426 protein-coding genes, 10 tRNA genes and 14 pseudogenes (2 of these 450 running past the window's edge) are annotated in these 458453 nt (G+C 59.5%); 237 read left to right on the top strand and 213 right to left on the bottom strand.

All coding sequences use genetic code 11. The features are described 5' to 3' along the window. Together PspS35_RS10465 and PspS35_RS10460 are read left to right on the top strand one after the other, a co-directional pair. A protein-coding gene (locus tag PspS35_RS10465) for an acyl-CoA dehydrogenase family protein (RefSeq protein WP_159934156.1) crosses the window boundary here: on the top strand, positions 1-758 show its 3' portion. The gene continues 430 nt to the left of window position 1, outside the view; the window shows 758 of its 1188 coding nt (coding positions 431-1188); its start codon lies beyond the left edge, outside the window; its stop codon occupies positions 756-758. A gap of 13 nt (positions 759-771) precedes the next feature. Beyond that, positions 772-1875, top strand: coding sequence for a sigma-54 dependent transcriptional regulator (locus PspS35_RS10460; RefSeq protein ID WP_159934154.1), 1104 nt, complete (start codon positions 772-774; stop codon positions 1873-1875). Here PspS35_RS10460 and PspS35_RS10455 read toward each other — a convergent pair. Continuing rightward, a complete protein-coding gene (locus PspS35_RS10455; protein ID WP_159934152.1) occupies positions 1864-2229 on the bottom strand; it encodes an antibiotic biosynthesis monooxygenase in 366 nt (121 codons plus the stop codon). The two genes, PspS35_RS10460 and PspS35_RS10455, sit on opposite strands and share 12 nt — an antisense overlap. A gap of 99 nt (positions 2230-2328) precedes the next feature. Here PspS35_RS10455 and soxR point away from each other — a divergent pair, with 99 nt between their 5' ends. From soxR to PspS35_RS10410, 9 genes are all read left to right on the top strand, one after another. Beyond that, positions 2329-2769, top strand: a complete 441-nt coding sequence (gene soxR, locus PspS35_RS10450; RefSeq protein ID WP_159934150.1) for a redox-sensitive transcriptional activator SoxR — start codon at positions 2329-2331, stop codon at positions 2767-2769. Between the two features lie 388 nt (positions 2770-3157). Next, positions 3158-4357: a PepSY domain-containing protein gene (locus tag PspS35_RS10445; protein ID WP_159934148.1), complete on the top strand. Its 1200-nt coding sequence runs from the start codon at positions 3158-3160 to the stop codon at positions 4355-4357. Continuing rightward, a complete protein-coding gene (locus tag PspS35_RS10440; protein ID WP_159934146.1) occupies positions 4357-4893 on the top strand; it encodes a thiamine pyrophosphate-binding protein in 537 nt (178 codons plus the stop codon). Before PspS35_RS10445 ends, PspS35_RS10440 begins: the two co-directional genes overlap by 1 nt. Continuing rightward, entirely contained in the window at positions 4890-5213 is a 324-nt protein-coding gene (locus tag PspS35_RS10435; protein ID WP_159934144.1) for a hypothetical protein, read from the top strand. The genes PspS35_RS10440 and PspS35_RS10435 overlap by 4 nt, the downstream gene beginning before the upstream one ends. Next, positions 5210-5770 (top strand): DUF6162 family protein, encoded by a 561-nt coding sequence (locus PspS35_RS10430; protein ID WP_159934142.1) that lies wholly within the window; start codon positions 5210-5212, stop codon positions 5768-5770. The genes PspS35_RS10435 and PspS35_RS10430 overlap by 4 nt, the downstream gene beginning before the upstream one ends. Positions 5771-5789: 19 nt before the next feature. Then, a complete protein-coding gene (locus tag PspS35_RS10425) occupies positions 5790-6710 on the top strand; it encodes a metal ABC transporter substrate-binding protein (RefSeq protein ID WP_159934140.1) in 921 nt (306 codons plus the stop codon). Continuing rightward, positions 6707-7453 carry a metal ABC transporter ATP-binding protein gene (locus PspS35_RS10420; protein ID WP_159934138.1) on the top strand — a complete coding sequence of 249 codons (747 nt, stop codon included), beginning with the start codon at positions 6707-6709 and terminating at the stop codon, positions 7451-7453. The genes PspS35_RS10425 and PspS35_RS10420 overlap by 4 nt, the downstream gene beginning before the upstream one ends. Beyond that, a complete protein-coding gene (locus PspS35_RS10415; RefSeq protein WP_159934136.1) occupies positions 7450-8349 on the top strand; it encodes a metal ABC transporter permease in 900 nt (299 codons plus the stop codon). The genes PspS35_RS10420 and PspS35_RS10415 overlap by 4 nt, the downstream gene beginning before the upstream one ends. Further along, positions 8349-9263 (top strand): zinc ABC transporter substrate-binding protein, encoded by a 915-nt coding sequence (locus tag PspS35_RS10410; RefSeq protein ID WP_159934134.1) that lies wholly within the window; start codon positions 8349-8351, stop codon positions 9261-9263. Before PspS35_RS10415 ends, PspS35_RS10410 begins: the two co-directional genes overlap by 1 nt. Before the next feature lie 67 nt (positions 9264-9330). On the opposite strand, the gene PspS35_RS10405 is transcribed toward PspS35_RS10410, so the two are convergent. Further along, complete coding sequence (locus tag PspS35_RS10405; RefSeq protein ID WP_159934132.1) at positions 9331-10044, bottom strand: UTRA domain-containing protein; 714 nt, start codon at positions 10042-10044, stop codon at positions 9331-9333. Between the two features lie 353 nt (positions 10045-10397). Here PspS35_RS10405 and PspS35_RS10400 point away from each other — a divergent pair, with 353 nt between their 5' ends. From PspS35_RS10400 to PspS35_RS10375, 6 genes are all read left to right on the top strand, one after another. Beyond that, the gene (locus PspS35_RS10400; protein ID WP_159934130.1) at positions 10398-11474 is read left to right on the top strand and encodes an ABC transporter substrate-binding protein; all 1077 of its coding nucleotides are present in this window, start codon (positions 10398-10400) and stop codon (positions 11472-11474) included. A 179-nt stretch (positions 11475-11653) separates the two neighbouring features. Continuing rightward, positions 11654-12460, top strand: a complete 807-nt coding sequence (locus PspS35_RS10395) for an alkaline phosphatase family protein (protein WP_159934128.1) — start codon at positions 11654-11656, stop codon at positions 12458-12460. A gap of 5 nt (positions 12461-12465) precedes the next feature. Further along, positions 12466-13302: an ABC transporter permease subunit gene (locus tag PspS35_RS10390; protein WP_174244866.1), complete on the top strand. Its 837-nt coding sequence runs from the start codon at positions 12466-12468 to the stop codon at positions 13300-13302. Further along, complete coding sequence (locus PspS35_RS10385) at positions 13289-14089, top strand: ABC transporter permease (protein ID WP_159934124.1); 801 nt, start codon at positions 13289-13291, stop codon at positions 14087-14089. Before PspS35_RS10390 ends, PspS35_RS10385 begins: the two co-directional genes overlap by 14 nt. Then, on the top strand, positions 14086-15075 hold the full coding sequence (locus PspS35_RS10380) for an ABC transporter ATP-binding protein (RefSeq protein ID WP_159934122.1): 990 nt from the start codon (positions 14086-14088) through the stop codon (positions 15073-15075). Before PspS35_RS10385 ends, PspS35_RS10380 begins: the two co-directional genes overlap by 4 nt. Before the next feature lie 29 nt (positions 15076-15104). Continuing rightward, on the top strand, positions 15105-15758 hold the full coding sequence (locus PspS35_RS10375; protein ID WP_159934120.1) for an HAD family hydrolase: 654 nt from the start codon (positions 15105-15107) through the stop codon (positions 15756-15758). An 82-nt stretch (positions 15759-15840) separates the two neighbouring features. Here PspS35_RS10375 and PspS35_RS10370 read toward each other — a convergent pair. Beyond that, positions 15841-16059, bottom strand: a pseudogene (locus PspS35_RS10370) (hypothetical protein); the annotation flags it as partial. Between the two features lie 241 nt (positions 16060-16300). On the opposite strand from PspS35_RS10370, the gene PspS35_RS10365 reads away from it, so the two are divergent. Then, positions 16301-18382: a carboxy terminal-processing peptidase gene (locus tag PspS35_RS10365; protein WP_174244797.1), complete on the top strand. Its 2082-nt coding sequence runs from the start codon at positions 16301-16303 to the stop codon at positions 18380-18382. 118 nt (positions 18383-18500) lie between these two features. Further along, the gene (locus PspS35_RS10360) at positions 18501-20270 is read left to right on the top strand and encodes a bifunctional diguanylate cyclase/phosphodiesterase (RefSeq protein ID WP_159934116.1); all 1770 of its coding nucleotides are present in this window, start codon (positions 18501-18503) and stop codon (positions 20268-20270) included. Here the strand turns inward: PspS35_RS10360 and PspS35_RS10355 are convergent. From PspS35_RS10355 to PspS35_RS10340, 4 genes are all read right to left on the bottom strand, one after another. Continuing rightward, on the bottom strand, positions 20267-20638 hold the full coding sequence (locus PspS35_RS10355) for a hypothetical protein (protein ID WP_159934114.1): 372 nt from the start codon (positions 20636-20638) through the stop codon (positions 20267-20269). The genes PspS35_RS10360 and PspS35_RS10355 overlap by 4 nt on opposite strands. Continuing rightward, complete coding sequence (locus PspS35_RS10350; protein WP_159934112.1) at positions 20635-20973, bottom strand: helix-turn-helix transcriptional regulator; 339 nt, start codon at positions 20971-20973, stop codon at positions 20635-20637. The genes PspS35_RS10355 and PspS35_RS10350 overlap by 4 nt, the downstream gene beginning before the upstream one ends. Before the next feature lie 96 nt (positions 20974-21069). Further along, positions 21070-21525, bottom strand: coding sequence for a DUF1232 domain-containing protein (locus tag PspS35_RS10345; protein ID WP_159934110.1), 456 nt, complete (start codon positions 21523-21525; stop codon positions 21070-21072). Between the two features lie 318 nt (positions 21526-21843). Beyond that, a complete protein-coding gene (locus PspS35_RS10340) occupies positions 21844-22575 on the bottom strand; it encodes an FKBP-type peptidyl-prolyl cis-trans isomerase (protein WP_159934108.1) in 732 nt (243 codons plus the stop codon). Between the two features lie 247 nt (positions 22576-22822). Between PspS35_RS10340 and PspS35_RS10335 the strand changes: the two genes are divergently transcribed. Both PspS35_RS10335 and PspS35_RS10330 read left to right on the top strand, forming a co-directional pair. Continuing rightward, positions 22823-24631, top strand: coding sequence for a di-heme-cytochrome C peroxidase (locus PspS35_RS10335; protein WP_159934106.1), 1809 nt, complete (start codon positions 22823-22825; stop codon positions 24629-24631). Next, positions 24628-25794 (top strand): catalase family protein, encoded by a 1167-nt coding sequence (locus tag PspS35_RS10330; RefSeq protein ID WP_159934104.1) that lies wholly within the window; start codon positions 24628-24630, stop codon positions 25792-25794. Before PspS35_RS10335 ends, PspS35_RS10330 begins: the two co-directional genes overlap by 4 nt. Positions 25795-25904: 110 nt before the next feature. Here PspS35_RS10330 and PspS35_RS10325 read toward each other — a convergent pair whose 3' ends face one another. The 3 genes from PspS35_RS10325 to PspS35_RS10315 form a co-directional block, all read right to left on the bottom strand. Further along, a complete protein-coding gene (locus PspS35_RS10325) occupies positions 25905-26840 on the bottom strand; it encodes a LysR substrate-binding domain-containing protein (protein ID WP_159934102.1) in 936 nt (311 codons plus the stop codon). Between the two features lie 95 nt (positions 26841-26935). Then, on the bottom strand, positions 26936-28945 hold the full coding sequence (locus tag PspS35_RS10320) for a CocE/NonD family hydrolase (protein ID WP_159934100.1): 2010 nt from the start codon (positions 28943-28945) through the stop codon (positions 26936-26938). A gap of 27 nt (positions 28946-28972) precedes the next feature. Next, positions 28973-30556: a BCCT family transporter gene (locus tag PspS35_RS10315; RefSeq protein WP_159934098.1), complete on the bottom strand. Its 1584-nt coding sequence runs from the start codon at positions 30554-30556 to the stop codon at positions 28973-28975. A 325-nt stretch (positions 30557-30881) separates the two neighbouring features. On the opposite strand from PspS35_RS10315, the gene PspS35_RS10310 reads away from it, so the two are divergent. The 3 genes from PspS35_RS10310 to PspS35_RS10300 all read left to right on the top strand — a co-directional run bounded on the left by PspS35_RS10310 (position 30882) and on the right by PspS35_RS10300 (position 34874). Beyond that, positions 30882-31388 (top strand): sigma-70 family RNA polymerase sigma factor, encoded by a 507-nt coding sequence (locus tag PspS35_RS10310; RefSeq protein ID WP_159934096.1) that lies wholly within the window; start codon positions 30882-30884, stop codon positions 31386-31388. Then, positions 31385-32338, top strand: a complete 954-nt coding sequence (locus tag PspS35_RS10305) for a FecR domain-containing protein (protein ID WP_159934094.1) — start codon at positions 31385-31387, stop codon at positions 32336-32338. Before PspS35_RS10310 ends, PspS35_RS10305 begins: the two co-directional genes overlap by 4 nt. Positions 32339-32432: 94 nt before the next feature. Further along, a complete protein-coding gene (locus PspS35_RS10300) occupies positions 32433-34874 on the top strand; it encodes a TonB-dependent siderophore receptor (RefSeq protein ID WP_238786029.1) in 2442 nt (813 codons plus the stop codon). Positions 34875-35037: 163 nt separating this feature from the next. Here the strand turns inward: PspS35_RS10300 and PspS35_RS10295 are convergent. The 4 genes from PspS35_RS10295 to PspS35_RS10280 form a co-directional block, all read right to left on the bottom strand. Further along, positions 35038-35114, bottom strand: a tRNA-Asp gene (locus PspS35_RS10295). A 19-nt stretch (positions 35115-35133) separates the two neighbouring features. Further along, positions 35134-35209: transfer RNA gene (locus PspS35_RS10290), tRNA-Val, on the bottom strand. A gap of 176 nt (positions 35210-35385) precedes the next feature. Next, positions 35386-35462, bottom strand: a tRNA-Asp gene (locus PspS35_RS10285). Positions 35463-35481: 19 nt separating this feature from the next. Next, positions 35482-35557: transfer RNA gene (locus PspS35_RS10280), tRNA-Val, on the bottom strand. Between the two features lie 159 nt (positions 35558-35716). Here PspS35_RS10280 and rdgC point away from each other — a divergent pair. From rdgC to sugE, 3 genes are all read left to right on the top strand, one after another. Continuing rightward, the gene (gene rdgC / locus PspS35_RS10275) at positions 35717-36637 is read left to right on the top strand and encodes a recombination-associated protein RdgC (RefSeq protein ID WP_159934092.1); all 921 of its coding nucleotides are present in this window, start codon (positions 35717-35719) and stop codon (positions 36635-36637) included. Positions 36638-36791: 154 nt separating this feature from the next. Next, a complete protein-coding gene (locus PspS35_RS10270; RefSeq protein WP_159934090.1) occupies positions 36792-37757 on the top strand; it encodes a bile acid:sodium symporter family protein in 966 nt (321 codons plus the stop codon). Between the two features lie 105 nt (positions 37758-37862). Further along, the gene (gene sugE, locus PspS35_RS10265; protein ID WP_017136389.1) at positions 37863-38177 is read left to right on the top strand and encodes a quaternary ammonium compound efflux SMR transporter SugE; all 315 of its coding nucleotides are present in this window, start codon (positions 37863-37865) and stop codon (positions 38175-38177) included. Between the two features lie 100 nt (positions 38178-38277). Here sugE and PspS35_RS10260 read toward each other — a convergent pair whose 3' ends face one another. From PspS35_RS10260 to PspS35_RS10235, 6 genes are all read right to left on the bottom strand, one after another. Beyond that, positions 38278-40152, bottom strand: coding sequence for an MFS transporter (locus tag PspS35_RS10260; protein WP_159934088.1), 1875 nt, complete (start codon positions 40150-40152; stop codon positions 38278-38280). A gap of 68 nt (positions 40153-40220) precedes the next feature. Next, positions 40221-41369, bottom strand: a complete 1149-nt coding sequence (locus PspS35_RS10255) for a TDT family transporter (RefSeq protein WP_159934086.1) — start codon at positions 41367-41369, stop codon at positions 40221-40223. Positions 41370-41635: 266 nt separating this feature from the next. Continuing rightward, positions 41636-42415 (bottom strand): ABC transporter permease, encoded by a 780-nt coding sequence (locus PspS35_RS10250; protein ID WP_112194370.1) that lies wholly within the window; start codon positions 42413-42415, stop codon positions 41636-41638. Then, the gene (locus PspS35_RS10245) at positions 42412-43344 is read right to left on the bottom strand and encodes an ABC transporter ATP-binding protein (protein ID WP_159934084.1); all 933 of its coding nucleotides are present in this window, start codon (positions 43342-43344) and stop codon (positions 42412-42414) included. The genes PspS35_RS10250 and PspS35_RS10245 overlap by 4 nt, the downstream gene beginning before the upstream one ends. A gap of 134 nt (positions 43345-43478) precedes the next feature. Next, entirely contained in the window at positions 43479-44096 is a 618-nt protein-coding gene (locus PspS35_RS10240; RefSeq protein WP_159934082.1) for a glutathione S-transferase, read from the bottom strand. Positions 44097-44152: 56 nt separating this feature from the next. Further along, positions 44153-44812, bottom strand: a complete 660-nt coding sequence (locus PspS35_RS10235; protein ID WP_159934080.1) for a transglutaminase family protein — start codon at positions 44810-44812, stop codon at positions 44153-44155. A gap of 191 nt (positions 44813-45003) precedes the next feature. Here PspS35_RS10235 and PspS35_RS10230 point away from each other — a divergent pair, with 191 nt between their 5' ends. Further along, positions 45004-47451 carry an acyl-CoA dehydrogenase gene (locus PspS35_RS10230; protein ID WP_159934078.1) on the top strand — a complete coding sequence of 816 codons (2448 nt, stop codon included), beginning with the start codon at positions 45004-45006 and terminating at the stop codon, positions 47449-47451. A gap of 75 nt (positions 47452-47526) precedes the next feature. Then, positions 47527-47934, top strand: a complete 408-nt coding sequence (locus tag PspS35_RS10225) for a PA2817 family protein (RefSeq protein ID WP_010567536.1) — start codon at positions 47527-47529, stop codon at positions 47932-47934. Here the strand turns inward: PspS35_RS10225 and PspS35_RS10220 are convergent, their stop codons facing one another. Next, positions 47935-48882: a LysR family transcriptional regulator gene (locus tag PspS35_RS10220; protein WP_159934076.1), complete on the bottom strand. Its 948-nt coding sequence runs from the start codon at positions 48880-48882 to the stop codon at positions 47935-47937. It abuts the gene before it with no gap. Between the two features lie 89 nt (positions 48883-48971). On the opposite strand from PspS35_RS10220, the gene PspS35_RS10215 reads away from it, so the two are divergent. Next, a complete protein-coding gene (locus PspS35_RS10215; protein WP_159934074.1) occupies positions 48972-49598 on the top strand; it encodes an alanyl-tRNA editing protein in 627 nt (208 codons plus the stop codon). Between the two features lie 216 nt (positions 49599-49814). Next, positions 49815-51554, top strand: coding sequence for a dipeptidase (locus PspS35_RS10210; RefSeq protein ID WP_159934072.1), 1740 nt, complete (start codon positions 49815-49817; stop codon positions 51552-51554). A gap of 80 nt (positions 51555-51634) precedes the next feature. Here PspS35_RS10210 and gltS read toward each other — a convergent pair whose 3' ends face one another. From gltS to PspS35_RS10195, 3 genes are all read right to left on the bottom strand, one after another. Next, entirely contained in the window at positions 51635-52846 is a 1212-nt protein-coding gene (gene gltS / locus PspS35_RS10205) for a sodium/glutamate symporter (RefSeq protein WP_159934070.1), read from the bottom strand. A 480-nt stretch (positions 52847-53326) separates the two neighbouring features. Further along, positions 53327-53581 carry a hypothetical protein gene (locus tag PspS35_RS10200; RefSeq protein WP_159934068.1) on the bottom strand — a complete coding sequence of 85 codons (255 nt, stop codon included), beginning with the start codon at positions 53579-53581 and terminating at the stop codon, positions 53327-53329. Positions 53582-53612: 31 nt separating this feature from the next. Beyond that, complete coding sequence (locus PspS35_RS10195) at positions 53613-54170, bottom strand: DinB family protein (protein ID WP_159934066.1); 558 nt, start codon at positions 54168-54170, stop codon at positions 53613-53615. A 102-nt stretch (positions 54171-54272) separates the two neighbouring features. Between PspS35_RS10195 and PspS35_RS10190 the strand changes: the two genes are divergently transcribed. Then, complete coding sequence (locus tag PspS35_RS10190; protein WP_159934064.1) at positions 54273-54863, top strand: TetR/AcrR family transcriptional regulator; 591 nt, start codon at positions 54273-54275, stop codon at positions 54861-54863. Positions 54864-55231: 368 nt separating this feature from the next. On the opposite strand, the pseudogene PspS35_RS10185 reads toward PspS35_RS10190, so the two are convergent. Continuing rightward, positions 55232-56203, bottom strand: a pseudogene (locus PspS35_RS10185) (IS5 family transposase); the annotation flags it as partial. Positions 56204-56458: 255 nt separating this feature from the next. Here PspS35_RS10185 and PspS35_RS10180 point away from each other — a divergent pair. Continuing rightward, a complete protein-coding gene (locus PspS35_RS10180) occupies positions 56459-57313 on the top strand; it encodes a CHAD domain-containing protein (RefSeq protein ID WP_159934062.1) in 855 nt (284 codons plus the stop codon). Here PspS35_RS10180 and PspS35_RS10175 read toward each other — a convergent pair. The 4 genes from PspS35_RS10175 to PspS35_RS10160 all read right to left on the bottom strand — a co-directional run bounded on the left by PspS35_RS10175 (position 57252) and on the right by PspS35_RS10160 (position 60987). Continuing rightward, positions 57252-57566 carry a hypothetical protein gene (locus PspS35_RS10175; RefSeq protein WP_238786028.1) on the bottom strand — a complete coding sequence of 105 codons (315 nt, stop codon included), beginning with the start codon at positions 57564-57566 and terminating at the stop codon, positions 57252-57254. The genes PspS35_RS10180 and PspS35_RS10175 overlap by 62 nt on opposite strands. A gap of 91 nt (positions 57567-57657) precedes the next feature. Beyond that, a complete protein-coding gene (locus tag PspS35_RS10170) occupies positions 57658-58449 on the bottom strand; it encodes a glucose 1-dehydrogenase (protein WP_159934060.1) in 792 nt (263 codons plus the stop codon). Further along, positions 58442-59968, bottom strand: coding sequence for an amino acid permease (locus PspS35_RS10165; protein ID WP_159934058.1), 1527 nt, complete (start codon positions 59966-59968; stop codon positions 58442-58444). Before PspS35_RS10165 ends, PspS35_RS10170 begins: the two co-directional genes overlap by 8 nt. Before the next feature lie 242 nt (positions 59969-60210). Next, entirely contained in the window at positions 60211-60987 is a 777-nt protein-coding gene (locus PspS35_RS10160) for an IclR family transcriptional regulator (protein WP_159934056.1), read from the bottom strand. A gap of 361 nt (positions 60988-61348) precedes the next feature. On the opposite strand from PspS35_RS10160, the gene PspS35_RS10155 reads away from it, so the two are divergent. The 5 genes from PspS35_RS10155 (at position 61349) to PspS35_RS10135 (ending at position 67034) form a co-directional block, all read left to right on the top strand. Continuing rightward, entirely contained in the window at positions 61349-62719 is a 1371-nt protein-coding gene (locus PspS35_RS10155; RefSeq protein WP_159934054.1) for an aminotransferase, read from the top strand. 35 nt (positions 62720-62754) lie between these two features. Next, entirely contained in the window at positions 62755-63867 is a 1113-nt protein-coding gene (locus PspS35_RS10150; RefSeq protein ID WP_238786026.1) for an ABC transporter ATP-binding protein, read from the top strand. Positions 63868-63950: 83 nt separating this feature from the next. Beyond that, complete coding sequence (locus tag PspS35_RS10145; protein ID WP_159934050.1) at positions 63951-65000, top strand: ABC transporter substrate-binding protein; 1050 nt, start codon at positions 63951-63953, stop codon at positions 64998-65000. A 19-nt stretch (positions 65001-65019) separates the two neighbouring features. Further along, positions 65020-66231, top strand: coding sequence for an ABC transporter permease (locus tag PspS35_RS10140; protein ID WP_159934048.1), 1212 nt, complete (start codon positions 65020-65022; stop codon positions 66229-66231). Continuing rightward, positions 66231-67034, top strand: a complete 804-nt coding sequence (locus tag PspS35_RS10135; protein ID WP_159934046.1) for an ABC transporter permease — start codon at positions 66231-66233, stop codon at positions 67032-67034. The genes PspS35_RS10140 and PspS35_RS10135 overlap by 1 nt, the downstream gene beginning before the upstream one ends. A gap of 8 nt (positions 67035-67042) precedes the next feature. Here PspS35_RS10135 and PspS35_RS10130 read toward each other — a convergent pair whose 3' ends face one another. The 5 genes from PspS35_RS10130 to PspS35_RS10115 form a co-directional block, all read right to left on the bottom strand. After that, positions 67043-67843, bottom strand: a complete 801-nt coding sequence (locus tag PspS35_RS10130) for an IclR family transcriptional regulator (RefSeq protein ID WP_159934044.1) — start codon at positions 67841-67843, stop codon at positions 67043-67045. Between the two features lie 74 nt (positions 67844-67917). Next, on the bottom strand, positions 67918-69018 hold the full coding sequence (locus tag PspS35_RS10125; RefSeq protein WP_238786024.1) for an MFS transporter: 1101 nt from the start codon (positions 69016-69018) through the stop codon (positions 67918-67920). Next, on the bottom strand, positions 68970-69257 hold the full coding sequence (locus PspS35_RS30260; RefSeq protein WP_238786022.1) for a hypothetical protein: 288 nt from the start codon (positions 69255-69257) through the stop codon (positions 68970-68972). The genes PspS35_RS10125 and PspS35_RS30260 overlap by 49 nt, the downstream gene beginning before the upstream one ends. Before the next feature lie 54 nt (positions 69258-69311). Next, on the bottom strand, positions 69312-70901 hold the full coding sequence (locus tag PspS35_RS10120; RefSeq protein ID WP_159934042.1) for an FAD-dependent oxidoreductase: 1590 nt from the start codon (positions 70899-70901) through the stop codon (positions 69312-69314). 27 nt (positions 70902-70928) lie between these two features. Beyond that, positions 70929-72359, bottom strand: a complete 1431-nt coding sequence (locus PspS35_RS10115; RefSeq protein WP_159934040.1) for an NAD-dependent succinate-semialdehyde dehydrogenase — start codon at positions 72357-72359, stop codon at positions 70929-70931. Between the two features lie 190 nt (positions 72360-72549). On the opposite strand from PspS35_RS10115, the gene PspS35_RS10110 reads away from it, so the two are divergent. The 5 genes and pseudogenes from PspS35_RS10110 to PspS35_RS10090 all read left to right on the top strand — a co-directional run bounded on the left by PspS35_RS10110 (position 72550) and on the right by PspS35_RS10090 (position 76373). Continuing rightward, complete coding sequence (locus PspS35_RS10110; protein WP_159934038.1) at positions 72550-72945, top strand: cupin domain-containing protein; 396 nt, start codon at positions 72550-72552, stop codon at positions 72943-72945. Next, the gene (locus tag PspS35_RS10105; protein WP_159934036.1) at positions 72942-73709 is read left to right on the top strand and encodes an aldolase/citrate lyase family protein; all 768 of its coding nucleotides are present in this window, start codon (positions 72942-72944) and stop codon (positions 73707-73709) included. Before PspS35_RS10110 ends, PspS35_RS10105 begins: the two co-directional genes overlap by 4 nt. Positions 73710-73736: 27 nt before the next feature. After that, a complete protein-coding gene (locus tag PspS35_RS10100; RefSeq protein ID WP_159934034.1) occupies positions 73737-74669 on the top strand; it encodes a DUF6282 family protein in 933 nt (310 codons plus the stop codon). A gap of 11 nt (positions 74670-74680) precedes the next feature. Continuing rightward, complete coding sequence (locus tag PspS35_RS10095; protein WP_159934032.1) at positions 74681-75742, top strand: dihydroorotate dehydrogenase; 1062 nt, start codon at positions 74681-74683, stop codon at positions 75740-75742. A gap of 256 nt (positions 75743-75998) precedes the next feature. Then, positions 75999-76373, top strand: a pseudogene (locus PspS35_RS10090) (DOPA 4,5-dioxygenase family protein). On the opposite strand, the gene PspS35_RS10085 reads toward PspS35_RS10090, so the two are convergent. Then, positions 76345-77112 carry an MBL fold metallo-hydrolase gene (locus PspS35_RS10085; RefSeq protein ID WP_238786020.1) on the bottom strand — a complete coding sequence of 256 codons (768 nt, stop codon included), beginning with the start codon at positions 77110-77112 and terminating at the stop codon, positions 76345-76347. The pseudogene PspS35_RS10090 and the gene PspS35_RS10085 sit on opposite strands and share 29 nt — an antisense overlap. 2 nt (positions 77113-77114) lie before the next feature. Beyond that, entirely contained in the window at positions 77115-78203 is a 1089-nt protein-coding gene (locus PspS35_RS10080) for an extracellular solute-binding protein (RefSeq protein ID WP_159934030.1), read from the bottom strand. A gap of 148 nt (positions 78204-78351) precedes the next feature. On the opposite strand from PspS35_RS10080, the gene PspS35_RS10075 reads away from it, so the two are divergent. Beyond that, a complete protein-coding gene (locus PspS35_RS10075) occupies positions 78352-79242 on the top strand; it encodes a LysR substrate-binding domain-containing protein (RefSeq protein ID WP_159934028.1) in 891 nt (296 codons plus the stop codon). A gap of 284 nt (positions 79243-79526) precedes the next feature. Here the strand turns inward: PspS35_RS10075 and PspS35_RS10070 are convergent, their stop codons facing one another. Next, entirely contained in the window at positions 79527-80366 is an 840-nt protein-coding gene (locus PspS35_RS10070) for an IclR family transcriptional regulator (protein WP_159934026.1), read from the bottom strand. A gap of 676 nt (positions 80367-81042) precedes the next feature. On the opposite strand from PspS35_RS10070, the gene PspS35_RS10065 reads away from it, so the two are divergent. From PspS35_RS10065 to PspS35_RS10055, 3 genes are all read left to right on the top strand, one after another. After that, on the top strand, positions 81043-82434 hold the full coding sequence (locus tag PspS35_RS10065) for an MFS transporter (RefSeq protein ID WP_159934024.1): 1392 nt from the start codon (positions 81043-81045) through the stop codon (positions 82432-82434). 123 nt (positions 82435-82557) lie between these two features. Next, positions 82558-83487 carry a dihydrodipicolinate synthase family protein gene (locus tag PspS35_RS10060; protein WP_159934022.1) on the top strand — a complete coding sequence of 310 codons (930 nt, stop codon included), beginning with the start codon at positions 82558-82560 and terminating at the stop codon, positions 83485-83487. A 210-nt stretch (positions 83488-83697) separates the two neighbouring features. Next, a complete protein-coding gene (locus tag PspS35_RS10055) occupies positions 83698-84939 on the top strand; it encodes an OprD family porin (protein WP_159934020.1) in 1242 nt (413 codons plus the stop codon). A gap of 306 nt (positions 84940-85245) precedes the next feature. On the opposite strand, the pseudogene PspS35_RS30510 reads toward PspS35_RS10055, so the two are convergent. From PspS35_RS30510 to PspS35_RS10030, 5 genes and pseudogenes are all read right to left on the bottom strand, one after another. Further along, positions 85246-86726: pseudogene (locus PspS35_RS30510) on the bottom strand (IS66 family transposase). Positions 86727-86921: 195 nt separating this feature from the next. Continuing rightward, the gene (locus PspS35_RS10045) at positions 86922-88412 is read right to left on the bottom strand and encodes an aldehyde dehydrogenase (protein ID WP_159934018.1); all 1491 of its coding nucleotides are present in this window, start codon (positions 88410-88412) and stop codon (positions 86922-86924) included. 29 nt (positions 88413-88441) lie between these two features. Continuing rightward, positions 88442-89821 (bottom strand): APC family permease, encoded by a 1380-nt coding sequence (locus tag PspS35_RS10040; RefSeq protein WP_159934016.1) that lies wholly within the window; start codon positions 89819-89821, stop codon positions 88442-88444. Positions 89822-89969: 148 nt separating this feature from the next. Then, positions 89970-91352 carry an aspartate aminotransferase family protein gene (locus PspS35_RS10035; RefSeq protein ID WP_159934014.1) on the bottom strand — a complete coding sequence of 461 codons (1383 nt, stop codon included), beginning with the start codon at positions 91350-91352 and terminating at the stop codon, positions 89970-89972. A gap of 43 nt (positions 91353-91395) precedes the next feature. Next, on the bottom strand, positions 91396-92235 hold the full coding sequence (locus PspS35_RS10030) for a helix-turn-helix transcriptional regulator (protein ID WP_099587576.1): 840 nt from the start codon (positions 92233-92235) through the stop codon (positions 91396-91398). A gap of 195 nt (positions 92236-92430) precedes the next feature. Here PspS35_RS10030 and PspS35_RS10025 point away from each other — a divergent pair, with 195 nt between their 5' ends. The 6 genes from PspS35_RS10025 (at position 92431) to PspS35_RS10000 (ending at position 99046) form a co-directional block, all read left to right on the top strand. Further along, the gene (locus PspS35_RS10025) at positions 92431-93720 is read left to right on the top strand and encodes an NAD(P)/FAD-dependent oxidoreductase (protein ID WP_159934012.1); all 1290 of its coding nucleotides are present in this window, start codon (positions 92431-92433) and stop codon (positions 93718-93720) included. A 26-nt stretch (positions 93721-93746) separates the two neighbouring features. Then, positions 93747-94157: a RidA family protein gene (locus PspS35_RS10020; RefSeq protein WP_076950664.1), complete on the top strand. Its 411-nt coding sequence runs from the start codon at positions 93747-93749 to the stop codon at positions 94155-94157. A gap of 10 nt (positions 94158-94167) precedes the next feature. Then, the gene (locus tag PspS35_RS10015) at positions 94168-94845 is read left to right on the top strand and encodes a DUF1028 domain-containing protein (protein ID WP_159934010.1); all 678 of its coding nucleotides are present in this window, start codon (positions 94168-94170) and stop codon (positions 94843-94845) included. Then, on the top strand, positions 94842-95987 hold the full coding sequence (argE, locus tag PspS35_RS10010) for an acetylornithine deacetylase (RefSeq protein ID WP_159934008.1): 1146 nt from the start codon (positions 94842-94844) through the stop codon (positions 95985-95987). The genes PspS35_RS10015 and argE (PspS35_RS10010) overlap by 4 nt, the downstream gene beginning before the upstream one ends. Before the next feature lie 1749 nt (positions 95988-97736). Then, a complete protein-coding gene (locus tag PspS35_RS30230; RefSeq protein WP_238786014.1) occupies positions 97737-97955 on the top strand; it encodes a hypothetical protein in 219 nt (72 codons plus the stop codon). 113 nt (positions 97956-98068) lie between these two features. After that, positions 98069-99046, top strand: a complete 978-nt coding sequence (locus PspS35_RS10000) for an IS66 family transposase (RefSeq protein WP_238786012.1) — start codon at positions 98069-98071, stop codon at positions 99044-99046. Between the two features lie 570 nt (positions 99047-99616). Here PspS35_RS10000 and PspS35_RS09995 read toward each other — a convergent pair. Further along, on the bottom strand, positions 99617-101755 hold the full coding sequence (locus PspS35_RS09995; RefSeq protein WP_159934004.1) for a methyl-accepting chemotaxis protein: 2139 nt from the start codon (positions 101753-101755) through the stop codon (positions 99617-99619). A gap of 577 nt (positions 101756-102332) precedes the next feature. On the opposite strand from PspS35_RS09995, the pseudogene PspS35_RS09990 reads away from it, so the two are divergent. Together PspS35_RS09990 and PspS35_RS09985 are read left to right on the top strand one after the other, a co-directional pair. Then, a pseudogene (locus PspS35_RS09990) lies at positions 102333-102846 on the top strand (IS5 family transposase); the annotation flags it as partial. A gap of 146 nt (positions 102847-102992) precedes the next feature. Continuing rightward, positions 102993-103160, top strand: a pseudogene (locus PspS35_RS09985) (helix-turn-helix domain-containing protein); the annotation flags it as partial. A gap of 39 nt (positions 103161-103199) precedes the next feature. On the opposite strand, the pseudogene PspS35_RS30225 reads toward PspS35_RS09985, so the two are convergent. The 13 genes and pseudogenes from PspS35_RS30225 to PspS35_RS09920 all read right to left on the bottom strand — a co-directional run. Continuing rightward, positions 103200-103513: pseudogene (locus tag PspS35_RS30225) on the bottom strand (transposase); the annotation flags it as partial. 183 nt (positions 103514-103696) lie between these two features. Further along, the gene (locus PspS35_RS09975) at positions 103697-104098 is read right to left on the bottom strand and encodes a hypothetical protein (RefSeq protein ID WP_159934000.1); all 402 of its coding nucleotides are present in this window, start codon (positions 104096-104098) and stop codon (positions 103697-103699) included. 643 nt (positions 104099-104741) lie between these two features. Then, positions 104742-106370: a methyl-accepting chemotaxis protein gene (locus PspS35_RS09970; RefSeq protein WP_159933998.1), complete on the bottom strand. Its 1629-nt coding sequence runs from the start codon at positions 106368-106370 to the stop codon at positions 104742-104744. Between the two features lie 308 nt (positions 106371-106678). After that, positions 106679-109321: a S8 family peptidase gene (locus PspS35_RS09965; protein ID WP_159933996.1), complete on the bottom strand. Its 2643-nt coding sequence runs from the start codon at positions 109319-109321 to the stop codon at positions 106679-106681. Positions 109322-110645: 1324 nt separating this feature from the next. Continuing rightward, positions 110646-111728: an AraC family transcriptional regulator gene (locus tag PspS35_RS09960; protein ID WP_159933994.1), complete on the bottom strand. Its 1083-nt coding sequence runs from the start codon at positions 111726-111728 to the stop codon at positions 110646-110648. Between the two features lie 204 nt (positions 111729-111932). Beyond that, positions 111933-112904, bottom strand: coding sequence for a transporter (locus PspS35_RS09955; RefSeq protein ID WP_159933992.1), 972 nt, complete (start codon positions 112902-112904; stop codon positions 111933-111935). A gap of 117 nt (positions 112905-113021) precedes the next feature. After that, entirely contained in the window at positions 113022-113993 is a 972-nt protein-coding gene (locus tag PspS35_RS09950; RefSeq protein ID WP_202982123.1) for an amidohydrolase family protein, read from the bottom strand. A gap of 14 nt (positions 113994-114007) precedes the next feature. After that, the gene (locus PspS35_RS09945) at positions 114008-115846 is read right to left on the bottom strand and encodes an FAD-dependent monooxygenase (protein ID WP_159933990.1); all 1839 of its coding nucleotides are present in this window, start codon (positions 115844-115846) and stop codon (positions 114008-114010) included. A gap of 68 nt (positions 115847-115914) precedes the next feature. Further along, positions 115915-116955 (bottom strand): 4-hydroxy-2-oxovalerate aldolase, encoded by a 1041-nt coding sequence (gene dmpG, locus PspS35_RS09940; protein ID WP_159933988.1) that lies wholly within the window; start codon positions 116953-116955, stop codon positions 115915-115917. Then, positions 116952-117890 (bottom strand): acetaldehyde dehydrogenase (acetylating), encoded by a 939-nt coding sequence (locus PspS35_RS09935; RefSeq protein ID WP_159933986.1) that lies wholly within the window; start codon positions 117888-117890, stop codon positions 116952-116954. Before PspS35_RS09935 ends, dmpG begins: the two co-directional genes overlap by 4 nt. Next, the gene (locus PspS35_RS09930; protein WP_159933984.1) at positions 117890-118672 is read right to left on the bottom strand and encodes a fumarylacetoacetate hydrolase family protein; all 783 of its coding nucleotides are present in this window, start codon (positions 118670-118672) and stop codon (positions 117890-117892) included. The genes PspS35_RS09935 and PspS35_RS09930 overlap by 1 nt, the downstream gene beginning before the upstream one ends. After that, positions 118665-119510, bottom strand: a complete 846-nt coding sequence (locus tag PspS35_RS09925) for an alpha/beta hydrolase (RefSeq protein WP_159933982.1) — start codon at positions 119508-119510, stop codon at positions 118665-118667. The genes PspS35_RS09930 and PspS35_RS09925 overlap by 8 nt, the downstream gene beginning before the upstream one ends. Positions 119511-119525: 15 nt before the next feature. Beyond that, on the bottom strand, positions 119526-120428 hold the full coding sequence (locus PspS35_RS09920; RefSeq protein WP_159933980.1) for a VOC family protein: 903 nt from the start codon (positions 120426-120428) through the stop codon (positions 119526-119528). A gap of 565 nt (positions 120429-120993) precedes the next feature. On the opposite strand from PspS35_RS09920, the pseudogene PspS35_RS09915 reads away from it, so the two are divergent. After that, positions 120994-121233: pseudogene (locus PspS35_RS09915) on the top strand (DNA-binding domain-containing protein); the annotation flags it as partial. A gap of 17 nt (positions 121234-121250) precedes the next feature. On the opposite strand, the gene PspS35_RS09910 reads toward PspS35_RS09915, so the two are convergent. The 4 genes from PspS35_RS09910 to PspS35_RS09895 all read right to left on the bottom strand — a co-directional run bounded on the left by PspS35_RS09910 (position 121251) and on the right by PspS35_RS09895 (position 124367). After that, complete coding sequence (locus PspS35_RS09910; RefSeq protein WP_159933978.1) at positions 121251-121481, bottom strand: hypothetical protein; 231 nt, start codon at positions 121479-121481, stop codon at positions 121251-121253. A 351-nt stretch (positions 121482-121832) separates the two neighbouring features. Beyond that, positions 121833-122270: a RidA family protein gene (locus PspS35_RS09905; RefSeq protein WP_159933976.1), complete on the bottom strand. Its 438-nt coding sequence runs from the start codon at positions 122268-122270 to the stop codon at positions 121833-121835. Positions 122271-122334: 64 nt separating this feature from the next. Continuing rightward, positions 122335-123648 carry an NAD(P)/FAD-dependent oxidoreductase gene (locus PspS35_RS09900; protein WP_159933974.1) on the bottom strand — a complete coding sequence of 438 codons (1314 nt, stop codon included), beginning with the start codon at positions 123646-123648 and terminating at the stop codon, positions 122335-122337. A gap of 101 nt (positions 123649-123749) precedes the next feature. After that, positions 123750-124367, bottom strand: a complete 618-nt coding sequence (locus PspS35_RS09895) for a TetR/AcrR family transcriptional regulator (RefSeq protein WP_159933972.1) — start codon at positions 124365-124367, stop codon at positions 123750-123752. A 140-nt stretch (positions 124368-124507) separates the two neighbouring features. Here PspS35_RS09895 and PspS35_RS09890 point away from each other — a divergent pair. From PspS35_RS09890 to argE (PspS35_RS09880), 3 genes and pseudogenes are all read left to right on the top strand, one after another. After that, positions 124508-125937, top strand: a pseudogene (locus tag PspS35_RS09890) (aspartate aminotransferase family protein). A gap of 171 nt (positions 125938-126108) precedes the next feature. Next, on the top strand, positions 126109-126783 hold the full coding sequence (locus tag PspS35_RS09885) for a DUF1028 domain-containing protein (protein WP_159938017.1): 675 nt from the start codon (positions 126109-126111) through the stop codon (positions 126781-126783). 30 nt (positions 126784-126813) lie between these two features. Continuing rightward, positions 126814-127977: an acetylornithine deacetylase gene (argE, locus tag PspS35_RS09880; protein WP_159933970.1), complete on the top strand. Its 1164-nt coding sequence runs from the start codon at positions 126814-126816 to the stop codon at positions 127975-127977. Positions 127978-128080: 103 nt separating this feature from the next. Here argE (PspS35_RS09880) and PspS35_RS09875 read toward each other — a convergent pair whose 3' ends face one another. Further along, positions 128081-128986 carry a LysR family transcriptional regulator gene (locus PspS35_RS09875; RefSeq protein ID WP_081569071.1) on the bottom strand — a complete coding sequence of 302 codons (906 nt, stop codon included), beginning with the start codon at positions 128984-128986 and terminating at the stop codon, positions 128081-128083. Between the two features lie 273 nt (positions 128987-129259). Here PspS35_RS09875 and PspS35_RS09870 point away from each other — a divergent pair, with 273 nt between their 5' ends. The 7 genes from PspS35_RS09870 (at position 129260) to PspS35_RS09840 (ending at position 137850) form a co-directional block, all read left to right on the top strand. Then, positions 129260-130750: an aldehyde dehydrogenase gene (locus tag PspS35_RS09870; RefSeq protein WP_159933968.1), complete on the top strand. Its 1491-nt coding sequence runs from the start codon at positions 129260-129262 to the stop codon at positions 130748-130750. Between the two features lie 33 nt (positions 130751-130783). Next, on the top strand, positions 130784-132184 hold the full coding sequence (locus tag PspS35_RS09865; RefSeq protein WP_159933966.1) for a cytosine permease: 1401 nt from the start codon (positions 130784-130786) through the stop codon (positions 132182-132184). Beyond that, the gene (locus PspS35_RS09860; protein ID WP_159933964.1) at positions 132181-133815 is read left to right on the top strand and encodes a GMC family oxidoreductase N-terminal domain-containing protein; all 1635 of its coding nucleotides are present in this window, start codon (positions 132181-132183) and stop codon (positions 133813-133815) included. Before PspS35_RS09865 ends, PspS35_RS09860 begins: the two co-directional genes overlap by 4 nt. 385 nt (positions 133816-134200) lie before the next feature. Then, positions 134201-135187: an ABC transporter substrate-binding protein gene (locus PspS35_RS09855; RefSeq protein ID WP_159933962.1), complete on the top strand. Its 987-nt coding sequence runs from the start codon at positions 134201-134203 to the stop codon at positions 135185-135187. 13 nt (positions 135188-135200) lie between these two features. After that, on the top strand, positions 135201-136004 hold the full coding sequence (locus tag PspS35_RS09850) for an ABC transporter permease (protein ID WP_159933960.1): 804 nt from the start codon (positions 135201-135203) through the stop codon (positions 136002-136004). Then, positions 135992-136831 (top strand): ABC transporter ATP-binding protein, encoded by an 840-nt coding sequence (locus PspS35_RS09845; protein ID WP_159933958.1) that lies wholly within the window; start codon positions 135992-135994, stop codon positions 136829-136831. The genes PspS35_RS09850 and PspS35_RS09845 overlap by 13 nt, the downstream gene beginning before the upstream one ends. An 833-nt stretch (positions 136832-137664) precedes the next feature. Then, entirely contained in the window at positions 137665-137850 is a 186-nt protein-coding gene (locus tag PspS35_RS09840; RefSeq protein WP_159933956.1) for a hypothetical protein, read from the top strand. A gap of 525 nt (positions 137851-138375) precedes the next feature. Here PspS35_RS09840 and PspS35_RS09835 read toward each other — a convergent pair. The 3 genes and pseudogenes from PspS35_RS09835 to PspS35_RS09825 all read right to left on the bottom strand — a co-directional run bounded on the left by PspS35_RS09835 (position 138376) and on the right by PspS35_RS09825 (position 140048). Next, the gene (locus PspS35_RS09835; RefSeq protein WP_159933954.1) at positions 138376-138873 is read right to left on the bottom strand and encodes a hypothetical protein; all 498 of its coding nucleotides are present in this window, start codon (positions 138871-138873) and stop codon (positions 138376-138378) included. Positions 138874-139246: 373 nt separating this feature from the next. Next, positions 139247-139570: a hypothetical protein gene (locus PspS35_RS09830; protein ID WP_238786010.1), complete on the bottom strand. Its 324-nt coding sequence runs from the start codon at positions 139568-139570 to the stop codon at positions 139247-139249. Between the two features lie 260 nt (positions 139571-139830). Beyond that, positions 139831-140048, bottom strand: a pseudogene (locus PspS35_RS09825) (DUF2274 domain-containing protein). Between the two features lie 907 nt (positions 140049-140955). Between PspS35_RS09825 and PspS35_RS09820 the strand changes: the two are divergent. The 17 genes and pseudogenes from PspS35_RS09820 (at position 140956) to PspS35_RS30505 (ending at position 154670) form a co-directional block, all read left to right on the top strand. Next, positions 140956-141168 carry an AlpA family transcriptional regulator gene (locus tag PspS35_RS09820; RefSeq protein WP_003474359.1) on the top strand — a complete coding sequence of 71 codons (213 nt, stop codon included), beginning with the start codon at positions 140956-140958 and terminating at the stop codon, positions 141166-141168. A gap of 46 nt (positions 141169-141214) precedes the next feature. After that, on the top strand, positions 141215-142090 hold the full coding sequence (locus PspS35_RS09815; RefSeq protein ID WP_159933952.1) for a ParA family protein: 876 nt from the start codon (positions 141215-141217) through the stop codon (positions 142088-142090). Next, complete coding sequence (locus PspS35_RS09810) at positions 142074-142334, top strand: hypothetical protein (protein WP_159933950.1); 261 nt, start codon at positions 142074-142076, stop codon at positions 142332-142334. The genes PspS35_RS09815 and PspS35_RS09810 overlap by 17 nt, the downstream gene beginning before the upstream one ends. After that, positions 142327-143976, top strand: coding sequence for a ParB family protein (locus PspS35_RS09805; protein WP_159933948.1), 1650 nt, complete (start codon positions 142327-142329; stop codon positions 143974-143976). Before PspS35_RS09810 ends, PspS35_RS09805 begins: the two co-directional genes overlap by 8 nt. Positions 143977-143991: 15 nt before the next feature. Continuing rightward, complete coding sequence (locus PspS35_RS09800) at positions 143992-144552, top strand: DUF2857 domain-containing protein (RefSeq protein WP_159933946.1); 561 nt, start codon at positions 143992-143994, stop codon at positions 144550-144552. A 3-nt stretch (positions 144553-144555) separates the two neighbouring features. Next, entirely contained in the window at positions 144556-145779 is a 1224-nt protein-coding gene (locus PspS35_RS09795; RefSeq protein WP_159933944.1) for an STY4528 family pathogenicity island replication protein, read from the top strand. Between the two features lie 456 nt (positions 145780-146235). Further along, complete coding sequence (locus tag PspS35_RS09790; protein WP_159933942.1) at positions 146236-147015, top strand: PFL_4669 family integrating conjugative element protein; 780 nt, start codon at positions 146236-146238, stop codon at positions 147013-147015. Further along, complete coding sequence (locus tag PspS35_RS09785; protein ID WP_159933940.1) at positions 147012-147539, top strand: DUF3158 family protein; 528 nt, start codon at positions 147012-147014, stop codon at positions 147537-147539. The genes PspS35_RS09790 and PspS35_RS09785 overlap by 4 nt, the downstream gene beginning before the upstream one ends. Before the next feature lie 73 nt (positions 147540-147612). Continuing rightward, positions 147613-148053 (top strand): single-stranded DNA-binding protein, encoded by a 441-nt coding sequence (locus PspS35_RS09780; RefSeq protein ID WP_058396080.1) that lies wholly within the window; start codon positions 147613-147615, stop codon positions 148051-148053. Between the two features lie 279 nt (positions 148054-148332). Continuing rightward, positions 148333-150345, top strand: coding sequence for a DNA topoisomerase III (locus PspS35_RS09775; protein WP_159933938.1), 2013 nt, complete (start codon positions 148333-148335; stop codon positions 150343-150345). A gap of 535 nt (positions 150346-150880) precedes the next feature. Further along, the gene (locus PspS35_RS30220) at positions 150881-151213 is read left to right on the top strand and encodes a hypothetical protein (RefSeq protein WP_159933936.1); all 333 of its coding nucleotides are present in this window, start codon (positions 150881-150883) and stop codon (positions 151211-151213) included. Between the two features lie 128 nt (positions 151214-151341). Then, the gene (locus PspS35_RS09765) at positions 151342-151554 is read left to right on the top strand and encodes a hypothetical protein (protein ID WP_159933934.1); all 213 of its coding nucleotides are present in this window, start codon (positions 151342-151344) and stop codon (positions 151552-151554) included. 21 nt (positions 151555-151575) lie between these two features. Continuing rightward, complete coding sequence (locus PspS35_RS09760) at positions 151576-151968, top strand: hypothetical protein (RefSeq protein WP_159933932.1); 393 nt, start codon at positions 151576-151578, stop codon at positions 151966-151968. A gap of 211 nt (positions 151969-152179) precedes the next feature. After that, positions 152180-152917: an ABC transporter substrate-binding protein gene (locus PspS35_RS09755; RefSeq protein WP_159933930.1), complete on the top strand. Its 738-nt coding sequence runs from the start codon at positions 152180-152182 to the stop codon at positions 152915-152917. A gap of 96 nt (positions 152918-153013) precedes the next feature. Continuing rightward, a pseudogene (locus PspS35_RS09750) lies at positions 153014-153296 on the top strand (uridylate kinase). A 293-nt stretch (positions 153297-153589) separates the two neighbouring features. Further along, on the top strand, positions 153590-154402 hold the full coding sequence (locus PspS35_RS09745; RefSeq protein ID WP_159933929.1) for a GTPase: 813 nt from the start codon (positions 153590-153592) through the stop codon (positions 154400-154402). A gap of 142 nt (positions 154403-154544) precedes the next feature. Continuing rightward, complete coding sequence (locus PspS35_RS30505; protein ID WP_275113848.1) at positions 154545-154670, top strand: hypothetical protein; 126 nt, start codon at positions 154545-154547, stop codon at positions 154668-154670. A 72-nt stretch (positions 154671-154742) separates the two neighbouring features. Here PspS35_RS30505 and PspS35_RS30020 read toward each other — a convergent pair whose 3' ends face one another. Beyond that, the gene (locus tag PspS35_RS30020) at positions 154743-155369 is read right to left on the bottom strand and encodes a hypothetical protein (RefSeq protein ID WP_174244795.1); all 627 of its coding nucleotides are present in this window, start codon (positions 155367-155369) and stop codon (positions 154743-154745) included. Between the two features lie 555 nt (positions 155370-155924). On the opposite strand from PspS35_RS30020, the gene PspS35_RS09735 reads away from it, so the two are divergent. The 14 genes and pseudogenes from PspS35_RS09735 to PspS35_RS09665 all read left to right on the top strand — a co-directional run bounded on the left by PspS35_RS09735 (position 155925) and on the right by PspS35_RS09665 (position 168350). Beyond that, the gene (locus PspS35_RS09735) at positions 155925-156848 is read left to right on the top strand and encodes a DUF3577 domain-containing protein (protein WP_159933927.1); all 924 of its coding nucleotides are present in this window, start codon (positions 155925-155927) and stop codon (positions 156846-156848) included. A gap of 54 nt (positions 156849-156902) precedes the next feature. Next, positions 156903-157589: a DUF3275 family protein gene (locus PspS35_RS09730; protein ID WP_159933925.1), complete on the top strand. Its 687-nt coding sequence runs from the start codon at positions 156903-156905 to the stop codon at positions 157587-157589. Positions 157590-157685: 96 nt separating this feature from the next. Next, on the top strand, positions 157686-158093 hold the full coding sequence (locus PspS35_RS09725; RefSeq protein ID WP_159933923.1) for a hypothetical protein: 408 nt from the start codon (positions 157686-157688) through the stop codon (positions 158091-158093). A gap of 16 nt (positions 158094-158109) precedes the next feature. After that, positions 158110-158370 carry a hypothetical protein gene (locus tag PspS35_RS09720; protein WP_159933921.1) on the top strand — a complete coding sequence of 87 codons (261 nt, stop codon included), beginning with the start codon at positions 158110-158112 and terminating at the stop codon, positions 158368-158370. A gap of 75 nt (positions 158371-158445) precedes the next feature. After that, positions 158446-159096 carry a hypothetical protein gene (locus PspS35_RS09715; RefSeq protein WP_159933919.1) on the top strand — a complete coding sequence of 217 codons (651 nt, stop codon included), beginning with the start codon at positions 158446-158448 and terminating at the stop codon, positions 159094-159096. Positions 159097-159159: 63 nt separating this feature from the next. Continuing rightward, positions 159160-160269, top strand: coding sequence for a DUF6094 domain-containing protein (locus tag PspS35_RS09710; protein WP_159933917.1), 1110 nt, complete (start codon positions 159160-159162; stop codon positions 160267-160269). Between the two features lie 249 nt (positions 160270-160518). Next, a complete protein-coding gene (locus PspS35_RS09700; protein ID WP_159933915.1) occupies positions 160519-160824 on the top strand; it encodes a hypothetical protein in 306 nt (101 codons plus the stop codon). A 144-nt stretch (positions 160825-160968) separates the two neighbouring features. Further along, positions 160969-162180: pseudogene (locus tag PspS35_RS09695) on the top strand (DEAD/DEAH box helicase family protein); the annotation flags it as partial. Positions 162181-162797: 617 nt separating this feature from the next. Beyond that, positions 162798-164501 (top strand): group II intron reverse transcriptase/maturase, encoded by a 1704-nt coding sequence (gene ltrA / locus PspS35_RS09690; RefSeq protein ID WP_159933913.1) that lies wholly within the window; start codon positions 162798-162800, stop codon positions 164499-164501. Between the two features lie 82 nt (positions 164502-164583). Then, positions 164584-165663, top strand: a pseudogene (locus tag PspS35_RS09685) (C-terminal helicase domain-containing protein); the annotation flags it as partial. A gap of 139 nt (positions 165664-165802) precedes the next feature. Continuing rightward, a complete protein-coding gene (locus PspS35_RS09680; protein WP_159933911.1) occupies positions 165803-166387 on the top strand; it encodes a PilL N-terminal domain-containing protein in 585 nt (194 codons plus the stop codon). Beyond that, positions 166384-167031 (top strand): hypothetical protein, encoded by a 648-nt coding sequence (locus PspS35_RS09675; protein ID WP_159933909.1) that lies wholly within the window; start codon positions 166384-166386, stop codon positions 167029-167031. The genes PspS35_RS09680 and PspS35_RS09675 overlap by 4 nt, the downstream gene beginning before the upstream one ends. Positions 167032-167046: 15 nt before the next feature. After that, positions 167047-167772: a TIGR03759 family integrating conjugative element protein gene (locus PspS35_RS09670; protein WP_159933907.1), complete on the top strand. Its 726-nt coding sequence runs from the start codon at positions 167047-167049 to the stop codon at positions 167770-167772. Then, positions 167754-168350 (top strand): transglycosylase SLT domain-containing protein, encoded by a 597-nt coding sequence (locus PspS35_RS09665; protein WP_159933905.1) that lies wholly within the window; start codon positions 167754-167756, stop codon positions 168348-168350. Before PspS35_RS09670 ends, PspS35_RS09665 begins: the two co-directional genes overlap by 19 nt. A gap of 14 nt (positions 168351-168364) precedes the next feature. Here PspS35_RS09665 and PspS35_RS09660 read toward each other — a convergent pair whose 3' ends face one another. Continuing rightward, positions 168365-169237: a LysR family transcriptional regulator gene (locus PspS35_RS09660; protein ID WP_159933903.1), complete on the bottom strand. Its 873-nt coding sequence runs from the start codon at positions 169235-169237 to the stop codon at positions 168365-168367. A 118-nt stretch (positions 169238-169355) separates the two neighbouring features. Between PspS35_RS09660 and PspS35_RS09655 the strand changes: the two genes are divergently transcribed. The 10 genes from PspS35_RS09655 to PspS35_RS09610 all read left to right on the top strand — a co-directional run bounded on the left by PspS35_RS09655 (position 169356) and on the right by PspS35_RS09610 (position 178930). Beyond that, entirely contained in the window at positions 169356-169787 is a 432-nt protein-coding gene (locus PspS35_RS09655) for a DoxX family protein (protein WP_159933901.1), read from the top strand. A gap of 17 nt (positions 169788-169804) precedes the next feature. After that, complete coding sequence (locus tag PspS35_RS09650; RefSeq protein ID WP_159933899.1) at positions 169805-170476, top strand: glutathione S-transferase family protein; 672 nt, start codon at positions 169805-169807, stop codon at positions 170474-170476. A gap of 117 nt (positions 170477-170593) precedes the next feature. Then, positions 170594-171796: a pyridoxal phosphate-dependent aminotransferase gene (locus PspS35_RS09645; RefSeq protein ID WP_159933897.1), complete on the top strand. Its 1203-nt coding sequence runs from the start codon at positions 170594-170596 to the stop codon at positions 171794-171796. Then, complete coding sequence (locus tag PspS35_RS09640; RefSeq protein WP_159933895.1) at positions 171793-172302, top strand: DUF6190 family protein; 510 nt, start codon at positions 171793-171795, stop codon at positions 172300-172302. The genes PspS35_RS09645 and PspS35_RS09640 overlap by 4 nt, the downstream gene beginning before the upstream one ends. Then, complete coding sequence (locus PspS35_RS09635; RefSeq protein WP_159933894.1) at positions 172299-173084, top strand: dihydrodipicolinate synthase family protein; 786 nt, start codon at positions 172299-172301, stop codon at positions 173082-173084. The genes PspS35_RS09640 and PspS35_RS09635 overlap by 4 nt, the downstream gene beginning before the upstream one ends. Before the next feature lie 9 nt (positions 173085-173093). Continuing rightward, a complete protein-coding gene (locus tag PspS35_RS09630; RefSeq protein ID WP_174244794.1) occupies positions 173094-173945 on the top strand; it encodes an iron-containing redox enzyme family protein in 852 nt (283 codons plus the stop codon). Between the two features lie 2 nt (positions 173946-173947). Next, the gene (locus PspS35_RS09625) at positions 173948-175279 is read left to right on the top strand and encodes a methyltransferase domain-containing protein (RefSeq protein ID WP_159933893.1); all 1332 of its coding nucleotides are present in this window, start codon (positions 173948-173950) and stop codon (positions 175277-175279) included. Between the two features lie 198 nt (positions 175280-175477). After that, complete coding sequence (locus tag PspS35_RS09620; protein WP_159938013.1) at positions 175478-175987, top strand: integrating conjugative element protein; 510 nt, start codon at positions 175478-175480, stop codon at positions 175985-175987. A 4-nt stretch (positions 175988-175991) separates the two neighbouring features. Continuing rightward, positions 175992-178184, top strand: a complete 2193-nt coding sequence (traD, locus tag PspS35_RS09615; RefSeq protein ID WP_159933892.1) for a type IV conjugative transfer system coupling protein TraD — start codon at positions 175992-175994, stop codon at positions 178182-178184. Next, entirely contained in the window at positions 178181-178930 is a 750-nt protein-coding gene (locus tag PspS35_RS09610; protein ID WP_159933890.1) for a TIGR03747 family integrating conjugative element membrane protein, read from the top strand. Before traD ends, PspS35_RS09610 begins: the two co-directional genes overlap by 4 nt. Positions 178931-179099: 169 nt before the next feature. Here the strand turns inward: PspS35_RS09610 and PspS35_RS09605 are convergent, their stop codons facing one another. Continuing rightward, entirely contained in the window at positions 179100-180302 is a 1203-nt protein-coding gene (locus tag PspS35_RS09605; protein ID WP_238786007.1) for a hypothetical protein, read from the bottom strand. Between the two features lie 161 nt (positions 180303-180463). Between PspS35_RS09605 and PspS35_RS09600 the strand changes: the two genes are divergently transcribed. Genes PspS35_RS09600 through PspS35_RS09555 form a run of 10 tightly spaced genes read left to right on the top strand, consistent with a single transcriptional unit; the run spans position 180464 to position 188960 of the window. Next, the gene (locus tag PspS35_RS09600) at positions 180464-180844 is read left to right on the top strand and encodes an RAQPRD family integrative conjugative element protein (RefSeq protein ID WP_159933888.1); all 381 of its coding nucleotides are present in this window, start codon (positions 180464-180466) and stop codon (positions 180842-180844) included. Then, positions 180841-181074 carry a TIGR03758 family integrating conjugative element protein gene (locus PspS35_RS09595; RefSeq protein ID WP_159933886.1) on the top strand — a complete coding sequence of 78 codons (234 nt, stop codon included), beginning with the start codon at positions 180841-180843 and terminating at the stop codon, positions 181072-181074. The genes PspS35_RS09600 and PspS35_RS09595 overlap by 4 nt, the downstream gene beginning before the upstream one ends. A 16-nt stretch (positions 181075-181090) precedes the next feature. Continuing rightward, entirely contained in the window at positions 181091-181450 is a 360-nt protein-coding gene (locus tag PspS35_RS09590) for a TIGR03745 family integrating conjugative element membrane protein (RefSeq protein ID WP_159933884.1), read from the top strand. A gap of 11 nt (positions 181451-181461) precedes the next feature. Beyond that, positions 181462-181872 (top strand): TIGR03750 family conjugal transfer protein, encoded by a 411-nt coding sequence (locus tag PspS35_RS09585; RefSeq protein ID WP_159933882.1) that lies wholly within the window; start codon positions 181462-181464, stop codon positions 181870-181872. Next, positions 181869-182558 (top strand): PFL_4703 family integrating conjugative element protein, encoded by a 690-nt coding sequence (locus tag PspS35_RS09580; RefSeq protein WP_159933880.1) that lies wholly within the window; start codon positions 181869-181871, stop codon positions 182556-182558. Before PspS35_RS09585 ends, PspS35_RS09580 begins: the two co-directional genes overlap by 4 nt. Then, the gene (locus tag PspS35_RS09575) at positions 182555-183481 is read left to right on the top strand and encodes a TIGR03749 family integrating conjugative element protein (protein ID WP_159933878.1); all 927 of its coding nucleotides are present in this window, start codon (positions 182555-182557) and stop codon (positions 183479-183481) included. The genes PspS35_RS09580 and PspS35_RS09575 overlap by 4 nt, the downstream gene beginning before the upstream one ends. Further along, complete coding sequence (locus PspS35_RS09570; RefSeq protein WP_159933876.1) at positions 183471-184892, top strand: TIGR03752 family integrating conjugative element protein; 1422 nt, start codon at positions 183471-183473, stop codon at positions 184890-184892. The genes PspS35_RS09575 and PspS35_RS09570 overlap by 11 nt, the downstream gene beginning before the upstream one ends. Next, positions 184873-185316 carry a TIGR03751 family conjugal transfer lipoprotein gene (locus PspS35_RS09565; RefSeq protein ID WP_159933874.1) on the top strand — a complete coding sequence of 148 codons (444 nt, stop codon included), beginning with the start codon at positions 184873-184875 and terminating at the stop codon, positions 185314-185316. Before PspS35_RS09570 ends, PspS35_RS09565 begins: the two co-directional genes overlap by 20 nt. Continuing rightward, complete coding sequence (locus tag PspS35_RS09560; protein ID WP_159933872.1) at positions 185316-188180, top strand: conjugative transfer ATPase; 2865 nt, start codon at positions 185316-185318, stop codon at positions 188178-188180. Before PspS35_RS09565 ends, PspS35_RS09560 begins: the two co-directional genes overlap by 1 nt. Positions 188181-188195: 15 nt before the next feature. Then, a complete protein-coding gene (locus tag PspS35_RS09555) occupies positions 188196-188960 on the top strand; it encodes a DsbA family protein (protein ID WP_159933870.1) in 765 nt (254 codons plus the stop codon). On the opposite strand, the gene PspS35_RS09550 is transcribed toward PspS35_RS09555, so the two are convergent. Both PspS35_RS09550 and PspS35_RS09545 read right to left on the bottom strand, forming a co-directional pair. Next, positions 188941-189864, bottom strand: coding sequence for a LysR family transcriptional regulator (locus PspS35_RS09550; protein WP_159933868.1), 924 nt, complete (start codon positions 189862-189864; stop codon positions 188941-188943). The genes PspS35_RS09555 and PspS35_RS09550 overlap by 20 nt on opposite strands. Before the next feature lie 16 nt (positions 189865-189880). Beyond that, complete coding sequence (locus PspS35_RS09545; RefSeq protein ID WP_159933866.1) at positions 189881-190480, bottom strand: MFS transporter; 600 nt, start codon at positions 190478-190480, stop codon at positions 189881-189883. A 423-nt stretch (positions 190481-190903) separates the two neighbouring features. Between PspS35_RS09545 and PspS35_RS09540 the strand changes: the two genes are divergently transcribed. The 9 genes from PspS35_RS09540 to PspS35_RS09495 all read left to right on the top strand — a co-directional run bounded on the left by PspS35_RS09540 (position 190904) and on the right by PspS35_RS09495 (position 200274). Continuing rightward, entirely contained in the window at positions 190904-192082 is a 1179-nt protein-coding gene (locus PspS35_RS09540) for an acyl-CoA dehydrogenase (RefSeq protein ID WP_159933864.1), read from the top strand. Between the two features lie 658 nt (positions 192083-192740). Beyond that, positions 192741-193157 carry an NUDIX domain-containing protein gene (locus PspS35_RS09530; RefSeq protein ID WP_159933860.1) on the top strand — a complete coding sequence of 139 codons (417 nt, stop codon included), beginning with the start codon at positions 192741-192743 and terminating at the stop codon, positions 193155-193157. Next, on the top strand, positions 193154-193759 hold the full coding sequence (locus PspS35_RS09525; RefSeq protein WP_159933858.1) for an HAD-IA family hydrolase: 606 nt from the start codon (positions 193154-193156) through the stop codon (positions 193757-193759). Before PspS35_RS09530 ends, PspS35_RS09525 begins: the two co-directional genes overlap by 4 nt. Positions 193760-193778: 19 nt before the next feature. Next, positions 193779-195128, top strand: a complete 1350-nt coding sequence (locus PspS35_RS09520) for an MFS transporter (protein ID WP_159933856.1) — start codon at positions 193779-193781, stop codon at positions 195126-195128. 467 nt (positions 195129-195595) lie between these two features. Further along, on the top strand, positions 195596-196042 hold the full coding sequence (locus PspS35_RS09515) for a TIGR03757 family integrating conjugative element protein (protein ID WP_159933854.1): 447 nt from the start codon (positions 195596-195598) through the stop codon (positions 196040-196042). Then, positions 196039-196986, top strand: coding sequence for a TIGR03756 family integrating conjugative element protein (locus PspS35_RS09510; protein ID WP_159933852.1), 948 nt, complete (start codon positions 196039-196041; stop codon positions 196984-196986). Before PspS35_RS09515 ends, PspS35_RS09510 begins: the two co-directional genes overlap by 4 nt. A gap of 10 nt (positions 196987-196996) precedes the next feature. Next, positions 196997-198391, top strand: a complete 1395-nt coding sequence (locus tag PspS35_RS09505) for an integrating conjugative element protein (protein WP_159933850.1) — start codon at positions 196997-196999, stop codon at positions 198389-198391. Beyond that, positions 198388-198735: a hypothetical protein gene (locus PspS35_RS09500; protein WP_159933848.1), complete on the top strand. Its 348-nt coding sequence runs from the start codon at positions 198388-198390 to the stop codon at positions 198733-198735. The genes PspS35_RS09505 and PspS35_RS09500 overlap by 4 nt, the downstream gene beginning before the upstream one ends. 15 nt (positions 198736-198750) lie before the next feature. After that, on the top strand, positions 198751-200274 hold the full coding sequence (locus PspS35_RS09495) for a conjugal transfer protein TraG N-terminal domain-containing protein (RefSeq protein ID WP_159933846.1): 1524 nt from the start codon (positions 198751-198753) through the stop codon (positions 200272-200274). A 6-nt stretch (positions 200275-200280) separates the two neighbouring features. On the opposite strand, the gene PspS35_RS09490 is transcribed toward PspS35_RS09495, so the two are convergent. The 3 genes from PspS35_RS09490 to PspS35_RS09480 form a co-directional block, all read right to left on the bottom strand. Then, positions 200281-200631 carry a DUF3742 family protein gene (locus PspS35_RS09490; RefSeq protein ID WP_159933844.1) on the bottom strand — a complete coding sequence of 117 codons (351 nt, stop codon included), beginning with the start codon at positions 200629-200631 and terminating at the stop codon, positions 200281-200283. A gap of 84 nt (positions 200632-200715) precedes the next feature. Continuing rightward, on the bottom strand, positions 200716-201348 hold the full coding sequence (locus PspS35_RS09485) for an RES family NAD+ phosphorylase (RefSeq protein ID WP_159933842.1): 633 nt from the start codon (positions 201346-201348) through the stop codon (positions 200716-200718). Positions 201349-201360: 12 nt separating this feature from the next. Then, positions 201361-201987 carry an integrase gene (locus PspS35_RS09480; protein ID WP_159933840.1) on the bottom strand — a complete coding sequence of 209 codons (627 nt, stop codon included), beginning with the start codon at positions 201985-201987 and terminating at the stop codon, positions 201361-201363. 298 nt (positions 201988-202285) lie between these two features. On the opposite strand from PspS35_RS09480, the gene mobH reads away from it, so the two are divergent. From mobH to PspS35_RS09440, 8 genes are all read left to right on the top strand, one after another. Further along, a complete protein-coding gene (gene mobH / locus PspS35_RS09475) occupies positions 202286-204100 on the top strand; it encodes a MobH family relaxase (protein WP_159933838.1) in 1815 nt (604 codons plus the stop codon). A 78-nt stretch (positions 204101-204178) separates the two neighbouring features. Next, on the top strand, positions 204179-205234 hold the full coding sequence (locus tag PspS35_RS09470) for a lipase (protein WP_159933836.1): 1056 nt from the start codon (positions 204179-204181) through the stop codon (positions 205232-205234). 170 nt (positions 205235-205404) lie between these two features. Next, positions 205405-206154, top strand: a complete 750-nt coding sequence (locus PspS35_RS09465; protein WP_159933834.1) for a hypothetical protein — start codon at positions 205405-205407, stop codon at positions 206152-206154. Continuing rightward, on the top strand, positions 206151-206453 hold the full coding sequence (locus PspS35_RS09460) for a hypothetical protein (RefSeq protein ID WP_159933832.1): 303 nt from the start codon (positions 206151-206153) through the stop codon (positions 206451-206453). Before PspS35_RS09465 ends, PspS35_RS09460 begins: the two co-directional genes overlap by 4 nt. Before the next feature lie 267 nt (positions 206454-206720). Continuing rightward, on the top strand, positions 206721-207296 hold the full coding sequence (locus tag PspS35_RS09455) for a hypothetical protein (RefSeq protein WP_202982121.1): 576 nt from the start codon (positions 206721-206723) through the stop codon (positions 207294-207296). Further along, positions 207293-208603, top strand: coding sequence for a lipase (locus tag PspS35_RS09450; protein ID WP_159933828.1), 1311 nt, complete (start codon positions 207293-207295; stop codon positions 208601-208603). The genes PspS35_RS09455 and PspS35_RS09450 overlap by 4 nt, the downstream gene beginning before the upstream one ends. Before the next feature lie 30 nt (positions 208604-208633). Then, a complete protein-coding gene (locus tag PspS35_RS09445) occupies positions 208634-209203 on the top strand; it encodes a relaxation protein (RefSeq protein WP_159933826.1) in 570 nt (189 codons plus the stop codon). A 170-nt stretch (positions 209204-209373) separates the two neighbouring features. Continuing rightward, positions 209374-210891, top strand: coding sequence for an MASE1 domain-containing protein (locus PspS35_RS09440; protein WP_159933824.1), 1518 nt, complete (start codon positions 209374-209376; stop codon positions 210889-210891). Here the strand turns inward: PspS35_RS09440 and PspS35_RS09435 are convergent. Both PspS35_RS09435 and PspS35_RS09430 read right to left on the bottom strand, forming a co-directional pair. Beyond that, positions 210872-211306 (bottom strand): hypothetical protein, encoded by a 435-nt coding sequence (locus tag PspS35_RS09435; RefSeq protein ID WP_159933822.1) that lies wholly within the window; start codon positions 211304-211306, stop codon positions 210872-210874. The two genes, PspS35_RS09440 and PspS35_RS09435, sit on opposite strands and share 20 nt — an antisense overlap. Positions 211307-211593: 287 nt before the next feature. Next, entirely contained in the window at positions 211594-212460 is an 867-nt protein-coding gene (locus PspS35_RS09430; RefSeq protein WP_159933820.1) for a helix-turn-helix transcriptional regulator, read from the bottom strand. 152 nt (positions 212461-212612) lie between these two features. Between PspS35_RS09430 and hemA the strand changes: the two genes are divergently transcribed. The 6 genes from hemA to PspS35_RS09400 all read left to right on the top strand — a co-directional run bounded on the left by hemA (position 212613) and on the right by PspS35_RS09400 (position 220043). Continuing rightward, positions 212613-213854, top strand: a complete 1242-nt coding sequence (gene hemA / locus PspS35_RS09425) for a 5-aminolevulinate synthase (protein ID WP_159933818.1) — start codon at positions 212613-212615, stop codon at positions 213852-213854. Position 213855: 1 nt separating this feature from the next. After that, positions 213856-214356 (top strand): GNAT family N-acetyltransferase, encoded by a 501-nt coding sequence (locus PspS35_RS09420; protein ID WP_159933816.1) that lies wholly within the window; start codon positions 213856-213858, stop codon positions 214354-214356. Continuing rightward, the gene (locus PspS35_RS09415) at positions 214353-215426 is read left to right on the top strand and encodes a Gfo/Idh/MocA family oxidoreductase (protein WP_159933814.1); all 1074 of its coding nucleotides are present in this window, start codon (positions 214353-214355) and stop codon (positions 215424-215426) included. The genes PspS35_RS09420 and PspS35_RS09415 overlap by 4 nt, the downstream gene beginning before the upstream one ends. 28 nt (positions 215427-215454) lie before the next feature. Next, the gene (gene asnB, locus PspS35_RS09410) at positions 215455-217308 is read left to right on the top strand and encodes an asparagine synthase (glutamine-hydrolyzing) (protein WP_159933812.1); all 1854 of its coding nucleotides are present in this window, start codon (positions 215455-215457) and stop codon (positions 217306-217308) included. Between the two features lie 66 nt (positions 217309-217374). Next, positions 217375-218565, top strand: a complete 1191-nt coding sequence (locus tag PspS35_RS09405; RefSeq protein WP_159933810.1) for an MFS transporter — start codon at positions 217375-217377, stop codon at positions 218563-218565. 587 nt (positions 218566-219152) lie between these two features. After that, a complete protein-coding gene (locus PspS35_RS09400; RefSeq protein WP_058396228.1) occupies positions 219153-220043 on the top strand; it encodes a LysR family transcriptional regulator in 891 nt (296 codons plus the stop codon). Between the two features lie 174 nt (positions 220044-220217). Here the strand turns inward: PspS35_RS09400 and PspS35_RS09395 are convergent, their stop codons facing one another. Continuing rightward, positions 220218-220511: a helix-turn-helix transcriptional regulator gene (locus PspS35_RS09395; protein ID WP_159933808.1), complete on the bottom strand. Its 294-nt coding sequence runs from the start codon at positions 220509-220511 to the stop codon at positions 220218-220220. 106 nt (positions 220512-220617) lie between these two features. On the opposite strand from PspS35_RS09395, the gene PspS35_RS09390 reads away from it, so the two are divergent. After that, positions 220618-221259 (top strand): substrate-binding domain-containing protein, encoded by a 642-nt coding sequence (locus PspS35_RS09390; RefSeq protein ID WP_159933806.1) that lies wholly within the window; start codon positions 220618-220620, stop codon positions 221257-221259. A 57-nt stretch (positions 221260-221316) separates the two neighbouring features. Here the strand turns inward: PspS35_RS09390 and PspS35_RS09385 are convergent, their stop codons facing one another. From PspS35_RS09385 to PspS35_RS09355, 7 genes are all read right to left on the bottom strand, one after another. Continuing rightward, a complete protein-coding gene (locus PspS35_RS09385) occupies positions 221317-223233 on the bottom strand; it encodes an integrase arm-type DNA-binding domain-containing protein (protein ID WP_202982120.1) in 1917 nt (638 codons plus the stop codon). 228 nt (positions 223234-223461) lie between these two features. Beyond that, positions 223462-223537: transfer RNA gene (locus tag PspS35_RS09380), tRNA-Gly, on the bottom strand. A gap of 3 nt (positions 223538-223540) precedes the next feature. Then, a tRNA-Glu gene (locus PspS35_RS09375) sits at positions 223541-223616 on the bottom strand. A 105-nt stretch (positions 223617-223721) separates the two neighbouring features. Further along, positions 223722-223797: transfer RNA gene (locus PspS35_RS09370), tRNA-Gly, on the bottom strand. 3 nt (positions 223798-223800) lie between these two features. Then, positions 223801-223876: transfer RNA gene (locus tag PspS35_RS09365), tRNA-Glu, on the bottom strand. A gap of 105 nt (positions 223877-223981) precedes the next feature. Further along, positions 223982-224057: transfer RNA gene (locus PspS35_RS09360), tRNA-Gly, on the bottom strand. 3 nt (positions 224058-224060) lie between these two features. Continuing rightward, positions 224061-224136, bottom strand: a tRNA-Glu gene (locus tag PspS35_RS09355). 358 nt (positions 224137-224494) lie between these two features. Here PspS35_RS09355 and PspS35_RS09350 point away from each other — a divergent pair. Further along, positions 224495-225265 (top strand): hypothetical protein, encoded by a 771-nt coding sequence (locus PspS35_RS09350; RefSeq protein ID WP_159933802.1) that lies wholly within the window; start codon positions 224495-224497, stop codon positions 225263-225265. Between the two features lie 126 nt (positions 225266-225391). After that, on the top strand, positions 225392-226204 hold the full coding sequence (locus PspS35_RS09345; RefSeq protein WP_159933800.1) for an alpha/beta hydrolase: 813 nt from the start codon (positions 225392-225394) through the stop codon (positions 226202-226204). 37 nt (positions 226205-226241) lie between these two features. On the opposite strand, the gene PspS35_RS09340 is transcribed toward PspS35_RS09345, so the two are convergent. From PspS35_RS09340 to PspS35_RS09330, 3 genes are all read right to left on the bottom strand, one after another. Next, positions 226242-228209: a methyl-accepting chemotaxis protein gene (locus tag PspS35_RS09340; protein ID WP_159933798.1), complete on the bottom strand. Its 1968-nt coding sequence runs from the start codon at positions 228207-228209 to the stop codon at positions 226242-226244. Between the two features lie 115 nt (positions 228210-228324). Further along, positions 228325-229737 (bottom strand): PLP-dependent aminotransferase family protein, encoded by a 1413-nt coding sequence (locus PspS35_RS09335; protein WP_159933796.1) that lies wholly within the window; start codon positions 229735-229737, stop codon positions 228325-228327. A gap of 201 nt (positions 229738-229938) precedes the next feature. After that, positions 229939-230700, bottom strand: coding sequence for an SDR family oxidoreductase (locus tag PspS35_RS09330; RefSeq protein ID WP_159933794.1), 762 nt, complete (start codon positions 230698-230700; stop codon positions 229939-229941). 227 nt (positions 230701-230927) lie between these two features. Between PspS35_RS09330 and PspS35_RS09325 the strand changes: the two genes are divergently transcribed. Beyond that, a complete protein-coding gene (locus PspS35_RS09325; protein WP_159933792.1) occupies positions 230928-231935 on the top strand; it encodes an NADP-dependent oxidoreductase in 1008 nt (335 codons plus the stop codon). Positions 231936-232202: 267 nt separating this feature from the next. Here the strand turns inward: PspS35_RS09325 and pyrF are convergent, their stop codons facing one another. Continuing rightward, positions 232203-232901, bottom strand: coding sequence for an orotidine-5'-phosphate decarboxylase (gene pyrF / locus PspS35_RS09320; protein WP_159933790.1), 699 nt, complete (start codon positions 232899-232901; stop codon positions 232203-232205). 259 nt (positions 232902-233160) lie between these two features. On the opposite strand from pyrF, the gene PspS35_RS09315 reads away from it, so the two are divergent. Next, positions 233161-233925: a response regulator transcription factor gene (locus PspS35_RS09315; RefSeq protein WP_122752773.1), complete on the top strand. Its 765-nt coding sequence runs from the start codon at positions 233161-233163 to the stop codon at positions 233923-233925. Next, positions 233925-234962, top strand: a complete 1038-nt coding sequence (locus PspS35_RS09310) for an ATP-binding protein (protein WP_159933788.1) — start codon at positions 233925-233927, stop codon at positions 234960-234962. Before PspS35_RS09315 ends, PspS35_RS09310 begins: the two co-directional genes overlap by 1 nt. Here the strand turns inward: PspS35_RS09310 and PspS35_RS09305 are convergent. From PspS35_RS09305 to PspS35_RS09270, 8 genes are all read right to left on the bottom strand, one after another. Then, a complete protein-coding gene (locus PspS35_RS09305; protein ID WP_159933786.1) occupies positions 234959-236020 on the bottom strand; it encodes an AI-2E family transporter in 1062 nt (353 codons plus the stop codon). The two genes, PspS35_RS09310 and PspS35_RS09305, sit on opposite strands and share 4 nt — an antisense overlap. Before the next feature lie 72 nt (positions 236021-236092). Next, the gene (locus PspS35_RS09300; RefSeq protein WP_159933784.1) at positions 236093-236911 is read right to left on the bottom strand and encodes a DUF4892 domain-containing protein; all 819 of its coding nucleotides are present in this window, start codon (positions 236909-236911) and stop codon (positions 236093-236095) included. Positions 236912-237013: 102 nt separating this feature from the next. Beyond that, complete coding sequence (locus PspS35_RS09295; RefSeq protein ID WP_159933782.1) at positions 237014-237868, bottom strand: alpha/beta fold hydrolase; 855 nt, start codon at positions 237866-237868, stop codon at positions 237014-237016. After that, positions 237865-238668, bottom strand: coding sequence for an alpha/beta hydrolase (locus PspS35_RS09290; RefSeq protein ID WP_159933780.1), 804 nt, complete (start codon positions 238666-238668; stop codon positions 237865-237867). Before PspS35_RS09290 ends, PspS35_RS09295 begins: the two co-directional genes overlap by 4 nt. Positions 238669-238766: 98 nt before the next feature. Continuing rightward, entirely contained in the window at positions 238767-239210 is a 444-nt protein-coding gene (locus PspS35_RS09285) for a hotdog fold thioesterase (RefSeq protein WP_159933778.1), read from the bottom strand. Between the two features lie 128 nt (positions 239211-239338). Then, on the bottom strand, positions 239339-239788 hold the full coding sequence (gene sixA / locus PspS35_RS09280) for a phosphohistidine phosphatase SixA (protein WP_159933776.1): 450 nt from the start codon (positions 239786-239788) through the stop codon (positions 239339-239341). Continuing rightward, positions 239785-240132 (bottom strand): DUF4389 domain-containing protein, encoded by a 348-nt coding sequence (locus PspS35_RS09275; protein ID WP_159933774.1) that lies wholly within the window; start codon positions 240130-240132, stop codon positions 239785-239787. Before PspS35_RS09275 ends, sixA begins: the two co-directional genes overlap by 4 nt. A gap of 10 nt (positions 240133-240142) precedes the next feature. Further along, positions 240143-241168: an NAD(P)H-dependent glycerol-3-phosphate dehydrogenase gene (locus tag PspS35_RS09270; protein WP_159933772.1), complete on the bottom strand. Its 1026-nt coding sequence runs from the start codon at positions 241166-241168 to the stop codon at positions 240143-240145. 195 nt (positions 241169-241363) lie between these two features. Between PspS35_RS09270 and PspS35_RS09265 the strand changes: the two genes are divergently transcribed. The 5 genes from PspS35_RS09265 (at position 241364) to fabB (ending at position 248310) form a co-directional block, all read left to right on the top strand. After that, entirely contained in the window at positions 241364-243484 is a 2121-nt protein-coding gene (locus PspS35_RS09265) for a TonB-dependent receptor (RefSeq protein WP_159938012.1), read from the top strand. A 1-nt stretch (position 243485) separates the two neighbouring features. Further along, positions 243486-244415 carry an ABC transporter substrate-binding protein gene (locus PspS35_RS09260; RefSeq protein ID WP_159933770.1) on the top strand — a complete coding sequence of 310 codons (930 nt, stop codon included), beginning with the start codon at positions 243486-243488 and terminating at the stop codon, positions 244413-244415. Next, positions 244412-246313 (top strand): ATP-binding protein, encoded by a 1902-nt coding sequence (locus PspS35_RS09255; protein WP_159933768.1) that lies wholly within the window; start codon positions 244412-244414, stop codon positions 246311-246313. The genes PspS35_RS09260 and PspS35_RS09255 overlap by 4 nt, the downstream gene beginning before the upstream one ends. Before the next feature lie 249 nt (positions 246314-246562). Continuing rightward, the gene (fabA, locus tag PspS35_RS09250; RefSeq protein WP_010211704.1) at positions 246563-247078 is read left to right on the top strand and encodes a 3-hydroxyacyl-[acyl-carrier-protein] dehydratase FabA; all 516 of its coding nucleotides are present in this window, start codon (positions 246563-246565) and stop codon (positions 247076-247078) included. Between the two features lie 11 nt (positions 247079-247089). Then, positions 247090-248310 carry a beta-ketoacyl-ACP synthase I gene (gene fabB, locus PspS35_RS09245; protein ID WP_159933766.1) on the top strand — a complete coding sequence of 407 codons (1221 nt, stop codon included), beginning with the start codon at positions 247090-247092 and terminating at the stop codon, positions 248308-248310. A gap of 175 nt (positions 248311-248485) precedes the next feature. Here the strand turns inward: fabB and PspS35_RS09240 are convergent, their stop codons facing one another. Beyond that, positions 248486-250111: a methyl-accepting chemotaxis protein gene (locus PspS35_RS09240; protein WP_159933764.1), complete on the bottom strand. Its 1626-nt coding sequence runs from the start codon at positions 250109-250111 to the stop codon at positions 248486-248488. Between the two features lie 98 nt (positions 250112-250209). After that, a complete protein-coding gene (locus tag PspS35_RS09235; protein ID WP_159933762.1) occupies positions 250210-251232 on the bottom strand; it encodes an amidohydrolase family protein in 1023 nt (340 codons plus the stop codon). A gap of 140 nt (positions 251233-251372) precedes the next feature. Here PspS35_RS09235 and PspS35_RS09230 point away from each other — a divergent pair, with 140 nt between their 5' ends. Together PspS35_RS09230 and PspS35_RS09225 are read left to right on the top strand one after the other, a co-directional pair. Then, the gene (locus tag PspS35_RS09230) at positions 251373-251789 is read left to right on the top strand and encodes an OsmC family protein (RefSeq protein WP_159933760.1); all 417 of its coding nucleotides are present in this window, start codon (positions 251373-251375) and stop codon (positions 251787-251789) included. A gap of 64 nt (positions 251790-251853) precedes the next feature. Continuing rightward, on the top strand, positions 251854-252720 hold the full coding sequence (locus tag PspS35_RS09225) for a pirin family protein (protein ID WP_159933758.1): 867 nt from the start codon (positions 251854-251856) through the stop codon (positions 252718-252720). 97 nt (positions 252721-252817) lie between these two features. Here the strand turns inward: PspS35_RS09225 and PspS35_RS09220 are convergent, their stop codons facing one another. The 4 genes from PspS35_RS09220 to PspS35_RS09205 all read right to left on the bottom strand — a co-directional run bounded on the left by PspS35_RS09220 (position 252818) and on the right by PspS35_RS09205 (position 256532). Next, entirely contained in the window at positions 252818-253546 is a 729-nt protein-coding gene (locus PspS35_RS09220) for a dienelactone hydrolase family protein (RefSeq protein WP_159933756.1), read from the bottom strand. A 66-nt stretch (positions 253547-253612) separates the two neighbouring features. After that, positions 253613-255517, bottom strand: a complete 1905-nt coding sequence (htpG, locus tag PspS35_RS09215; RefSeq protein ID WP_159933754.1) for a molecular chaperone HtpG — start codon at positions 255515-255517, stop codon at positions 253613-253615. An 89-nt stretch (positions 255518-255606) separates the two neighbouring features. After that, positions 255607-256059, bottom strand: a complete 453-nt coding sequence (locus PspS35_RS09210) for a PaaI family thioesterase (protein ID WP_159933752.1) — start codon at positions 256057-256059, stop codon at positions 255607-255609. After that, positions 256056-256532, bottom strand: coding sequence for a PaaI family thioesterase (locus tag PspS35_RS09205; RefSeq protein WP_159933750.1), 477 nt, complete (start codon positions 256530-256532; stop codon positions 256056-256058). Before PspS35_RS09205 ends, PspS35_RS09210 begins: the two co-directional genes overlap by 4 nt. Positions 256533-256690: 158 nt before the next feature. On the opposite strand from PspS35_RS09205, the gene PspS35_RS09200 reads away from it, so the two are divergent. Further along, positions 256691-256942 (top strand): hypothetical protein, encoded by a 252-nt coding sequence (locus PspS35_RS09200; protein ID WP_122306436.1) that lies wholly within the window; start codon positions 256691-256693, stop codon positions 256940-256942. Between the two features lie 90 nt (positions 256943-257032). Here PspS35_RS09200 and PspS35_RS09195 read toward each other — a convergent pair whose 3' ends face one another. From PspS35_RS09195 to sdhC, 11 genes are all read right to left on the bottom strand, one after another. Then, a complete protein-coding gene (locus PspS35_RS09195; protein WP_159933748.1) occupies positions 257033-257770 on the bottom strand; it encodes a DUF599 family protein in 738 nt (245 codons plus the stop codon). A gap of 187 nt (positions 257771-257957) precedes the next feature. Beyond that, a complete protein-coding gene (gene brnQ, locus PspS35_RS09190) occupies positions 257958-259271 on the bottom strand; it encodes a branched-chain amino acid transport system II carrier protein (protein ID WP_159933746.1) in 1314 nt (437 codons plus the stop codon). A gap of 418 nt (positions 259272-259689) precedes the next feature. Then, the gene (gene sucD, locus PspS35_RS09185; protein ID WP_017134448.1) at positions 259690-260571 is read right to left on the bottom strand and encodes a succinate--CoA ligase subunit alpha; all 882 of its coding nucleotides are present in this window, start codon (positions 260569-260571) and stop codon (positions 259690-259692) included. Beyond that, the gene (gene sucC, locus PspS35_RS09180) at positions 260571-261737 is read right to left on the bottom strand and encodes an ADP-forming succinate--CoA ligase subunit beta (RefSeq protein ID WP_003210567.1); all 1167 of its coding nucleotides are present in this window, start codon (positions 261735-261737) and stop codon (positions 260571-260573) included. Before sucC ends, sucD begins: the two co-directional genes overlap by 1 nt. 204 nt (positions 261738-261941) lie before the next feature. Further along, a complete protein-coding gene (lpdA, locus tag PspS35_RS09175) occupies positions 261942-263378 on the bottom strand; it encodes a dihydrolipoyl dehydrogenase (RefSeq protein ID WP_159933744.1) in 1437 nt (478 codons plus the stop codon). A 100-nt stretch (positions 263379-263478) separates the two neighbouring features. Continuing rightward, on the bottom strand, positions 263479-264699 hold the full coding sequence (gene odhB / locus PspS35_RS09170) for a 2-oxoglutarate dehydrogenase complex dihydrolipoyllysine-residue succinyltransferase (RefSeq protein WP_159933742.1): 1221 nt from the start codon (positions 264697-264699) through the stop codon (positions 263479-263481). A gap of 44 nt (positions 264700-264743) precedes the next feature. Then, a complete protein-coding gene (locus tag PspS35_RS09165) occupies positions 264744-267575 on the bottom strand; it encodes a 2-oxoglutarate dehydrogenase E1 component (protein WP_159933740.1) in 2832 nt (943 codons plus the stop codon). Positions 267576-267836: 261 nt separating this feature from the next. Then, the gene (locus tag PspS35_RS09160) at positions 267837-268541 is read right to left on the bottom strand and encodes a succinate dehydrogenase iron-sulfur subunit (protein WP_003172807.1); all 705 of its coding nucleotides are present in this window, start codon (positions 268539-268541) and stop codon (positions 267837-267839) included. 11 nt (positions 268542-268552) lie between these two features. Then, positions 268553-270325: a succinate dehydrogenase flavoprotein subunit gene (gene sdhA / locus PspS35_RS09155; protein WP_026136464.1), complete on the bottom strand. Its 1773-nt coding sequence runs from the start codon at positions 270323-270325 to the stop codon at positions 268553-268555. A 3-nt stretch (positions 270326-270328) separates the two neighbouring features. Continuing rightward, complete coding sequence (sdhD, locus tag PspS35_RS09150; protein WP_003172805.1) at positions 270329-270697, bottom strand: succinate dehydrogenase, hydrophobic membrane anchor protein; 369 nt, start codon at positions 270695-270697, stop codon at positions 270329-270331. Continuing rightward, positions 270691-271065 carry a succinate dehydrogenase, cytochrome b556 subunit gene (gene sdhC / locus PspS35_RS09145; RefSeq protein WP_016979564.1) on the bottom strand — a complete coding sequence of 125 codons (375 nt, stop codon included), beginning with the start codon at positions 271063-271065 and terminating at the stop codon, positions 270691-270693. The genes sdhD and sdhC overlap by 7 nt, the downstream gene beginning before the upstream one ends. A gap of 364 nt (positions 271066-271429) precedes the next feature. Between sdhC and gltA the strand changes: the two genes are divergently transcribed. Further along, complete coding sequence (gene gltA / locus PspS35_RS09140) at positions 271430-272719, top strand: citrate synthase (protein WP_159933738.1); 1290 nt, start codon at positions 271430-271432, stop codon at positions 272717-272719. A gap of 316 nt (positions 272720-273035) precedes the next feature. Here gltA and PspS35_RS09135 read toward each other — a convergent pair whose 3' ends face one another. The 3 genes from PspS35_RS09135 to PspS35_RS09125 form a co-directional block, all read right to left on the bottom strand. Next, positions 273036-274694, bottom strand: coding sequence for a cation acetate symporter (locus PspS35_RS09135; RefSeq protein WP_065872672.1), 1659 nt, complete (start codon positions 274692-274694; stop codon positions 273036-273038). Further along, positions 274691-275002 (bottom strand): DUF485 domain-containing protein, encoded by a 312-nt coding sequence (locus tag PspS35_RS09130; RefSeq protein WP_049709234.1) that lies wholly within the window; start codon positions 275000-275002, stop codon positions 274691-274693. Before PspS35_RS09130 ends, PspS35_RS09135 begins: the two co-directional genes overlap by 4 nt. Before the next feature lie 262 nt (positions 275003-275264). Next, positions 275265-276116, bottom strand: coding sequence for a glycine betaine ABC transporter substrate-binding protein (locus tag PspS35_RS09125; protein ID WP_122541351.1), 852 nt, complete (start codon positions 276114-276116; stop codon positions 275265-275267). Between the two features lie 332 nt (positions 276117-276448). Between PspS35_RS09125 and PspS35_RS09120 the strand changes: the two genes are divergently transcribed. After that, positions 276449-278002, top strand: a complete 1554-nt coding sequence (locus PspS35_RS09120) for a beta (1-6) glucans synthase (RefSeq protein ID WP_159933736.1) — start codon at positions 276449-276451, stop codon at positions 278000-278002. An 80-nt stretch (positions 278003-278082) separates the two neighbouring features. On the opposite strand, the gene PspS35_RS09115 is transcribed toward PspS35_RS09120, so the two are convergent. Continuing rightward, complete coding sequence (locus PspS35_RS09115; RefSeq protein WP_159933734.1) at positions 278083-278451, bottom strand: hypothetical protein; 369 nt, start codon at positions 278449-278451, stop codon at positions 278083-278085. A gap of 236 nt (positions 278452-278687) precedes the next feature. Here PspS35_RS09115 and PspS35_RS09110 point away from each other — a divergent pair, with 236 nt between their 5' ends. The 3 genes from PspS35_RS09110 to PspS35_RS09100 all read left to right on the top strand — a co-directional run bounded on the left by PspS35_RS09110 (position 278688) and on the right by PspS35_RS09100 (position 281513). Next, positions 278688-279986 (top strand): serine/threonine protein kinase, encoded by a 1299-nt coding sequence (locus PspS35_RS09110; protein ID WP_159933732.1) that lies wholly within the window; start codon positions 278688-278690, stop codon positions 279984-279986. After that, on the top strand, positions 279979-280767 hold the full coding sequence (locus PspS35_RS09105; RefSeq protein ID WP_159933730.1) for a VacJ family lipoprotein: 789 nt from the start codon (positions 279979-279981) through the stop codon (positions 280765-280767). The genes PspS35_RS09110 and PspS35_RS09105 overlap by 8 nt, the downstream gene beginning before the upstream one ends. A gap of 266 nt (positions 280768-281033) precedes the next feature. Next, a complete protein-coding gene (locus PspS35_RS09100; RefSeq protein ID WP_159933728.1) occupies positions 281034-281513 on the top strand; it encodes a hypothetical protein in 480 nt (159 codons plus the stop codon). Positions 281514-281577: 64 nt separating this feature from the next. On the opposite strand, the gene PspS35_RS09095 is transcribed toward PspS35_RS09100, so the two are convergent. Next, positions 281578-282498 (bottom strand): DUF808 domain-containing protein, encoded by a 921-nt coding sequence (locus tag PspS35_RS09095; protein ID WP_159933726.1) that lies wholly within the window; start codon positions 282496-282498, stop codon positions 281578-281580. Positions 282499-282631: 133 nt separating this feature from the next. On the opposite strand from PspS35_RS09095, the gene PspS35_RS09090 reads away from it, so the two are divergent. Beyond that, positions 282632-283240 carry a TetR/AcrR family transcriptional regulator gene (locus PspS35_RS09090; RefSeq protein WP_159933724.1) on the top strand — a complete coding sequence of 203 codons (609 nt, stop codon included), beginning with the start codon at positions 282632-282634 and terminating at the stop codon, positions 283238-283240. Between the two features lie 62 nt (positions 283241-283302). Here the strand turns inward: PspS35_RS09090 and PspS35_RS09085 are convergent, their stop codons facing one another. Next, a complete protein-coding gene (locus tag PspS35_RS09085; RefSeq protein ID WP_159933722.1) occupies positions 283303-283743 on the bottom strand; it encodes a heme-binding protein in 441 nt (146 codons plus the stop codon). Between the two features lie 266 nt (positions 283744-284009). Between PspS35_RS09085 and gcl the strand changes: the two genes are divergently transcribed. The 9 genes from gcl to PspS35_RS09040 all read left to right on the top strand — a co-directional run bounded on the left by gcl (position 284010) and on the right by PspS35_RS09040 (position 294890). Continuing rightward, positions 284010-285785: a glyoxylate carboligase gene (gene gcl, locus PspS35_RS09080; protein ID WP_159933720.1), complete on the top strand. Its 1776-nt coding sequence runs from the start codon at positions 284010-284012 to the stop codon at positions 285783-285785. 10 nt (positions 285786-285795) lie between these two features. Beyond that, positions 285796-286578 carry a hydroxypyruvate isomerase gene (gene hyi, locus PspS35_RS09075; protein ID WP_159933718.1) on the top strand — a complete coding sequence of 261 codons (783 nt, stop codon included), beginning with the start codon at positions 285796-285798 and terminating at the stop codon, positions 286576-286578. Between the two features lie 63 nt (positions 286579-286641). Continuing rightward, the gene (locus PspS35_RS09070; RefSeq protein WP_159933716.1) at positions 286642-287532 is read left to right on the top strand and encodes a 2-hydroxy-3-oxopropionate reductase; all 891 of its coding nucleotides are present in this window, start codon (positions 286642-286644) and stop codon (positions 287530-287532) included. A gap of 178 nt (positions 287533-287710) precedes the next feature. Further along, positions 287711-288991: a glycerate kinase gene (locus PspS35_RS09065; RefSeq protein ID WP_159933714.1), complete on the top strand. Its 1281-nt coding sequence runs from the start codon at positions 287711-287713 to the stop codon at positions 288989-288991. Further along, positions 288981-290396 (top strand): pyruvate kinase, encoded by a 1416-nt coding sequence (gene pyk / locus PspS35_RS09060; RefSeq protein WP_159933712.1) that lies wholly within the window; start codon positions 288981-288983, stop codon positions 290394-290396. The genes PspS35_RS09065 and pyk overlap by 11 nt, the downstream gene beginning before the upstream one ends. Before the next feature lie 307 nt (positions 290397-290703). Continuing rightward, positions 290704-291579 (top strand): urea transporter, encoded by an 876-nt coding sequence (locus tag PspS35_RS09055; protein WP_159933710.1) that lies wholly within the window; start codon positions 290704-290706, stop codon positions 291577-291579. Positions 291580-291610: 31 nt separating this feature from the next. Next, complete coding sequence (locus tag PspS35_RS09050; RefSeq protein WP_159933708.1) at positions 291611-292435, top strand: ion transporter; 825 nt, start codon at positions 291611-291613, stop codon at positions 292433-292435. Positions 292436-292531: 96 nt separating this feature from the next. Then, positions 292532-293536, top strand: a complete 1005-nt coding sequence (locus PspS35_RS09045; protein WP_159933706.1) for a sulfate ABC transporter substrate-binding protein — start codon at positions 292532-292534, stop codon at positions 293534-293536. A gap of 157 nt (positions 293537-293693) precedes the next feature. Then, positions 293694-294890, top strand: coding sequence for an MFS transporter (locus PspS35_RS09040; RefSeq protein WP_159933704.1), 1197 nt, complete (start codon positions 293694-293696; stop codon positions 294888-294890). 72 nt (positions 294891-294962) lie between these two features. On the opposite strand, the gene phnN is transcribed toward PspS35_RS09040, so the two are convergent. Then, positions 294963-295535 (bottom strand): phosphonate metabolism protein/1,5-bisphosphokinase (PRPP-forming) PhnN, encoded by a 573-nt coding sequence (gene phnN / locus PspS35_RS09035; protein ID WP_159933702.1) that lies wholly within the window; start codon positions 295533-295535, stop codon positions 294963-294965. 224 nt (positions 295536-295759) lie between these two features. On the opposite strand from phnN, the gene PspS35_RS30015 reads away from it, so the two are divergent. After that, positions 295760-296743, top strand: a complete 984-nt coding sequence (locus tag PspS35_RS30015) for a hypothetical protein (protein ID WP_174244793.1) — start codon at positions 295760-295762, stop codon at positions 296741-296743. A 175-nt stretch (positions 296744-296918) separates the two neighbouring features. Here PspS35_RS30015 and PspS35_RS09025 read toward each other — a convergent pair whose 3' ends face one another. The 10 genes from PspS35_RS09025 to ccmA all read right to left on the bottom strand — a co-directional run bounded on the left by PspS35_RS09025 (position 296919) and on the right by ccmA (position 304277). Continuing rightward, entirely contained in the window at positions 296919-297317 is a 399-nt protein-coding gene (locus tag PspS35_RS09025; RefSeq protein WP_159933700.1) for a hypothetical protein, read from the bottom strand. 16 nt (positions 297318-297333) lie between these two features. Continuing rightward, positions 297334-298524 (bottom strand): c-type cytochrome biogenesis protein CcmI, encoded by a 1191-nt coding sequence (gene ccmI, locus PspS35_RS09020; RefSeq protein WP_159933698.1) that lies wholly within the window; start codon positions 298522-298524, stop codon positions 297334-297336. Continuing rightward, positions 298517-298990, bottom strand: a complete 474-nt coding sequence (locus tag PspS35_RS09015; RefSeq protein WP_159933696.1) for a cytochrome c-type biogenesis protein — start codon at positions 298988-298990, stop codon at positions 298517-298519. The genes ccmI and PspS35_RS09015 overlap by 8 nt, the downstream gene beginning before the upstream one ends. Continuing rightward, a complete protein-coding gene (locus tag PspS35_RS09010) occupies positions 298987-299523 on the bottom strand; it encodes a DsbE family thiol:disulfide interchange protein (RefSeq protein WP_032889103.1) in 537 nt (178 codons plus the stop codon). Before PspS35_RS09010 ends, PspS35_RS09015 begins: the two co-directional genes overlap by 4 nt. Beyond that, positions 299520-301508 carry a heme lyase CcmF/NrfE family subunit gene (locus tag PspS35_RS09005; protein ID WP_159933694.1) on the bottom strand — a complete coding sequence of 663 codons (1989 nt, stop codon included), beginning with the start codon at positions 301506-301508 and terminating at the stop codon, positions 299520-299522. The genes PspS35_RS09010 and PspS35_RS09005 overlap by 4 nt, the downstream gene beginning before the upstream one ends. 3 nt (positions 301509-301511) lie before the next feature. Next, positions 301512-301967 (bottom strand): cytochrome c maturation protein CcmE, encoded by a 456-nt coding sequence (ccmE, locus tag PspS35_RS09000; protein WP_159933692.1) that lies wholly within the window; start codon positions 301965-301967, stop codon positions 301512-301514. Next, complete coding sequence (gene ccmD, locus PspS35_RS08995) at positions 301964-302140, bottom strand: heme exporter protein CcmD (RefSeq protein WP_159933690.1); 177 nt, start codon at positions 302138-302140, stop codon at positions 301964-301966. Before ccmD ends, ccmE begins: the two co-directional genes overlap by 4 nt. Continuing rightward, a complete protein-coding gene (ccmC, locus tag PspS35_RS08990; RefSeq protein ID WP_159933688.1) occupies positions 302137-302892 on the bottom strand; it encodes a heme ABC transporter permease in 756 nt (251 codons plus the stop codon). The genes ccmD and ccmC overlap by 4 nt, the downstream gene beginning before the upstream one ends. Positions 302893-302976: 84 nt before the next feature. Then, complete coding sequence (gene ccmB, locus PspS35_RS08985; RefSeq protein ID WP_014717701.1) at positions 302977-303645, bottom strand: heme exporter protein CcmB; 669 nt, start codon at positions 303643-303645, stop codon at positions 302977-302979. Further along, on the bottom strand, positions 303642-304277 hold the full coding sequence (gene ccmA, locus PspS35_RS08980; protein WP_159933686.1) for a cytochrome c biogenesis heme-transporting ATPase CcmA: 636 nt from the start codon (positions 304275-304277) through the stop codon (positions 303642-303644). Before ccmA ends, ccmB begins: the two co-directional genes overlap by 4 nt. Before the next feature lie 200 nt (positions 304278-304477). Between ccmA and PspS35_RS08975 the strand changes: the two genes are divergently transcribed. Both PspS35_RS08975 and PspS35_RS08970 read left to right on the top strand, forming a co-directional pair. Then, positions 304478-306055 (top strand): flagellar hook-length control protein FliK, encoded by a 1578-nt coding sequence (locus PspS35_RS08975; protein WP_159933684.1) that lies wholly within the window; start codon positions 304478-304480, stop codon positions 306053-306055. Next, positions 306052-306381, top strand: a complete 330-nt coding sequence (locus tag PspS35_RS08970) for an EscU/YscU/HrcU family type III secretion system export apparatus switch protein (RefSeq protein ID WP_159933682.1) — start codon at positions 306052-306054, stop codon at positions 306379-306381. Before PspS35_RS08975 ends, PspS35_RS08970 begins: the two co-directional genes overlap by 4 nt. Positions 306382-306450: 69 nt before the next feature. Here the strand turns inward: PspS35_RS08970 and glp are convergent, their stop codons facing one another. Both glp and moaB read right to left on the bottom strand, forming a co-directional pair. Next, on the bottom strand, positions 306451-307677 hold the full coding sequence (gene glp / locus PspS35_RS08965) for a gephyrin-like molybdotransferase Glp (RefSeq protein WP_159933680.1): 1227 nt from the start codon (positions 307675-307677) through the stop codon (positions 306451-306453). Next, positions 307661-308200 carry a molybdenum cofactor biosynthesis protein B gene (gene moaB / locus PspS35_RS08960; RefSeq protein WP_056857153.1) on the bottom strand — a complete coding sequence of 180 codons (540 nt, stop codon included), beginning with the start codon at positions 308198-308200 and terminating at the stop codon, positions 307661-307663. The genes glp and moaB overlap by 17 nt, the downstream gene beginning before the upstream one ends. Positions 308201-308276: 76 nt before the next feature. Here moaB and mobA point away from each other — a divergent pair, with 76 nt between their 5' ends. Beyond that, entirely contained in the window at positions 308277-308879 is a 603-nt protein-coding gene (gene mobA, locus PspS35_RS08955) for a molybdenum cofactor guanylyltransferase MobA (RefSeq protein ID WP_159933678.1), read from the top strand. Positions 308880-308957: 78 nt separating this feature from the next. Next, positions 308958-309179: a YgdI/YgdR family lipoprotein gene (locus PspS35_RS08950; protein WP_016978480.1), complete on the top strand. Its 222-nt coding sequence runs from the start codon at positions 308958-308960 to the stop codon at positions 309177-309179. Positions 309180-309234: 55 nt separating this feature from the next. Here PspS35_RS08950 and PspS35_RS08945 read toward each other — a convergent pair whose 3' ends face one another. The 3 genes from PspS35_RS08945 to PspS35_RS08935 form a co-directional block, all read right to left on the bottom strand. Continuing rightward, positions 309235-310125: a pseudouridine synthase gene (locus PspS35_RS08945; protein ID WP_159938010.1), complete on the bottom strand. Its 891-nt coding sequence runs from the start codon at positions 310123-310125 to the stop codon at positions 309235-309237. A gap of 72 nt (positions 310126-310197) precedes the next feature. Then, positions 310198-310533: a transcriptional regulator gene (locus tag PspS35_RS08940; RefSeq protein ID WP_159933676.1), complete on the bottom strand. Its 336-nt coding sequence runs from the start codon at positions 310531-310533 to the stop codon at positions 310198-310200. A gap of 74 nt (positions 310534-310607) precedes the next feature. Beyond that, positions 310608-310844: a glutaredoxin family protein gene (locus PspS35_RS08935; protein ID WP_159933674.1), complete on the bottom strand. Its 237-nt coding sequence runs from the start codon at positions 310842-310844 to the stop codon at positions 310608-310610. A 147-nt stretch (positions 310845-310991) separates the two neighbouring features. Here PspS35_RS08935 and PspS35_RS08930 point away from each other — a divergent pair, with 147 nt between their 5' ends. Then, a complete protein-coding gene (locus PspS35_RS08930) occupies positions 310992-312728 on the top strand; it encodes a monovalent cation:proton antiporter-2 (CPA2) family protein (protein ID WP_159933672.1) in 1737 nt (578 codons plus the stop codon). On the opposite strand, the gene PspS35_RS08925 is transcribed toward PspS35_RS08930, so the two are convergent. Beyond that, entirely contained in the window at positions 312715-313923 is a 1209-nt protein-coding gene (locus PspS35_RS08925; protein WP_159933670.1) for an ammonium transporter, read from the bottom strand. The two genes, PspS35_RS08930 and PspS35_RS08925, sit on opposite strands and share 14 nt — an antisense overlap. A 346-nt stretch (positions 313924-314269) precedes the next feature. On the opposite strand from PspS35_RS08925, the gene PspS35_RS08920 reads away from it, so the two are divergent. The 8 genes from PspS35_RS08920 to PspS35_RS08885 all read left to right on the top strand — a co-directional run bounded on the left by PspS35_RS08920 (position 314270) and on the right by PspS35_RS08885 (position 323063). Beyond that, entirely contained in the window at positions 314270-314584 is a 315-nt protein-coding gene (locus tag PspS35_RS08920; RefSeq protein WP_032889079.1) for a YqjD family protein, read from the top strand. Positions 314585-314588: 4 nt separating this feature from the next. Continuing rightward, entirely contained in the window at positions 314589-314978 is a 390-nt protein-coding gene (locus PspS35_RS08915; RefSeq protein WP_099586785.1) for a phage holin family protein, read from the top strand. Then, the gene (locus PspS35_RS08910; RefSeq protein ID WP_159933668.1) at positions 314975-315316 is read left to right on the top strand and encodes a hypothetical protein; all 342 of its coding nucleotides are present in this window, start codon (positions 314975-314977) and stop codon (positions 315314-315316) included. The genes PspS35_RS08915 and PspS35_RS08910 overlap by 4 nt, the downstream gene beginning before the upstream one ends. A 91-nt stretch (positions 315317-315407) precedes the next feature. Then, positions 315408-316571, top strand: a complete 1164-nt coding sequence (locus PspS35_RS08905) for an EAL domain-containing protein (protein WP_159933666.1) — start codon at positions 315408-315410, stop codon at positions 316569-316571. A 71-nt stretch (positions 316572-316642) separates the two neighbouring features. Then, the gene (locus PspS35_RS08900) at positions 316643-317974 is read left to right on the top strand and encodes a deoxyguanosinetriphosphate triphosphohydrolase (RefSeq protein WP_159933664.1); all 1332 of its coding nucleotides are present in this window, start codon (positions 316643-316645) and stop codon (positions 317972-317974) included. Between the two features lie 170 nt (positions 317975-318144). Further along, positions 318145-318540: a response regulator gene (locus PspS35_RS08895; protein WP_159933662.1), complete on the top strand. Its 396-nt coding sequence runs from the start codon at positions 318145-318147 to the stop codon at positions 318538-318540. Positions 318541-318795: 255 nt separating this feature from the next. Next, on the top strand, positions 318796-319422 hold the full coding sequence (locus tag PspS35_RS08890; RefSeq protein ID WP_159933660.1) for a response regulator transcription factor: 627 nt from the start codon (positions 318796-318798) through the stop codon (positions 319420-319422). Positions 319423-319430: 8 nt separating this feature from the next. Next, on the top strand, positions 319431-323063 hold the full coding sequence (locus PspS35_RS08885) for a transporter substrate-binding domain-containing protein (RefSeq protein ID WP_159933658.1): 3633 nt from the start codon (positions 319431-319433) through the stop codon (positions 323061-323063). Between the two features lie 36 nt (positions 323064-323099). Here the strand turns inward: PspS35_RS08885 and PspS35_RS08880 are convergent, their stop codons facing one another. Continuing rightward, a complete protein-coding gene (locus tag PspS35_RS08880) occupies positions 323100-323582 on the bottom strand; it encodes a GAF domain-containing protein (RefSeq protein ID WP_159933656.1) in 483 nt (160 codons plus the stop codon). After that, positions 323579-324469, bottom strand: a complete 891-nt coding sequence (locus PspS35_RS08875; RefSeq protein WP_159933654.1) for an ATP-binding protein — start codon at positions 324467-324469, stop codon at positions 323579-323581. Before PspS35_RS08875 ends, PspS35_RS08880 begins: the two co-directional genes overlap by 4 nt. A gap of 162 nt (positions 324470-324631) precedes the next feature. Here PspS35_RS08875 and PspS35_RS08870 point away from each other — a divergent pair, with 162 nt between their 5' ends. After that, positions 324632-326941 (top strand): response regulator, encoded by a 2310-nt coding sequence (locus PspS35_RS08870; protein WP_159938009.1) that lies wholly within the window; start codon positions 324632-324634, stop codon positions 326939-326941. On the opposite strand, the gene PspS35_RS08865 is transcribed toward PspS35_RS08870, so the two are convergent. The 3 genes from PspS35_RS08865 to msrB form a co-directional block, all read right to left on the bottom strand. Beyond that, complete coding sequence (locus PspS35_RS08865) at positions 326895-327371, bottom strand: MarR family transcriptional regulator (RefSeq protein ID WP_159933652.1); 477 nt, start codon at positions 327369-327371, stop codon at positions 326895-326897. The two genes, PspS35_RS08870 and PspS35_RS08865, sit on opposite strands and share 47 nt — an antisense overlap. Then, positions 327368-327853 carry a glutathione peroxidase gene (locus tag PspS35_RS08860; protein WP_159933650.1) on the bottom strand — a complete coding sequence of 162 codons (486 nt, stop codon included), beginning with the start codon at positions 327851-327853 and terminating at the stop codon, positions 327368-327370. Before PspS35_RS08860 ends, PspS35_RS08865 begins: the two co-directional genes overlap by 4 nt. 127 nt (positions 327854-327980) lie before the next feature. Beyond that, entirely contained in the window at positions 327981-328373 is a 393-nt protein-coding gene (gene msrB, locus PspS35_RS08855) for a peptide-methionine (R)-S-oxide reductase MsrB (RefSeq protein ID WP_159933648.1), read from the bottom strand. Between the two features lie 202 nt (positions 328374-328575). On the opposite strand from msrB, the gene PspS35_RS08850 reads away from it, so the two are divergent. Next, a complete protein-coding gene (locus PspS35_RS08850; RefSeq protein ID WP_159933646.1) occupies positions 328576-329787 on the top strand; it encodes a pyridoxal phosphate-dependent aminotransferase in 1212 nt (403 codons plus the stop codon). A gap of 305 nt (positions 329788-330092) precedes the next feature. Further along, entirely contained in the window at positions 330093-330980 is an 888-nt protein-coding gene (gene htpX, locus PspS35_RS08845; protein WP_159933644.1) for a protease HtpX, read from the top strand. A gap of 57 nt (positions 330981-331037) precedes the next feature. Here the strand turns inward: htpX and PspS35_RS08840 are convergent, their stop codons facing one another. Further along, on the bottom strand, positions 331038-331694 hold the full coding sequence (locus PspS35_RS08840) for a thiopurine S-methyltransferase (protein WP_159933642.1): 657 nt from the start codon (positions 331692-331694) through the stop codon (positions 331038-331040). A gap of 105 nt (positions 331695-331799) precedes the next feature. Here PspS35_RS08840 and PspS35_RS08835 point away from each other — a divergent pair, with 105 nt between their 5' ends. Beyond that, a complete protein-coding gene (locus tag PspS35_RS08835; RefSeq protein ID WP_159933640.1) occupies positions 331800-332567 on the top strand; it encodes a class III extradiol ring-cleavage dioxygenase in 768 nt (255 codons plus the stop codon). 69 nt (positions 332568-332636) lie between these two features. On the opposite strand, the gene PspS35_RS08830 is transcribed toward PspS35_RS08835, so the two are convergent. Further along, entirely contained in the window at positions 332637-334310 is a 1674-nt protein-coding gene (locus PspS35_RS08830; RefSeq protein ID WP_027606997.1) for a DEAD/DEAH box helicase, read from the bottom strand. A gap of 423 nt (positions 334311-334733) precedes the next feature. On the opposite strand from PspS35_RS08830, the gene PspS35_RS08825 reads away from it, so the two are divergent. Then, positions 334734-335525 (top strand): crotonase/enoyl-CoA hydratase family protein, encoded by a 792-nt coding sequence (locus PspS35_RS08825; protein WP_159933638.1) that lies wholly within the window; start codon positions 334734-334736, stop codon positions 335523-335525. Positions 335526-335620: 95 nt separating this feature from the next. Here PspS35_RS08825 and PspS35_RS08820 read toward each other — a convergent pair whose 3' ends face one another. Then, complete coding sequence (locus PspS35_RS08820; RefSeq protein WP_159933637.1) at positions 335621-336376, bottom strand: spermidine synthase; 756 nt, start codon at positions 336374-336376, stop codon at positions 335621-335623. Between the two features lie 124 nt (positions 336377-336500). On the opposite strand from PspS35_RS08820, the gene PspS35_RS08815 reads away from it, so the two are divergent. Beyond that, positions 336501-337847, top strand: coding sequence for a 3-deoxy-7-phosphoheptulonate synthase class II (locus PspS35_RS08815; RefSeq protein ID WP_159933636.1), 1347 nt, complete (start codon positions 336501-336503; stop codon positions 337845-337847). A gap of 50 nt (positions 337848-337897) precedes the next feature. Here PspS35_RS08815 and PspS35_RS08810 read toward each other — a convergent pair whose 3' ends face one another. Both PspS35_RS08810 and PspS35_RS08805 read right to left on the bottom strand, forming a co-directional pair. Beyond that, a complete protein-coding gene (locus tag PspS35_RS08810; RefSeq protein ID WP_159933635.1) occupies positions 337898-339112 on the bottom strand; it encodes a winged helix-turn-helix domain-containing protein in 1215 nt (404 codons plus the stop codon). Between the two features lie 45 nt (positions 339113-339157). Continuing rightward, the gene (locus tag PspS35_RS08805; RefSeq protein ID WP_238786004.1) at positions 339158-339364 is read right to left on the bottom strand and encodes a DUF1127 domain-containing protein; all 207 of its coding nucleotides are present in this window, start codon (positions 339362-339364) and stop codon (positions 339158-339160) included. Positions 339365-339434: 70 nt separating this feature from the next. Between PspS35_RS08805 and PspS35_RS08800 the strand changes: the two genes are divergently transcribed. Beyond that, a complete protein-coding gene (locus tag PspS35_RS08800; protein ID WP_159933633.1) occupies positions 339435-340316 on the top strand; it encodes a LysR substrate-binding domain-containing protein in 882 nt (293 codons plus the stop codon). Here the strand turns inward: PspS35_RS08800 and PspS35_RS08795 are convergent. Beyond that, complete coding sequence (locus PspS35_RS08795) at positions 340306-341055, bottom strand: sulfite exporter TauE/SafE family protein (protein WP_159933632.1); 750 nt, start codon at positions 341053-341055, stop codon at positions 340306-340308. The genes PspS35_RS08800 and PspS35_RS08795 overlap by 11 nt on opposite strands. 108 nt (positions 341056-341163) lie before the next feature. Between PspS35_RS08795 and PspS35_RS08790 the strand changes: the two genes are divergently transcribed. The 4 genes from PspS35_RS08790 to PspS35_RS08775 all read left to right on the top strand — a co-directional run bounded on the left by PspS35_RS08790 (position 341164) and on the right by PspS35_RS08775 (position 344356). Then, complete coding sequence (locus PspS35_RS08790; protein ID WP_159933631.1) at positions 341164-342114, top strand: LysR family transcriptional regulator; 951 nt, start codon at positions 341164-341166, stop codon at positions 342112-342114. An 80-nt stretch (positions 342115-342194) separates the two neighbouring features. Beyond that, positions 342195-342647 carry a MarR family transcriptional regulator gene (locus tag PspS35_RS08785; protein ID WP_159933630.1) on the top strand — a complete coding sequence of 151 codons (453 nt, stop codon included), beginning with the start codon at positions 342195-342197 and terminating at the stop codon, positions 342645-342647. Positions 342648-342892: 245 nt separating this feature from the next. Beyond that, positions 342893-343312 (top strand): organic hydroperoxide resistance protein, encoded by a 420-nt coding sequence (locus PspS35_RS08780; RefSeq protein WP_159933629.1) that lies wholly within the window; start codon positions 342893-342895, stop codon positions 343310-343312. 27 nt (positions 343313-343339) lie between these two features. Beyond that, positions 343340-344356 carry an alpha/beta hydrolase gene (locus PspS35_RS08775; protein WP_159933628.1) on the top strand — a complete coding sequence of 339 codons (1017 nt, stop codon included), beginning with the start codon at positions 343340-343342 and terminating at the stop codon, positions 344354-344356. A 65-nt stretch (positions 344357-344421) separates the two neighbouring features. On the opposite strand, the gene PspS35_RS08770 is transcribed toward PspS35_RS08775, so the two are convergent. Then, on the bottom strand, positions 344422-344994 hold the full coding sequence (locus PspS35_RS08770; RefSeq protein WP_017734414.1) for an elongation factor P: 573 nt from the start codon (positions 344992-344994) through the stop codon (positions 344422-344424). 49 nt (positions 344995-345043) lie between these two features. Continuing rightward, positions 345044-346177: an elongation factor P maturation arginine rhamnosyltransferase EarP gene (earP, locus tag PspS35_RS08765; protein WP_159933627.1), complete on the bottom strand. Its 1134-nt coding sequence runs from the start codon at positions 346175-346177 to the stop codon at positions 345044-345046. 132 nt (positions 346178-346309) lie between these two features. Here earP and PspS35_RS08760 point away from each other — a divergent pair, with 132 nt between their 5' ends. Further along, complete coding sequence (locus PspS35_RS08760; RefSeq protein WP_159933626.1) at positions 346310-346678, top strand: hypothetical protein; 369 nt, start codon at positions 346310-346312, stop codon at positions 346676-346678. A 12-nt stretch (positions 346679-346690) separates the two neighbouring features. Continuing rightward, on the top strand, positions 346691-347173 hold the full coding sequence (locus tag PspS35_RS08755; RefSeq protein WP_159933625.1) for a transcription elongation factor GreAB: 483 nt from the start codon (positions 346691-346693) through the stop codon (positions 347171-347173). A 5-nt stretch (positions 347174-347178) separates the two neighbouring features. On the opposite strand, the gene cysB is transcribed toward PspS35_RS08755, so the two are convergent. The 5 genes from cysB to PspS35_RS08730 form a co-directional block, all read right to left on the bottom strand. Then, positions 347179-348153 carry an HTH-type transcriptional regulator CysB gene (gene cysB / locus PspS35_RS08750; protein WP_003189876.1) on the bottom strand — a complete coding sequence of 325 codons (975 nt, stop codon included), beginning with the start codon at positions 348151-348153 and terminating at the stop codon, positions 347179-347181. A 103-nt stretch (positions 348154-348256) separates the two neighbouring features. Further along, positions 348257-348757 carry a universal stress protein gene (locus PspS35_RS08745; protein ID WP_159933624.1) on the bottom strand — a complete coding sequence of 167 codons (501 nt, stop codon included), beginning with the start codon at positions 348755-348757 and terminating at the stop codon, positions 348257-348259. 53 nt (positions 348758-348810) lie between these two features. Next, positions 348811-349728 (bottom strand): 5'-nucleotidase, encoded by a 918-nt coding sequence (locus PspS35_RS08740; protein WP_159933623.1) that lies wholly within the window; start codon positions 349726-349728, stop codon positions 348811-348813. A 15-nt stretch (positions 349729-349743) separates the two neighbouring features. Continuing rightward, entirely contained in the window at positions 349744-350697 is a 954-nt protein-coding gene (locus PspS35_RS08735; protein WP_159933622.1) for a putative 2-dehydropantoate 2-reductase, read from the bottom strand. Beyond that, positions 350694-351080, bottom strand: coding sequence for a thioredoxin (locus PspS35_RS08730; RefSeq protein WP_159933621.1), 387 nt, complete (start codon positions 351078-351080; stop codon positions 350694-350696). Before PspS35_RS08730 ends, PspS35_RS08735 begins: the two co-directional genes overlap by 4 nt. Between PspS35_RS08730 and PspS35_RS08725 the strand changes: the two genes are divergently transcribed. After that, entirely contained in the window at positions 351079-351513 is a 435-nt protein-coding gene (locus tag PspS35_RS08725; protein ID WP_159933619.1) for a PilZ domain-containing protein, read from the top strand. The genes PspS35_RS08730 and PspS35_RS08725 overlap by 2 nt on opposite strands. Positions 351514-351644: 131 nt before the next feature. Next, positions 351645-352721, top strand: a complete 1077-nt coding sequence (locus PspS35_RS08720) for a 3-deoxy-7-phosphoheptulonate synthase (protein ID WP_159933617.1) — start codon at positions 351645-351647, stop codon at positions 352719-352721. 63 nt (positions 352722-352784) lie between these two features. On the opposite strand, the gene PspS35_RS08715 is transcribed toward PspS35_RS08720, so the two are convergent. Next, a complete protein-coding gene (locus PspS35_RS08715; RefSeq protein ID WP_003189869.1) occupies positions 352785-353066 on the bottom strand; it encodes a GNAT family N-acetyltransferase in 282 nt (93 codons plus the stop codon). Between the two features lie 611 nt (positions 353067-353677). Here PspS35_RS08715 and oprI point away from each other — a divergent pair. After that, positions 353678-353929, top strand: coding sequence for an outer membrane lipoprotei OprI (gene oprI, locus PspS35_RS08710; protein ID WP_003172710.1), 252 nt, complete (start codon positions 353678-353680; stop codon positions 353927-353929). A 135-nt stretch (positions 353930-354064) separates the two neighbouring features. On the opposite strand, the gene PspS35_RS08705 is transcribed toward oprI, so the two are convergent. From PspS35_RS08705 to PspS35_RS08695, 3 genes are all read right to left on the bottom strand, one after another. After that, positions 354065-355033 carry a L,D-transpeptidase family protein gene (locus tag PspS35_RS08705; RefSeq protein WP_159933615.1) on the bottom strand — a complete coding sequence of 323 codons (969 nt, stop codon included), beginning with the start codon at positions 355031-355033 and terminating at the stop codon, positions 354065-354067. A gap of 104 nt (positions 355034-355137) precedes the next feature. Next, positions 355138-355431 carry a hypothetical protein gene (locus PspS35_RS08700; protein ID WP_010211879.1) on the bottom strand — a complete coding sequence of 98 codons (294 nt, stop codon included), beginning with the start codon at positions 355429-355431 and terminating at the stop codon, positions 355138-355140. A gap of 58 nt (positions 355432-355489) precedes the next feature. After that, positions 355490-356095, bottom strand: coding sequence for an arylesterase (locus PspS35_RS08695; RefSeq protein WP_174244792.1), 606 nt, complete (start codon positions 356093-356095; stop codon positions 355490-355492). A gap of 10 nt (positions 356096-356105) precedes the next feature. Here PspS35_RS08695 and PspS35_RS08690 point away from each other — a divergent pair, with 10 nt between their 5' ends. Both PspS35_RS08690 and PspS35_RS08685 read left to right on the top strand, forming a co-directional pair. Continuing rightward, positions 356106-356789 carry an ABC transporter ATP-binding protein gene (locus PspS35_RS08690; protein WP_159933611.1) on the top strand — a complete coding sequence of 228 codons (684 nt, stop codon included), beginning with the start codon at positions 356106-356108 and terminating at the stop codon, positions 356787-356789. Then, the gene (locus PspS35_RS08685; protein WP_159933609.1) at positions 356789-359299 is read left to right on the top strand and encodes an ABC transporter permease; all 2511 of its coding nucleotides are present in this window, start codon (positions 356789-356791) and stop codon (positions 359297-359299) included. The genes PspS35_RS08690 and PspS35_RS08685 overlap by 1 nt, the downstream gene beginning before the upstream one ends. 45 nt (positions 359300-359344) lie before the next feature. On the opposite strand, the gene greB is transcribed toward PspS35_RS08685, so the two are convergent. Continuing rightward, positions 359345-359818 carry a transcription elongation factor GreB gene (gene greB, locus PspS35_RS08680; RefSeq protein WP_159933607.1) on the bottom strand — a complete coding sequence of 158 codons (474 nt, stop codon included), beginning with the start codon at positions 359816-359818 and terminating at the stop codon, positions 359345-359347. Between the two features lie 155 nt (positions 359819-359973). Further along, positions 359974-361176 (bottom strand): hypothetical protein, encoded by a 1203-nt coding sequence (locus tag PspS35_RS08675; RefSeq protein WP_342795421.1) that lies wholly within the window; start codon positions 361174-361176, stop codon positions 359974-359976. Positions 361177-361414: 238 nt separating this feature from the next. Here PspS35_RS08675 and PspS35_RS08670 point away from each other — a divergent pair, with 238 nt between their 5' ends. The 3 genes from PspS35_RS08670 to PspS35_RS08660 are packed head-to-tail and all read left to right on the top strand — an operon-like array spanning position 361415 to position 364767. After that, positions 361415-362341, top strand: coding sequence for an ABC transporter ATP-binding protein (locus PspS35_RS08670; protein WP_159933605.1), 927 nt, complete (start codon positions 361415-361417; stop codon positions 362339-362341). Continuing rightward, a complete protein-coding gene (locus tag PspS35_RS08665; protein WP_159933604.1) occupies positions 362338-363063 on the top strand; it encodes an ABC transporter permease in 726 nt (241 codons plus the stop codon). The genes PspS35_RS08670 and PspS35_RS08665 overlap by 4 nt, the downstream gene beginning before the upstream one ends. Positions 363064-363078: 15 nt before the next feature. Next, on the top strand, positions 363079-364767 hold the full coding sequence (locus tag PspS35_RS08660; RefSeq protein ID WP_159933602.1) for a Gldg family protein: 1689 nt from the start codon (positions 363079-363081) through the stop codon (positions 364765-364767). An 8-nt stretch (positions 364768-364775) separates the two neighbouring features. Here the strand turns inward: PspS35_RS08660 and PspS35_RS08655 are convergent, their stop codons facing one another. The 3 genes from PspS35_RS08655 to PspS35_RS08645 form a co-directional block, all read right to left on the bottom strand. Beyond that, positions 364776-365084, bottom strand: coding sequence for a class I SAM-dependent methyltransferase (locus PspS35_RS08655; protein ID WP_159933600.1), 309 nt, complete (start codon positions 365082-365084; stop codon positions 364776-364778). A gap of 259 nt (positions 365085-365343) precedes the next feature. Beyond that, the gene (locus PspS35_RS08650; protein WP_159933598.1) at positions 365344-365778 is read right to left on the bottom strand and encodes a DoxX family protein; all 435 of its coding nucleotides are present in this window, start codon (positions 365776-365778) and stop codon (positions 365344-365346) included. Between the two features lie 103 nt (positions 365779-365881). Continuing rightward, entirely contained in the window at positions 365882-367303 is a 1422-nt protein-coding gene (locus tag PspS35_RS08645) for a transglycosylase SLT domain-containing protein (protein ID WP_159933596.1), read from the bottom strand. Positions 367304-367539: 236 nt separating this feature from the next. Here PspS35_RS08645 and PspS35_RS08640 point away from each other — a divergent pair, with 236 nt between their 5' ends. The 3 genes from PspS35_RS08640 to PspS35_RS08630 all read left to right on the top strand — a co-directional run bounded on the left by PspS35_RS08640 (position 367540) and on the right by PspS35_RS08630 (position 370386). Beyond that, the gene (locus PspS35_RS08640; RefSeq protein WP_159933594.1) at positions 367540-368346 is read left to right on the top strand and encodes a TatD family hydrolase; all 807 of its coding nucleotides are present in this window, start codon (positions 367540-367542) and stop codon (positions 368344-368346) included. A gap of 96 nt (positions 368347-368442) precedes the next feature. Further along, positions 368443-369924: a methyl-accepting chemotaxis protein gene (locus PspS35_RS08635; protein WP_159933592.1), complete on the top strand. Its 1482-nt coding sequence runs from the start codon at positions 368443-368445 to the stop codon at positions 369922-369924. A 99-nt stretch (positions 369925-370023) separates the two neighbouring features. Further along, complete coding sequence (locus PspS35_RS08630; RefSeq protein WP_159933590.1) at positions 370024-370386, top strand: Mpo1-like protein; 363 nt, start codon at positions 370024-370026, stop codon at positions 370384-370386. Between the two features lie 3 nt (positions 370387-370389). Here PspS35_RS08630 and PspS35_RS08625 read toward each other — a convergent pair whose 3' ends face one another. The 3 genes from PspS35_RS08625 to PspS35_RS08615 all read right to left on the bottom strand — a co-directional run bounded on the left by PspS35_RS08625 (position 370390) and on the right by PspS35_RS08615 (position 372363). Continuing rightward, positions 370390-371187: a thioesterase family protein gene (locus PspS35_RS08625; protein ID WP_159933588.1), complete on the bottom strand. Its 798-nt coding sequence runs from the start codon at positions 371185-371187 to the stop codon at positions 370390-370392. Positions 371188-371277: 90 nt separating this feature from the next. After that, the gene (locus tag PspS35_RS08620) at positions 371278-372039 is read right to left on the bottom strand and encodes a CHAD domain-containing protein (protein WP_159933586.1); all 762 of its coding nucleotides are present in this window, start codon (positions 372037-372039) and stop codon (positions 371278-371280) included. A gap of 45 nt (positions 372040-372084) precedes the next feature. Then, on the bottom strand, positions 372085-372363 hold the full coding sequence (locus PspS35_RS08615) for a hypothetical protein (RefSeq protein WP_003172685.1): 279 nt from the start codon (positions 372361-372363) through the stop codon (positions 372085-372087). Between the two features lie 216 nt (positions 372364-372579). Here PspS35_RS08615 and PspS35_RS08610 point away from each other — a divergent pair, with 216 nt between their 5' ends. Then, complete coding sequence (locus tag PspS35_RS08610; RefSeq protein ID WP_159933584.1) at positions 372580-373617, top strand: patatin-like phospholipase family protein; 1038 nt, start codon at positions 372580-372582, stop codon at positions 373615-373617. Positions 373618-373626: 9 nt separating this feature from the next. On the opposite strand, the gene PspS35_RS08605 is transcribed toward PspS35_RS08610, so the two are convergent. The 6 genes from PspS35_RS08605 to kdpF form a co-directional block, all read right to left on the bottom strand. Then, entirely contained in the window at positions 373627-374316 is a 690-nt protein-coding gene (locus PspS35_RS08605) for a response regulator (protein ID WP_032892766.1), read from the bottom strand. Positions 374317-374353: 37 nt separating this feature from the next. Further along, positions 374354-377005: a sensor histidine kinase KdpD gene (locus PspS35_RS08600; protein WP_159933582.1), complete on the bottom strand. Its 2652-nt coding sequence runs from the start codon at positions 377003-377005 to the stop codon at positions 374354-374356. A gap of 79 nt (positions 377006-377084) precedes the next feature. Continuing rightward, on the bottom strand, positions 377085-377630 hold the full coding sequence (gene kdpC, locus PspS35_RS08595) for a potassium-transporting ATPase subunit KdpC (protein ID WP_159933580.1): 546 nt from the start codon (positions 377628-377630) through the stop codon (positions 377085-377087). 40 nt (positions 377631-377670) lie between these two features. Then, positions 377671-379734 carry a potassium-transporting ATPase subunit KdpB gene (gene kdpB / locus PspS35_RS08590; RefSeq protein WP_159933578.1) on the bottom strand — a complete coding sequence of 688 codons (2064 nt, stop codon included), beginning with the start codon at positions 379732-379734 and terminating at the stop codon, positions 377671-377673. An 8-nt stretch (positions 379735-379742) separates the two neighbouring features. Next, positions 379743-381437, bottom strand: coding sequence for a potassium-transporting ATPase subunit KdpA (gene kdpA / locus PspS35_RS08585; RefSeq protein ID WP_159933576.1), 1695 nt, complete (start codon positions 381435-381437; stop codon positions 379743-379745). 9 nt (positions 381438-381446) lie between these two features. Beyond that, positions 381447-381536, bottom strand: a complete 90-nt coding sequence (kdpF, locus tag PspS35_RS08580; protein WP_003218754.1) for a K(+)-transporting ATPase subunit F — start codon at positions 381534-381536, stop codon at positions 381447-381449. A 332-nt stretch (positions 381537-381868) separates the two neighbouring features. Between kdpF and eat the strand changes: the two genes are divergently transcribed. Next, positions 381869-383233 carry an ethanolamine permease gene (gene eat, locus PspS35_RS08575; protein WP_159933574.1) on the top strand — a complete coding sequence of 455 codons (1365 nt, stop codon included), beginning with the start codon at positions 381869-381871 and terminating at the stop codon, positions 383231-383233. Between the two features lie 111 nt (positions 383234-383344). Then, positions 383345-383512 carry a DUF2897 family protein gene (locus tag PspS35_RS08570; protein ID WP_003172675.1) on the top strand — a complete coding sequence of 56 codons (168 nt, stop codon included), beginning with the start codon at positions 383345-383347 and terminating at the stop codon, positions 383510-383512. 55 nt (positions 383513-383567) lie between these two features. On the opposite strand, the gene PspS35_RS08565 is transcribed toward PspS35_RS08570, so the two are convergent. Continuing rightward, a complete protein-coding gene (locus tag PspS35_RS08565) occupies positions 383568-384416 on the bottom strand; it encodes a DUF1989 domain-containing protein (protein WP_159933572.1) in 849 nt (282 codons plus the stop codon). 227 nt (positions 384417-384643) lie between these two features. Here PspS35_RS08565 and PspS35_RS08560 point away from each other — a divergent pair, with 227 nt between their 5' ends. Beyond that, positions 384644-385222: a TetR/AcrR family transcriptional regulator gene (locus PspS35_RS08560; protein ID WP_159933570.1), complete on the top strand. Its 579-nt coding sequence runs from the start codon at positions 384644-384646 to the stop codon at positions 385220-385222. A 16-nt stretch (positions 385223-385238) separates the two neighbouring features. On the opposite strand, the gene PspS35_RS08555 is transcribed toward PspS35_RS08560, so the two are convergent. The 14 genes from PspS35_RS08555 to PspS35_RS08490 form a co-directional block, all read right to left on the bottom strand. Beyond that, positions 385239-385571 (bottom strand): ComEA family DNA-binding protein, encoded by a 333-nt coding sequence (locus tag PspS35_RS08555; RefSeq protein WP_159933568.1) that lies wholly within the window; start codon positions 385569-385571, stop codon positions 385239-385241. Positions 385572-385733: 162 nt separating this feature from the next. Continuing rightward, entirely contained in the window at positions 385734-386693 is a 960-nt protein-coding gene (locus PspS35_RS08550; protein WP_159933566.1) for a GDP-mannose 4,6-dehydratase, read from the bottom strand. A gap of 4 nt (positions 386694-386697) precedes the next feature. Continuing rightward, positions 386698-387798: a glycosyltransferase family 1 protein gene (locus PspS35_RS08545; RefSeq protein ID WP_159933564.1), complete on the bottom strand. Its 1101-nt coding sequence runs from the start codon at positions 387796-387798 to the stop codon at positions 386698-386700. A 159-nt stretch (positions 387799-387957) separates the two neighbouring features. Then, entirely contained in the window at positions 387958-389952 is a 1995-nt protein-coding gene (locus PspS35_RS08540; RefSeq protein WP_159933562.1) for a nucleoside-diphosphate sugar epimerase/dehydratase, read from the bottom strand. Positions 389953-390032: 80 nt separating this feature from the next. Next, entirely contained in the window at positions 390033-391055 is a 1023-nt protein-coding gene (locus PspS35_RS08535; protein WP_159933560.1) for a glycosyltransferase family 4 protein, read from the bottom strand. Positions 391056-391073: 18 nt separating this feature from the next. Next, complete coding sequence (locus PspS35_RS08530; RefSeq protein ID WP_159933558.1) at positions 391074-392045, bottom strand: NAD-dependent epimerase/dehydratase family protein; 972 nt, start codon at positions 392043-392045, stop codon at positions 391074-391076. Beyond that, a complete protein-coding gene (locus PspS35_RS08525) occupies positions 392042-392791 on the bottom strand; it encodes a glycosyltransferase family 2 protein (RefSeq protein WP_159933556.1) in 750 nt (249 codons plus the stop codon). The genes PspS35_RS08530 and PspS35_RS08525 overlap by 4 nt, the downstream gene beginning before the upstream one ends. Before the next feature lie 4 nt (positions 392792-392795). After that, positions 392796-394211, bottom strand: coding sequence for a mannose-1-phosphate guanylyltransferase/mannose-6-phosphate isomerase (locus tag PspS35_RS08520; protein WP_159933554.1), 1416 nt, complete (start codon positions 394209-394211; stop codon positions 392796-392798). A gap of 282 nt (positions 394212-394493) precedes the next feature. After that, the gene (locus PspS35_RS08515; RefSeq protein WP_159933552.1) at positions 394494-395468 is read right to left on the bottom strand and encodes a GDP-L-fucose synthase; all 975 of its coding nucleotides are present in this window, start codon (positions 395466-395468) and stop codon (positions 394494-394496) included. Between the two features lie 3 nt (positions 395469-395471). Next, positions 395472-396590 (bottom strand): GDP-mannose 4,6-dehydratase, encoded by a 1119-nt coding sequence (gene gmd, locus PspS35_RS08510; RefSeq protein ID WP_122557617.1) that lies wholly within the window; start codon positions 396588-396590, stop codon positions 395472-395474. A gap of 28 nt (positions 396591-396618) precedes the next feature. Then, entirely contained in the window at positions 396619-397674 is a 1056-nt protein-coding gene (locus PspS35_RS08505; protein WP_159933550.1) for a glycosyltransferase family 4 protein, read from the bottom strand. Continuing rightward, positions 397661-398884, bottom strand: a complete 1224-nt coding sequence (locus PspS35_RS08500) for a hypothetical protein (protein ID WP_159933549.1) — start codon at positions 398882-398884, stop codon at positions 397661-397663. The genes PspS35_RS08505 and PspS35_RS08500 overlap by 14 nt, the downstream gene beginning before the upstream one ends. A gap of 45 nt (positions 398885-398929) precedes the next feature. After that, complete coding sequence (locus PspS35_RS08495; protein ID WP_159933548.1) at positions 398930-399745, bottom strand: glycosyltransferase; 816 nt, start codon at positions 399743-399745, stop codon at positions 398930-398932. Positions 399746-399851: 106 nt separating this feature from the next. Continuing rightward, a complete protein-coding gene (locus tag PspS35_RS08490; protein WP_159933547.1) occupies positions 399852-401177 on the bottom strand; it encodes a hypothetical protein in 1326 nt (441 codons plus the stop codon). Between the two features lie 671 nt (positions 401178-401848). On the opposite strand from PspS35_RS08490, the gene PspS35_RS08485 reads away from it, so the two are divergent. Beyond that, positions 401849-403927: an acyltransferase family protein gene (locus tag PspS35_RS08485; RefSeq protein WP_159933546.1), complete on the top strand. Its 2079-nt coding sequence runs from the start codon at positions 401849-401851 to the stop codon at positions 403925-403927. A 158-nt stretch (positions 403928-404085) separates the two neighbouring features. Here the strand turns inward: PspS35_RS08485 and PspS35_RS08480 are convergent, their stop codons facing one another. From PspS35_RS08480 to mtnA, 11 genes are all read right to left on the bottom strand, one after another. Then, on the bottom strand, positions 404086-404328 hold the full coding sequence (locus tag PspS35_RS08480; RefSeq protein ID WP_159933545.1) for a lipopolysaccharide assembly protein LapA domain-containing protein: 243 nt from the start codon (positions 404326-404328) through the stop codon (positions 404086-404088). 23 nt (positions 404329-404351) lie between these two features. After that, a complete protein-coding gene (gene ihfB / locus PspS35_RS08475) occupies positions 404352-404648 on the bottom strand; it encodes an integration host factor subunit beta (protein ID WP_003218804.1) in 297 nt (98 codons plus the stop codon). A gap of 131 nt (positions 404649-404779) precedes the next feature. Next, positions 404780-405064: a hypothetical protein gene (locus PspS35_RS30215; RefSeq protein ID WP_159933544.1), complete on the bottom strand. Its 285-nt coding sequence runs from the start codon at positions 405062-405064 to the stop codon at positions 404780-404782. A 158-nt stretch (positions 405065-405222) separates the two neighbouring features. Further along, positions 405223-406908 (bottom strand): 30S ribosomal protein S1, encoded by a 1686-nt coding sequence (gene rpsA, locus PspS35_RS08465; RefSeq protein ID WP_016975322.1) that lies wholly within the window; start codon positions 406906-406908, stop codon positions 405223-405225. A gap of 120 nt (positions 406909-407028) precedes the next feature. Next, on the bottom strand, positions 407029-407718 hold the full coding sequence (gene cmk, locus PspS35_RS08460; protein ID WP_003172653.1) for a (d)CMP kinase: 690 nt from the start codon (positions 407716-407718) through the stop codon (positions 407029-407031). Further along, on the bottom strand, positions 407715-409925 hold the full coding sequence (locus tag PspS35_RS08455) for a bifunctional prephenate dehydrogenase/3-phosphoshikimate 1-carboxyvinyltransferase (protein WP_159938007.1): 2211 nt from the start codon (positions 409923-409925) through the stop codon (positions 407715-407717). The genes cmk and PspS35_RS08455 overlap by 4 nt, the downstream gene beginning before the upstream one ends. Before the next feature lie 28 nt (positions 409926-409953). Next, positions 409954-411066: a histidinol-phosphate transaminase gene (gene hisC / locus PspS35_RS08450; protein WP_159933543.1), complete on the bottom strand. Its 1113-nt coding sequence runs from the start codon at positions 411064-411066 to the stop codon at positions 409954-409956. A 9-nt stretch (positions 411067-411075) separates the two neighbouring features. Then, positions 411076-412170: a prephenate dehydratase gene (gene pheA, locus PspS35_RS08445; RefSeq protein ID WP_003172650.1), complete on the bottom strand. Its 1095-nt coding sequence runs from the start codon at positions 412168-412170 to the stop codon at positions 411076-411078. Next, the gene (gene serC / locus PspS35_RS08440; protein ID WP_159933542.1) at positions 412170-413255 is read right to left on the bottom strand and encodes a 3-phosphoserine/phosphohydroxythreonine transaminase; all 1086 of its coding nucleotides are present in this window, start codon (positions 413253-413255) and stop codon (positions 412170-412172) included. Before serC ends, pheA begins: the two co-directional genes overlap by 1 nt. 213 nt (positions 413256-413468) lie before the next feature. Continuing rightward, positions 413469-416123, bottom strand: coding sequence for a DNA gyrase subunit A (gene gyrA / locus PspS35_RS08435; RefSeq protein ID WP_159933541.1), 2655 nt, complete (start codon positions 416121-416123; stop codon positions 413469-413471). A gap of 423 nt (positions 416124-416546) precedes the next feature. Continuing rightward, a complete protein-coding gene (gene mtnA / locus PspS35_RS08430) occupies positions 416547-417617 on the bottom strand; it encodes an S-methyl-5-thioribose-1-phosphate isomerase (RefSeq protein WP_159933540.1) in 1071 nt (356 codons plus the stop codon). Positions 417618-417726: 109 nt separating this feature from the next. Between mtnA and PspS35_RS08425 the strand changes: the two genes are divergently transcribed. The 4 genes from PspS35_RS08425 (at position 417727) to PspS35_RS08410 (ending at position 421425) form a co-directional block, all read left to right on the top strand. Further along, entirely contained in the window at positions 417727-419058 is a 1332-nt protein-coding gene (locus PspS35_RS08425) for a TRZ/ATZ family hydrolase (protein WP_159933539.1), read from the top strand. Between the two features lie 64 nt (positions 419059-419122). Continuing rightward, complete coding sequence (gene ubiG, locus PspS35_RS08420; RefSeq protein WP_122305469.1) at positions 419123-419821, top strand: bifunctional 2-polyprenyl-6-hydroxyphenol methylase/3-demethylubiquinol 3-O-methyltransferase UbiG; 699 nt, start codon at positions 419123-419125, stop codon at positions 419819-419821. A gap of 4 nt (positions 419822-419825) precedes the next feature. After that, the gene (mupP, locus tag PspS35_RS08415) at positions 419826-420497 is read left to right on the top strand and encodes an N-acetylmuramic acid 6-phosphate phosphatase MupP (protein ID WP_159933538.1); all 672 of its coding nucleotides are present in this window, start codon (positions 419826-419828) and stop codon (positions 420495-420497) included. Between the two features lie 187 nt (positions 420498-420684). Beyond that, a complete protein-coding gene (locus PspS35_RS08410; protein ID WP_159933537.1) occupies positions 420685-421425 on the top strand; it encodes a YciK family oxidoreductase in 741 nt (246 codons plus the stop codon). Positions 421426-421485: 60 nt separating this feature from the next. Here the strand turns inward: PspS35_RS08410 and PspS35_RS08405 are convergent, their stop codons facing one another. Then, entirely contained in the window at positions 421486-422988 is a 1503-nt protein-coding gene (locus PspS35_RS08405) for a nucleobase:cation symporter-2 family protein (RefSeq protein ID WP_159933536.1), read from the bottom strand. 158 nt (positions 422989-423146) lie between these two features. Between PspS35_RS08405 and PspS35_RS08400 the strand changes: the two genes are divergently transcribed. Then, complete coding sequence (locus PspS35_RS08400) at positions 423147-423980, top strand: nucleoside-binding protein (protein WP_159933535.1); 834 nt, start codon at positions 423147-423149, stop codon at positions 423978-423980. Here the strand turns inward: PspS35_RS08400 and punC are convergent. Continuing rightward, positions 423977-425155, bottom strand: a complete 1179-nt coding sequence (gene punC, locus PspS35_RS08395) for a purine nucleoside transporter PunC (RefSeq protein ID WP_159933534.1) — start codon at positions 425153-425155, stop codon at positions 423977-423979. The two genes, PspS35_RS08400 and punC, sit on opposite strands and share 4 nt — an antisense overlap. A 122-nt stretch (positions 425156-425277) precedes the next feature. Here punC and punR point away from each other — a divergent pair, with 122 nt between their 5' ends. Further along, positions 425278-426201, top strand: a complete 924-nt coding sequence (gene punR, locus PspS35_RS08390; protein ID WP_159933533.1) for a DNA-binding transcriptional activator PunR — start codon at positions 425278-425280, stop codon at positions 426199-426201. On the opposite strand, the gene PspS35_RS08385 is transcribed toward punR, so the two are convergent. Then, a complete protein-coding gene (locus PspS35_RS08385; RefSeq protein WP_159933532.1) occupies positions 426173-427351 on the bottom strand; it encodes an aspartate aminotransferase family protein in 1179 nt (392 codons plus the stop codon). The genes punR and PspS35_RS08385 overlap by 29 nt on opposite strands. Before the next feature lie 96 nt (positions 427352-427447). Here PspS35_RS08385 and PspS35_RS08380 point away from each other — a divergent pair, with 96 nt between their 5' ends. Further along, on the top strand, positions 427448-428353 hold the full coding sequence (locus PspS35_RS08380) for a LysR family transcriptional regulator (protein WP_159933531.1): 906 nt from the start codon (positions 427448-427450) through the stop codon (positions 428351-428353). Here PspS35_RS08380 and PspS35_RS08375 read toward each other — a convergent pair. Further along, the gene (locus PspS35_RS08375) at positions 428350-428973 is read right to left on the bottom strand and encodes an HAD family phosphatase (RefSeq protein WP_159933530.1); all 624 of its coding nucleotides are present in this window, start codon (positions 428971-428973) and stop codon (positions 428350-428352) included. The two genes, PspS35_RS08380 and PspS35_RS08375, sit on opposite strands and share 4 nt — an antisense overlap. 305 nt (positions 428974-429278) lie before the next feature. Between PspS35_RS08375 and PspS35_RS08370 the strand changes: the two genes are divergently transcribed. Continuing rightward, positions 429279-430469 (top strand): anthrax toxin-like adenylyl cyclase domain-containing protein, encoded by a 1191-nt coding sequence (locus PspS35_RS08370; protein ID WP_159933529.1) that lies wholly within the window; start codon positions 429279-429281, stop codon positions 430467-430469. 63 nt (positions 430470-430532) lie between these two features. On the opposite strand, the gene fabV is transcribed toward PspS35_RS08370, so the two are convergent. Beyond that, positions 430533-431729: an enoyl-ACP reductase FabV gene (gene fabV / locus PspS35_RS08365; RefSeq protein ID WP_159933528.1), complete on the bottom strand. Its 1197-nt coding sequence runs from the start codon at positions 431727-431729 to the stop codon at positions 430533-430535. A 309-nt stretch (positions 431730-432038) separates the two neighbouring features. Between fabV and PspS35_RS08360 the strand changes: the two genes are divergently transcribed. The 5 genes and pseudogenes from PspS35_RS08360 to PspS35_RS08340 all read left to right on the top strand — a co-directional run bounded on the left by PspS35_RS08360 (position 432039) and on the right by PspS35_RS08340 (position 435654). Then, the gene (locus PspS35_RS08360; protein ID WP_159933527.1) at positions 432039-432863 is read left to right on the top strand and encodes an aspartyl/asparaginyl beta-hydroxylase domain-containing protein; all 825 of its coding nucleotides are present in this window, start codon (positions 432039-432041) and stop codon (positions 432861-432863) included. A gap of 147 nt (positions 432864-433010) precedes the next feature. Continuing rightward, positions 433011-434384: a nucleotide 5'-monophosphate nucleosidase PpnN gene (ppnN, locus tag PspS35_RS08355; protein WP_159933526.1), complete on the top strand. Its 1374-nt coding sequence runs from the start codon at positions 433011-433013 to the stop codon at positions 434382-434384. A gap of 121 nt (positions 434385-434505) precedes the next feature. After that, positions 434506-434819 (top strand): annotated as a pseudogene (locus PspS35_RS08350) (AbrB/MazE/SpoVT family DNA-binding domain-containing protein). Then, positions 434816-435211 carry a type II toxin-antitoxin system VapC family toxin gene (locus PspS35_RS08345; RefSeq protein WP_159933525.1) on the top strand — a complete coding sequence of 132 codons (396 nt, stop codon included), beginning with the start codon at positions 434816-434818 and terminating at the stop codon, positions 435209-435211. Before PspS35_RS08350 ends, PspS35_RS08345 begins: the two are co-directional and overlap by 4 nt. 71 nt (positions 435212-435282) lie before the next feature. After that, positions 435283-435654: a hypothetical protein gene (locus PspS35_RS08340; RefSeq protein WP_159933524.1), complete on the top strand. Its 372-nt coding sequence runs from the start codon at positions 435283-435285 to the stop codon at positions 435652-435654. An 8-nt stretch (positions 435655-435662) separates the two neighbouring features. Here PspS35_RS08340 and PspS35_RS08335 read toward each other — a convergent pair whose 3' ends face one another. After that, entirely contained in the window at positions 435663-435992 is a 330-nt protein-coding gene (locus PspS35_RS08335; RefSeq protein ID WP_159933523.1) for a YXWGXW repeat-containing protein, read from the bottom strand. A gap of 211 nt (positions 435993-436203) precedes the next feature. Then, positions 436204-437850 (bottom strand): malate dehydrogenase (quinone), encoded by a 1647-nt coding sequence (gene mqo / locus PspS35_RS08330; RefSeq protein WP_159933522.1) that lies wholly within the window; start codon positions 437848-437850, stop codon positions 436204-436206. A gap of 482 nt (positions 437851-438332) precedes the next feature. Here mqo and PspS35_RS08325 point away from each other — a divergent pair, with 482 nt between their 5' ends. The 5 genes from PspS35_RS08325 to tal all read left to right on the top strand — a co-directional run bounded on the left by PspS35_RS08325 (position 438333) and on the right by tal (position 443894). After that, positions 438333-439520 (top strand): MFS transporter, encoded by a 1188-nt coding sequence (locus PspS35_RS08325; RefSeq protein ID WP_159933521.1) that lies wholly within the window; start codon positions 438333-438335, stop codon positions 439518-439520. 283 nt (positions 439521-439803) lie between these two features. Continuing rightward, entirely contained in the window at positions 439804-440466 is a 663-nt protein-coding gene (locus PspS35_RS08320; RefSeq protein ID WP_159933520.1) for a Wzz/FepE/Etk N-terminal domain-containing protein, read from the top strand. Positions 440467-440818: 352 nt separating this feature from the next. After that, positions 440819-441658: a hypothetical protein gene (locus PspS35_RS08315; RefSeq protein ID WP_159933519.1), complete on the top strand. Its 840-nt coding sequence runs from the start codon at positions 440819-440821 to the stop codon at positions 441656-441658. Positions 441659-441741: 83 nt separating this feature from the next. Then, positions 441742-442737, top strand: a complete 996-nt coding sequence (gene dusA / locus PspS35_RS08310; RefSeq protein WP_159933518.1) for a tRNA dihydrouridine(20/20a) synthase DusA — start codon at positions 441742-441744, stop codon at positions 442735-442737. 230 nt (positions 442738-442967) lie between these two features. Continuing rightward, positions 442968-443894: a transaldolase gene (tal, locus tag PspS35_RS08305; RefSeq protein WP_159933517.1), complete on the top strand. Its 927-nt coding sequence runs from the start codon at positions 442968-442970 to the stop codon at positions 443892-443894. A 130-nt stretch (positions 443895-444024) separates the two neighbouring features. Here the strand turns inward: tal and rssC are convergent, their stop codons facing one another. Continuing rightward, positions 444025-444507, bottom strand: a complete 483-nt coding sequence (rssC, locus tag PspS35_RS08300; protein WP_003172602.1) for an anti-sigma factor antagonist RssC — start codon at positions 444505-444507, stop codon at positions 444025-444027. Further along, a complete protein-coding gene (gene rssB, locus PspS35_RS08295) occupies positions 444507-445688 on the bottom strand; it encodes a two-component system response regulator RssB (protein ID WP_012722871.1) in 1182 nt (393 codons plus the stop codon). The genes rssC and rssB overlap by 1 nt, the downstream gene beginning before the upstream one ends. A gap of 277 nt (positions 445689-445965) precedes the next feature. Between rssB and PspS35_RS08290 the strand changes: the two genes are divergently transcribed. Continuing rightward, the gene (locus tag PspS35_RS08290) at positions 445966-446262 is read left to right on the top strand and encodes a PilZ domain-containing protein (protein WP_159933516.1); all 297 of its coding nucleotides are present in this window, start codon (positions 445966-445968) and stop codon (positions 446260-446262) included. Between the two features lie 64 nt (positions 446263-446326). Here the strand turns inward: PspS35_RS08290 and PspS35_RS08285 are convergent, their stop codons facing one another. Next, positions 446327-447016, bottom strand: coding sequence for a VacJ family lipoprotein (locus PspS35_RS08285; protein WP_159933515.1), 690 nt, complete (start codon positions 447014-447016; stop codon positions 446327-446329). 195 nt (positions 447017-447211) lie between these two features. Between PspS35_RS08285 and PspS35_RS08280 the strand changes: the two genes are divergently transcribed. Both PspS35_RS08280 and PspS35_RS08275 read left to right on the top strand, forming a co-directional pair. Then, the gene (locus tag PspS35_RS08280; protein ID WP_159933514.1) at positions 447212-447820 is read left to right on the top strand and encodes an HAD family phosphatase; all 609 of its coding nucleotides are present in this window, start codon (positions 447212-447214) and stop codon (positions 447818-447820) included. 110 nt (positions 447821-447930) lie between these two features. Beyond that, positions 447931-448197: a DUF4404 family protein gene (locus PspS35_RS08275; protein ID WP_159933513.1), complete on the top strand. Its 267-nt coding sequence runs from the start codon at positions 447931-447933 to the stop codon at positions 448195-448197. Between the two features lie 62 nt (positions 448198-448259). On the opposite strand, the gene queF is transcribed toward PspS35_RS08275, so the two are convergent. Both queF and PspS35_RS08265 read right to left on the bottom strand, forming a co-directional pair. After that, positions 448260-449090, bottom strand: coding sequence for an NADPH-dependent 7-cyano-7-deazaguanine reductase QueF (gene queF, locus PspS35_RS08270; protein WP_159933512.1), 831 nt, complete (start codon positions 449088-449090; stop codon positions 448260-448262). Positions 449091-449156: 66 nt separating this feature from the next. Next, entirely contained in the window at positions 449157-449669 is a 513-nt protein-coding gene (locus PspS35_RS08265) for a cupredoxin family protein (RefSeq protein WP_159933511.1), read from the bottom strand. A 156-nt stretch (positions 449670-449825) separates the two neighbouring features. On the opposite strand from PspS35_RS08265, the gene PspS35_RS08260 reads away from it, so the two are divergent. Both PspS35_RS08260 and PspS35_RS08255 read left to right on the top strand, forming a co-directional pair. Then, the gene (locus PspS35_RS08260; protein WP_159933510.1) at positions 449826-450506 is read left to right on the top strand and encodes a heavy metal response regulator transcription factor; all 681 of its coding nucleotides are present in this window, start codon (positions 449826-449828) and stop codon (positions 450504-450506) included. Next, entirely contained in the window at positions 450503-451843 is a 1341-nt protein-coding gene (locus PspS35_RS08255) for a heavy metal sensor histidine kinase (RefSeq protein WP_159938006.1), read from the top strand. Before PspS35_RS08260 ends, PspS35_RS08255 begins: the two co-directional genes overlap by 4 nt. An 80-nt stretch (positions 451844-451923) precedes the next feature. Here the strand turns inward: PspS35_RS08255 and PspS35_RS08250 are convergent, their stop codons facing one another. From PspS35_RS08250 to PspS35_RS08235, 4 genes are all read right to left on the bottom strand, one after another. After that, the gene (locus PspS35_RS08250; RefSeq protein ID WP_159933509.1) at positions 451924-452532 is read right to left on the bottom strand and encodes a YopT-type cysteine protease domain-containing protein; all 609 of its coding nucleotides are present in this window, start codon (positions 452530-452532) and stop codon (positions 451924-451926) included. 468 nt (positions 452533-453000) lie between these two features. Beyond that, on the bottom strand, positions 453001-454245 hold the full coding sequence (locus tag PspS35_RS08245) for a lipoprotein-releasing ABC transporter permease subunit (RefSeq protein WP_159933508.1): 1245 nt from the start codon (positions 454243-454245) through the stop codon (positions 453001-453003). 60 nt (positions 454246-454305) lie between these two features. After that, complete coding sequence (lolD, locus tag PspS35_RS08240) at positions 454306-454989, bottom strand: lipoprotein-releasing ABC transporter ATP-binding protein LolD (RefSeq protein WP_165448107.1); 684 nt, start codon at positions 454987-454989, stop codon at positions 454306-454308. A gap of 7 nt (positions 454990-454996) precedes the next feature. Next, entirely contained in the window at positions 454997-456247 is a 1251-nt protein-coding gene (locus tag PspS35_RS08235) for a lipoprotein-releasing ABC transporter permease subunit (RefSeq protein ID WP_159933507.1), read from the bottom strand. Positions 456248-456341: 94 nt separating this feature from the next. On the opposite strand from PspS35_RS08235, the gene PspS35_RS08230 reads away from it, so the two are divergent. Both PspS35_RS08230 and PspS35_RS08225 read left to right on the top strand, forming a co-directional pair. Continuing rightward, entirely contained in the window at positions 456342-456920 is a 579-nt protein-coding gene (locus PspS35_RS08230) for a PilZ domain-containing protein (protein WP_159933506.1), read from the top strand. Between the two features lie 44 nt (positions 456921-456964). Then, a complete protein-coding gene (locus tag PspS35_RS08225; protein WP_159933505.1) occupies positions 456965-457687 on the top strand; it encodes a glycerophosphodiester phosphodiesterase in 723 nt (240 codons plus the stop codon). 42 nt (positions 457688-457729) lie between these two features. On the opposite strand, the gene sthA is transcribed toward PspS35_RS08225, so the two are convergent. Further along, positions 457730-458453, bottom strand: partial view of a Si-specific NAD(P)(+) transhydrogenase gene (sthA, locus tag PspS35_RS08220; protein ID WP_159933504.1) — the 3' portion only. The gene runs 671 nt beyond the window's last position; 724 of the gene's 1395 nt are visible here — the last part of the coding sequence; its start codon lies off the right edge, out of view; its stop codon occupies positions 457730-457732.

The raw sequence follows: 458453 nt of genomic DNA, 5'->3' as shown, positions 1-458453 counted from the left end.
AGAAGAGCTTTTGCTCCGGCGCCAGCGACTCGGAAATGCTGATCGCCTCGGCGGTGGACGAAAATGCCGGCGGCAAGCTGTTGATCGCCGCCATTCCAAGCGGTCGCAGTGGTATCACCCTGCACAATGACTGGAACAATATCGGCCAACGCCAGACCGACAGCGGCAGCGCCAGTTTCGAACGGGTGCGCGTCGAGGAATCGGAACTGCTGCTTGACCCTGGCCCGTTGAGCACACCCTTCGCCTGCCTGCGCCCGCTGATCGCCCAGCTGACCTTCACCCATATGTTTCTAGGCATCGCCCAAGGCGCCTTCGAGGAAGCGCGTACCTACACCCTCACCGAAACCCGTGCCTGGCACAAATCCTCAGCCGAAGACGTACGCCAGGATCCTTACGTATTGCACCACTACGGCGAGTTCTGGGTGGCCCTCGAAGGCGTTCGCCTGCTGGTGGAACGCGCCGCCGAGTTACTGGACCAAGCCTGGGCCAAGGGGCCAAGCCTCAGCGAGCACGAACGCGGCCAACTGGCGATTGCCATCGCCACCGCCAAGGTTGCCGCCACCCGCCAAGGCCTGGACCTGTGCAGCCGCCTGTTTGAAGTCACCGGCGCGCGCTCCACCCACGCGTCCCTGCGCCTGGACCGCCACTGGCGCAACCTGCGCACGCAAACCCTGCATGACCCGGTGGACTACAAACTCCATGAACTGGGGGACTGGGCATTGAACCAATCCCTGCCGATTCCTACGTTCTACTCATAAAAAAGAGGTGCCCATGCAGCTTCTAACCCTACCGCCCTCGCCCGCCCTTGCGACCTCGATTCGCGCCACGGCCCAGGTCTTCGAAGACCCGAAATCCCAGGCGCTGCTCGACCACATCCAGCAAGTCGCGCCCAGCGAAGCCAGCGTGCTGATCATCGGCGAAACCGGGACCGGTAAAGAGCTGGTGGCGCGCCACATTCATAACCTCAGCGCACGGCGCAACCGGCCATTCGTGGCAGTGAACTGCGGTGCCTTCTCTGAATCGTTGGTGGAAGCCGAACTGTTCGGCCATGAAAAAGGCGCCTTTACCGGTGCCCTCAGCGCCAAGGCCGGCTGGTTCGAAGAAGCCGACGGCGGCACATTGTTCCTTGACGAAATCGGTGATCTGCCGATGGCCATCCAGGTCAAATTGCTACGCGTCTTGCAGGAGCGCGAAGTGGTGCGCCTGGGTTCGCGCAAGAGCATTCCAATTGATGTGCGTGTGCTGGCTGCAACCAACGTGCAGTTGGAAAAAGCCATCAATGCCGGGCACTTCCGCGAAGACCTCTACTACCGGCTCGACGTGGTCAGCCTGGAGCTCAGCCCGCTGCGCGAACGCCCCGGCGATATCCTGCCGCTGACCCGGCACTTTATCGAGGCCTACAGCCGGCGCCTGGGCTACGGCCCGATCACCATCAGCCGCGAAGCCGAACAAAAACTCAAGAGCTACAGTTGGCCGGGCAATATCCGCGAACTGGAAAACGTCATTCACCACACCCTGCTGATCTGCCGCAACGGCGTGATCGAACGCGATGATCTGCGCCTGTCGAACATGCGCATCGAGCGTCAGGACGACAGCCAGCACGGCACCGACAACAGCGCCGAAGCCTTGCTGGCGCGCGCCTTCCAAAAACTCTTTGAAGAGCAGGCCGGTGCCCTCCATGAAAAGGTCGAAGACGCCCTGCTGCGCGCCGCTTATCGCTTCAGCCATTACAACCAGGTGCACACCGCCAACCTGCTGGGCCTGAGCCGCAACGTCACACGCACGCGCCTGATCAAGATCGGTGAGCTGGCGGTGAACAAGCGCCGGCCCGGGGAGAACCTGCAAGGTGAACGGATGCTGCATTTATCCATATAGAGGACAGTGCAACGCATTGTCGTGACTGCGCTCAAAACTGCGCAGTACCTGGAACGAACCAAAGGTCACCGCCGTGGCCTGATGGGCGCGAATCAGCGTCCAGAAATCTTCCTCGCCCTGTTCAAAGCACTTGAAGGCCGCTTCGCCATCCGCGCGGGACGCCCATTGCAGGTAATTAAGCACCCGCCGTCCGTCTTCGCTGACCTGCACGCTGGCACTGAGGAAGCCATCATGGCCTTGGGCCAGGCGCTCGCTTTGGGTGGACAAGGCTGCCACCAGGGCCACTTGCTGCTGGGGCTCGATATGGAACTCGATCAGTTGAGTGAAGCTGCGATTCTTCTCGGATACCTGCATGAACACTCCCCTTCCTCTGTAGGCAGAATCTTGCGATTCGATGCCACGCAGGGTAAAACCTCCAGTTAAGTCAAGGTCAAGCGCTTAATCGGAGCTTTCATGTTTAGCAAGGAACTCACCGTCGGCCAACTGGCCGCCCGCAGCGGCGTAGCCGTCACGGCCCTGCACTTCTATGAAACCAAGGGGCTGATCGCCAGCAATCGCAACGCGGGCAATCAACGGCGCTATCCACGGGATGTATTGCGTCGCGTAGTGGTGATCAAGATCGCCCAGCGCCTGGGCATCCCGTTGGCGACAATTGGCGCGGCGTTACAGACCCTGCCAAATGGCCGCACGCCCACCGCCAAAGACTGGGAGCGCTTGTCGGCACTGTGGCGCGAAGACCTGGATGAGCGCATCAACAAACTGATGCTGCTGCGCGACAAGCTCAACGGCTGCATCGGCTGCGGCTGCCTGTCGCTGGAGGCATGCCCGCTGCGCAATCAGGATGACCTGCTGGGCGAGCGCGGGCCCGGTGCGCAATTGCTCGAGCCCACTTGAGCTTTTTCGTCGGAGCCGCCCGGCACCGCTAAGGCAACCCGGAACGCTACCTGCGCAGTGTGATGGGCAGCCGCAGTGCCGTGCTCGCGCCGTTCACCGATGAGGCCTTCCTGTGCTGACTCGCCACAGGGTAATTGCGGTCACCGTCAGCGCCCTGCCTGGGCCCCATCAACGCCTGCTCGGGGGGTGGTTTGGAACATGTTTCGTATTCAATCCAGGGATAAAAGCGCACCGAATGTGAACCTGAAACATTTTCTTTCATATCCAGGTTAGGGATTTCTCATTCTCATCCGTCTTAATTTAGATACAGCCTGTCGCGTCAGCAAAAGCTACGACTGGCCTTTTCCGGGCCTCCATCGCCCCCCCTCCGATCAAGACCCTCATTCACATGTCGAAGAAGTCACGCTCCAAACTCTGGTTTCTCGTGCATAGCTGGCTGGCGCTGCCCATCTGGTTCTTTGTACTGATCGTCTGCGTCACCGGCACCCTGGCGGTGGTCAGCCAGGAAATCGTCTGGCTGGCCGACCCGGACATTCGTGCGAGCAAGCCGTCGGATGACGCCGAACCGCTGAGCTTCGACCAGGTGATCGCCGCCATCAAGCGCGACGAGCCCCAGGTGATCGTGCGTAGAATCAGCCGTCCGGACGAATCACACTTTGCCTTGAACGTGGCTCTGAGCTACCCCGACGGGCGTTCGGTGTCGGCCTATGCCAACCCGTACACCGGGGCAATCCAGGGCATCAGCCCCTCGTTCGACTTCCAGCAATTCACCCGGGCCCTTCACGGATGGTGGCTCGTGCCGTTCACCAATGGCTACAGCTGGGGTTGGTATCTGGTGTCGTTGCTCGGCCTGCCCTTGCTGGCCTCACTGGTCACCGGGCTGGTGGTCTACAAACGTTTCTGGAAGGGGTTCCTCAAACCGACCCTGCGTATTCGCCACGGCGCGCGAATCTTTTGGGGGGACTTCCACCGCCTGAGCGGTATCTGGTCGATCTGGTTTATCGCCGTGATTTCCATCACGGGTACCTGGTTTCTGATCGAGGCAATCCTGTCGGACAACCAGGTGTCCATCTCCAGCGAGCCCGTCATCCCGGTCATCGCACGGGAAAAAGTACCGACCTCCGGCCCAGGGGTGCCGGCGCCGATGATTGGCGTGGATGAAGCAATCAAGATCGCCACCCAACGCATTCCTGGCCTGGAGACGAGCTTCGTCAACATGCCCCTCAATGCCTACAGTCACCTGCAGATCGGTGGGCGAGGTTGGTACCCGTTGATGTTCCAGACCGCGCAGATCAACCCTTATGACGGTGAAGTCGCTTCGTCGCACCTGCTGTCCGACCGCACAAAACTGGAGTTCGTCACCGAGTCCATGCGCCCGCTGCACACCGGCGACTTTGGCGGCCTCTGGATCAAGCTGATCTGGGCGTTCTTCGGCCTGGTACTGAGCATGATGGTCCTCAGCGGTTTGCTGATCTGGACCAAACGCACGGCCCTGGCCACCCTCAACGCCCTCAAGCGCGAGGCCAAGACCCAGCGCAAGCCTGTTTCCATCCCGGCCATGCAGGCTGAAACCTCGGAGACCCACTGATGAGCAAGGTCGCAGCTACACCGCCGACGCCCCTGCGGGCCTTCTGGCTGAAATGGCGTTTCCATATCAACGTCCTGCTGTTGCTGATCCCGCTGGGTTTCATGCCCAAATACTTCGCCGACGCCGCGCTGTTTCGCGGTGACGCGGGTATCGGCGAGCGTGTTGCGGGTGAAGTGCAGGTCGGTCCCTGGAGCCTGACCCTCGCCGAGTTCCGCAATGAAGGCCCAAGCCCGGACCCCGCCGGCCCGATGAAATTTTTCAACGCCGCCCTGTGCGCCACCTGCGCCGAACAGGTCAAGGCCACTTACCTGCGCATCGGCAAGCCTCGCAGCCTGCGTGCGGCCGGCGTGATCTTCTTCGGCACGCCGTACCGCATGGGAGCCGCCCTGCCCATCCCTGAACGCACGCCCGCCGACGCCGAACTGTGGGTCACCATGGAAGGCTGGGACGGCACGATGCACCAGGGTTCCATCCCGCTGAGCCAGGCCTCGCCTGCCACCATTGCCTGGCTGAACAAGCAAGGAGTCAAACCATGATGATCAAGCGCCTGTCCCGCGCTGCGCTGTTGCTATGCGCAGGTTTCAGTACCGTAGCCCTGGCCCACAACCCGATGTGCGAGTGCAAGGAAATCCCCGGCGAGCAGATCCAGTGCAAGGGCGGTTTTTCCGATGGCAGCGGTGCGCCCGGCGTGACCCTGGATGTCATCGGCTACGACGAAACCATCCTGGTACCCGGCAAGCTCGGCCAGGACTCGACCCTGACCTTCAAGAAACCCTCCGCCGAGTTCTATGTGCTGTTTGACGCCGGCCCCGGCCACGTCGTGGAAATCGACCAAGCGGATATCCAGCCCCAATGAGTACGACACAGGTTGTACGCCCCGCAGGTGCAGGTCACGAAACCCTCTACGTCCTGCTGCTGTGCCTGATCATCCTCGCGATGGCCGGTACCGTGGTGGCACTGCACGGCGAATCCCAGGAAGTGGCCGCCGTGCCCAGCCACCAGTTGGACGCCCGGCGCGACCTGAGTGCCGCCGAACAAGGCATCTACGCCGACCTGCGGGTGACACTCGACGAAATCCACTTGCTGCAACAAGAGCAAAGCGCCCTGCCGACGCCTGAGCAACTGGCCGAAGAAGGCTTCGCGCCGTTCGCCCAGGACGCAAGTTCAGTCAGCCGTGGCGATCATTGCTGGCAACTGCTGGCACCCTCGGCGTACGTCGGCTTGACCCAGGCGCCGACCACCAGCGGTTCACTGCTGATGCGCGTGCAGGGCACCGAGCCGGATATCTGGCTCAATCGCCGCACAGACCTCGCCGCCCCGACCGACCTTGCTGACCAGGCGCTGATAGCCGCCGGCTGGCAGCAAGTGGTCGCGCAATTCGACGCCGGCGTTACCCGCCAGCACCGTCACTGAACGAGAAGACCGATTGCCCATGTCTATTTCATCTCCCCTGTTACGTCTGTTGCTGGTCAGCCTGCTGAGCCTGATGCTCACCCCGCTGGCCAATGCCGAGGCCGCTAAACGCCTGCGCATCGGCATCACGCTGCACCCTTATTACAGCTACGTGGCCAATATCGTTGGCGACAAGGCCGAGGTCGTGCCGCTGATTCCAGCCGGTTTCAACCCCCACGCCTACGAGCCGCGTGCCGAAGACATCAAGCGTATCGGCACCCTCGATGTGATCGTGCTCAATGGCGTAGGGCATGACGACTTCGCCGACCGCATGATCGCCACCAGCGAGCGCCCGGACATCCCGGTGATCGAAGCCAACGCCAACGTGCCGTTGCTGGCCGCCACCGGCAACGCCGCGCGCGGTGCCGGCAAGGTGGTCAACCCGCACACCTTCCTGTCGATCAGCGCCTCGATTGCCCAGGTCAACAACATCGCCCGCGAACTGGGCAAGCTCGACCCGGATAACGCCAAGACCTACACCCAGAACGCCCGCGCCTACGGTAAACGCCTGCGCCAGATGCGTGCCGATGCCCTGGCCAAGCTCACCAGCGCGCCCAATCCGGACCTGCGTGTCGCCACTGTGCATGCCGCCTATGACTACCTGCTGCGTGAATTCGGCCTGGAAGTCACCGCCGTGGTCGAGCCGGCCCACGGTATCGAGCCCAGCCCCAGCCAGTTGAAGAAGACCATCGACGAACTGCGCGCCCTGGACGTGAAGGTGATCTTCTCGGAGATGGATTTCCCGTCCACCTACGTCGACACCATCCAGCGTGAATCGGGGGTCAAGCTGTACCCGCTGTCACATATTTCCTACGGCGAATACAGCGCCGAGAAGTACGAAGTGGAAATGACCGGCAACCTCAACACCGTGGTCCGGGCGATTCAGGAGTCGGGCGAATGACGGCAGCGGAACAACTGAACGTCGCCAGCGTCGGCCCGACGCTCGAGTTCGACAAGGTGTCGCTGACCCTGGGCCGCACCGTGATCCTCGACGGCGTGAGTTTCCAGGTACAGCCGGGCAGCATCCATGCACTGGTCGGGCCCAACGGCGGCGGCAAAAGCTCACTGATCAAGACCCTGCTGGGGCAAACACCGCACCAGGGCCAGTTGCGCCTGCAGTGGCCAACCACGCCCGGTACCATCGGCTATGTGCCCCAGGCGCTGGAATTCGACCGCGGTTTACCGATGACCGTCGACGACTTCATGGCTGCCATGTGCCAGCGGCGCCCTGCGTTCCTGGGTTTGTCCAAGCATTACGCCGCGGCGATTGGCGAGGCTCTGGAGCGGGTCGGCATGCAGGATAAACGCAAGCGGCGCATGGGCGCGTTGTCTGGCGGCGAGCGTCAGCGCGTGTTGTTGGCCCAGGGCCTGATCCCGGCGCCGCAGTTGCTGGTGCTGGATGAACCGATGTCGGCACTCGATGAAGCCGGCATCCAGGTGTTCGAACGCCTGCTCAGTGACTGGCGTGTGGCCGGGATCACCGTGCTGTGGATCGAACACGACCTGGAAGCCGTTGGCCGTCTGGCCGACCGCGTCACCGGCCTAAACCGCCGCGTACTGTTCGACGCCACCCCGAAAGAGGCGCTGACCCCGGACCGCCTGCTGACCCTGTTTTCCACCCACCCTCGGAGCGCGGCGCAATGAGTTATGAAGCGTTTCGCCTGATGGTCCAGGGCTGGGCCTCGTCCGGTTACCTGCCGGAGGCGCTGGCCTATGGTTTTGTGGTCAATGCCCTGCTCGCCGGCTTGCTGATCGGCCCGGTGCTCGGCGGCCTGGGTACGCTGGTGGTGGTCAAGCGCTTTGCGTTTTTCTCCGAAGCCGTCGGCCATGCCGCACTGACCGGCGTGGCCGTGGGCATCCTGCTCGGCGAACCCTATACCGGCCCCTATGGCAGCCTGTTCGGTTACTGCCTGCTGTTCGGCATCCTGCTCAACTACCTGCGCAACCGTACCGGCCTGGCGCCGGATACCTTGATCGGCGTGTTCCTGTCGGTGTCCCTGGCGTTGGGCGCGAGCCTGCTGCTGATCCTGGCGGGCAAGATCAACGTGCACATCCTTGAGAACGTGCTGTTCGGCTCGGTGTTGACGGTCAACGGCAATGACCTGCTGGTGCTGGCGATTGTCGGCTCGCTGGTGATGGCCCTGGCGCTGCCGCTGTACAACCGCATCATGCTGGCCAGTTTCAACCCGCAACTGGCCGCAGTGCGCGGGGTGGCGGTGAAGACCCTGGATTACCTGTTCGTGATCCTGGTGACGCTGATCACCGTCGCAGCAGTCAAGGTCATCGGCGCGATCCTGGTCGGCGCGCTGCTAGTGATTCCCGCCGCCGCCGCCCGCCTGTTGAGCCAGTCGCTCAAAGGCTTCTTCTGGATCTCGGTGGTAATCGCCACCGTCAGCACCCTGTGCGGGATCCTGCTGCCGATCGTTTTCGACCTGCCCATCCCCTCCGGTGCCGCGATCATTCTGATGGCCGGTATCGCCTTTGCCCTTGCCGCCATCGCGCGCGGCACCGTGCCCAGCCTCAAAGGGAACCTTGGATAATGCGCTCTGTTCTTCAGCCTCTGGCCTTGGCCATCGCCTGTTTAATCACTGCCCCGCTGATGGCCGCCGAGCCCGTCAAGCCGGCGGCCCACGCCGCCAAACCGATCAAGGTGCTGGCGTCACTGCCGATCACCTATGGCCTGGCCGAGGTGCTGCTCAAGGGCACCGACGTGCAGTTGGAGCGTGCAGCCCCGGCCAACCTGCCGGGCTCGCGGCAGGTGTCGTATTTCACCGGCCGTGGCGCTCCGGCACTGAGTGCGCTGGCCCAGGACGCGGACGCGGCCATCGGCCTGCGTTCGCTGTGGGCGGATGACCCGCTGTACCCGGTAGCTCGGCGCAGCAACATCCGGATTGTCGAAGTCGACGCTGCACGCCCGGTGGATGGCGGCTTGCCAGGCATCGCCGTACAACCCGGCGTTACCGACGGTTTGAACAGCCAGCCGTGGCAGTCGAGCAATAACCTGGGGCGCATGGCCGATGTGTTGGCTACCGACCTGGGGCGCCTGGCACCGGGCGCCAAGGCGAAGATCGACGCCAACCTGGCTGTGCTCAAGCAACGCCTGCTCAAGCTCACCGCCGACAGCGAAGCGCGACTGGCCAAGGCCGACAACCTGAGTGTGGTCAGCCTGAGCGATCACTTTGGGTATCTGGTCAGCAGCCTGAACCTGGAACTGGTCAGCACCGATGCACGGCCGGATGCCGATTGGACGCCTGAAGCGTTACAGACACTCAGTGCCCAATTGAAGGACAACGACGTGGCCGTGGTGCTGCACCATCGTCAGCCGAACGAGGCGGTCAAAGCCGCCATCACGGCAGGTGGCTCCAAGTTGCTGGTGCTGAACGTCGACGGCGCGGACCCGGTGACGGAGCTGCAAACCAATGTGGATCAGGTGATCAAAACCCTCATGCCCTAACCGCTCGGCCCTGCTGTGGTGAGCAGGCTTGCCCTGCGCTGGGTCGCGAAGCGGCCCCAGGAGGTGGTTAAACGACATCCACTCCGACGTGGATGGCATCATGCCGCCAGAACTCCAGATCGCAATCGATCAACCGCTGGTGCTGGTCATAGTTGACCCGGGCGATGCGCAAGCCCGGGCTGCCCACCGACACGCGCAGCGCGGCGGCGGCTTCTACGGGCAAGGATGTCGGCACAATCTCAAAACGCACTCGTCCGTAGTGCAAGTCGTACTTGCGCGCATACAGTTCAGTCATCGACTGATTCAAGTCGCACTCAAGAATCCCCGGAAAATACTGCGGGTTCAGGTAGTGCTCCACATACAACACCAAACGCCCATCGATGCGCCGACTCCGGCAGATCTGGATCACGCTGGACAATGCCGGCAGTTGCAGCCACGCGCACACCGCCGCCGATGCCGGTTGCAGCCGCGCAGAAATCACTTCGGTGGAGGCCACGCGCCCCTGGTCGTTGACCATCGCGTGAAAGTGGCTGCGCTGCATCAGGTTGTAGGCCAATCGCGGCGGCGAGACGAACCAGCCACGGCGCTCCTCGCGATAAATCTGCCCTTGGGCTTCGAGCTGTAACAAGGCCTCGCGCACGGTAATTCGGGTGGTACCGAACAACTCGCTGAGCTTGCGCTCGGCGGGTAGTTTGCTTGCGGGCGGCAACAGTCCATGGTCGATCTGCTCTTGCAGCGCCAGGCCGATGGATGTCACCGCCTTGATTGCCTCATCACGCATCAACGTTACCTATCTGGACTAGACCAGCACCGTTCAGGTGCATGAAACGCTCGGCAATTGGACTCTTGCGGCTGCAAACAAGCGTAGGCATTACAGATGACCGACAGATGACAGCCGGCCTGAAGTGCCTGCCGAGCGTCTTGCAATACATCGGCCAAGTCCCGAGCCTGCGGGCACTTGGGCATGGTCTACGCTCAACCTGCGCTGAGCGACATCGGCGCGTTAAAAACGACATCGACACGAAACTGTCATCCATCGAGCCTAGATTGGCTCAGGTATTGCTCTGACCTAGACCAACACCACCGCAAACGTTCATAAAAACGCAGCGTTGCAAACGCCCAAAGGAGCTTCGGATGAAACAGCTTTTCCTGGCATCACTGTTAGGCTCGACCATTGCCATGTGCACCGCCGCCATGGCCGCTGATACCGATCTAAAAACCTTGGAAGCCGCCGCGAAAGCGGAAGGCGCCGTCAACAGCGTCGGCATGCCCGATGACTGGGCCAACTGGAAAGGCACTTGGGAAGACCTGGCCAAGACCTACGGCCTCAAGCACATCGACACCGACATGAGCTCGGCCCAGGAAATCGCCAAGTTCAAGGCTGAAAAAGACAATGCCAGCGCTGACATCGGCGACGTCGGCGCCGCCTTCGGCCCGATAGCGGTGAAGCAGGAAGTCACCCAGCCGTACAAACCGTCCACCTGGGCTTCGGTGCCGGACTGGGCAAAAGACAAAGACGGTCACTGGGCGCTGGCCTACACCGGCACCATCGCGTTTATCGTCAACAAGAAGTTGCTGCACGGCTCCGAAGTACCCACCAGCTGGGCTGACCTGCAGACCGGCAAATACAAAGTCTCGGTGGGTGACGTAAGCACTGCAGCCCAGGCATCCAACGCCGTACTGGCTGCGGCCATCGCTAACAAAGGCGACGAAAAGAACATCGCACCAGGCCTGCAGTTCTTCACCAAGATCGCCCAACAAGGTCGCCTCGGCCTGTCCAACCCGACCATCGCCACCATGGAAAAGGGCGAAGTCGAAGTGGGCATCGTCTGGGACTTCAACGGCCTGAGCTACAAAGCCAAGATGGCCAACCCGGATGACTACGTGGTGCTGATCCCATCGGACGGTTCGGTTAAATCCGGCTACACCACCATCATCAACAAATACGCCAAGCACCCGAACGCCGCCAAGCTGACCCGCGAATACATCTTCAGCGACGCCGGCCAACTCAACCTGGCCAAGGGCAATGCGCGTCCGATCCGTGCGGAAACCGACCTGAAACTGCCGGCCGACATCGCCAAGAACCTGATCCCGGGCGAACAGTACACCAAGGCCAATCCGCAGCCGATCAAGGATGCCGATGCTTGGGAAGCGACCTCCAAGAAGCTGCCGCAGCTGTGGAACGAGCAGGTCATCGTAGAGATGAAGTAAGGGTTTAATCCCACATTGGAAATCCAATGTGGGAGGCGGCTTGCCCCCCGATAGCGGTGTGTCATTCAACAAATTTGTTAGCTGATCCACCGTCACCGCGGGCAAGCCCCTCCCACATTTTTGAACCTGTTCCTCCAAAGGAATTGAGCCAAGTCAATCGTTGCGGAGCGTTCTCCCCCATGAAGCACAAAGTCATCCTTGTCGTGCTCGACGGCCTGAACTTCGAGGTTGCCAGGCACGCCATGGGGCACTTGCAGGCCTATGTCGGCGCAGGACGCGCAGCGCTCTACACGCTGGAATGTGAACTGCCCTCGCTGTCCCGTCCGCTGTATGAATGCATCCTCACCGGCGTGCCGCCAATCCAGAGCGGCATCGTGCACAACCAGGTCGCGCGCCTGTCGAACCAGCGCAGCATTTTCCATTACGCCACCGACGCAGGCCTGGCCACCGCGGCGGCGGCTTACCATTGGGTCAGCGAGTTGTATAACCGCACGCCCTTCCTCGCCGCCCGGGATCGTCATACCGACGACAAGGCGCTGACGATCCAGCATGGGCACTTCTATTGGAGTGACCATTACCCGGATGCCCACTTGTTCGCCGACGCCGAAAGTCTGCGACTCAAGCACGCGCCGGACTTTCTGTTGGTGCACCCGATGAACATCGACGACGCCGGCCACAAGCACGGCCTCGACAGCGCGCAATACCGCAACAGCGCGCGCTCGGCCGACATCATCCTGGCTGACTACCTGCAAGGCTGGCTCGACGCCGACTACCAGGTGCTGGTGACCGCCGACCACGGCATGAACAACGACCGCTCCCATAACGGGCTATTGCCGCAAGAACGGGAGGTGCCGCTGTTCGTAATCGGCGAGGCCTTCAGCCTGGATGCCAACGCCGCACCGAAACAGACCGACCTGTGCGGCACCGTCTGCGAACTGCTGGGCGTGCCCCACGACAAACCTGTATGCCGGGAGCTACTGAAGTGAATGCCATGACTCGCGGCAAATGGCTCGCACTGTTGTGCCTAGTGCCCTTTGCGCTGTTCTTTATCGTGTTCGAGATTGCGCCGCTGGTGTGGGTGCTGATCAACAGCCTGCAAACCGAAGAGGCCGGCTGGGGCCTGGAAAACTTCGTGCGGATCTTCAGCTCGAAGTTCTACCGGCAGGCGATCCAGTTCAGCCTGGAGATCAGCTTCTACTCCAGCATTTTCGGGATCATCATCGCCACGCTCGGCAGTTATTCCCTGCGCCGCGTCGATGGGCCGCTGCGCAACTTCGTCACCGCGTTCGCCAACATGACCAGCAACTTCGCCGGCGTACCCTTGGCCTTCGCGTTCATCATTTTGCTGGGCTTCAACGGCAGCATCACCTTGATGCTCAAGCAGGCCGGGATCATCCAGGATTTTAACCTGTACTCCAAAACCGGCTTGATCATCCTCTACACCTACTTCCAGATCCCCCTCGGCGTCTTGCTGCTGTACCCAGCCTTCGACGCCTTGCGCGAAGACTGGCGTGAGTCAGCGGCGTTGCTCGGCGCGAATGGCTGGCAGTTCTGGCGGCACATCGGTTTGCCGGTGCTGACGCCTGCGCTGCTGGGCACCTTCGTGATCCTGCTGGCCAATGCCCTGGGCGCCTACGCCACGGTCTACGCCTTGACCACCGGCAACTTCAACGTGCTGCCGATCCGTATCGCGGGGCTGGTCTCTGGCGATGTGTCGCTGGACCCGAACATGGCCAGCGCCCTGGCCGTGGTACTGGTGGCGCTGATGACGCTGGTCACGGTGGTCCATCAACTGCTGCTCAAGAGGAGCTACCATGTCTCGCGCTGAAGCCGGCCCTGCCTCCCTCTACCACCGTGTGGTGGTGTACCTGCTGTTTGCGATCCTGGTGTTGCCGCTGGTGGGCACCTTTGTCTACTCCATCGCCAGCAGTTGGTCGGCGACCATCCTGCCGGCCGGCTTCACGGTGAAATGGTATGCGCAGCTGTGGAGCGACCCGCGCTTTCTGATGGCCTTCGGGCAATCGTTACTGGTGTGCGTGGGCGCGTTGATCCTGTCGGTGGTGCTGATCTTGCCGCTGCTGTTCGTGGTGCATTACCACTTTCCCAAGCTCGATGCGCTGATGAACATCCTGATCCTGCTGCCGTTCGCGGTGCCGCCGGTGGTGTCGTCAGTGGGCCTGCTGCAACTCTACGGTTCCGGGCCATTGGCAATGGTGGGCACGCCGTGGATCCTGATCGGCTGCTACTTCACCGTGGCGCTGCCGTTCATGTACCGGGCGATCACCAACAACCTGCAGGCCATCAACCTGCGCGACCTGATGGACGCCTCGCAACTGCTGGGCGCCAGCACCTGGCAGGCGGCGATCTTCGTGGTGCTGCCCAACCTGCGCAAGGGCCTGATGGTGGCGCTGCTGCTGTCGTTCTCGTTCCTGTTCGGTGAGTTCGTATTCGCCAACATCCTGGTGGGCACCCGCTACGAGACCTTGCAGGTGTACCTCAATAATATGCGCAACAGCAGCGGCCACTTCACCAGTGCCGTCGTGATTTCCTATTTCTTCTTTGTGCTGGTGCTGACCTGGGCCGCCAACATTTTGAACAAGGACAAAAGCCAATGAGCTTCGTCAGCGTCCAACATTTGCAAAAAGGCTACTCCGGCACGCCGGTGTTCAGTGATATCAACTGCGAAATTGCCAAGGGCGAGTTCGTCACCCTGCTCGGCCCGTCCGGTTGCGGCAAGTCCACCCTGCTGCGCTGCATCGCCGGCCTGACTGCGGTGGACAGTGGGAAAATCCTGCTCGATGGCCAGGACATCGTGCCCCTGAGCCCGCAGAAACGAAACATCGGCATGGTGTTCCAGAGCTACGCACTGTTCCCCAATATGACCGTGGAGCAGAACGTCGCCTTCGGCCTGCGCATGCAAAAAGCCAACGCCGACGACAGCCACAAGCGCGTGCAGGAAGTGCTGCAACTGGTGGAACTCAAGGACCTCGCCGGGCGCTACCCGCACCAGATGTCCGGTGGCCAATGCCAGCGCGTGGCCCTTGCACGCTCGCTGGTCACCCGCCCGCGCCTGTTGCTGCTGGACGAGCCGCTGTCGGCGCTGGATGCGCGCATTCGCAAGCACCTGCGTGAGCAGATCCGCCAGATCCAGCGCGAACTGGGGCTGACCACGATCTTCGTGACCCATGACCAGGAAGAAGCCCTGACCATGTCCGACCGTATCTTCCTGATGAACCAGGGCAAGATCGTACAGAGCGGCGATGCCGAGACCCTCTACACTGCGCCGGTGGATGTGTTCGCCGCCGGTTTTATCGGCAACTACAACCTGCTCGATGCCGACAAGGCCAGCCAATTGCTGCAACGCCCGATCAGCGGGCGCATCGCCATTCGCCCAGAGGCCATCGAGCTGAGCCGCAGTGGCGAGCTGGATGCGCTGGTGCGCAGCCACAGCCTGTTGGGCAACGTCATCCGCTATCGCATTGAAGCTCGCGGCGTGGAATTGGTGGTGGACGTGCTCAACCGCTCGGCAGACGATCTGCACCCGGACGGCCAGCGCCTGGCACTTTCCATCGACCCCAGTGCGCTGTGTGAAGTAGCCTGACGCAACGATTTTCAGAGAGAGCATGACGGATGGCATTGGTAATTTTTGATCTGGACGACACCTTGATCCACGGCGACTGCGCGACCCTGTGGAGCGAGCAGATGGGCCGCCTGGGCTGGGTTGAACCGGAGTCGTTCATGCGCAGGAACAATGAGCTGATGGACGCCTACAGCCGCGGCGAACTGGCCATGGAAGACTTCATGGACTTCAGCCTGGAGCCGATGATCGGCCGCACGCCGGAAGAGATCGAGCACCTGGTCGAGCCCTGGGTGGAGGACGTGATTGAGCCGCTGATCTACAGCGAGGCGACCAAGACCATCGCCAGGCATCGCGCAAATGGCGACCGGATACTGGTGATTTCCGCGTCGGCTACGCACCTGGTCACACCGATTGCGGCGCGGATCGGCATTGATGAAGTGCTGGGGATCAACCTTGAGGTGAGTCATGGCGTGTACAGCGGCCGTACCGTCGGCGTGCTGACCTATCGCGAAGGCAAGATCACGCGCTTGCTGCAATGGTTGGAGCAAGAAGGTGAGACGCTGGAAGGGGCGTATTTCTACTCGGATTCGCGCAATGACCTGCCGTTGCTGCTGAAGGTGGATAACCCACAGGTGGTGAACCCGGACCCGGTATTGCGCGAGCACGCCGAGAAGGCTGGCTGGCCAATTCACCTCTGGACCTGACATCGCCCACTTGAACTGAAAACCCGATCAAATGTGGGAGGGTGGCTTGCCCCCGATGCCGGTGTGTCAGATGAAACATTCTTCACTGAAACACCGCCATCGGGGGCAAGCTCCCTCCCACCTTAATCGCAACCAGGCTCTCGTCGATCACGAGCACCAACTTGCCCCAAACCTGATTGGTCGCCAACTCGGCAAACGCCGCCTTGAACTGATCACTGCGACTGCGAAAGGTCCAGCCCCGCCACTGGATACGCTTACCCAGCACTTGGGCCTGATCCAGGTGGGCGTCGCGGCACCCCACCGGGCACGATCGAGGCCCGCAGCCGTCACATGAATGCGAACTTGGTCTAACTTGGCTCCTCCAACCACCCCACATGAACCTCAACGCCTTGCAATGCTTTCCTACAGCCTCCATAGTGAGTCTGGACTGAGCCCGTAGCAGTAGCGCCGGGCTTTTTGCATTATGCGACCGGCCCCTATGGAACCGGCAACTTCAAAGACGGCCCTATATGCGTTATCAATTGCCCCCGCGTCGAATCAGCATGAAGCATCTGTTCCCCAGCACCGCCCTCGCTCTTTTCATTGGTCTCGGCTTTGCGTCGATGTCGACCAATACGTTCGCAGCCAACAGCTGGGACAACCTTCAGCCGGACCGCGACGAGGTGATTGCCAGCCTCAATGTGGTCGAGTTGCTCAAGCGCCATCACTACAGCAAGCCGCCGCTGGACGACGCACGCTCGGTGATCATCTATGACAGCTACCTCAAGCTGCTGGACCCGTCGCGCAGCTACTTCCTGGCCAGCGATATCGCTGAGTTCGACAAGTGGAAGACCCAGTTCGACGACTTCCTGAAGAGCGGCGACCTGCAGCCCGGCTTCACCATCTACAAGCGCTACCTGGACCGCGTCAAAGCGCGTCTGGACTTCGCGCTTGCCGAGCTGAACAAGGGCGTCGACAAGCTCGACTTCACTCAGAAGGAAAGCCTTCTGGTGGACCGCAAGGATGCTCCTTGGCTGACCAGCAACGCCGCCCTCGACGACCTGTGGCGCAAACGCGTCAAGGACGAAGTGCTGCGCCTGAAGATCGCCGGTAAAGACCCCAAGGCTATCCAGGAGCTGTTGACCAAGCGCTACAAGAATCAGCTGGCGCGTCTGGACCAGACCCGTGCCGAAGACATCTTCCAGGCCTACATCAACACCTTCGCGATGTCCTACGACCCGCACACCAATTATCTGTCGCCCGACAACGCGGAAAACTTCGATATCAACATGAGCTTGTCGCTGGAAGGCATCGGTGCCGTCCTGCAAAGCGACAACGACCAAGTGAAGATCGTGCGTCTGGTGCCGGCCGGTCCGGCCGACAAGACCAAGCAGGTCGCTCCGGCTGACAAGATCATCGGTGTGGCCCAGGCCGAAAAAGAAATGGTCGATGTCGTCGGCTGGCGCTTGGACGAAGTGGTCAAGCTGATCCGTGGGCCGAAAGGCAGCGTGGTGCGCCTGGAAGTGATTCCGCACACCAATGCGCCAAACGACCAGACCAGCAAGATCGTGTCCATCACCCGTGAAGCGGTGAAGCTCGAAGACCAGGCCGTGCAGAAGAAAGTCCTCAACCTCAAGCAGGATGGCAAGGACTACAAACTGGGCGTGATCGAAATCCCGGCCTTCTACCTCGACTTCAAGGCCTTCCGCGCTGGCGATCCGGACTACAAGTCCACCACCCGCGACGTGAAGAAGATCCTGACCGAACTGCAGAAGGAAAAAGTCGACGGCGTGGTCATCGACCTGCGCAACAACGGCGGCGGTTCCCTGCAGGAAGCCACCGAGCTGACCAGCCTGTTTATCGACAAGGGCCCAACCGTGTTGGTACGCAACGCTGACGGCCGTGTCGACGTGCTCGAAGACGAGAACCCGGGCGCCTTCTACAAAGGCCCGATGGCGCTGCTGGTCAACCGCCTCTCGGCGTCGGCTTCGGAGATTTTCGCCGGCGCCATGCAGGACTATCACCGTGCGATGATCATCGGCGGCCAGACCTTCGGCAAAGGCACCGTGCAGACCATCCAGCCGCTCAATCATGGCGAGCTCAAGCTGACACTGGCCAAGTTCTACCGGGTTTCCGGGCAGAGTACCCAGCATCAGGGCGTACTGCCGGACATTGATTTCCCGTCGATCATCGACACCAAGGAAATCGGCGAAAGCGCCCTGCCGGAAGCCATGCCATGGGACACCATCCGCCCTGCGATCAAGCCTGCATCGGATCCGTTCAAGCCGTTCCTGGCACAGTTGAAGGCTGACCACGAAGCCCGCTCCGCCAAGGATGCCGAGTTTGTGTTCATCCGTGACAAGCTGGCCCTGGCCAAGAAGTTGATGGAAGAAAAAACCGTCAGCCTCAATGAAGTGGATCGCCGCAAACAGCACACCGACATCGAGAATCAGCAACTGGTGCTGGAGAACATCCGCCGCAAGGCCAAGGGTGAAGATCCACTCAAGGAACTGAAGAAAGAAGATGAAGACGCGCTACCGACCGAAGCGGATAAAACCAAGCCGGAAGACGACGCGTACCTGGCCGAGACGGGCCGGATCCTGCTGGACTACCTGAAAATCACCAAGCAGGTGGCTAAGCAGTAAATGATGGCGATTTAATGTGATCCCTCTGCAGAGTGTCATCATATAGACATCATTCTGTCGTGAAATGAAGGACCGTAGGCTCAACGCCTACGGTCCTTTTTTTTCGATCGAGATCGCCATGACCATGACCGAACAGCTGAGTGCATTGGGCTCTATCCTGGCTCAAGGCAGCTTGCACAGCCTGTTCCAACCGATCATCTGTCTGTCCGAGCGGCGCATCCTCGGCTACGAGGCCCTTAGCCGTGGCCCGTCCAACAGCCCGCTGCACTCCCCCGTCGCCTTGTTCTCCGTGGCCCGCCATGCCGGGCGCCTCAGCGAACTGGAAATGGCCTGCCGCGAAAGCGCGTGTCGACGCTTCAGCGAGCAAAAACTTGCGGGCAAGCTGTTCCTGAATATCTCGCCAGAGTCCTTGCTGGAAACAGCGCACCAACCGGGCCGCACCCTGCAACTGCTGCGCGACTTCGGCATCCCGCCGAGCCAGGTGGTGATCGAACTCACCGAGCAAACCCCCACCGACGATTTCGACCTGCTGCAAACCGCCCTGCATCACTACCGCAACATGGGGTTCTCAATTGCCCTGGACGATTTGGGCGCCGGCTACTCCAGCCTGCGCTTGTGGTCGGAGTTGCGCCCGGATTACGTGAAGATCGACCGGCACTTTATCGATGGCATTCACCAGGATGCACTCAAGCGCGAGTTTGTCGGCTCGATCCTGCAAATCGCCAGGGCGTCTCGTGCGCAGGTGATTGCCGAAGGGATCGAACTGCCGGAAGAGCTGGCGGTGCTGACGGAAATGGGCGTCGATCTGGTACAGGGCTACCTGCTTTGCCGTCCACAAGAACATCCGCCGCAGGAAGCACGGCTGATGCTGCCCAAGCCTGACCAGTCGAGCGTGACGCTCAACGACGAAGGCAGCGACCTCAGCGCCCTGCTCAACGAGCAACCGGCCGTGGACCAGGACACCGCTACGGCCCAAGTGCTGGAGGCGTTCCGTCGACAGGCCAATCTCAACTCCCTGGCGGTTTTGGATGGGCGTGGGCAACCGGTGGGCATCGTCCATCGGCATTCACTGTCGGACGCGCTGCTCAAGCCGTTCGCCACCGACTTGTTTGCGCGCAAGCCCATCAGCCGCTTGATGAGCATCGACTTTCTGGCGGTGGAGTTGAGCCAGTCCCTGCAACAGGTCAGCCGCCTGCTCACCAGCCGCGCACGGCAACGCATCGAAGAAGACTTCATCATCACCCTCAATGGCGACTACCTGGGCCTGGGCCGGGTGATCGATGTGCTCAAGCTGATCACTGAGCTGAAGATCCAGCAGGCCCGCTATGCCAACCCGTTGACCCTGCTGCCCGGCAACGTACCAATCCAGCAATGCCTTACACGCCTGTTGCAGCAACAACGGGAATCGGTGATCTGCTACGTGGATATCGACAGCTTCAAACCGTTCAACGACATCTACGGCTACGGGCGTGGGGACGAGGTATTGCTGTGCCTGGCGCAATGCCTGAACGACCGGGTGGACCCCAGCCGAGACTTTGTCGGACATATCGGCGGCGATGATTTTTTGCTGGTGCTGGGGCCACAGGATTGGCGCAAGCGGCTCAACCAACTGCTCGATGACTTCCACACCCAATGCCGGCGCTTCTACCGCGCAGAACACCTCGAGGCCGGCTGCTTCGTGGCGTTGAACCGCCAGGGCGTGCGCCAGGAGTTTGCACTGCTGTCGCTTTCGATCGGGGTGGTGCATTTATATCCACAGGCCTGTGGACAACTCGATGCCAGCCAATTGGCAGAACTAGCGTCGCAAGCCAAGCACCATGCCAAGGATGTGGTCGGCTACAGCATCCACGTCATCGACAGCCTGGAGATCCTGGCCCAGGCTCTCTAAGCCTCGGCAGACTCCGGGTATTGGTATTCAAATACCCGTACCACTTCCGAGGCGTGCCATGATGCGGCAGCCACGCCATCGGAGGGCCCGCTGAAGCGCCCCAGGCGCTCCACGCATTCAAAAAAACCGGTGCGCGGCAGACGGCTCGCGCCCTGGCTGATCACCAGCGAGCTGCGCAACGGCTGCTCGGCCTTGGCGTCCAGTGCCGCCAGATGCTCCAGAGCAGCGGCCAGGGTTTGCATCGCCGGCGTAGGAAATTGCAAACGCTCCAACAACGCACGATAGGTCAGCAAATGGCGCTGGCGGCGCGCCTGGTCCAGTTCGTTGAGAAGCCCATCCCAATGATGACGGCTGATACGTAGGCTCAAGATTCATCCCTCCAACCTGCAACGCCAAATTCCCAGGCCAGGCTGCGGCGGATCGCAGCATCCGGCTGACGTTCACCACTTTCGATCAATCCGAGATACGAGGGGCTGATGCCCACGGTACGCGCGAGGGTCTCGATCGCCAGGCCCTTGGCTTCACGCAAGCCACGCAGGTCCGTGAGCGGGCGCAGAGCGTGCTCGGGCGTGGCTTGGACAGTAGGAGAAGGTGCTTGTGTAGGCTGTTGCTGACCGGCAGCTTTTAGCAGCGCCTGGTACTGATCCCATGGCAACACCGCGTATTCGGGTTCGCCATTGCGTGAAATTATCTGAATATCCATGACTGCCCCGTAGGATAACAACACTCACTAAGTAAGCTCTTTCCTTAGGAGTGTAATCCTAACAGCCACAAAGGTCGCAGGGGGATAGTCGCGCCGTCAGTTTTTTCGCGGATTTTCCTTGGCCAGCAAGGCTGGTGTCGCAGGCAGGCGCTCAACCACCGCTAGTTTTTCCGGACGCAGGGCGTCACGCCAGGCACGAAAGGCGCTTAGTTCGCCGTCCAGGGTCTTCATGACCCACGCCAGTACCGCGATGTCATCGAGCATGCCAAACATGGGAATAAAGTCCGGGATCGCATCAATCGGGCTCAGGAAGTACATCAACCCCGCCACCACCGAGATCAATGCCTTGGGGCTGATCGCGCGGTATTCACCCCGCCAGTACGCCAGGCACAGGGCTTGAAGCAGTTTGAAATCATCCTTGAGCTTGCCCAGGCGGTTGCCCTGGCTTGAGCCCTTGGCGGCGACAGCAAACAGCAAGGTCGGCAGACGCCCACGGCCCAGCAAGCGTGCAGCCATGGGCAGGAAGCGGGTGAAATTGAAGGGTGGTTTCATCTGTCACTCCAGTTCCATCAAACAGAAAGGTTATCCACACAAATTGTGGATAACCTTGTGAACAGAGCCTGTTTTACCGGCTGAAAGCCACGGTTTACAAGGCTTTCAGTCAAATCGGGCGTTTTTTGCGCACATCAAAAAAACCCAAGATTTCATTGACTTGGCGTTGATGTATGGCTACCCGTGCTCGAGTCTTATATCAGACTGTCGCTCACCCCGGACGTTCGTTTGGATCTATGTAGTGAGCGGGCAGAAGGATTCAAGTCGCAGAAACAACAACGCCCCGTCGAAACGGGGCGTTGCGTGTTCAGGCGCCGACTACTTCTTGGCGGCTGGGGCTTCAGGGGCTTCAGCCTTGGCTGGGTCCTTGATGGCCAACAGTTCCAGGTCGAAGACCAGCACCGAGTTGGCTGGAATCGCCGGGCTCGGGCTCTGGGCACCGTAGGCCAGGTCGGACGGGATATACAACTCGACCTTCTCGCCGACGTGCATCAGTTGCAGGCCTTCGACCCAACCTGGGATCACGCCGCTGACCGGCAGGTCAATCGGGCTACCGCGATCCACGGAGCTGTCAAAGGTGGTGCCGTTGGTGAGCTTGCCGGTGTAGTGAACCGTCACCACGTCAGTCGGCTTAGGCTGTGCGCCGTCGGCTTTCTTGGTGATCTTGTACTGCAGACCGGAAGCGGTGGTGACAACGCCGTCTTTCTTGGCGTTGTCTTCGAGGAATTTCTTGCCGGCGGTTGCCGACTCTTCGCTCATTTTGGTCATGCGTTCTTCAGCACGCTTTTGCAGTGCGGCAAACGCTTCAACCAGTTCGTCGTCTTTGAGCTTCTGCTCTTTCTTGCCAACGGCATCTTCGATGCCCTGGGCTACAGCCTTGGAATCCAGATCATCCATGCCTTCTTGGGCAAGGCTTTTGCCCATGTTCAGGCCGATGCCGTAGGAAGCTTTCTGCGCCGGGGTTTTCAGCTCTACGCTGGTCTGCGAATCACAACCCGCAAGTACCAGGCTAACCAGGGCCACCGCCGCCGCCAACCGATGCTGTTTCATGCTATTTCCTTGTTCATGCGCCAATAGGGCATTCGAATAAAGTCGCGAGCTTATCAGGCGGCCACGACCAATGGCTACCGGCATGTGAGCAGGAAACTTCTGATAAGTTCACGTGTTTAAAAGCATTTTCATTCATGATGCAGGCCCGCGAAGGATCGCGGGACCGCCTCTCACCAAGCTCATGGCCACTTGCCGCACTCGTGGCACAGTGGCATAACATCGCGACAACTCGACAAGGATAGTTATCTTGCGCATTTTTTCCCGTGTATTACTCCTGATAATTGCCATGCTGGGCCTGATCCTGGCCGTGGTGATCTACTACACCCTCAACCCCAAGCTGCCGGACTATGTGCCCGTGGAGCAGGTGCACTACCAGGACCAATGGAGTGCCGCTGACCGTCAGACCTATTACTTCACGCCCCAGGGCACCCAGGTAAAAGGCCTGCATTACGACTGGTTCACCGCGCTGGAACTGCCGTTCTCCGAGCGTCGTTTTGCCGCGCCCGACTACCTGGCGCGCTTCGGCTTCCTGGTCGACCCGAAACAAGTACCCACGACGCAAAACCCCGGCAACCTGCCAGTAGGTTTTGCCCGCCACAAAAACTCCGGCAACAATGTTGAATACCTGGACATCACCTGCGCCGCCTGCCATACCGGCGAGCTGCATTTCAAAGGCCAGGCCCTGCGTATCGACGGCGGTTCGGCCCAGCATGTGCTGCCCTCCAGCGTGCCGACCTTGCGTGGCGGCAGTTTCGGCCAGGCCTTGGTTGCCAGCCTCGCCGCGACCTACTACAACCCGTGGAAATTCGAGCGCTTCGCCCGCCAGGTGCTGGGTGATCGCTATGATGCCGAACGCAACCAACTGCGCCTGGACTTCAAGCAGTCGCTGAACCAGTTCATCAAAGTCGCCTGGAACGATACCCACCGCGGCCTCTACCCCACCGAAGAAGGCCCTGGGCGTACCGACGCTTTCGGCCGCATCGCCAACGCCAGCTTTGGCGACGCCATTTCCCCAGACAACTACCGCGTCGCCAACGCGCCCGTAGACTACCCACAACTGTGGGATATCTGGACCTTCGACTGGGTGCAGTGGAACGGCTCGGCCCAGCAACCGATGGCCCGTAACATCGGCGAAGCCCTTGGTGTGGGTGCCACGCTGACGTTCTTCGACAGCGCAGGCCAGCCGCTCCAGGGCGACGCCCGCTACCCTTCCAGCGTGCGGGTACACGACCTCAACCTGATCGAAGAAACCCTGCAACGCCTCAAGCCACCGACCTGGCCCGAAGACATGCTCGGCGCGATCGACAAGCCGCTCGCCGCCCAAGGCCGCGCGCTGTTCGCCGAGAACTGCGCTGGCTGCCATGTGCCTGCCATCAGCCAGGCAGGTGGCCGCCCGGTGCAGAGCCTGAAAATGCTCCCGGTGGACTACATCGGCACCGACCCCGGTACCGCCAGCAACATTACCGACCAGCGCTATGACCTCAGTGCGCTGCAATGGGACCCGGCGGAACTGGCCAAGCTGAATGTCCAGTTGCACCCGACCCCCACCGAACCCCTGGACCTGAAAAACATGTCCGTGGCCAAGGGCCTGGCCTACGTCACCGCCTTCGTCGAAGACCACGCCTACCGCGCCGCCGGTGTCACCCCGGCCGAGCGCTCGCGCCTGGACGGCTACGGCCTGCCGATTGGCGTGCGTGAGCTGCGCGCCTACAAGGCCCGCCCATTGGCGGGTGTCTGGGCTACGCCGCCGTTCCTGCACAACGGTTCAGTGCCAACGATCTACCAATTGCTTTCGCCGCAGGACGAGCGCAGCACCAGCTTCTATAAAGGCACTTTCAACTACGATCCGCGTCACCTGGGCTTTGAGACTGACGCGTTCAAGAATGCATTCCTGTTCGATACCAAACTCACCGGCAACCACAACAGCGGCCACGAATTCCGTGCTGGTGAACGTGGCAAAGGCGTGATCGGCCGCGGCTTGCTGCCGCAGGAGCGCTGGGCGCTGCTGGAATACCTCAAAGTGCTGGGCGGCCCGCTGGAGCAACAACTGCCATGATGATCCGATCTCGATACGACCAACCGTCCCTGCTCACCCGCCTGTGGCTGCGCATCGGTAGATTCCTCGGCAAGACCTTGATGTGGCTGGTGGGCCTGGGCTTGCTCGGCTGGCTGGCCGCTACCGCCTGGTACGCCTGGCAACACAGCGGGCCGGTGTCGCCCAATGAGCAAATCCCCGCAGGTGAAGCGGCGATGACCCAGGGCATCATTCAGACCGCTGTGCGCATCGTCGACCAACACCGCGAAGGCACGCGTTACCTGCGCGATGCCCACGCCAAGGCGCATGGGTGCGTGAAGGCAGAAGTCAGTGTGCTGGCCGACCTTGACCCGGCGTTGCGCCAGGGTGTGTTCGCCGAACCGGGCAAGACCTGGCAGGCGATGATGCGGCTGTCCAACGGCAACGCTTACCCGCAGTTCGACAGTATTCGCGACGCCCGGGGCATGGCGATCAAGCTGCTCGATGTACCGGGTAAACAACTGTTGGCCGACCAGCAGGCACGGGCCGAACAGGACTTCGTGATGTTCAGCCACCCGAACTTTTTTGTCAGCGATGTGGCGGAATATGCACAGAACATCGGCGCCCAAGCCGACGGCAAGAAAGTCCTGGCGTTCTTCCCCAAGGCCGACCCGCGCAGTTGGCAAGTGCGCCACCTGTTCATCGCCCTGGCGACGCTGGCGCCCGCACCGGCCAGCCCGACGCAGACCACCTACTTTTCCGTATCGCCCTACAAGTTCGGTGCGGCCAACGCCAAGTTCCGCGTCGCGCCCGACCCACAGAGCTGCCCGGAATACGCATTGCCCAAGCAAAACCAGGATCTGCCGAACTTCCTGCGCAGCGCCCTGAGCCAGCAACTGTCTACCGACCGCGTGCCGGCCTGTTTCGTATTGCAGATCCAGCGGCAGAACCCGCAGAAATTCATGCCGATCGAAGACACCAGCATCGAATGGAAGGAAAGCGACGCGCCGTATGAAAGCGTGGCCACGGTGCGGATCCCCGCCCAGGATTTCGATACACCTGCGCTGAACCTGGCCTGTGACAACCAGTCTTTCAACCCTTGGTTTGGCGTGGCGGAACACCGGCCCATCGGCGGTATCAACCGCTTGCGCAAAGCGGTGTACGAGGCTGTCAGCGACTATCGTCACAGCCGCAACGCGCCCTAGGCTCAGGCAAACAGGTGCTCGGCAATGAGGTCCTCGAATACGCGGATTGTCGGCCGACAACGCACCCGTGATCAGGCCTTACCGAGTGGGATTGCAGCGCGTGCAGACGATCAGAGAGAGTCTTGCGCCCGCCCGGCATAGGCCAGTAACCATTGGCGGAAACTGCGCGCCGCCGGCGGCGGGTTGCGGTGGTGGGGTTGCATCAAGTGCAGGCGGCCACAACTGTGCATGCTGTGAGGTAAAGCCTTTTGCAAACGCCCCGCGACCAACTCGCTCTGCAACAGGCTTTGCCAGCCCAGCGCGACGCCATGCCCCATCAGCGCTGACTGCATCAACAGTTGATAGCTATTGGTGCGCAAGGCATGGCGCGGCGTGTGGTAATGGGCGCCGGCGTCGACAAACCAGTCGGCCCAGGTCAACCAGTCATGGTAATGGTCTTCGACGATTAACAACGTGTGGGCCTGCAACAGATGTTGCAGGTCGCGAATCGGGCCATGGCGCTCGATGTAACCCGGGCTGCACACCGTGATCACCTGCTCGCTGTCGAACACGGGCGTCAGCTCCAGGCCAAGAGGCGCCGCCATCTCATCCAGGTGATAGAACAGGCCCAGATCATACTCACTGACATCCAGGTGGCTGGGGTTTTCGCTGCACAGGATGCGGATATCCAGGTCCGGGTGTTCCCGCTGGAACTGCGGCAGCAGACCAGCCAGCCAGATGGAACTGATGGTGGGCGTGCTGGCCAGGGTCAACTGGTGGTCGGCGCCCCGGCGGCGCAGTTCGGCGGACTCACGGTCCAGCTCGCGCAGCAGGCGCTGGACGGTGCGAAAGTAACGTACCCCAGCGGGGGTCAGGCTCAACCCCAAGGCAAGACGGTAGAACAACGGGCGGGCCAAGTCTTCTTCCAGGCGCTTGATCTGGCGGCTGACGGCGCTCTGAGTCAAGTTCAGTTCATGAGCCGCCTGGGTAAAGCTCAAATGGCGGGCAGCCACTTCGAAGGTCTGCAGGCAGTTGAGCGGTGGAAGATCGACGTTTCGGCGCGACATGAGCAATTCCCTGAGCAAATACAGCGACACGTACGGGCCCGGTATTACCAAGGCCCGCCGAGATCACGATGGCAAACATCCTGCCACTTGCTCACTCACAGCGCGACCCTCGCCACGCGCTTGCTCCACTGCCGTCGGTGTTCCAACTGGCCGTTTTCCCAGGCAGTTTGTTCCGCTTCGATGTAGAACCATTCCTCATCCGCGTGCACGTTCAAGCAGCTTTCCACCTCCACATTCCACTGATCACGCCCCACGCGGTAGTGCCACTGGATATCTGCACGGGCCGACAGCGGCTCCCAAGGCAACATGTGATATCGCTCGGTGCAACGCTGGTCCACTGACAGGCCATGGTCGGTAAAACGCACCGCGCCCAGGTCATCTTCGATCTTTACACACACTTCGCCACTGCCAACATCTTCAATCAACGTGCGTTTCGGCGCGGCGGCGCGCAGTACCTCCAGGGCCGCCGGCGTGGAGGCTTGCGGCGCCTCGAACGGGCAAGCCACCGCATCCCCGGTGAACACCGGCAGTTGCAGGCATTGCAGGGTCGGCAGCAAGGTCAAGGTGGTCAGCTCACGGCTGGGCCATAGCAGCGGGAAGCTGGCAGTGCTCAGGGCCAGGCGCAGTCGGTGGCCGGCGGGAACGCGCATGCCGATATGGTCCAGGCTCAACTGCACGTCCATCGGCTCACCCGGCACTACGGGGGTTACGTGGGAAAAGTCTTCGCGCAGGTTGAGATTAAGTACACCGTAGGTGATCTGCGTGACCTGCCCATCCGGTGCCACTGCATTCAGCCGCGCGACCAATTGCCCGCAGGCGGTGTCGCTGGCCAGGCGCAGCGTCAGACGCGCGTCACCCAGCAGCGCCAAAGGCTCAGTCAGCGGCTGGGAGTCGAAACACAGGGAATTGGCGTCATCCCGACGCTGGTCCGTCGGGCCATCGGGACCGAACCAAATGGCGCAGTATTCGCCCTGGTGCAGCCCAGTGGTCAGCGGCGAACAGATACTGCGCGGTGCGGCCAACGGCTGTGTGCCTGGGTTGAGACCCTGCTGGTCGAGGCTGAAATCGTGCCATTGCACCTGAGGGTCCGGCCACCCGGCAGTTTGCACCCAAATGCCCGGTCGCTCGGCATAACTGCCCCTGGGTGCCAGAATGTCCTGTAGGTAAAAGGTGCAGGCAGCGTCATCCATCACTGCGTTATCGATGCCCTTCAACCAGTGATCCCACCAGCGCTTGGCCTCTTGCAGGAAGCCAATAGCCGGATTGGGCACGGCGAAATGCGGATACTTGTGAATCCACGGGCCGATCATGGCCTTCTTCGGCCCAGGCAGGTTTTGCATCAGCCGCGAAACCGTGTTGCGGTAGGCATCGCCCCAACCGCCGACGGTATACACCGCAGCCTTGATCTTCGAATAGTCCTCGCACACCGAGCCGTGGCGCCAGTAGTCATCGCGGGTCTGGTGGCGCAGCCAGGTTTCGGCGAGCAGCGGCATGGCTTCCAGGCGTTGGTACCAGAGGGTTTTCCAGGCATCGCCGACCAGCAAAGGGTCGGGCACGGCGGCACTGAAATTAAGCATGGTCGCGGCCCAACCAAAGTTCTCCATGAGTAAGTTGCCGCCTTTGTAATGGATGTCATCGGCAAAACGATCATCGGTGGAGCACAACGTGATGACCGCCTTCAACGCCTCAGGCTGACGCGCAGCAACTTGCAGGCTGTTAAAGCCCCCCCAGGAAATGCCCATCATGCCGACGTTGCCGTCGCACCAGGGTTGCTGGCACAGCCAGTCGATCACTTCGAGGGCGTCGTCCTGCTCTTGCAACAGGTATTCATCAGCCATCAGGCCTTGGGATTCGCCATTGCCACGCATGTCCACCCGGACACACACATAGCCCTGCCCGGCCATCCACGGGTGAGTCAGCGCATCACGCACGGCGGTGCCGTCGCGCTTGCGGTACGGCAGGTATTCAAGGATCGCCGGGAAGGCCTGCGAACCGGCGACTTCCGGCAGCCAGATACGCGCGGCCAACTGTGTGCCGTCTTTGAGAGGGATCAGGCAGTGCTCGATTTCGCGCACGGTGTAAGCAAATTCAGTGACGACTTCCATCAGTAACTCCAGCAACGGTTCAAACGATCAGCGGGCAAAAGCTGGCACAGGGCTGGCGTCGCGTGCATCCGCCTCATGGGTTGGCTGGAGGTTTTTCATGTCCAGCAAGGCAGGGTTTTTCAACCAGAAGATCAGCGAAGTGCTCGCCAGCAGCACCAGGACCATCCCCGGCAAGCCGCCCAGATTGGAGAGCATCTTCACCCCATCAATGCCGACAAAGGCGACCATCACCCACGACACGGTGCCAATGATCACGCCCCAGACAATCTTCAGCATCGGGTTGCCGTCCAGGTCAGAGTCAGCTGTCACGCCCTTGCTGCAGAGGTTGGCGATCACATCGGTGCTGGAGTCCGCCGCGGTGACAAATGAGATGAACGCCACGAACAGCAGGAACGCGACCATCAAACCGCTGGCCGGCAATTGCTGGAACATCTGGTACAGCACGTGTTCGACGCCCTGCTCGTTCAGCACGCGGTTGAGGCTGCCATCGCCCAGCGCATCGAAGTACAGGCTGGTGCCGGAGAAGATGCAGATCCATACCGCAGTGAACAGCGCCGGGTACAGCATGTTGATTTGGATGAATTCGCGCACGGTGTAGCCACGGCCGATCTTGCCGAGGAACAACGCACTCACGGGCGCCCAGGCAAACCACACCGACCAGTAGAACACCGTCCAGCTCTGTGGCCAGGTGTCGCCACTGGCGGCGCCGGTAAACAGGCTGCGGCTGAAGAAGGTGTCGAGGTAAACGCCGAGGGACTCGACGCCGAGGCTGAACATGTACAGCGTCGGCCCGCACAACAGCACGAACAGCCCCAGCGCCAGCATGATCCAGGTGTTGAACGATGACAGCATCACAATCCCACGTTGCAGGCCGCTGGCGGCCGACGCGACGAAGGTGATCACGATGATCGCGATGATGATCGCCAGCCGCAACGGCGTGGTTTCGCCGCCGATGTACTGGCTCAGGCCGCCCGACAAGGTCAATGCGCCGGTGCCCAGGGATGAAGCCATACCGGCCACCAGGGCGAACATCGCCAGGGTGTCGATCAGCCCGGCATAGCGCTTGACCCGCGCTTCGCCCAGCAGCGGTGTAAGCATGGCGCCGATGGAGAAACGGCTGCGGCAGTTGTAGAACACCAACGCAAACACCAGCGAGGGCACCAGGTAAATCGCATAGGGGGTGATGGTCCAGTGCAGGAACATCGTCGACATGGCAAAGCTTTTGGCGGCACCGCTGCCTGCTTCGATGGGCAGGCTGGTGGGCGGCGAATACAGGTGATAGAGCGGTTCGGCAGTGGTCCAGAACAACACGCCGACCGCCAGGGTGGTGCACAGTGCCACCATGAACCAGCGCCGTTTGCTGAGCAACGGCTGAGCCTCTTCACCGCCGATGCGCACGTTGCCCAAGGCCGAGAAATAGACGATGCCGGTCAATACCACCATGGCAAACGAGCCAGCACTGAACAGCCACGAGAAGTTTTGCAGGATCACGCTATTGAGCTGCTTGCTCACCGCCAGGAAGGCATTCAGGTCGATGTAGCTGGCAATCACTGCTGCCAGCAGAATCAGAAACGTTGGCCAGAACACCAACGGACGTAATGGGTATTTCATAAAATGCCATTCTCCTTGCAGACTATTTTTATCGCCTTGATAGGCCATTGTTTAAAAAGCGGGCACGACAGCGTCCTGCTGTCAGTGGTTCGCCTGGAAGTCTTCGCGTGGCTATAGATAACCGTTTTAGCGGCAAGGGGCGCAATCGACCAATGGGCATGGGGGTATTCCCCCACGTCATGGCGTACCGGCACAGTTCAGAGGCACTTATCACTGCATGAGGACAAGGCGCGCACGATTAAACACCAGCCTTGCGGCCAAGCAGAAGCCATCGATAGAATAAGAGAAATTCTCATTTGCATCTCTCTGATCAAAAAGAAACCCCATGCCCTCTACCAGCCCCCATCAGAATATCGGCGACCTTTATCGCGACCATCGCGGTTGGTTACTGGGGTGGTTGCGCCACCGTCTAGGCAACAGTGCCGATGCTGCCGACCTGACGCACGATACCTTCATGCGTCTGCTAGGCGCCAAGCCGTGCGCCATCGATAGCCCACGCGCTTACCTGGCGACAGTCGCCAACCGCCTGCTGATAAGCCTCTATCGGCGCCGCTCACTGGAGCAGGCCTGGTTGGAAACGTTGGCCCACTTGCCGGAGCAGAACGTCCCTTCGCTGGAGAGCCAGGCGCTGATTCTCGAAGCCTTGCATGAGGTGGATCAGGTGCTCTCGTGCCTGCCTGCCAGGACGCGCCAAGCCTTTCTCATGGCCCAACTTGAGGGCTACACCCAAGAAGAGATTGCCCTCCAACTGGGTATCCATGTGCGCTCGGTGCAACGTCATCTGGCAAGGGCCTACGAGGAGTGCATCATCCTGGCCACGAAACCATCATGAGCACTCAGCCCATTGACCGCCGCGTTGCCCGCCAAGCCGCGCGCTGGTTCGTTCGCTTGCAAAGCAACGCCAACTCAACTGATCGCGAAGCCTGTGAGCGCTGGCGTGCCAGCCATGCCGACCACGAGCGTGCCTGGCAACTGGCCGCACATTTCCACGCGCGTTTCGACGATATTCCCGCAGAGGTGGGCGTGCGAGCCCTTGGCCGACCGGACAGCCTCGACCGACGCCGTGCGCTCAAACTGCTGACAACCCTGATCATCGCCGCGCCGCTGGGCACTGTCGCCTACCGCGCACTGCCGTGGCGTGAATGGAGCGCAGACCAACGCACCGTGGTGGGGGAACGCAGGGACTTCGTCCTGCCGGATGGCACCCGCGTGATGCTCAATACCGCCACTGCCATCGACATTCGCTTCGATCGTCAACAACGCCTGGTGCGACTCTACGCGGGAGAGATCCTGGTCAGCACCGCTGCCGATCCCGAAAAGCGCCCACTCGTTGTGGAAACTGCCGAGGGCCAGTTGCGTCCGGTCGGCACGCGTTTCGACGTGCGCCAATTCGACGGCAGAACCCGCATCGCGGTGCTGGAAGGTGCGGTGCAGGTCTACCCATCCCAGGCCAAGGATTTCCTGCGCCTGGAGGCGGGCCAGCAGACCGATTTCAGCCGCGCGCTCATTGCGCCCATCGTCGCGTTGCAGCAAAACAGCAGCGACTGGACACACGGCGTACTGCGTGTGGACAAGCTGCGGCTGGCCGACTTCGCCCGCGAACTGGGCCGCTATCGCCCCGGCCTGTTGCATTGCGATCCAGCGGTGGCCGATTGGCGCATTTCCGGCGTTTTCCAGTTGCATGACACCGACCTTGCCCTGGCCGCCCTAGCCCGGACGCTGCCGGTGCAAATCCACACCCGCAGCCGCTACTGGGTGACCATCGCAGCCAAAGAACAATGACCCTTACCTTCGAATAGGTGTCCGTGTCGTCTTTTTCAGCACTCGTGCGTCCTCATCAAAAAGACAACCAACACTACTCGACGGGGATCACTCAATGCGGCAAACACAGCGGTACGTCCACCCCTTCCACACCCTGGCCCGGGCTACACGCGGGGCGGCCTTGGGTTTGCTGGTCACGGGCCTGGCCAGCCCAACGGTGCAGGCCGAACCAGCCGGCCAACAACCGTCACGCCATTACACTATTCCCGCCGGATCGTTGAGTGCCGCACTGGCCGAATTTGCCAGCCAGGCCGGGATCACCCTGCCCATCGACCCTGCATGGGTGGAAGGCAAACGCAGCGCCGGACTCAACGCCAACGCAGGCGTTGATGACGGACTACGTCAGTTACTGCGCGGCAGCGGCCTCAATGCCGTCGTATCAGGGGACGGTTCATACACCCTGTATCCGTTGGGGGACGGTTCCAGCATCGAACTGGAGGCCACCAGCGTCACCGGCCAGCAATTGGGCCAGACCACCGAGAACTCCGGCTCGTACACCACGGGCAGCACCAGCACTGCGACCAAATTACCAATGTCGCTAAGGGAAACACCCCAGTCGGTGACCGTCATCACCCGCCAGCAGATGAATGACCACGGCCTGGGCTCCATCGCCGAAGTGCTGGGGCAGACGCCGGGCGTGACGGTGATGCACGACGACAGTGAACGCTACAACTTCTACTCCCGTGGGTTTGCCCTGGACAGTTTCCAATACGACGGCGTCCCGACCTCCGACTTCACCACCAACACCAATGGCTTGGGCGTGCGTGACATGGCCATCTATGACCGTGTGGAGGTGGTAAGAGGCGCAACAGGCCTGATGAGTGGCGTCGGCAGTCCGGCGGGCGTGGTCAACCTGGTGCGCAAACGCCCGACCAAGGATTTCCAGGGCTATGTCTCGGGCAGCGCCGGCACCTGGGATCGCTACCGTACGGAAATGGACCTTTCCGGGCCGCTGTCCGAAAACGGTGCGCTGCGTGGCCGTGTGGTGGCAGCTCATCAGGACAATCACTCGTTCATCGATTACTACGCGCAGAAGAAGGATGTGTTCTACGCCATCGGCGAAGCTGATATCACGCCGGATACGACCCTGTACGCGGGTATCGATTACCAGAACATCGATTCCGACGGTTCCAGCTTTGGCGAACTGCCGCTGTACAACGCGGATGGCAATCGAGCCAATTTCAAACGGTCCATGAACCCTGCCGCGAAATGGACCTATGCCAACAGCCAGAGCACCAAGTATTTCGGGGGTGTCGAGCATCGTTTCGACAATGACTGGATGCTGCGCGTCGAGGCCAGTCACTGGAAAGGCAATACCGATCAGTTACAAGGCAACATCGTAGGTTGGGGGCCGTTCCCCGACGAAACAACCCGCATCGCCGAACTGCAGCGCAGTCACGTGACCTACAAGATCAACTCAGACTCCGTGGATGCCTATGCGACCGGGCCTTTTGCGCTGCTGGGTCGCACCCATGAGCTGGTGGTGGGTTTGAATGTGAGCAACCGCCGTTCTGACTATGAGTCGCTGGATGGCGGCAGCATCAACGTGAACTACGACACCTGGGGCAATAACCCAGCCCAGCCGCAGTCGTTCAGCTTTCAGCAGAGCCAGGGTTACAAAATCAAGGAGGTTGGCGGGTACGCGGCATTGCGCTTGAACCCACTGGATGACTGGCACGTGATTCTGGGTAGCCGTGTAGTCGACTATAAACGTGAGGGCACCCTGACCTACGGCTGGAAGCCCAATGACCCGTCGGACGACAGCGCCAAGAAAACCGGCAAGGTCGTGCCTTATGCCGGCGTGGTCTTCGACATCAATGACATCCATTCGGTCTACGTCAGCTACACCGACATCTTTACGCCGCAGTCGCTGTTCGACAAAAACGATAAAGCGCTGGAACCTCTGACGGGCCAAAGCTATGAAGCGGGCCTCAAGTCTGAATACTTGGACGGAGCCCTCAACACCAGTTTTGCGGTGTTCACGATCAAACAGGACAACCTGGGGGTCGATGACGGCGTTCGCACTGGCGGCCTGGCCGCCTACAAAGCCGTCAGTGGCACCACCACCAAGGGTTTTGAAATGCAACTGTCTGGCCAACTCACGCCAGGGTGGCAGATGCTTGCGGGCTTTACCTACGCCCAGCCACGGGATAAGGATGGCAACCGGATCAACACGAACCTGCCTGAGCGCCAGTTCAAGCTGTCCACCGCCTATAAGCTCGACGGTGCCTTGCGTGACCTGACAGTTGGCGGCAACGTGACGTGGCAGAGTTCGACCTACTCTGAAATTACCTACCCTATGGATGCGCGAGCCGACGAAGGCAGCTTCGCGGTGGTGGGGTTAATGGCGCGTTATGACGTGAGCAAGCACCTCAGTGCTTCGCTGAACCTGAACAACCTCTTCGATCGCGAGTATTACGCCGGCTATGGGCTCTACAGCAGCGCCTTCTACGGCGACCCACGTAACGTAACGGTTGGCCTCAAGTACCAGTTCTGAACCACTCTCAACCATCCAACGACCGCCTGGGCCCGCTCCTGGCGGTTTTTGGCCTTTGGCAAAGCCCGCGCAGAGCGATGTCAAATCGCAGGCAAAAAAAATCCCGCTCAATGAGCGGGATTCTTGTGGTGACCTGGCGTTCAGCGTTCCAGGTTACCGAATATGGCGCAGCGGACGGGACTCGAACCCGCGACCCCCGGCGTGACAGGCCGGTATTCTAACCGACTGAACTACCGCTGCGCGTAACACTTGAAGCGAATGGTGGGTGATGACGGGATCGAACCGCCGACCCTCTGCTTGTAAGGCAGATGCTCTCCCAGCTGAGCTAATCACCCTTCGTTTCGGTGTGGGCGCATCATACACCAAAAAATCGTAATGTCTTGATTTAAATGCAATTTATTTAAAAAAAGTTTATCGCACGATTTTTTGCCATATTTCGAGCAAAAAAAACCCGCTCAATGAGCGGGCTTTCTATAGCGACCTGGCGTTCAGCGTTCCAGGTTACCGAATATGGCGCAGCGGACGGGACTCGAACCCGCGACCCCCGGCGTGACAGGCCGGTATTCTAACCGACTGAACTACCGCTGCGCGTAACACATGAGGCGAATGGTGGGTGATGACGGGATCGAACCGCCGACCCTCTGCTTGTAAGGCAGATGCTCTCCCAGCTGAGCTAATCACCCTTCGTCTCGGTGTGGCGCGCATTCTACGGAGCGACCCAGGGTCTGGCAAGCACTTTCTTAAATCTTTTTTTTGAGGCCTTCCAATGGCTTAGGCAGGGTTGGCCTGGGGCGCTATCAAGAGAATAATGCCCCCCTTTGTATAAAGGAGAGACTCACCCCATGTGGTTCAAGAACCTGCTTATCTATCGCCTGACCCAAGATCTGCCTGTTGATGCCGAGGCGTTGGAAACTGCAATGGCCACCAAACTGGCGCGCCCTTGTGCAAGCCAGGAGTTGACCACTTACGGTTTCGTCGCGCCTTTTGGTAAAGGTGAAGACGCTCCCCTGGTTCACGTCAGCGGAGATTTCCTGCTGATTGCCGCGCGCAAGGAAGAACGCATCCTGCCGGGCAGCGTAGTGCGTGACGCGCTGAAAGAGAAAGTCGACGAAATCGAGGCCGAGCAGATGCGCAAGGTCTATAAGAAGGAACGCGACCAGCTCAAGGATGAAATCATCCAGGCCTTCCTGCCGCGTGCGTTTATCCGTCGCTCGTCGACCTTCGCCGCCATCGCGCCGAAACAGGGCCTGATCCTGGTGAACTCGGCCAGCCCGAAACGCGCCGAAGACTTGCTGTCCACCCTGCGTGAAGTGATCGGCACCCTGCCGGTACGCCCACTCACCGTGAAAACCGCACCTACCGCGATCATGACCGACTGGGTCACCACCCAGAAACCGGCCGATGACTTCTTCGTCCTCGACGAATGCGAACTGCGCGATACCCACGAAGACGGCGGCATTGTGCGTTGCAAGCGCCAGGACCTGACCGGCGAAGAAATCCAACTGCACTTGACCACCGGCAAGGTCGTGACCCAACTGTCCCTGGCTTGGCAGGACAAGCTGTCGTTCATGCTGGACGACAAGATGACCGTCAAACGCCTGAAGTTCGAAGACCTGCTGCAAGACCAGGCGGAACAGGACGGTGGCGACGAAGCCCTGGGCCAACTGGATGCAAGCTTCACCCTGATGATGCTGACCTTCGGCGAGTTCCTGCCGGCGTTGGTGGAAGCACTGGGCGGTGAAGAAACCCCGCAGGGCATCTAAACCCTTGTAAAGATCAAAACTGTGGGAGGGGCTTGCTCCCGATGAGTGGGTGCCGGCTGATACATGTGTGACTGATTCACCGCTATCGGGAGCAAGCCCCCTCCCACACTTGATCGCATTTGCACTTCCAGAATCTAACAACAAGGACATCCCCATGCGCGCACTTGCCGCCTTGAGCCGCTTCGTCGGCAATACCTTCGCCTACTGGGTGTTGATTTTTGCCGTACTGGCCTTCCTCGAACCGACTTGGTTCATCGGCCTGAAAAGCGCCATCGTCCCGCTGCTGGGCCTGGTGATGTTCGGCATGGGGCTGACCCTAAAACTCGATGACTTCGCCGAAGTCGCTCGCCACCCGTGGCGCGTGGCACTCGGCGTGGTCGCACACTTTGTAATCATGCCGGGCGTCGCCTGGTTGTTGTGCCAAGTGTTTCACCTGCCACCCGAAATCGCCGTCGGCGTGATCCTGGTGGGTTGCTGCCCAAGCGGCACCTCGTCCAACGTGATGACCTGGCTGGCCCGTGGCGACCTGGCGTTGTCGGTGGCCATCGCCGCCGTCACCACCCTCCTCGCCCCGCTGCTCACGCCGGCGCTGATCTGGCTGCTGGCCTCGGCCTGGTTGCCGGTATCGTTCATGGAACTGTTCTGGTCGATCCTGCAAGTGGTGCTGTTGCCGATTGTGCTCGGCGTGGTCGCACAACGCCTGCTCGGTGAGCGCGTGCGCCATGCGGTGGACGTATTGCCACTGGTGTCGGTGGTCAGCATCGTGATCATCGTCGCAGCAGTGGTTGCCGCCAGCCAGGCGAAGATCGCCGAATCGGGCCTGTTGATCATGGCCGTGGTGATGCTGCACAACAGTTTCGGCTACTTGCTGGGCTACTTCACCGGCCGCCTGTTCAAGCTGCCATTGGCACAACGCAAGTCATTGGCGCTGGAAGTCGGCATGCAGAACTCCGGGCTGGGCGCCGCGCTGGCCAGTGCGCACTTCTCGCCGCTGGCCGCCGTGCCGAGTGCGCTGTTCAGCGTCTGGCACAATATTTCCGGGGCACTGCTGTCGACCTACTTCCGGCGCATGAGCGAAAAGGAAGACCGTCGCATCTTGGAGAACACCTCGCAAACTTGATCGCCTGATCCGTTTTCGGCACTCTACGGGCTTCGCGGGGACGACCTCGCGACGCCAACGAGCGTTGAATCCGGGGACGACCCCGCCTGAAGAAGCGAGGTCATCATGTCCTGGATCATTCTGTTTTTTGCCGGGCTGTTTGAAGTCGGCTGGGCCGTTGGCCTGAAGTACACCGACGGTTTCAGCAAGCCGCTACCCACCGCCCTGACCATCGCCGCCATGGCCATCAGCCTTGGCCTGCTTGGGCTGGCCATGAAAGAGCTGCCGCTGGGCACCGCTTACGCCATCTGGACCGGCGTAGGTGCGGTGGGCACGGTGATTGCCGGGATTATCCTGTTTGGGGAGTCCATGGCGTTGTTTCGATTGGCCAGTGTGGCGCTGATTATCTGCGGGCTTGTTGGGCTTAAGATCAGCGCTTAGGCCGCTACCGCCATCGGGGGCAAGCCCCCTCCCACATTTGACCGAGTTGTTCTGACCAGCGCGGTCTAGTGTGGGAGAGGGCTTGCTCCCGATGAGGCCACTACCTTGCACTCCCACGCAGAACACCGACTACAGCCTGCAATTGCGCAGGTGTCGCCTGCTCTACCCGAACAGGCTCACCCGCCACCAACACCACCCGCGACCAGATCCGATGAAAGATCCCCTTGTTCGGATCGCGGCTGAAAAAACTCCCCCACAACCCCTGCAACGCCATCGGAATCACCGGCACCGGCGTCTCTTCCAGAATCCGCGTCACCCCACCACGGAACTCATTCATCTCGCCATCGCCGGTCAGCTTGCCTTCGGGGAAGATGCATACCAACTCGCCTTCCTTCAGATACTGCGCAATCCGCGTGAAGGCCTTTTCGTAAATCTGGATATCTTCATGGCGCCCGGCAATCGGAATCGCCCCGGCGGTGCGGAAGATGAAGTTGAGCACCGGCAAGCGGTAGATCTTGTAGTACATGACAAAGCGAATCGGCCGACGCACCGAGCCGGCAATCAATAGCGCATCGACAAACGACACATGGTTGCAGACCAGCAACGCCGCGCCCTCATCGGGGATGGCCGCCAGGTTGCGATGTTCCACACGGTACATGGAATGGCTGAGCAGCCAGATCATGAAACGCATGGTGAACTCAGGCACGATCTTGAAGATGTAAGTGTTAACCGCGATGTTGAGCAGCGACACCACCAGGAACAACTCGGGGATCGACAGCTTGGCCACGCTCAGCAGCAGGATCGACACAATCGCCGACACCACCATGAACAACGCGTTGAGAATGTTGTTGGCGGCGATCACCCGCGCGCGCTCGTTCTCGGCCGTGCGTGACTGGATCAGCGCATACAGCGGCACGATATAGAAGCCACCAAACACACCGAGGCCAAGTATGTCGATCAACACCCACCAGGCCTGGCCGTAACTGAGCACCGCCAGCCAGTCGTTGGCCTGCACGTTCTGCGGGAAACCGCCGGAGTGCCACCACAGCAACAGGCCGAACACCGTCAGGCCGAATGAGCCGAACGGCACCAGGCCGATTTCCACCTTACGGCCGGAAAGTTTTTCGCAGAGCATGGAACCAAGAGCAATGCCCACCGAGAACACCGTGAGGATCAACGTCACCACGGTTTCATCGCCGTACAGCCATTCCTTGGCGTACGCCGGGATCTGGGTCAGGTAGATCGCGCCGACAAACCAGAACCACGAGTTACCGACGATAGAGCGCGACACTGCGGGTGTCTGCCCCAGGCCCATGCGCAAGGTGGCCCACGACTGGGTGAAGATGTTCCAGTCCAGGCGCAGTTGCGGAGTAGACGCCGCCGCGCGTGGAATGCTGCGGCTGGCCAGGTAACCCAGCACGGCCACGCCGACAATCGCCACCGCCACGATCGGCGCATAATGGGTGGACGACATCATGATCCCGGCACCGATGGTGCCGGCCAGGATCGCCAGGAACGTGCCCATCTCCACCAAGCCATTGCCGCCGACCAACTCATCGTCACGCAGGGCCTGGGGCATGATCGAATACTTCACCGGGCCGAACAGCGCCGAATGGGTGCCCATGGCAAACAGCGCCAGCAGCATCAGCTCCAGATGGTTGGTCAGGAAGCCCGTGGCGCCCACGGCCATGATCACGATCTCACCGATCTTGATTGCGCGAATCAACGCGTCCTTGTTGAATTTCTCGCCAAACTGCCCGGCCAGCGCCGAGAACAGGAAGAACGGCAGGATAAACAACAAGGCGCACAGGTTGACCCAGATCGAGCGATCGCCATCGATGGTGAGCTTGTAGAGGATCGCCAGGATCAGCGATTGCTTGAAAATGTTGTCGTTGAAGGCGCCCAGTAACTGGGTCACGAAAAACGGCAAAAAGCGCCGTGTGCGCAGCAAGGTGAATTGCGAAGGATGGCTCATCGTCGTCCGTGTTCCTGCGTGGCCTGAAGGCTTATAGATTGTCAGGCCACGACTTTACCTAATCCCGCTTACTTATTCGCTAACCCTGCAATACATGGTGAAACAAAAAGCTCACCTTTATAGGCGCCTTGCACGGTGCGCTTGGCGACGATCAGCCACATGAGCGCCAATGCCACCACCAGTGCACTGCCAAACAGGTTGAAGAATGTCAGATGCAGCACATTCGCCAATTTGAGCGTAGCCAGGGCATACACGCCCAGCGGGAAGGTAAAGCCCCACCAACCCAGGTTGAAGGGAATGCCAGCGCGCAGGTAACGCAGGGTGATCAGCACTGCGATCAGCATCCACCACAAGCCGAAGCCCCACAGGGTTATGCCTGCAATCAAGCCGATGCCGTTGGCCATCTCGCCCACACCCGGCAAGCCATTGGCGGCGAAGATCGCGGGTGCGTCACCACCGAGCAGCAACATGCCGAGGGCGCCTGTGCCAATCGGGCCGAGCGCCAGCCAGCTCGATGCAGCCATGTTGGCGTGGGGCAGTTTATGCAGGGCCATGCGCAGCATCAGGATCGTCAGAATGCTGAACGCCACGGGTAGGGAAAATGCCCACAACACGTAGCTGGTCACCAGCATCACCAGTTGCGAATGGGCATCTGCCAGGTGCGGCGCCAGCAAGCCACCGCTGGCGGCGGCCACTTCGGCAGCCACGACGGGCAACAGCCACACTGCGGTCATCTGGTCGATGCTGTGTTCCTGGCGGGTGAACATCATGAACGGGATCAGCACCCCGCAGGCCAGGGCCATTGCGACGTCCAGCCACCACAGGGCTTCGGCCAGCGGGATCACAGCAGCGCCCCAACGCGGCAGGCCGAACAGCAGCAGGCCGTTGAGAATCGTCGCCAAGCCCATGGGAATCGTGCCGAAAAACATCGACACCGTGGAATGCCCGAAAATCCGCCGCGCCTCGTGAAAGAACATCACCCAACGCGCGGCATATAAGACGCTGAACAGAACGAACAAGCCAATGGTGAACAGCCACAGCCCTTCGGCAACGGCATGCAGGCCCGCAACAGTGCCCGGCAACTGCGCCAAGGCCAGCGCCAGTACGCCGGTGCCCATAGTCGCGGCGAACCAGTTGGGGGTGAATTGGCGAATCACTTCCCGAGGACGGGTCAGGTGACTGAAGGGCTTATAGCTGACGGTGTTGGAGCAAGTCATGATGAAAATCCTCTTCCTCGCATGAGGTTGAGACCATCATAGAACCTGATCGAATATCTATATAACGGGTAATATCTCTAACTGTTATCTATTTTGCAGATATTAGCTTGGCGACCTGCAAGCCCTTGGGCCCAGCAGTATCGGAATGACAACCCGCCCAGCGTCAACAGGATTCTGTTTTCGACGCCACCGTTAAGCCTCACACACAACCCAATGTGGGAGGGAGCTTGCCCCCCTCCCACATTTTCCCAGATGCATTCAATGAGTTATGTACGCATGCCGCGCCCGCTCACCAGCAATTTCGCGCAGCCGATATACAAGACGATGGTCGCCACGATCATGAAGGTAATCGCTACGCTGATCTTGATATCCGACACGCCCAGGATGCCGTAGCGGAAGGCGTTGACCATGTGCAGCACCGGGTTGGCCAGCGACACGGTCTGCCAGAACGGCGGCAACAAGCTGATGGAGTAGAACACCCCGCCCAAGTAGGTCAACGGCGTCAGCACGAACGTTGGGATGATTGAAATATCATCGAAGTTGCGCGCAAACACGGCATTGATGAACCCCAGCAGCGAGAAGATCGTCGCCGTCAGTACCACCACCAGAATGGTGACCCCGAGGTGATGCACCTGCAGGTGAGTGAAGAACAATGACAACAGCGTCACGATCACCCCGACCATCAAGCCACGCAACACGCCGCCTGCGGTGTAGCCGAGCAGGATGGTGTGCGGCGACACCGGCGACACCATCAGTTCTTCGATGGAGCGCTGGAACTTGCTGCCGAAGAAACTCGACACCACGTTGCCGTAGGAGTTGGTGATCACCGACATCATGATCAGGCCCGGCACGATGTATTCCATGTAGGTGAAACCACCCATGTCGCCGATCTGCCGGCCGATCAGGTTACCGAAGATCACGAAGTACAAGACCATGGTGATCGCCGGCGGTAGCAGGGTCTGCGGCCAGATCCGGGTAAAGCGTTTCACTTCGCGGTAAACGATGGTTTGCAGCGCGACGAGGTTGGGTTGCAGTTCGGAACTCATACCGCCACCTTCGTCAGATTCTTCTCCACCAGGGACACGAACAACTCCTCAAGGCGATTGGTTTTGTTACGCAGGCTCAGCACTTCGATGTTCTGGGTTGCCAACTGCGTGAACAGCGCGGTGATACCCATGGCCTTGTCCACCTGGACTTCCAGGGTGTGACTGTCCACTAGGCGGCTCGGGTAGCCGAGCAGTTGCGGCGGCGCCGACAGGTTGTTCTTCAGGTCGAGCAGGAACGTTTCCACATGCAACTGGCCCAGCAGGTTGCGCATGCTGGTGTTCTCGACGATGGTGCCGTGGTCGATGATGCCGATGTTGCGGCACAGTTGCTCAGCCTCTTCCAGGTAATGGGTGGTGAGGATGATGGTGATGCCCTTCTCGTTCAGCTCAGTGAGGAAGGTCCACATCGAACGGCGCAGTTCGATGTCCACCCCAGCGGTGGGCTCATCGAGGATCAGCAGGCGCGGTTCATGCACCAGTGCGCGGGCGATCATCAGGCGACGCTTCATACCGCCGGACAACGAACGGGATGGCACGTCGCGCTTGTCCCACAGGCCCAGTTGGGTCAGGTACTGCTCGGCGCGCTCCTTGGCGACTTTCGACGGGATGCCGTAGTAACCGGCCTGGGTCACAACGATATCGAAGGTTTTCTCAAACTGGTTGAAGTTGAATTCCTGGGGCACCACGCCGATGGAACGCTTGAGCGCCGCCGGGGATTTATCCAGGTCATGGCCGAAGATATTCACCGTGCCGCTGGTCTTGTTGACCAGGGTGGAGAGGATGCCGATGGTGGTGGATTTGCCGGCACCGTTGGGGCCGAGCAAGGCAAAGAAGTCACCTTCGGCAACGTCCAGATCGATACCACTCAGGGCCTGGAAACCGTTGCCGTAGGTTTTGGTTAGCTGCCGGATGGACAGAGCGGAACTCATATCGGAATACGCACCAAAGAAGGGAATGGAAAGAGTAGATGAGCGCGCAGCCCACGTAGTTCAACGGCGGCGCATGACAAGCATGGTGCTTGCCCGCGCCGCACAAGTACAGTCACCTGTATTAATAGTCAGTATTAAGTCAACGCGGTCATGACCGCTTTGCGGTACGCCGGGCGTTGTTGCAGGCGTTGATACCACGCCTCTAGATTGGGCATTGCAGGCCTTTCGATAGGCATCTCGAACCAGGCGTAGGCGAAGCAGCCCAAGGGGATATCGCCCATGCCGAACGCGCTGCCGGACAGATAAGGCTGCTCGGCAAGGGCCTGATCGACTGTTTTGAGCGCATCGATACAGACTTGGCGCCCTGCGTGGATGTTATCCCAGTTCTGTTTTTCCGCCGGGGTACGCAACACACCCCAGAACACGATCTTGAAGGGCTCGGCCAGGGTCGAGGTAGTCCAGTCCATCCACTTTTCGGCGTTGGCCCGGGCTTGCAGGTCACTTGGGTAAAACTGCGAGGCGTGCTTGGCGCAGAGGTAACGCACGATGGTGTTGGACTCCCACAACACAAAGTCGCCGTCTTGAATCATCGGCACCCGGCCGTTGGGATTCAACGCCCGGTATTGCGGGGTGTCGACCACACCAAAAGCCCCGCCCGCATCAATTGCTTCATAGTCCAGGCCGAGTTCCTCGGCGCACCACAGTGCCTTCCTGACGTTTGATGAATTTTTACGACCCCAGATCTTCAGCATGACCGCGCCTTATTGTTGATGAACATGGCTTTATGGACGCAGCAGCATACGCCGGTTCACCCGCGGCTTAAATCGCTCTGCAAGTCGCCCAACAGCTTTGGCGTGCCCTCGCCAAACAGGTGCGGGTAACACTTCTGAATATGGGTGAAAAACAATTGCTCGGGCACATCGGCAAATTGCCCATGGTCCATCACGTACTCCATCGAACGCTGGCCCTGGCGATTGAACGCGTGGAACACGCTGTCGTTGCGCCCATCGAAGTCCAGTGGCGGCACGTCGAACACCTCGCACAGTTGCTGATTGAACGCCGGCGTGGCCTTGACCCAGCGACCATCCAGGTACAGCTCGGTGTAACCGTGCATGGCGAACACATCACTCTTGAGCAGCGCGAGCAGGCGTGGAGTCGACAGGTGGTTGCGCACATCCGCCAGGCCAATGCGCGCCGGGATGCCACAGTGGCGGGCGCAGGCGGCGAGCAAGGTGGCCTTGGGCACGCAGTAGCTCTCACGGGTGGCCAAGGCAAAGCTGGCGGTCAAGGTGTCTGGGTCGCGGCTGAAAGTGTAGGGGTTGTAGCGCACCGCTTCGCGCACGGCGTAATAGAGGCTGACTGCCTGGTCAGTTAAATCCGCACGGGTTCCGCGATATTTTTCGGCGAACTCCACCACCGCAGGGTGGTCACTATCGATGAAGCGGCTGGGACTGAGGTACGTTTCCATGAGCGTTATCTCCGAAGGAAGCCTGGAGTTTAATGACAGGCCTGCCATAGCGATAACGACGATTCGGCCAAAAGTCGGCGCCTGTGGATCGGCGCTTTGCGTACAACTCGTTACACCCTGACTGCCGCGCTTTCTCGGATGCCGACTAAGCTCCCTGGTGGTTTCGCCCCTGGTTTCACGGAGGATTGAATATGCTGTTGTTGTGGATACTGGTTCTGGTGGTCGGCATTGCCTACCTGGCACACCGCCGCACCGCGCCCCTGCCCGCCTTGGGCGTGGTTGCCGTCTACCTATTGGCGATGGGCGCCTGGAGCCATGCACCGGGTTGGCTGCTGCTGATCTTCTGGGTGCTGATCGCCCTGGTCGCAGCGCCCTTGCTGCTGCCCGACCTGCGCCGCCAATACTTCACCAAGCCGCTGTTCAGTTGGTTCCAGAAAGTCCTGCCGCCCATGTCCGAAACCGAGCGAGACGCCATCGATGCCGGCACCGTTTGGTGGGACGGCGAGCTGTTCAGCGGCCGCCCCGATTGGGACAAGTTGCTGGCCTACCCCAAGGTGCAACTGACCGAAGAGGAACAGGCCTTTATCGACGGCCCGACCGAAGAACTCTGTGCGATGGTCAGCGACTGGGAAATCGGCCAGGCCATGGACCTGCCGCCCGCAGCCTGGGAGCACATCAAGACCCACGGTTTTTTCGCACTGATCATCCCCAAGGAATACGGCGGCAAGGGTTTCTCCGCCTACGCCCACTCCCAGGTCGCCATGAAGCTTGCGACCCGCAGCGGCGACCTGGCGTCCACCGTGATGGTGCCCAACTCCCTCGGCCCGGCAGAACTGCTGCTGCACTACGGCACCGACGAACAACGCAACCATTACCTGCCACGCCTGGCCCGTGGCGATGACATCCCGTGCTTCGCCCTGACCGGTCCGCTGGCCGGCTCCGATGCGGGCGCCATGCCCGACACCGGGGTGATCTGCAAAGGTGAGTGGGAAGGCAAGGAAACCCTAGGCCTGCGCCTGAACTGGGAAAAACGCTACATCACCCTCGGGCCGGTCGCGACCCTGCTCGGGCTGGCCTTCAAGGCCCACGACCCGGACCATCTGCTGGGCGAAGAAGAAGACCTGGGCATCAGCCTGGCGCTGATCCCCACCGACACTCCCGGCGTGGAGATCGGCCGTCGTCATTTGCCGCTGGGTGCTGCGTTCATGAACGGCCCAAACTCCGGCAAGGATGTGTTCATCCCTCTGGAGTTCCTCATCGGCGGCCAGGAAATGCTCGGCAAGGGCTGGATGATGCTGATGAATTGCCTGTCGGTGGGCCGTTCGATTTCCCTGCCGGCGGTGGGTACCGGCGCGGCCAAGTTCACCAGCCTGGTGACCGGCCAGTACGCCCAGGTGCGTGAACAATTCAACGTACCGCTATCGGCCTTCGAAGGTATCCAGCAAGCCCTGGCGCGCATCGGCGGCAACGCCTGGCTGATGGACAGCGCGCGCATGCTCACCGCCAATGCCGTCGACCTGGGGGAAAAACCTTCGGTGCTGTCGGCGATCCTCAAGTACCACCTCACCGAGCGCGGCCGCGAGTGCATCAGCCACGCAATGGACGTGCACGGCGGCAAGGGCATCATCATGGGCCCGAACAACTACCTGGGCCGTAGCTGGCAAGGCGCGCCGATATTCATCACCGTCGAAGGCGCGAATATCCTCTCGCGCAACCTGATGATCTTTGGCCAGGGCGCCATCCGCTGCCATCCGTTCGTGCTCAAGGAAATGGCCCTGGCCGGCCGCGAAGACCATGACCAGGCGCTGAAGGAGTTCGACGGCCTGCTGATGCAACACATCGGTTTCGCCGTGAGCAATGCCGCCAGCACCCTGGTGTTGAACCTCGGCATTGGCCGTTTCGAAAAAGCGCCGGGCAACCGCTTGAGCCAGGGCTACTTCCGCGCACTCAACCGTCAGGCAGCGGCGTTCGCCCTGCTTGCGGACTTGAGCATGATGCTGCTGGGCGGCGAACTGAAACGCCGCGAACGCCTGTCGGCACGCCTCGGAGATGTGCTGAGCCACATGTACCTGGCCTCGGCTGCGCTCAAGCGCTACCACGACCTGGATTCACCGGACCACCTGGAACCGCTGTTCGCCTGGGCCATGGAAGAAAGCCTCGGCGAGTCGGAGCGCGCGTTGGATGAGTTGCTGAGCAACTTCCCGAACAAGGTGCTTGGCTGCCTGCTGCGGGTGATCGTGTTTCCGTTCGGCCGTCGCCACACCGGGCCGTCCGATGCGCTGGATGCCGAAGTCGCCGCCGTGATTGGCCGTGCCAAAGGCGACCCGACCCTGGAAGAATTGCTGGCCGGCTGCTACCGCCCGCAATCGGCGGACGATCCGGTGGGCGCCTTGCAACATGCCTACGACCTGCTCGGCGCCAGCCATCCGTTGCAGAAAAAACTGCATACCGCATTGAAAAGCGGCCAAGTCAAACCAACTGCCGGCGAACATGCCATTGATGCCGCGCTGCAGGCGGGCGTGCTGCAGCCCGCCGAAGCGCAGACCCTGCGTGACGCCGAAGCCGCTCGGCGCAAGGTGATCGACGTGGATGATTTCAGCAAGGAGGAGCTGACCCAGGCCGAGGGTAAAGTCCGCTGAGTCGAGCGGTCATATAAATACGGGCGCGAGGGCTATATACTCTCGCGCCCGTTTTTGCTTTAGAGGACTTATCTCGTGTCCAACGTCGTTGCCGATCATCTCGTCTTGCTCGACCACCTGCGCAGCATCCTGGTTGCCGTCGGCGAAGCCGAACAGGTGCCCGAGGAAAGCCACACCCTGTTCCTGGAGCGCTTCGACGAATTGCGCGCGCTGCTGCCGATCGACCCGATCGAAAGCCAGTACCTGGGCCAGGATTTGATGAGCCAGGTCATCCTGCGCTACCCGCAAATTGCCCACTTGGTACCACGCGACCTGCTGTGGTTCTTCGGCGGCGATTGCCTGCACTTCATGCCCGACGAAGAACTGGACCTGTACCAGGCCTTGGAAGAACGCCGCTTCGAGGCCGAACAGAACGACGAACCGTTCGACTGGAACCAGGAAAAGCAACTGCTGGCGATGCCGCAGGATCAGAGCAAGCACTGATCAGCCAACCCCGCCAGAGGGCCGACGCAATGTCGGCTCCTTCGCCATGCATTCCACCAGATAATCAATAAACACCCGCAGCTTCGGCGGCAGGTATCGCGTGGGCGAATGCAGCAACCACGCCTCGCCATGGTAGGACGCAATGAAATCCCACCCCGGCAGCACCTGCACCAATCGCCCCTCTTCCAACGCATGGCGCGCCGTGAAGTACGGCAAGCTGCCAATCCCCACGTGCTGCAACACCGCATCCAGCCGCACACCCGTGTGGTTCGCCGCGTAACGCCCGCGCACGCCAACAGTCACCGCCTTGCCGCCCTGGCGCAGTTTCCAGCGCGAGTCGCCCGGGGTTTCGCCCAGGTAGATACAGCTGTGCTCCAGCAAATCGTGGGGATGCTGCGGCGTACCGTACTCGGCCAGATACTGCGGTGTGGCACACAGCAAATGCTCAATCGGCAATAACTGCCGCCCCACCAGACCCGGCGGCGGGCTGTCGGTGATGCGGATGCTCAGGTCAACATTGTCATCGATCATGTCCACGTGCCGGTCCTCAAGGATCAGTTGCACATCCACCTTGGGATAACGCCGCAGAAACTCCGGCATGTGTGGATGCACCACAAACCGTCCCACTGCCTTGGGCACGCTGACCCGCACCAAGCCCTCGGCTTCGTGAGTGAACTGGCCACTGATCTCCATTACCGAACGCGCCGCGTTGACCATCTCCTGGCAGCGCTTGAAGGCCTCTTCACCGCCCTCGCTCAGACGCAGTTTGCGTGTGGTACGTTGCAGCAAGCGGGTGGCCAGGGCTTTTTCCAGGCGCGAAATACTGCGGCTCACCGCCGACGGCGAAACACTCAACTGACGCGCCGCTTCGGAGAAGCTGCCGGTCTCTACCACCTTGACGAAAATCGCCATTTCACCCAGCAACGGTAATGGAAGATTGATGCTCATGACGCACAGGTCCATTGATAATTGAACGGATTATCACCCATCCGAGCGCTATTTATACTGCCCGTAGAACCCTGATGCGGATGTATAAAATGACCGAGCGCCTGTTTTTCACCCACGATCACCTCAGCGCCGAGCTTGAAGTGCTGAGCTGCGCGCCCTGCGAAGACCAGTTTGCGGTGGTTTTGCAATCGACGATTTTCCACCCCCAAGGCGGTGGCCAGCCGTTCGACACCGGCTGGCTGGGTGACGCTCGGGTACTGCGCGTCACCCAGGAAGCTGATCGCGTGGTGCACTACGTCAACCAACCTGTGGCGCCGGGGCCCATCATTGCGCGGGTCGATGAACCACGCCGCGCCCTGCACACACGCCTGCACTCCGCCGGGCACTTGATAGGCAACGCCGGCGAAACCTTGGGCTGGATGCCGATCAAGGCCCACCACTGGCCGGGCGAAGGCAAGATCACCTTTATTCGTGGCGAAACCGCGCAGGCCCTCGACGCCGAGCGCCTTCAGCAGCAGATCAACCAATGGATCGCCGCAGACTACCCACGCCATATGGCCCTGGACGACGGCACCCGCGAAGTCGGTTTCGGTGAGTTGCCCGCCTACGCTTGCGGCGGTACCCATGTGCAGACACTGGGCGAGTTGGGTGCAGTGACGATCCTGGCCCTGTCGGAAAAAAAGGGCACGTTGTCGGTGCGTTACAGCCTGGACTGAATCGCGACCGCCCCATTCGGGCACTATGAGCTGCGCGGCCTCTAAACCGCAGGCTACAGCGTTGCAACGCGCGCATTTTGGAGTGCTATCGAGTTTTTAGATAAGCCTGCGCATGGCCTCCCCCGGCACACCTTGGCGGTGTTAGTGTGTGGAAATATTTCTGACACATTGATCAGAAACTCCCTACTTTCCCTTTGCAAAGGAATGCCGTTGACCATGCACTTTCCTCTCAAGCAAGTGGCGGCGGCGACCCTGTTCGCGGCGAGCCTTTCGGTAGTGAGCACTCCCGCCTTTGCCAACCTCACCCCGGAGCAAAGCACGGCGATTCTGAAGCGCTTCAGCGAAACGTCGGTCAGCGACTTTCGTGGTTTCCTCAGCACCCTGGCCAAGGGCGACCTGGGCAAAACCGCTGACGTCGGCGCGGCCATCAGTGCCTTCCTCGACAACCAGAACCTGAGCGCCGACCAGCAGAACGAAATCCATCGCTTGCTGGGTATCTACACCCGCGTGAAGTACGGCAAGGCCGCCCTCGACACCTTGCGCGAACTGGTGGCAATCCCGACCTTCAACGTGGACGGCGTGCCGCAATACAAGAACCCGCAATTCATCCGGATTGCCGACAAGATCCAGGCCCTGGCCAAGACCTTTGACCTGAACTTCCGCAACGTCGACAACCGCGTGTACGAAATCACCCTGGCAGGCAGCGGCGACGATGTGGTCGGCATCCACGCCCACGCCGACGTGGTACCGGTGACACCTGAGAACTGGGTATTGAAAGACGGCACCCAGCTCGACCCATTCAAGGTCACGCTGATCGGGGACCGCATGTATGGGCGTGGTACCGAGGATGATAAAAACGGCATCGTAGTGGCAATGTATGCCATGAAGGTGATCAAGGAAGAAAAGCTGCCGCTGGCGCGTAATTTCAAGCTGCTGGTGGACACCACCGAAGAAACCTCCGGCGACGCAATTGCTTACTACTTCGAACGCAACCCCACGCCGCAATACAACCTGGCACTGGATGGCGGGTACCCGGTGGTGATTGCCGAAAAAGGTTATGGCACCGTCATGGCCACCTTCCCCCGCCGCAAAGGGGAAGGCAAAGGCGCAGAAATCATCGCAATGACCGGCGGCATGGCCACCAACCAGATTCCCTCGGCGTCGGTAGCCACCTTTGTCAGCGACAAGCCTGCCGAATTGGCAGCCAGCCTGCAAAAGGCCGGCACGGAGTACGCCAAGCGCAACGGGGGTGATTTTGCGGTGAGCGCTAATGTCGACGGCAAGGACGTCAAACTGACCGTCACCGGCGTGTCGGCGCACTCCTCCGAGCCGGAGTCCGGCATCAACCCGGTGGCGCGCATGCTGGAGCTGATCCACAGTGTCGACGGCAAGATCGCCCTCAAGCACAACCACATCACCGACGCTGCGCGGTATGCGTCCGACAATTGGGGCCTGGATTACCTGGGTGGCAAATTGGGCGTGGGTTTCTCCGATGATTTCATGGGGCCGCTGACCACCTCGCTGACCTTTGTCGGGCTGGATGACAAAGCCTTCAAGCTGGCGGTAAACCTGCGAGTGCCGAAGGGTAAATCCCCGGAGAAACTCAAGGCTCAGATCGCCGAGAAGTTGAGCGCCTGGGACAAGCAGACCGAGGTCAACGTGGACTTTACCTACTCGGTGGCCGAGCCGATGTTCCGCAACCCGGAAGGGGAATGGGTCAAGGCCTTGCTCGCGGTCGCCAGCGAAAACCTGGGCATGGAACACAAATTCGGCACTTCGGCCGGCGCGACCTCCGTGCATGAACTGCCCAATGGCGTGCAATTCGGCCTGGCGCGACCGCAAGTGAAATACACCGGGCACACCGACAACGAGTTCAAGACCGTCGACCAGTTCTTGCTGGACTTGCAGATCGTCACCGAAATGATGAGTCGTATCGGGCAATTGCCCAAGCTCTGATAGCGGCCGAAGCAACCCTCAACAATCAACGCCGATCATTGCTGATCGGCGTTTTTGTGTGTGACCCACGGGCTAACGCATCAACCCGCTGCGCCCAGGAACGGCAGCGCCAGATACAGCTTGATCACCACCGCATTGGTGATATCGATAAAGAACGCGCCCACCATCGGCACCACCAGAAACGCAATCTGCGAAGGGCCGAAGCGTTGCGTCACCGCCTGCATGTTGGCAATCGCCGTCGGCGTGGCGCCGAGCCCGAACCCGCAATGCCCTGCCGCCAGCACTGCCGCATCGTAGTTGCTGCCCATGACCCGGAACGTGATGAAAATCGCGAACAACGCCATCAACAACGCCTGCGCAGCCAGCAGAATGACAATCGGTAATGCCAGTGCTGCCAAGTCCCAGAGCTTGAGGGACATCAAGGCAATGGCCAGGAACAACGACAGACTGACATTGCCCAGCACCGATACCTCGCGCTCGAACACCTGATGCCATCCCAGCGCCGACAAGCCGTTACGCAGCACCACACCGACAAACAGCACACAGACGAACGTCGGTAACTCCAACGCGGTGCCTTGAAGGACGCCATTGAGGTAGGTGCCGACCTGCAGGCTGATCGCAAGCAACGCCAGGGTTTCGATAAATGAGAACGGGGTAATCAAACGCTCCCGGTGCGGTTGCTCAAAGCCCTTGGGCAGGCGCGGCTGCACCTGCTCGACGCCAGGCACCTGGACCCGCTTGATCAGCAGGCGCGCAACCGGTCCGCCGATCAAGCCACCGAGCACCAAGCCGAAGGTAGCGGAGGCGATCGCCAATTCCGACGCGGAGGCCACCCCATACTTCTCGCTGAACACCGTGCCCCAGGCGGCACCCGTACCGTGTCCGCCGGACAACGTCACTGAACCGGCGAGCAAGCCCATCAACGGGTCGAGCCCTAATGCCGTGGCCAATGCGATGCCCATGGCGTTCTGCACCACCAGCAGCGTGGTCACGACCAACAGGAAAATCGCCAGGATGCGCCCGCCTTTCTTCAAACTGGCGAAATCTGCGTTCAGGCCAATGGTGGCAAAAAAAGCCAGCATCAACGGGGTTTGCAACGAAGGGTCGAAGCGTACCTCGATATCGGCCAGGCCCCGCAGCGCCAAAAGCACCAAGGCGACCAACAGGCCGCCGGCTACCGGCTCGGGAATATTGTAGGTGCGCAAAAAACCTATGCGGGCAACCAGCCAACGGCCAAGCAAAAGCACTAGGGACGCGGCGACCAGGGTTGAATAGAAGTCCAGCTGTAACATCCGGGCGGCTCTCTGAGGTGAACAGGGAAAATGGGCATGCCAGAGTAGAGACCGCGGGACCAATACGCATCCACCTCTCGGAGAGTACAGAATATTCCTACAAAATCTGCCACATCACCGGCGCAGCAGATGGCTTTGCCAAGCACAAAGCGCACCTGAAATCCTGTTGGAATGCAAAAGGAGGCCGAAGCCCTTTTGCTCAAATCGCAGGCAAAAAAAAGCCACTCGCTTGAGTGGCTTTTTCTTGAATATGGAGCGGGAAACGAGTCATGCACTCGAGCGCTAAGTCATTGATTCCCAGTCACTTTCTTCGCCTCTGTGTTTAGCGAAGGCCTGAATTATAGCCTTGTTTTCCAGCCAAGGCAACAAAGTTCGTCCAAAGACTTCCATTAAATGCTCAAGGACTGCCATCCAAGCCATCGCAAAGGACGCAGAGCGCATCACCTACAGAAGCTACGATCGAAACGCAGCGGCTCGTCGTCAAGGATTGGTCGCCTTTCGCCGGAACAGGCTTACCAGACACGCCAGCTGGCGCACTTGAAGCGCAATGTATTCGCCGCGGTGTTCAGCTTGCAGATCGCGGTCGATGAGCATGCGTGTTCCTCGAACCTGGCTTGATTGATGCGCTGCAAGCGATGATGGAGCAAGCGACGGATTGATCGCCACTGAAACCATGCGATGCGTCGCCTCATCGCGCGGATGCGACGGACCTTCTTTCTGCTGTATCAGTATCAATCAATCTGCGCCTTCGACGCTACGCTTGCGCTTACCATTCGGTGGAAGAGCAAGGTCCCTTAATCCGTGCTGCAGGGGGACGTGTAGCCAGACGGCGTGACGGCTCTGTCCGATGGAGATATACCGCAAAGGTGTCCCACGGCAAAGGAAGAGATAGCCTCGACATGATGCGCCCGACTTCGCCACGGTGGTAAACGATGTGCGTGACAAGGTGGATCAGCATCTCCTCTCTCGACATGCTCCCCTTGTCGCCATCCGTGAACACGAAGGGAATCGACTCTGACAGCTGCTCCGTCGTCACCGTTTCCAGGTAGTTCCCGTACCACTGATCGGATGCCGTCAGAGCTACACGTAGATCCTGCAATAAGGGCGTTTCCGTTGTGTTGTCCGCAGTTAATCCATGATCGATGCCAACGAGGTGCGCCGCAAAGATCTGATCGACGACGAGGGTATGGTTCAACAACCGCAACGCTGCCTCTCGATCCAGTTCGTGAAGGTCGGCATCGAAGCCCTCCATTTTCTCTAGGAGTTCAGCGTTGGCCCAAGCGCGGTAGTTGAACAGGGTGCGCAGCAGTGCAAGGGAACTCATCTGTCGGGTGTCCTTTTCCTGTTCGAGAATGTGAGTACGATGTACACATTCTTGTGAGGATCGTTCCAGATGTCTACTCGCGTTCCAAGGCCACGGTCTTCGATGCGTAAAGAGCCACGCCAGGCGCGCTCCCGGGCCACCGTCGAGATCATCGTTCGCGCCGGGGCTCGCGTTTTGGGCGACCATGGTTGGGCGGGCTTCACCACCAACGAGGTCGCTGAAGTTGCGGGCGTCAGCATCGGATCTCTCTACCAATACTTCCCTGACAAGCTTGCGCTTGTCGACGCCATCCGCCACCGCCACCTCGACGACGTGCTGGCCGTTATGCGAGGCCTTGGCCAAGAAGGGCAGCCGCTGGATCAGCTCGTCGATGAACTCGTTGATGGCATGATCGCGGCACACGGCGTTCACTCTGCCCTTCATCGCGTACTGCTCGATGAAGTGCCGGTGGATGCAGGGCAGCGATCCGCAGATCGCGCCTTCGAAGCCGAATATCTGGAGCGGTATAGAGCACTCGTTGCGCTCTCAGGTCGTCGAAACGATCCGTCGTTGGAGGTGGTGGTACAGGTGCTTTCCGCAGCAGTGGAGGGCGTGATTCACAAAGCTGCCCGGACCAAGGCATTGAAGTCTGCAGAGTTGAGGCGTGAACTTGTGGCGATGATCCACTCGTATCTGTCTCAAGCTCATCCCTGATGAAAATGCATGGGTGATACAAGCCCATCCCCTTCCATTTTTTGTGGACGATGAGCAGCATCAAGGCAGCGGTATTGAAGGTCATGCTCGGTCCTCCGATGGGGTTCAGGAGGCGAGTTTTATCAACACCTATCAAGCGGTGGCGCGGCCTTGAACTGCATCGTGCGGCCCAATCAGCAGGCCGTAGGCAGATTTTCGATGACTACCACCTGCGCATCGCCCAAGGGAAGGTCTGAACAAGCCACCGACCTGAGCGGCGTGATCGGATGCTGGTGGTTGGCCGATCAATGAATGCGCATCTTTCCCCTCATCCAGGCCATTTCAGGCCGTAACGTGCTGAAAACTCCGTTCTTTCCAGCACGCGGGCGCATCTTCCCAGTCATCGCCAACAAGTGCCTGCGCGCCATCCACAGGTTCGACAACGCAAACAGCACGTTCAACTGCGCATCGTTCTTGGCCAGCCCCCGATAGCGCACCTTTCGGTGGCCGAACTGCCGCTTGATCACCCGGAACGGATGCTCCAACCGCGCCCGCACCTTGGCCGTCAGGTGCTCGACGAATCCGCTCAGGGTCTTCAACTCGCCTTCCGGCAGCGCCCTGATCCGGCTCCGCCGCTCGGCAATGTTCCAGCACACGCGCTTGCCCTTCAGTTTCTCGCGCTTGTCCGCCCCGGTATACCCCGCATCGGCGTAGACCTCGCGCTCCTTGCCGTGCAGCAGCTTCTGCGCCTGCGTCACGTCGGCCACGTTCGCCGCGGTCGACACCACCGTGTGCACCAGACCCGAGTCCCGATCCACCCCGATGTGCGCCTTCATCCCGAAGAACCACTGCTGGCCTTTCTTGGTCTGGTGCATCGCCGGATCGCGCGTGCCGCTGCTGTTCTTCGTCGAACTCGGCGCCTCGATGATCGTGGCGTCCATGATCGTTCCCTGCCGCAGCAACAATCCCTTGCCTTGAAGGTGCCGGTTCGCCGCCTCAAGCAGCTTCGGCGCCAACCCATGCCGTTCCAGCAAATGCCGGAAGTTGAGGATCGTCGTCTCATCCGGTATCGCCTCCGGCAACGACAACCGCGCAAACTGACGCATCGAGGCGATCTCATACAGCGCCTCCTCCATCGACGGGTCGCTCAACGCATACCACTGCTGCAAGAAGTGGATGCGCAACATCGTCTCCAGCCCATACGGATGGCGGCCTCGGCCGGCCTTCGGGTAGTGAGGCTCGATCTGCGACAGCAACGCGCTCCACGGCACCACTTGGTCCATCTGCGCAAGGAACACCTCGCGGCGCGTCCGCTTGCGCTTACCGGAATGCTCGGCGTCGGAGAAGCTCAGCTGCGTCATGTATCTCGCCAGATCCTGATAGTGTCGCCGATATGGGGAGGCTTGTTCAGAGCTTCCCAAGTAGTTCGAGATTATAGTCTTGAGGATCGTGATCAAGCGCCGAGCGATAGCAAACAAGCTCATGAATAAAAAACTGCTTCGTGATCTTTTCAACTTCAACGACAGCGTGGCCGAGGGCAGTTATGTGGCCGCTGTCTGTATTTAAATTGCGTTTCTGGTAGATTCGGGTTTGCCTAAACTCATGAGGGGGTTTTCATGTCTTTTATAGACAGATACATCCAAGAGATTCTCAGACTCGAAGTCGCGCTCTTCCACTCTAGGGCCAGGCTAGAGCACCAAACAGATCCCGAGGCTCTTCATGACCTGCGAATTGCTATCAGGCAAATCCGTAGCCTATTGATGCCTTTGAAAAACCTGCAAGGGATGAATGGACTCCGAGAGGCATCAGCAGATCTCGGTCGCCTTACGACGCCAGCGCGAGATCTCGAGGTAATGGTGGGCGAGCTTGAGAAACAAGGTTTTTCTCACGCGGCAACTGAACGACGTGTTCGACTTAAGGCCGTTCACAAAGTGATAGCGAGGCACCAGACGCTAAACCAGTTTTTTGAGGAATTGGATCAGTGGCCGTCAATATTCAGGGCCTCCGCACTGGGCAATGACTCAGCAGTGCTTAAGCAAATTATCGAAAAGTCGCTAACCAAACAAATCGACCGACTTCATCTCGCGCTAGATGATGATCAGTATGACCGGCATGAACTGAGAATTCTGGTCAAGCGCACGCGATATCTGACTGAAGCTTTTTCTGATCTATCGCCCCTTTCAAAGCAGGCAGCGAAATCCTTGAAAGCAGTGCAGTCGGCTTTAGGCTCTTGGCATGACCATTTCCAGTGGCGCCTGACAGCCCAGCGCGAGCGCGACCTTATCCCCCTGGTTCCCCGGTGGGAGGAAGCATCGACTGAAAAACTCATTCAGGCCGAATACGAAATGAAGAAGCTAAGGGCGCTACTTCCCAAGATCGTAGAAAAAAAGAAAGCTGCTACTTGGGAAGCTAGGCAAAGAAAAGTCTCAGCAGAACAGTGTAGACCGGGTCCAGCAAATACGTGCCGTTGAGATAGCTGTGCATCGCACCCGGCTCGCCAATGCCTTGCAGGTTGTCGTGCAGTAACACGGGCGCGCCGTCCGTTGGGTAGAACAGCACGCAGCTTTGGTCGAAATTGACCATGGCCCACAGCGCTTCATCCACTTTTTGCGCAAAGCCCTCTGCCTGCAACAGTGCGACCAAACCGGGCGTCGCCGAGTGCCATGCGTCAAGGACGGGCACGGCATCCATGCCATATCCGCCATCCGGAACTGAAGTTGCCATGCTATCCGCTTGTCTTTATCTGATGCGCCCCCTTAGTGAGCGCAGGGCTGAACCAGCGATAAAGAGCAAGCATATTTCTTGCCACGCCTGCTTAAACAGCAGAAAAACCGTTGTCCACAAACAGCTGCGTGCCACTGACAAATGAAGCGTCATCGCTGGCTAAAAACAACGCGGCACGCGCGACCTCTTCGGGCTCGCACAGCCGCCCTTGCTGCAGGCTGATCGCCGCCTCGCTGGCATCCACGCCCATCCGTTGCAAATCGCGCATTTCGCGCTCGCCGTGAGGGGTGCGGATAAATCCAGGGGCCACCGCGTTACAACGGATACCACGGTCACGAAACTCGACGGCAATCGCGCGCGCGAACATCTGGCATGCGCCCTTGCTGGCGTTGTACACCACCTCGCCAGGGGTGGCGTACTGCGCGGAGATCGACGAGGTACACACGATGCTTCCCGCACCCTTGGCAAGCATTTGTGGCAGCACGGCCTGAGTGACCAGGTACATGCTCTTGACGTTGACGGCCATGAGCCAGTCCCACTCATGCTCCTGTACGTCCAGAAAAGGTTTCACGATCAAGGTACCCGCGTGGTTGAAAAGCACATCCGCCTGGCCGAATTCCGCCAGCCCCCGAGCGACCGCCTCGCGAACCTGAACGCCTTGCGAGACGTCGGCGCCCAGCCCCAAGGCTTGGCCGCCTTCGGCATTGATCTGTGCAGCCAGGTCGGCGGCGGCCTCGCCGTTCAGATCGATGATGATCACCTTGGCCCCTTCGACCGCGAACAAGCGGCTTGCGGCAGCGCCGCAGCCACCGGCGCCGCCGGTGATAATGGCCGCTTTGCCGGCCAGACGGCCCTTGCCTTTGGACAATTCGACACTAGTCATTGTTTGGGTTTCCTTCACGACCGCCACTCACGGCGAATGCTTCTTCCGGTGACAACACCAGGCGATGACGACGATAGAACGCGAAATAAGCCATCCCGATCAGGTACCAGCAGGCAGCGGCCAAGGCCGTCCATTTATAGAGCGGATCGAGAAACTGATAAATCAGGGTCGCCGTCGCAATGATAATGACCGCAACAGCGCCGAATATCCCGTACGGGCTGCGATAGGGCCGAGGCAAGTCCGCGAAGGCGCGCTTGAGGCGAATGAACGCGATGCTTTGCAGGATGTAGGAAATCATGCCGGCGAACACGATCATGCTCACCAGGATTCCACCCATCAGTGGGTTGTTGTCCTTACCGAACGTAAACCAGCAGAGCATCAGGATACCCAGCGCCGCCAGAGCACCCGTGGCCAGTGCAATATTCGGCGTATTGCGGGTTGGGTGCGTTACCGAGAGCCCGGTGGGCAAATAACCGGCACGCGACAGCGAATAAATATTGCGCCCTGCGGCAAAGCTGCCGGCCAGGAACGACGCCGCCAGGCCCAGCACGGCAACGGCCGACAACAGCTTGCTGGCGGTGTGCCCGAAAATTTCGCGGAAGCCATCGAGCAGCGGCTCTGATGAGGTGCTCATAAAGAAAGTGCCACCGCTGATCGAGGCACTGAAAAACAGCACGCCCAAGGCCAGCACCGCAAGAATCACGGTGCCCCAGACTAACGCCAGCGGCAAATGTCGAGTCGGGTTATGCGACTGCTCGGCCGTCAGCGGCAATTGCTCGATAGCCAGGAACATGTAGACGGCGAACGGCAATGCCAGCATGACGCCGGTCATTCCGAACGGCAGCCAAGGCCCGTTACCGCCCTGCACCTCGACCACCTTACCGTTGGCGTCCGCCGCAAGGTTCAGGGCATTCCCGCTGAAGTCCATATGCGGGTAAGCCGCAATAAAGAACACCACCAACACCGCTACTGCCGCGAGGGTGATAAGCACAACGGCGCGCATCGAAACCCCCAGCCCCCGGTTCGAAAGCAGCAGCATGCAGGCATAGCCGACCACCCACCACACCGGTTGCCATTCGGGGCCGGTGCCGAAAATCGCGGTCAGGTAGGCCCCCATGAAAAACATATTCCCTGCGGGCGCCAGGATGAATTCGATATTCTCGGCAAGGCCTGTGCTGAACCCACCCCATGGGCCCGTTGTAGTGCGCGCAAATGAATAGGCACCGCCGGTATGCGGCAGCGCGGCGGCCATTTCGCCGATGGATGAGCACAGAAACAGATACATCACGGCAATGATCAGCAAGGCCAGAAACATGCCGCCGAAGCCTTGGGCCAAACCCAGATTCCAACCGGAATACTGCCCCGCCACCACCGCACCGACGCCGAGAATCAGCAGGGTGAAGAAACCTGCATGACGCTGCAGGCGACGTTGTTCAAAGTAACCGCTTTCCACACTTTGATAACTGACCCCTGAGGGGGTAACGGCCGCAGTCGGCGCTTTTATTGTCGGTCTGTCCACGCGGTGATCCTCCAAATCGGGCTCAAGGCAACTGCCTAGACCGTCATCTTCGAATGCACCGCGCACGCTGCCTATGTCTCCAAGGGGACATGCCAAAAGCGCAAATACGATTCCAACCTTGATATCTGCGAAACCCTAATGGTCACCAGATCCGGAGTTCTTATTTATAGTCAGGGAGCGCTGACTCTGGGTTATCGGGAGCTTGTCGATAGGATGCGCCTAGCCAGCAATGACTACGCCCGTCAAAAGTCTCCTTTGAATCCAAGGTTCCAAGATGCGCGCAACGCTGCCTTTTTCAATGCCCTGATCTGTTCAGGATTCAGTTCGCGAGAAATATTCTGCACAGTCGCCACCAGCGCTACAGTGCCGATAAACTCCGCATTGATGCCCAGTATTGGTGCGGCGATCGCAGAAATGCCCAAGGTTTCTTCCTCGATCGCCGTTGCCCAACCTCGGGCGCGGACCTCGCTGACCTGACGAGTCAGTTCTGCGTGGTCAACCACCGTGTAAGGGGTGATGGCCGGCAATTCGGCGGGCAGTTGATCCATACCCAATTGCTTGGCGAAGGCCAGCGCAACCTTGCCTTGAGCGTTGCAATGCAGTTGCAATTCAGTGCCGGTGCGCACGCCGATTTCGAGAGTCGACTTGCCCAGTTGGGTCTCGACCACCATCAGGCGACGCCCCTGCAAAACCGACAAGACCACCGACAGTCCCAACTCGTCGCGCAGGTCGCGGATAGCGTCAGCCGACGCGCTGAGCAGGTCGATACCGTCGGCGGCGATTTTGCCAAGGACGTAGGCCTGGACACCCAGGCGATATTTGGATGTCTGCGGGTTCTGGCTCAGGTAGCCACGCTCCACCAGGGTTTTAAGGTGCCTGAACACCGAGCCCTTGGTGGTGCCCAGTTGCGTCGCCAAGTCGCTGACGCCCACCTCGTCGCTGGCCCCGGCGACACGCTCCAACACATCGAGCGCCAGTTGTACGGACCTGACCCCCCCCTTGCCTGTTTCATCACTCATCGTTGGTCCTTTTGTCGTGATCGCTCACAGGGCCAGTCGGCCTGGCAAGCTTTATGCTTCAATTAAAAACCTTGTTCGCACAGGCGAAACGATAGCGCGTCATATTGAATGTTCACAAGGGGGCCATCCTGATGATTCCTGCAACGAGCGTTTCTACGGCACAAAAGCTCACCTTCACCTCCAAGCCTATTTTTTAGATATAAGTCTTTCTTAGGTTGCTGGCAAACGGCTTATTCTTGTTCGCTAGCAGAAACAATATTACCCACAGAGAAACATAAAATATTTGACGAGCGCGCTCAATAATCGTAAAAATGAAACCACGTACCGCATACGCATACGAAACAACAAAGAGGATGACGTCATGACCGCTCGTGATTCGGCAATGGCCAAGCGAGATATTGCCCACCATCTCCATCCGCAGACCAACCTGCGGCTGCATGAACAAGTGGGGCCGCTGCTGATCGAGCGGGGGGAAGGCATCTACGTGTTTGATGACCAGGGCCAGCGTTACATCGAGGGCATGTCGGGACTGTGGTGCGCGACGCTGGGTTTCAGCCAGCCGCGCCTGGCCGAAGCGGCGTACGCGCAGATGCTCAAGCTGCCCTATCAACAGACGTTTGCGCACCGCAGCCACGGCCCGGCGGCTGATCTGGCCGCTGAACTGATCGCTCATGCACCCGCCGGGCTCGATAAAGTGGTGTTCCAGAGCTCGGGCTCCGAAGCCATCGACACCGCCATCAAACTAGTGCGCTATTACCACATCGCCCTCGGCAAGCCGGGCAAGCACCGCCTCATCGCCCGGCAGCGCAGCTATCATGGCACCACCCTGGCCGCCGCCAGCCTCACCGGCCTGCCGAACATGCATAAAGGCTGGGGCGAGCCTCTGGCGGATGTGATCCATGTCCGCTGCCCTCACCTGTATCGCCAAGGGCTGCCAGGGGAGACCGAAGAAGCGTTTTCGACACGCCTGGCAGAAGAACTGGAACAAACCATCCTCGACGCCGGACCGGACACCATAGGGGCCTTCTTTGCCGAGCCGGTGATGGGCACCGGCGGCGTGATCCTGCCGCCTGCCGGCTACTTCGCCAAAGTTCAGGCGGTGCTGCGCAAATACGACATCCTGATGGTGGCCGACGAAGTCATCTGCGGCTTTGGACGTACCGGCTACTACTGGGGTTGCGAGGCGGTGGGCATCCAGCCAGACATGCTGACCTGCGCCAAAGGGCTCTCCGCCGCATTCCAGCCGATCTCGGCCCTGCTGCTCAGCGACCGTATCTATCAAGTGATCGCCGATCAGAGCAATGCGCTCGGCGGCCTCGGCCATGGCTACACCTACGGTGGGCATCCGGTCGCGGCGGCCGTGGCCCTGGAAACACTGCGCCTGTACGACGAATTGAGCATCGTCGGGCACGTGGTGGAAGTGTCCAAGGCCTTCCAGGAGGGCGTAAAAGCCTTCGCCGACCACCCTTTGGTCGGAGAGGCGCGGGGTATCGGCCTGATGGCGGCCCTGGAATTCGTGGCAGACAAAACCACACGCGAGCCCTTCCCGACCGAGCTGAAAGTGGCGACTCAGGTGAGTAACGCGCTGCAGCGCCGTTCCATTCTGATGCGCGCCTTGGGCGACACCCTGGTGATGGCGCCGCCGCTGATTGTCGATGCCGATCAGATCCAGACTATTCTCAAGGCTGTGGGCGAGGCATTGGATGAAGTCCTTGCGAGTATCCGCCCATGACCGCACAGCCTATCCGCTCGCTACCCAGGGTTCCTATGCCAGTACCCGATGCGTCCTCGCCCCACCCTCAGAGCCCGGTGCTGGTGCGTTTTGAAGGGGTTCACAAAACCTATGACGAACGCAGCTGGGTGGTCGACAACCTGGACCTGAACATTCGCCAGGGTGAGTTCCTGTCCCTGCTCGGCCCCAGCGGCTCGGGCAAGACCACAACCTTGATGATGCTCGCCGGTTTCGACGCGCCGGACCGCGGGCGCATTCTCATGGACGGCAACGACATCAGCAAGTTGCCCGCCTACAAGCGCGACATGGGGGTGGTCTTTCAAAGCTACGCGCTGTTCCCGCACATGAGCGTGGCGCAGAACGTCGCCTTCCCGCTCAACTTGCGCAAGGTACCCGCCGCCGAGGCGAAGGCCCGCGTCAAGGAAGCCCTTGCACTGGCGCGCCTGGAAGGCTTTGAAGAGCGCAACCCCGGCCAACTTTCCGGCGGCCAGCAGCAACGTGTGGCGCTGGCTCGCGCCCTGGTCTATCGCCCGCGCATGCTGTTGATGGACGAACCACTGGGCGCACTGGACAAGGCACTGCGCGAACACATGCAACTGGAGCTGAAGGCCATCCACAAACAGTTGGGCATAACCTTCGTCTACGTCACCCACGACCAGGACGAAGCCATGACCATGTCCGACCGGGTCGCCGTATTCAATGAGGGCAAGATTGCGCAGATCGACTGCCCGCAAGCCATCTATAACCGCCCTTCAACCCGTTTCGTCGCCAACTTCCTGGGCGAGACCAACGTGCTGGACGGCGCGGTGCTCAGTGTCTCGGGCGGCCGGGCGCAAATCCGGCTCAGCGAAGACGGTTCGGTCCATGAAGCGTGCTGCACCGACCCGGCACTCGCGGCGGGGAGCCCCGCCGCGCTGGCGATTCGCCCCGAAAACCTGCGGTTCGCGGTATCCGGTGAAGCGGCGATCCAGGCGCGCGTGATCGACAGCATTTTCCACGGTGCCCACTGCAAATTGCGCTTGCACATGGCCAAGGGTACCGAGCTGTCGATGACCTACAACCCTGGCAGCCTGGGGCGCACGGCGCCCATACCGGGTGAAATGCTCTCGCTGGCCTTGCCAGGCACGCAGGCAATGATCCTGCGCTGAACCCTTAAAAGAATAACGACTGTATCGATCTGTTGCCGTACTGCTGCCGACAATAACCACACCAAATGGCTGGGAGTCACATCATGTTCAATCCATGCTCCATTCGCAGTGTTACCTTCGCCCTCTGCGGGCTGGCCCTGCTGCAAGGCACCGCCCAAGCCCGCGACCTGACCGTGGCCTCCTGGGGCGGTGCTTACCAGGATGTTCAGCGCAAGATCTTCTTCACGCCTTACAGCCAGGCCAGCGGCAACAAGGTGATCGACGACAGCTGGGATGGCGGCATCGGGTTGCTGCGCACCCGCGCGGAAGGCGCGGACAGCGGCTGGGACGTGGTGCAGGTCGAGGCTGAAGACCTGCAACTGGGGTGCGGCGAAGGGCTGTTTGTTTCGATGGACTTCCAGCGCATCGGCGGCAAGGACAACTATATTCCCAGCGCCGTCAGCGAATGCGGCGTCGGCAGCGCGGTGTACAACTTCGTGCTGGGCTACGACACCAGCAAGGTCAGCCGCGCCCCGAAGGACTGGGCTGACTTCTTTGACACCCAGACCTTCCCCGGTAAACGAGCGCTGCGCCAGGGCCCCAAGGGTAACCTGGAGATCGCGCTGATGGCCGACGGTGTCGCGCCGGCCGATGTCTACAAGACCCTCAATACCCCGGGCGGCGTCGAGCGCGCCTTCAAGAAACTCAACACCATCAAAGACCAACTGCTGTTCTGGAAAGCCGGCGGCCAACCGATGCAATTGCTGGCATCGGGCGAAGTGAGCATGACCACCTCGTACAACGGCCGGGTGACCAATGCGATCCATCAGGACCGCAAGCCGTTCGGCCTGGTGTGGAACCAGTCACTGCAAACCATGGACAGCTGGGTGATCCTGGCCAACTCGCCGAACGTGGACAAGGCCTACGGCCTGCTCAACGTGATGGGCAAGGCCGAAAACCAGAAGCAATGGCCAAGCCTGCAACCGACCGGTATTACCTCGGTTGAAGGTATCGCCCAGACCGATCCCGCCGCCCTCGCCGACTCCCCCAGCGCGCCGCAGAACAGCGCCAATGTGCTGGCGCTCAACGACAAGTTCTGGGTCGATCGCATCGACGAGTTGAACGCCAAATGGACCGCCTGGTCGGCCCAGTAACGCAGATTGAGTACACGACATGAGCACAATCGTTCTGAATGACTCCGTGCCCGTGGTTGCCCGCAAGGATCGGGGTGCGCTCTGGCGCGCCTACGGTCTGCTGGTGCCTTTGGTGGTGTTTTTGCTGCTGACCTTCGTAGGGCCGATCGGCACTTTGCTGTGGCGCGCGGTGGCCGACACCGAGTTGCCCCAGGCCATGCCGGCCACCGCCCTCGCGGTGGCGCAATGGGACGGACGCTCGGCCCCCGATGAGCGTCTGTTCAAGCCGCTGATTGCAGACCTCAAGACCGTCGCGCCGCGTGACCTGGCGTCCGCCGCACGACGCTTGGCTTACGAGGCGCCAACCCTGCGCGCACTGCTCATGGCCGCCAAGCGCGAAGCTGGCAACCTGGAGGGCAGTACCGCGCAGATGCAACAGTTGGACCCACGCTGGCTGGATAACGCCACCTGGCAAACCTTCAAACGCGCCTCGGGGCCGGCGGGTACGTATCATTTGTTGTCCGCCGTGGACATGAAACACGACTATCAGCAAGGCCTGGTCAGCAAGGATGAAGCCGGGCTGTACCGCTCCATCCTCGGGCGCACGTTCGGCATCGCCGCCATCACCACCCTGGTCTGTGTGCTGCTGGCGTTTCCGCTGTGCGCGTATCTCGACCGCCGTACGCCGCGCACACGCAATGCCCTGCTGTTACTGATCCTGCTACCGTTCTGGACATCGATTCTGGTGCGCACCACCGCCTGGATGGTGCTGTTACAGGACCAGGGCATTGTCAATGCGATGCTGATGAAGCTCGGATGGATCAACAGCCCGTTGCACCTGCTGTACAACCGATTTGGCGTGATCCTGGCACTGGTTCACGTGATGCTGCCGTTCATGGTTTTCCCGTTGCTTGCTGCCATGTCCAGTTGCAATCGCCTGCTGGTACAGGCGGCTTACTCCATGGGTGCGCGCCCACCGCGGGTGTTTTTCCAGGTATACCTTCCACAGGTTCTCCCTGGGCTGGCGGCCGGTGCATTGATGGTCTTCATCGTCACGCTCGGTTTCTACATCACGCCCGCCTTGCTCGGTGGACCGGCCGACCAGATGATCAGCTTCTACATCGCGCAGTTCACTACCGGCACGCTGAACTGGGGCCTTGCTTCAGCGTTGGGGATGGTGCTGCTGGTGGCGACCACCCTGCTCTATCTTATCCAGGCGCATCTGGCGCGCCGCACCACAGGAGCGAAGTGATGGTTCGTAATCCAAACAGCGGGCCGGTCGCCTGGTTCGGCAACCTGGGCCTGTCGTTGAGCGGCTGGGTGGTCCTGGCTTTTTTGCTGCTGCCGATCCTGATCGTGCTGCCCCTGTCATTCAGCGACAACCGCTACATGTCATTGCCGCTGGGGCAGTTCACCCTGCACTGGTACGAGGACTTCTTTTCTTCCAGGCAATGGCTGGGGGCACTGTTCAACAGTTTTGCCATTGCCCTCGCCAGCACGGTGCTGGCAGTGGTGCTCGGCGGGCTGGCGGCATTGGGGCTGCGCCATCCGGCGATGCCGGGCAAGCGCGTGATCGAGGTGCTGCTGATCGCGCCGATGATCGTGCCGGCGGTGATCGTCGGCGTGGGCATGTACTTCGTGTTTTCCAACGCCGGCCTCACCCGCACCTACCTTGGCCTGATCCTGGCGCACACCACGCTGGCCGTACCCTTTGTGGTGGTGAACGTCGGCTCGGCATTGGGCGGGCTCAACCAGCGCTTGTTATGGGCTGCCGCGAGCATGGGCGCAACGCCGTGGATGACGTTACGCAAGGTCACCCTGCCACTGATCTCGCCAGGGCTGGTGTCGGGCGGCTTGTTCGCGTTCGCCACCTCACTGGATGAAGTGGTGGTGACGCTGTTTCTGGCCGGCCCCGATCAACGCACCCTGCCCCGCGAAATGTTCACCACCGCCCGTGAAGCGCTGAGCCCGGTGCTGCTGTCGGCCGCCACCATCATGGTGCTGTTCGCCACGCTGTTGCTGCTGTTGTCGCGCTCGGTGACCCGCCGCTCCTGAGCCCGGGGCTACAGACGCCGGTAGGTACCCGCGTGCAGTCGCTCGCTGATTTCAGCCGCAGCCGACTGCAACTCGCGCAGCATGGCGGCCGGCGGCGGCGACGGGATCGCCGCACTCGGGCCAACAATGCCGATGGTCCCGACAATCAGGTCGTTCTCGCGAAAGATCGGGCAGCACAGCGCATTGATGCCGAGGGTCACTTCACCATCAGCGTCGTCATACAGGCGCTGACGAATCAACTCCAGGCGCTGCACCAATTCATCAGGGTCATGTAAGGTCCGCTCGGTCAGGCGCGGCATCTTGCGCCGCAGCACCCGCTGCTGGCTGGCCGCGTCCGCAAACGCCAGCACCGTTCGCCCCTGGGCAGAACAGTACGGCAGCACGCGGTTACCCGGCTTCACCGAAATGCACACATTGGCCTTGGATTCGACGCACGACACCACCAGCGCCGTGTCATGGGTCGCGACCGCCAGCAACGCGGTCTGCCCGGTGGCATCGCGGATACGGGTGAGGTAAGGGTCGGCGATGGCGCGCAAGTCGAACTGCTCGCCAGCGGCCTCGCCGTAGGCCACCAGGCGAGCACCGAGCAGGTATTTTTCGCTGACAGGGTCTTGTTCGAGAATGCCGAGCTGACGCATCGAAGCCAGGTGCCGATAGGTCCTCGGCTTGGCGGTTTGCAGTTGATGAGCGAGTTCGGTCACCCCCAGCGGACGGCGCGCAGCCGTCAGCTCATCAAGCAGGCGGAAGACCATTTCCACTGATTCCAGCAGTACCGGGCCGGTGCTGGGCTTTTCGTCATCCTGTACCATGAGGTCACCTCAAGCGATAGCTGGGAAAGCCCCGATTGTATCGCTTGAAGAAACAGTTGTGTTGGTCTGCGATATCAAATGACGGACGCTTCGCCCACCGCCGAGGAAACACGCGCCGAAGGGAGTTTGACGCGAAACATCACGAACGCGCCGAGCAACGTCATGGCCGCCAGTACATACAGGCCATATTCCAAGTGCCCGCTGCTCTGTTTGACCCAACCCAGCATAAAGGGGCTGGCGTAGCCGCCGAGGTTGCCGACGGTGGCGATCAGCGCAATACCGGCTGCTGCCGCCGTACCCGTAAGCAACACCCCAGGCAGCGCCCACAGCACACAGAACCCGGCCAGACCGCCGGACATCGCCAGGCTCAGGCCCGCCAGCGACAAGACCGGCTGGTCATGGAAGTACGCCGCGATTGCCAGCCCCTGCGCAGAGGCCAGGTTGCACAAAGTGCCATGCCAGCGCCGTTCGCGGGTCTTATCCGAATGCCGGCTGACCAGCACCATCGCCACCGACGCCACCGCGAACGGGATTGCCGCGATTAGGCCGGTATGGAACAGGCCCTTGACGCCCAGCCCCTGAACAATCTGCGGCAACCAGAACGAAACGCCATAGGTACCGCACAGCAACGCGAAATTGACGTAGATCAGGCACCACAAGCTCTTGTTCACAAAGGCTGCCCGGAAGTTATGGCTGGCTCCGGCCGCCTCCTGCGCCTGACGTTGCGCCGCCAATTGCTGCACCACCCGGGCATTCTGCTCCGGGGTCAACCAGCGCACGTTGCCAGGCCGGTCATCCAGGTAGAAATACACGGCAATGCCGAGCAAAACGGCAGGTAGCCCTTCGAGCAGGAACAGCCACTGCCAGCCGGCCATGCCGCCGTAACCGGCGAAGGTCTGCATGATCCAGCCGGACAGCGGGCTGCCCAATACCCCCGCCATGGCGATGCCCAGGTTGAACCAGGCCATGCCTTGGGAACGGGCATAGGATGGAAACCAGTAGGTCATGTACAGCACGACACCGGGATAAAACCCGGCTTCCGCCATGCCCAGCAGAAAGCGCAACACATAGAAGGCGTTCGGGGTTTTGACGAACAGCATCGCGATCGACAATAGCCCCCAGGTGATCATGATGCGGGTGATCCAGAACCGCGCACCCACGCGCTGCAACACCATGTTGCTGGGGATCTCGCACAGGCAGTAGCCGATAAAAAAACACCGGCGCCAAAGCCGAAGGCCATGTCGCTCAGGCCGATGTCGGCGGCCATCTGCAGCTTGGCGAAACCGACATTGACCCGGTCCAGGAAGGCGACCAAGTACAACACGAACAGAAACGGCAGGATGCGCCAGGCGATCCGATTGTAGAGCGCGCAATCCTGCGCACTGTTGAAGGTGTTCCGGGATATGAGGTTCATCGCTGTACTCTTGTAATTGTTGTATCGGCGAGGAAAAAAGTGGGGCTCAACGGCTCAGGCGGCACTCCCCAGGATGAAGTCGGCACAACGCTCACCGATCATGATGCTCGGCGCATTGGTGTTGCCACTGACGATGGTTGGCATGATGGATGCGTCGGCCACCCGCAACCCTTGCACGCCGTGAACCCGCAGGTCCGGCCCGACCACGGCGGCGGCGTCGGTGCCCATGCGACAGGTGCCCGCCGGGTGAAACACCGTCTTGGCCACACTGCGTACGTAGTCCTCCAGGACCTCGTCAGGCACATCGTCGTGGTCCGGTAGCAGCAACATGGTGTGAACCACACTGGCCAGTGCCGGGGCCCGCAGGATTCGCCGCGCGAACTTCACCCCGGCGACCAGGGTGCGCAGGTCGTATTCGTCACTCAGGTAGTTGGCTTTGAGCGACACCTCCTGCATCGGGTCGGCGCTTTTGAGACGCAACTGGCCACGGGAACACGGGCGCAAGACACAAGGGTTGATCGAAATCCCGTGACCGCTGGGCGGCAAGCGATCGATGTCGCCGACCAGCGCCGGCACCACATGGAACTGCACGTCGGGCCGACCGCAGCCGGTGGCGTCGACAAAGGCACCGCTTTCCACCACGTTGGAGCTCAGCAGGCCGCTGCGATTGGCCAGGTATTTCAGGCCATGCCCCAATGCGTGCAGGCCGCGATCATGACCCAACAGGCTCACCGGTTTGCGTGTCTGGGCGTAGACCGAAGCACTGAGATGGTCCTGGAAATTCTCGCCGACACCCGAAGCATCGACGCGGGTGACAATGCCCATCTCGTCCAGGTGACACCGTGGCCCGATGCCGGACAGCATCAGCAGCTTGGGCGAAGCAATCGCGCCGGCGCTGACGATCACCTCGGCACGCGCGGTGAATCTGCGCGCCACGCCGTCGCGACCGGCGGCTTGCACGCCGATAACGCGCGCACCGTCGAACAGCAACTCGGTGACGTGTGTATCGGTGAGCACGTTCAGGTTCGGGTCGTTACGCAGCGGCCGCAGGTAGCTCACCGCCGAACTGGCGCGCCGACCGTGGGATGTAGTGGTCTGATAGAACCCTGCGCCCTCTTGGCGTGCGCCGTTGAAATCATCGGTGGCCGGCACCCCCGCCTCGACGGCCGCCTTTACGAAAGCACGGCTCAAGGCGTGATGGTGACGGGGGTCGCTGACGTTGAGCGGGCCCTGCTGACCGTGCAGTTCCCCCCCCAACCGGGCGTTGGATTCGCAACGGCGAAACACCGGCAGCACGTCCTGCCAGCTCCAACCCGGGCAGCCGCTGGCCTCCCAATGGTCATAGTCCTGAGCCTGGCCACGAATATAGATCATCGCGTTGACCGAACTGCCGCCGCCCAGCGTTCGTCCCTGGGGGATGTAGACCTGGCGCTGGTTGACGAAGGGTTCGGGTTCCGTGTGGTACATCCAGGTACGGCGAGTGCCATGGACCCTGATGAAGGTGCCGGGAATGTGGATATACGGGTGATTGTCGGCAGGCCCGGCCTCCAGCAGCAGCACCTGCTTGCCCGCACTCGCCAGCCGTGCGCTCAGCGCACAGCCGGCGGAGCCCGCGCCGACGACAATGTAGTCAACGGTTTTCATTGTTATTGTTCTCGATGCGTCGGGGGCTCAGCCGATCTGGCTGACGAACTTGGTGGTGAAGTAAGCGTCCAGACCTTCGCTGCCGCCTTCACTGCCGTATCCGCTGTCTTTCACACCGCCAAAAGGCGTCTCGGGCGCGGCCAGGCCGAAGTGGTTGATGGAGACCATCCCGGATTCCAACTCGTCCGCCAGCAAGGTGGCGCGCTGGATAGAACGGGTGAATGCAAACGCGGCCAGGCCGAACGGCAGGCTGTTGGCTTTCTCGATCACCTCTTCGACTGTGTCGAAACGCACGATGGAGGCAATTGGGCCAAAGGGTTCTTCGCACATGACCCGTGCGGTTTCCGGGACATCAGTCAGCACCGTGGCGGGATAGAAGAATCCAGGACCGCCTACCTCCCGACCACCCAATGCCAGATGAGCGCCCAAGGCCAGAGCGTCATCGACGTATGCCTGCACCGCGCTCACCCGGCGTGGGTTGGCCAGCGGGCCCAGTTGCGTGGCGGCGTCATGGCCATCTCCCTGCTTGATGGCCGCGCCGGCCTGGCAAAAGGCTTCGACAAACTGGTCGTATATGGAGGCCTGCACATAGAAGCGGGTCGGCGACGCGCATATCTGCCCGCCGTTACGGAACTTCAGGCCGGCACCCAGGGCCGCAACCGCTTTGACATCGACGTCGTCACACACAATGAACGGCGCGTGCCCACCCAACTCCAGGGTACAGCGCTTGAGGTACTGGCCGGCCAGGGCGCCGAGTGAGCGCCCCACGGGCACGGAGCCGGTAAAGGAGACCTTGCGAATGATGTCCGAGCGGATCAGGTAATCCGAGACTTCGGCAGGCACGCCGAATACCAGATTCAACACGCCTTCCGGTACGCCGGCGTCCTGGAAGGCACGGCACAGTTCGATGCAGGACGAAGGGGTTTCTTCCGGGCCCTTGGCAATGATCGAGCAGCCGGCCGCGAGAGCCCCGGCGATCTTGCGTACCAATTGGCTGACCGGGAAGTTCCAGGGGCTGAAAGCGGCCACCGGGCCCACCGGTTCGCGCAGCACCGTCTGACGCACACCCCGGGCACGCGGTGGAATCACCCGGCCATAGGCTCGCCGACCTTCCTCTGCGTACCAGTCGATATGGTCCCCCGCGCCGAACGCTTCCAGTTTGGCCTCGGCCAGCGGCTTGCCCTGTTCCAAGGTGATCAAGGCCGCAATTTCATCCGAGCGCTGACGCACCAGATCCGCCGCCTTGCGCAGGATTTTCGAGCGATCGTAGGCGGATGTTTTGCGCCACACCTGGAAACCACGCTGGGCCGCTGCCAGGGCGCGGTCCAGATCGGCCGTGGACGCCAGGCTCAACTTGGCAATCCGTTCACCCGTGGCGGGATTGAACACATCAGCCTGATGGGGATGGGTCCCCGAGGACCATTGACCGTCAATCAGTAGGGATTCGATAACGCGCATGTAGAAGGCCTTCAAAGGATGAGTTTTTATTTCACTGAAAGAAACATTGTTTCTCTATTCGACTCAATCCTAGGTTTTGTACAGCTTCACTGTCAAGGTCGAAAAAGCTACTTGACGATCCCTTATTGCGAGCGCTAGCTTTATCCCACAAAGAAATACAATTCCTACAAAAGAAACAAAGGAACGACCGATGAGCCTTGCCAAAGCCCTGCTTCACAATTGGAACGAACTGCCCCGCGAGACTGTGCGCAAAGGCGTCGAGCGCGTGGCTTTCCGGGGTGATGACACCCTGTGTGTGATGAACTGGCTAACTCCGGGCATGGACGTGTTTCCCCACAGCCATACCTTCGAACAGCTGGTGATCATCGTGCAGGGCCGCGTGCGCTTTCACCTGGGCGACGACGTGGTCGAAGGCGGCCCGGGCAGCATGATCCGCATTCCGGCGCATGTGATTCATTACGCAGAGCCGGTCGGCGACGAGGTGGTGATGAACTTGGATGTGTTCTCACCGATTCGCGATGACTATCGACACCTGATCGAGTACCAGGCCGCCGAGTTCGCCGAAGCCGAGCGGTCGCCAGCATGAACCGCCTGGGGTTCGCTTCACGGTTGCGTGCCGGAGAGTCGTTGATCAGCACCTTTGTCAAGACCCCCAACCATGCGGTCGTCGAGATCGCCGGTGACTGCGGGCTGGATGCGGTGGTGCTGGATGCCGAACACGCGCCCTTCGATCCGGCCAGCCTGGACCGTGGTTTGCTGGCGTGCCGCGCCGTTGATATCGCCGGACTGATCCGCGTCGCCGATGAGCGCCCCGCGACCTTGCTGCAGGCCCTTGACCTGGGAGCCGACGGGCTGGTGTTGCCGCACATCGTCAATGCCGCCCAGGCGCGCCAATTGCTGCAGGCGACGCGTTACCGCCACGGCAGCCGTGGCTTCTCCAACTCGCCAAGGGCCGGCGGCTACGGCCGTGCCAATCTGGCCGAACACATGGCTGCCGAAGATGGCCGCCACGCAATCATTGCCCAAATCGAGGACCGCGAAGCCCTCGACAACCTGGCGGCCATCGCTGCGGTCGAGCAGATCGACTGTCTGCTGGTGGGGCGTGCGGACCTGGCGGTCTCCCTGGGCGCCAGCTCACTGGACGACCCGCGCGTGGAGTCCGCCGTGAGCCGTGTATTGGAAGCCGCACAACAGGCCGGCAAGGCCGCCGGGATTTTCGTGGCCAGCAGCGAAGACCTGGCGCGCTACAGCGCCAAGGGCCTGCGCTTTTTCATTCTGGGCTCGGACCAGGCGGTGCTACGCGCCGGCTGGTCGCAACAGGCCCGTCATTTCCATGGCTTGGTGCGCTGAGCCAACCAAACAATAAGAGGTCACCTTATGAACGCCATCGTCAACCCCCCCGTCAGCGAAGAGCGCAAGGCGCACATCGACGACCTGATGCGAGGTGCTATCGATCTGCATTGTCACAGCGGCCCGTCAGTCATGCCGCGCTATTGCGACCACATTGAAGCGATGCGCGAAGCCAGCGAAGCCGGACTCAAAGCCGTGCTGCTCAAGGATCACTATTACAGCTGCACCCCCGTCACCACGCTGCTGAACAAACACTTCAGTGAGCTGAATGTGCGCATGCTGTCGGGTGTTCCGCTGAACAACGCGGTGGGCGGGCTGAACGTCCACGCCGTGGAGCATGGCTTGAAACTGGGCGCACAATTGGTGTGGATGCCGACCTTCTCTTCGGCCAACCACATTGCCCATCACCACCAGGATGCCAAGTTTACCGAGAAATTCCCTCAGACCACCCAACGCATGCTGCAACCGATCCCCTTGACTGTGCTTGACGACGACGGCCATCTCAAGGAAGAGGTCAAGGCCATCCTCGATCTGATCGCCGCTGAAGACGTGGTGCTGTCCGCCGGGCACCTGAATATCCGTGAGATCTGGCCGCTGTTTGAAGAGGCCCGCAAGCGCGGGGTCGAGCGTCTGCTGGTCAACCATCCGACCTATGTGGTGGACGCCACGCTGGACGATATGCGCCAACTGGCCAACGAGGGTGTGTTCATGGAGCACTCGATGTGCATGTGGGTACCCGGCTCGAAGTTCAAGTTCTACGACGACCAGTTCCTGCGGCAAGTGATCGAAGCCGGTACTGTCGACCTGACTATCCTCGGCTCCGATCTCGGCCAGCAAGGTAACCCCAGCATCGCCGAGGGGTTTCGCAACGTGATCGGCCAACTGCTGGACCTGGAGTACAGCGATCAAGACATTCGCAAGCTGACCTCCGGCAATGCTTCCCGCTTGATGAACCTGTGAGCAACCTCGACATGACGCGACTGACTACACGAGTAGGACAAGTCCTGCTGAAGAACCCCGTCATCTGTGGTGCCGGCGAACAGACCATGACGCGGGATGCCATTCGCGCGGCCCTGGCCAGCGGCGCAAGTGCGGTCGTGGCCAAATCCACCAACGAATCGGTGGCCGCCAAGCAACAGTTGGACAAGACCGACTATGTGCTGCTGGACGCCTGCTGGAACCGCCTGCCTTGGGATTTCTCACCGCCGCCCGACGCCAGCCTGTTCGGTCGTTCCGGGCTGGTGCAGCGCGACTTTGCCGAATGGCTGGCCGAGCTGGCGACGCTGGATGTGGAAGCACGGACCCAGGATGCCTACGTGGTGCCCAGCCTGATCCTCAGCGACCTTGAACAGTGCGCAGACTACGCGCGGCAAATCGAACAAGCGGGGCTGCGCGTGCTAGAGCTGAACATCGGCGCCCCCCACGGCGACGAAGCCGCCAAGGGCGCCATCGTCCTGGAGCGCGGCGCACAGCGCATCGAGGCCATCGTGGCGCGCATCCGCCGGGCCACCACCCTTCCCCTGTGGGTCAAGCTCACCGGGCAGAGCGAGGACGTGGTCGGGCTGGCCCAGGCCGCACGCCGCGGCGGCGCAGACAGCGTGGTGATGATGGGACGCTTCATGGGGTTCCTGCCGGACCTGGAAACGGGATTACCGCTGCTCGGCACCAGCGCCGCCATCGGAGGGGCCTGGGCGCTGCCATTGACCGCACGCTGGCTGATGATGACACGCAAGGCCATGGGTGATGACTACCCGCTGATCGCCACCAACGGCGCGCGAAATGGACTGGACGTCGCCCGTTTCCTGCTGGCAGGCGCCTGCGCCACCGAAATAACCTCCGCCGTGTTCACTGGCGGCTATGAGGTGCTGTCCCGCGCAGTCAACGAACTGGATGAGTACATGCTGCGCCGCGGACTCAGCGTGAAGCAGTTGCTGGGCAGCGCGGCGGACCAAGTGCAGACCTATCAACAACAACCCGATCGACCGGACTGGTGGAAGCACTTCGCCCCGGAGTGCCCAGGGTCTCCAGGCTGAAACGGCTTGGGCGGGAGATCACTGACAGTTGGCGATTGATGTTGCCGTGAAGAAGGGCCCAAAGGGCCCCTTCTTCAGAGTTTCACCAGGCAGAAAGTGATGGCGCCACCACAGCGGCAGAATTCCAGGGGAATTAGCCTCACTTCAGAGAGTGTGTATGTCTTGCCGATAGTCATGTAGGTCAGCGCTCTTGACGCCAGTCTCCTCGTCAGCAATCTTGCACTACTGATGAAGTTCAACAAGACAAATTGTATTCATGAATCGAATTCGTGGCTTTCACGCACATGTTTATTTCGGCGCCGAGACGTTTGAGCAAGCCCGCATTTTGTGTGAGCACGCCAGCAAGCTATTTACGTTGAAAATGGGGCGCCTGCAGACGGAGCCGGTTGGACCACACCCCGACTAGAGTTGTCAGCTGGCTTTTCGCCCCGCTGTCTTTGGAGAATTGGTTCCCTGGCTGGCGCTTAACCGAGGTGAGTTGCTCATCTTCATCCACCCCATCACCCGTAACGAATTGGCTGACCATCGCGATGCCATCTGGCAGCAGCTAATAGCGGTCGTTCAGTGGAATGTAGATTTATCATATGAGCACGTTTGCGCCCTCAACCTCGCTCCCATAGCTTCAAATTAAAAGAAACAAGCTCCTCCAGTCGCTTGCCAACAAAACTCTCTTCATGTCCCGCATGCACGGTCTTTACGGCGAGCTCGCGCAGCCGACGCAAGGAATGAATATAGTGCGCACGATCCCCACCAGGGATGTCGTCGAGGAGTTCGCCGTCGTAGATCACATCGCCTGAAAACAGAATACCAGTGCGCTTCTCGAACAGCGCGATACTGCCGGGCGAATGACCGGGCAGATGCAAGATTTCAAAATGACGATCTCCTAGGTCGAGTACATCACCATCAGCCAGCAAGTGCGTCGGCGTGGCCGGTTGCAGGCGCCAGGCGAGCGGGTCGAAACCTTCGTAGGGCAAGGCATCGATTAACAGTCGCGAGCTTTCCAGATCGGGAATATAACGAGCCAACCAATGCTCGCTTGGCAGACTAAGGCGGTCCTTCTCGCTCGGGTTGGCCAAGAGCGCAGCCTCGGCTGCATGACAGAGCCTGCAGTCGAACTCGTGCAGGCCTCCCGTGTGATCAAGGTGGCTGTGGGTGGCGACGGCGGCCAACGGCTTTTCAAATAAATCCACCGCCGCTTCACGCAGGCTTGCGATACCCATCCCGGTATCTATCAATAGATCACGCGTGCGGCCGCGCACGTGCCAGATATTGCAGCGCAGCATGGGGTGCACATGGGGTTCCCAGAGCAGCGTAATGCCATCAGATAATGTTCTGCGTTCAAACCAGCGCTGAGCAATCTTGATAGCCACGGTTAGTCCTTACTGACTTGGCTACGAAAGTTGGTCCATTCCCGAGTTCGATTGCGTAGGGTTTTTACGCTCATCGGCTCTTCACCGAACAGGGTCTGGCGCACCTCGTTCGACGGGAACAGGGTGACATTGTCACGCCACGCCTGGTTGATATGTGTCATGGAGGCCGGGTTGGCATTGGCGTAGTGAATCGCATTGGTCAGTTCCCCCATGGCGGTGGAACTCGTGAGGAATTCGATCAACGCTTTGGCTTCCTGGGGGTGGGGCGCGTCGGCCGGGATGGCCAACGTATCGATCCAGGCCAGCGTGCCTTCACGCGGAATACTGTACTCCACGCGATGGGCCTTGCCGGCCTCGATAGCCTGGGCGTTGGCGGTCACGGCGTCGCCGTTGTAAGTCATCGCCAGGCAAAGGTCGCCGTTCGCCAGGTCGCTGCTCTGTTTGCCAAAAGCGATATAGCGCAAGTTGGGGCGTAATTGGTTCAGCAAGTGGCCGGCTTTTGCAAGGTCTTCGCTGCTGTCGCCGTAGGGGTTCTTGCCCAAGTAGTGCAAGGCGATGCTAAGCACTTCCTGCGGTGAGTCGATAATCGCAATGCCGCAATCTTTGAGCTTGTCGGCATACTCGGGCTTGAACAGCAAATCGAAGCTATTTAACGGAGCGTTGGGAATGCGCTTTTCAATGGCGCCGCGGTTAAAGGCCAAACCGGTCGTGCCCCAGGCGTAAGGCACGGCATAGCGGTTGCCGGGATCAACCACAGCAAGTTGACCTAGCAGCTGCAGGTCGTATTCGGCGGCTTGGGGGTAGCCCTGCATGTTCGACGGCTGCAACGCTTTGGCATGAATCAGGCGGTCGAGCATGGCCACGCCAGGAACGACCACGTCGTAGCCACTGCGGCCGGTGAGCAGTTTGGCCTCTAGCATATCCGTACTGTCGAAGGTGTCGTAGTTGACACGGATACCGGTCTGCTGCTCGAAGCGCGCCAGGGTTTGCGGGGCGATGTAATCCGCCCAGCCGTACAAATTGACGGTGCGCTGAATCGGTGTTTCGGCAGCGCCGACCGTTCCGGGAAAAAACCCAGCGTTCATGAACATAAAAAGAAGTGTGCAAATAGGTGTGCAGCGTGAGTGAGTCATGGGCGAGCGACCTATGCGTAAGAGTGCTCCGATTTTTCGCTGGACATGCAGGAGATGCAAACTATATAAATTTCCGCCTCATCATATAGCAGGGCTAAACAGTTCTATGATTTTTCCTCCTCTCAATAGTTTGCGTATGTTTGAAGTCGTGGCACGCCTCGGTCATTTGGGGGCGGCGGCGGCGGAGCTGCATGTAACGCCAGGGGCTGTTAGCCAACAGATTCGCGCATTGCAGAACAACCTGGGGGTCGAATTGTTCCAAAAGCAGGGGCGCCACTTGGTACTCACGCCTGCAGGCCTGGTACTGCAGCGCGCGGTGGCCCGAGGCATGGACGAAATTGGCCAAGGTGTGCGCCAGGTACTTACCGAGGTGCAGGCGGCTGCGCCTTTAACCGTGGTGACAATCTGCACTGAGCCAGTATTGGGTACGACTTGGCTACTACCCAAACTGTTTGCCTTCCGCTCGCAACATCCCAAGATCCGCCTGCGGGTAATTACCGCAACTGCGACTTCGGAAGTTGACTGGAAAAAAGCTGATGTCGCCTTGCTGTATGCCAGCCCATCCTGGGAAGGCCTTTGGTGGCGTCCGTTGCGCAGTTTGAATATGTTCCCGGTGTGTTGCCCACAATTGCTGCCGCATGTTCGCCAGCCGACCGACCTCACTAACCAGCGCTTGCTGCATGAAGACGACGGTATGCTCTGGCGGCGCTGGCTGGTGGCGGCGCGCGTGCCTTATCCGGGAGACCCCGATGTATTCATCCAGAGCTTTCCGATGGCCTTGCAGGCTGCGCGCGACGGCTACGGCGTAGCGTTGAGCGACGAATTCAACTCCCATCGCGACCTCGCCGATGGCCGCCTGGTTCGACCATTTAACCTGCAAGTGCCAGCCGGGCTTGGTTACTACTGCCTGAGTCTGGAAGAGCGACGCGAGTTGCCAGAAGTGGTCCAGTTAATTGATTGGCTGACGAACGAAGCGGGACGCGATATAGGGTCGTAGGACAGAAAGGGCAGATTTTCAGCTCAACCCGGACTGTCCGCTTTTGGCCCAGAGTGTGAAAAAAGCGCTTATGCACTGTCCGCACGTAGCGCCGACGGCCGTTAGCTAAGTAATTGCTCGCAACAAGTCCTACTGGTCATCACTAGGGCTGGGAGCCCGCGTCGCTTCTAACGTGCTAGTCCAACTGCAATCGCATCACAGGGCCCCACGCGAGTGGTTCTTTTGCCGCGCCCGGCCTTTCAGATCGAGAGCACTCTGGCGGGATGTCTTCTAGTTTGCGGTGATCAAAGGCTTGAGTTCACGCTTCCGCTAGCTTGGAGCGCTCGACCGATATTCTTCGCTGCGACCATTGTCAATGCCAGCGCTCGGCGTTCTAGTTCCTCGATCGAGCATCGCACTGCTGGCGCTGCGATACTGATGGCCCCGACAGGATAGCCGTCGATATCTAACACCGGAACGGCCAGAATTCTAAGCCCTTCGGCAAACAGCGAATCTGTAATCAAGTACCCGTCCTTTCGAATTTGCTCCAGTACCTTGGAAAGCGGCTTGGCGAGCGTCTTGCCGATGAATGGCGTAGTAGAAGAAAGTGCCTCAATGCGTGCGACTTCTTGCTCGGACAGGAACGCCAGGATCGATTGGCCAATCGCTGTCTGACAGGCTGGAACGGTGGTGCCGATACGAATATCCACACCCAACCTAGTAATACCGGCTCTTACACGCTCCAGATAGAGCACGTCTGCGCCCTGCAGAACAGCGAAACTGGCGGCTTCACTAGTTTCGCTAACGAGGCCCCTCAAGACAGGACGAACCAGGCTACGCAGGTCTGTGTGTGCGATTGCATGAAAGCCCAGATTAAGGATCTTAAGCGTTAAGGAAAATCGCTTGCTTTCAGGTATTCGAGACACATATCCGAGGTCTACCAGCGTATTCAGCATACGGTAGGTGGTGCCTGGATCCAGATCCGCCTTGTCAGCGATCTGGCTCAAGGTAAGCTCATCGCTTTCCGCAGTGAAGGCCTCTAGGACGCGGAATCCCTTAGCCAGTGACTGAACAGTGCTGCGTTGATTTTTATCTTCGCCAGCGGCGTCCGTGGCTTGGTTTTTTTCCGGGATACGTGCAGCCATGCTCGATTTCTACCTGATGTGGTCATGCTTTTCGGAATGCGAAAAAATATCAAACGGAGAATATCATTCGACGGAGCTTTGTCCCACCACGGGTTCAGGTCGCCTGAGGCATAAAAAGAAAAAATAGCGATGAACCAAAAAAAGGTTGGGCTCTGAAGAAGACTGGTGGTAGTGTATTTGAAAATAAGAAAAAAATTTCGCAATCCGAAAAATAGAAAAAGGTGCGAATAAATATGAACCACACTGCTCAGCAATATGCCTGCTTCGCCGATGCCGCCGTCCGCGATCAAGGCACTCGCTTTAAAGCCCGTCTCTCAGTGACCCGCTCATGGAGCTCACGTGTTGCGCCTAACTCGTATCCTCGGTCCGCTCTAGTTTGCGACCAATTCCACAGCCCGACCTCCTTTCATGAAACCATGTACTTCGACCATGCATGCTCGTTTTTTTTAACACCGAACGAGAATCACGCTTTCGATCCATCAGTTGGGCAACTTCCCGACCATTTCCACAGCCGTCGTGGGCGCGTCCATCAAGTAGGCGTTGCGAGAAACTGATGATTTAATAATGAAATTGAGCTAGCGCTGGTTAGTTCAAACCGGCTATGCCATTGCGCTGTGTTTCTCACTGCGAGCTTCGTTCGCCTCGAATAACGCAAACAATAATAAAAGGAAGTGCCATGTTGATGCAGCAAGTTGAAACTGAGCCCTTGCCAGAGAAAGTGAATAGTCAGGCGAATATTAGTGCTCGCCTAGAACGACTCCCTATTACACGGCAAGTGTTTTGGGCCAGGAATATTATTGGCGCCGCAACGTTCTTCGATGGCTACACGGTGATCGCCATTGCCTACGCGATGCCGGTTCTGGCCAAGGAGTGGAGCCTTAGCGGCACCCAGATCGGCATGATCCTCTCTGCCGGTTATTTGGGGCAGCTGTTTGGTGCCTTGCTCTTTGGATGGCTGGCCGAAAGAATCGGACGCATGAAGGTCCTGACGTTCACCATCTTGCTCTTTGTGTCGATGGACGTGGCCTGCCTGTTTGCGTCCAGTGCCGCGATGATGATCGCTTTCAGATTCATACAGGGTATCGGCACGGGAGGGGAAGTCCCGGTGGCGAGCGCCTATATCAACGAGTTGATTGGGTCCAAGAAGCGAGGCAAATTCTTTCTTCTTTACGAAGTCATGTTTTTGCTGGGCCTAGTAGGAGCCGGGATTATTGGCTACTTCCTCGTACCGATATACGGCTGGAAAGCGATGTTCGCGGTAGGGCTGGTCCCCGCCATGCTGCTAATTCCGCTTCGCTTCTTCCTGTTCGAGTCGCCGCGCTGGCTCGCGTCCAAGGGACGTCTGGACGAGGCTGACCGGATTGTCACCCGTCTGGAAAACAGCGCGATTAAAGCCGGCAAGACGCTGCAACCTGCAGTCGAAGTGCCGCAGATGCATGGGATCAATAACAAAGGCGGCTGGAGAGAACTTTTCAAAGGTATTTATTTCAAACGCTCACTCGTTATCTGGGCCATGTGGTTCGGCTCCTATATGGTCGCCAATGGGCTTATTACCTGGTTGCCAACGCTCTACCGTCAACATTTCCATCTGTCCCTTGAAACCAGCCTAGCCTATGGCTTCATAACCTCAGCTGCCGGTGTGGTCGCCGCTGTGATATGTGCGCTGCTGATTGATAAAGTCGGTCGACGTCGCTGGTATATAGGTGCCTTGTTCCTTGCCGCCATACCGCTGGCAATATTGGCAACGACAGGTGCCACTGCGCCAATCAAAATTCTGGTGCTGGCAGGATTGGGATATGCGTTGGTCCAGACAGTGACTTTCTCGCTCTACCTATATTCGGCGGAACTTTACCCTACTCGTCTAAGAGCCTTGGGCACGGGCGTAGGCAGTGCCTGGCTAAGATTGGGTTCGGCATTGGGTCCGATCATTGTAGGGTTCACTGTGACTGGCGTTGGTGTTCAATATGTGTTCGGTATCTTTGCGGTCGTCTTATTAATGACAGCCGTCGTCACTGCTTTTTTCGCCATTGAAACCAAAGGCCGAATTCTGGAGGAACTTTCACCATAAGTTTCAACTTTCAGGAAATTAAGACTGCAGTACCTGACTCAGTAGTAATCCAGAACACATCAGTGTGTTTTGCGCCCGCGCATGCGTTATTTGCGAAATTCTAACTAAACCAGAGGTAATGAAATGAGCATTAAAAACACCATCGACCTTAAAGGCCTCGTTCCTGCTCCTGTCACGCCGTTCACTCGTGAAGGTGAGGTTGATTACGCAGCTATCCAGAAACTGGGAGCTTGGCTTGGCAGCTTTGAAGGCGTCAAAGGACTGGTTGTTCTGGGCCACGCCGGTGAGGGAACCTTCCTGACACAGGAAGAACAAGGTCGTGTCATCCAGGCTTTCAAGGAGTCGGTAGGCGGTCGTTTGCCAATTATCGCTGGCATCACTGCCGAAGGCACTCAGGTAGCCGCTGAGGAGGCCAAACGCGCCGTGGCCAACGGTGCTGCTGCCGGCCTGGTTTATCCCTCCCATGGCTGGCTGCGTTTCGGTTATCAGAAAGGTGCCGCTCAGGACCGCTATAAAGCGATCTATGAAGAAAGCGGAATGCCTCTTATCCTGTTTCAGTACCCAGACGTGACCAAGGCGACTTACGATCTGGAAACTCAACTGGAAATTGCCCAGCAGCCTGGCGTGTTTGCCATGAAGAACGGTGTTCGTAACATGCGTCGTTGGGACACCGAGATCCCGGTTATCCGCCGTGAAGTTCCCGAGCTGCAAATCCTGACCTGCCATGACGAATACCTGCTGCACACCATGTTTGACGTGGACGGCGCGCTGGTTGGCTACGGCAGCCTGACTCCAGAGCCGCTTATCGAGCTGATCGCTGCCGGTAAGCGTCGCGACTACCCGGCCGCGCGTGCCATTCACGACAAGCTTCTGCCGGTCACTCGTAACGTCTACCACCGTGGTTCCCACATGGAAGGCACAGTAGCCCTAAAACATGGTCTGGTTGCACGTGGCATCCTCGACCATGCCACCGTGCGTTCCCCGCTGCTGCCACTGGCCGAAGGAGCCGACAAGGAAATCGCTGACGCGCTTCGCAGCGCTGGCCTGATCTAATTCTGAGCCAAGTCGGTGCCGTCTAAGAGGCCGGCTTTCAGGTGAAGTACATGCCAAGGGCCTGTTCATCAGGTCCTTGGCAACAGTCGATTCGGATATTTCTCCACCTACGATTGACGATCCGTTTTCCTGGAAGAGCGGCATTGCGCCCTCTCAACTAGTGAAAACAGGCCGACATTGCCCTTCAATAAAAACAACAGGGGACAGGGCTTGAACATTCAGATTAATCGCGTAACTTGGGTGCTCTTCATTCCAGCTTTGGTTTTACCTTTCAACGCATTGGCTGAGGGTTTCGTGGATGACACTACCGCTACTCTGAGCTTCAGGAATTTCCTCTTTGACCGAAATTTCACTGCACCTGATGTCGCGCAAAGCCAGGCTCGTGAGTGGACGCAAGGTTTCATCTTCGACCTAAAATCCGGCTTTACCGAGGCTAGTGTAGGGTTGGGCGTTGACGTGCTTGGGAAGCACGCAGTGAAGCTCGATGGCGGCGCGGGAAGGTATGGCGCGCTACTGTTGCCAAAGGATGCCGACGGTGATCCTGCGGGCAGTTTCGGTAGACTTGGCGTTGCGATCAAGGCGAAGTTCTCGAATACTGAATTCAAGGTCGGCGAATGGATGCCCAACTTTCCTATTGTCACGGCGGATGACTTTCGCGCATTGCCGCAAACATTTCGCGGTGCCCAGATTGCTTCACAAGAGATTGAAAACTGGTCCTTCTATGCTGGCGAGTTGAGCAAAACTAGCTTGCGAAACGACTCTTCCATGGAAGATCTTTCGTATGGATCGGCTCGATCACATTCTTTCGAGTTTCTCGGCGCGGACTATCGCTCCACTTCCAAAAACATAATCGTCCGGCTTTGGTCTGGCGAGTTGAAAGACATCTACGAACAGCATTACCTCGGACTAAACCAGAAGTGGTCACTGGCTGAAAGGATATCGGTTAACGCAAACCTTGGTTATTTCTGGGGCAAAGACTCAGGAAGTGCTAAGGCGGGCCAAATGGATAACCGCACCGCTTCAGCGCTGTTGAGCCTCAACATCGCTGAGCATGCGATCAGCCTAGGGTTGCAAAATGTCTCGGGGGATACCGGCTGGATGCGCATCGGCGGGACCGGCGGCATCTATCTGGCCAACAACACCTTCAACCATGCATTCGACAACCCCCGAGAACGCTCTTGGCAGGTTCGCTATGATCTCAATTTTGTAGGCTACGGCGTTCCCGGTTTGAGTTTCATGACGCGTTACGTTCATGGTGACAACGTGGAGCTGAAAAATGTCAATGATGGTTCAGAGTGGGTACGGGAATCGGAGTTGGGCTATGTAGTTCAGAGCGGAACACTCAAGTCTTTATCTGTTCGTTGGCGAAATTCCAGCGTCAGGCGAAATTTCAACGCCAGTGATTACGATGAGAATCGTCTGATCGTTAGTTACCCGCTAGACATGTTCTGAGGGTTAAGTGCCCCGCATGGAGTTGCAGTAGGTTATCTGGTAATAGGCGTGCAGAACAAAATATCGGCTAATGCTAAGCGTTGTCATATCCTAGCGGGCCAACTAGCCATGTAGCATGGAGGGGTACGAGCAGGCTGGTGAAATCCAGCCGTTCGTGTCGCGGAACTTTCAACAAAAGACTCCACCTTCGTCATGCGCAAGAAATGCACCACCACGTACAGGAGCCGAGTCCATACGTAGACACCATTCCAGCCCAGTGATTCGTAAGCGTACGGGGAATACGCCTTGCGTAGATCAGCCAGGCATTCACTGATGCGGCAGTAGATGCCCGACCTCACTAGCTTTCTGTGTCGGCAATCGCGTCAGTACCTCCTTGAGATACGCGTACGGATCATGCCCGTTCATGCGTGCCGACTGGCTCAAACTCATGATCGCTGCCGCTCGTTTGCCACTGCGCAGAGACCCGGCGAACAACCAATTGGAGCGCCCAAGCGCCCATGGCCTGATCGTGTTCCCCACCGGGTTGTTGTCGATGGGTACGGCACCATCATCCAGGTAGCGCGTCAGCGCTACCCAGCCTTTTAGGCTGTAATCCAGGGTCTTGGCCGTAGCAGTCCCCTCGAGCACAAGTTCGCGCTGAGCCAGTATCCACTCATGCAGTTTTTCAGCGATGGACACGCCGTTTCCTAGCGTAATCGCCAACGGCCTTCGTCGCTCATTTCCTTAGCGTGTGGCTCAACTTCGTATAGCCCGCCAATCGAGTGAAGTGCTTGCTCCGCCAACGGGCTTTTATTGGCTACATGCAGGTCGAAAAACTTGCGGGGCGCATGTGCCATGCAGCCGATTTCGGTGTGCCCTGCTCGTAGCCGGCGAAGTCGTCACAGACCAGCCTGCCGTTCCAGATGCCCAGGAAGTTGCGTGCGTGTTCACCGGCACGGCTGGGGCTGAAGTCGTAAACCACGGCCTTGAGTGCCGAGAACGGTGTAGTGCTGTAGGCCCAGACATAGGCTCGGTGGGTTTTCTTCTCGCCGGGCGCCAGCATTTGTACCGGCGTTTCATCGGCGTGAACCACGCGCTGGGCCAGCACCACTTCGCGCAGCGCATCAACTAGGGGCTGAAGCTGCACGCCGATTTGGCCCACCCATTGCGCCAGGGTCGAACGTGGGATAGCCAGGCCTGCACGGCCGAAGATTTTTTCCTGTCGATACAGCGGCAGGTGGTCGGCGAACTTCCACCATCACATGCGCCAGCAGGCCGGCAGTGGGGATGCCCTTGTCGATCACCTGCGCCGGCACGGGGGCCTGGATCAGTGTTTCGCACTGCCGGCAGGCCCATTTCCAACGAACATGCTGTTCGACGGTGAACACGCCGGGCGTGTAGTCCAGCTTCTCGCTGACGTCTTCACCGATGCGCTGAAGCTGGTTGCCGCGAGCGCACTGAGTGTTATCCGGCTCGTGATGGATCACAGGGCGCGGGAACTGCGGCGGCAGCGGCGCGCGCTTGGGTTGCTGACGTGTTTCTGCCTGCGCGGGGCCGGATGAAGTGCTTTAATTCAGTTCGAGGTCGGTATCGAGTAGGTCATCCAGCAAGCGGCCTTGCGCCGGACTGATCCGCTCGCTGCGTTTGGCGAACTTGTGCAGAATGGCAATCTCGTGAGTGAGCTGCTCGATGATCGTCTCGTCACGATAGGTTTTTCGGCCCATGGTGTCGACCTTCGACAGCAACTGCGCAGAGAGGGCGCGCAGTTGTTCGGGTGTCATTTTGTCGAGATTGGGCGAGGAAGTCATGCCGTGGATTTTACCAAAGCGATCCACCTGCCACAGCTGAAAAGCAAGGCTAAATCACTGTGATTGCGCCGTTAGCGCCAACTCGCTGCCATGGCAAACCGAGCACCAGCGCTTGAAGTTGTTAGCGTCGAGCCCGACTTCCAAGCCGCATGAGTGCCAGGCCAACGAGCTGGCTATGTGAACCGGCGACAGTTCCTAACGAAATTGAAACCATGTGGTTTTGAGTTGAGTGTACTTATCAAATGAATGCAGCGACAAATCACGACCGAATCCGGACTGCTTGCCGCCGCCGAATGGAATCGAGACATCCAACGCGTCAATAGTATTAACCGAAACGGTGCCCGCATTCAAAGCTCGGGCTACACGATGAGCGCGATTTAAATCGTCGCTCCATACTGACGCGGCTAATCCATAGATACTGTCATTAGCCTGCTGTACGGCTTCTTCCTCCGTGTCAAAGATACTGACCGCCAGGACCGGGCCAAAGATTTCGTCTCGACAAATGCTCATGTCATGAGTTACATCGCCAAATATGGTCGGCTGAATGAAGTTCGAGGAGCCATTGATCACCAAATCCTCCCCTCCGCACAAAAGAGAGGCCCCATCAGCACGTGCCTGACCGATCGCATTCATGATATGGGCTTTTTGCTCACTATCTACAATAGCGCCTGCTGCACTGCCTGGGTCCAGAGGATCGCCTGGCATCCACGCACGTGACTTACTGATAAGACGCTCGACAAATTCGTCATGGATGGCTCGTTGCACGTAAAGGCGCGAGTTGGCAGAACACACTTCGCCCTGGTTAAAGAAAATCCCGAAGGCGGCCTTTTCCGCGGCCAGGTCCAGGTTCTGGCAATCCTGGAACACGAGGTTTGGACTCTTACCACCACACTCAAGCCAGATCTGTTTGAGATTGGATTGCGCGGCGTACTGCATGAAGTACTTGCCAACTTGAGTGGAACCGGTAAAGACTAGGCAGTCTACGTCAGGATGCAGCCCCAGCGCCTTACCCGCGCTCTCTCCCAAGCCCGGTACCACATTCAGTACGCCTTCCGGAATGCCAGCCTCCAGGGCCAACTGTGCCAAGCGCAGAGCCGAGAATGGTGATTGCTCAGCGGGCTTAAGCACCACGCTATTACCGGCCGCTAATGCAGGTGCCAGTTTCCACGCGGCCATATCCAGCGGGAAGTTCCAAGGCACCACCGCCGCAATAACCCCCAACGCTTCGCGGGTGATGGTGGCCAGTGCGTTGTGGCCAGTCGGCGCCACTTGATCGTAAATCTTGTCAAGTGCCTCGCCATACCAGGCAAAAACATGAGCAGCGCCGGGCACATCAACGTTATAGGCATCCATCACCGGCTTGCCCATGTTCAGCGAGTCGAGCAACGCCAGCTCTGCGCGATGGGTCATCAGCAACTCGGAGAGTCTGATCAGGACTTTTTTGCGCTCCCTTGCTGCCATACGCCGCCACGGGCCTGTGTTGAAAGCACGGCGTGCGGAACGTACCGCCAGATTGACCTCTGCTTCGCCGCACGCGGCTACACGCGCCAGCAATTGATTCGTTGCGGGGTTGATGGCGTCGAAGGTCGCCTCGGAAAGCGCGTTCACTTGCCGGCCGTCGATCACGGCGGTGTCGATAAAGGTCTGCCGGGCAGCCCGCTGCTGCCAATGATCAAGGTCGAACATTTTATACTCCTGGATGGATGACATTTTTCTTATTCCGCCATTTGCAAGTCAGGCATCTTTAATCGAAAGCCACGCGTAACACCGAACAAACACACTAGCCCCAAGCCCATCCAGCACAGGCCAATGGTGAATGACATTCCGGACAGGCTGGTCCAAAGCCAAATAGTGCTGAGAAACCCTAACCCTGGTAAAGCTGCGTAAAGCAGGACGTTGCGGGTGCCGCGCAATTCCTTGTCAATAAGATAATGCTTGATCACAGCTAAGTTTACCGCCGAGAAGGCGAAAAGCGCGCCAAAGCTGATCATGTTGGCAACGGCATCCAGAGTGATGACAAGCGCAATCAACGAGAACAGGCTGACCACCATAATCGCAGTGGCTGGAACGCGTTTTTTTGTAACCAGCTTGCCGAACACACGCGGCAGTGCGCCATCACGCCCCATTGCAAACAGCACGCGAGAGACGCTGGCCTGAGAGACCATCGCCGAAGCGAAACAACCAGCAACATAGGTCGCGGTAAATGCTGTAACTAGCAGTTCACCGCCGACCCTGCGCATCACATCCACCGACGCGGAATCGGGATCGGTGAAGCTATTCCATTCCGGGAATACCATCTGGGCAAAATACGAGACCAGCAGAAACAGCACACCGCCGACCAACGACACGATCATGATTGCTTGCGGGATGGTACGGCGCGGATTGGGTGTCTCCTCGGCCATGGTCGACACTGCGTCAAAGCCCAAAAACGACAGGCAAAGTACCGCTGCCCCCGTCATGATCAGCGAAATATTGAAGCCTTCATGATGGAAAGGGTCGAACACTGAAACCGGTTCGCCTTGCCCACTCAGTCTGTGGAGCGATAACCCCACGAAAACAATGATAAATACCAATTGTGCAACTACGAGTATCCAGTTGACACGCGTTATGGATTCAATGCCGACAAGGTTCAGCATGGTTACCAAAGTAATCGAACCGAGCACCCACACGGACGTAGGCACTGCGGGAAAATATTCAGACATATAGATGCCTATCAGCAAATAACTGAGTAGCGGCAGAAAAATGTAATCCAGCAACAAAGTCCATCCAGCGATAAATCCGAAATACGCCCCAAAAGCCTTGCGTGTATAAGTGTAGACAGAGCCTGAATAAGGATGCGCCTGGACCATGCGCCCGTAGCTGTAGGCAGTCAGCAGCATCGCTGCTAGAGTCAACAGGTAGGCTGTCGGCAAATGCCCCTTGGTCATCTGTGTCACTAGGCCGTAGGTGGTAAATACCGCCAGGGGAACCATGTACGCCAGGCCAAAGAGAACCAAACCAACAAGTTCCAAGGGTTGGCGAAAACGGCGCGACGAGGGAAGTTTTGCAGAGCTGTGATGGGTAGGCGTGTCGTCTGCGTTTGTTATTGTATTCATTGCTGACTCCTGGTAATTGGAATGCAGGGCGGAACCACAGTGCCGATGAGATCGATACCGCTATCTGTTTAAGAGAACTGTCCTGTGCTCGCAACGCAACGTATGGATGTCGTTCACCCCCCAAACGTACGGTGGTGAACAAATCACATCACAGCTTTCCAGCAATCCGCGCAGTTCGGTCTACTGCAACGCGGGTCTTTTCCACCAGTTCGTCGAGTTCAACACGCGTGGCAACCAGCGCCGGCGCCATAATCATACGGCCTAGCGTCGAGCGTATGATTACGCCCTCTTCAAATCCGAAGGTGCGGCACTGCCAGGCCAGATCGTTTTCATTGTCGAAGCGTTTGCGCGTGCTTTTGTCCTCGGCAAACTGCAAGGCAGCCAGAAGGCCTGTGCCTTGGATCTCGCCGATCAGCGGGTGGTTGCCAAATACTTCGCGCAGAATTTGCTGCAGATAGGGTCCTGTATCGTCCTTCACCTGGCATACCACACCCTCGTCACGCAGTGCCTTGAGGTTGCCCAGTGCCACCGCCGCAGCCACCGGGTGCCCAGAATAGGTCAAACCATGGGCAAACACACCGCCGTGCTCCACCAGCGCATCAGCCATACGCTTGCTCAGAACCAGACCGCCCATAGGGATGTAACCAGAGGTCAACCCCTTAGCGATAGATAGAGTGTCGGGTTCGAAACCGAAGTACTCGTGGGCGAACCACTCGCCGGTACGGCCGAAGCCGCCGATCACTTCATCGGCGCACAGCAGCACATCGTATTGGCGGCAGATGCGTTGGATCTCGGGCCAGTAGCTTTCAGGTGGGAAAATCATGCCACCGGCGCCCTGGAACGGCTCTGCGATAAAGCCTGCGACGTTTTCGGCGCCAAGCTCTAGAATTTTATCTTCTAACTGGAGCGCGCAACGGCGACCAAACTCGGCGGGACTTAACTCCCCGCCATGGGCGTACCAATATGGCTCATCAATATGCGCTACGTCGGGAATAAGCCCCCCCATCTCGTGCATGAACTTCATACCCCCCAGCGCGGATGCCGCAAGGGTTGAGCCGTGATAACCATTCCAGCGGCCGATCATAATCTTTTTCTGCGGCTGGCCGACCACCTGCCAGTAACGGCGCACGGTACGGATTAATACCTCATTCGCTTCAGAGCCGGAGTTGGTATAGATTACATGGCTGTAGTGGCCGGGCAATAGACTGAACAGCAGCTCGGACAGTTCGATCACAGCAGGGTGGGTAGTGTGGAAAAACATATTGTAGTACGCCAACTGGTCCATCTGCGCTGCTGCCGCAGCGGTCAGGTCCCTGCGCCCGTACCCCAACTGGGTGCACCATAGTCCTGACATGCCGTCCAGGTAGCGCTTGCCCTCACTGTCCCAGAGGTAAAGGCCCTCCCCCCGCACCATCACGCGGGCGCCTTCAGCATTAAGGGCTTTTTGATCCAAGAACGCGTGGATATGGTGGGCCGCGTCGGACTTCTGGTAATCCTCGGTCTTGCGTTTCAAGTTAAGGGGTAGGTTCATTTCATTTATCTCTTGTTAGTTGTGACGCAAGGTGACAAACCCCTCAACGGAGTTTGCTCATGTAGCTTTCAAGGGGATCTTTGCCCAACACGCCCTGAGCTTCGGCCAGCGAGTCGATAAATAGGGCAAACAATTCAGACTGCGCACCGATATCGAGCTTGGTGTAAATGTGTTTGCGGTGGGACTTAATGGTGTCTTCAGACACCTCCAGCCGCTCGGCCAAGGAGCGCGTGGAATGACCGCGCAGGATCAACTGGGCGATCCGGCACTCGCGCTCGGTAAGCATCGATGAGCCGAAGTTATTGAGCGCCGAATGGATGCGCTGTTCCAGCGCGTTTTCAAACCGCGCTCCCTGAGCATCCAGGCCAACGAAATGCTTGCCCAGCAATGCCAGCACCCAGGGTGCGATGAGCTTGAATTGCTGGATCGTCGCCGCGTCGAGTTTTTGGGTGAACGCCAGCGAGACCGCTAGGCTCGAGCCGTTGCTCGATTGCAGGATATAATTGAGCTCATCCTCTAAGTGTGAGTGGCGGTAAAACGACTGGAAATACTCGCTGAGCTCGAAATGATCGGGGGCGACGTCGGCCAGGTCGTAACAGCCCGAGCCGACCCCTTCCACGCACGCACCATAAAAAGGATCAAGCAGATAAAATCCGGACAGGTACTGGCGGACATTGCCTTGGGGCAACCAAGGCCCATCCAGCTCGAATAATGCACTAGGTATGCCACCGTGTGGGTACAGGTACAGTGTGGTCGCCTGGATTGGCCATATGCAGCCCAGTGCTTCGAACAACGAGGCAGCAAATCCTACCTGGCCGATATTCTCGGTCACGCAGGCCATCTGCTTGAACCATTGGGAAGATAAAAGCCGATCATTGTCCATGCCCAAGACTCGCTCAAATAACTTCCAGAATGGTCCCACAGCCGTGCAGTGACCGAAATCACCCGATAGGGTGAGCCTGCATCCGATATTTATGCTCACTTCACAGCTTAATAATATTTTATTTATAGCCCCCCTCCCCCTAGCCTTGAAGTTATGCGAACGCTGAATCCAACTGCATGATGCAAGGACAGAGACATGACTCAAGCAATAACAAAAACAGACACCCTGGTGGTGGGCGCCGGCCAAGCGGGCGTGGCCATGAGTGAGCATTTGAGCAAGCAAGGCGTGCCGCACCTGGTGCTGGAGCGTAGCCGAATCGCGGAGCGCTGGCGCACCGGGCGCTGGGATTCGCTGGTGGCCAACGGACCGGCCTGGCATGACCGGTTTCCCGGCCTGGCATTCGACACCGTCGCCCCGGATGACTTTGCGCCCAAAGAACAGGTGGCCGATTACTTTGAAGCCTATGCCCGCAAATTCAATGCGCCGATCCGTACCGGTGTCGAGGTACTGTCGGTTGTACGCAATGTCGGCCGCCAAGGCTTCACCGTGCACACCAGTGAAGGCCTGATTGAGGCCAACCGCGTTGTGGCGGCGACCGGGCCATTCCAGAAGCCGGTGATCCCGGCCATTGCGCCCACCGACACAGCGCTGCACCAGATCCACTCCGCCGACTATCGCAACCCTGCGCAACTGCCGGCTGGCGCCGTGCTGGTGGTGGGTGCGGGCTCGTCCGGTGTACAGATCGCCGATGAGTTGCAACGCTCCGGCCGCCAGGTGTACCTGTCGGTCGGTGCCCACGACCGCCCGCCACGCGCCTACCGCAACCGCGACTTCTGCTGGTGGCTCGGCGTGCTGGGCGAGTGGGACCAGGCGGCGATGAAGCCAGGCCGTGAGCACGTGACCATCGCGGTCAGCGGCGCCCACGGCGGCAAGACCATTGATTTTCGCGAGCTGGCCCAGCAAGGCATGGTCCTGGTCGGCCTGACGCAAGCGTTCAACGGCAGCGTCGCCTCGTTCCAGCCGAACCTGGTGGAAAACCTGGCGCGCGGCGATGAAAACTACCTGGCCCTGCTGGATGCGGCGGATGCCTACATCGAGCGCAACGGCCTGGACTTGCCGCCGGAGCCCGAAGCGCGCCGTGTGATCCCGGATGCGCAGTGCATCCAGCAGCCGATCCTGGAACTGGATCTGGCCGAGGCCGGTGTCACCACGATCATCTGGGCCACCGGTTTTGCGGTGGACTACAGCTGGTTGAACGTCGCGGCCTTCGACGCCGCCGGCAAGCCGCAGCACCAGCGCGGCGTGTCCAGCGAAGCGGGGATCTACTTTCTCGGCTTGCCGTGGCAGTCACGTCGCGGCTCGTCGTTTATCTGGGGGGTCTGGCACGACGCCAAGTACGTGGCCGACCACATCGCCATCCAACGGCAATACCTTGAATACCGCGAACCCGCCCCGCTGGCTCACCCCTCCCCTGTCAGCGCCTGATCCCTCTATTGCCGGAGTTTTTTTCGATGCCTACTCACACTCGCATCCGCATGTTCAACACCAAGGTAACCTACCCCAACCAGAGCCTGGACAACGACCTGTGCCAGGCCGTGCGCGCCGGCAATACCGTGTACGTACGCGGCCAGGTCGGCACCGATTTCGACGGTAACCTGGTCGGCCTTGGCGACCCGCGCGCCCAGGCCGAACAAGCCATGAAAAACGTCAAGCAACTGCTGGAAGAAGCCGGCAGCGACCTCAGCCATATCGTCAAGACCACCACTTACCTGATCGACCCGCGCTACCGCGAGCCGGTGTACCAGGAGGTCGGCAAATGGCTCAAGGGCGTGTTTCCGATTTCCACCGGGCTGGTGGTGTCGGCCCTGGGCCAGCCGCAGTGGTTGATGGAAATTGATGTGATCGCCGTTATTCCCGAGTAAGGAGTTGCACATGACCTTTTCAATCGTCGGCCGCTGCGCCGAAACCGGGCAACTGGGCATCGCCATCAGTTCCTCGAGCATTGCCGTGGGCGCCCGTTGCCCGTGGTTGCGGCCCGGTGTGGGTGCGGTGTCGACGCAGAACATCACGCTGCCGGCGCTGGGCCCGGATGTGCTGGATTTGCTGGAACAGGGCCTCGCGCCCGCCGACGCTATCGACAAGGCCCTGACCCGCAACGGCTACAGCCAGTACCGGCAACTGACGGCGATCGATCACTTGGGCCGCAGCGTGCATTTCAGTGGCAGCGAAACCCTCGGCACCCACAACGCGCTGTCGGGCGAACAGTGCGTGGCGGCGGGCAATATGCTTGCCGACCGCGCGGTGATCGAGGCGATGGTCGCGGCCTTCGAAAAAGGCGAAGGCCAATTGGCGGATCGCCTGCTGGCCGCCATGCACGCCGCCATTGCCGCCGGCGGCGAAGCCGGCCCGGTGCATTCCGCGGCGCTGGTGGTAGTGGGCGAACTGACGTGGCCGATCATCAACCTGCGCGTGGACTGGGCCGATGACCAGCCTATCCGTGAACTGCAAAAACTCTGGGACGCCTACCGCCCGCAAGTGCAGGACTACATCGACCGCGCGCTCGCCCCGGACCGCTCGCCCGGCTACGGCGTGGCCGGAGACGAGCGATGAGCAGCAGCCGCAAACTGCTGCGCACGCTGGTGGGGTTTGACACCACCAGCCGCGAATCCAACCTGCAATTGATCGAGTTTGTGCGCGATTATCTGGCGGAGTTCGGGGTGGCCAGCGAGTTGGTGTTCAACGCCGAACGCAGCAAGGCCAACCTGTTTGCCAGCGTGGGCCCGGTGCAGGTGCCGGGCATCGTGCTGTCAGGGCACACCGATGTGGTGCCGGTGGACGGGCAGCTGTGGACAGTGCCGCCGTTCGCACTGACCGAGCGCGACGGCAAGCTGTTTGGCCGCGGCACGGCGGACATGAAAGGCTATATCGCCTGCGTGTTGACGCTGGTGCCGGCGCTGGTTGAGGCCCCCTTGCGCATGCCGGTGCACATCGCCCTGTCTTACGACGAAGAGGTGGGCTGCCTGGGCGTGCGCTCGTTGCTCACGCTGCTGGAAGACCGCCCCGTGGAGCCGCTGCTGTGCATCATCGGCGAACCGACCGAACTCAAGCCGGTGCTCGGCCACAAAGGCAAGTTGGCGATGCGCTGTGATGTGCAGGGCGAGGCGTGCCATTCGGCGTATGCGCCGTATGGGGTGAATGCGATTGAACAGGCCGCAGAGTTGATTGGTGAGCTGGGACGGATCGGGCAGCGGTTGCGGCAGACTCAGGACGCACGCTTTGATCCGCCCTTCAGCACGGTGCAGACCGGCGTGATCAGCGGCGGCAAGGCACTGAATATCGTCCCCGCCGATTGCCGGTTTGATTTTGAGGTGCGCGCATTGCCGGCCCAGGACCCCGGCGCGGTGGCGGACGAACTGAAGGCCTACGCCGAGCAGCACGTGCTGCCGCGCATGCGGGCGGTGAGTGCGCAGAGCGCCATTCGTTTTACCGAGTTGTCGGCGTATCCCGGGTTGGTGACGGATGAGCGCAGCCAGGCAGCGGAGTTGATCGCAGCGTTTTGCGGCTCGCGGGCATTCGGCACGGTGGCGTTTGGCACTGAAGGCGGGTTGTTCGATGCGGTGGGCATTCCCACGGTGGTGTGCGGGCCGGGCAGCATGGATCAGGGGCATAAGCCGGATGAGTTTGTGGAACTGGAGCAGTTGGCGGGGTGTGATGCGATGCTGCGGCGGATGCTGGATTGGATTCGCGCCTGAACTGAACACTGAACCTGTGGGAGCCGGGCTTGCCCGCGATGGCCACAGGTATTTACACAATTTTCAAAGGCTGGCGAACTCCCCTGTTCACTGGGTTTCAGCGTCAAGCCAAAGTTGTGTAGATACCTATGCCGCGATTGCGGTGGGTCAGTTGCCAAAGAGGCTGACTGATACGCCGCCATCGCAGGCAAGCCAGCTCCCACAGAGGAACTTTATTGGCTGCGCGATTGCATTCCAGCCTCAGCCCAGCAGGCGGGCCAGTTCTTCGCGGTAATAACAGCGGCACAGACTAGCTCTAAATACAACTGACCTACGATCACAAAAAAGAATCCTATCCGTCACATTACTAATCATGGTTCCCTTGCCGACATACCCAACGGAGATTTTATGAATCATGGCCGCTGGCTACAAACTCGACGTCTAGCTGCCAACCTCAGTTTACGGAGGAGGATAATAAGTGCGATATGGAGGCATCACCCCTCAATAATCGAAGTTACTGAGTACAAAGCCGCTCTTGTGCAGCGATATCCGATTGGGCTGGTAAGTGAGGCTGAAGTCGACGCTCTATTGGATAGTTGGCTACGTGGATAGCGCCAGTTTTTTCACATTAATATTCAAAGAAATGTATCTATTGCCGTTCTGCAATCAACTCAGCCCCGACCTCCCATCGTTTATGATGAATATCATTCTGCGAGTTGGGTAATCGGTAATTTGAGTATTACCAATCTGAAGCGTCACACGTAGGGATGCTTTCAGTCAGCTCGATAGCCAAGTCGCATAGAGGAATCTAGAAGAGCAATTCTATATCCATTAGATGCCGTGGCAGTGCTGTCGTCTCGCAGATCTTTCTTGGTATGATCTTTTACCGATTGCCCACTCTCTCTTATGTGAGGCTGCGCAACGATTCAACCATAGTTCTTGGAAGTTATCGTGCCTTCTCGTATTCTGGAGTTTCACCGCTATAGCTGGCTAAATTACCTCCTACGGAGCTAGAGCATGACATAGACTTTTCTGTTCGGCAAAGGTTCGAGTAAGTCTGGATACGGCTTTAAGCCAGAATCAATTCCTTAGTTGCTGCGAGCTAGACAGTGTTGTAGAACCTCTTATAACCTGAAACTCCATTGTTTCCAGCGCTGTAATTCGCAGCCTGACAAGGTAAATAGTGGATTCATCATATGCTATTCGCACCCAATCTTCGTCCGTTACTTTAGCACGCAGTATCCATTCCGCATCATCCGACGTCTTTTTCTTAGGGGCTCGAAGCTCAATGAATCTGTCGCTCATGGATATGGACTCCGTACCTATCCGTTCTTGTACACATATCTAAAGCAGGGGATCTTTGGACAATGCATCGACCTTTGATCGTACAGTGTTTATCAATAATATGGCCGACTTGGAAAGCTGAAGTAACGCACCAATACTTGCCGTGCCCGCTGCCTCTAGGCGATAAATCCATCGCTGTTAAATGGCCAGCCTCGGATTCAGACGGCTGCGCGTGTTTTATTCGTGGCCTGGCCCCATGATTCGCAACGACTCCATTTGGCTCGCCACCCAGCCCATGGACATGCGTGCTGGCACTGACACGGCACTGGCCAGGATAGTTGCCGTGCTCGGTGCGGCGAAGCCGCACTGTGCCTATCTCTTCGCCAACCGCATGAAGATGGTGTGCTCTAAACCTGGCTTTTAGCTGTGACAGGAGGACTGTCTTGGTAAAATCCACGCATGATTTCGTTGCCCGATCTCGACCAAATGCCCCCTGAACAACTGCGCTCGCTGGCTGCGCAATTGATTTCCAAGGTCAACACCATGGACAGAAAAATCCATCGTGATGAGGCGATCATCGAGCAGCTCACTCACGAGATTGCCATTCTCAAGCGGCACAAGTTCGCCAAACGCAGCGAGCGGATCAGTCCGGCGCAAGGCCGCTTGCTGGATGACCTACTCGATACCGACCTCGAACTGAATTAAAGCACTTCATCCCGCCCTCGCGCAGGCAGAAACACGTCAGCAACCCAAGCGCGCGCCGCTGCCGCCGCAGTTCCCACGTACCGTCATTCGTCACGATCCAGAAAACACGCAGTGTGTCTGCGGTTGCCAACTCCAGCGCGTTGGTGAGGACGTCAGCGAGAAGCTGGACTACACGCCCCGGCGTGTTCACCGTCGAACAGCATGTTCGTGGGAAATGGGCCTGCCGGCAGTGCGAAACACTGATCCAGGCCCCCGTGCCGGCGCAGGTGATCGACAAGGGCATCCCCACTGCCGGCCTGCTGGCGCAAGTGATGCTGGCGAAATTCACCGGCCACCTGCCGCTCTATCGACAAGAAAAGATCTTCACCCATGCCGGCTTGACCATCCCGCGCTCGATACAGGCGCAGTGGCTGAGTCAAACCGGCGTGCAGCTTCAGCCCCTAGTTGATGCGCTGCGCGAAGTGGTGCTGGCCCAGCGCGTGGTTCACGCCGATGAAACGCCGGTACAAATGCTGGCGCCCGGCGAGAGGAAAACTCACCGCGCTTATGTCTGGGCCTACAGCACTACGCCGTTCTCGGCATTAAAGGCCGTGGTCTATGACTTCAGCCCCAGCCGTGCTGGCGAACATGCGCGTAATTTCTTGGGCACCTGGAACGGCAAGCTGGTCTGTGATGACTTTGCCGGCTACAAAGCCAGCTTTGAGCTGGGCATTACCGAGATCGGCTGCATGGCCCATGCACGCCGTAAGTTCTTTGACTTGCATGTAGCCAATAAAAGCCAATTGGCGGAGCAGGCGCTTCACTCGATTGGTGGGCTGTACGAAGTCGAGCGACACGCCAAGGAAATGAGCGATGAAGACCGTTGGCGACTACGTCAGGAGACGGCGGTGCCCATTGCTGAAAAACTGCATGAGTGGATGCTGGCGCAACGAGAACTTGTCCCAGAGGGCTCGGCTACCGCCAAGGCCCTGGATTACAGCCTTAAACGCTGGTTAGCGCTGGCGCGCTATCTAAAGAACGGTGCCGTACCCATCGACAACAACCAGATCGAGAACTTGATCCGGCCGTGGGCGCTTGGGCGGTCGAACTGATTGTTTGCCGGATCGCTACGCTGCGGAAAGCGGGTGGTAGCGATCATGAGTCTAATCCAGTCGGCACGGATGAATGGGCACAGCCAAGTGAACTCGGTAAAACTAGAGTTACAAGCGTTCGAGGATGGCTTTGAGGTGAGAAATATTTGTGGGAAAACTCACTATGCGAGAGGATTGAGTTTTCAACTGCATGTATGCAAATTCACCGTTGATGAACGTCAGATGCAAGTTTAGATTTTCAAGGACTCGGTGGAAACCAAGGCTAAATATAAGATCCGACTCACGACTTCAACTGCCTACCCGGTAGCCACGAAGAAGCAATGATGGCTGAGGAGCTTCTGTCCAAAGTCATAGAAAACATAAACGAAAATCGGCTCAACATGTATTGAGCAATAGAATTTAGTTTCGTCATCTAGAGATAAGGCCTCCCATCGTTGCTGGCGCAGCGCGCAAGTGAGATTGAACAACTACTGCCGCACCAGTGGATGCGTGTCTGATGTGCGCAAGGTGAATTCCCTTTCAGTTTCGGCGAGCCGTGTACGTTCAAGATGATTTAGAAGATAGGCGTTGTTACACGCGAAACTGATCCATTAACTTCATCTGATGATTGGCTAGTGAATTGAGCTGACTGCTGATGTGTGCCGATTCAGTGGCTTGCTCTGTCAGTATCTCGGTAACGCTGCGTATTGCTGAAACGTTACGGTTGACCTCCTCAGCTACAGCGCTCTGTTCTTCGGCCGCACTGGCTATCTGCAAGTTCATGTCGCTGATTACCGTCACCGCATTGCGGATCTTTCCAAGCGCTTCAACGGCTTGTTGAATCTGCCCCGCGTTGCTTTGTGCCTGGTTCTGGCTGGAATACATGATTGTTACTACGCCCCTAGTACTCGTCTGAATGCGCTCGATGACGGTGCGAATCTCCTCGACCGAGTCCTGCGTTCTCTTGGCCAGGTTGCGCACCTCATCGGCTACCACAGCAAAGCCTCGGCCACTTTCACCAGCGCGCGCCGCTTCGATAGCGGCGTTCAGCGCGAGCAAGTTAGTCTGTTCCGCAATACCGCGAATCACCTCAATTACCAAGCCAATTTGCTCGCTGTTAACAGCGAGGGTTTCCACTTCCGTCACTGCTCTGCTGACCTCATCGGCAAGATTGCTGATGTCGAGGGTGCTACGTTCAATGATGGTCACTCCTTCCTGAGCCGCCTGATCGGCGCCCCTCGCAGCATGTGCTGCGTTTGAAGCGCTGCTAGCGACATCATGCGCAGTCGCGCTCATTTCATTGGAAGCGGTTGCCACTTGATCAATTTCACGGAACTGTACTTGCATACCTTCGCTGGTTAGCCGAGCAACTTCCGAAGACTGAGCTGCGGTGCTGCGTGCATCTGTGATGCTTTGTTTGATCTGGGCAACGGTCGGCTGTAGCTTGTCCAGAAAACGGTTGAACCAATTTACAAGCTCTCCAAGTTCGTCCTTCTTAGTGTAGTGCAGCCGTTGCGTCAGGTCTCCATCGCCAGTGGCAATTGCTTTGAGAGTATTGGCAACAATATTGATGGGCCTAGTCACACCGGAAGCCGTAAGCCACATCAACAGCAGCCCAAGCACACCGGCACCGATGGCAGAGAGCAATGATTTGAGTGTGCCACTGGTTTGTGCATTGTTAAGCAAGGTCTGAAGCTTTAAAGAATCGGCGAGCAGAACTTGTTTGGGTAAATCAATCGATACCCCCCATGTGGGCGATTGCGGAACTGGGCTGAAGGGGTAGACCGCACGGATCGAGTTATTATTAGTGAGTAATTCAGCCGCATTATTTTCCAGTGTTTTCATGATGCTCTTGCCCTCTTCACCAAGAGCGTCGCCAATGTTCTTGGCGACTTGGCTTGCGTCGGCGCTATAAGCCGCGAGGATTCCGCTGGCAGACACAATCAGCACGTGGCCTGATCCATCAAACAGTTCTTTGTGAGCGCCAGTGGCGGATACTTGCAGCGAATCCAGAGAGATATCCACGCCAATTACGCCAATGACTTTACCATCAGCCATCAAGGGCACGGAAAGCGTTGTCATCAGTTGCAGCTTTCCTACCTGAAGATCGGCATAAGGAGGCATGAGGCAAGAGTGCCGAGTGTCGCGGGGACAGGTATACCACCTGTTATAGGGAACTCCACTAATGCTGAGTTCGGTTTTTTGCAAGTCACTTTCCGGAATCAAAATATTTACAGATTGACCGCTGCCACGGTTCCAGGAACTGGCAAAGCGCCCTCTCTCATTCGAGGCGCGAGCCACATCGTCAACAAACTCGCTGTCCCTGCCGTCCAAGGCATCAGGCTCATAAGCCGCCCAAATTGCCATCACGTTTGGGTTATGCTCAAAAACCGTTTTCAGATTTTGATTGAGCTCTTCGCGAAGAGCCGCTGGTGACAGGGCGCGCCGATTTGAGATGTTGCGTAAATCATTGGCTTGACCGGCTGCGGTGTTGATCAACAATAGGCCGGCGTCGAAGGTTCTTTGCAGCCTTGCGGCTTGCTCCGCGGCCCTGGCCAGCAGCAGCTTCTCAGTGCTCTCTGTCAGCATCTTACTACTTGAGGCACCGATTAAATGGTTGTTCTGGCTGCTTTGAAACAGGTTCATGCCGACGATCAGGCCGATTACGCCGAGTAAGCACAAGCCGGATAAGATTACGATTTTCAAGCGGATAGAGAGTGCGGTGAGCATATGGCTACCTAAAAGGAATGGCTTGTAGATCGTTTAGTCCGTTGTTCATACTCGTTAACTTTCCTGTTATTCCGTTGTCGGCCTCAATGATATTTTCATGAGGCCAAGATCAAGCAATAATGATGGCCAACTGACGACTGGTAGCTTCATGTCGTTCCATGGCGGTCTTTCGGATGCAAGTATCGAGTCATTTTTTCCGATAAGCGGGTTGGAGATATTACGCTAATAGCCATGGCAAGCTGCGAGTCAGGATGAGTACGTTTATGTAATTCGCTATGCGGTGCTAGAGCGAGTTTTTGTTGTAGGCTGATCATGTGCAGTTGACGCGGAGAGATAAATTAGTAATTTTGTTGCTATAGACCTTAAAAAACAGTGCTCGCTTGCACGTCGGAAAGTCGCCTTGCACGGAGATGTCAGCGGAGACCGGTTCGCAAGGGCCGGGTCGAACAAATAGCTTGGCGCTGCGGAAATAGTGAAGAAGCGAAGCCAAGGGAAACACGATAGGCCTCCCGCCCCAGACACAGAGCCGGATCAGTTGCGAGTCGATAAGACTTGAAGCTGTACGTGAAGCAGCCTGAATGCCTGGTCCGCGTCAGGTAAGTGGCTCAAGGTTTTTCAGGCGCTGGTGGCTAAACCGGACATGGAATGGATTTTCATTGATGCCAGCTATGCCAAGGCCCACCAGCACAGTGCAGATGCTGCCGGTGGCAAGGATGAGGCAGTAGGGAAAGCCGAGCCCGCAACACCAGCATGATCCACTTGACTGTAGATGCCCGCGGACTGCCAATCGCGGTTGAAGTCACTGGAGGCCAGATCAACGATCTGTGCGCCCAGGCGTGCGCGCTGATTGCCAAGGTAGCTGCCGCAGAAATAATCATTGCGGACAAAAGCTATGACAGTGAGGTCATCGGGAACACGTTGAACAGCAAGGTGCCAAAGCTGTAATTCCGGGAAAGCGCAACTCCGCGAAAGGCAACGCGGATCTGGATAGAAGGCTTTATCGCAACCGGCCTTTGGTAGAAAACGCCTTCGCCCGGCTGGAGCATTACCGGGCGGTCGCATCTCGCTTCGACAAGCTCAAGCGAAATTAAGAAGGCGTAGTGGCTATGGCCTGCGTCTTCCTATGGCTACCCATGTGAAACGGGAATAGCCTCTAGTGTGCTGTTCTCGAAAAACTTTTCTTAGATCTTGGCTATACGCTCCCTGTCATTCAGCACTTGGGGGAACGCAAGTGAACGCCCGAGTGATTCTGCTGGCAGCTCAAGGTTGTTCGCGGATAGAAACCGCTCTCTTGACCAATTTCTCACTCACAACAATCACCCGTTGGTGCCTGGGCTTTCAAACGCTACGATTGGATGGTTTGCTCGACAAGCCGGGGCATGGGTGCACACGTCCTAGCTGGCTGAAGCTGTATATCGTGGCAAAATCGCGTCAGCGGCAACACTCGTACTGAAGTGGAGTCAATCATCCGGGTCTCCAGATCAATTATTCCATGCTCGTTGAGCTTGAAGTAAGCCGCTGGAGCATCTAGTCAAACGCTCTGCGATTGCGCCAGTCACGAAAGCGTTGATAAACGGTTGACTATGAACCAACGCGTTCAGGCATATCGCACCAAGCAGCGCCAGAGCAGAGCACCCGAAGGACGCCGTTGAGCATCAAGCGATCATCTATTCGTGGGCGCCCGCTGCGGCGGGGCTCATAGGAGATATCTGCACGCAAATCCCAGGCTGCGTCGGGGAATTCGTACAGTTTGGCCATCGTGGACTCCCGCCTTTATGGTCGCGGACCTTTACTGAATATCGAGGCCCGCGGACGCCAAAATGGTTTCCGCTTATTTCGTAGAGTTCCTAGCAAAAAAATACACTAACTAAAAACCAACAAATGGTGAGAGTGACATATTTAAAATTTCAATTATTTATTAAAATTCGATTACCCAAATCTTTAATTGATGTTCTGCCGAAAAGATTCTACCTGCAACTTAAAATCTTCAAGCTGCAATAAGCATTGAGAGAACAAAGTCGAAAAAAGGCTTCCCTCGACTTCGCCTCCTACTAAATCGACCTCTTCAGCTATCATATTTAGACAGGTATCGATTTTATTCGAAAGAAGACTCAACTCCTTAAAAGCTAAATCTCTCATACTATCAATTTCTACAGCCAAAATGTAAAGCTGACCCTCTAAGCTTTCTAGGCCTGATTTATCAAAATTACGGACATCACGGGCCAGAACAGACATTTTCTGTTCAGTGAGCCGTATCGTCTGGATAAGCCCGGCAACGGACTTAAGAATCACCTCTTGACTCTCCTTAAGCACTTGAATTGACTCAATTAATCTATATTGCATCTCAACAATTCCCTCTCGTTTTTATTGTAACTATAGCCCCAGAGCTACCATCCCTAAAAAAATGCCACCATAAAAAATCATCGTTTGCTCCGATTGTTTTGCCAGCCTTCAAGCACACAAACTCAGTCGTTCATAGCAAAGCACACATCAATGACTTACTTTAAATCTCTTTGTGGCGGTACAGGGAATACATATAATTCGACGTAACGTAACGAGTATCGAAGGAACAACAACAAAAACTTTTATCAGGAACCCTGCCTTATCTAAGGATGCTTGCAAATCAGCATTGAGAGAATGTCCATCCTGAGCATTATTTGATATATAACCAATCCCAAACCATCACCGGCCTCTCACACGGGGGAGAATCATCTCGGACAGACACCAGCTTAGTGATCATCCGCATTTAAAAATGCAAAGCTCTAATCTGATTGGTTAATTTTTTACCGACTCTATTTATTCCAGCGAAATTAACAGTAATTGCAAAGGCTGGACATCATTATCACCCGTTCACTTTCGAATTATCAACAAACCACATCGGCAACCCGTAATCCATAGAGGTATCAGCGTGGCTAAGAATTACTTATTTTAATATAAGCAGAAGAAACCTTTTAAATTACTATTGCGAAAGCAACGTTCTGGACGTTCAAACCTTGAATTTTGCAACCAGTCGACTTAGCTCAACGGCTAAGCTAGAAAGTTCAGCACTGGCCACAGACGTCTGTCGTGAACCTGCCGCCGACTGGATAGAAAGATCGCGTATGCTGACCAAATTTGCGTCAACTTGCCTTGCGACCTGCGACTGTTCTTCAGAGGCTGTTGCTATCTGTACATTACGGTCGTTGATATGCTCAATCGACTCAGTTATTTCCGCGAGTGCTAATCCCGCCGACTGAGCCAGCGCTAACGTTTTGCCTGCTTGATGGCTAGTCTGGTTCATGGACGTTACTGCGTCAGTAGAACTCGTCTGAATGGTGAGAATCATTTTTTCAATTTCGCTTGTCGACAACTGGGTGCGATGAGCAAGCGCCCTAACTTCATCTGCCACCACGGCAAACCCTCGGCCAGCCTCCCCGGCACGCGCAGCCTCAATCGCGGCATTAAGCGCTAGCAGATTAGTTTGCTGGGCGACTGAGCGGATGACATCAAGCACTCCACTAATATCCGTTGCCATCTCTGCTAGACCGCGCACGTTAACCGAGGTCGACTCAACGTTATCTACCATGATATTAATCGCAACCACCGTCTCATTTACCTTACCTCTACCGGCGATTGCCGTCTCTGCAGTGCTCGAGGCTGCACTGGAGGCCTCCGCTGCATTACTCGCAACTTCGTCCACGGCCGAACTCATCTCGTTCACTGCGGTCGCCGCCATCTCTATCTCATTATTCTGACGAATTAATCCCTGAGAGGCGTCTTCCGTGACGGCATGCATTTCCTCTGCAGTTGCTGCTAATTGGGTTGAAGAATCACCTATCTGAATAATGGCACTACGCAGATTACCCTGCATTTTTGATAACGCGTCAAGGAGTCGCCCCATTTCATCAGTACCATCAGGGTATATATCATGACTAAAATCGTTAGTCGCAATACGTTCAGCAATCATTAGGGACTTGAGCAATGGAGTCGTTATGCTTTTGGTATAGAACCAGGCTAGAGTGATAGTAGCGATTAAAGAAACAATAATGAATGAGCTGGCCAAAACTATCATTCGATTATAAGCTTCTTCGGCTTCGTCGCCAGCCGCTTCCGCCTTCATGTCATTAACTTTTTTCAACGCCTCAATATTCCCTGCAACAATACGAGAGACATTTCTTACTTCGCTATTCGTAAAGTTAATCGCCTCGCTGAAATTCTTGGCATCTATCAAAGCCATATACTTCACTTGAATATTATTGAATTTCTCGAATGATTCCGCGAGACTATTAATTGCGGCCAGGCCTTCGGGCGTGACGATAAGATGAGATAAGCTATCCATGCTTTGCTGGATCAACAATTGAGATCTAATTAGATCTTTCTTGTCGCCCGCTCTTACGGAATCATCCTCGCCTGCATTACGTAATTTACTGTTGCTATTACGCACACTTACAAATTCGCGATCAAGTACACCTAAGACTTTGAAGCTAGGAATAATATTCGTCTCTATCTTTTTTTCAGCACTATTCAAAATCGAAGCCTGCTGTATTGCAAAAATTCCTAGCAAGACGATTAGAATGCAAAAAAAACCAAAACAGAGCGCAGAACGAGCAGCTAATTTCAATTTTCGTAAACTCACGGCACGCACCTCAAGATTAGGATATAATTATTATTTCGGCCAATTATTAAAACACTTTAGCCTCAAAGAAATTTTTCAACGACCAATACCCCTGCATAGGATGCTGTCTTATAGGAAAATCCTGAAAAAGACTTCCTGATTTGGCAAAATCCCCGGACACCAATTGCCGAGTTTTTCAATAAAGCAAATGACCTTCGTCGATGCCGAGTGAGCCGGGAAGCGCAAGCAGACTCTAAAGAATTGCTCATGATCGAGATGGATTGTGTCATGCAAATGTTCCAGCAGCGCCGTCCCTGCGCTGCTGCAGGCTAATATTGCAGTCGGGCATTGAGCAGTAACAGAGTGCCGTCATTGCCGGCCTGGTTGGCGTAATCCTCTACGCGCAGCAGGCTGCCTTTGAAGGAAAGCGGCAGCATAGGCAGGTCGTAGCGAAAAAAGGCTTCATACTCCATGTGGTGCCCGTCGGGCTTGAGGCTCAGGTCGACACTTTTCCAGGCCACGCTGTTGTCGGCATTGAGGCCGGTGGGCAGCTGAGTTGATAGCGTGCTGTTCTTAAGACGCAACGGCTGGTAGGCGAGGGCCCCGACTTGTAGCCCCTTGGCTGGTTGAACGTTGATGCCTAGGGTGAAGCTATTACTGATCAAGGTACTGCCCTCGGCCCAGCCTTTGCCGCGCACCTGGCTGCGCCCGCTGTTATAGCGTCCATAGACCTGCCAATGCTCGCTCAATGGCATGCTCAGGTTTAGGCCGTGGAACAGGGTACGGGTATTTCCACCGCCGAGCAGGGTCTCGCTCTGCGAGCCGAGCAGGCGCTGTTGCTCGTTGAGCACACCCATCTGCCAGCTGGCGACCACACCGTTGTCAGCCATGTACGCAAGTTCGGTCTGTATGCTCTGTTGCTTTTCGCTGGCAGGCTTGTCGGCAAAGCGCTCGGCGGCTCGTGCCGTTTGGACTTGCACGCTGCTCTGCCATTGCTGGCCTATTTTCTGGTGCAGACCGACTCCGCTGGCCTGTTCGCCCTGACTCAGATAGGGATTGCTCAGCGCGCCGGTGACACTGGTGTTGGCCAAGTTAGGTTGCAGGCGAGCCAGGCCCTGGTTCCATGACGGGTCGCTATTCACCGTGGCGCTGAATGCGACCTGAGGGCTTACGGTCTGCCAGGAATGAATCTGGCCGACAGCATCCAGCCCGGAGCCTTCACTACCGGCACTGTAATCGATGGTCAGACCGTCTTTGCTGGAATGGCGCTGCATGTTGCCTTGCTGTTCCAGGCGGCCAAGGTAGTCGCCGGTATCAATACGTGAATATTGGTCGTTCTGCTTGCTCGCCAGGAGATCACCTTTGACCACGAATGGCGTGTCGAGGCTGTCCTTGAGCACCAGATCGACCTTGGCCAGCGATGCCCTTACGGCGCCGCCCATGACCGAGCTTTCGGCAATCGCCGAGCGGCTCGAGGCGATGATTTCGCCGCTGCTCGTCTCGACCATCAACATGCCGATGGGCTCGCTGGCAGCACGCAGATCCATCACCCCTTGGCCGTAGATATCCTGGTCGGCGTACGCGCCCTGTTTATTCGCCGAGGTCAGCAGGCGTTGCACGATCTGCTTAGGGGACAGTGTGGGAAAAAGTTCCATCAGAACCGCCAGCCCGCCACTAACCTGGGGCGCGGCGATGGAAGTACCGGACACCTCGCGGACGCCCCCGTTCTCTGACACAGGAATCTGCCAGGGCGCGGCAATGCACCATTCCTTGGCTGCACCACAACGGTTCGAGCCACCGGCGATATTTCCGGTAGTGGTGGTCCAAGTATCGACCCCGGCCACCGCCAGCCACTGGCCTTTCAGCCCAGGCACATCCAGTGGCATCAGCGCCTGTGCGCTAGGTTGCGCCAAGCCCTGGTTGCCAGTCCCGAAGACATAAATAATGCCAGCATCGACGCCGCGCTGATAAATGGGGCCGGCCTGGTATTTTCTGTGCTCGATGCTCCAATCTGCAACCCAACTATTATTAGACACCTTCGCCCCATACTGGATTTCCCGACTGACACGGTCGTGGTCGCTGAGAATCAGACTGCCATTGCCGCCCATCGCGATGAGGGGGAGCAATTTTGCTCCATAGGCAACGCCATGAGTGGATATGCCATTGCGCTCGGCTGCAGCAGCCTTAGCCACTAACGTGCCATGGTCGGAGGTGTCGCGCATTGCTTCGCCATTATCGCGTACATGATTGCCGCCGGGAGCTATTTGGTTACGCAGTTCTACATCGTTAATGTCTAAACCCGTGTCGTTAATGGAGATTATTACACCCTTGCCGCTGGCACCTCGTGCGTAGGCGTATTCAACACCCATTGCCCTCAAGTGGCGGCCGTTGTTGAATTCCGCGCTACGAAAGTCTTCCGGTTGCGGCGTGGGTTGGAGAACCGGTGGCGCCTCGGGTTCGGGCGTCGGCTCGTGTTTAGGGGTTGGTTCGGGTTCGGGCTTTGGTTGCGGCACGGGAGCCGGTTCGGGATGGTTAGGTGCCTTTGTGTGGCTCCCGCGCCCACTGCTGCTCCCCGACTGAGCATGAATTGCTTTAGACGCCGCGGCTGTGATAATGGTGCCGACCACCACCATGCCGGTCTTGCTCTTGAGCCAGCTAGCGACTTCTTTATCACTGGCCTTCGATATATCTGCCAGCAGTCGCTGTCGTTGTGGAGACGCATCCTGAGCGAGAAAACGGATCAGATCTTCGCGATATTCGGGGAAAATCTCCAGCGTCGGCTCAAGTTGCAGGCGCAGAGCCGCGTCCGACAGTTCGTAAAGCCGCACGAACTCACGGGCAATTTCGGGCATCAGGTGTTGAGGCGGCTGCGGCGCAGCACAGGCACCGCTCACGCCGCCGCCCCCCAGTACGGCGGTGAGCACCAACGCCAGGGAACTATTTGTCAGCCCCTTTTTTTCGCCGTTACACATTGCCGCCACCTCATGAGTGGAGTTTCGAGGAAAATCCGGAGCAAGGCTCGATCCATTTGATAGAACGCAGGTGTTAATCATATTTTGCACTGCCGCGGCAGCTCCCAGTTTTATCTATGCGAAAAAATCATTCGATATCCCAATGGGCCTGCGACGGACTCGAGCGCGCAATGCCAAGCATCCACTGAAGAGCGCGACTCAGAATGGTGATATATATTAAGGGTGATTGTTAGTATGTAATCCGGTAAGCAAGAAGCTTAATAGATCAAAAACAACCTTGGATAGCAGTTTTTTTGTTGACAACAACAATAAAAAACATATTCACCACTTAGCTTAACTCTTCATAATTCAGTAATAATCAATCGTGATGCTCGGGGCGAAAATTTTCAGATCAATCCAAAGTTCGATTAGCTTACTTGCAGGCGTTGGCGTGTCGCTGCAGTAGCAGCGCTGCTGATACAGGTTTGCTAGCGGGGCAACAAACTCAGCAAACAATAGAGTCTCGCACCCGAACGCTGATAAATCGGATGATTGAACGCAGTTTGGTTGCACTCAGCCAACTCCAATGCAGCTGACTTCAAGCCCAACTCCAATTGCCACTTTTGATTGCTGCCGATATCGTTCGCGTCAGCGCTCTATCTGGCAAGACTGGTCAGCCAATCGTAAGCCTGACACGTGCCGAATTAATCGATATAGCTCGAGAAACCCTAAATGAAAATGCGTAGTTGGCGAACATGTGTGTGAATTCTTTCAAGGCGCTAGAAGATATTGCTGAACAGTAATTCGTTTATCTGGGACTGAGGTTCGAACAAGAGAACCCAAACATCCTTACGCGGCTCGGGAAGAACAAATGGGTTATGGGGCCACGCATCCAATACCACAACACGTAACTCTTGATCACTGATTTCAGGGCTGGTATGGTGCTCGACACCCTGTAGATCAACTCGACTACTCCGATAGCTAGAATAAGTTTTAACGCGAATAAATTTCTCAATGTTTCCTGCATCCGCCCAAGTTGTTTTCACAACATCGTTGATCGTAATTCACCTTGGTAATTTTTAACGTAATGCCTTTACTCTGTTTATGCTGAGCTTGTTCTGCGCGGCACAGTCGCGAAGGGAAAGCATGCTTGTACCGGAAGATAGGCGACCCATGGTGATCGCATCGGAAATTTCATCGGCCAAGCGTCTGTAGAGATATGATCGCTCAACGGACTGCTTTCGGTCGGTCGTTCAGCATCTATGAAATAACGCGTGGTTCAGAGAACAGCCGCACCAGACGGATATCGGCTCGGGCGGCTAGCCGACGCTCATTTGCGAACTAACTATGAGACAGAAGTAGCAGCATCCCTCACCGCTCCAGGCGTCAGACCGCACCACTTGCGGAAAGCACGGTTGAATGCGGCTTCAGAACTGTAGTTGGAACGCTCAGCGATTGACGCAATGCTCAGCGTGGTCTCGGTCAACATCTCGCTGGCCCGAGCCAGGCGCACGTGGGAGACGAAGTGCCGCGGCGACATACCGACCGAGGCCGTGAAGCGGCTGTTTAGCGCCGAGCGGCAAATATGGGCGATCTCGACCAAGTCGTGTAAATCCCAGTCCTTGTGAGGTTCCTTGAGCACTGCCGAAATTACCCGAGCGACAGCGGGATCGGCCAGTCCCTTGTAGATAGGCCCCGTATCCGGTTGTGAAGTGGCCTCCTTCAGAGCAATGGTCAGCAACGCCTCGGCTAGGCGGATAGCAGCAGGTTGGGTGACGTACTGGCTGGCTCGCTGCACATCGAGCTCTTCGTGGATAGCATTGAGAAATGAACGATGCTTGTCGGCAAACCCCTTGAGCAGCATCGGCCCCGGCAAGCCGTTGATCAGAGCGCCTGAGGTTTGCTTGTCGACGAACATGATGACCATGCGCAGCTCGAACAACTCACCGCCGCCGCCATAGTTCACCTGCTGATTGAGCAAAAGACCAAGTGAAGGTTGGCCTTGGGCGTCTGTTACATGAGGCTCCACCTGCTTGGCCATTAGGTCACGAATGTCAATGCAAGGCGTATGCTCCGGCGCCATGATTCGATGATGTGTATGAAAGGGCAGCACCAGCATATCGCCCTGGCAGAAATTCATAGACTTCACCGGCGCGTCGAACGAAACGACGCACTGCCCTCGGTGGGCCTCGTAGATCACGAAGGTGTCCGCGCCGTAACGGACATCTACACCAAAGGGAGCGGTCAGATTGGCATAGCCCGGCACGGCAGCGGACAGTCGAATGGAGCGCAGGAGATGATCGAATGCTTCCGAAGGCAGGTAACGCGCCGGATTGGAAAGCGACCACATGACCTCGTCGCGGTACTTGAAGAGTCCTTGATCAAGCGTTATCGGATCCTGAGCAATAGCATTGGCTAGCTGAGACATACGCTTTCTCCAGCTGCGACAGCAGCGAGGCATCAAGTGCCTGTTTATTATTGTTACGTCAAACTAACGCACCGCCGCAAAGGCGTCCATCAGCTTTTCAGCGATACGCTCCTCCGATGTCCATGGAAAAAGTCGCCAGGCACGCGCACGACAAAGCCGGCGACTGTGGCACCGGCTTTGTCGAGAAACGTGGCGCAGATGGCCTCAGAAGACTTTCCAACCCATGATCATCACCAGGCTGTAACCTGAGAAGGTGTTTTCTGCATCGTAATTGGCAGCCGCTTTTACCTTGAGTTGGCTACCGAGGCTCGGCAGAAACACGCTGACCACCGGACCGACCGAACCTGACGAGAACTTGCTGTCATTGGTTCGCAGACCATTGGGCAGCTTGTCACCGTCTATCTGTTTGGCTTGCTGCCCGGCGAGACCGACCTGCCAATTTCCATAACGCTCGGTAATCGCCCAATCCACGTTGACCACTGTCCCGGCGTCGAAATCGGTGTCACGGTTTTTTTGCGGCATCGAGTAAAACAGCCGAGCGCTGAATTCGGTGCCATCGCCCCCCAACGAATACTTCGGACCGGTCAGGTAGCTCACGGCCAGGTTCGGCGAAACGATCCAAGTGTTGCCACCGGTATTGACCGGTTCGTGCTTGTCATAGCGTCCCGTGGGCATGGTAACGCCAAGGCCACCACCGACGGTAAGGCCGTACGGCAACGGCGCCAGTCCGGGGTTACCCGCCTCGCCCCCGCCCAAGTATTTACTCCAAAAAAACAGGTCGCTGTAGATATCGGCGGTGCCCGAACTGCAATGGCGCTCACCAAAACGAATGCAGCGGCGACCGTAGCCGAACTGTGCCGAGGTAGCGATGTTGCCGCCGAAGATCTTGGTGTCGTAGACGTAGTTGAATCCGACCACGCCCGCCGACGCATCGAAACCGGTGTCGAGCGGCACCTTGTCACCGTTGACGTCCCGAAAGTCGTCGGAGGTCACGCCGATGTAACCGGCGCCCATATAAAGTCCTGGCTGCGGGGGCAGATAAGCGGCGCCGATGTCGGTCCCCCCGATGGGGCCACCATAGACGGCTGTCTCGCCGGCCAGCGCGGTGCTCATCATGAAGGCGGCCGTCAGCCCAGCCAAAGCAGGAACGAAACGTAGTGTGGGTTGTACACGCATGGAAGTTGCCTCGATTATTATTGTTGTTTTTGTTGCAACGGTCACCGGCATTGGAGACCAACAGCGAAGCGTCGTGAAACACCTCGCTACAGCTTGCCCGGTATCGTTAACCGCCCGTTATTGCGCGTCTTGGATCCTCAGTGCGGCTTTTGGGAATAACGCCAAGGCATTGCGGCCGATCTGCTCAATCTGCTCGCGCCGTAGCCCGCTGAACGCCAGCAACTGCTCAATATTGACGATGGCCGTGTGCTCGGTCGTGCAGGGTGCTCCGCAATCCGAGCCGTACACCAAGTGTTCGGCGCATGTCATCGCAAGACCCGCCGACAGGCTCTGCTGTGATCCGGTCATCGCGGTGTCCAGGTACAGCGCCGCCAGTTGCTCGCGCATCTCCTTCTGCGATATTCGCTGCGGGTTAGGCACCCAAGACTCATTGCCGAGCAGAATCAGACGTCCCGACAACGCCGGCAGCGCACCTCCACAATGGGCGAGGATGAAGCGGATCGACGGGTAGCGCCTGAACACCTCGGCATAGAGCATGTCGGTGATAACGCTGGCGGTCTGGTAGGCGACCTCCAGCAATACGCCGGGTCGGGAGAACTGCCCCGGTACGGCGTGGTCAGGGTGTACGAATACCACCGCTGCGCGCTCATCGAGCGCGGCCCAAAGCGATTCCAGGCGCGGATCGGAGAGGAATACGCCGTTGTACTGGCAGTACACCGCAAACCCATCGGCATCCAAGGCTTCGGCCCGGGCCAGTTCCCGCAGGGCGGCCTCGGCATCGTCGGTGGGCAGGCCGGCCAGCAGGCCGAAACGAGCCGGGTGTCGGGCTACCCATTCGGCGCCGTAGCGGTTGCTCGCTTCCAGCGCCGCATGGTTGGTCGGCACCGAGCTGAGCATCTGCATGCTGATGCCGACCTTGTCCATGTAGGCAAGACGCTCGTCCAGCGACCAGTCCGGTGGCTGCTCACCAGACCAATGATCCTGTTGCAGGGCCTGCCACATCGCCGAGCGTTGTTCGACCGAGCGCGGCGGGCTGAAGTGCGCGTGGACATCGATCCAAGCGTCGACCAAGGTTTTACTGCTCATCATCAGGCTCTCCAGGTTCAACCGTGCGCTGCGAGCGCAAGGTCAGGGCGCTGCAGCAACTGCTCGCTATCCGACGCATGCGCCGTATCGAGCAATTGCGCCATGACCGACGGTAATTGCGCGGCGCCGGCCGAGCTCTGCGCGCGCCAGGCAACATGCCCGTCCGGCCTGACCAGGACGGCGCCATCGCTACCCGTACCGCGCATACGCGCCCAATAGCCCAGGGGATCACGCACGGCGCCAAAACGGCTATCGATCTGTATGACGTTCAGCTGCACACCGGTGTCGAGCAGGACGGCTTGCGCCGCCTCGAACCAGGCACTGCCGCCGCGGCCGGTGAGCAGTACGAACTGACCGCGTCCGACCAGATCCAGCGTGGAGATACGTCGCCGCCCCTTCTCGACCCATGCGTGCGGCAGACGCGCGCCAGGCCAGGTCGTTGGTGTGTAGGCAACGTCAGGATGGCCATCAACTTGCGGCTCCGGCGAACCGTCGTCCACCCGCGCGCCAGCCCGATAGCGATAGCCCAACTCGATCCCCAAGGCGTTAAAAGCAGGGTTCAGCACTTCCTGTTTGAGCCGTTCGAAACCGGCCCGGCGGGCATCACCTTCCGGGCTATCCTCATGCAGTTGGAGCAGGGAACGCTTGACCTCGTCCGGCGTGGCGCCAGGGCTGACACCCAGGAACTCGGAATAGAAGCGGCCCCAGAAGCCCATTGCCGAATCCCAGGCACGGTTGACGATACGCTCGCCCACCGGCTGGCGCTCCAGTTCGTAGCTCTGAAGCAGTTCGGGCCCGGCTTTGCCCTCCAACAGGAGTTTGAGTTTCCAGGCCAGGTTGTAGCCGTCAGCCACCGACGTGTTGGAACCGAGGCCGTTCATCGGAGGATGACGATGGACTGCGTCGCCCATGCACCACACCCGCCCTTCGCCGTAGCGGGTGGCCCACATTTTATTCATAGTCCAGCGCGACACCCCCTTGATCACGATGTCCACGGTGCTGTCACCGATAGCGGATTGCACCCGGTTGCGCAGGGCCTCGGCATCGCCATCGAAGGTCATGCCAGGCGGCATGTTCCAGCCGGCGATCCACTCGTCCCAGGGGGCGACGTTGACAAAGGTTGCTCCGTTATGCATGTCGGTAGACCAGAACATGGTGCCCGGACGATGAGCGCAATAACGCGCCAGATCCCCCTTGAACCAGACGTAGATGACCTCCCCGATCCCCGCATCGCCGCCTACGCCCATCTGCCCTTCGAACGGCAGGGCCAGCTGCTGGGCCACCTTGCTGCGCGCACCGTCCGCCCCGAGCAGGTAATCGGCACGTACCGTGTAGCTCACGCCACTGTCTACTTCGACAACCGTTGCAGTTACGCCTTGCGCATCCTGCACAAAGGACTCGAGCTTGTGACTGAAGCGAAGATCGGCGACACCCGCGTCCTCGATGGCCTCGATCAACACCGGCTCCATGATGTTCTGCGAGATATTGCACATGCCGCAGGGGCTCGCTTGAGCGTAACGTGCAGCGTGTTCTTCCCCGGCGCCCCATGCTTCGGAGCGATACACTTCCGGGCCTGCCATGGTGGTGATCCAGGCGTTGCTCCACATGCCCTCTGCTGGAGTCGCCTTGGCTTTCACCGCCTCTTCGATGCCGAGGTCGCGGAAGATTTCCATGGTGCGCTGATTGGTGATGTGCGCACGTGGTGTATGGGCGGCCCCAGGAAACATCTCCAGGAGAATATGTGGAACACCATATCGACTGAGCGCCAGGGAGAGGGTCAGCCCCGCCGGGCCGGCCCCCGCGATCAGAACGGGTGTACGCAAGTCGTACGGAGCCTTCACGGTAGAATTGTTCATTACCGAGTTCCTATTCATTTTGTTGTTTTTTCCCGTAGCGGGATTTCTAAAAAAGTACGGTCTGAAGATCAGCCCGGCCGGCTATGCACGGTGGTTGAGGCTCTGTTTTTCAGCAGATCCAGCGCCACGTCGACAATCATGTCCTCCTGACCACCCACCAGCCGCCGCTTGCCCAGTTCGACGAGAATGTCGAGGGTCTTGACCCCGTACTTCTCGGCAGCCACTTCGGCATGGCGCAGGAAACTGGAGTAGACGCCGGCATAACCCAGGCCGAGCGTTTCCCGGTCAACACGCACCGGGCGATCCTGCAGCGGGCGCACCAAGTCATCAGCGGCATCCATCAGCTGATACAGCTCGGTTCCGTGGTTCCAGCCCATCCGCTCTGCTGCGGCGATGAAGACCTCCAGAGGCGCGTTACCAGCACCGGCGCCCATACCGGCCAAGCTGGCGTCGACGCGGTCGCAGCCCTCCTCCACCGCCACAATGGAGTTCGCCACGCCCAGGCTGAGGTTGTGGTGTGCGTGCATACCTGTCTGGGTTTCGGGATTCAGCGTCGCCTTGAAAGCTCGCATGCGGTCGCGGATGTCGTTCATGTTCATGGCGCCCCCGGAGTCGGCCATGTAGATGCACTGCGCGCCGTAGCTTTCCATCAGCTTGCCCTGACGGGCCAGCTCCTCGGGCGGAATCATGTGGCTCATCATGAGGAAACCGACGGTGTCCATGCCAAGCGAACGGGCGTACTCGATGTGCTGCCTGGAAACGTCCGCTTCGGTGCAATGGGTGGCCACGCGCACGGTGCGGGCGCCGGCCTCGTAAGCGGCCTTGAGGTCGTGCACGGTGCCGATGCCCGGCAGCAGCAGCACCGCAATACGCGCATGATCGATGACGTCGGCAGCCGCTTCGATCCATTCCAGATCACTGTGCGCGCCGAAGCCGTAGTTGAAGCTGGAACCTTGCAGGCCATCGCCGTGGGTCACCTCGATAGAATCGACACGGGCCTTATCCAACGCGCGAGCGATATCCTGCACGTTCTGGATCGAGTACTGGTGACGGATCGCGTGGCAGCCATCGCGCAAGGTCACGTCGGAAATATAGAGTTTCTTGCTCATGCCGAGACTCCCATCGACTGGGCCATGCGCTCGGCGGTCGCCAGCGCGGCGGAGGTCATGATGTCGAGGTTACCGGCGTACGCCGGCAGATAATGAGCGGCGCCTTCCACTTCGAGGAAGATCGACGTTTTCAGCCCGCTGAATCGGCCGTGGCCGGGGATGCACAGGGGTGCTGAATCGGGAATCACGTCGAACTGCACCTTCTGCTTGAGGCGATAGCCCGGTACATAGATCTGCACGGCGGCGGCCATTTCCTCGATGCTGGCGCAGACCCTGGACTGATCCGCTGCTTCGCTGAGCACGAACACCGTGTCTCGCATCATCACTGGTGGCTCGGCCGGATTCATGATGATGATCGCCTTGCCCTTGGCCGCGCCACCGATAACCTCGATGGCCTTGCTGGTAGTCTCGGTGAACTCATCGATATTGGCGCGCGTGCCAGGGCCGGCGGATTTGCTGGCGATCGAGGCGATGATCTCGGCGTAATGCACTTTGGCCACGCGAGACACCGCCGCCACCATCGGGATGGTGGCCTGGCCGCCGCAGGTCACCATGTTGACGTTGAGCTGACCCAGGTTTTGCTCCAGGTTCACCACCGGCACGCAGTACGGGCCGATGGCAGCTGGCGTCAGGTCAATCAGACGAATACCCGGCTTGATGCGACGCAGAAAGGCATCGTTCTTGATGTGGGCACCGGCCGAGGTGGCATCGAAAACGAAATCTATATCCTGAAAGACCGGAAGGCGAGCCAAGCCTTCCACGCCCTCATGGGTGGTAGCGATACCCAGTCGAGCTGCGCGAGCCAGGCCGTCGGAGCTTGGGTCGATGCCGACCATGGCGACCATTTCAAGATACTTGGCGTTGCGCATTATCTTGATCATCAGGTCAGTGCCGATATTGCCCGAGCCGATGATCGCTACTTTGGCGGTTTTCATCAGACAGTCTCCCCATAGGTGAACGACACCTCACCCAAGCCACCGATTTTCGCCACGATGTGGTCGCCGGGGGCCAGGGTGATCATCGGTCCCAGCGCCCCCGTTAGCACCACGTCGCCAGCACGCAACGGCTCACCGGCTGCGGCCAGGGTCCTTGCCAGCCAGGCAGCGGCATTCAACGGATGCCCCAGGCACGCTGCACCAGCCCCTACCGAGGCGACCGCTCCGTTGACTTCCAACACCATGCCGCAGGTATACAGATCCAGTGCGTCGAGTGGACAGGCCTGCTTGCCCAGGACGAAACGTGCGCTTGAACCGTTGTCGGCGACGGTGTCAGCGAAGGTGATCTTCCAATCGGCGATACGGCTGTCGACGATCTCGATCGCGGCAAACGCGTACTGCGTCGCGGCGGCGATGTCGTCCGGCGTCGCGGTGAGGCTGGTCACGTCTGCCCCTAGCACCAACGCCACTTCGGCTTCAGCCCTGGGCTGCAACATGGCGTCGCGGTCGAGCACCCCGCCATCGATCAGTTGCATGTCTTCGAACAGAACGCCGAAATCCGGCTGATTCACACCGAACTGTTTCTGCACCGCCACGGACGTCAGGCCCACCTTGCGGCCTACGATGCGGCGGCCCTGCTCTACCCAGTAGCGAGTGTTTATGGCCTGCACCTCATACGCGCCTGTCGCGTCATCGGGAGCGAGGCCGTCGCGCAGCGGTGCAATAGGGCCCTGTTGATAGGCAGCACGCAGACGCTGGGCCAAAGAGGAATGGTCAGTCATCGCTCTGCCCCAGGAAACCATGCACCAGCGTGTTGAACTCATCAGATTTTTCCAACTGCGCCCAGTGGCCGCATTGCGGAAATACGTGCAGGCTCGCGTTGGGCAACAAACGCATCAGCAGCAAACTGGTATCCCACGGGATGACACGGTCCTCCTTGCCATAAATCAGCAGCGTGGAGTTCTGCAATGGCGAGCCGACCAGGCGCTCCCACAGATTGAGCATCGGATGGCCCTTCCACTCGCGCTTCTTAAGAAGATCCGGGTGAGTAGCCGCCTGATATCGCGCCTCGATCAGTTCAGGCGTCACCATCGACTGGTCGTACACCATGATGCGTACCGCTGCTTCGAGCTTCTCGCGGGTCGGACCTTCGCCTTGATAGAAGGCGCCCAGGATCTTGATGCCTTCGGTCATCATCGGCGTGAACATGGTCGGCGAACCGCCCGGCCCCATCAGCACCAGCTTTGCGACCAGATCGGGGCGTTTCATCGCCATGGTCATGGAGATCGTGCCGCCCATGGAATTGCCGATGAAGTGGGCCCGTTTCACGCCTAGCTTGTCGAGCGCCTGGGCAAAAACTTCCGTATAGAAGTCCGTGTCCTGGTAGGCACTGAGGGGCTTGTCCGATTTGCCATAGTGCGGCGCGTCGAAGGCGATGACCCGGTAAGTGGCAGCGAAGGCCGGCAGGTTGGTCCGGTAGTTGCTCCATGCCGACGCCCCCGGCCCTCCCCCGTGCAGCATCACCAGCACGCGGTCACCTACCTCGGTGTCGTGGTAATGAATATTGAGGCCATTAACTTCAATGAAACGTGAAGTAGTTTCAGCTGTATGAACAGTCATGGTGGTCATCCTTCGTTACTTGGGCGCTTGAAACTGAGCCGGCATATGGAATTCGTGTCCCCAGCTACTGTTGGTGGGGTAATGAGTTACGTGCCAGGTTTCGTCGTCGATCTGGATACCGCCCCAACCGATTTCCACTGACCAGCCAGACGGCGTCAGGACGTAGAACGAGAACATGTTGTCGTTAACGTGCCGTCCAAGATCGATAAGGATGTGCGCGCCGGCCTCACGCGCGCGGCTATAGGCGAAACCCACTTCGTCGAGCGAGTTCATTTCCAGAAGAATGTGATGCAGGCGTGGGCCATGGGTTGGCGGCATGTCGACGATGGCGAGGGAGTGATGACGTTCGTTCACCCGCATGAACATCGCCTCACAGTTGACGCCTGAAATGATCAATGAATCGGTGCGCTTGAAGCCCAGCACTTTTTCATAAAAATCGATTTGAGCGGAGTATTCAGTGGTCGAGAGCACCAAATGCCCCAGCCCTTGTTCCTGAGTCAGGAATGGGCGCGCACCGACCGGCGACACGAATGGCTGATTGGCAAGTATCGTAGGTCCGTAATGGGCTTCGATCAGCACGCCATCGACATCCCGGAAGCGAATCATTTCCCGCACGGCTAGCGCTTGCGCTACCTCGTTGGGTACTTCCTCGAAGGGAATCCGAGCAGCACGCAGAGCGTTCCGCACGTTGTGCAAATCTTCGCTGCTGCGACACTCCCAACCCACGTAAGCGACGTCATCATGATCACCGGGATGAATGACGACTCGACGCTGGTGGAGGTCGGCGCGCAACACCAATGTGCCGTCCTCCAACTCTTGACCGATCTGCAAACCCAGCACATCGGGCGCAAACTTCTTCCACGCACCGATATCGCGTGCGGTAAATCCGATGTAGCCAAGGGTATCAATGCCCGACATGGTGGCTCCTCTGCGCATTGTTATTCTTGTGCTGCGAGCCGTCTGGCTTGACGGCGTCTGAAGAGGAGTCTGCTGTATAGGTCGGCGCCGGTCATTACCCGATATACCGTTGTTCTTGATCATCCGTACACGCGACGTATCACAAAGAACGAGGCCGTCGTATTTTAAGCAGAGGGATCTGCGCATCGGTGGTTTCAGCCCCACGAAATTGCGACTGGCGGCATGAACCGGTAATCAAAATGACGGTCCCCCACTGGATCTAATGTCGCGACTAGCCGAAAAATCAATGGCAAATCCTTGCGATGTGATCCTGTCCCGCCTGCCTGGGCGGAAATCTTTAAGAAGCATGGGCACCACTTTAGTATTTGGATAGATGGAATGAGCTCATCAAGCTGAAGGTCCCAATGAATACTGCGGGCAGTTCTCCCAGCAGGCAGTCAAAAACAGGGATGTGCTAGAGGCCCTTTCCATTAGAAACGGAGGTCCGTTCGGACATGTCTTCAAATAATTTTAATCCGCAAGCGAAAATCTTTTATCGGCCCATCGACGCAGCGTTGCGCTGGTGCAATTTCCTGGTGTCTCACAGGGTGCCGATCAAGGGATTGAAGAATGGCGTTGGGTGCAGAAGCAGTTCGAGAAACTGAAGGTCCACAGGAAGCGAGACAACGGTCTGAATATCTGGGCATGCCAAGTGAAAGGCCCTAGGAAGAAAACCACCCTGAAGGGTTACTTGATTGAGGATCCGAAGCAATTGTTTGAATTGATACCACCGGACAATCCTCATCTTAAAATCGCAGAATCTTAATACATGGTAAGAGGGCGTCACCCAACATAAGGCTTGGTGAGTTTGTTCCTATGAACGCCTTCTAGGCCTTGGAAGGAAGCACCCGTGATGATGACTTGCGCTCCCGCATAAGCTTCTTGGCCCAAAAGGTCGATGAAAGGTTGAACGATAAAGTTCTCTTTGTCCTCGACCGACTCGGAAAACACCTCTTTAGGCGGAAGCACGTTTTTTTGGCGCACCGCCAGGCGGCAATTATCGCCTAGAGCCAAGTCAAAATGCTTTTTGGAAGCTCTGACAACAAGTAACAGCTACTACTGATATAGTAGCTGCGGCGCTGTTGGCGTACGGGGTCGAGTGCGCGAAGTGACCAGTGAGTAACGATTAGATGGCGATGCGGCAGGTATCCAGGTCGCGCACCTAACCGATCATGATAACGTCCAGGGGCTAACGCATGATGGAGCGCAGCGCCCCGGCGAGTTCAAGCCAATTCGACGACCTCAACGGCCTGCCCGAATAACTCACCGAAGCACGCTCCGAGTTCAGTTCCCAATACCAGCGCTACTGACCCAGCAGCAGCAGCGCGATGCCGACGCTCCAGGCGATGCGCAGCGCAGCTTCGCTCACGCCTGACTCGGTTGCCAGTTGTCCGGCACCACAGCGATTACGTCGATTTCCATCAGCCATTGCGGCTGCCCTAGTCCGGAAATCACCAGCCCGGTGGAAATCGGGAACACACCCTTGAGCCACTTGCCAACCTCCTGGTAGACCGGCTCGCGATAGCGCGGGTCGATGATGTAGGTTGTGGTCTTGACGATGTGCGACAGGTCCGAACCCGCCTCTTCTAGCAACTGTTTGACGTTTTTCATCGCCTGTTCGGTCTGCGCACGCGGATCCCCAAGCCCCACCAGATTGCCTTCGAAATCGGTGCCGATCTGGCCACGTACGTACACAGTATTGCCGGCGCGCACGGCCTGGCACAGGTCGTTGTCCAGGCTCTGGTTGGGGTAGGTTTCCTTGGTGTTGAACATGCGAATGCGGGTATGAGTAGGTTGTGCCATGTGAGGGTCCCTGGAAGCAGAAAGTTGGCCGCGCCGCCCGCTTGGGTTCAGCGCGGAATCGAATTCAGGCCGTCACGGCTGATGCCGGAGCCGTTGAAACAGCGTGCTCGGCCTGGCGCTCGGCAGCGTCCCTGTATTCGAGGTACTTGCGCTGGGTGGCGATGTGATCGGCGACGTATTTGGCGTCATGCCACACGCCCCAGATGAACGACGACCCGCGACGCGACTGCCACGGCAAACCGAGGAAATAGATGCCGGACTCGTTGGACACCCCACGCTGATGCCGGGGTTTGCCTTTTTCATCGAAGGCGTCAACGTTCATCCAGTTGTAGTCGGTGGCAAAACCGGTGGCCCAGATGATGGTGGTGATGCCGGCCTCAGCCAGGTTCAGTTCCAGAATCGGGTGGGTCACGCATTCCGGATCGGGGAATACGCGACGGGCTTGAGGATCCAGCGGCAGGCTCAGCCCGTTGCGTTCGATGTAGGCATCGGCTGCATCGAGCACTGCCAGATAATTCTCGTCGCCACGCGCCAGGTTCTCGGCCAAGTCTGGCTGGAACGTCGCCACGCCGTCGTTGAACGAACGGGTGACACCGACCAGTTTCATGCCTCGCTGCGCCAGTTCACGGAAGTCCACCGTACGCCCGCCATAGGCGCCACTGACGGCGATCGTTACGTGCTCACGGCCAGGCCTCATCGCCGCCTGATCCCACTCGCCGAGCACCCCCAGCCACCAGCAGAAATCGCGATTGCGGTAGGCGCGGGGTGGGCGATCGTGGGCGCCAACCGAGAGGTATACCTGGCGGCCGGAGCGTTGCAATTCGTCTGCGATCTGAGTACCGGAAGACCCCGCACCGACCACCAGCACCGCGCCTTCGGCCAGTTGCTGCGGGTTGCGGTAGTGCGAGGAATGGATCTGAGTCAGACGTTCGTCGCTCGGTGCGATGGCTGGAATGACAGGTTTCTGAAATGGACCGGTTGCCACGACCACGCGATTGGCCTGGATCACACCTTCAGAGGTCTCGACCGTAAAACCGGGACGCCCCACGTTGCGATCAACCTTGCGCACTTCAACACCGGTGCGAATCGGCGCGTTGAATTTGCGGGCATAGGCTTCGAAGTAATCGGCGACCTGTTCTTTCGGGGCGAAACCGTCGGGGCTCAAACCGGCAAACTCGAGGCCGGGAAAACGGTCGTGCCAGGCCGGGCCGTTGGCAACCAGCGAATCCCAGCGCCCGGTGCGCCAGGCTTCGGCAATCCGGCTGCGCTCCAGCACCAGGTGCGGCACGCCTTGCTTGCTCAAATGCTCACTCATGGCCACGCCAGCCTGGCCAGCGCCGACCACAAGCGTATCGATTTCAGTTTTTCCAGCGGTCATACCTGTGTCCTTCACGAAGGCGGGTGTGGACGCATTCTGTGCAGGATCGGGGGATAGCGAAATTATGATTTTTGTCGTCGCAGAGCAGGAAAAAGCTAGGGCTATGGTTCGCCTGGGTCGCTCAACATCCCATGACACATCAGCCCCAGGACGCTGCGTATATGCGTCGCATGGGCTTGGCGATCAGGCACCGCTTCGGTCGCCAGGCGAATGAACGCAAGGTTGGCGTATTGATTGAACAGGGTGGCGGCAACCTCGATATCCACTGATTCACGCACCTTCCCCAGTTTCTGAAAATGTACCAACAGCGCCTTGGCTTCCTCGACCGCCGCCGCGTTCCACGGATGAAAGGCGTGGGACAGGTCTCCAGTGAACAGGAACGGCGCCAGTTCGCGCCACAGCGAAGTGGGCAACGCGCGTAACTGATAGCGAGTCATCAGGCCTTCGAGTTCACACAGCGCGTCGAGAGGGTCGGAATTGTCGTCCAGATTCGCGCTCGCCTCGCGCATCGCCAGTTCGTCGGGCGCCTTGAGCAACGAAAGCAGGATCTCCTGCTTGCCGCCGAAATAATTCACCACGGTTGGCGCCGAAGCGCCCGCCTCGTTAGCGATCTGTTCCAGCGTGGTCGGGCCGAATCCGTTGGCCTTGAACAGCGCAAGGGCCGCCTCGGCGATGACCTGCCGGCGCTGTTCTTTCTGCCGCTCTCTTAATCCGCTCATGACGCCCTTGCGCTGGCTTTACGATGCCGCTCAGAGTACGGATTTGTATTTTTTCTCCACAAATATTTTCTTTAGAAAAATATCTTTAGCTGCCAAAACTTATGTCACAACACCCCCCGGCCAGCCTTCGCCGCCTCGTAATGGCGAGCATCGGGCGCTTTATCTGGAGACCCGCAAGGTCCATCGAACTCGATACTGAACTCAACAGCAGCCGCACCACGAGCGATTATCAGGCGTCCGATGCCGCGCATCACATCCATGCGTTCGTCGACCAGAAAGCCTTCAACGAAGAAGGTCCACGGGTGATGGTCAGAGGGGATCGGCTGGCGTTGTGGGACAGCGACGGCAATCGCTACCTGGATGGCATGTCGGGGTTGTGGTGTACCAACCTCGGTTACGGGCGCAAAGACCTCGCCGATGCCGCCAGCACTCAGCTGGAGCAGTTGCCTTACTACAACATGTTCTTCCACACCACTCACCCTGGGTGATCGAGCTCTCTGAACTGCTGTTCAGCCTGCTGCCTGCGCACTACAGCCACGCGATCTACACCAACTCCGGCTCCGAGGTCAACGAGGTGCTGATCCGCACCGTGCGCAAGTTCTGGCAGGTGATGGGCAAGCCCGAGAAGAAGGTCATGATCGGTCGCTGGAACGGTTACCACGGCTCGACACTGGCGGCGACTGCGCTGGGCGGCATGAAATTCATGCACGAAATGGGCGGCACGATTCCGGATGTGGCACACATCGATGAGCCCTACTGGTTCGTCCACAACGGCGACCTGAGCCCTGAAGAGTTTGGTCTGCGCGCAGCGCGCCAGCTGGAAGACAAAATCCTCGAACTGGGTGCGGACAAGGTCGCAGCGTTCGTTGCAGAGCCGTTCCAGGGCGCCGGCGGCATGATTTTCCCACCTGAAAGCTACTGGCCCGAGATCCAACGCATCTGCCGCCAATACGATGTGCTGCTGTGCGTTGATGAGGTGATCGGCGGCTTTGGTCGTACCGGCGAATGGTTTGCCCACCAGACACTCGGTTTCGAGCCCGATACGTTGTCTATCGCCAAGGGTTTGGCCTCGGGCTATATCCCCATGGGCGGGCTGATTCTGTCGCGGCGCATGGCCGAAGCGCTGGTTGAAAAAGGCGGTGTATTCGCCCACGGCCTGACCTATTCCGGGCACCCGGTGGCGGCAGCGGTGGCGATCGCCAACCTCAAGGCGCTGCGGGATGAAGGCGTGGTGACGGAGGTGAAAAACGACACTGGGCCGTACCTGCAGAACTGCCTGCGCGAGGTGTTCGGCAATCACCCGTTGGTGGGTGAAGTCCAAGGTATCGGCCTGGTGGCTGCGTTGCAGTTCGCTGAAGACAAGGCCACGCGCAAACGCTTCGTCAACGAAAACGACATGGCCTGGCGCTGCCGGACCATCGGGTTTGAGGAAGGCATCATCATCCGCTCCACCCTGGGACGCATGATCATGGCGCCGGCGTTGGTCGCCACCCGTGCTGAACTGGACGAATTGGTGGACAAGACTCGCATCGCGGTGGACCGCACCGCCCGCGAGTACGGACGCCTGTAAGCAGGCACGACTGGCTGAGAAGTTTTTCCGTAACCAGGCTCCACAAAAAACCTCGTTTCGCCAACAGCTGCGCATCGACAGAATGCAGTCATGTCCCATCCCCGACCGGACGGCGTATCCCGCGCTCCGGTCGGCGGATGGCAGGTCAGGACGGAACAGGACGAACACACCATGACGTTTTCAATCGTCGGCCGTTGCGCCGAAACAGGACAATTGGGCATCGCCATCAGCTCTTCCAGCTTAGCCGTGGGTGCCCGCTGCCCCTGGCTGCGTCCGGGAGTGGGTGCGGTGGCCACGCAGAACATCACCCTCCCCGCCCTCGGCCCGCAAGTGCTCGACCAGATAGAAAACGGCCTGTCTCCGGCCGAGGCGCTGGACAAAGCGCTGACCAGCAACGGCTACAGCCAGTTTCGTCAGTTGACCGCCATTGATCACCTGGGCCAGACCGCGCACTTCAGCGGCAGCGAAACCCTCGGCACGCACAACGCACTGGCCGGTGAGCAATGCGTCGGTGCGGGCAACATGCTCGCTGATCGCGCTGTCATCGAAGCACTGGTGCAGACGTTCGAAAACGGCGGCGGTCAGCTGGCCGACCGTTTGATCGCGGCGATGCAGGCAGCCGTCGCGGCCGGTGGCGAAGCAGGCCCGGTACATTCCGCGGCACTGGTGGTGGTGGGCGAACTGACCTGGCCCATCGTCGACCTGCGCGTGGATTGGGCCGACGAAGACCCTATCGGCAAACTGGCGCAACTGTGGAGCGACTACAGTCCGCAGATGCAGGACTACATCACCCGCGCCCTCGACCCGACCAAGGCGCCGAGCTATGGCGTGCCCGGTGACGAATAAGGCCCCGGTGAACCAGGCAAGGATCGACACATGAGCAAAAGCCGGGATCTGTTGGCGGCGCTGGTGGCTTTCGACACCACCAGTCGCGAGTCGAATGTGCAACTGATCGAATTCGTGCGCGATTATCTGGCGCAATTCGATGTGCCCTGCGAGCTGATCTATAACGAGCCGCGCAGCAAGGCCAACCTCTTCGCGACCCTCGGCCCGGCAGATCGTCCGGGCATCGTGCTGTCCGGGCATACCGATGTGGTTCCGGTGGACGATCAGCCCTGGACGGTCGCTCCGTTTGAACTCAGTGAGCACCACGGCCGGCTGTTCGGGCGCGGTACGGCGGACATGAAAGGCTATATCGCTTGCGTGCTGGCGGCGGTCCCCGATCTGCTCGCTGCACCGTTGAACAGGCCAGTGCACATCGCGTTGTCCTATGACGAAGAAGTCGGTTGCCTGGGCGTGCGCTCATTGCTCGCCGAGCTTGAGCAACGGCCGGTCAAGCCGCTCCTGTGTATCATCGGCGAGCCCACCGAGCTCAAGCCGGTGCTCGGCCATAAAGGCAAGCTGGCGATGCGTTGCGATGTGCATGGAGCACCCTGCCATTCGGCGTATGCGCCTCAGGGCGTGAATGCCATCGAGTACGCAGCCGAGCTGATCGGCGAACTGGGCCGCATCGGCACGACTCTGCGCGCTATGGATCTGCACGACCCGCGCTTCGATCCGCCTTTTACCACGGTGCAGGCCGGTGTCATTAGCGGCGGCAAGGCGCTGAATATCGTGCCGGCCGACTGCCGCTTCGATTTCGAGGTCCGTGCGCTGCCCGCGCAGAATCCGCGTGACGTTGCCGAGCAGCTTCAGCAATACGCCGAGACCCATGTGTTGCCGAAAATGCGCGCTGTAAATGCGGGCAGTGACATCCGCTTCTCCGAGCTGTCCGCGTACCCCGGCCTGGTCACCGACGCGAAAAGCCAGGCGGCGCAGTTGATTGCGCAGTTCTGTGGTTCGGATGAGTTCACGACCGTGGCCTTCGGCACCGAAGGCGGGTTGTTCGATGCTATCGGCATTCCCACCGTGGTGTGCGGCCCGGGCAGCATGGACCAGGGGCACAAGCCGGATGAGTTTGTCAGCGTCGAGCAGCTGGATGGGTGTGATGCGATGTTGCGGCGGATAGTCGATATTCTCCAGTCAACACAATCTCTGTAGCCGTACGACCGGGCGGCGCTCCGTTTGCCGGCGGTAGCGGCTTTGAATATGCCGCCGCCGGCCAGCCGTGCGGCTACAGAGGTGGAATGTCGGATTCCAGGCGCTACTTCGGCGCCAACTCTTCCCGACAATGATCCACAAACAACTGCGCCGGTTTGGTCAATTGCGAACGACGCAGCCAGGCGGCTGACAATCCTGAGCCGGTGACTTCTTCGGCCAGCGGCACACACACCACTTTCTGTCCGTCGTAGGTGAGATCGGATTTCGGCCGGGTCACCAGAATAGAGAAACCAAACCCGCGCCCGACCATGCCACGCACCATCTCGATCGACGGCGAGCTAAACTGAATGTGCGGAGTCAGTCCGCGCTCTTCGAAGATACTGACGAAATAGGTCCGGCTCGGCTGTACGTCCAGCAGCACCATCGGCTCAAGCACCAGATCATTGAGCGAAACCTTGGCCTGATTGGCGAAGCGATGACCTTCTGGCAATAGCGCGTACGGCTGCTGCGGCGCCATCAGAGGCGCGGTGTCGATGGTGCTGTCCAGATCGTGTTCGTAGAGGATTGCCAGGTCGATGCTGCCCGAGGTTAGCGCCTGCACCAGTTCCTGTTGCTCGCCATCGCGAATGCGGATTTCCACTCCCGGCCAACGATCACGGAACCCTGCAATCAAGCGAGGCAGGTACAGCGGCGCAACGGTTTCGAAGCAGCCGATATCGATTTGCCCGGCCACCACATCGTTGTCCGCCAGGGCGTTCTGCTCAAACTCGTGGGCCACCCGCAACAGCTCCTGGGCCTTGCGGTAGAAGCGTGCGCCACTGGGCGTCAGCGACACGCCCTGAGCGTGGTGCCGAATGAACAGCTGCACGGCAAAGCTTTCTTCAAGGTGCTTGATCGCGGTGGAGACCGAGGGCTGCGCGATGTACAGCTTGCGGGACGCCTCGGCGACGCTGCCGCACTCCACCGTGGTGACGAAATACTTGAGTTGTCGCAGGTTGTAGGCTGCCATTGCTACCTCGAATTCGCTGAACCGTGACCTCGGATCTTGCGCGCTATTCTGCGATGTTCAAAGCCTATGAGAAACAAGCAAATTCCTGCCCACTGAAGCTAAAAAAACTGACCCCGAAACGGTGCGCAACGCACCGTAAAGGTGCGTTATTGGCGAGTTTTTTTATCGATAGCGAAGACATTTTTAATAATTTCCTGCCCCTGCCACATCGCCCACTATCGGCACCACTGATCGTGAACATGGTCCGCAGAGGCCATTGAAGGAGTGTGTGCAGTGACGGATTTCAAAAGCTGGCAACGCCTAGCCGAACACCAGCGTTTCATCGACGCTTCTCTGATCGCGGGGAACATTCATCAGGCGCAGAGCGGTGAGACGTTCGCCGTCATCAACCCCGCCACCAATGCCTTGCTGGCAAACGTGGCGGCGTGTTCGGATGCGGATGTCGACCTGGCTGTTCGCGTCGCGCGCAAGAGTTTTGAAAGCGGGCCGTGGGCGCGCATGCAGCCCAAGGAGCGCAAGGCGATTCTGCTGCGCCTGTCGGAGTTGATTCTGGCGCATCGCGAAGAGCTGGCACTGCTGGACTCGCTGAGCATGGGCAAGCCGGTGATGGACGCCTACAGCATCGATGTGCCCGGCGGCGCCCACGTCTTCGCCTGGTACGCCGAAAGCCTCGACAAACTCTACGATCAGGTCGCGCCCACCGGGCCCGGCACCCTGGCGACCATCACCCGCGTGCCGCTGGGCGTGATCGCTGCGGTGGTGCCGTGGAACTTCCCTCTGGACATGGCCGCCTGGAAGCTGGCCCCAGCGCTGGCGGCGGGTAACAGCGTGATTCTCAAGCCCGCCGAGCAATCGCCGTTTTCGGCACTGCGTCTGGCGCAATTGGCCCTTGAAGCGGGCGTTCCGGAAGGCGTGTTCAACGTGATCACCGGTTTGGGTGAACACGCCGGTCGCGCGCTGGGTCTGCATCCGGATGTGGATGCGCTGGCGTTCACTGGCTCGACGCAGGTTGGCAAATACTTCATGCAATACGCCGCGCAGTCGAACCTCAAACAAGTGTGGCTGGAGTGCGGCGGCAAGAGCCCGAATCTGGTGTTCGCCGACTGTCAGGATCTGGATCTGGCGGCCGAGAAAGCCGCTTTCGGGATATTCTTCAATCAGGGCGAAGTGTGCTCGGCCAACTCGCGGCTGTTGGTGCAGCGTTCGATTCATGACGAGTTCGTCGAGCGCATGATCGAAAAGGCGCAGCACTGGCAGCCCGGCGATCCGCTCGATCCTTCGAGCAAAATGGGCGCCATCGTCGATTCCACTCAAGCGGCGCGGGTGATGGAGTACATCGCCGACGCCGGTGCCAGCGGCGCGCGTCTGGTGGCGGGCGGCGAACGGGTGATGATCAACGGCTCGAACAATTTCATTCAGCCGACCCTCTTCACACACGTTACGCCGGACATGCGTCTATCCCGCGAAGAGGTGTTCGGCCCGGTGCTTGCAATCACTGCGTTCGACGACGAAGACCAGGCCGTGCAGATGGCCAACGATCACATCTACGGCCTTGCCGCATCGGTGTGGAGCGATGACCTCAACCGCGCCCATCGCGTGGCCAGCCGCTTGAATGCCGGGACCGTGTCGGTGAACACCGTGGACGCTCTGGACGTGACGGTGCCCTTCGGTGGCGGCAAGCAATCGGGCTTCGGCCGCGACCTGTCGCTGCATTCCTTCGACAAATACACCCAGCTGAAAACCACCTGGTTTCAGCTGCGCTAAGTCGTCGCCCTGGAACAACTTGAGTGAATCCGCATGACTAACAACGAACCAAGCGCAGCAACCCTCGAACTGAGCACCATCCAGCCCATCGCCGCCGATCAGCGTCACGGCCGCGCCCGCGATCTCTTCACCATCTGGTTCGGCTCCAACATCATGTTGCTGACCGTGGTCACCGGCGCGTTGGCGGTGACCGTCTTCAAGCTGCCGTTCATGGCGGCAATGACCGCACTGATTCTCGGCAACCTGATCGGCGGGATCTTCATGGCCCTGCACTCGGCGCAAGGCCCGCAACTGGGCGTGCCGCAGATGGTCCAGACCCGCGGCCAGTTCGGCTCCTACGGCTCGCTGCTGGTGGTCGCCCTGGTGGTGATCATGTATCTGGGCTTCTTCGCCTCCAATCTGGTGCTTGGCGGGCAGTCGCTGCAGAGCCGCTACGCGATGTTCAGCACCAATCAGGCTATCGTGCTGGTGGGCCTGATCAGCGTCGTGGCGACGGTGTTCGGCTATCGCCTGATACACGCCTACACGCGCATCATGTCCTATCTGTCCGGCGCGATTCTGCTGCTGTGCTTCGTCTGGATCATCGCCGTGCACGGCCTGCCAGCAGACTTCCTGCAACGCAACGAAATGAACCTGGCGGGCTTCCTCGGCACCCTGTCGATCGCGGCGCTGTGGCAACTGGCGTACGCGCCCTACGTCTCGGACTACTCGCGCTACATGCCCGCCGATACCGGTGGCAAGGCCGCGTTCTGGTCCAGCTACTGGGGCTGCTGCCTGGGTTCGATCCTGCCGATGGCATTGGGGGTGGTCGTCGGTTTGTGCGTCGAAGGCGACATTATTGCCGGGCTGATCGAAATGACCGGCAGCATCGCGACGCTGGTGGTCGCTGTGTTCTCCATCGGCATCGCCGCAACCAACGCGATGAACCTGTATTGCGGCACGCTCTCGGCGATCACGGTCGGTCAGACGCTGGTGCCTAAATGGTCGGCCGGCGCCCTCTCCCGCGCGATCACCGCGCTGGTGCTGTTCTCGATCTCGCTGACCCTGGCATTGCTGGGGCAGGACGACTTCATGGCCAACTACACCAACTTCATTCTTCTGCTGCTTTACGTGCTGGTGCCGTGGACCGCGATCAATCTGGTGGACTACTACCTGGTCGCTCACGGCAGCTACGACGTGGCCTCGTTCTTCCGTCGCGACGGCGGCATCTATGGCTATTTCAACTGGACGGCGGTGGGCTGCTACGTGCTCGGCATTCTGGTGCAGATCCCGTTCATGGCCACCGAGTTGTACACCGGGGTGATCGCCAAGGCCATGGGCGGCGCCGATGTGTCGTGGATCGTCGGGCTGCTGGTGATCTCGCCGGTTTACTACCTGGCGAGTCAGCGCCGCGGCCGCAAGCAGGCGCTGAGCGCCGTCGGGAGGAACGCATGAAAACCGACTTCGACTACATCATTGTCGGCGCCGGTTCGTCCGGTTGCGTGCTGGCGAACCGATTGAGTGCGGACCCGGCCGTCAGCGTCTGCCTGATCGAGGCCGGCAGCCATGACAACAACCTGCGTATCCAGACGCCCGCCGGAACCATCACGCTGTACAAGAGCAAGAAGTACAGCTGGAATTTCTTCTCCGCGCCGCAGAAAAACCTCAACGGTCGCAGCCTGCACACCCCACGCGGGAAGGCGTTGGGTGGCTCGAGTTCGATGAACAGCATGATCTACATTCGCGGCCATGCCAGCGATTACGACCGCTGGGCCGACGCCGGTTGCGCGGGTTGGGACTGGAACAGCGTGCTGCCGTTTTTCAAGAAGTCCGAGAACAACCGCCTCGGTCAGGACCCGCGCCTGCATGGCCTTCATGGCGAGTTGAACGTTGAAGCCGCACGCGACCCGAACCCGGTGTCGCAGTTGTTCGTCAAAGCCGCGCAGAAGGTCGGCATTCGCCGCAACGATGACTTCAACGGCGAGCAGCTTGAGGGTTGTGGCATCTACAACCTGACCCAGAAAGACGCCAGACGCCTGTCCAGTTATCGCGCCTTCGTTGCGCCGGTGCTCGACCGACCCAACCTCACGGTCATCACCGATTGCGCAGTGCAATCGCTGATCCTCGAACAGCGTGTGGCCAAGGGCGTACGGGTAGTGTCGGAGGGGCAGCAAACCCGCCTGACTGCGCGTCGCGAGGTAATTCTGTCGGCAGGTTCTCTCGCCAGCCCGAGCCTGCTTCTGGCCTCGGGTATCGGTCCGGCCGGCGAACTTAAAAACGCCGGGATCAAGGTCGAGCATGACCTGCCCGGGGTCGGCAAAAATCTGCAGGATCACCTCGACGGCTTGATCACCGTACGCTCGAAAAGCCAGCTGACACTGGGGTTTTCCCTCGGTTCGTTGCCGGGCATTCTGCTGGCGCCGCTGCGCTATGTGCTCGGCAAGAAAGGATGGCTGACCACCAACTACGTCGAAGCCGGTGGCTTCGCGCGCACGCCTCTGGCAGAGGCTCTGCCCGACGTGCAGTTTCACTTCGTGCCGGGTTATCGCAGCCATCGCGGGCGGTTGTTCGAATGGGGCCACGGTTATGCGGTACACACCTGTGTGTTGCGACCTAAAAGCATTGGCGAGTTGCGCCTGGATCGGAGCGGCAAGCCGGTCATTGACTTCAACTTTCTGTCCGACCCTGAAGACGCAAAAGTGCTGATCGAAGGGCTGAAGCTGGCGCGCAAGATCCTTGCCGATCAGCAATTCGACGGCATTCGCGGCGCAGAGATGCTCCCCGGCAAAGACGTGCAGACCGACGAGCAACTGATGACCTACGTGCGTGAGTACGCGGCGACGGTGTTCCATCCTGTGGGCACCTGCAAGATGGGGGTCGACCCGATGAGCGTGGTCGGGCCGGACCTGAAGGTGCACGGTATCGAAGGCCTTCGAGTGGTCGACGCCTCGATCATGCCGACCTTGATCAGCGGCAATACTAATGCCCCGTGCATCATGATCGGGGAGAAGGCGGCGGAGATGATTTTGCGTGGGAGTACTCAGAGCGCTATCAAAGAAACCACCATGTCCGCCGCAATCAGCTGAAAAGCTTCGCGAGCAAGCTCCCTCCCACGGACCGTGCGCTACCCGCCCAGTCCAGGTGCGCCGCAGTACTTGTGGGAGACAGATCGCTGGCGCGGGCCATTTTCGAGACGGGCTCCAAAGCCAGTAAACGCCGCATTCCTGCACCGGGAAGCGGCGTTTTTGTTGCGCCTGCCCCAGCTTCGAACACCTTTTCCCACCCCAGTTTTTTCCTCATCAGGGACCACATATTTACTAATTTTCGTATCCCTCGACATCGGCCAACATCAACCCTGCCCCACAGAGGCAAAAGGTCCGTCAGAGGCCACGAGCGTTTCAAGTTTTTGGCGTCTAGCCCCACTGCCCCGAGACATATTCGAATTAAAAAATCACCATCCGGGAGTGTTCAATGATCAAGTCTTTCGTATCGCGCTGCGTGCGTCCGCTGGCCCTGACTGCAATGGCTGCCGGCATCGCCAGCGGCGCCCAGGCCGGCACCCTGTCCATCGGACACACCACCTGGGTGGGTTACGGCACCCTGTACCTGGCCAAGGATCTGGGCTACTTCAAGGAAGGCGGCCTGACCGTCGAGCTGCCGACCATCGAAGAAGCCTCGATGTACATGGCCGCTCAAGCCTCCGGCAAGTTGTCCGGTTCGGCGTCGACCCTCGATGAAATCCTCAAGTACCGTCCACAGTTCTGCTTCAAGGCCGTGGCCGCGCTGGATGAAAGCCATGGCGGCGACGGTGTGCTGGTGGGCAAAGACATCAACAGCCTGCAGGACCTCAAGGGCAAGGCAGTTGCGGTCAACGAAGGTTCGGTGTCGCAGTTCTGGCTCAACTACCTGCTGAAAAATGCCGGCATGAAGATGAGCGACCTGACCATCCAGAACATGACCGCCGACGACGCCGCCACCGCCTTCATCGCCGGTCGCGTACCGGCCGCCGTGACTTGGGAGCCGCACCTGACTACCGTGCGCAACAAGCAGCAGGGCAAGGTTTTGGTGGACAGCAGCACCACGCCGGGTGTGATCGTCGATGTCGTGGCCCTGAGCTGCGATGTGATCGACAAGCAACAGGCTGACGTCAAGGCGCTGGTTGCGGGCCTGTACAAAGCCGTGCAGTACACCAAGGACCACCCGAAAGAAGCCTACGCGATCATGGCCAAGGGCGTGGGTGGCTACCTCGCCGACCCGGCTGAACTGGAAGCCGCAGCCAAGGGTGTGCGTTTCTACGACCAGGCCATGAGCGAAAAACTGCTGGGCAGCAACGGCAGCACCGGCGACGCCGCCACGGTCATCAAACTGGCCAACGAAACCGCCAGCGACTTGCAGGGCAAGCCGTACAACGTGAGCTACAGCGACCTGATCGACAACCGTTTCATCAGCCCGAAATAACCAGGAGCACCTCATGTCCAAGCGCAATTCGTGGCTGAACCGTTGCCTGACGCCCAAGACCAGCCTGCCGGTGCAGGTGATCTGGAGCGCCAGCGGTCTGGCCTGGGCCTTGTTGATTGGCCTCTGGGCCTTTCTTTCCTATGGCGGCGTGGTGCCGGCGATGTTCCTGCCGACACCGGGCGCGGTCTTCGATGCCGCGATGCGCCTGGCCCGTGATGGCACCCTCGGCCCACATGTGTGGGCCAGCGTGGAAGTGGTGATGGTCGGCTTCATCATCTCGTCGGTGGTCGCCGTGCCCATCGGGCTGTTGATGGGCAGCTTCCGGGTCGTGCAAGCGTTCCTCGAACCGCTGGTCAACTTCATCCGCTACCTGCCAGTGACCTCGTTCGTGCCGCTGTTCATCCTGTGGATCGGCATCGGTCTGGAACAGCGCGTGTCGATCATCATCTTCGGGGTGTTCTTCCAGCAACTGGTGATGATTGCCGACGTCTCCAAAGGGATTTCCAAAGACCTGATCAACGCGTCGTACACCCTGGGCTCGAGCCGCACGGACGCGGTGCTGCACGTCATAGCCCCGGCCTCACTGCCAGGCGTGCTGGACACCCTGCGCGTGACCATGGGCTGGGCCTGGACGTATCTGGTTGTCGCCGAACTGGTCGCCGCCTCCAGCGGCCTGGGTTACCTGAGCCTCAAGGCCATGCGCGGGTTTCAGGTCGACGTGATTTTCCTGGCAATCGCGGTCATCGGCCTGTTGGGCCTGATCACCGATCAACTTTTCAGACTTCTTCGCTTGAAGGTGGCCGCATGGGCTCAGTAACTGCAACTTCGCCGATTCAGCTTCGCCCGACTCCCGTGGCAGCTTCGGCCACTCCACGCTTGCGGGTCGATAACGTCACCTTGCAATACCAGACGCCATCGGGCAGCACCTTCACGGCGCTCGACAGCGTCTCGTTCGATGTTCCCGATCAGCAGTTCGCCGTGCTGGTTGGCCCGTCCGGTTGCGGCAAGTCGAGCCTGCTGTATCTGACCGCCGGCCTGGCCGAACCGACTTCTGGCGATATCTACGTCGGTGGCCAGCAAGTCGACGGCCCCGGCGCCGATCGCGGCATGGTGTTCCAGGGCTACACGCTGTTTCCGTGGCTGACCGTGCGCAAGAACATTGAGTTCGGCCTCAAGCGCCGTGGAGTGCCCGCCGCCGAGCGCAAGGAAATCGTCGAGTTCTACCTCAACGAAGTCGGCCTGCTGCGCTTCGCCGACAACTACTCCAAGCAGTTGTCCGGCGGGATGATGCAACGTGTGGCCATTGCGCGAGCTCTGGCGAACGACCCGCAAATCCTGCTGATGGACGAGCCGTTCGGCGCGCTTGATAGCCAGACTCGCCTGCAGATGCAGCAACTGCTGCTCAAGGTCTGGGAACACAGCAAGAAAACCGTGCTGTTCGTCACCCACGATATCGACGAGGCGATCCTGCTCGGCGACCGTATTTTCGTCATGGGCGCCCGTCCCGGTCGGATCAAGGAGGTGCTGGACGTGCCCATCGGCCGGCCGCGCAATCTGGACATGGTGATGGACCCGCAATTCATCCGCATGAAGCGCAACATCTTCCATCTACTGCATGACGGTCCGGAAGACCACGACCACTGAATCCGCTAGAAACTGCTAATACCTTCGTACTACCGCCATGGATCGGCGGGCGGTGCTAGAGTGCCCCGCCACAGAGATGACACCCAGTTTAGGCGTACACTCAAAGCCATCTGAATCCATCTGGCTCTGCCGGAAATCGCCACTCGCGTGGCCTGATGCACTGGGGGCAAAATTGGGGGCACATTTGAATTTTTCCCGCCTGGAAATACCGTCCTAGAGCCCAGTCAAATGTTTTTCGGCGAGTCGGCCAGCAATGACCATGCCGCACTGCGTCTTGGGTGCCGTCGCGTTATCGGCTGAACGACACGAGCTACAAATCGCTGTCACGTAATTCCAAACGTTGCCGTTGCTGTGAGAGGGTTAGAGGTTCGCATACAAAAACACTGGCACTATATGGGCCACCGCGAACATTCTGCCAGCCGTATATTTTCATCAGCTCAAGGGTAAGAAGTGTCTCTATTTCTAGCGCTGCCCGCCAACTACTGAAATTTGTTTCAATTATTTTTTAGACTTCGACCGGTTTGTGAAGTCGGGTCCATGATGATCCATCTCCGGCGAAGTGCTCCTTTATTCTCTGAGCAGGATTTTTTGATTATCCAACGTAGCACTTCTCTCCGCTTAGCTCGATAATATAGACGGAGATTTTCTTTCTCTTCAGATTTATTAGAGACATGCACAGATACCATAACGAATGGGGTTGACTTGCAGCGCTGGCTCCCCAAGGTCACCGATGGTGAAACTTCCAAAAAGTGGCCGGGGCTATGGACTGAACTCAGTCGCCCAAAAGGCTGCGCTCAAGTTACCACATGATTATGAGAAGGATTGACGATCAAATGCTGGCATCCATGGAATATCAACTGCATGGAGAAAGTTGTGAGGAGAAAACCGAATACGGCGCGAGCCGCTGGTCTGCACCAGCCACAGCTGGTGTCTACAAGCACGTAGCCCTCCCCTTGCTCGTGTTGTTGCCTCTTCTGGGGCTCCAGATGCAGGAACACTGGAGTCAATGGAACAGCTGACAGAGCGGTCTAACGGCCACCATACGATACATTTTGAACCAGCGATCGGCGATGCACAGTCCACATGCCATGATGGCTCGGCGGCAGTTCGAGCGACGGGCGACATTACGTGTGTTTCAGGTGCACTTCACTTGCACTGAGCGACGGCCGTAATTTTGTACTTCTCGGTGAAGCTGCGGGGGTTAGAATTTTCTATGGCACCAACACTTAAGATGGTGAATCCATTCGGGCAGTGCCTTCTGATACTGAGTTCGCACGGCGGAGCTGTAGTATCGTCAAAGGTGTTGCCAGGTTCGTAGCAACTGGCCAAGTACCGTCCATCATTAGAGCTTTTCTGGCCTAGCCAGTCATCGAAGCGATCCAAACCGCCTTGTATCGAGGCACAACTAGAAATTGCCACTATAAGAACGGTAGCTGATATCACTCGGAGAACGTGGAATGGGTTTAGCATTTCCAAGCACATTGGTAGTTAGGGAGCGCCCCCCCCCTAGTAAGCAAAGTCCGGGGGCGCGTCACCTTAGCAAATTAATTTTGCTTAAGTGTAAAGTTGGCGTTAATAGACCAGCTGCCGCCGCTGGAGCCAAAGCCTAATGAAGTTTGAAAGCCGCCTATCGTCGGTGAAGACCAATTCGCGTTCCACGCTCCGTCGAAGCCTCTACTAATAGAGGCACTGGCGCCGCTATCGAAGCTGAATGTTGTTCCAACCGAACTGTTTGAAAATTCGTAAGAAACAGCTCCGACAGTGACCTTGCCCGAGCCGTTGAGTTCACCACCGGGAGTGAACGATGCGCTGAACTCAAAATGATCTTGTGTGGTCTTGAAGCCCACGCTGCCATCCATTGATGTGCCGTTTGTAGACGCCGTACCAAATGCATTTCCTTGCTCGACGGTCACCTCGGCATGGCCGGTCTTTACCTTTCCGTTGAATGTGGCGGTGTCGACCTGCCCCCTGAAATTAGCGCCGATGACGCGCCCATTTTCTCTCCATACATCTGCCTGGAAAGGGATTTCATCCTCAGGCATGGGGCGTCCTGGCCCATTCGGTTTTTTGACATTGGGGGAAGCGCCTAGGTCAGTTCTAGTGCGATCATTATTCGAAGAAGTCATAACAGCCTCCATATTTTTACATGAATAAAAAGTGTAGTCAGCAGTCAGAGCATTACAAGAAAATTACCTTCTGCAACTTGTCCTCCTTTTTGTTCAAACGCCAAATCCACCGAAAAGTGGATTTAAGCTCTTCACACAACAACCATACCCACGTATTCAATGCAACAATTTAAGTCATGAAAGTCATAACCTGATGCTTTCTACCCATAAGGCCAAGAGCAAATCTAAAAAATAGTAAAACTCAAATAATATTTAAGGAACTCTTAGCAGATATTATCTTAAATAACAATCAACCACCGAATGGAGTAGCATTGGTTGGCTGACCTTTCTTACTGCACGATGGCGGGTTAGTCATGCCAAATGTCAAAAGATTGCCACCATTGATAATGCAGTTAAACTGTTGATTATCTTTGGACTTCACCAAGGCAAATGTATTGGTTCCTTCCGTGCGACGGCTCACCAAAGCCAGCTCTTCAGGAGAATACCCAAGGGCCCCGCCAGCCTGGGATTTTATTTGCTCATCACTGAGTATATTAGTTTTGCTAGCAATGATATTACATCCAGCCAATGCCATCAGAACAGAAACTATTGCAACAAATTTTATTTTCATCATGGTTTTCTCATTTTTTAGGGTGAATCAGAATTCCGTCAGAGCCAGAAATTTTTACAGCCGTGTTGGATCCCTATTAACACTTAAGGGTTGGAAGCGGCATGCCGGTCCACTCTGTGGCAACTTCATAAAAAGTACCAAAGGTCTGTTCTCAGTTTAGAATGAAGCTCCGCATCGAAGCTATAGTGCAGGTGTGCTACCGCCAAATCCTGGATCTTGCCCTTGTAACCCGAAAGCTGGTCACCTTGTGTGGACTAAGCTATTCACCGAATTTTATATTGCACGAAACATATGGAAAGTACGTCTTCCCCCTGAGCTTTCCTGAATCTACGATTCTCTGCCCTGAAAATCTCCAGAGTGAGCGGAATCATCGCCGAAGCATCGACCGCTTCGCCGTAGGTCTGCGTGCGTAGCGATCGAGGCTGGCCTTAAGACTGGTTGGACACGCGAAGATCAGCTTGGCGTTTTCAGTCTTAGGCAGTAGCTATAGTCGTAGCTTGCACGTAGTGCTCTGCCAGATTTCTCGATATAAGAATTGGCCGGTACGCTCGCAACACCAAGTCGCAGTTGATGATGCTGTGCACCGGCGATACTGGCCGATCCACCCTTTAGGCGGACAATCTGAAATAGGTCGGCCCCTGAGCGTGAGCGCTAACGTGCACGGCACGTTGGCGCGATTCCACGTCACTTGCATGCGGCTCTCTCCGTAGGCAACCCGCTGTTCTATTTGTCGAACATTCGCTATCCCTGTGGCATCAACAGATAGCGCCAGTCCCGGCGTCATACACAGGCTCCGTCACGGTGTCGATCACGCCGTCTGGCCTTCAATTGGGAGCGACATGCAGCAGCTTCAAAAATCCATAGCAAATCACTGCTGGATGCTATCTCGATATATCAAGATGCCAAATTAAGCATGAAATGCTGGAACTTCTCTGCGTCTAACCAGGCGTTGAGCAGGCCCGCGCGCCTCGTGAAACCGTGGGGATATAAGACCATATCGAATCGGTCTTGATGGACTTGACACTCCCCATGACGCTCGCTCCGTGAACCCGATATAGAGCGTGCTTTTTCCTCGTAGGTCGACGGGCCGGCAACTTTTCAAGTCTCGCACACAGAGCAGAAGAGGACTATCTGTTGCAGATACTTGATCGTTTCCGTCCACGTTCTAGACATGAGCCACAGGCATAACGACACACAACAGCCTTAGTGGGGCAACCAAGGCGACAAGTCCGCCAATGTCCAGAAGGGTGTCCGTAGCGCAGCCGCATGGCGATTTCCAACATGTATGCGCAATCGCGGAGATTGCATTTGCGATGTCTTTCCGCAGCCATGTCTATTGAATAGGGCTCACGCCAACAAACGCCACTGAGCGTTCAGGAGTGACCATCATGTTGCAAACACCGGTACTGCAACCGAACGAGCGCCGCATCCTGCGGCTCGGTGAAGTCGAAGCGAAGTCTGGTTTCAAACGCGCTCACATCTACAACCTGATGAAGAAGCGCCAGTTTCCACAGGCGCTACGCCTCGGCGTGCGGGCGGTAGGCTGGGATTCGGTCGAGATCGACCAATGGATCGCCGAACGCCTCAATAACCGGACCTGATCCGCTCCCCTCCTCGGATTTTCCCATCCTTTAGACGGAGAGCGCCATGCAGGTTGTATCCATCATCTCGACCAAGGGCGGTGTTGGCAAAACGACCACAGCCGCCAACCTCGGCGGGCTCGCCGCGGATGCGGGGCTGCGCGTCCTGCTGCTCGACCTGGACGTGCAGCCAACGCTGTCCTCTTACTACGAATTGGTCCACCGCGCCCCCAGCGGCATCTACGAGTTGTTGGCATTCAACGAGCGCGACCTGGGCCGGCTCATTTCGCGCACGATCATCGCGGGCCTCGACCTAGTGCTCTCTAACGACCCTCGGGGCGAACTGAACACCTTGCTTTTACATGCACCAGATGGGCGCCTGCGGCTGCGGCACCTGCTGCCGATGCTGGCGCCGCTCTACGACCTGGTGTTGATCGACACCCAGGGCGCACGCTCCGTGCTGCTGGAGATGGCGGTGCTGGCCTCCAATTTGGCGCTGTCTCCGATCACGCCCGAAATACTTGCAGCCCGCGAGCTACGGCGCGGCACCATGCTGTTGCTGGAGGACATCGCGCCGTACCGGCACCTCGGCATCGAACCGCCGCCGCTGAACCTGCTGATCAACCGCGTCCACCCCGTGTCCGCTAACGCGCGGCTAATCCAGCAGGCCTTGCGTGATCTGTTCCAAGACCATGCGGACATCCGCGTGCTTGTCACCGACGTGCCGGCCATTGAAGCCTATCCGCGCGCCGCGACCCGTGGTCTGCCGGTGCATCGTGTCGAGCATCGCCAGCCACCGGGCAGAGTTGCGCCCGCTGCGCTCGACACCATGCGCGCGCTCGCCGGCGAACTGTTTCCTGAGTGGCAAGACAGATTTGTCCACGTATCCGGTCGTCCATCACGTCCTCTTAAAGCTGGGAGGCCTCATGGCGAACGCACATGAACTGGCTCGCGGCCACAAGCGACTGCGCACCCTGATCGAATTTGCGATCGGCGAAGGCTGGCACGTCAAGCGCACATCGGGCGGACACCTCAAGTTCACCAAGGCCGGCTGCTCCGCCATCTACACCAGCTCAACCGCAAGCGATTACCGGGCGACCCTCAACGCCCGGGCGCAGATCCGCCGTGCCGAGCGCGAGGCCCGCACGGCCCGGGCCGCCAACGCCGAGGGATGCGACCATGGCTGAGATGACCTCCCAGGACATGGCCGGCAAGCTGCTTGCAGCCGGGTTCGAGCGCAGCGGTCCATCGGTCACGACCTTGAGCGACCCGATCACCGACACACCGATGGTTGTGACGTTGGACCAGTTGCGGCCTTACGACCACGACCCCCGCAAAAAGCGCAACTCGGCCTACTATGAAATCAAGGCGTCCATCCGCGAACGCGGCCTGGATGCGGCGCCGGCCATCACGCGCCGTCCGGGCGACGGGCACTACATCATTCGTAACGGTGGCAACACACGCCTCGCGATCCTGCGTGAACTCTGGGCAGAGGCCAAGGACGAGCGCTTCTTCCGCATATCGTGCCTGTTCCGGCCCTGGCCTGCACGCGGAGAAATAGTCGCGCTGACCGGCCACCTCGCCGAGAACGAGCTGCGCGGTGGCCTTACGTTCATCGAGCGCGCCTTGGGCGTCGAAAAAGCCCGCGAGTTCTATGAAGAGGAAAGCGGCGCCACACTGAGCCAGTCCGAACTGGCCCGCCGCCTGGCCGCCGACGGCTACCCAGTACAGCAGTCGCACATCAGCCGCATGGCCGATGCGGTGCGCTACTTACTGCCTGCGATTCCGACCGTGCTCTATGGCGGCCTGGGCCGCCATCAGGTCGAGCGGCTGTCGGTCATGCGCAAGGCCTGCGAGCGCACCTGGGAGTATTACGCCAAAGGCCGCTCCCTTCCATTGGACTTCGACGACTTCTTTCAGGAGGTGCTCTCGCAGTTCGACACCCAGGCCGACGAATTCGCCCCGCAGCGGGTACAGGACGAGCTGATCGGTCAGATGTCCGAACTGCTGGGCGTCAATTACGACGTGCTGGCATTGGACCTGAACGAATCCGAGAGCCGCTACCGTGCGCTGGTCAGCGAACCAACTCTGCCGTCGGCACCGCCCGCATTGCCTGAGCATGGAGCCATCGCGCGGCCGCCCGTCGGACCGGCGCCGACCACCGATAGGCCTTCGCCACCTACAACGCTGTCAACGGGCGCCCCCATCACGCGCGAAAATGATAAGGCCGCTGGCAAAGCCGACGCCGGAAACCCTGCGGCAGCAGCTGGAGAACTGCTGCAGGACCATATCGTCTCGCCGGCACCGACGACAGAGCGGCTCCAGTCCATCCAGCGGATGATCGCGGACCAGTTGGGCGATGCGCTACCGCCCGACTTCTCAGCCAACGTATTGCAGTCCATCCCGGTGCAGGCCGGTGGTCTCTATCCCATCTCCGACGTCTGGTACATCGACCCCGGCCTGGACGCGCCCGACCGGCTGCGCGTCCATATTGCCCAGTTCGCACGCGAGATTGCCAGCGAGGCGGATTTGGACGAGTTCATCGAAGACCGTCCCGACGGCATCGGGTTCGCATGCCGCGCCCGCGACCAGGCTGCTTTGCCGCTTGGACACGCCGTGCTGGCACTGCTGGGGTCTCTGGCCGGTCAGCAGCCGGTCGATGCTGACCCCAACGGGCAACTCGTCACCGATCTGCCGGCACTGCTACACGGTCAAGGCGATGTCACCAGGCGATTGAGCGATACCGCGCTGGTCAAGCTGTTCCGGTTGCTGCGGCTGGCCCGACGCCTGCTGGATCTGGAAGCCGGTGCCACGGCTCCCGATTCTTGAACGAGGAAAGCCAGCATGTCTGCACCCCACCCCCTCAACCAAGCCGTCATCGCCCAAGCACTCTATGACCTGCGCAATGGGCAATTGCGTCGTTGCAAATCGATGGGGTTCGGTGAGGAAGAGTTGGATGCACTCAAGCACCCGGTGCTGATCAGCGTACTGGCAAACGCCAGCGTCTCGTGGTGTTCCGTGACAGTCAACCGCGAAGTGCTCCTTCGGCTGCTAAAGCAGGCACAGGAAGTGGAGAAGGAAATCGCCACGGTTGATCGCATGCTCAGGCTAGCAGCAAGTACAGAAATGGTAAGCCGCTTCTACGGCCTGACCCATCAGGAGGTCGCCCTTCGCCGCGAAGTCCTTGGCCTGCCCAAGCGCAAGGGGCGCCATGCCGTTTTAGATGAAGCACAGGATACGGAGCTGTGGCGGCAGTGGAAGGCCCTGACCAGCAGCAGAAACGTCAATCTGGAGGACGATACCTCGATTCTCGATGCGGCCATGGATTTGGCAGAAGCCATGTCACTGCCGCTGTCGGTGGTGTGGGCCGCGATCAAGAACTGGATCGACCAAGGATTGGGATGACCCATGGCCGTGGATGACGCAGCTCCGCGAGCACCACGCCAAGGCCCCGTAGCCCTCGCCGATCTGTTCGACAGCGCGCTGAAAGACCTTACGCCTAAAACCAGCGAACCCGCGTCTGCGCGTACGTCCGGAGACGGTTTCCTGTTCAGCGGCAATCGGCACGAGAGCGTACCGCGGCGGCTGTTCCTCGATCGACGCCTGACGCCGCTGGAGCGCAATGCGTGGCAGGTGTTCCGGATGATGCTCAACGAGGATGGCGTCACCGCGTTCCCGACGTACGAGCAACTTCGGCCATGGCTCGCATCAACACCCTGTGCCGGACAAGCCTCCCACGAGACCGTGGCACGCGCCTTGACGCTGTTGCGCCTGACACGCTGGTTGAGCCTCGTGCGCAGGCGCCGCGACCCCAAGACCGGACGCATCCTCGGCAACCTCTATGTGCTGCACGATGAGCCCTTGACCCCGTTCGAGGCCATGCAGCTTGACGCCGACTATCTGGAGCTGGTCAGCCAGTCACTGGGCCATTCCGCGAAGGCCGTGCAGATGGTGGGACTCAACACCCTTAAGGAAATCGCGGAAGACCCGCTGCTGTCTGGCCGCACGTTGCCGTCGCGGCTGCAGGTGCTTGCCGAACGCCTGGCCCAACAGGGCATCGCTGCATCCGAGAGTTATCCACAAGAAGACGCCACCCACGATTCCGAAGAAGGGGTGTCGAGCCTTCTTCGGAATGGCGAACAGCACTCTTCGGAATTCGAAGCAGGGCTAAAACCTGCGCCGGACGGCTCTCTTCGGAATCCGAAGCAGGACCGTACTGTACGTAGTAAAAGTATTAATGAAGTACGTACTACCGCGCGTGAGCGTGGGCACGTGCGCGCGATGCCGGGTGTTCGCATGCCCGATCGATTCCTGAGCCTGAAGGAAGAGCAGCAGGCCGGCGCGCTGGTGGCGTTACAGCAAGTCGATGCGCCACTGAGGCAAGCCGTGCTGGACGAATGGGCAGACCGCTGTCGAGGCTCGGCCATTCGCAACCCAGCAGGGTATTTGTTCGGCATCATCCAGCGCGCCATCCGGGGCGAGTTCAACGCATGGGCCAAGCAAGCCGGATCGGCACCAACAACGCCTGCCGCTGCGTACGATGGACCACCAGATGCGCCACGCAACGTGGTTCCGACCGAAGTGGCTCGGCAGCACATCGAACGGCTACGCGGCCTTCTGGGCAAGGCCTGACTTTTCGAGCCGCAGGTCATGAAGCAGATGCCCATGGCGGTCAGTAGCGCTATCCCCTGGGGATAGCCGCACGGACGTACAGGACGCCGAGCAGATATGGGGCAGGCATCGGGGTGCCATGCACAGGATCATATGTGTGCGACCTGTCCTTAGCGAACAGCGCTCCTTGGCGCGCCGTGGAGCTACCCCCTGGGGATAATTGGCCATTCCGAAGGGCAGCACAACAGGCAGGCACAGCGCCGCCATCGGAGGTCATGCACGGATCGCGCGTATCCGAGCAGCCTCAGCGAGCAGCATCCAGTGGCGCTCGATGGAGCTATCCCCTGGGGATAGCTCGCGCCGCTCGTAGCGGCCACGCCCTAAACCGGGGCTTGGCCGATTTCGGTTTGTTGACTGACGGCCTTCCGCCGCATGCCAATGCTGGCTGCTCCTTTTCCCAAAGCGAGCGGACACACCATGGCAACCAATGAACCTTTGCAATTGAATCTCGGCTCGTTGCGCAGCGCGATGTCGCTGACGCTGCATACCCATCACGCATCCCGCATTTGGCATGGCCGCGCTGCCGCCGAAGGGCGACCGGGCATCGTCGGCCTGAACGGCTACATCGCCGTGATGAACAAGATGAAGCGCGGCTCGGAGCAGGACGACCCATACAGCGATTGGTGGATGCTGCGCATCGAGGAAAAACTCGACCAGACCAAAACCACGCTGCAATCGCTGCGCGAACAGGTGGACCAAGCATTGGCAGGCGTCCCCGCCGCATTGAGCCTGGGCGAGAACCTCAACGTGCAGCCGGTTAAATTGCCCCTCTTCGTCAACGCCCAGCTCGGCTTTGCCGCGGTCTATCTCCTGGCCGATTACGACGACATCGCCCGCAAGCTGATCCTTGCCCATCACACCGCACTCATCGACCGCAGCACGCTGGAGCGCTGGCTCAACGAGGGTGCGCATGCGCTGCGCAGCCTGTTCAGCCTGGCACAGCAATACCGCTACTCGGGCTGCACTCGGGATGATTTCGCGGCCGAGAATGCGGCGGCGCGGGTCGCGCTGGAAAAATTCGGCGAGCTGCCGCAAGACGTACTCGAAGGCACACGACGCTCGAAGTTTTCGCCGCCCATCGTGCGCCGCGGGCTCCAACAGGGCGGTGATAGCGCTGCCGCAGCCGCACCTCCCACCGATGAAAGCACTGCCACCGATCAAGCCGAGGCCAGCACCGGCGAGGACGAACAGGCATGAGCGACCCGAACCGTGAACCGCGCTACTTCCGTGGTCTGGAACAGCCAGCCTTCATGCGGCTGGTACACGCGGCCTCTCTAAAAGGCCTTTTAAAGCCTTTTAAAGGTAAGGGGTCACTGGACATCTGGGCCAGCCAGTGCTTTGCCATGCGCGACGAATTGATTGCCCTGGCGCAGCGGCAGGTGCTGCCCCAGGCGTGTGGGCATCCCTTCCACCTGCTGCCCATTGAACTGGCCCGGCAGTCCACTGGCGCAGGCACGGCCTTTCTGCGCTGGCGCAGGCACGACAGGTCGGCGATGGGCGTGGCGCTATGGCAGGAGCTGATCGCCAGCACCAGCACGCCGGTCAACCTACTGGCCGACCTGCATGCGATCGAGCTTCAGCGCATCACGTTGAACATGCAGATCAGCCTGCTGCACACCCTGGGCAGGCAGGCGCAGGAATGCGCCAGCAAGGCAGACGAGGCGGATGCCGCCTATCTGCGCCGGCTCACGTCCCTCCCTGCCGCGATGCGCGACCGATGACTGCGCCAGGCATTCCTGCACGCGCCTGGGGCCGACGAGGCACGGGCATTTCAACCACCACGGAGATTGCATCATGAGCACGCATTTTTCTGGCGAAGGCAACATCGGCTCGCCACCGGAATATCGCGAATTCCCCAATGGCAACGACGAGCCCAGCCGCCTCCTGCGCCTGAACGTCTATTTCGACAACCCCGTTCCCAAGAAGGACGGTTCTTTCGAGGATCGCGGAGGCTTTTGGGCACCCGTGGAACTCTGGCACCGCGATGCCGAGCACTGGAAGGATCTGTACCAGAAAGGCATGCGCGTGCTGGTCGTCGGCCGCATGGAGCGTGAATCTTGGACGGACAACGAGGATCAGCCACGCGAAACCTGGCAGATCAACGCGCGCAGCGTCGGCATCCTGCCGTACCGCATTGAGTCCGTGGCCCTTAGCCCGAAGCCCCAGGAGGCAGAGCCGAAGCCCCAAGCCGCCCAGGAAACGACTGCGCCGAAAGAGGCGAAGCGTAGGAAATGACCCAGCATGGAGGGCGAACGCCGCAGTGCTCCGCCCTCCTCCGCTCGCCACAAATTATCCCCAGGGGATAGCTCCACCTACGTCCACCGAAGTCCACGCCCTCCCGTATACCTCGGCTCCCTACCCGCGCACTTCCGGCTACGCGTCTTTCTCCAAAGCGATTTCATCCTCCGTGAAAGCGATCGCCGCAGCATGCGGCTTGTTTGCTGCTGCTCTTGGCAGCGCTCGGCATCCTCGATTCCAACAACTCAATGAACCTCGGAAATCGAGCGGACGGGCATGCGGCTGTTCTTGTGCGAGAAGCCCTCCCAGGGCAAAGACATTGGCCGGATTCTCGGCGCCACACAACGCGGTGAAGGTTGCCTTTATGGGGCCGACGTCACCGTCACCTGGTGCATCGGCCATCTCGTCGAAGCGGCACCGCCCGAGGCCTATGACGAGCAGCTCAAGCGCTGGTCCATCGAACAGTTGCCCATCATTCCCGAGCAATGGCGGGTCGAGGTCAAACCGAAGACCGCCACGCAATTCAAAGTCGTCAAAGCCCTCCTGGCTAAGACAACCCATCTCGTTATCGCCACCGATGCCGATCGCGAGGGCGAACTCATCGCTCGCGAAATTATCGACCTGTGCGGCTATCGCGGACCTTTAGAACGGCTCTGGCTGTCAGCCCTCAACGATACGTCCATTCGCACCGCGCTCGGCAAGCTTCGGCCATCGGCCGAGACGCTGCCGATGTACTACTCGGCGCTGGCGCGCTCTCGGGCGGATTGGCTCGTCGGCATGAACCTCAGCCGGTTGTTCACGGTGCTGGGACGGCAGGCAGGTTACGACGGAGTGTTGTCGGTCGGCCGCGTCCAGACTCCGACCCTTAAGCTCGTGGTGGACCGCGACCGGGAGATCGCTGCCTTCGTTTCCATACCCTTCTGGGCCATCGACGTGTCCCTGTCTGCAGGCGGCCAAGCTTTCAGCGCGCAGTGGATCCCGCCCGACGCCTGCACCGACGACGCCGGTCGCTGCTTGCAACAGCCGAAGGCACAGCAGGCCGCGCAGCAGATACATGTGGCCGGCAGCGCCCAGGTCGTCTCGGTCGAAACCGAGCGCATGCGGGAAGGCCCGCCGCTGCCGTTCGACCTGGGCACTTTGCAGGAGGTGTGCTCCAAGCAGCTTGGGCTGGACGTGCAGGAAACCTTGGACATCGCCCAGGCCCTGTACGAGACGCACAAAGCCACCACCTACCCCCGTTCGGATTCCGGCTACCTACCCGAAAGCATGTTCGCCGAGGTGCCAACGGTACTCGACAGCCTGCTCAAGACCGATTCGTCGTTGCGACCGATCATGGACCAGCTCGACCGCTCCGTGCGCTCGCGTGCCTGGAACGACGCGAAGGTGTCAGCGCACCACGGCATCATCCCGACGCTCGAACCGGCAAACCTTTCGGCTATGAGTGAGAAGGAGCTGGCGGTGTACAGGCTCATCCGGGCGCATTACCTGGCACAGTTCCTTCCGCATCACGAGTTCGACCGCACCGTAGCGAACTTATCCTGCGGCCAGCAGAAACTGGCAGCGACCGGCAAGCAGGTCATGGTCAAGGGCTGGCGCCTGGTTCTGGCTGAGCCTCAGCCAGATGAGGAAGGCGATGCCGCTGCGCGCAGCCAAGTGCTGCCCGCGCTGCGCGAGGGCCTGGCGTGCCAAGTGGCCGGTGTCGATCTGAAGGCGCTCAAGACGTTGCCACCTCGTCCCTACACGCAGGGCGAGTTGGTCAAGTCCATGAAAGGCGTTGCCAAGCTGGTCTCGGATCCGCGCTTGAAACAGAAGCTCAAGGATACGGTCGGCATCGGTACCGAAGCGACACGGGCCAACATCATCGGCGGCCTGATCGCACGTGGCTACCTCGTGAAAAAGGGGCGCGCCATCCGCGCTTCGGACGCAGCCTTCACCCTGATCGGCGCGGTGCCTGCGGCGATTGCCGACCCTGGAACGACGGCGGTCTGGGAACAAGCGCTCGATATGATCGAAGCTGGCCAGCTCACGCTGGACGTATTCGTCAACAAGCAGGCCGCTTGGATTTCGCAGTTGATCGCGCAGTACGGCAGCGCGTCCCTGTCCATCAAAGTTCCCCAAGGGCCGGCTTGCCCGCAGTGCGGCGCCCCCACGCGCCAGCGCAGTGGCAAGAGCGGCCCGTTCTGGTCGTGCAGTCGCTATCCAGACTGCAGAGGCACGCTACCGGTCGAGTCCGGCACGTCCAAGCGCGTAGCCTCACGCTCGCGCCGTGGCAGCCGCAAAGGCTTCTGACCGACCCTGCTCCCCCGTGAGCCGTGCTCGCTTTCGGCGACATGGCTCGTGTCCCGCATGCCCTGCGGGAAGCCCAGCGCGCAACGCCTTCTTGATCCGTGTGCGCGCCCCGCCCAGCCGTCCCCGGCCGCGGGACCTGAAGGTGACTTCTCCACGAATCGCGCCACGCGCGTTCCGCTGATCTGCGTTTCTTCCGCCCACCGCGAAGGGTCTCCCGATGGCTTGCCCGCTCACGCAAGCCATCGGGAGACCCCTTGCGGTCAGCGGTATTCGGTGCCGGTGCCCGCCGGCGCAAAAACGGGCTCCCTTTGTGCGCGGATGTGCGCCAGACGATGCCGGCCCCAGCCACGACATGGGCCGGGTGTGATTGCTGACAGCAGACGGTTCTTGCGACGACCGGGCCTGCCAATCAGCCCACGGGTGGCTTCTTCTTTCCTCCCGAGCCGAAGGCCCTGTGGCCTTCGGCGCCTTTCTCCTGCCCATCAACTTCCCGGCCCACTCAAGCGCACTGGGCCATACGAACAGGAGATCCGACATGAACCCCCAACGCTGCGATACGCCGCGTAACACGCCACTGCTCTACGGCAGCGTGTGCAGCGGCATCGAGGCCGTCAGCCTCGCCTGGCAACCTCTCGGCCTTGATGCCGCCTGGTTTGCCGAAATCGAACCGTTCCCGTTCCACCCGCGCCACCCGCCATTTCGAGCCGGGCTTTCTTTTTCGCGGCCATCAATCGGGACCGGAACGGGTTCCGATTTTCCGCTGACGTGGCTCGGCCCACGCGCGACGCTGCCCGCATGTGTCGCTGATCCGTCAGCACCATGCCAGCAGCCTGGGTTTCGAGGCCGCCGCGGGGTTTCCCCGCGCTAGCCACCAGTCCGCCGTCGCATCGAGTCTGCGGACGCGCGTCTTGTGACGCTGATGCGTTCTTTTCAACCGCGAGCGGGAGCTGCCATCCCCGTGAGGGACAAGGCCCCGCTTTTCCTAGGAGCCCACTCATGTCCCAACAACCCTCTTTCGGCCAATTAGCCTTGATCTATGGCGGCAAGTTACTGCCGCTCGAAGTCCTGCAGAGCGGCGCAGGCCACTACATCGGCACACGCGATATCGAGGGTCCCGTTTCTCGGGAATCCCGCGAGTACTTCCGCAGTTACGCCGCGGCCCAACGTGCCCTCGAAAGAGGCGGCTGGTCTCAGTACGCCATTCCCTAATCCAACAGGAGGAACCATGTGATGAACCAGCTTTTGCCACCGGAGATCGTCGATCAGATCACGCGAGAACAACAGCATTTCGCCGCCGCGCCCCAAGCCTTCTTCGAGGCCTGGAAGCGCGGTGTCGAGATCGCCGGCCCGCAATGGTTTGGCGACGGCATGCGCGAAGGCCTGAACCAGGCCAAGAGCAAGTGGGATCTGCGTCCCGACATGCTGCGTGCCAGCGACGCTCTCGACGTCCTGAGCAGCGGAGAACGAATGTTCCTGTCCGCCATGTTCAGCTTCTACAACGCGCACGAGGGTGGAGCCATGCTCAAGCGCTGCCACTTCCACGGACTGTCGGACTTCGACGGTCTCGATCTGCAACGCCGCAAGGTCATCGCCGACCTGCTGGTGAACTACAGCGGTTGGTGAGACGGTCTCCGGCATATCACCGCCTTTTCGTTCGCTACCCCATGAGGGACATGCGCCACCAAGCCATGCCCCTCAATTTCCCCTCTGTCAGCCAGCGCCGATTGGCCCAAAGCCATCGATCAGTGCCGCCTGACGACTTTTCCACTTCAATCCACCGGGGCCAATTCCCGGTGACGGGAATTGGCTCCATTATCCGATCTGGAGAAATCCCATGACCCAGAATCCCAACCCCTTTGTACGCGGCTACTGGAATCTGAAAATCGTCCGAACGCTGTGCATCAGCTACGGGGACGGAAGCCCGCATGTCTGGCGATCCATCCACGCGAGCCAAGCACACCTTTCCGACAACGACCTGATTTCATCGCCTTGCATCGTCACCAGCGAGTTGGCGTTGATCAAAAATGGCTCTAACGCCATCAGCGACGAACTGATGGCCGAATGCGATGCTGTTGAAGACCTCTGCGGCGACGGTGTGGTTGGTGCCGTGGTGTATGGCATCCATGGCGACGGCTTCGACGGGCGCCCGGTTCACATCGGTGATACCTACTCGGCTGAGGCCGCGCGGGAAGTGGTACAGCGTCTGAGTTTCGAGACCGGCTTCTACAGCCGGTGCTGGGAAATCAGCACTGACCATATCACCGAGGAAGCCTGGCACTATCTGGCGAATCTCGCGGATCTTGCCACGCCAGAGGCGTTGCTGTTCATCGCCTTCCGCGTTCCGTACAGCCCAGCGATCGGCGTCAAGCTGATCTCCACGCCCTGGACGGAGGAGCACCTGGACGACGCCGAGGGTATTACTGCCGCGCAACTTTGGCAGGAGCATCGGAGCAAGGGCATGCCGGAAGACTTGGCACATATCCTTGAACTCGCAGGCCAGGCCGACGTGCGCATTCTCATCCTGGACGCCGACGCGCCAGTGTTGCAGGGGCTTCCGCTGAGCGAGTCCTAGCGGCTGCGCACTGCGTCAACCTTCCTTTTCATCATCCATGCCAGCCCGTCTCCCCAAAAGGGAGTCGGGCTGTTTCATTTTCACAGGAGCAACCCCATGTTCCCCGACCTCATGACTCCCTTCGCCCAGGATTTCGAACAGCACTTCAAGGCCTGCGTCAATGCCATGTGCCATGGGTGATGCCATCGGCCAGACCCTGGTGTTCGAGCGCGACAAGGGCAAGCTGCACATGCGCCACATCAATACGCTGGACCTTGTGAACACCGGCATCGACCGCTACGAGATGGTGGTGTTCGACGGCGGCAACACCAGCGGTGATTGTTGGAAGCACGTTTTCTTTCCACGGCAGCGCATGCACTGTTTCGTGTACGACGCCTGACCCCACACCAGCCCCTCAACCGAGGGGCTTTTTCTTGCCCGCAGCGCTGGAAAGCGGGCGCGAGACGGTGCCGTTTCCTACGGGCGGGACGCTCACTCCGAGGCCATTCTTTTCCCATGTTCGTCGGCGTTGCCGACACATGCCCAGGCCGCCAAGACCTTCAAGGCTGCAGGTGCGGGAAACCGCACTGGTCGTTTCTTTCCACGGACGCATCCGCGTCCATCCACGCCATCCACAAGGTACCTCTCCCTTGCGGGCGGGGAATCCCTTGTTTCTTCCTCAAGGAGATTCCCATGGACCGTTCCCTCATCAAATCCATGATGCCTTCGCTTGTCGCAGGCCATGTTCCCCGCAACGTGCGGTCGTTCAAGTACCGCGTGTTCGATGATCAGCCGCAGTCTTCGACATTGGGCTTCGCCATCGATCCCATGCCCTTCGATGGGCGCGTCGTAATGGCGACAGATGACGCCATCGTCGTCAAGCTCAAGCCCAGCGAGTTCGCTGTGCTCGATCCCAAACTGGTGACCGTCGTTCCCGCCGAAGGCGCCAAGGTGCATGTCCAACCCTACGCGCGGCGCCGTTTCGACGGACTGCGCGCGGACACTCCGGAAATACGCACCGAGATGACGTCCGCCGGCATTCCCTACACCGTCAAGACGCACATCCTTGGCTCCGCGCCCGCCAAGCTGCCCATCCCCACGCCGCAGTGCATGGAACTGGGCCAGCTCATCGAGCAACTGGAGGAAATGCCGGCGCCCGATGGTTTCCGACGCATTACCCACATGCTGGTCGATGCGGGCGCTCGGGATTTCTCCTGGGTCGATCCGAAGCCGTCCAAGATCATCGAGACGCCCCCCGCGATCAGCTTCGCGGTCTCAACCGCGAAGTTCGAGGGCCGGGTGACGGTGCTGTACGACCGCGCGGGGGATACCTACGTGGTGGAGCTGCACCGAGACGGCGAATTGGTCGATCGGCATGACGAGGTGTATTTCGACATGCTCGGCGAAGTGCTGGAGCGACTCATCGATGACGGGCGTTGGCGCCTGATCGACGTGAGTGTCATCGACGCGAAGGCGGCTCGACCACGCCAGGCACTGCCGGCATGACGCACGGCACCGAAGCCAGACGGTTCTTCGGCTGACCGATCCCCCGTCACGGCGTTTCAGTCCCTCTGCCTTGTGCCCCACAGGCTCTCCATCCACTCCGGGTGGAGGGCCTTTTCTCTATTCCACATAGGAGATTTCAACCATGTCACTGCGATTTAAAAGCTCCGACCTGCGCCCCGTGTTGACCGAGGCGATCGACAGTCAATGTCGCGTCATGCTGGTTAAGGACCAGGGAGTGGGCCAGCATCCGGACCGGTCCGAGCATTGATGCAGTAGTCCAAAAGAAAAAAGCCCTTCAATCATTGATGAAGGGCTTTTCGTAGAACTGGTTCAGAGCTATTTATCCACGCTTGAATAGGCGCTCGTGCATCCACCCATCGTTGGTCAGGATGACTGCCGCCTTGGCCTGTACATCTCCCTGAGTCTGTTCCGCAAAATTCTTGTAATTGGCACGCATGACTTCCGATTTGGCCCAGTCATCTGCACCATCCACCTTGTAGCGATAGTTCACCTGCGACAGCCTTACGCCCATCATGTCGCTGGGTTCAGTGAAGTTGTCCACTTCCACGACGGTGTACTTGCCGGTGCAGAAGGCATCTTGTCCAGCCAGCGTGTTCGCACCATTGGCGACGAGGAATTTCTTGCCGATATCAGTGATTTGGTACTCGGTGGCCGGATCCATCTTGTTGCCGAACATGGCTTTGACTTCGGTGTCTCGCTTCGTCAGCAGCCCGGCATCGACCAGCGCATCGGCGCGCTTCTTGTTCTGGGCGCTCAACATATCTTGATTCGCCAGGGTGAACGGCAAGCCCTTTGCAGGAATCGCAGCGCATAGGCCCTTCCGAGTGTCCAGGTACGCCTGGATAGCCTTGCTGAAGTTGCTCTTGTTGGCGTCTTTGGCGCCGCCGCATGCGGCAAGCGTAAAGGCAAGGCTGCTGATGGCGACGATCTTGATGGCGGTATGCAAAACGAACTTCCTCTGTAGGTTAAGACAAGTGCGCGAAGGTAGGGGTAGCGCTTGAGCATTTGCATAGTTAGCCATGACTGCTCCAGAGTGAGGCCCGCGCCGCATCACTTTACCGAAACTATGCCTGACCACAACTTTAGGAAATCCCCCGGTGCGGGGGTTGGACTACGCCACGCGCCAACTAGCTGAATTCTCAGAATATTTTCTGATGAAGCCATCGCCACCGCAGCTGCTGCTGTGGCAGACGCTGGTCGCCGTGGACAAAGGGAGGCGCTCGATTGCCGATTCATTGCTGCCCCGAGAGTGAGGCCCGGACATGCTGCCTCCATGCCTGCTGACGTTGTCAGCGACATGCCAGGCAACCATCGGTCTTCGAGGTTGCGGCGCAGCTCCCGCTGCGTGACCGAGCCAGCTCGCACAGCATCCATCTGCGAGCGACCGCCGGCCTGTCCGGTGGCGGATGCTTTCGCCTTATCAACCCATCGCGGGGTTACGCACCCTTCCCCGCTTGCGCGGGCTTGGTGTGTCTCCGCTTCTTCCCTATGGAGATTCACCATGAACACCACGTCTAACGAGAAATCGTACTTCGATCTGCACACCTCGGGCATCGGCTATCTGCAACGTGCCCGTGAAGTGCCCGTCAGGGGCGGCCGCCGTGCGCAGCCTTTCCTGGCATGCACCATCGCCGCGCTGGTCGGCCCCGCCAGGGACCCCAGCTACCGCTACTTCGACGTCAAGGTCTCGGGTGCCGAGGCCAAGAAGCTCGTTCAGCGCTACATCGGCGTTGACGATCCCAAGCAGCGCCCACTGGTGCGCTTCCGCCTCGGCGATCTCTGGGGCGATGCGTACATCCGCGACAAGGGCGAGAACCAGGGCAAGGCCGCCGCGTCCCTCAAGGCGCGACTGCTCAAGGCCGAGCTGATCGAGCGGGCCGAATTGGCTTCGATCGAGCAGCACGAGCTGATCACCCGTGGCATCGGCTACCTCAACCGTCCGAAGGACGTCACCCCCAAGGCGGGCGATCCGTTCCTGTCCTGCTCCATCGCCGCACTGGCCGGACCTGTCGACGAACCGGAATATCGGTACTTCGACACGATCGTCGCCACCCCTGAAGCCGAGCATCTGGTTCGCCGATGCGTGCAGGCCATCGAAGGGGATCGCAAGGTGCTGATCGCCTTCCGTCTCAACGACATGAAGATCGATCCGTATATCCGCACCAAGGGCGAGCACGCTGGGGAGCCGGCCGCGAGCCTGGAATCGACGCTGGTCCACATCGGGCTGATCAAGATCGACGGCACCCAGGTCTATCCGACGAGCCAGGCACAAGCCGAGGCAGCACCGGTGAAGGACGCACCCGCGACCGAAGCCGCCATCGACACTGCCGCCGACGCCGTTTCCGACCAATCTGCCGAGCCCGCCGAGCGCGAGCCCGAAGGTGAAGTCGAGGAGCAGGAGCCGGCATTGGCTGCTTCGTTCTGATCCGGCATGGCCCCCACGGGGCCTTGCCTTTTCTATTCGTCAAGGAGAACCATCATGGCAGTCCCATCGGCGCCCGAGCAATCGGTATCGCCCATCATTGTTCCCGGCCAGCTCACGCTGCGCACCATCCGCGGAAAGAACGGCCCGTTTACCGTCGGACGCCTCGCCACGCACCTCGGTGTGTTTGAGGTCAAAGACCCCGAGCTGGAGCAATACGCGGAGGGTAAGTACGACGGGGAATTCGTCATCCGATACATCTTCCCGAAGTCCTACCCAGTTGGCGGTGGCATGCGATTCGAGATCCGCGCCAGCCTCGACGGAATGACGCTCAACGGCATCGACAAACTGAGCCGTGACGAAGCCCGCAGCTTCGCCTCCCAGGACGTCGATCCACTCGAGGAAGAGCTGGGCACGCAGCCGGCGGCAAAGCCGGCCAGAGCATCCCGCCCCGCCAAACCTGCCCCCGTGCAGGCATCGGCGGACCCGCTGGTCGATACCACGCCGTTCGGTGTGGATGCGCCGCCGCCCGCTTCGTCTTCGTCTGCTGCCCCCGGCAGCGCCGAAGATCCGGACGCCGCGCTGTTCGGCCGGCTGTGGCCACTGGGCGAGTCCGTGAAGCTGGATTCGACCATCGACCGCCGCGCCCTGCGCGCGCAGATCGCCCGTCTGGGCGAGTTGGGCTTCGCGCTGAACTTCAAGACGCAAGAGTGGAGCCGTCAGGCCGAACTGCAACCTGTGTGATCAAAGACACCGCATCCCCGGTGTTCTTCATTCATCCGCCGGGGTTCCTTTCCCATGCGGGGAGGCCTCCGGCTTCACTTTTCTAGGAGGCCTCTCATGGGCTGGTATTTCTCGCCCCAATCGCGATCTGAACTGATCGCGGAATTGATCGCACCGCAAGAGACCGAGCGTGCAAGCGCGAAGGTCATCGCTCACGCCCTGCGCGGCAACGTGCTGTGGTCCGTGGTCGAAATGACTGCCGAGGTCGAAGGCGTGCATCGTGATCTCGCGCCGGGCCAGTCCCTGCGCTACATCCGCTGCGATCTGCTTGAACGCAGCGGCAACGAGTGGGGCTACAAGCCGCTGGAAGAATCCATGCACCCGTACTACTACTCGTGCCCGCTGTCTTATCTGGACCTCGCACCGGAGCAGTCGGCCGACTGGCGTGCAGGCGTTCGCGCCTACCACGCACGGCGGCGCACGCCCACGGCATCCACGGCACCCGCCGCGGCGCTGATGGCCTGAGCCAGGAGAAACCGACATGGGCCTGATCCTGGCAATGCTCCCGCGGTCGCTGTTGGCATTCGTTGAAGAGCAGTTGTCCAACGACGAAGTTTCCTCGGACGAGGAAATGCTGGAGTACTTCATCAACAACGGTCTCACCGAGGAACAGGCGCGACAGGCACTGACCTACCGCGACCAGTACCTCAACAACATCTACCTGGACGGCTTCACGCCGATCACAGCATCCGACGAGGCGCTTCATTTCAATCCGCACACCCGGCAGTTCGAGCCGGACTGAGCGTTTTCCTTCCACCCCCAGGGGCAGCACCAGCCCCCAAGGCGGTGCTGTCCCCACTCATTCGAGGACAACACCATGCCCGCAAACACTTCTTCCACCACGCTGTATCGCATCGACGAATGCCCGGACGTGATGGCCGACGCCTGCGTCGGCGACGCTCAAGGCAATCTGATCTTCCTCTCGATCTGGGCGCGCGACACCGCCGTCCAGCAGTTCCTCGCTCGCTTGACCCTCGGGCGCGACGAGCAGGGACTGGACCAGTTCCACGTCATCACCGACCAAGGTGGCAGCGTCCCGGTGTTCATCGGCAACGTCGATCGACTGGAAAAGCGCGTCACACGCGCCTACCGGCGCACGCTGTTCGGCTCTCTCTCCAACGTGTGGCTGTTCGACCGGCGCTGCGTCAAGCCTGACAAAGCCAACGCCAGCGCGCTGGCATTGCTGCCACGCGACAGCGCCCACCGGCGCGACCGCCTGTGGATGCTGGTGCGAGACACCTGCCCGTTGCCCTTGCTCGATCACTGGCGCGAGACCGTGCTGGACCTGCTGCAAACCCACGAGATGTTGGCACGCCTTCCGTTCGCCCTCGGGCCGTTGGAAGGCCATCGGCTCGCCATCGACGTGCCGGCGCTGACTCTAGCGCTGGGCTCCCTGATCCGCAGTGACGTGCTCACCGCCTATGCCTATCCGACCAAGATTTCTACGCCGGAAGCGGTAGCGAGTTAACTCATCCGTGGAGGCACGCCTTGGCGTGCTTCCACCATTTATCCCGCCAACCAGGAGATTTTCATGGCCCTCATGTTCCCGCGGCTCGCCCGTAATTTCATTCGCAATGGGTACTTCCCCACGGATGAACCCACGCTCGAAAGAGTCCTCAACGCACTGATGCCCAGCGACGGGCCGATGTGCATCCTCGATCCCTGCGCCGGCGAAGGCGTGGCGATCGCTGAAGCCGCCCATGTCCTTGGGCGCGAACACACCAAGGCGTTCGCTGTCGAGTTCGATGCGGAGCGCGCGCGCCATGCCCGCGGCCTGGTCGATCACTGCCTGCACGCGGACCTGATGGACACGATGATCTCCAAGCAGTCCTTCGGGCTGCTCTGGCTCAACCCTCCGTATGGCGACCTGTCCAAGGACGTCAACGGCAACATCGGCTATCAAGGCCAGGGCCGCGCCCGTCTCGAAAAGCTGTTTTATCAGCGAACCTTGTCGCTGCTGCAGTACGGCGGCGTGCTGGTCTTCATCGTTCCCGGCTACGTGCTCGACGCGGAGCTGGTCGGCTGGCTGACGCGCCACTACACGGACCTGCGGATCTACCGAGCGGTGGAGACGCAGTTCAAGCAGGTGGTGATCTTCGGGCGCCGGATGCGCCAGCGCGAGCAGGCGTCGGATGGCGTCAAGGCCATGCGCAATCTGCTGCTGCAGGTTGGGCTTGGCGAAGTCGAAGCCGAGGAGCTGCCGAGCGAATGGCCGTTCCTGTCTTACATTGTCCCCGCCAGTCCGGCCGAGCCGGAGCATTTTTTCCGCGTGACGATGGAGCCGGAGCAGTTTGCCGATGAGGTTGGTCGGCTCCAAGGCCTCTGGCCGTTGCTGGACACACACCTGGGGGCCGCGCAGCAGTCGCTGCGTCCACCGGCGCGTGCCTTGTCCCACTGGCATCTCGCTCTTGCTCTGGCCGCAGGCGCGATCTCCGGCGTGGTGCGCTCCAAGACGGGGCGATTGCTCGTCGTCAAAGGTGACACCCATAAGGACAAGACGCTCCAGCGGGAATTCACCGAACGCGACGATGGCTCCATTGCGGAGACACGCATCCTCACCGACAAGTTCGTCCCCGTCATCCGCGCATGGGACATGACGCCTGGCTCCCCGACACGGGGCGAGGTGTTGACCATCCGCTAATCCCCGGACGCCTGACGTCCCGATGCATTTCATCAAAGGAGAAACACCATGCTCTCACGTCTGTTCCAGCGGCCTGCGCCGCAAAAGCAACCATTGTTCGCACCGGCCTCGTTGCAGTTGAGCGAGATCCAGCTTCCTGAAGAGCGCGACATGATCTGAAGGCAGCACATCGTCATCCCATCCACCTGTCGGAGCCACTTCACGCCGCCAGGGGTGTCATGGCTAAATGCCACATCAAGGAGGAGTCCCATGGCATCGCATCGCATCGAAACCTACTGCCGGGAGCTGCAGTTTCCCATCGGCGCACTCATCCTCAGCAAAGGCATCGACCGCATGGTCCGCTCTGGCCGTCTCGACCCGCTTCCGTACTTCCGTCGCCACGCCCGTGGCGATTGGGGTGAAGTCACCGAGGAGCAATGGCATGCCAACGGCATCGCACTGCAATCGGGTGCACCGCTGGAATCGCACTACGTGGTCCGCCCTGAGCTGAGCATTCGCATCGTCACCGATGCGGAGCGCCGTTTCACTCTCATCGTGCTGCCGTCCGAAGTCTGAGCACGTTTCACCAGCAGGCCGCAAGCGCCTGCGTTTTTCATCACCGTCGGCCGCGTGCCGATTGAAATCGATCTTCCCACCCTGGGGCATGCCACTGCCCCGATGGGGGGTGGTGCATGCCCCATTTTTCTTTGGAGCATCACCATGTCCCTCGATCTCGACACCACAGCCGCTGACGCGACGCCCGTGCAGGGCGAATTGCTCGACGCGGAATCTTCCCCTCTGACCCTGAGCCTTCAGGATTTCGTCACCGACTTCGGCGACGAACTGCTCGAATCCCTCAATCGTGCCAACCCGCCGGTCTATACGGGCCAGCCGCAAGCGCACCGTCAGCTCATCGTCGCCAGCCTCAAGCGCAAACTGTTTGAGGCCCAGGCCGAAGTCGTCCAGGCCGCCGCCGAGTTGCTGATCGATCGTGGCGAGCGCGCCGCGATCATCAACGGCGAAATGGGCTGCGGCAAAACGACCGTCGGCATCGCCACGGCCGCCGTGCTCAACGCCGAAGGCTACCGCCGCACCCTTGTTCTTTCGCCGCCGCATCTCGTTTACAAGTGGCGGCGCGAGATTCAGGAGACGGTGGCCGGCGCCAAGGTCTGGGTACTCAACGGCCCCGACACCCTAGTTAAGCTCATCAAGCTGCGCGAGCAGTTAGGTGTGCAGCCCACGGGCCAGGAGTTCTTCGTTCTGGGGCGCGTGCGGATGCGGATGGGCTTCCACTGGCGGCCCGTCTTCACCCGGCGGCGCACCCGCGACGGCGACGGCGACGGCGACGTGGCAGCCTGCCCGGACTGCGGCCATGTCATCACCAACCTCGACGGCGAACCGGTCAATCCGGTCGAACTCGAATCTGAGGAATACCGCAGGAAGTGCAGCCATTGCGCCGCGCCCCTGTGGACGCTGATCCGCCCGAGAACCCTGTCCGCTAGCGACCAGTCCTCGGCCGTCCTCAAAGCCTTGAAGCGCATCCCGACAATCGGGGAAGTCACCGCGCAGAAGCTCATGCAGAAGTTCGGTGACGGCTTTCTGGCATCGATGCTGGGCGACAACATCCATGAGTTCATCAACTTGATGGATGACCGCGGCGAGCTGGTCTTCTCCGACCGCCAGGCCACGCGCATGGAGCGTGCGATGGCGAACATGGAGTTCGGGTTTGGCGAGGGTGGCTATCAGCCGTCCGAGTTCATCAAGAGATACCTTCCTCAAGGTACGTTCGACCTACTCATCGCCGACGAGGCGCACGAGTACAAGAACGGTGGCAGCGCCCAGGGCCAGGCCATGGGCGTGCTGGCAGCAAAGTCCCGCAAGACGTTGCTGCTCACTGGCACGCTGATGGGTGGCTACGGTGACGACCTGTTCGTGCGACGTGAAGTCGCTTGATTCATTGCTTCACCGCTTCGGCGGCAGGAAGCCTGATGTTCCGTCATCAGTAGCCTATCGGTGCATGCGTGGTTGGTAACGACTGCGTGTGAAGCCACCGAGACAATGTAGACCGGCGCAAGCCAAGGGAATGCCGCGAGGCTGACCCTGCTACTGCGAGCATCAACGCGGTTGGGTCGCTAGGCTGGTTGGTATGGTTAACGCAAGTGAAGTGCTGATAAACGTCGTCACGTCTGATAGAGCCAAAGATGCTGACAGGCTCTTTCCCAAAATGGGGCTGTAGCTGGACATCCCTTTGAATAGTGGGGATGCACGGACATTCATAGCTACCGGCGAAAAGGCACAACCTAATCCGACCTTGTGAATCAAGTGAAACACGGTAAGCCCGTATCTCTGCCCCTCGGGGCAGGCAGACCGCAAGGAATGCTGTTGGAGGTGCGGGTAGAGGAATGTGGAGAAAGCGAATGCCGCTCTGTAATGGAGTGGATAGGGATTGAGCCGCAAGGCGACATCATCCCGCGCGAAAGCGAGCAGACTTCCACTTGGTCTTTCTCTACGAGAAAACTTGTCCAACCTTCTACAAGAGGGAAATGCAGATGACTACGCAAGAAATTGCTTGCGCGGGTGCGCCCTCACACGAATCGGTCACATGGCACAGCATCGACTGGGCCGCGTGTCACCGTGAAGTGCGAAGGCTCCAAGCGCGTATCGTAAAGGCAACACGGGAAGGGAAACACGGCAAGGTGAAAGCCTTGCAGTGGATTCTGACCCACTCGTTCAGCGGCAAAGCTTTGGCCGTCAGACGAGTCACCGAGAACCAAGGCAAAAAAACTCCGGGTGTGGATGGCATTACATGGTCTACACCGGAGGCCAAATCTCAGGCGGTCCAATCGCTGCGGCGGCACGGCTATCGGCCACTGCCGTTGAAGCGAATCTACATCCCGAAATCGAATGGCAAATTGAGGCCACTCGGGATTCCGACGATGAAGGATCGGGCAATGCAGGCGTTGTACTTGCTTGCGCTCGAACCAGTCTCGGAAACGACGGGGGATCTTAACTCCTATGGGTTCCGCCCCGCTCGTTCCACGGCAGATGCGATCGAACAATGCTTCGCTTTATTGGCAAAGAAAGATCGTGCTCAGTGGGTCTTTGAGGCAGACATCAAAGGCTGCTTCGACAACATCAGTCACGATTGGCTGTCCGAGAACGTCTCGATGGACTCGGCGGTGCTACGGAAGTGGCTGAAAGCGGGATACCTCGAAAGCAACGCTCTCTATCCAACGGAAGCGGGAACACCGCAAGGTGGCATCATCTCGCCAACGCTGGCAAACCTGGCCCTCGATGGTCTTGAACCTATGCTTCTTCGGCGGTACTTGAAGAAGAACTGGAACAAGCAGAAGGTCAACATCGTTCGGTACGCGGACGACTTCATCATCACCGGCGCAACGAAAGAAGTGCTGGAGCAAGAGGTTCGTCCGATGGTCGAGGAATTTCTGGCTGTACGGGGGCTCACACTCTCGCCAGAGAAGACCAAGATCACGCACATCGACGATGGGTTTGATTTTCTCGGCTTTAACGTACGCAAGTACGACGGCAAGCTTCTCATCAAGCCAGCCAAGAAGAACGTCTCGGCGTTCCTCGGCAAAGTCCGAGAGTTCGTAAAGGGCAACAAGGCACTCCGCCAAGACAAGCTGGTGAAGGCGCTCAACCCGATGATTCAGGGGTGGGCGAACTACCATCGGCACGTCGTGGCTCGCCGCACTTTCGAGCGCGTCAGGATGGAGATTTGGCAATGTCTGTCGCAGTGGGTAAGACGACGCCACCCGAACAAAGGAGCGCAGTGGGTACGGAAGAAGTATTTCCGGACCGACGGCTTCCGCGGATGGGCGTTCGCGATGGACACTGGGGAACGGCTCAGCAATGGGAAACCAAAGCTGGCCGCACTTCGGGACATTTGCGATACGAAGATTCGTCGGCACCGCAAGATCAAGGCTGATGCCAATCCGTTCGACCCGCAGTGGGAAACCTACTTTGAGCAGAGGTTCGGCTTCAAGTTAAAGGACTCGCTACAAGGACGGAAGAAGCTCATTCGGCTTTGGATGGAACAGGGCGGCAGGTGCCCGGTTTGCAGTCAACCCCTCACCGAAACCAGCGGGTGGCATGTCCATCATCTGGTCAGGCGGGTAGACGGCGGGCTGGACATCAACTCCAACCTGGTCATGGTGCATCCGAACTGTCATAACCAGATTCACGTCAATGGTCTCAAGGTGGTGAAGCCGGTTCGCGAAAGCGGGCTTTGAAAGGCTTGAGCCGTATGAGGGGAAACTCTCACGTACGGTTCTTAGGGGGGGATGGGCCAGCAATGGCCTGTCCCTACCCGACTACCTGCTGTTCCGAGCCCTTCCCGGGCGGATGATCGAAGACGGCTACCGCCCGACCACGAGCGGCAGCATGACCTCGGCCGCGATGGCGTTCATGCGCGATCACGGTGTTCTCAAGGACATCTATTCCGAGAGCACCGGCACGGCGCACAAGACTGCGAAAGGCACGAAAGTCAGTGTCAGAACGGTCAAGGCTCCGGGCTTCGGCCCCAAGGGTGTGCTGCGCTGCATCCTGCCGTTCACGATCTTCCTCAAGCTCAAAGACATCGGTGGCGACGTCCTGCCCCCGTATGACGAGGAGTTCCGTGAAGTCACGATGGACACGGCGCAGGCCGCGGCCTACCGCGACCTGGCGGGTCGGCTGACCACAGAGCTGAAGCAGGCTCTGGCGCGACGCGACACGACCTTGCTGGGGGTGGTTCTCAACGTGCTGCTGGCCTGGCCGGATTGTTGCTTCCGGTCGGAGACGGTGGTGCATCCGCGCACGCGCGACACCTTGGCGTTCGTCCCGGCTCAGTTCAACGAGTTCGAGATCAGCCCCAAGGAGCGTGAGCTGATCGACATCTGCAAGCAGGAGAAGGCGCAGGGGCGCAAGGTCCTGACCTATACGGTCTATAGCGGCAAGCGCGACACCACGTCACGCCTGAAGGTGCTGCTGGAGCAGGAAGGCGTCAAGGTGGCGGTACTGCGCGCAAGCGTGGATGCCAGCCGCCGCGAAGACTGGATCGCCGAGCAGTTGGACCGCGGCATCGATGTGCTCATCACCAATCCCGAGCTGGTCAAGACGGGATTGGACCTGTTGGACTTCCCGACGATCGTGTTCATGCAATCGGGCTACAACGTGTACTCGCTTCAGCAAGCGGCCCGCCGCTCCTGGCGCATCGGGCAGGAACAGCCCGTGCGAGTGATCTACCTCGGCTATGCAGGCTCCTCGCAGATGACCTGCCTGGAACTGATGGCCAAGAAGATCATGGTCTCGCAGTCCACCTCGGGCGACGTGCCTGAATCCGGGCTGGATGTCCTGAACCAAGACGGTGATTCCGTCGAGGTCGCATTGGCCCGGCAGCTTGTCGCCGCCTGACCATCTCCACTTACGGCCCTTCGGGGCCTTTTTTTTGAACCGCTACCAGCAAATCGGAAGAAGCGTGATTCGCATTGTTTGCTGTTGCACACCTCCTTAGCGGTAATGGTGAGGGCTCGATGTTTCAGGACGCCGAGCTATGTGCCCCTCTCCAACCTGGTTTCACCATCCCGAACGCCGCCTACTGGCGGGAATCCTCGGCCTGCTTTGTTCGGTGCTGGCTGGGGGCTGTGCGACGACCACGGCGCCGCATTCGCCCGATGCCATCGAGGAAGCCTCGCCCGCACCGGCCCCCGAGGCGCCGCAGCTCATTCCTGTCGTGCGCTATGGACGCTATACCCTGGTGGAACTAGCACCTATGGCGGCGCAACGCGATCTGCTGCTGCAGACCGTCGATGTTTCCATGCCTGGAGATGCCCGCGCCACGGTCGGCGACGGACTCCGGCACGTGCTCAAGCGTAGCGGCTACCAACTCTGCGAGACGGCGCATGCCGTGGCCGAGCTATACGCGCTGCCGCTGCCGGCGGCGCACCTGAATCTGGGCCCCATGACCTTGCGCGAGGCGTTGCTCACACTGGCCGGCCCAGCCTGGGAGCTGGACGCGAATGACCGCACGCGCCAAGTCTGCTTCGAGCAGGTCCACGGCGACGCTACCGCGCCGGTGTCCGAACCGCCTGCCGCCGACGCGGTACAGACGTTTCCCCTCGCGGGAGGTCAGTCATGAACAACACCTCACAGCCTTCCCGGCGAGCGACTGCCACCGTAGTCGTGCAAAGCCTGATCTGGCTTTGGCTGATCAGCCTGAGCGTCTTCATGGTCATGGGCTACCAGACGATGAACGACCAGACTGATCGGGAGCTGCTCGCGTCCCGTCTGCAACGCCTCGAAGCGCGGGTAACCGGGCTGGGCGAAACCACCCAGGCCTTACAGCAACGGCCCGCAGCCGCGACGGCCGCAGGCCTGCAAGATATCCGCCAGGCCCTGGATGCCCGCATCGCACATATCGAGCAGACGCTGTTCGGCCTTGCCTCCATAGACGACCTTCAGGCGCTACGCGCCGAGGTCGAGCAAATCAAGACGCGACAGGCGACGACACGTGCGGCTACGCCTGCGAAGCCGCGTTCGCAGAGCAAGCCCGCTACCGCCCAGCCTGAGCCGGCCCCGCTGCCGTTCCGCATCGTGGGTGCCGAGCTGCGTGCCGCCCAACGCAGCGTATCCGTCGCCCCGGCCGAGGGGGATTTCACCGCCGACCAGGTGCAGGTACTGCTGCCCGGCGATATGGCCGGTCCGTGGCGCTTGCAGGTCATCGAAGGAAACACCGCCGTGTTCCAGGCGGGCGAGCAGATCCGCCGCCTGGCGATTCCCTGACGCAGAGACCATGCGATGAAACACCCTCCCGTTCTCATCCTCTCGCTGCTGGCAGCGCTGCACCTTCCAGCTTCGGCCCAGCAGCCCGCCACGGCCCAGTCCCGTACCGCGCCCAGCCAAGAGCGGCCCCTGATGGGACGCGCCCTGGACGACCGTGCGGCCCGCGACTGGGGACTGCAAACTCCGGAATGGGCCCGCTACCGCGAGCTGATGGAGGGGCCACTCGGCATCTACTCGCCCAATCTGGATCCGCTATCGGCCCTGGGCATCGAGGCCCGCACCGACGAAGAGCGGCGGCACTACGCAGAGTTGCAGGTGCAAGTCGAAGCACGTCGCGTGGAGAAGCTGCTGGCGTATCAGCGCGCCTACGACGAGGCCTGGCAGCGCCTGAACCCCGGCATGCAGCGTGTAAACCTGCCCGACGACAAACCAAGCGCCACCGCCATGCGCGGCAGCGGCCGCACGGCGGTGTTCGTCAAGGACGGCTGCGCCGCATGCGGGCAGATCGTGCAGCGCCTGCAATCGTCCGGGGGCGAGTTCGATCTGTACATGGTCGGCAGCCGCCAGGACGACGCGCGTATCCGCGACTGGGCCAAGCGCGCCCAGATCGACCCTGCACGGGTGCGCAGTGGCAGCATCACGCTCAACCACGATGGCGGTCGCTGGCTATCGCTCGGAGTGCCTGGCGACCTGCCGGCTGTCGTACACGAGGTGAACGGCCAATGGCAGCGTCAGCCGTAGTCACTACTCCCCTCTTGCGGCCCCTGCGAGCAGTGGTGCTCTCTGCTGGCCTGTACGTCTGCGCAGCCCAAGCCCAGGAGGTTCCGCCACCGGCCTACCAACTTGCCGCGCAACGCGCTGGCATTCCCTCGACCGTGCTCTATGCCGTGGCCCTGCAAGAGAGCGGCGTCCGGCGCAAGGGGCGCATCGTCCCATGGCCGTGGTCCCTCAACGTGGCCGGCCAGTCACGCCGCTTCGCCACCCGCGCCGACGCCTGTTCCGGCTTGCAGCAGGCGATGCGCTCCACGCGGCACACGCGCATCGACGCCGGCCTGGGCCAGATCAACCTGGGCTACCACAAGCACCGCTTCACCAGCGCGTGCGACCTGCTGGACCCGTACCGAAACCTCGCGATCGCCGCCGATATCCTGAAGGAGCAACACGTCACCGGCGAAGACTGGCTGCTCGCGATCGGTCGATACCACCGCCCCGCAGGCGGCGAGCCTGCCGCCCGCTACCGGCGCAGCGTAAGCCAGCGCCTGGCGAGAATTGTCGGCGAATCACCACCAAACATTGTTAGCGGGAGGCAGGACCCTTGAGCCCGCGACCAGGATCAGAGCTTCAGAGCAGCGCCAAGATGCCTGAAGACGGCCGAGACTCGGCGCAGATGCCGCGACTCCTGATGTGTCAACACCCAGAGATCGGTCTGGCACTCGTCGATCACTTCGGTGATCTGCTGAAGATCAGAGCGGCCTTTGGTGAGAAACAGCGGCAGGATGCCTATCCCCATGCCCTGGGCGACCAGTTCCATGACCGTGAGGATACTGTTCACCTTGTAATGGGGAGCCACCTTCGCGAAGTGCTTCTTGCGCCACACTACAGAGGGATGGTCGGGCAGCGCGTCATCTGGCGCAATCCACCGGGCCTTGCCGGCCTCAACGTCCTCGTAACTGTTCACCCTCCCATGCCGCGCGGCGGTGAACATGGCCACCCGGATAGGGCCGATGCATTTTCCCACCAAGTAGTCGGGCGGCTGCTTCGTGGCGCGCACGGCGATGTCAGCATCCCGCCGGGTCAGACTGACAAGCTCGTTACCCGAGTGCAGTTCGTAGGTGAGCAAGGGATGCGTAGCTTCGAGCGCCTGCAGCGCTGGTGCGACCAGCCCATGCAGCAACGTGTCGGTCGTCGTGATCCTTACGGTACCAGCCACTTGCTCGGGCGTCATTTGCGCGACGGATCGGGCCGACTCCACCTGCACTTCAACCTGCTCCGCGTGTTCGGCCAGCGCCAGCGCCATCTCGGTGGGCTGGTATCCGCTGCGCGTGCGCTCAAACAGTCGCCGCTCAAGCCCGCGCTCGATGCGCTGGAGATTGCGAAACACCGTGGAACTGTCCAGGCCCAGCCGCTCTCCAGCCTGGGCCAGGGTACTGGTGCGCGTGAGTGTCAGGATCGTCTCTAGGTCGGCCGCGGTGATTTTGTATTGCATCCCCATTCCTTCTCCCCCATTGCGTTTTTGCATTCCGTTGTTGAATAAACGCCTATTCAATAAGCAGCAACGCAATAGTACCGTTTTGCTATCTGCAACTCTATGAAAGCGAAACCTGATGAACCAATCCACTTCACTCAATCCAACGTCCAGCCAATACGGTGCCTTCCTGCTTCGCTTGGCTCTTGGCGTGATGTGGATCGCCCACGCGTTGCTCAAATGGTTTGTATTCACCCTGCCGGGCACGGCGCAGTACTTCGAGAGCATTGGGTTCCTCGGCTCTCTGGCCTATCCGGTCTTCCTTGCCGAGTTGCTCGGCGGCATCGCGCTCGTACTTGGCCTTTACGCCCGGCAGGTGGCGCTGTTGCTGGTGCCCCTCATGGCCACCGCCGCATGGGTGCATGTGCCTAACGGCTGGGCGCATACCAGCGCGGGCGGCGGCTGGGAGTACCCGGTGTTCCTGATCATCGCCTCACTCTCGCTCTGGTTGATCGGGGATGGCACCTGGGCACTACGACGCAGTGCGCGCCTAGCGCCCCGTGCAAATTGAAGCGAAGGAGCCACGTCATGACACCCCACTATTTGCTCGTCAGCCACGCCCTTTGCCCTTATGTCCAACGCGCAGCCATCGTCCTGACCGAAAAGGATGTGACCTTCGAGCGCCAGGACATCGACTTGGGCAACAAGCCGCAATGGTTTCTGGAGCTGTCGCCGCTGGGCAAGACACCGGTGCTGGTCGTCGATGGCACGCCCATCTTCGAGTCCGCCGTCATCTGCGACTACCTGGACGAAACGATTGCGCCGCGTCTGCATCCGGAGGCTCCGCTCGAACGCGCCCAGCACCGCGCGTGGGTCGAGTTCGGCTCTGCGCTGCTGAACGCCGTTTGGGCGTTCTATGCCGCGTCGGATGACCCCACGCTGCTGGCTAAGGCCAAGGATCTGCGCAACCGCTTCGAGCAGCTCGAAGTCACGCTCGACACGGGCCCTTACTTCGCCGGCGAGCATTTCAGCATCGTCGATGCCGCGTTCGGCCCGGTGTTTCGCTACTTCGACGTGTTCGAGACCATCGGCGACTTCGGTTTCTTCACCGATCTGCCGAAGGTCACCGCATGGCGCATGCAACTGGCGCAGCGACCATCTGTCCAGACGGCCGTCAAGATCGACTACCCACAACGGCTGCGTAAATTCCTGCTTGATCGAGGGTCTGCGCTATCCCGGCGCATCGACGCCCAAACCTAGCCATTAGCAAACACCGCTCTCCCCCCGCTTCCCTGATGCAACCTTCCGCTGGTTTCCGCCAGCGGCAGGTCGAGTTTTGCTTCAACCAAAACCATAAACAGCTACAAGGAAGATCCCATGAGCTTGACCGTCGCCACACTGCCATCCACCCAACTGGACACCGTCCTTGCCAAGGCTGACATCACCCAGCACGAGATCGCCGCGCTGCGTACCCGCTACAACCTTGCGGATGCACATACCCATCAGAATCAGAGTCCGACCCAACGCAAGATCGTCGAGAGCCTGCCCAAGCTCTGGTACGAAGCAGCAGGACAAAGCCAATACCAGAGCGAGCAGGATTTCATCTCGGCGTTCTACAGCCTTCATGGGCAACACCGGGCCCTGAAACGCAGCGACGACATCTATCTGGTCTACGCCGCGTCCATCGCCATGCACATCACCGCGACCTATCTCCAGCAGAAGGGCCTGCGGGTCGGCCTGATCGAACCCTGTTTCGACAATCTCCACGATTTGATGAAGCACATGCGCGTCCCCATGGTGCCGCTGGGCGAGGAATTGTTTGCATCGCCGCAGGGCATCTACGGCAACCTGGTTGCACGGGCGCAGAGCATCGATGCCGTGTTCCTGGTCGACCCGAACAATCCAACCGGTACCAGCCTGCTGCATCCCACGGATCATGCCTTTCGGGAGGTCGTGCGCTTCTGCGTCGAGCACGACAAGCTGCTCATCCTCGACCTATGTTTTGCCGCATTCATCCTCGCCTCCGGCCAGATCCGGCCGGACGTCTACGCCATTCTGGAAGACTCCGGGGTGCGCTACATCGCCATGGAGGACACCGGCAAGACCTGGCCGCTGCAAGATGCCAAGTGCGCCACGCTCACCACGAGCCGCGACCTCAAGGCTGACATCTACCCCATCGTCACGAGCGTCCTGCTGAACGTGTCGCCTTTCGTGCTCAAGCTGGTCACCGAGTATGTGCGGGACAGCGCCGCCGATAGTTTCGCCTCCGTGCGCGAGCTTCTCGACGAAAACCGCGAGCTGGCCCGCCAGCAACTTGATGGCGGCCTGTTGCGCTACCTGCCGCCTGCTGTGAGGACCAGCGTGGCCTGGTTCGAGATCACCGATCCAGCCTGGACTGCCGACGCCCTGCAGGCCCATCTGCTCGACCGCAACATCTACGTGCTCTCGGGCAAGTATTTCTACTGGAGCAACCCGCAGAAGGGACAGCGCTACATCCGCATCGCGCTCGCGCGCGAAACGCCGTTATTCGCTTCGGCCATCGACGCCATCCGCAGTGCGGTGCAGGAGCTGGAACAATGACTGACAGTCCGCTGTTCATCGACGCCTCCTTCTTCCTCGGCATGCACGACAGCGACGAACTCCGCCGACGCCGCTCGCTGACGTACTTTACCCGGCACCTGGCTGCGCGACCGCGCATGAACTACGAGCAGATCGGCATTTGCGACGCCGTTATCTGGTTGCAAAGCCGCGAGGCCCAAGATCTGTACTACCCGTTCATGGATCGGCTGCACAGCGACATGGCTATCCAGCGCGAGGGATACCGCTACGACGAGATTCAGCTGGCGCTTTCTCACCGGGAACTCAATGCCCTGGCGCCAGAGCAGGCGTTGCTGGTCGCCCAGGTGCTTCAGAGCCAAGGCTGGCTGGCGACGCACGATCCGGTGCTGGCAGCCCTGCAGTGCCTGCAGGGTCGGCTATGGCAAGCCGGGGACACGCTGCAGCAGCCGCACTTCCCGGACGGATTGCAAACCCTCTACGAAGCATCGCGGGCATTCACCTACACCGGGAGGCAGGCGGGTATATGACACATCAAGTTTTGGTTCCGCTGGTCACCCCGATCAGCGCCGAAGGAGACGTCTGCCGCGCTAGCGTCGCACGCCTGGTGCGCTCGCTGCGACACGGTGTCGATGGCTTCATCGTGTGCCTGACCTCGGGCGAAGGCTGGCTCCTGAATGAGCGGCAATGGCGCGCTATGCTCGAAGCCACGCTAGAACAGGCGGGCTCCCTGCCGGTCGTGGCCGGCATCGAGCGTGCGACGACGGATGCGGTGCTGGCCTATGCCCAGCAGGCGCAGCAATCGGGTGTGGCGGGCATCATGCTGACCTCGCCGTTCGGCAGCTTGGTCGATCAGGCCGCCATCCTGACGCATTATCGCGAAGTGCATGACGGCATCGACCTCGACATCCACATCTACAACGAGTCCAGCCTGTCCGGCAACGAGACGTCCGTCGATACGCTGCTGGCCATTGCGGCGCTGCCGCGGGTCGTCGGCATCAAGGATTCCGCCGAGGAGCCGCGTAGCCCGCAGCAGATCAACGCGCTGCAGGCTCACGGCCTCAAGTACTACCTCGGCTGGGAGCGGCACCTCGGCGCCGGGCTACCTGCCGATGGCTGTGTCGTCTCCCTCGCCAACCTTGAACCGGCGTTGTGCCGGATTGCAATGATGAGCGAGGGCGATGCGCTGCGCGCCGAAGTAGCCCGGCTGACCGGCATTTACTCGCTGCTTAGCGAGGACTGGTACGCGCACATCAAACAGGAACTGTTCGATCGGGGGGTCATCGCCTCCCCACATGCCGTTGGACACTGAGGGGGCGACATGCACAGACCGACCCAGCTGAACCTGTACCTTACCAACCGCGCGCGGCTGCAAGCGCCCTGGTCCCAGCGAGGAGCCATCGATGCCTTCGAGCGTGACTGGATCGCGCAGCGGATGAGCGAACTGGGCGAGTTATCGCCGCCCGGCTCCCTGGCCGAGCTGAAAGCCGCCATGAAGGCGCAGATCGAGGCCGAGCAACAGGCGCCGCACGACAGCGAAACCTATGTGGCCAACCACATGCCGCTCGGCGAGTTCCGCACTCTGGTGCAGGAATTTGCCGTCGATGGACTGACCGAAGCCCAGGTGTTCTATTACGTGCTGCCCCGCCTGCCGTTGGAGGCGCAGATGCCGCTTCTGCGCATCATGATCGACGAGTTCGGTTCGGGAAACATCAAGCGGGCGCACACCACCCTCTACATCAAGCTGCTGCACGAACTCGGCATGCCGACGGCGCTGGCGCACTACCAGGAGTGCATCGGCCCATCTAGCTTCGAGTTCGTCAATCTGTTCTTCTGGCTGGCGCTGCGAGCCGACGATGCCTCCTACTTCGCCGGAGCGCTTACCCATCTCGAAACCGTGATTCCCTCGTTCTTCGAGTGCTATGCCGTCGCTTGCCAGCGACTGAACATCCAGGCCCACGCCTACTACACCGAGCACCAGCACATCGACGGCTTCCATGCCATCGAGGGCCAGCGGCTGCTCACGGCGATGAACGCCACCGGCGTGCTCGACCCGGCCAAGGCCTACTGCGGCGCGCTGCTGGCCAGCCATATCACCGATCGCGCATTCCGAGAGGCCGTTGCCAAGGCACGGCACGCCACCGAACAGCACGCTTGCACGACCGGAGGCTAGTCATGGAGCGAGACGACTACGAAGAGCACGGGCACTTCGAGATCGCTATTGGCGACCGCCAATACCGCGTGCCTCACCACTGCCCGCACCGCGCGGGACGGCTCCAGCACGGACTCGTCAACAAGGCGCGCAAGACGATCACCTGTCCCTTGCACCATTCGGTCTTCTGCCTGGAATCAGGCGCGCAGATCGCCGGCCCCGAGTGCGGGCCCCTGGACGTCAAGGTACAACCCATCCCCGGCACCGCCCGAAAGGACGCCATCACGGCCAGCACCCGCCGACCAGCGACTCCACCGCTCAACGAGGACAACACGATGCACTACAGGGCCGAGCAGTTGTGGACGCCGTTCTCCGAGTCAGTGCAGGGCTGGGATGATGCCTTCCACGACCTCATGCTGGGCGACCGGCTGCGCATGGCGGCCTACCGCCGCGCCATCTTCGACGTGGTGCGCCCCGGAGATCAGGTCATCGACCTGGGCACCGGCACCGGCATCCTCAGCCAATGGGCGCTGGAGGCAGGCGCGGCGCGGGTGGTCGGCATCGAAATGAACGCTGACATCCTCGCACTGGCGGTGCGCCGCCTGGATCAAGCAGGATACCGGCATCGCTTCGTCCCGATCAACCGCCTGTCCTACGACATCATCCTCGACGCGCCTGCGGACGTGCTCATCTCCGAGATCATGGGGAACCTGGGGGACAACGAGAACTGCCAGCCCATTCTGCAGGACGCGATCCGACGTTTCCTCAAGCCCGACGGACGCATCCTGCCGCTCGCGGTGTCCTCGTACCTGGTGCCGGTGGCGGCCATCAGCGCACACCAGGATCTGTGCACCGGACAGGTCAACAGCCTGACACCGCGCTACGACATCGGCGAGCTTTACCGTCAGCGCGACATACGCTCGCCCTTCGACCTCTACTACGACTGCATCCTGCCGGACGGCCTGTATCTCAGCGAACCGCAATCGCTGTGCCGCTATGAGGGCCGGTGGAACCAGCCGGCTACCTATGCGCACGAGCTGTCGTGCACCCTGCATTCGGATGGGCTCCTGACCGGTTTCAAGGGCTACTTCGTCGCGCAGCTCTCGACAGACACCGTGCTGGACATCTCCGGCAGCAACATCGCCGCTGGCGATACTTCCGATAGTTGGAAGCATGCCTTCCTGCCGATCGAAACCCCCATCGCGGTGCACCGCGGAGATGTCCTGAAGATGACGTTCAGCCGCTGGCGGCCCGATGAAGACCCGACCGCCTTCCATCAGACATATGCGTGGCGCGGAGTGGTCGAGCGAGGCGCCAAGGTCGTCGGCGAGTTCGCCCAGCAGACCGGGGGGTAGCCGAGCTTCCCAGGGCCGTGCCCGTTGAAAAACGGGCACGGCGCACATCCCATTCCTTGCTGATCCTGTTTGCTCATGGCGTGAAGGTAGTTGCTCCCTGAATCAAGGAGCAGCTTCGTGTCCCGCACCGCCCCTGTCCCAACGATCCGGCCCATCAGCGGCCCGCCATTTCCCCGCAGGCTCCAGCCTGCTGTCGCAGTGCTGGCGGCGCTCCTGGCATCACATGGCGCCAGCGCGCAATCCACGCCGCTGGTCGTCGTGGAAGACCGCGGTGGTACTTCTGCGCTGTCGTACTACGAAGCGCTCAACCTCCAGCCGCGGGTCAATGGCGCGGCGCGGTCGCCCATCCCGACGCTCCAGGCTCCCGCGACACCCGCGGACGAGGCCGCGATGCTGCCGGTGCGCAGCGCCAAGCTCACGCCCGGTACCGTCACGCGGCGGGTGATCGAGGCACCGGGCCTGCGGCCTTTCGTGGTCGTCGGCGACGACAAGGCTTCCCAGGACTGGCTGCGGCGCCACGCGACCTCGCTGCGTGAGCGCGGCGCGGTCGGATTGGTGGTCAACGTCGAGACCGCGCAGGCCTTGGCTCAGCTGCGCGCACTGGTGCCCGACGTGCCAATGGCACCCGTGTCCGGCGACGATCTGGCCGAACGTTTGGGTCTGCGGCACTACCCGGCGCTGATCACTGCCACCGGCATCGAGCAATGAAGCCATGTCGGGGAAACAGCCTGTCGAGGTTCTGCTTCGCCCCGCCGTGGAGCTATACACCGTCGCGGCGTGTGCGGGTGCCGCGTTTCTGTCCCTGGTGGCCCCGTGGTCGCTCGCGCTGAGCCCGGCAATGGGCGTTGGCAGCGCGCTCGCGTTCGGCGCCTACGGCGCCATCCGCTACCGCGATGCCCGCATCATCCTGCGCTACCGGCGCAACATTCGCCGCCTGCCGCGCTATGTGATGACGAGCAAGGACGTGCCAGTCAGCCAGCAGCGGCTTTTTATCGGCCGGGGCTTTCTGTGGGAACAGAAACACACCCATCGGCTGATGCAGACGTACCGGCCGGAGTTCCGCCGCTACGTTGAACCGACACTCTTATACCGACTGGCAAGGCGCCTGGAAGAACGACTGGAGTTTGCGCCGTTTCCGCTTTCGCGCCTGCCCAGGCTCACGGGCTGGGATGCGCCTTTCAATCCGGTCCGGCCGCTGCCGCCCGTGGGCGGCCTCCCACGGCTGCATGGCATCGAACCGGAGGAAGTGGACGTCAGTCTGCCGCTGGGCGAGCGTGTCGGGCACTCCCTGGTGCTGGGCACGACGCGTGTGGGCAAGACCAGACTGGCCGAATTGTTCATCACCCAGGACATCCGCCGCAAGAACGCCGCAGGCGAGCATGAAGTCGTCATTGTCATTGACCCCAAGGGCGATGCCGATCTCCTGAAGCGGATGTACGTGGAGGCCAAGCGCGCGGGCCGCGAAGGCGAGTTCTATGTTTTTCACTTGGGATGGCCGGAGATTTCCGCGCGCTACAACGCCGTAGGGCGCTTCGGGCGCATCTCGGAAGTCGCCACCCGCGTTGCCGGCCAGCTCTCCGGCGAAGGCAACAGCGCGGCTTTCCGCGAGTTTGCATGGCGCTTCGTGAACATTATCGCGCGCGCTCTGGTGGAACTGGGACAGCGCCCGGACTACATGCTGATCCAGCGCCACGTGATCAACATCGACGCGCTGTTCATCGAGTACGCCCAGCACTACTTCGCGAAGACGGAGCCAAAGGCGTGGGAACTAATCGTCCAGATCGAGGCCAAGCTCAACGAAAAGAACATCCCCCGCAACATGATCGGGCGCGAGAAACGTGTGGTGGCGCTGGAACAGTACCTTTCCCAGGCGCGCAACTACGACCCGGTGCTGGATGGCCTGCGCTCAGCTGTGCGGTACGACAAAACGTACTTCGACAAGATCGTCGCCAGCCTCTTGCCACTGCTTGAAAAGCTCACCAGCGGCAAGATTGCGCAGCTCTTGGCGCCGAACTATTCCGACCTGGCAGACCCGCGGCCAATCTTCGATTGGATGCAGGTGATCAGGAAGCGTGCCGTGGTCTATGTGGGCCTGGATGCATTGTCCGACGCAGAGGTCGCCGCGGCAGTCGGAAACTCCATGTTCAGCGACTTGGTATCGGTTGCTGGGCACATCTACAAGCACGGGATCGATGATGGCCTGCCAGATGCGTCGGCCAGCGCACGGGTGCCTATCAACATCCACGCCGACGAGTTCAACGAACTGATGGGTGACGAGTTCATACCGCTCATCAACAAGGGCGGCGGGGCCGGGCTGCAAGTCACGGCGTACACGCAGACGCTCTCCGACATTGAAGCCCGCATTGGCAACCGCGCGAAGGCCGGCCAAGTCATCGGCAACTTCAACAACCTGTTCATGCTGCGAGTTCGGGAGACGGCTACCGCCGAATTGCTGACCCGGCAACTGCCGAAGGTCGAGGTCTATACCACGACCATCGTCTCGGGCGCGACCGACAGTTCAGACATCCGTGGTGCGACCGACTTCACGTCCAACACCCAGGACCGCATCAGCATGTCCAGTGTGCCGATGATCGAGCCATCCCACGTGGTCGGTCTGCCCAAGGGGCAGTGCTTCGCGCTTCTGCAGGGCGGCCAGCTCTGGAAGATCCGGATGCCGCTGCCGGCACCGGCACCCGATGAGGTCATGCCGCAGGATCTCCAGCAGTTAGCGGGCTACATGCGCCAAAGCTATACCGATGCTACCCAATGGTGGGATTTCACCAGTTCCCCGGCATTGCAGGATGCAGCCTTGCCCGACGATCTGCTCGAGGATCCCGCGCCCGAGGCGGTCGATTTTGTCGCGACGGCCACCAGCGACAGCGCCGGTAACGAAGCCTCGCCATGAAAGATGCCGCCTCGACCGCGCAGCGCGAGCAGAACCAGAGCCAAGGCCTGATCGTCGGCACCATCACGTTGCCGTTCCGGCTGCTGGGGGTGCTGATCGGCTCGCTGCTGTTCTCCATCGTGGTGGAGTGCGTCGGCATGCACTTGTTCTGGAAGGACGAGGGCTGGCGCCATTCCCAGCAAATGTTGCAATACGAGCTGCACCACCTGTCCAGCCACTTCACGCGCAGCGTCGTCGTGCAGGAGACGGGGCGCACGGCACACGAACTGGTGGATACCGGCTACGAATGGGTGTTCGTGCGTTCGGGGCTGCTGGAGCGCATGAGCCTGACTGCTGAGCGTGCCCGCGCGCCCAGCCACGGGCAGACGCGCAACTTTCGCTACTACATTAGCCAGGTCTATGTCTGGACCGAGAGCTACCTGATTGCCTCGGCTTTCACGACGCTGACCTTTCTTGTGCGAGTGCTGGTCCTGTTGCTCACGCTGCCGCTGATCTTCACGGCAGCGTTCGTCGGGCTGATCGACGGCCTGGTGCGGCGCGATGTGCGCCGGTTCGGCGCGGGCCGGGAATCGGGCTTCATCTACCACCGCGCGAAAGCCAGCCTGATGCCGCTGGCCGTGCTGCCCTGGGTCACGTACCTGGCGTTGCCGATCTCGGTGCATCCGCTTCTGATTCTGCTTCCGAGCGCCGCCTTGTTGGGAGTGGCCGTGAGCCTGACCGCAGGCAGCTTTAAAAAGTACCTGTAGCTACATTGTTCTGAACGCCTTGTCTTCATCCGGACCACCATAACGCTGTAGCCGCACTGCGCACTCAATCAGCACGATCCGTGCGAGGTAGGCGGCATACTGGCGCTCTGCGGCGAATGATTCCAGTCTGTCGTAGTGTGTGCCATGCAGTATCTGCGATCGACCGTGGTCATAGATGTCCTTGACCAACTGCTTCAGTGTGCGAGGGGGGTTCCCCCCGGACAACCTGCGTATCTCCTGCCGTGCCAGTCAGATGTACGACCATCTCACGGATACCGTCGTTCTTGCCGCCGCAACACAGTACATCCAGGCAGGTTCCGAGCTTCGCCAGCGCTATGGCATCACTTGACTCACGATTGCCTTCGCCGAACCAGTCCAGCGCAGTAGCCCATCGGTTTGCAAGTTTGGGATGCTCGTGATTCGATGGATCAAGCAGCCCTTCAATGATCGCCGCGAATGCCGGAAGAACTGATGCCATGTCATCCAGCGCTTGCCTTACTCGTTCGGGAGGTTGCGAGAGAATCCGCTTTCCAAGCGAGCTTCCAGGCAACCACAAAAATCCTTTAGTTTCGACCAGGCTATCGCTACCAACAGGCGGTAGGCGCTCGTCTTGAAGCGCCTGTTGCAGGAAGCACTCGGGGGCTCCAAAGCCCAGAGAGATAGCGTCAAGCGCTGTCTTGCCAACCAATCTCGCCAACTTGCGTGAGAATTCACGTTCATAGCCACGGACTGTCACCTTGACCAACGCTGGACATCCGACGATCGCACTGTAAACGGCGTTGGCCAGCCCTTCGATGGAGGAGCCATCATTGGGCTTCTGTAAGGCATCCTTGAGAATTTCCTTCCAGCGGTGGTTCGCTTCTGGTTGGTTCAGATAATGATCCTTTCCCTGCTGAGGGAAATCTACTGAATCTATCCAGTCCGACCTATTCAAGAATGTCACCGGGCCGAGGGAGAACGGAGACTTCCTCTCCATGCCCAGGGTCCAGGCAGGGAAATAGTGCGTGTGTTCGTTGGCAATGCTTGCGAGTCGTTCCTCAATGAGCAATTTCAGTTTTGGAAGCAGCCCGCCCCGATCGCATTCATCAAATCCTGAAAGCTCACCCGCGGCATGCATATCGGCAACGGCTTGGCGGGTAATCTTTTGATAGGCCTCGGGTTCGACCTTCACTGAGTTCAAAGTCCGATTCTGATGGAGGGTGCAGGAGAACTGCCCAAGCGCCTCTCTTGCCTTCCGGGTGAAGTACCGCTGCATACCGTTCTCGGCAGTGACGAAATCAGGAATGCCAGCCTCTTCAGACCATGGCGTGGCCCCCTTGTGCACGCGATCTAACTCATCCACTAAAGCTTTCAGCTCAGTCTTTAGTCCCATAAATTACCCCTCGATTTACTCCTGACCACAGGATAGACCAGGCTGACGCCAACGGTCTCGGTATCCACCAAACCGGTCGCCGCACGGTTCCTATTGTTTGCGGCCTGAAACAGCTCTGATCGTCACGATCAGGCCATTACTGATCACACAGGAATGGCGCGATGGTGGCTTCGATCTGGCTGCGCGCCGCGCATCGCGGCGTGCCCACGTTTCTCGTGACGGCCCTCTTGATGGGGCAGTCCCCGATGGCGTTGGCCGAGTCTCCGGCACAGCCCCAGGAGCTGGTCGCCGCGCTGCGTCAGCTCGATGCGCTGGAGCGGACCGTCGCTAACAGCGCCGCGCATGCCCCCGTCGCGCCGGGCGAGCGCTACCACTTCGACTATCCGCGTCTCCTGGCTGATCTGGCGCGCGTGCGCACCGGCATCCAGGATCACCTCACGCCCTCGCGTGCCCAGCCGCGCGATGCCTCCGAACTGGCCAGCGACTACCGCACCGAGCGGAGCGCCGAGCCGCCACGGACGACCGCAGAGGGCAAGCCATGAACGGTGCCCAGATCTCGGCATTTCAAGCCAACAGCGGCATCGCGCCTTCCGCGATGGCGACCGTTCTGGTCGGCGTCGTGTTCGCGGTCCTGCTCGTCTGGGGCGTCTGGGCCATCCGAACAGCCTACGTGGGATGGACGGAAAGCCGCCTCAACCAGCGCCAGTTCCTCGGCGTGTGCATCCGCTTCGTCGCGATGTACCTCGTCCTGAGTTTCTTCCTCCTCTCCTGACCTGAAAGGACTGACCATGCAAAGCCGTATCCTCACTTCCCGTCTTGCCCAGCGCGCCATCGTGGCCCTGGGCGCCACCGCGCTGCCCGCGCTGTCGTTCGCACAGGGACTGCCGCAACTGGAGAACCCCACGCGCGGCACTGGCAACGGCATCATGGAGACCATCCGCAATTACGGCTACGACATCATCATGCTCGTGGCCTTGCTGGTGGTGGCGTCGATGTTCATCGGCGTCTGCTACCACGCATACGGGACCTACGCCGAAATCCACACCGGCCGCAAGACCTGGGGCCAGTTCGGCCTCACGGTCGCCATAGGCGCCGTGCTGCTCGTGATCGGCATCTGGCTCCTAACCGAAGCCACCGGCATCCTGTAAGGAGGCTGGCCATGTCCGAACACCAGCATGTCCGTGCCGACGGGACGGTGACGTTTCTTCCGCACCGGCTCAACCGCCATCCCGTTGTTGTGCGCGGCCTCACCGCCGACGAACTGTGGATTTGCTGCGGTCTGTCCGGCGCCGCCGGCCTGCTGGTCGGCGCGCCGTTGTCCTGGGTGTTTCGCACGATCGCAATCGCGCCCACGTTCGTCGTCCTGGGCGTGGCTCTCGGCGTGTTCATCGGCGGGGGCATTCTCCGCCGCCTCAAGCGTGGGCGGCCCGATACCTGGCTTTACCGGCAATTGCAGTGGCGGATCGCCACGCGCCATCCGCTCGCGGCCAGCTGGGTGGGCGGCCATATGCTGATCTCGCGCTCGGGCTTCTGGTCCACCCGCAGATCCATGCCAAGGGGCGCGCAATGAGCCGTTTCAAGAACGAGATCACCCATCTGCAGGCGCACATTAAGACGCTGCGGCTGGGCGCTGGCGCGCTGGTGATCATCGCCGTCGTGATGGGCGGCGGCTGGTGGAACGCACCGCGCGACCTGACGATTCATGTCCCACCGGACTTGCGTTCGGGGAGTACTCGCAAATGGTGGGAGGTCCCACCCGAGTCGGTCTACGCCTTCACATTCTACGTGTTCCAGCAGTTGAATCGCTGGCCGACCAATGGCGAGGAAGACTACCCGCGCAACCTGCACGCGCTCTCGCCGTACCTCACACCGTCCTGCCACGCCTTTCTGCGTGCCGACTTCGATTACCGGCGCAGCACGGGCGAACTGCGGCAGCGCGTGCGCGGCATCTATGAAATCCCTGGCCGCGGTTATGGCAACGATCCCACCGCCCGCGTGCGGGTCGTCTCCGACCGCGACTGGGTGGTCACTCTGGACATTAGCGCCGACGAATATTACGGCGCAGAGCAGGTCAAGCGCGCCCTGGTGCGCTACCCCATCAAGGTCACGCGGGTGGACGTCGATCCCTCGCGCAACCCGTTCGGCTTGGCGCTCGACTGCTACGACGGCACGCCCCAGCGCATCAGCGCACCCGAGCCTACCGGCCCAGCGGCTGGCGGCCTGTCTCCGCAAGCGCCCAAAGGAGAAACACCATGAAGCACCCTGTACTCGCGCTGCTGGGACTGCTGGCCGTGGCCTCGGCTCCTGTTGCCCAGGCCGTGGAGATTCTGCGCTGGGAACGCATGCCGCTGGCGGTGCCACTGAAGGTCGGCCAGGAACGCATCGTGTTTATCGACCGGAACGTCCGCGTTGGCGTGCCTGCGGGCGTGGGCGAGCGTCTGCGCGTGCAGAGCGCGGGCGGCGCGGTGTACCTGCGCGCGAACGAGCCGATCGAACCCACGCGACTCCAACTGCAAGACGCCGACACCGGGGCATTGATCCTGCTGGACATCGCGGCCGAGCCGGCCAAGGAAGGCGAGCCGGCATTGGAGCCGGTGCGTATCGTCGAGGGCGCTGCGCCCTCTGCGCGCTACGGCGATCAGCCGGCTGATGCCGATGAGGCACCAGCAACCGGCAATCGCCAGGCGGACGCGCAGTCGGCCCGGCGCGAAACGCCTATCCCGGTGGTGCTCACGCGTTTTGCCGCGCAGAACCTGTACGCGCCGCTGCGCACCGTCGAGCCGCTGCCGGGCGTCATGCGGGTCAACCTGCGCCGTGACCTGGACCTCGGCACCTTGATGCCGACGCTGCCGGCGCGCGCCACCGCACTCGCCTCGTGGCGGCTGGAAGATCAGTGGGTGACGGCCGTGTGCCTCACCAGTACCAGCACCGGCTGGATCACGCTCGACCCACGCGTGCTGCAAGGCGATTTCCTCACCGCCACCTTGCAGCATGAGGCACTCGGCCCGCGCGGCACGCCCGAGGACACCACCGTCCTGTACCTGGTGACGCGTGGGCACGGCCTTGCGCAGTCGCTTTTGCCTGCCATCCAACGCTTCGACCCGGCCACGCATCTGCCGCAGCCGGAAGTCGACGCCGAGGCCCCGAAGGACGGCAAGGAGGCCCGCCATGCGCAGTAACGGACTCCTGAAGTGGCTGATGATTCCTGTCGCCCTGCTGGTACTGTTCGTCGGCATTCGGCTGTTCTCGGGCGGCGGGTCGTCGGCACCGTCCCAGGCCGACACGGGTAGCCGGCTCACGCCCGAAGAAATGAAGGCATTGGGCATTGCGGGCGATACCCCGCGCGATACGGTGGCAACGCTCGTCGCCCAGGTGAAGCAACTGCGTACCGAACTTCAGACCGCGCTGTCCGACAACAAGTCCCAGCGCGAGGAAAACCAGCGCCTGCGCCAGCGCGAGAACTCGATCGACCAGCGCATCAACTCGGCGCTGGAGGCCGAGCGCTCCAACCTGCGCCGCGACCAGCAACAGGCGACCAGTGAACGCCAGCAGACCGAGGGCCTGCTCGCCGACCTGCAGCGTCGACTGGACAGCATCGGCGGACGCGCGAGCGGCCATACCGATCTGCCCGTGGGCCTGGGGCTGCGCGAGGGCGACGAGGCCGGGATGGAAGGCGGCATGCGCTGGGTAGATCCGGACGACGCGAAGAAGGCTGAGGGACGCGGCTCGTCCAGCAGTGCCATGAGCTTCCCGACGAGCTTCGGCCCGGCGCAGAGCACGCTGAACACCACGGCGGAAACCGTGCCGAAGGCGGGCGAAGGCGCCGCCCAGGTCAAAAGCACCAAGCCCGTCTATACCGTGCCGACGAACTCGACGCTCATGGGGTCGGTGGCGATGACGGCGCTGATTGGGCGCGTCCCGATCGATGGAACCGTGAACGATCCCTACCCCTTCAAAGTCCTCGTCGGCCCCGACAATCTCACTGCCAACGGCATCGACATTCCTGACGTGGCCGGTGCGGTCTTCAGCGGCACGGCTTCGGGGGACTGGACGCTTTCATGCGTGCGCGGCCAGGTGCGCAGCATCACCTTCGTATTCCACGACGGGACCATCCGCACGATCCCCGAGGACCGCGACGGCAATCAGCAGAACAACCAGCAGCAGAACGCTCAAAGTGGGGGGCTGGGCTGGATCAGCGATCCCTACGGCATCCCGTGCGTCAGCGGAGAGCGGAGCAGCAATGCGCAGCAGTACCTCGGCTCGCAAGCCCTCATCACGGCAGCCGGCGCCGGCGTGGCCTCGCTCATCCAAAGCGACAGTGGCCAGATGTCCTACGTGGGCTCGGACGGCTCCATCGGCACCGTGGGCATCAGCGGTCAGGAAGCGGTCGGCCGGATTCTCGCGGGCGGTGTCCAGGAGATGTCGAACTGGGTCAACAAGCTGTACGGCCAGGCATTCGCTGCCGTCTATGTCCAGCCCGGCGCCAAAGTCGCCGTCCACCTCGAAAAGCCGCTCGCCATCGACTTCGATCCCGAAGGTCGCAAAGTTGATCACCGCGCAGGAGAAAACCATGCTCTCGAACTTGACTAAGGGCGTTACGCTGGCCCTCCTCCTCGCGCTACTGGGCGGTTGCGCCACCAGCAAGGAGGATCTGCTGACCCATAGCGACCGCTCGATGATGGACATCTGGCAGCAGGAGACCGGCGACGGCGCGGTTGGTGGTGCCGGCCAGGTGGCGCGCCATCAGCTGCTCGACGCGCGCCAGAGCCTGCGCCGGCCGCTGACCGACGCCGACGTGCAGGCCGCACCCGCCGAGCAGATGCGCTACACCCGCACGGCGCGCAACGAGGTCTATCGCCAGTTCCAGCGCCTGCCCAATCCCGACCTCGTGATGTACGTGTACCCCCACATCGCCGGGACCGATCCCGTGCCCGTGCCCGGCTACAGCACCGTGTTTCCCCTGTACCAGCGCATCCAGTACGCCATGCCGGGCGAGCGTGTGGAGGACTACTGATGCGTTGGAAGCTCCCCTGGCTCAAGCTGGCCGCCGCAGCAAACCGAAACGACGAGCAGCCTGACGGCTGGCTGCGCCACGTCGAGGCCTTGCATCGAGCTGGCCTGCCCGAACCCGGTGCAGCGGTCCAGGGTCACAGGCCGGCGACCGCCGCCGACGAGCAGGCGCTGTACGACGTTGCGCCGTCCTTTGTGGAACTGCTGCCCTGGGTGGAGTTCCTGCCTGAGTCGAAGTCGATGCTGCTGGAGGACGGCCAATCCGTGGCCGCCTTCTTCGAACTGGTGCCGCTGGGCACCGAGGGCCGGGAGCCCGGCTGGCTCGCCCACGCCCGCGACGCTTTGGAGAATGCGCTTCAGGACAGCTTTGATGAACTGGATGAGAACCCCTGGGTGCTCCAGCTCTACGCTCAGGACGAGCCCAGCTTCGACCAATACATGCAGACCCTGCGCGACTACGTGCGGCCGCGCGCCCGCGATACGGCTTTCACCGAGTTCTATCTGCGCTTCTTCGGCCATCACCTGCGCGCGGTAGCCAAGCCGGGCGGCCTGTTCGAGGACACTGTGGTCACGCGGCTGCGCTGGCGCGGCCAGACCCGGCGTGTGCGGATGGTGGTCTATCGCCGTTCCACCGGGCAGGCGAGCCGCCGTGGCCAGACGCCGGAGCAGATGCTCAACATCGTCTGCGACCGCCTGTGCGGAGGACTGGCGAACGCTGGCATCCAGGCCCAGCGCATGGTCGCAGCAGACGTTCACGACTGGCTACTGCGGTGGTTCAACCCGAATCCCGAGTTGCTTGGGCCAGGTGCCGAGGACCGCGAGCGCTTCTACGCGCTGGCGCGGTACCCCGACGAAGCTGAGGACGGCGAGATCGAACTGGCGAGCGGACGGGATTTCAGCCACCGGCTGTTCTTTGGGCAACCACGTTCCGATGTCGCGCAAGGCGCTTGGTATTTCGACGGGATGCCGCACCGCGTGCTAGTCACTGACCGGCTTCGCATGCCACCGGGCACGGGACACCTGACCGGCGAGACCCGCAAGGGCGATGCGATCAACACGCTGTTCGACCAGATGCCCGAAGACACGCTGATGTGCCTGACGATGGTCGCCACGCCGCAGGACGTCCTCGAATCAGAACTGAACCACCTGGCGAGAAAGGCTGTGGGCGAGACTCTTGCGTCCGAGCAAACACTCAAGGACGTGCATGAGGCGCGCTCGATGATCGGAAGCGCGCACAAGCTCTACAGAGGCACCCTGGCGTTCTATCTGCGCGGGCGCGACGAAGCCGAACTGGACCGGCGCGGCCTCGATCTTGCGAACGTGATGCTCAACGCCGGCCTGCAGCCGGTGCGCGAGGACGACGAGGTGGCGCCGCTCAACAGCTATCTGCGCTGGCTGCCGTGTTGCTACAACCCTGGCCTGGACCGGAAGAAGTGGTACACGCAACTGATGTTCGCACAGCATGCCGCGAACCTATCGCCGGTGTGGGGGCGCAGCCAGGGCACAGGGCATCCCGGCATCACGATGTTCAATCGCGGCGGCGGGCCGATCACCTTCGACCCCCTCAACAGGTTGGACAGGCAGATGAATGCCCACCTCTTCCTGTTCGGGCCGACGGGCTCGGGCAAGTCGGCCACGCTCAACAATCTGCTGAACCAGGTCACGGCGATCTACCGCCCGCGCCTGTTCATCGTGGAGGCTGGCAACAGCTTCGGGCTGTTCGCCGAGTTCGCGCGCAAGCTCGGCCTGACGGTCCACCGCGTCAAGCTCGCGCCCGGGGTGGGCGTGAGCCTGGCTCCCTTTGCTGACGCACGCCGACTGATCGAGACGCCGAGCGACATGCAGACGCTCGATGCAGATGCGCTGGACGAGGAACAACCACAGGACGCCATAGAGGCAGACGAGCAGCGCGACGTGCTCGGCGAACTGGAAATCACCGCGCGCCTCATGATCACCGGCGGCGAGGACAAAGAGGAGGCACGAATGACGCGGGCGGACCGCTCGCTGATCCGCCAGTGCATCCTCGATGCGGCTGAAAGCTGCGTTGGCGAGGAGCGCACGGTACTTACGCGCGACGTACGGGACGCGCTGCGCGCACGCGGCAGCGACGCCACGCTCCCGGAAATGCGGCGCGTGCGCCTACTGGAAATGGCCGACGCCATGGACATGTTCTGCCAGGGCACCGACGGCGAGATGTTCGATCGGCCCGGTACGCCGTGGCCCGAGGCCGACATCACGCTGGTCGATCTCGCAACCTACGCCCGCGAAGGCTACAACGCGCAGTTGTCGATCGCGTACATCAGCCTCATCAGCACCGTCAACAACATCGCCGAGCGCGACCAATACCTCGGGCGGCCGATCATCAACGTGACCGATGAAGGCCACGTCATCACGAAGAACCCGCTGCTCGCGCCTTACGTCGTGAAGATTACGAAGATGTGGCGCAAGTTGGGCGCGTGGTTCTGGCTCGCGACGCAGAACATTGACGATCTACCCCGTGCCGCAGAACCCATGCTCAACATGATCGAGTGGTGGATCTGCCTGTCGATGCCGCCGGACGAGGTGGAGAAGATTGCGCGCTTCCGTGAACTCTCGCCCGCGCAGAAGGCATTGATGCTGTCCGCCAGGAAAGAGGCCGGCAAGTTCACCGAAGGCGTCATTCTGTCGAAGTCGATGGAAGTGCTTTTCCGGGCCGTGCCACCGAGTCTCTACCTCGCGCTCGCGCAAACCGAACCCGAGGAAAAAGCCGAGCGCTACCAACTCATGCAGCAGTTCGGCATCAGCGAGTTGCACGCCGCCTTCAAGGTGGCCGAGAAGATCGACCAGGCGCGCGGCATCGAGTCGCCGGCCCTGGACCTGCCGCAATAGCCACCGGAGAAAGCCATGACGCCCAACCGTCCTTCCATTCCGATCCAGGTGCAGGCGTTCCGCCGCAGGCGCTCGCGGACTCGCTGGCTCTGGGGCTTGGCCGCTGCGCTGCTCGCGCTACTGCTGATCTGGCTCTGGTCCAGGTCGTCCGGCGAATCCACGCCGCAGTCGCCCGTGCCGTTCAATACTGCACAGGTGGCTGGGCCTCCCTGGCAGTTGGGCAACCCCGAGGGCCGTTTCACGCTGACGCTCTATGCGGACCTCGAGTGCCCATTCTGCCGGTCCTACTTCCCGTTGCTGAAGCGCTGGGTGGGCGACAACGCGGACGTGGCCTTGCGATGGCACCACATGCCACTGGCCGCGCACGAACCAGCTGCCTCAACCGAAGCACGTCTTGCGGAATGCGCCGCTGAGTCGGGTGGGCATGCTGCCTTCTGGCAGGCCGTCGAATGGGTCTATGCCCATACGAGCAGCGACGGCCAAGGCCTGCCCGACGGCCTGCGCTATCCCGGCCTCACGCCAGCCATGGAGCAATGCCTGGCGAGCGAGCGGCCCGAGGCAGCGATCCGCGCTCAGGCCGCCGAAGCCACGAAGAGCGGCGTAACCGCCACGCCGTCGGTCCGGCTGCACGATCGCCAGACCGGTCAGGCAATCCTGCTGCAGGGGCCGGTCGAGGGCGATTCCCTGCTCTCGGCCATGGACATGTTGTCGGCTGACGGCCCGGCCTCCAATGCCATCCCCGAGAACCCTGCCGATACTGTTAGCGACATGCCCAGATAGCCCGAGTGAACTCACTGGTATGGACTTTCAGTCTACCGACGCGGGCAACAAAACGGTCCAGTGCCTCCGATGAATCGGTAGCCCGCCTTAGGAGGTAGGTCGTGAGCATCAGCGAACCACCGGCCAGTGGTCGCGCAACGATGTTGGACTCGCGGGTGGCGACTATCTGCGAGGCACCCACCAACGCCAGGGCGAACCCGGCCGCCACCAGCGCCATCATCAAGTCGAAGGACATCACCCGTTTGGACACCAGTAGGTCCTTGTCCAGCGCACGCAGTATCTGTTCGATCTGGTGGTTGTAGCCTTCGCACGCCTGGGGGTCGCCCATCACTAACGGATAACGCACTACCTCCTCCAGGGGAATTTGCGCATGCGCCAGCAAGGGATGACCCGCCGCGATCGCAACCACCAGCGGATCGCGCCAGGCCGGCTCGGCAGCAATACCGTCGCCGACATCTGCGGACTGCGCGAACCCCACGTCGTACAGATCATCGTGCAAGCCCTTGATCTGCTGGATGAGCGGGACTTCATCGAAGTAGATGGCGATCTCCGGGTCTTCTTGTCGGCACAGCACCATGAGGGAGGACAAGCATGCTGGGGCGATACCATTGGACAGCGCAATACGCAACTGACCCTCATAGCCCGCTGCGGCCGCGCGCACGCTAGCGCGGGCTTGGTCCAGTGCGGCGAACACGCGCGGCACATGTTCGAGAAACAGCTTGCCGGCCTGGGTCAGTCGGGTGCTGCGCGTGGTGCGCGCAAATAACGGTGCACCCAGATCATCCTCCAGTTCCTTGATCGTGCGCGACAGTGGGGACTGGTCGATGTGCAGCCGTTCGGCTGCACGCGCGAAATGGAGTTCCTCGGCCACAGCCAAGAAGCAACGAAGATGCCGGAGCTCCATCGCGTGCCGCTCCGCCTCAGCCTGCCGACCGCTGTGCTTTTGCTAGCATCAGCAACAGCACGCAGACCAGCAGGGCGGCCCCCAGGTTGTAGACCATCCTCATCACGGAGGCGGAGGAGTAGCCGCACGTTCGCGCTGCTGCGTCATCGCCCGTAAGTGCAGAGCCGAAGAGGCCGAAGGCGCGGCGGCTGTCGTCGCCGCCGACGTTGACACGGATGACGGCACAAGCTTTCGGGAACAACAAGGTGACCGTCAGCCCCTGCAACACCCGTGCGGCGATCAGGAAGCCGGCATTGGGTGCCAGCCCGCACCAGGCCGATGAAAGCGTGAAACCGGCCAGGCCGGCAACGAAGAACCGGCGGCGACCGAACAGGTCGCCAAGCCGACCTCCGATGACCAGCAAGACGCCGAAGGCCAGTTCGTAGCCAGCCACGATTGAACCGATTTGCGCGAATCTCGCTCGCAGCCCGACCTGCATGTTGGGAGTGGCGACACTGACCACGAAAAGATCAAGAGTCGTGACGAAACCAGACAACAGCAGCACAGACAAAGCTGGCCATGCCGGCCCATTGACGGGGCGCAAGAGCGGCGTCGAAACGCACGAATTTGAGTTCATTTGCGTGTATCCACGGTGAAGACACGTTCATTCTCAAACTCGTATTAAGCAATTACAATCTAACTGTTTATTATATTACTAAAAACAACGGGATAGCGGTGAACCCCGTGGAACGAACGTGTTCCGATCTCATGGCCTCCCTGCGGGCGCACCACAAACGCCTTTCGCTTGCCGACATGATCCTGTCTAGGCGATTACGCAGAGCATAACTGTCGCCGAACGATTCCATACCGGCACCCGCGGAATCATTAAGACCAAAACAGCGCCAATAAAGACCAAAAAGGCCACAATGACATGAACAGTTGCGTATAGGCTGGCAGCAGTCGATTCAATATGTTTTGGAAGTATCGTTACCGCAAATGCCTTAAATACATCAACCCCAATCATGCGGTGTTTTCATTGCTTAATTTGGATAGAGTAATCATGAACATCACGATTCCGAAATTCTTGGGCAGTGCAATCAGCAGCAAAATAACGTCCAACCTTCAACAGTGGAAAGGCAAAGGATGCTTGCACGATCCACTAGCATGGAGGAATTCAGTGCCTGAGCTTGCCTCCTTGGACTACAAATGGGAGAAATCAGGTCAAAACGCACCATTAAACATTCCTAGGCTTATGGATGTTTTTAGATTTTTTGGGAGTGTGAGCCTGGATTTACGTGACGCCCCCGGGCTTGGACATGGACGAGTCTTTCTTGCATCAAAAAAAACGAATCAGTTCAAAAACCAACTCGAAAGTATTGCAAGCTCAAAAAGCTTCGCGGCCATATGCATCACAGAAGATGGCGGAGGAACTGATTTGCATTCCATTAAAACGACTGCAGTACGCAAAAATGATCGGTATGAGATTAGCGGCCAAAAGAAGTACGTGGCCCGACTTCGCCAAGCAGATATTTATATCGTGTTCGCAAATGTTGTTGGCTTGGAGCAAGGCCTAACAGCATTCTTGATCAATCGATCCGATTCGGCAATTGAGGTAACTGACATAGAGGCCATGGGGCTTCGGGGAATATCCTGGGGCCAACTTGACCTGAACAATATTTCGGTTCCGGTCAACAATAGAATTGGCGGCGAGGGTCAGGGATTTACTATTTTTTCCATTCATTTTTCTTTTTGGCGTTGCGCAATGGCTGCTGCTGCAATAGGCGCAGCGCAAGGGGCATTGAATGACGCAAAAAATAGATTGCAAAACCGCTACGCATTCTCAGGAAAAATTGGGCGTTTTACACATCTTCAGCAAGAGTATGCAAAGCATGCCTCGCGGCTGCACATGGCCTGGCTTCTGATTCAGAGCACCGCTCATCGCATAGAGCAGAAACAATATAGTTATGTCGATGCAGCCATGGCTAAAGCAGAGAGCGTAGAAGCGGCAATTGCAGCAGTTCAATGGGGCATGCTTGCACATGGAGCATTTGGCTATTCGTCTGAGGCGAATCTGGAGAAGACATTACGAGATCTGTTAGGACTCCGGATCGCAGATGGCACCACGGATGTGCTTCGTGGACAGGTCGCAAGAGGGCTTCTAGGAGAAGAGCTATACGCCTTATCTTTAGGGCGCAATGTTAATGATTTTTCACCTGCACGGGAGCGTCAATTATGGTAGCGGATACATTAAATTACGAACAGGCCGTTCAGCATGGGCTACTACAAGTGGGCGAAGGCGCCATAGTTTCGCCTGATGTCCGGTTTGTCGCCAGCGAGGACGACGGAGTTAATAGCGGCCCGATCGTGATCGGTGAAAGGGCAATAATTAGATCAGGCGCCCTATTGTGCTCAGGGGTTCATATTGGTGCAGATTCGATAATTGGACACAATACCGTAATTCGAGCCAGAGCCAATGTCGGGGCCAATAGTGTAGTTTCACATCTCGTATGCTTGGAGAGAGACGCAAACATTGGGAACAATGTCAGAATATCTGCACTTACACACATCACAGGAAATTGCTTTATAGGCGACAACGTGCAGATTGGCGCAAGAGTGGTAACCATCAATGACAATGAAATGCGCTGGCGGGCGGGCGAAATATTAAGAGCGCCGAAAGTCCTGTCGGGAGCGAGAATTGGAAGTGGGGTTACGTTGCTGGGTCACGTGACAATTGGAGAGAACGCGTTTATCGGCGCGGGTTCTGTCGTAACCCGAAGTATTCCGGAAGGGACGCTGGCCTATGGCAATCCGGCATACGTCCAAGGCGATCGCCCCCAGGGTGAGTGGCTCGCTGGAGCGAGTCAACAGCTTTTCCAAAGTAAAGAGGAGATCTGATTATGACCACCATTGGTGTATTTGCTAATATCCTCAACGAAGACGGACAGATCCTTTGCGTCCAGAGAAACTACGCACCTTATGGGTGGACGGTTCCTGGCGGGCGGCTTGAGGATGGAGAATCACCCGAGGAGGGCGTAATTCGGGAGGTTCTTGAGGAAACGGGATATCGCGTTATTGTTGAGAATCTCGTTGGCATTTATTCTGCGCCATTTAAGTCAGACCTAGTAATTTACTTCGCATGCAGAATATTAACTAGAGAGGCTTGGCAACCAGACTCAGAAATTGCTGCCGCCGAATTCTTTCCAGTCCAGAATCTCCCCTCTCCAATGAAGAACAATACGCGAATAAGAATTCAGGACGCTTGCACAGGCAAGACAGGCGTGTGGAGAACGTTCTCGAAAGAAGAGCACTCATGATGAAAGTCAATAAAAACAAACAAGCGATTTGTTTCGACGTTGGTGGTGTTCTGGTCAAATTAGGGCCGCCCATTTCATCGTGGCTCGATCCCCTTGATCATTCAAGACTCGAGGAGCTTCTTAATAGTTACAGCTTGGGCGAGTTGGCGCCCGAGCTGTTTTTTGCGGAACTAAAAAAGATCAGCGGCCACCCCGATAACGCCATTCCAATTGAAAAATGGTTTGTGGAGAAAAGATTGATCAGTCCTTTCTCGGGGGCATCCGCAATGCTTTCAAAGTTGCTTGAGGCCGGCATTGAAGTTTTTTTGTTCTCAAATACCAACGAAACGCACTGGGATTTCATCCGCAAGTTTTCATTTTCCTACGACCATGCATTCCTGTCATTCATGATGAAAAAGAAAAAGCCAGATCCCGACTCCTTCAAAGAGGTTGAAAGAGTCACAGGCTGGGCTGGCAAGGAAATTATTTTCTTTGATGATTCGGCAAGTAACGTACTCATCGCCAGTAGCCGCGGATGGAGCGCACACCTGGTGACTGGCGAAAATCCGATCAACGATATTTCCGAAATTCTAAGATTAAGTTATCAAATAAAAATTCACTAATCTACACGGTAAGTGCGCCATGAATTCGCCCATTTCAGCCAAGAAAAGATCTGTGGCCATGATGGCGATTCTATTAGGAGTGGCTATGGCCATTCTTGATACCTCGATGATAGGCATCGCTCTTCCGAGAATTGCACATCAATTAGAAATTTCGGCATCTAATTCTATTTTCATAGTCAGCGCATATCAGATTGCAATGGTGGCATCGCTGCTTATCTTTTCTGCCATTGGTGATATTATTGGTCATAAGTCAGTATATATATTTGGAGTAGTTACATTCTCATTGTCCTCATTGGGTTGCGCAATTTCTCCATCCTTTGAATCACTAGTATTGCTCCGCTGCGCTCAAGGTCTAGGAGGAAGTGCATTGGCTGGAGTTAACATAGCAATTATAAGAAACATTTACCCGCCCCATCTCTTTGGGAGAGGTATTGGGATTAGCGCATTGGTAGTAGCTTTGTCATTCTGCGCGGGGCCTTTGTTTGCTTCTCTTCTTTTGACATTTGCCTCATGGAAGGTCATTTTTGTTCTGAATTCTGTAATCGGGCTTGCAGTTTTTTTATTCTCAATATCGTTTATCCCTAATGACTCAAAGAAGCTACGGGTTAAGATTCCATGGTGGGATTTTTCAGTAGTCTTTGCTACCTTTCTTCTGCTGTCTTCATCTCTTGCAATGGTGGGAGGGGGTGGAAATGATCAGGCTCGTCTAAAGCTGGGTGGATTGACTTTGGTAATTGGTTTTTTTCTTCTGGCCTATAGTCCACACTCTGTGCTGAAATTTCTACCTGCAACCTCTAATAGAGGAGGATTTATCACGGCAACTTTGATAACTTTCTTTGGCTATATTTCACAAGGCGCCGCCCTCATCTCGCTGCCCTTCTTTTTCTTTGTCGAGCACGCTGCGGGGTTGGGCGCCTCCGTTAAAGTGATGTTCTTCTGGTCTTTGCTTTCCGGATTTTTCGCCTACTTAGCAGGACTATGGTCGGATAAAATAGAGCCCACGTACTTGCTGGTAACGGGCTTGTTTTTTATGCTCATAGGTGTGACTCTTTTGAGCATTCTGAACATTAAATCAACGCCGTGGTTTGCGCCACTATTTTCAGCATTGGCTGGGGCCGGATTTGGCATGTTCCAAACTCCCAACTTGAGGCTTCTTTTGAGCTTTAGCGCAAGAGAAGAAAGCGGAAGAGCCAATGGAGTGCTAGCCACTCTTAGGCTGCTAGGACAAATGATAGGCGGCTTAGTGACCGCAGTCTTTCTTGGCCTCGATCCTATGAATGGTGCGCGCTGGTCGTTAATCGCAAGCGCCTCTTCTGTACTAATCTCTTTTGGCCTTTCTATTTTACTTGCGAAAAACTTTTTAAAATGAACGCATGTTATTTATAGAGTTAGGGCTCGCAAATTGCGCCTTGGATCTTGGCTTTCGCAGCATTTTATTTAACGGCCCAAAAAAGGGCTGTTAGGCTCTAAGGGGACGGACTCTGTGGATCACACTCGGTCGTCGATGAATGGATGTGCCGAGCGTCAGCATTAGCGTCAATTTTTGTCGAGCCCAAGTACATAGCGCTTCCTGCGGATTAGCACGCCGATGCAGAGGCCCGTCAGGAAGCTTCCGTTGGGTAAGGCAAGGCGCGCTTCGAATAGTTCGTTGACAACTGCGAAGCGCAACCTGCTATAGCGCAGCGCTTCATTGATCACTGCGGGGCTTCGGCTCCCGCTTTTCTTTGCGGCGAGATAGGCAGGTATGCGGGGTGCCCGCAATGCGCATTGTTTGTGGGTGCCGCATCGGGTTCGACGTTTGACTATGGTCCTGATCAAACTTCAGGGACATGCAACATGCCAGCAACTTTTCCCAGGTTTGCACCAGGCTGGCGAGCCCTTGGCCTGGGCGTTGTCCTACCAGTATCCCTGGCTGTATTCAGCCCGGCCACACTTGCTGCCGATGTGCTGGTCATCACCGACAGCCGTCATCCGGTCAGGGCCATGGGCGGCGAGCAGCTGATTGAGCTGGACGAAGCGCCCCGGATCGAAGCGGAGCTTTCTGCGGCACTGCCCGCCGATCCCGAACAGGCGACAGCCATCGCTAAACGTCGGATGGATCAAGGCGGTGTCGACCTTCAGCGCCGCATCGCCCTCGCATACCAGGGCGTCACCGACGCATGGAGCCTTGGCATCACCACCATCCCTGCCGTCGTGGTGGACCGGCGCTATGTGGTCTATGGCGAGCCGGACGTCGCGCGTGCCGTCGCGCGCATCGAACAGCATCGGAGGCCACAGCCGTGATCCGCCCATTCGACCTGTTGCGCCGCCTGCGTGTCGCGGTGGCCTCGCTGCTGTTAGTCAGCGCCACCGCCAGCTATGCCCTGAATACCGCGACCATCGTCGGTTCAGTGGCATCGCCAGATTGCCTGGAGTACCGGGTGGTGGGCATTTGCTACTGGCTCTACTGCACCGTGACCGGCTGCACGGTGCGCACGTCCGTCAAAGTGCGGCATTACATCCCCGATGCGGTCGTCTCCAGCTACAACAACACTGGCGAAAACCCTTGGGTCGAAGTACGGGCGATGAGCATGCCCAACCCCTCGGCCCAGGCAGGTGGCGACGGCACCGCCAGCGACGACCACGAAAACAACCTCGCTAAGTTCAAGAACGCCGATGTCATCGGTCATCCCGGCGTTGAGGTGTTCAACCGGTTCGTATCGTCATCGGGCTACTTCTGCGAAGGCGCGGGCACGGCGTTCATGCCGTATCTGCTCAGCACCTTGGACACGCTGGCCTGGCGCTACAACGTGCCCGAGATGGCCTACCCGGAGGCACTGATCCCTGGGATGCGTGAGGTCGGCGCACGCTCGACGTTGAACCTCTGGGGCAATGTCTATCCGCGCGGCGGCTTCCTGCACCAGACGGACGACCACAAGACTGGTGCCGTGGTGGCCCAGCGTGCGGGCGATGTGATCACGCGTCGCGGGCAGATCCACGTCTACCAGCCGCTGCTGGCGAACTCGTGGCCCGGCTACTGGCCTGCCGGCGCGCTGATGGAGGGTGATGCCTCGACCGGCAAGTGGCAGGAACTCACGCCCGTCCTGTCCTCGTCCTGCGCGGTCTTCCCGCGCGGCGGTTCCCTGACACAAGCCCAGCAAGGCGACTACGCCTGGGCGCTGTGGCGGCCCTATGCGTGCTGCGAACGCCGGGGCCAGGTGTTCCTCGGCAGCGTCGATTTCTATTGAGGAGACGGCGATGAAGCGTCCTGAACTGATGAACCTCTCCACCAAGGCACGCCGCCTGCTGCGCCCTACGGCGCTGGTCGGCGCGCTCGCCCTGGGATCCGGCCTGGCATGGGCGCAGACTGGCTTCCAGACCGGCGGGCCCGTCATCGGCGATGAGGTGATGTACTCGATCGGCGGTGGCAGCGCGGTGTCCATGGGCCGCGCGGCAGGCATGCGTTCGATCGGCGTCGGTGCGGGCTGGAACAGCAACCTGATCTGCGGCGACATGAGCATCCAGACCACGCTGAAAAACCAGCTCAACGGTGTCACGAACGGTTTCCAACAGATCATGAGCAACGTGATCCAGAGCGCTACGAGTGCCGTGGCGTCTCTGCCTGCGCTGATCATCCAGCGCGCCGATCCAGGCTTGTACAACCTGCTCACAAATGGCGTGCTGCAGGCGCGGCTGGACTACGATCGCTCGAAGCTGACGTGCCGCGCCATGGCCGAAAAGATGGCCGACAAGGCGGGAGGACAGCTTGGATGGAGCCAGATGGCGGAAAGCATGGCGCTGCGCGATGCGGTATCGAGCACAGACGCCGTGTCGGCGATCGAGCGGGCAGAAACCAAGCGCGGCAACGATGGCGTGCCCTGGGTGGGTGGCAGCAACGCCGGCGGCGCGGGCCAGCCGGCCATCCGAGTGATCGGCGATGTCACTCGGGCTGGCTACAACCTGGTCAATGGCCGCGGCGTGACCGACACGTCATCCATAGATCAGACGAGTTGCTCCACGCTGTCCTGCCAGACCTGGAACTCACCACAACAGGCGATCGAATGGGCTACGCGGGTCCTGGGCGAGAAGGAGCAGCGCACTTGCGATGCTTGCATCAAGACCGAGACAGTGCCCGGCGTAGGGCTAACGCCGCTGATTCAGGAGGAGTACGAGGCGAAGCTGGAAGCCTTGCAGGAACTGATTTCGGGAACGCGCAACACGACGTTCGAGAACCTGCGCGTAGCTGGCAGCACCTCGCTGCCTATCACCCGCGGCGTCATCGAGGCGCTACGCGACGAGCCGGATCAAGACCTGCTGGCGCGGCGCCTGGCGTCCGAGGTGGCGCTGTCGTCGGTTCTGGAGAAGGCATTGCTGCTCCAGCGGACCCTGCTGACGGGCAAGAAGGAGCCCAACGTGGCGGCCAACGAGTTGGCGGTCGAGACCGTGAACCACGAGAGCGACGCGCTCAATGGGGAGATCCAGAACCTCAAGACCGAGCTGGAACTGCGCCGCGAGTTGGCCAACAACTCGCCGATGGCCATCATCCAGCGCCACGGCACGCGCGCGGCGGGTTCGCGCGGCATCTACGAAGGCGACCCAGTGCCAGACCGCCTCGATCAATTGCAGAAGGGTAATCCGGGAGGCCGGCCATGAGCATGACTTGGCTGCGGCCGCACTGGCTGTTCAGCCGGCGCGCGGCGAAGGCGCTGCTGTGGACGGTGGTGATCATTGTCGTTGCCGTGGGGACCAACATTGCCGGCATCTACCTGGTCGGCAGCGTTGCCGGTTGGGAGCAGTGGCTGGCGGCCGGGGCAGGCTATTTCCTGGTGTGGCGACTGTGCCTGTACGGGGCGACAGCCTACGGATGGGTCTGGATGCGGCGCCGGCTATTGGCACGCGACGAAGACGCGCAGGCGCGGCGCCGTCTGGTGCGCAGCGAGATCGCCGGCGTGCTCGCCATCGTGGCGCTGGAAACCAGCCTGCTGATGCAGGGCTGAGGGGAGAGTCAGGCAATGACGCTTTTCACGACCGACTACCTGGAGTACTACCTCACCCTTGTCTCCTGGATCGTCAATAACGGCATCTGGGCCGTGTTGGTATCCAGCGGGGTGTTCGCCCTCCCCTTCGTGGCGATCATCCTGCAGGAATGGCTCAAGGCGCGCACGGAAGGTGCCGACGAAGGCAACAAGGGTGTGCTCTCGGCTGCGCGCATCGAGAACCGGGTGTTCGTCGCCATCGTGGTGGTGATGTTTGCCGGCATCCCTTTCATCGACGTCGACCTCAACACCATCCAGTACGACAGCTCACGCTCCGCGCAGTGCCAGGTCAGCGTGCCGCAGCCTGCCGATACAGGCTGGTCGCAGTCCTTCTCGACCCTCAACAACCAAAGCGCCAAGTTGCCGGTGTGGTGGGCCTTCATGCACGCGCTCTCGCGCGCTGTCACGGGCGCGTCTGTTGCGGCAATCCCCTGCGGCACCGATCTGCGGCAGATGCGGATGGAGATCGACGCCACGCGCATCGACGATCCAGTGCTGGCCCAGGAAGTGGCAGATTTCACCCACGACTGCTACGGGCCGGCCCGTGCCAAGTTGTTCATGCAGCGCCCGCAGCTCGACGAAGAGCAGATGCACGATGTCACCTGGATCGGCTCGCGCTTCTTCACGGACACGGCCGGCTACTACGACAGCTATCGCTCCAGCACCCCGCGCGAGGACTGGCCCTACGACAGCAACCGCGATGCAGGGCTTGCGCAGGTGTCCAGCGGCGGCGGCTACCCGAACTGCCGCCAATGGTGGGCCGATGGCAGCAACGGCCTACGGGCACGGCTGCTGGGCCAAGTGGACCCCAACCTGCTTACCCGGCTGGCAGGCTGGGCTGGATTCCTGAGCCGCAACCAAGTGGACGATTCGGTGATCCGCGCAATCGCTTCGCCGCGGCAACAGAAGCTCAATCAGGGCTCGGTCTATACGGACTACGGCGGTCAGATTGACAAGACATTACCCAACGTCGTCAACCGTGCCACCAGCGATGTTGGCTTGGCGGTTGGTGCCCTCGCCGCCTTCCCGGCAATGGACGTGGTGCGCCAAGCACTGCCCATGGTGCTCGCACTGCTCAAGATGGCGTTGGTGATCTGCATTCCGCTGGTATTGGTCGTGGGCACCTACGACCTCAAGACGGTCGTCACGGTTAGCGTCGTGCAGTTCGCGCTGTTCTTCGTCGATTTTTGGCTCCAGTTGGCCCGCTGGATCGACAGCACCATCCTCGATGCGCTCTATGGCTGGGGCTGGGGCTGGAACCGGCCGCACAACAACTTCGATCCGCTGGTCGGCTTGAACAATGCGTTCGGCGACATGCTGCTGAACTTCGTCATGGGGGCGATGTTCATCGTGTTGCCAACATTCTGGATCATGGCCTTGTCATGGGCAGGCATCCGCGCTGGCAACGTCCTGCAAGGACTCGCCAATGCAACGGGGGACGCCAAGGCTGCCGGGGCTAAGGGCGGTGGCATTGCGATCAATGCTCTGTCAAAGAAATAAGGACTGTTATTCGTCGTCTTCGACGTGCGGATCGATGCGAAATCCGTCGTAGGTGTACAGGCCGAATCCAGCAGAGCCGTTTCGCCACTCCGGCTCGGGCGGGTCGTCGGCCAGTCCGGCGTTGCGCGCGACCCATGCGGCCACTACCGCAAACACCAGCAGCAACACTAGCCAAGACATGGTGTACAGCAGCACACCGAGAACGGCCAGCTTGACCACCCACACCGCCAAGGCAGCTCCAACCACCGGCACCCCCTTGGAGGCGAGCCAACTCGACAACCTTCGCTCGCCGCGCGCATAGGCGCGCCATCCACGGCCGAGGCGTTCTGCGGTGCTGATGCGAGTTGTCGTGTTCATGGTCGTCTCCTGCTACACGAGGATGCCTATTCCAGCTTGGTCCAATTCATTCTGCTTGGAGCTTCAATGTGTTCTCTTGCTGCTTCAGGACGCTTCGTCATCCGGTTCAACCGGGCCAGGGTCGGGCTCCACACCGATGCGATAGGTGGCGACGAAACCCGGCCAGTCCACATGGTCAACCAAGTCGATATCCTTGATGACCTTGACTTTCGCTTCCGCGCGCTCGAACAGGGCAATGCTCTTGGCGGGATAGTTGTTGCGCGACGGATAGAGCACCCCGTCGAACAGCGGCAGGCCATCGTCTCCGAGCATCGCATACACCTGGGCGGACACCTGTTGTGTGTGCGTGTAGTCGCGACTGGCCAATTGCTCCAGGTTCAAGCCGAAGTAGCCCGCCATGACGCCCGGTGCCGTGAGATCGGCCAGGCGCACATCGTTCAGAACGCCCACGGCGCGCACCATACGGCCCTGGACTTCTTTCAGCGCGATCGAGCGTTTCGTGTCTGCAAGCCACTGGTGCTTGTGGAACACCGATTCCATCAGCGCCGTTGGTAGATCGCGGCCCAGGTAGAGCACGCCGTAGGCACGCGTCGGGGCGTCGTAGCGGTTCGTGCTGCTGCGGCCATAGTGCAGTGGGCTGCCCCGATAGACGACGCGGCTCACATGTTGGAGCAGGTCACCCGCATTGATCAGGAATGACGGTAGCTCATGACTCATGGCAGCCTCGCCTCAATGCACCTGAACGCCCAGCACGTTGAACACGGCCTCAGCTACGACGTCGATCGAGTCTGGCGTCACCGCATCCACCGGCGAACGCCCGCCCAACCCTTCGAGCGGTTCGGACAGCGCACCGTAGATCGTCCAGTTGTCGATGCCCTCTACCTCCTGAAGCACGGCTTGGGTCAACTGCTGCTTCACCGGGTCGAGTTGCCAGTCGGGCAGCTTCTGGCCGCGCGGCCCCACGTTCAGTGCCAGCAACCGACGGGCGAGGATGTCCTTGTAGATCTGCTGACGCGACTTGTCCGCCAACTTGGCAAATTCGGGGATAGGCACGTTATGCGGCTGGTTAAAGGTTTCCAGCAACACGGTACGGCCTCGCTGGACTTCGGTTTCATTCGGTGCCCAGCGTGTGTCGGCGCGCAGCGCGGACGCCTTGCGTTCCAAGGTCCGCTCCATCGTCTCCATTTCCAAGCGGGCGGGAAGCTCCACGGCCTCTACACGCTCGTGGACGAACGCCTGCAACTCGGCCGCGAAAGCCCCGACATCTCGGATATCGACAATGGCGGCGAAGCGGCGCACGTCCTCCTCCGTAACGCGCGGCAGGCGGTCGGCAATGAGTTCGACGGCATTGGACATGATCATCTCCAGGCGATGTGAGGTAGATCAAACTTTAGTCTCACTAGTCGCCTTTGTCAACTTTGTCGCCCTAGCAAGAACCCACGTGGCAGAAATGGCGTCCGCGCAGCATAGGCCGACCGCCCAATCCACACGAACGGGTTCCACATTGACGCTGGAACCGCAATCTACGTCCCGCTATACCGAAACGGTTAAAGGCCAAAGGGCAGAAATGGCAAGGGAATGGGGTGCAAGGGGAAAGGCCCTACCCCGAAAAGGCCAAAAGGCCTCCCGGTCGGCCCACCACCAGGACACCTACATGCTCTCCCTGTTCCAGCGAAAACAGGCTTCGGTCGCTGCCGCCCCGTCGCCAGCACCCGCCCCTGACCTCCCGAAAGGGCTGACGCGGCCGGAGACGGCCGCGTCCCTGCTCGCCACCCCGCGCCGACAGAAGTTGTTGGAACACATCTGGCAGCGCACGTCGCTGTCTCGCCGGCAGTTCGACACGCTGTATCGCACGCCCTTGCAGCGCTACGCCGCGCTTGTGCAGCAATTCCCCGCTTCTGAGAGCCACCACCATGCCTACCACGGTGGCATGCTCGACCATGGGCTTGAAATCGTGGCCTACGCGCTCAAGCTGCGGCAGTCCTACCTGTTACCTGCTGGCACAACACCCGAAGACCAGGCCGCACAAGCCGAAGCCTGGACCGCCGCCACCGCCTACGCCGCGCTGCTTCACGACATCGGCAAGATCGCAGTTGACCTGCATGTCGAGCATGCCGACGGCAGTGTCTGGCACCCATGGCATGGTCCGCTGAAGCAACCCTACCGATTCCGCTACCGGGAGGATCGCGAGTATCGTCTGCACGGTGCAGCTACCGGCCTGCTGTACCACCAGGTGATCGATCGCTTCATCCTAGACTGGCTCAGCGGCTTCCCATCATTGTGGGCTGCGCTGCTGTACGTCATGGCAGGACAGTACGAGCATGCCGGGGTGCTCGGGGAACTAGTGGTCAAGGCCGACCGTGCGTCCGTCGCCCAGGAACTGGGAGGCGATCCGGCAAAGGCGATGGCCGCACCGAAACACGCTTTGCAGCGCAAGCTGCTGGATGGCCTGCGCTATTTGCTCAAAGAAGAGTTGAAGCTCAATCAGCCCCAGGCGTCCGATGGCTGGCTGACGCACGATGCGCTGTGGCTCGTCAGCAAGACCGTCTCCGACAAGTTGCGCGCTCACTTGCTGGCACAGGGCATCGATGGCATTCCTTCAAACAACACCGCCGTATTCAATGTGCTGCAAGATCACGGCATCCTCCAGGCAACACCCGAAGGCAAAGCCGTCTGGAAAGCCACGGTCACCAGCGAGACCGGCTGGTCGCACAGCTTCACGCTGCTGCGCCTGGCTCCAGCACTGATCTGGGAAGCCGCAGAACGCCCACAGCCTTTCAGCGGCACCGTAACCGAAGAAGCCTCGGCGGGCGAGGTGGTCGAGGACAACAGCGACTCCCCTGGACCTTCGCCCGATCCCGTCGATTCCCCTTCGTTTGTGGACGCATCCGCGGCAATAGTCGCCGAGTCCGAGCCGGCTCAAGCCAATGCGATGGAAGATTTGCTGTCGCTTATCAGCGAACCTGCTCTTTCGGCACAGCCTGCTGTAGAAGAGCCATCTGCGGACTTACAAGCATACGAGGCGAAGCTCATTGCCAAGCCAAGCCAACCAAGCAATCCAACGGGAGGCACTTCATCGCCGGTATTGCCTTCAGCCCAACACTTCATCGTCTGGCTAAAACAGAGCATCGAGTCACGCAAGCTGATCATCAATGATGCCAAGGCACTGGTGCATACAGTCGCCGATACTGTTTACCTGGTCAGTCCCGGCGTCTTCCAGCGCTACGCCCAAGAGCACCCGCAAATCACCGCGCTGGCTAAGCAGGAGAAAGTGCAGGAATGGCAGTGGGTGCAGAAGCACTTCGAGAAACTGCTGCTGCACCGCAAGCAACACAATGGATTGAACATCTGGACCTGCGAGGTCATCGGGCCACGCAAATCACGGCAGTTGCACGGCTATCTGCTGCAGGATCCCAGACACCTGTTTGATGAAGTACCGCCCAACAATCCATATCTGCGCGCCCCCTAAAGCCGTAGGCCCGGCTTCTGGACCGGGCTTACGTTCGATCGTCAGCCCATGCAAGATGGATTGTTGGCGGACGGTGGCATGGTTCTCACCCGCCACAACGCACAGGTGGCGGATGCCATCGAACTGACCCGGCATGCACTGGAGATGGCGGAACGCCAAGCTAAGCGAGATGGTTACCGGCCCGAAGTCACCGTCACCGGCCATTCCCTTGGCGGTGGCCTGACCCAGATCACGGCACATCATTTCGGCCTCAAGGGCGAGACCTTCAACTCCTACGGCGCGGTCAGCCTGGACCGGCGCATTCCCGAAGGCGGCCACGATGTCATCAATCACGTGATGGCTGGCGATCCGGTAAGTGCCGCCAGCCGGCACTACGGTGAGGTGCGGGTGTATGCCACGCCGAAGGAGATCGCTACGTTGGAGCTGGATGGTTACGACAACAGCCGTAGCGGGCTGGATGCACGTAATCCGCTTGCGGCGGCGGTTAGACTGGGGGGGTCGCACCGCATGCACAACTTCCTGCCGGTGGATGGCAACGGCAGGCCGGACCACTCGGTGCTGGAAGATCCGGAAGCGCGGCAATTGGCGCAGCACTATGCGCCGATGATCGACAAGTATCGCGGTGACGTGGCGTCGTTGCGCAGCGGCGTCACGCTCGGAGCACGCGGCTGGCAGGGCTTGGCTGACGATGCTATCGATGAACTGCGCGGACCACTGGCGCCCGGCGCCGGACGCAGCGCCATTGGCGTACCGACATGGCCCGAGCATATGCAGCAGCTGCACGACACGCAACAGCACAGTACCGCGCCTCAGGGCTGGCAGACCCCACTGCGGGTGCCTGGGCACGAGAATGCGATACAGGTGGCGAATGGCGAGCCCTCCTCCACGTTGCATAACGATCCTGCCGTGTTCCTCGACCGCATGCTGGCCGCCTCGCAGAACGGCGACCGGGGCCTGTTCCGGCAGATGACGCAGGAACTGGCCAATGCCGAGCCTGGCCGCGCGCTTCGCGCCGAGGCGATCGAAACAGTGAACCGACAAGAGCACCAGGCTGCGCAGCAAGCGTTGCAGACACAACTGCAACAAGCCGACATGCAGCAGCAGGAAATGCGCGTCGGTGCGCGCAGCCGCTAGTGCCCCCCGCCTGGCACTAGGCAGACCGTTGAAACAACGGCAACTTGGCTAACAACCACCTCGGCAACGAGATCAAGTTCTTCTGATTGTTGATGATCTCCTGGCCAGAGACCGTGTTCTCGGCGACCCAAACTACCGAGACTCAGAGTTCACAAGACATGGAGAAATCGATGCGAGCTTCAAGAATAATTTATTTTTTTCTATTTAATCTTTCCCTGGCCAGCTATCTAACTGCAGCTGAAGCAGCCTCTTGTGAAGCCAATTTTCATACGAGTAGTGCGCCGAATGTCTTGATGTTCAGCACATGGAGAGAGTCACAGACACTAAATGCACGTGACGCTATAGTGCAATTTCATCAAATCGCCGAAAAAGAAGGATTCGTTATCGGCGAAAAAAGAAATGAAAAAGGCAAAGTAAAGTTAGATTTCTTTCAAAAAGCCACCAACAAGTGTCGCGGGTTTCAGTTACTTGCCACTGCAGACGAAAATCTTAATACGTTGACGGTTATTGCAGCATTGCCTCCAGGAATGGAAGCGAAGCCGGAAGACATGCGCAACGCCATGTGCGGAATGTTGGCGAAAGTAAGGCTTGACGAAGTGGGTGCTAGGAACGATGTTGCTGCGGAGCCCACAGCATCAACGTCTAGCAAACTCAACGTGCTGCAGCCTAAATCAATATTCGACCTTGGCGCTGCTCAAGCTGCTCTGGAACTGGGCACTTCCACCATTAAAGGTACAGCTTGCGTGGTGCATCGTGTAGAAAATGGGGAGGCACTTACCTGGCGCGCAACCAATCTGTGTCGCTCTTTCCGGCCACACCTTACCTCAACGAAGCAATTCAGCTTTCATCAAAGCTCAAGAAGGGGCGCGACACTCTTGAAGTGTCCCCTGTCGCTATGCAGGTTCGTGTTGATGGCATGACCAATGACAAAGGTCAATTTCAATTCTCCAATCTCAAACCTGGAAAATATTATCTCCTCACGACAATGGCGCTGGCAGTTCAAGGGAGCACAACGACGGACTTGGGCACTAGCTTCGAGGGAGTCAATGGAAGGCCTACACTCACGACCTACTATAAAAATGAGAAATTCACCTCCATGTTTGATGATGTGCTTGAGAAGTTTGTTGAAATCAAGGCTCCCGGGCAAACCGTAAAAGTTACGTTGTCGCCCAAAGGCTTCTTCAAAGGAAGGGCAGGAATTTTTGGATGTATCCAGTAGTGCGATTTAACCCCTGGCGCCTTGGTTAATTGTTGGGCCAAAGACGCACTGGGCCTCGGCATGGTGGCGCTGGGGTACAGCACGAAATTCTAGTTATTTTTTACTTGGTGCTGCATGGCTGAATATAAATATTAACTATTGCTGACGGAGAATCGCATCATGGCCACATGGGTTGCTTCACAACAATCGCCCTCAGCATGGAAGGGTGCATGAAAATCCATGGCGTCAGTTGTATCTTTTGTTTTTCTCTTAGCGGGGTGTAACCCGATGAATGCTGCTCCTGGCAAGACAGATGCCGATGGAGATCCGATCTACCGCAAAAATCCTCATCCCACCCAGGCGTATCGGATCACGATGACTATCGAGGATGCGCCAGGACCGTTTGGGCATGTATCGGGAATGGCGTTCTATCAGATGACCAACCATACGCAATGTACGCCGATGGAGCCGATCGAGGGTGTGTGGAGCAAGTCGAAGGAAGATGGAATACCTATTCACTTTCAAAAAATCAGTGAAGCCAAATATGTGGCAACCATATATGCCGATGGGATGGTCGATGCCGACTACTATGGCAAAGGCGTTTGTCACTGGGAGCTTTCGAGTGCCGATATTTCGCTGAGGGCAACAGGCGCCCCCAAAGAGACAAGATTCCAGCCAGGAATATATAAAGACAAAATTATTAGCTCCACGCCAGAGGTCACATATTTTTGGTCGGGTGGGTACCCCAGAGATGAGATGGATAATTATCCGGACACGGGCAATTCTGATCCGACCAAATTTAAGCAAGAGTTGCGCAATCAGTTGTTCAAGATAACCCTGGTTTCCACCAAGGAAGTGCCATGAGCCTGACCAGTCAACAATATGCTGCGCTTGCCGAAGACGTCTATCACAAGCCCCTCGAAACAGGCGAAAACAGCCGAACTGTCAATATCGGCGGTGTTCCCTATAAACGCGTCGAATACATGGATAGCCCGTCAGGCTACCAAGGCATCATTTATCGGAGAGCTGACACCGGCGAAATCGTCGTTGCCCATCGCGGCAGTGAGTTCGGCCGACAGCCGATACAAGATGGTTTATTAGCGGATGGTGGCATGGTCGCCACTCGTCACAACGCGCAGGCAGCAGACGCCATCGAACTAACCCGCCATGCAATGAACATGGCGGAGCATCAAGCCAAGCGTGCTGGCCATCGGCCCGAAGTCACCGTCACCGGCCACTCCCTCGGGGGCGGCCTGACTCAGATCACCGCACACCACTTTGGACTAAAGGGCCAAACCTTCAATGCGTATGGGGGGGTCAGCCTCGACCGTCGCATTCCAGAAGGCGGCCACGATGTGATCAATCACGTGATGGCTGGCGATCCGGTCAGTGCGGCCAGCCGGCACTACGGCGAGGTGCGGGTCTACGCTGCGCCGAAGGAGATCGCCACGCTGGAGCAGGCTGGTTACGACAACAGCCGCAGCGCGCTTGACCTGCGCAATCCGCTTGCGGCTGCGGTTGGCCTAGGGGACTCGCATCGCATGCATAACTTTCTACCAGTCGATAGCGACGGCAAACCGGATCGTTCAGTGCTGGAAGCCCCTGCCGCGCAACAATTGGTGCAGCAGCACGCGCCAATGATCGAAAAGTATCGTGGCGACGTGGCGTTGCTGCGGAATGGGGTGACGCTCGGCGCCCGCGGCTGGCAGGGTGTGATTCTTGATGGTATCGATGAACTGCGCGGACCGTTGGCGCCGGGCGCGGGCCGAAACATCATCGGGGTACCCAACTGGCCGGAGCAGATGCAGCAACTACGCGAAGAGCGCGATCACAGCCACGCGCCGCAAGGCTGGCAGACAACACTGAAGGTGCCTGGCCACGAGGAAGGCGCGGGCGCGCTGAAGAACACGGCATCCCTCACGTTGCACGACAACCCCTCTGCCTTCCTCGACCGTATGCTGGCAGCCTCACAAAACGGCGACCGCGACATATTCCGGCAGATGACGCAGGAATTGGCCAGTGCGGAGCCTGGTCGCACGCTGCGCGCCGAAGCGATCGAAACGGTGAACCGACAAGAGCACCAAGCGGCGCAGCAAGCGTTGCAGACACAACGGCAACAAGCAGACATGCAGCAGCAGGAAGCACCGCGCATCGGTGCGCGCAGCCTCTGATCGTCCACACGCCCTATTCTAGGAAGCATGATGAACCAGTCCGAAACGCTGGCGCTGGCGAGCCAGGCCGCCGCGCTGATGGAACAGTTCGAGCGCAGCTGCGCCGACCTTGGTCGACAACAACAGCGACTCGTACAGCACCTCGAACAAGTCACGCAATCATTGCCGGGCGTGACCGTGCGTTCGGTGCAGGAGACATTGCAGCGTGTTCCGGATGCTTTGATCCGGCAGGTGCAGAACGGCCTTGACGAGTCCGTCGCCGGCTTTGAAAAGCGGCTGCAGCACGCGGGCAATTTGATCAGCGGGGGCGCGCAGTCGCTGGCCGCCCAACTCAAGCACGTCGAGCGCATGCAACGCCTGCTGCTGTGGAAGAGCGCCGCCGTCACGCTTGGGAGTTTGCTGCTGTTGCTCGCTGGCGGCGGTTGGCTACTGATGCAGTACCGCCAAGACATCCGCGACAACCAACTACGCGCGGAGCTTTTGCGCGCTTACAACGCAGCCGACGTGACGCTATGCGAGGGTCGCCTATGCGCCAATACCGAGACGCAGGGACCTGCCTACGGTGATCGCCGCCAGTACCGGCTCGTACGTTCACGATGACGCCCGTGCATAAAAGCAGCCCATCCCTGACCCCGACAAGTGCTGCGATCGAGCCGCCACCCTCTTAAAGTGGTCGCCTTGTAGCCATTGACGGTACGGGGAGCAATTGTCTACCGCCCGTGTTGGATGGACTTCTATAGTTGCCCTGTATCCGTACCAGGGAGGGGCACATGGCTGCAAAGGATTTCGCCAGGGGGTGTCTGCTCAGCATCGTTTACTGCGCTGCGTTTCTTCTGCTTCGACGCTGGTCCGTCGATCAGTGGTATCTGCCCGCAGGGCTCCGCCTGGTGACGTTGCTGCTCTTGCCGTGGCGCCAATGGCCTTACCTGCTGGCCGGCGATGCGGCCGCGGTCTTGATGCTCCGTGTTCCGTTGGTGGAGTCGCGTGGCTACAGCGCCGCATGGGCCTACATCAGCGCGATCTTCTTCATGCCGGTCGCTTCTTTGCTGCCCTTGATCGCCCGCAGCCATATCCCCGATCTCATCCGCAAGGACCATTGGCTCCTCGTGCTCGCGTTGACCATGGCAATTTGGGGGGCTTGCGCCAGCTTGGCCTTCAATGCTGTCCTCGGTGGCCCTCAAGTGTCGGCGTTGTGGCACACGCTGGTGAAGTACGCACTGGGCGATTTTCTCGGCATGTTGATGCTGCTCCTGCCGGCGTTGCTCTGGCAACGTCGGCCAAGGAGCGAAAAGGAAGCAGCGGCACTTCTGCGCCACGGAATCTGGACGCTCGCCGCGGCCGGCGTGCTGTTCGTGGGGATCACCGTAGCCACCGACGTGCTGCTTAAGCAGTTGCTCATGCTCGCGCTGATCGCGCTGGCAGTCGGGTTGACGCTGCGGCACGGCTGGCGCGGTGCGGCGCTCGGTGTCGTGGTGGTCAACGTGGCTGTGGCGCTGTCGCTGCCCAAGGTGAGCATCGACGGGTTCTTCAGTGTCGATGTCTTCAATGTCCAGTTGCTGCTCAGCGCCGTGGCGATCGGTCTTGTGGCTTTCGGTACGCAACTGTCGGCGGCATATGAGAGCGCCCGCAGTTTCAGCCGATCCAGGGACCGGGCGCTACAGATGGCCCATTCCGGCTATCTGTCGGCAGAACGCGTGATGCGAAACCGGGTGGTCGAGTACATGGACCTCCACATCCAGTTCAACCGGCTGCGTCGAAACCCGATCACTTATCTGCGCGCACGCGGTCACTATGCGGCGGCGATGGAGATGACCCGCAACGGGGTGATCCAGGAAAAGTTGCTGGATGACTATGTGACTGCGCTCTATCCGTTGGAGATCGAGACGCACGGGCTCTACCACGTGCTGGCCTCCGTCTCCCTCGCAAACAAGTGCGACACCGAGTTTTGCTGTCGCTTGATTGGAGACCCACGAAGAATGTCGATCGGCCTGCAGCTTGCCGCGTATCGTTGCCTGCTCAACGCGGTTGAGTTCTTGCCGATGGCTCGACGGCATCTGGTCAAAGCACGAGTTTGGCAGTCGCGCGGACGGCTGGGCATCGCCGTCCGAGTCATCGCCGACGCATCGGTGCTCGATGCGGTTCCGCGCGGCGACGAGACGCTGGAGAGTGAGTTTTTGGACCGGCTTACAACGCATGGCGGCGTCTCTCGCCGCCGCCATGCATTGAGCCTTAGCTTCCTTCTCTCAGAACCCCTTCAAGATCGCTTCATCAGTTCTCGGATGTCGTAAATACCCAGGCATTGCCCTGCGCTGTCTGCAAGGCTCTGATGGCGATCGGACCCGATCGATAGATCAAAGTGCCCGAGCTGTCATTGGCGCTAGCGGAGATCGTGATGCGGTTCACGTCCGTTCCTATGGGCATGACCCACGTCGTTTCGCTGATGCGGCCGATGGCCGCGCGCACCAGACCGTTTGCGTCGTTGACTTGCAGATACTGGACGCCATCTCGTTCAAACGCATAAACCCGCCATGCCGGATCGACCGCAAGATTGGTCGCCGGCGGCATGCTTTGACCCAATCCAGTGGTCGCAGCAATAGTGTGCCCATCGCTCGGACAGCATGCCTGCGCCATTGCACTGGTTGAAAGCGCTGGGCCGACCATGAATCCAGCCACGATCGCCAAGATCTTCACCTTCTGTTTCATCACTCGTCCTCGCCCCGTCTGGGGAATGCGCCTGATCGTCAGGCGTCCCTACGGTACGCGTTTCAGCCACTACTTGGTGTGTTGGGGCGACTTCTCGATTCGGGCATGCGTAGATCATTTCCCACTAAGCAGTGTCCGTGTCTTGAGCATCCAACGGACCTTCTCATTGCGGGGGGCACTACCTGCTGGAAAGTTGCTTCTCCGGACTCGGCGCCTACGCGCTGGCGGAGTATCTTGGGAGATTAGTCGCAGTGCGGCGACTGTCGGGTTTGGGTACTACCGTCGCTTTACGCGGACGTGTTTTGTTGAAATCCGGATGACCTTAGCCACCCGGAAAAGCCCTTGCTGTCATCCCCATCTTCCATTGCAGCGTAATAGAAAAGTCGCAGGTGATGATCCTCATCTATTGTCAATTTTGAATACTCGAATGCGACGTGTCCAAGCTCCTCAATCCGTAAGCGTCGCCACCCGTGATCCGGGCCGTGAATGTCTTGCTGCTGCCACCATTCCTTGAAGTCTGGAGAGACTTTTTCCAGGTCCTTGATCAAGGCGCAGATATCGGGCTCCTGCGTCGCATTGACGAAATCTCTCCTGAAGTGAGAAAGCATCTGCAGTGCTTGATCCTCCCAGGGATCGAAAAGCTCTTGGGTGAAGGGATCAGCAAACAGCATCCACAACAAATTGCGCCGCTCCGGCGCATGCGAGGAAAAGCGGAACACCTTGTCGGCAGCCTGGTTCCAAGCCAACACGTCCCATCGTAGGTTGATCACATAGGCGGGGCGTAATGCCAGATCCCCCATGAGCCGATGGACCACCTGTGGGACGACACACCACGTCTTACCGGGCTCAGCGGGTGGGCGCTGCTGAGTAAGAAGGTAGAGATAGCGTCGCTCGGCCGCATCCAGCTTTAGGACCCGCGCAAGGTTGTCCAAAAAAGTCGCTGACACACTGATGTCTCGCCCCTGCTCCAGCCACGTGTACCAGGTCAGCCCGACGCCGGCCAATGCTGCCACCTCCTCGCGGCGCAGCCCCGGCGTGCGACGGCGCGCCCCAGACGGAAGTCCGACCTCTGAGGGCGCTAGACGCTCGCGCCGACTCCGCAGGAACTCGGCCAATTCCTTTCTGACACGTCCCATATTGCGAACAATACTCATCCAATCACTTTTAGTAACAGTATAAACAGTTAAATTGTAATAGCTAAAAACGCCGCACACAATCACTTCGGCTCGCCATCTCGGCCGTTCTTGGCCGGCAGTAGACAGCTGCCAAAACGCATATGAGGTGTAAAAAATAAGGAGAAATGAGCATGTACCAAAGTTTGCTGAGTGAAAAACTGAGTGAATTGAAGGCTTCCGGGCAGTACCGGACTTTCGTGACCTTGAATCGGATCCGTGGAAAATATCCGCTGGCGCGGCTCGAAGGCGAAGACAACCGTCCCGTCGTCATTTGGTGCAGCAATGACTACCTCGGGATGTCACAGCATCCGAGCGTGTGCAAAGCGATGCACGAGGCGATCGACATCTATGGCGCCGGCTCGGGCGGTTCGCGCAATATCGGCGGAACTCACGGGATCTACTGCCAGCTGGAGCGCAGCTTGGCCGACTGGCATGGCAAGGAGGCGGCGCTGGTATTCCCGACCGGCTTCAGCTCCAACGATGCGACGTTGCAATGCCTGCTGCGGCAGATTCCCGACTGCGTGGTGATCAGCGATGAGAAGAACCATGCGTCCATCATCAGTGGCATTTGCGCGACCCGTGCCGAGCGTCAGGTGTTCCGTCACAACGATGTGGCCCACCTGGGGGAGCTACTGGCGCGCTACCCGCGCGAGCGGCCGAAGATCGTGGTGTTCGAGTCGGTGTACTCCATGGACGGCGATGTGGCGCCTATCGCAGAGATCGTGGCGCTGGCCCGCCACCACAACGCGCTGACCTTTCTCGATGAGGTGCATGCGGTGGGCATGTACGGTCCGCGCGGCACCGGACTGGCGGCGCACTTGGGGGTCGCCGATCAGGTGGACTTGATCCAGGGCACGATGGCCAAGGCGATCGGCGTGATTGGTGGTTACATCGTCGGCGCTCAATGGCTGGTTGACGCCATCCGATCGTTCGCCACCGGCTTCATCTTCACCACGTCGCTGCCGCCCGCGGTAGCGGCCGGTTGCCTGGCCAGCGTCGAACACCTGAAGGAGCAAACCGCCGAGCGTGACCGGCTGCATGCACAAACCCGGCGCCTGCGCCAAGCACTGGCCGAGCGGCGCATTCCGGTGATGGCGTGCTCCACCACACACGTGCTGCCGGTGCTGGTCGGCGACGCCGGCAAGTGCAAGGCTGCGGCGGAGCGGCTGCTGCGTGTGCATGGCATCTACCTGCAACCGATCAATTTCCCCTCGGTGGCAGTGGGCACCGAGCGCTTCCGCGTCAATGCCACGCCGAACCACAGCGATGCGCAGATCGACCAGCTCGCCGAGGCGCTGGAAGAGGTCTTCGGGCATTTCGACATTCCGCTGCTAGCACACGGCGCCGCCGACGCCCTGCAGGAGGCGTCGTGAAATGTCGAACGCATCCTGGAAGATTCGCCCGGCCACACCATCCGATATCGAGGTGCTGGTAGCGCTGCGCGCTCATCTGCTGGATGGCGCGTCAACGGCAAGCTATGCGAGCCGCACGTCCGAGGAACGCTTGCGCTGGAAGGCCGCCTATCGGGACTGGCTGAAGCCAGTGCTAGCAGGTGGCGAGCACACGAGAATCGCCGTCGCTGACCGGGACGGCGAAGTCGTGGCCTGCGCCACCGGCCTCATCGATTCACGCCCGCCTGCGCCGGACTGCCTGAGCGGCTGGTGCGGCTGGGTCCAGTCGGTGGTGGTGTCGCCGCCGTGCCGACGCCAGGGCATCGCCGAGAGGTTGATGCACGAGTTGTTGCAATGGTTCGCCGAGCGCGGCGTGACCAAGGTGCTGCTGGAGACCACCCCGGCCGCCGAGGCGTTGTACCGCAAGCTGGGTTTCGTGCGCGGCGTGGAAGGACTACTGAGTCTGTCGGGAGGCCGGCCATGAAGCTGCTGATCATCGGACTGGGCTATGCCGGCAGGCGCTACCAGCGTGCCTTCCGCCATCTTGCTGGCACGCTGGACCTGCCGCTCGACATAGCCTATGTGGCACGCCAGCAGCGCATCGGCGAAGCCCTGCCCTACTACCCGGACGTTCGTCGCGCGCTGGCCGAATTCCACCCCGACGTGGTGGTGGTCAGCGTCAACGATCATGCGCACGTTGGCATCCTGCGCGACCTAGCCGGCTTCACGGGCTTCGTGCTCTGCGAGAAGCCGCTGGCCGCGCCGGGGGATGGCTGGCCAGACGCTTGCGCCGGACTGGCGAGTGCTCAGGGCTTTGCGTTGGATCTGGTGGAGCGCTATTCAGAGGCCAGCCAGCGGCTGAGGGACCGGGTGGCCGAGCAGGCGTGGTCGCTGATCCGCGCCAGCTTCCATTGGGGCAAAGACCGGCTGAACGACTATCGACCCACCTGCGGCGTGAGCAGCGAGGTCATCCATGCTCTGGACCTGGTGCAGTGGATCGGCGCGCCTGGCGAAACGTTGCGCCTACGGCAGGCGATCGGCATCGGCTCGGACTTTTCCCTTTCCGGCCCCGATGTTCCGGACACCGTGTTGCTCACAGCGACCCTGGGCGACGCGGTGGTGGCCGGCTACAGCAGCTTCGTCAACATCCAACGACAGCGCACCGTGGACTTCTCTTTCGCCGATCCGGCCGGCCGGATCTTCCACGCGCGCATCGTCTACGACACCCCGGCCTGGGACCACGACGAGTTGCGCATCTGGACCCGCGACAGCGAAGGACGGGAGGTGCTGGTGGATGCCTTCCGGACCGACCCGAGCGAGGTCGGACTCGAAACACTGCTCAAGCTGTCGCGCCTGTGCGAGGACGTTACGCGCGTGACTGCACTGGGTGGAGCACCTCGGCAACCCTTCGCCGGCCTCGATGAGGCGATCCGCCTTCAGGCTCTGCTCGACGGCATCGGCCGGCAGATCGGCACGCTGCCGCTTGCCCGCTATGTACGCGGCGCGGCGCGGTTGCTCATACCCCAGAGCGCAGACCTTGAGAGCTTGGGCTAAGGCTTAACAACCATTTCAGGAGTGATTTATGTGTGGAATGACCGGCTGGCTTGCGTTCAGCCATGACCTGACGACGCACCGCGACACTTTGCAGCGCATGACCGATACCCTGGCACCGCGCGGCCCCGATGCGCAGGGCGTGTGGATCGACGGCCCTATCGGGCTGGGGCACCGGCGTCTGTCGATCATCGACTTGGAGGGCGGCCGCCAACCGATGGTCGCTGAGCATGGCGGTCACCGTGCCGCTGCGGTCATCAGCTACACGGGAGAGGTCTATAACTTCCCGGAGTTGCGCCGCGAATTGCTGGAGCGCGGCCACCGCTTCGAGACCCGCAGCGACACCGAGGTGGTTCTGCGTGCTTACCTGGAATGGGGCGAGGCCTTCGTTGAACGGCTCAACGGCATGTACGCCTTCGCCCTCTGGGATCGACTGACACAGCAACTGCTGCTGGTACGCGACCGGATGGGCGTGAAGCCGCTGTACTACTTCCAGACCGACGACGGCGTGGTGTTCGGCTCCGAACCCAAAGCCCTGCTCGCCAACCCGAGAGTGCCTCGCAAGGTGAATGCCGATGGGCTGCGCGAAGTGCTAGAGATGGTCAAAACTCCGGGCCACGCGATCTTCGCCGGTATGCGCGAGGTGCTGCCGGGCGAGCTGGTCAAGATCAGCCGTGCGGGCCTGTCGCGCCATCGCTATTGGGCGCTGCAGGCCCATGAGCATGAGCACACGCTGGAACAGACCGTCCGCCATACCCGCGACCTGCTGGAGGACATCGTTGATCGGCAGATCGTCGCCGACGTGCCGTTGTGCAGCCTACTGTCCGGCGGCTTGGATTCCTCGATCATCACCGCCCTGGCGTCCAAGAAGCTGCTGGCCGATGGCAAGGACAACATCCGCTCGTTCTCAGTGGACTTCGCCGACCACGGCGGAGGCTTTACCGGCGATGCGGTGCGCGGCACCCCCGACGCCCCCTTCGTGCGTGACCTGGTAAGGCGCATCGGTTCTACCCATGGTGAAATCGTTCTGGACAGCAGCGAGCTGGCCGATCCGGCGCTGCGGGCCAAGATCGTTCAGGCGCTGGACCTGCCACCTGCATTCTGGGGCGACATGTGGCCCTCGCTGTACCGCCTGTTCCAGGAGATCCGCCGACATTCGACCGTGGCCTTGTCAGGCGAGTCGGCCGATGAAGTGTTCGGCGGATATCGCTGGTTTCATGATCCAGAGGCGATCGCTGCTCAGACTTTTCCGTGGCTGACCTCTGCGACTGGCAAGTATTTCGACGGCAAGACGCTGTTCGCGCAAGACCTGCTGGACACCTTGCAGATGGACACCTTCCTGCGCGACAGCTACAGCCAAGCACTGGCCGAGACCCCAGTGCTGTCCGGAGAAGATGCGACCAACCGGCGCATGCGACAAATGAGCTACGTGAATCTGACACGCTTCGTACAGACGCTGCTCGACCGCAAAGATCGCATGAGCATGGCGGTGGGCCTGGAGGTGCGCGTGCCATTCTGCGACCACCGCCTGGTTGAGTACGTCTTCAACATCCCTTGGGAAATGAAGTCCTTCGACGGCCGGGAGAAAAGCATCCTGCGCGCCGCCACGCGCGACCTGCTTCCGGACAGCATCGCCGAGCGGGTCAAGAGTCCATACCCCTCGACGCAGGATCCGGCCTATGAGCGGGGACTGCGCGAGTCGCTCGTCGCGATCCTGGCCGATCCGGCAGCGCCAGTGTTGCCGCTGCTCGATCGGCAACGTATCGCAAACACCCTTGCGAAACCCCTCGGGAATCTGTCTCCCATGTACGACCGAATGGGAATGGAGCTGGCCATCGGCTTGAACACCTGGCTCGCCGAATACCGCGTCGAACTCACTCTTTGATCCATCGCTGTGAAGCGCGTCGTACCGTGGCGCGCCTCCACGCTCTTTTCTCTTAGGAGCCTCCCAATGTCACGTTCTGCGCAATCTCCAGTCTATCTTGTCGCCCTCGGTGCTTTCGCCTTGGGCATGGCGTCGTACGTTACCGCTGGCCTGATCCCCATGATCGAAACAGCCTTCGCGGTGCCCGTCGCCCTTGCGGCGCAACTGGTGACCGCTTTCACCCTGGCCTACGGTCTGGGCTCGCCGCTGTTCGTCGCGCTGCTGCCTGCTCGTCGGCAACGAGGTGGTTTGCTGTTCGCGCTCGGATTGTTCGTGCTCGCGAACGCAGCCAGCGCCTTGGCGACCAACTTCAATGCGCTGCTGGTCTTCCGCGCTCTGGCCGGTATTGGCGCCGGCGTCTATCTTGCAATGGGTATTGCCGCCTCGGCTGCGCTGTCGCCGCCAGACCAGCGGGGCAAGGCGATCGCAGTGATCATGGGGGGTATGGCCAGTGGCACGGTGCTGGGTGTGCCGCTGAGCCTGCTGTTGGCCGAACGTCTCGGCTGGGCCTCGGCCCTGTGGCTGGTAACCGCCTTGGGCGCAATCTCCCTGGTGGGGCTGGCGCTGAGGCTACCCGCGTTTCCAGCCCCAGCAGCCACGCCACTCAGGGCCAAACTGGCTTGGTTGACCGATGGTCACGTGGCCTTGCTCCTGTTGGTATCGCTGCTGGCGGCAATCGCCAGCTTGGGTATGTACACCTTCATCTCACCGTTGCTGGCTGCAAGCCAGGGCGCGGCTCGATCGGTGACACCTTACCTGTGGGTATGGGGTGTTGGTGGCGTGCTCGGCAGCTTTCTCATCGGCCCGTTGGTGGATCGCGTCAGGGGTCCGGTACTGACCCTGTGGATCATGATAATCCTGGCTGCGGCGCTGTTCCTACTTCCAGTGACGGCATCGATGGGTGCTTGGTTGGTGATGCTTCCGATCGCTGCCTGGGGCGCGGTGGGATGGGCACTGCAGGTGCCGCAGAACAATGAGCTGATCAACGCGCGCGAGCGCCAAGGCGACGGCAATCTGGCCGTAGCACTCAACGAGTCGGCGTTGTACTTGGGCAGCGCCATCGGTGCGGCGCTGGGCGGGGTGTTGCTGCTCCAGCAGTGGCCAGCGGGGGCCTTGGCCAGTGGTGCGGGCGCAGTGGCCGTGCTCGGTGTCCTGGTGCAGTGGCTGAACCTGCGTCGGACCCCGCAGGCGCCGCACAACCGGGTCAACTCTCATTGAAGGCCCGGACGCACTGTGACTTTATGCATCTTGGTAATTTTTAAACCAAGGGCATCATATGTCGTGGTAAGTATGATCTTTTCCGTATTGTGGATCTTGGAACGGCATTGTCAGTGCCAACGACTAAAAGCAAGGTCATGCAATGTGTCGCTCCGGAAGGTGCAGGCATTGCATCAGAGACTATGAACGCCTTGCGGCAGAACGGAATGGCTTTGGGTATGCCAATTTCGGGTCCTGTTTAGCACGAACCCTCAGCAATCCCCTGAGAGAGATTCGGCCCTGTAAGTAGGCCGGAAAAATCCGTCGGGGCTGAAGTGCCCCTCCCACAAAAGCCTGCTCTCCGAAGCAGGCTCTTGTGCCTATCGCCTGATTATTGAAGGACAGTGCTAATCGGGTTTCGGGTAGCGCCATGAGCGTTTGTGCTGTCAACAAACCAGCTCTTGAAATACAAGTCACAGGCTTGAGCAATAAGGTGCGCCCCTGAAAGTGGGAAGCTTGCTACCTCCTAATAAATCGAATTCATAAACGTGCATTCGTGAGGGTAATTTTTTGAATTACTAGATATTTTCATAAGGAGCAGGTTATTGATGGAATTGCGACACCTTCGCTGCTTCGGTGTCTTGGCCGAGGAGCTGCACTTCACACGGGCCGCCGAACGTCTGCATATCGAGCAGCCACCCCTTTCGCGGACTATCAAAGAGCTTGAGGATGAATTGGGGGTAGTGCTCTTCGATCGGGATCGTAGAGGAACCCGGCTTACCGCAGCCGGCGCTGCGTTCTTGCAAGACACTCGAAGACTATTCACCGTCTTGGAACAGGCCCGGGAGAATGCCAAAGCCGTCGCGGCCGGCTTACGAGGTAGCCTGCGCATCGCGATATCCGATGGCGCGGTCGACCAGCGACTGTCCGCGTTCCTCGCTCATTGCCGTGAAAAGGAGCCGGAGATTGAAATAAGGCTGTCCGAGGTTCCTTTGGCCGAGCAGTTGCGTGGTCTACGGTCAGGCGACTTCGCGGCCGGGTTCGCATACACGGCCGAGATCGATGAAGACATTGTTGCCGAACCACTTTGGCAGGACTCGCTGGTGATTGCGGTACCAGCCCGGCATGAATTGTTAGCCCACAGGGAGGTCCCTCTTCACGAACTCGGGAGCCACCCGCTCGTCTTGTGCGATCCGCAGGTGTGCGAGGGCTACTGCCGCGAACTAGCGCGGGTCCTTCGACCGTTGGATCGTGAGCCCAATGTCGTTGAGCATGTGTCTTCGCTGGACATGATGCTGACCCTGGTCGGCGCAGGCTTCGGCCTCGGTTTCACCACGCAGACCAGGTCCGCAGCCTGCCAACGGCCAGATGTGGTCATCCGTCCCTTGGCGGCGGAGTCAGCGGTGATCACCACCTACTTGCTTCGGCCCGGCAGCGGCAGTTTGTCGGCTCCGCTGGAGAGATTCATCGCTCGCCTACGCGCCCATACGTGCGATTAGCGGGGCCACCCACAGATGACCAATCTCGAGAATCGACGCCGAAGTCAATGTTGCGCTGCGTTACCGATCGGCCTCAGCAGCGCGTGCTGGACAGGTATTCCCAAGGCAGGTCCCGGCAGACCTTGAGGAGACGCATAGCCTACGGCCCAGTGCCCGCCTGGCAGTGACGATGGCTCACGAATTGGCGCCGGCACGCAGATTACTTTCAGTTGCAGCCATCAGGTCGGCTGCACTTATCCTGAGCGCCAAGGCGATCTTCAGTATCAGGGCGAGTGTGGGCATGTGCTCCCCACGCTCGATCTTACCCATGTGCGAGCGCTCGACCTTGGCCAAGGCAGCCAACTCTTCCTGAGCGATTCCTTGTTCTGTGCGGGCGGCACGCACCGCTTGACCGAACGCCAGTGCCGGCTCGGCTTCATAAGTGGTTGTGCCAGGGGGACGGCCCCGTTGAACGCTACGCTTCTGCATCGCCAGAAGCGTCAAGCAATCAATGAAATTTAACCACGTTAAAGTTAACTCTTGGCTATCATATCGGCTCGCCTTTTCTAATCCGATCGCCTCTTGGGGGCTCTCAATGCACGACGCCACCAGTCAGGTTTCCAATCTCCGGCTTGCTATCGCGCAAGGTGTGCCATCCTCACATCTCTCGGCGCTGCTTGCGCTGCAGCGCGCGGAAGAGCCCGAAGTCACTATCGCTTTTTTTGAGGTCACGAGCGATGCCCTGGTTGCGGGACTTCGCGAGGATCGCTACGACGCAGGGCTACTACTTCAGGGATTGAGTGACCCCTCCCTGAAGAGCCAGCGCCTTTGGATCGAGAACATGGCCGTTGCCGTGCCGTGGCAGTTCCCATCGCTCAGCCAAGCAACACTCACGATCGCCGAACTGCTGGACTATCCCTTGTTTCGCTGGCCGGCAGAGGCTTGTCCTTTGCTGGATGAGCGGCTGTCCTCCCTCATGCCGACAGACGAGCCGTGCATTCAGTGCGTGACATCCTTCGAGATGATGGCGATATGGGTGGCGGCCGGCTATGGCATCGGGGTGTGCGCGCAATCGCGCGTTCAGCAAGCGAATGCATTGGGGATCGACATGCGTTCGTTATCCGACGGCCCCTACGAGATCGTGACGCACCTGCTGCGACCTAGCGGGCAAGCCAACTCGGCTGCTGAGCAGTTCGAACGCAGAGCGCTGCAGATCGCCAGAGCTGGAGCAGCCTGATCGATACCTGTTGACCGAAGCAGTCCCGCTCCGGTCAACAGGCCGCAGCGTTGGCTTTCAAACGCCCTCGAACACCGCCGCGCCATCCACCATCCGGCGAATGCTCTGCCGCACGCTCTCTGGGATAGCCTGCGGCGAGAGGGTCTCCGAGGCATCTGGATGATGTTGGTCGCCCACGATGGTCCGAACGACCGCGACCACATTGGTCGGCGTGACTACATCGATCGCTGCGCGATCGCCAAGATCCGGGTGCGGCCGGGTCAGCATTCGATACAGGTCCCACGAGTCCGTTCCTGGGCACTGATTCATGAGTACCTGGGCCAGCTTGTGCTTGAGTGGCACCAGTTGCCAATCAGGAACACGCTGCCCCCGATTACCCAGGCTGATGGACAGCAGCTTGCCTGCCTTCAGCTCGCGGTTGATCTGGTCCTTGGACTTACCGGCCAGCTTGCCGAACAGCGGCACAGGCAGACAACTAGGCGACTCGTACATAGCCAGCATTTCCTCGCGCTCGCGCTGGATTGCAGACACTTCCGGTTCCGGCGTCCGAGTGGGGGGCGGAGGCACCTGCGACAGCCGCTGGAAGGTGGCTCCCTCAGTACTTGGCGCCACAACGATCGGCGTGGACGACACGGCGGCTTTAGCGGAAGCAGCGGCGATGGCCGCCGGCTCTTCCGCCATCGCTGGCACCCCTTCGATATGGATGGTGAGATGCACACTGGCAGCTTCCACTTTGCCCTGTTCAAGCAGGTCGAGACGGTCGGCCCAATCCTGCATCATCCGGCGGCGCGGCTCGACATACTTGGCGTGGTTGTAGGCCGAACTCACCTTGTTCGGATCGGAGTGCGAAAGCTGCGCGTCCACCCAAATCTTGGGATAACCGATCTCGTTGAGTGCCGTCGAGATCGTTCCCCGGATGCCATGGCCGGTCAGTTGGTCCTCGTAGCCCATTCGTTTCAAAGCAGCGTTGAGCGTGTTCTCACTGATGCGCTTCTTGAGTTCGCTGCGGTGCGCCAGCAGGTGCTTCTGGGCAGGCCGCATTACACGCAGGAGGTAGCGCACGATTTCGATGGCCTGGACAGACAGGGGCACGATGTAAGGCGGTATGTCCTGCGGGCGCTTGCCCGCCTTGCGCATCTCGTCCTGAAGCTGCTTGACGATCTGCGGCGGAATAATCCAAAGACCGCGGTCGAGGTCGAACTGATCCGGGGTCGCTAGCCGCAGTTCGCCGGTACGCACCCCCGTCAGGAACAGCAGGCGAATACCAAGCTGCGTTTGCCAACCACGCGGGTTGTAGAGCCTGAGCCTCTGGAGGAAGTCGGGCAGTTCGGGCAGACGCAGATAGGGGTTGTGGTTCACCGGTGGCTTGGGTTCGGCCACCACGTCGAGGTCGGTGGCCGGATTGGCCTCCATGCCCTCGACAATGACCAGGGCGTAGCGGAACAACTGGCCCAGCCAAGTGCGGACCTTCTCGGCAGTGGTGAAAGCTTTGCGCCGCTCGATCCGCGCCAGGACGCCCAGGAGTTGAGGCCGGCGAATGTCGTAGATCGACATTTTCTCAAGGCTGGGCAGCACGTCCTTCCCGAAGATTCTCTGGATCTGCGACAGCGTGCTGTTTCTGCCTTCCTTGAGTTCCTTCGCGCGATGCTCGACCCAGGCATTGAAGACAGCCTTGAACGTGTAGTCCGAGGCCAGCTTGACAGCGTGCCGCTTCTGTTTGCGGTCGGTATGAGGATTGATGCCCTTCGCCACGAGCGCCCGAGCTTCATCACGCGAGGCGCGGGCTTCACGCAGTCCGACCTCGGGGTAGTTGCCCAGGGAGATGCGCTTTTGCTTGCCGAGCCAGTAATAGCGCAGATGCCACGATTTGCCGCCTGTGGGGGCGACCACCAGGCCGAGGCCGTCGGTGTCGGGGATGTTGTAGGTTTTCTTGGCGGCCTTGGCTTGCCGCACGGTCAGATCAGAGAGTGCCATCATCAAACTCCTAAGTCATGAGACTTAGGCTCGATGCTGCTGGTCATCCCGATCCAACCCCAGCAACAACCCGGAACCGGCACCACCCGCATTCTTTGGCCTTAATTTTGGCCTCAAAAACGCTGGCTGTAGGTGGACTTCCGTGGCTTTTGCTGGAATGAAAAAAGGAGCCGAAGCTCCTCTTTTCAACGACCTACAGATGCCAGTGGAAGTCTGTAGATCTATATTTGGAGCGGGAAACGAGACTCGAACTCGCGACCCCGACCTTGGCAAGGTCGTGCTCTACCAACTGAGCTATTCCCGCAAATGGCGTCCCCTAGGGGACTCGAACCCCTGTTACCGCCGTGAAAGGGCGGTGTCCTAGGCCACTAGACGAAGGGGACACGCTACTGAAACACATGGTGTGTATTCCAGTGCCCAGAGGCCTCATCCGAAGATAGGGTCCTGGTTTCACTCAGTGCCGCCCGAAAGCCACACTGTTTGTAAATTGGAGCGGGAAACGAGACTCGAACTCGCGACCCCGACCTTGGCAAGGTCGTGCTCTACCAACTGAGCTATTCCCGCAAATGGCGTCCCCTAGGGGACTCGAACCCCTGTTACCGCCGTGAAAGGGCGGTGTCCTAGGCCACTAGACGAAGGGGACACGCTACTGAAACACATGGTGTGTATTCCAGTGCCCAGAGGCCTCATCCGAAGATAGGGTCCTGGTTTCACTCAGTGCCGCCCGAAAGCCACACTGTTTGTAAATTGGAGCGGGAAACGAGACTCGAACTCGCGACCCCGACCTTGGCAAGGTCGTGCTCTACCAACTGAGCTATTCCCGCAAATGGCGTCCCCTAGGGGACTCGAACCCCTGTTACCGCCGTGAAAGGGCGGTGTCCTAGGCCACTAGACGAAGGGGACACACGTACAACATTCACTACTCATCGCGTTTTGCTGTGTGCTTTACGCTTTAAGTGGCGCGCATTCTATGGATGGATTGGGAGATCGTCAACCCCCAAGGATAAATTTATTAAAATCAATGACTTCGCCTGTGTTTACCGGGGGTTGCGGGCATTCTGCCCGTGCGCACCTTGACGCCTATATTCTGGCACCCGACAAGACGTTATAGTTGGCCCTGGCAAATGATGGCAATGTGCACCCATGCACAGAATGCCTACGTATATAGAAGAAACTACCTGCGCAACTGGTCGATCAGTCCTATCCGACAGCTGGCTCAGTCACTACACTCCACTGCAAACCCTATAAAGAGGTCACACCGGTGACACCACTCATGATCACCCTGCTGGTAGTAGCCGGGATCGTACTACTGATCGCCATTGGCTACATGAACCACGTGGTGGAAAACAACAAGCTGGAAAAGAAGCGCACCGAGATCGAGCTCAATGATCGCCTGCGCCGTTGCGGTGAAATCACCGAGACCTTCCCAGGCCAATTGATGACCCCGGCGCTTAAATTGTTGCTGACCCGCCTGGAGCTCAACGTCAACCAGCGTCTGTTGAACCTCATCAAGACCAGCGCACCCATCAAGGCGCGGATCGCCGAGCTCAATACGCTGGTGGCCCAGGGCGAATCCATCCCGGTGAACAACCCTCCGGCCCCGATCCAGACCGAGGCCAAGGCCAAGGACGTGCGCTTCCTGCTCGAAGCCCTGCACGGCCAGGTCACTCGCGCGGCCCAGGACGGTTTCCTGCCGTCCAACGAAGCCAAGCACTGGATCAAGGAAATCCGCCATATCCTGGTGCTGCTGCACATCGAATTCTTCAACAACCTCGGCCAGCACGCGCTGCAGCAAGGCCAACCGGGCCAGGCACGCCTGGCCTTTGAACGTGGCGTGCAGTACCTGCGCAAACAGCCGGAGCCGGTGCTCTACAGCGCCCAACTGCAATTGCTCGAAGGCCAACTGGCCCGCGCCAACTCTACCGTGCTGGCTAACAGCAAGCAGGCGGCAGAAGAGGTCAACGAACTGACCCAAGGCATGAAAGAAGTCGACGCCGACGCCGAGTGGAAAAAGAAAGTCATCTACGACTGATCAACCCCAACTACTTGGTGAGCAGGCTTGCCCGCTCACCTGTAGATGCCATCACTTTGTGCCTATCCCCCCGCCTCCGACTAGCGTAAAAAAGTGCCCCTCATTCCGCGAAGTTAGGGGTCTGCTATGCCTTTCGCTGTCATTGATGGAAAACCGCTGCACTACCTCGACCAGGGCACCGGCCCTGCCGTCCTGCTGGGCTCAAGCTACCTGTGGGCCAGTGATATGTGGGCACCCCAGGTCGAAGCCCTATCGCAACAGTACCGCGTAATCGTGCCCGAGCTGTGGGGGCATGGCGAATCGGGCGCTCTGCCCGAACAGACAGGCTCCCTGGACGGCCTGGCACGCCAGGCACTGGCCCTGCTGGACCATCTCGATATCGCGCAAGTCAATCTGGTAGGGCTCTCGGTTGGCGGCATGTGGGGCGCTCGCCTGGCCTTGCAGGCACCTGAGCGCATCAGCAGCCTGGTGCTGATGGACACCTACCTCGGTGCCGAACCCGAAGCCACACGCCAATACTACTTCTCGCTGTTCAAGATGATCGAAGACGCCGGCGCTATCCCTGAGCCACTACTGGACGTGATTGCGCCGATCTTCTTCCGCCCGGATATAGACCGCGACTCGACGCTGTATCAGGGCTTTCGCAAGTCACTGCAGGCGTTTTCACGGGAGCGTCTGCTGGACAGCATCGTGCCATTGGGCCGGCTGATATTCAGTCGAGCGGACATACTGGAACAACTACAGCGCCTCGACGCCGACACGTCCCTGGTGATGTGCGGCGAGCAGGACAAACCCCGCCCACCCGCAGAGTCCCAGGAAATGGCCGAGCGGATTGGCTGCGCCCTGAGGCTGATTCCAGACGCCGGGCACATCTCCAGCCGTGAGAACCCGGATTTCGTCAACGAAGCGCTGCTGACCTTTCTCGCCAACCACGCCTGATCGTGCTACGCCTGTGATCGCTGCACCTTTGCCGCGATCACAGGCCAAAATGCCCCACCATGCCCTTGAGCTCCGCGCCCAACTGCGCCAACTGGATGCTCGATGCCGCATTGCCCTGCATACTCAACGCCGACTGATCGGCGCTGGCGCGAATGCTGGTGACGCTGCGATTGATCTCTTCAGCCACCGAGCTTTGCTCCTCGGCGGCAGCGGCAATCTGCTGGTTCATCTGCTGGATCAACGACACAGCTACCGCAATGCTACCCAAGGCGCTTTCGGTCTCCAGCGTATCGCTGACTGCCAGCTTCACCAACTCGCCACTGTGCTGAATCTGCTGCACCGATGATTGCGCCGCACTGCGCAGGGTACTGACCAGCCGCTCGATTTCTTCGGTCGATTGCTGAGTACGCTTGGCCAGCGCGCGCACTTCATCGGCCACTACCGCAAAGCCACGGCCCTGCTCACCTGCGCGGGCGGCTTCGATGGCCGCGTTCAGGGCCAGCAGGTTGGTCTGTTCCGCCACGCTCTTGATCACGCCCAGCACGGTGCCGATATTCTGGATCTCGGCACTGAGGCTCTCGATACTGGCGCTGGCACTGGTGCTGGAGGTGGCCAGCAACTCGATGCGCTGCAAACTCTGGCGCACCACCCGCTGGCCGCTGTCGACTTTTTCGTCCGCCGTCTGCGCGGCTTGCGCGGCCTCTTCAGCGTTGCGCGCCACGTCATGCACCGTGGCGGTCATCTGGTTCATCGCCGTGGCCACCTGCTCGGTTTCTTCCTTCTGGCTGCTGACCTCGACATTGGTCTGCTCGGTCACGCTGGACAGCGTCTGCGCCGAACCGGCCAGTTGCTCGATGCCGGCTTGCAGCCCGCTGACCATATGGCTCAAGCCATTGCCCATTTGTTGCATTGCCTGCATCAGTTGGCCAATTTCATCGCGACGGTTGACCTCCATGCGCCCGCTCAAATCACCCGCGGCAATTTGCTCGGCCACCCCAATCACACTGCGCAGCGGCGCAACGATCAGGCGCGTAATCACCCAGGCCGCCACCACCCCCATCAAAAGCGCCAAGGCCGACGACCCCATGATCAACATCGCACTTTTCTTCAGTTGTGCCTGCACCGATTGGTCTTCGGCGTCATAGGCCTGGTTCACCCGGCTGACCACCTGGTCGGCCCGATCATGCAGTTGTTTGTAGACCACCTTTTCCTGTGCCAGCAGCCCGGTGTATTCGCCAAGCTTCTCGCTGAAGGCGGCGATATGCCCCGAGACCTCATTGAGCACCGTCTGGTAACCGGAGTCCTTGACCGAGGTTTTCAGTTGCTCGACCTGGGCCAGGGCCTGGTCGGCCTGCTCGATCTTGCCTTGCTCGGCGTCGTCCGCATCGGCCTTGCGGCTTTGGTCCAGGCGCACATGGGCCTCGTTCATGGCCTGCAGCATCAAGCGTGAGACTTGGCTGACCTGACCCGCCTGCTCGATAAACTCGGCGCCCTCCCTGCCCTGGCTTTCCTTGAGGCCATAGGCGCCGTCGTCCGCCAACCCGGCCTGCAATACGTCCAGGTTATTGGCCACGCTGGACACTGACCAACTGGCCATTTCCAGGGCCAGGTCTTTGGTCTGGGTCAGCTCGACAAACTCATCGAACGCCTTGCGATAGGCCGCCAGAGCCTGTTCGACATCGGTCATCGCCGGCACATTCGCCGCAGACCGGGCCTTGAGGCTCGCCGCCTGGGCCGCCAAGGCCTCGACGCTCTCGTGCAGGGCGTCGACTGCCTTGGGATCGGCATGCAGCGCATAGTCCTGCTCGATCAGGCGCACCTTGAGCAAGCCGCTGTTAAGCGACGACATGGCCTTGAGCCCCTCGAAACGCTGGCCAACGGTTTGCAGGGACCACACGCCAATGGCCGCGACCAAGGCCGTCAGCAGCAGTACCAGGGTGAAACCCAAGCCCAGTTTTTTCGCCATACCGAGGTTGGCGAAACGTCGTTGCACGCCCGAAATCATTGTACTTGAACCCTCTTGCAATGGCAGATGCCATCAAGCCCGATTGCCAAGTAGCGAGAGTCGCAACGACAAGGCCCCGAGCACAAGGCGTTGGCGCCGCAATAATGGCAAAAAGCTACATACTCGTCGCTTTCAGAATGGTCGAGGTCGATCTGGCAGGCCCCATGGCCCGGAACAACGCCAAGGCTCGCGGATCAGCCGCATAGGCCACATTGATGCGCAGCCACTCGCTGTGCTCCCCACTTGGACTGAACAATTGCCCTGGCGACACCAACACCTCCAACTGCCGGGCGTACGCCTGCAACAACGTAGAGGGAGCCGCCCCCGGCCGCGCCCACAGGAACATGCCACCGGCGGGCGCTGCGAACACCTCCCACTCTTCGTCCTCCAGCACTTGCAAGGTTGCCGTCATCTCAGTGCCCAGTCGCTTGCGCAGGCGCTGCACCCACTTACGATAGGTGCCGTTGGCCAGTAACGTTGCCACCACTGCTTCGGCAAACCGCGACGTGCCGAATCCAGTCAATGTCTTGAGGCTTGCCAGCTGTGTGATGATCGCCTTACTTGCACACAGATACCCCACGCGCAAGGCACTGCTCAGCGTCTTGGAGAAACTTGCGACATAGATCACCCGATCATCATGGGGCAACGCCGAAAGCCTCACGCAACTGGCATGCTGCAGATCACCGTAGACGTCTTCCTCAATGATCAGGAAGTTCTCGCGGTGCGCCAGCTCCAGCAAACGCTCGGCCACCGTGCGGCACAGACTGGTGCCGGTGGGGTTGTGATACAGGCTCTGGATGAACAGGCATTTGGGACGATGCGCAAGCAATAGCGCTTCCAGCGCCGGAATGTCCGGGCCGCCTCGGGTGCGCGGCACTTCCAGCAACTGGACGCCATGAAACGCCAGTTGCCGGTAGAGGCTGCCATACCCCGGGGTTTCGACCACCACGCTGTCGCCGGCCTTGAGCAACGTGCGGATGAGCAAGTCCTGGGCATGGCTGGCGCCGGCGGTAGTCATTATCTGATCCAGGCGGGTGTCGATGCGGATCTGCGTCAAGCGCTTGAGCAGTTGCTCGCGTAACGCGGGCAACCCCAATGGGGTGCTGTAATTGAACAGACCGGCGGTGTCGGTGCGGGTGACTTCACGAATGGCGTAGCTGATGTCATCACTTTCGCGCCAAGCATCCGGCAACCAGCCGCAGCCCAGCTTCAACTCGCCCAACGGGTTATCGGCAAAGACGCCCCACTCGCGTTCCGCGCCCTCATACCAATTGCATTCGTGGGAAGTCGTCGGCTGGGCCACCACAAATCCCGGGCCTTGACGAGGAGCCAGCAAACCCTGGGCGACCATCCGCTCGTATGCTTCGATCACACTGGATTGGCTGAGCAGGTTATCAAGCGCCAGTTGGCGAATGGATGGCAAGCGTGTTCCGGGGCTCACCCCACTCTCGCGAATCCACTGCACCACGGCGCTGACGATTTGCTGCACAACCGGTACGTGGGCTTGTCGATCAATCCCTAAATCCATGAGCCACTCACTTCAACTGTCTGATTTCAACGCGCAGAGTTAAGCACACAAGCAGGGAACGACCGGATGCGAAAATTTATTAAAATATTGATTTGATTGGGTTATTTACCTACTGACACATATTCACTCATGGCATCTTGCCCGCTACGGAAAACCCCCACGCCCCCCCAGACGTTTTCGATCAGAGTGCGGTGCAAGGTCCTAAATCGCTGTTGCGCCACCGTCCACCGCCAACGCCTGGCCAGTCGTGAACGCCGCGCCATCACTGCAAAGGTAAAGCACTGCGCTGGCGATCTCCTCAACCTTGCCGATACGCCCTACCGGGTGCATGGCGGCGGCGAACTCGGCCTTGCGCGGGTCGGCCTCATAGGCACGGCGGAACATGTCGGTATCGATCACCGCAGGGCACACGGCATTGACGCGGATTTTCTTCTTGGCGTATTCAATGGCCGCCGACTTGGTCAGGCCGATCACCGCATGCTTGGAGGCCGCATAGATGCTCATCTTCGGCGCCGCGCCCAACCCCGCCACCGACGCGGTGTTGACGATGGCCCCGCCGCCCTGGGCCAGCAGCAGCGGTAACTGGTGCTTCATGCACAGCCACACGCCCTTGACGTTGACGCCCATGATCGCGTCGAACTCATCCAGGCTACCGTCGGCCAGTTTGCCTTTCTCGATCTCGATGCCGGCGTTATTAAAGGCGTAGTCCAAACGGCCATAGGCACTGAGCGTCTGCGCCATCAACTGCTGCACATCTGCCTCTTGGGTGACGTTGCAGCGCACAAACAGCGCCTCGCCGCCAGCCTGGTGGATCAGTGCCACCGTGCCCTCACCACCGGCCACATCCAGGTCGGCAACCACGACCTTCAAACCTTCGGCGGCGAACGCCAGCGCGGTGGCGCGGCCAATACCGGCGGCAGCGCCGGTCACCAGGGCAACCTGGCCGGAAAACGTCATGCTCATGGAAAGCGTCCTTTGGAAGAAATAGCCGTGGGCCGAGTCTAGCCAACGTCGAGGCGGGCGTGTCAGCACTATCAAACGGCCAGTGAGTGCTGCATGAGTCATAGTGATAACACCGCCCGGCTGACTATCAATGGCGCCTATCGACCGGCATTCGCACCCGCGGCCGACCTTGCCCCCAGGCCGTTCAAGGTCTATCACTCATGCTCCACTTCTAAAGAGTCGCTGCCATGACCGCCCAGACCAACCGCCAATTCCTGCTCGCCAAACGCCCGGTCGGCGCGGCCACGCGGGAGACCTTCACCTATCAGGAAGTGCCGGTGGGCACGCCACAGGACGGGCAGGTGCTGGTACGCAATGAATACCTGTCCCTCGACCCGGCCATGCGTGGCTGGATGAATGAGGGCAAGTCCTACATCCCGCCGGTGGGTATCGGTGAAGTCATGCGTGCATTGGGTGTGGGCAAGGTGATTGCCTCGAACAATCCGAAATTCGCCGTCGGGGATTACGTGAATGGCGCCCTCGGCGTGCAGGATTATTTCCTCGGTGAGCCGCGCGGCTTCTATAAGGTCGACCCCAAGTTAGCGCCGCTGCCACGCTACCTGTCGGCCCTGGGCATGACCGGCATGACCGCCTACTTCGCACTGCTGGACGTCGGTGCGCCCAAGGCCGGCGAAACCGTGGTGATTTCCGGCGCAGCCGGCGCGGTGGGCAGCATTGCCGGGCAGATCGCCAAGCTCAAAGACTGCCGCGTGGTGGGCATTGCCGGCGGCGCCGACAAGTGCAAATTCCTGGTGGATGAGCTGGGCTTCGACGCTGCCATCGACTACAAGAGCGAAGACGTGCCCGCCGCCCTCAAGCGCGAGTGCCCCAAGGGCGTGGATGTGTATTTCGATAACGTCGGCGGCGACATTCTTGACGCAGTGCTCAGCCGCCTGGCGCTGAAAGCGCGGGTGGTGATTTGCGGCGCCATCAGCCAGTACAACAACAAGGAAGCGGTGAAAGGCCCGGCCAACTACTTGTCACTGCTGGTCAATCGCGCGCGGATGGAAGGCTTTGTGGTGATGGATCACGCCGCAAACTTCGCCGCCGCCGGGCAGGAAATGGCCGGCTGGATGGCCCAGGGCAAGCTCAAGAGCAAGGAGGATATTGTCGAGGGGCTGGAGACGTTCCCGGAGACGCTGATGAAGTTGTTCAACGGCGAGAACTTTGGGAAGTTGGTGTTGAAAGTTAGCTGACACACAGCGGAACAAAATGTGGGAGGGAGCTTGCCCCCGATGAGGGTGTGTCAGTTGATAAATCCATAGCTGACCCCACTGCCATCGGGGCATGGGTATCTACACAACTTCCAATGGATGCTGAATCTATGGCAATTAGGCTTCTGTGGTGAGCGGGCTTGCCCCGCTCACCACAGAGTTCTGTGTCAACCTTTAAGAGTTGTATAGATACCTATGGCCATCGGGGGCAAGCCCCCTCCCACTTTTTTACTGCATTCGACTCAGGAATCAGGCGATCTCGGCGACTACCGCCGCCAACGCCTTGGCCGGATCCGCCGCCTGGCTGATCGGACGGCCGATCACCAGGTAGTCGGAACCTGCATCCAACGCTTGGCGCGGAGTCAGGATACGGCGTTGGTCATCCTGGGCGCTGCCCGCCGGACGAATCCCTGGGGTAACCAGTTGCAGCGATGGGTGGGCGGTCTTCAGGGCCTGGGCTTCCAGGGCCGAGCACACCAGACCGTCGAGGCCGGCTTTCTGGGCCAGGGCGGCCAGGCGCAAGACCTGCTCCTGCGGCTCGATGTCCAGGCCGATAGCGGCCAGGTCTTCGCGTTCCATGCTGGTCAGCACGGTCACGCCGATCAGCAAGGGCTTGGGTCCGCTGCGCTGTTCCAGCACTTCGCGGCACGCGGCCATCATGCGCAGGCCACCGGAGCAGTGCACGTTGACCATCCACACGCCCATTTCGGCGGCGGCCTTGACCGCCATGGCGGTGGTGTTGGGGATATCGTGGAATTTCAGGTCGAGGAACACCTCGAAGCCTTTGTCACGCAGGGTGCCGACGATTTCCGCGGCGCAACTGGTGAACAGTTCCTTGCCGACCTTGACCCGGCAAAGCGCGGGGTCCAACTGGTCAGCCAGCTTCAGTGCGGCGTCACGGGTGGGATAATCCAGGGCGACGATAATAGGAGTCTGGCAGACGGACATTGGAATGGGCTCTCAGGCAAGTCGAAATCGGCGCGGATTGTAGCGCAAGCGGCGCCGTTGCGGGATCCGATGATCGGTAAATCCTGACCAACCGCCATTAGGCGGGCCTTTCCGGCAATTATTTCAAAGCTGATACATTCACGACATGCCCCCAACACGCCCCAGCGCTAGCCTCGCCCGCACGACCCACCGACCAGCACTTCCAGCCATGGGGCTGGGCGCCTATGCTGACCGCAACAACCAGGCAGATGACCGCACTATGCATACCCCTTTTGTCCCAGTGAACGACGAACAAAAAGGCGCGGTGACCGCCGATGACAAGCGTTGGAACACCCGTGCGCTGATCGTCGACGACGACGTGCCGATTCGCGAACTGCTGATCGACTACCTGGCGCGCTTCAATATTCTCGCCACTGGCGTGACCGACGGCGCCGCAATGCGCCTGGCCATGCAAGCCGAAACCTTTGATGTGGTGGTGCTCGACCTGATGCTGCCCGGCGAAGACGGCCTGTCGCTGTGCCGCTGGCTGCGCTCGGAGTCGGACATCCCGATCCTGATGCTCACCGCACGCTGCGAACCCACCGACCGCATCATCGGCCTGGAGCTGGGTGCGGACGACTACATGTCCAAGCCGTTCGAGCCGCGTGAGCTGGTGGCGCGCATCCAGACTATCCTGCGTCGCGTGCGCGATGATCGCACCGAGCAGCGGGCCAATATCCGCTTCGACAACTGGCGCCTCAACAGCGTGTTGCGCCAACTGGTGGCCGACGATGGCCTGGTGGTGCCGCTGTCCAACGCCGAGTTCCGCCTGTTGTGGGTGTTTATCGAGCGCCCGCGCCGCGTGCTCAGCCGCGAGCAATTGCTGGACGCCGCACGTGGGCGGTCTATCGAGGCCTTTGATCGCAGCATTGATTTGCTGGTGTCGCGCCTGCGCCAGAAACTGGGGGATGACCCCAAGGCTCCGCAGTTGATCAAGACCGTGCGCGGCGAAGGCTACCTGTTCGACGCGCGGGATATCGGCTGATGCGTGCCCCCTTCAATACGCTGTTCGGGCGGCTGTTCGGCGTGTTGCTGGTGGCGATCGTGTTGGCCCATTTGCTCGCCTTCTTCTGGTTTCACTATTACGGCCCTCCCCCGCCGCCACCGCCTGAGCGTTTTATCGAGCAGCCGGATGGGAGAATGGCGCCCATGCGCGAGGAACACACGCGCCCCTGGTTTGGCGGCCCGGTGGTGCCCCTGACCTTTCAATTTTTCTCACTGATTATTGCCGCCTGGTATGGCGCCAAGCTGCTGAACCGCCCCATCCAGCGCCTGAGCGAAGCGGCGGAACGCTTGAGCCTGGACCTCGACAGCCCGCCGCTCGATGAGTCCGGCCCCCGGGAAGCGCGGCAGGCCGCCTATACCTTCAACCTGATGCAAAAGCGTATTCGCGAACAGGTCAGCCAACGCGCACGCATGCTTGGCGCGGTCTCCCATGACCTGCGCACCCCGCTGTCACGCCTCAAGCTGCGCCTGGAACAGATCGAAGACACCAAACTGCAGGGCCAGATGCGCCAGGACCTGGACGACATGATCGGCATGCTCGATGCCACCCTGAGCTACCTGCACGAACAACGCACCAGCGAAACCCGGCATTGGCTGGACGTGCAGGCGCTGGTGGAGTCACTGAGCGAAAACGCCCAGGACCAAGGCTGCGATGTGCAGTTCGCGGGCACCTGTGTACCGTTGCAGGTGCAGCCGATGGCCCTGCGCTCGTGCTTGAACAACCTGATCGACAACGCCTTGCGCTATGCCGGCACGGCGCGCGTTGAACTGCAGGACAGCCGCGAAGCCCTGATCATCCGCGTGATCGATCATGGCCCCGGAATTGCCGCCGATAAGCGCGAGGCGGTATTCGAACCGTTCTTCCGCCTGGAAGGCTCACGCAACCGCAATTCCGGTGGCGTCGGCTTGGGCATGACGATTTCCAAGGACGCCGCCGAACGCCTCGGCGGGCGGTTGAGCCTGGAGGAAACACCAGGCGGCGGCTTGACCGCCGTGATGTGGTTGCCCAGGGCTTAGAGAGGCTTGTCTTCGCGCCGCCCTTGAGCCTGGGTCGCGCTCCAGTCCATCAACAGGCTGTAGGCCACGGCCAATAAGGTCGGGCCAATAAACAGGCCGATAAAGCCAAACGCGATCAGGCCACCGAATACCCCCAGCAACACGATCACCAGCGGCAGATTGCCGCCACGGCTGATCAGGTACGGCTTGAGCACGTTGTCCACGCCGCTGATGATGAACGTCCCCCATACCCCCAGAAACACCGCGTAGGTGTAATCGCCCTTCCAGGCCAGCCACGCCGTGGCCGGGATCCATACCAGCGGCGGGCCCATGGGGATCAGGCTGAGCAGGAAGGTCACAATCCCCAGCACCAAGGCGCCTGGCACACCGGCAATCCAGAAACCGATCAGCGCCAGCACGGCCTGTGCAGCGGCAGTACCGATCACGCCGTTGACGACCCGCTGCACGGTGCCTGCGACCAATTCGATGTAATAACCGGCGCGGTCACCGATCAGGCGCTCCAATAGGCGATGCACGAACATCGCCAACCGTGGCCCATCGCGATAGAAAAAGAACACGAACACCAGGCTCAGCGTCAGCTCAAGGATGCCGCCGCCGATCTGCGCACTGCGCGCCAGCAGCCAATTACCCACCTGCCCAAGGTACGGCTTGATGCTGACCATCAGCGCCGCGCCCTGCTCGTCGATGCTGTTCCACATCCCGACCAATCGCTCCCCCACAAAGGGAATCGAACCCAGCCAGGTGGGGGCCTCGGGCAGGCCATCGACCTGGATATCCTTGATCAACGCCACTGCATCGCGCACATGGTCCGCCAGGTTGAACCCGAGCCACACCAACGGCACCGCCACCAGCAACATCCAGCCCAGGGTCAGAATGCCCGCGGCCAGAGACTCACGTCCGCCCAACCAACGCGTCAACAGCACCATCAACGGCCAGCTGGCAAACGCCAACACCGCGCCCCAGAACAGCGCCGACCAGAAAGGCGCCATTACCCAGAAGCTGGCGCCAAACAGCACCAGCAGCAGGATTTGCACCAGCAGGCGATCGTTATTGAGCATGGGGTATCTCGAGAAGAAGGCTGTAGGAAGAAAGCTTAGGCGAACGGCGCGGGTCCGTTCGCCTTGTATCGGTCAACGTATCAGATGCAGGTGTAGCCCTTTGGTTTCACCGGTACCGGTTTCCAGGCGCGCGGCGCGCACGCCTTTGTCGACCAGAGCCTGGCGCCAGGCTTCGGCGGTCGGGCCGGTCAAGCTGACGCGCAAGGTGGTATCGAGGTTCAGGCCACGGGAAATCAAGGTCAACCACGTGTCGTCAGGCTCAGCGCCGAGCGCAGGAAGGTCCAGTTCGCCGGTACTTTTCAACTCGCGCAACAGGGTCGCGGAGGTGGGCAGCAGGTTGCCCAACGGCGCGCTCGCATCCAGTTGTTCCGCATGCAGGTACGCACGGCGGTTGCCACGTGTAATGCCGTAAAGGGCGATGAGGGAATTGTCCTGCGGTGCGGCCAGGCGCAGAAGCAGGTACTCCTGCTGCCCATCGGCACCGACCAACTTGGCATTGCCGAAAATCTCGTTGGCCCACAGGCTGCTTTCACCACAATCGCGGGCCTTGCACCAGAACAACAGTTGCGCGCCCTTGGCCTGCAACGCCTCGCGGGTGGCGGTGAACGCCGCATCGGAGCTGTGTTCGGGAGGCATTTCGTAGGTAACCGCCGTGGCTTGGCCTCGTGCAGTGGCCTGGCCTTCGTAGCGCAATTGGCCGCTGATCTTGCGGATCGCGCCCATGGGGTAGATGCGTTCTTTTTCTTCAGCCGGCCGGTAATCGACGATTTGCGCGTCGACCTGACGGGCCACGGCGGGCAGGTCCAGGCTGCCCGGTATATCAGCGGCGAACACCAATGGGCTGATCAGGCTCAACCCCAGGATACGGATAGATCGGTTACGCACGCTCATAAGATCAACGAGCCCTGGCCATTGGAGGTCACAGCGGTGTTGAGATTGTTCATGGTTGACTCCCTTTCAATCCGCCCAGCCTCGGCAGTTGACCGCCCCAAGTCAAGGCGCGGAGAAGAACCGATTGAAACAGTCTGCAACAAGGAGCGCACCCGGCTCATCATTCAGGTGCAAATGATGACCGCCTGGCAGCGTTGTCACCGTAAAGGGTAGCTGGGAAAGCAATTCGGGATGTTTCGCCAGCATGCCGTCGGCAGCCACCACCAATTGCGTAGGGCATGCTACGCCCCGCACGAAAGCCATCGCTTGTTCGTCTGTCAGACGCATCGGCGAGGCCAGGGTCAAACGGCTGTCCGTACGCCAGGTGTATCCCTGCGCAACCGGCATCAGACCGCGCTGGGCCAGCAGTTCGGCGGCTTCTCGGCTGACGGCCACCAAGCCCTTCATGCGCGCTTCAACGGCCCGATCCAAGGTGGTGTAGACCGGCTTGCGCTTGCCCGACAGGTTCAATTGCGCCTGCAATGCCATGCCCAGACGTTCGGCCGCGTTCTCGCCACTGGCCGTCGGCGGGATCACACCGTCAATCAATCCCAGGTGCGTGACCCTTTCCGGCAAGGCACCGGCCAGCACCAGGGAAACGATGGCGCCGAGGGAGTGGCCAAGTAATGCAAAACGTTTCCAGCCCAGTTGTTCGGCCACATGCAGTACATCGTGGACGTAATCCCACAAGGCATAACCGGCCCCTGCAGGACGATGCGCCGAATGCCCATGCCCGGCCATATCCAGCGCCACGATGCGCAAGCCCGCAAGTTTCGGTGCCAGGCGCGCGAAGCTGTTGGCATTGTCCAGCCAGCCATGCAGGGCGATCACCGGCAAGCCATCTTCAGGGCCAAACAGATGCGCGGCCAGTTCGATATGGGGCAGGCTCAGGCGGACTTCTTCGACCGGTGCAGTCATGCGCTGCTGCGCTCGCGGGCTTGCCAGCGGGTGAACAAGGTCTTGATCAAGGTCGCGGTGTCCTGGGGGAGCTCGAGGGGGAACATATGGCCGCCGGGCATGGTGAGCATTTCGCCCATGGGCAGGCGGTCGACCCCGCTGGCGTGGTGACGCATCACCACCCGACTCTGGCGCCCCCGCACTACCGCCAACGGCACCTTCAACTGGCGTACCTGGCCAGGGCTGGTGTGGGGCACGCCCCGGTAGATGCTGATCTCAGTCGCTGGATCGAAGCGCAGGCGCAAGCAGTCGCCCGCCTGGTACAGGCCGTGTTGCAGATAAGCGTCGAAGCATTCCGGGTCGAAACCACGGAACAGGGTCTTGCCGGCGAAGTAACTGCGTGCGGCGTCAAGGTCGCTGAACTCTTCACGACGGCCCAGAGTGCGCCCCGCCGGGGTCAGGCGGTCAATAAAACCGAAGCGCTTGGCCGCGCGGATCACCCAGCGGTCCGCTCGGGTCAGCACGGGCGAGTCGAGCATCACCACGCCGCGATACAGGTGCGGGCAACGCAGGGCAGCGTGCAAATGCAGCACGCCTCCCAGGGAGTGGCCCACGCCCCACACAGGTTCCGGCTGTTGTTCGAGATGGTGGATCAACTCGTCCACCAGGTTTTGCCAGTTATCGTCCACTGGAAACCTGGGGTCATGGCCGTGCTGCGGCAAGTGCGCCACCGCGTATTCCGGGGCCAGCGCGGCAAACAACTTGCCGTAAGTGGCCGAAGGGAAGCCATTGGCGTGAGCAAAGAACACGTGCTGCGACATACCGGAACCATCTCAAAGAACAGAATGGGATTGTTCCCCATGCCAGGCCGTTACAGCAATGACTGTAACTGCCAGGAATGATGACACTCACGCCACGCCTATCGCGCTGGCGGGTTCTCGCCCAGGGGCACCACGGCCATGGTCAGGCGCGACACGCAACTGGCCTTGCCATCTTGCGTGGTCAGGCGGATGTCCCACACCTGTGTGGTGCGACCGATATGAATCGCCCTGGCCACTGCAGTCACCCGCCCGCTGCGCACACCGCGCAGGTGGTTGGCGTTCACCTCCAGGCCCACGCAATAAAACTTGCTGGCATCGACGCACAAATAAGCGGCCATGGAGCCGACGCTCTCGGCCAGCACTACAGACGCACCGCCGTGCAGCAGGCCGAAGGGCTGATGAGTGCGGTGGTCGACCACCATGCTGGCGGTCAGGGATTCGTCGTCGAAGCTTTCAAAGCGGATATCCAGCAATTCACCGATGGTGTTTTTCTGGCTCGCATTGAGCTGTTCGATATTCGGTTGAGTGCGCCACAGGCTCATGCCATTTTCCTTGTTGGTTTTATGATGGCCCTAATCCTGCCACACAACCGCCTCGGAGCGCGCCAGTCCATCAGAAAAGTGTCCAGGCTTTCGGCGAATATACCGTTTGCCCAACGCAGCGCAATAACCTACGGGTTCTTCACACTTACCAGGCTCATCAGCCCCGCCATCGGGAAGTCGCCTTCCAGTTCCGCCAGGCTGGCGGTGTACATCGGCTCTGGTTGGCGCTGATGACCGTGCTGCAAAAAGCTGATCAGGCTGCCGACCAATGGTTGATGACTGACCAGTAGCACGTTGTCATCGGTGTCGAGCTTTTCCAGGACCGTCAGCGGGTTGCCCTCGGGGGTCAGCCACGGCGCCGTGTGGATCTCAGGCGCAAACGCCAGCACGTCGCGCACCAGGTGCGCGGTCTGCTGCGCCCGCACATACGGGCTGGCGATAATCGCACTGAGGGGCTGGCCAATCAGATGCACCGCGCTGCGCAACACTTCGCCACGGCCATGCTCGGTGAGGTTGCGCTCGGCGTCGGTACGGGCATGCCCTTCGGCTTCACCGTGGCGCAAGATCCACAACTTCATAGCTTCGGCTCTTCATCACGCGCCGGATGCGGCGCCGGTGGCACACTGTGGGCGGCTTCGCCCTCAGGTGCCCGCGGGGTTGGCCAATCAGCGAACGGCCAAGGCTTTTGCTCGCTATGGAAGCTGCCGAAACGGCCGATCTGCGCCAGAAACTGGCTGAGGCTGTCGCCAAAGTTCATCAGGCCCAGGTTCGGCGCGCCGTAGACCAGGCGATAGATCAGTTGCACCACGACCAGCGCGCCGAGCAGGAACTGCGCCACTTGCCACACCACGGCAAACACCAGCATCCACAGGATGCGCAGGACAATGGATTCGTACTTGGGGGCTGCTTTCGGATCGTTCATCGTGCGTTCCTCAGTTGAAACCACTGGTGGAAATAAAGTCGACATCGGTTTTCGGCTCGGCCCGCATCAGCAACTCGATGACTTGGTCAAGGGTGCGCCCCTCAAACAGGATCGCGTGCAGCCCGGCGACCAGCGGCATGTACACGCCCACTTCCTGGGCCTTGGCCTTGAGTACCTTGAGGGTGTTGACGCCTTCGGCCACTTCGCCCAGGCGCGTCACCGCGTCCTCCAGGCTCAGGCCCTGGCCGAGGGCAAAACCCACCTGGTAATTGCGGCTTTTCGGCGACGAACAGGTGACGATCAAGTCGCCCACGCCCGCCAGCCCCAGGAAGGTCATCGGGTTAGCGCCCTGGTTCACCGCAAAGCGGGTCATTTCTGCCAATGCGCGGGTGATCAGCATGCTCTTGGTGTTTTCGCCCATGCCCAGGGCCACGGCCATGCCGGCGATGATGGCGTAGACGTTTTTCAGCGCACCGCCCAACTCGACGCCGAAACGATCGCCACTGGCATACACCCGAAAAGTACGGCCATGCAGCACCGCCTGGACGCGCTCGCACAAGGCTTCATCTTCACTGGCGACCACGGTGGCGGTCAGCGCGTGCTCGGCCACTTCCCGTGCCAAATTCGGCCCGGACAGCACGCCAATGCGCGCCCCAGGGGCAATCTCCTCGAGGATTTCGCTCATCAGCTTGAATGTCTGCGCCTCGATACCCTTGGTCAGGCTGACCAGCATCTTGCCGGCCAGGCATTCGGCGTGGGGCGCCAGCACCGAGCGCAAGGCGCTGGAAGGCAGCGCGACAAAACACAGGTCACAGTCGGTCAGGGTGGCCAACAGATCGGTGACCGGCTCGACTGCCGGATGAATCTTGATGCCTTTAAGGTAGCGGGGGTTTTCCCGGTGCACGCGAATCGCCTCGGCCTGCTCGGGATCACGCATCCACTGGCGCACCGCGTGACCGTTCTCGGCCAACAGGTTAGCCACGGCGGTACCAAAACTTCCGCCTCCCAGGACCGCAATTGGGTGCTGTTCAGTCATATGCAATCCGTTAATCCATACCAGTGGCGATGGCGGCATTATACGGAGCAGCCCGCTTGCGGCCAGCCCCCGTATCAATTCGTGCGCCTGTCGGAAAATGCCATGCCTGTGTGAAGTAATTGCAAGGGCGACGACTGGCAAATGGCCCCGCCTCAGTTAACATGGGCGGCTATCCGTAATTATCAAGGCCGTGCCGTGTATTTTGGCCCTCCTCCCCGCTCATCTCTGTTGTTGATACTGTTGTGCAGCAGCGCTGCACTGGCCGATGACCTGTTCCTCGACAACGAGCCGCTGCCCCAGGTATTGACCGCCACGCGCCTCAAGCAATCGGCCGCCGCCGTGCCCGGCAGCATGACCGTGATCGACAGCGAGTTGATCAAGGCCAGCGGTGCGCGGGACATCAGCGAACTGTTGCGCCTGGTGCCGGGAATGATGGTCGGATACACCACCGGCAACCAATCTGCGGTGAACTACCACGGCACCAGCGCCAATGATGCGCGGCGCATGCAGGTATTGATCGACGGACGCTCGGTCTACCGCGCCGGCCTGGCCACCGTGGACTGGAGCGATATTCCGGTGGCCATGGAAGACATCGAACGCATCGAGGTATTCCGCGGCCCCAACACCGTCAGCTACGGCGCCAATGCCTTGATGGCCGTGGTCAATATCCTCACCCGTTCCCCGGCCAACAGCCACGGCACACGGGTGAAGGTCATCCGCGGCGAACGTGGGATCAACGACTTTTATGCCAGCCAGGGCGTGGGCTGGGAAACCGGTGATTTGCGCCTGTCCCTGTCCGGGCAACAGGATGATGGCTTTGACAGCGATGCCAGCGGCGCCGACCGCCGTGACAGTCGCCGTCTTAACCGCTTCAGCCTGGCCGTAAGCCAAACCTTGAACGCGCAGCAGAGCCTCGATTGGCAATTGGACGCCAAGGAAGGTACCAACCAGCGCCCGTATACCTACAGCCCAGTATTCGCCGGGATTACCGAAGGTGGCGACAACTCCGACGTGACGGCCAAGGACTACGCTGGCTCCCTACGCTGGAACGTCGACTTCAACCCTGAGCACAGCCTCTATGTACAAGGCTCGGCCCAGCAGTGGGACCGCCGGCAAATCTGGAAGGCCTGTGATGCCAAGGTTTCGTTCAGCCCCGAGCTGACTCAACTGTGGCAGCTCAACCCCAACTACGCCGAACAGTTGGCCCGGCATATGGACACCTACAGCCAGGGCACCGCGCCACCCGGCAGCGCCGCCGAACAAGCCTTGGCCAACCAAGTGCTTGACCAATGGCGCAACGGCGCCAACCAGAGCGTGTGCGGCGACATCAGCCAAAGCACCCGCGAAAGCCGCTACGACCTGGAGATTCAAGACACGCTCAGCCTGTCAGACAGCCTGCGCCTCGTCAGCGGCATGAACTATCGCTATGACCGCGCCGACTCCGACACCTACTTCAATGGCACCCTGGACGACACCACCTGGCGCTTGTTCGGCCAGCTGGAATGGCGTGCCAGCGAGCATTGGTTGCTGCAAGGCGGCGCCATGTTTGAAGACACGCGCCTGAGCGGCCACTCGCTGACGCCAAGGGTGGCCGTCAACTACCTGATCAACCCACGCCACGGCCTGCGCGCGGTGTACTCCGAAGCCATCCGCTCACCGGACATGTTCGAGAACAACGTCAATTGGAGCTACCGCGTCACCAACCTAAACTCCCCGACCTACGGGCAAAATTCCGGCCAGTACTTCGTGAAGACCCGCGGCCCGGGCAACCTCGACAAAGAGCTGATGCGCTCGCGGGAACTGGGCTACAACGGGTTCTTTACCGACATCGGGCTGAACATGGACGTGAAACTGTTCTACGACGAAATCACCGACATGATCAGTTCGCCCCTGCGCAACAATCAGTACATTGCCAGCAACGCCAACAGCTCACGGTTCACCGGCGTCGAGTCGCAGTTCGACTGGCGCGTAAGCAATGCCGACCGCCTGCGGCTGACCTACGCTTATGTCGACGCCACTACCAGCAATCCGCTGGACAAAGCGCAGACCGCGCGTAACAGTGGCTCGGCTGGCTGGTTGCGCGAGTGGGGCCAAGGGTGGTCCAGCGCGCTGTTCTACTACGGCGACGACGCACTTAACCAATATCGCTTCGAACGGGTCGACCTGCGGGTGGCCAAGCGCATTGCCCTGGGCAAAGCCAACGTGGAGCTGGCCGGCATGTTGCAACAACGCCTCGACAACCAGCCCACCACCTGGGCCGATAACACGTACGACCATCGTCACGTGCTCTACTTCAGCGCGGAGCTAGAGTTCTAGCATGGGCGACTCGTCACGGATGACCTTCTTCTTTATCTATAAGCTCTGGATGCGCGGCGCGCTGCTGGTGTGCCTGCTGCTGGCCACCCCGGCATGGAGTGCCGATATCTTGCTGACCGCCGCCGAAGACGGAGCGGGCGTGCAAGCCTTTACCCAGGCACTGGCCGGGCAACGCCCTGAAGACCGTGTCACCTTTACACCCCTTCAAGATCTGCCAGCGCCAAGCCACCTGCCCGCCGGCACGCGCCTGATCCTGCTCGACCTGCCTGGCCTCGACTGGCGCCTGCAAGACCCCCAAGGCCCGCCGACGTTGGTCCTGCGCATTAGTCGACTACAGGCTCATCAGCGCCCGGAGGCCTCACGGCATGCGCGGATCAGCCTGCTGTGGAGCGACCCACCGCTGGAGCGGCAACTGCAGCTGATCGCCAGCGTCTTGCCCCAGGCACGGCGCATCGGCGTGCTCTACGGGGTCGACAGTGAATTCCTGCTGCCCGAACTGCGCCAGTATGCGGCGGCATTGGCGCTGCAGATTGTGCCCCAGCGCTGGGACAACATTAACGACAGTCGCCCGCTGCAATCGCTGTTCAGGAACAGTGACGTCTTGCTCGGCCTGGATGACCCGCAACTGTATAACCCGAAAACCGCAAAGAACCTGTTGCTGAGCAGCTACGCCCAGCAATTGCCGCTGGTCGGCCCGAATGCAGGGTTTGTCCGCGCGGGCAGCCTGGCCAGCACCTACAGCGACCAAGCCGACTGGCTGGCGGTGCTCGACCGCCTGCTGGACCAGCCGCCTGCCCATTGGCCGCACGCGCTGTACCCGGAACACTTCCAAGTCGTGAGCAACCCGCAAGTCGCGCGCTCACTGGGGATCGAACAGGTTGACGAAGCCAGCGTCGCTGCCCGATTGGCCGAAGGAGAAAAACGCCCATGACCTTGCGCCGTCGTTGGGACATCAACACCCGTACCCAACTCATTACCCTGGGCCCGGCACTTTTGCTGACGTTGCTGCTGATCAGCTTCTTTACCTTCGTGCGGATTCAGGACCTGCGCCAAGAACTGGACCATACCGGTCAACTGATTGCCAACCAACTGGCTCCCGCCACTGAATACGGGGTGATTTCCGGTAACAACGACGTGCTCGAAAGCCTGCTGCGCGCCACGCTGGCGACTCCTCACGTACGCTTTCTGGAAATTCAGGACAGCACCGAAAACATACTGGTGTACGTCGAACAACCGTCGGAAAAGCACGATCGTTCACTGTCGGTAAAAGTGTTCCAGGCACCGATCCGCCTGCAACATATCCAGCTGGGCAATGACTTTTTCCAGGACAACCTCAATGACGCCAAGGCCCCTCGCGCCGACTACCTGGGCCGGGTGATCGTCGGCATGTCCAACGACGCGTTCAGCCAGCGACAGCAAGAGATTCTGTTCAAGGCCGGTATCCTCGCGCTGTTTGCCCTGCTGTTTACGTTCCTGCTAGCCCGGCGCCTGGCCGCGAGCCTGTCACAACCGATCAGCGACATGGGCAATGCGGTCAAGGCCATCCAGCAAGGCGACTACAAGACGCCGCTGCCGATTGTCGATGACTCGGAGCTTGGCGACCTGTCTCGGCATATCAACAACCTTGCCGAAGGCCTTAACCAAGCCAGCCGTGAACAACATCAGGCTATGGCCCAGTTGATCCAGACCCGCGAGGAGGCCGAACGGGCGAACAGCGCCAAATCGGACTTCCTGGCAATGATGAGCCATGAACTGCGCACGCCGATGAACGGTGTGCTGGGCATGCTGCAACTGCTGGAAACCACCGAGATGACTGAGGAGCAGACCGAATACGCGGCACTGGCCTCAGAGTCCACCGAGCACTTGCTCAAGGTCATCAACGACATTCTCGATTTCTCGCGCATCGAACGAGCGGCTCTGGAGCTGGAACATATTCCGTTCAACCTGGCCGACCTGATCAACAGTTGCGCCCAGGCCTTCCAGCACAGCGCCCAGCAGCGGGGGCTGACGCTCAACCTGCCGATTCCGCCGGGGCTGGACACCTTGCGGGTGCAGGGCGACCCGACGCGTATCCGCCAGATTCTGGTGAACCTGATCGGCAATGCGTTGAAGTTTACCGAACACGGCAACGTCAGCGTCGAACCACACTGGCAGACCCTCGACGATGAACTGGTGTGGTTCACCTGCACCGTGCGCGACAGCGGCATCGGGATTTGCGCCGAACGCTTGGAGTTGATGTTCGATGCATTCCAGCAAGCCGACAGTTCCATTTCAAGACGTTACGGCGGTACCGGCCTGGGCCTGCCTATTGCCCGCACCCTGGCCGAACGCATGGGCGGCACACTGCGCGCCCAGAGCGAAGAAGGCCGGGGCTCAGTATTTACCCTGGAAATCCCCCTGGCCATCGACCTGCACAGCCTGCCGGCGATTGCACCGAACGCGGAAGGCAAACACAGCACAGGCGATGGCCGCCATGTGTTGCTGGTGGAGGACAACCCGGTCAACCGCACCGTGGTGGAAGCCATGTTGCGCAGCCTGGGCTTTGAAGTGAGCCTGGCCACCGACGGCGCCGAGGCCATCCGCAGCGCCGAGAGCCTGATGTTCACGGCGATCCTGATGGATTGTAGGCTGCCACTCATTGACGGTTACGAGGCCACCCGGCAGATCCGCCAGTTGCCGGGCTGCGCAGACCTGCCGATTATCGCCCTCACCGCCAATGCCTTGCAGGGCGACCGTGAAGCCTGCCTGGCGGCCGGCATGAACGATTACCTCGCCAAGCCGTTCAAACGTACGGATTTGCAAAAAATCCTGCAGCGTTGGGTGCAATAGCCTCACGCCATCAGCCAACTGCGACTGGCGTGAAAGACGAAAGTGCGGCAGTCTTAGGCACCCGAACGGGCCGATAAACAGGCCCGGTTTAAAATTTCAGTGAACAAGTGTACATTCAGTACCTTAACGCTGTGACTTTCACTACAACGCAATAGTCTATGTATAGGCTGCCGACATGAGGCATGAACGCTTCATTCGGTTCGGGAAGATTTGCCCTACCCTGCCGCATGGGATTATTGAGGAGCTCGCATGACCAAACAAAACGCCTTTACCCGGGAAGACCTGCTGCGCTGCAGTCGCGGTGAGCTGTTCGGCCCAGGTAACGCGCAACTGCCCGCCCCGAACATGCTGATGGTGGATCGCATCACCCATATCAGCGAAGAGGGTGGCAAGTACGGCAAAGGTGAATTGGTCGCCGAGCTGGATATCACCCCGGACCTGTGGTTCTTCGCCTGCCATTTCGAAGGTGACCCTGTGATGCCGGGCTGCCTGGGCCTCGATGCCATGTGGCAACTGGTGGGTTTCTTCCTCGGCTGGCAAGGCCTGCCGGGCCGCGGCCGCGCCCTGGGTTCGGGCGAAGTGAAGTTCTTTGGGCAGGTGCTGCCGACCGCCAAGAAAGTCACCTACAACATTCAAATCAAGCGCGTCCTCAAGGGCAAGCTGAACCTGGCCATCGCCGATGGTTCGGTAAGCGTCGACGGTCGCGAGATCTATACTGCCGAAGGCCTTCGGGTTGGCGTATTCACTTCCACTGACAACTTTTAAGGGTTATCCGCATGCGCCGCGTCGTTATCACTGGTCTGGGCATCGTTTCTTGCCTGGGCAATGACAAAGAGACCGTCACCGCTAACCTGCGTGCAAGTCGCCCTGGCATCCGCTTCAACTCGGAATATGCCGAAATGGGTCTGCGTAGCCAGGTTTCCGGCTCCATCGACCTGCCCCTCGAAGAACTGATCGATCGCAAGATCTATCGCTTCGTCGGCCACGCTGCCGCCTACGCCTACCTGGCCATGAAAGACGCCATCGCCGACTCCGGCCTCAGCGAAGACCAGGTATCGAACGTACGCACCGGCCTGATTGCCGGTTCGGGCGGCGCATCCACCCTGAACCAGATGGAAGCACTGGACATCCTGCGCGAAAAAGGCGTCAAGCGCGTTGGCCCGTATCGTGTCACACGGACCATGGGCAGCACCGTTTCCGCCTGCCTGGCCACGCCATTCGCCATCAAGGGCGTGAACTACTCGATCTCCTCCGCCTGCGCTACCAGTGCTCACTGCATCGGTACTGCGGTCGAGCAGATCCAGTTGGGCAAGCAGGACATCGTGTTTGCCGGCGGCGGCGAAGAAGAGCATTGGAGCCAATCGTTCCTGTTCGACGCAATGGGCGCACTGTCCACCCAGTACAACGAAACCCCGGAAAAGGCCTCCCGCGCCTACGACGCCAAGCGTGACGGTTTCGTCATCGCCGGCGGTGGCGGCATGGTGGTGGTCGAGGAGCTGGAACATGCTCTGGCCCGTGGTGCCAAGATCTACGCGGAAATCGTCGGCTACGGCGCTACTTCCGATGGCTACGACATGGTTGCCCCAAGCGGTGAAGGCGCCATCCGCTGCATGCAGATGGCCATGTCCACTGTAGATACCCCAATCGACTACCTGAACACCCACGGCACCTCGACTCCGGTCGGCGACGCCAAGGAAATGGAAGGCGTGCGTGCGGTATTCGGCGACAAGGCTCCGGCCATCAGTTCCACCAAGAGCCTGTCCGGTCACTCCCTGGGCGCCGCCGGCGTTCACGAAGCGATCTACTGCCTGCTGATGATGGAAGGCAACTTCATGGCCGGTTCGGCCAATATCGACGAGATCGACCCGGTCGTCGCCGATATGCCGATCCTGACCAAGACCGTTGAAAACGCCAAGATCGACACCGTGATGAGCAACAGCTTCGGCTTCGGTGGCACTAACGCCACCCTGGTGCTGAAACGCTGGCAGGGTAAGTAAGACCTGTAGGTTGATCACCTGAAAAAGCCCCGACTGGTTCGGGGCTTTTTTATGAGCAACTGAATGAGACCGAATCGCCGGTATCGAGGGCACGCCCCCCTCCCACACTCGACCGCATTCTTTGGGCAATGTGGGAGGGGGCTTGCTCCCGATAGGGCCACCTCGGCCCCCAGCACTACACCGAAAACCGCGCCACCATCGAATTCAAATCCACCGCCAACCGCGACAACTCCTGGCTCGCCGCACTGGTCTGGTTCGCCCCGGCAGACGTCTGATGCGCCAAGTCACGGATATTCATCAAGTTGCGATCCACCTCCCGCGCCACCGCCGCCTGCTGTTCCGACGCGCTGGCAATTACCAGGTTGCGCTCATTGATCAGCGTGAATGCCGACGCAATCGCCTCCAGCGCTGTCCCCGCCGACTTGGCGATATCCAGCGTGGAGCGCGCCCGGATGTTGCTCTGCTGCATTGAACTGACAGCTTGCTCCGTGCCCTGCTGAATCGCGCTGATCATCTGCTCGATTTCCTGGGTCGACTGCTGGGTACGATGGGCCAGCGCACGCACCTCATCGGCCACCACGGCAAACCCGCGCCCGGCATCCCCGGCCCGCGCAGCTTCGATAGCGGCATTGAGCGCCAACAGGTTGGTCTGCTCGGCAATCGAGCGAATCACGTCCAGTACCTTGCTGATGCCATAGACCTTTTGCGCCAAGTCCTCGACCTGGGTCGCATTGGCCGTCACATCCGAGGCCAGGGCCTCAATCGACACCACCGTCTGCTGGACCTGCTCACGCCCTTGCTGGGCGATACGGTCAGACTCGCGGGATGCCTGGGACGTAGCCACAGCATTGCCTGCCACCTCCTCCACCGCCGCCGTCATCTGGTTGACCGCCGTCGCGGCCTGTTCGATTTCCTGGCTTTGCTGGTGCAAGCCACGGGTGGCGTCCTCGGTGACGCAACTGAGCTCCTCGGAGGCTGATGCCAGTTGGCTGGACGATTCGGAGATACGCCGGATGGTCTCACGCAACGTGTCCTGCATGCCCTTGAGCGCTCGCTGCAAACGCGCAGGCTCATCCTTGCCACTCACGACAATCTCCCCAGTCAGATCGCCACTGGCGACGTTCTGGGCAACCTGAAGCGACTGCGCAAGTGGCAACACGATACTGCGGGTCAGCCAGACCGCCAGGCCGATGGTGATCAGCGTGGCCAGGGCGATCATGGCGATCACCCAGGTTCGCGACTGGCTGAACACATTCTGTGCCTGCCTTGCCGCCTCGTTGGCACTGGCCTTGTTCAGATTGACCAGGGCGCGCAGGGTCAGCGCCATTTGATCGGCCAACTGGTTCATCTCACCATTGACCACCTGGGTCGCATCCTCCAGCCGATTGGCCTTGGACAACGCCACCACCTGTTCCTGGCGCTGCAGGTAGCCCTGCTGCTCGCCCTCGAAACGATCAAACAGCACACGCTCTTCAGGCAGCACGATCAACGCTTCGTACAACTGCTCGGCAGTACGCAGCGCCGCTTTGGTCTCGGTGATTTTCTGCTCGTTCTGCGCCACCGCCTGGGGCTCGCGACTGACCAACAAACGCAAGGTCAGCGCACGAATGCGCAACACATCCTGGCTCATCTCCCCCACCGCCATTACGCTTGGCAACCAGTTGTTCTCCACTTGGTCCGACTGCTGGCGCATATTGCCCATCTGCAGCAGCGCAAAGCCGCCCAGGGCAAACACCATCAACGCCAACACGCCAAACCCCAAACCGGCACGGGGGGCGATATTCAAACTTCTGATACTCATGCCTTCGGCTCCTTCCAAATGCGCTGCATCCATTTGCAGCTGGCTGCTTTGAAAGGTATCGGCGCCTCAGCGCGTTTGCGTAAGACCAAAACGCGATATCAACGGGCAACCCCATCGCGAGTGGTTTTGGGCAGGATGGCCAGGAAATTGTCCTGCGCCACCTTGTGGGCAATATCCTCGGGAAGCGCGTCAAGGAAGGGATCAAAGCGGCGCATTTCCTTGCCCAGCTTATTGAAACGCCCGACCACGTCCGAACCCAGCATAAAGCGCTCCGGAAAGCGCTCCACCAGCCTTATCCATTGCGGCCGAGGCTTGCCCGCATCGTCCAGCAAGTACGGCGTGAGCATGCTCCAGGACAGGTCGATGTACAGATTGGGATAGGCCTCCAGCATCCGGGTCAAGGTGGGCAGCAAGAAGTCCATCTGGACCTGGTGGCGGTGAATCTCCTTGCTGGTCCCGGCATGGGCCCAGATAAAGCGCGTGTGCGGATGGTTGCGCAGCGGCTCTTCGACTTCAGCGAGGTACAGCGGGTTGCGCTCACGCTTGGAGGTGATGTTCGAGTGCAGCATCACCGGCAGGTCGTTTTCGGCCGCCAGATGGTAAATGCGTGTCATCGCCTCGTTGTTGGCACGCGGGGTGTCGCCGGACGTAAGCGCCGTGAGGTCATCGTGACGGGTGAACACCTCGCCGATGCCCTGCCACAACCCTGGATTGAGGTCGAGCATGCGCTGGATATGGGCAGCGGAGTTCTTGTCATTGGGGTTGAAGCCGCTCAAAAACGGGTGAAAGTGCTGGCGCTGTTCAGCGGTGAGCTTGTTCACGGCCGCAGCGACGATCACGTCAGTGGCGCTGTACCAATAGGCATCGGCATCATCACCGGCGTAGTAGCGCGGACGCTTGGGCTCGTCTTCGTGCCATTTTTTTGCCACGGGAATGCCGGAAATCATCACGTGCTCGATGCGATTCTCGGCCATGGCCTTGAGCAATTTATCCATGCCGGCCGTTTCCTGGAAAAAATCCACGTAATGCAGATGCGCATCGCTGTAGGCATAGTCGCGAGCCTGCGCGGCAAGGCTGCTGGCGGCGAGCAACAGGGCGAGACTCAGGCGGGTCCAGGGCACGGTACAACCTCGATAAGGGCCAATACGGGTAGACCTTGCACCGCGCATCAGGGTTCACCGCGGAAAAAACGCGGAACACTGAAGTGCCAGCATGCTCTATAACTGCATGACCTTCATCCTGCCACCCTGTGAGGTTTGCCATGTCTGTTACCGTGAATACGCTGAACGCTGAAAACTTGCGCCACAGTGTCAACATCAATAGTCACGAGCTGTTTACCGACCTGCCCAAGAGCCTGGGCGGCGACGACTCGGCGCCCTCCCCCCACGATTACTTCGATGCCGCACTGGCGTCGTGCAAGGCCTTGACTGTCAGGCTCTATGCCCAAAAGAAAGACATCCCGCTGACCGGCGTGACCGTGGAAGTCACCCACGACGCTGCCGAAGAGCAAAAGGGCAAGTACAAGCTCAACGTCAAATTGACCCTCAAGGGTGTGCTCACCGACGCGCAACGCGATGAACTGCATCGCGTTGCGGACAAGTGCCCAGTGCACAAGCTGATGACCACTGCCGAGATCAGCATCGACACCCAGCTGTCCGAAGGCGCCTTCAGCCAATAGCGGCAACCTCGCGTCGAGCGGGTTATGCTCAATCACACCTAACCCGCTCAGACTGGGACGCACCATGACCACCCTCACCGTGATCCGCCCTCGCCCCGAAGACGTCGAAGGCCAACCGATCCTGCGCCCCTTGCCGTCGCGGGAGTGCCGCAGCGTCGGGCCCTTTGTGTTCTTCGATCATATGTTGCACACCCGCTACGCGCCGGGCAGCGGCATGAATATCCGCCAGCATCCACATATTGGCTTGTCCACCCTCACCTATCTGTTCGAGGGTGCGCTGCAGCATAAGGACAGCCTGGGCTCCGATCAGGTGGTGCAGGCCGGTGATGTCAGCTGGATGACTGCCGGCAGTGCGATCGCCCATGTCGAACGCACACCCGAGGCGCTCAAGGCCAGCGGGTTCAGCCTGCATGGGCTGCAAGTGTGGCTGGCGTCGCCCAAGGATCATGAGACCGGACCCGGCCATTACAGCCACCACCCAGCGGCGGAACTACCGGTGAGTGACAACCTGGGTGTGCAGATTCGCCTGATCGCGGGCAGTGGGTTTTGCCTGAAATCGCCGGTGCCGGTGCTTTCACCCACGTTCTACGCCGAAGTGCAGATGCAGACGGCCACCACCTTGCAGATCCCGGACGAGCATGAAGAACGGGCGGTGTATGTGCTGGCGGGTGAAGCGCAACTGGACGGTGAGGCGCTGCAAGTGCATAGCCTGGTGGTATTGCCGAGCGGGCAGGAGATGACGCTGTTTGCCGAGTCCGATTGCCACCTGATGGTATTCGGCGGTGCACCTTTGGATGGGCCGCGGCGGATCAATTGGAATTTTGTGGCGAGTGATCCTTTGAGGATTGAACAGGCGCGGCAGCGCTGGGCGGCTGGGGAGTGGCCGACGGTGCCGGGGGAGTCTGAAAGAATTGAGTTACCAGTGAGGTAGCTATCGGGGGCAAGCCCCCTCCCACCTTGAATGTGTTCATAGTTCAAAATGTGGGAGGAGGCTTGCCCCCGATGAGGCCAGAACAGCCGCTGGAGCTTTAACCCTTGAACACTTCATCCAACAAGTTATGCATCGACTGGAACGCCCGCGCAGCGGTCTTCGCGTCGTACATCATCTTGCCCGGCACATTGGCATGCGGGTCGGTAAAGGAATGCACCGCGCCGCCGTAGCTCAGCAATTGCCAATCCACACCCGCTGCGTTCATCTCATCTTCAAACGCCGGCAGTTGTTCTTTCGGCACCAATGGGTCGGATGCGCCATGCAGCACCAGCACCGAGCCCTTGATGTTCTTGGCATCCGCCGGGTTCGGCGTGTCGAGGGTGCCGTGGAACGACACGGCAGCCTTCAACGGCGCGCCGGTACGGGCCAGCTCCAGGGAGCAGCACCCACCGAAGCAGAAACCGAAGGTCGCCAGCTTGGTGGTATCCACCGCCGCTTCCGTCTGGCCTTGCAGTTGCTCAAAGGCCGCCTGCATGCGCTTGTTCAGCAACGGACGATCATTTTTCAACGGCATCATCGCCGCGCCGGCCTCATCACCATTCGACGGGCGTACGCTTTGCCCGTACAGATCAGCGATCAGCACCACATAGCCTTTGCCGGCAACGGCCTTGGCGATCTCTTCGGCACCCGCACTTACACCCATCCAGTTCGGCGCCATCAGCAGGCCTGGCAACGGGCCCTTGTGGCTGGCATCGAACGCCAGACGGCTCTCATAAGACTGGCCATCAATCTGATAGACCACGGAACGCACAGTGACTTGGCTCATCATTTACTCCAGTTGAGGTGCAGTAGAACGAAAAAACCCGCCGAAGCGGGTTTTTCTACAACGGGGTCAAACCGACAGTTCGACCAACAGCTTGTTCAGGCGGCGCACATAAGCGGCCGGATCCTTGAGGCTGTCGCCAGCGGCCAGGGCCGCTTGGTCGAAGAGGATGTGCGACAGGTCGCCAAACCGCTCTTCGCTCTGCTCGCCGTCGAGCTTCTCGATCAGCGGGTGAGCCGGGTTGAATTCGAAGATCGGCTTGGAATCCGGCACCTTCTGGCCGCTGGCTTCGAGGATCTGGCGCATCTGCATGCCCAGGTCCTGCTCGCCGATGGCCAGGATCGCCGGGGAGTCGGTCAGGCGGTGGGAAACCCGCACTTCGCTGACCGCATCGCCCAGGGCCGTCTTGATCCGCTCAACCAGACCTTCTTTGGCCTTGGCGACTTCTTCGGCTTCCTTCTTCTCTTCTTCGGAGTCCAGGTTGCCCAAGTCCAGGTCGCCACGGGCCACGTCGACGAAAGTCTTGCCGTCGAACTCGCTGAGGTAGCTCATCAGCCACTCATCGATTCGGTCGGTCAGCAGCAGCACTTCGATGCCTTTCTTGCGGAAGACTTCCAGGTGCGGGCTGTTCTTGACCTGAGCGTAGGTTTCGCCGGTCAGGTAGTAGATCTTGTCCTGACCTTCCTTGGCGCGTGCCAGGTATTCGGCCAGGGACACGACCTGCTCGCCGTCTTCGCCTTGAGTGGAGGCAAAACGCAGCAGACCGGCGATTTTTTCCTTGTTGGCGAAATCTTCCGCCGGGCCTTCTTTCATGACCTGGCCGAAGTTTTTCCAGAAGCCTTTGTATTGCTCAGGCTCGTTCTTCGCCAATTTCTCCAGCATGTCGAGGACACGCTTGGTCAACGCCGACTTCATGGAGTCGATGATCGGGTCTTTCTGCAGGATTTCCCGCGACACGTTCAGCGACAGGTCATTGGAGTCAACCACGCCTTTGATGAAGCGCAGGTACAGCGGCAGGAACGATTCCGCCTGATCCATCACGAACACGCGCTGCACGTAGAGCTTCAGGCCTTTGGGCGCTTCACGCTGGTACAGGTCGAACGGAGCACGGGCCGGTACGTAGAGCAGCGAGCTGTATTCCAGCTTGCCTTCGACCTTGTTGTGGCTCCAGCTCAGCGGGTTTTCGTAGTCGTGGGCGATGTGCTTGTAGAACTCCTGGTATTCCTCGTCCTTCACTTCAGTGCGAGGGCGGGTCCACAGGGCGCTGGCACGGTTGACCACTTCCCATTCCTGGGCAGGCGCTTCTTCGCCTTCGGCGGCGGCCTGTTCTTTCGGCAACTCGATCGGCAGCGCGATGTGGTCGGAGTACTTCTTGATGATGTTGCGCAGGCGGTAGCCGTCGGCAAACTCATCTTCAGCGTCTTTAAGATGCAGCACGATGCGGGTGCCACGGTCGGCTTTATCGATGGTGGCGATTTCAAACTCGCCCTCACCTTTAGAAGACCAGTGCACGCCCTCGCCGGCAGCGAGGCCGGCACGACGGCTGAACACTTCAACCTTGTCAGCCACGATAAAGGCCGAGTAGAAGCCCACACCGAACTGGCCGATCAGGTGCGAATCTTTCTTCTGGTCGCCCGACAGGTTTTTCATGAAATCGGCAGTACCGGATTTGGCGATCGTCCCCAGGTGGGTGATCGCATCCTCACGGCTCATGCCAATACCGTTGTCTTCGAGGGTGACGGTCTTGGCGTCTTTGTCGAAGCTCACACGGATTTTCAGTTCGGCGCCACCTTCCAGCAACTCAGGCTTGGACAGGGCTTCGAAACGTAATTTGTCGACAGCGTCAGAGGCGTTCGAGATCAATTCGCGAAGGAAAATTTCCTTGTTGGAATACAGCGAATGGATCATGAGGTGCAGCAGTTGCTTCACCTCGGTCTGGAAGCCCAGGGTTTCCTTTTGAGTTTCCACACTCATGGTCATCAAACTCCAATTGGATGGCAGTGGCCGCGTCCTTGAGGGTTGGCGGCGGGTTGTCATCAAAGTTGGGGGCTAAGACCAGGATTTCAAGGGCGGTTTGTTTCCTCAATCTTGAAATGCGCGCGGGCGGTGGCAATCGGTTGCTCCGCAGTGCTTTGCCAGGCGGTGATGGCCACATTTGCCACCCGTCGGCCTTGGCGCCACACCTGGCAGGTGGCGTAGGTGTCGCGAAACTGGCCGGCACGCAGGTAATCCAGAGAGAAATCGATGATTTTCGGCAGGCCCGGCGCACCCGTAAACACCAGCAGGTGCAACGCTGCCGACACCTCCATGAAGCCCGCAATTACCCCGCCGTGCAGCGCCGGCAATATGGGGTTACCAATGTTGTCCTTGTTGGCGGGCAGCCGAAACAGCAACTCGTCGCCCAGGCGAGTGCATTCGATGCCAATCAGCTTGGCGTAGGGGATCAAGTCGAGCAGGGCCTCGTAGTTACCACGCTCATGGGCCTGCTCCAGACGGGTCTTGAACCGATGCGTCATGCCCGCTCCCCCTTGATTGCACTGCCCAGGCCTTGGGCCCCCTTCAGGCGCTTGCCCATGCGTATGAACGTGCCGACAACATGGGCAATGGGCTGCTGCGGGTCATCCTGGTAGGCGACGCCACGGGTAAAGATCACATCACTGGTCACCCGATAGCATTGGGCGAAACCGTACACCGGCTTGTGGGGTTCGGCGGGATGCATGTAGTCGATACGCAGGTCCAGGGTCGGGCACACCTCGAATTCGGGTAACACGCACAAGGTGGCCATCCCACAGGCGGTATCCATCAGCGACGTTAACGCACCGCCGTGGATCACGCCGGTGTGGGGGTCACCGACAATTGCCAAGGCATATGGCAACATCAGGGTCATGCCCTCCTCGCTTGCCTCGTGAACACTAATTCCGAGTACCTGGCAATGGCGCAGGGCCGATACAAAGCGCGTCGCACGCTCTAACAGGGGGTTTTCGGTCATTCGATAAAGACTCTTATTTGTATGGATCGGCGGAGTAGTCCGTGCGGGTTAAAGTTCCTTGGCGCGTGCTGTTTATATATCTGCGTAATAAAAGGAACTAATGCTGAGCCGCCACGCTCGAAAGGCCAGTAGATATCTTCAATAAGGAGAAACACCCCATGCGCAAGACTTTAGCTATTTCCATGATGCTCGCCGCTGCCCTCGGTCTCGCTGCCTGCGACAAAAAATCCGAAGACAAAGCCCAAGACGCCGCCGCGCACTCTGAGCAAGCTCAGAAAGATATGGCGAAGGCTCAGGATAAAGTGAACGACGCTGCGAAAGAAAACGCCGATGCTGCCAAAGCTCAGGCTGAATCGAACGAAGCCGCCGCAAAAGAGGCAGCACCTGCTACTCCAACCACCGGTTCTTGATACCGCGGTTTGAAATAGCGTCGCTGCAAAAAGAAAGCCCGCTTAGATAGCGGGCTTTTCTTTGTCTGCTGCTTTTAATCGCCGCGCTAACTAAGGCAGCTCTTTAACCGGCTCCGGCAGCGGCGTATCTGTCTGCGTATACACCATCACTTGCAATACGTCGGAATGAAACTCTCGACGATACAGTACGAGTACCACCCCACTGCTCATCAACATGAACAGCCAGGGGCTGACAAACCATGCCAGCATGGTCATGCCGAAGTAATAAGCGCGCAACCCAAAGTTGAATTGGTTAGCCGCCATGGAAATCACTCGTGCCGCCCGCAACGCAAAGGCCTTACGCTCCTGCTCTGACACATGCCGCTCACCGATCATCGGCGCCGACCCCACCAGCACTGCCGCAAAGTTGTATTGGCGCATGCACCAACTGAACGTGAAGAAGGCATAGACGAACACCAACGCCAGGCACAACAACTTGATCTCCGACATGCCCTGGGATGCCTGCTGCACCATAGGGATGTCCGCCAGCAACGACACGGCCCGTTCGGAAGCCCCCAGCACGGTGAGAATACCGGCGAGGATGATCAGTGTGCTGGAGGCGAAGAACGAGGCGTTACGCTCCAGGTTGCCGATCACGCTGGCGTCGGCGATACGGTTGTCGCGTAGCAGCATGCGCCGCATCCAATCTTCACGATACAGATGCAACACACTCGCCAGGCACGCGGTGTCACGGGCCTTCCAGGTGGCATAACGGGTGTAGCCGCCCCAGCACAACACGAACCAGAGGGCGGCAAGCAGGTGGACTTGATTGGCTTCGACGAACGACATGCGGGTCCTAGTACAGGGTAAAGGATGGCGGAATACGGTCCAACTGTGGGAGGGGCGATGCGACGGTTCGACTTGCTGCCTCCCACACTGATCCAATTGCAACTTTAGAAGGTGTCGCCTTATAAGCATAAAAAATGCCCCATATCGAATGATACGGGGCATTTCAGTAGAGCCTGTGATACGTCGCTTAAGCGATCGCTTCGCTACGCTTGCCGAGCACACGGTCAACGACTACCGCTACCACCAGCACCATCACCGACGGCACCAGCCAGGCCAGGCCTTGTTCGCTCAATGGCAAGTTGGCCAACGGTGAAGGCATCCAGCCCGCCAGGCCCGCGCCCTTGAGTGCGTCGATGCAACCAAAGATGAACGACACCAGCATCACCGGGCCAACGATACGGCCCTGCTCCTGCCAGAAGTCTTTGCAGAAGCTCAACGCTACCAGCACGATGCACGGCGGGTAGATCGCAGTCAGCACCGGGATCGAGAAGGCAATCAGCTTGGTCAGGCCCAGGTTGGACACGAACAGCGAGAACAGCGCCAGGATCACGACCAGGGTCTTGTAGGACAGAGGCAGGATTTTGCTGAAGTACTCGGCGCAGGCACAGGTGAGGCCCACTGCAGTCACCAGGCACGCCAGCGAGATCAGCACCGCCAGGAAACCACTGCCCAACGAACCGAAGGTGTGTTGCACGTAAGCATGCAATACGGCAGCGCCATTGGCTGCACCGGCCGCCACTTCGTGACTGCCCGCACCCAGGCGGAACAAGCTGACGTACACCAGCGCAAGGCCCACGCCGGCAATCAGGCCGGCAATGATCGCGTAGCGCGTGATCAGCTTCGGCGACTCGACGCCACGGGAGCGGATGGCGTTGACGATCACGATGCCAAATACCAGCGCGCCCAGGGTATCCATGGTCAGGTAACCATTGATAAAACCTTGGGAGAACGGTGCGGCGACGTATTCCGGGGTGGCGACACCCACTTCACCGGCCGGCAACGCAAACGCGGCGATGCCGAGGATGGCCAGCGCGATGATCTTCAGCGGTGCAAGGAAGCGACCCACAGTGTCCAGCAGACGCCCTGGGTAAAGGGACACAAAGAACACCACCAGGAAGTACACCGAGCTGTAGAGGAACAGCGCCAGCGGGCTTTCGCCGGTCAGCGGCGCCAGGCCCACTTCAAAGGACACGGTCGCAGTACGTGGGGTGGCAAACAGCGGCCCTACCGCCAGATACGCCGCCGCAGCGAGCAGGCCACCGGCGATCTTGCCGATCGGGCTGCTCAACGCGTCCATACCGCCGCCGACCTTGGCCAGGGCGATCACAGTGACCACCGGCAAACCGACCGCGGTGATCAAGAAGCCCAGCGCTGCCATCCAGACGTGAGGTCCGGACTGCAAGCCAACGATAGGCGGGAAGATGATGTTACCGGCGCCCACGAACAGGGCGAAGGTCATAAAGCCCAACGCCAGGATGTCCTGGCTTTTCAACACTTTCATTTCGGGAAATACCACACTACTGAATCGGAATTTAGAGAGGGATTCCCTGTGGATGAGGGAAATACTGCCGGCCCTGATCGGGGCTGACCGGTCTAGCGCGGGGCTTCCTTTTGGGAGGCACACGCATAAAGAGGCGGCTAGGGTACAGAATTAAGCCCACAAACGCACTGTTGCGGGGCGATCTGTCCGATAAGCGACATCTCAATGTCGCGTTTTCGTACTTTATTTTGGCAATACGCTCAAATGAGGAAGGTAGCTTGCCCCCGATGGCAGTGGTTCAGTCAATACATCAAGTGACTGCCATACCGCTATCGGGGGCAAGCCCCCTCCCACATTTGAATCTTCAACAACCTGCAGAATGCACAAAGGCCACCCGAAGGTGGCCTTTGCCTGGTGAAGCGTCAGCTAAGCGCGAGGCTTATTTGACAGCCCAACCGGTCAGCTCGGACAAAGCCTTGCCGATGTCTGCCAGCGAACGCACGGTTTTAACGCCTGCGTCTTCCAGGGCAGCAAACTTCTCGTCTGCAGTGCCCTTGCCGCCAGAGATGATTGCGCCAGCATGGCCCATGCGCTTGCCCGCAGGGGCAGTCACACCAGCGATGTAGGAAACAACCGGCTTGGTCACGTGTGCCTTGATGTAGGCAGCCGCTTCTTCTTCAGCCGAACCGCCGATCTCACCGATCATCACGATTGCTTCGGTCTTCGGGTCTTCCTGGAACAGTTTCAGGATGTCGATGAAGTTCGAACCTGGGATCGGGTCACCGCCAATGCCGACGCAAGTCGACTGACCGAAACCGGCGTCAGTGGTCTGCTTCACAGCTTCGTAGGTCAGGGTGCCGGAACGGGAAACGATACCGACTTTACCTGGCAAGTGAATGTGACCTGGCATGATGCCGATCTTGCATTCGCCTGGGGTGATCACGCCTGGGCAGTTAGGGCCGATCAGGGTAACACCCAGCTCGTCGCACTTAACTTTAGCGTCCAGCATGTCCAGGGTAGGAATGCCTTCAGTGATGCAGACGATCAGCTTGATGCCGCCGAAGGCTGCTTCCAGGATGGAATCTTTGCAGAAAGGAGCTGGAACGTAGATAACGCTGGCGGTAGCGCCAGTTTTTTCTACAGCGTCTTTCACAGTGTTGAACACTGGCAGACCCAGGTGCTCGGTGCCGCCTTTGCCCGGAGTTACGCCACCCACCATCTTGGTGCCGTATTCGATGGCTTGCTGGGTGTGGAAACTACCTTGCGAACCGGTAATACCCTGGCAGATAACTTTGGTGTCTTTATTGATCAGGACGCTCATTACTTGCCCTCCGCAGCTTTGACAACTTGTTGAGCAGCGTCGGTCAGGCTGGTAGCCGCGATGATGTTCAAACCGCTTTCTGCCAGTACTTTAGCGCCCAGTTCAGCGTTGTTACCTTCAAGGCGAACAACAACCGGGATTTTCACGCCGACTTCTTTCACTGCGCCGATGATGCCTTCGGCAATCATGTCGCAACGAACGATGCCGCCGAAGATGTTGACCAATACTGCAGCGACGTTGGAGTCGGACAGGATGATCTTGAACGCTTCGGTAACGCGTTCTTTGGTAGCACCGCCGCCTACGTCAAGGAAGTTGGCTGGTTTGCCGCCATGCAGGTTGACGATGTCCATGGTACCCATGGCCAGGCCAGCACCGTTGACCATGCAACCGATGTTACCTTCCAGGGCTACGTAGTTCAGTTCGAACTTGGCAGCGTGCGCTTCGCGCGGATCGTCTTGCGACGGATCGTGGAAAGTCTTCAGCTTAGGCTGACGGTACATGGCGTTGGCGTCGATGTTGATCTTGGCGTCGAGGCAGTGCAGATCGCCATCAGCCTTGATCACCAGCGGGTTCACTTCCAGCAGGGCCAGATCGTGATCCTGGAACAGTTTGGCCAGACCTACGAAGATCTTGGCGAACTGGGCAACTTGCTTGCCTTCCAGGCCCAGCTGGAAAGCCAGCTCGCGACCCTGGAATGGCTGAGCGCCAACCAGTGGATCGATAGTGGCTTTCAGAATTTTTTCTGGGGTTTCTTCGGCGATCTTCTCAATGTCCACGCCACCTTCGGTGGAAGCCATGAACACGATGCGACGGCTCGAACGGTCAACGACAGCGCCCAGGTACAGCTCTTTAGCGATATCAGTGCACGATTCAACCAGGATCTTGGTGACTGGCTGGCCGTTGGCATCAGTCTGGTAAGTCACCAGACGCTTGCCCAGCCACTGCTGTGCGAAGGCCTTGGCGTCTTCTTTGCTGCGAACCAGCTTAACGCCGCCCGCTTTACCGCGACCACCCGCGTGGACCTGGGCTTTGACAACCCACTCGGTACCACCGATTTTGTCGCAGGCTTCTGCTGCTGCTTCCGGGGTGTCTACTGCGTAGCCCTTGGAAACTGGCAGGCCGTATTCAGCGAACAGCTGCTTACCCTGATACTCGTGAAGATTCATGCTTTTTACCGTCTTCGTTAGGTACTGCGCATTCGGCGCTGCGCTCATGATGAGTGCCGCGCCACCTGTGACTGCTGCTCGCGCAACTTGCTGGGCTTATGGCCCGTAAAGCTGCGCAAGACTGCGTCCAGCGGATATTCCGCGGTGAGTCTTGCGCGCAAGGCTCACGACGGGCAACTCCGCCGTGGTTTCTTATTATCTCGCTTAGCGCTTCTTGCGGTTGGCGATGTGAATGGCGCCGCCATTCACAGCCAACGCTGCTTCGTGCAACGCTTCGGACAGGGTCGGATGGGAGAAGACCATCATGCCCAGGTCCTCGGCACTGGTGCCGAATTCCATACCGATCGCGCCTTGCTGAACCAGTTCTGCAGCGCTCGGGCCAATCACGTGGACGCCCAATACGCGGTCAGTCTTGGCATCAGCGATGACTTTGACAAAACCACCGGTGTCGTTGGCTGCCATGGCACGGCCAGACGCAGCGAACGGGAAGGTGCCGACGTTAACTTCAACGCCTTCAGCTTTCAACTGCTGTTCGTTCTTGCCGACCCATGCAATTTCCGGGTGGGTGTAGATAACCGATGGGATCAGGTCGTAGTTCATCTGGGTTTTGTGGCCCTTGATGCGCTCGACAACCATGATGCCTTCTTCGGAAGCCTTGTGCGCCAGCATCATGCCGCGAACTACGTCGCCGATGGCGTAGACGCCAGGCACGGTGGTCGCGCAGTGATCGTCAACGTGCACATAACCGCGCTCGTCGAGGGTCACGCCGCTGTCGGCTGCCAGCAGGTCGGTGGTCACTGGACGGCGACCAACGGCTACGATCAGCTTGTCGAAGGTGATGGTTTTTTCGCCATCCTTGTCGGTGTAGTTGACAACAACTTCTTCACCGTTAACTTTCGAGCCAGTGACGCGTGCGCCCAGCTTGATGTCCAGACCTTGTTTGGTCAGGGTTTTCAGCGCTTCTTTGGACACAGCGGTGTCGGCAGCCAGCAGGAACGTATCCAGGGCTTCCAGCACAGTCACTTCGGAACCCAGGCGGGACCAGACCGAACCCAATTCCAGGCCGATCACGCCAGCGCCGATCACGCCCAGGCGCTTGGGAACGGCTTGGAATTCCAGGGCGCCGGTCGAATCGACGATCACGTTCTGGTCGACTGGAGCCGGTGGAATGTCGATTGGACGCGAACCTGGAGCCAGGATCACGTTCTCGGCTTCGATGACTTCAACCGAACCGTCAGGCTTGGTGATTTCAATTTTCTTGCCGGCCAGCAGTTTGCCGTGACCTTGCAGGGAAGTGACGCCGTTGGCCTTGAACAAGGTCGCAACGCCGGAAGTCAGGCCTTTAACGATGTTGGCTTTACGGCCGACCATTGCTGGTACGTCCATGGTCACGCCAGCGTGGTTGATACCGTGGATCGCGAAGCCATCTTGGGCTTCGTGGAATTTCCAGGAGCTGTCCAGCAGCGCCTTGGAAGGAATGCAACCAACGTTCAGGCAGGTACCGCCCAGTGCCAGTTTGCCTTCCTTGTCGGTGTATTTTTCGATGCAAGCAGTCGAGAGGCCCAGTTGCGCGGCCTTGATGGCGGCAACATAGCCGCCAGGACCTGCACCAATCACTACAACGTCAAATTTCTGCGACATGAAAATAGATCCTCTATTTAGCGACAAGCTTCAAGCGTCAAGCTGCAAGCCAAGCTGATTTTTCTTACAGCTTGCAGCTCGCAGCTTGAAGCTGCTTTTATCAGATATCCAGCAGCAGACGCGCCGGGTCTTCCAGCAGGTTCTTGATGGTCACCAGGAAAGTCACGGCTTCTTTACCATCGATCAGGCGGTGATCGTAAGACAGTGCCAGGTACATCATTGGGCGGATCACGACCTGGCCGTTGATGGCCATCGGACGCTGGATGATGTTGTGCATGCCCAGGATCGCGGCTTGTGGCGGGTTGACGATCGGAGTCGACATCATCGAACCGAAGGTACCACCGTTGGTGATGGTGAAGGTACCACCGGTCATCTCGTCGATGGTCAGCTTGCCGTCACGGGCTTTCTTGCCGAAGCCGGCGATGCCGCCTTCGATTTCAGCCAGGCTCATCAGCTCGGCGTTACGCAGAACCGGAACCACCAGGCCACGGTCGCTGGACACGGCAACGCCGACGTCTGCATAACCATGGTAAACGATGTCGCCGCCGTCGATGGAAGCGTTGACTGCCGGGAAGCGTTTCAGCGCTTCGGTGGCCGCTTTCACGAAGAACGACATGAAGCCCAGGCGCACGCCGTTGTGGGACTTCTCGAACAGATCCTTGTACTTCGAACGCAGGGCCATGACTTCGGTCATGTCGACTTCATTGAAAGTGGTCAGCATCGCCATGTTCGACTGTGCTTCAACCAGGCGCTTGGCCACGGTGGCACGTACGCGAGTCATCGGCACGCGCTTCTCGGTGCGGTCGCCAGCAGCGAACACTGGAGCGGCGGCAGCTGGCGCAGCAGCCTTGACAGGTGCGGCAGCTGGCGCGTTTTTCTTGGCTTCAACAGCAGCAACCACGTCTTCCTTGGTCACGCGGCCGTCTTTGCCAGTGCCTTTGATGGAAGCCAGGTTGATGCCGTTTTCTTCAGCCAGCTGGCGAGCAGCCGGTGCAGCGATTGGATCTTCGCCACCTGCAGCAGGCGCAGCAGCTGGAGCCGAAGCAGCAGCGGCTGGTGCAGCGGCTGCAGGAGCAGCAGCGCTGCCCGCTTCGATCGAGCCCAGTACCTGGTTGGACAGGACGGTAGCGCCCTCTTCGGCAACGATTGCGCCCAGCACGCCGTCAGCTTCGGCCAACACTTCCAGAACGACTTTGTCGGTCTCGATGTCGACGATCAGGTCGTCACGCTTTACAGCGTCGCCTGGTTTCTTGTGCCAAGTGGCAACGGTGCCATCGGCAACCGATTCCGGGAATGACGGGGCTTTGATTTCGATAGCCATTATCTGTGGGTCCTTAAAATTCGGTTTCAGTCAGCGCGAAGGCGTTAAACAGTGAAAGCATCTTGCAGCAGTTTTTCCTGCTGCTCGGCGTGCATCGACGCATAACCACAAGCAGGTGCAGCAGAAGCATCACGACCGGCGTACTCCAGGCCCAAGGCCTTGTTGTGGTTGCCGATGCTGCGACGCAGGTGATGCTGGCTGCTGTACCACGCGCCCTGGTTCATCGGTTCTTCCTGACACCACACAACATTCGTGAGGTTGGTGTAAGGCGCGATGATCTCCATGAGGTCATCTTCCGGGAACGGGTAAAGCTGCTCGATACGCACGATGGCGATGTCTTCGCGGCCTTCGGCACGACGTTTTTCCAGCAAGTCGTAGTAAACCTTGCCGCTGCACAAGACCAGGCGAGTGACCTTGGCCGCGTCGAGCGTGTCGATTTCTGGAATCACGGTCTGGAACGAACCGTCCGCCAGATCTTCCAGGGTCGAGATGGCCAGTTTGTGACGCAGCAGCGATTTCGGGGTCAGCACTACCAGCGGCTTGCGCAGCGGGCGGATCACCTGGCGACGCAGCAAGTGGTAGATCTGGGCCGGCGTAGTCGGCACGCACACCTGGATATTGTGCTCGGCGCACAGTTGCAGGTAACGCTCCAGACGGGCCGAGGAGTGCTCCGGACCCTGACCTTCATAACCGTGTGGCAACAGCATGGTCAGACCGCACAGACGGCCCCACTTGTGCTCGCCGCTGGTGATGAACTGGTCGATAACCACCTGGGCACCGTTGGCGAAGTCGCCGAACTGGGCTTCCCAGATCACCAGCGCCTGCGGCGTGGTGGTCGAGTAACCGTATTCGAACGCCAGTACGGCTTCTTCGGACAGGAACGAATCGTACAGGTCGAAACGCGGCTGGCCTTCGTACAGGTTCTGCAACGGGATGTAGGTGCCCGCGTCTTTCTGGTTGTGCAGCACAGCATGACGGTGCGAGAACGTACCGCGGCCGATGTCCTGGCCAGTCATGCGGATCGGGTGACCTTCGAACGCCAGGGTAGCGTACGCCATGGTTTCGGCGTAACCCCAGTTGATCGGCAGGCCGCCGGCTTGCATCTTTTGACGGTCTTCGTAGATCTTCGCAACCTGGCGCTGCACCACGAAGCCTTCTGGAATTTCCAGCAGCTTGGCGGACAGTTCCTGCAAGGTCTTGAGGTCGAACGAGGTGTCGTGACGCGCAGTCCAGGTGTGACCCAGGTACGGACGCCAGTCCACGAACAGCTCTTTGTTCGGTTCTTTGACCAGGCTTTTTACTACGTGCAGACCGTTGTCCAGCGCGTTGCGGTATTCATCGATTTTCGCCTGAACACGCGCATCATCCAACACACCGGCCTTGGTCAGGCTTTCGGCGTACAGCTCACGGGTGGTGCGCTGTTTGGTGATCTGCTGGTACATCAACGGCTGGGTGCCGCTTGGTTCGTCAGCTTCGTTGTGACCGCGACGGCGGTAGCAAACGAGGTCGATCACCACGTCACGCTTGAACTGCATGCGGTAGTCGACAGCCAGTTGGGTCACGAACAACACGGCTTCCGGATCATCACCATTCACATGGAGGATCGGCGCCTGGATCATCTTGGCAACGTCGGTGGCGTACTCGGTAGAGCGCGCATCCAGCGGGTTGCTGATGGTGAAGCCAACTTGGTTGTTGATGACGATGTGAACGGTACCGCCGGTCTTGAAGCCGCGGGTCTGCGACATCTGGAACGTTTCCAAAACCACGCCTTGACCGGCGAACGCCGCGTCACCGTGGATGGAAATCGGCAGGACCTTTTCACCGGTGGTGTCGTTACGACGATCCTGGCGAGCACGGACCGAACCCTCGACCACTGGAGAAACGATTTCCAGGTGGGATGGGTTGAAGGCCATGGCCAGGTGAACTTCACCGCCGGTGGTCATCACGTTGGACGAGAAGCCCTGGTGGTATTTAACGTCACCGGAACCCAGCTCGACCTTCTTCTTGCCTTCGAACTCGTCGAACAGCTCGCGCGGGTTCTTGCCGAAGGTGTTGACCAACACGTTCAAGCGGCCACGGTGGGCCATGCCGATCACGATTTCCTTGGTACCGTAGGAACCGGAACGCTGGATCAGCTCGTCGAGCATCGGGATCAGGCTTTCGCCGCCTTCCAGGCCGAAACGCTTGGTGCCCGGGTATTTGGTACCCAGGTATTTCTCCAGGCCTTCGGCTGCGGTCACGCGCTCGAGCAGGTGGCTGCGTACGTCAGCGGACAGCACCGGACGACCACGCACGCCTTCCAGGCGATGCTGGAACCAGTGGCGTTGCTCGGAATCGGTGATGTGCGTGAACTCAGCGCCGATGGTGCGGCAATATGTCTGCTGCAACGCTTCGTGAATTTCGCGTAGGCTCGCTTCCTCTTTGCCGATGAACAGGTCGCCGGCACGGAAGGTCGTATCAAGATCGGCATTGGTCAAGCCGTAATGATTGATCGACAGGTCAGCAGGTGCAGGACGCTGCCAGAGCCCCAGCGGGTCAAGCTGGGCCGCCTGGTGGCCACGCATCCGGTAGGCCTGGATCAGTCGCAGTACTTCAACTTGCTTCTTCTCGTGCTCACTGCTCACGCTGCCGGCGGAAACCGGTTGGGCGCGGCGCTGGTTCTTTGCCAGCAGCACAAACTGATCGCGAATTGTTGCGTGCGATACATCGGTGGCAGCGTTGCCGTCAGAAGACAACGTCTGAAATTTGGTGCGCCATTCTTCTGGCACAGCGTTAGGGTCGTGCAGGTAGAGCTCATAAAGCTCTTCCACATAGGCAGCGTTACCACCTGAAAGATAGCCGCTGTTCCACATGCGCTGCATCACGCTTTCTTGCATGCTTGGTCACCCTCGATTTGGGGACACCACCGGCGAAAACACCGAGTTTGCTTGCAAAAGGCCAAGTGCAGCGACCAAAACAAGCCACTTAGGATCACGCTGATAGTTCGGGTACCAACCCGAATGCCCCTGCTTGTCTCATTTCTTCAAAATAAGAGCCGCGGCTTTGTAAGTCGCTGCTCAAGTTAAAACTACGGCGCCGGTTGAAGCCTGCGCCGCAGCATTTACGGGCACAACGGTCCTGCCTTGTTACAACGTCGGTTACACGCCGCTTTGCAGCAGCATGTTACGGATGTGACCAATGGCCTTAGTCGGGTTCAGGCCTTTGGGACATACGTTGACGCAGTTCATGATCCCGCGGCAGCGGAATACGCTGAACGGGTCATCCAGCGAAGCCAGACGCTCGGACGTCTTGGTGTCACGGCTGTCTGCCAGGAAGCGGTACGCTTGCAGCAGGGCAGCTGGACCCAGGAACTTGTCCGGGTTCCACCAGAAGGACGGGCATGAGGTCGAGCAGCAAGCGCACAGGATGCACTCGTACAGACCGTCGAGCTTTTCACGCTCTTCAGGGGACTGCAGACGCTCGATGGCCGGAGCCGGCGTGTCGTTCTGCAGGAACGGCTTAACTTTTTCGTATTGCTTGTAGAAGATGCTCATATCGACGACCAGGTCACGGATAACCGGCAAACCTGGCAGAGGACGAACGATCAGCTTGTTGCCTTTGACCACGGCGGACAGCGGCGTGATGCACGCCAGGCCGTTTTTGCCGTTGATGTTCATGCCGTCGGAACCGCATACACCTTCACGGCAAGAGCGACGATACGAGAAACCTTCGTCCTGCTCTTTGATCAGCGCCAATACATCCAGCACCATCAGGTCTTTACCGCCGGTATCGACCTGGAATTCCTGCATGAACGGCGCAGCGTCCTGATCAGGGTTGTAGCGATAAACACTGACTTTCAACATGGCAGCCACCCTTAGTAAGTCCGAATCTTCGGTTCAAACGTCGGAACCGTCTTCGGCGAGAAGTTCACGGCACGCTTGGTTACGCGCTTGTCACCCGGGAAGTACAGGGTGTGGCACAACCAGTTTTCGTCATCGCGATCTTCAAAGTCTTCACGAGCGTGAGCACCACGGGATTCTTTACGAACCTCGGCGGCGATCGCCGTCGCTTCAGCCACTTCCAGCAGGTTTTGCAGCTCAAGGGCTTCGATACGAGCGGTGTTGAACGCCTGGCTCTTATCGTTGATCTTGACGTTGGCGATGCGTGTACGCAGGTCAGCCAGCTGGGCGATACCCTTCTGCATGTATTCGCCGGTACGGAACACACCGAAGTAGTTCTGCATGCAGCTTTGCAGCTCGCGACGCAGGGTTGCCACGTCTTCGCCATCTGTGCGCTCGTTCAGAGCGTTCAGACGGGCCAGGGCAGTCTCGATGTTGGCGTCGGTGGCGTCATCGTATTCGATGCCGTCAGTCAGCGCTTTTTCCAGGTGCAGGCCGGCCGCGCGGCCGAATACCACCAGGTCGAGCAGCGAGTTGCCGCCCAGACGGTTGGCACCGTGTACCGACACGCACGCCACTTCGCCTACTGCAAACAGACCGTGGATGATTTCGTCCACGCCTTCAGCGTTCTGGGTGATCGCCTGGCCATGAATGTTGGTCGGCACGCCGCCCATCATATAGTGGCAAGTTGGAACAACCGGAACCGGAGCCAGCACCGGGTCAACGTGAGCAAAGGTCTTGGACAGCTCACAGATACCTGGCAGGCGGCTGTGCAGCACTTCCTCGCCCAGGTGATCGAGCTTGAGCATCACGTGGTCGCCGTTCGGGCCACAGCCGTTGCCGGCGATGATCTCTTTAACCATGGAACGGGCCACAACGTCACGACCTGCAAGGTCCTTGGCGTTCGGCGCGTAACGCTCCATGAAACGCTCGCCGTGCTTGTTGATCAGGTAACCACCTTCACCACGGCAACCTTCAGTCACCAGGACACCGGCGCCGGCGATGCCGGTCGGGTGGAACTGCCACATTTCGATGTCTTGCACCGGCACGCCAGCACGCAGTGCCATACCAACGCCGTCACCGGTGTTGATCAGGGCATTGGTGGTCGACGCGTAGATACGGCCTGCACCGCCAGTCGCCAGAACAGTCGCCTTGGCGCGGATGTAGGTGGTTTCACCGGTTTCGATGCAGATGGCGATCACGCCTACGAATGCACCGTCGGCGTTCTTTACCAGATCAACGGCGTAGTACTCGTTCAGGAACGTGGTACCGGCTTTCAGGTTGCCCTGATAAAGGGTGTGCAGCAGCGCGTGGCCGGTACGGTCGGACGCAGCGCAGGTACGGGCAGCCTGGCCGCCTTTACCGTAATCCTTCGACTGGCCGCCGAATGGACGCTGGTAGATACGACCTTGTTCGGTACGGGAGAACGGCAGACCCATGTGGTCCAGCTCGAACACCGCAGCCGGGCCTTCTTGACACATGTATTCGATAGCGTCCTGGTCACCGATGTAGTCTGAACCCTTGACGGTATCGTACATGTGCCAGCGCCAGTCATCGTTCGGGTCGGCAGACGCGATGGCGCAGGTGATGCCACCCTGGGCCGATACGGTGTGGGAACGCGTCGGAAACACCTTGGTGATCACGGCAGTCTTGTGACCACCCTGGGCCAGCTGCAGCGCTGCGCGCATGCCAGCACCGCCGCCACCAATAATGATGGCGTCGAAGGAAATAGTTGGAATGTTAGCCATGAATCAGATACCCCAAAGAATCTGCACACCCCAGACGAAGTAAGCGAACATCGCAACGCCGCAGACTGCCTGGAAGAGAAAACGGACTGCAGTCGCGGACTTGCCCAGCGCCATCGGCGTCAGGTAGTCGGTCGCGATGGTCCACATGCCGACCCAGGCGTGAGCGCCCAGGGCTACAAGGGCCAGCAGACTGAAGATTCGCATCGCATTGTGGGAAAACAGGCCGTGCCATTGCTCATAGCCGATGCCCGGATTTGCGACGAGGTATCCGATCAGGAAGATGAAATAAGCCGCGAGAACAACCGCAGACACGCGCTGCGCCATCCAATCATAGAGGCCCGAACGCGAAAGGTTCGTAACGCTGGTTACCATATCCAAACTCCTGCCAGAACGATCAGCACCACGGAAATGGCGATGATGATTTTCGAGCCCAGGCGGCCGCCTTCCAGCGTCTCACCGATACCCGCATCCATGATCAAGTGGCGCACACCGGCTACCAGGTGATACAGCAGAGCGGACAGGAGGCCCCATGCTACGAACTTGGCCAGCGGGCTGGTCAAGCATGCCTTCACCTCGGCGTAACCTTCCTCGGAACCCAGGGATTTGCTCAATGCATAAAGCATGATGCCCAAGCCCAGGAACAGGATGATGCCGGAAACACGGTGCAGGAACGACGTAACGCCGGTGATGGGGAGTTTGATGGTCCTTAGGTCTAGGTTTACAGGTCGTTGGCTATTCACGGCTTTTTTTCACACTGAAGAGCCCCTAACAATCAGGGCAAAGTTGTTGGGGAGTGCACTGGTCAGGTAAGCACCACCCAGGGAGTGCGACCCCCAATGAAAGCAAGCCCAAAAGCCCTTGGCGGTCGGTGGCCGAGTATAGACAGTTAGGTTACTAATGACAACGCGCCAGCCTCACCCTAATAGCGGATTGCGCTGGCGGGATAAAAGGCGTAAATGGCAGTCAATTTCGAGGAAAAAGTACGGTTAAAGCCTTCTGGAGCAAGACTTTAGGCAAATTGACATCTGAATTTATCTCACTATAGTGGTGCGGGCCCTGCGTGGGGGGTCTGTCTGATGATTTGAAGCATAAATAGGAGGCCACATGGCTGACAAAAAAGCGCAGTTGATCATCGAGGGCGCAGCCCCCGTCGAGCTGCCCATTTTAACCGGCACCGTTGGTCCCGATGTTATCGACGTACGGGGCCTGACGGCCACGGGCCGTTTCACTTTCGACCCAGGTTTTATGTCGACCGCCTCTTGCGAGTCGAAGATCACCTATATCGACGGCGATAATGGCATCCTGCTGCATCGGGGCTACCCGATCGAGCAACTGGCTGAAAAGTCGGACTACCTGGAAACCTGCTACCTGCTGCTAAATGGCGAACTGCCAACAGCCGAGCAAAAAGCCCAGTTCGTCAGCACCGTGAAGAACCACACCATGGTTCACGAGCAGTTGAAGACCTTCTTCAACGGCTTCCGTCGCGACGCCCACCCGATGGCCGTCATGTGCGGTGTGGTTGGCGCCCTGTCGGCCTTCTATCACGACTCCCTCGACATCAATAACCCGCAGCATCGCGAAATTTCCGCGATCCGCCTGGTTGCCAAGATGCCGACCCTGGCCGCAATGGTTTACAAGTACTCCATGGGCCAACCCATGATGTACCCGCGCAACGACCTGACGTACGCGGAAAACTTCCTGCACATGATGTTCAACACGCCGTGCGAGATCAAACCGATCAGCCCTGTGCTTGCCAAGGCCATGGACCGGATTTTCATCCTCCATGCCGACCACGAACAGAACGCCTCGACGTCCACCGTACGCCTGGCAGGTTCTTCGGGTGCCAACCCGTTCGCCTGTATCGCCGCCGGTATCGCCGCACTGTGGGGCCCTGCCCACGGCGGTGCGAACGAAGCCGTGCTGACCATGCTCGATGAAATCGGCGATGTGTCGAACATCGACACGTTCATCGCCAAGGCCAAGGACAAGAACGATCCGTTCAAGTTGATGGGCTTCGGTCACCGGGTCTACAAGAACCGCGACCCGCGCGCCACCGTGATGAAGCAGACCTGCGACGAAGTGTTGAAGGAACTGGGCATCAAGAACGATCCGCAACTCGAACTGGCCATGCGCCTGGAAGAGATCGCCCTGACCGACCCGTACTTCATCGAACGCTCGCTGTACCCGAACGTCGACTTCTACTCGGGGATCATCCTCAAGGCGATCGGCATTCCAACCAGCATGTTCACCGTGATCTTCGCCCTGGCGCGGACCGTGGGCTGGATCTCCCACTGGAAAGAAATGCTCTCTAGCCCGTACAAGATTGGCCGCCCGCGCCAGCTGTACACCGGCTACGAGTCGCGTGACATCTCCAAGCTGGAAGATCGCAAGTAAGCAATCAGCTTGAGTTGTACTGAAAACGGCCTCCCTTAGTGGAGGCCGTTTTTGTTTGTGTCGCCTGGGCTGGCCTCATCGAGGCATGGGTATCTACACAACTTCCAGTGAATACGGAATCTATGGCAATCAGGCTTCTGTGGTGAGCGGGGTTGCCCCGCTCACCACAGAGTTATGTGTCAGCCTTTAAGAGTTGTGTAGATACCTATGCTCATCGGGGGCAAGCCCCCGATGACATTGGCACAAACACCACAAACCCCCAGGCAAAAAAATACCCCGGCCTTTCGACCGGGGCATTTCTTATCCAGCTACACCCTTAGTGATTAACCGCCCCACTCGCCCCCAGGCCAGTCTGCGAACGCACAAACTGCGGGAAGTACAGCGCACGCTCTTTCTCTGCCGCCGCCGACTTGTCGGTGATGGAGAAGAACCAGATACCCACGAACGCGATGATCATCGAGAACAGCGCCGGGTATTCGTACGGGAAGATGGCTTTTTCATGATGCAGGATCGAGACCCAGATGGTCGGGCCCAGCACCATCAGGCCCACGGCACTGATCAAGCCCAACCAGCCGCCGATCATGGCGCCACGGGTGGTGAGGTTTTTCCAGTACATGGAAAGCAGCAACACCGGGAAGTTACAGCTGGCAGCAATCGAGAACGCCAGGCCGACCATGAACGCGATGTTCTGGCTTTCGAACAGGATACCCAGGCCGATTGCCAAAACGCCCAAGGCGATGGTGGTGATCTTCGATACGCGAATCTCATCCTTGTCGTTGGTCTTGCCTTTCTTGATCACGCTGGCGTACAGGTCATGAGACACCGCCGAAGCACCGGCCAGGGTCAAACCGGCAACCACCGCGAGGATGGTGGCGAACGCAACCGCCGAAATGAAGCCCAGGAAGATACTGCCACCCACCGCATTGGCCAGGTGCACCGCTGCCATGTTGTTACCGCCCAGCAAGGCGCCTGCCGCATCCTTGAACGCGGGGTTGGTGCTGACCAGCAGGATCGCGCCAAAGCCGATGATAAAGGTCAGGATATAGAAGTAGCCGATGAAGCCGGTTGCATACAGCACGCTCTTACGCGCTTCCTTGGCGTCGCTTACGGTGAAGAAGCGCATCAGGATGTGCGGCAGGCCAGCGGTACCGAACATCAGTGCCAGGCCTAGGGAGAATGCCGAGATCGGGTCTTTTACCAGGCCGCCGGGGCTCATGATCGCTTCACCTTTAGGGTGAACCTTGATCGCCTCGGAGAACAGGGCGTTGAAGTCGAAGTTGACGTGCTTCATCACCATCAGCGCCATGAACGAGGCACCGGACAGCAACAGCACTGCCTTGATGATCTGCACCCAAGTGGTCGCCAGCATGCCGCCGAACAGCACGTACATGCACATCAAGATACCCACCAGGATGACCGCTACGTGGTAGTCCAGGCCGAACAACAGCTGAATCAGCTTGCCCGCACCGACCATCTGCGCGATCAGGTAGAACGCCACCACCACCAAAGAGCCACACGCAGACAAGCTGCGGATCTGGGTCTGGCCCAGGCGGTAGGAGGCAACGTCGGCAAAGGTGTACTTGCCCAGGTTACGCAGGCGCTCGGCGATCAGGAACAGAATGATCGGCCAGCCCACCAGAAAGCCGATCGAGTAGATCAGGCCGTCATAACCGGAGGTATAAACCAGTGCGGAAATCCCCAGGAAAGACGCCGCCGACATATAGTCACCGGCAATCGCCAGGCCATTCTGGAAACCGGTGATCTTGCCGCCAGCCGCGTAGTAATCGGCCGCCGACTTGTTGCGCTTGGACGCCCAGTAGGTGATGCACAAGGTGGCACCGACAAATGCGACAAACATCACGATGGCCGAGATGTTCAGCGGTTGCCTTTGCACTTCACCGGTCAATGCATCCGCCGCCCAAACGGCCGGAGCAAAGAGCGAAGCGCCGAATACTGCCAGTAGACGCCGGATCATTGCGCAGCCTCCTTGAGAATCGCATTGTTCAGGTCGTCAAACTCGCCGTTGGCCCGCCGCACATAGATGCCGGTCAGGATAAAGGCCGACACAATCAGCCCGACACCCAGGGGAATGCCCCAAGTAATCGACGAGCCAGGGCTGAGTTTTGCCCCCAGCACTTGTGGCCCATAGGCGATCAACAGGATGAAACCGGAGTAAAGCCCTAGCATGATCGCCGAGAGAATCCAGGCGAATCGTTCCCTTTTTCTCACCAGCTCCTTGAAACGCGGGCTGTTTTGAATCGAGAGGTAAATGCTGTCGTTCATTGTTTTTATCCTCGCAGCACAGCTTTTTTATTATTGGAACATAGCCACTGTATGCGGCTGCGGAACAGGTTCCAGACGACCTTAGTAGTAGATCGAGTGTAGCGAGGGATTGGGAGGGCGCAGAAACATTTGCGGGGGGCGAAAATTAATGTGGGAGAGGGCTTGCCCCCGATTGCAGCCTGTCAGCCATAGATGTGCTGGCTGACAGGCTGCAATCGAGGCAAGCCCCCTCCCACAGGGGGTTGCGTCTAAGTGTGGGGGGTTATTTACCGACCCACTCAGCGACACGCTCAGGGTGCTTGGCGACCCAATCCTTGGCCGCCGCGTCAGGCTTGGCGCCCTCTTGGATGGCCAGCATGACTTCGCCGATTTCATCCTTGGAGGCCCACTGGAATTTCTTCAGGAAGGCCGCAACTTCCGGCGCTTTCTTCTCCAGGCCCTTGCTGCCGATGCTGTTGACGGTTTCAGCAGCACCATAAATCCCTTTTGGATCGTCCAGGAAGCGCAGCTTCCACTTGGCGAACATCCAGTGCGGCACCCAACCGGTGACGGCGATGGATTCCTGCTTATCTTCGGCACGGGTCAGTTCGGCGATCATGGCGGCGCCAGAGCTGGCTTGCAGCTTGTAGTCCAGGCCGTAGGCCTTGATCGCTTCGTCGGTCTTGAGCATCACGCCTGAACCGGCGTCGATACCGACGATCTTGTTCTTGAAGGTGGTGTCGGTCTTGAGGTCTTCGATGGACTTGGCCTTGACGTACTCCGGCACGATCAGGCCGATCTTCGCATCCTTGAAGTTGGGGCCGTAGTCGACCACCTTGTCCTTGTTCTTGGTCCAGTATTCACCGTGGGTCACGGGCAGCCAGGCGGAGAGCATGGCGTCGAGTTTACCGGTGGCCACACCCTGCCACATGATCCCGGTGGCGACCGCTTGCAGTTTCACGTCATAACCGAGCTTTTGTTTGATCACTTCTGCCGCCACGTGGGTGGTGGCAACGCTGTCCGACCAACCATCCACGTAGCCGATGCTCAGGGTTTTGCTGTCGGCGCTGGCCAGTGTGGAGCTCATCGCAACTACCAGAGTGGCAGCTGCGCCCAAGAGTCGTCGCATCTTCATCGTACTTCCCCGAAAGTGCTGCGCCCGACGGATGCCGAGCGACGTCAACCTGTTGTTATGTGGTGCACCGCGCCCCCTTCACGCGCATCGATCCGGTGGCTGCGATATCAGTGGAGTGCTGACACCTTGATCATCAACCTGCCAGAGCTGTCGACCTGCTCTGTCAACGACCTTGTACAAGCAAGAAACGACATCACATCGCCAGCAGGCGGTTTCTTGGAACATGACGTCAAAATTCCGCCCGAACTTTGCATGTCAAAATTATGCAGCCACACTGGGTCGGCGCAAATCCGGGTAAGATGCGCGCCTTTGCTCCCCCAGATAAGCCGACCATGCCCGCGACTGCCCGCTTCCCTGCCCTGCCCTATTTCCTCGCTCTGATCCTTGGCCTGCTGGCCCTGGCCGGCTACTGGTATGGCCTCGGCCGGCCAGTGGTGTTGCCGGATGTCGCCAGCGCAAGTCACAAACTGCAATGCGCGTCCTACACGCCGTTCGACAAAGACCAATCTCCGTTTGACCAGCCATTCACGCTGCGTCCAGAACGCATGGACGCGGACCTGGCCCTGCTGGCCACCCGCTTCGAATGCATCCGCACCTACTCCATGACCGGCCTGGAAGCCCTGCCGGGCATGGCGCGCAAACATGGCTTGAAGGTCATGGCCGGCGCCTGGGTCAGCAGTGATCCGGTGGCCACCGAGAAAGAAATCGACGAACTGATCACAGCGGCCAACGCCAACCCGGACGTGGTGACCTCGGTGATCGTCGGCAACGAAGCCCTGTTGCGCAAGGAAGTCACCGCCGCGCAGTTGGTGAAGCTGATCCAGCGTGTCAAAAGCCAGATCAAACAACCGGTCACCTACGCCGACGTCTGGGAATTCTGGCTGCAACACCCTGAAATCGCCCCGGCGGTGGACTTCCTGACCATTCACCTGCTGCCCTACTGGGAAGATGATCCATCGAGCATCGACCAGGCCCTCAAGCATGTAGGCGATGTGCGCCAGACCTTCGGCAACAAGTTCGCCCCCAAGGACGTGCTGATCGGCGAAACCGGCTGGCCCAGCGAAGGTCGCCAGCGTGAAACCGCCGTGCCGAGTCGGGTCAATGAAGCCAAATTCATGCGTGGTTTTGTGGCCATGGCCGAAGCCAATGGCTGGCGCTACAACCTGATCGAAGCGTTTGATCAACCGTGGAAACGTGCCAGCGAAGGCGCAGTGGGCGGTTATTGGGGGCTGTTCGATGCCAATCGCCAGGAAAAAGGCATCCTCGCCGGGCCGGTGACCAATGTGCCGTACTGGCCGCTGTGGCTGGGGGTGGGCGGTGTCATCCTGCTGGGGACGCTGGTGATCGGTGGACGGGTCCGCAGCACACGCGCCGCGCTCCTGCTGCCGTTGCTGGGCGCAGTGGCCGCCTGCTCCATCGGCACCTGGGCTGAACTGACCCGCGTAACCGCGCGCTTCAACGACGAATGGGTATGGGCGGGTTTGCTGGTGGTGCTGAACCTGCTGGTACTGACCCACGCAGCGTTGGCCCTGAGTGCCCGCGAAGGTTGGCGCGAACGGGCCTTCAACTGGCTGGAGCAGCGGGCAGGCTGGCTGGTGGCAATCGCCGGCTTCGCAGGTGCGGTGATGATGCTCGCACTGGTGTTTGACCCACGCTACCGCAGCTTCCCGAGTGCAGCACTGCTGCTGCCGGCCTTGGTGTACATGGTTCGCCCGGTGATCGGGCCGCGCCGGGAGATTGCATTGTTGACCTTCATCATCGGGGCCGGCATTGCGCCGCAGCTGTACCGAGAAGGCCTGTTGAACCAGCAGGCATGGGGCTGGGCGCTGGTCAGCGGGTTGATGGTGGTGGCCTTGTGGCGGTGCTTGCGGATGCGCAGGGCCTAAGACCGCTATCGGGGGCAAGCCCCCTCCCACATGAGAACGCATTCCAAAGGTGGGAGGGAGTTTGCCCCCGGTTGGCCCTATCAGTCGCCCCGCGGCTGCCTGACCAACCGCAACCCCGCAATCACCACCGCAAATACCGCAAACGTGGTGTTATACAACGCCAACGCCGGCAACCCGAACGCCAGCCCCAGCACCGCCAACCCCCAGCCCGCACGGCCCGGTACGAAAAACGCCAGCACCGACGTGAGCAACGCCGCCCAGCCCAACACCTTGAAGTGAATCATCAACCCCAGGTTCCCCCGCAGCTGGCATTCCCAACGGCTGGCCTCATCCGCGCAAATCCCCACCCAGCGGCCGTCTTCCATGAATCCGTAGCGCGCGCCATAACTGGCAGCCAGCCATAACGGCAGTGCAATAAGCAGCAAAATCAGCGGCAAGCGACGGGACATGGGACACTCCGATAGGCAAAAACGGCGCCCAGCTTAATGCCCCCGCAGCCGTTATCAAGGGACATACACACAATTTGTGTTCACCAATGCGTGGCAAAGTGTATCGTCTGGCTACTATTACCCCGATTCCGACGTTTATTTCCGACTTTTCGTGCCGAGGGCTGGCACTTCGGAGAGAGCCCGGTGGTCATAGCCTGCGAACTTCATTCAGCACGTTTCCTCTTAGGGATTTAGTCATGCTCCGTTCCTTGCGCTGTGCCGCCCTGTTGGGCAGCCTTTTTTTGAGTGCGTCAGCACTGGCGGTCGACATCGACCAAGCCAGCTATGGCTACCCTTTGACCAACCCGTTCGAAGCAACCATCGCCACCACCCCGCCTGATCTTCGGCCAACATTGCCGAGCGATGACGAGATCAACCAGTCCGACTGCACCCTGAACATGCGCCCCGAGCGCGAGTTCAGCCTGCCGGATAACTTCTGGGCGGTGAAGAAGCTGACCTACCGCATCGCCAAGCAAGACCGCGCCGCGCCGCTGATCTTCCTGATCGCGGGCACCGGTGCGCGGTTTGACAGCAGCATCAACGAATACCTGAAAAAACTGTATTACCAGGCCGGCTACCACGTGGTGCAACTGTCGTCGCCCACCAGCTTCGACTTCATCAGCGCCGCCTCGCGCTTCGCCACACCGGGCATCACCCAGGAAGACGCCGAAGACATGTACCGCGTGATGCAAGCCGTGCGCGCGCAAAACGCCTCGCTGCCCGTGACCGACTTCTACCTCACCGGCTACAGCCTCGGCGCCCTGGATGCGGCATTTGTCAGCAAACTGGACGAGACCCGCCGCAGCTTCAACTTCAAGAAAGTGCTGCTGCTCAACCCGCCGGTCAACCTCTACACCTCGATCACCAACCTCGACAAGCTGGTGCAGACCGAGGTCAAGGGCATCAACAACACCACGACCTTCTATGAACTGGTGCTGAACAAACTGACGCGCTACTTCCAGCAAAAGGGCTACATCGACCTCAACGACGCCCTGCTCTACGACTTCCAGCAATCCAAGCAGCACCTGACCAACGAACAGATGGCCATGCTGATCGGCACCTCGTTCCGCTTCTCGGCGGCCGACATTGCCTTTACCTCGGACCTGATCAACCGCCGCGGCCTGATCATCCCGCCGAAGTACCCGATCACCGAAGGCACCAGCCTGACGCCGTTCCTCAAGCGTGCGCTGCAATGCGATTTCGACTGCTACCTCACCGAACAAGTGATCCCGATGTGGCGTGCCCGCTCCGATGGCGGCAGCCTGCTGCAATTGGTCGATCAGGTCAGCCTGTACGCCCTCAAGGACTACCTGCACGCCAGCCCGAAAATCGCCGTCATGCACAACGCTGACGATGTGATCCTCGGCCCCGGCGACCTCGGCTTCCTGCGTAAAACCTTCGGCGATCGCTTGACCGTCTACCCACTGGGCGGCCACTGCGGCAACCTCAATTACCGCGTCAACGCCGACGCCATGCTGGAGTTCTTCCGTGGCTAAATATCTTCTGTTGCTCGCCGCGCTGATGTGCGCCGGCGTCGCCAATGCCGACAACAGCAAGGCTCACGAACCGATCAAGGTAGACACTGACGGCTTCAAGCAGCCGCTGAGCAAGCTCAAGTTCAACCCAGGCCTGGACCAGCGCGAATTTGAACGCTCGTCCGTCAACGCCCTCAATGTGTATGACCCGCTGGAGTCGTGGAACCGCCGCGTGTACCACTTCAACTATCGCTTCGACCAATGGGTGTTCCTGCCGGTGGTCGATGGCTACCGTTACGTCACGCCCAGCTTCCTGCGTACCGGTGTGAGCAACTTCTTCAACAACCTGGGTGATGTGCCCAACCTGTTGAACAGCCTGCTGCAACTCAAGGGCCACCGCTCCCTGGAAACCACCGGGCGCCTGCTGCTCAACACCACCGTCGGCGTGGCCGGGTTGTGGGATCCGGCCACCGCCATGGGCCTGCCGCGTCAAAGCGAAGACTTCGGCCAGACCCTGGGCTTTTACGGCGTGCCCGGCGGCGCCTACCTGGTGCTGCCGATCTTCGGCCCGTCGAACCTGCGCGACACCGGTGGATTGCTGGTGGACTACACCGCAGAATCCCAGATCAACTTTCTGAACGTCTCCGAAGTCAGCTCCAACCACCCGGAAATCTGGGCCCTGCGCGCGGTGGACAAGCGCTACCAGACCAGCTTCCGTTATGGCCAGATGAACTCGCCGTTTGAGTACGAAAAGGTGCGATACATCTACACGGAATCGCGCAAGTTGCAAATTGCCGAATAGTCATCTCCAGCTCTCCACAAAAGCCATCCAGGCAATCTGGATGGCTTTTTTTTTCGTACAACATGCTCAAGCAACCTCCCACAGCACGCGCGCACATTGCCCGGGAACTATCGTAGGAGAAAACTCAATATTAAGAGCGTGCCTCTCAGGTTCAGTCAGGGCCGGGAGCACCCGACGCTCACCTGCCCAAAAACATCCCATCAGACGCTTTATTTCAAAGGCCGACACAGATGCTTTTATCCAGCGCTCCAGTCACGAACCCAAACGTGGAAAAGGTTCTGACGACTACATCCGCACATCAGAACGAAGTAAAGCAAACGCCCCCGACCCAAAACACCGGCCGGGACGCCGGTGACTATCGTAGCCATCACGACTTCTACGAAGACCCCCTTTTTGCTTCGATTTTTGGCACTAGCACCAAGCCTTCCGTGCTCACTAAAACTCAACTCCGGGAGTTTTTCATCAAAGTGGGCGGCGTTCCCCAGCATGAACTGCATAAACTCACGCCCTACGACCGTGCGAAAATCGCAGCCAATGCTCTTCGGGTACTTAAATACATTAATAGCACCCCACATGCCTTTTCGACGCCCAACAACGACCGCATAGACACTGGTTTTAAGAGTCCATCAGCGCACAACTCTTCAACTCCGAACAACGGCAAAACGCACCTTTGGAACTCCGAAGCGAGCATGCTTGTACGCTTCACCGAACAAGGCTATCCAGCGCTGCAACCCGGTCCGAGATAACCTGCGCCACGATCGGACCGAACGCCCTTATAGCGCCCTGAACACACATGCGTGACTGCGAACATCACGCCTGACGTTTAGTGCGCTGCCATACCTTGCGAACCAGCGACACCATCATCAATACCAGCGCCCCGGCGATAATCCCCGCCACGGCATTCAGCAAGGTCGGCATCAACCAAGCAATTGCACCCGCACTCTGGCTCACCGATTCAATCCAGTGATGCACCACCGGCACGCCGTGGGTGAGGATGCCGCCGCCGACCATGAACATCGCCGCCGTGCCGATCACCGACAAGCTTTTCATCATGTACGGCGCCGCACTCAGGATGCCGCTGCCAATGCTGCGCGCCACTTGGCCAGGCTTCTGGGTGAGCCACAGGCCCAGGTCGTCCAGCTTGACGATGCCGGCCACCAGCCCATAGACGCCCACGGTCATGACAATGGCGATGCCCGACAGCACGATGACCTGCTGGGTCAACTGCGCGTCGGCCACAATGCCCAGGGTGATGGCGATGATTTCGGCGGAGAGGATGAAGTCGGTGCGGATCGCACCTTTGATCTTGTCCTTTTCAAACGCCACCAGATCGGTCGCCGGGTCCGCTACGGCGTCGGCCAACTGCGCGTGCTCGGCCTGATCTTCAGCTTTGCTATGGAGGAACTTATGGGCGAGCTTCTCGAAGCCTTCAAAACACAGGTAGGCGCCACCCAGCATCAACAGCGGCGTCACCGCCCACGGCGCAAAGGCGCTGATCAACAGTGCGGTGGGCACCAGGATCAGCTTATTGACAAATGAGCCCTTGGCCACGGCCCACACTACCGGGATTTCCCGCTCGGCACGCACACCGGACACCTGCTGGGCGTTGAGCGCCAGGTCATCGCCCAGCACGCCGGAGGTCTTCTTCGCGGCCATTTTTGTCATCAGGGCGACGTCGTCGAGTACCGCCGCGATATCGTCGATCAACACCAACAAGCTGCTTGCTGCCATGAATCGGCCTTCCTTAAAGGGGGATGGCGCGAGCATAACGCGGCGCCGGGCTTTGCGGGCACATTGTTGAGGCCCGCAGATAGCCGGTGCTACCATGCGCAACCGCCGGTATTGGCAAGGAAACTCCTGGTTTATGAGCAGCATTCGCGAGCGCAACAAAGAAAAAATCCTGCGGGCGGCGAGCGAGGAGTTTGCCGACAAGGGCTTCGCCGCGACCAAAACCAGCGACATCGCCGCCAAGGCAGGGCTGCCCAAGCCCAACGTCTATTACTACTTCAAGTCCAAGGACAACCTCTACCGCGAGGTACTCGAAAGCATTATCGAGCCGATCCTGGCCGCTTCCACGCCGTTCAATCCGGACGGCGAGCCTTCGGCGGTGCTGAGCAACTACATCCGTTCGAAAATCCGTATCTCCCGCGACCTGCCGTTCGCCTCCAAGGTGTTCGCCAGCGAAATCATGCACGGCGCCCCGCACCTGAGTGCCGAGCAGATCGAACAGCTCAATGCCCAGGCCAAGCACAATATCCAATGCATCCAAAGCTGGGTGGATCGCGGCCTGATTGCCGCCATTGAGCCCAATCACCTGATGTTCAGCATCTGGGCGGCGACGCAGACCTATGCGGATTTTGACTGGCAGATCTCGGCGGTGACCGGCAAGGCCAAGCTGGATGAAGCGGATTATGAAGCGGCGGCGCAGACGATTATTCGGTTGGTGCTCAAGGGGTGTGAGCCGGACCGATAGACCGAGTCGCCTGTGCGAATCGGGGGCAAGCCCCCGATGAGGCCCTTACAGTCACCCAAAAATCAAGCTGACACCCCGGCATCCGCCATCAACCCCACCCCCTCGATCGCCGTGATCGCACACTGCTCGTCAATGTCCGACGTATCCCCACTGATCCCGATCGCCCCCAGCACCACACCCTGCTGATCCCGAATCAACACCCCACCCGGTGCCGGCACCACGCTGCCCTGCCCCAGGCTGTTCAACGCTGCAATAAACGCCGGCCGTTGCTGCGCATCCAGCGCCAGCAAACGCGAGCCCTTGCCCAGGGCAATCGCGCCCCAGGCCTTGCCGATGGCGATTTGCGGGCGTAGCAGGCTCGCGCCGTCTTCCCGCTGCAGGGTGATCAAGTGGCCACCGCTGTCGAGTACCGCAATAGTCAACGGTGCTGCCGCAATGGTGCGGCCTGCGGCAAGGGCCTGGCTGGCCAGTTGGGTAGCGAGTTTCAAGGTTAAAGCGCTCATGGTGCCGTCCTTCTTTTGTTATTGGGAAAGCGGTGGAGGTCTGTTTGATCAGATGCCCGATCAAACAAATAGAACACAATGACATTTGTTTTTGTATACAATAATTTCGCACAAACACTCCACACGTCGAAAAAGTCAGCTAAAAACGCCTTCCGACGAACGCCAGGGCCGATGAAGAAAATCCATTGACCTGCCCTGCTCGCCGTGAATACACTTTGGCCAGACACCACTTGTATACAATTACAAAACGCAAGAGGCACCAAAACATGAGCAAAATGAGAGCAATCGAAGCCGCCGTCCTCGTCATGCGCCGTGAAGGCGTGGACACCGCCTTCGGCATCCCAGGCGCCGCGATCAACCCGCTGTACTCAGCCTTGCAGAAGGTGGGCGGCATCGATCACGTCCTTGCTCGCCACGTTGAGGGCGCCTCGCACATGGCCGAGGGCTACACCCGCACCAAGGCCGGCAATATCGGCGTGTGCATCGGCACCTCGGGCCCGGCGGGCACCGACATGGTCACCGGCCTGTACAGCGCCTCGGCCGACTCGATCCCGATCCTGTGCATCACCGGCCAAGCCCCTCGTGCACGGATGCACAAGGAAGACTTCCAGGCCGTCGACATCACCAGCATCGTCAAGCCGGTGACCAAGTGGGCGACCACCGTTCTGGAACCCGGCCAAGTGCCCTACGCGTTCCAGAAAGCCTTCTATGAAATGCGCTCCGGCCGCCCAGGCCCGGTGCTGATCGACCTGCCGTTCGACGTGCAGATGGCCGAGATCGAATTCGACATCGACGCCTACCAGCCGCTGCCCCTGGCCAAGCCATTGGCGACACGCATCCAGGTAGAGAAGGCCCTGGCCCTGCTCGACCAGGCTGAGCGCCCGCTGTTGGTCAGCGGCGGCGGCGTGATCAACGCCGATGCCAGTGAACTGCTGGTGGAGTTCGCCGAGCTCACCGGCATTCCGGTCATCCCGACCCTCATGGGCTGGGGCACCATCGCCGACGATCACCCGCTGATGGTGGGCATGGTCGGCCTGCAAACCTCACACCGTTATGGCAACGCGACGATGCTCAAGTCGGACGTGGTGCTGGGCATCGGCAATCGCTGGGCCAACCGCCACACCGGTTCAGTGGAGGTCTACACCGAAGGCCGCAAGTTCATCCACGTCGACATCGAGCCGACCCAGATTGGCCGCGTGTTCACGCCGGACCTGGGCATCGTGTCCGACGCCGGTGCGGCACTGACGATGTTCATCGAAGTGGCCCGCGAGTGGAAAGCCGCCGGCAAGCTCAAGGACCGCAGCGCCTGGCTGCATGACTGCCAGCAGCGCAAGGCCACCCTGCACCGCAAGACCCACTTCGATAACGTGCCGGTCAAGCCGCAGCGCGTGTACGAAGAGATGAACCAAGTGTTCGGCAAAGACACCTGCTACGTCAGCACCATCGGCCTGTCGCAGATTGCCGGCGCGCAGTTCCTGCATGTGTACAAGCCACGCCACTGGATCAACTGCGGCCAGGCCGGCCCGTTGGGTTGGACCATTCCTGCCGCGCTCGGCGTGGTCAAGGCCGACCCGAGCCGCAAGGTGGTCGCGTTGTCCGGCGACTATGACTTCCAGTTCATGATCGAGGAGCTGGCGGTGGGCGCGCAGTTCAAGCTGCCGTACATCCACGTGGTGGTGAACAATTCCTACCTGGGGCTGATCCGCCAGGCCCAGCGCGGGTTTGAAATGGATTACTGCGTACAGCTGTCTTTCGACAACCTCAACGCCCCGGAACTCAACGGCTATGGCGTGGACCACGTGGCAGTCGCCGAAGGCCTGGGTTGCAAGGCCTTGCGCGTGTTCGAGCCAAGTCAGATCCAGCCGGCGCTGCGCAAGGCCCAGGAAATGATCGAAGAATTCAAGGTGCCGGTGATCGTTGAGATTATTCTGGAGCGCGTGACCAATATTTCCATGGGCACCGAAATCAACGCCGTCAACGAATTCGAAGACCTGGCACTGGTCGGCAACGATGCGCCGACTGCCATTTCCCTGCTCGATTAAGGAGAACCCTATGCCGCGCTTTGCCGCCAACCTGTCCATGCTGTTTACCGAACAGGACTTCCTTGCCCGTTTCAAAGCGGCCGCCGACGCGGGTTTTGAAGGTGTCGAGTACCTGTTCCCCTACGAATTCAGCTCGGCTGACATCAAGGCACACCTCGACGCCAATGGTCTGACCCAGGTGTTGTTCAACCTGCCGGCCGGCGACTGGGCCAAGGGCGAGCGCGGCTTGGCGTGCCACCCGGACCGGGTCGAGGAGTTCCGTGCCGGGGTCAAGCTGGCCATCGCCTACGCCCAGGTGCTGGGCAATACCCAGATCAACTGCCTGGCCGGGATTCGTCCGACCAGCGTGGATGATGAAACCCTGGAAAAGACCTTCGTCGCCAACCTCAAGTACGCCGCCGACAAGTTGCAAGCAGCGGGTATCAAGCTGGTGATGGAGATGATCAACACCCGCGACATCCCCGGTTTCTACCTGAACAACACCGCACAAGCACTGTCGATCCGCGAGCAGGTGGGCAGTGCCAACCTGTTCCTGCAATACGACATCTACCACATGCAAATCATGGAAGGCGACCTGGCCCGCACCATCGCCACGCACCTGGATGAGATCAACCATATCCAACTGGCGGACAACCCAGGGCGCAATGAGCCGGGCACGGGCGAGATCAACTATCGCTTCCTGTTCGAGCATCTGGACCGCATCGGTTACCAGGGTTGGGTCGGCTGTGAGTACAAGCCGTTGACCACCACCGAAGCGGGCCTGGGTTGGCTTAAAACCCATAACGCCATCTGACAGACACCACACAAAACCCTGTGGGAGGGGGCAACCCCTCCCACATAAGAAGAGGATTTCATCATGGCTAAAATCGGATTTATCGGCACCGGCATCATGGGGCAACCTATGGCCGCGAACCTGCAGAAAGCAGGCCACCAACTGTTCCTCTCCGAACACCACGGCAAGGCACCGGCTGAACTGATCAGCGCCGGCGCCGTGGCCTTGGCCAACCCGCAGCAGGTGGCCCAGGAAGCCGAGTTCATCATCGTGATGGTGCCCGACACCCCGCAGGTCGAAGACGTGCTGTTCCGCGCCGACGGCGTGGCCGCTGGCCTCTCGCCGAACAAGGTGGTGATCGACATGAGCTCGATCTCGCCCACCGCCACCAAGGCGTTTGCGGCGAAGATCAACGAGACCGGCGCGCAGTACCTCGATGCACCGGTGTCCGGTGGTGAAGTTGGCGCCAAGGCCGGCACCTTGAGCATCATGATCGGTGGCGAGCCGCACACCTTCGAGCGCGCCCTGGCGCTGTTCCAGAGCATGGGTAAGAACATCACGTTGGTGGGCGGCAATGGCGATGGCCAGACGGCCAAAGTCGCCAACCAGATCATCGTTGCGCTGAACATCCAGGCAGTGGCCGAAGCGCTGCTGTTCGCCTCGAAAAACGGCGCCGACCCAGCCAAGGTGCGTGAAGCACTGATGGGGGGCTTTGCCTCGTCGAAGATCCTCGAAGTGCACGGCGAGCGCATGATCAAGGGCACCTTCGATCCAGGCTTTCGCATCAACCTGCACCAGAAAGACCTGAACCTGGCCCTGGCCGGCGCCAAGGAGCTGGGGATCAACCTGCCGAACACCGCCGGCACCCAACAGGTATTCAGCACCTGCACCGCGCTGGGTGGCGGCAACTGGGACCATTCGGCGCTGATCAAGGGCCTGGAGCATATGGCGAATTTCTCGATTCGCGATAAGTAACCCTTGAATTGAAATGCGACCAAGTGCGGGAGGGGGCTTGCCCCCGATGGCAGTGTTTCAGCCCAATCATCTACATCTGACACACCACTATCGGGGCAAGCCCCCTCCCACATGTGGCCCCATTCCAAATCTGAAATTGCTGCACCTCTAATAACAAAAATCCCCCGGGAGCCCGCTTATGTCGGTCGATCCGCAACACCTGCTTCGCGAGCTGTTTGCCACAGCCATCGACGCCGCCCACCCCCGGCAAGTCCTTGAACCCTTCCTGCCCGCCGACCGCAGTGGCCGTGTGATCGTGATCGGCGCCGGCAAGGCCGCTGCTGCCATGGCGCTCGTCGTCGAGAACTGCTGGCAGGGCGATGTCACTGGCCTGGTGGTCACCCGCTACGGCCATGGCGCACCGTGCAAAAAAATCGAAGTAGTCGAAGCCGCCCACCCCGTCCCCGATGCCGCCGGCCTGGCCGTGGCCAAGCGCGTGCTGGAATTGATCAGCAACCTGGGCGAAGACGACCGCGTGATCTTCCTGCTCTCCGGCGGCGGCTCTGCGTTGCTGGCCCTGCCGGCCGAAGGCATCACCCTGGCGGACAAACAAACCATCAACAAGGCACTGCTCAAATCTGGCGCGACCATTGGCGAGATGAACTGCGTGCGCAAGCACCTCTCGGCCATCAAGGGTGGCCGGCTGGCCAAGGCCGCGTGGCCGGCAACGGTGTACACCTATGCGATTTCCGATGTGCCGGGCGACCAGGCCTCGGTGATTGCCTCCGGCCCTACCGTCGGCGACCCGAGCACCTCGCAACAGGCGCTGGCGATCCTCAAGCGCTACGGGATCGACGCGCCCGCCGCCGTGCGCAGCTGGCTGCAAAACCCGGCCTCGGAAACCGTCAAGCCTGGCGACCCGATCCTCGCCCGCAGCCACTTCCAGTTGATCGCCCGCCCCCAGCAATCCCTGGAAGCGGTGGCCGTGAAAGTACGCCAGGCCGGCTTCAGCCCGCTGATCCTCGGCGACCTGGAAGGCGAAGCGCGGGACGTGGCCAAGGTGCACGCCGGCATTGCCCGGCAGATCGTGCAGCACGGCCAGCCGTTGGCGGCGCCGTGCGTGATCCTGTCCGGCGGTGAGACCACCGTCACCGTGCGCGGCAATGGCCGTGGCGGGCGCAACGCGGAGTTCCTGCTCAGCCTGACCGACAGCCTCAAAGGCCTGCCCGGCGTGTATGCCCTGGCCGGCGACACCGACGGCATCGACGGCTCGGAAGACAACGCCGGCGCGATCATGACGCCCTGCAGTTACCGGCGCGCCGAAGCCTTGGGCCTGAGCGCCAGCGATGAGCTGGACAACAACAACGGCTACGGCTATTTCGCGGCGCTCGACGGCTTGATCGTCACCGAGCCAACCCGCACCAACGTCAACGACTTCCGCGCCATTCTGATCCTTGAGACTGCCAAACATGACGCCTGACAAGAAGGTCAAAATCCTCGCCACCCTGGGCCCGGCCACCGACGGGATCGATGACATCCGCGAGCTGGTGGAAGCCGGGGTGAACATCTTCCGCCTCAACTTCAGCCACGGCGACCATGCCGATCACGCCCAGCGCTACCAGTGGATTCGCCAGGTGGAGCGCCAACTCAATTACCCACTGGGCATCCTGATGGACCTGCAAGGGCCAAAACTGCGGGTCGGGCGCTTCGCCGAGGGCAAGGTGCAACTGGTACGCGGCCAGGCCTTGCGCCTGGACCTGGACGAAACCCCGGGCGATCAACGCCGGGTCAACCTGCCCCACCCGGAAATCATCGAGGCGCTTGAACCGGGCATGGACCTGCTGCTGGACGACGGCAAGCTGCGCCTGCGGGTTATCACCAAGCACGCCGATGCCATCGACACCACCGTGCTCAACGGCGGCGAATTGTCCGACCGCAAAGGCGTGAACGTGCCACAAGCCTTGTTGGAGTTGAGCCCACTGACCGCCAAGGACCGCCTCGACCTGAGCTTCGGCCTGGAGCTGGGCGTGGACTGGGTGGCGCTGTCGTTCGTGCAACGCCCGGAAGACATCCGCGAAGCCCGTGAGTTGATTGGCGACAAGGCCTTTCTGATGGCCAAGATCGAGAAGCCCTCCGCCGTGCAGCGCCTGCGGGAAATCGCCGAACTGAGTGATGCAATCATGGTGGCCAGGGGCGACCTAGGCGTGGAAGTGCCGGCCGAGAGCGTGCCGCAGATCCAGAAAGACATCATCAGCACCTGCCGCCAGCTGGGTAAACCGGTGGTGGTGGCCACGCAGATGCTCGAATCCATGCGTTTCTCACCGGCGCCGACCCGTGCCGAGGTGACGGATGTTGCCAATGCCGTGGCCGAAGGCGCGGACGCGGTGATGCTGTCGGCGGAAACCGCATCGGGCGAGTACCCGCTGGAAGCCGTGCAGATGATGAGCAAGATCATTCGCCAAGTGGAAGGCGGCCCGGATTACCAGGCGCAGCTGGACGTCAGCCGGCCCAAGGCCGATGCCACGGTGTCGGACGCGATCAGTTGCGCGATCCGTCGCATCAGCAACATCCTGCCAGTGGCGGTGCTGGTGAACTACAGCGAATCCGGTAGCTCCAGCCTGCGCGCCGCCCGGGAACGGCCGGTGGCACCGATCCTCAACCTCACGCCAAACCTGTCCACGGCACGCCGCCTGAGCGTGGCGTGGGGCGTGCATTCGGTGGTCAATGATCGACTGCGCCAAGTGGATGAGGTGTGTTCCACCGCACTGGAGATTGCCCAGGCTCAGGGCATGGCGCAGCGCGGCGATACGCTGGTGATTACCGCCGGGGTGCCGTTTGGGCAGCCGGGTTCGACCAACTCCTTGCGTATAGAGACGCTGATCTAGCGGCTGTAGAGGCCTCATCGGGGCATAGCTATCTACACAACTCTTAAAGGCTGACACATCACTCTGTGGTGAGCGGGCTTGCCCCGCGCTGGGCTGCGCAGCAGCCCCAATAAGGTCACCGCAGAGTGCCAGAATCAGTCGAGGTGAACGTTTTAGGGGCCGCTTCGCAGCCCAGCGCGGGGCAAGCCCGCTCACCACAGAAGCCTGATTGCCATAGATTCCGTATTCACTGGAAGTTGTGTAGATACCCATGCTCATCGGGGGCAAGCCCCCGATGGGAACAACTCGGTCTCACTGAATACCCACCATGCACAACCCAACCTGCCCCGACTGGGCCGAAGCCCTGCTCAACGGCTTCAGCCAGATCTTTCTCCAGCGCCACCCGCTGTGCGGTTTGCTGTGCCTGCTGGCCATCCTGATCGGTGCTCCGGCGTTGCTCGGCGGCGCTTTGCTGGGTGGCGTAGCCGGTTTGCTCACAGCCCAGCGCCGGGGTTATCCCAAGGCGCAGCGCCAAGCCGGCTTATATAGCTACAACGGCGTGTTGCTGGGCGTGTTGATCAGCCAGCATTTCGCCTGGTCGGCCTTGTTGCCGCCACTGATCCTGGCGTGTGGCGGCTTGAGTGCGATGCTCACGCGGCAATGGCTCAAGCACGCGACGCAACCCGACGACTTGCCCGCCTACACCACACCGTTTGTGCTTCTGGGTTGGCTGCTGTTGGGTACTGCAGCGCCCAGCACTTTCGCCCTGAGCGGGCCCGATGCCCTGGCGGCGCTCAGCGCGCCCTTCACGGGCCTGGCGCAAATCGTGCTGTTGGACCAGCCCGTGGCCGGCGCGCTGATTGCCCTTGGCCTGTGGCTGGCCAACCGGTGCGCGGCCATCTGGGCCTTGATCGGCGCCAGCGCTGGCGTGCTGATCGGCGTCGCGCTGGATGACAGCACCGGCGCCCTCCTCGGCCTGCACAGCTACAACCCGGCCCTCGCCGCGATAGCCCTGAGCCAGGCGCGCCGCCACCCCTGGCTGCCGCTGCTGGGCATCCTGCTGGCGATCCTGCTCTCACCGGGCTTTGCCGGTCTGCACCTGCCTGCACTCACCGCGCCGTTTATCCTCGCCTGCTGGCTGGTACGCGCCGGCCGCCGGATGCTGCAGAAACCGCGCATGGACAGCCCCTTCGAATCCCCCTAGGCTTGCTCGATATTCGATTCGGGCGGGATTTATGGACAGCAACAACGACTGGCGCCAGCGGCTCTACGTCATGATTTTCCAAAGTGACACCCTGGCCGGACGGCGCTTTGACGGCATCCTGTTGCTGATCATCCTCGCCAGCCTGGTGATTGTGATGCTCGACAGCATCGACCAGATCCACCAGAACTACGCCGATGTGCTGGCGTACATCGAGTGGGGCTTCACCGTCATCTTCCTGATCGAGTACGGGCTGCGTCTGTATTGCTCGCCCAAGCCGTTGCGCTATGCCTTCAGCTTCTACGGGCTGGTGGACTTGCTGGCCATCGTGCCCGGCATCCTGGCGCTGTATTACAGCGACGCGCAGTACCTTCTGATCATCCGCATCATTCGGATGCTGCGGATTTTCCGTGTGCTCAAGCTCAGCCCGTACCTCAAGCAGGCCAACTACTTGATGGCGGCGCTGCGCGGCAGCAAGCAGAAGATCGTGGTGTTCCTGGTGAGTGTGTGCACCCTGGTGACGGTGTTCGGCACCTTGATGTACGTGATCGAAGGCCCGGAGCATGGGTTTACCAGCATTCCCAAAGGCATCTACTGGGCCATCGTCACCCTGACCACCGTGGGCTTTGGCGATATCGTGCCGAAGACGCCGCTGGGCCAGGTGATTTCGTCATTGGTGATGATCACCGGTTACTCGATCATTGCCGTACCCACCGGGATTTTTACCGCCGAACTGGCCAGTGCCATGCGCGGTGAACAGCTGCAAACCGACTGCCCGGTGTGCAAGAAAAACAGCCACGAGCCAAATGCGGCGTTCTGTTCGCGCTGTGGCAGTAATCTTTTTAAGAAAGTGGAATAAGCAAAGTTCTTTTTAATCTTTAAGCGACTATGGCGCCCCGGCTATAGTCGCTGGCAAATGGCCTTACCCCTTCTTACGAACAACAAGGAATGAGCAGTGAAAAAACTCGTTAGTGCCTCTCTCCTGGCCGCCGGCCTTGCCCTGGCAAGCGCGGCCCAAGCCGCCCCGGTCACACTGCTCAACGTCTCCTACGACGTAATGCGCGATTTCTACAAGGACTACAACGCCGCCTTCCAGAAGCACTGGGAAGCCGAGCACCCGAACGACAAGCTGACCCTGCAAATGTCGTTCGGCGGTTCCAGCAAACAAGCGCGCTCGGTGATCGACGGCCTGCCGGCTGACGTGATCACCATGAACATGGCCACCGATATCAACGCCCTGGCCGACAACGGCAAACTGGTGCCGGACAACTGGGTCACGCGCCTGCCGAACAACAGCGCGCCGTTCACCTCGGCCACCGTGTTCATCGTGCGCAAAGGCAACCCCAAAGCCCTGAAAGACTGGCCGGACCTGCTCAAAGATGGCGTGCAAGTGATCGTGCCCAACCCGAAGACCTCGGGTAACGGCCGCTACACCTACCTGTCGGCCTGGGGTTATGTACTCAAGAACGGCGGCGATGAAGAGAAAGCCAAGACCTTCGTCGGCAAGCTGTTCAAGCAGGCGCCTGTGCTCGACACCGGTGGCCGCGCCGCCACTACCACGTTCATGACCAACCAGATCGGCGACGTGCTGGTGACCTTCGAGAACGAAGCCGAAATGATCGCCCGTGAGTTTGGCCGTGATCAGTTCGAAGTGATCTACCCAAGCGTCTCTGCTGAAGCCGAGCCGCCAGTGTCGGTGGTCGACAAAGTGGTCGAGAAGAAAGGCACCCGCGTGGCCGCCGAAGACTACCTGAAGTACCTGTGGTCGCCAGAAGGCCAGGAAATCGCTGCCAACAACTACCTGCGCCCGCGTGATCCGGCAGTGCTGGCCAAGTACACCGACCGCTTCCCGAAAGTCGACTTCCTGTCGGTGGAGAAGACCTTTGGTGACTGGCGCACCGTGCAGAAGACTCACTTCAATGATGGTGGCGTGTTCGACCAGATCTATAGCGGTCAATAACTGAACAATGTGGGAGGGGCGGTGGTGTCTCGCCGCCCTAGTTGTTTCTGAATGTATCATAAGCCAGCATATGTGATATCACCGCAAGCGCCCTACTCGCGCTGGCGCCTTGCCTTTACTCTCGCTCGCCATCTTCCTTCGCTTTTATGAGAACACCATGAACGCTACTCCCCACGCCACAAGCACCATGACCCGCGCGATGGTGATGTTGTTTGCGTTTTGCTGCGGCGCCATCGTCGCCAACATCTACTACGCGCAACCGATCATCGAACTGATCGCCCCGGACATCGGCCTTACGCCGGCGATGGCCAGCCTGATCGTGTCGCTGACGCAAATCGGCTATGCCTTGGGGCTGTTCTTCCTGGTGCCTTTGGGCGACCTGCTGGAAAACCGCAAGCTGATGATCCTCACCACCGGGGTGGCCATCGCCAGCCTGTTGGGCGCAGCGTTTACCGAACAACCCAACCTGTTCCTGCTGGTATCGCTGCTGATCGGTTTCAGTTCGGTGTCGGTGCAGATCCTGATCCCGCTGGCCGCGCACTTGGCGCCCGCCGAGTCCCGTGGTCGGGTGGTCGGCAGCATCATGGGTGGCTTGCTGCTCGGCATCCTGTTGGCGCGGCCAGTGTCGAGCGTGGTGGCGGACCACTTTGGCTGGCGTGCAATGTTCATGGCGGCGGCGGCGTTGATGGTGTTTATCAGCGTGGTGTTGATGCTCACGATCCCCAAACGCCAGCCCGACCACAGCGCCAGTTACGGCCAACTGCTGGGCTCGCTGGGCACGCTGTTGCGCAGCCAACCGGTGCTGCGCCAACGCGCTTTTTACCAAGGCTGCATGTTCGCCACCTTCAGCCTGTTCTGGACCGCGGCGCCGCTGGAGCTGGCGCGCAATCACGGCCTGAGCCAGAGCGAAATCGCCCTGTTCGCCCTGGTCGGTGCCTTGGGCGCCATCGCCGCCCCCATCGCCGGGCGCCTGGCCGATGCGGGTCACACGCACCGCGCTTCGCTGCTGGCGATGCTGTTCGCGGCGTTGAGCTTCCTGCCGGCCTTTGTACATCCGCTGTACAGCGTGATCGGCCTGGCGGTGACCGGTGTGGTCCTGGACTTCTGCGTGCAGATGAACATGGTGCTCGGCCAACGCGCCGTCTACGCCCTGGACGCCAATAGCCGCAGCCGTTTGAACGCGCTGTACATGACCAGCATCTTCATCGGCGGCGCTTTCGGCTCGGCGATTGCCAGCAGCGTGTATGAACACGGCGGATGGCTCGGGGTGATGCTGGTGGGCAGTGCATTCCCGCTGGTGGCGTTGTTGCGGTTCCTGAGCGCGTCTCGTCAGGTGGCGGTCGCAACCGCTTAAGAGCGCACCGGCCCCGGCTCAAGGACGACGGTTTGATCAACGATCAGCGAAAGTTGCCGCTGCAGAGACGGGTCAGGCTCCTTGCGAATGCCCAGCATTCAGGCAGCACAGCAAGCGCTCGACCGTGTGCTCCAAGGGGCCGGAGTTATCCAGCACACACAACCCCGGACCACTGCTGGCGATCAGCGCTTGGGTAAACCGCGCATTGCGCGCCAGGCGCGCCTCGATATCGGCCGGCAACTCTCGCCCCCGCTCGATCAAGCGCTGGCGTAACACGCCTTGACCCACGGTCAGCAATAGCACCAGCAACCGCGGATAACGCAGGCGGGCCTGGTCCAGGTGCGCACGCGAGCCGTTGACCAGCACGTCATGCCCCGCCGCCAGCCAATCGTCGATTACCCGTGGAATGCCATAGGACAAGCCGTTGGCCTGCCAGCTGAGGGCAAACGCGCCTTCGGTGTCCATCCGCGCAAACTGCGCCGGGCTCACACCCTGCGCCGCCTCGCCCACGGCTTGCGCCGAACGGGTGATGACGCGCCGCACGATACGGCAGCCGCGCTCGCCCAGACGCGGGCGGGCGGCATCCAACAGGCTGTCCTTGCCCGAGCCCGATGGCCCGATGAGATAGATCAACCTGCCCGCCATCACACACCCTCTTTGCTTGTCGCCAGACTTGTTGCACCACAGAAGGCCGTTCGCGGCGCCTGGCCGGCGACGGCCACATTACCCGAGTGCAACCCACCGCGCATCACGTTCGGCCCGCTGCTCAAGACGCGTGACACTTGCCCGAACATTCCTACAGCCAGCACGACGGTGCTTATCTAGGGTACAGGCTCCTATCCCCCTCTCCCCTCAACGGAGATGAAAAAGTGCCCGACTCAATCGCAGCGCAAGTGCGCGAAACCGCTCAAACAGAACAGTCAAAAGAGGAGATATTCTTTAGCCTGCTCTCAGGGCTGGCCGGCCTTCACCCCATTGTCACAACTATCGGCACCGGCAGAAGTTACATGAAGGTCTGCGAACAAAGCGGGTTGAAACTCAACCCTTACTTTGTCAAACACGGCAAATGCGGCTCCTCGCCTAAAACAGAAAGGATGCTTGCGCACCGCAAACTCAAAGGTTTGGGTGTTGGTGCAACCGGGGTGGGATTGGCGGCGCTAGGCCCGGCGATCTCACCGGTTCCCGCGCCTTTCTATGCTGCCCGGCATGCATCTGCCACGGCCTCTACGGCGATACATCTGCGTCGGCTGTCAACAATGCTGGCGGCTTATCTACCCTTCGCCGCGGGTGATGAACAAGTCAGTAATGCGATCAAATGGCTGCAACTGGCCATCGAGGTTAAGTTCAAGAAGCTCGCATTTCGTGGCACCGAAATGGCGGTGTCGACCACCTCGACCTTGCTTTCATTTACGGGCATCGGGCTGGCCGGAAAAATCCCACTCATGATGGTCAGCTTCCAACTTGAACTGGCCAGGCTGATGGTCAGCGACCGCTACGCCGCCCTGTGCAAGGTGGCGGCGATGGAGTTGCAGTGGGCTGCCTTTCTGGAACAGAACCCCAACGCCGGAGATATGCCGCAAGCCAGCCTCACCGGCTTATCCCGAGCAGATCAGATCAAGCAGCTTGAACAAAGAAAGATGATGCTCGGCGCGGCAATCACCACTCAGGTGCGAGGTCGCGCACTCGATGCCCGAACCGGCAATACCGGTTTGGGCCCCGCCACCCTGATCATCAAGGAGATCATGGCGAAACATACCTTGCAGGGGCAGTTCTTCGCGGGCCATGACTACCAGGCCATGATCCATGAACCGGCGGGTTGGAATGCCATCGCGGCGAAACTGATGAACATATAAGCAGCGTTGCAGGTGATTTGCTGTGGGAGGGAGCTTGCTCGCGCTGGACTGCGCAGCCGTCGCATTCTTGGGGCCGCTTCACGGCCCAGCGCGAGCACGCTCCCTCGCCACAGGCACAGTGCTGGCCCTTGACTGACTGACGGCATGAAAAAGACGACCCGAAGGTCGCCTTTTGTCATTGCGCGTACTGCTTGCTCAACCCAGGCGGCACGCCTTGCACGTTGGTGTCTTCCCACGGCCCGTTGGGGCTGATGGAGCGGCTCCAGCCGTTGCTCCAGCGGTAGTAGGTGCGCTGGCGGTAGAAGGTGTCGGGCTGGTCGTCGAGCACGTAGACCTGCATCTTGCCGTCCCAGTGGCTGGCGGCGCCCGGTGGTGGGGCGAAGGTCGGCGATTTGGTGGGCACAGGCTTCGGCGCCGGAGTGACCGGGCCCGAAGGCTTGGTGCTCGGCTGTGTCGACGGGCCGGACGGCGGGATGGTCGGGCCGGTCGGGCCAGGCGGTGGGCGATGGACCGCACAGGCGCTCAGGCCCACTACCAGGCTGAGCAGGGTGATGCGTGCGAATGCGGTCGTCATGGGCGCTTCCTCAAGATTACTTGTCCGGACTGTCGATGGTCAGCTGTTGCACCGCAGTGGTGCTGCTGGCCAGGGGTTGGCTGCGGCCGATCCACTCGCCGGCAGTCGGAAGACCGGCCCGGGATAAGCGCGCAACCAGTTGGACTTCGGGGAAGTTCGACAGTTTCAACTGCGGCATCATCGCGTCGGCATCGCCCAGCTCGACGGTGACCGGCAGGTCGGCGACGGTTACGCGCTTGGCCGCCAACGGCGCTGGCGGGCCGCTGACGGCGCGGGCGAAGATGAACACGCTGTCGGTGGGCAGGGATTTGGCCTTCACGTCGGCGGATAAATCCACGCGCACTTTAAGCATCGCCTTAGGCGCTTGAGCGACAACGCCCCCGCTCTCCTTCAGGCTTTGCGCGGCCCGGTCGATGCCGCCTTGCAGGGCCGCACGGGAGCTGTCTTGCGGTGGCAATTGGGCCAACAGGCGGGTCCAGTAGTCGATCGCCTCCTGATAGCGTTTGCCTTCAAAGGCGGCGATGCCCAGCAGGCCGAGGCTGGTGACTTCCTTCGGGTCCAGCTTCAGGGCTTCGTCAGTCAACGCCTGGATCTTGGGCGACCACTGCTTATTGTCGGCAAAGTATTGCGCCTGGGCCCACTGGCCAAGCAGCTCCGGCTGGCGGCCAGCCAACGCGACGGTGCGTTCGAAGATGTTGGCCGCATCGACCGGACGGTCCTGGGCCATGTAGGCGCGACCGAGGAAGTACAGGCCCTGCGCCGAATCCGGCTGCGCGGCAGCGGCGCGTTCCAGGCGACGGGTCATGTCTTCGATAGACACCGGTGGCTGGGAGAATTCGCGGGTCAGTTCGACTTTGTCACTGGCGCCAAAGTGCAGGTACAGGCTAAGGCCGAGTACCGGGACGAGGACGGCAGCGAGCAACGGCAGCGGTTTGCCCAGGCGCGATTCGCGGGGTTTTTCGACGCCCTCGGTATCAGCCAACAGTTCGCGGGCAGCTTCGGCGCGACCGGTGTCGAGTTGCGCGGCGTTGAGCACGCCTTCGTCCTGCTGCACTTGCAACTCGGCGACGCGTTCTTGATACAGCGCCACGTTCAGCGCGGTGCGATCCTCTTCGCGCTGGGCACGGCGGCCGCGCAACACAGGGATCAATAGGAAACTCAGGGCAATCAGAAGCAGCAAGCCGGCTGCGAGCCAGAAATCAATCATCAGTCTTGGTGTCCAGCAATTGGTCGAGGCGTTTACGCTCTTCGGGGGACAGCGCATCGGAACCGTCGGTCGGCGCGGCACGGCGCCGCCGAACGATCACCGCCATCACCACCACACCCGCCAGCAACAGCCCGGCGGGGCCGAACCAGAGCAGCGCGGTCTTGCCGGTGAGGGCCGGTTTGTAGCGCACGAAATCACCGTAGCGGTCGACCATGAAGTCGATGATCTCCTGGTTGTCCTTGCCCTCCCCGAGCATGCGGAAAATCTCTTTGCGCAGGTCGGCGGCGATGGGCGCGTTGGAGTCGGCGATGTCCTGGTTCTGGCACTTGGGGCAGCGCAGTTCCTTGGTCAGTTCGCGAAAACGCTCGCGGTCACCGTCCTTGGCGAACTCGTAGGTGTCGATGGCGGCGTGGGCGACGCCGGCCAGTCCAAGCGCCAGCACGGCAGCGGCTAACAGACGCTTCATGGTTTGGCCTCATCGACCAGCGCCTGGTACTTGGCGGCCAGTTGTTCGCGCCAGACCACTTCGTCGATCACACCGACGTACTTGTCGCGGATCACGCCCTTGGCATCGATAAAGAAGGTTTCCGGGGCGCCATACACGCCGAGGTTCAACCCCAGGTTGCCGTCTTCATCGCGGATATCCAGTTGGTACGGGTTGTGGAACTCGGCGAGCCATTTCAAGGCCGCTGCATTGTCGTCCTTGTAGTTGATGCCGTAGATCACCACGCCCTTCTCGGCCAGTTTGTTGAGCACCGGGTGTTCGACGCGGCAGGAGATGCACCAGGTGCCCCACACGTTGACCAGCGCCGGTTTGCCCAGCAGGTCGGCGCGGGTCAGCGTCTTGTCGCCTTGCACGTTCGACAGCGAGAACTCGGGGAACGGCTTGCCGATCATCGCCGAAGGCAACTCGGCCGGGTCCAGGTACAGGCCGCGATACAGGAACACCGCCACCACCAGGAACAACGCCAGCGGCAACACCATCAACCAACGCTTCATACCGGCGCTCCTTGCAGACCGAGGGCTTCACGCACCCGGCTCTTGACCTTGACCCGATAACGCCGGTCCAGCGCAGCCAGCAAACCACCAAAGCCGGTGAGCAAGCCGCCGAACCAGATCCAGCGCACAAACGGTTTCACATGCACGCGCACAGCCCAGGCGCCTTCGCCCAGCGGTTCGCCCAATGCCACGTAGAGGTCACGGGTGAAACCTGCGTCGATCCCGGCTTCGGTCATCATTGAGCTCTGCACGGTGTAGAGGCGTTTTTCCGGGTGCAGCACGGCGATTTCCTTGCCATTGCGCACGACCCGCACGGTGCCTTTGTCCGACGTGAAGTTCGGCCCTTCAAAGTGCTTGGCGCCCTCAAAGATGAACTGGTAACCGGCCAGGTCCATCGACTCGCCCGGCGCCAGGCGCAGGTCGCGTTCGGCGCTGTTCTGGCTGGAGAGCACCACGCCCAGGGCGCACACGGCGATGCCGATATGGGCGATCTGCATGCCCCAGTAACTGCGGGTCAGCGTCGGCAGGCCTTTGATCAAACCTTTGTGGCGAGTCTTGTCGAAGATGTCGCGCACACCGGCCAGCAACACCCAGGCCGCCAGCAGGAAAGTGGCAAGCACCGCCCAGTTGAAGTCGCCATAGGCAAGCCCGGCGATGACCGCCAGGGCAACGCTGCCCAGCAGAACCGGCATCAGCATGCCCGCCAGCCATTTCACCGGTGTGTCTTTCCAGCGCACCAGCATGCCGACCGCCATCACCACCATCAACAGGCCCATCAACGGGATAAACAACGCGTTGAAGTACGGCGGGCCGACGGACAGCTTGGCGCCGCTCAGGGCATCCAGCACCAGCGGGTACAAGGTGCCGAGCAGGATCATCGACGCGGCCACCACCAGCACCAGGTTATTGCCCAGCAGCAGGGTTTCCCGCGACCACAGGTTGAAGCCGACCTGGCTCTTGACCACCGGCGCACGCAGGGCGAACAGGGTCAGGGAGCCGCCGACCACAAACAGCAGGAAGATCAGGATGAACACGCCGCGCTCCGGGTCGGACGCAAACGCATGCACTGAGGTCAATACGCCCGAACGCACAAGGAAGGTGCCGAGCAGGCTGAGGGAAAATGCGGCGATGGCCAGCAGTACGGTCCAGCTTTTGAACACGCCGCGTTTTTCGGTGACGGCCAGCGAGTGAATCAGCGCCGTACCCACCAGCCAAGGCATGAACGAGGCGTTTTCCACCGGGTCCCAGAACCACCAGCCGCCCCAGCCGAGTTCGTAGTAGGCCCACCACGAACCCAACGTAATGCCAATGCCGAGGAAGGCCCAGGCGACGATGGTCCACGGCCGCGACCAGCGGGCCCATGCAGCATCCAGACGCCCGCCCAGCAAGGCGGCGATGGCAAACGCGAACGCCACGGAGAAACCGACATAGCCCATGTAGAGCATCGGCGGGTGCACGATCAGGCCGATATCCTGCAACAGCGGGTTGAGGTCATGCCCGTCCGTAGGAATCTGCGGCAGGATGCGGCTGAACGGGTTGGAGGTCATGATCAGGAACAGCAAAAAGCCGATGCTGATCATGCCCATCACCGCCAGCACCCGCGCCAGCATCACTTGCGGCAACTGGCGCGAGAACACCGACACCGCAAAGGTCCAGCCGCCGAGGATCAACGCCCACAGCAGCAACGAACCTTCGTGGGCGCCCCACACGGCACTGAACTTGTAGTACCACGGCAGCGCGGTGTTGGAGTTGTTGGCCACGTAGCCGACAGAAAAATCGTCGGTCATGAAGGCATAGGTCAGGCAACCAAACGCGAACAGCAGGAAGGCGAACTGGCCCCAGGCAGCAGGTTGCGCCAGGCTCATCCACAGGCGGTCACCACGCCAGGCGCCGAGCAACGGTACCACGGCCTGCACGATGGCAAAGCACAGGGCGAGGATCATCGCCAACTGGCCGAGTTCTGGAATAAACAGTGCGGACGTCATCGCTCAGCCCTCCTTGGCAGGGGTGGGTGCGGACTGGCCGCTTTCTTTCAACGCCTTGGTCACTTCCGGCGGCATGTATTTCTCATCGTGCTTGGCCAGCACTTCATCGGCCACCACCACGCCTTGGGCATTGAGCTTGCCCAGGGCGACGATGCCCTGGCCTTCGCGGAACAGGTCCGGGAGGATGCCGCGGTAGGTGATGGTCACGGCCTTGTTGAAATCGGTGACCACGAAGGTCACGTCGAGGGAATCGCCGGAACGCTTCAACGAACCCTTCTCGACCATGCCGCCGGCGCGGATGCGCGTATCGACAGGCGCTTCGCCATTGGCGATCTGCGTCGGGGTGTAGAACAGGTTGATGTTCTGTTGCAGTGCGCTCAGGGCCAGGGCTACGGCAATGCCGACGCCGGCCATGATGGCCAGGATGATCAACAGACGTTTTCTACGCAGCGGATTCACTTTTCGGTCTCCCGGCGCAGACGACGCGCCTCTTGTTGCAGGTAACGCTTGCGGGCCAGGATCGGCGCGGCGACGTTGAGGGCCAGCACCGCCAGGCAGATGCCATAGGCCGTCCAGACATACAGGCCGTGGTGGCCCATCGCGAAAAACTCGCTGAAAGAAGCAAAACTCATCCACGCGCTCCCAGGCTGCTGTGTACTTCGGCCTTGACCCAACTGGCGCGGGCTTCACGCTTGAGCACTTCGAGGCGCATGCGCATCAGCAGCACGGCACCGAAGAAGCAATAGAACCCCAGCACCATCAACAACAGTGGCGCCCACATTTGCACCGGCATCGCCGGCTTTTCGGTGAGGGTGAAGGTGGCGCCCTGGTGCAGGGTGTTCCACCACTCCACCGAGTATTTGATGATCGGGATGTTGATCACGCCGACAATCGCCAACACCGCGCAGGCCTTGGCGGCGCTGTCACGATTACTGATCGCGTTGCCCAGGGCAATCAGACCGAAGTACAGGAACAGCAGGATCAACATGGACGTTAGTCGCGCATCCCACACCCACCACGAACCCCAGGTGGGTTTGCCCCAGATCGCACCGGTGACCAGCGCCACGGCGGTCATCCACGCGCCGATGGGCGCGGCGCATTGCAGGGCCACGTCCGCCAGCTTCATCTTCCACACCAGGCCGACAATGCCGCACACCGCCAGCATCACGTAGCAGGACTGGGCGAGCATCGCGGCGGGCACGTGGATATAGATGATGCGAAAGCTGTTGCCTTGCTGGTAATCCGGCGGGGCGAAGGCCAGGCCCCAGACCAGGCCGACGCCGATCAGCAACACCGCGGCGATACTCAACCACGGCAGCAGCTTGCCGCTGATGCCGTAGAACCATTTGGGCGAGCCGAGCTTGTGAAACCAGGTCCAGTTCATTGCTGTTTCTCACGGTTGCTTCGCGTCATGGCGAGAAGCGTAGGGTCTTTACTGACTCAGCGTGTAACGCTGGGTCAGACCTCATTATTCACCGACGCTGATCTTCAGGCCGGCGGCTATAGCAAAGGGTGTCAGGGTTACCGCCAGGGCGGTCAGGCTACCAAGCCACAGGAGGTAACCGGTCGCCGGCATGCCCATGAGCGCGGCCTGCAAAGCGCCGCTGCCAAGGATCAGTACCGGGATGTACAAAGGCAGAATCAACAGGGCCAGCAGCAGGCCACCGCGCTTCAAACCGACGGTCAACGCTGCGCCCACAGCCCCCAACAGGCTGAGCACTGGCGTGCCGAGTAACAAGGACAGAAGCAGTACCGGCAGGCATTCAACGGGCAAGCCCAGCATCATCGCCAACAGCGGCGAGAGCAAGACTAGCGCCAGGCCGGAAAAAACCCAGTGTGCCAGCACCTTGGCCAGTACCAGAAGTGGCAGAGGGTGCGACGAAAGGACCCACTGTTCAAGTGAACCGTCTTCGAAATCACTGCGAAACAGCCCATCCAGCGAGAGCAGAACCGATAAAAGTGCCGCCACCCACACCAGTCCCGGTGACAAGGTTTGCAACAGTTTAGTCTCGGGACCGACCGCCAACGGGAACAGCGCGATCACAATGGCGAAGAACACCAGCGGGTTGGCCAGTTCGGCCGGGCGACGGCACAACAGCCGCGCTTCGCGGGCGACCAGCAGGGCGAACACACTCATGCCGCCCACCGACCCAGGTCCAGGTCACGGTAACCGGCAGGCCGCCGGGCCAGGGTGTGGTGGGTGGTGAGCAACACGCTTCCGCCCTGCTCGCAATGCCGCGCCAGGTGCTCTTCCAATTGGGCGACGCCTTGCTTGTCCAGGGCGGTGAAGGGCTCGTCGAGAATCCACAGCGGCGGGCCCGGCAAGTACAGGCGCGCCAGGGCCACGCGGCGCTGTTGGCCGGCAGACAAGGTGTGACAGGGAACGTCTTCAAAGCCCTTGAGGCCCACAGAAGCCAGCGCCTGCCAGATGGCGTCGCGGCAGGCCCGATGATGCAGGGCGCTGAGCCAGCTGAGGTTTTCTTCGGCGGTGAGCACATCCTTGATACCGGCGGCGTGGCCGATCCAGATCAGGTTGCGGGCCAGCGTGGCGCGCTGTTCGCTGAGGGGTTTGCCGTTGAGCCGCACTTCGCCGGCCGTGGGTTGCATCAAGCCGGCCAGCAGGCGCAGCAAACTGGTCTTGCCGCTCCCGTTGGGCCCGCTGACCTGCACCATATCGCCGCCCGCCAGCCGCAGCTCGAGATGTTCGAACAGCAGGCGCAGGTCGCGTTCACAGGCAAGCGCTACGGCTTCAAGAAGAGGGCTGGTCAAGAGATCGCGGGCCTTTACGGTTCAAGTCGGCGGTGCAGCGGCCGTTATAGAAAGAAGCACAATAACGGCTTTGGCGACCGGTTTTAGAGAGCTGGATCAAATAGTTGTGAGGTTTTTACCGCTCTCGTTGCAGACGGGCGGCATTATACATGCGATGCCCTACGCTAAAGAGGGCAATTTCCCCAGAGACGATGCGCACGATGACCGGCGAGATCAACCTTCCTACGCTCCCTCCCACTCCGACGACCGGGCAAAGCCCCGCGCCTGCGGCAGGTGAATTGCTCAAGCTGCTGGAGCCGCAGATCGGGCTGATCGACCCGGGAAAAACTGCGAACGCCGAAGTCATCGCGCTTAAACAAGGCGGTGAAGCCTTTCAGCTTTTGCTCAAGCTGACCCTGGAGGGCGGCCGCCAGACCTTGGTGCAAGCCAGCAGTGCCCAACCGTTGCCGTTGGGCAGTAATGTGGCGGTGAGCCAGACCCCGGCGGGCAACCTGACCCTGAGTTTGCAGCAGGCCTTGAGTGCGAATGTCGCGGCCCTGACCCGTATCGACACCAACCAGATGCCGGTGGGCACGCTGTTACAGGCCAAGGTGCTGACCACCCAGATGCTGCCCCAGGGCACCGCACAACCGGCGATCTACCGCTCGCTGGCGACGGTGCTCAACAATGCCCTGGCCGGTGCGACGTTGACCGTGGAAAGCCCTCAACCCCTGCGCGTGGGCAGCCTGCTCAGCGCTGTGGTGCAGAACGCGCAGACCTTGAGCTTCGTGCCGTTGAGCGGGCGCCAGGATCAATTGGCCGTCACCCAACAACTCGCCACCCAGCACAGTCGCCAGGGTTCGCTGGACGCCGTGTTTACCGCCTTGCAAAACTTGCCCCGCGGCGACAGCACTTCCGCTGACCTGCGCGCCGCCGCCGACCGCTTGCTCGCCGCCCTGCCGGACCTGGCTCAGGTGAGCAATCCCAAGGTGCTGGCCCAAGTGGTCCAGAACAGCGGGGCGTTTCTTGAGGCCAAGTTGCTTGCCGGACAAAACCCACAAGTGCCGCCCCTGGACATGAAAGGCGCCCTGCTGCGCCTGGTCGCCGACTTGCTGCCGGCCCTGCCGACCAGCACCAACTTGAATGCGATCCTCGCCGCCAACACCCTGGCTCAGGTCTTGCCGAATTTCGTGCGCAGCCCGCTCAATACGCTCGGCCAAGTCAGCGCACGACAGGCACCGGTTGGCTTCCCGCTGCCGGAACGGCTGATGGCCAAGCTGGAAGGCGAAGGTGACCTGGAAAACCTGCTGCGCCTGGCCGCCGGGGCGATTTCCCGTTTGCAGAGCCACCAACTGTCGAGTCTGGAACAAACCGGCACCACCGCCGATGGTCGCCTGCAAACCACCTGGCAGTTGGAAATCCCCATGCGCACCCTGCAAGACATCGTGCCGTTGCAGGTCAAGTTCCAGCGCGAGGAACCGGCGCAGGACAAGGACCAGCCCGAACGCAAGGACAGGAAAGACCCCAAGCAAATGCTCTGGCGCGTTGAGCTGGCGTTCGATATGGAGCCGCTGGGGCCATTGCAGGTCCAGGCGCAACTGACCCAGGGCAAACTGTCCAGCCAGCTGTGGGCAACCCGCCCCTTCACGGCCAGCTTGATCGAAAGCCATTTGGGCAACCTGCGCGAGCGGCTGGTGACCTCGGGGATCAACGTCGGCGACCTGGACTGCCACCTCGGCACCCCGCCACGCGGGCCAAAAACCGGACTGGAACAACGCTGGGTGGATGAAACCGCATGAAAAACGCCACCCCACCCCGCCAGGCAATCGCCCTCAAGTACGACGGCCAACAGGCGCCGACGCTCAGCGCCAAAGGCGACGATGCCCTGGCCGAAGCCATCCTGAAGCTGGCGCGGGAAAATGAAGTACCGATCTATGAGAACGCCGAGTTGGTGAAGCTATTGGCGCGCATGGAACTGGGCGACAGTATTCCGGAGGAGTTGTACCGCACGGTTGCCGAGATCATTGCGTTTGCCTGGACATTGAAGGGCAAGTTCCCGGTGGGCTATGACCCGGATGCGGGACCGGTGGAGCGGGATGTGACGGAGCGTGGCGACGACTACTGAAATAGCGTCAGGCAGAGGCAGATCCAACGGTGGGAGGGGGCAAGCCGCCTCCCACCGTTGGATTTGTGGTCAGTTCAGGACGTCACTCAAGGGAATGAAATTGACCCGATCACCCACCTCCAAGGTCGTCCCTTCCAACACTTCCACAAACCCCTGGGCCCATGCCGCACTGCGCAACACGCCGGAGCTCTGGTTGCGGTAGATGATCGCCTTGCCCTGCTCGATGCGCCCACGCAGATACTCGCGGCGGTTGCCCGGTTTGGGCCAGACAAACCCCACCGGGACTTCGAAACGCAGTGGTTCCACGTCTGCCACGCCTTGGCGGCGCAGGATGTAGGGCCGCGCCAACAGGGCGAACGTCACCAGTGTCGACGCGGGGTTGCCCGGTAAGCCGATCACCGGCACACCACGGAAATGCCCGACCGTCAGCGGCTTGCCAGGTTTGATCGCCAGCTTCCACAGGGCCAGCTCGCCCTCTTCACGCAGGGCGATGCCGAGGAAGTCCGCTTCGCCGACCGACACGCCACCGGTTGACAGGATCAGGTCCGCCTTGCCCAGGCCCGCCAGGCGCGTGCGGGTCTGTTCCAGGTCATCGGGCAGAATCCCCGCGTCGATCACTTCGCAGCCCATGCGCGCAAGCCACGCGCACAGCACGCGACGGTTGCTGTTGTAGATCTGGCCAGGGCCCAGCGGCAAGCCGGGCTCGATCAACTCGTCACCGGTGGACAATACGGCCACGCGTGGGCGGCGCACGACATTCAGGCGATCACAGCCGAGGGACGCCGCCAGGCCCAGTTCAATCGGGCCCAAGCGTGTTCCGGCCGATAAAACCAGCTCACCCGCGGTAGTTTCCTGGCCTTGAGGGCGGATGTTCTGGCCGGCGTGCAGGGGCCCGGTAAAACTTACGCGCGCATCGGCGTGGACCACGGCGTTTTCCTGCATCTGCACGCAGTCCGCACCATCTGGTACCGGCGCGCCAGTGAAGATGCGTGCACAGGTGCCCGCCGCCAAAGGCTCAGGCGCATTGCCTGCAAAAATGCGCTGGCTGACCACCAGCGGCTCACCGGTCCAGTCCGCCAGGCGCAGGGCGTAACCGTCCATGGCGCTGTTGGGCCAGGGCGGCAGGTCGAGGGTGGAGACCAGATCCTGCGCCAATACCCGGCCGTCACACTCGGCCAGGGGCAAGGCGTGCGGCTCGCGGATCGGCGCAGCTTCGGCGATGGCCAGCAGTTGTTGCAGTGCTTGCTCTACCGGCATCAGCGCACCGGTCTTGCCTGGCTTACCCACGGGATTCACAAGGCTCGGCCTGTTTCAGGTGCGGGACGAAGTTGCACGGCCGATGGCGGTTATCCAGTTGCTCGGCCAGGATGCCGTCCCAACCGGTGCGCACGGCATTGGTGGAGCCCGGCAGGCAGCACACCAAGGTGCCATTGGCCAGGCCGGCCAGGGCGCGGGATTGCACGGTGGAGGTGCCGATATCGGCCACGGATATCTGGCGGAACAGCTCGCCAAAACCGTCGACCTGCTTGTCCAGCAGGCAGCTTACGGCTTCGGGGGTGCTGTCGCGCCCGGTGAAGCCGGTGCCGCCGGTGATCAGCACAACCTGCACCACGTCCTCGGCGATCCAGTGGGCAACCTGGGCGCGGATTTTGTACAGGTCATCCTTGAGCAGCACCCGTTCAGCCAGGTTATGGCCGGCGGCGGTCAGGCGGTCGACGAAGACCTGGCCTGAGGTGTCGGTGTCCAGGGTGCGGGTGTCGCTGACGGTCAATACCGCAATATTCAGGGGTACGAAGGGCGCATCTGCCTTGGCTTTCATGGCACGGTCCAGTTGTCGAAGGAACAGCCCGGTGTTATATCACAGGCCCCTATTTACCTGCCGCAGCGGAACCGCCATGTCACTCGATTCTTCGCCCCTGCCCTGTTCGATTCTGCTATTGGCCGGTGGCCGCGGCCAACGCATGGGCGGCCAGGATAAAGGGCTGCTGGAGTGGCGCGGCCAACCTCTGATTGCCCACTTACAGCGCCTGACACGCCCGCTGACAGACGACCTGATCATCTCGTGCAACCGTAACCATGATCGCTACGCCCCCTACGCCGACCGCCTGGTGAGCGATGACAGCCCGGACTTCCCTGGCCCGCTCGCCGGCATCCGCGCGGGCTTGGCGGCGGCGCGCCATGCGCATCTGTTGGTATTGCCGTGTGATGTGCCCACCATCGACACTCAATTGCTGAGCGCCCTGCGTGACACCGTGCAACGCAATCCGCTCTGGCCCGTCATGGTGCGTCACGGCGAATTCTGGGAACCGTTGATCTGCATCATCCCGACCTACCTGCAAGCCGAGATAGAACAGGCTTGGCACGCGGGCGAACGCAGCCCACGCAAGATCTTCCTGCAACTGGGCGGCATCGGTGTGCAATGCCCGGCGGACGATCCACGCCTGGACAATCTGAATACACCGCAGCTGTTGCACCCAAGGTCCGGCGTGTCAGAATGAACCTCGCACAAGGAACTTTGACGGCGTGTTACGCGTCTCAAGGTCAGCACTCAAAAGTATTCTCTCGGAGACAAACCCATGACTCAACGGACCATCGCCGCTCTCATGCTTGCACTGGGCCTCGCTACCCTCGCCGGTTGCGCTTCGCCTACAGTGATCACCCTGAATGACGGTCGCGAAATCCAGGCCGTCGACACCCCTAAATTCGATAAGGATTCGGGCTTCTACGAGTTCGAACAACTGGACGGCAAGCAGACCCGCATCAACAAGGATCAGGTCCGCACCGTTAAAGACCTGTAAGTCTTAGCGTTTGCCACCAAGGCCCGCCTCGTGCGGGCCTTGTCGTTTCCGAGGGTTACCAGTCGAGGGTGATCTGGCTGCGAAAACGGCGTTCTTCACCCGTGACCGGGTCGATAAACCGCACGCCCTGGGCCAACAGCTTGAGGGGGTTGGCGTAATCGTCCACGGCATCCTTGATCACGTCCGGGTAGAACGGGTCGTTGCAGATACTCGCCCCCAGCGCAGTCATGTGCACGCGCAGTTGGTGCTTCTTGCCCGTCACGGGGAACAGGCCGTAGCGCCATAGGTCGCCGTTTGTTTCGCGCACCTGCACAGCCGTTTCAGTGTTGCTGGCGCCCTCACCTTCCTGCATGCGGAAGAACGGCTCGCCGTCCACCAGGCGGCTTTTGTGCACCAACGGGAAGGTCAGCCCAGGCAAGGCCGGGGCGATGGCTTCGTAGAATTTGTCAATCTGGCGGGTCGGGAACAGTTGCTGATAGGCCGAACGGCTGACTGGGTTGGCCGAGAACAGCACCAGCCCGGCGGTGTGTCGGTCGATACGGTGCAAGGGCACCAGCGACGGGTTGTCCAGGCGGCGAATCAGGCGGCGCAACAAGGTTTGCTCGACATACTCGCCGGCCGGCGTCACCGGCAGGAAGTGCGGTTTATCAGCCACCACCAGGTGTTCATCGGCGTACAGGATGGTTTCCTGTACCGGGATCACTTTTTCGTTGGGCACTTCACGGAAGTAGTAAATGCACAGGCCTTCCTTATACGGCAGGTCCTGACGGATCGGACTGCCATTGATATCCAACACCCGCCCGCGGGCGATGCGGTCCAACCAGTGTTCGCGGCTGATGGCCGTGAAGTGGTCGCACAGGCAATCGAGGACGGTGGCCCATGCGCCGGGCGGCAAGTACAGGGTGCTGGCTTGGTGCTGGGACGCGGAAAAACCGGAAGTGGACATGCCGATGCTCAAAGCCTTGAAAAACCGACGGGCATTATCCCGCATGAAGCGGGACTCAGCCTAGGGCGGATCTCAGGCCTTGGCCAATTGCGCCCGCAGGACCGGCGATGTACTGGCCGCTTCGGTGAACTCCTTGAGCCAGCGCAATACCTCTACCGCTTCCCAACGACCCGGATCGTACAAGGCGTAGAGCAAGCCCTGGTAACCCACCACATCCAGTTGCTTGTGATAACCGGCGCGCTGGAACAGCGCTTCGATCTCGGCAAAGCAAGTATTGAAATGCACTTTGTTAAATGGCGTCTTGCCTTCCGTGACCAGGCCATCAAGGCGCAGCTCGTTCACCGCGTCGCGCACGACGTCGGCAGACATGCGATTGACGCTGCTTTTCAGTTGTTCAACATTCACCACGGGCGTTCCCTCTATTCAATCGCTGTACAAACATACAGTAACGCAATATCGGGTAATCCGCCATCGCAGAAACCTCAGCGTAGGAAGGCGACAACCTGTTCGGTGTCGAAGGGCCAATCCAGTTCGGCACCGGTATCTACCCGCCGAAGCACCGGAATCCGCAGGCCATAGGCTCCGGTGAGGTCCTCGGGGTCGGTGATATCCACCAGTTCAACCAGTAACCCGTGTTCGACGAGCGGCATGATTTCGGCTTCGGCGATCTCACATAGATGGCAACCCAGGGTGCCGAACAGCTGGCATTCAGCAAGCATGGCAAATGGACCTGATCAGAAAACAGGCCGTTATTCTAAGCCTGCCCTTCCCTTGTGGCGAGCCGACAAACCCTGACCCAGATCAGCATGTTCTATAACTGATTCAGCGACTCTCTCGGCTTTTTGCCCGCTCACCCTGCAACGGAGATGCTTGTGTTCGCCAACCTGCTGATCATCCTGGCCTCATCCCTGGTGATGATTGCCCTCTTTCGCCGTCTGAGATTGCCGCCCGTGCTGGGCTACCTGTGTGTGGGCCTGGCCGTGGGGCCCACCGCCCTCGACTGGGTGAATGACAGCGAAGAACTGCCCGACCTTGCAGAACTGGGCGTGGTGTTCCTGCTGTTTTCCCTGGGGCTGGAGTTTTCCCTGACCAAGATGCTCGCCCTGCGCCGCGTCGTGTTTGGCCTGGGCAGTTTGCAGGTGCTGGGTTGCAGCGTGGTGCTGGGTGGCTTGTTGATCGGCTTTGGTGTGGCGCCCGGCATCGCCCTGCTGCTGGGTGCGGGATTGGCGTTGTCGTCCACGGCCATCGTCAGCAAGGAACTGACCAGCCTTGGGGAAATTTTCAGCAGCCATGGCCAGAACGCGATTGGCGTGCTGTTGTTCCAAGACGTGGTGGCGGTGTTGCTGCTGACCCTGGTGCCGGTGTTTGCCGGCAGCAGCGACCAGGCCTGGTACTGGGCGCTGCCGTTGACCTTGGGCAAAACCGTGGTGCTGTTTGTCGGCCTGCTGCTGGCCAGTCGCTGGTTGTTACCGCGCCTGTTCCGTGAAGTCGCCGCGTCCCATTCGGCGGAGTTGTTTGTGCTGCTGGCATTGGTGATCGTGTTGCTGACCGCCTGGCTGACCCATTTGTTGGGCCTGTCCCCGGCCCTTGGCGCCTTCCTGGCTGGCATGCTGTTGGGCGAAAGCCACTACCGCCATCAGATCGAAGCGGATATCCGACCGTTTCGCGACATCCTGCTGGGGCTGTTTTTTGTCAGCATCGGCATGTTGATCGACCTGCAGTTGTTCATCAGCCACAGCCTGCTGATCCTCGGCCTGACCCTCACGCTGATGCTGGTCAAAGGCTGCGTGGTGGCGGTGCTGGTCAAGCTGCGCGGCAGCGACAGCGAAACCGCCTGGCGCAGCGGCCTGGCCCTGGCCCAAGGCGGTGAGTTCTGTTTTGCCCTGATGGCGCAGATGCAGCAAAGCCGGCTGATTCCGGATGAGTTCAATGGCCTGCTGCTCGCCGCCACGTTCTGCTCGATGCTGCTGACGCCACTGCTGTTACGCGCCGCACCGGCGATTGCCCTGCGCCTGCACCGCAAGCCCAACCAGCAAGTGCAACTGGAGGAAATCACTGCGCTCAACGCCGAGTTGCGCGGCCATGCGGTGATCTGCGGCTACGGCCGTGTCGGGCAGTCCATCGGACGTTTTCTGCGCCGGGAGCAACAAGCCTTTATCGCCTTGGATGACGACCCGGAACGGGTGCAGGAGGCCGCCACCGAGGACAGTAGCGTGCATTATGGCGACTGTCGTCGCGGCGCCCTGCTCAGTGCGGTGGGCCTCGAACGCGCGCGGTTGGTGGTGATTGCGGTGGACAACAGCGATGTCGCCTTGGTGGTATTGAAGGAGGCGCGCCGGATCAACCCCGAAGTGCCCATCCTGGTGCGCACGCGCGACGATAGCCAGTGGGCCGAACTCAAAGCCGCGGGCGCCAGTGAAGTGGTACCCGAGCTGTTGGAGTCGAGCCTGATGCTCGCCTCCCATGCCCTGATCCTGCTGGGCCTGCCGGACCAACAGGTGCAGGCACGGGTCGATGAAGTGCGGCACAACCGCTACCGCGTGCTGCACGGTTTTTACTCGCAACCGAACAACGACGAAGAAGCCCCGATCAATCCTGACTGACCGCGCCGATCTTGTGGATCGACAGGTCAGCGCCGTAATACTCCTGTTCCTGACTCAGGCGCAGCCCACCGACGCGCTTGATCACGCCATACACCAGCAGGCCACCACCAAACGCCACCGCCACGCCGAGGCCAGTGCCAATCAACTGGCTGATCAGACTCACGCCGCCCAAGCCGCCCAACGCCGTTTGGCCAAAGATGCCACAGGCGATGCCGCCCCACACACCACACAGGCCATGCAACGGCCACACACCCAGCACGTCGTCGATCTTCCAGCGATCCTGGGCCGCGATAAAGCACCACACGAACAGCCCGCCGGCGACCACACCGGTCACCAGAGCGCCCACCGGGTGCATCAGGTCGGAACCAGCGCAGATCGCCACCAGCCCGGCCAGCGGGCCGTTGTGCAGGAAGCCCGGATCATTGCGGCCAATCACCAGCGCAGCAACGGTGCCGCCGACCATGGCCATCAACGAGTTGACCGCCACCAGGCCGCTGACGCCGTTGAGGGTTTGCGCGCTCATCACGTTAAAACCGAACCAGCCGACGATGAGGATCCACGAACCCAGCGCGAGAAATGGAATGCTCGACGGCGCGAACGCCACCAGCCGCCCTTCCCGGTAACGGCCATTACGCGGGCCCAGCAGCAACACCGCCGCCAGCGCCAGCCAGCCGCCCATGGCGTGTACCACCACGGAGCCGGCGAAATCATGGAAACTGGCGCCAAAGGTGGCGAGCAACCAGGCTTGCAGGCCGAAATTGCCGTTCCACACCATGCCTTCGAAAAACGGGTAGATAAACGCCACGATCAACGCGGTGGCGCACAACTGCGGAGCGAACTTGGCCCGCTCGGCAATGCCGCCGGAGATGATCGCCGGGATCGCTGCCGCAAACGTCAGCAGGAAGAAGAACTTCACCAGGCCATAGCCATGGTCGGCGCTGATCACCGCCGCCGGTTGCATGAAGCTCACGCCGTAGGAGATCCAATAGCCTATAAAGAAATAGGCCAAGGTGGAGATGGCGAAGTCACTGAGGATCTTCGACAAGGCGTTGACCTGGTTTTTCTGGCGCACGGTGCCGACTTCGAGGAACGCGAAGCCGGCGTGCATGGCCAGCACCATGACTGCACCGATCAGGATAAACAGGGTGTTGGAGCTGTGGACCAGGGTGTCCACCGCACTTTGCAAATTGTCCATGGAGGTTGGCAGGCCTGCATTCAAGGCAAAAAGCACCAAAGCGGTTCAAGCCACGATTGCGCGCACTAAATTGGCACCACCGGCACCGCCCCTCTTCAGAGGGCGTGAACCGCTTTAGCGCAGCGATCAACACAACAGGCTGATGCCGACAGGGTTTTTCCGCGAGTTTGAGTTATTTAGGGTAAGGTTTTTGATGGCCAGAGGCCTTACCGCCCAGATTCAGCGCAAGCCCCAAGGCGTGCGCACCAAGGCAAAGCAAAAGCTGTACCACACAATTGCACTGAACCTTCACCGATGCCGGTGACTCGAAACCACACGTACAGATCAGCCCATCACGGAGATAACCATGGCCAGAAAAACAGCACAGACCGCCCAAGAAATACTGATGGCGGATTTTCAAACCCTGGTCAGCGACACCGAAAAGTTACTGGATGACACCGCGATCCTGGCCGGTGACCAGGCCGACGAACTGCGCAGCAAGATCCATGAGAGCCTGCTCAAGGCCCGTGAAACCCTGCAACTGACCGAAGATTCGCTACGCGAACGCGGCCAGGCGGCGGTCACCGCCACCGAAGACTACGTGCAGGCCAACCCCTGGCAGTCGGTGGGCATTGCCGCCGGCGTGGGCTTTTTGATCGGTCTGTTGGCTACAAGGCGCTAATCCTATGTCTATCGGCGAAAGCGGCTCGGCCACGGGCGCAAGTTCAACCTCACGACGCCTGGGCGCGGCCGTTCTAGGCTTGTTGCACAGCCACGTCGAACTGTTCGGCATCGAATTGCAGGAGCAGAAGGCGCGCACCGTCAGCCTGCTGTTGTTTGCCGGTTTGGCCCTGGTGTTTGCCCTGTTGCTGCTGGTGGGTTTATCGACACTGGTGATGATCCTGGTATGGGACACCGGCTATCGCCTCACGGGGATCATCTGCCTCTGCGTGTTCTACAGCCTCGCCGCCGCGTTCTGCGGGGTGCGCTTGAAAGCGGCGGTGTTCGATGAGTCCACGCCCTTCCACGCCACGCTTGAAGAGCTGGCCAATGACCGGGAGCGCCTGCTGCCATGAGCCTGACTGAGATCCCGCAAAACACCTCACGCCGGGAAATGCGCAAGGCGCTGATCCGCCTGCGCATGGAAATGCACCGCCAGGAGATCCGCCACGAGTCCCAACAGTTGATGGCGCCCCTGCACAAGGTGCGCGACATGCGCCACAACTGGCAGGACAGCCTGGGCATCAAGCACGCGCCGCTGTGGGGCGTGGCGGCGGTGACACTGATGGGCTTCTTTACCGGCAAGGGTGCCAAGGGCGGCAGCATCAGCAGCCTGACCCGTCTGGTACGGCTGGGCGCGGGTTTGATCCCGTTGATCAAATTGGCGATGGCAGGTACTTCACGCAAAGGCTGAGCCCTGCTGGCTGCATTCTTGCAAACAGAATCGGCCCGGCCTTCTTCTTCAAAGGCCGGGCCTTTTTTCGCCACCTCGTTAAGGAGGCCCCGTGATCGACGGGCAACCGCTTGCCTGCTTCCAGCCGTTTATCGACACCGCCACCGGGCGCATTGCCGGCGTCGAGGCGTTAGGCCGCCTGCGCCAGGCTGACGGCCGCTTGCAGTCCGTGGGCCCGTTGTTTGCTGACCCGCGCACGCCGGGCGTGACTTTGCGCCGACTTGATCGGCAGATTCGCGACAACGCATTGAGCCGCCTGCATGAAGCCCCCGATGACTGGTTCCTGAGCCTGAATATCTCGCCACGCTGGATTAACCGTCTGCGCCCGGGCCAAGCGCTGCCGAGCCTGAAACAGATAGACAGTCACGGGGTCGATCCTCAGCGCATCGTGTTCGAGATCACCGAACTGGGCGGCGATATCCAACGCTTGGCCGACGTGGTGGCACGCTATCGCGAAGCTGGCGCGCGTATCGCTATCGATGACTTTGGCGCTGGCTACTCCCAGCTCGACCGGGTATTGGCGTTGCAGCCGGACATTCTCAAGCTGGACATGCGTTTATTCCAGGAAGCCGCCCGAGGCGGGCCTAGCAGTGACGTGGTACGCGCGCTGGCTCAGATGGCGGAAAAGACCGGTTGCTGGATTATCGCCGAAGGCGTTGAAACCGAGGCGCAACTGAGCTTCGCCCTGGAATGCGGTTCGCGGTATGTGCAGGGCTATCTATTTGCCCAGGCGCAGTTGGACTGGTTCGCCGCCGAAGCCTTCGTGCCCCGTTTTGCTCAACTGCGCAGCGTGTACGTCCAGCAGAAACTGGCAGAACGCGGACGCATCATGCAACTGCGCCAGCAATTGGCCGAGTTGATGAAAATACTGCAGAGCTGGGCCCTGGGCCACGCGCCACTGTCCCTTTTGCCACAACTACCAGACTTTCCTTGGCTGCTGCGTTTCTACCAGTGCGACCGGCATGGCACGCAACTCACGCCCAACTTCGAATGGCGCCAGGATGCCTGGCAAGCCGACAGCCGCTACCTGGGCCACAACTGGTCGTGGCGCCCGTATTTTTATCACCTGCTGGCCGAGGGCTGGGACGAACGACGCCTCACCCTGTCCTCGACCTACCGCGATGCCACCACTAACCAGTACTGCCTCACCGCCGGACAATTCTTCGACAACGGTCAGCGCTTGCTGTTAATCGATATCGATGCGGCCGGGTTGTAGATTTTCGCTTGCCCCGCCAAGGCGGAAACGGGAAGCTGGGAGGGTCATTCACCGCACGGAGAGTACCCGCCTTGGATTGGCCCACCCTGCTTACCCGCGAACGTCTTGGAAAGCCCCTGCACAGCCCGGAAGAACTTGGCCGCAGCCCGTTCCACAAAGACCATGACCGCATCATCTTCTCCGGTGCGTTCCGCCGCCTGGGCCGCAAGACCCAAGTGCACCCGGTGTCGAGTAACGACCATATCCACACGCGCCTGACCCACTCCCTGGAAGTCAGTTGCGTGGGCCGCTCCCTGGGTATGCGCGTCGGCGAAACCCTGCGCAGCGCCTTGCCCGACTGGTGCGACCCGAGCGACCTGGGCATGGTGGTGCAGTCGGCCTGCCTGGCCCACGACATCGGCAACCCGCCATTCGGCCACTCTGGCGAAGATGCCATCCGCCACTGGTTCCAACAGGCGGCGGGGCGCGGCTGGCTGGATGACATGAGCAGCGCCGAGCGCAATGACTTCCTCAATTTCGAGGGCAACGCCCAAGGCTTCCGGGTGCTGACCCAGTTGGAGTACCACCAGTTCGACGGCGGTACGCGACTGACCTTCGCAACCCTGGGCACTTACTTGAAATACCCCTGGACCGCCCGCCACGCCGACTCCCTGGGCTATAAAAAACACAAGTTCGGCTGTTACCAGAGCGAGCTGCCGATCCTGGAACAGATCGCCCACAAGTTGGGTCTGCCGCAACTCGAAGAACAACGCTGGGCCCGCCATCCGCTGGTTTATCTGATGGAGGCGGCGGATGACATCTGCTACGCCTTGATCGACCTGGAAGATGGCCTGGAAATGGAGTTGCTGGAATACGCCGAAGTCGAATCGCTGTTGCTCGACCTGGTCGGCGATGACTTGCCGCAGACCTATCGCCAACTCGGTGCCCAGGACTCGCGCCGACGCAAGCTGGCGATCCTGCGCGGCAAGGCCATCGAGCACTTGACCAACGCCGCCGCACGGGCCTTCGTCGAACAGCAGGATGCCTTGCTGGCCGGTACCCTGCCCGGCGACCTGGTGGAGCACATGCACGGCCCGGCCAAGCGCTGCGTGCTGGATGCCAAAGACATGGCGCGCAAGAAAATCTTCCAGGACAAGCGCAAGACCCTGCACGAGATCGGCGCCTACACCACCCTCGAAATTCTCCTGAACGCCTTTTGTGGGGCGGCTCTGGAGCAGCACGGTGGCCGCACACCGTCCTTCAAGAACCGACGTATTCTCGATCTGCTCGGCAACAACGCTCCGGACCCGGCATGGCCGCTGCACGCATCGTTCCTGCGCATGATCGACTTTATCGCCGGCATGACCGACAGCTACGCCACCGAAATGGCGCGGGAGATGACGGGACGCTCCAGCCCGCAATAATGCCATTGATCAAGCCGCCTGTTCCCTAAGAGAATCCCCCTACGAAGGGAACAGAGCGGCCTGATCGAATTCGCACAAACCTCTGGAGAATAATCGCGCACGCTCCGGGCAAACTGGGTGAACCGTTCCTACATGCCCCCCATCGACGCTTGACTCATCGTGTGCTTTCTATGCCCAGATACCCCCTTCGCATCCTGTTGGTGGAGGACCATCCCTTTCAACTGCTCGCCACCCAATACCTGCTTAGAAGTTTCGGCTTCGAGCACCTGACAGCTGCCGAAAACGCTGCGCAGGCCATCCATCTAATGACGCTGGCCGAAACCCCCTTCGACATTCTCTTGTGCGACCAATGCCTACCCGACCTTCCGGGGCTTGAGTTGATTGAAATCGCCAGCCGCCGGCGCTTTGTCACCGCAGCCATCTTGCTCAGCGGGCTTGCCCCAGTTGAACTGTCAGCCCTGAAAAAACAGGCTATGAAACGTGACCTGCCGTTGCTCGGCTACTTGTCAAAGCCACTGAACAAAGATGAACTTATACAGTTGATTCAAACACCCTCCACGCTATAAGCGTAGGACTTTAAACGTTTCCAACCGCCGAAAAGTGCCCGCACGATCACCGCCCGCCTCCAGGCCTCATGATTTTTTCTGCTCGCCAGCAAAGCGCATACGTCCCCCTCACACGACCTTATCAGCTGGTAGGCATTTACCTTTTTTAGTGTAGGAAGTTTCCTGTTTTATATCTGCCCCCCCTTGCCTTCATGCTCCTCCCTCCTCTTCTGAGCTAATGTGCCCGCTTTATTTGCACTTGTATGGAACGTGATCATGAACACAGTTTTTATTATCGATGACCATCCGGTTATAAGGCTCGCCATCCGAATGTTGCTGGAACACGAAGGTTACAAAGTCATTGGCGAAACGGATAACGGATGCGACGCAATACAAATGGTCCGCGAATGCCTGCCAGATCTGATCATTCTGGATATCAGCATCCCGAAACTCGACGGACTGGAAGTACTCTGCCGATTCAACGCCATGAACACCCCGATGAAAACCCTGGTTCTGACGGCCCAGTCGCCGACGTTGTTTGCCACTCGCTGCATGCGCTCGGGCGCCGACGGCTACGTCTGCAAGGAAGGTGACCTGAGTGAACTGCTGAGTGCCATCCGTGCAGTGCTGTCCGGCTACAACTATTTCCCCAGCCAGGCATTGAACACCAACGGTGCAGACGGCGTGGACTTCAAGGAACTAGAACTCTTCAAGGCCGTTAATGATCGTGAGTTAATGGTATTGCAACTTTTTGCCCAGGGCCGCACCAACAAAGAAATAGCCAAAGGCATGTTTTTAAGTAACAAAACAGTCAGCACTTATAAAAAGAGGCTCATGCAGAAACTTCAAGCCAAGTCCTTGGTAGAACTTATCGAGATGGCAAAACGAAACGCGCTAGTGTGAGAAAGCGGATGCCCAGGTGTATAAAGGACTATCTGATCATATTGAGTGCCGGCTTGTGCTTCAGCACTGCCGTGCCTGCAACGCCTCAAACGGGCGCGGAACATTTCAACTTACTGAGTCGTGCAGGCTCAATACAACTGGAAACCCACCTGAACAAGACCCAACGCCAGTGGTTGCGAAACAAACGCGAACTGCTGCTGGGTACTGCGTCCCCTGACTACCCGCCCTTCGATCTCACTTCCAGCGGGCGTGATTACGAAGGACTCACCGCCGACTATGCGGGTTTGCTGGCCAAGGCACTGGCCTTGCCCGTGAAGGTCCTGCGCTACCCCTCCAGAGAAGCTGCCATCAGCGCGCTCGAAACAGGTGAAATCGATCTGTTGGGCTCCGCCAACGGCTTTGAGGCAGCACGCCCCAACCTGATCCTGTCGGCGCCCTATGCCGTGGACCAGCCCGTTCTGGTCACACGCGAAGGGGAAACCCGTAGCCTGAATGATGGCCTGGCAGGAATGCGCCTGGCCCTGGTCTACCATTACCTGCCACTGGGAGAGGTCGAAAAGCTCTACCCCAAGGCGATTATCCGCGCCTACCCGTCTTATCAAAATGCGTTGAATGCGGTGGCATTCGACAAGGCAGACGTGTTTCTCGGCGACACCATCTCCACCCATTACATGATCAACAAGGGCTACCTGAAGAACATTCGCATGGCCAATTTCGGCAAGCACGAAGCTTATGGCTTCAGCTTTGCCATGCCCCAGCAGCAGCTCATCCTGCAGAGCATCGTCGACGCAGTCCTGGAGGCCGTGCCTGGCACTGAACGGGAAGCGATCGCCAAGCGCTGGAGCGCCGGCAGCGATATTTTGTTGACGGACCAGAAGCTGCAACTGACTCAGCGCGAGGCGCGCTGGTTGAAGGAGCACCCGACGGTCAAGGTGCTCGTGAATGAAACCTTCGCGCCGCTCACATTCTTCGATGGGGATGGCAACTTTCGCGGCATCACCGCCGACCTGCTGGAACTGATTCGCCTGCGTACCGGGTTGCGTTTCGAAATCCAGCGCGGGCGTGATGTGAATACGATGATCGAACATGTCGAGACCGGCAAAGCAGACATCATCGGCGCGATCGTCCCCAGCCTCGAACGCGAATCCCAGTTGAACTTCACCCGGCCCTACCTGGAAAACTCCTATGTGATGTTGACGCGCAAGGAGAACCAAGCCCCCACCAGCCTGGAAGAGATGGAAGGCAAGCGCCTGGCGGTCACTCAAGGCAGCCCGCCTGCGAAATTCCTGCGCGATAATTTTCCGAAGATTCATCTGGTGGAAGCAGGCGATACGTTCAAGGCCACCGAATTGCTCGCACAGGGGCGCGTGGAGGGTGCAGTCAATACCCTGGTCGTCGCCAACTACTTCCTGTCATCGCAGGTGTTCCAGGATAACGTTCAAATCAGCTTCAGCATTGGCACGACGCCCGCGGCCTTCACGTTGGCCACCTCACGCAGCGCCACCGAACTCAGCTCGATTCTCGACAAGGCCCTGCTCAGCATCGCCCCGGATGAACTAGGGGTGATCAACAGTCGCTGGCGAGGCTACACCGCCGCATCCGACAGCTACTGGCGCGACTATCACCAACTGATTGCCCGAATAGTCATCGGCACCGGGCTACTGCTGCTGGTCTCCCTGACCTGGAACGCCTACATGCGCCGCCAGATCAAGCACCGCAAAATGGCGGAGCGAGCCCTCAACGATCAGTTCGAGTTCATGCGCGCCCTGGTCAATGAAACCCCGCATCCTATCTACGTACGTGATCACAAGGGCTTGCTGCAGACCTGCAACGACAGCTACCTGCAGGTGTTTGACGTCAAGCGTGAGGACGTGATCGGCAAAACGGTGATGCAGGTGAACACCGCCCTCGCCACGGAAGCGGCGCAATACCATGCCGATTATCAACGTGTGGTGGCCGAGGGCAATCCGCTGATCCTGGACCGAACCCTGCACATTCGCGGAAAAAAACTCACGATCTACCACTGGATCCTGCCGTATCGCGACTCTGTCGGTGAGGTCCAGGGCATCATCGGGGGTTGGATCGATATCAGCGAGCGACGCCAGTTGTTCGACGAGCTTCGCGCTGCCAAGGAGCGGGCTGACGAAGCCAACCGGGCCAAAAGTACGTTCCTGGCCACCATGAGCCACGAGATCCGCACGCCGATGAACGCCGTGATTGGCATGCTGGAACTGACCCTCAAGCGCGCGGACCAGGGCCATCTCGATCGCCCGGCCATCGAAGTGGCCTACAACTCGGCCAAGGATCTGCTGGAACTGATCGGCGATATCCTGGATATCGCCCGCATTGAGTCCGGCCGCCTGAGCCTGGCACCGGAACGGGTAAATCTGCGCGAAGTGATTGAGTCAGTGGTACGGGTCTTCGACGGCCTGGCCCGACAGAAAACCCTTAGCCTGTCGCTGGAGTTCAAGCCCGACCTCGATAACACCGAAGTGCTGATCGACCCACTGCGTTTCAAGCAGGTGCTGTCCAACCTGGTCAGCAATGCCATCAAGTTCACCGAGCGCGGCGAGGTAAAAATCAAAGTGGAAGTATTGCCCACCCAACTGGAGCAACAGACCGAAATGAAACTGGTGGTGGAAGACACGGGCATCGGCATCAGCCGGGATGACCAGCGGCGTCTTTTCGAGCCCTTTGCCCAGGCCGACAACTCCGGGCAGTTGGCCAGGACTGGCGCGGGCCTTGGGCTAGTGATTTGCCGCAGCCTCTGCGCAATGATGGGCGGACAGCTCAGCCTGAGCAGCGTACCAATGGTCGGCACCCAAGTGCATGTGAACCTGAAGATGACTCGTCTGCAACCGCTACTGCCCGTGGACGAGCTCAAGACCCAGGCGCCCACGGCCGCCCCCGTGCTCAATGTACTGGTGGTCGACGATCACCCCGCAAACCGTCTATTGATGTGCCAGCAGCTTGGCTATCTGGGCCACCAGTTCACCGCCGCCCAGAACGGTGCAACGGGCTTTCAGGCCTGGCGCCAGGAGCACTTCGACCTGGTGATCGCCGACTGCAACATGCCCATCATGAATGGCTACGAGTTGAGTCGCTCGATCCGCGAATACGAGCAGCGCGAGCAACTGACACCGTGCGTGGTGCTGGGTTTCACCGCCAATGCACAGCCCGAAGAGAAGCAGCGCTGCGCCCTGGCGGGCATGAATGACTGCCTGTTCAAACCCATCAGTCTCACAGCGCTGGAGCGCCAACTGGCCAAGATCAGCCCTCAACCCAGTGAGCTGATTTTGGACCTTGGCAACTTCCAAGCCCTTACCGGCGGAGACCCACAAATGAGTCGACGCCTGCTGGAGGAGCTGTTGAGCAGCAGCCGCCATGATCGCCAGGAGCTGCTCGCGCTGATGGCTGCGCAGGCTACGTCCCAGCACATCATCGAGCAGGCCCACAAGATCAAAGGCGCTGCGCGCATCGTTCAAGCGCACTCGCTGGCAGCGCAGTGCGAAGCCCTTGAGCAGGCATGCGCCCGAGACGATGACCGGCCACTGATCGAGGCCAGTGTGAAATCCCTGGAAAAGCTGATGCTGGAACTGGAAAGGATGCTGCAAGTGCAACTTCGAGAGCTGGACAGCTAACAGGGGAAGGAGCTCGCGCGCCTCCCCCTGGTTCTATCAGCAGTCGGTCAAGCGCAGGAAAATCGCCGCGAGCTGTTCGATACCGGCCTGGTCCCGCGGGGTAAAGCGGGCAAGTAACGGACTATCAAGGTCCAGGACGCCAACCAAACGGCCGTCCTTGACCAGCGGCACTACAAGCTCACTGTTGGATGCACTGTCACAGGCGATATGCCCCGCAAACGCGTGCACATCCTCTACACGCTGGGTTTGCCGTGAGGCCGCAGCCGCACCGCATACGCCACGACCAAACGGGATACGCACACAGGCTATCTGGCCCTGGAACGGGCCAAGCACCAGTTCTTCATTGCGGTTGAGGTAAAAGCCGGCCCAGTTCAAATCGTCGAGCTGATTGAACAGGAACGCAGAAAACTGCGCACTGTTGGCAATGAAATCGCGCTCATCGGCCAACAACGACTCCAGTTGTGCACAAAGCATGGCGTAGCCATCCAGGCCGGTACCAGCTTGTTGCAAATCGATCATGGTTGACGCTCCAGCAGTTTGAGACCTACCCAGTAACGGGCGAATTGATAGGCACAACGGCCATTGCGGTTGCCGCGTCCGGTCGCCCAGCGCACGGCGAGAATATCGAGTGCTTCATCACGCTGCCACTGTAGGCCGGCCTTACGTGCCAGCTCGCCAATCCAGTGCTCCACCACTTCCAGAAAATGCTCCTGGGTGAAGGGATAGAATGACAGCCACAAACCGAAACGATCGGACAAGGCGATCTTGTCCTCCACTGCCTCGCTTGGGTGCAGCTCTCCGTCGACACGCTTCCAGTTGTCGTTGTCGCTCTGGTTTTCCGGTACCAGGTGGCGGCGATTGGACGTGGCATACAGCAGCACGTTTTCCGGCGCCTGCTCCAGGGAACCATCCAGCACGCTCTTGAGCACACGGTAGTCGCCTTCGCCGGCTTCGAACGACAGGTCGTCACAAAACAGAATAAAACGCTGCGGCAGCTTGAGCAGTTGCTCAACTACTCGCGGCAGGTCCGCCAGGTGATCACGCTCAATTTCGATCAAGCGCAATCCCGCCTGGGCATGCTGTGCCAGCAAAGCGCGGACCATGGATGATTTTCCGGTACCACGAGAACCCCACAACAACGCGTGGTTGGCGGGCAGGCCGTCGAGGAATTGCTGGGTGTTGCGCGCCAGCGTTTCGCGCTGCTTGTCCACGCCAATCAGGTCGCAAAGGCGCATATCGAGACTGACTTCCAGGGGCAACAGGAAGCCGCTGCGGCCTTCACGCTGCCAACGGGCGGCCAGGCATTGGTTCCAGTCGACGGCGTGGCGTGGTGCGGGCAACAAAGGTTCCAGGCGGGCGAGCACAGCGTCGGCCCGCTCAAGAAAGGCATTCAATCGAGAATCCACAATTATTCCTCTGGCAAGTTATTGCAAAAGATGGCGTATTGACAACCCTGCGACAGGCCGCACGGGGCTGCGTAAAAACGATTCATGCCGGGCAAGTCAACGTCTGTTGATATTCAGCTATGCTTGCCGGGCGAAGGGAAACGTGAAGTGGTTCAACACTCGATGGATATCAAGTTCGCCCACCGCTTGTCTTATAAACAAGCTCGATTGACTGTGCTAGTCGGTTTTGTCTTAGGAACCTTGCTCAGTTTGATTCAAATCGGCATCGATTATGCCAGCGAAGACGCATCCATCAACCGTGAAATACGCTCGCTGATCGAAATCAGCCACAACCCTGCATCACGTATCGCCTACAACATCGATGCCGAACTGGCCCAGGAGTTGACGCTTGGCCTGCTGCACTCCCCGGCCATCGTTCGTGCGCAGTTGATCGATAACAATGGCGTGGTGTTGGCCGATGTCGACCGGCCACGCAAGGAAAGCCCTTATCGACGATTGAGTGACATGATGTTTGGTGCCACCCGCCAATTCGAGGACCGGCTATTCCTGAGCCACATGCCTAACGAATCCCTCGGAGTGCTGCGCCTGGATGTCGACACCTATGCCTTTGGCAGCCGCTTCCTGCGCCGCGCCGAGATTACGCTGCTCAACGGCTTCGCCCGCAGCCTGCTGCTGACGGGCATCCTGCTGGGCCTGTTCTACGTAATGCTGACCCAACCGCTGGTGTGGATCATTCGCGAGCTGAGCACACGCAAGCAGGCTCGCCTGGATTGCCCAGCGGGGCATGAAAACGATGAAATTGGTGTGCTGGTCAACGTTGCCAACCAGCAATTCGAAAACATGGAAACCGAAATCCAACAACGTCGCCATGCCGAAGACCGATTGACCGAATACCTGGGGCAACTGGAGGACATCGTCTCCGCGCGCACCCTTGAGCTCAAGGCCAGCAACCAGCGTCTGACCCGGTCCAACGACGAGCTGGAAGCGGCGAAGATGAACGCATTGGCGATGGCCCAGGCCCGGGCGGCGTTCCTGGCAAACATGAGCCACGAAATCCGCACCCCGCTCAATGGCCTGCTAGGCATGATCGCCCTGTCGCTGGACAGCCCACTGAACGCTGAGCAGCGCCAACAATTGTCCATTGCCCATGACTCCGGCAAGGTACTGGTGGAACTGCTCAACGATATCCTTGACCTGTCCAAGTTCGATGCCGGCCAATTGGAGCTTGAGCGCATCCCGTTCGACCTGGGCTCACAGGTGGAAGACACTGCCAACCTGTTGTCGCAGAACGCCGCGCCCAGCGTGGAACTGACCTGCCTGATCGACCCGCTGTTTCCGGCCCAGGTACTCGGCGACCCGACCCGTGTGCGCCAGATCGTCAGTAACCTGCTGTCCAATGCCTTGAAGTTCACACGTTTCGGCCGGGTGGATGTGCGCCTCAGCGCTCACGACGGTGGGGTACGCATTGAAGTCTGCGACACCGGCATCGGTATTGCGCAGGAGGCCCAGGTGAAAATATTCCAACCGTTCACCCAGGCCGGCGCCGGTATCACTCGCCAGTTTGGCGGCACGGGCCTGGGCCTGGCACTGACCTACAACCTCTGCGAAGCGATGAAGGGACGCTTGAGTATCAGCTCCGAGGCAGGGTTTGGCAGCCAGTTCTGCGCAGACCTGCCACTTCCACCCCATTTGCCCGCCGTGAAACCGCCGCCCCTCAAAGGCCAGGTCATCGCCATCACCAACGCTGGCAGCGGCCTGACAGAGCTGCTCAGCACCCTATTACCGAGCTGGGGGCTCACACCGCGCTGCTTCACCATGGATGACGACTTGAGCGGGCAAACACCCGACCTGCTGATCACCGACTGCCCGGAGTGCCTGTTCCGCATACGGCCGGGCATTACTGCGCCCATTCTGCTGGTGACGGCTTATGGCAACTTCATGCCCAGCGAAGAAGTCGCGGCGCTGTCGCCGCTGCATCAACAAGCACGTCCCTTGAGCCGCAACGCGCTGTATCAGATCCTGCAGCGCAACTTGATCAGTGGCACGCAGTTGATCCTTGACCCGATCCAACTGGATGCCGCACCCCTTGCGCACCGGGCACGCATCCTGTTGGTGGAGGATAATCCGGTCAACCAACTGGTGGCCAAAGGCATGCTCGGCAAATTGGGTTGCGAAGTGATCGTGGCCGCCCATGGTGGCGAAGCGCTCAAATTTCTTGAAGAACAACGCTTCGATATGGTCCTCATGGACTGCAATATGCCAGTGATGGATGGCTACGAAGCCAGTCGACAGATTCGCCGCAGCGGGCGCTGGCCGGACCTGCCTATCGTGGCTTTGACTGCCAACGCGATGTCCGAAGAACGCGAGCGTTGCCGTGCAGCCGGGATGAGTGATTACCTGGCCAAGCCGTTCCGCCGTGAAGAACTCAACGCCCTGTTGGACCTGTGGGTGCCGACGACGACAACACTCTGATCTGTGCCAGCAGTTGATCCAAGCCGTCGCGCAAGGCGTCGGCCTGATTCAGGTCGACACCGCTGTCGCACAGCAGCCGGGTCTTCAGCGCGAGAGCCTGATCACGCAGTTGCACGCCGCTGTCACTCAGGCTCAGGTGCATTTCGCGCTCATCCTGGGTACCGCGTCGGCGCATCACCCAGCCAAGTTGCTCAAGACGTTTGAGCAAAGGCGTCAACGTACCCGAATCGAGCATCAGGCGTTCGCCCAATGCCTTGACGGTGGGTTGCGTCGGCGTTGCGACGTGCCACTCCCACAACACCAGCATCGCCAGGTATTGCGGGTACGTCAGGCCCAATTGATCGAGCATCGGCTTGTAGGCCCGGGTTACGGCACGTGAGGCAGCGTAGAGCTTGAAGCACAGCTGGTTGTCCAGGGCCAAGTCGGTCATTTGAGCAGGGCTTCGATCTCGTGGGTCAAGTCCTGGGGCTTGGTGGTCGGGCCGAAGCGCTTGACCACTTGGCCGTCACGGCCGATAAGGAATTTGGTGAAGTTCCACTTGATGCCCTTGGAGCCCAACAGGCCCGGCGCCTGTTTTTTGAGCTGTACAAACAGCGGATGGGCCTCGCTGCCATTGACGTCGATCTTCTTGAACAGCGGAAAACTGACGCCGAAGTTCAGTTCGCAGAACTCGGAAATCGCGACTTCGTCACCGGGTTCCTGCTTGCCGAACTGGTTGCAGGGAAAGCCCAGGACCACCAGGCCCTGATCTTTATATTGCTGCCAGAGTTGCTCCAACCCCTTGTACTGCGGGGTGAAGCCGCACTTGCTGGCGGTATTGACCACCAGGACGGCCTTGCCGGCGAAATCGGCCAAGGTCTTTTGCTCACCCTTGATGGTGGTGCAAGGGATGCTCAGCAGGTTGTCGCTCATGGCAATGCCTCGATAAGTGCGCAAAGAGGTAAAACATAGCGTTCAATTAAATTGCGCGCAATCTAATTGATCAGACTGATAGCGCACTATCAGCCGGCCCCGCCATGATAGCGAGGCCACGCTGAATTCAGCGCGGCACTAGATCCAGGCACACGGAATTGATGCAATAACGCAGGCCTGTCGGCGGTGGGCCATCCGGGAACACATGGCCCAGGTGGGCATCACACTTGGCGCAGGTGACTTCGGTGCGGATCATGCCGTGGCTGACGTCACGGATCTCGATCATCGCGCTGTCGGCAATCGGTGCATAAAAGCTAGGCCAGCCGCAGCCGGAATCGAATTTGGTGTTTGAATCGAACAACGGCTCATTGCAGCAGATACAGTGATACACGCCATCTGTCTTCGTGCCGTTGTACTTGCCGCTGAAAGGTCGCTCGGTACCTTTGAGCCGGCACACGTTGTACTGCTCGGGATCGAGCATGGCCTTCCACTCTTCAACGGTTTTCTGCAACTTGTCCATCGGTACACCTCGGCAACTGAAAAAGCCTGATCTGTGTCTTTTCCATGGATCAGGCGGCACGTATGATTGCGCCTCTTCAAAACGCCAGTCTGGCACCCGCGCTATCGGCATTCAAACGTATTTATGGGTGCGGGCCTCGCAGGATTCACAGTACGGTAGTGCCCACACCGACTGGATCGTTCATTTTCAGGATCACATCGCCATGCAGGTCAGCAAATCGAACAAGCTCGCCAACGTCTGCTACGACATTCGCGGCCCAGTGCTCAAGCACGCCAAACGCCTGGAAGAGGAAGGCCATCGCATCCTCAAGCTGAACATTGGCAACCCGGCGCCCTTTGGTTTCGAAGCGCCGGACGAAATCCTCCAGGACGTGATCCGCAACCTGCCTACCGCCCAGGGCTACAGTGACTCCAAAGGCCTGTTCAGTGCGCGCAAGGCCGTGATGCAGTACTACCAGCAGAAGCAGGTTGAAGGTGTCGGCATCGAGGACATCTACCTGGGTAATGGCGTGTCCGAACTGATCGTGATGTCCATGCAGGCGCTGCTGAACAACGGCGACGAAGTATTGGTGCCTGCACCGGACTACCCACTGTGGACCGCTGCCGTGACCCTGGCCGGTGGCCACCCGGTGCACTACCTGTGCGACGAAGGCGCCGACTGGTTTCCGGACCTGGCCGACATCAAGGCCAAGATCACGCCGAACACCAAGGCCCTGGTGATCATCAACCCGAACAACCCGACCGGTGCCGTGTATTCCAAGGACGTGTTGCTGGGTATGCTTGAACTGGCCCGCCAGCACAACCTGGTGGTGTTCTCCGATGAGATCTACGACAAAATCCTCTACGACGATGCGGTGCATATCTGCACCGGTTCCCTGGCGCCGGACCTGCTGTGCCTGACCTTCAATGGCCTGTCCAAGTCCTACCGCGTGGCGGGTTTCCGCTCCGGCTGGATCGCCATCTCTGGCCCTAAGCACAACGCACAGAGCTACATCGAAGGCATCGACATGCTGGCCAACATGCGCCTGTGCGCCAACGTGCCGAGCCAGCACGCCATCCAGACCGCCCTGGGCGGCTACCAAAGCATCAATGACCTGGTATTGCCCCAAGGCCGCCTGCTGGAACAGCGCAACCGTACCTGGGAACTGCTCAACGCGATCCCGGGCGTGAGTTGCGTGAAACCCATGGGCGCGCTGTACGCCTTCCCACGGATCGACCCGAAAGTCTGCCCTATCCTCAACGACGAAAAGTTCGTGCTCGACCTGCTACTGTCGGAAAAGCTGCTGGTGGTCCAAGGCACGGCGTTCAACTGGCCATGGCCGGATCACTTCCGAGTGGTGACGTTGCCGCGAGTGGATGACCTGGACATGGCGATTGGTCGTATCGGCAATTTCCTCAAGTCGTACCGCCAGTAACAAAAATAGTGCTGTACAGCTGGCATCCTGCTGTACAGCGAGTATCCGGCAACACTTCTCTGATCATCCCCCTTCCCCGCACCGCACTTGCCGCTCGCCAGCGGCGATCCCCCTTTAACCAAAGGGTTTCAGGACGGTGTAGGGGCTGAGCACGGAGTGCGATAATCATCGGAAAATCCCTTCAAGGCTCTACATTCAGGCTGTAGGACACAGTTTGAAATAGTCGCTCGGTTGAATCGCCCCATGCAGCACCTTATATACCCCGCAGTAAGCGACATATTAAGCATGAGGAGAACCCTACAACCATGATGCGCATCCTGCTGTTCTTGGCCACTAACCTGGCGGTCGTGCTGATTGCCAGCGTTACGCTGAGCCTTTTCGGCTTCAACGGGTTCATGGCGGCCAACGGGGTTGATCTGAACCTCAATCAGCTGCTGATTTTCTGTGCGGTGTTTGGTTTTGCCGGCTCGCTGTTCTCGCTGTTCATCTCCAAGTGGATGGCGAAGATGAGCACCAGTACCCAGATCATCACCCAACCACGCACTCGCCATGAACAATGGCTGATGCAAACCGTGGAGCAGCTGTCCCAAGAAGCAGGTATCAAAATGCCCGAAGTGGGGATTTTCCCTGCTTACGAGGCCAACGCCTTCGCCACGGGCTGGAACAAGAACGACGCCCTCGTGGCTGTCAGCCAGGGGCTTCTGGAGCGTTTTTCGCCCGACGAAGTCAAGGCAGTGCTGGCGCACGAGATTGGCCACGTGGCCAACGGCGACATGGTCACCCTCGCGCTGGTGCAGGGTGTGGTGAACACATTCGTGATGTTCTTCGCACGGATCATCGGCAACTTCGTCGACAAGGTGATCTTCAAGAACGAAGGCGGACGCGGTATTGCCTACTTCGTGGCGACCATCTTTGCGGAAGTGGTACTGGGCTTCCTGGCCAGCGCGATCGTGATGTGGTTCTCGCGTAAACGTGAGTTCCGCGCAGACGAAGCCGGTGCACGCCTGGCGGGCACCAACGCGATGATCGGCGCGCTGCAACGCCTGCGTTCCGAGCAAGGCCTGCCGGTGCATATGCCGGACAGCCTGACGGCGTTTGGCATCAACGGTGGCATCAAGCAGGGTCTGGCTCGCATGTTCATGAGTCACCCGCCGCTGGAAGAGCGTATTGACGCACTGCGTCGCCGGGGCTGATAGCACTGGCAAGCTGAAGAGGGGCGATTGGATCGCCCCTTTTTTGTGGAAAACCATTTATTCCCGCGCGATTCTGTACACCCGCTCGTCCAGACGCGTGACGCCGTCCTGCACGAACTTCCAGCTCTCACCCAGAATGTCTTGCTCCTCGAGCACCTGCACGCTCCAGTGCGCTCCCAGCAGCACCTTCACTTCATCATCCGTCACCGCAAACGGCGGACCGGCCTTTTGCGTCTGGTCGTAGTCAAGGGTAATCAACAGGCCCTGGCAGCCCGGACGCAGCAGGCTGTTCAACTGCTCGGCGTACTGCGCGCGCATCAACGGCGGCAAGGCAATCAGAGCGGCACGGTCGTAGAGCGCAGTGCAATCAGCCAGGGCCTCAGCATCCAGGGCAAAGAAATCGCCGCACCACACTTCGATAAGATCAGCTTGGTACACCTTGAACACACCGCGCTGCGTGATTCGCGGCGTCAGGCTCTGCTCGCTGAAGAAGGCTTCAACTGCCTGCTCCGACAGCTCAACGCCGAGCACGCGATAACCGTGGCTCGCCAGCCACATCAGGTCCAGGCTTTTGCCACACAGCGGCACCAGCACCTTGGCCCCCTCAGCAAGGGCCAGCGACGGCCAATGCCGTTGCAGGGAAGGATTGACCTCAGGCAAATGGAAACCGATCTGATTGCGCGCCCAGCGCTCCTGCCAAAACTTGGGCTCCATGGAATAACCTCCGAAAATTCGATCAAATAGCACTAAAACTTATATTAGATTTAGATCAATGATCTGACTGAAGATGGGCTCATGTTAACGCCCAGGACCTATCCTATGCTCCCCAGCCTGTTTATTTCCCACGGTTCGCCCATGCTCGCCCTTCAACCCGGCGCCAGCGGACCGGCACTGCAACGCTTGGCCGCTGAAATACCCCGCCCCAAGGCGATAGTGGTGGTGTCGGCACATTGGGAAAGTCACGAACTACTGGTCAGCGGCAGCGCTGCCCCCGAAACCTGGCACGACTTCGGCGGCTTCCCCCGCGAGCTGTTTGCGGTGCAATACCCTGCACCGGGCAATCCGCAGTTGGCGGGTCAAATCGTCGGACTGCTGCGCGCCGACGGCCTGAATGCACGCATCGACGACCAGCGCCCCTTCGATCACGGCACCTGGGTGCCGCTGTCGCTAATGTACCCCGAGGCAGATATCCCGGTGGTGCAAGTCTCCTTGCCCAGCCGCATGGGCCCTGCCCTGCAAACCCGGGTCGGCCATGCCTTGGCGGGCCTGAGCGAACAAGGCGTGCTGCTGATCGGCTCTGGCAGCATCACCCACAACCTCGGTGAACTGGACTGGCACGCCGGGCCTGAAAGCATCGAACCGTGGGCGCGGGATTTTCGCGACTGGGTGGTGGATAAACTCGCAGCCAACGATGAAGCCGCCCTGCACGATTACCGTCGCCAGGCCCCACACGCTGTGCGCAGCCACCCCAGCGATGAACACTTGCTGCCGTTGTACTTTGCCCGCGGCGCCGGCGGCGACTTCAGCATTGCACACCAAGGCTTCACCCTGGGCGCGCTGGGCATGGACATCTACCGCTTCGGCTAAACCCAAAGCAAAAAAATCCCCGAACCAGTCGGGGATTTTTTATCTGCGATCAATCAACCCGAGGGCAGATCAATCTTCGCGGTAGCGACGCAGCTTCAACTGCTTACCGGCAACGCGAGTGTCTTTGAGCTTGGTCAGCAGCTTTTCCAGACCGTCTTCCGGCAACTCCACCAGGGAGAAGCTGTCACGGACCTGGATACGGCCAATGGCCTCACGTGCCAAGCCACCTTCGTTGAGGATAGCGCCCAGCAGGTTCTTGGCAGCGATACCATCACGCGCACCCAGCGCGGTACGGCAACGAGCACGACCTTCAGCCAATGGAACCGGAGCGCGACGCTCACGATCACCACGGTCCGGACGGTCGCCAGTACGCTCTGGACGATCACCGCGTGGCGCGTTGTTCGGCACCAGTGGGCGCTCTTTCTCGATGGCTGCCAGGGTCAGGGCCTGACCGTTGGTGGCCTTGCGCAGCAGAGCAGCAGCCAGGGCACGTGGGGTGCAACCGATATCGGCGGTCAGGCGGTCCAACAGGTCGCCGTGGGTCGATTCAGCGTCAGCCACCAGTGGCGACAGGCTGTTGGTCAGTTTCTTGATGCGGGCATCGAGAACAGCCTGGGCATCCGGCAGGCGGACTTCGGCAACTTTCTGACCGGTTACACGCTCGATCACTTGCAGCATGCGGCGCTCACGTGGAGTCACCAGCAGCAGTGCGCGACCTTCGCGACCCGCACGGCCAGTACGGCCGATACGGTGAACGTAGGACTCTGGATCGTAAGGCATGTCAACGTTGAACACGTGGGTGATACGTGGAACGTCAAGGCCACGCGCAGCTACGTCAGTCGCTACAACGATGTCCAGACGACCATCCTTGAGGGAGTCGATCACGCGCTCACGTTGGTTCTGGGCGATGTCACCGTTCAGCGCAGCGGCTTTGTAGCCTTTGGCTTCCAGGGCACTGGCCAGGTCCAGGGTCGCTTGCTTGGTGCGCACGAACATGATCAGGGCGTCGAAGTCTTCGACTTCCAGCAGGCTCAATACAGCCGAGGTCTTCTGGTCAGCGTGAACCAACAGGTGAGCCTGTTCGATCGCGGTAACGGTCTGAGTCTTGGTCTGGATCTTCACATGTTGCGGATCGCGCAGGTGGCGTTCGGCAATGGCACGGATCGACTGTGGCAGGGTGGCCGAGAACAATACAGTCTGACGGGTCGGTGGCAGCGCCTTGAAGATGACCTCCAGGTCATCCATGAAGCCCAGCTTCAACATTTCGTCAGCTTCGTCCAGAACCAAGTGGTTCACGGTCGACAGGACTTTCTCATCACGACGCAGGTGGTCGCACAGACGGCCTGGGGTAGCCACAACGATCTGAGCGCCATTACGGATGGCTTTCAGTTGCGGGCCCATCGGCGCGCCGCCGTAAACGGCAACAACGGTAACGCCTGGCATTTGCTTGGCGTAGGTTTCAAAAGCGGTTGCTACTTGCAGCGCCAACTCACGGGTTGGCGCCAGGATCAGGGCTTGCGGCTCGCGCTTGGCAGGATCGATGCAGTGCAGGATAGGCAGGGCGAACGCGGCGGTTTTACCGGTACCGGTTTGCGCCTGGCCAATCATGTCTTGGCCGGCCATGATGATCGGGATCGATTGCTGCTGAATCGCCGAAGGTTCTTCGTAGCCGGTCGCAATGACGGCAGCAAGAATGTTCGGGTTAAGATTAAAAGCGGCGAAGCCGCCGGTTTCCTGGGTCATGGGTCTGCCTCTAAGTGCATCCGCAAAGACCCATGCTCCAAAGCTGCGCATGCCGTGTTGAGACTCAAGAGTCGCCCTGGCTGCTTTGTCGGCGGGGATTTGCGAAAACGAATGAATGAAAAAGATTCGTCAAGGAAGAGTCCGCTGTGCGGACGTGCAGCCGAAGCTGACTTCGGGGAATTGCGCTACCTAAACGCGGCCCGGTTAAAGGCCGGCGCGCACTATACCGGAAATACCTGAAAAAGGGAGCTTTTTTTATCGCAAGGCGCCGATAAACCGCTCTGCGTCACCGTCTTTGCAGATAACCGCGCCAGGGTCTATTTTGCAAAGGCCCGGCCCAGCTGGTCATGACGCTTAAACGTTTCACCCAACCACCACGACCCTTTGGTCTGAAACCCTTCCCCGCGCCCGAGGGCACACCCGATGAATCAAGCCAGCAGTAGCCGCGTAAGCCGTGATCTCCAGGGCCATGTCCTGCTGCTGGGCCTGGACCGGGTGGCCAAGCGCAATGCCTTTGACCTGGATTTGCTCAATGAGCTAAGCCTGGCTTATGGCGAATTTGATCGAAACGACGCTGCACGGGTCGCCATCGTCTTTGCCCACGGCGACCACTTCACCGCCGGCCTGGACCTGGCCAGTGTCAGTGCGGTGATGGCCGGCGGCTGGCAACCCCCGCTGGGCGGCTGCGATCCGTGGGGCGTGTTTGCCGGCCCGCGCGTGAATAAACCGGTCATCGTCGCCGCTCAGGGTTATTGCCTGACCATTGGCATCGAGTTGATGCTGGCAGCGGACATCAACCTCTGTGCGAGCAACACGCGCTTTGCGCAGATGGAAGTACAGCGTGGGATCTTTCCGTTTGGCGGCGCGACACTGCGCTTTCATCAAATCGCTGGCTGGGGCAATGCAATGCGCTGGCTGCTCACCGGCGATGAGTTCGACGCCCATGAAGCGCTGCGCCTGGGGTTGGTGCAGGAAGTGATGGCCAGCGAAGACCTGCTGCCCCGCGCCATCGAACTGGCCAACCGCATTGCGCGCCAGGCGCCGCTGGGGGTGCAGGCGACTTTGATGTCAGCACGGCTGGCGCGCATGGAAGGCGAAACGGTGGCGGCGGCAGCGTTGCCGCCGATGGTGGATAAATTGTTGAACAGCGAGGACGCCAAGGAAGGAGTGCGGGCGATGGTCGAGAAGCGGCCGGGGGTGTTCAAGGGGATTTGAGTTGGTGGTAAAAACGCTATCGAGGGCCCCCTCCCACAGGAGAATGCAGTCCAATGTGGGAGGGGGCTTGCCCCCGAGAGCGCCAAAACAGGCGACTAGGTAGCCGGCCGAATCGCCTTGATCAACGGCTGCAACGAATACCCCAGACGCGGCGCCAACCCTTCAGCCCGCGTAGAAAGCGCATCCAGGTCCAGCACCTGATCCAACTCCGAAGGCACCAGCAAAATCACATTGCCTTCCTTCACCGGCAGTTCCCAGTAATGCCGGTGATACAGCCCACGCAGCAAAGCCGCCCCCAGTGGCTTGCCGTCGTCAGTTGCCCACTGATTGATCACCAGCCAGCCGCCGGGGTTGAGTTTTTTCTGGCAGTTTTCCAGGAAGGTCCAGGCCAGGTGCCCAACGCCGGGGCCGACATCGGTATAAAGGTCGACAAAAATCAGGTCGGCCGACTCAGCCGTCTCCAACAACTCCAGCGCGTCGCCAATGCGGATGTACAGGCGCGGATCATCGTCCAACCCCAGGTACTCGATGGCCAGGCGCGGCACGTCGGGACGCAGTTCGATGGCTTCGACGTCTTCCAATAGCAGGAACTTGAGGCACGCCTGGGTCAGCGTGCCAGCGCCCAGGCCGAGAAACAGCGCACTCTCCGGCTGCTCATGGCACAGCGCGCCGATCAGCATCGCGCGGGTGTAGTCGTACTCCAGCCAACTCGGATCGGCGGTGAACACGCAGCTTTGCTCAATGGCGTCGCCAAATTCGAGAAAACGGTAATCGGCCACTTCGAGCACACGGATCATGCCGAAATCATCATGGACCTCGGCCAACAGACGCTCGACACGCTCCTCTGTCATCACTACTCCTAACGGGTTTGCTGCACGGCAAAGGCGCGATTGTCGGCCAACCGGCAGCAGCAGGTCACGCACTAATTGCTGATAACATTGGCGTCCCACCGTCAATCAGCCAATCGAGTTCATGATGAGCCAACCCTGGAGCCCCGACAGCTGGCGCGCCCTGCCGATCCAGCAACAACCCCAGTACCCGGACGCCGCACACCTGTTGCAGGTGGAGCAGAGCCTGGCCAGCTACCCGCCGCTGGTGTTTGCCGGGGAAGCCCGTGAGTTGCGCCGCCAGTTTGCCGAAGTGACACAGGGTCGCGCCTTCCTGTTGCAAGGCGGCGACTGCGCCGAAAGCTTCGTCGAATTTTCCGCTGCGAAAATCCGCGACACCTTCAAGGTGTTGTTGCAGATGGCGATTGTAATGACCTTCGCCGCCGGTTGCCCGGTGGTGAAAGTCGGACGCATGGCCGGCCAATTCGCCAAGCCGCGCTCGGCCAACGATGAAACCATCGACGGCATCACCCTGCCCGCCTACCGTGGCGATATCGTCAACGGCATCGGCTTCGACGAAAAAAGCCGCGTACCGGACCCGGACCGCCTGCTGCAGTCCTACCACCAGTCCACGGCCACGCTCAATCTGCTGCGCGCGTTTGCCCAGGGCGGTTTTGCCGACCTGCACCAAGTGCACCAGTGGAACCTGGACTTTATCGCCAACTCCGCGCTGGCCGAGAAGTACAGCCATCTGGCGGACCGCATCGACGAAACCCTGGCCTTCATGCGCGCCTGCGGCATGGACAGCTCGCCGCAACTGCGCGAGACCAGCTTCTTCACCGCCCACGAAGCGTTGCTGCTCAACTACGAGCAAGCCTTCGTGCGCCGCGACAGCCTGACCAACGACTACTACGACTGCTCGGCTCACATGCTGTGGATCGGCGACCGCACCCGTCAGCTGGACGGTGCCCACGTCGAATTCCTGCGCGGGGTCAACAACCCAATCGGCGTCAAGGTCGGCCCGAGCATGAACCCCGACGACCTGATCCGCCTGATCGACATCCTCAACCCGGACAATGACCCAGGCCGTCTCAACCTGATCGCGCGCATGGGCGCAGGCAAGGTCGGCGACCACCTGCCCAACCTGATCCGCGCCGTGCAGCGTGAAGGCAAGCAGGTGCTGTGGAGCTCGGACCCGATGCACGGCAACACCATCAAGGCCAGCAGCGGCTACAAGACCCGCGACTTTGCGCAGATCCTTGGCGAAGTGAAGGAGTTCTTCCAGGTGCACCAGGCCGAGGGCAGCTATGCCGGCGGGATTCATATCGAAATGACCGGGCAGAACGTCACCGAATGCATCGGCGGCGCACGGCCGATCACCGAGGATGGCTTGTCGGACCGCTACCACACCCACTGCGATCCACGGATGAATGCCGATCAGTCGCTGGAGCTGGCGTTCCTGATTGCCGAGACGCTGAAGCAAGTCAAACGCTGAGGCTTTGGCTGACAGGACTGAAGCCATCGGGGGCTTGCCCCCGATGGGCCCTAGAGCCCAGCAAGCCGCAGCCGAGCGGCACTTGGCCGTTGGCAATTGAGCTGCACCTGCTCAAGCCCCAGCCATTCGGCCATTTGCCGCAGGTGCTGCGCCAGCGCCAGCACTCCTTCGTCATCCAGCCCAAGCTCTTGCTCGTGCACCGCATGCACCGCCAAACGCCCATTGGCGCGTTCGGCGCGCAAGTCGACGCGTGCCGCGATCCGCTCGTTGTGCAAAAACGGCAGCACGTAGTAGCCATAAATTCGTTTTTCTTGCGGGGTGTAGATCTCCAGGCGGTAACGAAAATCGAACAGGCGCTCGGTGCGGGCGCGCTCCCAGACCAAAGAGTCAAAGGGCGACAACAAGGCGCTGGCCAGCACTTTGCGCGGCACTTTCGGCTCCGGCAGGCAGTAAGCCGACTGCTTCCAGCCTTGCACCTGGCAGGTCAGCAATTGCCCGTCCTCCACCAGCTCGGCCAAGCGGGCGCGACTGTCGGCAGGGTCCAGGCGGAAGTAATCACGCAGGTCTTTTTCAGTGCCCACGCCCAAGGCGGTGGCGCTGTGCAACAACAAGCCGCGTTGGGCCTCGGCCTCCGTGAGCGCGGTTTGCTGAAGGATCTCGCCAGGGATAACGCGTTCGGGCAAGTCGTAGAGGCGCTCGAAACCACGTCGACCAGCAACGGTGACCAGGCCGGCGGCGAACAACCATTCCAACGCGTGCTTTTCAGCACTCCAGTCCCACCAGGGACCCGCACGTTCTTCGCGGCTGGACAGACTGCCGGCACCCAAGGCGCCCTGCTGTTCAACAGTCTTCAACACGCGCTGAATGACGGCCTGCTGCTCGCGCCCAAACCGCGCCATCTGCGAATAGATGCCTTGGCCCTTCTGAGCCCGCCCCATGCGCCAACGCATCAACGGGTACAGCGCCATAGGCAGCAGCGACGCCTCATGCCCCCAGTACTCGAACAACGAACGCCGTCGGCCCTGGCTCCAGGCCGCCTGCTCAAGTATCAATGGGGAGTAATTGCCCAACCGGGAAAACAGCGGCAGGTAATGGGAGCGCACCACGGCATTGACCGAATCGATCTGCAACACGCCCAGGCGATCGATCAAGCGGTTGAGGTGCGCGGCTTTGATCTGGGCAGGCGCCTGGCGCCCGGAAAAACCCTGGGCCGCCAGCGCCATGCGTCGAGCTTGCTTGAGGGAAAAAGACAGGTCGGCGGGCATGGACAGCTCCTTGGTTGCGCACGACCTACCCTACTGCATCCGGGGTCATTTTCGCAGCGGATCTTCCCAGAAATGTCGATGACGCTCGTGCGCCACGTCGGCGCGGTTGAGCCCGATGTCTTTGAGCGCGTCATCGCTCATGGTCGCCAGCATCTGGCGTTCGCGGTACAACATGTACCAACGGGCAATCGTTTGAAACAGCCCTACAAACGGCCGCTTCGCCATCAACACAAAACCTTTCTGGCCTTTCATCTTCTCGCCCTCCCTAGGGGATGACGACAGTGTGTGCGCCGCTATATGATCAATCCAACGAATGTTTCTTATGCAATACATCTCAGAGATTGATCAATTGTCCGGCTATCCGAGTATCGACACTGAAGTGCTGCGCACCTTCGTCGCCATCGCCGATCAGGGCGGCTTTACCCGCGCCGGCGAACTGGTCAATCGCACCCAATCGGCGGTAAGCATGCAGATGAAGCGTCTCGAAGAAGACGTGTTGCAGCGCAAGCTGTTCGAGCGCGACGGCCGGCAGGTACGGCTGACGCCCGAGGGCCAGGTGTTACTGGGGTATGCGCGACGCATCCTGAAACTGCACAGCGAGGTGTTCAACACCCTGCGCGAGCCCCATATGGTCGGGTTGGTGCGCATTGGCACACCGGATGACTACGTGATGCGTTTCCTTCCGGGCATTCTCAAGCAGTTCTCCAAGGCATACCCGTTGATCCAGATCGAACTGCATTGCGAATCCTCAACGGTGTTGATGCAGCGACGCGACCTGGCGCTGACCGTGATCAGTCGCGAGCCCGGCAAGGAAATCGGTGAACTGTTGCGCACCGAACGGATGGTCTGGGCAGCCGCGCCCTGCTTTTGTGTAGAGGAGCACGACGCCGTGCCCCTGGCGGTGTCCGGCGATGACTGCCTGTACACGCAATGGACCCGCGCAGCATTGGATGCAACCGGGCGCGACTACCGCCTGGCTTACCACAGCACCAACGTGGCGGCGATCCAGGCGGTGGTCAGTGCCGGCCTGGCCGCGATGATCTGCATGGAAAGCCTGGTGACTGAAGACCTGCGCGTCCTCGGCAGCGACGAGGGTTTCCCGCCGCTACCGTCGATGAACCTGCACTTGCTACGCAACCCGCAAATGACGTCGCCCATCACCGAGTGCCTGGCCGAATATATCCTTGAAGGTTTCAGACTTTAAAAGTCAGCATCACCGCACAGACGACTAGAAAGCCGCAGAACAGACCGCGCAGCAATCGCTCAGGCAACGCGTGGGCAACTTTCACGCCCCAACTGATACTGAGCAGGCCACCGATCGCCAGGGGCGCGCCGATCGTCCAGTCCACTTCGTGGTGCCAGGCATAGGTCACCAGGGTCACGCCGGTACTGGGCAGGGCCAAGGCCAGGGACAAGCCTTGGGCAACCACTTGGGTGGTCCCGAAGACACTGGTCAGCACCGGCGTGGCTACCACTGCGCCACCTACGCCAAACAAGCCGCCCATAGAACCGGACACAGCGCCCAACACACCCAGCCAGGGCCAGGAGTAACGCATCTGGGCGCTCGGCGGTGCGTTGCGGGTGAACATGCGTAACAGGTTGTAGGCCGACAAGGCGACCAGAAAGGCGATGAAACCGATGCGCATCGCGCCCGCATCCAGGCCCACTGCCCAAATCGAGCCCAGCCAGGCAAAGCTGAAACCCATGACCCCCAGCGGCAAGGCATGGCGCAGTTCGATGCGGTTGCGCTGGTGATAACGCCAAAGAGCAAGCATCACGTTAGGAACCACCATCACCAACGCCGTGCCCTGGGCGATTTGCTGATCCAGGCCGAACAACACCCCGAGCACAGGGATGGCAATCAGCCCACCGCCAATACCAAACAGCCCGCCCACCGTGCCCAAGGCCGCGCCCAATACCAGGTACATCGCTAAATCCAACACCGCTCATTACTCCACACTCTCAGGCCTTGCATGCTACGCAGTCGACCCTGGCGCGGAAACGCACAGCAACGCACAATGGCTGTGCCAATCTCGCATAAGTGCCCGCCCATGAATCCCAACGCCCTCACCGACCAACTGAGCCTGTTTCTTGATGTGCTGGAAACCGGCAGCTTCTCCGCCGCCGCCCGCCGCCATCCTCTGACACCCTCGGCAGTGGCGCGACGTATCGACAGCCTGGAAAGCTCGGTGGGCAGCCGCCTGTTCCAGCGCAGCACCCACGCAGTGGTGCCGACACCTTCAGGGCTGGCGTTTGCCGAGCGCGCACGGCGGATTGTCAGCGAGTTGCAACTGGCGCGGGCCGAAGCCGTGTCCCTGAGCCATGCACCGGAGGGGCTGATTCGGGTGGATGCGCCGGCAGCCTTTGGCCGGCGGCACCTGGCGCCGGTGATTGCAGACTTCCTGAATGTGTACCCCGGCCTGGATGTGCACTTGCACCTGATCGACAGTTTTGTCGACATGCAGGGCGCACACCTGGGCAAAGTCGACCTGGTGCTGCGTGCCGGGCATATCGTCGACACCCGGCTGATTGCCACGCCCCTGGCGAGCATCGTACGTATCGCCTGCGCCAGCCCGGCCTACCTGAAAAGCCGGGGCACGCCGACCCATCCCCGCGAGCTGAGCGAACACGACGGCTTGGACTGGGATGGCCTTGCACCGATGTTCGCATGGCGCTTCGAACTGGATGGGCGCCGTACCGCCTATCGCCCGCAACGTATCCGCATGAGTGCCAACAATGCCGAAGCCCTGCTCTCAGGCGCCTTGGCCGGCTTGGGTATCGCCCATCTACCCACTTGGCTGGCCAGTGAATACTTGGTGCGTGGCGAGTTACTCCCGCTGTTTTGCGAAGAAGGCCTGCCCAGCCCGGAAACCAGCGGGATCTATGCATTGCGCCTGGAACAACAGCCCAACGCGCGCAGCCGTCTGTTACTGGAATACCTTAAATCCCGTTTCAGCCCGGTGCCGCCCTGGGATCTGGCACTACAAAGCAGCTTGGTCTGACCGCTCATGTAGAATTATCTGGCGCATTAAACATTTGCCCGATAAATTTCAAGCCAGATATGCTTTCTCGAGGCGCCATCATGAGCAAAAATCCTGACCCCTGCGAATCCCTGATGCTGAACAATCAGCTGTGTTTTGCGCTGCACTCCACGTCGCTGTTGATGACCAAGGTCTATAAGCCCTTGTTGCAAGCCCTCGGCCTGACCTATCCGCAGTACCTGGCGATGATGGTGTTGTGGGAGGAGGACAGTCTGACCGTAGGTGAAATCAGCAGCCGGTTGTTGACCGATCCGGGCTCCCTGACCCCACTGCTCAAGCGCCTGGAAGCCGAAGGCCTGCTCAGCCGCACCCGCAGCCGTGAAGATGAGCGGGTGGTGGTGGTGGAACTGACCGAGGCAGGCCGCGCCCTGCAAGAAAACGCTATGGGCGTCCCCCAGTGCATTCTGGGTGCCAGTGGCCTGGACATTGAACAATTGCGCAAGCTGCAAAGTGACTTGCTGACGCTACGGGGAAATCTTCAAAACAGCCTGTAAACCTGCTGCACTCAGGGCACGCATTCGCCGCCCCTGCTCTCTCAAGCGTCAGACTCAGATTTAGCTGATAGCCCGAGTCTGCCTACCTACCTCATAAAGCAATCTCTTCTTACGGTCGCCTCACACAACTGGAGAAGAATTTTGCCTGAGCAAATATATTGCGCGCTAACTATTTGCGCGATATATTCTTACCACTAACTATTTAACGCGCTAATAATTTGCGCAAAGAGAGAGGGGAACGTACCATGCAAACGCTCTATACCGCAGTAGCCACCGCCACCGGCGGCCGTGATGGTCGCGCTGTGTCCAGCGACAATATCCTTGACGTCAAACTCTCCACGCCTAAGGAATTGGGCGGCGCAGGCGGCCAGGCCACCAACCCGGAACAACTGTTCGCCGCCGGCTATTCGGCCTGCTTTATCGGCGCGTTGAAATTTGTCGCCAGCCAGACCCAACGCAAAATCCCGGACAACGCCTTGGTCACTGCGCACGTTGGCATCGGCCAGATCCCTGGCGGTTTTGGCCTGGACATCGACCTGCTCGTCACTCTGCCGGGCCTGTCCCTGGATGAGGCGCACAGCCTGGTCGACGCCGCTCACCAAGTCTGCCCGTACTCCAACGCCACCCGCGGCAACGTCGACGTACGCCTGCAAGTAATCGTCTAACCCCCGCTGCTGCTCAAGGAGAAGATCATGAATCTAGTTGGAAAAGCACTCGCCGGCACCTTGCTTGCCCTGTCCATCACCCATGCCTACGCGGCTGGTGGTGAAGTTGAACACAACACCCAAGCCTTTCTGGACGTGTTGAATGCCGGCACCGGCAAACCGATAGAACAAATGACGCCCAAGGACGCCCGTGCAGTACTGGCCGGTGCCCAGGCCGGTGTGAAACTGACCCTGCCTGAGGCCGAAGTCAGCCGCAAGACCATTCAGGTCGATGGCAAGCCGCTGAACCTGGTTATCGTGCGTCCGGCCGGGCTCAAGGGCACGTTGCCGGTGTTCATGTTCTTCCACGGCGGCGGCTGGGTACTTGGTGACTACCCGACTCATGAACGCTTGGTGCGGGATCTGGTGGTGGGCTCGGGCGCTGCGGCGGTCTTCGTCGACTACACACCCTCACCTGAGGCCCGTTACCCGGTGGCGATCAACCAGGCGTATGCCGCCACCAAATGGGTGGCCGAGCATGGCAAGGAAATCAATGTTGACGGCTCACGCCTGGCGGTAGCGGGTAACAGTGTCGGCGGCAACATGGCCGCCGTGGTGAGCCTGATGGCCAAGGACAAGGGCACCCCGGCGATCAAGTTCCAACTGCTGCTGTGGCCGGTGACTGACGCCAACTTTGAGACAGCGTCCTACAACCAGTACGCCGAAGGGCACTTCCTCACCAAGAACATGATGAAGTGGTTCTGGGACAACTACACCACCGACGCCAACCAGCGCGCCGACATCTACGCTTCGCCGCTGCGGGCCACGGCCGCGCAACTCAAGGGCCTGCCGCCCGCGATGGTGCAGACCGCGAGCGCCGACGTACTGCGTGATGAGGGTGAAGCCTATGCCCGCAAACTGGATGAAGCCGGTGTGCCGGTAACCGCCGTGCGCTACAACGGCATGATCCACGACTACGGTTTGTTGAACGTGGTGAGCCAAGTGCCGGCGGTGCGCTCGGCCCTGCTGCAGGCATCCGAGGAGCTCAAGCAACACCTGAAGTAACCCCAGCGCGCACAAAAAAGCCCGACTCATGGTCGGGCTTTCTATTTCGTACGGTAGGGCCAGAATTACTTCTTGGCGCGACCTTTGTACGAACCACCTTCACGGGTGTCGATCTCGATCATGTCGCCGATTTCGATGAAATCTGCAACAGCCAGTTCGGTACCGTTTTTCAGTTTGGCAGGCTTCATCACCTTGCCCGAAGTGTCACCGCGAGCGGAACCTTCGGTGTAGTCAACCTGACGCACGATGGTGGTCGGCAGCTCTACGGAAACCAGGCGGTCTTCAAAGAAGATAGCTTCGCAGATGTCTTCCATGCCTTCTTCCACGAACGGCAGAACGGCTTCGATATCTTCAGCGTTCAGCTCGTACATGGTGTAGTCGGTGGTGTCCATGAACGTGTAGGTGTCGCCGCTGATGAAGGACAGGGTCGCTTCTTTGCGGTCGAGGATCACGTCGTCCAGTTTGTCGTCGGCGCTGTAGACGATCTCGGTCTTGTAACCGGTCAGCAGGTTCTTCAGCTTGGTCTTCATGATTGCGCTGTTACGACCAGACTTGGTGAACTCAGCTTTCTGAACCAGCCAAGGGTCGTTTTCGAGACGGATCACTGTACCGGGTTTCAGTTCTTTACCAGTTTTCATTGCATATATCCGAAATTTGGATGGGATTTACAAAAATCAAGGTGGCGTATCATATCCAACTTTCATAAAACTGTACCAGCGCCGTCGCAAGATCGGCCTGCAAGGCCTGTTCCAGACACCACGTTTCGGCGTGCTGGCTAACTTCCGGCCAGTGCTCCAGCAGCCTTTTCCAAGGCTGTGCCATATCCCCCTCCGTGTTCCAGGCTTGCCAGAGCCCGACCAACGCGATCTTTGCAGCGGGTGACAAGGCGTCGGTGTACAGCTCCAGAAAGGCATCGAGCTTATCCAGGTGGATGTCTTCGTCCTGGCGATAGATGTGCCACAACAACGGGCGCCCGGCCCATTGAGCGCGGACGAATGAGTCTTCTCCACGCACTGCGTTGAAGTCGCAGCACCACAGCAGGCGGTCATATTGCTCCTGGCGCACAAACGCCAGCACCTGAATGACCAGGGCCTCGCGCTGATGCACATCCCCCGCGACGAGCCCCCCGACACCCAGCCAGCGCTCTACGTCACCGAGGATGCGCCCTTGCGGCACCAACAGATGAGTGGCACGCCCGTCCGTCGACAAACTGTCCAGCCAACCGGCGAGACCGGCATTTTCATAGGCAAAGAGTGAGAACAGCCGCGCATCCTCAGCCGGAAACACACCCAGGCTTTGCAGGAATTGTCGCCGCGCAGGGGCATCCTCCTGAAAAGCCCGACGCTGCTCCAACAACTTCGCTTCACGGAGCAGACCGCCGGTACCGGGTCGGAATCCAGGGAAAAAGAAGTACTTCTGCACCCCTTTGAACTTCACCGACGGCAGGCGGTGGCAGCCCACCACCCAGTCCTCGGCGCTGAGGTAATCCAGGTTCATCCACAGTGGCGTGCATTCACGCTCGGCCATGGTTTCCATATAGCCTGGCGGTAACTGGCAGGCGAAAGCGGCAATCACCACGTCCGCCGCCGGCGTTGGCAACCATTCGGCTGGCCAGTGACGCACATCGACGCCCTCTTGCCACTGTTGCTCGCGTTGCACATCGACCTCGGGACACATGCGCTCGAAGGCCCGCAGGTCATCGACCCACAAGCGCACGTCACAGGCATGTTCCGCCACCAATTGCCGGGCCAGGCGCCAGGTCACGCCGATGTCGCCGAAGTTATCGACGACGCTGCAAAAAATATCCCAGCGGGCTTTCATTCCGGGCTCCAACACTCAAAGGCTCGATTGTCCGCATAAATGCGCCGATGCAGAAGGCTTGATCGCGATTATTCTGCACGGAGGCTGTGCGACAATCGCCGTTATGCCGCAAATGCCCGCCAGGAGGCCATCATGTCGAATCAATCGTTATCGCTGCTCAAGCTGTGCGTCGCTATCGCCTTGGGTGTGTGGCTGGGGTTTATCGCCATTGCGCTGACCACTTGGCTGGCCTCGCGCTACCTGTTCCCGCAGAGTCTTGCGCCGGTGGCCCAAGCGGTCCAGCAATTGGGCAAACCGGTCGTTGTCGCCCCGGAACCGCCCAACCGTATGTTCGAGCAGTACCAACAGAACCTGCAAAAGCAGGAACAGCAACAAACCCTGGACCAGGCGCGCAGTAACGCCCGTAACCTGTCCAACCCCAAATGCCAGTTCTGGCTGCAACAGGACCAGAACGCGCCCAATGAAAAGAGCCGGGCGAATGTCCTGCAATTTTGCGAATGATCAAGCACAACCATGAATAAGCATGCCGTCCTCCAGTTGATTCTGGAAAAGCTCTGCGCCGATCTCGATGTCGCCCAACGCGCCGCGCAGACCGCCTATGAAACTGCGACTCACGAAGAGAACATTGCGCAAAACAAGTACGACACCCTGGGGTTGGAGGCTTCGTATCTCGCGGCCGGCCAGGCCAAGCGGGTCGAGGAAATCAAGCAGTCGCTGGTGCTGTGCCAGAACCTGCAGTTGCGCGCCTACGATGATCAGCGAGGGATAGAAATCGGCGCATTATTGGGCCTGGAAGACGAGAGCGGTCGCCAGCGATGGCTGTTCCTGGCGCCTGATGCAGCCGGCTTGAAGGTGGATGTGGTCGGGCAACCGGTGACCGTCATCACCCCGCGCTCGCCCCTGGGCAAAAGCCTGCTGGGCAAGTTCGAAGGTGATGAGGTAGAGATTCTGGTGGCAGGCGCCCGGCAACTGTTCACGGTTACCGAGGCCCGATAAGCCACTCAGTGGACGGGCAGTTCAACGCCGTCGAACAATTCTTCCAGTTCCTGCTTGTTATGGCACTGGATCGCCTTGGCCATGACTTCGCGGGTCAGGTGTGGCGCGAACTTCTCGATGAAGTCGCACATGAACCCGCGCAAGAACGTGCCACGACGGAAGCCGATCTTGGTCACGCTGGACTCGAACAACTCGCTGGCATCGAGCACCACCAGATCTTTGTCGAGGTTGGTATCAACCGCCATCTTGGCCACGATACCCACGCCCAGGCCCAGGCGCACGTACGTTTTGATCACGTCGGCGTCGGCGGCAGTGAAGACCACTTTCGGCGTGAGGCCGCGATGGCTGAAGGCTTCGTCGAGCTTGGAGCGGCCGGTGAAACCGAACACGTAAGTCACGATCGGGTATTCCGCCAGGGCCTCCAGAGTCAACTTTGGCAGCTTGGCCAACGGGTGACCTTGAGGCACCACCACACAGCGGTTCCAGCGATAGCACGGCATCATCACCAGGTCGCCGAACAACTCAAGGGCCTCGGTGGCGATGGCGAAATCGACGGTGCCGTCAGCAGCCATCTCGGCGATCTGCATCGGCGAACCCTGGTGCATGTGCAGGGCCACGTCCGGGTATTGCTTGATGAAGTCGCGGATCACCGGCGGCAGAGCATAACGCGCCTGGGTGTGAGTGGTGGCAATCGACAGGGTGCCCTTCTTCTCGTTGGAGAACTCCTGGGCAATCTGCTTGATGCTTTCGACTTTGCGCAGGATCTCGCCGGCGGTGGTGATAATGCGTTCACCAGCCGGGGTGACGCGGGTGAGGTGCTTGCCGCTGCGTGCGAACACTTCCACGCCCAACTCATCTTCGAGCAGGCGGATCTGCTTGCTGATACCGGGTTGCGAGGTGTAAAGGCTTTGAGCAGTAGCGGAAACGTTGAGGTCGTGGTGCGCCACTTCCCAGATGTAGCGCAGTTGTTGAAGCTTCATATGTGTCCCTCAAAGCAGATAGACGCCACGGGTATCAGCGACGGTATATAACTATATTAAAGGTTAGACTTATAAATCTAGAACTTTTTATCGTTTTTACCATTCACGCGTCATCACTGCGTCGACGTTGTAACGACGGCACCATGTAAACCGGCACCGTAGACAGCTGCAACACCCGTGCAGCGGTGCGCCCAAGCGGCGTGGCCGCCGCCGTTGCATCGCTGTGACTTCCTACGATCAACAAGTCGATGGAAAGTTTACGCAGTTGGTCGAGAATCACCTCGCACGGGTCCCCCTGGATCACCCGTACCGAGCGGATCAACTTCAGGTCCTGCTCGCCCTCCCCCAACTCCTCGCGAAAACTGTCGAGCACCCGCTGCTCGATAGTCGCCATCACCGTAGTCATCCCCTGGCGCTGCCATTCACTCAAGGCCTTTTCATCAAGGTAGCTCTGCAACACCGATTCGGCGAACAGCCCGATCGGCTCGACAACGTGGATCACATACAGGTCAGCCTTGAACGTTCGCGCCAGCGCCAGTGCGTGTTGCATCACATACGGCGCATACAGGCCAAGGTCCGTGGCGTACAGCATCGAACGAATCATAAAACCTCCCGGACTGCCAGGATGGAGGAGATTGAATGAGCTTAGCAGCGCCCCTAACTCTCGGCCTGGATCCTTACCTCGTTACTGATGCCATGGGGCACGTGCCCGGTGGCGACCACCTCCCTGGCTTTCTCGCAGTGACCGGCCTGGTCATCGAAAAAGACGTCAGCGGCAAACGCTTCCAGGAACGCAGACTTCTCAAGGCCACCCAGAAACAACGACTCGTCCAAGCGGATATCCCACTCGCGCAGTGTGCGAATCACCCGCTCGTGGGACGGCGCCGAGCGGGCGGTGACCAGCGCTGTGCGGATCGGGCAGGCTTCGTCCGCAAACTCGCGCTGCAACAAGTTGAGCGCCGCCAGGAAACCTTTGAATGGGCCGCCATGCAGAGGCTGGCGCGCCGATTCGCGCTCGCTGGCCTGGAACGCTGCCAACCCGCCGGCCTGGTACACACGTTCAGACTCGTCGGAAAACAACACGGCATCACCGTCAAAGGCAATCCGCAATTCTTCGCTGGATGCCCGGCGCAAACCGCCCGACAGAATCGTCGCGGCGGCGAAACCCGCCTCAAGGGCATTGCGCACGTCTTCAGCATGGGTCGAAAGAAACAGATGGCAACCAAACGCCGCCAAATAAGGATAAGGACTACGCCCTCCTACGAAAGCGGCGCGAGAAATATCCAGGCCATAATGCTGGATCGAGTTGAACACACGCAGGCCGGTGTCTGCGCTGTTGCGCGACACCAACACCACCTCGACCCGGGCACGGCCGAGGCTGGCATTGAAGCTCAGCAGCTTCTTGACCAGCGGGAAGGCATCGCCGGGTTCGAGGATTTCCTCCTCGTGCTCGATCTGGTACTTGCGGTACGCCTCCACCCCATGGGCCAGATAGACCTTGTGACTGTCGCTCAGGTCGAACAGCGCTCGTGACGAGATCGCCAGTACCAACTTGTCGCCCAATCCGTTTGCCATGATGTGTCCCCCGAATCAGCGGTTATGCCGATCAATAAAACTCAAGGCCTGGTAAAGCGCCTGCATCCGCGGTAACTCGCAACCGGCGGCCTTGGCAGCGGCCAGCGGGCGAGCGTAGATCGCGGCCAGCTCCATTGGGCGCTTGTGTACGTGGTCGTGGTACATGCTCGGCAGGTAATCATCCATTGTTTCGGTCATGGCGAACATCTGTTCGGCATAACTGTGTGGGATTTCATGGCCACACGCATGGGCGCCCTGCACCACTTCGGCCATCAAGGCCTGGATCAACTCGCGACTGGATTCATCCGCCATCATGGCCGTGGTGCCCGTACCCAACAATACCGAGAGGCCGTTATAAGGTACGTTCCACACCAACTTGTGCCAGCGCGCCTGATGCACGTTAGCCATGGCCTGGGACTCGATGCCGGCCTTATGGAACAACGCAGCACCGGCTTCGACAATCGCCTTCTGGCGCGCCTCATCGTTGCCCGCCGTCCCACTGTGATAACCCAGGTTGACCCGACCCAGCGCCTGATGCTCGACCACACCGGGGCCGGAGCGGTGCACGCCGATGTAGCACAGCCCGCCAAGCAGGTGCAGCGATGCCGGCAAGTGCTCGCGCAGGCTGTCTTCCACGTCCAGGCCGTTTTGCAACAACACCACTTTTGCATCGGGTGCCGCGACTTGGGCAATCGTCGGCGCCAGGTCGACATTACCCGTGGACTTGGTGCCCACCAGCAACCAGTCGCAGGCCGGCATGTCGGCGGCACGCGCATAGGCCTGCACCGGATGCAGGTGCAGGTTGCCATGCACGGTGCTGTTGAGATGTAAGCCATGTTCGCTGACCGCCGCGTATTCGCTGCGCAACAGGAAATGCACATCGAACCCGGCGCGCGCCAGCATCACACCGTAGAAACCGCCGATGGCGCCAGTACCGATGATGCCAATGCGGGGTGAGTGTGCAGTCATGGCAGATCCTCTGGGGTACGGGTAAACGCTTGATTGATCGCGTCGGTAAGGTGGGAAGCCGTAAGGCGTGTCTGTAACTGCCCGAGAAATTGCCCCTCGCGCACCACGAACAACGCTGGCAAATGAAAGATCTGATAGCGTTCGATGGCGCCGCCGTTGTGCCCGGCATCCACCCAGCACACCCGGTCCACCGGCAAGCACCAGCCTGGTATTTGCTGGCGCGCCCAACGGCAACTGGAACATCCTACGCTGGTGAACACCACGAGCGAAATACCTGGAAACCCCAGCAATTGCTGGTCAATATCCAGGTCGGTCAATTCAAGTTCCTTCACTATACTGCTGCCACCGCCGTCGACTGGACGGTGCTCGGAGTCCGTGTACATGGGTCGTTTTTTACCTCACCCTGATGATATCGCTGTCGAGTTAATCCAACGTCCCTCTCCTGCCATCCCACGCCAACGCCTGCACACTAGCGGCCTGGGCGGCATCGCCTGCAAATGCCCGCGCGCCTGGCGCAACGGCACCGCTGTCGACCTGCATATCCCCACCCTGGGCCCCAGCGCCCGTTATCCAGGCTATGTGGCGTGGTGCCGCAAGGTGGAAAACGGCTACCGCGTCGGCATCTCGTTTACCGACGAACACGCCTTGTTCGGTGCGCGAATGGGTGAGCAAGCATGCAGGATAGAGCGCTATTGCCGCCAGCATGAAAATGCTGAGCCGACGCCTGCACAACTCGAAGCCTTGGCCCGAGAGTGGGTGTCACGGCATGCTGGCGAGTTCTCCCATGAGGCGTTTGTGCGGCCAGCGCTGGATTAAAGCGGGCTTTGCCCATTGTCGCGGGCCCGTGTTACGCGCTAAGGTTCCTCCCCCCTGCATCCAAATCATGCTGTGCTCCGCCGCACGGGGATGGCTGGCGGCCGGCACCCGTGACCCTGACGAGTAACACGATGGCTGATTTACCGATCAATGACCTAAACGTCGAATCCAACGAGACGCTGATCACACCCGACCAGCTCAAGCGCGAAATACCCCTGAGCGACGCTGCCCTGCAGACCGTCACCAAGGGCCGCGAAGTCATCCGTGACATTCTCGACGGCACCGACCACCGCCTCTTCGTGGTGATCGGCCCTTGCTCGATCCATGACCTCAAGGCTGCCCACGAATACGCCGAGCGCCTCAAGGTGTTGGCGGCGCAAGTGTCCGACACCTTGTATCTGGTAATGCGCGTCTATTTCGAGAAGCCACGGACTACTGTCGGCTGGAAAGGCTTGATCAACGACCCGTACCTGGACGACTCGTTCAAGATCCAGGACGGTCTGCACATCGGTCGTCAATTGTTGCTGGACCTGGCCGAGATGGGCCTGCCCACCGCCACTGAAGCGCTGGACCCGATCTCTCCGCAGTACCTGCAGGACCTGATCAGTTGGTCGGCCATCGGTGCACGCACCACCGAATCCCAGACCCACCGCGAAATGGCGTCCGGCCTGTCCTCGGCCGTGGGCTTCAAGAACGGCACCGACGGCGGCCTGACCGTGGCGATCAACGCGCTGCAATCGGTTTCCAGCCCTCACCGCTTCCTGGGGATCAACCAGGAAGGCGGCGTGTCCATCGTCACCACCAAAGGCAACGCCTATGGTCATGTGGTGTTGCGCGGCGGCAACGGCAAGCCCAACTACGATTCGGTCAGCGTTGCACTGTGCGAGCAGGCGCTGAACAAGGCCAAGATCAAGCCGAATATCATGGTCGACTGCAGCCACGCCAACTCCAACAAGGACCCGGCCCTGCAGCCGCTGGTGATGGAAAACGTCGCCAACCAGATCCTTGAAGGCAACCAGTCGATCATCGGCCTGATGGTAGAGAGCCACCTGAATTGGGGTTGCCAGGCGATTCCAAAAGACCTGGCTGACTTGCAATACGGCGTGTCGATCACCGACGCCTGTATCGATTGGGCCGCCACCGAAAACACCCTGCGCAGCATGCATGCCAAGCTCAAGGACGTATTGCCGACACGCAAACGCACCTGAACCTGAACTGCGCACACAAAAACGCCGGGCTAAGCCCGGCGTTTTCTATTGTCTACTGATCACTCAGAGCTTTGCGGCATGGCGCTGATGACGCTCCATGTAGCGCTCCACGTAGGAGCAGGACGGGATCACCGTATAGCCCGCCTCTTCGGCAAACTTAAGGGCCTCTTCGGTCAACGCCGCCGCAATGCCACGACCGCGCAACGCATTGGGCACGAAGGTCCGATAGATATCCAGGGTCTGCTTCCCGAGGTCCATATAGGTCAGATAGGCACGATGACCGTCCACATTGGTCTCGAACTGATGACCAGCCTGGTCATGGTGGATGGACAACGCCTCGCTCATCACTACTCCTCGCGGGTCTTGGTTTCTGACCCCTACCTTACCGATGTTTTTCCGGCGAAGGAACATCTACGCCACCCCGTGCCGGTTCCGACAACGAGAAATCCTTGAGCGCTCACAACCAGCACGTGGGGAATAGTAGGCACCAATCCTGCAATTGCTCAAGGCGCACTCGTCATCCCCTGCCGCTGGTGGATATAGAAACGGCCTCGACCCATCACTGATCGAAAGCCTGAACATTGCCGGCAGTTGAAGCTTGAGACGAACAGGCGCTCTTAAAGTCACCTCTACATGGGTAAAAGATGCCAGGCCAAGCAACGCCAAAGGCAACGAAAGTGTCGGCCCGGATATATAAACCTTCATCTGTTTTCGCGACCCAACACATGCTGGCCGGCCCTTTCAGCCTGGATCCAATATTCACCCTAATGAAAAAAATGGACGCTTTTTATACAAACCTCCAAAAGATTAGCCAAAATAGATTCGGCACGAGATTTTTTTTTGCTTCTTGCGCTACGTCAGTTTACTTACTACAAGTAATGGGTAGTATGTACGCCGGCTATTAGCTCACTCTGAGAAAGTAGCCATTTAATAGAAAGTCCTTGAAGGGGAACACGATGAACAACGTTCTGAAATTCTCTGCTCTGGCTCTGGCCGCAGTTCTGGCTACCGGTTGCAGCAGCGTCTCCAAAGAAACCGAAGCTCGTCTGACTGCAACTGAAGACGCAGCAGCTCGCTCCCAGGCCCGTGCAGACGAAGCCTACCGTAAAGCTGATGAAGCTCTGGCTGCTGCTCAAAAAGCACAACAGACTGCTGACGAAGCTAACGAGCGCGCTCTGCGTATGCTTGAAAAAGCTAGCCGCAAGTAATAATCCCTCGGGATTGTTATCAAGCCGATCCATTTATGGATCGGCTTTTTTATTGCCTGCGATTCACAGCTCAAGCCCAGGCAATAAAAAACCCGCCGCAGCGCAAGGCCATGGCGGGCTTTTGATCGAACAGGCCTACTGTTGCAGATCGATTGGCGCACTGGAGGCTATGGGTGCGGAACCGGGCACGCCGATTTCGGTGGGCAAGCCATCTTCAGCAGCCACTACGTCACGCACTTGGTCCCAATTGACCCGCAGTTTATTGGCTAGGTCTTCACGCTTGAGCAAAGCGTTGATCACCGCCGTGTGCTTGTCGACCACGGACGGCGTACCGTCGTCGTTCAATGGCGTATGCGCTTCCAAGTACACCTTGCCGCCGCTGCTGCCGAACTTATAGGCATCGTTGATGATGCGCACCGAGGTGCCCACCGGCACCATGCCGGCCATTTCCAGCACGTTATTGTTGAACATGCGGAAGCAACCGTGACTGGTGCGCGTGCCAATGCCGAACTTCATGTTGGAACCGTGGATCAGATAACCCGGTGTACCCAGGGTGAACTTGAACGGCCCCAAAGGGTTGTTCGGGCCGGCAGGCACCACATTGGGCAAGGGGTCGCCATTGGCGGCGTGCTCGGCCTTGATCGATGCGGGCGGCGTCCAGGTGGGGTTCGGCGTCTTGGCGATGATGCTGGTGTGGGCAATCGGCGAGCCCCAGCCTTCACGACCAATCCCTAGCGGGAAGGTGTAGACGACATTCTGCCCCTTGGGGAAGTAGTAGAGCCGGTACTCCGCCAGGTTGATCACGATGCCTTCGCGTGGGCCTGGCGGCAGGATGAAACGCGTCGGCAGCACGATGTCGGTACCCGCCCCCGGCAGCCAGGCATCGACGCCCGGATTGGCCGCGACCATCTCCGAGTAGCCCAGGTCGTAGGTGGTCCCCAAGTCGGCAAAGGTGTCTTCGTACTTGGCCTTGATCACCTGGACCTGGCCGACAATATCTTCACCCGGCGGCGGCAAGGGCAACTGCAAGGCTGACGCAGAACCAGCCGCACAGAGTGCAGCAAGAGACAGGCAGCAGGTGACGACGGAGAGGCGCGACAACATCCGGAAAATCCTTCGCAGAACGACGGGTAGGTTAAAGGCGAGCCGCAAGCTGCAAGCCTTCAGCCACTAGCTTACAGCTTATCGCTTGAAGCTTGCAGCTGCTTCTATAGCTCGAAACGCAACTCCGGCCAGATCGGCGGCGTACCGCGCTTCTGGGACTCAAGGATGGCCCGGCACAAGGGGCACAGCCGCTGGTCCTGGAAAATCGAACGGTCGACCCGCGACCAGCGAGGTTGCGCGGGCAGTAACGTGCCGCACAACGTGCGATCGATGGAGCCGCCCAACTCCAGTTGACGCGCCACCAGATGCACCCGCACTTCCTGGCAGGCGAACAGATCCAGCTGCTCGTCCGGCTCGATCAGTTGGTAGTTAAACAGGGACCAGGCAGGACGCGACATCGGGGGCTCCAGATCGGGGGGGCGCCACCTTAGCCGAAAGCCTGCCGCTAGAAAAGCGTCATAACAGTGGTTTTAGCGCCGGCCAGACATTTTCCAGCAACTTGCCCTGGGCGCTGACCGCTGGGTGCAGCCCGTCGGCCTGCATCAGCTCTGGGTGACCGCCCACGCCGTCAAGGAAAAATGGCACCAGAGGCACGTCTTTTTCCCGGGCCAGAGTGCCGTAAACTTGCGCAAAGGCGTTGGTGTAACGCGGGCCGTAGTTAGGCGGCAATTGCATGCCGAGCAACAGCACCTTCGCACCGACCGCCTTAGAGCGCTCGATCATCGAAGCAAGATTTTGTTGCAATTGCGCAGGCGGCTGCCCACGAAGGCCATCATTGCCGCCCAACTCAATGATCACCACTTCAGGTTTATGCTCTGCAAGCGCCGCAGGCAGCCGCGCAAGGCCTCCAGCACTGGTATCACCACTGATGGAAGCGTTGACCACTTTATCGTCGAAACCTTCCTTCTTGAGCCGTTGCTCCAGCAAGGCAACCCACCCTTTGCTGGTATCCAGGCCGAAACCGGCACTGATACTATCTCCAACGATCAGGACTGTACCCGCCGCTGCGCTCTGAGCCATGCACATCAAGGCCAGGCCAGCACTCAAAAACCACATTCGCATCGGATTCTCCATGGGCGCAAGCATTCTCACCGCGCGGAACCTTAGCAAAGTGGTTCCCAGCGCGGAAGGTGAACTGACTATCCTGCACGAACTGAGCCTGGAACTGAACAAGGGCGATAGCCTGGCTATCGTCGGCAGCTCCGGCTCCGGCAAATCCACCCTCCTCGGCCTGCTGGCCGGCCTCGACCTGCCCAGCAGCGGCGAAGTCACCTTAGCCGGACAAGCCCTCAGCCGCCTCGACGAAGACCAGCGTGCACGTATCCGTGCCGAACACGTGGGCTTTGTGTTCCAGTCGTTCCAACTGCTCGACAGCCTCAACGCGCTGGAGAACGTCATGCTGCCGCTGGAGTTGGATGGCCGCAAAGACGCCCGCGAGCGCGCCAGACATCTGCTGGAGCGCGTGGGCCTCGGCCAGCGCCTGACCCACTCGCCGCGCCAGCTTTCCGGTGGTGAGCAGCAGCGTGTGGCAATTGCCCGCGCCTTTGCCGCCGAACCGGACGTGCTGTTTGCCGATGAACCCACCGGCAACCTCGACAGCCATACCGGCGAGCGCATCAGCGACCTGCTGTTCGAGCTCAATAAAGAGAGCGGCACGACCCTGGTACTGGTTACCCATGACGAGCGCCTGGCCCATCGTTGCCGACGCCTGATCCGCCTTGAAGCCGGCCTGATGGTCGCGCCCCTGGAGCCTTGATGGCACGCTTGCCGCTGTTACGCCTGTTCAGCCTTGCCATGCGCCAATTACTGCGCGACGCCCGCGCCGGCGAATTGCGCGTATTGTTCTTCGCCTTGCTGGTGGCCGTGGCGGCCAGCACCGCCATCGGCTACTTCGGCGCGCGCCTTAACGGCGCCATGTTGTTGCGCGCCACTGAGTTCCTGGGCGCCGACCTGGTACTTGAGGGCAGCTCGCCAGCCCGCTCCGAACAAATCAAATCCGGGACTGAACTGGGCCTGGATCATGCCAGCGTGGTGGAGTTTTCCAGCGTCATTGCCACCGATAACGGCATCCAACTCTCCAGCATCAAGGCAGTCAACGAGCAGTACCCACTGCGGGGCGAACTGAAGAGCACTGCTGCACCCTTTGGCGATGAAGCCGCGGGCGGCGGCCCGAAACCCGGTGAAGCCTGGGTGGAGGCGAGACTGCTGACGGCACTGGATCTCAAAATCGGCGACAGCATCGATGTGGGCATGAAGACCCTGCGCCTGGCCCGCGTGCTCACCTATGAGCCCGACCGCGCCGGCAACTTCTACAGCCTCACGCCCCGAGTGATGATCAACCTGGCAGACCTGGACGCCACCGGCGTGGTCCAGCCAGGCAGCCGCGTCAGTTTCCGCGAACTGTGGCGCGGGCCGCAGGACAGCACTGTGCTGCACACCTATCGTGACCTCATCAAGCCAGGACTCGCTGCCAACCAGCGCCTGCAGGACTCACGGGATGGCAACCAACAAATCGGCGGCGCGCTCGGCAAAGCAGAGCGCTACCTGAACATGGCCAGCCTGGTTGCCGTGTTGCTGGCGGGTGTGGCCGTGGCGTTGTCGGCCAACCGCTTCGCCACCCGACGGTTCGACGCCAGTGCGCTGCTGCGTTGCCTGGGGTTGTCGCGACGTGAAGCCATGTTGCTGTTCAGCCTGCAATTGAGCGTACTCGGCCTGCTGGCCAGCCTGGCCGGCGCCTTGCTCGGTTGGCTCGCGCAATTTGGTCTGTTTTATTTCCTGCACGATTTGCTGCCCGCGGACGTTCCGCCCGGCGGCCTGCTGCCCGCCGCTGCAGGGATCGGCACCGGGCTGGTGGCGCTCGCAGGCTTCGCCCTACCGCCGCTGGCCGCGCTGGGCAGGGTACCGCCGCTGCGAGTACTGCGGCGCGATTTGCTGCCCATCCCGTCCAGCACCTGGATGGTCTACGGCGCAGCGCTGCTCGCCCTGGGCCTGATTATGTGGCGCCTGAGCCTCGACCTGGTGCTGACCTTCGCCCTGCTGGGGGGAGGCGTGTTAGCGGCGCTGGTGCTGGGTGGCCTGCTTCTGCTGCTGTTGCAAAGCCTGCGACGCCTGCTGGCCCGTGCATCCCTGCCTTGGCGCCTGGGCCTGGGGCAACTGCTGCGTCACCCCTTGGCTGCTGCCGGCCAGTCGCTGGCGTTTGGTTTGATCCTATTGTCCATGGGCTTGATCGCACTGCTGCGTGGCGAACTGCTCGACACCTGGCAAAACCAACTGCCCAAGGATGCGCCCAATTATTTCGCCCTGAATATCCTGCCGGCCGACAAAGACGCCTTTGGTGCTCGCCTCCTGGACGTACAGGCGCAATCCGCGCCGTTGTACCCGGTGGTGCCTGGCCGTCTGATCAGCATCAATGGCGAACCGGTGCAAGAGATTGTCAGCAAGGACTCCAGTGGTGACCGTGCGGTGCAGCGTGACCTGAGCCTGACCTGGGCTGCCGATCTACCGCCGGGCAATGCCCTGACCGCAGGCTCGTGGTGGTCACAACAACCCACCGATGGAACTCCAGGTGTCTCTGTAGAGGCCAAGGTTGCGCAAAGCCTCAAACTCAAGCTGGACGACCACCTGGTATTCACCGTGGGTGGGGAAAGTCGTGAGGCGCGGGTGACGAGCCTGCGCACCATCAATTGGGATAATTTCCAGCCCAACTTTTTCATGATCTTCCAGCCAGGCACCCTGAAGGACCTACCGACCACCTACCTGACCAGCTTCTACCTGGCACCCGGTCATGACCAACAGATCGTCGATCTGGCCCGGGCCTTCCCGGCAGTCACAATCCTACAGGTCGAGGCGCTGCTGGAGCAGTTGCGAAGCATCCTCGCCCAAGTGACCCTGGCCGTGGAATACGTGCTGTTGTTTGTGCTGGCGGCGGGGATGGCGGTGCTCTTCTCCGGCTTGCAGGCCACCCTGGATGAGCGTATCCGCCAAGGCGCGCTGCTGCGAGCATTGGGCGCGGAACGCAAATTGCTGGTCAAGGCACGGCGCATCGAGTTCGGCCTGCTGGGCGCGGTCAGCGGCCTACTGGCCGCACTGGGCACCGAACTGGTCACATGGGCGCTCTATCGCTATGCCTTCGATCTGGTGTGGCACCCGCACCCGTGGCTATTACTGCTGCCGGTGATCGGGGCAATATTGATCGGCGGGGCCGGGGTTTTCGGTACGCGCCGAGCGCTGAATGCGAGCCCTCTGACGGTATTGCGCGAAGGCTGAAAGACCAATGGCCCGCACGCTTCATGGAATGCGGGCCATCACGGTCTACTTCACGTACTCGATAGCCGTGATCCACCAGCACACCTCGCCGTTGGGGGTCTGCACGATAGCCTCATCGTCGACTTCCTTGCGCAACAGCGCACGGGCCATCGGTGAATCGATGGAGATGTAGTCCATCCGCTCGTAGATCTCGTCATAGCCAACGATGCGAAAACGCTTGGTCTCACCCTGCTCGTTTTCAATATCAACCCAAGCCCCGAAAAACACCTTTCCTTCCTGCTCGGGCATGTACTCCACTACCCGCATGTCTTCCAAGCGTTTGCGCAGGTAGCGCACCCGCCGGTCGATCTCACGCAGCAGCTTCTTGTTGTACTGGTAATCCGCGTTTTCGCTGCGATCCCCCAGAGAAGCAGCCCATGTCACCTTGCGTGTGGTATCCGGGCGTTTTTCTCGCCACAGGTAATCCAGCTCTTTCTTCAGCGCTTCATGACCTTCTTTGGTAATCAGCTTGGTACTCAAACGCGTACATCCCCAGCAAATGCCCATTGGTTCCAATACACCGCAGCACCAAGGCCAGGCGTCGACGAATAGCAACTGATGATAAATGAACGCGGGAAAGTAGCCAGACCCAGTGGCACCTTGCGTCAAACGAAACGCCAAAGATCAGCGCGAGCCTATGCTTGCTCGGTATCGGCAAGACTATCCAGAGTCTGATCCAGTTCGATGAGCATTGTCTGCAGGTTCTGCCGCAGGCCCGGCAAATGCGCAAGCATGGCAGCCAACACCTCCTTTTTCTGAAGCACCTGCAATTCCTGACTCTGTGCATGGCTGATTCGTTTTTCAAGAGCCTGGGCGCGTTCATCCAGTTGATGCTGCTCGTGCTGCTGAGCGGCCATAGCACTTACCACCTGTGCTTCACGACCTTCCAGCGCCTGGACTCTTAGCTGCAGGGTGGCCTCCTTTTCCAAGGTCCGATCAACCAGTTCCTGGCGTTTTTCATCAAGCTCAGCATGGCCCTGTTGCAGTTGCACATGCCACTGCTCAAGGGACTCCGCCTGCTTGAGCACAGCCAGCTTTTGCTGTGTCAGCTCATGGGAGACACGTGCCAGATTGTTCAGTGTGCTATCCACCTCAAACAACGAGTGTTGCTCCGTCTGAACGCACAGCGCCGGCCTTTCGTCGACAGCAGGAGCAACGGGCGGAACGTTTGCAGGTGCAACAACCACGGACACCTGAGGCAGCGGCTCTGGTTGCGGTTCAGCCTGCAGTTGCGTCTGCGGTTGTGGCGGCAGTTGTGGCGGCAGTTGCGGTTCAACCAGTTGCTCAAGCAATGGCGGCGTGTCCGCTTCAGGCCTACTCGCCGCCCTGAACGGCGAGGCCATCTGGGAGGAAAAACGGATGGACGGAACGACCAACGTAGCGCTTTCCAAAGCCGGCGACACGGGAGCAGAAGTCCCTAGCGTAATCACCTTCATCACCAAGGCTTTCTTGATGACCACAGAATGATGATCTTCAGGCCGGGCTGGCGGCAACTTGCAGCCTTTCAAATCGACAAAATGATAAGGAATCTGGCTATCGGTAACACTGCCGGGCTTGGCGCCGGAAGCTGCCAGCATCAGTATTTGCTTAAATACCCGCATCGCAACTTGAAGTTCTTCTTGAGCGTCCACGGCGCTCAAAAAGTACCGATCAAGTTTCTTACGCAATGCGGCGACATATACCCGGGAACTGCCGGGTTCCGCCTCCTCATCAAGGCTGTAGACAAGAAAGTTAGACATGATTTGGGGGATGGCAAAGCCACACAACAATGCACCGTTGACCGGGGCATCCACGCCAGCGCGTTCAAGAACAAGGGTACGTAAAAGCATCATAGCCATCAGACCTCACGACATTAAGCAAACTATATTTAAACACCAGATAAACACCTGACCATTAGTAACTGCTAGTCATCTCACAATTCTTTCAGCGCGTCATAAGGCTGGCCGTAGGACTTATCCTATAAATACACTTTAACGTTTTAAATCCGCACTTTTGAACGTACCATTTTTATAATATAGCCCCGCACAGCTCCATCAGGGCGCTGCCTCTTCATATATAAATTCAGCAGAAAGCATAATGATCGAGACAAGCAACCTGACCAAGTACATAGATAAAAAGAGTGTCATCCACGACGTCTCATTCTCAGCGCAGCAGCAAGAGTGCATCGGATTATTTGGACTGGAAGGTGCAGGTAAAACCACATTACTTAAAATGATAGCCGGTTCGATACGCCCCTCTTCCGGGCACGTGAGCATTCTGGGGTTTGATACTAGAACCCACGGTCCTCAAGCTTGCAGCGCCGTTGGCTATCAACCCGAATCCGACATCAATCACCCGACAATGTCCGTCAGGAGCCTGCTCGACTTTATCGCCACGCTTCGTGGCTTTCGCGGTGCGGAAAAACGCAGCCGGGTGGAGCGCGCCGCTACTCGGCTCGACCTGTCTCAGGTACTCGACTACCCGATCCATACACTCCCTATGAGCCTGAGGCGCAATGTCGCCCTTGCCCAGGCAATCCTGCACGACCCCGGTGTGCTGTTGCTGGACGAACCGAGCGAAGGTCTCGCACCGCATCATCAAAGCAAGATCGGCACATTGATCCAGTCATTGGCCGAAGAAATGACCGTCATCGTTGCTGCTCAAGATTGCGCAGCACTGGAAAACATCTGCACGCGCGCCATGGTTCTCGTAGAGGGCCGCCTGCTGGCGGATGCTCCGATACGCGAGTTGCAACGCAGCTCTCGGTACTTCCAGGCCGTCACCCTGGCCACACAAACTTCGCTTGATTTTTTGGCCCTCGCCGTCTTGCCCGGCGTTGCAGGCATCGAAGAAAACCGCTACGGCGCTGGCACCGTGACCGTTCTCGCGTTGCCAGGGCACAGCATCTACCCAGCTATCAGCGCATTGATCGTCAATCGCCGCTGGGCAATAGACACTTTGAATCTAGAACTAGGCCGTCTCAACGATGTCGTTCATCACTTGAGCAACGAGGCACTCAATTGAACCTGTTGTACCCTGTTTTCAAACGCCAACTTGCCAGCTATCTATTGGCCCCTATGACTTATCTGGGCAGCACCGCGTTCCTGATACTGTCCATAACGCTGGGGTTACACACGAGCCAACTGCTGGAACGCGGCAGCAGCGACCTGCAAGGCTTCTTTTCATGGCACCCGTGGTTGTATCTGATATTGGTCCCGGCACTGTCCTCCCAACTTTGGCTGGATGAGTCCCAGAGTGGTTTTGGTGAACTGATGAAAACGTTGCCCATCACACCGGCGGAACTGGTCATAGGAAAGTTTCTGGCAGTCTGGGCAGTCGCCGCCATGGTGTTACTGCTGAGTTCTCCTATTGTGGTAGCGGTCAACCTACTCGGCACAGCGGATAACGGGTTGATCGCCTCGCAATTTTTGAGCAGTTGGTTATTAGTGGGAAGTTATCTCTCTGTCGGCTGCCTGATTTGCGCATTGACCCGTCAACGCCTCGTCATTTTCATGTTAACGCTGAGCCTGCTGTTAATGGCCAGTGGATTGTCGTCCGTACTGGATGCGCTTGAACACCAAGAACCCTTGTGGATTTTCGATAAGTTGAGGTCGTTGAGCCCATCCTTGCGCTTTGAACTGATTGACAACGGCCTGCTCACCCTACGTGAGAGTGCATACTTCATTAGCATGATGGTTGCGTTCCTCGCTGCAACGATCGTTATTATCAATTTCAAAAATAGCTGAGAAGGAACGTCTACAATGCGATCCGCTCTGCGCACCGGAATGACACTTTGCGTCATTTCGTTAATTTTCCTGGCCTTCAACCTCGTCTGGGCGGTAAAACTCCCTGATGTGCGCTGGGACTTCTCACAACAAAGATCCAATACATTATCGCCGGCCACACTGCAGTTGCTTACCACCTTGGAAAGCCCACTGGTTTTTTATTATTTCAACTCCAACAAGCACACAGTAAAAAACCCCGCACTGAAACATTACGGCCAGCGCGTTGAAGAAAAGCTGAAGGCGTTCGAAAAAGCGGCTAAGGGCAGGATCACTCTGCACATTATCGACCCTGCGCCGTTTTCAGAAGACGCCTACAAAGCAGGTTTATATGGGCTCGATGACAAACAGGGATTCCTTGGCCTTATTGGCACCCGTGATGGCGGGGCTGCGCAACGCATCGAGTCATTCAGCCCGGACAGGGAAAGTTTTCTGGAGTACGAAATCAGCCACTTGATCACCCGACTGCTTCATCCCGAACCGGCTGCTGTCGGACTGCTGTCAGGGCTACCGGCGCAGGAGTTCCTGCCGTCATTGCTGGAAGAGTTACCCAAGCATTTTGATCTCACGGAACTGGTGTCCAATGCCGACCATATCCCCGTCAGGATCAAAACCTTAATGCTCGTCCACCCCCGCATGCTGTCGGAGCAAACCCTCTACGCGGTTGATCAATTCGTAATGGGGGGCGGCAAACTTCTGGTGTTCATGGACACCCTGAGCGAATTGCCCCCCCAGGCTGCCCCCTCAAACGCTGGGCTGGATGGGCTACTTGCCAGTTGGGGCATTACCATGCCGAGCAACAAGGTGCTGGTCGACTCCATCCATGCCTCACGGGAGCACCCACAATCGGTGTTAACCCTACCGCGCCAGGCCATGAATACAGACGACGTCAGCACTTGGAAGCTGAACTCAGTGACGGTATCCAGTAGCGGCGCGCTCTTTCCCCTCGATAATAGCCGGACCCTCTTTACCCCGCTGCTGCTCAGCTCCGCCAAGTCTGCCTTGGTAGATTTTGACGCGCTGGACAGTAAACCGGCCACACAGGGTGAACGCCATGTCATCGCAGCCCGTATCGAGGGGCCCGCTGAGTCGGCATTTTTTGACGGCATCAATGGGCAGCCGCCAGGGGTGCAGGAGGCTGCGTACGTTCATGTGGTGGTGGTCGCCGACATGGATCTGCTCAGCGAGAAACCAGGCGGCTCGATGCAACCCGGCAACAGGCTGTTTGTATTGAACACCCTGGATAACCTCGCTGCGCCTGACCCGCTCGCGAACATTCGCCCCCATGCAGTAACGCGCCACTCATTGCAGGTACTGCAAAACCTGCGCGAAGCCGCCGAGCAAGCCTATCAGGACCAAGCCAGGGACCTGGAGCAACAACTGGTACTGACCGAAAATGAGTGGCGACGTCTGAACCCAGAGATTACCGCCCTCGGCACCGTAATGATCGACACCAGTACCCAATTGCAAGCGCTCAACAAGGAGCGCCTGCGCCTGCCGATTGAACTGCATGCCCTGAAAGTCGATGCTTACGCGCCTGTCCATCGCCTGGAGCGAAACGTCAAACTGCTGGTGATTGTGCCGGTGCCAACATTGCTCTGCCTGATTGCCTGGGGCCTGTACCAATGGCGTCATCGCCGCTGGCCAACACCGTCAACAACCTCTTGATTGAAACTTCAGCGACGGGCGATCAGGCCTTGCCGCGCAATACGCGTCAATTGACGGATCACTTCTGGCGCGCCACTGGCGTCAGGCGCCTGGATAACAGCGAGGTCAAAACTGTTGCTGGCGAAGCGGGCTAGGGAGTCGCCGTCTTCAACAAACTGGATCAGGAATGCCGACGGCCGCCCTGTGCGACGTGGCCAACCGTCCAGGTAGCGCAACAGCGTCGGCTGGTGCTTACCGCCCAAGAGGATTTTTGGATTGCGCTGAGTAAGGTCCGCAGTGATCGGGGCCAGGCGTATCAGGGGGCGTAGTGCATTCATCGAGTCGTGTCTCTGCCTCAAAAGTCTGCGGGCAGGTGAGAGGCAACACCGAACCAGCGCTTTAGCGGTATTTCGAAGCGGTCTCATCGAGGGAGAGCTTGCTTCTGTAGGACTGCATCGAGTCCGGTGGCGCCCCGCAATTAGCTGTTTAAATCGGCGCATGAACGGCATCCTAGAGAAGCCGATGGGGCGGTGTCAAGAATTGCGAGCAACGAAAAGGCCCGCACATGGCGGGCCTTTTGAGGGCGTTGCGGCGTAATCAGTTGGCGATGGCGCGGTCTGCAGACAGCTTGCCGGCACCTTCGAACAATACCGCCAGGGAGCCGCCCAACAGTGCCAGTGCGAACTCATAACCATTGTTGGCCATGAACAAACCGTTATGGATATGCACCGAGAAGATCGCCACCAGCGACAGAATGGTAAGACCCAATGCCGCCGGACGTACCAGCAAACCGATGATCAAAGCCAGTCCGGCGAAGAACTCGGTACCGCCCGACAGCACGGCCATCAGCGTGCCAGGCGCCAGACCAATGCTTTCCATCCACTGGGCAGTGCCTGCCAGGCCATAACCGCCAAACCAGCCGAAGAGTTTTTGCGAGCCGTGGGCGGCGAAGATGATACCGACAACGATGCGCAAAATCGTCAGGCCGTAACCGGCGCGGGTGGACAGGAGGCTTTTGATCATTGGGCTCATGCTGAGAATCCTTTTCGAAGTAGCGGTTGGTTGGCCGCTATATTAATCAGTTTAAACAATGATAAAAGCCAAAAAAATGCCTAATTAACATCGATAAAATCGATCACTTACGTGAGGCGATCTTTGCCGCCGACGGCTCCAGGGAATCCCGCTCCCGATCGAACGCCAAGTAGTACTTATTGACGCTATTAACATAGCTGACGCCGCCCATTCCCACCTGCTCCATAGCAATGCGCTCCACCTGGAAAAACCATTGGTTGGGGTTCAGCCCCCGGCGCTTGGCTTCGGTGCGCATGCCCTGCACCCGCTCCGGGCCCATGTTGTAGGCCGCCAGTACAAATGCCATGCGCTCGCGCTCGTTGAGCTTGGGGCTGGCGAAGAACTTGCGACGGATCAACGCCAGATAACGCGCGCCCGCCTGCACATTGCTGTCGAGATTTTCGATGTTATTGACACCCACCCGTTGCGCCGCCGAGGGCGTGATCTGCATCAGCCCGGTAGGGCCGCCACTGTTGCGCGCGCCTGGGTCGAGGGCGGACTCCTTGAAGGCCAGCGCCGCCAGGTTCAGCCAGTCCATACCCTGCTCACGGGCGTGTTTTTGCAGGACCGGGCGCAGCTTCTCAAGGCGCTGGCGGTCGACACGGGCCAGTGGATTACGCACCTGGTAGAGGCGTCGATAGATACGTTGGAATGCCACGTCCTGGTCGGACGGCGTGCGATAGGTCTTGAGAAATCGATCAATACTGGCCCGCAGCATCGAAGCGTCCTGGCGCACGAACCAGTATTCGTCGCCGGGTTCGCTGATGACCACTTGTTTGTCGAAGCGCAACTTGGGCAGGATCTTCGACCAGCGTTCGGCAATCGGCTTCTCGACAATGGTGAGATGGAAAATTCCCGCCTGGACCATTTCCAGTACGTCCTCCACCGCCAGGGTCGGGTCAACCCATTCCACCTTCACCGGCGCTTGCTTGTGCAACGCCAGCTTCTGATTGAGCTGGCTGATGGCATCCGCCGCCGCACTGCCAGTAGTCAGGGCCAGGGTGCGCCCGGACAGTTGCTCCAACCTGGTAAACCGACGCTCGCCCTTCACACCCACCAGCCACAACGGTACATCGCTGGCAATCGGGTCACTGGTACTGATCTTGTGGGCGGCCTTCACATCAAGCAATTCGCCAGGAGCCACCAGATCGCCTTCGCCACGGGCCAGCGCGCCAAGCAGTTGGTCCTTGGCCTTGGGAATGATCTTGAGGTTGATTTCCTGGCCATCACGGGCGTGGCCATTGAGGTATTGCTCGAAGGCGCGCAGGCGGTGGTATTCGACACCAATGGCCTGGCCCTGCACTTCGCCGGAACTGTTGCGGCTCTGGTTGACCAATACCCTGAGGGTGCGACTGGAACGAATCTCCGCCAGGTCACGGACCTTACCGGGCTTGGTCACTTCCAGCGGCCCGTCCAGACGCGCGACCGCCGCCATGGGCAGCAGTAGCGTCAGGCACAACATAAGCAACGCCGAGGGTCGGATCATCCGCTCTCCGGAAAGAATACTGGCCAACGTACTCGCGAAAAACGACGCGTTGGGGGTCAGAAACAGAGCGCTTTATGCGCAGGCTTTGCGCGCAACGGTGGCACAGTGCAAGGCGTTCAGCCAGACACGATGTCACTTGCGACGTTCAAAGACAGCTATAACTCATTGTAGTTCTTGATTTTTCTTATAAATCTACAGCTCTGATATGCTTTCCGGCCGCAGGCGGAGATAGCACCATGCAACTCATTGATATCGGCGTCAACCTGACCAACCCCAGTTTCGACGACAAGCACCAGGCCGTTCTCGACCGCGCCTACGCCGCCGGTGTGCAACAACTGGTGCTCACCGGCACCAGCGTCGACGGCAGCGAACAGGCCCTGGAACTGTGCATCGACCTCGACGAAAGCGGCCAACGCCTGTTCAGCACCGCCGGCATCCACCCCCACTCCGCCAGCGACTGGAACAGCGATAGCGCCCAGCGTTTACGCGGTCTGCTCAGCGAAAGCCGCGTACGCGCCGTGGGCGAATGCGGCCTGGATTTCAACCGGGATTTCTCACCGCGCCCACAGCAGGAAAAAGTCCTCGAAGAACATCTGGCCTTGGCCGTCGAGCTGAAACTTCCGGTGTTTTTGCATGAGCGTGACGCCAACCAACGCCTGCTGGAGATCCTCAAGGACTACCGCGACCACCTGAGCGCCGCCGTGGTGCATTGCTTTACCGGCGAACAAGCGGCGTTGTTCAGCTACCTCGACCTCGATCTGCACATCGGCATCACCGGCTGGATCTGCGACGAACGCCGTGGGACGCACCTGCACCCGCTCGTCAGGGAAATCCCCCGAGGCCGTCTGATGCTGGAGAGCGATGCGCCTTACCTGCTACCACGTACCTTGCGTCCCAAGCCAAAAAATGGCCGCAATGAACCCGCTTACCTCACAGACGTACTGCGCGAAGTCGCCCTGCACCGCAACGAAAGCATGCAGGACCTGGCCGACCACAGCACCGCCTGTTCCCGCGCTTTTTTTGGGTTACCGACCTTGGATTGATGCAGCGCATTGACCCATGTCAAAACCGGCTTGCTGAGTAGCGGCACAATAATGGCACCTTGCCAATGCTGTTTCCGCTATCAGAGAAAACCTTCCATGGGTGCCTGGCTTAGCAATATCTCGCTGAAGTACAAATTCTGGGCCGTCAACGCGGTCGCCTTCATCACGACTCTGCTGCTGGTGCTTTACGCCGTGCAGCTCGAACAACAGGCGCGCAGCACGGCGTCACAGGCCTCGGCGCAGGCCCAGGGGCGATTGCTGGGTGCCTGGCCGGCCGATAAACCACTACCCACGGACGTACAATGGCTGACGTTTGCGCGAGGCCAGGCCCCACAGTTGGGTGATCAAGATCTGTCGGTCCTGAGCACCACCACCGGCTGGGTCGAACTCAATCACATGCCGCTGTTTGGCGAAAATCCATTGATGGGCGCCGACGTCATCGCCCGTCCTGATGGGCAATACGTCGCGGTACTCGCCTACGCGCCAAGCTTGAGCCAGGTGTTCGGCGAACGCTTCGCCAATTACGCCGTGGCGGTGGCCATCCTGATGCTCGCGATGCTTGGCGCGTCGCAACTGCTGATCCGCTTCCTGCTCAGTCAGCTCAACACCCTCAAGGACGTCATGCTGCACGTGGAGAAAACCGGCGACCTGTCGGCCCGCGTCCCCCTGGCGTGCAAAGATGAGGTCGGCCAGATGGCCAGCGCGTTCAATGCCATGCAGGCCGGCTACCAGCGCGTGGTCAGCACCGTCGCACGCACCGCCCGGCAACTGGACGAAGGCGCCGCACGCCTGGCCAGCAGCATGAACGAGGTGCAACACGGCATGCTCGGCCAGCAAAGCGAAACCGACCAGGCCGCCACAGCCATCAACGAGATGACCGCCACCGTTTACCACATCGCCCAACACGCTGGCGCCACTCGGGATTTGTCCCAGACCGCCGACACTCTCGCTGGCAGCGGCCAGGAAGTCGTGACCCGGGTGCGACACTCGATTGCAGGGCTGTCCAGCGGCGTGCAACAGACCGCCGAGATGATCCAGAAACTCGCCGAAGACAGCCAGAAAATCAACGGCGTGGTCAGCGTGATCCATAGCATTGCCGAACAGACCAACCTGCTCGCCCTCAACGCCGCCATCGAGGCCGCCCGCGCCGGCGAAATGGGCCGTGGCTTTGCCGTGGTCGCTGACGAGGTGCGCAACCTGGCCAAGCGTGTGCAAAGCTCCACCGACGAAATCACCCGCATGGTTTCGGCGCTGCAAGCCGGCACGCGCGACGCGGTGGACTTTATGCAAGAAAGCTCGTTCAAGGCCGACGACTGCGTGCAACAGGCCCAGGAAGCGGGTGCCGCACTCGCCGAAATCACTGGCGCCGTGGCGCAGATGCGTGAAAGCAACACCCAGATCGCCGTCGCCGCCGAGCAGCAGAGCCATGTGGCCGAAGAGATGAATCGCGCGGTGGTGAGTATTCGCGATGTGACCGAGAACACCGTGCAGCAGACCGTGGATTCGGCAACGACCAGCAATGAACTGGCAACGTTGGCCGGGGAGTTGAGCAAGGCGATTGGGCAACTGAAGTTGTAGGACTTGCTATGAGCCCCATAGCCAGCCCCAATTCGCCCACCCGCCCCTGCCCGCCTAAACTCTGTCCAAGTTGTTTCAACGGACAGAGGATTCACCATCATGGGCAAACGTCATCCCAATCTCCCCGCCTGGCAATGGCGTCACTACCCACAGAACCACCAGCACCCGACCAACCTGGCCTTGCACCTGATCGCTGTGCCGCTGTTTATTGTCGGGTTTCTGTTGATCGTTTCTGGGGTGTTCAGCCTCAGCCTGGCCAGTTTCGCCGTTGGCGTAGTGGGCATTTTGGCCGGCCTGGCACTGCAGCGTCATGGTCACAGCCTGGAAGCCCAGGCCAGTGAGCCGTTCAGTGATCGCAAAGATGCGGTGCAGCGCCTGGTGGTCGAGCAGTTCGTGACTTTCCCGCGCTTTGTGTTGAGCGGCGGCTGGTGGCGCGCCTGGCGGCAGCGCAATCGGCACTGAGGCTTAGGCGAACACCACCACGGTTTGACGGCTGAGCGCGATCAACTCGCCGGTGGGGCTCCACAGTGCTGCGCCAGCATGGCCGTAGCCATCGCGGGCGTGTTCGATATTAACGTGGTACTGGCACCAATCGAGGGTCGTCAGATCCTGCAACGGCTGGATGAATTCGATGGTCCAGGTCAGGGTGCTTCCCGGTGCCGGTTTTTTCAGGTGCGGGAGCAAGGCCGGTGGCCAGGCGTCGACCAAGGCGAGGATATGCGCCTCGGTCAGCGGCTCTTCTTTCACATCCCCACGCAAGCGAACCCAGCCCCCCATGTCGCGGGATTTATTCCCGGTGAATGGCAGGCCGCCGACACTCCAGCGCATTGCCAGGTGCCGCATGAATTCAGGCGTGACGCCCTTGATGTAGGGCAACTCCTGGCATTCGTCCCAGTGTTTGAACGCGGGCGGCGCTTCACTTGCCACATCAATCTCTGACTCACGGGACGCACCGAAACTGGCCTGTACCAGCGTCGCCACTTCACCGTTCTGCATGACCCGGCCAAGCAGTTGGCTGACCGCCTTGCCTTCGCGCAACACTTCGACCTGGTAACTGGCGGGTACATCGGGCACCACCGGGCCAACGAACGTGATCGCCAACGAACGCAAGGGCCGATCCGCAGGCACCTGGGCCCGCAGCGCTTCGTATTGCAAGGCAGCCACCAGGCCGCCGAACGTGGCGCGACCTTGGGCCCATTCGGCAGGGATGGTGACATCCAGCGGGTGGCTACGGGCAGCGTCGAGCAAATCACTAAAGCGCATGGCGACCTCAAGTCAAAGGAAACAGATGAGGGATCTTAACCATCGTGCCGGTGAGGTACAGCGCCTATTCCGGCCAAAAGCCGGACCGATTCAGAAACAATCCGCGCTGAGCTTGTCCAGCACCCGATCCGCCTGCCCTTCGGCTTTGGCCATGGTTGTGTGCCATACCGCCACACACGGTTGCAGATCGGCTTGATGTTCAGCCTGGGCCAACCACTGCCAGCAATCGTGCCAGTCGCCCAGGGCGCTTTGGGCCTTCTTAAGGCGTGACATGGCGTTGGTGGGCAGCTTGTCCAGTTCGGGATAGGCCTCGGCGGCGTAACGCACGCGCTTGATCAACAACCGCAGACGGTGGCGATCGTGGCCAGGATCCTTGAGGGCTTCACCGAGAGTGCGCCATTGCTTGGCCAGGCGTTTCTCAATGCGCGAACGCAGGCCGTTGAGCAATTTCTGGTGTTGGGAAGCGCGAATAAAGCGTGGGAAGGCATCCAGTATCAACAGCAAATGCGCCAACTGCGCACTGTTCGCCACCTCGCGATAGGCATCAGGTTGCAGGCGCAGGCGCCGGTCAGCTGCGCCATGATGACCGTGCTGATGTAAATACGCCGCCAGGACCTCTCGGTCGCGCAGCGGCGTAGTCAATTGGCCTACCGCACTGGCAGCCAATTCAAGCTGCTCGACGCCCGGCAACCCACGCAAGGGTCGCAGCAGACTGCGCAGGCGCCGCACCGTGGTGCGCAGGTCATGCAGCGCTTCATCGTCGGTGACGGCAGCGAGGCGAGCCTGGCAGCTCAGTAACCCTACTTCCAGGCCAATGACCTGAGCGACTAACTGATCGACCAACGCTGACATCCTGCCCTCACCTCTTGATGAAAAATCCTACTCGTGGCCCATGACTCAACGCCCGGCGCGCGACTCACGAATATAGAACCGTGCCTTCTCGGCCTTGTTGGAGCAGCCTTCAAACGCTTCAAACTGCTGCTGAGTCTTGGCGCCTGTCAACAGCGACAAAGCCTTGGAGTAGCTGACGGTACCGGCGAAACCTTCGGCCTTGGCCAGGTCGAGCTCTTTCCAGGCGGCGTCCAATTGCGAGCCGCAGCTGTCGCGGTAGGCGGTTTTCCCGGCACAACCGGCCAGGGCCAACATAATCACAGGCACACACATCCAGGCTTTCATCGATGACACCTCAAAATAAAGAAAAACAGTCGTACGGTGTAGACGTTGCCTACAACAAAAAGTGCCTGTCCTTAGCCTGAAATCGGTAGTACCTAGATGCCAGAGCATACCCGAGCCCAGTCGCGACTCTGGAAAAATATTGCACAGTGGCGCAAAGATTGAAGCCGCCCCTTGAATGGGTGCATTGTGGGCACCTGCCGATATAGGACATCGACCATGAAGAAACGTGTTGCCTTGGTGCTGGGCTCCGGCGGGGCCCGGGGCTACGCCCATATCGGAGTGATCGAAGAGATCGAACGGCGCGGCTATGACATCGCCTGTATCGCCGGCTGCTCCATGGGCGCCGTGGTAGGAGGAATCTACGCTGCGGGCAAGCTGGACGAGTACCGCAACTGGATTGAAAGCCTGGACTACCTCGATGTGCTGCGCCTGGTAGACGTGAGTTTTCGCCTCGGCGCGATTCGGGGCGAGAAGGTCTTCGGGCAGATCCGCAAGATCGTCGGCGAGATCAATATCGAAGAGCTGCGCATCCCCTACACCGCCGTGGCCACCGACCTCACCAACCAGCAGGAAATCTGGTTCCAGGAAGGCTGCCTGCACCAGGCCATGCGTGCCTCGGCGGCGATCCCCAGCCTGTTCACGCCCGTCATGCAGGGCAACCGCATGCTGGTGGACGGCGGCCTGCTCAACCCGTTGCCCATAGTGCCGGTGGTGTCGAGCCACTGCGACTTGATCATCGCGGTCAACCTCAACGCCACCAACCAAAAGCACTACCACTTGCCGGTGATCGAGCGCCCGCCCGCGTTCAAGAGCCGCTTCAACAGCCTGGCAAAGTCACTGGGCTCGCACCTGCCGTTTCGTCGCAAGCAGGCCGAACAGTTGATGAAGCTTGAGCAGGAAGCCTTGCAGGCCCAGGCGGCCGACATCAACCCGTGGCTGGATTCGGCCGAACCCGAGTCCCAACAACCCGCCGCGGCCCCGGAAAAACCCGGGGCACCGAAGTCGGCGACCGGATCGTTCATCATCGATAACGTCGGGCCGGCGTCATTGCTTGACCTGATCAACCAGAGTTTCGAGGTGATGCAGACGTCATTGGCCCAGTACAAGATTGCCGGCTACCCACCGGATGTGTTGATCAACGTGCCGAAACGGGTGTGCCGGTTTTTCGAGTTCTACAAGGCGCCGGAGTTGATCGCATTGGGTCGCGAAATTGCCAGCGATACGTTGGATCGCTACGAGAGTGAGCAGCCCTGAGTGCGTGGCTCAAGCCCCCAACAACCGATACCCCACCCCCGCTTCAGTCACGATAAAGCGCGGCTGAGTCGGGTCATCCGCCAGTTTCTGCCTCAGATGCCCCACCACGATCCGCAGGTAGTGGCTGTCCTCGGTATGGGTCGGCCCCCAGATATCCTTGAGCAGTTGCTGCTGGGTGATCACCCGCCCCGGATGTCGCGCCAGCTGCGCCAACACGGCATATTCCTTGCGGGTCAGCGCCACTTCAGCACCGTCCAGCAGCACGCGGCGATAGGCCAGATCGACCGTCAGCGGGCCGAAACTCAACGCCGCTTCCTGCGCCTCCCCAGCGGGCGCCTGGCGCAGCAGTGCGCGAACCCTGGCGAGAAATTCCTGAATGCCAAAAGGCTTGGTCACATAGTCATTGGCGCCGCCGTCGAGAGCCTCGACCTTCTGGCCTTCGCTGGCCCGCACCGACAGCACCAGGACCGGCACCGTCGACCACTCGCGAAACTCACGCAGCACCTGCTGGCCGTCCATGTCCGGCAGGCCGAGGTCGAGCACCAGCAAGTCCGGTTTGCTCAATGCGGCCTGGGCCAGGCCTTCGTTTCCGGTGCCGGCCTCGATGACTTTATAGCCTTGGGAGGCCAGGCTGATGCGCAAGAATTTGCGGATCTGCGGTTCGTCATCAATGACCAAAATCGTCGCGGTCTGGCTCATGGTGTCCCATCAAAATCCGTGGAGAAAAGAGGGTAGCTCACGCATCACGTTCCAGGCCAGGCTGTACCGGCAACGGCAGGTACACGCTGATGCAGGTGCCGCGCCCCTCAATACCTTCGGCCACCCGGATATGCCCACCGTGCGCCCCGACCATGCCCTGGCAAATCGCCAGGCCCAGGCCCGTGCCCTGCCCGCCCCGGTCACCGCGTGCGGCGGTGTAGAACATATCGAAAATCTTCGCGCGCTCGTCTTCGGGAATGCCCGGCCCCTCATCGGCCACGGCAAAAAACAATTGGTTGTCCTGCACGCCGGCACTCAGTTGTAAACGACCGTGGGGCGGTGAGAAGCGTGCAGCGTTCTCCAGCACATTCACCAGCGCCTGTTCGATCAACGCCGCATGCACGTACAGCAACGGCAGCGCAGGCGGCACATCAGTGCTCACCTGCAACGTCGCCAGCACCGCACGCAAACGGCCGAGGGCGCTGCCGACGACATCACCAGGCGACACCCAGTCCCGCGCCAGCTTCAGCGCGCCGTGGCCCAGACGCGTCATGTCCAGTAGATTCTGGATATAGCGGTCGAGGCGCTCGGCTTCATCGCGTGTGCCTTCAAGCAATTCGCGACGGTCCTCCAAGGGAATGGCTTCACCCAGCGCCAGCAGGCTGTCGATGCTGCCGCGCATGGACGTCAACGGCGTGCGCAAATCGTGGGACACCGACGCGAGCAAGGCACTGCGCAATTGCTCGGTTTCGCCATGCAGGCGCGCAGACTCCAACTCCTGCGCCAACTGCGCACGGGCCAGGGCCTGGGCCAAGGGCTGGCTCAATGCGGTGAGCAAACGGCGGCGTTGACCGCTCAACGCCAGGCCCGGCTTGGCGCTGACACCAAGCAACCCCAACGGCCCTTCTTCACCCGACAACGGCCACCACCACCAACGCCCAAGCGGCAGGGTGCCGGTACCCATGCCGGCAGGCTGGTCGTGTTGCCAAGCCCAGTCGGCGGCGGCGCGTTCGGCTTCGCTGAGGGTCAGCGGGCCACCGGTCTCGACCTTCCAACCGCCCTGGCCATCGCGATTGACCAGGCACAGGTCCAGGTCATGCCAACCTTCCAGGTGATGCGCCGCCGCGCTGATCACCGCCTGGCGATCGGTAGCGGCGGTGAGTTTGCGTGACAAGTCGAGCAGCTCGCTGGTTTCTTCCTGGGTGTCGCGCAACGCCTGCAATTGTCGACGTTGGCGCGCTGCCAGGTTGCCGGTGAGCGCCGCCATCAGCAGGAAGAACAGCAGGGTCAGCACGTCTTCTTCACGCTGGATGGAGAAGGAAAAATTCGGCGGGATAAACAGGAAGTCGTACGTCAGAAACGACAACGCCGCACACACCAGGGACGGCCCCAGGCTGCTGCGCACCGCGACCAATAATACGGCGGCGAGAAACACCAGCGAGATATTCGGCAACGGCAACACACTGGACACCGCCCAAGCCACGCCGGCCGCCACCACCGTCGCGACTACCGCCAATGCGTAATCGAACCACACCAGCCCGCGCACCTGGGGCAAGCGCGGCGGCGTGGGAATGTCATCACTGTCGAGCACGTTGATTTCCAAGCCGCGCGCATGGCGCAACAGACGCGCCGCCAAGCCGCCGCCAAACATGCGACGGCGCCAGCGCATTCGCGACTGCCCCACCAACACCAGACTGGCTCGGCGTTCGGCAGCATGCTGGATCAGGGTCTTGGCCACCTCCCCGGCCCTTAGCAACACAACCTCGCCGCCAAGTCGCTCGGCCAATTGCTGGGCGTTTTGCAGACGCAGGCGCGACTGCTCATCCCGTGCGCCGCCGTTATCGATATGCACCAGGCTCCAGGGCAAGTGCCGGCGCTGCGCCACGCGGCTGGCATGCCGCACCAGGCGCTCAGCCTGCGCGTCGCCATCCACGCCCACCAACAAGCGGCCGCGCACCGCCGGCGCGGCTTGGCCGAGTTGGCGATAGCCTTGGGCCAAGTCGTCGTCGACGTGGGCAGCGGCGGTCTGCATCGCCAGCTCGCGCAGGGCCATCAGGTTGGTCTGGGTGAAAAACGCGTCGATGGCCGCCCTGGCCTGTTCCGGCACATAGACTTTGCCGTCACGCAGGCGCTCCAGCAGCTCGCGGGATGGCAGGTCGATCAGCAGCAGTTCGTCAGCCTCTTGCAGCACCCAGTCGGGCAAGGTTTCACGCACTTGCACGCCGGTGATTCCGCGCACCTGGTCGTTGAGGCTTTCCAGGTGTTGGACGTTGACCGTGGTAAACACGTTGATGCCGGCGGCGAGCAGTTCCTGGATGTCTTGCCAACGCTTTTCATGGCGGCTGCCGGGAGCATTGCTGTGGGCCAGTTCGTCCACCAGCACCAGCTTGGGCTTGGCGGCGAGCAGGCCGTCGAGGTCCATTTCTTCAAGCATCACGCCGCGGTATTCGCTACGCAGCAACGGTTGCTGCGGCAGGCCGCTGAGCAAGGCTTCGGTCTCGGCACGGCCGTGGGTTTGCACCACACCGGCAATCAATGGGATGCCTTGGCGCAACTGGGTGTGGGCTGCCTGAAGCATGGCGTAGGTCTTGCCCACGCCCGGTGCGGCGCCGAGAAAGACTTTGAGGCGGCCACGGCCGTTGCGGGGCAGGTCGGCTAGCAGGGCATCGGCGCGGCCGGAGTCGCTCATGCGTGGGGGTTCCTTCAGGTATTTGTATAGAGTCTTTGAGGGCCCATCGGGGGCTCGCCCCCGATGGCGTCCGACTTGCCTACAACTTTTCCAGTGCCATGTTCAGCGCCAGCACATTCACCACCGGTGGCCCCACCAGCGGGCTTTCGATGTGCTCATCCAACAGCCGTTGCAACGTCGACACCGGCACGTTCCGCGCCGCCGCCACTCGCGCCAGTTGATAGGCAATCGCCTGAGGTGGCAAGTGTGGATCAAGACCGCTGCCCGAGGTAGTCAGCGAGGCCAGTGGCACCGGCCCTTGACCTGGTACCTGCTGTTTATTGGCGTCATCGAATACGCGGGTGGCGAGCGCTGGGTTACTTGGGCCCAGGTTACTGGCGCTGCTGGACACCGTTGCAAAGGCGCCAGCTGAAGGGCGCGGGTGGAACCAACTGTCGCCAGTAAAATCCTGGGCGATAAGGCTGGAGCCGCGCACCTTGCCACTGGCGTCGCGCACCAGGCTGCCATTGGCTTGATCGGGGAAGGCCACTTGCGCCACGCCGGTGACCACCAGCGGGTAGGCCACGCCGGTGATCAGGGTCATGAGGACCAGCAGGCTCAGGGCCGGGCGGATCATATTCGTCATAGTCAACTCCTCAATAAATCGGCAAACCCATGTAGCCAGTTCAAACCAGGTGCAGCGCGGTCAGCAGCATGTCGATGGCCTTGATGCCCACAAATGGCACCAGCAACCCACCCACGCCATAGATCAACAGGTTGCGTCGCAGCAACGCCGCCGCACTCGCTGCCTGTACCCGCACACCGCGCAGCGCCAACGGGATCAACACCACAATGATCAGCGCGTTGAACACGATGGCCGAGAGGATCGCGCTCTGCGGGCTCTGCAAGTGCATCACGTTGAGCACGCCCAATTGCGGGTAGATCGAGGCAAACAGCGCCGGCAGAATCGCGAAGTATTTGGCCACGTCGTTGGCAATGGAAAAGGTGGTCAGCGCGCCACGGGTGACCAGCAATTCCTTGCCGATTTGCACCACGTCCAGCAGCTTGGTGGGGTCGCTGTCGAGGTCGACCATGTTGGCGGCCTCACGGGCGGCCTGGGTGCCGTCGTTCATCGCCATGCCCACGTCGGCCTGGGCCAGTGCCGGGGCGTCGTTGGCACCGTCCCCGCACATGGCCACCAGGCGACCGTCGTTTTGCTCATGACGGATACGCGCAAGTTTTTTCTCTGGCGTGGCTTCGGCCAGCACGTCATCCACCCCGGCTTCGGCGGCAATCGCGGCAGCGGTCAGCGGGTTGTCGCCGGTGACCATCACGGTGCGGATGCCCAGTTTGCGCAGCTCAGCAAAACGTTCGCGAATGCCGGGCTTGACCACGTCCTTCAGATGAATCGCACCAAGCAACTTGCCATCGACGCACACCAGCAACGGGGTGCCGCCGCTTTGGGCGATCTTGTCGATTTCCCGCGACAGCGCAGGTGCGAGGTCCGCGCGCTGCAGGCCGATGAATGCCAGCAGCGAATCCACCGCGCCTTTGCGGTACACGCGGCCCTGGTAGTCGACGCCGGACAAGCGGGTTTCGGCGCTGAACGGCACGGCGGTCAATTCGTCCTGGGACGGCTCGACCTGAGGGTGCAAGGCGCGCAGGTATTCAACGATGGATTTGCCTTCGGCCGTGTCGTCCGCCAGGGATGCGAACAACGCGCCTTCGGCCACCTCGCGACCGCTGACGCCAGGCGCCGCGACCACTGCTGCACAGCGGCGATTACCAAAGGTGATGGTGCCGGTCTTGTCCAGCAGCAACACATGCACGTCCCCCGCCGCTTCCACAGCGCGGCCGGATTTGGCGATCACATTGAGGCGCACCAGGCGGTCCATGCCGGCAATGCCGATGGCCGACAGCAAACCACCAATGGTCGTCGGAATCAGCGTCACCAGCAGTGCGACCAGGAACACCAGGGGCAAGCTGCCATTGGCGAAGTGAGCGAACGGCTGCAGGGTCACAACCACCAGCAGGAAGATCAACGTCAGGCCGATCAGCAGGATATCCAGCGCGACTTCGTTGGGGGTTTTCTGGCGCTTCGCGCCTTCTACCAGCGCAATCATGCGGTCCAGGGTGGACTCGCCGGGGTTGGCGGTGATGCGGACCAGCAGCCAGTCCGAGACCAGCCGGGTGTTGCCGGTAACGGCCGAGCGGTCGCCGCCGGATTCGCGGATCACCGGTGCGGACTCGCCAGTGATCGCCGCCTCGTTGACCGCCGCGATACCTTCGATTACCTCGCCGTCACCGGGGATCATTTCCCCGGCGGCAACGCGCACCACGTCGCCCTTGCGCAGGCTGGTGGCCGGCACGACCTTGAAGCTGCCATCGGCCTCCTTGCGCCGTGCACTCAGGCCTTCGCTGCCGGCCTTGAGGCTGTCGGCACGGGCCTTGCCGCGTCCTTCGGCCAAGGCTTCGGCGAAGTTGGCGAACAACACGGTAAACCACAGCCACACGGCGATCTGCACGGCAACGAAGGTCGGCACAGTGGCGTCGGGTACGAAGCACAGCACCGTGGTGAGAATCGCGGTCAGTTCGACCACCAGCATCACCGGCGAGCGTTTCAGCTGACGCGGATCCAGCTTGACGAACGCCTGGACCAGCGCCGGACGCCACAGGGCAGAGATAGCGGTTTTGGCAGGCGCCTGGGGTGTGACCGGGGCCGCGTTTTTTGCAGGCATATTCATGTTCATATCCCTTCTCAGAAGCCCATGCTCAAGTGTTCAGCGATAGGACCCAGCGCCAGCGTCGGCAGGAAAGTCAGGCCGCCTACCAGCAAGATGGTGACGGTCAACAGGGTCACGAACAGCGGGCCGTGGGTAGGAAAGCTGTTCTGGCCAATCGGGGCGCTCTTTTTCATCGCCAGGCTGCCAGCCAGGGCCAGTACCGGGAGGATGTAGCCGAAGCGGCCGATCAACATGCCCAGGCCGAGCATCAGGTTGTGAAACGGTGTGTTGGCGCTGAAGCCGCCAAACGCCGAGCCGTTGTTGGCACTGGCCGAGGTGTAGGCGTAGAGCAACTGGCTGAAGCCGTGGGGGCCAGGATTGCTGATGGCGCCGGCCGGGCCTGGCAGGCTGGCGGCAATGGCACCGAGCACGAGCACGCCCACCGGCATCACCAGCAAGGTCACGACGAGCAACTGCACTTCCCTGGCCTGGAGTTTCTTGCCGAGGTATTCCGGGGTTCGTCCAATCATCAAGCCGGCGAGGAACACCGCGATCAACACGTTGAGCAACATGCCGTACATGCCGGCGCCGACACCGCCGAAGATCACTTCGCCGACCATCATGTTGACCAGCGCCACCATCCCGCTGAGGGGGCTGAGGCTGTCTTGCATGCCGTTGACCGAACCGTTGGACGCCGCGGTGGTAGTCACCGACCACAGCACCGTGCCGGTAGTGCCGAAGCGCGTTTCCTTGCCTTCCAGCGGTGCGGTCTGCTCCACGGCAGGGTTGTTCAGGGTTGGGTTGGGCTGGTACTCCGACCACAGCGACGTCGCGCCGCCGATCAGGAACAGCGCCAGCATGCAGCCAAGGATGGCGCGGCTTTGGCGCAGGTCCTTGACGTAGTGACCGAAGGTGAACACCAGCGCCACCGGGATCAGGATGATCGAGGCCACTTCAAACAGGTTGGCCCAGGCGGTCGGGTCTTCAAACGGATGCGCCGAGTTGACGCCAAAGAAACCACCCCCGTTGGTGCCCAATTGCTTGATTGCAATCTGGCTGGCGGCCGGGCCCAGGGGGATCACTTGATCAACGCCTTGCAGCGTCACGGCATCGACGTAATGGGCGAAGGTCTGCGGCACGCCCTGCCATACCAGAAACAGCGCCAGCACCAGGCACAACGGCAGCAGGCCGTAGAGCGTGGCGCGAGTCATATCGACCCAGAAGTTACCCAATGTCTGGGCGGATTTGCGACCGATCCCACGGCATAAAGCGACCAGGACGGCCAAGCCGGTGGCCGCACTGACGAAGTTCTGTACGGTCAGCCCCGCCATCTGGCTGAGGTAGCTCAGTGAGGCTTCACCGCTGTAGGACTGCCAGTTGGTGTTAGTCATGAAACTGACCGCGGTGTTGAAGGCCAACGTCCATTCCTGGCCGGGCAATTTCTGCGGGTTCAGTGGGAGGTAGTCCTGGAACACCAGGATCGTGAACAACAGCAAAAAGCCTGCAAGGTTGAACGCAAGCAACGCCAGCATGTATTTCTGCCAGCTCTGTTCCTGCTGCGCGTCCACGCCCGCCAGGCGATAACAGGTTCTTTCGACAGGCCCCAGCACCGGGCTCAGCCAGGTACGCTGGCCTTCCATCACCTTGTAGTAGAACCGCCCCAGAAAGGGTGCCGGCACCAGCACCACGGCAAAGAAGGCAATGATCAGCCAATAGTCATAACTGTGCATAGCCTGCTCCTAGTTCCGATCCGCGCGTAACAGCGCAACCAGCAGATAAATGAACAGCGCCACGGCCAATAGCAGTGACACCCCGTCCAGAACACTCATGGAAGTCTCTCCGTTCAGCGGCGAGTGCCGCGTGTGGGGCCATTGTCCGCAGGAGCGGCGTAAAGGAACGAGAGCGAGGGTGCGGGCGGGGCGTAAAGACGGCGTAAAGAGTGGGTTTATGCGGGGTTTACACTGGGGGTATTCGGCGCCTGGGCTTGCTCCCGATAGCGCCAGTTCAGCCACCGCCGCACCTATCTGGTGCGACGCCGGGAAATTTCAAACGCCAAACCATCCCCCAGACGACACTTGCGCGCCTTTACGACAATGATTCTCAGGCTGGCATGGCCGCTGCAACACCTTGAATCATTCCAAACCGTTCAGGGAGCAGCACAATGAACACACAACTCAAACCCACCTTGGGCACCCTGCACTTATGGGGCATTGCCGTGGGGCTGGTGATCTCTGGGGAATACTTCGGCTGGAGTTATGGCTGGGGCGTAGCCGGGACATTGGGCTTTCTGGTGACCTCGTTGATGGTCGCCGCGATGTACACCTGCTTTATTTTCAGTTTCACCGAGCTGACCACCGCGATTCCCCATGCTGGCGGGCCGTTTGCCTACAGCCGTCGGGCATTTGGGGAAAAAGGCGGTTTGATCGCCGGCCTGGCCACACTCATCGAATTTGTCTTCGCACCACCGGCCATTGCCTTGGCCATCGGCGCTTACCTGAACGTGCAGTTTCCAGCGCTGGACCCCAAGCACGCGGCCGTCGGTGCCTATATCGTATTCATGGGCCTGAACATCCTCGGCGTGAAGCTCGCCGCTACCTTTGAACTGGTGGTGTGCGTGCTCGCCGTTGCAGAGTTGCTGGTGTTTATGGGTGTGGTCGCTCCAGCGTTCAGCTTCAGCAACTTCGCGCTGAACGGCTGGGCCGGATCCGACACCTTTGGCGCCCCGGCGATTGCCGGGATGTTTGCAGCCATCCCATTCGCGATCTGGTTCTTCCTGGCCATCGAAGGCGCTGCGATGGCGGCTGAAGAAGCGAAAGATCCCAAGCGTACCATTCCAAAGGCCTACATCAGCGGCATCCTGACCCTGGTGATCCTGGCCATGGGCGTGATGTTCTTTGCCGGCGGCGTGGGCGACTGGCGCACCCTGTCGAACATCAATGATCCTCTGCCGCAAGCGATGAAAACCGTCGTGGGCGAAAGCTCCGGCTGGTTGCACATGTTGGTGTGGATCGGCCTGTTCGGCCTGGTGGCGAGCTTCCACGGGATTATCCTCGGCTATTCGCGCCAGTTCTTTGCCCTGGCCCGCGCCGGTTACCTGCCGTCTTTCCTCGCCAAATTGTCGCGCTTTCAGACACCTCATCGCGCCATCATCGCCGGCGGCGTGGTCGGTATCGCCGCCATCTACAGCGACGGCCTGATCAACCTGGGCGGCATGACCCTGACAGCAGCGATGATCACCATGGCGGTGTTCGGCGCCATCGTCATGTACATCATGAGCATGCTCAGCCTGTTCAAACTGCGTAAGACCGAACCGCTGCTGGAACGCACCTTCCGCGCACCGGGTTACCCGATCGTGCCAGGAATTGCGCTGGTACTGGCCGTGGTGTGCCTAGTGGCCATGGCGTGGTTCAACACGCTGATCGGGTTGATCTTCCTGGGCTTTATGGCCGTGGGCTTCATCTACTTCCAGATGACCGCACAGGATCGTGCCGATGCGCCAGCGGATGCAATGTTGACCGGGCTCTAAGGTTTGCGAGGCAGAACGGGCTTACACTGAACTACTCAGAAAGCCCGTAACTCAAAGCAGTTATTACCGTGGGAAAATTCTCCCTCGGTAATCTGCCTCAAGGAGAGCCTTATGCCGTGGTATGCGTGGTTGATTATGGTGGTCGCGATCGGGTCGATCGTCGGTGGGCTGATGATGCTGCGAGACAGCGCCAACAAGGTGGAACTCACCGACGAGCAACGCAAACGCGTGGCCGAACGCAACGCCCAGGCGGATGCCAAGGATGCGCAGGACCGCTGATCACCTGTGGCGAGGGAGCTTGCTCCCGTTGGACTGCGAAGCAGCCCCTTCGACGCTACTCCCAATCCGCCTTGGCGATCTGCAACCCGTGCTGCCCCTTGTAGGCAGCACGCTCCGGCTGGCTCCAGCCGCTCAGTAATTCATCTTCCAACTTATAAATCTCGACCCCCAGCGGACGACACACCGTCAGCGGATCCTGCGCGTCCGGCCCCCACATCGGCAGCGACAAATCCCCACCCGGGCACGTCGACAGCGCGCACAGCACATCAATCTCGGCAAAGAACTCCAGGTAATCGCCCTTCTGCGCCGGGCAGGCCTTCATGAAATACATGTCGTCGTGGTTAAGGCCGGTGCACTGGAAAATATTCAACACGTCGTGCACGTCGAATTCCGTCAGGCCGTGGGGCAATACCGCGCGCGTCAGGTTCGAATGGCAATGGTGATGGAAGTCCTCACCGGTCAGCATGCGGTTCACGTAAGGATCGCAGCGCGTACCCAGCAAATCATGCAGGCGCCCGCCGTGCTCGTCGATGCCGTAATTGGCCAGGCTATCGTCAGTGATGGTGACCAAAGGACGCAGGAACGGCAGGTTGGACCATAAGCGGTCGTGGGTGCTGACATGGGCGCCCTGCAGTTGTCGAGTGCGCGCCGCCCAGAGGCGTTCGCGAGGGTCATTGGCGTTCCACACGTTGAAGTCGCCCACCTGTGGGCCAACCGGTGTGGTGACACGAAATACATGCCCGGCCGGCACCTTCCAGGCCCTGCCCGTGCGGATCGGCACCTCGAATTGCTCGATCAATGTGCGTTGGTTCGCGCGGTCACGAATACGCTCATAGAATGCTGTGTCGACCTGTAGCGCCGAACCTTTGCTGACCTGATAAGCCGCCGGATAATCTTTATACATAGTGCAGATCCTCGATCAAGAAGGGTTGAACAGGGCCAACGACAGGCATTGCGCAAAACACTAGGCGCCACTGAGCGATAACCTGAACGTCATGGGTACCCCACGGTGGTTGAACAATCAATTGCCTAGAGATAACCATATTTCGTGCCAAGGTTTATGCCGCCACATGCATGGGTGTAAAAAAGTTCAGGTTGGTTAAAATGCCTGCCTGTAACCGAGGCCGCCTTATGCGTTATTCACAAGACCACAAAGCCCAGACCCACCAACGCATCATCAACGAAGCCTCTGCGCGCTTTCGTCGTGACGGCATTGGCGCTACCGGCCTGCAACCGTTGATGAAAGCGTTAAACCTGACGCACGGTGGCTTCTACGCGCATTTCACGTCCAAGGACGAACTGGTGGAAACCGCACTCCGGGCTGCGGCGGCCGAACTGGATGCTCATTGCGCAATGCTGTTCAGCCAGGAACAGCCATTGCACTCGTTTATCGACAGCTACCTGTCGCAATGGCACCTGACGTCCCCGGACCAGGGATGCCCGTTGCCCACCATGTCCGCCGAGCTGGGGCTCAGGGGCCAACACAGCGCGACTACCGATGCTGTGCTTACCGCACGACTCAAGCAGATTGAAACAGCCTTGGGGGAAGGACGCAGTGATGCTGAGAGCTTGGTGATGATGTCCACGCTGTTGGGCGCATTGGTGCTGGCCAGGAGTGTCAAGGATCCCACATTGGCGGCGCGAATCATGGACGTGGTCCGAGAGAGTTTGAAGACACAGAACCCAGAGGACAAAAAGGCCGATCAGTGACCGGCCCCAAGTTGGTTTAGTTAATGACCAGCCTATCGCGATTTTTCTCCAGCAACGCCTTGCCAATACCCTTCACTTCCAACAACTCATCAACCGCCGTGAATGGGCCATTGCTTTCACGGTAGGCGATGATTGCCCTGGCCTTCGCGGCACCAATGCCGAACAAGTCACGACGCAGGGTCTCGGCGTCGGCGGCGTTCAGGTTGACCTTGGCGGATTGCTCGACACTGCTCATCTGCGCGGTGATAGGCGCCGGCGCTTCTGGCTTGATGGACGGGGCTGCATTAGCGGCGATGGAAAAGCTGGTGAGGAAGGCGAAGAGCAAGGAGGTGAGGTAGGTGTTTTGCATCGGTGACGCTCCATGACATCGTTAAGAGAAAAGCAGCTTTCCGAAGCTGCTTTTCAAACTTAGGTGATGTTCTGAAGGTGTCAAAATCACGAGAGTTACAGAGTGTGAACTCTGGCCACCAGGCGCCTATCAGCAGAGCACCAGCATGCGTTGACCGACTGTTTAACTCGCGTTCAGCATGTTGGTGATGACATCCGACATCGTCGATTGGGCTTTCCACCCCAGCACGCGCTCGGCCTTGGCAGGGTCGGCCCGACTGACCAATAAGTCGGTGGGACGGAAAAAATCCTTCGATTGATCGACATAAGCCGTCCAGTCGAGCCCCAGTTGCGTGAATGTTTCGGCGACAAATGCTTCCAGCGTATGGGTCTGGCCAGTAGCGATCACAAAATCACTTGGTTCATCGCACTGCAACATCCGCCACATGGCATCTACGTATTCTGACGCCGCGCCCCAATCACGTGCGATGTCGAGTCGCCCAAGCGTCAATCGCTCGTTCGAACCCGCAGCTATACGCTTGGCCGTAGTAACGATCTTTTGTGTAACAAATCGAGAAGGACGCAGCTCAGACTCGTGATTGAACAAGATACCGGTGCACGCGAAGAGGCTGTAAGCCTCACGGTAATTGTCAACCAGCCAAAATGCAGAGGACTTGGCGACAGCGTAAGGGCTGCGGGGATGAAAAACTGTGCGTTCGGACGCTGGCTCACCCTTGGTGTCACCAAAACACTCACTGGAGCCGGCCTGATAAAAACGAATCGGACGATCAGTCATCCGGCAGGCCTCAAGCATATTCAGCGTCCCCAGCGTAATGCTCTGGATAGTCTCAGCCGGCTGTTCGAACGACAACCCGACAGACGACTGGCCAGCCAGGAAATACACTTCGTCAGGCTGGCTGCGTTTAAGCGCCATGAAAACACTGCGAAAGTCTTCAGGCACCATCGACAGCAGTTTCACCCCGGACAAGATGCCCAGTCGCTTCAGATTGGAGAATGAAGAACCCTGAGCGTCCCGCGACGTGCCCCAGACGACATAACCCTTGTCGAGCAGAAACTTTGCGAGATAAGCACCGTCCTGGCCGCTCACACCGCAAATCAGAGCTGTTTTTTCTGAAAATTCCAAAACTTTACCTTTGTAAGGATCGGTAAATCGAGAGTGTTTCCTCGGTGCAACGCTGCCACGAGAAGTGATTCAAACGCTCATGACCCAGCGTCACTAACCTAGTGATTTCGCTGTCAGAGTAAACCACTCTTTCAATCGCTTGCGCCATTTCATCACTGCTTTCGGGATCAAAAAGCACACCTGCATTGCCGATGACCTCGGGCATCGAACTCGTCCCACTGCTGATGACAGGGCAAGAGTGCGCCATTGCTTCCAGCGGCGGCAGACCAAACCCCTCATAAAGAGAAGGATAGACAAAGGCTTTGGCGCCCTCATACAACTGGCCCAGCACGTCGTCATTACCACCGACCTGGCGGACTTGGTCAAAAGACAAACCGAGCTGTTGAATCTGCGCCAACTCGCCTTCGGAGAAGCCCCCGCCGCCAAACGCGACGATATCAAAATCGGACTTCAACCGTGCTGAACTCGCCACCGCACGAAGCAACCCTGAAAAGTTTTTGTACCCATGCCGGCTGCCCACATACAGCAGATAGGGTTTGGGCGACTCAAACGCAGTTTTTTCAGCAACCGGTTTGAACTGCTCAAACCCCAGGTGAACCACTGACAATTTGCTCTCGGGTACGCCAAACAACCGAATGAGGTCTTGTCGAGTACTCTGCGAAATACAAATGACGTGGTCTGCCCGGTCGACCGCACGGCGCTTCAGTTCTGCGGTTTTATCCCGAGGCGAAAAATTCTCGGGAAACAACTCATGAATCATATCGTAGACCGTCAGGACGACCGGGCATCCTTTTGGAACGGCGCTAAAACGTGAGAAGTAGGTTTCATGTGCAACTTGAGGCTGCCAATTACGCATCTCCCGCTGTCCGAGAAGATGGTTATAAATCAGCGCCAACCGCGTGGTGCGGGGCGGGTAGCTCTCGACTCTTCGCCCATGTACTAGGCCGTCAGGCAAATCCTTAAGATAAAAATTACGATGAAGCGGTGAGAAAATCCCCACCTCATTACCCTCAGCCGCCATCTGCTCGGCTATGCGAGAGAAATAGCGCGATATACCACCGTAACTTTGCAAGCAGAATATCTGGTGATCGAAAGCTACCTTCATAGTTAGTTTATAAACCCCACTTCAAGCTCAACCCACAACCAAACAAAAACCTATTGGCATTAATGACACGCATAAATTTCCACACTAATCTTTCAGAAGCTGAGGGCCTTCAAGTGGCGTGGAGCAACCACCGCCCCCCCCACGCCATAGAGCACTACATCAGGGTTCCCTGCGGCGCTGCTGGTAGATCCAATCAACGATCTCCCCGTCCGGAGAATAACCACTGACAGTATCGCGCAGGAGTTGGCGCACGCGAGTGTAGTCGTCTTGATCTACGGCGGCCAGCAACTCAGCCAGCTTGTCCTTCAGTACATCCCACGACAGATGATCCTCATTGGCACTCATAATCATCGGATGCTGAGTGGCCACTACGTTGTCACCAATAAGCAACTCTTCGTAAAGCTTTTCGCCAGGGCGAAGCCCGGTGAACTCGATGGCAATATCACCTTGGGGATTTCTGTCGGAACGAACGCTCAGGCCTGAAAGGTGGATCATCTTCTCGGCAAGCTCGACGATTTTTACCGGTTCGCCCATGTCGAGTACAAACACGTCCCCCCCCTGCCCCATGGAGCCGGCCTGGATGACCAACTGAGCAGCTTCTGGAATCGTCATGAAATAGCGTGTGATTTTCGGATGGGTGACGGTCAACGGGCCGCCGGATTTGATCTGTTTGTGGAACAGCGGGATAACGGACCCAGATGAACCTAAGACATTCCCAAATCGAACCATGGTGAAACGGGTTTTATTGACACGTGAAACGTTGGCGTTGTCGCGAAACAAAACAGGCGCCAACTCTCGACTGAGGGCTTGAAGCGTTAACTCCGCCAAGCGCTTAGTACTCCCCATCACGTTGGTGGGGCGAACTGCTTTGTCGGTTGAGATCAGCACAAAGTTGGATGCACCCGACTGCAGCGCCGCCTGGGCCGTATTCAACGTGCCCATTACATTATTGAGGATACCCTCCGCGATATTATGCTCCACCATCGGGACGTGCTTATAAGCGGCCGCGTGGTAGATCGTGTCCACTCGCCAAGTTTTCATAACATCGAGTAATTTACGCTGGTCTCGCACCGACCCCAAGATCGGTAGAAGCTTTACCGATAATGACTCACGAACAATACGCTGTTCCAGCTCCGAAAGAATGCTGTAGAGATTGAACTCACTGTGCTCGAACAACAGTAGCGTAGTTGGGCGAAGGGACAAGATTTGTCGGCACAACTCAGAGCCGATCGAGCCACCGGCTCCCGTGACCAGAACGCTTTGCCCCTTGATGCAATGCTCAAGCAATTCATCCTGAGCGGGAACGGTGTCGCGACCAAGCAAATCGGCAATGTCGACTTCCTGAATATCATCTACTTTGACTCGGCCACTGGCCAGATCCATAAACCCAGGAACACTTCTTACATGCAGCGGAAATCCTTCCAGAAAACCGAGAATTTCACGCCGGCGACCGCGATTGGAAGAGGGAATCGCCAGGAGAATTTCTTCGGCGCCTGTGTCGTCGATCATGCGCTGGATGTGTTTGGGTTTATAGACCTGTAAACCGGAAATGACCCGATCAGAAATACTGATATCGTCATCAATAAACGCCACCGGGCGCATGACCCGGCCCATGCGCAGGGCCGCGACCAGCTGGTTTCCGGCAGAACCCGCCCCGTAGATGGCAACCTTGGGCAAGCCATTGTCGCGGCTGGTGAACGGCACATGCTGTGCAGCAGTAAACCAATCGCCAAGAAAATACTGACGCATGGCCAATCGTAAACCGCCGATCATCACCAGGCTAAGCCACCAGTAATTGAAAATAATCGACCGTGGAACGACGGCTCGGGGGTTGCTGTACCAATACATGACAACCGCCAGTACCAACGATGCAAGGCTGACGGCCTTTATGATTGCGATCAGCGCATCGTTGCCAAAATAGCGCATGACCGCGCGGTACATGCCGAAGTGAATAAACAGTGGAATGGCAATAACCGGAGCCGCTAAAAACAGCCAGAAATGCATCAGGACCGGGTTGATCATCTCGTCGATGCCCAGGCGCACAACAAATGCCATCCACAGCGCCAACCATACCAGCAGGACATCCGCCGCCACTTGAATGGATCTTTTGTACCGACGAGGCAAACTCAACAAATAGGTTCGCAACATCTCCATATTAACCTCCGAAGGCGTGCCACTGTACAAACGAGCAACCACCAATATTCAAATGCTTTGCCTCAAGTGCTAAAAATACACTACGGACGGGCAGAGTCTTCCATCGCACCAGCATTAAACTTCCACGCGAGCAGGATCAATGGAACATAGGCAATTATTACACCTAAAAAACCATCCAGGCCTAAAAAGGCAACACACAGCGCTACCGGGAGCAGCCAACAGACATTCAGAACCCCTACCGCCACAGTCACCGGCAAGTGCCGCCCCGCCTTTCTCGAGGCATATTGGTAAGCATGGCTTCGATGGGCCTCGTACACCTTTTCTCCCCGAACAAGCCTGCGGATTAAAGTGAACGTCGCATCAACCACAAAGACGCCCAATAAAATGAGCCAGACCCATAGCAGGGAGGGTGCCATCCAGGCTGCGTGCAGCGAGAGCACTCCGAGAGAAATACCCAAAAAGCCACTACCCGCATCCCCCATGAATATTTTTGCGGGCGGGAAGTTCCAATACAAAAAGCCAGCCACCGCAAAACCGAGCAACATGGGGGCCCATGCCAGCGAACTGAAACCTGCCAATGCATATATCAGCGCCGCACCCAGGCATACGCTGATCGCCTCGACACTCGCCAACCCATCGATTCCATCCATGAAGTTGTAGAGATTGAGCAGCCAGACCAGATAAACAGCGGCAAGAAAATACCCGAAATAACCCAGGTCGAACGTCACACCCAACATGACCACAGGCGGCAAGCCACCCAACCAGAAAAGCGCCCAAACCGAAGCGCAGAAATGCCCCAATAATCGCCAGCGCGCGGGGACGTGCCCATGATCATCAAGGAAGCCTAATACCGCAATTCCCGCGCCCGCGCCGATCATCGCCCACGTGAATGCCCACGACACGAGCGATAAGGCTGGAAGAACAGGCAACAAAAGCAAAAAACTCAACACAATGGCCACGCCTCCCCCTCTTGGCGTGGGGACGGAATGAGAACTGCGGGCGTTGGGAATATCTATCAAGCTTCTAGAGAGCGCATAACGGCGCAATGCGGCAGTCAGCAGCAGGGAAAAACCACCCCCGATAATCAAAAACATCCAAACCATCAATCAAGCTCCAAAGCTTTACGAAGCAGCAACCCGTTCACTGTATTTTCTACCCGCCGACTTCAAGGCAACTTCAGCCGTAAGTGGGCGCGTCCACCCTAGTAAGTTGACTGCTTTGCATGAGTCAATCTGTAAAGAACCGCAAAGTTGAGTATAAATACCCTGTTTACCGCCAAGCGTTGCGAGTATTCGCAATAAAGCGACGGGGAGCGGAATCAGTAGACCGCCTCGCCCCATCCCTTTCGCTAAATAGGTGATCAATTGCCCGGTGGAAACATCTTCACCATCAGAGGCAAGGAAGACTTGGTTACCCGCTGCCGGGTGATTGATGCAAACAAGGATCAGATCAACCAGGTTTTCCAAGGCTATCATGCTGCGGCGATTGTTAACGCGCCCCAATGGCAAGGGGATCCCTGTGCTGACGAGTTTCAGTAGTCGACGAAAATTGCCGGGGGCATTGGCCGCGTAAACCAGCGGAGGTCGGATGATCACAACCTCCATGTCCGTCGTGTTCGCAATCTCCATCAGCCCTGCTTCGGCCTCGAATTTTGAAATTGCATAATCCGTGCTCGGGGAGGGATCAGAGTCTTCGGTGAACGGCATGCCCGTCGTAAACGCACCGTTTACAGCGATCGAACTGATGAACACAAAACGCTTTACACCCGAAGCCGCTGACTGCCTGGCAAGATTGAGCGTAGCGCGAGTGTTGGCCTCCCTGAAGAGTTCCAGCGCATCGACTTCCTTTTCCAGGACATGCGCGCGCCCGGCTACGTGGACGACACAATCAACATCGTTCAGTGCCTCATACCATGCCGTCTCAGCACCAAAATTTCCGAGCGTGTGAACGCGGCACTGAGGAGCAAGCGTCGCACTTTCTGTTCGAGACGCTATAACAACCGAATGATCGGAACGCTGTAACAGTTGCGCCAGAATTTCTGCGCCTACGAACCCTGTCGCACCGGTAAGTAGAACCTTGCTGACCGGATTCATTTGAAGAAATAACTGGCAATTTTGAAAGGAATCTTCAAGCCGATCATGAAAATATTGGTATATATTCCATTCTCGCGGCACGCCCTGACAATTTCCATGTTCTGATGGATTCTCCACCAGAATCCGGTAGTGCTGATCCCGCCCTGGCGCATTTTCACCATCGTGCTGTCATGCCGGGCCAACTTGATACCGCGCGTGATGAAACGAGTCATCAACTCAAAATCTGCGGAGACACGATAGCCCGTTTTATAGTCTCCGTGCTGTTCGAAAAGGCCTCTACGCGCATAAAAAGTCGGATGCGGAATCATGAAACCAAAGCGAATTTTCCAGGGTGAGAAGCTCGCCGATGAATACGTGCGGGTGACCACGTCGGTATTATCGCGCTTGACGAATACCAGATTCGCATAAGCCGCATCGCACGCTGGGTTCGCTTTCAGAAAAGTGACCAGGTCCTCAATAGTTGAAGGCCCCGAGAAGACGTCATCTGAATTAAGGATCCCCACATAATCGCCTGTCGCTAATTTTATGCCTTTGTTCATGGCATCATAAATCCCCTTATCGGGTTCGCTCAACAGGGTCGATATAGAGCCTTTGTATTCTGAAATAATATCAAGCGTGGCGTCCTTTGATGCGCCATCAATAACGATGTACTCGATATTGTCATAACGCTGTGAGCAGACAGACTCTAATGTATCCCGGATGGTCGAGGCACTGTTATAGCAAACGGTGATTATGGAAATCTTCAAAACATCAACCCTTCACACGGCCGTAGATATCTTCGAAGCGAACGATATCATCCTCGCCCAGATAAGAACCGGACTGAACCTCAATCAACTCAAGAGGAATCATCCCCGGGTTTTCCAATGCGTGAATTTGACCGATGGGTATAAAGGTCGACTGGTTTTCAGTCACCAAGTAGGTTTTTTCACCATTGGTAACCCGTGCAGTCCCACTTACGACGATCCAGTGCTCGGCGCGATGATGATGCATTTGGACCGAGAGCTTCTCACCGGGTTTTACCGTGATTCGCTTGACCTGATAACGCTCGCCGCTGTCGATGGAGTCATACATTCCCCAAGGTCGATACACCTCACGGTGATTGGCGTACTCGTGACGGTTGCAGCCTTTGAGTTGGTCCACGATTTTCTTTACGTCTTGAACCTGATCCTTGTGGGCAACGAGAACAGCATCCTTGGTCTCAATAATGACCAAGTCTTCTACACCCAAGGTGGCAACCAAACGATGCGTCGCATGGACATAGCTGCCCGAGGTGTTTTCAGACAGAACATCGCCTTTGAATAGGTTGTCTTGCGCGTCTCTTTCGCTCGCTTCCCACAAAGCCGACCAGGAACCAATATCACTCCAGCCTGCATCAAGGGGAACCATCACCGCGTCCAGCGTTTTCTCCATGACGGCATAGTCGATGGAATCGTCAGGGCTGGTCGCGAAGATCGTGCTTTCCACCCGAGTGAAGTGCATGTCCTGCTGGCCTTTGGCCAACGCTTCACGGCACACGGAAACAATGCTCGGCTGAAACTGCTCGAGTTCTTGAATATAACGACTGGCGCGAAACATAAACATGCCGCTGTTCCAGAAGTAGTCCCCCTCAGAGAGGTACTTTTCGGCGGTTTTCAGATCAGGCTTTTCGACAAAGCGGCTTACCTTGAACCCCCCGTCACCTATCGCGGCGCCGCGCTGAAGGTAACCGTAACCCGTCTCCGCGTGTTTAGGCGTGATCGCGAACGTCACCAGTTTTCCGGCTTCTGCGAGGACAAGGGCTTTGGCGATGCTTTGGTGAAACGCGTCAACGTCCAGAATCAGGTGGTCGGCAGCCAGCACGAGCATGATCGGATCGCTTTGCTGAGCCAGTGCCTGCAACGCTGCCAATGCAATCGCAGGAGCCGTGTTGCGACCAACAGGTTCAAGAATAATATTGGCCTCTTCCAGGCCTAGTTGCCGAAGCTGTTCGGCAGCAAGAAAGCGATGGCTTTCGTTGCAAATCAATTTAGGGACGGCGTGTTCCAGCCCATCAAGACGTTTGAGAGTCGCCTGAAGCATTGTCACGTCTGAATCCACCAAAGGCAGGAACTGCTTGGGATTCAACTGACGAGATAAAGGCCAGAGACGTGTGCCTGAGCCACCCGCCATGATTACCGGAAGAAACATTCAATCATCCTTTTGATCTTACTTGATCAGCGCGCGTTGAAACACGCGGGTGTATTTGTTCAAACAGACGATGGCCGTAGCCCGCCGGCCAAGCCCACATCATACGCATCGCAAAGCACTTCCAGCACCTCCAACCACGCTTTATCTAAAGACGTGGCTGGGTGCACCTGAGGGTAGGCTGGGCACCTGGTGGATCTGCCGTTTTCGCGTGAACGATCACGTCAATGACCAACAGGGCTGTGCAAGCGGCTCAGCGCCTAAGGCACCGCTATTCCAAACCCGTCAGCTTCGCGCCTCAAGGCGGTTTGCAACGAACCACTGATAAGCGTCCCGTAAGCCGTCCTCAAGCTTGATGCTCGCCTCCCACCCGGTGGCTTTCAGGCGAGACACGTCCATCAGCTTGCGTGGCGCACCATCAGGTTTGGACGCATCAAAGGTCAGGACACCCTGGAAGCCAGTGACCTTGGCCACAGTTTCCGCAAGCTCGCGAATGGTGCAGTCGACGCCAGTCCCCACGTTGAGGTGAGACAGCATAGGCTGTGTGTGTGAGCTATAAATGTCGTCCTCCAACTCCATCACATGGACGCAGGCCGCCGCCATATCATCAACATGCAAGAATTCACGCATGGGCTTGCCGCTGCCCCAGACTACGACTTCCTCCAGCGATTGCTCCACTGCGTCATGGAAACGACGCAGTAATGCCGGAATGACATGGCTATTATCCGGATGATAATTATCATGAGGGCCGTACAAATTGGTCGGCATGACACTACGATAATTACGGCCGTGTTGGCGATTATAACTTTCGCACAACTTGATACCTGCAATCTTGGCAATCGCGTAAGGCTCATTAGTGGGTTCAAGCCCGCCGGTAAGAAGTGCCTGCTCCGTCATTGGCTGTTCAGCAAGTTTGGGATAGATGCATGAAGACCCGAGAAAAAGCAGCTTCTGTACACCTGCACGGTGGGCCGCTTCAATCACGTTGGTCTGGATCATCAAGTTGTCGTAGATGAAGTCAGCGGGATATGTGTTGTTGGCGTGGATCCCGCCCACTTTCGCCGCGGCCAGGTAGACCTGATCGATCTTATGACCGGCGAAATATGCTCTCACGGCGTGTTGATCGAGCAAATCAACATCGTCGCGGCCGATAGTCAGCACATTTTGATAGCCCAGCCCGGACAGACGTCTCACAACAGCGGACCCGGCCATTCCACGATAGCCAACAACCAGCACGGTTTCGTTCACATCACGAGCCACTGATCAATTCTCCGTAGCTACAGGGACCTCATGGCCATGCTGTTTGAGCAAGGCATGACGCTGCGCTACCTTCAGGTCTTCCCTAACCATCTCTGCACACATTTCCTGCACAGTGATTTCAGGAGTCCAGCCCAACTTCGTCTTCGCCTTCGTCGGATCGCCGAGCAGCGTTTCTACCTCAGCAGGGCGGAAGTATCGCGGGTCTACACGGACGACTACATCCCCAGGAACGAGAGCGGGAGCAAGTTCACCTGTGATCGAATCAACGACTGCAACCTCATCGACACCTGTGCCCTCAAAACGCAGGGTGATACCGAGCTCAGCAGCAGACCAACGCACGAATTCGCGGACCGAATACTGTACGCCGGTGGCGATCACAAAATCCTCAGGTTCGTCTTGTTGCAGCATCATCCACTGCATGCGAACGTAATCCTTGGCATGACCCCAGTCGCGCAGCGCATCCATATTGCCGAGGAAAACGCATTTTTCCAGGCCTTGGGAAATATTCGCCAGCGCGCGAGTGATTTTACGGGTAACGAATGTTTCACCGCGTCGTGGAGACTCGTGATTGAACAAAATCCCATTGCAGGCATACATGCCATAGGCTTCACGATAATTGACCGTGATCCAGTAGGCATACATCTTGGCGACTGCATACGGAGAGCGCGGGTAAAAGGGCGTAGTTTCTTTCTGAGGAATTTCCTGCACCAGGCCGTACAGTTCAGAGGTGGAAGCCTGATAAAACTTGGTCTTTTTCTCGAGCCCCAACAGACGAATAGCCTCCAGGATCCGCAAGGTGCCCATAGCGTCGACATCCGCCGTGTACTCAGGGGATTCGAAGCTGACAGCCACGTGGGACTGCGCACCGAGGTTATAGACCTCGTCGGGCTGAACCTCTTGGATAATACGGGTGAGGTTGGAGGAGTCTGTCAGGTCGCCGTAGTGAAGCACAAAGTTCTGGTTGTCTACGTGGGGGTCTTGGTAGATATGGTCCACACGCTGAGTGTTGAAAGACGAAGCACGGCGCTTGATACCGTGAACTTCATAGCCTTTCTCAAGCAAAAATTCCGCAAGATACGAGCCATCCTGACCAGTAATCCCGGTGATAAGTGCTTTTTTCATAAAACCTCACTAACAATACAAAATAAATTCAGTCAATGCCGGGCAGTGATAGCACTGCCTCTGCTAACCGCTGACTATGCTTACGGTAAGAATACCGGTTCACCACCCTGCGGCGACCTAGGCGTCCGAGACGGAGCCGATTTTCAGGGTTTAGCAGTAAATATTCAATTGCCTGCGCAATAGAGGCTGGGCTCAGGGGGTCCACAAATAGCGAACACCGGCCTACGACCTCGGGCACAGCCCCATTCTTACTGGTTATCACGGGGCAGCCGACGGCCAGGGCCTCAGCAATAGCGATGCCAAAGCCCTCATACAGGGTGGGCGACACATAGACCGTTGCACGCCTTAGAAGGTTAATTTTTTCCTCCTCGGTAACATGCCCCTTAAACTCAATATTTCCCGAACAACGCATAGTCGAGACAAAGGCTTTAAATTCTTCGTAGCCGGGACCTGGACGCCCGACCAACAACAACTTCGCCTCAACACCGCGCTCATAAAGTATTTCCAAAGCCTGGACGACCTCTCGAATACACTTGCGCTCTATATTATTTTTCTCCATCCAGCTGATGCAGAGTAAAACCGGCATCTCGGACGAGTTATCATCAACAGGTGCAGACTGAACAAGAGGACTGTAAAGATCAGTGTCTATGCCGTGATACACCAACCTTGGATTATTTACCTTCAAATTATTGACAACCGCATCATACTCACAGCCAGATACAAAGATGTTCATATGAGCAGTACGCAGCGCAATGCCGATCAGCTTTTTATACAACCAAGAGCGCCTGACAAAATCAGTACCAGACATTAGAGGCGTTGCATAATGAAATGCGCCTGCCACTACGCACTTGGCACCTTTAAAAAAGCTGACCACTATTGGCAGCAAAGAATAAGTCCACCACCAGACATACAAAACATCATACTGCGAAAAAAACAAATCCTTGAACTCGTTAGAGACCTTGACCTCGAAGCCCATTTCCTCCAACGCACGAATATCTTGTTCGTAAAACGAAACATCTGAAAGAATTTTCTTATCTGCCACCTTGGCAAAAAACAGTAACTTTTTTCTTTTATCGTTTAACACGGCTAACCATTCCCTTAATAAAATAAACTACCAGTACCAGTGGCAAAAGAAGGACATAATATCGAGCCAACAAAATAAATGCGGTCCCGGTCGCTTGAAAGAAAGCCGGCATCAAAAGGTACAGAGGTATCAAGATGAACTGCCAGCCCGCGACATAATCATTCAACCTTTTCTCCTTGACAACACGATCTAAAAACCCGAGAAAAAACGCAAACGCCGCCAGAAAAACGCATACCGAAATCTTACCAGAAATATCAGACAGCAAAAAATAATTGACCAGGGAATCATTGGGCCCACCATTTTCAGGATACTGATATACGCCCGCAGCAGCCAGAATCTGCCCAACGCCTGGAGAAACCCCATAAATTTTGCTCAGGAAAAAGTCAAATACGTAATAGATAACGGAGTGCGGCAGCTCATAACCTTCATACATATGGGTCTTTAGAATAATCATTGTGCCATCGAAGGTTGCTATCAATCTGACGGAAAACGCCTGTACGGCAGTCGACCAGCCCGCCACCGCCCCACCAAAAGAATAAACAATTGTAAAAGCCAAAAAAAACGTAGCTGTAACTGCCGCGACCAGCGATCGACCTAACTTTAAAGGCTCTTGAAACAAAACCACTGCAATAAGAATTGCCACATTGATAAATACACTTTTTTCTCCAAAGATATACCCACCAAAAGCCAATGCAAGCGCGACAATAGAAAACAACAGATAACGACGCACGACTAACAACATGAACGCAACACTGATAAGCGCGCCGTTTAAAAGCGACCAGACATAAGGTAACGCACCAGCATTAACTACCCAGTTAATTTTATCAATTTTGTAAAGCATAGAAAAATCGCTAATTAATAACTGCACAAACAGCACATACACGATGACCAGCACCCAAGTCAGGTTACGATAGAAAGTCGCTCTATTGTCAACCGAAAGACTACTGCGCGGCACTCGTAAAACTGGAGACCTGCTCCCCAACATTAAAAACACCAGGAAAATACAAACCAGCATCACTCCCTGAACCAGCTGCTCACTCCCCGCCCCCATCATGAGGAGTACTGCGCCGTAAAAATAGAGGCTCGCTAATGCGATAGGCCCCAAAAAACGCCTGATACCGCATGCGCCTGCCGTGACAACCAGCAGAAAAATCAACGCCGTGTAAAAGTAATCAGGGGTTAAGAGCTTGAAGTCTTCTAAGAAATCCATGATATGGCCACACAGGCACTGAACGTGCAGTAGACGTTGAAGTCATCAGACATGACGAGCCGCTTGGACCTTACGCAAAAAATCAATTACACGCCGAGAGACAAACACCTTCAAAATCATTCGTAAAAACTTGACAGGCGACGCGCACGCCACCCGCATACGATTCAACCCCAGTGACGTGGCAACGGCGCTCAATGATTTCATATTTTTCATTGAAAAATAATCTGAAGCTCCGCCGGTTGAGTACTCTGCGAGCGCTGTGTTGACGTAAACAGGGTTAACACACGCCCTTACTGCACTGGCCATGAACTCATAATCAGAGTGAAGCCCGAGACGCAAATCAAACTGCTGCTTGAAGTAGTCAGACTTCTTAAACATGAAGCCTTGATGGTGCATCGGAAAATCCAGAAAATTTGAATTACCAATGAAACCTGGCAAGAAACACTCATACAGACTTACAACACCGGTATTGATATTTTTTTGCTGAACATTGGCAACTATCAAATCAGCCCGGTTGACCTGAATGGCATCAACCACATCACCCAATGACAACAGGCGATCATCCGCCCCCAAAATAAGTACATAACTTTCTGCTTCGCAAAGCGCCAACCCTTTATTAAGCGCGTCGTAAATACCGTCATCGCGCTCGCTTCGCCACACCTTAATATATTGATCGTATTGACGTAAAATATTAATAGTTTCGTCAGTAGAGCCTCCATCCATCACAATAATATCAATATTTTTATAGGTATTATTGATGACACTCAGAAGCAACGCCTCAATTGTAGCCGCACCATTAAAAACAGCGACGACAATGCTAACAAGAGGAAGCTCCCCGGCAACAGATTTATCATCCATCATATCAAACCACCAAAAATTAAATCAGCATGCGATTTCAACCCATGAAACCATTGCCACCTATGTAGACGGATAAATCCGCGCTCACCACTACCTGTTGACAAATACGTTACACATCAGATGTTAGCAGACGCCCGCGCCTCATGTACATAAAGACTGTAATCGGCAACAACACTACAGAAACCAGCAAGGTCGCAATGGAACCGTACACTACACCAACCAACCCGAACTTATAGCCCATTGCCACCGACAGAGGGATATTAACCAAGGCTTGAACAATGGCGATCCACATCTGAATTTTTAACACACCAACACCATTTAAAAAGTACGCATATATATCGCTCCACACGCGCACCACCACCAAACAAAGCATCCCCATCAATAACCCGGAGTCGGGCGAAATCCTATATCCGGACCACAAAAATATTATTTCCCCACCAAAGAAAAACAGTATTAAAGCAGGCACAAGCAGCGCCAGCGCAACCATGTGTGATCTTATCAACGCGCCACGCATCCATGCATAGTCGCTGACAGCTGCGGCCCGGGTATAACCAGACCATAACGGAGACAAAAAAAGCGTATTAATTATCAATATCGAGCTAAAAACCTTAAAGATAAGTTCATACTCCGTCAGCGACTGTGGACCGAATAACTTAACGATAATAATTTTATCCGAGCTAAATATAGCCAGCACCGCCAACTGAATAATAAAAAACTGTCCGCCCAGCGAAGCAATGCTTTTGACCCTTGTCGAATTAAAATAACGCCAACGTGGCATTACCTTTTGATTATTTTTATAGAACAAATAAGAAACAAATAGCGTGGTAACGACCTGTGAAACGCCGTACGTCACGCACACGATCATTAGCGATGGGGCCGCAAACATGCTAAGTAGAAAAATAGCGACCAGCGCGATAAAGTTAACAAAGAACTGATGGGCGACCGTCAATGAGGTTTTTTGGCTTGCGTGCAAAACTTGAATAACCAACATCAGGGTAAAATTGACCAAAAAAAGAAAAACCATTGCCAGCATCGACCATTCAAGCTCAGCCCTTGAGATTGCCTGCGTATTAAAAACCGACTGCCAATTTACAAAAAAGTTAATGCTTAGAAAAATCAAAAACACTAACGTACTGACTGATGCAATTGATACATAAGCCGTCGCCACTAAAGTAGCTGATTCTGCATCATCTCCGCGAGACAGGCTTTCACTCAGCTTATTTCTTAACCCACTGCCCAAACCCAAATCAAAAAAAACAACCCAGGAGACAACGCTGAAAATGGCAACCCAAACACCAAACACCTCTCCCCCCAAATACCGAAGCATTAATGGGAGCAGCAAAAACGAACACAAAATGGCAAATACCTTAAAGAAGAGCGACCTCCAAAACTCTACAAAGTAACCCGCCGCAGCCCCAATAAAACCCACCTTCATACGTCAACTCTCTCTTCAGCATACAGACTTAAAAGCACTCGACTCGCTGCTTAGAACACCACATCAATTTTATGGATATATCTCATAATAGGTGCCTCTCGTGAACCGACCGCCTAACACCCCTTTACTCCTGACATTCACCAGGCACCTATAAATGGCGAAAAAAAGCGTGAGCGTATTGGCGAAATCAACATAGCTGGCACACTTTCCGAGCCACTAGCAGATGCCAGCATATAGCCACCTCGCTTACCACCCCTGCATCGTCGGTTTTCGGCTATTTGAACCTTGTACACGATAGGGACAGAACAACAGCGCGAGGATCAACATGGAGCGCCCGCTATAGGCCGTGCAGAGGCTTTTGCGCAACAGCCACCAGAACAGCCCTCAGGTAAAACGCCCCATACAGAAGCAACACAGGCCCAGCCGAAAAAGCAAAATGATGATACCACGACCCAGTGACTCTATCCGGTCACCGCGACCAATCCAAACAGAGAACGCAAGGCGTTGTAGCCCCGTCTATGTGATGAACCCGCCCCATCAACTGCCGTTAGCATATCCCCAACCCAGCAAGCGTATTCCGCCTACCCCCGCAAAAAAATACAGATTGATAACCCTTCAGTGATAATCAGTTATCATTCACCCAATGAACCATCAGGAACGGACTGCATCCCATGCTGGCTAAGGCTCCAGACTCAAAATACAACTTTAAAAAAAGCACTACGTATAGACCTGATATAGATGGCCTGAGAGCCCTTGCGATATTATCCGTTGTTATATATCACGCTTTTCCAGGCTCGCTTTCCGGTGGCTTTTCGGGAGTTGATATATTCTTCGTAATCTCTGGATATTTAATATTCAGCATAATACTCAAAGGATTGCAGACCAACACCTTCAGCTTTACCGAATTTTATGCACATCGGATAAAAAGAATCTTTCCGGCGCTCTCCATTGTCGTACTGTCTACCTACTTATTCGGCTGGACGGTATTATTTCCTGATGAGTTTAGATTATTGGGCAAGCATGTGTTTGCTGGCATGGGCTTTTATGAAAACTTTTTGCTGAGAAGCGAATCCGGGTATTTTGACGTTTCCTCAGAAACCAAACCCCTGATGCATCTGTGGTCCCTCGCCATAGAAGAGCAGTTTTACTTACTGTTCCCACTTATTGCGTGGCTGGGCTGGCGTATGAGAGTCAACTTGCTTATTATTGTAGTGATTTTGACTGCAATTTCTTTCAGCCTCAATATAACCGGCATAAATAAGAACATCGTAAAAACCTTCTTCATGCCCCAAACACGAGTATGGGAACTACTGTCTGGCGCCATACTGGCATATTTTGTAGTTCGACAGCACAGCAAAAACAACCCCCTTAACTTCGGCTTACCCCTTATTATCGAGCAACAGCTGGATACGCTGAAAAACATATCTTCGTTTCTTGGGATTTCGTTAATCATTTTCAACTTTATCTTTCTCAAAGAAACATATTTATTCCCCGGCTGGTGGGCCTTAGTCTCAGTACTGGGCGCTGTTCTAATCATATTGGCCGGACCGAGCAGCTGGGTAAATAGAACCCTGCTAGCCAACAAGCCGATGATATTTATCGGCGTGCTCAGCTACCCTCTTTATCTCTGGCACTGGCCCGTTCTAACCTTCTCCAGAATTCTACAGCCAGAAGCACCAGCCATCCTTTCAGGCACTGTTTGTATCATTATCAGCCTCCTGCTTTCCTGGCTGACTTACAGGCTAGTGGAAAAACCAATCCGTTTTGGCTCTACTACATGGGTGAAAACGGCCAGCCTTTGTATCGTCGCCTCACTGCTTGGCACAGCAGGATACGTGACCTATAAAAAAGACGGCTTCGCATTTCGATCAATTGTTGAAAAAAATCCTTTGATTAAACCAACGCCTATTGCCCAGAGCTTTGAACACCGGGGATGCGGACTAAACGCGGAAGACACAAAGGAGTTTTCGTTCTGCTCGACGGACTCACGCGGAAATGCGAAATTTGCGCTAGTTGGCGATAGTAAGGCAGCTGCTTTATTGCCAGGTATATTTAGCTATGAAAACCCTAATGGGTATTGGAAAGTCATCGGGGGGAACGGACGCAGTGGCCCGACTGTCCCCGTTATTAGTAATGCCGGCATTTATCAACAATACCAAACCCTCGCACATTTGACGCTGAAGGCCATCATCAACGATCCCAAACTTGAGGTTGTTGCTATTGCCACATCGACGCGCGCTCTCTTCCAACTGGATAACGACTACTCAATCGAAAAACTCCCGGCGAGCCCGAATAAACAATCGGCACTGGAAGGGCTCGACACCATGGTTTCAGAGATAATAAAAGCAGGCAAGAAGGTCGTTTTAGTGGTTGATAACCCAACGCTGCCAGACCCTAAAAAGTGTGTACCGAGGGAGACCTCTCTGGCCACACTGGATCTGTTATTCGGGCTCACCAAGCAAATGCCCTGCTCCATCAGCTATGAAAAACATGTGGAGTTGTCGGCCACTTACAGAGATATGCTCTACACCATCGAGAGACGGCATATTGGCTCAGTACGGGTATTCGACACACTCGACATATTGTGCGATACCACCACGCATATTTGCGGATCGGTGGCCGACGGGAGATTGGTATACGGATTTACAGATCATATTTCTGCTTATTCAAGCGTCCGAATTGCAGAGAAACTGATTCCCTTCATCGAGGCATTCTCATCAGAGACGCTGCTCTCAAAACGCGCGCTATGAGTCTTTTGCTTCCTCCTCTTCAGTAGGGGGGAGCAAAGCAGCTTGTTGCAAACCGATGCCTTTTTTTGCGCTCGCAAAAAGACTCTATCTAAACGGATCCTGCATCCACCTAGCCAGGGCTTGATAAACCCGCCATATTGGATGCAAATCAAAACACACTAACGCCCTACATCCACTCGATCAGGGCGATGATTACGCCGTACCAGCAACCCAATTAACGGGCCTACCAGCATGCCCACAATCAGAGCCAAGACCACAAATACCGACACTGGTAACTGAACCGAATTTAGCCCCAGAAACGACAGTGCAATACCTTGCTGATTTTCCAGCACGAAGGCCAAAACAGCCAAGCCCACGACGACAACGATCAGTATTAGTAAAACTCGCTTTGCCTTCAGCATAACGCCTCCCCTCTAAAAACCGCTCAGACGCCCTCTTCCTCGTCTTCGTTCACTCGATCCCGCAACTCTTTACCTGGCTTAAAGTGAGGTACAAACTTTCCATCCAGGCTCACCGACTGCCCGGTCTTAGGATTGCGCCCAACCCGCGGGGCACGGTAGTGCAGTGAAAAGCTCCCAAACCCGCGGATCTCAATACGGTCTCCGGTTGCCAGGCATTGGGACATTTGCTCAAGCATGGTCTTGATAGCCAGCTCTACATCCTTGGATGAGAGCAGCCCTTGATGGGTGACAATTCGTTCGATCAACTCCGACTTCGTCATATTTTTCCCTTCTTTTTCAAGTAGCTAGGAAAAGCGCTTCGAAGGTTTTAGCATGACTTGGAGAATTTGAACAGCCTATGTATCAACTTATCTGCTGACTGAATAAACACGCCCCACCAACACGCGCGCACTTAATTACAGATCACAAGCATAGTCCGCGTGACCGCGCCGGCGGGGTTCCAGCCAAACAAGTAGTCACCCTCTTCGTCCTTGGCGTCACTGGATCGAGTGATGACCTTGTAGCCTTGCATCTTGCATTCTCGGGCCGCACGCTTCTCGCATTTGTCCCAGCTATTACCAAGGCCCGAACAGTCAACCTGGATACCGCTGACGCCGCGCTTGGCGTGGGTTTTGGCGCTTGTGACGGAGCAGCCTGCAAGCATTACCACTACGAATACTACGATAAGCCTATTCATTAAAATCCTTATTGAAGCAACAACATGACTGAGCGCTATCAAGACTATAGTCAGTTCTGACACCTGGCTGTAAGCCTTGGTTCTAAGTTGTTGAATCAACGAATTTCAGGCACAAAAAAGGGCGACCGAAGTCGCCCTTTTTAACAGCTTTACAGAACTTAGTTCTGCTTAGCCATTGCTTCGCGCAGCAGGGAGGCCATGGTGGTCTCGCCTTGTGCAGCTTCCGGAGCCGATTTCAGGCTCTGGATGGCTTCTTTCTCTTCCACTTCGTCTTTCGACTTGATGGAGAGTTGGATTACGCGGCTCTTGCGGTCAACGCTGATGATCTTGGCTTCTACTTCCTGGCCTTCTTTCAGAACGTTGCGCGCGTCTTCAACGCGGTCACGGCTGATTTCGGAGGCTTTCAGAGTCGCTTCGATATCGTCGGCCAGAACGATGATGGCGCCTTTGGCGTCAACTTCTTTCACAGTGCCTTTAACGATGGCGCCTTTGTCGTTCTCTTGAACGTACTCGGAGAACGGATCGCTTTCCAGTTGCTTGATACCCAGGGAGATACGCTCGCGCTCTGGGTCAACCGACAGGATAACGGTGTCCAGCTCGTCGCCCTTCTTGAAACGACGAACAGCTTCTTCGCCAACTTCGTTCCAGGAGATGTCGGACAGGTGAACCAGGCCGTCGATGCCGCCGTCCAGACCAATGAAGATACCGAAATCGGTGATCGACTTGATGGTGCCGGAGATTTTATCGCCCTTGTTGAACTGGCCAGAGAAATCTTCCCATGGGTTAGATTTGCACTGCTTGATGCCCAAGGAGATACGACGACGCTCTTCGTCGATGTCCAGAACCATAACTTCCACTTCGTCGCCGACTTGTACGACTTTCGAAGGGTGGATGTTTTTGTTGGTCCAGTCCATTTCGGAAACGTGTACCAGGCCTTCCACGCCTTCTTCCAGCTCAGCGAAGCAGCCGTAGTCGGTCAGGTTGGTAACACGCGCGGTAACGCGAGTGCTTTCTGGGTAACGAGCTTTGATAGCAACCCATGGATCTTCGCCCAGCTGCTTCAAGCCCAGGGAAACGCGGTTACGCTCACGATCGTACTTCAGAACCTTGACATCGATCTCGTCGCCAACGTTGACGATTTCAGAAGGATGCTTGATACGCTTCCAAGCCATGTCGGTAATGTGCAGCAGGCCATCGACGCCACCCAGATCGACGAATGCGCCGTAATCGGTGAGGTTCTTGACGATACCTTTGACTTGTTGGCCTTCCTGCAGGGATTCCAGCAGAGCTTCACGCTCGGCGGAGTTCTCTGCTTCCAGGACGCTACGACGGGAAACGACAACGTTGTTGCGTTTCTGGTCGAGTTTGATGACCTTGAATTCGAGTTCTTTGCCTTCCAGGTGCGTGGTGTCGCGCACAGGACGAACGTCGACCAAAGAACCTGGCAGGAACGCACGGATGCCGTTAACGTCGACAGTGAAGCCGCCTTTAACCTTACCGTTGATAACGCCCTTGACCACTTCTTCAGCTGCGAAGGCTGCTTCGAGAACAATCCAGCATTCAGCGCGCTTGGCTTTTTCACGGGACAGCTTGGTTTCACCGAAACCGTCTTCAACCGAGTCCAGAGCAACGTGAACTTCGTCACCGACATTGATTGTCAGATCGCCAGCATCGTTGTAGAACTGTTCCAGCGGGATCAGAGCTTCAGACTTCAGACCAGCGTGAACGGTTACCCAGCGAGCTTGGTAATCGATATCAACGATAACACCGGTGATGATGGAGCCTGCCTGAAGGTTCAGGGTTTTTAGGCTTTCTTCAAAGAGTTCCGCAAAGCTTTCGCTCATTTTAATTCCTGTTGATAAGGGCGAAGAATACGCCCATCTCCACACCCCAGACGGTGTGGGTCAGTTTCAGTTAAAAGAAGCCACCGCAGGACTATGACTGGTCCCCTGCGGCCTTCTTGATCACCCGGCGATATCGCGAATGGCGATTTCACTCAAGATGCGTTCCAGCACCTGCTCGATGGACAACTCCGTGGAATCCAGCTGTATGGCATCAGCCGCCGGTTTGAGCGGGGCTACTGCGCGCTGGGTATCACGCTCATCGCGTGCACGGATCTCATCTAGCAGACTCGACAGACTAACACCATCGACTTTGCCCTTCAACTGCAAGTAGCGGCGACGAGCCCGCTCCTCGGCGCTGGCGGTCAGGAAAATCTTCAGCGGTGCCTCGGGAAACACCACCGTGCCCATGTCGCGACCATCGGCTACAAGGCCCGGCGGCTCCTGAAAAGCCCGCTGGCGCTGCAGCAATGCGTCACGCACGGCAGGCAGCGCGGCAACTTGGGACGCCCAAGAGCCGACTTGTTCGTTACGCAGATCATCCGTTACATCATCGCCTTCCAGGATGATGCGCTGGGGATGACCTTCCGTCGCGCCGACGAACTGCACGTCCAGGTGCGCCGCCAGCAGCTTCAGGGATTCTTCGTTGGTCAGGTCAACGCCATGATTGCGTGCGGCAAACGCCAGCAAGCGGTACAGCGCGCCGGAATCCAGCAGACACCAGCCCAGGCGCTTGGCCAGGATACCGGCGATCGTGCCTTTGCCCGAGCCGCTAGGCCCGTCGATGGTAATCACCGGTGCTTTGATATTCACAATTGAGCCTCTTGGGCAACACGGATGCCGACATGGGCACACAGTGTAAGAAAGTTCGGAAAAGACGTAGCAACATTGGCGCAGTCATGGATACGAATCGGCGCTGTAGCCCTCAAGGAAGCTACGCTGAACGCCATTGCAATCCGGTGATCGCCCTGGGCATGCACATCACCGCCACCGATCAAGCCACCATCAATGATAATCCCATCAGGCGTCGGTTCACACTTGACGCCCAGCGCCAGCAGACCGTCGGCCATCACTTGGATACGATCGGACTCCTTCACGCGCAGTTCTTCAGCGCCTCGCAAGACCGTGCGCCCCTCAGCGCAGGCTGCCGCCACGAACAGCACCGGAAACTCATCGATTGCCAGCGGCACCAGCGCTTCAGGAATCTCGATACCCTTCAGCACAGCCGCACGCACACGTAGATCAGCGACCGGTTCGCCGCCCACTTCGCGCTGGTTTTCCAGGGTGATATCAGCCCCCATCAGCCGCAGGATATCGATCACCCCGGTACGGGTCGGGTTGATGCCGACATGTTCCAGCAACAGCTCGGAGCCCTCGGCAATCGAGGCAGCCACCAGAAAGAACGCCGATGAGGAAATATCCCCTGGCACTTCAATATGGGTCGCCGTCAGCACATGGCCCGACGCCACCGACGCGGTAGCGCCCTCGACCGCCACCGGGTAACCAAACCCGCGCAACATGCGCTCGGTGTGGTCGCGGGTTGGCGCCGGCTCTGTCACCGCAGTACTGCCTGCGGCGTAAAGCCCGGCCAGCAAGAGGCTGGACTTGACCTGGGCACTGGCCATGGGCAGCGTATAGTTCATGCCTTTGAGCGATTGACCACCACGAATGGTCAGCGGCGGGCGTCCTTGCGGACCGGTCTCAATCACCGCACCCATTTCCCGCAATGGCTTGGCCACACGGTTCATCGGGCGCTTGGACAGAGACGCATCGCCGGTCAGCACACTGTCGAAGCTTTGCGCTGCCAGCAACCCGGACAACAGCCGCATGGACGTGCCCGAGTTCCCCAGGTAAATCGGCCCCGGCGGCGCCTTCAAACCCTGCAAGCCCACACCGTGAATGATGACGCGTCCATGGTGCGGGCCTTCAATGACCACGCCCATGTCCCGGAATGCCTGCAAGGTCGCCAGGGCATCTTCACCCTCCAGGAAGCCTTCGACCTCGGTCACGCCCTCGGCCAATGAACCCAGCATGATCGAACGATGGGAGATCGACTTATCGCCCGGCACCCGGATGCGCCCGCTCAAGCGGCCGCCGGGGCTGGCGATGAACGTCAGGTCATCGGCGCTCACAGCAGTTTCCATATAGGCCCGGCGCGCCAGGATCTTGCTGAAATGCTCGCGGGCCACTCGCGCACGAGTGAACACGCCGAGTAATTGATGGCCATCGCCCGCGTCGACCGCATCGCGCAAGGCGTCGAGGTCACTGCGGAAGGTGTCCAGGGTGCGCAACACCGCCTCGCGATTGGCAAGGAAGATGTCGTGCCACATCACCGGGTCGCTGCCGGCAATCCGCGTGAAATCGCGAAAGCCACCGGCGGCGTAACGGAAAATCTCCAGGTTTTCGTTGCGCTTGGCCAAGGAGTCCACCAGACCGAATGCCAGCAAATGCGGCAAATGACTGGTCGCCGCCAGCACTTCGTCGTGGCGCTCGACCTGCATGTGTTCGACATCCGCCCCCAACTCACGCCAGAGCCGATCCACCACGGCCAACGCGGCCGGGTCGGTTTGCTCAAGCGGCGTCAGGATCACTTTATGCCGACGGAACAACTGTGCATTGGACGCCTCCACCCCGCTCTGCTCGGACCCGGCAATCGGATGGCCCGGCACAAAGCGCGCAGGCATAACGCCAAAGGCCAGTTGCGCGGCGCGCACCACATTGCCTTTGGCACTGCCGACATCCGTGAGAATCGCGTCGCCCAGATCCATGCCGGCCAGCAACACCAACAACTTCTCCATGGCCAGGATCGGCACGGCGAGCTGGATCACATCCGCGCCCTGGCACGCGAGCGCCAGGTCAGCTTCACAACGGTCCACCACACCCAGCTCAACCGCCAGCTTGCGTGATTGCGGGTCGAGGTCCACGCCGACCACTTCACCGCACAGCCCGCTTTCGCGCAGGCCTTTAGCGAAGGAGCCACCGATCAAGCCCAGGCCCACCACCACCAGGCGACCGATCATAGGCACAGCAGGTTGCAATGCAGTGACATCACCCACGAGCCAGAACCTTGGCCAGCGCCTCCAGGAAGCGGCTGTTTTCAGCCGGCAAACCGATGGTGATGCGCAGGTGGTTCGGCATGCCGTAGTTGGCCACCGGACGCACGATCACGCCTTCGCGCAACAACCCCTGGAATACAGGCGCGGCCACTTGGCCGAGGTCGACGCAAATGAAGTTACCCTTGGACGGGATCCAGCCCAGGCCCAACTCACGGAAGCCTTCCTGCAACTGCAGCATGCCGCTTTCGTTGATACGGCGACCTTCTGCCAGGTACTCGGCATCCTTCACCGCCGCACAGGCGGCCGCCAAGGCGAGGCTGTTGACGTTGAACGGTTGGCGCACGCGGTTTAGCACATCGGCCACCACAGCCGTGGACAGGCCGTAGCCAACCCGCAGCGACGCCAGGCCATAGGCCTTGGAGAACGTACGCGAGACCAGCAGGTTCGGGTACGCCGCCAGGAAGTCCAGGCCGTCAGGCAAGTCGCTGCCTTCGGCGTATTCGATGTAGGCCTCGTCGAGCACCACCAGCACGTGCTCTGGTACGTCCTGCAGGAATTCGTTCAGCGCCTGCTCATCGAACCAAGTGCCGGTCGGGTTGTTCGGGTTGGCGATAAACACCACGCGAGTCTGGGCATCGATGGCCGCCAGCATCGCCGGCAGGTCATGGCCCCAATCTTTCGCAGGAATCACCCGTGCATCAGCGCCAACGGCCTGAGTGACAATCGGATAGACCGCAAACGCGTGCTCACTGAACACCGCATTCAGGCCCGGCGCCAGGTAGGCACGACCGACCAGCTCAAGAATGTCATTGGAGCCGTTACCCAGGGTCACCTGGTTCAGCTCGACCCGGCACTTTTGCGCCAGCAATGACTTGAGGGCAAAACCGTTGCCATCCGGATAACGGGTCAGCTCGGCCAGCTCTTCACGAATCGCCGCCAGCACCTTGGGGCTCGGGCCCAGCGGGTTCTCGTTGCTCGCCAGCTTGACGATCTTCGACGGATCCAGGTTCAACTCACGCGCCAGTTCGTCCACAGGCTTGCCCGGGACGTAAGGCGACAGTTGTTGCACGCCCGGCTGAGCCAGGGCGAGGAAGTTGCCACTCATGTTAACGCCTCACAAAACCGCTTTCGGGTAAGAGCCCAGCACCTTGAGTGCCACGGCTTCCTGACTGATCTTCTCCAGCACGCCCTTGACCAGCGGGTCGCGGTGATGGCCGATGAAGTCGATAAAGAACACGTAGGTCCATTTACCGCTGCGCGAAGGACGAGTCTCGATGCGCGTCAGGTCAATCCCGTTGTCATGGAACGGCACCAGCAGTTCATGCAGCGCGCCGGGCTTGTTGCTCATGGAAACGATGATCGAGGTCTTGTCGTCGCCGGTCGGCGGCACTTCCTGGCTGCCGATCATCAGGAAGCGCGTGGAATTGTCCGGACGGTCCTCGATTTTCTCGGCCAGGCGCGTCAGGCCGTACAGGCCCGCGGCCATATCGCCGGCAATCGCCGCCGAATTCCACTCACCCTTGACCCGTTTGGCGGCCTCGGCGTTGCTGGACACTGCCACGCGCTCGACATTCGGGTAATGGGCGTCCAGCCACTTGCGGCACTGGGCCAGGGACTGGGCGTGGGAGTAGATGCGGCTGATGCTGTCGGTCTTGGTGTTCTCGCCCACCAGCAGGTGGTGGTGGATACGCAGCTCGACCTCACCGCAGATCACCATGTCGTGCTCAAGGAAGCTGTCCAGGGTGTGGTTGACCGCGCCTTCGGTGGAGTTTTCCACCGGCACCACGCCAAAATTCACCGCACCGGCCGCCACTTCACGGAACACTTCGTCGATTGCCGCCATCGGCTTGCTGATCACGGCGTGGCCGAAGTGCTTCATGGCCGCCGCCTGGGTAAATGTGCCTTCAGGCCCGAGGTAAGCCACCTTCAGCGGCTGCTCCAGCGCCAGGCACGAGGACATGATTTCACGGAACAACCGCGCCATCTCTTCGTTGCCCAACGGGCCCTTGTTGCGCTCCATCACGCGCTTGAGCACCTGGGCTTCACGCTCGGGACGATAGAATACCGGCACTTCGCCTTCAGCCAGGGACGCCATCTTCACCCGTGCCACTTCCTGGGCGCACCGCGCGCGCTCGCTGATCAGCTCCAGGACTTTCTCGTCCAGGCTGTCAATGCGCACGCGCAGGGCCTTGAGCTCTTGTTCAGACATTAGCCGTGTTCCTTTTCGAACTCTGCCATGTAGGCAACCAGCGCGTTGATCGCGTGGATGTCGACAGCGTTGTAGATGGAGGCGCGCATGCCACCCACCGAGCGGTGACCCTTGAGGTTCAACAGGCCGCGCGCGTCGGCACCGGCCAGGAATGGCTTGTCCAGACGGTCGTCGGCCAAGCGGAACGGCACGTTCATCCACGAACGGTCGCTGAGGTTGATCGGGTTGCTGTACAGGCCGCTGGCGTCGATGAAGTCGTACAGGGTGCGCTTCTTCTCTTCGTTGAGCTTGCCCATGGCGGCGACGCCGCCTTGCTCTTTCAGCCACTCAAAGACCAGGCCGGACAGATACCAGGCGAACGCCGGTGGGGTGTTGTACATCGAGCCGTTATCGGCCGCGACCTTGTAGTTGAGCATGGTCGGGCACAGCGAGCGGGCACGACCCAGCAGGTCTTCACGGATGATGTTGACCAGGATGCCGCTCGGGCCGATGTTCTTCTGCGCACCGGCGTAGATCATGCCGTACCTGGACACATCGATAGGCCGCGAGAGGATGTCCGAGGACATGTCACACACCAATGGCACGTCGCCGACTTCCGGCACCCAGTCGAATTCCAGGCCGCCGATGGTTTCGTTCTGCACGTAGTGTACGTAGGCAGCATCCTTCGACAGCTTCCACTCGTTCTGACCGGGAATTGCGAAGTAATCGTAGGGCTTGGCGGTACCGGCCACATTGACGTGACCGTAGCGCGAGGCCTCTTCAATGGCCTTCTGCCCCCAGATACCGGTGTCGATATAGTCGGCCGTGCCATCTTCCGGCAGCAGGTTCAACGGGATCTGGGCGAACTGCTGGCTGGCGCCGCCTTGCAGGAACAGCACTTTGTAATCGGACGGGATGTCCAGCAAGTCGCGCAGGTCCTGCTCGGCCTTGGTGGCTATGGACACGAACTCATCGCTACGATGGCTCATTTCCATCACGGAGAGGCCTTTTCCATGCCAGTCGAGGAGTTCACCCTGCGCGCGCTGCAGGACTGCTTCAGGAAGCGCCGCGGGACCGGCACAGAAGTTATAGGCTCTCTTGCTCACATCCAATCTCTCTGATCTGGTGGGACTGCAATCATGTTCGGCAACGCTCTCTACTGGAGCGGACCCTTGTGGGAACTGGCTTGCCTGCGATACAGGCGCCTCGGTTCTTCAGTGACACCGCGGTGATGCCATCGCAGGCAAGCCAACTCCCACATGTTTCAAAGGGGACAAACAACAAGGGGGCGAATCTTCATCCGCCCCCTTTGTGTCCGCTTATTCCTGCGGTTCTTCTTCGTCTGCGGCAGCGTCGAGGGTTGGCTCGTCGACGTTGTCATCGCCTGCTGCGATCACCTCGCCTTCAAACACTTCGCCTTCCAGCTCTTCGCCTTCGACTTCCGATGGCTCCTGAACACGCTCCAGGCCCACCAGCGTCTCATCGCTGGCCAGCTTGATCAGCGTCACGCCCTGGGTGTTACGACCCAGGCTCGACACTTCAGCCACACGGGTACGTACCAGGGTGCCCTGGTCGGAAATCAGCATGATCTCCTCGCCGTCGAGCACCTGCACCGCGCCGACCAGACGGCCGTTGCGGTCGTTGCTGACCATGGCGATCACGCCCTGCCCGCCACGCTTGTACTCCGGGAACTCGCTGATGGCGGTGCGCTTGCCATAACCACGCGCCGAAGCGGTGAGGATCTGGCTGCCTTCTTCAGGGATCAGCATCGAAATCAGCTTCTGCCCTTCTGGCAGACGCATGCCGCGTACACCGCGGGCAGTACGGCCCATTGCGCGAACGTCGGATTCCTTGAAGCGCGTCACTTTGCCGCCGTCGGAGAACAGCATGACTTCACGCTCGCCATCGGTGATGGCCGCGCTGATCAGTACGTCGCCTTCGTCCAGCTCCAGGGCGATCAAGCCCACGCTGCGCTGGCGACTGAAGGATTCCAGCGGGGTCTTCTTCACGGTGCCTTTGGCGGTGGCCATGAAGATGAAGTGACCTTCGGTGTATTCCTCGACCGGCAGCATGGTGGTGATGTATTCATCACTGTCCAGCGGCAGCAGGTTGACCAGCGGACGACCACGGGCGGCACGGGAGGCTTCCGGGATCTCGTAGGTTTTGAGCCAGTACACCTTGCCCTTGCTGGAGAACAGCAACAGCGTGGTGTGGCTGTTGGCGACCAGCAGGTGAGCGATGTAGTCCTCATCCTTCACGCCGGTAGCCGACTTACCTTTGCCACCACGGCGCTGGGCCTGGTACGCAGCCAATGGCTGGGTCTTGGCATAGCCACCGTGGGAGATGGTCACCACGCGCTCTTCTTCCGGGATCATGTCACCCAGGGTCAGGTCGAGGCGGGCATCGAGGATCTCGGTGCGGCGCACATCGCCGTATTCGGCGCGGATCACTTCCAGTTCTTCGCGGATTACTTCCATCAGGCGCACGGCGCTGTTGAGGATGCGGATCAGCTCGCCGATCTGGTTGAGGATCTCCTGGTACTCGGCCAGCAGCTTCTCGTGCTCCAGGCCGGTCAGGCGGTGCAGGCGCAGTTCCAGGATGGCCTGGGCCTGTTCCGGCGACAGGAAATACTTGCCGTCGCGCAGACCGTATTGCGGGTCCAGGGTCTCCGGGCGGCACGAATCGGCGCCGGCACGCTCAACCATCGCCACGACGGCGCTGGATTCCCACGGCATCTTGATCAGTGCTTCCTTGGCTTCCGACGGCGTCGGCGAAGCCTTGATCAGGGCGATGACCGGGTCGATGTTCGACAGCGCTACAGCCTGACCTTCCAGGATGTGGCCGCGCTCGCGGGCCTTGCGCAGTTCGAACACGGTACGGCGGGTGACCACTTCGCGGCGGTGACGCACGAAGGCTTCCAGCAGGTCCTTGAGGTTCAGGATGCGCGGGCGGCCGTCGATCAGGGCAACCACGTTGATACCAAACACGCTTTGCAGCTGGGTCTGGGCGTAGAGGTTGTTGAGGATAACCTCAGGCACTTCGCCACGACGCAGCTCGATCACCACGCGCATGCCGTCTTTGTCGGACTCGTCGCGCAGCTCGGTGATGCCTTCGAGCTTCTTCTCTTTGACCAGCTCGGCGATCTTCTCGATCAGACGCGCCTTGTTCAACTGGTACGGCAGTTCGGTGATGACGATCTGCTGGCGGCCACCGACCTTGTCGATGTCTTCGATCATCGAGCGGGCGCGCATGTAAATGCGGCCACGACCGGTGCGGTAGGCTTCGATGATGCCGGCGCGGCCGTTGATGATCGCGGCAGTCGGGAAGTCCGGGCCGGGGATGTATTGCATCAGCTCATCGACGGTCAGCTCAGGGTTGTCGATGAGGGCCAGGCAACCGTCGATGACTTCGCCGAGGTTGTGCGGCGGGATGTTGGTGGCCATGCCCACGGCGATACCGCTGGAACCGTTGACCAGCAGGTTGGGAATACGGGTGGGCATGACGGCCGGGATCATTTCGGTGCCGTCGTAGTTCGGCACCCAGTCCACGGTTTCTTTATGCAGGTCGGCCAGCAGCTCGTGCGCCAGCTTGGTCATGCGCACTTCGGTGTATCGCATGGCCGCGGCGTTGTCGCCGTCGACCGAACCGAAGTTGCCCTGGCCATCTACCAGCAGGTAGCGCAGGGAAAACGGCTGGGCCATCCGAACGATGGTGTCGTACACCGCAGTGTCGCCGTGAGGGTGATACTTACCGATCACGTCACCGACAACACGGGCAGATTTCTTGTACGGCTTGTTCCAGTCGTTACCCAGCTCGCTCATCGCGAACAGCACACGCCGGTGCACGGGCTTCAAGCCATCGCGCGCATCAGGCAGTGCCCGACCGACAATTACGCTCATCGCGTAGTCGAGGTAGGACTGTTTCAGCTCGTCTTCGATATTGACCGGGAGGATTTCTTTGGCCAGTTCGCCCATGAGAAGCCTGATTCCTTTTTCGGGTGAAACCTCGTCACATCCATATGGGACGAACGAAGCTCGCCGCTGCCGACAGAGTGCCTGGCAACGACTTACGACAAATCAACGAGTTATGACACGGATCTGCACGTTATAGGCCACCCCTCGGGGCGACCCTGGAAACCGCCGGATGTTATCACAATCGCCGCCACGCACCTATCCCCCTGATGCGCATGGAGGCTAGTAATTTGACGGATGACAGGCGTGAGGGAGACGAGAGGGGCTCAGAGGCGCGGTGGTGCCATTTTTTGAGATCGGATCCGAGGGTTTTGTTGACTTTAAAGGCCAATCGGGGGCATGCCCCTCCCACACTTGAAGTGTGAACACCGACAAAATGTGGGAGGGGGCTTGCCCCCGATAGCCATTTCACTGGCACAACGCCCCTCAATGCAGCCGCTTACGGCACATCAACTTGGCCAATTTCGCCGTATCCGGCCGCTCAACCACGCCCTTCTCGGTCACAATCACATCAATCAGGTCGGCCGGAGTCACATCAAATACCGGATTAAACGCATTGACCTCCAAGCGCTGCCCCATGACCTCCAGCAGCTCGCCGGCATCCCGCTCTTCCAGGGCGACATCATCGCCAGTCGCCATCATCAGATCCAGGGTTGAACTCGGCGCCACCACCATAAAGCGCACGCCATGGTGCATGGCACACACCGCCAACTGGTACGTGCCGATGGTACTGATCACATCACCATTGGCCGCGATGCAATCGGCGCCGACGATCACCCAGGTCACGCCCTTGGTCTTGAGGATATGCGCGCCCGCCGAGTCGGCATTCACCGTCACCGCGATGCCCTCGCCTGCCAGCTCCCAGGCCGTCAAACGCGAACCTTGCAGCCAGGGCCGGGTTTCATTGACATAGACATGCTCGATCAGCCCCTCCAGGAAGGCGCCGCGAACCACCCCAAGGGCGGTACCAACACCGCCTGTCGCCAAGGCGCCGGCGTTGCCGTGGGTGAGGATCGCCTGGGCGTTGCCTTGGTGCTTGCGAATCCGCTCGACGCCCAACTGAGCCATGACGAGGTTGGCCTCTCGATCACTTTCATGGATCGCGATGGCCTCGGCTTCCAGCACCGCCAGCGGATCGGCGTGCTTCTTGACACGGTCCAGGCGGTCGCGCATGCGCTTGAGGGCCCAAAACAGGTTCGATGCAGTCGGGCGGGTATCGGCCAGCAGTGCGTAGTCTTCTTCCCACGCAGCCTGCCAGTCGCCGCCTTCGGCGATGCGTTCACGGGCGGAAAGCACCAGACCATAAGCCGCACTGATGCCGATGGCGGGGGCACCACGCACGACCATCGCGCGAATGGCTGCGGCCACTTCATCCGCCGTGGAGCAGGCCACCCAGCGTTCCCGGGACGGCAAGGCACGCTGATCGAGCAGATGCAGCGTGCCGTCGCGCCAATCGATGGCCTTTACTTTCTCCGCAGCCAACAGTCGATCGCGCATCCCTTACTCCGCACTCATGAACAAAAGCGGCCGATTATAGCGATCCGCCAGCCGGGACGCTCGGGTATACTTCGCGCTTCTTTTATAGCTGCCTGGGAAGAAGCCCGCGATGACCTCCACTGCCGCCCCGCTCGACCTGCTGTTGCTGCCAACCTGGCTGGTACCGGTCGAACCTGCTGGCGTGGTGCTTAAAGCACATGGCCTGGGCATCCGCGACGGACGCATTGCTTTTATCGGCCCACGGGCAGCGGCGTTGAAGCTGGCGGCCACCGAGGTGCGCGAGCTGCCGGGCATGTTGCTCAGCCCCGGCCTGATCAACGCCCACGGGCATGCGGCGATGAGCCTGTTTCGCGGCCTGGCCGATGACCTGCCGCTAATGACCTGGCTGGAAAAGCACATCTGGCCCGCCGAGGCCAAATGGGTCGATGAAACCTTCGTACGCGACGGTACCGACCTGGCGATCGCCGAGCAGCTCAAGGGCGGCATCACTTGCTTCTCCGACATGTACTTCTACCCCAAGGTTGCCAGCGACTGCGTGCACAACAGCGGCATGCGCGCGCAGATCGCGATTCCGATCCTCGACTTCCCGATCCCCGGCGCCAGCACGGCCGATGAGGCGATTCGCCAGGGCATCGAACTGTTCGGCGACCTCAAGCACCACCCACGCATCAAGATCACCTTCGGCCCCCACGCACCGTACACCGTGTGCGATGACAACCTGGAAAAGATCCGCGTGATCGCCGAAGAGCTGGACGCCGCGATCCATATGCATGTGCACGAAACCGCCTTCGAGGTGCAGCAAGCCGTCGAGCAGACCGGCGAGCGCCCGCTGGCGCGCCTGGGTCGCCTTGGGCTGCTGGGGCCGCGCTTCCAGGCCGTTCATATGACCCAAATCAGCGAGGACGACCTGGCTTTGCTGGTAGAAAGCAACACCAGCGTCGTCCATTGCCCGGAATCGAACCTGAAACTGGCCAGCGGCTTTTGCCCGGTGGAGCGTCTGTGGCAGGCTGGGGTCAATGTGGCCATCGGCACCGACGGTGCCGCCAGCAACAATGACCTCGACCTGTTGGGCGAAACCCGGACAGCGGCGATGCTGGCCAAGGCCGTCGCCGGCTCGGCCACCGCCCTGGACGCGCACCGTGCACTGCGCATGGCTACGCTCAACGGTGCGCGGGCCATGGGGCTGGAAAGCGAGATTGGCTCCCTGGAAGTAGGCAAGGCGGCGGATATCGTCGCGTTCGACCTGTCGGGGCTGGCGCAACAACCGATCTACGATCCGGTCTCACAGCTTATATATGCCACCGGACGCGATTGCGTGAAACACCTTTGGGTCGCCGGCAAGCAGTTGCTCGATGACCGGCAATTGACCCGCATGGATGAACGCCAGTTGACCGCCACGGCCATTGCCTGGGGCCAACGCATCAGCGGGCACAACGAATAACGCTGGCCCTGAACCCGCGTGTTCAGGACTGACACACCGATTTATCAGATTTAGAGGATTCACCATGAGCAACGTCGACCACGCCGAAATCGCCAAGTTCGAAGCCTTGGCTCACCGCTGGTGGGACCGCGAAAGCGAGTTCAAGCCCCTGCACGACATCAACCCGCTGCGGGTCAACTGGATTGACGAGCGCGTCAACCTGGCCGGCAAGAAGGTGCTGGACGTCGGTTGCGGCGGCGGTATCCTCAGCGAAGCCATGGCCCAGCGCGGCGCCACGGTGATGGGCATCGACATGGGCGAAGCACCGCTGGCCGTAGCCCAACTGCACCAGTTGGAGTCCGGCGTGAGCGTGGAATACCGCCAGATCACCGCCGAAGACCTGGCAGAAGAAATGCCCGAGCAATTCGATGTGGTCACCTGCCTTGAGATGCTTGAGCACGTGCCGGACCCTTCCTCGGTCATCCGCGCCTGCTTTCGCATGGTCAAGCCCGGCGGCCAGGTGTTCTTCTCCACCATCAACCGCAACCCCAAGGCCTACCTGTTCGCGATCATCGGCGCCGAATACATCATGAAGCTGTTGCCACGTGGCACCCATGACTTCAAGAAATTCATCCGCCCGTCCGAGCTGGGCGCGTGGAGCCGCCAGGCCGGGCTGACCGTCAAGGACATCATCGGCCTGACCTACAACCCGCTGACCAAGCACTACAAGTTGGCCAGTGACGTAGACGTCAATTACATGATCCAGACCCTGCGCGAGGAGTAAGCCTGTGAAGTTGCGAGCGGTTCTCTTCGACATGGACGGTACCCTGCTGGACACCGCGCCGGACTTTATCGCCATCTGCCAGGCCATGCGCGCCGACCGTGGCCTGGCGCCGATCAATCCCCAACACATCCGCGATGAAATCTCCGGCGGTGCGCGGGCGATGGTCGCCGTGACCTTCTCGATGGACCCGGAGTCGCCGGGCTTCGAGCAATTGCGCCAGGAATTCCTGGAGCGCTACCTGAAGGACTGCGCGGTTCACAGCAAGCTGTTCGACGGCATGGCTGAACTGCTGGCAGACATCGAGAAGGCCAAGCTGGTCTGGGGCGTGGTCACCAACAAGCCACTGCGTTTCGCCGAACCGATCATGCTGCAACTGGGCCTGGCCGAGCGCTCGGCCCTGCTGATCTGCCCGGACCACGTGAAAAACAGCAAGCCAGACCCGGAGCCGATGATCCTGGCGTGCAAGATGCTCGGCCTGGACCCGGCCAGCGTGTTGTTCGTGGGCGATGACCTGCGCGATATCGAGTCTGGTCGCGATGCCGGCACGCGCACGGCGGCGGTCACCTATGGCTACATCCACCCGGACGACAACCCACGCCACTGGGGCGCGGACGTGGTGGTGGATCACCCGCTGGAACTGCGCAAGGTGCTGGATAACGCACTGTGCAGTTGCTGACTGTTCGCCGGTTTTGCTGACTCATGAAAAACCCATGTGGGAGGGGGCTTGCCCCGATAGCGGCGGGCCAGTCAATAAATGCAGGGACTGACACACTGCAATCAGGGGCAAGCCCCCTCCCACATTTGGATCTTCACTGCGCTCAAGATGGGTGTTTGTAACCCGCTGAATTCTGTCGAGGCTATTTATGTTTGATTACTGCGCACGCCCAGAACTGCTCAAAGGCCGCGTGATCCTTGTAACCGGTGCCGGTCGCGGGATTGGCGCAGCGGCGGCAAAGACGTATGCCGCCCACGGCGCCACCGTATTGCTGCTGGGCAAGACCGAAGCCAACCTGGCCCAGGTGTACGACGAGATCGAAGCAGCCGGCCATCCGCAGCCAGTGGTGATTCCGTTCAACCTGGAGACCGCCCTGCCCCATCAATACGATGAGCTGGCAGCGATGATCGAAAAGGCATTCGGCCACCTCGACGGCCTGCTGCACAACGCCTCGATCATCGGCCCACGCACGCCCATCGAGCAGTTGTCTGGCGAGAACTTCATGCGGGTGATGCACATCAACGTCAACGCGATGTTCATGCTCACCAGCACCCTGCTGCCGCTGCTCAAGCTGTCCCCGGACGCGTCGTTGGTGTTCACCTCCAGCAGTGTCGGGCGCAAGGGCCGGGCGTATTGGGGGGCTTATGGCGTGTCGAAGTTTGCCACTGAAGGCTTGATGCAGACACTGGCCGACGAACTGGACACGGTTGCGCCGGTGCGGGCCAACAGCATCAACCCAGGCGCTACGCGTACCAGCATGCGGGCTCAGGCGTATCCGGCTGAAAACCCAATGGACAACCCGACGCCAGAAGAAATCATGCCGGTGTACCTGTACCTGATGGGGCCGGACAGCACCGGGATAAATGGGCAGGCATTCGACGCGCAATAAGCGAGCCCTGCCGACACACCACCCCGCAAAATGGGAGGGAGCGTGGCCCCCTCCCCACATTCAGGCCTGCGTGGCTTCAGGCGTTGTGGCTTTCCTCGACACCTCGGCCACCAACGGAATCTCCTTACCGTCGGCATCGAACAACTTGCCGCCCCGGAAGTAATCCCCGTCGCGCAGCGCCGCCACGTCATGGAAGCACAGGCTGCGCTCAGTCCCCGCCACAAACACCGATTGCTGGTCCGAGTTACCGGCAGTGAAGTGGTTGAACGCCAGGTTCAACAGGATCGCCATGATCGCCGACGAACTGATGCCCGAGTGGAAAATCGTCGCAAACCAGCTAGGGAAGTGGTCATAGAAACTCGGCGCGGCGATGGGGATCATGCCGAAACCGATGGAGGTGGCCACGATGATCAGGTTCATGTTGTTGCGGTAATCCACCTTCGACAGCGTGCGGATACCACTGGCCGCCACCGTGCCAAACAGCACAATCCCGGCACCGCCGAGCACCGAGGTCGGTACGGCCGCGATCACCCGCCCCATAAACGGCAGCAGGCCGAGGATCACCAGGAACAGGCCACCGGTGGCGACCACGAAGCGACTTTTCACACCGGTCACCGCTACCAGGCCGACGTTCTGGGCAAACGCGCTCTGGGTGAACGAGCCGAAAATCGGCGCGAACATGCTCGACAGCATGTCGGCGCGCAGGCCATTACCCAAGCGTTTGGAGTCGACCTTGGTGTCGATGATTTCGCCCACCGCCAGGATGTCGGCCGAGGTTTCCACCAACGTCACCATCACCACGATGCACATCGAAATGATCGCGGCGATATGGAACGTCGGCATGCCGAAATGGAAAGGCGTAGGGAAACCGAACATCGGGCCCTGAGTCACGCCCGAAAAGTCGGCCATGCCGAGGAACACGGCGATGACGGTGCCGATGACCATCGCCAGCAGGATGGACAAGCGTGAGATGGTCGCGCTGCCAATCTTGCTCAACAGCAATACCAACACCAGGGTCAACGCCGCCAGGCCAATATTGGACATGCTGCCGAAATCTGCCGCGCGACTGTTACCACCCATCGCCCAGCGTGCTGCAACAGGCATCAGGGTCAGGCCGATCGTGGTGATCACAATACCGGTCACCAACGGCGGGAAAAATTTTGTGATCCGCGAGAACACGGGCGTGATCAGCAGCCCGATAAACGACGCGGCCATCACCGCCCCGAGAATCGCCGGCACCCCGCCTGCGCCATCACTGCCGACAATCGCCACCATGGTGGCCACACCGGCAAACGACACGCCCTGCACCAGCGGTAACTGACAGCCAAAGAACGGCAAGCCAAGGGTTTGCAACAAGGTTGCCAGGCCACCGGCGAACAGTGACGCAGCAATCAACAGGCCGATATCCGCCGGTGACAACCCGGCCGCCTGGCCGACGATCAAGGGTACCGCGACGATGCCGCCGTACATGGTGAGCACATGCTGCAGGCCGTAAGCCATGTTGGCGGCGACGCCGAGATTCTCATCTTCTGGCCGCTGCGGTGACGCCTTCGGGATAGTCATGGTGAGGGGGTTCTCTGTTTTTGTTGTGAGGCCACTGTATGCAATGTTAGGACTAGATGTCCATAGAGTTGTATACAATCAATCGAACAAGATACCCTCCACCGGCGTTACAAAAACAATCCGGCCGTGATGAGCCAGAACGCCAAAGGACCTGCACCATGAAAAAGGCATTACAAGGCGCCACCGTTGCACTCACCCTCCTCGGCGGCGGCGAGGCCGTTGCGGTGGAATGGATGAACAACAGCGTAGGCTTTCGCTACGGCCAGCAGTTCACCAACCCGAATAACCCCGACGAATTCAGCAAGCGCATCTATAGCTTCACCCACGCCAGTGGCTACCAGTACGGCAGCAATTTCCTCAACCTGGATGTGTTCCTGTCCGACAGCCGCGACCCGCGCAAGGGCACTGATCATGGCGGCAGCGAGGTGTATGCCGTGTACCGGCATCAGTTGTATGCATCGCGCGTCTTCGATAGGCCGTTGGGCACGGGGCTGGTCAAGGATTACGCGCTGACCCTGGGCTTTGACGCCAACCGCAACAACAACTTCGCCTCGGCCAAAAAGCGCGCGCTGGTGATTGGCCCGACCTTGAAGTTCAACACCGTGGGCGTGCTGGACCTGAGCCTGATGTACTACAAGGAAAAGAATCACACCGGCATCCCCGGCGCGCAGGAGTCAAATCACACCTTCGACGACACCTACATGCTCAACCTGACCTGGATGCGCCCCTTCGAGATCGCCAACCATGCGGCGAAATTTCAGGGGTTTATCAATTACGTCGGGGAAAAAGGCGAGGACTACCATGGCCGTGACACCGCCCCAGAAGCCTTGATGCGCACGGCGTTGATGGTGGCGGTAAGGCCGGGCAAAAGCGTCAAGCCGAACCTGTACCTGGGGGTGGGTTACGAATACTGGCACAACAAGTTCGGCGTGGACGGCGGCCGGGGCAGCCGCACGTCGACGCCGACGGTGAACATGGAAGTGACGTTCTAGGCAGTGGCCAACTCGGAGTCGTCCGCTTTCGGCCGCGCCAGCCAGTAACCCAAGACAGCGAGTGGCGCGGTCGCCAACATCACGATCACGGTAATCAGCAGCGGTTGCTCGATCATCGAAGACACCAGCAGGCTGCTGAGAAAGCACAGGCCCAATTGCAGGGTGTTTTGCAGCGCCGCGGCCTTGCCGGAGTTTTCCGCAAACGGCATCAGTGCATTCGCCACTACGATTGGGTAACTCGCACCGTTGACCAACGCCATCAGGCAGAACGGAATCAACAAGGTGGTGAGGGTCGGCACGGTCAAGGTCGCGACCAAGTACAGCGCCAGCATGCTGATGCAATAGACCACCAGCAACCAGGGCAGCAGCGTCTTGCCCTGCAAACGCTGCAAGGCACTGCGGCAACTGTAGCCGCCCACCAGAAACGCCAAGGTCGGTAGTACATAGCTCAGGCCGATGTCATTCGGGCTGTAGCCCATATCGCCAAGGATGAACGGCGAGGCGGTCAGCCAGGCGAAGAAACTGGCTGAGCAGGCCGCAAAAATCATCACGTTGCCGGTGAACACACGGGACGTGAGCAACTGCGCGTAACCGAGGCGCGCCGGCGCTTCTGTCTGCCGCTTCGGCACGCTGCGCAGGCATAGCGTCGGCAGCAGCAACAGCAGCGATACCCCCAGCAACACGCCGAAGATCGCCTGCCAGCCAAAGTGATTGAGCACCATCGCGCCCAACAGGGGCGCCAGCGCGGGTGACAGCGACATCAGCGGCATGATGCTGGCAAATACACGGTGGGCCTTGTCGGCCGGGTAACGGTCGATCACCAACGCCTGCCAACTAACCGCAGCGCAACACACACCAATCGCCTGCATAAAGCGCAGGCCCAACAGCTGCGCAGCGGTCTCGACCCAGAACATTCCTGCGCAGCCCAGCACGAACAAACTCAAACCCGCCAACAGAATCGGCTTGCGCCCCAGGCGGTCGGATAACGGCCCCCACAGCAACTGGCCCAGCGCAAAGCCAGCGAGGAAAACACTCAAGCTGGCGCCCACCGCACCCGCGCCAATCTGCAGCTGCTCGCCCATGACGCCGAACGCCGGCAAGTACATGTCCATTGCGAGATAACCGAGCATGCTCAGCCCCGCCAGATACCAAGTGAAACCAAAAGAATTTTTCATTGAAGCCTTGTTGATCCTGCCATCAAACTATTTGCTGACTGGCGCCCATTATGAAGCTGACAGATTTTGTGTGAAGCGATAATAATTGGACACTCTTATCAATTTTTTTGAAGGCAGCCTGCATGTGGTCTGAATACTCCCTGGATGTAGTCGATGCCGTGGCGCGCCATGGCAGCTTCAGCGCCGCCGCCCAGGAATTGCACCGCGTACCGTCGGCCATCAGCTACACGGTGCGCCAGATCGAAGAGTGGCTGGCGGTGCCATTGTTTATACGGCGCCATCGCGACGTAGAACTGACCCCCGCCGGCCGCCTGTTTATCGACGAAGCCCGTGGCGTGATGAAAAAAATGCTCGGCACGCGGCGCTTGTGCCAGCAAGTCGCCAATGGCTGGAGCGGCCAGTTGAAGGTGGCGGTGGACTCCATCGTCAAACCCCAGCGCTGCCGGCAATTGGTATTGGACTTTTATCGACAGTTCCCCGAGGTGGAGTTATTGCTGGAGTACGAGGTGTACAACGGCGTATGGGATGCCCTGGCCGATGAGCGCACCGACATCGTGATCGGTGCCACCAGCGCGGTGCCGGTGGCCAGTCGTTTCACTTTTCGCGACATGGGCCTGTTGAACTGGCTGTGCGTGGTCAGCGCCAGGCACCCATTGGCGGCGGTGCAAGGCCTGCTCAGCGATGACCAACTGCGCCCGTTCGCCTCGCTGTGCATGACCGACACTTCCCGCAACCTGCCCAAGCGCGACACCTGGACCCTGGATAACCAACGCCGCCTGGTCGTACCGAACTGGGCGTCCGCCATCGATTGCCTGCGCGATGGCCTGTGCGTTGGCATGGCCCCGGCGCATCAGGTGTTGCCGTGGATCGAACGCGGCGAACTGGTGGCGCTGCAATTGAGCCGCCCCTTCCCCGCCAGCCCATCGTGCGTGGCCTGGGCACAGAACAAGCTGTCCCCGGCAATGGCGTGGTTGCTGGAGTACCTGGGCGACAAGGACACAATGAACCAGGAATGGCTCAACGGCCCTGATCCAACAGCCGGGTAATGGCCCGCACGATCATCTCGACCTCCTTGGCCTCCAGGGTCAGCGGTGGCAACAGGCGAATGACCTTGCCCCGCGTCACGTTGATCAGCAGCCCATGCTCCTGGGCGGCGCGCTGGGCCAGGTCGCGATAGGGGCTGGCCAGTTCGATGCCAATCATCAAGCCCTGCCCGCGAATCGCCAGTACCTGCGGGTGCTCTTCCAATTCCATCCGTAACCGCGCCAGCAAGCGCTCGCCTTGTTGCGCGGCGTTCTGCAACAGGCCTTGCTCTTCGATAATCTCCAGCACGGTGCAACCCACCCGACAGGCCAGCGGGTTGCCACCGAAGGTGCTGCCGTGGCTGCCTGGCGTGAACAACTGGGCAACGGCCGCCCTTGCCAGGCAGGCGCCAATGGGCACACCGTTGCCAAGGCCTTTGGCCAGGGTCATCACGTCCGGCACGATCCCTTCGTGCTGGAACGCAAACCAGGCACCGGTACGACCGATGCCAGTCTGGACTTCATCGAGCATCATCAGCCAACCGTGACGCGTGCAGTGGTCACGCAAGGCGTGCAGATAACCCGGCGGCGCTGGCAGCACACCACTTTCGCCTTGGATCGGCTCCAGCAAAACCGCGGCGATACGTGCACCAAACGCCTGGGTAATCGCTTCAATGGCCGCCAGATCACCGAACCCGACTTTAAGAAAATCCCCCGGCAAGCGTTGAAAACCAAGGCGCACCGAGGGCCCATCACTGGCGGCCATGGTCCCGAGGGTGCGGCCATGGAAAGCGTTTTCCATCACCACCACCAACGGCTGTTCGATGCCCTTTTTCCAGCCATGCAACCGTGCCAGCTTCAATGCCGTCTCGTTGGCTTCGGCACCGGAGTTGTTGAAAAAAGCGCGGTCCAGGCCGGACAACTGGCTCAGCCGTTGGGCCAGACGCTGCTGCCAGTCGATGCTGTAGAGATTGGAGGTGTGCAACAGCAGACCGGCTTGCTCGCTGATAGCCGTCACTAGCTTCGGGTGGGAGTGGCCGACATTGGTCACCGCCACGCCCGCCACCGCGTCCAGGTATTCACGCCCCTGTTGATCCCACAGGCGCGTGCCCAGGCCACGGGTGAAGCTCAGGGCCAAGGGTTGGTAAGTGGTCATCAGGCAGGCGGCGGTCATGGTGGCGGACTCCAATTGGGGTGATGGAAGTATCGTTAACCACCTCAGCTGGATAAACTGCACTTTCCTGCAATGACTTTAAATCAGGGATTGATAATGGACCTGTTCCAGGCGATGTCGGTGTACGTAAAAGTGGTTGAGACCGGCAGCATGACCGCAGCCGCCAACACCTGCGCAATGTCGACCACCATGGTCGGCAACCACCTGCGCGCTTTGGAGCAACGCCTGGGCGTCAGCCTGCTCAAGCGCACCACGCGCAAACAGAGCCTGACGGAGTTCGGTGGCCAGTATTACCAACGTTGTCTGGAAGTGCTGGGGCTGGTGGCTGACTCCGAGCAATGGGCTGAACAAGCCCACAGTGAAGTTCCCAAAGGCACCCTGCGCATCACCGCCCCGCCCGCCTTCGGCACCGAACGCCTGGCGCCGGCCTTGAGCGAGTTCTCCCAGCGCTACCCGCAGATCAAACTGTACGTAGTGCTCAGCAACCAGCGCATGGACATGGTCGACAGTGGCTTTGACGTGGCGATCCGCCTGGGTGACCTGGAGCCGTCGAGCCTCATCGCCCGCCCCATGCAGGACTACACCATCACCCTCTGCGCCTCACCGGACTACCTTGCGCGACGCGGCACGCCCTCCAAGCCCGAAGACCTGCAACAGCACGACTGCCTGGCCTTCGCCTATCCGTCCACCGACGACTGGCGTAATGCCGATAAGCTCTGGCGCATGACCGGTGCAGACGGCGAAGTGGAAATCCCGGTATTCGGCTCGCTGACCATCAACAGCTCCCAAGCCTTGCGCCAAGCTGCTGTGCAAGGCATGGGCATCGTCATGCTGCCCGACGCCCTGGTGCAACCCGACCTGCAGACCGGCAAGCTGGTGGCATTGCTGACCACCTACCAACTGCCTAGCCGCCCCATGCACTTGTTGTACGGCCAGGACCGTTATCGCCTGCCAAAGCTGCGCGCCTTTGTCGACTTCGCCATGGAGAAGTGGGCGCGTTAGAAGCCCACGCCCAACTCACGCAGCCGAGCCGCCGTGTGTTCAGCCGACACATGGTGAATGCCTCGCCAGCCGAGCGAGACGGCAGCGTCGACATTGTCGGCAACATCGTCGATAAACACGACTTCCCCTGGCTTGATATCGGGCAAATAGGCACGAACCTGCCTGAGGCTGGCGTCGTAGATCGCCGGATTGGGCTTGATCAGCTTCAATTCGCCAGACACCACTATGTCGCGAAAACACCTTAGGAATGGATAGTTGGCCTGGGCATAGGGAAAGGTTTCGGCCGACCAGTTGGTGAGCCCGAATAACGGCATGTTGGCCGCATCCAGCGCCTTGAGAATCGCCACCCCTTCAGGCAGCGGGCCACGAAGCATCTCGTGCCAACGCTCGTAGTACGCCGTGATCAAGGCTTTATGGTGCGGGAATTGATCGGTCAGCACCTGCGTGGCTTCGGCCAGCGGCCGACCGGCATCCTGCTCAGTGTTCCAGGCCTGCGTACAGATGGTATCGAGGAACCATTGCCGCTCGTGTTCGTCGGCAATCAGCTTGCGGTACAGGTGCTGCGGGTTCCAATCAAACAACACACCACCAAAATCAAACACTACTGCACGAATTGCCATAGCTTGCTCCCGTGTATGCAACGCGTTGGTCAGGCAAGTCTGGCATGTACCTGGCCTACTGCAGCAAGTAAGCGCACGTAGGAAAGCTCTGAGAATTCACACCCTCCGCTCAGCAGAAAACAGCCGCCCCGGCTGGTAGTCAGTGCCTCACGGTGCCTGGAGGGAGTTGTGCACTACAAAGGTAGTCACAGACTTTTTCTACTTTGGATAGCGCGCTCCGTCTAGTGTCCAGCGAGAGACATCAAGGGATGTGGGACGGGAGGGAATCATCCAACTTAGCTGTGAACATGACTGGAGATACTGTAATGACCAGTATGATTTCCTCCATCGCCTCGCCTTCCGCGTTCAGCCTGGACGCACTGCAACGCATTCACCCCGCCTCATCTGACGCCCCCCCTCCAGGCACGAATGATCCGATGAGCGCGCTACTTGAAACGGTAAAGGAGCAGACGGGGATACTACCGAGCCACCTTGCGCCCTTGCAAAAAATAGCGGTTGCGACCAATTCCATCATCGGAATACGCCCGGTTGAATCCGTGGCGACAGGGCTGATAGAAGCCGGACACCCTACCAAGGACTTCCATATCAAAGGGAAAAGCGCCAACTGGGGGCCGCAGGCAGGCCTGATCTGTACGAACCAGACGTTCAGCAAACTTGAACAGTTTGCTGAAAAAACACCGGCTAAAGTGGCCAGCGCCAATAAGCAAATCCAGGCCTGTATCCACGATGGCCATGCGATAGCAACGCCTCTGACCCTCTCCGGCCAACGCCTTGATGAATTGGTAAAGCTGGGCCAGATAACTCAACCGACGCCTCAAGGACCCAACGGCACAGTGCACCTGAGTGCCCGCGGCCCCAGTGAGCAGCGCTATGAATTCGAAGGTCATCGTACATCGCCGTCCAGCGACAACTACCTCATCTCTCATCAGGGCGAGCCACTCGGAGTACTTGCTAAACAGCCAGGCGGCAAGCCATTGACGGCAGATTACGACCTGCACATGGTCGCTCCTCACCTGAGTGACTTTGGCCCGCAGGATAAGCTGCCTGTGCCCGATGTCGCCCACAGTGTCTTCAGGGATCGGATCAATCGCTACACGCAGGTTCCAAAAGAGCTGAGAGCTGACTTTGAAAACGCTGAGCGCTTCTACCAGAAAGAAGACCCTTATCTCGGCAATGCCACGCCGCGAATAGAGCAGATGATAGAACTCATCAATCAGAAACTGGTTGGCGGGGGTGAGCGGGTGGTCCACCACAATGCGGACTCAGGCAGCCCGGCGACAGACGTCGCCACTAACTACCCGGCAACTTTTTTCCTGCCCGCAAAGTTAGGCAGGTTCGATGTCATCAGTATCATCGCCAACAGTAGGGAAATGGCAGAACTGATAAAGACCGCCAAAGACAGCGGCTATCACGTGCCATTGAATCCACTCTGGGAGAAAGAAGTGGTCGGGATCAGGCGGTCTGACTTTCTTCGGGCGAAAAGCCGCCTCGCCTGAATCAGCGTCGGGAAAACAACGGCCTGGCAATCCCGCTACCTGGGCCGTTGTCAGTCACATCGTTTATGCCTGGACCAGACCGTTGATCTTCACGGTCGGGTTCACGTCTGCCTCGTAGTCCACGCCCTCGACTTCAAAGCCGAACAAGCGCAGGAACTCCGCCTTGTAGCCGGCAAAATCGCTGATCTCGTTGACGTTTTCGTCGGTGACCTGATCCCACAGTGCCGCAACGGCGTCCTGAACCTTAGGTTCCAGCTCGGCCAGGTCGGCGCGCAGGCGGCCGTCGGCGTCGAGTTTCGGCTCGCGGCCGTACAGGCTGTCCTTGAACAGACCATAGACCTGCTCGATGCAGCCTTCGTGAGTGCCCTGCTCCTTCATCACGCGAAACAACAGCGACAGGTACAGCGGCATGATCGGGATCGCCGAACTGGCCTGGGTGACCACCGCCTTGAGCACCGACACGCGGGCGTCGCCCTTCAGCGCTGCCAGGTTGTCGCGCAGGGTCAGGACTTTCTTGTCCAGGTCTTTCTTGGCTTCGCCGATGGAGCCGTTCCAGTAGATATCCTGGGTCAGCTTCTCGCCGAGATAGGTGAACGCGGTGGTCTTGGCGCCTTCGGCCAATACATCGGCGTCACGCAGGGCGTCGATCCACAGCTGCCAGTCGGCGCCACCCATGACATTCACGGTGCCGTCGATTTCTTCCTGGGTCGCAGGCTCAAGGGTGGTGTCGACCACAACGCCTTTGTCGGTGTTGATACCGCGCAGGGTCACAGCCTTGCCAATCGGCTTGAGGGTGGAGTTATAGACTTCACCGGTTTTAGGATCGGTACGGCGTGGCGCGGCCAGGCTGTAGACGACCAAGTCGATCTTGCCTAGGTCTTTCTTGATGGTTTCGATGGTCAGGCGCTTGATCTCGTCGGAGAACGCGTCGCCGTTGATGCTCTTGGCGTACAGGCCTTTTTCTACAGCAAACTTCTCGAACGCGGCGCTGTTGTACCAGCCGGCGGAGCTCAACTTGCCTTCTTCGCCTTCTTTCTCAAAAAACACGCCCAGGGTGTCGGCGCCGCAGCCAAACGCAGCACTGATGCGCGCGGCCAGGCCGTAGCCGGTAGAGGCGCCGAGGACCAGCACCTTCTTGGGGCCGCCTTCGATGACGCCGTGTTGAGTCACGTAGTCGATCTGCTCTTTGACGTTCGCTTCACAGCCAACAGGGTGAGCGGTCACACAGATGAAGCCACGAACCCGCGGTTTGATGATCATAAAATTTCTGCCTCTTCCAAGGTGCCGAAGGCCAGTGGTGGCCATTCAACTTCAATCGTACCGGTCTATGACGCCCGAAAAACCGAAGCGTCACGATAGTCGTAAATCTTCCGTTTACAAAATCCAATCCACACAAGGCCGGCAAGACTCGAAAAGGCCGTAACACCTGCACAATTTCGCACTATTTAAAGCGCCATTGCGGCGCAGAACGTCTTATCATGCCGCAGTTGTTTCAATATGTTTCAAAACCCCCACCACTCGCGGCCACGGATCCGACTGTCGAATGGCGTCCTGCTGGAGCTGAGTTGCATGAACAAGCCTGCTTTGCGTAAAAAAGCGGTATCGGTCGCCTGGGTGCTCGGCGTGCTGCTGATTATTGATGTGTTCCCCGAGACCACCCTGGTGTTCCTCTGCCTGGTGCTGGTGTGCGGTATCTACGACTTCCTGCGCAATGGCCTGTATGACACGCCCACGCTGAAAAAGTACTTTATCGGCAGTGGCCGCAACACCTGGCTATTGGCGCCGTTCAACACGCTGTTCGACCTGTTGAGTTCACGTAACCGCCACGTTTATACACTGCACGACCTACCGCCCGCCTGGCGTGAAGACCTGCAACAGGTGCTTGACGACGCCATGGCGCACAAGGACGAAATCATCGGCTACCTGGACGAACGCATGGCCGAGAAGAAGCGCGGCATGTTGTTTTTCCAATGGTATGGACGGCCGATCGAAACCACCCTGGATATTCCTGAGTTACGCAAAAAGCTGCCATTCGTGAAAACCATCGGCGTGTCGGTATTCAACGAAAACCGCTCGACCTCGTTTCATTTCGGCCCCCTGCGCATGATGTTCCGGGTGCTCTACAACATGGCGCCCGCGCCCCATCACGAGGGTGTGTACATCCAGGTTGGCCAGCACAAGCATTACTGGCATGACGATCCGTTGTTTATCTTCGATGACACGTTGATGCATGCGTCCTTCAACAAGAACGACGCCAAGCGCTACTGCCTGTTTATCGATATCGTGCGGCCGACGCCGTTGCCGTCGGTGCTTAACGCCGTGATCGCTGGGTTTGCGGGGATGGTCTTTACCCTGCGTCGGGTTTTCTACAAAAACTGGAAGCTGATTCAGTAACTTCTGCGGCATGATGGTGTTGGACGGTATTTGCGTTGGGCCCTGCGCCTGAGGTAAATATTCGGATCGTGCGACCGTCTACGGCGCCCACCATTCTCAAGCCATCGCGCCCAACGGCTGCGGTGGCTGCGCTTTCAAGGAATCAGAATGCCCCAACGTCAAGTCATCAATGCCTCCGTCAGCCCCAAGGGCAGCCTCGAAACCCTGTCCCAACGCGAAGTCCAGCAACTGAGCGAAGCCGGTACCGGCAGCATCTACACCCTGTTCCGCCAATGCGCCCTCGCGATCCTTAATACCGGCGCGCATATCGATAACGCCAAGACCATCCTCGACGCCTACAAAGACTTTGAAGTGCGTATCCACCAGCAGGACCGCGGCGTACGCCTGGAACTGCTGAACGCTCCCGCCGATGCGTTCGTCGACGGCGAGATGATCGCCAGTACCCGTGAAATGTTGTTCAGCGCTCTGCGCGACATCGTCTACACCGAGAACGAACTGGACAGCCAGCGCATCGACCTGAGCAACTCCCAAGGCATCACCGACTACGTGTTCCACCTGCTGCGCAACGCCCGTACGCTGCGCCCGGGCGTAGAGCCGAAGATCGTGGTGTGCTGGGGCGGACACTCGATCAACACCGAAGAATACAAATACACCAAGAAAGTCGGCCACGAACTGGGCCTGCGCAGCCTCGACGTGTGCACCGGTTGCGGTCCCGGCGTGATGAAAGGCCCGATGAAGGGCGCGACCATTTCCCACGCCAAGCAGCGCATCACCGGCGGGCGCTATTTGGGCCTGACCGAGCCGGGGATCATCGCCGCCGAAGCACCCAACCCGATCGTCAATGAGCTGGTGATCCTGCCGGACATCGAAAAACGCCTGGAAGCCTTCGTGCGTGTCGGCCACGGCATCATCATCTTCCCGGGCGGTGCCGGCACGGCCGAAGAGTTCCTGTACCTGCTGGGCATCCTGATGCACCCGGACAACCGCGACGTGCCGTTCCCGGTCATCCTCACCGGGCCGAAACAGGCCGCACCGTACCTGCAACAGCTGCACGCGTTCGTTGGCGCCACCCTCGGCGAAGCGGCGCAGGCGCACTACCAGATCATCATCGACGACCCGGCCGAAGTGGCACGCCAGATGACCGCTGGCCTCAAGTCGGTGAAACAGTTCCGGCGCGAGCGCAACGACGCGTTCCACTTCAACTGGCTGCTGAAAATCGACGAAGGCTTCCAGCGCCCGTTCGACCCGACCCACGAAAACATGGCCGGCCTGCAACTGAGCCACGCCCTGCCGCCCCACGAACTGGCGGCCAACTTGCGTCGCGCCTTCTCGGGCATCGTGGCGGGCAACGTGAAGGACAAGGGCATCCGCCTGATCGAAGAACATGGACCGTACGAGATCCACGGCGACCCGGCCATCATGAAACCGCTGGATGAGCTGTTGCAGGCGTTCGTCGCCCAGCACCGCATGAAGTTGCCGGGCGGTGCGGCGTACGTACCGTGTTATCGCGTGGTGCAGTGAGATAAAGGGGCTGGCGGTAGGTCATAGTTTGTATCGCTTTGGCGCATGGGCAAGGCTGCGGGTACGCACAGTTCGGACTAGGGTTTGACGAGCCCGGTTCACTTACAGCTGCGAGCAACCTATGGACCAAAGGATCTTGCCCTCCATCATTCCTTACCCCAAGGTAAGGAATATCATGTTGGGGATAATCACCATGGCGACCGCCACGCTTACCTCAAAAGGGCAAATCACCATCCCCATCCAAGTCCGGGCCGCACTCGGCCTTGAAACAGGGGACCGCGTCGAGTTTGTCGAAATGGAAGAAGGCAAGTTCTCGATCATTGCCGCGAGCAAAACCGTCCAAGACCCAAAGGCTTGATCCGCAAGCCTGCAGAAGCTGTGTCCATCGACGATATGAACCGTGCCATCGCAGCGCGGGGAGCCAGTGGCGGATGATCGGGCTGGATACCAATGTCTTGGTGCGCTACGTCACACAGGATGATCCGGTTCAATCCCCCAAGGCATCCGCACTGATCGAACCCCTCACCACCCTTACGCCAGGCTTTGTCAGCCTGGTGTCCGTGGTGGAATTGGTCTGGATACTACAAAGCTGCTACCCGTGCGCCAGGAGTGACGTGGTCACCGTTCTGGAAACGTTGCTACGCACCCGTGAGCTGACCATCGAACACGCCGAAGTCATCTGGCAGGCGCTTCGACGATTCGCAGCAAACAACACCGATTTCGCCGACTGCCTGATAGAGCGTTGCGCCCACGCAGCCGGGTGCGAATACACCGCCACCTTTGATCTCAATGCCGCCCAGGCGGCCGGCATGAAGCGCCTGACCTGAAGCGCAGCGTTGCGACAATGGGCAGGCTTTGGTAAAAACCGCTTCTATTCCTGATCGAGAGAAACACCAACGTGCGCACGTTTCTTCTTGCTGCCCTGGCCCTGTCGTCCTCCCTTGCCCTCGCCGATACCATTTGGCCTGAATTGCCGAAAACCTGCTTCGTCAGCGGCCGCTCCGCCACCAGTGCGGATGTCGACACTGGCTGCGCAGCGTTTTTGATCAATGTGAAAGGCAAGGCAGCGGGCACGCCGATCAAACTGGATATTCCGCAGTACGCGCTGCACGTCGACGAAGCCAGCGGCAAGGAAACGCCAGTGATCATCATCCAGGCAGAAGAGAGCGGCGAGGTTAAAGCAGTGGGTTACAAGGAGCTCGGCACCGATCAACTCGGCGCCGCGCTGTTGCGGGAAGTTCGGTTACTGGGTACGAAAAAGCCGTCTTGAACCGGGGCTCAGCGCACCCAGCCACCGCCCTGCCAGTGGTACCCATCATTGCGCTGCACCCAGTGCGGATGCACATAACGATAGCCCTCGCGCACCGGCTCCCAGTGGCCGTGCATGGCAACATAGCGCCCGCCTTCCCAGCGCCAGTAACCGCGCGACCATACATAGCCTTCGCGTACCGCCGGCTCGACTTCGATCACCTGCACCGGTGGCGGTTGTGGCGCAACCACTTCGACATACTCGCGCTGTGGCGGTCGACGCTCATGCACCACACGCTCTTGCACACACCCGGATGCCGCGACGACCATCGCCGCCAGTGCTGCGTAACGGAGCAACATACAACCTCCTCGGGCGCGACCGCCCAACACCTGTACCGATAAAAAATCCCCCTATGTTTCAGCCGCGCTCCTGCTAAGGCTTGGATACTTTTTTAACAGGTGATGTCTGTCGGGTTGCTGAACTGTTCTTACGGCCATGAAAAAGCCCGCTGACCGTCACCGGTTCAGCGGGCTTTTTACAGTTGGGCCTGAATCAGCGCCCACCTGTTTTTTACAGCGCCAGGTCAGACGCCGGCTTGCTCGGCTCAGCCGCAGGCTTGGCAGCCTCGGTCGCCGCTGGAGCAGCCTTTGCCGGAATTACCGGCGGTGTTGGCAGTTGCAGGATATTGGCGGTGTAGGCCCATTCCTTGGCAACAGCTTCAGGACTGTCGTTCAGCTTGGTGCCGTAGCTTGGCACGATCTGATGCAGTTTTTCCTGCCAGGCCGGCGTGGCGACCTTGTCCTTGAACACTTTCTGCAGCACGGTCAGCATGATCGGAGCCGCGGTGGACGCGCCTGGCGATGCACCCAACAGGCCTGCAATGGTGTTGTCGGCGGAGCTGACCACTTCGGTACCGAGTTTCAGGACACCGCCCTGCTCTTCGTCACGCTTGATGATCTGCACACGCTGACCGGCTTGCCACAGGCGCCAGTCCGATTGCTTGGCGTTCGGGAAGTACTCTTGCAGCGCCTTGAAGCGGTCGTCATCGGACAGCATCAGTTGACCGGCAAGGTACTCAACCAGTGGGTATTCACGAATACCGACTTTGGTCATTGGCCAGATGTTGTGGGTGGTGGTGCTGGTCAGCAGGTCCAGGTACGAGCCTTCTTTCAGGAACTTGGTCGAGAAGGTAGCGAATGGGCCAAACAGGATTACGCGCTTGCCATCCAGCACGCGGGTGTCCAGGTGCGGAACCGACATGGGAGGCGCGCCAACCGATGCCTTGCCGTAGGCCTTGGCCAGGTGCTGCTCGGCAACGGTTGGGTTATCGGTCACCAGGAACGAGCCGCCAACCGGGAAGCCTGCGTATTCCTTGGCTTCAGGAATGCCCGACTTTTGCAGCAGGTGCAGTGCACCGCCGCCAGCGCCGATGAACACGAACTTGGCGTCGGTTTCGGTCTTGGTGCCGTCTTTCAGGTTTTTGTAGCTGACACGCCACGAACCGTCGGCGTTCTTGGTGATGTCCTGCACTTCGCTCGACAGTTTCAGGTCGAACTTAGGCGTGGTTTGCAGGTGGGCAACGAACTGGCGGGTGATCTCGCCGAAGTTCATGTCGGTACCCAGCGGGCTCCAGGTGGCCGCGATTTTCTGGTTCGGGTCACGCCCTTCCATCATCAGCGGAACCCATTTGGCGATCTGCGCCGGGTCTTCGGAGTACTGCATGCCGGCGAACAGCGGGCTTGCCTTCAGGGCTTCGTAACGCTTCTTGAGGAACTTGATGTTGTCATCGCCCCACACAAAGCTCATGTGCGGCGTGGTGTTGATGAACGAACGCGGGTTCTTCAGGACGCCCTGCTGGACCTGCCAGGACCAGAACTGACGGGAGATCTGGAACGCTTCGTTGATCTCGACCGCTTTCGGGATCTCAACGTTGCCGTTCTTGTCTTCCGGGGTGTAGTTCAGCTCAGCCAGGGCCGAGTGACCGGTACCGGCGTTGTTCCAGCCGTTTGAGCTTTCTTCGGCCACGCCATCGAGGCGCTCGACCATTTCCATCGACCAGTCTGGTTCCAGCTCGTTAAGCCAGACACCCAGGGTCGCACTCATGATGCCGCCGCCGATAAGCAGCACATCGACTTTCTTTGCCTCTTGCGCGTGAACGGAGCTGATCCCCAGTGACAAAGCCAGCCCCAGCAGGGCAGTGTTTACTTTTTTAAACATCAGTAGCACCTATGATAAAACGCCATCCGCCCCACTGCCCCTGATCATGGGCAACCCTCAATCACGCTACGCCAGGCAACGTACCGCGGGGTTTGCACATGCTCGCAAGAGCCGCAGGGTGGGCACACAAGGCCGACGTATCGACCTCACTTTTATGTCCCTTCTGCGCTGACTTCTTATCATTATTGGCTTCAGCTACCTGGGCGACAGTTATCCGCCGGTACGTATACAGGTGTACGTACCGGGGAAAGACTAGACCAAGACGGCGCGCAGAATATCACGCTAAACAGCGTTTATGCGCCGTTTGGCCAATTGACAGCTCTAAATCGCAGGTTTTAACCCGCCAGTGTCAAGCCTGGCAGGCGCGACCTGGGGTCACAGGCCGGGAACTCTCGCGCATAAGGCTGTTCTAGACACATTCGCCGCTGCCTGCGTAGCATCCGCGGCGGTCCTTCGTGTTATCCATCCAAACAGAGCGATCCATGTCTATCCATCAAACTCCCGGGCACGTGCTGCCCGCGCGCAGTGCCGCCAAAATGGAAGCGGCCATGGCCGTGGGCGCTTTCGCAATCGGTACTGGCGAGTTCGCCATCATGGGCTTGATGCCCGATATCGCCCAGAATCTGGGTTTAAGCGAACCCCAGGTCGGCCACGCCATCAGTGCCTATGCGCTGGGCGTGATGGTCGGCGCACCGCTGCTGGCCATCCTCGGCGCCAAGTTATTGCGCAAACACATGCTGCTCTTATTGATGGGGCTGTATGCCCTGGGCAATCTGGCCACCGCGTTTACACCCACCTTCGGCTCGTTGGTGGCGTTTCGCTTTATCAGCGGCCTGCCCCACGGCGCCTACTTCGGCATCGCCGCAGTAGTTGCTTCCAGCATGGTACCGAACGACAAACGCGCCGGCGCGGTGGCACGGGTGATGATGGGGCTGACTCTGGCCATGCTGCTCGGCAACCCCATCGCCACCTTTCTCGGCCAACACTTGGGCTGGCGCTCCGCGTTCGCACTGGTGAGCGTGATCGCCTTGTGCACCATCGCCCTGGTCTGGCAATTCGTCCCCCACCGCCACGACGAACAACGCAGCGACCCACGCAAGGAACTGCGCGCTTTCACCAAACCCCAAGTGTGGATGGCCCTGTCCATCGGGGCCATCGGCTTTGCCGGGATGTTCTGCGTGTTCAGCTATCTGGCCCCGACCATGCTGGAAGTCACCAAAGTGTCGCCCCAGTGGATTCCGTTTGGCCTGGCGGCATTCGGCGCGGGCGGGATCATCGGCAATATTGCCGGCGGAAAACTGTTCGACCGCCTGCAATTTCGCGCAGTGGGCCTGATCCTGCTGTGGTCGATGGCAGTGCTGATGTTCTTCCCCTTCGCTGCCAATTCGCTGTGGGGCGTTCTGCTGGGCATTGGCCTGGTCGGCACCATGATCGCCCTGGCCGCCCCGCTGCAAATCCGCCTGATGGACATCGCTCACGAAGCCCCAAGCCTGGCTGCAGCGTCCAACCATGCGGCATTCAACCTTGCAAATGCGCTGGGCCCGTGGTTCGGCGGGATGGCGATCACGGCCGGACTGGGCTGGACGAGCACCGGTTACATTGGCGCGGTCACCGCACTCCTAGGGTTGGGGGTTTACCTAGCGGCACGGCGCATGAAGGGCGGCCATTGAGACCTGAACAGGCGTCGAGCACATCGGCGCTTGCGACGGTGATCGCCTTGTTAACACGCACACGTTTTTTAAGGCCGTTATCGAACGATTGTGGCGAGCAAATGTTCTTATACTTTTGAGTTGCGCTGAGTCGTGAAACTCAACAAGTGACAACTACAGTTCTGCCTGGAGTGACGCATCACACCACAATCAAGAAGCATTCGCATTTATATCGAGATAAACTAATACATGTCGTATTGGTTTTTTTTCTCTACAATTCGTGAATGCATAGAAGGAAATTTTCGTGAACACTTCAGTGAATTCAAAACCGCGCGCCAATGATGATGAAATAGACTTAATCCCCCTTCTCCAGGCGTTATGGGCACATAAGAAAACCATCATTGCCGCCACCATCGTCGGCGCCGTCATTTCTTTATCCGTGTATATGCTGTCACCTGAACAATGGACCGCCAGCACTTACATCAGCAAACCTTCTCTACTCAGCCTATATAAAGAAGTCAAGGAACATGACACGCCCTCCACGACAAACCCACTGTCGCCGGAAGCCAAACTGTACAGCACAATACAAAATGATGTGTTTTATACCGCCTTGGGCATCATGACAGCCAATGCAATTACAGTGAAGGAAACGCCACCAAGATCAGGGAATAATGAGCCGGTTCTCTATATTGCCTCGGCCACCGCGACGACTGCGGCGCAGGCTATTGCCCAATTGAAAACCGCTATGGACACTGCCAATGTGCAGGCCATAACACTCAACCTGCCAAACGTTGCCCCAGATAAAACACTTAGAGCTTTTAATGCGCTCGACGAAGTTAAAACCGGCACAATCAAAAAAACCAAGAAGTTTGCTTATCTGGGCGCCGCTTTAGGCTTTATTCTGGCCAGCGCATTTGTATTGGGTAGATTCTTGCTGCAACAGCACAAACAATTCAACCGCACTTAAACTTCGCTACAGACACTCATCAATCAAAAAATACACAATACAGACCAGCAACGAAGCAATAAAAACAATAAACAACTTCGCGAACAATGTCATTTTCATCGAGCATACTTCAACATAATAAAATAATGGCTTAAAGCCATTATTGCACTGTATCGATCTTTTTTCACGGTGATTTTCGGATACTAACCATACCCCACAAGAAAAAAGCCAACCACAAGCAAGCAGCGATAGTCAATGCAAATATGTAGAAGTAAGGGAATAAAACAGCTACAGACAGCTTAGGTTCAGGTTGGATCCAAAAGTCTTAGCCTGTAACATATCCGTCATAATTCACGAGTGACAAGGATGTGTTTTGATTTTTCCCGACAATGGCGTGCTTCAGAATTTTCCGTCGACGCTCATGCATCGAAACACAACCATCTTCACCATAGACGGCATTGACGGCACCGCTCAACAAGCGATTCAGGACCTGATCGATGCCCGCCATCAGGTGCAGGATCGTGTCAGCGCCCCACTCAAAGGGATGGAGAGCGAACTGTTCGCCAAATTCCAACCCCTCGACAGCCTAAGACCCAAATTGCGAGTGACGTTCGGCCGCGCAAAACGCGACGGAACGTATGACTGGCCGATCGAAGAAGTCATCAATACCCTCGGCGCCCAACAACGCAACGCCCCGGTCGCCCCTCTCCACGGCTTTGGCTATCGCAAATCAGCGCTGGGCCTCATCCAGGAATTCTTCATCTTCACCAAAATGCTGGATGGCTACCTCAATGGCCTGGAGTGGCTCAAGCAGGAACAAGACATCCAAAACTTGATCGCCGTATCATTCAAGCTACTGCACTCGCTGCACAGTAAAGGCATCGCGCACATGGACTTCTGGGCCAACAACGTGATGATCAACGCGCAGCAGCCGACACAGGCAAAGGCCATCGACCTTGAAAACTGCTTTCTCACCCCGACCGACTACCTGACCGAAGTGCTGGCATTCCAATTCGGTTTTTATTACCGACGCGAGATTTTCCGTTTCGTGATCGAGCAGGATTACGATCGAATGGTGCAGGAAGCACTCGGCCAATATGACGGCATTGATAGTGGTCGTTTTGATGAGATATACGCGTCAAGCAAACACGAAAATATAAGCCGACGGGCACGGCGAGAGATCTTTCATAAAGGGACTGTCATTACAGGCTGATGAAGGTAGGGCACGGCGACGCAGAGCACGCATCCGATTCCTGATAAACTCAGGCCCTCCGCCCTGCCCACTCAGATTGTCCAATGCCCCTGACGACCGCCTCACCACAACCATTTTCCCGCCGCTTCTCCGTCGCCCCGATGATGGATTGGACAGACCGCCACTGCCGGTTCTTCCTGCGCCTGCTCTCCAAACATGCCTTGCTCTACACCGAGATGGTCACCACCGGTGCGATTCTCCATGGTGATCACGAACGCTTCCTGCGCCACAGCGAGGCTGAGCACCCGCTCGCATTGCAGTTGGGTGGTAGCGTTCCGGCTGATCTGGCCGCTTGCGCGCGCATGGCCGAGGTGGCGGGGTATGACGAGGTGAACCTGAACGTCGGCTGCCCCAGTGACCGCGTACAGAACAATATGATCGGTGCGTGCCTGATGGGGCATCCGGCGCTGGTGGCGGACTGTGTGAAGGCGATGCGCGATGCGGTGTCGATTCCGGTGACGGTGAAGCATCGGATCGGGATCAACGGGCGGGACAGTTATGCCCAGCTCTGTGATTTTGTCGGCCAAGTGAAGGACGCGGGGTGTACCAGCTTTACGGTGCATGCGCGGATTGCAATTCTGGAGGGCTTGTCGCCCAAGGAGAATCGAGACATTCCGCCGTTGCGGTATGACGTGGCGGCGCAGTTGAAGCAGGACTTTCCAGCGTTGGAGATTGTGCTGAACGGCGGCATCAAGACGCTGGAGCAGTGCCACGAGCATTTGCAGACGTTTGATGGGGTGATGTTGGGCCGGGAGGCTTATCACAACCCGTATCTGCTGGCGGAGGTGGATCAGCAGTTGTTTGGCAGTAAGGCGCCAGTGATCAGCCGGGCGCAGGCGCTGGCGCAGTTGCGGCCTTATATTGCTGAGCATTTGGCCGGTGGTGGGACGATGCATCATATTACGCGGCATGTGCTGGGGCTGGGCACCGGTTTCCCGGGGGCGCGTAAATTCCGGCAGTTGTTGTCGGTGGATATTCATAAGGCGAGCGATCCGTTGGCGTTGCTGGATCAGGCGGCGGGGTTGCTGGAAGGTCGCTGACCAGGATCAGGCGGCCGATCGGCCGCTATCGGGTGCGAGCCCCTCCCACAATCAGATGGCAGATAGGTTGAACCTGCCGGCCGTTTTGCCCTCTTATTTAGCTGCACGGCCGGTCATTCAAACGGCTGTTTTCAGGTTGTTGCCCTCGCAAACGATCGAACGCATTTGCGCCCTTGAGCGCCTGTCAGCGCTCGGGTAATGTCACCAGACCCATAGGACAGAGCACGCCCATGACCTCCAAGCTGGAACAACTCAAACAGTTCACCACGGTAGTAGCCGACACCGGCGACTTTGAAGCTATCGCTCGCGTCAAACCGCAAGATGCAACCACCAACCCATCCCTGCTGCTCAAAGCTGCCTCGATACCAGGCTATGCCAAGCTGCTGGATGAGTGCGTACAGGACTGCAATGGCGATGTGGGCCTGGCCAGTGACCGTTTTGCAGTAGCCGTCGGCCAGGAAATCCTCAAGGTAGTACCTGGGCGCATCTCCACCGAGGTGGATGCTCGCCTGTCGTTCGACACTGACGCCGTACTCAAGCGCGCGCACCGCCTGATCGACCTGTATGAGAAGGCTGGCATTGGCCGTGATCGCGTGCTGATCAAGATCGCCGCCACCTGGGAAGGCATCCGCGCGGCAGAGAAGCTGGAAAAAGAAGGCATCCAGACCAACCTCACACTGCTGTTCTCCTTCGCACAGGCCGTGGCGTGCGCAGAAGCCGGCGTGTTCCTTATTTCGCCATTCGTGGGCCGTATCTACGACTGGTACAAGAAGGCCAACGGCAACGACTACACCGGTTCCGATGACCCGGGCGTGCAGTCGGTGACGCGTATCTACAACTACTACAAAGCCAATGGCTACAAGACAGTGGTGATGGGTGCGAGTTTCCGTAACCTGAGCCAGATTGAAGAGTTGGCCGGGTGTGATCGCCTGACTATCAGCCCGGATCTGCTGGAGAAACTGGCAGCCGATGAAGGCAAGCTGGAGCGCAAGCTGTCGCCAGGCCATGCCGGCGAAGCGCGGGTGCACATGACTGAAGCGCAGTTCCGTTGGGAATCCAACGAAGACGCGATGGCGACTGAGAAGCTAGCGGAAGGGATTCGTCAGTTTGCTCGGGACCAGGAAAAGCTCGAAGCGCTGCTGACCGCCAAGCTGTAAAAAAGCACGACAAAAAGGGCGGCACCTGTGAGGGTGCCGCCCTTTTTTGCATGCCAGAAAGGTGCTGGCTGGTCTGGCGCATTGGGGGGGGGCAAGCCCCCCAAATTTGGAATGTGCTCCAACAGGTGGATCAGTGACGCTCCAAGGCATTCACGAGGTCGTGGAAGGCTTCGCGATTGGACTCATTGAGGCCCATCAGGATCTTATGCGCTTCCAGCACCTTGACCCGCACGACTTCCTCGGACTGGTCCTGGGACGGCAGGTCGGTGAGGCATTCCGGGCACGGAATCGGGCGATCAACAATGTTGAACACCTGATCAAACCCCATGGACTGCAGCAGACGGGTGATGTCTTCGTGGGTGGTAACGACCGTGGGCAACAGGCCGACCTTCTGCCGAGACAGAATGGACAACTTGGCCAACAGCCCAAGAGTGGTGCTATCGATGCTGCGGGTTTCGGTCAGATCGATCACGATCGCCGAGAAGTTCAACGCTGTGAAAATCCGCTCAATCGTCGCATCCAACGCCGAACACAAGGTCAGGCGCACTTCACCGACAAACTTCAGGACGAAGGTCCCGTCTTGCTCGGCGAATTGGATTCTTCCGGTACTCATCAAAGATTCCTGCTCAACACCAATAGGGCGATATCATCCGGCATCTCCCCTAGCGTGGCCAATCCAAAAACCTGCCGCAGGCCATCCAGGCTGCCGCCCGCCGACTTGACCTTTTGGGGCAAGGCGGCTTCTTTCTCTTTGAGTGTAGGCTCTGGAAGAAGGTCCAGGATACCGTCAGACATCAGCGTCAGGCTGAAGGTTGGCGGCAGTTCCAGGATGTGGTCTTCGTAGGTGGCTTCATTGAACAAGCCAACGGGCAGACCACGTCCTTCCAGGTAACGCACACTGTCAGGCGTATATAAAACTGGCATCGGCAGGTGACCGCCAATACTGTAGGTCAAAAGACCGGTTTCTTCGTCGATCACGCCGCCAACCATCGTCACGTGCTTGCCCAGCTTGCAACTGATCAGGCCTCGGTTGATGTGGCCCAGCACTTGCGAAGGGGTGAACTCCGGCAAGGTGCCATTGCGTTTGGACTCGAACAACAGCCGCGTGGTCATGAACTTCAACAACACGGTGACAAAAGCAGAAGAAGCACCGTGGCCGGACACATCGGCCAGGTAGAACGCAACGCGCCGCTCATCCACGCGGAAATAGTCGACAAAATCACCCGACAGGTACAGTGACGGGATGATCTGATGAGCAAACTGGAATTCGTCGATCGTCCAAGGGCTGACCGGCAGCATGTTCATCTGCACCTGGCGACCGGCGTTCTGGTCTTCCTGGAGCAGGTTAAGGCTGGCTTCGAGTTCGCGGTTGGCGGTTTCGAGCTTTTCGCGGTAGCGCTGGTTCTCTACCAGCAAGCGCGCACGATCCAAGGCGCGACGCACAGAGTGCTCCAGTACCGCCAGGTCTTCGAGGGGCTTGATCAGGTAGTCGGCAGCGCCCAGGCGCAAAGCCTCGACAGCGTCGTTCATCACGCCGGCACCGGACACGACAATCACCGGCGTCTGCGGCGCACGCTCGGTCACCTGCCGAATCAGCTCCAAGCCACCCATCTGGGGCATGCGCAGATCGCAGATCACGAGGTCGGGCTGGTCGCGCTCGAATACCTGGAGACCCTGTTGGCCATTGCTGGCCTGCAGGACGCTGAAGCCACTGTCTTCCAAATAGGCCGCGAGACTCGCGCGTACTACTTCGTCGTCATCGATTATCAGCAGCGTGGCACTGGTTTTTTGCATGTGGGCAAACGGCGCCAGAATTAGGTTGGCGTAGGCGGCTCGACAATGGCCGGGCTCACACTACTGGATTCGCTTTCTAGCCTCTCTGTCCTACAAAGCATGGGCGTTTTGCCCACGCACAACTGTAAAGCAGAGGTGCCCTTCTAAGGCGCAGACGGTACTCCCATCCGACAGGTGTTTCAAGCTCATGCCGATGGTCGCCGGGCGTCTTTACATCGCAAATCACCGGGAGTTATAAGAACAGCCACGACCACAACACAAAGTAAGGATGGAACCCATGAGCGAACACGAGCGCGACTACGCTGAGAAACGCGATTTCATCCGCATGCGAGTGGATGCAGATGTGTCTTTGCTCCACGCCGGGCAGGAGATTGCCGGGGTTTGCGTGGACCTTTCCAGCTCTGGGATGCAAGTGCAGGCACCACGCCAGTTCGATGTGGGCGATAAACTGACTGTACGCATCGATTCGGAGCATGCCGCCCTTACCGGCCTGGAGGCGGATACCGAAGTGGTATGGGCCAAGAACGACGGCGAGAGCCAGCACTTAGGCCTCAAGATTCTGAAAATGCGCTGAAACCCGCGCATAAAAAAGGCGACCGGCCAAGGGTCGCCTTTTTTTCATTTCAAAACGTCACAGCTTAGAAGTCATCGACGACCTTGCCATCCTTGACCTTGAACTCACGGTTCTGCAGGTAGGCGTTACGAATGAAGGTGTACTTGTCGCCGGTGATCAGCTTCTCACTGTCGAGCAGGCTGGCACGGGTGTCGACGATGCCCAGGCCCATGACACTGTTGCGCAGCGACACATCATCCATATAACGGTACGGCTGGGTGTAGCTGTCCACGTACTTGGACGGCGCATCACGCAGTGTGCTTGGGCCCAGCAAAGGGATCATCACGTACGGACCGCTGCCCACGCCCCAGTAACCCAGGGTCTGGCCGAAGTCCTCATCGTTGCGCTGAAGCCCCATTTTGGTGCCGACATCAATAAAGCCCAGCACCCCGAACGTGGTGTTGACCAACAAGCGGGCCGTATCGACGCCGGCATTGTGAGGCTTGAGTTGCAGCACGTTGTTGGCCAGGTTGCCGACATCGCCGATATTGCGGAAGAAGTTGTGGATACCGTCTTCGACAAATTGCGGGGTGATCCACTGATAGCCTTGGGCCAGTGGCTTGAGGGCGTAGGTATCAACGGTGTCGTTGAACGTGAAGATCGGGCGGTTGACGCTTTCCCATGGATCATCTTCCGACGCGGCCTGTGCGGCGAGCGGCGCCAGCAGGACAGTGGCACACACCGACAGCTGAGCGAAGTAGTGGCTCCAGCGCATAGCTTTTGCTCCTTGAATGGTCTGTCATGGGCGCTATGCCCTGAATAAGGCCGTCAGTATATGACGGAAGTGTCGAATTAGGCAGCCGCCAGGAAACGTCATACTCAAAATGGACAAAATTCCTACAATTCGCCCGAGTGTCATCCGTTTGTCATTCGGCCCCGATAGCGTCAGAGCTATTTCAGGGATGTCGACATGCCTCAAGCCGAGATTGCCACCGCCAGCGCGCCCACCTTGACTGCCGTGTTGTTTGGCCTGAGTGGCTGCCTGGTGGATTTCGGTTCCCAGGCACTCACCGATTCACCCTCACCGGGCTCCAAAGCCACGCCAGGGGCTCTGAAGATCCTGCGCAGCCTCAAGGAGCAAGGCGTGCCATGCGCCTGGCTGGATGAATTGCCGCCAGCGGTGACCACCCCCCTGGCCGCCGCACTGCCCGACTGGCTCAAGGCCGCCTCGCCCTCCCCCATCCGCTGGCCCGCGCCCCACGCGTGCTGGCAAGCCTTGATGGAATTGAACACCGAGCGCTTGGAAGGCTGCGTCCTGGTCAGTGGCGAACCTCGGCTGTTGCAATCGGGACTTAACGCCGGGCTGTGGACCATCGGCCTGGCCTCCTGCGGTTCACTGTGCGGCCTGGCGCCCGAACAATGGCTGGCGCTGAGCGACAAGGAACGCGAATACAAGCGTGGCAAGGCCACCGTGGCGCTGTATGGGTTGGGGGTGCACTCGGTGATCGATCACCTTGGTGAACTCGGCACCTGCTTGGCCGACATCAGCCTGCGCCAGCTCAAAGGCGAGAAGCCCTGATCGATATCATGCACAGTAGGCGCCAGTGGATTAATCTACAGGTCAGCCCGTAGACCTTTCTCGGCGTGCCGCGGTCTATGCCAGTGCCTATCGATAAAAGGAAGAACGTCATGCCTGATCGCAAAAAACTGGAAGAACAGGTCAATATCCTGCGCGGGCAATTGGAACAGCAACCGCCGCTGCCGCAAGAAAAACGTGAAGCGCTGGAGGCCCTGATTGCCAAGTTTGAATTACAACTTGAACTTGAGCCGGCCACTCAAACGCCCAGTATTTCCGACGACGTGAGTCAAGCGGCCATAGAGTTCGACGCTGAGCACCCGGTGATTTCCGGGACGCTGCGCAATATCATGATCACCTTGGGCAACATGGGCATCTGACCCGAAACCAAGCCAGGCACAACACCAAAATGTGGGAGGGGCTTGCCCCCTCCCACATTTACTTACTGGCGAGCCAGGCGCACGTTCTGGAACGCCACATCCTCAGTGCTGCGGTACGGGTTGATATCCAACCCACCGCGCCGCACATACCGCGCATACACGGTCAACTTCTCCGGCTTCAGCAAGCGCTGCAAGTCCAGGAAGATGCGCTCGACGCACTGCTCATGGAAGTCGGAGTGCTGGCGAAAGCTCACGATGTATTCCAGCAAGCTCGCGTGATCCAACGCCGAACCACGGTACTCCACCACCACGCTGCCCCAGTCGGGCTGGCTGGTGACTGGGCAGTTGGATTTGAGCAGATGGCTATGCACGCTCTCCTCAACGATGCGCGAGTCATCGCAACGCAGCAACTCAGGGCGCGGGTGTTCATAGTTGCTGACACTGATGTCCAGGTCGTCAATGCACACACCCGGCAGGGCCATCACCCCTTCGGCCTCGATCTCGGCCAGGCTGCGGATGCGTACGCTCACCGGCTTGCCGGCGGCGGCGCTGAGGTCGGTGCGCAGGGTTGCTTCCAGGCGTGCCGTGTCGGCAAACGCGGTCTGGTTCAGCGAGTTGAGGTACAGCTTGAACGACTTGGACTCGATGATATTCGGCGAGTCGGCCGGGATGCTGAATTCACCGATGGCCACCACCGGCTTGCCCGACGGCAGCAGCCAGGACAATTCGAAGCAGTTCCAGAAATCCACGCCCTTGTACGGCAGGGTCTGGGCACTCAGGCCCAGTTCGGCCCACTTGGCAGCGCGAGGAATCGGAAACAGCAACGACGGCGTGTAGGTGCAGATGTATTCACTGGACTTGCCCAGCGGCGAATGTTCGGCTGCGGGATGCATGGCGGAAACCTGGCTAAATAAACCGCGCCAGTCTACCAGCCTTTGACCCCGCCCCTAAGCAGCACATTACTCGACGGTCAGCGTCCCCACCATGCCCGCCTGGTAATGCCCCGGCAGGTTGCAGGCGAACTCCAGGCCGGTTGCCTGGGTGAACGTCCAGGTCAACTCAGCGGTTTTACCGGGCTCGACCAGCACGCTGTTCGGGTCATCGTGCTTCATTGCACCATGGCCCATGGCGCTGTGATCCATCTTGCCCATACCGGTGGCCGTGAGCATGCCACTGGCCTGCATTTGCAGCATTTCCTTCTGGTGCGCTGCGTGCATCGCCGCGTCGCCCAGGTTGAACTCATGGAGCAACTGGCCTTTGTTGACCAGCACGAAGCGCACCGTCTCACCGGCTTTTACATCCAGGGACTTGGGCGCAAAGGAAATATCCTGCAGCGTCACCTCCACGGTACGCGTGGCCTTGTCAGCCGCTGCCGGCTGACCAAACGCGTAAGTGTGGGCCGCATCGGCCAGTGCATTGAAACTCAACACCAGCAGGCAGCCCGCCAACAACAGGGGTGTACGCAACGCCATCTCTCGCCTCCAAAAATATAGAACCCGCTTGAGCAGCACTCTAAGATTACGCCGCTGCCAGCCAGCTGACTGCTAGATTACAACTTTGTCAGGTTGCGCCCCTCACCTCGCCCCCACGGTATAAAGCCCGTTGTCACCCGTTGCCAAGAGCTGCCCATGAAACTGCTGATCGTCGAAGACCAACCAAAAACCGGCCACTACCTGCGCCAGGGCTTGGCCGAGGCGGGATTCACCACCGAACTGGTGGCGGACGGCACCAGTGGCCAGCATCTCGCGCTGACCGGCGACTACGACCTGTTGATCCTCGATGTGATGCTGCCCGGCCGCGACGGCTGGCAGATCCTGCAAGCCGTGCGCAGCGCCGGCCTGGATATCCCGGTGCTGTTCCTCACCGCTCGCGATGCCGTGGAGGACCGCGTACATGGCCTGGAACTGGGCGCCGACGATTACCTGGTCAAGCCGTTCGCCTTTTCCGAGCTGTTGGCGCGAGTGCGTAGCCTGTTGCGCCGTGGCAGCAGCACACCACAGGAAACCACCCTGCAACTGGCCGACCTGCGCCTGGACCTGATCCGACGCCGCGTCGAGCGCGATGGCCAACGCATCGACCTGACCGCCAAGGAGTTCTCGCTGCTGGAACTGCTGCTGCGCCGTCAGGGCGAAGTGCTGCCCAAGACGCTGATCGCCTCCCAGGTCTGGGATATGAATTTCGACAGCGACACCAACATCATCGAAGTCGCGATCCGCCGCCTGCGCCTCAAAGTCGACGACAACTTCCCCAGCAAGCTGATCCACACCATTCGCGGCATGGGCTATGTGCTGGAGGAACGGTGCAATTGATCAAGCGCCTATCTCTGGCCAGCCGCCTGGCACTGTTGTTTGCCGCCTGTACGGCGGTGGTCTCGCTGATTGCAGGCGTGCTGTTCAACCAAGCCAGTGAGGCGCACTTCATCGAGTTGGACCAGCAGCAACTCGACAGCAAACTGATAGCGTTGCGCAGCACCTTGCAGGGTGTCGATTCGCCTCAAGCATTCGCCCAACGCGAGCCGCAACTGCGCGCCGAACTCAATCGCCAGCCAGACCTTGCCCTACGCATCACCGCCGCCGGCCAGCGCTGGCTGGACGATGCGCCCGGCGTCACCCTGCCCTCAACGCCCGGCCTGCACAGCCTGCAAAACGCCGGCACCGACTACCGCGTGTACAACGCACCCTTGATGCCCGACCAAACCGACTCGCCACAACTGAGCCTGATGCTCGACATCACCCATCACCAGCACTTCCTGCAGCGCATGCAGCATTTGATCTGGCTCACCGTTGGCCTCTCGGCCCTGGCCACCGCGCTCCTGGGCGCCTGGGCCGCGCGTCGCGGGTTGCGGCCGCTACGGCGTATGGGTGAAGTGGCCGCCGGCGTGTCGGCCCATTCCCTGACCCAGCGCCTGCCCCAGCAACACATGCCGGCGGAACTGGCGGAACTGGCGCAAGCCTTCAACGCCATGCTCGGTCGCCTGGATGATGCATTCCAACGCCTGTCGGCGTTCTCCGCCGATATCGCCCACGAACTGCGCACCCCGCTGTCAAACCTGCTGACCCAGACCCAGGTCATCCTCACCCAGCCGCGCCCGCTGGAGGATTACCGCGAGGCGCTGCACAGCAACCTGGAGGAGCTGCAATGGATGGCGCAACTGGTCAATGACATGCTGTACCTGGCCAAGGCGGATCATGGCTTGTTGGTACCCAAACGTGAGGCCCTGGACCTGGCGCTTGAAGTGGATGCCCTGCTGGAGTTTTTCGCTTTGCTGGCGGAGGACGCCCACGTCACCCTGGTGCGCGAAGGCACGGCCCATATCACGGGTGATCGCGGCATGTTGCGCCGGGCGCTATCGAACTTGCTCGATAACGCACTGCGGTTTACGCCAGCGGGCGGTGAAGTGCGTGTGAGTATGGTGGATGGCGCAACGCTGAGGGTTGAGAACAGCGGCGAAGGCATTCCACCAGAGCTGCTCCCGAGATTGTTCGACCGATTCTATCGGGCCGATCCGGCGCGCCATGAAGGCAGCAGCGAGCATGCCGGGCTGGGGCTGGCGATTACCCAGTCGATTGTAAGAGCGCATGGGGGGAAGATTTTTTGTGAATCAGAGGCGGGATGCACAAGGTTTATAATTGAGCTGCACGGGTAAGGCTAATCGCCAACATCTTCTAAGGGATATGAACCCGAACCTTAGATAAAGAGCCACTTACAAGAATCGGCGTAATCTGATCAACCGAAAGATTGCACCAAACAAGTCTTTAGCCAGCCCTTTGACTCGTATCTCATTAACTTCAAGTATTCCAACAGCCATAGCCCAAATACAGACTCCGCTGGAAATACGAACTCGCCCGCATTAGGATCCATGAAGACAAGCTGCGTTTGACTACGCAGAAAGCCCATCGCATGAGCAGTACCGAGACCGTCATGGATGGAAAAATATCTATATCGGCCCTCCCCCCGTAACAGTGAGTTAACTAAAGCAGTCGCACACACTTGATCATTACTACCTGCGCATAGCTCTAAAGTGCGCAACACCAAGCCTGCCGAGGACATTCCCGCTTGGACCTGGGGTTTCGTATCTGCAAAAGTGCCTTTTAGAAGCACCATCTCTTGACGCGCCATGAGAAAGCGTACGCGACTCTTCCCCGAGTCGCTATTGAGCGACTCCCAGAAATCAATACTCTTACGCTTACATCGCAACCAGTCGATCACCATGCCATGACACCAACCTCCTCTCGTCAAATCATAGCTGCGCATTGCACGGTCATCGTATTGCCTATAATCTTTAACGATTTCCACATCATATTTTTTACATAAGTTTAGTAACCGCTCTTTCATATTCACACTCCCCGTAACCACTCAAACTTTCCAGCTTTGCGCGCCATACTCACAGGCTCATTCAGGCGCTCTAAACCGACAGTCATTATTCTACGAAGAATATTCCTGAAAACCAGTCATCAATCATTGTTAATTAACTAATAAGGAAAAGCCTACCCCCCCCCAACGAGAACACCCGGAGTGACTGGACTGCTGGGACTGGTGATGTGACTGCGCACGACGCTGATCATTTACAGCTGTGCCGGCCAAGGAGAATCTTTGTATGTGCAAGCCGGCCACCCTTGGCCAATTGGGCGCATTCACTACCAGACGAGGCAACCGTAAAGTTGCCTGCAGAGGGAAGGTGTTGATACGGCCAAGCTGTCTTAGTGCAAAAACCTGCTAAGGACTTGGCCGTAAACAAAGTATCTACAGGTACAGCGCACTCCCCTGTAAAAACTGATGGACCGACGACGACAGTGTCAAACTTTACGAATATCTCAAGGCGTGCGCCGGCTCAATCTTCGCCGCCCGGTACGCCGGGTAAATCGTCGCCAGGAAGCTCAACACAAATCCGGCCGTACAAATCAGCACCACATCGCCACTTTGCAGTTCCGACGGCAGGTTGCTGACGAAATACACGTCCGAACTGAAGATATGCTGCCCGCTCACCCGCTCGACCCAACCCACCAGCTCACTCACGTTCAGCGCTGCAATCACCCCCAGCACGCCGCCGATCAAGGTGCCGACAATGCCGATCACCGTACCCTGCACCATGAAGATCGCCATGATCTGCCGGGGCGTGGCGCCGATGGTGCGCAGGATCGCAATGTCCGCGCCCTTGTCATTCACCACCATGATCAAGGTGGCGATGATGTTGAACGCCGCCACGGCAACGATCATCAGCAGCAACAGGCCGATCATGGTTTTTTCCATTTTCATCGCGCTGAACAGGCTGCCCTGGGTGTGGGTCCAGTCATCCGCCTTGTAGGCCGCGCCCAGGCCGCCTGCGATGTCCGCCGACACCTTGGGCGCCGCGTACAAGTCCTTCAACGCCAGGCGCACGCTCTGCACCTGGTTCGGCTGCCAATGCTGAATCTCAGCCGCGTCGGCCATGTGGATCAACGCCATTGAACCATCCAGCTCGGCGCCGACCTTGAAGATGCCGACCACGTTCAAGCGTTGCATGCGCGGGGTGATGCCGCCCGGTGCGGTGCTGATCTCCGGCACAATCAGAGTGAGCTTGTCGCCCACGTTCAGGCGAAAACGCCGAGCGGTGATTTCGCCGACCACCACGCCAAATTCGCCGGGTTTAAGGTCTTCCAGCTTGCCCTGCACGATGTGCTGGGCAACGATCGACACCTTGCCTTCCTGGGCCGGATCGACGCCGCTGATCTCAATCGGCTGCATCGCGCCCTTGTAGGAGAACATGCCATCCATCTGCGTGAATGGCACCGCAGCGGTGACTTGCGGATTTTTCATCGCCGCAGCGGCCACCGGCTGCCAGTCATCAATCGGGTTCACGCCGACGATGGTGGCGTGGGGCACCATGCCGAGGATGCGCGAGCTCATTTCACGCTGGAAGCCGTTCATCACCGACAGCACCACGATCATCGCCAGCACGCCCAGGGCGAGGCCGATCATCGAGGTCATCGAGATAAACGAAACAAAACGGTTGCGGCGCTTGGCGCGGGTATAGCGCGTGCCGATGAAAATCGATAACGGTCTGAACATTCGCGTGCACCGCCTGAAAAATTGAAAAAGCCCGACGCCAGGCGCCGGGCTTGAAACGGGTCAGATGGCGACCAGATGACCTTCCTGCAGGTGCAGCACGCGGTCCATCTGGCGGGCCATGCTCATGTCATGGGTCACCACCAGGAACGCAGTGCGCATCTGGGTGCTCAGTTCCAGCATCAAGTCCTTGATGCCCTGGGCGGTGTGGGAGTCGAGGTTGCCGGTGGGCTCGTCAAGCATCACCAAGCCTGGGTTGTTCACCAGGGCGCGGGCAATTGCCACACGCTGGCGCTCGCCGCCGGACAGCTCGGCCGGTTTGTGCTCCAGGCGATGGCCGAGACCGACGCGTTCCAGCAGGGCCTTGGCACGCTGGCGGGCTTGCGGGATGGCGGTCTTGCCGATCAGCAACGGCATGCACACGTTTTCCAGGGCGGTGAATTCCGGCAACAGGTGGTGGAACTGGTACACGAAGCCCAACGAACGGTTGCGCAGTTGGCCACGGGCCTTTTCATTCAAGGCCGACAACTCTTCGCCGGCCAGCCACACACTGCCCTGGGACGGCGTATCGAGGCCGCCCAGCAGGTTCAGCAAGGTACTTTTGCCGGAACCGGAACTGCCGACGATCGCCACGCGTTCGCCCGGATGCAGCTCAAGCTGCAGGTTGGACAGCACCACCACCGATTCCGGGCCTTCCTCGTAGGATTTGCCCAGGTTGCGGCAGCTCAGGATTGCTTTTTCACTCATGCCCGATTCACTCATAACGTAAGGCCTGTGCTGGCTGGGTACGTGCCGCGCGCCAGGCTGGATACAGGGTGGCAAGGAAACTCAGGACCAACGCAGCGCCGCCCACCATCAGCACGTCCTGGGCCTGAACCTGGGACGGCAAGTAGTCGATGAAGTACACGTCGGCGTTGAGGAACTTGTGGCCGATCACCTTTTCAAGCAAGGCGATGGCGGCGCTGACGTTCAATGCGGCCAGAATGCCGACCGCGGTGCCGATCAAGGTGCCGACCACGCCGATCACGGTGCCCTGCACCATGAAGATCGCCATGATCTGCCCCGGCGTGGCGCCCAGGGTACGCAGGATCGCGATATCGCCCTTCTTATCGTTCACCACCATCACCAAAGTGGAGATGATATTGAACGCGGCCACCGCGACGATCAGCAGCAACAACAGGCCGATCATGGCTTTTTCCATGCGGATGGCCTGGTACAGGTTGCCGTGGGTACGGGTCCAGTCGCGGGCGTAATACTGGCTTTCGCCCAGGTGCTGGGCGATGTCCCAGGCGCCGCGCGGGGCGTCGAACAGGTCGTTGAACTTCAGGCGCAGGCCCTGCACCTGGTCGGGCTGCCAACGGTGCAGGCGGGCGAGGTCAGTGAGGTTGGTCAGGCCCAGGTAGCCGTCGATCTCGCCGGCGCCGACGTGGAAGGTACCGACCACGGTAAAGCGCTTCATCCGCGGGAACATGCCGGCCGGGGTCACGGTGACTTCCGGCGCGACGAAGGTCAGCTTGTCGCCAAGGCCCACACCGAGCTTGGCTGCCGCCTTGTCACCGATCACGATGCCAAAGCTGCCGGGGGCCAGGTCGTCGAGTTTGCCCTGCAGCATAAACTTGTCGATGATCGACACGTTGCGCTCCTGGGCCGGATCAATGGCATTGAGCAGGATTTTCTGCACCTTGCCGTCATGGGTCAGCAGCCCCTGCATCTGGGTAAATGGCGCAACGGCCACCACCTTCGGGTTCTGCTTGACCTTGGCGGCCAGGCTTTGCCAATCACTGATAGGCGAATCGCCCTCGATGGTCGCGTGGGGCACCATGCCCAGCACGCGGGTACGCATCTCATGATCGAAGCCGTTCATCACCGACAGCACCACGATCATCACGACCACGCCCAAGGCGAGCCCGATCATCGAGGTCAAGGAAATGAACGACACAAAATGATTGCGACGCTTTGCACGGGTATAACGCGTGCCAATAAATACGAAGAGAGGTCTGAACATGTCGGGGCTTGTTCGGAGGAAAAGAAGACGTCCCGGTGGCGGGGTCAGGTAAGCAGCTTTACACTCAGACCATTACCGTTACCTGGGGTTCGCCATGTCGACATTAGATGAAGAAGAGCGCCGCGAATACTACCGTATCGACGACATGATCGCACTCCAAATCAAAAGCCTGTCTGCCCCCGAAGCGGCGAGCAAGGAAGTGTTGCTGGATGATTCGCCACTGTTCAATCTGCTCAGCGAACTGCACCTCAGCGAATTCGAAGCCCAGCATTTGTTGCGCCAGCTCAGCGAAAAGGACCGCACCCTCGCTGCCTTCCTGCGCGTGCAGAACAAACGCGTGGATCTACTCAGCCAAATCATGGCCCGTGGCCTGCTGGACGAAGTCGGCGCCCCACAGCCGGTGATCATTTCCGAAGGCGGCATCGACTTCCAACACCCTGCCCCACTGGCCGTCGGCGCCCACCTTGCGGTCAAGCTGGTGCTGATGCCACAGGCGCTCGGCCTGCTGCTGCGGGCACGCGTCACCCATTGCGATCCCAAGGGCGATGGCTTTGACGTGGGCACGGAATTCGAAGCCATGACCGATGCCCAACGCCAACTGCTGGCGCGCTACATCCTGCAGAAACAGGCCCAGGAACGCCGCCTGGCGCGAGAACAAAGCGACGACCTCTGAATTCGTATTCACTACGCCAGCCCGCCTGGCGCAAAGGAGCAACTGTGACCCTGATCTACGGCCACCGCGGTGCCAAAGGCGAAGCACCGGAAAACACCCTGACCAGCTTCCAGGAGTGCCTCAAGCACGGCGTACGCCGATGCGAACTGGATCTGCACCTGTCCATGGACGGCGAGTTGATGGTCATCCACGACCCAACCCTCAAGCGCACCGCCGACCGGCGCGGCAAAGTCGTCGAGTATTCGGCGGCAGACCTGGTGAAGATGGACGCGCGCAAAGGCGGCCCGGGCTGGATCAAACCGTGCCCGATCCCGCGCCTGGAAGAACTGTTCGAGCAGTGCGACTTCGACCACTGGCAACTGGAAGTCAAAAGCGCCTCGCGCACCCGCGCTGCAACCACTGTGCTGGCAATCCGTGAGATGGCCGTACGGTTTGGCCTGATGGACAAAGTCACCGTGACCTCAAGCTCGCGGGAAGTATTGAAGGCGGCGATTGAACTCACCCCAGACCTGTCACGCGGCCTGGTGGCCGAATACGCCTGGCTCGACCCGCTGAAGGTCGCGCAAAACTATGGCTGCGAGTACCTGGCATTGAACTGGACGCTGTGCACCCCCGAGCGTCTGGAAAAAGCCCAGCGCCAGGGCTTGCACGTGTCCGTGTGGACGGTCAACGAACCTGCACTGATGCGCAGGCTCGCCGACTTCGGCGTAGATAGCCTGATTACAGACTTTCCCGGTTTGGCCACTGCCACCCTTGGGAATTACTGAAATCGGTCTCCCCGGCCGGCTCAGGCCACCGGCCGGAGCCGCTCAAAAAAGCCGGTTGAGGCCGTCGTAGGCCGCGACCCGATAGGCTTCAGCCATGGTCGGGTAGTTGAACGTAGTGTTCACAAAATACTTGAGGGTATTTTGCTCGCCTGGCTGGTTCATGATGGCCTGGCCGATGTGCACGATTTCCGAAGCCTGGTAGCCGAAGCAATGCACGCCGAGGACTTCCAGGGTTTCGCGGTGGAACAGGATCTTCAGCATGCCTTGGGGCTCACCGGCGATCTGCGCACGCGCCATGCTCTTGAAGAACGCCTTGCCCACTTCGTAAGGCACCTTGGCCTTGGTCAATTCGTGCTCGTTCTTGCCGATCGAGCTGATCTCGGGAATCGTGTAGATCCCGGTCGGCACGTCGTTCACATAGCGCCAGCTGCCATTGTCAACGATGCTGCCAGCGGCCGAACGGCCCTGGTCGTGAGCCGCACTGGCCAGGCTTGGCCAGCCGATCACGTCACCGGCGCCGTAGATGTTCGGCACGCAGGTGCGGTAGTTCTCATCCACCTCGATCTGGCCACGGCTGTTGACCTTGACGCCGATGTTTTCCATGCCCAGCTTGTCGGTGTTGCCGGTACGGCCGTTGCACCACAGCAAGGCATCGGCCTTGATCTTCTTGCCGGACTTGAGGTGCAGGATCACGCCATTGTCCAGGCCTTCGACCCGCTCGTACTCTTCATTGTGGCGCACGGTGATGTTGTTGTTGCTGAAGTGG

The organism is Pseudomonas sp. S35 (genome assembly GCF_009866765.1).
Classification (GTDB): domain Bacteria; phylum Pseudomonadota; class Gammaproteobacteria; order Pseudomonadales; family Pseudomonadaceae; genus Aquipseudomonas.
Note: the sequence above shows the minus strand (reverse complement) of the source record. Positions and strands in the feature narration are given on the sequence as shown.

Excerpts from the sequence above, each read along its gene's own strand:
- PspS35_RS10460 (WP_159934154.1), top strand. The coding sequence starts at position 772 with ATGCAGCTTCTAACCCTACCGCCCTCGCCCGCCCTTGCGACCTCGATT.
- PspS35_RS10455 (WP_159934152.1), bottom strand. The coding sequence starts at position 2,229 with ATGCAGGTATCCGAGAAGAATCGCAGCTTCACTCAACTGATCGAGTTC.
- soxR (WP_159934150.1), top strand. The coding sequence starts at position 2,329 with ATGTTTAGCAAGGAACTCACCGTCGGCCAACTGGCCGCCCGCAGCGGC.
- PspS35_RS10445 (WP_159934148.1), top strand. The coding sequence starts at position 3,158 with ATGTCGAAGAAGTCACGCTCCAAACTCTGGTTTCTCGTGCATAGCTGG.
- PspS35_RS10440 (WP_159934146.1), top strand. The coding sequence starts at position 4,357 with ATGAGCAAGGTCGCAGCTACACCGCCGACGCCCCTGCGGGCCTTCTGG.
- PspS35_RS10435 (WP_159934144.1), top strand. The coding sequence starts at position 4,890 with ATGATGATCAAGCGCCTGTCCCGCGCTGCGCTGTTGCTATGCGCAGGT.
- PspS35_RS10430 (WP_159934142.1), top strand. The coding sequence starts at position 5,210 with ATGAGTACGACACAGGTTGTACGCCCCGCAGGTGCAGGTCACGAAACC.
- PspS35_RS10425 (WP_159934140.1), top strand. The coding sequence starts at position 5,790 with ATGTCTATTTCATCTCCCCTGTTACGTCTGTTGCTGGTCAGCCTGCTG.
- PspS35_RS10420 (WP_159934138.1), top strand. The coding sequence starts at position 6,707 with ATGACGGCAGCGGAACAACTGAACGTCGCCAGCGTCGGCCCGACGCTC.
- PspS35_RS10415 (WP_159934136.1), top strand. The coding sequence starts at position 7,450 with ATGAGTTATGAAGCGTTTCGCCTGATGGTCCAGGGCTGGGCCTCGTCC.
- PspS35_RS10410 (WP_159934134.1), top strand. The coding sequence starts at position 8,349 with ATGCGCTCTGTTCTTCAGCCTCTGGCCTTGGCCATCGCCTGTTTAATC.
- PspS35_RS10405 (WP_159934132.1), bottom strand. The coding sequence starts at position 10,044 with ATGCGTGATGAGGCAATCAAGGCGGTGACATCCATCGGCCTGGCGCTG.
- PspS35_RS10400 (WP_159934130.1), top strand. The coding sequence starts at position 10,398 with ATGAAACAGCTTTTCCTGGCATCACTGTTAGGCTCGACCATTGCCATG.
- PspS35_RS10395 (WP_159934128.1), top strand. The coding sequence starts at position 11,654 with ATGAAGCACAAAGTCATCCTTGTCGTGCTCGACGGCCTGAACTTCGAG.
- PspS35_RS10390 (WP_174244866.1), top strand. The coding sequence starts at position 12,466 with ATGACTCGCGGCAAATGGCTCGCACTGTTGTGCCTAGTGCCCTTTGCG.
- PspS35_RS10385 (WP_159934124.1), top strand. The coding sequence starts at position 13,289 with ATGTCTCGCGCTGAAGCCGGCCCTGCCTCCCTCTACCACCGTGTGGTG.
- PspS35_RS10380 (WP_159934122.1), top strand. The coding sequence starts at position 14,086 with ATGAGCTTCGTCAGCGTCCAACATTTGCAAAAAGGCTACTCCGGCACG.
- PspS35_RS10375 (WP_159934120.1), top strand. The coding sequence starts at position 15,105 with ATGGCATTGGTAATTTTTGATCTGGACGACACCTTGATCCACGGCGAC.
- PspS35_RS10365 (WP_174244797.1), top strand. The coding sequence starts at position 16,301 with ATGAAGCATCTGTTCCCCAGCACCGCCCTCGCTCTTTTCATTGGTCTC.
- PspS35_RS10360 (WP_159934116.1), top strand. The coding sequence starts at position 18,501 with ATGACCATGACCGAACAGCTGAGTGCATTGGGCTCTATCCTGGCTCAA.
- PspS35_RS10350 (WP_159934112.1), bottom strand. The coding sequence starts at position 20,973 with ATGGATATTCAGATAATTTCACGCAATGGCGAACCCGAATACGCGGTG.
- PspS35_RS10345 (WP_159934110.1), bottom strand. The coding sequence starts at position 21,525 with ATGAAACCACCCTTCAATTTCACCCGCTTCCTGCCCATGGCTGCACGC.
- PspS35_RS10340 (WP_159934108.1), bottom strand. The coding sequence starts at position 22,575 with ATGAAACAGCATCGGTTGGCGGCGGCGGTGGCCCTGGTTAGCCTGGTA.
- PspS35_RS10330 (WP_159934104.1), top strand. The coding sequence starts at position 24,628 with ATGATGATCCGATCTCGATACGACCAACCGTCCCTGCTCACCCGCCTG.
- PspS35_RS10325 (WP_159934102.1), bottom strand. The coding sequence starts at position 26,840 with ATGTCGCGCCGAAACGTCGATCTTCCACCGCTCAACTGCCTGCAGACC.
- PspS35_RS10320 (WP_159934100.1), bottom strand. The coding sequence starts at position 28,945 with ATGGAAGTCGTCACTGAATTTGCTTACACCGTGCGCGAAATCGAGCAC.
- PspS35_RS10315 (WP_159934098.1), bottom strand. The coding sequence starts at position 30,556 with ATGAAATACCCATTACGTCCGTTGGTGTTCTGGCCAACGTTTCTGATT.
- PspS35_RS10310 (WP_159934096.1), top strand. The coding sequence starts at position 30,882 with ATGCCCTCTACCAGCCCCCATCAGAATATCGGCGACCTTTATCGCGAC.
- PspS35_RS10305 (WP_159934094.1), top strand. The coding sequence starts at position 31,385 with ATGAGCACTCAGCCCATTGACCGCCGCGTTGCCCGCCAAGCCGCGCGC.
- PspS35_RS10300 (WP_238786029.1), top strand. The coding sequence starts at position 32,433 with ATGCGGCAAACACAGCGGTACGTCCACCCCTTCCACACCCTGGCCCGG.
- rdgC (WP_159934092.1), top strand. The coding sequence starts at position 35,717 with ATGTGGTTCAAGAACCTGCTTATCTATCGCCTGACCCAAGATCTGCCT.
- PspS35_RS10270 (WP_159934090.1), top strand. The coding sequence starts at position 36,792 with ATGCGCGCACTTGCCGCCTTGAGCCGCTTCGTCGGCAATACCTTCGCC.
- sugE (WP_017136389.1), top strand. The coding sequence starts at position 37,863 with ATGTCCTGGATCATTCTGTTTTTTGCCGGGCTGTTTGAAGTCGGCTGG.
- PspS35_RS10260 (WP_159934088.1), bottom strand. The coding sequence starts at position 40,152 with ATGAGCCATCCTTCGCAATTCACCTTGCTGCGCACACGGCGCTTTTTG.
- PspS35_RS10255 (WP_159934086.1), bottom strand. The coding sequence starts at position 41,369 with ATGACTTGCTCCAACACCGTCAGCTATAAGCCCTTCAGTCACCTGACC.
- PspS35_RS10250 (WP_112194370.1), bottom strand. The coding sequence starts at position 42,415 with ATGAGTTCCGAACTGCAACCCAACCTCGTCGCGCTGCAAACCATCGTT.
- PspS35_RS10245 (WP_159934084.1), bottom strand. The coding sequence starts at position 43,344 with ATGAGTTCCGCTCTGTCCATCCGGCAGCTAACCAAAACCTACGGCAAC.
- PspS35_RS10240 (WP_159934082.1), bottom strand. The coding sequence starts at position 44,096 with ATGCTGAAGATCTGGGGTCGTAAAAATTCATCAAACGTCAGGAAGGCA.
- PspS35_RS10235 (WP_159934080.1), bottom strand. The coding sequence starts at position 44,812 with ATGGAAACGTACCTCAGTCCCAGCCGCTTCATCGATAGTGACCACCCT.
- PspS35_RS10230 (WP_159934078.1), top strand. The coding sequence starts at position 45,004 with ATGCTGTTGTTGTGGATACTGGTTCTGGTGGTCGGCATTGCCTACCTG.
- PspS35_RS10220 (WP_159934076.1), bottom strand. The coding sequence starts at position 48,882 with ATGAGCATCAATCTTCCATTACCGTTGCTGGGTGAAATGGCGATTTTC.
- PspS35_RS10215 (WP_159934074.1), top strand. The coding sequence starts at position 48,972 with ATGACCGAGCGCCTGTTTTTCACCCACGATCACCTCAGCGCCGAGCTT.
- PspS35_RS10210 (WP_159934072.1), top strand. The coding sequence starts at position 49,815 with ATGCACTTTCCTCTCAAGCAAGTGGCGGCGGCGACCCTGTTCGCGGCG.
- gltS (WP_159934070.1), bottom strand. The coding sequence starts at position 52,846 with ATGTTACAGCTGGACTTCTATTCAACCCTGGTCGCCGCGTCCCTAGTG.
- PspS35_RS10195 (WP_159934066.1), bottom strand. The coding sequence starts at position 54,170 with ATGAGTTCCCTTGCACTGCTGCGCACCCTGTTCAACTACCGCGCTTGG.
- PspS35_RS10190 (WP_159934064.1), top strand. The coding sequence starts at position 54,273 with ATGCGTAAAGAGCCACGCCAGGCGCGCTCCCGGGCCACCGTCGAGATC.
- PspS35_RS10180 (WP_159934062.1), top strand. The coding sequence starts at position 56,459 with ATGTCTTTTATAGACAGATACATCCAAGAGATTCTCAGACTCGAAGTC.
- PspS35_RS10175 (WP_238786028.1), bottom strand. The coding sequence starts at position 57,566 with ATGGCAACTTCAGTTCCGGATGGCGGATATGGCATGGATGCCGTGCCC.
- PspS35_RS10170 (WP_159934060.1), bottom strand. The coding sequence starts at position 58,449 with ATGACTAGTGTCGAATTGTCCAAAGGCAAGGGCCGTCTGGCCGGCAAA.
- PspS35_RS10160 (WP_159934056.1), bottom strand. The coding sequence starts at position 60,987 with ATGAGTGATGAAACAGGCAAGGGGGGGGTCAGGTCCGTACAACTGGCG.
- PspS35_RS10155 (WP_159934054.1), top strand. The coding sequence starts at position 61,349 with ATGACCGCTCGTGATTCGGCAATGGCCAAGCGAGATATTGCCCACCAT.
- PspS35_RS10150 (WP_238786026.1), top strand. The coding sequence starts at position 62,755 with ATGCCAGTACCCGATGCGTCCTCGCCCCACCCTCAGAGCCCGGTGCTG.
- PspS35_RS10145 (WP_159934050.1), top strand. The coding sequence starts at position 63,951 with ATGTTCAATCCATGCTCCATTCGCAGTGTTACCTTCGCCCTCTGCGGG.
- PspS35_RS10140 (WP_159934048.1), top strand. The coding sequence starts at position 65,020 with ATGAGCACAATCGTTCTGAATGACTCCGTGCCCGTGGTTGCCCGCAAG.
- PspS35_RS10135 (WP_159934046.1), top strand. The coding sequence starts at position 66,231 with ATGGTTCGTAATCCAAACAGCGGGCCGGTCGCCTGGTTCGGCAACCTG.
- PspS35_RS10130 (WP_159934044.1), bottom strand. The coding sequence starts at position 67,843 with ATGGTACAGGATGACGAAAAGCCCAGCACCGGCCCGGTACTGCTGGAA.
- PspS35_RS10125 (WP_238786024.1), bottom strand. The coding sequence starts at position 69,018 with ATGGTGTTGCAGCGCGTGGGTGCGCGGTTCTGGATCACCCGCATCATG.
- PspS35_RS30260 (WP_238786022.1), bottom strand. The coding sequence starts at position 69,257 with ATGAACCTCATATCCCGGAACACCTTCAACAGTGCGCAGGATTGCGCG.
- PspS35_RS10120 (WP_159934042.1), bottom strand. The coding sequence starts at position 70,901 with ATGAAAACCGTTGACTACATTGTCGTCGGCGCGGGCTCCGCCGGCTGT.
- PspS35_RS10115 (WP_159934040.1), bottom strand. The coding sequence starts at position 72,359 with ATGCGCGTTATCGAATCCCTACTGATTGACGGTCAATGGTCCTCGGGG.
- PspS35_RS10110 (WP_159934038.1), top strand. The coding sequence starts at position 72,550 with ATGAGCCTTGCCAAAGCCCTGCTTCACAATTGGAACGAACTGCCCCGC.
- PspS35_RS10105 (WP_159934036.1), top strand. The coding sequence starts at position 72,942 with ATGAACCGCCTGGGGTTCGCTTCACGGTTGCGTGCCGGAGAGTCGTTG.
- PspS35_RS10100 (WP_159934034.1), top strand. The coding sequence starts at position 73,737 with ATGAACGCCATCGTCAACCCCCCCGTCAGCGAAGAGCGCAAGGCGCAC.
- PspS35_RS10095 (WP_159934032.1), top strand. The coding sequence starts at position 74,681 with ATGACGCGACTGACTACACGAGTAGGACAAGTCCTGCTGAAGAACCCC.
- PspS35_RS10080 (WP_159934030.1), bottom strand. The coding sequence starts at position 78,203 with ATGTTCATGAACGCTGGGTTTTTTCCCGGAACGGTCGGCGCTGCCGAA.
- PspS35_RS10075 (WP_159934028.1), top strand. The coding sequence starts at position 78,352 with ATGATTTTTCCTCCTCTCAATAGTTTGCGTATGTTTGAAGTCGTGGCA.
- PspS35_RS10070 (WP_159934026.1), bottom strand. The coding sequence starts at position 80,366 with ATGGCTGCACGTATCCCGGAAAAAAACCAAGCCACGGACGCCGCTGGC.
- PspS35_RS10065 (WP_159934024.1), top strand. The coding sequence starts at position 81,043 with ATGTTGATGCAGCAAGTTGAAACTGAGCCCTTGCCAGAGAAAGTGAAT.
- PspS35_RS10060 (WP_159934022.1), top strand. The coding sequence starts at position 82,558 with ATGAGCATTAAAAACACCATCGACCTTAAAGGCCTCGTTCCTGCTCCT.
- PspS35_RS10045 (WP_159934018.1), bottom strand. The coding sequence starts at position 88,412 with ATGTTCGACCTTGATCATTGGCAGCAGCGGGCTGCCCGGCAGACCTTT.
- PspS35_RS10040 (WP_159934016.1), bottom strand. The coding sequence starts at position 89,821 with ATGAATACAATAACAAACGCAGACGACACGCCTACCCATCACAGCTCT.
- PspS35_RS10035 (WP_159934014.1), bottom strand. The coding sequence starts at position 91,352 with ATGAACCTACCCCTTAACTTGAAACGCAAGACCGAGGATTACCAGAAG.
- PspS35_RS10030 (WP_099587576.1), bottom strand. The coding sequence starts at position 92,235 with ATGGACAATGATCGGCTTTTATCTTCCCAATGGTTCAAGCAGATGGCC.
- PspS35_RS10025 (WP_159934012.1), top strand. The coding sequence starts at position 92,431 with ATGACTCAAGCAATAACAAAAACAGACACCCTGGTGGTGGGCGCCGGC.
- PspS35_RS10020 (WP_076950664.1), top strand. The coding sequence starts at position 93,747 with ATGCCTACTCACACTCGCATCCGCATGTTCAACACCAAGGTAACCTAC.
- PspS35_RS10015 (WP_159934010.1), top strand. The coding sequence starts at position 94,168 with ATGACCTTTTCAATCGTCGGCCGCTGCGCCGAAACCGGGCAACTGGGC.
- argE (WP_159934008.1), top strand. The coding sequence starts at position 94,842 with ATGAGCAGCAGCCGCAAACTGCTGCGCACGCTGGTGGGGTTTGACACC.
- PspS35_RS30230 (WP_238786014.1), top strand. The coding sequence starts at position 97,737 with ATGCCCCCTGAACAACTGCGCTCGCTGGCTGCGCAATTGATTTCCAAG.
- PspS35_RS09995 (WP_159934004.1), bottom strand. The coding sequence starts at position 101,755 with ATGCTCACCGCACTCTCTATCCGCTTGAAAATCGTAATCTTATCCGGC.
- PspS35_RS09975 (WP_159934000.1), bottom strand. The coding sequence starts at position 104,098 with ATGCAATATAGATTAATTGAGTCAATTCAAGTGCTTAAGGAGAGTCAA.
- PspS35_RS09965 (WP_159933996.1), bottom strand. The coding sequence starts at position 109,321 with ATGTGTAACGGCGAAAAAAAGGGGCTGACAAATAGTTCCCTGGCGTTG.
- PspS35_RS09960 (WP_159933994.1), bottom strand. The coding sequence starts at position 111,728 with ATGTCTCAGCTAGCCAATGCTATTGCTCAGGATCCGATAACGCTTGAT.
- PspS35_RS09955 (WP_159933992.1), bottom strand. The coding sequence starts at position 112,904 with ATGCGTGTACAACCCACACTACGTTTCGTTCCTGCTTTGGCTGGGCTG.
- PspS35_RS09950 (WP_202982123.1), bottom strand. The coding sequence starts at position 113,993 with ATGATGAGCAGTAAAACCTTGGTCGACGCTTGGATCGATGTCCACGCG.
- PspS35_RS09945 (WP_159933990.1), bottom strand. The coding sequence starts at position 115,846 with ATGAACAATTCTACCGTGAAGGCTCCGTACGACTTGCGTACACCCGTT.
- dmpG (WP_159933988.1), bottom strand. The coding sequence starts at position 116,955 with ATGAGCAAGAAACTCTATATTTCCGACGTGACCTTGCGCGATGGCTGC.
- PspS35_RS09935 (WP_159933986.1), bottom strand. The coding sequence starts at position 117,890 with ATGAAAACCGCCAAAGTAGCGATCATCGGCTCGGGCAATATCGGCACT.
- PspS35_RS09930 (WP_159933984.1), bottom strand. The coding sequence starts at position 118,672 with ATGACTGACCATTCCTCTTTGGCCCAGCGTCTGCGTGCTGCCTATCAA.
- PspS35_RS09925 (WP_159933982.1), bottom strand. The coding sequence starts at position 119,510 with ATGACTGTTCATACAGCTGAAACTACTTCACGTTTCATTGAAGTTAAT.
- PspS35_RS09920 (WP_159933980.1), bottom strand. The coding sequence starts at position 120,428 with ATGTCGGGCATTGATACCCTTGGCTACATCGGATTTACCGCACGCGAT.
- PspS35_RS09905 (WP_159933976.1), bottom strand. The coding sequence starts at position 122,270 with ATGGCACAACCTACTCATACCCGCATTCGCATGTTCAACACCAAGGAA.
- PspS35_RS09900 (WP_159933974.1), bottom strand. The coding sequence starts at position 123,648 with ATGACCGCTGGAAAAACTGAAATCGATACGCTTGTGGTCGGCGCTGGC.
- PspS35_RS09895 (WP_159933972.1), bottom strand. The coding sequence starts at position 124,367 with ATGAGCGGATTAAGAGAGCGGCAGAAAGAACAGCGCCGGCAGGTCATC.
- PspS35_RS09885 (WP_159938017.1), top strand. The coding sequence starts at position 126,109 with ATGACGTTTTCAATCGTCGGCCGTTGCGCCGAAACAGGACAATTGGGC.
- argE (WP_159933970.1), top strand. The coding sequence starts at position 126,814 with ATGAGCAAAAGCCGGGATCTGTTGGCGGCGCTGGTGGCTTTCGACACC.
- PspS35_RS09875 (WP_081569071.1), bottom strand. The coding sequence starts at position 128,986 with ATGGCAGCCTACAACCTGCGACAACTCAAGTATTTCGTCACCACGGTG.
- PspS35_RS09865 (WP_159933966.1), top strand. The coding sequence starts at position 130,784 with ATGACTAACAACGAACCAAGCGCAGCAACCCTCGAACTGAGCACCATC.
- PspS35_RS09860 (WP_159933964.1), top strand. The coding sequence starts at position 132,181 with ATGAAAACCGACTTCGACTACATCATTGTCGGCGCCGGTTCGTCCGGT.
- PspS35_RS09855 (WP_159933962.1), top strand. The coding sequence starts at position 134,201 with ATGATCAAGTCTTTCGTATCGCGCTGCGTGCGTCCGCTGGCCCTGACT.
- PspS35_RS09850 (WP_159933960.1), top strand. The coding sequence starts at position 135,201 with ATGTCCAAGCGCAATTCGTGGCTGAACCGTTGCCTGACGCCCAAGACC.
- PspS35_RS09845 (WP_159933958.1), top strand. The coding sequence starts at position 135,992 with ATGGGCTCAGTAACTGCAACTTCGCCGATTCAGCTTCGCCCGACTCCC.
- PspS35_RS09840 (WP_159933956.1), top strand. The coding sequence starts at position 137,665 with ATGCTGGCATCCATGGAATATCAACTGCATGGAGAAAGTTGTGAGGAG.
- PspS35_RS09835 (WP_159933954.1), bottom strand. The coding sequence starts at position 138,873 with ATGCCTGAGGATGAAATCCCTTTCCAGGCAGATGTATGGAGAGAAAAT.
- PspS35_RS09830 (WP_238786010.1), bottom strand. The coding sequence starts at position 139,570 with ATGATGAAAATAAAATTTGTTGCAATAGTTTCTGTTCTGATGGCATTG.
- PspS35_RS09820 (WP_003474359.1), top strand. The coding sequence starts at position 140,956 with ATGTTGCAAACACCGGTACTGCAACCGAACGAGCGCCGCATCCTGCGG.
- PspS35_RS09815 (WP_159933952.1), top strand. The coding sequence starts at position 141,215 with ATGCAGGTTGTATCCATCATCTCGACCAAGGGCGGTGTTGGCAAAACG.
- PspS35_RS09810 (WP_159933950.1), top strand. The coding sequence starts at position 142,074 with ATGGCGAACGCACATGAACTGGCTCGCGGCCACAAGCGACTGCGCACC.
- PspS35_RS09805 (WP_159933948.1), top strand. The coding sequence starts at position 142,327 with ATGGCTGAGATGACCTCCCAGGACATGGCCGGCAAGCTGCTTGCAGCC.
- PspS35_RS09800 (WP_159933946.1), top strand. The coding sequence starts at position 143,992 with ATGTCTGCACCCCACCCCCTCAACCAAGCCGTCATCGCCCAAGCACTC.
- PspS35_RS09795 (WP_159933944.1), top strand. The coding sequence starts at position 144,556 with ATGGCCGTGGATGACGCAGCTCCGCGAGCACCACGCCAAGGCCCCGTA.
- PspS35_RS09790 (WP_159933942.1), top strand. The coding sequence starts at position 146,236 with ATGGCAACCAATGAACCTTTGCAATTGAATCTCGGCTCGTTGCGCAGC.
- PspS35_RS09785 (WP_159933940.1), top strand. The coding sequence starts at position 147,012 with ATGAGCGACCCGAACCGTGAACCGCGCTACTTCCGTGGTCTGGAACAG.
- PspS35_RS09780 (WP_058396080.1), top strand. The coding sequence starts at position 147,613 with ATGAGCACGCATTTTTCTGGCGAAGGCAACATCGGCTCGCCACCGGAA.
- PspS35_RS09775 (WP_159933938.1), top strand. The coding sequence starts at position 148,333 with ATGCGGCTGTTCTTGTGCGAGAAGCCCTCCCAGGGCAAAGACATTGGC.
- PspS35_RS30220 (WP_159933936.1), top strand. The coding sequence starts at position 150,881 with ATGAACCCCCAACGCTGCGATACGCCGCGTAACACGCCACTGCTCTAC.
- PspS35_RS09765 (WP_159933934.1), top strand. The coding sequence starts at position 151,342 with ATGTCCCAACAACCCTCTTTCGGCCAATTAGCCTTGATCTATGGCGGC.
- PspS35_RS09760 (WP_159933932.1), top strand. The coding sequence starts at position 151,576 with ATGAACCAGCTTTTGCCACCGGAGATCGTCGATCAGATCACGCGAGAA.
- PspS35_RS09755 (WP_159933930.1), top strand. The coding sequence starts at position 152,180 with ATGACCCAGAATCCCAACCCCTTTGTACGCGGCTACTGGAATCTGAAA.
- PspS35_RS09745 (WP_159933929.1), top strand. The coding sequence starts at position 153,590 with ATGGACCGTTCCCTCATCAAATCCATGATGCCTTCGCTTGTCGCAGGC.
- PspS35_RS30505 (WP_275113848.1), top strand. The coding sequence starts at position 154,545 with ATGTCACTGCGATTTAAAAGCTCCGACCTGCGCCCCGTGTTGACCGAG.
- PspS35_RS09735 (WP_159933927.1), top strand. The coding sequence starts at position 155,925 with ATGAACACCACGTCTAACGAGAAATCGTACTTCGATCTGCACACCTCG.
- PspS35_RS09730 (WP_159933925.1), top strand. The coding sequence starts at position 156,903 with ATGGCAGTCCCATCGGCGCCCGAGCAATCGGTATCGCCCATCATTGTT.
- PspS35_RS09725 (WP_159933923.1), top strand. The coding sequence starts at position 157,686 with ATGGGCTGGTATTTCTCGCCCCAATCGCGATCTGAACTGATCGCGGAA.
- PspS35_RS09720 (WP_159933921.1), top strand. The coding sequence starts at position 158,110 with ATGGGCCTGATCCTGGCAATGCTCCCGCGGTCGCTGTTGGCATTCGTT.
- PspS35_RS09715 (WP_159933919.1), top strand. The coding sequence starts at position 158,446 with ATGCCCGCAAACACTTCTTCCACCACGCTGTATCGCATCGACGAATGC.
- PspS35_RS09710 (WP_159933917.1), top strand. The coding sequence starts at position 159,160 with ATGGCCCTCATGTTCCCGCGGCTCGCCCGTAATTTCATTCGCAATGGG.
- PspS35_RS09700 (WP_159933915.1), top strand. The coding sequence starts at position 160,519 with ATGGCATCGCATCGCATCGAAACCTACTGCCGGGAGCTGCAGTTTCCC.
- ltrA (WP_159933913.1), top strand. The coding sequence starts at position 162,798 with ATGACTACGCAAGAAATTGCTTGCGCGGGTGCGCCCTCACACGAATCG.
- PspS35_RS09680 (WP_159933911.1), top strand. The coding sequence starts at position 165,803 with ATGTGCCCCTCTCCAACCTGGTTTCACCATCCCGAACGCCGCCTACTG.
- PspS35_RS09675 (WP_159933909.1), top strand. The coding sequence starts at position 166,384 with ATGAACAACACCTCACAGCCTTCCCGGCGAGCGACTGCCACCGTAGTC.
- PspS35_RS09670 (WP_159933907.1), top strand. The coding sequence starts at position 167,047 with ATGAAACACCCTCCCGTTCTCATCCTCTCGCTGCTGGCAGCGCTGCAC.
- PspS35_RS09665 (WP_159933905.1), top strand. The coding sequence starts at position 167,754 with ATGGCAGCGTCAGCCGTAGTCACTACTCCCCTCTTGCGGCCCCTGCGA.
- PspS35_RS09660 (WP_159933903.1), bottom strand. The coding sequence starts at position 169,237 with ATGCAATACAAAATCACCGCGGCCGACCTAGAGACGATCCTGACACTC.
- PspS35_RS09655 (WP_159933901.1), top strand. The coding sequence starts at position 169,356 with ATGAACCAATCCACTTCACTCAATCCAACGTCCAGCCAATACGGTGCC.
- PspS35_RS09650 (WP_159933899.1), top strand. The coding sequence starts at position 169,805 with ATGACACCCCACTATTTGCTCGTCAGCCACGCCCTTTGCCCTTATGTC.
- PspS35_RS09645 (WP_159933897.1), top strand. The coding sequence starts at position 170,594 with ATGAGCTTGACCGTCGCCACACTGCCATCCACCCAACTGGACACCGTC.
- PspS35_RS09640 (WP_159933895.1), top strand. The coding sequence starts at position 171,793 with ATGACTGACAGTCCGCTGTTCATCGACGCCTCCTTCTTCCTCGGCATG.
- PspS35_RS09635 (WP_159933894.1), top strand. The coding sequence starts at position 172,299 with ATGACACATCAAGTTTTGGTTCCGCTGGTCACCCCGATCAGCGCCGAA.
- PspS35_RS09630 (WP_174244794.1), top strand. The coding sequence starts at position 173,094 with ATGCACAGACCGACCCAGCTGAACCTGTACCTTACCAACCGCGCGCGG.
- PspS35_RS09625 (WP_159933893.1), top strand. The coding sequence starts at position 173,948 with ATGGAGCGAGACGACTACGAAGAGCACGGGCACTTCGAGATCGCTATT.
- traD (WP_159933892.1), top strand. The coding sequence starts at position 175,992 with ATGTCGGGGAAACAGCCTGTCGAGGTTCTGCTTCGCCCCGCCGTGGAG.
- PspS35_RS09610 (WP_159933890.1), top strand. The coding sequence starts at position 178,181 with ATGAAAGATGCCGCCTCGACCGCGCAGCGCGAGCAGAACCAGAGCCAA.
- PspS35_RS09605 (WP_238786007.1), bottom strand. The coding sequence starts at position 180,302 with ATGGGACTAAAGACTGAGCTGAAAGCTTTAGTGGATGAGTTAGATCGC.
- PspS35_RS09600 (WP_159933888.1), top strand. The coding sequence starts at position 180,464 with ATGGTGGCTTCGATCTGGCTGCGCGCCGCGCATCGCGGCGTGCCCACG.
- PspS35_RS09595 (WP_159933886.1), top strand. The coding sequence starts at position 180,841 with ATGAACGGTGCCCAGATCTCGGCATTTCAAGCCAACAGCGGCATCGCG.
- PspS35_RS09590 (WP_159933884.1), top strand. The coding sequence starts at position 181,091 with ATGCAAAGCCGTATCCTCACTTCCCGTCTTGCCCAGCGCGCCATCGTG.
- PspS35_RS09585 (WP_159933882.1), top strand. The coding sequence starts at position 181,462 with ATGTCCGAACACCAGCATGTCCGTGCCGACGGGACGGTGACGTTTCTT.
- PspS35_RS09580 (WP_159933880.1), top strand. The coding sequence starts at position 181,869 with ATGAGCCGTTTCAAGAACGAGATCACCCATCTGCAGGCGCACATTAAG.
- PspS35_RS09575 (WP_159933878.1), top strand. The coding sequence starts at position 182,555 with ATGAAGCACCCTGTACTCGCGCTGCTGGGACTGCTGGCCGTGGCCTCG.
- PspS35_RS09570 (WP_159933876.1), top strand. The coding sequence starts at position 183,471 with ATGCGCAGTAACGGACTCCTGAAGTGGCTGATGATTCCTGTCGCCCTG.
- PspS35_RS09565 (WP_159933874.1), top strand. The coding sequence starts at position 184,873 with ATGCTCTCGAACTTGACTAAGGGCGTTACGCTGGCCCTCCTCCTCGCG.
- PspS35_RS09560 (WP_159933872.1), top strand. The coding sequence starts at position 185,316 with ATGCGTTGGAAGCTCCCCTGGCTCAAGCTGGCCGCCGCAGCAAACCGA.
- PspS35_RS09555 (WP_159933870.1), top strand. The coding sequence starts at position 188,196 with ATGACGCCCAACCGTCCTTCCATTCCGATCCAGGTGCAGGCGTTCCGC.
- PspS35_RS09550 (WP_159933868.1), bottom strand. The coding sequence starts at position 189,864 with ATGGAGCTCCGGCATCTTCGTTGCTTCTTGGCTGTGGCCGAGGAACTC.
- PspS35_RS09545 (WP_159933866.1), bottom strand. The coding sequence starts at position 190,480 with ATGAACTCAAATTCGTGCGTTTCGACGCCGCTCTTGCGCCCCGTCAAT.
- PspS35_RS09540 (WP_159933864.1), top strand. The coding sequence starts at position 190,904 with ATGAACATCACGATTCCGAAATTCTTGGGCAGTGCAATCAGCAGCAAA.
- PspS35_RS09530 (WP_159933860.1), top strand. The coding sequence starts at position 192,741 with ATGACCACCATTGGTGTATTTGCTAATATCCTCAACGAAGACGGACAG.
- PspS35_RS09525 (WP_159933858.1), top strand. The coding sequence starts at position 193,154 with ATGATGAAAGTCAATAAAAACAAACAAGCGATTTGTTTCGACGTTGGT.
- PspS35_RS09520 (WP_159933856.1), top strand. The coding sequence starts at position 193,779 with ATGAATTCGCCCATTTCAGCCAAGAAAAGATCTGTGGCCATGATGGCG.
- PspS35_RS09515 (WP_159933854.1), top strand. The coding sequence starts at position 195,596 with ATGCCAGCAACTTTTCCCAGGTTTGCACCAGGCTGGCGAGCCCTTGGC.
- PspS35_RS09505 (WP_159933850.1), top strand. The coding sequence starts at position 196,997 with ATGAAGCGTCCTGAACTGATGAACCTCTCCACCAAGGCACGCCGCCTG.
- PspS35_RS09500 (WP_159933848.1), top strand. The coding sequence starts at position 198,388 with ATGAGCATGACTTGGCTGCGGCCGCACTGGCTGTTCAGCCGGCGCGCG.
- PspS35_RS09495 (WP_159933846.1), top strand. The coding sequence starts at position 198,751 with ATGACGCTTTTCACGACCGACTACCTGGAGTACTACCTCACCCTTGTC.
- PspS35_RS09490 (WP_159933844.1), bottom strand. The coding sequence starts at position 200,631 with ATGAACACGACAACTCGCATCAGCACCGCAGAACGCCTCGGCCGTGGA.
- PspS35_RS09485 (WP_159933842.1), bottom strand. The coding sequence starts at position 201,348 with ATGAGTCATGAGCTACCGTCATTCCTGATCAATGCGGGTGACCTGCTC.
- PspS35_RS09480 (WP_159933840.1), bottom strand. The coding sequence starts at position 201,987 with ATGTCCAATGCCGTCGAACTCATTGCCGACCGCCTGCCGCGCGTTACG.
- mobH (WP_159933838.1), top strand. The coding sequence starts at position 202,286 with ATGCTCTCCCTGTTCCAGCGAAAACAGGCTTCGGTCGCTGCCGCCCCG.
- PspS35_RS09470 (WP_159933836.1), top strand. The coding sequence starts at position 204,179 with ATGGTTCTCACCCGCCACAACGCACAGGTGGCGGATGCCATCGAACTG.
- PspS35_RS09465 (WP_159933834.1), top strand. The coding sequence starts at position 205,405 with ATGCGAGCTTCAAGAATAATTTATTTTTTTCTATTTAATCTTTCCCTG.
- PspS35_RS09460 (WP_159933832.1), top strand. The coding sequence starts at position 206,151 with ATGACCAATGACAAAGGTCAATTTCAATTCTCCAATCTCAAACCTGGA.
- PspS35_RS09455 (WP_202982121.1), top strand. The coding sequence starts at position 206,721 with ATGAATGCTGCTCCTGGCAAGACAGATGCCGATGGAGATCCGATCTAC.
- PspS35_RS09450 (WP_159933828.1), top strand. The coding sequence starts at position 207,293 with ATGAGCCTGACCAGTCAACAATATGCTGCGCTTGCCGAAGACGTCTAT.
- PspS35_RS09445 (WP_159933826.1), top strand. The coding sequence starts at position 208,634 with ATGAACCAGTCCGAAACGCTGGCGCTGGCGAGCCAGGCCGCCGCGCTG.
- PspS35_RS09440 (WP_159933824.1), top strand. The coding sequence starts at position 209,374 with ATGGCTGCAAAGGATTTCGCCAGGGGGTGTCTGCTCAGCATCGTTTAC.
- PspS35_RS09435 (WP_159933822.1), bottom strand. The coding sequence starts at position 211,306 with ATGAAACAGAAGGTGAAGATCTTGGCGATCGTGGCTGGATTCATGGTC.
- PspS35_RS09430 (WP_159933820.1), bottom strand. The coding sequence starts at position 212,460 with ATGAGTATTGTTCGCAATATGGGACGTGTCAGAAAGGAATTGGCCGAG.
- hemA (WP_159933818.1), top strand. The coding sequence starts at position 212,613 with ATGTACCAAAGTTTGCTGAGTGAAAAACTGAGTGAATTGAAGGCTTCC.
- PspS35_RS09420 (WP_159933816.1), top strand. The coding sequence starts at position 213,856 with ATGTCGAACGCATCCTGGAAGATTCGCCCGGCCACACCATCCGATATC.
- PspS35_RS09415 (WP_159933814.1), top strand. The coding sequence starts at position 214,353 with ATGAAGCTGCTGATCATCGGACTGGGCTATGCCGGCAGGCGCTACCAG.
- asnB (WP_159933812.1), top strand. The coding sequence starts at position 215,455 with ATGTGTGGAATGACCGGCTGGCTTGCGTTCAGCCATGACCTGACGACG.
- PspS35_RS09405 (WP_159933810.1), top strand. The coding sequence starts at position 217,375 with ATGTCACGTTCTGCGCAATCTCCAGTCTATCTTGTCGCCCTCGGTGCT.
- PspS35_RS09400 (WP_058396228.1), top strand. The coding sequence starts at position 219,153 with ATGGAATTGCGACACCTTCGCTGCTTCGGTGTCTTGGCCGAGGAGCTG.
- PspS35_RS09395 (WP_159933808.1), bottom strand. The coding sequence starts at position 220,511 with ATGCAGAAGCGTAGCGTTCAACGGGGCCGTCCCCCTGGCACAACCACT.
- PspS35_RS09390 (WP_159933806.1), top strand. The coding sequence starts at position 220,618 with ATGCACGACGCCACCAGTCAGGTTTCCAATCTCCGGCTTGCTATCGCG.
- PspS35_RS09385 (WP_202982120.1), bottom strand. The coding sequence starts at position 223,233 with ATGGCACTCTCTGATCTGACCGTGCGGCAAGCCAAGGCCGCCAAGAAA.
- PspS35_RS09345 (WP_159933800.1), top strand. The coding sequence starts at position 225,392 with ATGCCTTTCGCTGTCATTGATGGAAAACCGCTGCACTACCTCGACCAG.
- PspS35_RS09340 (WP_159933798.1), bottom strand. The coding sequence starts at position 228,209 with ATGATTTCGGGCGTGCAACGACGTTTCGCCAACCTCGGTATGGCGAAA.
- PspS35_RS09335 (WP_159933796.1), bottom strand. The coding sequence starts at position 229,737 with ATGGATTTAGGGATTGATCGACAAGCCCACGTACCGGTTGTGCAGCAA.
- PspS35_RS09330 (WP_159933794.1), bottom strand. The coding sequence starts at position 230,700 with ATGAGCATGACGTTTTCCGGCCAGGTTGCCCTGGTGACCGGCGCTGCC.
- PspS35_RS09325 (WP_159933792.1), top strand. The coding sequence starts at position 230,928 with ATGACCGCCCAGACCAACCGCCAATTCCTGCTCGCCAAACGCCCGGTC.
- pyrF (WP_159933790.1), bottom strand. The coding sequence starts at position 232,901 with ATGTCCGTCTGCCAGACTCCTATTATCGTCGCCCTGGATTATCCCACC.
- PspS35_RS09315 (WP_122752773.1), top strand. The coding sequence starts at position 233,161 with ATGCATACCCCTTTTGTCCCAGTGAACGACGAACAAAAAGGCGCGGTG.
- PspS35_RS09310 (WP_159933788.1), top strand. The coding sequence starts at position 233,925 with ATGCGTGCCCCCTTCAATACGCTGTTCGGGCGGCTGTTCGGCGTGTTG.
- PspS35_RS09305 (WP_159933786.1), bottom strand. The coding sequence starts at position 236,020 with ATGCTCAATAACGATCGCCTGCTGGTGCAAATCCTGCTGCTGGTGCTG.
- PspS35_RS09300 (WP_159933784.1), bottom strand. The coding sequence starts at position 236,911 with ATGAGCGTGCGTAACCGATCTATCCGTATCCTGGGGTTGAGCCTGATC.
- PspS35_RS09295 (WP_159933782.1), bottom strand. The coding sequence starts at position 237,868 with ATGACTGCACCGGTCGAAGAAGTCCGCCTGAGCCTGCCCCATATCGAA.
- PspS35_RS09290 (WP_159933780.1), bottom strand. The coding sequence starts at position 238,668 with ATGTCGCAGCACGTGTTCTTTGCTCACGCCAATGGCTTCCCTTCGGCC.
- PspS35_RS09285 (WP_159933778.1), bottom strand. The coding sequence starts at position 239,210 with ATGAGCCTGTGGCGCACTCAACCGAATATCGAACAGCTCAATGCGAGC.
- sixA (WP_159933776.1), bottom strand. The coding sequence starts at position 239,788 with ATGAAGTTGTGGATCTTGCGCCACGGTGAAGCCGAAGGGCATGCCCGT.
- PspS35_RS09275 (WP_159933774.1), bottom strand. The coding sequence starts at position 240,132 with ATGAACGATCCGAAAGCAGCCCCCAAGTACGAATCCATTGTCCTGCGC.
- PspS35_RS09270 (WP_159933772.1), bottom strand. The coding sequence starts at position 241,168 with ATGACTGAACAGCACCCAATTGCGGTCCTGGGAGGCGGAAGTTTTGGT.
- PspS35_RS09260 (WP_159933770.1), top strand. The coding sequence starts at position 243,486 with ATGGGCGACTCGTCACGGATGACCTTCTTCTTTATCTATAAGCTCTGG.
- PspS35_RS09255 (WP_159933768.1), top strand. The coding sequence starts at position 244,412 with ATGACCTTGCGCCGTCGTTGGGACATCAACACCCGTACCCAACTCATT.
- fabA (WP_010211704.1), top strand. The coding sequence starts at position 246,563 with ATGACCAAACAAAACGCCTTTACCCGGGAAGACCTGCTGCGCTGCAGT.
- fabB (WP_159933766.1), top strand. The coding sequence starts at position 247,090 with ATGCGCCGCGTCGTTATCACTGGTCTGGGCATCGTTTCTTGCCTGGGC.
- PspS35_RS09240 (WP_159933764.1), bottom strand. The coding sequence starts at position 250,111 with ATGAGTATCAGAAGTTTGAATATCGCCCCCCGTGCCGGTTTGGGGTTT.
- PspS35_RS09230 (WP_159933760.1), top strand. The coding sequence starts at position 251,373 with ATGTCTGTTACCGTGAATACGCTGAACGCTGAAAACTTGCGCCACAGT.
- PspS35_RS09225 (WP_159933758.1), top strand. The coding sequence starts at position 251,854 with ATGACCACCCTCACCGTGATCCGCCCTCGCCCCGAAGACGTCGAAGGC.
- PspS35_RS09220 (WP_159933756.1), bottom strand. The coding sequence starts at position 253,546 with ATGAGCCAAGTCACTGTGCGTTCCGTGGTCTATCAGATTGATGGCCAG.
- htpG (WP_159933754.1), bottom strand. The coding sequence starts at position 255,517 with ATGAGTGTGGAAACTCAAAAGGAAACCCTGGGCTTCCAGACCGAGGTG.
- PspS35_RS09210 (WP_159933752.1), bottom strand. The coding sequence starts at position 256,059 with ATGACGCATCGGTTCAAGACCCGTCTGGAGCAGGCCCATGAGCGTGGT.
- PspS35_RS09205 (WP_159933750.1), bottom strand. The coding sequence starts at position 256,532 with ATGACCGAAAACCCCCTGTTAGAGCGTGCGACGCGCTTTGTATCGGCC.
- PspS35_RS09200 (WP_122306436.1), top strand. The coding sequence starts at position 256,691 with ATGCGCAAGACTTTAGCTATTTCCATGATGCTCGCCGCTGCCCTCGGT.
- PspS35_RS09195 (WP_159933748.1), bottom strand. The coding sequence starts at position 257,770 with ATGTCGTTCGTCGAAGCCAATCAAGTCCACCTGCTTGCCGCCCTCTGG.
- brnQ (WP_159933746.1), bottom strand. The coding sequence starts at position 259,271 with ATGAAAGTGTTGAAAAGCCAGGACATCCTGGCGTTGGGCTTTATGACC.
- sucD (WP_017134448.1), bottom strand. The coding sequence starts at position 260,571 with ATGAGCGTCCTGATCAATAAAGACACCAAAGTTATCTGCCAGGGTATT.
- sucC (WP_003210567.1), bottom strand. The coding sequence starts at position 261,737 with ATGAATCTTCACGAGTATCAGGGTAAGCAGCTGTTCGCTGAATACGGC.
- lpdA (WP_159933744.1), bottom strand. The coding sequence starts at position 263,378 with ATGTCGCAGAAATTTGACGTTGTAGTGATTGGTGCAGGTCCTGGCGGC.
- odhB (WP_159933742.1), bottom strand. The coding sequence starts at position 264,699 with ATGGCTATCGAAATCAAAGCCCCGTCATTCCCGGAATCGGTTGCCGAT.
- PspS35_RS09165 (WP_159933740.1), bottom strand. The coding sequence starts at position 267,575 with ATGCAAGAAAGCGTGATGCAGCGCATGTGGAACAGCGGCTATCTTTCA.
- PspS35_RS09160 (WP_003172807.1), bottom strand. The coding sequence starts at position 268,541 with ATGTTGAAAGTCAGTGTTTATCGCTACAACCCTGATCAGGACGCTGCG.
- sdhA (WP_026136464.1), bottom strand. The coding sequence starts at position 270,325 with ATGGCTAACATTCCAACTATTTCCTTCGACGCCATCATTATTGGTGGC.
- sdhD (WP_003172805.1), bottom strand. The coding sequence starts at position 270,697 with ATGGTAACCAGCGTTACGAACCTTTCGCGTTCGGGCCTCTATGATTGG.
- gltA (WP_159933738.1), top strand. The coding sequence starts at position 271,430 with ATGGCTGACAAAAAAGCGCAGTTGATCATCGAGGGCGCAGCCCCCGTC.
- PspS35_RS09135 (WP_065872672.1), bottom strand. The coding sequence starts at position 274,694 with ATGATCCGGCGTCTACTGGCAGTATTCGGCGCTTCGCTCTTTGCTCCG.
- PspS35_RS09130 (WP_049709234.1), bottom strand. The coding sequence starts at position 275,002 with ATGAACGACAGCATTTACCTCTCGATTCAAAACAGCCCGCGTTTCAAG.
- PspS35_RS09125 (WP_122541351.1), bottom strand. The coding sequence starts at position 276,116 with ATGAAGATGCGACGACTCTTGGGCGCAGCTGCCACTCTGGTAGTTGCG.
- PspS35_RS09120 (WP_159933736.1), top strand. The coding sequence starts at position 276,449 with ATGCCCGCGACTGCCCGCTTCCCTGCCCTGCCCTATTTCCTCGCTCTG.
- PspS35_RS09115 (WP_159933734.1), bottom strand. The coding sequence starts at position 278,451 with ATGTCCCGTCGCTTGCCGCTGATTTTGCTGCTTATTGCACTGCCGTTA.
- PspS35_RS09110 (WP_159933732.1), top strand. The coding sequence starts at position 278,688 with ATGCTCCGTTCCTTGCGCTGTGCCGCCCTGTTGGGCAGCCTTTTTTTG.
- PspS35_RS09095 (WP_159933726.1), bottom strand. The coding sequence starts at position 282,498 with ATGGCAGCAAGCAGCTTGTTGGTGTTGATCGACGATATCGCGGCGGTA.
- PspS35_RS09090 (WP_159933724.1), top strand. The coding sequence starts at position 282,632 with ATGAGCAGCATTCGCGAGCGCAACAAAGAAAAAATCCTGCGGGCGGCG.
- PspS35_RS09085 (WP_159933722.1), bottom strand. The coding sequence starts at position 283,743 with ATGAGCGCTTTAACCTTGAAACTCGCTACCCAACTGGCCAGCCAGGCC.
- gcl (WP_159933720.1), top strand. The coding sequence starts at position 284,010 with ATGAGCAAAATGAGAGCAATCGAAGCCGCCGTCCTCGTCATGCGCCGT.
- hyi (WP_159933718.1), top strand. The coding sequence starts at position 285,796 with ATGCCGCGCTTTGCCGCCAACCTGTCCATGCTGTTTACCGAACAGGAC.
- PspS35_RS09070 (WP_159933716.1), top strand. The coding sequence starts at position 286,642 with ATGGCTAAAATCGGATTTATCGGCACCGGCATCATGGGGCAACCTATG.
- PspS35_RS09065 (WP_159933714.1), top strand. The coding sequence starts at position 287,711 with ATGTCGGTCGATCCGCAACACCTGCTTCGCGAGCTGTTTGCCACAGCC.
- pyk (WP_159933712.1), top strand. The coding sequence starts at position 288,981 with ATGACGCCTGACAAGAAGGTCAAAATCCTCGCCACCCTGGGCCCGGCC.
- PspS35_RS09055 (WP_159933710.1), top strand. The coding sequence starts at position 290,704 with ATGCACAACCCAACCTGCCCCGACTGGGCCGAAGCCCTGCTCAACGGC.
- PspS35_RS09050 (WP_159933708.1), top strand. The coding sequence starts at position 291,611 with ATGGACAGCAACAACGACTGGCGCCAGCGGCTCTACGTCATGATTTTC.
- PspS35_RS09040 (WP_159933704.1), top strand. The coding sequence starts at position 293,694 with ATGAACGCTACTCCCCACGCCACAAGCACCATGACCCGCGCGATGGTG.
- phnN (WP_159933702.1), bottom strand. The coding sequence starts at position 295,535 with ATGGCGGGCAGGTTGATCTATCTCATCGGGCCATCGGGCTCGGGCAAG.
- PspS35_RS09025 (WP_159933700.1), bottom strand. The coding sequence starts at position 297,317 with ATGACGACCGCATTCGCACGCATCACCCTGCTCAGCCTGGTAGTGGGC.
- ccmI (WP_159933698.1), bottom strand. The coding sequence starts at position 298,524 with ATGATTGATTTCTGGCTCGCAGCCGGCTTGCTGCTTCTGATTGCCCTG.
- PspS35_RS09015 (WP_159933696.1), bottom strand. The coding sequence starts at position 298,990 with ATGAAGCGTCTGTTAGCCGCTGCCGTGCTGGCGCTTGGACTGGCCGGC.
- PspS35_RS09010 (WP_032889103.1), bottom strand. The coding sequence starts at position 299,523 with ATGAAGCGTTGGTTGATGGTGTTGCCGCTGGCGTTGTTCCTGGTGGTG.
- PspS35_RS09005 (WP_159933694.1), bottom strand. The coding sequence starts at position 301,508 with ATGACGTCCGCACTGTTTATTCCAGAACTCGGCCAGTTGGCGATGATC.
- ccmD (WP_159933690.1), bottom strand. The coding sequence starts at position 302,140 with ATGAGTTTTGCTTCTTTCAGCGAGTTTTTCGCGATGGGCCACCACGGC.
- ccmC (WP_159933688.1), bottom strand. The coding sequence starts at position 302,892 with ATGAACTGGACCTGGTTTCACAAGCTCGGCTCGCCCAAATGGTTCTAC.
- ccmB (WP_014717701.1), bottom strand. The coding sequence starts at position 303,645 with ATGAGTGTGTTCGCCCTGCTGGTCGCCCGCGAAGCGCGGCTGTTGTGC.
- PspS35_RS08975 (WP_159933684.1), top strand. The coding sequence starts at position 304,478 with ATGACCGGCGAGATCAACCTTCCTACGCTCCCTCCCACTCCGACGACC.
- PspS35_RS08970 (WP_159933682.1), top strand. The coding sequence starts at position 306,052 with ATGAAAAACGCCACCCCACCCCGCCAGGCAATCGCCCTCAAGTACGAC.
- moaB (WP_056857153.1), bottom strand. The coding sequence starts at position 308,200 with ATGAAAGCCAAGGCAGATGCGCCCTTCGTACCCCTGAATATTGCGGTA.
- mobA (WP_159933678.1), top strand. The coding sequence starts at position 308,277 with ATGTCACTCGATTCTTCGCCCCTGCCCTGTTCGATTCTGCTATTGGCC.
- PspS35_RS08950 (WP_016978480.1), top strand. The coding sequence starts at position 308,958 with ATGACTCAACGGACCATCGCCGCTCTCATGCTTGCACTGGGCCTCGCT.
- PspS35_RS08945 (WP_159938010.1), bottom strand. The coding sequence starts at position 310,125 with ATGTCCACTTCCGGTTTTTCCGCGTCCCAGCACCAAGCCAGCACCCTG.
- PspS35_RS08935 (WP_159933674.1), bottom strand. The coding sequence starts at position 310,844 with ATGCTTGCTGAATGCCAGCTGTTCGGCACCCTGGGTTGCCATCTATGT.
- PspS35_RS08930 (WP_159933672.1), top strand. The coding sequence starts at position 310,992 with ATGCTTGTGTTCGCCAACCTGCTGATCATCCTGGCCTCATCCCTGGTG.
- PspS35_RS08925 (WP_159933670.1), bottom strand. The coding sequence starts at position 313,923 with ATGGACAATTTGCAAAGTGCGGTGGACACCCTGGTCCACAGCTCCAAC.
- PspS35_RS08920 (WP_032889079.1), top strand. The coding sequence starts at position 314,270 with ATGGCCAGAAAAACAGCACAGACCGCCCAAGAAATACTGATGGCGGAT.
- PspS35_RS08915 (WP_099586785.1), top strand. The coding sequence starts at position 314,589 with ATGTCTATCGGCGAAAGCGGCTCGGCCACGGGCGCAAGTTCAACCTCA.
- PspS35_RS08910 (WP_159933668.1), top strand. The coding sequence starts at position 314,975 with ATGAGCCTGACTGAGATCCCGCAAAACACCTCACGCCGGGAAATGCGC.
- PspS35_RS08895 (WP_159933662.1), top strand. The coding sequence starts at position 318,145 with ATGCCCAGATACCCCCTTCGCATCCTGTTGGTGGAGGACCATCCCTTT.
- PspS35_RS08890 (WP_159933660.1), top strand. The coding sequence starts at position 318,796 with ATGAACACAGTTTTTATTATCGATGACCATCCGGTTATAAGGCTCGCC.
- PspS35_RS08885 (WP_159933658.1), top strand. The coding sequence starts at position 319,431 with ATGCCCAGGTGTATAAAGGACTATCTGATCATATTGAGTGCCGGCTTG.
- PspS35_RS08880 (WP_159933656.1), bottom strand. The coding sequence starts at position 323,582 with ATGATCGATTTGCAACAAGCTGGTACCGGCCTGGATGGCTACGCCATG.
- PspS35_RS08870 (WP_159938009.1), top strand. The coding sequence starts at position 324,632 with ATGGATATCAAGTTCGCCCACCGCTTGTCTTATAAACAAGCTCGATTG.
- PspS35_RS08865 (WP_159933652.1), bottom strand. The coding sequence starts at position 327,371 with ATGACCGACTTGGCCCTGGACAACCAGCTGTGCTTCAAGCTCTACGCT.
- PspS35_RS08860 (WP_159933650.1), bottom strand. The coding sequence starts at position 327,853 with ATGAGCGACAACCTGCTGAGCATCCCTTGCACCACCATCAAGGGTGAG.
- msrB (WP_159933648.1), bottom strand. The coding sequence starts at position 328,373 with ATGGACAAGTTGCAGAAAACCGTTGAAGAGTGGAAGGCCATGCTCGAT.
- PspS35_RS08850 (WP_159933646.1), top strand. The coding sequence starts at position 328,576 with ATGCAGGTCAGCAAATCGAACAAGCTCGCCAACGTCTGCTACGACATT.
- htpX (WP_159933644.1), top strand. The coding sequence starts at position 330,093 with ATGATGCGCATCCTGCTGTTCTTGGCCACTAACCTGGCGGTCGTGCTG.
- PspS35_RS08840 (WP_159933642.1), bottom strand. The coding sequence starts at position 331,694 with ATGGAGCCCAAGTTTTGGCAGGAGCGCTGGGCGCGCAATCAGATCGGT.
- PspS35_RS08835 (WP_159933640.1), top strand. The coding sequence starts at position 331,800 with ATGCTCCCCAGCCTGTTTATTTCCCACGGTTCGCCCATGCTCGCCCTT.
- PspS35_RS08830 (WP_027606997.1), bottom strand. The coding sequence starts at position 334,310 with ATGACCCAGGAAACCGGCGGCTTCGCCGCTTTTAATCTTAACCCGAAC.
- PspS35_RS08825 (WP_159933638.1), top strand. The coding sequence starts at position 334,734 with ATGAATCAAGCCAGCAGTAGCCGCGTAAGCCGTGATCTCCAGGGCCAT.
- PspS35_RS08820 (WP_159933637.1), bottom strand. The coding sequence starts at position 336,376 with ATGACAGAGGAGCGTGTCGAGCGTCTGTTGGCCGAGGTCCATGATGAT.
- PspS35_RS08815 (WP_159933636.1), top strand. The coding sequence starts at position 336,501 with ATGAGCCAACCCTGGAGCCCCGACAGCTGGCGCGCCCTGCCGATCCAG.
- PspS35_RS08810 (WP_159933635.1), bottom strand. The coding sequence starts at position 339,112 with ATGCCCGCCGACCTGTCTTTTTCCCTCAAGCAAGCTCGACGCATGGCG.
- PspS35_RS08805 (WP_238786004.1), bottom strand. The coding sequence starts at position 339,364 with ATGAAAGGCCAGAAAGGTTTTGTGTTGATGGCGAAGCGGCCGTTTGTA.
- PspS35_RS08800 (WP_159933633.1), top strand. The coding sequence starts at position 339,435 with ATGCAATACATCTCAGAGATTGATCAATTGTCCGGCTATCCGAGTATC.
- PspS35_RS08790 (WP_159933631.1), top strand. The coding sequence starts at position 341,164 with ATGAATCCCAACGCCCTCACCGACCAACTGAGCCTGTTTCTTGATGTG.
- PspS35_RS08785 (WP_159933630.1), top strand. The coding sequence starts at position 342,195 with ATGAGCAAAAATCCTGACCCCTGCGAATCCCTGATGCTGAACAATCAG.
- PspS35_RS08780 (WP_159933629.1), top strand. The coding sequence starts at position 342,893 with ATGCAAACGCTCTATACCGCAGTAGCCACCGCCACCGGCGGCCGTGAT.
- PspS35_RS08775 (WP_159933628.1), top strand. The coding sequence starts at position 343,340 with ATGAATCTAGTTGGAAAAGCACTCGCCGGCACCTTGCTTGCCCTGTCC.
- PspS35_RS08770 (WP_017734414.1), bottom strand. The coding sequence starts at position 344,994 with ATGAAAACTGGTAAAGAACTGAAACCCGGTACAGTGATCCGTCTCGAA.
- earP (WP_159933627.1), bottom strand. The coding sequence starts at position 346,177 with ATGAAAGCCCGCTGGGATATTTTTTGCAGCGTCGTCGATAACTTCGGC.
- PspS35_RS08760 (WP_159933626.1), top strand. The coding sequence starts at position 346,310 with ATGTCGAATCAATCGTTATCGCTGCTCAAGCTGTGCGTCGCTATCGCC.
- PspS35_RS08755 (WP_159933625.1), top strand. The coding sequence starts at position 346,691 with ATGAATAAGCATGCCGTCCTCCAGTTGATTCTGGAAAAGCTCTGCGCC.
- cysB (WP_003189876.1), bottom strand. The coding sequence starts at position 348,153 with ATGAAGCTTCAACAACTGCGCTACATCTGGGAAGTGGCGCACCACGAC.
- PspS35_RS08745 (WP_159933624.1), bottom strand. The coding sequence starts at position 348,757 with ATGATTCGTTCGATGCTGTACGCCACGGACCTTGGCCTGTATGCGCCG.
- PspS35_RS08740 (WP_159933623.1), bottom strand. The coding sequence starts at position 349,728 with ATGGCAAACGGATTGGGCGACAAGTTGGTACTGGCGATCTCGTCACGA.
- PspS35_RS08735 (WP_159933622.1), bottom strand. The coding sequence starts at position 350,697 with ATGACTGCACACTCACCCCGCATTGGCATCATCGGTACTGGCGCCATC.
- PspS35_RS08725 (WP_159933619.1), top strand. The coding sequence starts at position 351,079 with ATGGGTCGTTTTTTACCTCACCCTGATGATATCGCTGTCGAGTTAATC.
- PspS35_RS08730 (WP_159933621.1), bottom strand. The coding sequence starts at position 351,080 with ATGTACACGGACTCCGAGCACCGTCCAGTCGACGGCGGTGGCAGCAGT.
- PspS35_RS08720 (WP_159933617.1), top strand. The coding sequence starts at position 351,645 with ATGGCTGATTTACCGATCAATGACCTAAACGTCGAATCCAACGAGACG.
- PspS35_RS08715 (WP_003189869.1), bottom strand. The coding sequence starts at position 353,066 with ATGAGCGAGGCGTTGTCCATCCACCATGACCAGGCTGGTCATCAGTTC.
- oprI (WP_003172710.1), top strand. The coding sequence starts at position 353,678 with ATGAACAACGTTCTGAAATTCTCTGCTCTGGCTCTGGCCGCAGTTCTG.
- PspS35_RS08705 (WP_159933615.1), bottom strand. The coding sequence starts at position 355,033 with ATGTTGTCGCGCCTCTCCGTCGTCACCTGCTGCCTGTCTCTTGCTGCA.
- PspS35_RS08700 (WP_010211879.1), bottom strand. The coding sequence starts at position 355,431 with ATGTCGCGTCCTGCCTGGTCCCTGTTTAACTACCAACTGATCGAGCCG.
- PspS35_RS08695 (WP_174244792.1), bottom strand. The coding sequence starts at position 356,095 with ATGCGAATGTGGTTTTTGAGTGCTGGCCTGGCCTTGATGTGCATGGCT.
- PspS35_RS08690 (WP_159933611.1), top strand. The coding sequence starts at position 356,106 with ATGGGCGCAAGCATTCTCACCGCGCGGAACCTTAGCAAAGTGGTTCCC.
- PspS35_RS08685 (WP_159933609.1), top strand. The coding sequence starts at position 356,789 with ATGGCACGCTTGCCGCTGTTACGCCTGTTCAGCCTTGCCATGCGCCAA.
- PspS35_RS08675 (WP_342795421.1), bottom strand. The coding sequence starts at position 361,176 with ATGGCTATGATGCTTTTACGTACCCTTGTTCTTGAACGCGCTGGCGTG.
- PspS35_RS08670 (WP_159933605.1), top strand. The coding sequence starts at position 361,415 with ATGATCGAGACAAGCAACCTGACCAAGTACATAGATAAAAAGAGTGTC.
- PspS35_RS08660 (WP_159933602.1), top strand. The coding sequence starts at position 363,079 with ATGCGATCCGCTCTGCGCACCGGAATGACACTTTGCGTCATTTCGTTA.
- PspS35_RS08655 (WP_159933600.1), bottom strand. The coding sequence starts at position 365,084 with ATGAATGCACTACGCCCCCTGATACGCCTGGCCCCGATCACTGCGGAC.
- PspS35_RS08650 (WP_159933598.1), bottom strand. The coding sequence starts at position 365,778 with ATGAGCCCAATGATCAAAAGCCTCCTGTCCACCCGCGCCGGTTACGGC.
- PspS35_RS08645 (WP_159933596.1), bottom strand. The coding sequence starts at position 367,303 with ATGATCCGACCCTCGGCGTTGCTTATGTTGTGCCTGACGCTACTGCTG.
- PspS35_RS08640 (WP_159933594.1), top strand. The coding sequence starts at position 367,540 with ATGCAACTCATTGATATCGGCGTCAACCTGACCAACCCCAGTTTCGAC.
- PspS35_RS08635 (WP_159933592.1), top strand. The coding sequence starts at position 368,443 with ATGGGTGCCTGGCTTAGCAATATCTCGCTGAAGTACAAATTCTGGGCC.
- PspS35_RS08630 (WP_159933590.1), top strand. The coding sequence starts at position 370,024 with ATGGGCAAACGTCATCCCAATCTCCCCGCCTGGCAATGGCGTCACTAC.
- PspS35_RS08625 (WP_159933588.1), bottom strand. The coding sequence starts at position 371,187 with ATGCGCTTTAGTGATTTGCTCGACGCTGCCCGTAGCCACCCGCTGGAT.
- PspS35_RS08620 (WP_159933586.1), bottom strand. The coding sequence starts at position 372,039 with ATGTCAGCGTTGGTCGATCAGTTAGTCGCTCAGGTCATTGGCCTGGAA.
- PspS35_RS08615 (WP_003172685.1), bottom strand. The coding sequence starts at position 372,363 with ATGAAAGCCTGGATGTGTGTGCCTGTGATTATGTTGGCCCTGGCCGGT.
- PspS35_RS08610 (WP_159933584.1), top strand. The coding sequence starts at position 372,580 with ATGAAGAAACGTGTTGCCTTGGTGCTGGGCTCCGGCGGGGCCCGGGGC.
- PspS35_RS08605 (WP_032892766.1), bottom strand. The coding sequence starts at position 374,316 with ATGAGCCAGACCGCGACGATTTTGGTCATTGATGACGAACCGCAGATC.
- PspS35_RS08600 (WP_159933582.1), bottom strand. The coding sequence starts at position 377,005 with ATGAGCGACTCCGGCCGCGCCGATGCCCTGCTAGCCGACCTGCCCCGC.
- kdpC (WP_159933580.1), bottom strand. The coding sequence starts at position 377,630 with ATGACGAATATGATCCGCCCGGCCCTGAGCCTGCTGGTCCTCATGACC.
- kdpB (WP_159933578.1), bottom strand. The coding sequence starts at position 379,734 with ATGAACATGAATATGCCTGCAAAAAACGCGGCCCCGGTCACACCCCAG.
- kdpA (WP_159933576.1), bottom strand. The coding sequence starts at position 381,437 with ATGCACAGTTATGACTATTGGCTGATCATTGCCTTCTTTGCCGTGGTG.
- kdpF (WP_003218754.1), bottom strand. The coding sequence starts at position 381,536 with ATGAGTGTTCTGGACGGGGTGTCACTGCTATTGGCCGTGGCGCTGTTC.
- eat (WP_159933574.1), top strand. The coding sequence starts at position 381,869 with ATGAACACACAACTCAAACCCACCTTGGGCACCCTGCACTTATGGGGC.
- PspS35_RS08570 (WP_003172675.1), top strand. The coding sequence starts at position 383,345 with ATGCCGTGGTATGCGTGGTTGATTATGGTGGTCGCGATCGGGTCGATC.
- PspS35_RS08565 (WP_159933572.1), bottom strand. The coding sequence starts at position 384,416 with ATGTATAAAGATTATCCGGCGGCTTATCAGGTCAGCAAAGGTTCGGCG.
- PspS35_RS08560 (WP_159933570.1), top strand. The coding sequence starts at position 384,644 with ATGCGTTATTCACAAGACCACAAAGCCCAGACCCACCAACGCATCATC.
- PspS35_RS08555 (WP_159933568.1), bottom strand. The coding sequence starts at position 385,571 with ATGCAAAACACCTACCTCACCTCCTTGCTCTTCGCCTTCCTCACCAGC.
- PspS35_RS08545 (WP_159933564.1), bottom strand. The coding sequence starts at position 387,798 with ATGAAGGTAGCTTTCGATCACCAGATATTCTGCTTGCAAAGTTACGGT.
- PspS35_RS08540 (WP_159933562.1), bottom strand. The coding sequence starts at position 389,952 with ATGGAGATGTTGCGAACCTATTTGTTGAGTTTGCCTCGTCGGTACAAA.
- PspS35_RS08535 (WP_159933560.1), bottom strand. The coding sequence starts at position 391,055 with ATGGTTTGGATGTTTTTGATTATCGGGGGTGGTTTTTCCCTGCTGCTG.
- PspS35_RS08530 (WP_159933558.1), bottom strand. The coding sequence starts at position 392,045 with ATGAATCCGGTCAGCAAGGTTCTACTTACCGGTGCGACAGGGTTCGTA.
- PspS35_RS08520 (WP_159933554.1), bottom strand. The coding sequence starts at position 394,211 with ATGTTTCTTCCGGTAATCATGGCGGGTGGCTCAGGCACACGTCTCTGG.
- gmd (WP_122557617.1), bottom strand. The coding sequence starts at position 396,590 with ATGAAAAAAGCACTTATCACCGGGATTACTGGTCAGGATGGCTCGTAT.
- PspS35_RS08500 (WP_159933549.1), bottom strand. The coding sequence starts at position 398,884 with ATGGATTTCTTAGAAGACTTCAAGCTCTTAACCCCTGATTACTTTTAC.
- PspS35_RS08495 (WP_159933548.1), bottom strand. The coding sequence starts at position 399,745 with ATGATGGATGATAAATCTGTTGCCGGGGAGCTTCCTCTTGTTAGCATT.
- PspS35_RS08490 (WP_159933547.1), bottom strand. The coding sequence starts at position 401,177 with ATGAAGGTGGGTTTTATTGGGGCTGCGGCGGGTTACTTTGTAGAGTTT.
- PspS35_RS08485 (WP_159933546.1), top strand. The coding sequence starts at position 401,849 with ATGCTGGCTAAGGCTCCAGACTCAAAATACAACTTTAAAAAAAGCACT.
- PspS35_RS08480 (WP_159933545.1), bottom strand. The coding sequence starts at position 404,328 with ATGCTGAAGGCAAAGCGAGTTTTACTAATACTGATCGTTGTCGTCGTG.
- ihfB (WP_003218804.1), bottom strand. The coding sequence starts at position 404,648 with ATGACGAAGTCGGAGTTGATCGAACGAATTGTCACCCATCAAGGGCTG.
- PspS35_RS30215 (WP_159933544.1), bottom strand. The coding sequence starts at position 405,064 with ATGAATAGGCTTATCGTAGTATTCGTAGTGGTAATGCTTGCAGGCTGC.
- rpsA (WP_016975322.1), bottom strand. The coding sequence starts at position 406,908 with ATGAGCGAAAGCTTTGCGGAACTCTTTGAAGAAAGCCTAAAAACCCTG.
- PspS35_RS08455 (WP_159938007.1), bottom strand. The coding sequence starts at position 409,925 with ATGATCGGTCGCCTGGTGGTGGTGGGCCTGGGCTTGATCGGTGGCTCC.
- hisC (WP_159933543.1), bottom strand. The coding sequence starts at position 411,066 with ATGAGTGGCAACTTCCTCGCCCTGGCTCAGCCGGGCGTGCAACAACTG.
- pheA (WP_003172650.1), bottom strand. The coding sequence starts at position 412,170 with ATGTCTGAACAAGAGCTCAAGGCCCTGCGCGTGCGCATTGACAGCCTG.
- gyrA (WP_159933541.1), bottom strand. The coding sequence starts at position 416,123 with ATGGGCGAACTGGCCAAAGAAATCCTCCCGGTCAATATCGAAGACGAG.
- mtnA (WP_159933540.1), bottom strand. The coding sequence starts at position 417,617 with ATGCGCGATCGACTGTTGGCTGCGGAGAAAGTAAAGGCCATCGATTGG.
- PspS35_RS08425 (WP_159933539.1), top strand. The coding sequence starts at position 417,727 with ATGACCTCCACTGCCGCCCCGCTCGACCTGCTGTTGCTGCCAACCTGG.
- ubiG (WP_122305469.1), top strand. The coding sequence starts at position 419,123 with ATGAGCAACGTCGACCACGCCGAAATCGCCAAGTTCGAAGCCTTGGCT.
- PspS35_RS08410 (WP_159933537.1), top strand. The coding sequence starts at position 420,685 with ATGTTTGATTACTGCGCACGCCCAGAACTGCTCAAAGGCCGCGTGATC.
- PspS35_RS08405 (WP_159933536.1), bottom strand. The coding sequence starts at position 422,988 with ATGACTATCCCGAAGGCGTCACCGCAGCGGCCAGAAGATGAGAATCTC.
- PspS35_RS08400 (WP_159933535.1), top strand. The coding sequence starts at position 423,147 with ATGAAAAAGGCATTACAAGGCGCCACCGTTGCACTCACCCTCCTCGGC.
- punC (WP_159933534.1), bottom strand. The coding sequence starts at position 425,155 with ATGAAAAATTCTTTTGGTTTCACTTGGTATCTGGCGGGGCTGAGCATG.
- punR (WP_159933533.1), top strand. The coding sequence starts at position 425,278 with ATGTGGTCTGAATACTCCCTGGATGTAGTCGATGCCGTGGCGCGCCAT.
- PspS35_RS08385 (WP_159933532.1), bottom strand. The coding sequence starts at position 427,351 with ATGACCGCCGCCTGCCTGATGACCACTTACCAACCCTTGGCCCTGAGC.
- PspS35_RS08380 (WP_159933531.1), top strand. The coding sequence starts at position 427,448 with ATGGACCTGTTCCAGGCGATGTCGGTGTACGTAAAAGTGGTTGAGACC.
- PspS35_RS08375 (WP_159933530.1), bottom strand. The coding sequence starts at position 428,973 with ATGGCAATTCGTGCAGTAGTGTTTGATTTTGGTGGTGTGTTGTTTGAT.
- PspS35_RS08370 (WP_159933529.1), top strand. The coding sequence starts at position 429,279 with ATGACCAGTATGATTTCCTCCATCGCCTCGCCTTCCGCGTTCAGCCTG.
- fabV (WP_159933528.1), bottom strand. The coding sequence starts at position 431,729 with ATGATCATCAAACCGCGGGTTCGTGGCTTCATCTGTGTGACCGCTCAC.
- PspS35_RS08360 (WP_159933527.1), top strand. The coding sequence starts at position 432,039 with ATGAACAAGCCTGCTTTGCGTAAAAAAGCGGTATCGGTCGCCTGGGTG.
- ppnN (WP_159933526.1), top strand. The coding sequence starts at position 433,011 with ATGCCCCAACGTCAAGTCATCAATGCCTCCGTCAGCCCCAAGGGCAGC.
- PspS35_RS08345 (WP_159933525.1), top strand. The coding sequence starts at position 434,816 with ATGATCGGGCTGGATACCAATGTCTTGGTGCGCTACGTCACACAGGAT.
- PspS35_RS08335 (WP_159933523.1), bottom strand. The coding sequence starts at position 435,992 with ATGTTGCTCCGTTACGCAGCACTGGCGGCGATGGTCGTCGCGGCATCC.
- mqo (WP_159933522.1), bottom strand. The coding sequence starts at position 437,850 with ATGTTTAAAAAAGTAAACACTGCCCTGCTGGGGCTGGCTTTGTCACTG.
- PspS35_RS08325 (WP_159933521.1), top strand. The coding sequence starts at position 438,333 with ATGTCTATCCATCAAACTCCCGGGCACGTGCTGCCCGCGCGCAGTGCC.
- dusA (WP_159933518.1), top strand. The coding sequence starts at position 441,742 with ATGCCCCTGACGACCGCCTCACCACAACCATTTTCCCGCCGCTTCTCC.
- tal (WP_159933517.1), top strand. The coding sequence starts at position 442,968 with ATGACCTCCAAGCTGGAACAACTCAAACAGTTCACCACGGTAGTAGCC.
- rssC (WP_003172602.1), bottom strand. The coding sequence starts at position 444,507 with ATGAGTACCGGAAGAATCCAATTCGCCGAGCAAGACGGGACCTTCGTC.
- rssB (WP_012722871.1), bottom strand. The coding sequence starts at position 445,688 with ATGCAAAAAACCAGTGCCACGCTGCTGATAATCGATGACGACGAAGTA.
- PspS35_RS08290 (WP_159933516.1), top strand. The coding sequence starts at position 445,966 with ATGAGCGAACACGAGCGCGACTACGCTGAGAAACGCGATTTCATCCGC.
- PspS35_RS08285 (WP_159933515.1), bottom strand. The coding sequence starts at position 447,016 with ATGCGCTGGAGCCACTACTTCGCTCAGCTGTCGGTGTGTGCCACTGTC.
- PspS35_RS08280 (WP_159933514.1), top strand. The coding sequence starts at position 447,212 with ATGCCTCAAGCCGAGATTGCCACCGCCAGCGCGCCCACCTTGACTGCC.
- PspS35_RS08275 (WP_159933513.1), top strand. The coding sequence starts at position 447,931 with ATGCCTGATCGCAAAAAACTGGAAGAACAGGTCAATATCCTGCGCGGG.
- queF (WP_159933512.1), bottom strand. The coding sequence starts at position 449,090 with ATGCATCCCGCAGCCGAACATTCGCCGCTGGGCAAGTCCAGTGAATAC.
- PspS35_RS08265 (WP_159933511.1), bottom strand. The coding sequence starts at position 449,669 with ATGGCGTTGCGTACACCCCTGTTGTTGGCGGGCTGCCTGCTGGTGTTG.
- PspS35_RS08260 (WP_159933510.1), top strand. The coding sequence starts at position 449,826 with ATGAAACTGCTGATCGTCGAAGACCAACCAAAAACCGGCCACTACCTG.
- PspS35_RS08250 (WP_159933509.1), bottom strand. The coding sequence starts at position 452,532 with ATGAAAGAGCGGTTACTAAACTTATGTAAAAAATATGATGTGGAAATC.
- PspS35_RS08245 (WP_159933508.1), bottom strand. The coding sequence starts at position 454,245 with ATGTTCAGACCGTTATCGATTTTCATCGGCACGCGCTATACCCGCGCC.
- lolD (WP_165448107.1), bottom strand. The coding sequence starts at position 454,989 with ATGAGTGAAAAAGCAATCCTGAGCTGCCGCAACCTGGGCAAATCCTAC.
- PspS35_RS08235 (WP_159933507.1), bottom strand. The coding sequence starts at position 456,247 with ATGTTCAGACCTCTCTTCGTATTTATTGGCACGCGTTATACCCGTGCA.
- PspS35_RS08230 (WP_159933506.1), top strand. The coding sequence starts at position 456,342 with ATGTCGACATTAGATGAAGAAGAGCGCCGCGAATACTACCGTATCGAC.